At 69.5% G+C, this 461373-nt stretch carries 395 protein-coding genes, 4 tRNA genes, 1 pseudogene and 2 riboswitches (2 of these 402 cut by a window edge); of the genes and pseudogenes, 180 read left to right on the top strand and 220 right to left on the bottom strand.

What is annotated here, in order from left to right; translation table 11 throughout:
• Positions 1-11, bottom strand: the 5' end (the start) of a protein-coding gene (locus ACFXP5_RS05100; protein WP_394543762.1) for a phosphodiesterase. 922 nt of this gene lie to the left of the window's left edge; 11 of the gene's 933 nt are visible here — the first part of the coding sequence; its start codon is at positions 9-11; its stop codon lies off the left edge, out of view.
• A 120-nt stretch (positions 12-131) separates the two neighbouring features.
• Positions 132-977: a 16S rRNA (adenine(1518)-N(6)/adenine(1519)-N(6))-dimethyltransferase RsmA gene (gene rsmA / locus ACFXP5_RS05105; RefSeq protein ID WP_394543763.1), complete on the bottom strand. Its 846-nt coding sequence runs from the start codon at positions 975-977 to the stop codon at positions 132-134.
• A gap of 70 nt (positions 978-1047) precedes the next feature.
• Between rsmA and ACFXP5_RS05110 the strand changes: the two genes are divergently transcribed.
• Genes ACFXP5_RS05110 through ACFXP5_RS05120 form a run of 3 tightly spaced genes read left to right on the top strand, consistent with a single transcriptional unit; the run spans position 1048 to position 3814 of the window.
• Positions 1048-2511, top strand: coding sequence for a sugar porter family MFS transporter (locus ACFXP5_RS05110; protein ID WP_394543764.1), 1464 nt, complete (start codon positions 1048-1050; stop codon positions 2509-2511).
• A gap of 35 nt (positions 2512-2546) precedes the next feature.
• Positions 2547-3362 carry an arginase family protein gene (locus tag ACFXP5_RS05115; RefSeq protein ID WP_394543765.1) on the top strand — a complete coding sequence of 272 codons (816 nt, stop codon included), beginning with the start codon at positions 2547-2549 and terminating at the stop codon, positions 3360-3362.
• Entirely contained in the window at positions 3359-3814 is a 456-nt protein-coding gene (locus ACFXP5_RS05120; protein ID WP_394527421.1) for a Fe-S oxidoreductase, read from the top strand. Before ACFXP5_RS05115 ends, ACFXP5_RS05120 begins: the two co-directional genes overlap by 4 nt.
• Positions 3815-3911: 97 nt before the next feature.
• Here the strand turns inward: ACFXP5_RS05120 and ACFXP5_RS05125 are convergent, their stop codons facing one another.
• Genes ACFXP5_RS05125 through ACFXP5_RS05135 form a run of 3 tightly spaced genes read right to left on the bottom strand, consistent with a single transcriptional unit; the run spans position 3912 to position 5617 of the window.
• Positions 3912-4376, bottom strand: coding sequence for an SIP domain-containing protein (locus ACFXP5_RS05125; RefSeq protein ID WP_394543766.1), 465 nt, complete (start codon positions 4374-4376; stop codon positions 3912-3914).
• Between the two features lie 39 nt (positions 4377-4415).
• Positions 4416-5147: a tyrosine-protein phosphatase gene (locus tag ACFXP5_RS05130; RefSeq protein ID WP_394543767.1), complete on the bottom strand. Its 732-nt coding sequence runs from the start codon at positions 5145-5147 to the stop codon at positions 4416-4418.
• Positions 5144-5617, bottom strand: coding sequence for a carboxymuconolactone decarboxylase family protein (locus ACFXP5_RS05135; protein ID WP_394543768.1), 474 nt, complete (start codon positions 5615-5617; stop codon positions 5144-5146). The genes ACFXP5_RS05130 and ACFXP5_RS05135 overlap by 4 nt, the downstream gene beginning before the upstream one ends.
• Before the next feature lie 31 nt (positions 5618-5648).
• On the opposite strand from ACFXP5_RS05135, the gene ACFXP5_RS05140 reads away from it, so the two are divergent.
• The 8 genes from ACFXP5_RS05140 to ACFXP5_RS05175 all read left to right on the top strand — a co-directional run bounded on the left by ACFXP5_RS05140 (position 5649) and on the right by ACFXP5_RS05175 (position 13069).
• Positions 5649-6572: an alpha/beta fold hydrolase gene (locus tag ACFXP5_RS05140; protein WP_394543769.1), complete on the top strand. Its 924-nt coding sequence runs from the start codon at positions 5649-5651 to the stop codon at positions 6570-6572.
• Positions 6573-6732: 160 nt separating this feature from the next.
• Positions 6733-8247 carry an ABC transporter substrate-binding protein gene (locus tag ACFXP5_RS05145; RefSeq protein ID WP_394543770.1) on the top strand — a complete coding sequence of 505 codons (1515 nt, stop codon included), beginning with the start codon at positions 6733-6735 and terminating at the stop codon, positions 8245-8247.
• Positions 8244-9194, top strand: coding sequence for an ABC transporter permease (locus tag ACFXP5_RS05150; protein ID WP_394543771.1), 951 nt, complete (start codon positions 8244-8246; stop codon positions 9192-9194). The genes ACFXP5_RS05145 and ACFXP5_RS05150 overlap by 4 nt, the downstream gene beginning before the upstream one ends.
• A complete protein-coding gene (locus ACFXP5_RS05155; RefSeq protein ID WP_394543772.1) occupies positions 9191-10072 on the top strand; it encodes an ABC transporter permease in 882 nt (293 codons plus the stop codon). The genes ACFXP5_RS05150 and ACFXP5_RS05155 overlap by 4 nt, the downstream gene beginning before the upstream one ends.
• On the top strand, positions 10069-10857 hold the full coding sequence (locus tag ACFXP5_RS05160; protein WP_394543773.1) for an ATP-binding cassette domain-containing protein: 789 nt from the start codon (positions 10069-10071) through the stop codon (positions 10855-10857). Before ACFXP5_RS05155 ends, ACFXP5_RS05160 begins: the two co-directional genes overlap by 4 nt.
• Entirely contained in the window at positions 10854-11642 is a 789-nt protein-coding gene (locus ACFXP5_RS05165) for an ATP-binding cassette domain-containing protein (protein WP_394543774.1), read from the top strand. Before ACFXP5_RS05160 ends, ACFXP5_RS05165 begins: the two co-directional genes overlap by 4 nt.
• A 52-nt stretch (positions 11643-11694) precedes the next feature.
• Positions 11695-12759, top strand: a complete 1065-nt coding sequence (locus tag ACFXP5_RS05170; RefSeq protein WP_394543775.1) for a M4 family metallopeptidase — start codon at positions 11695-11697, stop codon at positions 12757-12759.
• Entirely contained in the window at positions 12743-13069 is a 327-nt protein-coding gene (locus ACFXP5_RS05175) for a protealysin inhibitor emfourin (RefSeq protein WP_394527437.1), read from the top strand. Before ACFXP5_RS05170 ends, ACFXP5_RS05175 begins: the two co-directional genes overlap by 17 nt.
• On the opposite strand, the gene ACFXP5_RS05180 is transcribed toward ACFXP5_RS05175, so the two are convergent.
• From ACFXP5_RS05180 to ACFXP5_RS05190, 3 genes are read right to left on the bottom strand one after another with little or no spacing between them, the layout of a single operon-like run.
• Positions 13070-13678 (bottom strand): GNAT family N-acetyltransferase, encoded by a 609-nt coding sequence (locus ACFXP5_RS05180; protein ID WP_394543776.1) that lies wholly within the window; start codon positions 13676-13678, stop codon positions 13070-13072.
• A gap of 36 nt (positions 13679-13714) precedes the next feature.
• Positions 13715-14407 carry a uracil-DNA glycosylase gene (locus ACFXP5_RS05185; RefSeq protein WP_394543777.1) on the bottom strand — a complete coding sequence of 231 codons (693 nt, stop codon included), beginning with the start codon at positions 14405-14407 and terminating at the stop codon, positions 13715-13717.
• A 3-nt stretch (positions 14408-14410) separates the two neighbouring features.
• On the bottom strand, positions 14411-14905 hold the full coding sequence (locus ACFXP5_RS05190) for a phosphoribosyltransferase (RefSeq protein WP_394527441.1): 495 nt from the start codon (positions 14903-14905) through the stop codon (positions 14411-14413).
• A gap of 62 nt (positions 14906-14967) precedes the next feature.
• Between ACFXP5_RS05190 and ACFXP5_RS05195 the strand changes: the two genes are divergently transcribed.
• On the top strand, positions 14968-16476 hold the full coding sequence (locus ACFXP5_RS05195) for an MFS transporter (RefSeq protein WP_394543778.1): 1509 nt from the start codon (positions 14968-14970) through the stop codon (positions 16474-16476).
• On the opposite strand, the gene ACFXP5_RS05200 is transcribed toward ACFXP5_RS05195, so the two are convergent.
• Positions 16473-17249, bottom strand: a complete 777-nt coding sequence (locus tag ACFXP5_RS05200) for an SDR family oxidoreductase (RefSeq protein WP_394527445.1) — start codon at positions 17247-17249, stop codon at positions 16473-16475. The genes ACFXP5_RS05195 and ACFXP5_RS05200 overlap by 4 nt on opposite strands.
• 87 nt (positions 17250-17336) lie before the next feature.
• Here ACFXP5_RS05200 and ACFXP5_RS05205 point away from each other — a divergent pair.
• Together ACFXP5_RS05205 and metX are read left to right on the top strand one after the other, a co-directional pair.
• A pseudogene (locus ACFXP5_RS05205) lies at positions 17337-18695 on the top strand (bifunctional o-acetylhomoserine/o-acetylserine sulfhydrylase); the annotation flags it as partial.
• A 186-nt stretch (positions 18696-18881) separates the two neighbouring features.
• The gene (gene metX, locus ACFXP5_RS05210; protein WP_394543779.1) at positions 18882-20087 is read left to right on the top strand and encodes a homoserine O-acetyltransferase MetX; all 1206 of its coding nucleotides are present in this window, start codon (positions 18882-18884) and stop codon (positions 20085-20087) included.
• A gap of 414 nt (positions 20088-20501) precedes the next feature.
• Here the strand turns inward: metX and ACFXP5_RS05215 are convergent, their stop codons facing one another.
• From ACFXP5_RS05215 to ACFXP5_RS05230, 4 genes are read right to left on the bottom strand one after another with little or no spacing between them, the layout of a single operon-like run.
• Positions 20502-21740, bottom strand: coding sequence for an MFS transporter (locus tag ACFXP5_RS05215; protein ID WP_394543780.1), 1239 nt, complete (start codon positions 21738-21740; stop codon positions 20502-20504).
• A complete protein-coding gene (locus tag ACFXP5_RS05220) occupies positions 21737-22078 on the bottom strand; it encodes a thiamine-binding protein (protein WP_394527451.1) in 342 nt (113 codons plus the stop codon). The genes ACFXP5_RS05215 and ACFXP5_RS05220 overlap by 4 nt, the downstream gene beginning before the upstream one ends.
• Before the next feature lie 5 nt (positions 22079-22083).
• Entirely contained in the window at positions 22084-23313 is a 1230-nt protein-coding gene (locus ACFXP5_RS05225; RefSeq protein ID WP_394543781.1) for a hypothetical protein, read from the bottom strand.
• 10 nt (positions 23314-23323) lie between these two features.
• A complete protein-coding gene (locus tag ACFXP5_RS05230) occupies positions 23324-24205 on the bottom strand; it encodes an ADP-dependent NAD(P)H-hydrate dehydratase (RefSeq protein WP_394543782.1) in 882 nt (293 codons plus the stop codon).
• A 30-nt stretch (positions 24206-24235) separates the two neighbouring features.
• Here ACFXP5_RS05230 and ACFXP5_RS05235 point away from each other — a divergent pair, with 30 nt between their 5' ends.
• On the top strand, positions 24236-25300 hold the full coding sequence (locus ACFXP5_RS05235; protein WP_394543783.1) for an NADH:flavin oxidoreductase/NADH oxidase: 1065 nt from the start codon (positions 24236-24238) through the stop codon (positions 25298-25300).
• A gap of 12 nt (positions 25301-25312) precedes the next feature.
• On the opposite strand, the gene ACFXP5_RS05240 is transcribed toward ACFXP5_RS05235, so the two are convergent.
• From ACFXP5_RS05240 to guaB1, 3 genes are all read right to left on the bottom strand, one after another.
• Positions 25313-26368 (bottom strand): hemolysin family protein, encoded by a 1056-nt coding sequence (locus ACFXP5_RS05240; protein WP_394527457.1) that lies wholly within the window; start codon positions 26366-26368, stop codon positions 25313-25315.
• The gene (locus ACFXP5_RS05245) at positions 26365-27708 is read right to left on the bottom strand and encodes a hemolysin family protein (RefSeq protein WP_394527588.1); all 1344 of its coding nucleotides are present in this window, start codon (positions 27706-27708) and stop codon (positions 26365-26367) included. The genes ACFXP5_RS05240 and ACFXP5_RS05245 overlap by 4 nt, the downstream gene beginning before the upstream one ends.
• 161 nt (positions 27709-27869) lie before the next feature.
• The gene (gene guaB1 / locus ACFXP5_RS05250; RefSeq protein WP_394543784.1) at positions 27870-29327 is read right to left on the bottom strand and encodes a GMP reductase; all 1458 of its coding nucleotides are present in this window, start codon (positions 29325-29327) and stop codon (positions 27870-27872) included.
• Positions 29328-29486: 159 nt separating this feature from the next.
• Between guaB1 and ACFXP5_RS05255 the strand changes: the two genes are divergently transcribed.
• Positions 29487-33269, top strand: coding sequence for a multifunctional oxoglutarate decarboxylase/oxoglutarate dehydrogenase thiamine pyrophosphate-binding subunit/dihydrolipoyllysine-residue succinyltransferase subunit (locus tag ACFXP5_RS05255; protein ID WP_394527460.1), 3783 nt, complete (start codon positions 29487-29489; stop codon positions 33267-33269).
• A gap of 40 nt (positions 33270-33309) precedes the next feature.
• Here the strand turns inward: ACFXP5_RS05255 and ACFXP5_RS05260 are convergent, their stop codons facing one another.
• Positions 33310-33555, bottom strand: a complete 246-nt coding sequence (locus ACFXP5_RS05260; RefSeq protein WP_394527462.1) for a zf-HC2 domain-containing protein — start codon at positions 33553-33555, stop codon at positions 33310-33312.
• Positions 33552-34220, bottom strand: a complete 669-nt coding sequence (locus tag ACFXP5_RS05265; RefSeq protein ID WP_394527463.1) for a sigma-70 family RNA polymerase sigma factor — start codon at positions 34218-34220, stop codon at positions 33552-33554. Before ACFXP5_RS05265 ends, ACFXP5_RS05260 begins: the two co-directional genes overlap by 4 nt.
• A 34-nt stretch (positions 34221-34254) precedes the next feature.
• Here ACFXP5_RS05265 and aroA point away from each other — a divergent pair, with 34 nt between their 5' ends.
• Genes aroA through bcp form a run of 3 tightly spaced genes read left to right on the top strand, consistent with a single transcriptional unit; the run spans position 34255 to position 37147 of the window.
• On the top strand, positions 34255-35610 hold the full coding sequence (aroA, locus tag ACFXP5_RS05270) for a 3-phosphoshikimate 1-carboxyvinyltransferase (RefSeq protein WP_394527464.1): 1356 nt from the start codon (positions 34255-34257) through the stop codon (positions 35608-35610).
• Positions 35611-35626: 16 nt separating this feature from the next.
• Positions 35627-36664, top strand: coding sequence for a ribosome small subunit-dependent GTPase A (gene rsgA, locus ACFXP5_RS05275; protein WP_394543785.1), 1038 nt, complete (start codon positions 35627-35629; stop codon positions 36662-36664).
• 9 nt (positions 36665-36673) lie between these two features.
• Positions 36674-37147 carry a thioredoxin-dependent thiol peroxidase gene (bcp, locus tag ACFXP5_RS05280; RefSeq protein WP_394543786.1) on the top strand — a complete coding sequence of 158 codons (474 nt, stop codon included), beginning with the start codon at positions 36674-36676 and terminating at the stop codon, positions 37145-37147.
• A gap of 27 nt (positions 37148-37174) precedes the next feature.
• On the opposite strand, the gene ACFXP5_RS05285 is transcribed toward bcp, so the two are convergent.
• Complete coding sequence (locus tag ACFXP5_RS05285; protein ID WP_394543787.1) at positions 37175-37567, bottom strand: histidine kinase; 393 nt, start codon at positions 37565-37567, stop codon at positions 37175-37177.
• A 210-nt stretch (positions 37568-37777) separates the two neighbouring features.
• Between ACFXP5_RS05285 and ACFXP5_RS05290 the strand changes: the two genes are divergently transcribed.
• Positions 37778-38026, top strand: a complete 249-nt coding sequence (locus ACFXP5_RS05290; protein ID WP_019182239.1) for a WhiB family transcriptional regulator — start codon at positions 37778-37780, stop codon at positions 38024-38026.
• Between the two features lie 31 nt (positions 38027-38057).
• Here ACFXP5_RS05290 and ACFXP5_RS05295 read toward each other — a convergent pair whose 3' ends face one another.
• Genes ACFXP5_RS05295 through ACFXP5_RS05305 form a run of 3 tightly spaced genes read right to left on the bottom strand, consistent with a single transcriptional unit; the run spans position 38058 to position 41461 of the window.
• Complete coding sequence (locus tag ACFXP5_RS05295) at positions 38058-39551, bottom strand: sensor histidine kinase (RefSeq protein ID WP_394527472.1); 1494 nt, start codon at positions 39549-39551, stop codon at positions 38058-38060.
• 24 nt (positions 39552-39575) lie between these two features.
• Positions 39576-40832: a CpaE/TadZ family protein gene (locus ACFXP5_RS05300; protein WP_394543788.1), complete on the bottom strand. Its 1257-nt coding sequence runs from the start codon at positions 40830-40832 to the stop codon at positions 39576-39578.
• Entirely contained in the window at positions 40829-41461 is a 633-nt protein-coding gene (locus ACFXP5_RS05305; RefSeq protein WP_394543789.1) for an SAF domain-containing protein, read from the bottom strand. The genes ACFXP5_RS05300 and ACFXP5_RS05305 overlap by 4 nt, the downstream gene beginning before the upstream one ends.
• Positions 41462-41560: 99 nt before the next feature.
• Between ACFXP5_RS05305 and ACFXP5_RS05310 the strand changes: the two genes are divergently transcribed.
• Positions 41561-41842, top strand: a complete 282-nt coding sequence (locus ACFXP5_RS05310; protein ID WP_394527476.1) for an excisionase family DNA-binding protein — start codon at positions 41561-41563, stop codon at positions 41840-41842.
• Here the strand turns inward: ACFXP5_RS05310 and ACFXP5_RS05315 are convergent, their stop codons facing one another.
• Positions 41843-42442, bottom strand: a complete 600-nt coding sequence (locus ACFXP5_RS05315) for a hypothetical protein (protein WP_394543790.1) — start codon at positions 42440-42442, stop codon at positions 41843-41845. It abuts the gene before it with no gap.
• A 149-nt stretch (positions 42443-42591) separates the two neighbouring features.
• Here ACFXP5_RS05315 and ACFXP5_RS05320 point away from each other — a divergent pair, with 149 nt between their 5' ends.
• Positions 42592-43032 (top strand): Rv3235 family protein, encoded by a 441-nt coding sequence (locus ACFXP5_RS05320; RefSeq protein ID WP_394543791.1) that lies wholly within the window; start codon positions 42592-42594, stop codon positions 43030-43032.
• A 28-nt stretch (positions 43033-43060) separates the two neighbouring features.
• Here the strand turns inward: ACFXP5_RS05320 and ACFXP5_RS05325 are convergent, their stop codons facing one another.
• From ACFXP5_RS05325 to secA, 3 genes are all read right to left on the bottom strand, one after another.
• The gene (locus ACFXP5_RS05325) at positions 43061-43405 is read right to left on the bottom strand and encodes a hypothetical protein (protein ID WP_394543793.1); all 345 of its coding nucleotides are present in this window, start codon (positions 43403-43405) and stop codon (positions 43061-43063) included.
• Between the two features lie 58 nt (positions 43406-43463).
• Positions 43464-44690: a pyridoxal phosphate-dependent aminotransferase gene (locus ACFXP5_RS05330; RefSeq protein ID WP_394543794.1), complete on the bottom strand. Its 1227-nt coding sequence runs from the start codon at positions 44688-44690 to the stop codon at positions 43464-43466.
• Between the two features lie 70 nt (positions 44691-44760).
• Entirely contained in the window at positions 44761-47568 is a 2808-nt protein-coding gene (gene secA, locus ACFXP5_RS05335) for a preprotein translocase subunit SecA (RefSeq protein WP_394527484.1), read from the bottom strand.
• 234 nt (positions 47569-47802) lie between these two features.
• Between secA and ACFXP5_RS05340 the strand changes: the two genes are divergently transcribed.
• A complete protein-coding gene (locus ACFXP5_RS05340; protein ID WP_394527486.1) occupies positions 47803-49116 on the top strand; it encodes a hypothetical protein in 1314 nt (437 codons plus the stop codon).
• 49 nt (positions 49117-49165) lie between these two features.
• On the opposite strand, the gene hpf is transcribed toward ACFXP5_RS05340, so the two are convergent.
• From hpf to mtrA, 5 genes are all read right to left on the bottom strand, one after another.
• Positions 49166-49828 carry a ribosome hibernation-promoting factor, HPF/YfiA family gene (gene hpf, locus ACFXP5_RS05345; protein WP_394543795.1) on the bottom strand — a complete coding sequence of 221 codons (663 nt, stop codon included), beginning with the start codon at positions 49826-49828 and terminating at the stop codon, positions 49166-49168.
• A gap of 40 nt (positions 49829-49868) precedes the next feature.
• Complete coding sequence (locus ACFXP5_RS05350; protein ID WP_394543797.1) at positions 49869-50597, bottom strand: ComF family protein; 729 nt, start codon at positions 50595-50597, stop codon at positions 49869-49871.
• Positions 50598-50689: 92 nt separating this feature from the next.
• Complete coding sequence (locus ACFXP5_RS05355; protein ID WP_394543798.1) at positions 50690-52393, bottom strand: LpqB family beta-propeller domain-containing protein; 1704 nt, start codon at positions 52391-52393, stop codon at positions 50690-50692.
• Positions 52390-54051 carry an MtrAB system histidine kinase MtrB gene (gene mtrB / locus ACFXP5_RS05360; RefSeq protein ID WP_394543799.1) on the bottom strand — a complete coding sequence of 554 codons (1662 nt, stop codon included), beginning with the start codon at positions 54049-54051 and terminating at the stop codon, positions 52390-52392. The genes ACFXP5_RS05355 and mtrB overlap by 4 nt, the downstream gene beginning before the upstream one ends.
• Positions 54052-54058: 7 nt before the next feature.
• Positions 54059-54739: an MtrAB system response regulator MtrA gene (gene mtrA / locus ACFXP5_RS05365; RefSeq protein WP_394527493.1), complete on the bottom strand. Its 681-nt coding sequence runs from the start codon at positions 54737-54739 to the stop codon at positions 54059-54061.
• A 161-nt stretch (positions 54740-54900) separates the two neighbouring features.
• Between mtrA and ACFXP5_RS05370 the strand changes: the two genes are divergently transcribed.
• From ACFXP5_RS05370 to ACFXP5_RS05405, 8 genes are all read left to right on the top strand, one after another.
• Complete coding sequence (locus ACFXP5_RS05370) at positions 54901-56193, top strand: DUF7847 domain-containing protein (RefSeq protein ID WP_394543800.1); 1293 nt, start codon at positions 54901-54903, stop codon at positions 56191-56193.
• Entirely contained in the window at positions 56190-56855 is a 666-nt protein-coding gene (locus ACFXP5_RS05375; protein WP_394543801.1) for a DUF4129 domain-containing protein, read from the top strand. The genes ACFXP5_RS05370 and ACFXP5_RS05375 overlap by 4 nt, the downstream gene beginning before the upstream one ends.
• A complete protein-coding gene (locus ACFXP5_RS05380; RefSeq protein ID WP_394543802.1) occupies positions 56852-58036 on the top strand; it encodes a DUF4350 domain-containing protein in 1185 nt (394 codons plus the stop codon). Before ACFXP5_RS05375 ends, ACFXP5_RS05380 begins: the two co-directional genes overlap by 4 nt.
• Positions 58033-58998: an AAA family ATPase gene (locus tag ACFXP5_RS05385; RefSeq protein ID WP_394527498.1), complete on the top strand. Its 966-nt coding sequence runs from the start codon at positions 58033-58035 to the stop codon at positions 58996-58998. Before ACFXP5_RS05380 ends, ACFXP5_RS05385 begins: the two co-directional genes overlap by 4 nt.
• Positions 58999-59001: 3 nt before the next feature.
• Positions 59002-60303, top strand: coding sequence for a DUF58 domain-containing protein (locus ACFXP5_RS05390; protein WP_394543803.1), 1302 nt, complete (start codon positions 59002-59004; stop codon positions 60301-60303).
• A gap of 185 nt (positions 60304-60488) precedes the next feature.
• Positions 60489-61511, top strand: a complete 1023-nt coding sequence (locus ACFXP5_RS05395; RefSeq protein WP_394543804.1) for a 3-oxoacyl-ACP synthase III — start codon at positions 60489-60491, stop codon at positions 61509-61511.
• Complete coding sequence (locus tag ACFXP5_RS05400) at positions 61508-64207, top strand: alpha/beta fold hydrolase (protein ID WP_394543805.1); 2700 nt, start codon at positions 61508-61510, stop codon at positions 64205-64207. Before ACFXP5_RS05395 ends, ACFXP5_RS05400 begins: the two co-directional genes overlap by 4 nt.
• Positions 64204-65172, top strand: a complete 969-nt coding sequence (locus ACFXP5_RS05405) for an NAD-dependent epimerase/dehydratase family protein (protein WP_394543806.1) — start codon at positions 64204-64206, stop codon at positions 65170-65172. Before ACFXP5_RS05400 ends, ACFXP5_RS05405 begins: the two co-directional genes overlap by 4 nt.
• A gap of 3 nt (positions 65173-65175) precedes the next feature.
• Here ACFXP5_RS05405 and ACFXP5_RS05410 read toward each other — a convergent pair whose 3' ends face one another.
• The gene (locus ACFXP5_RS05410) at positions 65176-66171 is read right to left on the bottom strand and encodes a stage II sporulation protein M (RefSeq protein ID WP_394527504.1); all 996 of its coding nucleotides are present in this window, start codon (positions 66169-66171) and stop codon (positions 65176-65178) included.
• A gap of 15 nt (positions 66172-66186) precedes the next feature.
• On the opposite strand from ACFXP5_RS05410, the gene ACFXP5_RS05415 reads away from it, so the two are divergent.
• Positions 66187-67014, top strand: coding sequence for an RDD family protein (locus ACFXP5_RS05415; protein WP_394527505.1), 828 nt, complete (start codon positions 66187-66189; stop codon positions 67012-67014).
• 12 nt (positions 67015-67026) lie between these two features.
• Here the strand turns inward: ACFXP5_RS05415 and ACFXP5_RS05420 are convergent, their stop codons facing one another.
• Complete coding sequence (locus ACFXP5_RS05420; RefSeq protein ID WP_394527506.1) at positions 67027-67233, bottom strand: DUF3499 family protein; 207 nt, start codon at positions 67231-67233, stop codon at positions 67027-67029.
• A 79-nt stretch (positions 67234-67312) separates the two neighbouring features.
• On the opposite strand from ACFXP5_RS05420, the gene ACFXP5_RS05425 reads away from it, so the two are divergent.
• Positions 67313-67750, top strand: a complete 438-nt coding sequence (locus ACFXP5_RS05425) for a hypothetical protein (protein ID WP_394527507.1) — start codon at positions 67313-67315, stop codon at positions 67748-67750.
• A 10-nt stretch (positions 67751-67760) separates the two neighbouring features.
• Here ACFXP5_RS05425 and ACFXP5_RS05430 read toward each other — a convergent pair whose 3' ends face one another.
• The 4 genes from ACFXP5_RS05430 to manA form a co-directional block, all read right to left on the bottom strand.
• Complete coding sequence (locus ACFXP5_RS05430; protein ID WP_394543807.1) at positions 67761-69146, bottom strand: DUF5719 family protein; 1386 nt, start codon at positions 69144-69146, stop codon at positions 67761-67763.
• Entirely contained in the window at positions 69143-71968 is a 2826-nt protein-coding gene (locus ACFXP5_RS05435; protein WP_394543808.1) for a glycosyltransferase, read from the bottom strand. Before ACFXP5_RS05435 ends, ACFXP5_RS05430 begins: the two co-directional genes overlap by 4 nt.
• 71 nt (positions 71969-72039) lie before the next feature.
• On the bottom strand, positions 72040-72363 hold the full coding sequence (locus ACFXP5_RS05440; RefSeq protein WP_394527510.1) for a WhiB family transcriptional regulator: 324 nt from the start codon (positions 72361-72363) through the stop codon (positions 72040-72042).
• A 375-nt stretch (positions 72364-72738) separates the two neighbouring features.
• Entirely contained in the window at positions 72739-73899 is a 1161-nt protein-coding gene (manA, locus tag ACFXP5_RS05445; RefSeq protein WP_394543809.1) for a mannose-6-phosphate isomerase, class I, read from the bottom strand.
• Between the two features lie 42 nt (positions 73900-73941).
• Between manA and ACFXP5_RS05450 the strand changes: the two genes are divergently transcribed.
• The 7 genes from ACFXP5_RS05450 (at position 73942) to ACFXP5_RS05480 (ending at position 81800) form a co-directional block, all read left to right on the top strand.
• Positions 73942-75165, top strand: a complete 1224-nt coding sequence (locus tag ACFXP5_RS05450; RefSeq protein ID WP_394543810.1) for an O-antigen ligase family protein — start codon at positions 73942-73944, stop codon at positions 75163-75165.
• A gap of 52 nt (positions 75166-75217) precedes the next feature.
• The gene (locus ACFXP5_RS05455) at positions 75218-77170 is read left to right on the top strand and encodes a glycosyltransferase (RefSeq protein ID WP_394543811.1); all 1953 of its coding nucleotides are present in this window, start codon (positions 75218-75220) and stop codon (positions 77168-77170) included.
• 2 nt (positions 77171-77172) lie between these two features.
• Complete coding sequence (locus tag ACFXP5_RS05460) at positions 77173-78150, top strand: glycosyltransferase (protein ID WP_394543812.1); 978 nt, start codon at positions 77173-77175, stop codon at positions 78148-78150.
• A gap of 82 nt (positions 78151-78232) precedes the next feature.
• Positions 78233-79432: a nucleotide sugar dehydrogenase gene (locus tag ACFXP5_RS05465; RefSeq protein WP_394543813.1), complete on the top strand. Its 1200-nt coding sequence runs from the start codon at positions 78233-78235 to the stop codon at positions 79430-79432.
• 17 nt (positions 79433-79449) lie between these two features.
• On the top strand, positions 79450-80184 hold the full coding sequence (locus ACFXP5_RS05470) for a glycosyltransferase family 2 protein (RefSeq protein WP_394543814.1): 735 nt from the start codon (positions 79450-79452) through the stop codon (positions 80182-80184).
• Positions 80184-81212, top strand: coding sequence for an NAD-dependent epimerase/dehydratase family protein (locus ACFXP5_RS05475; RefSeq protein ID WP_394543815.1), 1029 nt, complete (start codon positions 80184-80186; stop codon positions 81210-81212). The genes ACFXP5_RS05470 and ACFXP5_RS05475 overlap by 1 nt, the downstream gene beginning before the upstream one ends.
• A gap of 69 nt (positions 81213-81281) precedes the next feature.
• Positions 81282-81800: a GtrA family protein gene (locus ACFXP5_RS05480; protein WP_394543816.1), complete on the top strand. Its 519-nt coding sequence runs from the start codon at positions 81282-81284 to the stop codon at positions 81798-81800.
• Between the two features lie 35 nt (positions 81801-81835).
• Here ACFXP5_RS05480 and ACFXP5_RS05485 read toward each other — a convergent pair whose 3' ends face one another.
• The 3 genes from ACFXP5_RS05485 to glf form a co-directional block, all read right to left on the bottom strand.
• Positions 81836-82978 (bottom strand): hypothetical protein, encoded by a 1143-nt coding sequence (locus ACFXP5_RS05485; protein WP_394543817.1) that lies wholly within the window; start codon positions 82976-82978, stop codon positions 81836-81838.
• A gap of 386 nt (positions 82979-83364) precedes the next feature.
• Positions 83365-85389: a DUF6541 family protein gene (locus ACFXP5_RS05490; protein ID WP_394543818.1), complete on the bottom strand. Its 2025-nt coding sequence runs from the start codon at positions 85387-85389 to the stop codon at positions 83365-83367.
• A gap of 67 nt (positions 85390-85456) precedes the next feature.
• Complete coding sequence (gene glf, locus ACFXP5_RS05495; RefSeq protein ID WP_394527517.1) at positions 85457-86593, bottom strand: UDP-galactopyranose mutase; 1137 nt, start codon at positions 86591-86593, stop codon at positions 85457-85459.
• Between the two features lie 122 nt (positions 86594-86715).
• Between glf and ACFXP5_RS05500 the strand changes: the two genes are divergently transcribed.
• Positions 86716-88752 (top strand): DUF6541 family protein, encoded by a 2037-nt coding sequence (locus tag ACFXP5_RS05500; protein WP_394543820.1) that lies wholly within the window; start codon positions 86716-86718, stop codon positions 88750-88752.
• A gap of 15 nt (positions 88753-88767) precedes the next feature.
• On the opposite strand, the gene ACFXP5_RS05505 is transcribed toward ACFXP5_RS05500, so the two are convergent.
• Together ACFXP5_RS05505 and ACFXP5_RS05510 are read right to left on the bottom strand one after the other, a co-directional pair.
• Entirely contained in the window at positions 88768-90678 is a 1911-nt protein-coding gene (locus ACFXP5_RS05505) for a DUF6020 family protein (RefSeq protein WP_394543822.1), read from the bottom strand.
• Positions 90679-90680: 2 nt separating this feature from the next.
• A complete protein-coding gene (locus ACFXP5_RS05510; protein WP_394543823.1) occupies positions 90681-91613 on the bottom strand; it encodes a glycosyltransferase family 2 protein in 933 nt (310 codons plus the stop codon).
• A 116-nt stretch (positions 91614-91729) separates the two neighbouring features.
• Here ACFXP5_RS05510 and ACFXP5_RS05515 point away from each other — a divergent pair, with 116 nt between their 5' ends.
• On the top strand, positions 91730-92203 hold the full coding sequence (locus tag ACFXP5_RS05515) for a GtrA family protein (protein ID WP_394527523.1): 474 nt from the start codon (positions 91730-91732) through the stop codon (positions 92201-92203).
• A gap of 371 nt (positions 92204-92574) precedes the next feature.
• Complete coding sequence (locus ACFXP5_RS05520; RefSeq protein ID WP_394543824.1) at positions 92575-94467, top strand: glycosyltransferase family protein; 1893 nt, start codon at positions 92575-92577, stop codon at positions 94465-94467.
• Between the two features lie 26 nt (positions 94468-94493).
• Here the strand turns inward: ACFXP5_RS05520 and ACFXP5_RS05525 are convergent, their stop codons facing one another.
• From ACFXP5_RS05525 to ACFXP5_RS05540, 4 genes are read right to left on the bottom strand one after another with little or no spacing between them, the layout of a single operon-like run.
• Positions 94494-95702, bottom strand: a complete 1209-nt coding sequence (locus ACFXP5_RS05525) for an ABC transporter ATP-binding protein (RefSeq protein ID WP_481825236.1) — start codon at positions 95700-95702, stop codon at positions 94494-94496.
• A gap of 5 nt (positions 95703-95707) precedes the next feature.
• Positions 95708-96634 carry an ABC transporter permease gene (locus tag ACFXP5_RS05530; RefSeq protein ID WP_394527528.1) on the bottom strand — a complete coding sequence of 309 codons (927 nt, stop codon included), beginning with the start codon at positions 96632-96634 and terminating at the stop codon, positions 95708-95710.
• Positions 96635-96671: 37 nt separating this feature from the next.
• Entirely contained in the window at positions 96672-98609 is a 1938-nt protein-coding gene (locus tag ACFXP5_RS05535) for a rhamnan synthesis F family protein (RefSeq protein WP_394543826.1), read from the bottom strand.
• Entirely contained in the window at positions 98609-100492 is a 1884-nt protein-coding gene (locus ACFXP5_RS05540; protein WP_394543828.1) for a rhamnan synthesis F family protein, read from the bottom strand. Before ACFXP5_RS05540 ends, ACFXP5_RS05535 begins: the two co-directional genes overlap by 1 nt.
• 280 nt (positions 100493-100772) lie before the next feature.
• Here ACFXP5_RS05540 and rfbA point away from each other — a divergent pair, with 280 nt between their 5' ends.
• From rfbA to rfbD, 3 genes are read left to right on the top strand one after another with little or no spacing between them, the layout of a single operon-like run.
• The gene (rfbA, locus tag ACFXP5_RS05545) at positions 100773-101642 is read left to right on the top strand and encodes a glucose-1-phosphate thymidylyltransferase RfbA (RefSeq protein WP_394543829.1); all 870 of its coding nucleotides are present in this window, start codon (positions 100773-100775) and stop codon (positions 101640-101642) included.
• Positions 101643-101645: 3 nt separating this feature from the next.
• Positions 101646-102644, top strand: coding sequence for a dTDP-glucose 4,6-dehydratase (gene rfbB, locus ACFXP5_RS05550; protein ID WP_394543830.1), 999 nt, complete (start codon positions 101646-101648; stop codon positions 102642-102644).
• Positions 102641-104068: a dTDP-4-dehydrorhamnose reductase gene (rfbD, locus tag ACFXP5_RS05555; protein WP_394543831.1), complete on the top strand. Its 1428-nt coding sequence runs from the start codon at positions 102641-102643 to the stop codon at positions 104066-104068. Before rfbB ends, rfbD begins: the two co-directional genes overlap by 4 nt.
• A gap of 25 nt (positions 104069-104093) precedes the next feature.
• Here the strand turns inward: rfbD and ACFXP5_RS05560 are convergent, their stop codons facing one another.
• The 6 genes from ACFXP5_RS05560 to purE form a co-directional block, all read right to left on the bottom strand.
• Positions 104094-106055: a hypothetical protein gene (locus tag ACFXP5_RS05560; RefSeq protein ID WP_394543832.1), complete on the bottom strand. Its 1962-nt coding sequence runs from the start codon at positions 106053-106055 to the stop codon at positions 104094-104096.
• A 119-nt stretch (positions 106056-106174) separates the two neighbouring features.
• A complete protein-coding gene (locus tag ACFXP5_RS05565) occupies positions 106175-106444 on the bottom strand; it encodes a hypothetical protein (RefSeq protein WP_394543833.1) in 270 nt (89 codons plus the stop codon).
• Positions 106445-106759: 315 nt separating this feature from the next.
• Positions 106760-107698: a glycosyltransferase family 2 protein gene (locus tag ACFXP5_RS05570; protein WP_394543835.1), complete on the bottom strand. Its 939-nt coding sequence runs from the start codon at positions 107696-107698 to the stop codon at positions 106760-106762.
• A gap of 21 nt (positions 107699-107719) precedes the next feature.
• Positions 107720-108814, bottom strand: a complete 1095-nt coding sequence (locus tag ACFXP5_RS05575) for a glycosyltransferase (RefSeq protein ID WP_394543836.1) — start codon at positions 108812-108814, stop codon at positions 107720-107722.
• Positions 108811-110280 carry an LCP family protein gene (locus tag ACFXP5_RS05580; RefSeq protein WP_394543838.1) on the bottom strand — a complete coding sequence of 490 codons (1470 nt, stop codon included), beginning with the start codon at positions 110278-110280 and terminating at the stop codon, positions 108811-108813. The genes ACFXP5_RS05575 and ACFXP5_RS05580 overlap by 4 nt, the downstream gene beginning before the upstream one ends.
• Entirely contained in the window at positions 110277-110744 is a 468-nt protein-coding gene (gene purE, locus ACFXP5_RS05585; protein WP_394529513.1) for a 5-(carboxyamino)imidazole ribonucleotide mutase, read from the bottom strand. Before purE ends, ACFXP5_RS05580 begins: the two co-directional genes overlap by 4 nt.
• A gap of 172 nt (positions 110745-110916) precedes the next feature.
• Between purE and ACFXP5_RS05590 the strand changes: the two genes are divergently transcribed.
• Both ACFXP5_RS05590 and ACFXP5_RS05595 read left to right on the top strand, forming a co-directional pair.
• The gene (locus ACFXP5_RS05590) at positions 110917-111864 is read left to right on the top strand and encodes an alpha/beta fold hydrolase (RefSeq protein ID WP_394543840.1); all 948 of its coding nucleotides are present in this window, start codon (positions 110917-110919) and stop codon (positions 111862-111864) included.
• Entirely contained in the window at positions 111861-112253 is a 393-nt protein-coding gene (locus ACFXP5_RS05595) for a PPOX class F420-dependent oxidoreductase (protein ID WP_394543841.1), read from the top strand. The genes ACFXP5_RS05590 and ACFXP5_RS05595 overlap by 4 nt, the downstream gene beginning before the upstream one ends.
• 6 nt (positions 112254-112259) lie before the next feature.
• Here the strand turns inward: ACFXP5_RS05595 and ACFXP5_RS05600 are convergent, their stop codons facing one another.
• The 3 genes from ACFXP5_RS05600 to ACFXP5_RS05610 form a co-directional block, all read right to left on the bottom strand.
• A complete protein-coding gene (locus ACFXP5_RS05600; RefSeq protein ID WP_394543843.1) occupies positions 112260-113396 on the bottom strand; it encodes a 5-(carboxyamino)imidazole ribonucleotide synthase in 1137 nt (378 codons plus the stop codon).
• Between the two features lie 60 nt (positions 113397-113456).
• Complete coding sequence (locus tag ACFXP5_RS05605; RefSeq protein ID WP_394543844.1) at positions 113457-114011, bottom strand: PH domain-containing protein; 555 nt, start codon at positions 114009-114011, stop codon at positions 113457-113459.
• Positions 114012-114085: 74 nt separating this feature from the next.
• A complete protein-coding gene (locus ACFXP5_RS05610; protein WP_394543845.1) occupies positions 114086-114880 on the bottom strand; it encodes a biotin--[acetyl-CoA-carboxylase] ligase in 795 nt (264 codons plus the stop codon).
• Positions 114881-115138: 258 nt separating this feature from the next.
• Here ACFXP5_RS05610 and ACFXP5_RS05615 point away from each other — a divergent pair, with 258 nt between their 5' ends.
• From ACFXP5_RS05615 to ACFXP5_RS05625, 3 genes are all read left to right on the top strand, one after another.
• The gene (locus tag ACFXP5_RS05615; RefSeq protein WP_394543847.1) at positions 115139-115990 is read left to right on the top strand and encodes an endonuclease domain-containing protein; all 852 of its coding nucleotides are present in this window, start codon (positions 115139-115141) and stop codon (positions 115988-115990) included.
• A gap of 214 nt (positions 115991-116204) precedes the next feature.
• Positions 116205-117803, top strand: coding sequence for an acyl-CoA carboxylase subunit beta (locus ACFXP5_RS05620; RefSeq protein WP_394529263.1), 1599 nt, complete (start codon positions 116205-116207; stop codon positions 117801-117803).
• A complete protein-coding gene (locus ACFXP5_RS05625; RefSeq protein WP_394543848.1) occupies positions 117800-118069 on the top strand; it encodes an acyl-CoA carboxylase subunit epsilon in 270 nt (89 codons plus the stop codon). The genes ACFXP5_RS05620 and ACFXP5_RS05625 overlap by 4 nt, the downstream gene beginning before the upstream one ends.
• Positions 118070-118332: 263 nt before the next feature.
• Here the strand turns inward: ACFXP5_RS05625 and ACFXP5_RS05630 are convergent, their stop codons facing one another.
• Genes ACFXP5_RS05630 through ACFXP5_RS05645 form a run of 4 tightly spaced genes read right to left on the bottom strand, consistent with a single transcriptional unit; the run spans position 118333 to position 122573 of the window.
• A complete protein-coding gene (locus tag ACFXP5_RS05630; RefSeq protein ID WP_394529265.1) occupies positions 118333-119370 on the bottom strand; it encodes a hypothetical protein in 1038 nt (345 codons plus the stop codon).
• Complete coding sequence (locus tag ACFXP5_RS05635) at positions 119367-120620, bottom strand: sensor histidine kinase (protein ID WP_394529266.1); 1254 nt, start codon at positions 120618-120620, stop codon at positions 119367-119369. Before ACFXP5_RS05635 ends, ACFXP5_RS05630 begins: the two co-directional genes overlap by 4 nt.
• The gene (locus ACFXP5_RS05640) at positions 120613-121275 is read right to left on the bottom strand and encodes a response regulator (protein ID WP_394529267.1); all 663 of its coding nucleotides are present in this window, start codon (positions 121273-121275) and stop codon (positions 120613-120615) included. The genes ACFXP5_RS05635 and ACFXP5_RS05640 overlap by 8 nt, the downstream gene beginning before the upstream one ends.
• Positions 121272-122573, bottom strand: coding sequence for a class I SAM-dependent RNA methyltransferase (locus ACFXP5_RS05645; protein ID WP_394544182.1), 1302 nt, complete (start codon positions 122571-122573; stop codon positions 121272-121274). The genes ACFXP5_RS05640 and ACFXP5_RS05645 overlap by 4 nt, the downstream gene beginning before the upstream one ends.
• Positions 122574-122643: 70 nt before the next feature.
• On the opposite strand from ACFXP5_RS05645, the gene ACFXP5_RS05650 reads away from it, so the two are divergent.
• Positions 122644-123282: a Maf family protein gene (locus ACFXP5_RS05650; protein ID WP_394543849.1), complete on the top strand. Its 639-nt coding sequence runs from the start codon at positions 122644-122646 to the stop codon at positions 123280-123282.
• Between the two features lie 77 nt (positions 123283-123359).
• Positions 123360-125120 carry an ATP-binding protein gene (locus tag ACFXP5_RS05655; RefSeq protein ID WP_394529270.1) on the top strand — a complete coding sequence of 587 codons (1761 nt, stop codon included), beginning with the start codon at positions 123360-123362 and terminating at the stop codon, positions 125118-125120.
• Between the two features lie 455 nt (positions 125121-125575).
• Here ACFXP5_RS05655 and ACFXP5_RS05660 read toward each other — a convergent pair whose 3' ends face one another.
• The gene (locus ACFXP5_RS05660) at positions 125576-127027 is read right to left on the bottom strand and encodes an NAD(P)H-quinone dehydrogenase (protein ID WP_394543850.1); all 1452 of its coding nucleotides are present in this window, start codon (positions 127025-127027) and stop codon (positions 125576-125578) included.
• 90 nt (positions 127028-127117) lie between these two features.
• Here ACFXP5_RS05660 and ACFXP5_RS05665 point away from each other — a divergent pair, with 90 nt between their 5' ends.
• The 3 genes from ACFXP5_RS05665 to ACFXP5_RS05675 all read left to right on the top strand — a co-directional run bounded on the left by ACFXP5_RS05665 (position 127118) and on the right by ACFXP5_RS05675 (position 130345).
• On the top strand, positions 127118-127951 hold the full coding sequence (locus ACFXP5_RS05665; RefSeq protein WP_394543852.1) for a purine-nucleoside phosphorylase: 834 nt from the start codon (positions 127118-127120) through the stop codon (positions 127949-127951).
• 35 nt (positions 127952-127986) lie between these two features.
• The gene (locus tag ACFXP5_RS05670; RefSeq protein WP_394544183.1) at positions 127987-129648 is read left to right on the top strand and encodes a phospho-sugar mutase; all 1662 of its coding nucleotides are present in this window, start codon (positions 127987-127989) and stop codon (positions 129646-129648) included.
• Positions 129649-129763: 115 nt separating this feature from the next.
• Positions 129764-130345 (top strand): GNAT family N-acetyltransferase, encoded by a 582-nt coding sequence (locus tag ACFXP5_RS05675; RefSeq protein ID WP_394529273.1) that lies wholly within the window; start codon positions 129764-129766, stop codon positions 130343-130345.
• A 91-nt stretch (positions 130346-130436) separates the two neighbouring features.
• Here the strand turns inward: ACFXP5_RS05675 and ACFXP5_RS05680 are convergent, their stop codons facing one another.
• Positions 130437-132413 (bottom strand): BglG family transcription antiterminator, encoded by a 1977-nt coding sequence (locus ACFXP5_RS05680; protein ID WP_394543853.1) that lies wholly within the window; start codon positions 132411-132413, stop codon positions 130437-130439.
• Positions 132414-132525: 112 nt separating this feature from the next.
• Here ACFXP5_RS05680 and ACFXP5_RS05685 point away from each other — a divergent pair, with 112 nt between their 5' ends.
• The 6 genes from ACFXP5_RS05685 to ACFXP5_RS05710 all read left to right on the top strand — a co-directional run bounded on the left by ACFXP5_RS05685 (position 132526) and on the right by ACFXP5_RS05710 (position 138206).
• Positions 132526-132864, top strand: a complete 339-nt coding sequence (locus tag ACFXP5_RS05685; protein WP_394529275.1) for a PTS sugar transporter subunit IIB — start codon at positions 132526-132528, stop codon at positions 132862-132864.
• 15 nt (positions 132865-132879) lie between these two features.
• Positions 132880-133155 carry an HPr family phosphocarrier protein gene (locus ACFXP5_RS05690; RefSeq protein ID WP_394529276.1) on the top strand — a complete coding sequence of 92 codons (276 nt, stop codon included), beginning with the start codon at positions 132880-132882 and terminating at the stop codon, positions 133153-133155.
• Between the two features lie 14 nt (positions 133156-133169).
• A complete protein-coding gene (gene ptsP / locus ACFXP5_RS05695; protein WP_394543854.1) occupies positions 133170-134861 on the top strand; it encodes a phosphoenolpyruvate--protein phosphotransferase in 1692 nt (563 codons plus the stop codon).
• On the top strand, positions 134858-136471 hold the full coding sequence (locus ACFXP5_RS05700; RefSeq protein WP_394543855.1) for a PTS mannitol transporter subunit IIBC: 1614 nt from the start codon (positions 134858-134860) through the stop codon (positions 136469-136471). Before ptsP ends, ACFXP5_RS05700 begins: the two co-directional genes overlap by 4 nt.
• Before the next feature lie 146 nt (positions 136472-136617).
• A complete protein-coding gene (locus ACFXP5_RS05705) occupies positions 136618-137058 on the top strand; it encodes a PTS mannitol transporter subunit IIA (RefSeq protein WP_394529279.1) in 441 nt (146 codons plus the stop codon).
• The gene (locus ACFXP5_RS05710) at positions 137055-138206 is read left to right on the top strand and encodes a mannitol-1-phosphate 5-dehydrogenase (RefSeq protein WP_394543857.1); all 1152 of its coding nucleotides are present in this window, start codon (positions 137055-137057) and stop codon (positions 138204-138206) included. The genes ACFXP5_RS05705 and ACFXP5_RS05710 overlap by 4 nt, the downstream gene beginning before the upstream one ends.
• Before the next feature lie 97 nt (positions 138207-138303).
• On the opposite strand, the gene ACFXP5_RS05715 is transcribed toward ACFXP5_RS05710, so the two are convergent.
• The 8 genes from ACFXP5_RS05715 to ACFXP5_RS05750 form a co-directional block, all read right to left on the bottom strand.
• Entirely contained in the window at positions 138304-139416 is a 1113-nt protein-coding gene (locus tag ACFXP5_RS05715) for an adenosine deaminase (protein WP_394543858.1), read from the bottom strand.
• A gap of 42 nt (positions 139417-139458) precedes the next feature.
• Positions 139459-140763, bottom strand: a complete 1305-nt coding sequence (locus ACFXP5_RS05720) for a thymidine phosphorylase (protein ID WP_394543860.1) — start codon at positions 140761-140763, stop codon at positions 139459-139461.
• Positions 140760-141158, bottom strand: coding sequence for a cytidine deaminase (locus tag ACFXP5_RS05725; protein ID WP_394529283.1), 399 nt, complete (start codon positions 141156-141158; stop codon positions 140760-140762). Before ACFXP5_RS05725 ends, ACFXP5_RS05720 begins: the two co-directional genes overlap by 4 nt.
• Before the next feature lie 57 nt (positions 141159-141215).
• The gene (locus ACFXP5_RS05730; protein ID WP_394543861.1) at positions 141216-142538 is read right to left on the bottom strand and encodes an ABC transporter permease; all 1323 of its coding nucleotides are present in this window, start codon (positions 142536-142538) and stop codon (positions 141216-141218) included.
• On the bottom strand, positions 142535-143848 hold the full coding sequence (locus ACFXP5_RS05735; RefSeq protein WP_394529285.1) for an ABC transporter permease: 1314 nt from the start codon (positions 143846-143848) through the stop codon (positions 142535-142537). The genes ACFXP5_RS05730 and ACFXP5_RS05735 overlap by 4 nt, the downstream gene beginning before the upstream one ends.
• Entirely contained in the window at positions 143845-145413 is a 1569-nt protein-coding gene (locus ACFXP5_RS05740) for an ABC transporter ATP-binding protein (RefSeq protein ID WP_394529286.1), read from the bottom strand. Before ACFXP5_RS05740 ends, ACFXP5_RS05735 begins: the two co-directional genes overlap by 4 nt.
• 103 nt (positions 145414-145516) lie before the next feature.
• Entirely contained in the window at positions 145517-146560 is a 1044-nt protein-coding gene (locus ACFXP5_RS05745; RefSeq protein ID WP_394529515.1) for a BMP family lipoprotein, read from the bottom strand.
• Positions 146561-146781: 221 nt separating this feature from the next.
• Entirely contained in the window at positions 146782-147900 is a 1119-nt protein-coding gene (locus ACFXP5_RS05750; RefSeq protein WP_394529287.1) for a mannose-1-phosphate guanylyltransferase, read from the bottom strand.
• A 216-nt stretch (positions 147901-148116) separates the two neighbouring features.
• Here ACFXP5_RS05750 and sdhC point away from each other — a divergent pair, with 216 nt between their 5' ends.
• The 7 genes from sdhC (at position 148117) to trpS (ending at position 155079) form a co-directional block, all read left to right on the top strand.
• Positions 148117-148551, top strand: a complete 435-nt coding sequence (sdhC, locus tag ACFXP5_RS05755) for a succinate dehydrogenase, cytochrome b556 subunit (protein WP_394529288.1) — start codon at positions 148117-148119, stop codon at positions 148549-148551.
• On the top strand, positions 148551-148997 hold the full coding sequence (locus tag ACFXP5_RS05760) for a succinate dehydrogenase hydrophobic membrane anchor subunit (protein WP_394529289.1): 447 nt from the start codon (positions 148551-148553) through the stop codon (positions 148995-148997). Before sdhC ends, ACFXP5_RS05760 begins: the two co-directional genes overlap by 1 nt.
• A 46-nt stretch (positions 148998-149043) precedes the next feature.
• The gene (gene sdhA, locus ACFXP5_RS05765; protein WP_394543863.1) at positions 149044-150852 is read left to right on the top strand and encodes a succinate dehydrogenase flavoprotein subunit; all 1809 of its coding nucleotides are present in this window, start codon (positions 149044-149046) and stop codon (positions 150850-150852) included.
• 2 nt (positions 150853-150854) lie between these two features.
• Positions 150855-151640, top strand: coding sequence for a succinate dehydrogenase iron-sulfur subunit (locus tag ACFXP5_RS05770; protein ID WP_394543864.1), 786 nt, complete (start codon positions 150855-150857; stop codon positions 151638-151640).
• A gap of 35 nt (positions 151641-151675) precedes the next feature.
• On the top strand, positions 151676-152830 hold the full coding sequence (locus ACFXP5_RS05775; protein WP_394543865.1) for a YihY/virulence factor BrkB family protein: 1155 nt from the start codon (positions 151676-151678) through the stop codon (positions 152828-152830).
• Between the two features lie 92 nt (positions 152831-152922).
• Entirely contained in the window at positions 152923-153771 is an 849-nt protein-coding gene (locus ACFXP5_RS05780) for an exodeoxyribonuclease III (RefSeq protein ID WP_394543866.1), read from the top strand.
• A gap of 303 nt (positions 153772-154074) precedes the next feature.
• On the top strand, positions 154075-155079 hold the full coding sequence (gene trpS / locus ACFXP5_RS05785) for a tryptophan--tRNA ligase (RefSeq protein ID WP_394529294.1): 1005 nt from the start codon (positions 154075-154077) through the stop codon (positions 155077-155079).
• Positions 155080-155085: 6 nt separating this feature from the next.
• On the opposite strand, the gene ACFXP5_RS05790 is transcribed toward trpS, so the two are convergent.
• On the bottom strand, positions 155086-156336 hold the full coding sequence (locus ACFXP5_RS05790; protein ID WP_394543867.1) for an MFS transporter: 1251 nt from the start codon (positions 156334-156336) through the stop codon (positions 155086-155088).
• A gap of 55 nt (positions 156337-156391) precedes the next feature.
• Between ACFXP5_RS05790 and ACFXP5_RS05795 the strand changes: the two genes are divergently transcribed.
• On the top strand, positions 156392-156949 hold the full coding sequence (locus ACFXP5_RS05795) for a CGNR zinc finger domain-containing protein (protein WP_394543868.1): 558 nt from the start codon (positions 156392-156394) through the stop codon (positions 156947-156949).
• Between the two features lie 154 nt (positions 156950-157103).
• On the opposite strand, the gene ACFXP5_RS05800 is transcribed toward ACFXP5_RS05795, so the two are convergent.
• Positions 157104-157943 carry an endonuclease domain-containing protein gene (locus ACFXP5_RS05800; protein ID WP_394543869.1) on the bottom strand — a complete coding sequence of 280 codons (840 nt, stop codon included), beginning with the start codon at positions 157941-157943 and terminating at the stop codon, positions 157104-157106.
• A gap of 414 nt (positions 157944-158357) precedes the next feature.
• Here ACFXP5_RS05800 and ACFXP5_RS05805 point away from each other — a divergent pair, with 414 nt between their 5' ends.
• The 7 genes from ACFXP5_RS05805 to ACFXP5_RS05835 all read left to right on the top strand — a co-directional run bounded on the left by ACFXP5_RS05805 (position 158358) and on the right by ACFXP5_RS05835 (position 165135).
• Positions 158358-158921 carry a GNAT family N-acetyltransferase gene (locus ACFXP5_RS05805; protein ID WP_394543870.1) on the top strand — a complete coding sequence of 188 codons (564 nt, stop codon included), beginning with the start codon at positions 158358-158360 and terminating at the stop codon, positions 158919-158921.
• A 34-nt stretch (positions 158922-158955) separates the two neighbouring features.
• On the top strand, positions 158956-159819 hold the full coding sequence (locus ACFXP5_RS05810) for an Fpg/Nei family DNA glycosylase (protein WP_394543871.1): 864 nt from the start codon (positions 158956-158958) through the stop codon (positions 159817-159819).
• Between the two features lie 66 nt (positions 159820-159885).
• Positions 159886-160037: riboswitch (FMN riboswitch) on the top strand.
• A gap of 57 nt (positions 160038-160094) precedes the next feature.
• Positions 160095-161120 carry a bifunctional diaminohydroxyphosphoribosylaminopyrimidine deaminase/5-amino-6-(5-phosphoribosylamino)uracil reductase RibD gene (gene ribD, locus ACFXP5_RS05815; protein WP_394543872.1) on the top strand — a complete coding sequence of 342 codons (1026 nt, stop codon included), beginning with the start codon at positions 160095-160097 and terminating at the stop codon, positions 161118-161120.
• Positions 161120-161752: a riboflavin synthase gene (locus ACFXP5_RS05820; RefSeq protein ID WP_394543874.1), complete on the top strand. Its 633-nt coding sequence runs from the start codon at positions 161120-161122 to the stop codon at positions 161750-161752. The genes ribD and ACFXP5_RS05820 overlap by 1 nt, the downstream gene beginning before the upstream one ends.
• Entirely contained in the window at positions 161749-163017 is a 1269-nt protein-coding gene (gene ribA, locus ACFXP5_RS05825; protein ID WP_394543875.1) for a GTP cyclohydrolase II, read from the top strand. Before ACFXP5_RS05820 ends, ribA begins: the two co-directional genes overlap by 4 nt.
• Positions 163014-163490, top strand: a complete 477-nt coding sequence (gene ribH / locus ACFXP5_RS05830) for a 6,7-dimethyl-8-ribityllumazine synthase (protein ID WP_394543877.1) — start codon at positions 163014-163016, stop codon at positions 163488-163490. The genes ribA and ribH overlap by 4 nt, the downstream gene beginning before the upstream one ends.
• 169 nt (positions 163491-163659) lie before the next feature.
• A complete protein-coding gene (locus tag ACFXP5_RS05835; protein WP_394543878.1) occupies positions 163660-165135 on the top strand; it encodes an MFS transporter in 1476 nt (491 codons plus the stop codon).
• On the opposite strand, the gene ACFXP5_RS05840 is transcribed toward ACFXP5_RS05835, so the two are convergent.
• Genes ACFXP5_RS05840 through ACFXP5_RS05855 form a run of 4 tightly spaced genes read right to left on the bottom strand, consistent with a single transcriptional unit; the run spans position 165132 to position 172004 of the window.
• Positions 165132-165899 (bottom strand): ABC transporter ATP-binding protein, encoded by a 768-nt coding sequence (locus tag ACFXP5_RS05840; RefSeq protein ID WP_394543880.1) that lies wholly within the window; start codon positions 165897-165899, stop codon positions 165132-165134. The two genes, ACFXP5_RS05835 and ACFXP5_RS05840, sit on opposite strands and share 4 nt — an antisense overlap.
• Positions 165896-166795 (bottom strand): ABC transporter ATP-binding protein, encoded by a 900-nt coding sequence (locus tag ACFXP5_RS05845; RefSeq protein ID WP_394543882.1) that lies wholly within the window; start codon positions 166793-166795, stop codon positions 165896-165898. Before ACFXP5_RS05845 ends, ACFXP5_RS05840 begins: the two co-directional genes overlap by 4 nt.
• A complete protein-coding gene (locus ACFXP5_RS05850) occupies positions 166792-169281 on the bottom strand; it encodes an FtsX-like permease family protein (RefSeq protein WP_394543884.1) in 2490 nt (829 codons plus the stop codon). Before ACFXP5_RS05850 ends, ACFXP5_RS05845 begins: the two co-directional genes overlap by 4 nt.
• 56 nt (positions 169282-169337) lie before the next feature.
• Entirely contained in the window at positions 169338-172004 is a 2667-nt protein-coding gene (locus ACFXP5_RS05855) for a hypothetical protein (protein WP_394543885.1), read from the bottom strand.
• 137 nt (positions 172005-172141) lie between these two features.
• Between ACFXP5_RS05855 and ACFXP5_RS05860 the strand changes: the two genes are divergently transcribed.
• Positions 172142-172354, top strand: coding sequence for an AsnC family protein (locus ACFXP5_RS05860; protein WP_394529309.1), 213 nt, complete (start codon positions 172142-172144; stop codon positions 172352-172354).
• Between the two features lie 26 nt (positions 172355-172380).
• A complete protein-coding gene (locus ACFXP5_RS05865; protein WP_394529310.1) occupies positions 172381-174291 on the top strand; it encodes an ABC transporter ATP-binding protein in 1911 nt (636 codons plus the stop codon).
• Here ACFXP5_RS05865 and ACFXP5_RS05870 read toward each other — a convergent pair.
• Positions 174288-176150, bottom strand: a complete 1863-nt coding sequence (locus ACFXP5_RS05870) for a phosphoenolpyruvate carboxykinase (GTP) (protein WP_394543886.1) — start codon at positions 176148-176150, stop codon at positions 174288-174290. The genes ACFXP5_RS05865 and ACFXP5_RS05870 overlap by 4 nt on opposite strands.
• Before the next feature lie 109 nt (positions 176151-176259).
• Between ACFXP5_RS05870 and ACFXP5_RS05875 the strand changes: the two genes are divergently transcribed.
• Positions 176260-177693 (top strand): helix-turn-helix domain-containing protein, encoded by a 1434-nt coding sequence (locus ACFXP5_RS05875; protein WP_394543887.1) that lies wholly within the window; start codon positions 176260-176262, stop codon positions 177691-177693.
• Positions 177694-177732: 39 nt separating this feature from the next.
• The gene (locus ACFXP5_RS05880) at positions 177733-178341 is read left to right on the top strand and encodes a DUF1684 domain-containing protein (protein WP_394543888.1); all 609 of its coding nucleotides are present in this window, start codon (positions 177733-177735) and stop codon (positions 178339-178341) included.
• Positions 178342-178350: 9 nt separating this feature from the next.
• Here the strand turns inward: ACFXP5_RS05880 and ACFXP5_RS05885 are convergent, their stop codons facing one another.
• Positions 178351-179820 carry an NAD-dependent succinate-semialdehyde dehydrogenase gene (locus ACFXP5_RS05885; RefSeq protein ID WP_394543890.1) on the bottom strand — a complete coding sequence of 490 codons (1470 nt, stop codon included), beginning with the start codon at positions 179818-179820 and terminating at the stop codon, positions 178351-178353.
• A gap of 182 nt (positions 179821-180002) precedes the next feature.
• Here ACFXP5_RS05885 and ACFXP5_RS05890 point away from each other — a divergent pair, with 182 nt between their 5' ends.
• Entirely contained in the window at positions 180003-180797 is a 795-nt protein-coding gene (locus ACFXP5_RS05890) for a transglutaminase-like domain-containing protein (RefSeq protein WP_394543891.1), read from the top strand.
• Between the two features lie 89 nt (positions 180798-180886).
• Entirely contained in the window at positions 180887-181471 is a 585-nt protein-coding gene (locus tag ACFXP5_RS05895; RefSeq protein ID WP_394543892.1) for a hypothetical protein, read from the top strand.
• Between the two features lie 44 nt (positions 181472-181515).
• On the opposite strand, the gene ACFXP5_RS05900 is transcribed toward ACFXP5_RS05895, so the two are convergent.
• Positions 181516-182397, bottom strand: a complete 882-nt coding sequence (locus ACFXP5_RS05900; RefSeq protein WP_394529317.1) for a bifunctional methylenetetrahydrofolate dehydrogenase/methenyltetrahydrofolate cyclohydrolase — start codon at positions 182395-182397, stop codon at positions 181516-181518.
• 125 nt (positions 182398-182522) lie between these two features.
• Positions 182523-183797, bottom strand: a complete 1275-nt coding sequence (gene glyA / locus ACFXP5_RS05905; protein WP_394543893.1) for a serine hydroxymethyltransferase — start codon at positions 183795-183797, stop codon at positions 182523-182525.
• Between the two features lie 38 nt (positions 183798-183835).
• Positions 183836-183937, bottom strand: a riboswitch (ZMP/ZTP riboswitch).
• Positions 183938-184059: 122 nt separating this feature from the next.
• On the opposite strand from glyA, the gene ACFXP5_RS05910 reads away from it, so the two are divergent.
• From ACFXP5_RS05910 to ACFXP5_RS05930, 5 genes are all read left to right on the top strand, one after another.
• Positions 184060-185556 (top strand): beta-N-acetylhexosaminidase, encoded by a 1497-nt coding sequence (locus ACFXP5_RS05910; protein ID WP_394544184.1) that lies wholly within the window; start codon positions 184060-184062, stop codon positions 185554-185556.
• Positions 185553-186713: an N-acetylglucosamine-6-phosphate deacetylase gene (locus ACFXP5_RS05915; RefSeq protein ID WP_394543894.1), complete on the top strand. Its 1161-nt coding sequence runs from the start codon at positions 185553-185555 to the stop codon at positions 186711-186713. The genes ACFXP5_RS05910 and ACFXP5_RS05915 overlap by 4 nt, the downstream gene beginning before the upstream one ends.
• Positions 186714-186844: 131 nt before the next feature.
• Positions 186845-187231, top strand: a complete 387-nt coding sequence (locus ACFXP5_RS05920; RefSeq protein ID WP_394529320.1) for a YrdB family protein — start codon at positions 186845-186847, stop codon at positions 187229-187231.
• Complete coding sequence (locus tag ACFXP5_RS05925; RefSeq protein WP_394543895.1) at positions 187228-188610, top strand: FAD-binding oxidoreductase; 1383 nt, start codon at positions 187228-187230, stop codon at positions 188608-188610. The genes ACFXP5_RS05920 and ACFXP5_RS05925 overlap by 4 nt, the downstream gene beginning before the upstream one ends.
• Positions 188607-189011, top strand: coding sequence for an NUDIX hydrolase (locus ACFXP5_RS05930; protein WP_394543896.1), 405 nt, complete (start codon positions 188607-188609; stop codon positions 189009-189011). Before ACFXP5_RS05925 ends, ACFXP5_RS05930 begins: the two co-directional genes overlap by 4 nt.
• On the opposite strand, the gene ACFXP5_RS05935 is transcribed toward ACFXP5_RS05930, so the two are convergent.
• From ACFXP5_RS05935 to ACFXP5_RS05960, 6 genes are all read right to left on the bottom strand, one after another.
• Positions 189008-189787: a glucosamine-6-phosphate deaminase gene (locus ACFXP5_RS05935; protein ID WP_394543897.1), complete on the bottom strand. Its 780-nt coding sequence runs from the start codon at positions 189785-189787 to the stop codon at positions 189008-189010. The two genes, ACFXP5_RS05930 and ACFXP5_RS05935, sit on opposite strands and share 4 nt — an antisense overlap.
• The gene (locus tag ACFXP5_RS05940; protein WP_394544185.1) at positions 189780-190706 is read right to left on the bottom strand and encodes an ROK family protein; all 927 of its coding nucleotides are present in this window, start codon (positions 190704-190706) and stop codon (positions 189780-189782) included. Before ACFXP5_RS05940 ends, ACFXP5_RS05935 begins: the two co-directional genes overlap by 8 nt.
• Positions 190707-190717: 11 nt before the next feature.
• The gene (locus ACFXP5_RS05945) at positions 190718-191560 is read right to left on the bottom strand and encodes a carbohydrate ABC transporter permease (protein WP_394529324.1); all 843 of its coding nucleotides are present in this window, start codon (positions 191558-191560) and stop codon (positions 190718-190720) included.
• Positions 191557-192510, bottom strand: a complete 954-nt coding sequence (locus ACFXP5_RS05950; RefSeq protein ID WP_394529325.1) for a carbohydrate ABC transporter permease — start codon at positions 192508-192510, stop codon at positions 191557-191559. The genes ACFXP5_RS05945 and ACFXP5_RS05950 overlap by 4 nt, the downstream gene beginning before the upstream one ends.
• A gap of 72 nt (positions 192511-192582) precedes the next feature.
• Positions 192583-193857 carry an extracellular solute-binding protein gene (locus ACFXP5_RS05955; RefSeq protein WP_394529326.1) on the bottom strand — a complete coding sequence of 425 codons (1275 nt, stop codon included), beginning with the start codon at positions 193855-193857 and terminating at the stop codon, positions 192583-192585.
• Between the two features lie 80 nt (positions 193858-193937).
• A complete protein-coding gene (locus ACFXP5_RS05960; protein WP_394543899.1) occupies positions 193938-195089 on the bottom strand; it encodes an ROK family transcriptional regulator in 1152 nt (383 codons plus the stop codon).
• A 180-nt stretch (positions 195090-195269) separates the two neighbouring features.
• Between ACFXP5_RS05960 and ACFXP5_RS05965 the strand changes: the two genes are divergently transcribed.
• Positions 195270-196730: a L,D-transpeptidase gene (locus tag ACFXP5_RS05965; RefSeq protein WP_394543900.1), complete on the top strand. Its 1461-nt coding sequence runs from the start codon at positions 195270-195272 to the stop codon at positions 196728-196730.
• 66 nt (positions 196731-196796) lie between these two features.
• On the opposite strand, the gene ACFXP5_RS05970 is transcribed toward ACFXP5_RS05965, so the two are convergent.
• Complete coding sequence (locus tag ACFXP5_RS05970; RefSeq protein ID WP_394543901.1) at positions 196797-197636, bottom strand: alpha/beta fold hydrolase; 840 nt, start codon at positions 197634-197636, stop codon at positions 196797-196799.
• 122 nt (positions 197637-197758) lie between these two features.
• A complete protein-coding gene (locus tag ACFXP5_RS05975; RefSeq protein ID WP_394543902.1) occupies positions 197759-199975 on the bottom strand; it encodes an NADP-dependent isocitrate dehydrogenase in 2217 nt (738 codons plus the stop codon).
• Positions 199976-200127: 152 nt separating this feature from the next.
• Between ACFXP5_RS05975 and ACFXP5_RS05980 the strand changes: the two genes are divergently transcribed.
• Both ACFXP5_RS05980 and ACFXP5_RS05985 read left to right on the top strand, forming a co-directional pair.
• Complete coding sequence (locus ACFXP5_RS05980) at positions 200128-200580, top strand: GNAT family N-acetyltransferase (RefSeq protein WP_394529331.1); 453 nt, start codon at positions 200128-200130, stop codon at positions 200578-200580.
• Positions 200581-200990: 410 nt separating this feature from the next.
• Entirely contained in the window at positions 200991-201839 is an 849-nt protein-coding gene (locus ACFXP5_RS05985; protein WP_394543903.1) for an endonuclease domain-containing protein, read from the top strand.
• A 487-nt stretch (positions 201840-202326) separates the two neighbouring features.
• Here the strand turns inward: ACFXP5_RS05985 and ACFXP5_RS05990 are convergent, their stop codons facing one another.
• The 12 genes from ACFXP5_RS05990 to ACFXP5_RS06045 form a co-directional block, all read right to left on the bottom strand.
• Complete coding sequence (locus tag ACFXP5_RS05990) at positions 202327-202968, bottom strand: hypothetical protein (protein WP_394543904.1); 642 nt, start codon at positions 202966-202968, stop codon at positions 202327-202329.
• A complete protein-coding gene (locus ACFXP5_RS05995) occupies positions 202965-203747 on the bottom strand; it encodes a lytic transglycosylase domain-containing protein (protein WP_394543905.1) in 783 nt (260 codons plus the stop codon). The genes ACFXP5_RS05990 and ACFXP5_RS05995 overlap by 4 nt, the downstream gene beginning before the upstream one ends.
• A 122-nt stretch (positions 203748-203869) precedes the next feature.
• Positions 203870-205687, bottom strand: a complete 1818-nt coding sequence (locus tag ACFXP5_RS06000; protein WP_394529335.1) for an ABC transporter ATP-binding protein — start codon at positions 205685-205687, stop codon at positions 203870-203872.
• Positions 205684-207501 (bottom strand): ABC transporter ATP-binding protein, encoded by a 1818-nt coding sequence (locus ACFXP5_RS06005; RefSeq protein ID WP_394543906.1) that lies wholly within the window; start codon positions 207499-207501, stop codon positions 205684-205686. Before ACFXP5_RS06005 ends, ACFXP5_RS06000 begins: the two co-directional genes overlap by 4 nt.
• 234 nt (positions 207502-207735) lie before the next feature.
• Entirely contained in the window at positions 207736-208236 is a 501-nt protein-coding gene (locus tag ACFXP5_RS06010) for a methylated-DNA--[protein]-cysteine S-methyltransferase (RefSeq protein ID WP_394543907.1), read from the bottom strand.
• Positions 208233-209771 carry an AlkA N-terminal domain-containing protein gene (locus ACFXP5_RS06015; protein ID WP_394543908.1) on the bottom strand — a complete coding sequence of 513 codons (1539 nt, stop codon included), beginning with the start codon at positions 209769-209771 and terminating at the stop codon, positions 208233-208235. Before ACFXP5_RS06015 ends, ACFXP5_RS06010 begins: the two co-directional genes overlap by 4 nt.
• Before the next feature lie 148 nt (positions 209772-209919).
• Complete coding sequence (locus ACFXP5_RS06020; protein WP_394543909.1) at positions 209920-211965, bottom strand: hypothetical protein; 2046 nt, start codon at positions 211963-211965, stop codon at positions 209920-209922.
• A gap of 158 nt (positions 211966-212123) precedes the next feature.
• A complete protein-coding gene (locus ACFXP5_RS06025) occupies positions 212124-213191 on the bottom strand; it encodes a glycoside hydrolase family 130 protein (protein ID WP_394543910.1) in 1068 nt (355 codons plus the stop codon).
• A 1-nt stretch (position 213192) separates the two neighbouring features.
• A complete protein-coding gene (locus ACFXP5_RS06030) occupies positions 213193-214032 on the bottom strand; it encodes a carbohydrate ABC transporter permease (RefSeq protein WP_394543911.1) in 840 nt (279 codons plus the stop codon).
• Positions 214029-215024 (bottom strand): carbohydrate ABC transporter permease, encoded by a 996-nt coding sequence (locus ACFXP5_RS06035; RefSeq protein WP_394543912.1) that lies wholly within the window; start codon positions 215022-215024, stop codon positions 214029-214031. Before ACFXP5_RS06035 ends, ACFXP5_RS06030 begins: the two co-directional genes overlap by 4 nt.
• Position 215025: 1 nt before the next feature.
• Positions 215026-216312, bottom strand: coding sequence for an extracellular solute-binding protein (locus ACFXP5_RS06040; protein ID WP_394543913.1), 1287 nt, complete (start codon positions 216310-216312; stop codon positions 215026-215028).
• A gap of 1 nt (position 216313) precedes the next feature.
• Positions 216314-217363 (bottom strand): LacI family DNA-binding transcriptional regulator, encoded by a 1050-nt coding sequence (locus ACFXP5_RS06045; protein WP_394543915.1) that lies wholly within the window; start codon positions 217361-217363, stop codon positions 216314-216316.
• Positions 217364-217742: 379 nt separating this feature from the next.
• Between ACFXP5_RS06045 and ACFXP5_RS06050 the strand changes: the two genes are divergently transcribed.
• Positions 217743-219170: a dihydrolipoyl dehydrogenase family protein gene (locus ACFXP5_RS06050; RefSeq protein WP_394543916.1), complete on the top strand. Its 1428-nt coding sequence runs from the start codon at positions 217743-217745 to the stop codon at positions 219168-219170.
• 184 nt (positions 219171-219354) lie between these two features.
• Here the strand turns inward: ACFXP5_RS06050 and ACFXP5_RS06055 are convergent, their stop codons facing one another.
• The 8 genes from ACFXP5_RS06055 to ACFXP5_RS06090 form a co-directional block, all read right to left on the bottom strand.
• Complete coding sequence (locus ACFXP5_RS06055) at positions 219355-219867, bottom strand: endonuclease domain-containing protein (protein ID WP_394543917.1); 513 nt, start codon at positions 219865-219867, stop codon at positions 219355-219357.
• Between the two features lie 758 nt (positions 219868-220625).
• Positions 220626-222227, bottom strand: coding sequence for a bifunctional phosphoribosylaminoimidazolecarboxamide formyltransferase/IMP cyclohydrolase (purH, locus tag ACFXP5_RS06060; protein ID WP_394543918.1), 1602 nt, complete (start codon positions 222225-222227; stop codon positions 220626-220628).
• Positions 222228-222235: 8 nt separating this feature from the next.
• A complete protein-coding gene (gene purN / locus ACFXP5_RS06065; protein ID WP_394543919.1) occupies positions 222236-222868 on the bottom strand; it encodes a phosphoribosylglycinamide formyltransferase in 633 nt (210 codons plus the stop codon).
• Between the two features lie 4 nt (positions 222869-222872).
• Positions 222873-224411 carry a cell division protein PerM gene (locus ACFXP5_RS06070; protein WP_394543920.1) on the bottom strand — a complete coding sequence of 513 codons (1539 nt, stop codon included), beginning with the start codon at positions 224409-224411 and terminating at the stop codon, positions 222873-222875.
• Positions 224412-224491: 80 nt separating this feature from the next.
• The gene (locus tag ACFXP5_RS06075) at positions 224492-224932 is read right to left on the bottom strand and encodes a nitroreductase family deazaflavin-dependent oxidoreductase (protein WP_394543921.1); all 441 of its coding nucleotides are present in this window, start codon (positions 224930-224932) and stop codon (positions 224492-224494) included.
• 78 nt (positions 224933-225010) lie between these two features.
• The gene (sucD, locus tag ACFXP5_RS06080; protein ID WP_394543922.1) at positions 225011-225913 is read right to left on the bottom strand and encodes a succinate--CoA ligase subunit alpha; all 903 of its coding nucleotides are present in this window, start codon (positions 225911-225913) and stop codon (positions 225011-225013) included.
• A gap of 21 nt (positions 225914-225934) precedes the next feature.
• Positions 225935-227104 carry an ADP-forming succinate--CoA ligase subunit beta gene (sucC, locus tag ACFXP5_RS06085; RefSeq protein ID WP_394543923.1) on the bottom strand — a complete coding sequence of 390 codons (1170 nt, stop codon included), beginning with the start codon at positions 227102-227104 and terminating at the stop codon, positions 225935-225937.
• 279 nt (positions 227105-227383) lie between these two features.
• Positions 227384-228928 (bottom strand): FAD-dependent oxidoreductase, encoded by a 1545-nt coding sequence (locus ACFXP5_RS06090; protein WP_394543924.1) that lies wholly within the window; start codon positions 228926-228928, stop codon positions 227384-227386.
• A 79-nt stretch (positions 228929-229007) separates the two neighbouring features.
• On the opposite strand from ACFXP5_RS06090, the gene ACFXP5_RS06095 reads away from it, so the two are divergent.
• From ACFXP5_RS06095 to ACFXP5_RS06105, 3 genes are all read left to right on the top strand, one after another.
• Positions 229008-230246: an acyl-CoA dehydrogenase family protein gene (locus tag ACFXP5_RS06095; RefSeq protein ID WP_394529348.1), complete on the top strand. Its 1239-nt coding sequence runs from the start codon at positions 229008-229010 to the stop codon at positions 230244-230246.
• A 70-nt stretch (positions 230247-230316) separates the two neighbouring features.
• Complete coding sequence (locus ACFXP5_RS06100) at positions 230317-231486, top strand: AI-2E family transporter (RefSeq protein ID WP_394529349.1); 1170 nt, start codon at positions 230317-230319, stop codon at positions 231484-231486.
• A 23-nt stretch (positions 231487-231509) separates the two neighbouring features.
• Positions 231510-232553: an ATP-dependent DNA ligase gene (locus tag ACFXP5_RS06105; RefSeq protein ID WP_394543926.1), complete on the top strand. Its 1044-nt coding sequence runs from the start codon at positions 231510-231512 to the stop codon at positions 232551-232553.
• Positions 232554-232559: 6 nt separating this feature from the next.
• Here the strand turns inward: ACFXP5_RS06105 and ligD are convergent, their stop codons facing one another.
• The 3 genes from ligD to ACFXP5_RS06120 form a co-directional block, all read right to left on the bottom strand.
• Positions 232560-233588, bottom strand: a complete 1029-nt coding sequence (gene ligD / locus ACFXP5_RS06110; RefSeq protein ID WP_394543927.1) for a non-homologous end-joining DNA ligase — start codon at positions 233586-233588, stop codon at positions 232560-232562.
• 170 nt (positions 233589-233758) lie between these two features.
• On the bottom strand, positions 233759-234757 hold the full coding sequence (locus tag ACFXP5_RS06115; RefSeq protein WP_394543928.1) for an SseB family protein: 999 nt from the start codon (positions 234755-234757) through the stop codon (positions 233759-233761).
• A gap of 34 nt (positions 234758-234791) precedes the next feature.
• Entirely contained in the window at positions 234792-237242 is a 2451-nt protein-coding gene (locus ACFXP5_RS06120; RefSeq protein ID WP_394543929.1) for an ATP-dependent helicase, read from the bottom strand.
• 218 nt (positions 237243-237460) lie between these two features.
• Between ACFXP5_RS06120 and ACFXP5_RS06125 the strand changes: the two genes are divergently transcribed.
• A tRNA-Met gene (locus ACFXP5_RS06125) sits at positions 237461-237533 on the top strand.
• Between the two features lie 11 nt (positions 237534-237544).
• On the opposite strand, the gene ACFXP5_RS06130 is transcribed toward ACFXP5_RS06125, so the two are convergent.
• A complete protein-coding gene (locus ACFXP5_RS06130; protein WP_481825237.1) occupies positions 237545-240118 on the bottom strand; it encodes an excinuclease ABC subunit UvrA in 2574 nt (857 codons plus the stop codon).
• Positions 240119-240276: 158 nt separating this feature from the next.
• Between ACFXP5_RS06130 and ACFXP5_RS06135 the strand changes: the two genes are divergently transcribed.
• The 5 genes from ACFXP5_RS06135 to ACFXP5_RS06155 all read left to right on the top strand — a co-directional run bounded on the left by ACFXP5_RS06135 (position 240277) and on the right by ACFXP5_RS06155 (position 244010).
• Positions 240277-241107 carry a DUF4397 domain-containing protein gene (locus ACFXP5_RS06135; RefSeq protein ID WP_394529355.1) on the top strand — a complete coding sequence of 277 codons (831 nt, stop codon included), beginning with the start codon at positions 240277-240279 and terminating at the stop codon, positions 241105-241107.
• Positions 241104-241775, top strand: a complete 672-nt coding sequence (locus ACFXP5_RS06140) for a class F sortase (RefSeq protein WP_394543931.1) — start codon at positions 241104-241106, stop codon at positions 241773-241775. Before ACFXP5_RS06135 ends, ACFXP5_RS06140 begins: the two co-directional genes overlap by 4 nt.
• A 15-nt stretch (positions 241776-241790) precedes the next feature.
• Positions 241791-242348: an RNA polymerase sigma factor gene (locus ACFXP5_RS06145; protein WP_394543932.1), complete on the top strand. Its 558-nt coding sequence runs from the start codon at positions 241791-241793 to the stop codon at positions 242346-242348.
• Entirely contained in the window at positions 242335-243051 is a 717-nt protein-coding gene (locus ACFXP5_RS06150; protein WP_394543934.1) for an anti-sigma factor, read from the top strand. Before ACFXP5_RS06145 ends, ACFXP5_RS06150 begins: the two co-directional genes overlap by 14 nt.
• A 65-nt stretch (positions 243052-243116) precedes the next feature.
• A complete protein-coding gene (locus ACFXP5_RS06155) occupies positions 243117-244010 on the top strand; it encodes a helix-turn-helix domain-containing protein (RefSeq protein ID WP_394543935.1) in 894 nt (297 codons plus the stop codon).
• Here the strand turns inward: ACFXP5_RS06155 and ACFXP5_RS06160 are convergent.
• From ACFXP5_RS06160 to ACFXP5_RS06175, 4 genes are read right to left on the bottom strand one after another with little or no spacing between them, the layout of a single operon-like run.
• Entirely contained in the window at positions 244007-244984 is a 978-nt protein-coding gene (locus ACFXP5_RS06160) for an arsenic resistance protein (RefSeq protein WP_394543936.1), read from the bottom strand. The genes ACFXP5_RS06155 and ACFXP5_RS06160 overlap by 4 nt on opposite strands.
• A 38-nt stretch (positions 244985-245022) precedes the next feature.
• Entirely contained in the window at positions 245023-246060 is a 1038-nt protein-coding gene (locus ACFXP5_RS06165; protein ID WP_394543937.1) for an ABC transporter permease, read from the bottom strand.
• Positions 246057-247001 (bottom strand): ABC transporter ATP-binding protein, encoded by a 945-nt coding sequence (locus tag ACFXP5_RS06170; protein WP_394543938.1) that lies wholly within the window; start codon positions 246999-247001, stop codon positions 246057-246059. The genes ACFXP5_RS06165 and ACFXP5_RS06170 overlap by 4 nt, the downstream gene beginning before the upstream one ends.
• 9 nt (positions 247002-247010) lie before the next feature.
• On the bottom strand, positions 247011-248030 hold the full coding sequence (locus ACFXP5_RS06175; protein ID WP_394543939.1) for a glycerophosphodiester phosphodiesterase family protein: 1020 nt from the start codon (positions 248028-248030) through the stop codon (positions 247011-247013).
• A 148-nt stretch (positions 248031-248178) separates the two neighbouring features.
• Between ACFXP5_RS06175 and ACFXP5_RS06180 the strand changes: the two genes are divergently transcribed.
• Positions 248179-249075 carry a Bax inhibitor-1/YccA family protein gene (locus ACFXP5_RS06180; protein WP_394543940.1) on the top strand — a complete coding sequence of 299 codons (897 nt, stop codon included), beginning with the start codon at positions 248179-248181 and terminating at the stop codon, positions 249073-249075.
• A gap of 100 nt (positions 249076-249175) precedes the next feature.
• The gene (locus ACFXP5_RS06185; protein ID WP_394543941.1) at positions 249176-250399 is read left to right on the top strand and encodes a DNA polymerase domain-containing protein; all 1224 of its coding nucleotides are present in this window, start codon (positions 249176-249178) and stop codon (positions 250397-250399) included.
• A 232-nt stretch (positions 250400-250631) separates the two neighbouring features.
• Here the strand turns inward: ACFXP5_RS06185 and ACFXP5_RS06190 are convergent, their stop codons facing one another.
• The 6 genes from ACFXP5_RS06190 to ACFXP5_RS06215 form a co-directional block, all read right to left on the bottom strand.
• Positions 250632-252005, bottom strand: a complete 1374-nt coding sequence (locus tag ACFXP5_RS06190; RefSeq protein ID WP_394543942.1) for a glycosyltransferase — start codon at positions 252003-252005, stop codon at positions 250632-250634.
• A gap of 172 nt (positions 252006-252177) precedes the next feature.
• Positions 252178-253758 carry a glutamine-hydrolyzing GMP synthase gene (gene guaA / locus ACFXP5_RS06195; RefSeq protein ID WP_394529368.1) on the bottom strand — a complete coding sequence of 527 codons (1581 nt, stop codon included), beginning with the start codon at positions 253756-253758 and terminating at the stop codon, positions 252178-252180.
• Complete coding sequence (locus tag ACFXP5_RS06200; RefSeq protein WP_394529369.1) at positions 253755-254279, bottom strand: DUF3817 domain-containing protein; 525 nt, start codon at positions 254277-254279, stop codon at positions 253755-253757. Before ACFXP5_RS06200 ends, guaA begins: the two co-directional genes overlap by 4 nt.
• A gap of 38 nt (positions 254280-254317) precedes the next feature.
• Complete coding sequence (locus tag ACFXP5_RS06205; RefSeq protein WP_394543943.1) at positions 254318-255148, bottom strand: SURF1 family protein; 831 nt, start codon at positions 255146-255148, stop codon at positions 254318-254320.
• Complete coding sequence (locus tag ACFXP5_RS06210; protein ID WP_394529518.1) at positions 255145-256263, bottom strand: GuaB3 family IMP dehydrogenase-related protein; 1119 nt, start codon at positions 256261-256263, stop codon at positions 255145-255147. The genes ACFXP5_RS06205 and ACFXP5_RS06210 overlap by 4 nt, the downstream gene beginning before the upstream one ends.
• Before the next feature lie 54 nt (positions 256264-256317).
• The gene (locus ACFXP5_RS06215) at positions 256318-256941 is read right to left on the bottom strand and encodes a TetR/AcrR family transcriptional regulator (RefSeq protein WP_394543944.1); all 624 of its coding nucleotides are present in this window, start codon (positions 256939-256941) and stop codon (positions 256318-256320) included.
• An 80-nt stretch (positions 256942-257021) separates the two neighbouring features.
• Between ACFXP5_RS06215 and ACFXP5_RS06220 the strand changes: the two genes are divergently transcribed.
• Positions 257022-258467, top strand: a complete 1446-nt coding sequence (locus ACFXP5_RS06220; protein WP_394543946.1) for an MFS transporter — start codon at positions 257022-257024, stop codon at positions 258465-258467.
• 23 nt (positions 258468-258490) lie between these two features.
• Here ACFXP5_RS06220 and ACFXP5_RS06225 read toward each other — a convergent pair whose 3' ends face one another.
• The gene (locus tag ACFXP5_RS06225) at positions 258491-259126 is read right to left on the bottom strand and encodes a TMEM175 family protein (protein ID WP_394529374.1); all 636 of its coding nucleotides are present in this window, start codon (positions 259124-259126) and stop codon (positions 258491-258493) included.
• Positions 259127-259161: 35 nt separating this feature from the next.
• Positions 259162-260664: an IMP dehydrogenase gene (guaB, locus tag ACFXP5_RS06230; protein ID WP_394529375.1), complete on the bottom strand. Its 1503-nt coding sequence runs from the start codon at positions 260662-260664 to the stop codon at positions 259162-259164.
• 327 nt (positions 260665-260991) lie between these two features.
• Here guaB and ACFXP5_RS06235 point away from each other — a divergent pair, with 327 nt between their 5' ends.
• The 5 genes from ACFXP5_RS06235 to ACFXP5_RS06255 are packed head-to-tail and all read left to right on the top strand — an operon-like array spanning position 260992 to position 265834.
• Positions 260992-262278 carry a branched-chain amino acid ABC transporter permease gene (locus ACFXP5_RS06235; protein WP_394529376.1) on the top strand — a complete coding sequence of 429 codons (1287 nt, stop codon included), beginning with the start codon at positions 260992-260994 and terminating at the stop codon, positions 262276-262278.
• 14 nt (positions 262279-262292) lie between these two features.
• Positions 262293-263273, top strand: a complete 981-nt coding sequence (locus ACFXP5_RS06240) for a branched-chain amino acid ABC transporter permease (protein ID WP_394529377.1) — start codon at positions 262293-262295, stop codon at positions 263271-263273.
• Complete coding sequence (locus tag ACFXP5_RS06245; RefSeq protein WP_394529378.1) at positions 263266-264204, top strand: ABC transporter ATP-binding protein; 939 nt, start codon at positions 263266-263268, stop codon at positions 264202-264204. Before ACFXP5_RS06240 ends, ACFXP5_RS06245 begins: the two co-directional genes overlap by 8 nt.
• A complete protein-coding gene (locus tag ACFXP5_RS06250; protein WP_394529379.1) occupies positions 264201-265004 on the top strand; it encodes an ABC transporter ATP-binding protein in 804 nt (267 codons plus the stop codon). The genes ACFXP5_RS06245 and ACFXP5_RS06250 overlap by 4 nt, the downstream gene beginning before the upstream one ends.
• A 32-nt stretch (positions 265005-265036) precedes the next feature.
• On the top strand, positions 265037-265834 hold the full coding sequence (locus tag ACFXP5_RS06255) for a hypothetical protein (RefSeq protein WP_394543947.1): 798 nt from the start codon (positions 265037-265039) through the stop codon (positions 265832-265834).
• 115 nt (positions 265835-265949) lie between these two features.
• On the opposite strand, the gene ACFXP5_RS06260 is transcribed toward ACFXP5_RS06255, so the two are convergent.
• From ACFXP5_RS06260 to groES, 3 genes are all read right to left on the bottom strand, one after another.
• Positions 265950-267242, bottom strand: a complete 1293-nt coding sequence (locus ACFXP5_RS06260; RefSeq protein WP_394529381.1) for an ABC transporter substrate-binding protein — start codon at positions 267240-267242, stop codon at positions 265950-265952.
• 192 nt (positions 267243-267434) lie between these two features.
• Positions 267435-268388, bottom strand: a complete 954-nt coding sequence (rarD, locus tag ACFXP5_RS06265; protein WP_394544186.1) for an EamA family transporter RarD — start codon at positions 268386-268388, stop codon at positions 267435-267437.
• 178 nt (positions 268389-268566) lie between these two features.
• Positions 268567-268863, bottom strand: coding sequence for a co-chaperone GroES (groES, locus tag ACFXP5_RS06270; protein ID WP_394529382.1), 297 nt, complete (start codon positions 268861-268863; stop codon positions 268567-268569).
• Positions 268864-269250: 387 nt separating this feature from the next.
• Here groES and ACFXP5_RS06275 point away from each other — a divergent pair, with 387 nt between their 5' ends.
• The 4 genes from ACFXP5_RS06275 (at position 269251) to ACFXP5_RS06290 (ending at position 275113) form a co-directional block, all read left to right on the top strand.
• On the top strand, positions 269251-271035 hold the full coding sequence (locus tag ACFXP5_RS06275; RefSeq protein WP_394543949.1) for an Hsp70 family protein: 1785 nt from the start codon (positions 269251-269253) through the stop codon (positions 271033-271035).
• Positions 271036-271056: 21 nt separating this feature from the next.
• Complete coding sequence (locus ACFXP5_RS06280; protein ID WP_394543950.1) at positions 271057-273564, top strand: helix-turn-helix transcriptional regulator; 2508 nt, start codon at positions 271057-271059, stop codon at positions 273562-273564.
• 156 nt (positions 273565-273720) lie between these two features.
• A complete protein-coding gene (locus ACFXP5_RS06285) occupies positions 273721-274470 on the top strand; it encodes an IniB N-terminal domain-containing protein (RefSeq protein ID WP_394529385.1) in 750 nt (249 codons plus the stop codon).
• An 85-nt stretch (positions 274471-274555) separates the two neighbouring features.
• A complete protein-coding gene (locus ACFXP5_RS06290; RefSeq protein WP_394543951.1) occupies positions 274556-275113 on the top strand; it encodes a hypothetical protein in 558 nt (185 codons plus the stop codon).
• On the opposite strand, the gene ACFXP5_RS06295 is transcribed toward ACFXP5_RS06290, so the two are convergent.
• The 4 genes from ACFXP5_RS06295 to ACFXP5_RS06310 all read right to left on the bottom strand — a co-directional run bounded on the left by ACFXP5_RS06295 (position 275027) and on the right by ACFXP5_RS06310 (position 280389).
• On the bottom strand, positions 275027-276565 hold the full coding sequence (locus tag ACFXP5_RS06295; RefSeq protein WP_394543953.1) for a dynamin family protein: 1539 nt from the start codon (positions 276563-276565) through the stop codon (positions 275027-275029). The genes ACFXP5_RS06290 and ACFXP5_RS06295 overlap by 87 nt on opposite strands.
• A complete protein-coding gene (locus tag ACFXP5_RS06300; RefSeq protein WP_394543954.1) occupies positions 276562-278436 on the bottom strand; it encodes a dynamin family protein in 1875 nt (624 codons plus the stop codon). The genes ACFXP5_RS06295 and ACFXP5_RS06300 overlap by 4 nt, the downstream gene beginning before the upstream one ends.
• A 165-nt stretch (positions 278437-278601) precedes the next feature.
• The gene (locus ACFXP5_RS06305) at positions 278602-279450 is read right to left on the bottom strand and encodes a hypothetical protein (protein ID WP_394543956.1); all 849 of its coding nucleotides are present in this window, start codon (positions 279448-279450) and stop codon (positions 278602-278604) included.
• Between the two features lie 108 nt (positions 279451-279558).
• A complete protein-coding gene (locus ACFXP5_RS06310) occupies positions 279559-280389 on the bottom strand; it encodes a hypothetical protein (protein WP_394529390.1) in 831 nt (276 codons plus the stop codon).
• A gap of 184 nt (positions 280390-280573) precedes the next feature.
• Between ACFXP5_RS06310 and ACFXP5_RS06315 the strand changes: the two genes are divergently transcribed.
• A complete protein-coding gene (locus ACFXP5_RS06315; protein WP_394529391.1) occupies positions 280574-281767 on the top strand; it encodes a class I SAM-dependent methyltransferase in 1194 nt (397 codons plus the stop codon).
• 1 nt (position 281768) lies between these two features.
• Here ACFXP5_RS06315 and ACFXP5_RS06320 read toward each other — a convergent pair whose 3' ends face one another.
• The 4 genes from ACFXP5_RS06320 to tsaB are packed head-to-tail and all read right to left on the bottom strand — an operon-like array spanning position 281769 to position 284489.
• Positions 281769-282248: a hypothetical protein gene (locus ACFXP5_RS06320; protein WP_394543957.1), complete on the bottom strand. Its 480-nt coding sequence runs from the start codon at positions 282246-282248 to the stop codon at positions 281769-281771.
• A complete protein-coding gene (tsaD, locus tag ACFXP5_RS06325) occupies positions 282245-283300 on the bottom strand; it encodes a tRNA (adenosine(37)-N6)-threonylcarbamoyltransferase complex transferase subunit TsaD (protein ID WP_394529393.1) in 1056 nt (351 codons plus the stop codon). The genes ACFXP5_RS06320 and tsaD overlap by 4 nt, the downstream gene beginning before the upstream one ends.
• Positions 283291-283854, bottom strand: coding sequence for a ribosomal protein S18-alanine N-acetyltransferase (rimI, locus tag ACFXP5_RS06330; protein ID WP_394543958.1), 564 nt, complete (start codon positions 283852-283854; stop codon positions 283291-283293). Before rimI ends, tsaD begins: the two co-directional genes overlap by 10 nt.
• Positions 283851-284489, bottom strand: coding sequence for a tRNA (adenosine(37)-N6)-threonylcarbamoyltransferase complex dimerization subunit type 1 TsaB (gene tsaB, locus ACFXP5_RS06335; protein WP_394543959.1), 639 nt, complete (start codon positions 284487-284489; stop codon positions 283851-283853). Before tsaB ends, rimI begins: the two co-directional genes overlap by 4 nt.
• A 64-nt stretch (positions 284490-284553) precedes the next feature.
• On the opposite strand from tsaB, the gene ACFXP5_RS06340 reads away from it, so the two are divergent.
• The gene (locus ACFXP5_RS06340; RefSeq protein WP_394543960.1) at positions 284554-285549 is read left to right on the top strand and encodes an alpha/beta fold hydrolase; all 996 of its coding nucleotides are present in this window, start codon (positions 284554-284556) and stop codon (positions 285547-285549) included.
• Here ACFXP5_RS06340 and tsaE read toward each other — a convergent pair.
• The 4 genes from tsaE to glmS are packed head-to-tail and all read right to left on the bottom strand — an operon-like array spanning position 285533 to position 289391.
• Positions 285533-286036, bottom strand: coding sequence for a tRNA (adenosine(37)-N6)-threonylcarbamoyltransferase complex ATPase subunit type 1 TsaE (tsaE, locus tag ACFXP5_RS06345; RefSeq protein ID WP_394543961.1), 504 nt, complete (start codon positions 286034-286036; stop codon positions 285533-285535). The two genes, ACFXP5_RS06340 and tsaE, sit on opposite strands and share 17 nt — an antisense overlap.
• A complete protein-coding gene (gene alr / locus ACFXP5_RS06350) occupies positions 286033-287157 on the bottom strand; it encodes an alanine racemase (RefSeq protein WP_394543962.1) in 1125 nt (374 codons plus the stop codon). The genes tsaE and alr overlap by 4 nt, the downstream gene beginning before the upstream one ends.
• Positions 287154-287516 carry a holo-ACP synthase gene (locus ACFXP5_RS06355; RefSeq protein ID WP_394529399.1) on the bottom strand — a complete coding sequence of 121 codons (363 nt, stop codon included), beginning with the start codon at positions 287514-287516 and terminating at the stop codon, positions 287154-287156. Before ACFXP5_RS06355 ends, alr begins: the two co-directional genes overlap by 4 nt.
• A 24-nt stretch (positions 287517-287540) precedes the next feature.
• Positions 287541-289391, bottom strand: a complete 1851-nt coding sequence (gene glmS / locus ACFXP5_RS06360) for a glutamine--fructose-6-phosphate transaminase (isomerizing) (RefSeq protein ID WP_394543963.1) — start codon at positions 289389-289391, stop codon at positions 287541-287543.
• A gap of 652 nt (positions 289392-290043) precedes the next feature.
• Here glmS and ACFXP5_RS06365 point away from each other — a divergent pair.
• The 12 genes from ACFXP5_RS06365 to ACFXP5_RS06420 all read left to right on the top strand — a co-directional run bounded on the left by ACFXP5_RS06365 (position 290044) and on the right by ACFXP5_RS06420 (position 305777).
• A complete protein-coding gene (locus tag ACFXP5_RS06365; protein ID WP_394543964.1) occupies positions 290044-291603 on the top strand; it encodes a sugar transferase in 1560 nt (519 codons plus the stop codon).
• Between the two features lies 1 nt (position 291604).
• Positions 291605-292537, top strand: a complete 933-nt coding sequence (locus tag ACFXP5_RS06370; RefSeq protein WP_394543965.1) for a WecB/TagA/CpsF family glycosyltransferase — start codon at positions 291605-291607, stop codon at positions 292535-292537.
• 147 nt (positions 292538-292684) lie between these two features.
• Positions 292685-293302 (top strand): hypothetical protein, encoded by a 618-nt coding sequence (locus ACFXP5_RS06375; RefSeq protein ID WP_394543966.1) that lies wholly within the window; start codon positions 292685-292687, stop codon positions 293300-293302.
• 16 nt (positions 293303-293318) lie between these two features.
• Positions 293319-294593 carry an MFS transporter gene (locus ACFXP5_RS06380; protein WP_394543967.1) on the top strand — a complete coding sequence of 425 codons (1275 nt, stop codon included), beginning with the start codon at positions 293319-293321 and terminating at the stop codon, positions 294591-294593.
• Entirely contained in the window at positions 294590-295618 is a 1029-nt protein-coding gene (locus ACFXP5_RS06385; RefSeq protein ID WP_394543968.1) for a TolB-like translocation protein, read from the top strand. The genes ACFXP5_RS06380 and ACFXP5_RS06385 overlap by 4 nt, the downstream gene beginning before the upstream one ends.
• A complete protein-coding gene (locus ACFXP5_RS06390) occupies positions 295615-297444 on the top strand; it encodes a glycosyltransferase (protein WP_394543970.1) in 1830 nt (609 codons plus the stop codon). The genes ACFXP5_RS06385 and ACFXP5_RS06390 overlap by 4 nt, the downstream gene beginning before the upstream one ends.
• 88 nt (positions 297445-297532) lie before the next feature.
• On the top strand, positions 297533-300133 hold the full coding sequence (locus ACFXP5_RS06395; RefSeq protein WP_394543971.1) for a DUF4082 domain-containing protein: 2601 nt from the start codon (positions 297533-297535) through the stop codon (positions 300131-300133).
• 24 nt (positions 300134-300157) lie between these two features.
• Entirely contained in the window at positions 300158-301081 is a 924-nt protein-coding gene (locus tag ACFXP5_RS06400) for a DUF6492 family protein (protein WP_394543972.1), read from the top strand.
• 131 nt (positions 301082-301212) lie between these two features.
• Entirely contained in the window at positions 301213-302526 is a 1314-nt protein-coding gene (locus ACFXP5_RS06405; RefSeq protein WP_394543973.1) for an O-antigen ligase family protein, read from the top strand.
• Positions 302527-302544: 18 nt separating this feature from the next.
• Positions 302545-303369, top strand: a complete 825-nt coding sequence (locus tag ACFXP5_RS06410; protein WP_394543974.1) for a chain-length determining protein — start codon at positions 302545-302547, stop codon at positions 303367-303369.
• Between the two features lie 57 nt (positions 303370-303426).
• Positions 303427-304665, top strand: a complete 1239-nt coding sequence (locus tag ACFXP5_RS06415) for a rhamnosyltransferase WsaF family glycosyltransferase (RefSeq protein ID WP_394543975.1) — start codon at positions 303427-303429, stop codon at positions 304663-304665.
• Positions 304662-305777, top strand: a complete 1116-nt coding sequence (locus ACFXP5_RS06420) for a glycosyltransferase family 2 protein (protein ID WP_394543976.1) — start codon at positions 304662-304664, stop codon at positions 305775-305777. Before ACFXP5_RS06415 ends, ACFXP5_RS06420 begins: the two co-directional genes overlap by 4 nt.
• 9 nt (positions 305778-305786) lie before the next feature.
• Here the strand turns inward: ACFXP5_RS06420 and ACFXP5_RS06425 are convergent, their stop codons facing one another.
• Genes ACFXP5_RS06425 through ACFXP5_RS06465 form a run of 9 tightly spaced genes read right to left on the bottom strand, consistent with a single transcriptional unit; the run spans position 305787 to position 319613 of the window.
• Complete coding sequence (locus ACFXP5_RS06425; RefSeq protein WP_394543977.1) at positions 305787-306821, bottom strand: glycosyltransferase family 2 protein; 1035 nt, start codon at positions 306819-306821, stop codon at positions 305787-305789.
• A 2-nt stretch (positions 306822-306823) separates the two neighbouring features.
• A complete protein-coding gene (locus tag ACFXP5_RS06430; RefSeq protein ID WP_394543978.1) occupies positions 306824-308326 on the bottom strand; it encodes a lipopolysaccharide biosynthesis protein in 1503 nt (500 codons plus the stop codon).
• On the bottom strand, positions 308323-309606 hold the full coding sequence (locus ACFXP5_RS06435; RefSeq protein ID WP_394543979.1) for a glycosyltransferase family 4 protein: 1284 nt from the start codon (positions 309604-309606) through the stop codon (positions 308323-308325). Before ACFXP5_RS06435 ends, ACFXP5_RS06430 begins: the two co-directional genes overlap by 4 nt.
• Positions 309603-310742: a DegT/DnrJ/EryC1/StrS family aminotransferase gene (locus ACFXP5_RS06440; protein ID WP_394543980.1), complete on the bottom strand. Its 1140-nt coding sequence runs from the start codon at positions 310740-310742 to the stop codon at positions 309603-309605. Before ACFXP5_RS06440 ends, ACFXP5_RS06435 begins: the two co-directional genes overlap by 4 nt.
• Entirely contained in the window at positions 310739-311365 is a 627-nt protein-coding gene (locus ACFXP5_RS06445; RefSeq protein WP_394543981.1) for a NeuD/PglB/VioB family sugar acetyltransferase, read from the bottom strand. Before ACFXP5_RS06445 ends, ACFXP5_RS06440 begins: the two co-directional genes overlap by 4 nt.
• Complete coding sequence (locus ACFXP5_RS06450) at positions 311362-312531, bottom strand: DegT/DnrJ/EryC1/StrS family aminotransferase (protein WP_394543983.1); 1170 nt, start codon at positions 312529-312531, stop codon at positions 311362-311364. Before ACFXP5_RS06450 ends, ACFXP5_RS06445 begins: the two co-directional genes overlap by 4 nt.
• On the bottom strand, positions 312524-313552 hold the full coding sequence (locus ACFXP5_RS06455; protein WP_394543984.1) for a dTDP-glucose 4,6-dehydratase: 1029 nt from the start codon (positions 313550-313552) through the stop codon (positions 312524-312526). The genes ACFXP5_RS06450 and ACFXP5_RS06455 overlap by 8 nt, the downstream gene beginning before the upstream one ends.
• Positions 313549-314628: a Gfo/Idh/MocA family protein gene (locus ACFXP5_RS06460; RefSeq protein ID WP_394529420.1), complete on the bottom strand. Its 1080-nt coding sequence runs from the start codon at positions 314626-314628 to the stop codon at positions 313549-313551. The genes ACFXP5_RS06455 and ACFXP5_RS06460 overlap by 4 nt, the downstream gene beginning before the upstream one ends.
• A gap of 35 nt (positions 314629-314663) precedes the next feature.
• Positions 314664-319613: a DUF4082 domain-containing protein gene (locus ACFXP5_RS06465; protein ID WP_394543986.1), complete on the bottom strand. Its 4950-nt coding sequence runs from the start codon at positions 319611-319613 to the stop codon at positions 314664-314666.
• Positions 319614-319768: 155 nt separating this feature from the next.
• Here ACFXP5_RS06465 and ACFXP5_RS06470 point away from each other — a divergent pair, with 155 nt between their 5' ends.
• Positions 319769-320377, top strand: a complete 609-nt coding sequence (locus ACFXP5_RS06470) for an acyltransferase (protein WP_394543987.1) — start codon at positions 319769-319771, stop codon at positions 320375-320377.
• Positions 320378-320399: 22 nt separating this feature from the next.
• Here the strand turns inward: ACFXP5_RS06470 and ACFXP5_RS06475 are convergent, their stop codons facing one another.
• From ACFXP5_RS06475 to coaA, 3 genes are all read right to left on the bottom strand, one after another.
• Complete coding sequence (locus tag ACFXP5_RS06475; protein WP_394543988.1) at positions 320400-320888, bottom strand: MarR family winged helix-turn-helix transcriptional regulator; 489 nt, start codon at positions 320886-320888, stop codon at positions 320400-320402.
• A complete protein-coding gene (locus ACFXP5_RS06480) occupies positions 320885-321544 on the bottom strand; it encodes a GTP cyclohydrolase II (protein ID WP_394543990.1) in 660 nt (219 codons plus the stop codon). The genes ACFXP5_RS06475 and ACFXP5_RS06480 overlap by 4 nt, the downstream gene beginning before the upstream one ends.
• Positions 321545-321643: 99 nt before the next feature.
• Positions 321644-322594, bottom strand: a complete 951-nt coding sequence (gene coaA, locus ACFXP5_RS06485; RefSeq protein WP_394529425.1) for a type I pantothenate kinase — start codon at positions 322592-322594, stop codon at positions 321644-321646.
• 88 nt (positions 322595-322682) lie between these two features.
• Between coaA and ACFXP5_RS06490 the strand changes: the two genes are divergently transcribed.
• Positions 322683-323615: a Ppx/GppA phosphatase family protein gene (locus ACFXP5_RS06490; RefSeq protein WP_394529426.1), complete on the top strand. Its 933-nt coding sequence runs from the start codon at positions 322683-322685 to the stop codon at positions 323613-323615.
• A 266-nt stretch (positions 323616-323881) separates the two neighbouring features.
• Positions 323882-324691 (top strand): TetR/AcrR family transcriptional regulator, encoded by an 810-nt coding sequence (locus ACFXP5_RS06495; RefSeq protein ID WP_394529427.1) that lies wholly within the window; start codon positions 323882-323884, stop codon positions 324689-324691.
• A gap of 19 nt (positions 324692-324710) precedes the next feature.
• Here the strand turns inward: ACFXP5_RS06495 and glmM are convergent, their stop codons facing one another.
• The 3 genes from glmM to rplM are packed head-to-tail and all read right to left on the bottom strand — an operon-like array spanning position 324711 to position 327033.
• Positions 324711-326069: a phosphoglucosamine mutase gene (gene glmM / locus ACFXP5_RS06500; protein WP_394529428.1), complete on the bottom strand. Its 1359-nt coding sequence runs from the start codon at positions 326067-326069 to the stop codon at positions 324711-324713.
• Between the two features lie 14 nt (positions 326070-326083).
• Positions 326084-326560: a 30S ribosomal protein S9 gene (gene rpsI, locus ACFXP5_RS06505; protein WP_394529429.1), complete on the bottom strand. Its 477-nt coding sequence runs from the start codon at positions 326558-326560 to the stop codon at positions 326084-326086.
• Positions 326561-326586: 26 nt separating this feature from the next.
• Positions 326587-327033 carry a 50S ribosomal protein L13 gene (gene rplM / locus ACFXP5_RS06510; RefSeq protein ID WP_394529430.1) on the bottom strand — a complete coding sequence of 149 codons (447 nt, stop codon included), beginning with the start codon at positions 327031-327033 and terminating at the stop codon, positions 326587-326589.
• Between the two features lie 578 nt (positions 327034-327611).
• On the opposite strand from rplM, the gene ACFXP5_RS06515 reads away from it, so the two are divergent.
• Positions 327612-327761, top strand: a complete 150-nt coding sequence (locus ACFXP5_RS06515; protein ID WP_394543991.1) for a hypothetical protein — start codon at positions 327612-327614, stop codon at positions 327759-327761.
• Position 327762: 1 nt separating this feature from the next.
• Here the strand turns inward: ACFXP5_RS06515 and ACFXP5_RS06520 are convergent, their stop codons facing one another.
• Positions 327763-328656: an aldo/keto reductase gene (locus tag ACFXP5_RS06520; RefSeq protein WP_394543992.1), complete on the bottom strand. Its 894-nt coding sequence runs from the start codon at positions 328654-328656 to the stop codon at positions 327763-327765.
• A 130-nt stretch (positions 328657-328786) separates the two neighbouring features.
• On the opposite strand from ACFXP5_RS06520, the gene ACFXP5_RS06525 reads away from it, so the two are divergent.
• The 7 genes from ACFXP5_RS06525 (at position 328787) to ACFXP5_RS06555 (ending at position 335167) form a co-directional block, all read left to right on the top strand.
• Positions 328787-329740, top strand: coding sequence for a manganese catalase family protein (locus ACFXP5_RS06525; protein WP_394543993.1), 954 nt, complete (start codon positions 328787-328789; stop codon positions 329738-329740).
• Positions 329741-329899: 159 nt separating this feature from the next.
• Positions 329900-330745: a MetQ/NlpA family ABC transporter substrate-binding protein gene (locus ACFXP5_RS06530; RefSeq protein WP_394543994.1), complete on the top strand. Its 846-nt coding sequence runs from the start codon at positions 329900-329902 to the stop codon at positions 330743-330745.
• Entirely contained in the window at positions 330742-331770 is a 1029-nt protein-coding gene (locus tag ACFXP5_RS06535; protein WP_394543995.1) for a methionine ABC transporter ATP-binding protein, read from the top strand. The genes ACFXP5_RS06530 and ACFXP5_RS06535 overlap by 4 nt, the downstream gene beginning before the upstream one ends.
• Positions 331767-332435 (top strand): methionine ABC transporter permease, encoded by a 669-nt coding sequence (locus ACFXP5_RS06540; protein ID WP_394529436.1) that lies wholly within the window; start codon positions 331767-331769, stop codon positions 332433-332435. The genes ACFXP5_RS06535 and ACFXP5_RS06540 overlap by 4 nt, the downstream gene beginning before the upstream one ends.
• 2 nt (positions 332436-332437) lie before the next feature.
• Positions 332438-333628: an aminotransferase class I/II-fold pyridoxal phosphate-dependent enzyme gene (locus ACFXP5_RS06545; RefSeq protein ID WP_394543997.1), complete on the top strand. Its 1191-nt coding sequence runs from the start codon at positions 332438-332440 to the stop codon at positions 333626-333628.
• 151 nt (positions 333629-333779) lie between these two features.
• On the top strand, positions 333780-334715 hold the full coding sequence (locus ACFXP5_RS06550; RefSeq protein WP_394543999.1) for an AraC family transcriptional regulator: 936 nt from the start codon (positions 333780-333782) through the stop codon (positions 334713-334715).
• A gap of 128 nt (positions 334716-334843) precedes the next feature.
• On the top strand, positions 334844-335167 hold the full coding sequence (locus tag ACFXP5_RS06555; RefSeq protein ID WP_394544001.1) for a DUF7882 family protein: 324 nt from the start codon (positions 334844-334846) through the stop codon (positions 335165-335167).
• Positions 335168-335194: 27 nt separating this feature from the next.
• Here the strand turns inward: ACFXP5_RS06555 and ACFXP5_RS06560 are convergent, their stop codons facing one another.
• Positions 335195-336232 carry an NAD-dependent epimerase/dehydratase family protein gene (locus ACFXP5_RS06560; RefSeq protein ID WP_394544002.1) on the bottom strand — a complete coding sequence of 346 codons (1038 nt, stop codon included), beginning with the start codon at positions 336230-336232 and terminating at the stop codon, positions 335195-335197.
• Positions 336233-336371: 139 nt separating this feature from the next.
• A complete protein-coding gene (locus tag ACFXP5_RS06565; RefSeq protein WP_394544003.1) occupies positions 336372-337826 on the bottom strand; it encodes a serine/threonine-protein kinase in 1455 nt (484 codons plus the stop codon).
• Positions 337827-338057: 231 nt separating this feature from the next.
• Between ACFXP5_RS06565 and ACFXP5_RS06570 the strand changes: the two genes are divergently transcribed.
• Positions 338058-338660 (top strand): MarR family winged helix-turn-helix transcriptional regulator, encoded by a 603-nt coding sequence (locus ACFXP5_RS06570; RefSeq protein WP_394544004.1) that lies wholly within the window; start codon positions 338058-338060, stop codon positions 338658-338660.
• Positions 338661-338679: 19 nt separating this feature from the next.
• Here the strand turns inward: ACFXP5_RS06570 and ACFXP5_RS06575 are convergent, their stop codons facing one another.
• Positions 338680-339336: an NADPH-dependent F420 reductase gene (locus ACFXP5_RS06575; protein WP_394544005.1), complete on the bottom strand. Its 657-nt coding sequence runs from the start codon at positions 339334-339336 to the stop codon at positions 338680-338682.
• The gene (locus tag ACFXP5_RS06580) at positions 339336-340373 is read right to left on the bottom strand and encodes an LLM class flavin-dependent oxidoreductase (protein ID WP_394529444.1); all 1038 of its coding nucleotides are present in this window, start codon (positions 340371-340373) and stop codon (positions 339336-339338) included. Before ACFXP5_RS06580 ends, ACFXP5_RS06575 begins: the two co-directional genes overlap by 1 nt.
• A 141-nt stretch (positions 340374-340514) precedes the next feature.
• On the opposite strand from ACFXP5_RS06580, the gene ACFXP5_RS06585 reads away from it, so the two are divergent.
• Entirely contained in the window at positions 340515-341858 is a 1344-nt protein-coding gene (locus ACFXP5_RS06585; RefSeq protein ID WP_394544006.1) for a D-alanyl-D-alanine carboxypeptidase family protein, read from the top strand.
• Between the two features lie 52 nt (positions 341859-341910).
• Here the strand turns inward: ACFXP5_RS06585 and ACFXP5_RS06590 are convergent.
• The 4 genes from ACFXP5_RS06590 to ACFXP5_RS06605 all read right to left on the bottom strand — a co-directional run bounded on the left by ACFXP5_RS06590 (position 341911) and on the right by ACFXP5_RS06605 (position 344344).
• A tRNA-Met gene (locus ACFXP5_RS06590) sits at positions 341911-341984 on the bottom strand.
• A 33-nt stretch (positions 341985-342017) separates the two neighbouring features.
• A tRNA-Thr gene (locus tag ACFXP5_RS06595) sits at positions 342018-342089 on the bottom strand.
• A 65-nt stretch (positions 342090-342154) separates the two neighbouring features.
• Entirely contained in the window at positions 342155-343393 is a 1239-nt protein-coding gene (locus ACFXP5_RS06600; protein ID WP_394544007.1) for a M23 family metallopeptidase, read from the bottom strand.
• 156 nt (positions 343394-343549) lie between these two features.
• On the bottom strand, positions 343550-344344 hold the full coding sequence (locus ACFXP5_RS06605; RefSeq protein WP_394529447.1) for an inositol monophosphatase family protein: 795 nt from the start codon (positions 344342-344344) through the stop codon (positions 343550-343552).
• 54 nt (positions 344345-344398) lie between these two features.
• On the opposite strand from ACFXP5_RS06605, the gene ACFXP5_RS06610 reads away from it, so the two are divergent.
• A complete protein-coding gene (locus ACFXP5_RS06610) occupies positions 344399-346009 on the top strand; it encodes a phytoene desaturase family protein (protein WP_394544008.1) in 1611 nt (536 codons plus the stop codon).
• Between the two features lie 48 nt (positions 346010-346057).
• Here the strand turns inward: ACFXP5_RS06610 and ACFXP5_RS06615 are convergent, their stop codons facing one another.
• Positions 346058-347107 carry a hypothetical protein gene (locus ACFXP5_RS06615; RefSeq protein ID WP_394544009.1) on the bottom strand — a complete coding sequence of 350 codons (1050 nt, stop codon included), beginning with the start codon at positions 347105-347107 and terminating at the stop codon, positions 346058-346060.
• A 611-nt stretch (positions 347108-347718) separates the two neighbouring features.
• Between ACFXP5_RS06615 and ACFXP5_RS06620 the strand changes: the two genes are divergently transcribed.
• Positions 347719-348345 (top strand): TetR family transcriptional regulator, encoded by a 627-nt coding sequence (locus ACFXP5_RS06620; protein ID WP_394544010.1) that lies wholly within the window; start codon positions 347719-347721, stop codon positions 348343-348345.
• 59 nt (positions 348346-348404) lie between these two features.
• Here ACFXP5_RS06620 and ACFXP5_RS06625 read toward each other — a convergent pair.
• From ACFXP5_RS06625 to ACFXP5_RS06635, 3 genes are all read right to left on the bottom strand, one after another.
• Positions 348405-348486 (bottom strand) — tRNA-Tyr (locus ACFXP5_RS06625).
• An 86-nt stretch (positions 348487-348572) separates the two neighbouring features.
• Complete coding sequence (locus ACFXP5_RS06630) at positions 348573-349469, bottom strand: PfkB family carbohydrate kinase (RefSeq protein ID WP_394544011.1); 897 nt, start codon at positions 349467-349469, stop codon at positions 348573-348575.
• Complete coding sequence (locus ACFXP5_RS06635) at positions 349466-349987, bottom strand: FBP domain-containing protein (protein WP_394544012.1); 522 nt, start codon at positions 349985-349987, stop codon at positions 349466-349468. The genes ACFXP5_RS06630 and ACFXP5_RS06635 overlap by 4 nt, the downstream gene beginning before the upstream one ends.
• 83 nt (positions 349988-350070) lie before the next feature.
• On the opposite strand from ACFXP5_RS06635, the gene ACFXP5_RS06640 reads away from it, so the two are divergent.
• Entirely contained in the window at positions 350071-350814 is a 744-nt protein-coding gene (locus ACFXP5_RS06640; RefSeq protein ID WP_394544013.1) for a class I SAM-dependent methyltransferase, read from the top strand.
• Between the two features lie 46 nt (positions 350815-350860).
• Here ACFXP5_RS06640 and ACFXP5_RS06645 read toward each other — a convergent pair whose 3' ends face one another.
• Complete coding sequence (locus ACFXP5_RS06645) at positions 350861-352219, bottom strand: hypothetical protein (RefSeq protein WP_394544014.1); 1359 nt, start codon at positions 352217-352219, stop codon at positions 350861-350863.
• Entirely contained in the window at positions 352216-353373 is a 1158-nt protein-coding gene (locus ACFXP5_RS06650; protein ID WP_394544015.1) for a DUF2510 domain-containing protein, read from the bottom strand. Before ACFXP5_RS06650 ends, ACFXP5_RS06645 begins: the two co-directional genes overlap by 4 nt.
• A gap of 145 nt (positions 353374-353518) precedes the next feature.
• Here ACFXP5_RS06650 and ACFXP5_RS06655 point away from each other — a divergent pair, with 145 nt between their 5' ends.
• The 8 genes from ACFXP5_RS06655 (at position 353519) to ACFXP5_RS06690 (ending at position 365743) form a co-directional block, all read left to right on the top strand.
• Entirely contained in the window at positions 353519-354007 is a 489-nt protein-coding gene (locus tag ACFXP5_RS06655) for a YajQ family cyclic di-GMP-binding protein (protein WP_394529457.1), read from the top strand.
• A gap of 99 nt (positions 354008-354106) precedes the next feature.
• Positions 354107-354877, top strand: a complete 771-nt coding sequence (locus ACFXP5_RS06660) for a CPBP family intramembrane glutamic endopeptidase (protein WP_394544016.1) — start codon at positions 354107-354109, stop codon at positions 354875-354877.
• Between the two features lie 95 nt (positions 354878-354972).
• On the top strand, positions 354973-356109 hold the full coding sequence (locus tag ACFXP5_RS06665; protein WP_394544017.1) for an ROK family transcriptional regulator: 1137 nt from the start codon (positions 354973-354975) through the stop codon (positions 356107-356109).
• Between the two features lie 94 nt (positions 356110-356203).
• Positions 356204-360952, top strand: a complete 4749-nt coding sequence (locus ACFXP5_RS06670) for a glycoside hydrolase family 3 N-terminal domain-containing protein (RefSeq protein WP_394544018.1) — start codon at positions 356204-356206, stop codon at positions 360950-360952.
• Between the two features lie 337 nt (positions 360953-361289).
• Positions 361290-362624, top strand: a complete 1335-nt coding sequence (locus ACFXP5_RS06675) for a sensor histidine kinase (protein WP_394544019.1) — start codon at positions 361290-361292, stop codon at positions 362622-362624.
• The gene (locus tag ACFXP5_RS06680) at positions 362621-363286 is read left to right on the top strand and encodes a response regulator transcription factor (protein ID WP_394544020.1); all 666 of its coding nucleotides are present in this window, start codon (positions 362621-362623) and stop codon (positions 363284-363286) included. The genes ACFXP5_RS06675 and ACFXP5_RS06680 overlap by 4 nt, the downstream gene beginning before the upstream one ends.
• Before the next feature lie 41 nt (positions 363287-363327).
• Positions 363328-363975, top strand: a complete 648-nt coding sequence (locus tag ACFXP5_RS06685) for a TetR/AcrR family transcriptional regulator (protein WP_394544021.1) — start codon at positions 363328-363330, stop codon at positions 363973-363975.
• Positions 363976-364024: 49 nt separating this feature from the next.
• Positions 364025-365743: a DHA2 family efflux MFS transporter permease subunit gene (locus tag ACFXP5_RS06690; RefSeq protein WP_394544022.1), complete on the top strand. Its 1719-nt coding sequence runs from the start codon at positions 364025-364027 to the stop codon at positions 365741-365743.
• A gap of 467 nt (positions 365744-366210) precedes the next feature.
• On the opposite strand, the gene ACFXP5_RS06695 is transcribed toward ACFXP5_RS06690, so the two are convergent.
• Positions 366211-367182, bottom strand: coding sequence for a CPBP family intramembrane glutamic endopeptidase (locus ACFXP5_RS06695; protein WP_394544023.1), 972 nt, complete (start codon positions 367180-367182; stop codon positions 366211-366213).
• 152 nt (positions 367183-367334) lie between these two features.
• On the opposite strand from ACFXP5_RS06695, the gene ACFXP5_RS06700 reads away from it, so the two are divergent.
• On the top strand, positions 367335-367988 hold the full coding sequence (locus ACFXP5_RS06700; protein WP_394529466.1) for an arsenate reductase/protein-tyrosine-phosphatase family protein: 654 nt from the start codon (positions 367335-367337) through the stop codon (positions 367986-367988).
• 48 nt (positions 367989-368036) lie between these two features.
• Here the strand turns inward: ACFXP5_RS06700 and ACFXP5_RS06705 are convergent, their stop codons facing one another.
• The gene (locus tag ACFXP5_RS06705) at positions 368037-368471 is read right to left on the bottom strand and encodes a hypothetical protein (RefSeq protein WP_394529467.1); all 435 of its coding nucleotides are present in this window, start codon (positions 368469-368471) and stop codon (positions 368037-368039) included.
• A gap of 161 nt (positions 368472-368632) precedes the next feature.
• Here ACFXP5_RS06705 and ACFXP5_RS06710 point away from each other — a divergent pair, with 161 nt between their 5' ends.
• Complete coding sequence (locus ACFXP5_RS06710) at positions 368633-369196, top strand: dihydrofolate reductase family protein (RefSeq protein WP_394544024.1); 564 nt, start codon at positions 368633-368635, stop codon at positions 369194-369196.
• Between the two features lie 85 nt (positions 369197-369281).
• On the opposite strand, the gene ACFXP5_RS06715 is transcribed toward ACFXP5_RS06710, so the two are convergent.
• The 7 genes from ACFXP5_RS06715 to ACFXP5_RS06745 all read right to left on the bottom strand — a co-directional run bounded on the left by ACFXP5_RS06715 (position 369282) and on the right by ACFXP5_RS06745 (position 372246).
• Positions 369282-369452, bottom strand: a complete 171-nt coding sequence (locus ACFXP5_RS06715; protein ID WP_394529469.1) for a CsbD family protein — start codon at positions 369450-369452, stop codon at positions 369282-369284.
• Between the two features lie 211 nt (positions 369453-369663).
• Positions 369664-369834, bottom strand: coding sequence for a CsbD family protein (locus ACFXP5_RS06720; RefSeq protein ID WP_394529470.1), 171 nt, complete (start codon positions 369832-369834; stop codon positions 369664-369666).
• Positions 369835-369941: 107 nt separating this feature from the next.
• A complete protein-coding gene (locus ACFXP5_RS06725) occupies positions 369942-370556 on the bottom strand; it encodes a hypothetical protein (RefSeq protein ID WP_394544025.1) in 615 nt (204 codons plus the stop codon).
• Positions 370553-371137, bottom strand: a complete 585-nt coding sequence (locus ACFXP5_RS06730; protein ID WP_394544026.1) for an Asp23/Gls24 family envelope stress response protein — start codon at positions 371135-371137, stop codon at positions 370553-370555. The genes ACFXP5_RS06725 and ACFXP5_RS06730 overlap by 4 nt, the downstream gene beginning before the upstream one ends.
• Positions 371134-371541, bottom strand: a complete 408-nt coding sequence (locus tag ACFXP5_RS06735) for an NTP pyrophosphohydrolase (RefSeq protein WP_394544027.1) — start codon at positions 371539-371541, stop codon at positions 371134-371136. The genes ACFXP5_RS06730 and ACFXP5_RS06735 overlap by 4 nt, the downstream gene beginning before the upstream one ends.
• A 10-nt stretch (positions 371542-371551) precedes the next feature.
• A complete protein-coding gene (locus ACFXP5_RS06740) occupies positions 371552-371740 on the bottom strand; it encodes a DUF2273 domain-containing protein (protein WP_394529474.1) in 189 nt (62 codons plus the stop codon).
• Positions 371737-372246 (bottom strand): Asp23/Gls24 family envelope stress response protein, encoded by a 510-nt coding sequence (locus ACFXP5_RS06745; protein WP_394544028.1) that lies wholly within the window; start codon positions 372244-372246, stop codon positions 371737-371739. Before ACFXP5_RS06745 ends, ACFXP5_RS06740 begins: the two co-directional genes overlap by 4 nt.
• 130 nt (positions 372247-372376) lie before the next feature.
• Between ACFXP5_RS06745 and ACFXP5_RS06750 the strand changes: the two genes are divergently transcribed.
• The 5 genes from ACFXP5_RS06750 (at position 372377) to ACFXP5_RS06770 (ending at position 376399) form a co-directional block, all read left to right on the top strand.
• Positions 372377-372949, top strand: a complete 573-nt coding sequence (locus ACFXP5_RS06750) for an RNA polymerase sigma factor (protein ID WP_394544029.1) — start codon at positions 372377-372379, stop codon at positions 372947-372949.
• Entirely contained in the window at positions 372946-373536 is a 591-nt protein-coding gene (locus tag ACFXP5_RS06755; RefSeq protein ID WP_394544030.1) for an Asp23/Gls24 family envelope stress response protein, read from the top strand. The genes ACFXP5_RS06750 and ACFXP5_RS06755 overlap by 4 nt, the downstream gene beginning before the upstream one ends.
• The gene (locus ACFXP5_RS06760) at positions 373533-373826 is read left to right on the top strand and encodes a hypothetical protein (RefSeq protein WP_394544031.1); all 294 of its coding nucleotides are present in this window, start codon (positions 373533-373535) and stop codon (positions 373824-373826) included. The genes ACFXP5_RS06755 and ACFXP5_RS06760 overlap by 4 nt, the downstream gene beginning before the upstream one ends.
• A 149-nt stretch (positions 373827-373975) precedes the next feature.
• Positions 373976-375457: a tyrosine-protein kinase domain-containing protein gene (locus tag ACFXP5_RS06765; RefSeq protein WP_394529479.1), complete on the top strand. Its 1482-nt coding sequence runs from the start codon at positions 373976-373978 to the stop codon at positions 375455-375457.
• Between the two features lie 9 nt (positions 375458-375466).
• Positions 375467-376399, top strand: coding sequence for a hypothetical protein (locus ACFXP5_RS06770; RefSeq protein WP_394544032.1), 933 nt, complete (start codon positions 375467-375469; stop codon positions 376397-376399).
• 133 nt (positions 376400-376532) lie between these two features.
• Here the strand turns inward: ACFXP5_RS06770 and ACFXP5_RS06775 are convergent, their stop codons facing one another.
• Positions 376533-376877 carry a winged helix-turn-helix transcriptional regulator gene (locus ACFXP5_RS06775; RefSeq protein WP_394544033.1) on the bottom strand — a complete coding sequence of 115 codons (345 nt, stop codon included), beginning with the start codon at positions 376875-376877 and terminating at the stop codon, positions 376533-376535.
• A 75-nt stretch (positions 376878-376952) separates the two neighbouring features.
• Between ACFXP5_RS06775 and ACFXP5_RS06780 the strand changes: the two genes are divergently transcribed.
• The gene (locus ACFXP5_RS06780; RefSeq protein WP_394544034.1) at positions 376953-377609 is read left to right on the top strand and encodes an FMN-dependent NADH-azoreductase; all 657 of its coding nucleotides are present in this window, start codon (positions 376953-376955) and stop codon (positions 377607-377609) included.
• A 621-nt stretch (positions 377610-378230) separates the two neighbouring features.
• Positions 378231-379919, top strand: coding sequence for an acyltransferase (locus tag ACFXP5_RS06785; RefSeq protein ID WP_394544035.1), 1689 nt, complete (start codon positions 378231-378233; stop codon positions 379917-379919).
• A gap of 67 nt (positions 379920-379986) precedes the next feature.
• On the opposite strand, the gene ACFXP5_RS06790 is transcribed toward ACFXP5_RS06785, so the two are convergent.
• The 12 genes from ACFXP5_RS06790 to ACFXP5_RS06845 form a co-directional block, all read right to left on the bottom strand.
• Complete coding sequence (locus tag ACFXP5_RS06790) at positions 379987-381744, bottom strand: glycoside hydrolase family 35 protein (RefSeq protein ID WP_394529484.1); 1758 nt, start codon at positions 381742-381744, stop codon at positions 379987-379989.
• Positions 381741-382379 carry a bifunctional 4-hydroxy-2-oxoglutarate aldolase/2-dehydro-3-deoxy-phosphogluconate aldolase gene (locus tag ACFXP5_RS06795; RefSeq protein ID WP_394544036.1) on the bottom strand — a complete coding sequence of 213 codons (639 nt, stop codon included), beginning with the start codon at positions 382377-382379 and terminating at the stop codon, positions 381741-381743. Before ACFXP5_RS06795 ends, ACFXP5_RS06790 begins: the two co-directional genes overlap by 4 nt.
• The gene (locus ACFXP5_RS06800; RefSeq protein ID WP_394529486.1) at positions 382376-383278 is read right to left on the bottom strand and encodes a sugar kinase; all 903 of its coding nucleotides are present in this window, start codon (positions 383276-383278) and stop codon (positions 382376-382378) included. Before ACFXP5_RS06800 ends, ACFXP5_RS06795 begins: the two co-directional genes overlap by 4 nt.
• A gap of 4 nt (positions 383279-383282) precedes the next feature.
• Entirely contained in the window at positions 383283-384113 is an 831-nt protein-coding gene (gene kduI, locus ACFXP5_RS06805; protein ID WP_394529487.1) for a 5-dehydro-4-deoxy-D-glucuronate isomerase, read from the bottom strand.
• A gap of 35 nt (positions 384114-384148) precedes the next feature.
• Positions 384149-384913: a 2-dehydro-3-deoxy-D-gluconate 5-dehydrogenase KduD gene (kduD, locus tag ACFXP5_RS06810; protein WP_394544037.1), complete on the bottom strand. Its 765-nt coding sequence runs from the start codon at positions 384911-384913 to the stop codon at positions 384149-384151.
• Positions 384910-385800: a fumarylacetoacetate hydrolase family protein gene (locus ACFXP5_RS06815; protein ID WP_394544038.1), complete on the bottom strand. Its 891-nt coding sequence runs from the start codon at positions 385798-385800 to the stop codon at positions 384910-384912. Before ACFXP5_RS06815 ends, kduD begins: the two co-directional genes overlap by 4 nt.
• 28 nt (positions 385801-385828) lie before the next feature.
• Positions 385829-387013: a glycoside hydrolase family 88 protein gene (locus ACFXP5_RS06820; RefSeq protein ID WP_394544039.1), complete on the bottom strand. Its 1185-nt coding sequence runs from the start codon at positions 387011-387013 to the stop codon at positions 385829-385831.
• Positions 387014-387074: 61 nt separating this feature from the next.
• Positions 387075-387746, bottom strand: coding sequence for a ferredoxin-NADPH reductase (locus tag ACFXP5_RS06825; RefSeq protein ID WP_394544040.1), 672 nt, complete (start codon positions 387744-387746; stop codon positions 387075-387077).
• Positions 387747-387750: 4 nt separating this feature from the next.
• Positions 387751-388671, bottom strand: a complete 921-nt coding sequence (locus ACFXP5_RS06830; protein ID WP_394529492.1) for a carbohydrate ABC transporter permease — start codon at positions 388669-388671, stop codon at positions 387751-387753.
• Positions 388671-389612 (bottom strand): carbohydrate ABC transporter permease, encoded by a 942-nt coding sequence (locus tag ACFXP5_RS06835; protein WP_394544041.1) that lies wholly within the window; start codon positions 389610-389612, stop codon positions 388671-388673. Before ACFXP5_RS06835 ends, ACFXP5_RS06830 begins: the two co-directional genes overlap by 1 nt.
• Positions 389613-389690: 78 nt before the next feature.
• Positions 389691-390986 (bottom strand): ABC transporter substrate-binding protein, encoded by a 1296-nt coding sequence (locus tag ACFXP5_RS06840; RefSeq protein WP_394529494.1) that lies wholly within the window; start codon positions 390984-390986, stop codon positions 389691-389693.
• Complete coding sequence (locus tag ACFXP5_RS06845; protein ID WP_394544042.1) at positions 390983-393007, bottom strand: DUF2264 domain-containing protein; 2025 nt, start codon at positions 393005-393007, stop codon at positions 390983-390985. The genes ACFXP5_RS06840 and ACFXP5_RS06845 overlap by 4 nt, the downstream gene beginning before the upstream one ends.
• A 152-nt stretch (positions 393008-393159) precedes the next feature.
• On the opposite strand from ACFXP5_RS06845, the gene ACFXP5_RS06850 reads away from it, so the two are divergent.
• Entirely contained in the window at positions 393160-395106 is a 1947-nt protein-coding gene (locus ACFXP5_RS06850; RefSeq protein WP_394544043.1) for a heparinase II/III domain-containing protein, read from the top strand.
• Positions 395103-396227, top strand: coding sequence for a substrate-binding domain-containing protein (locus ACFXP5_RS06855; RefSeq protein WP_394544044.1), 1125 nt, complete (start codon positions 395103-395105; stop codon positions 396225-396227). Before ACFXP5_RS06850 ends, ACFXP5_RS06855 begins: the two co-directional genes overlap by 4 nt.
• 187 nt (positions 396228-396414) lie before the next feature.
• On the opposite strand, the gene ACFXP5_RS06860 is transcribed toward ACFXP5_RS06855, so the two are convergent.
• Together ACFXP5_RS06860 and ACFXP5_RS06865 are read right to left on the bottom strand one after the other, a co-directional pair.
• Complete coding sequence (locus ACFXP5_RS06860; protein ID WP_394544045.1) at positions 396415-397395, bottom strand: Gfo/Idh/MocA family protein; 981 nt, start codon at positions 397393-397395, stop codon at positions 396415-396417.
• 111 nt (positions 397396-397506) lie between these two features.
• Complete coding sequence (locus tag ACFXP5_RS06865; RefSeq protein WP_394544046.1) at positions 397507-402942, bottom strand: fibronectin type III domain-containing protein; 5436 nt, start codon at positions 402940-402942, stop codon at positions 397507-397509.
• A gap of 200 nt (positions 402943-403142) precedes the next feature.
• On the opposite strand from ACFXP5_RS06865, the gene ACFXP5_RS06870 reads away from it, so the two are divergent.
• Both ACFXP5_RS06870 and ACFXP5_RS06875 read left to right on the top strand, forming a co-directional pair.
• A complete protein-coding gene (locus ACFXP5_RS06870; RefSeq protein ID WP_394544047.1) occupies positions 403143-404285 on the top strand; it encodes a substrate-binding domain-containing protein in 1143 nt (380 codons plus the stop codon).
• 246 nt (positions 404286-404531) lie between these two features.
• Positions 404532-407078, top strand: a complete 2547-nt coding sequence (locus tag ACFXP5_RS06875; protein WP_394544048.1) for a phosphatidylglycerol lysyltransferase domain-containing protein — start codon at positions 404532-404534, stop codon at positions 407076-407078.
• Between the two features lie 54 nt (positions 407079-407132).
• On the opposite strand, the gene ACFXP5_RS06880 is transcribed toward ACFXP5_RS06875, so the two are convergent.
• Positions 407133-408440 (bottom strand): alpha/beta hydrolase, encoded by a 1308-nt coding sequence (locus ACFXP5_RS06880; RefSeq protein WP_394544049.1) that lies wholly within the window; start codon positions 408438-408440, stop codon positions 407133-407135.
• Positions 408441-408882: 442 nt separating this feature from the next.
• On the opposite strand from ACFXP5_RS06880, the gene ACFXP5_RS06885 reads away from it, so the two are divergent.
• The 5 genes from ACFXP5_RS06885 to ACFXP5_RS06905 all read left to right on the top strand — a co-directional run bounded on the left by ACFXP5_RS06885 (position 408883) and on the right by ACFXP5_RS06905 (position 414702).
• The gene (locus ACFXP5_RS06885) at positions 408883-409869 is read left to right on the top strand and encodes an ABC transporter substrate-binding protein (protein ID WP_394529501.1); all 987 of its coding nucleotides are present in this window, start codon (positions 408883-408885) and stop codon (positions 409867-409869) included.
• A 122-nt stretch (positions 409870-409991) separates the two neighbouring features.
• The gene (locus ACFXP5_RS06890; RefSeq protein WP_394544187.1) at positions 409992-411515 is read left to right on the top strand and encodes a sugar ABC transporter ATP-binding protein; all 1524 of its coding nucleotides are present in this window, start codon (positions 409992-409994) and stop codon (positions 411513-411515) included.
• Positions 411512-412558 (top strand): ABC transporter permease, encoded by a 1047-nt coding sequence (locus ACFXP5_RS06895; RefSeq protein WP_394529502.1) that lies wholly within the window; start codon positions 411512-411514, stop codon positions 412556-412558. The genes ACFXP5_RS06890 and ACFXP5_RS06895 overlap by 4 nt, the downstream gene beginning before the upstream one ends.
• Positions 412555-413595, top strand: a complete 1041-nt coding sequence (yjfF, locus tag ACFXP5_RS06900; RefSeq protein WP_394544050.1) for a galactofuranose ABC transporter, permease protein YjfF — start codon at positions 412555-412557, stop codon at positions 413593-413595. The genes ACFXP5_RS06895 and yjfF overlap by 4 nt, the downstream gene beginning before the upstream one ends.
• Before the next feature lie 84 nt (positions 413596-413679).
• Positions 413680-414702, top strand: a complete 1023-nt coding sequence (locus tag ACFXP5_RS06905; RefSeq protein WP_394544051.1) for a LacI family DNA-binding transcriptional regulator — start codon at positions 413680-413682, stop codon at positions 414700-414702.
• A 211-nt stretch (positions 414703-414913) separates the two neighbouring features.
• Here ACFXP5_RS06905 and ACFXP5_RS06910 read toward each other — a convergent pair whose 3' ends face one another.
• The gene (locus tag ACFXP5_RS06910) at positions 414914-417238 is read right to left on the bottom strand and encodes a phosphatase PAP2 family protein (RefSeq protein ID WP_394544052.1); all 2325 of its coding nucleotides are present in this window, start codon (positions 417236-417238) and stop codon (positions 414914-414916) included.
• Between the two features lie 212 nt (positions 417239-417450).
• On the opposite strand from ACFXP5_RS06910, the gene ACFXP5_RS06915 reads away from it, so the two are divergent.
• The gene (locus ACFXP5_RS06915) at positions 417451-418011 is read left to right on the top strand and encodes an NADPH-dependent FMN reductase (RefSeq protein ID WP_394529521.1); all 561 of its coding nucleotides are present in this window, start codon (positions 417451-417453) and stop codon (positions 418009-418011) included.
• Here ACFXP5_RS06915 and ACFXP5_RS06920 read toward each other — a convergent pair.
• Together ACFXP5_RS06920 and ACFXP5_RS06925 are read right to left on the bottom strand one after the other, a co-directional pair.
• Positions 418008-418520, bottom strand: a complete 513-nt coding sequence (locus ACFXP5_RS06920; RefSeq protein WP_394544053.1) for a MarR family winged helix-turn-helix transcriptional regulator — start codon at positions 418518-418520, stop codon at positions 418008-418010. The two genes, ACFXP5_RS06915 and ACFXP5_RS06920, sit on opposite strands and share 4 nt — an antisense overlap.
• A gap of 488 nt (positions 418521-419008) precedes the next feature.
• Entirely contained in the window at positions 419009-419857 is an 849-nt protein-coding gene (locus ACFXP5_RS06925) for an NAD(P)H-binding protein (protein WP_394544054.1), read from the bottom strand.
• An 86-nt stretch (positions 419858-419943) separates the two neighbouring features.
• Between ACFXP5_RS06925 and ACFXP5_RS06930 the strand changes: the two genes are divergently transcribed.
• Entirely contained in the window at positions 419944-420663 is a 720-nt protein-coding gene (locus ACFXP5_RS06930; RefSeq protein ID WP_394544055.1) for a TetR/AcrR family transcriptional regulator, read from the top strand.
• 522 nt (positions 420664-421185) lie between these two features.
• Here the strand turns inward: ACFXP5_RS06930 and ACFXP5_RS06935 are convergent.
• The 4 genes from ACFXP5_RS06935 to ACFXP5_RS06950 all read right to left on the bottom strand — a co-directional run bounded on the left by ACFXP5_RS06935 (position 421186) and on the right by ACFXP5_RS06950 (position 425614).
• On the bottom strand, positions 421186-422739 hold the full coding sequence (locus ACFXP5_RS06935) for a GMC oxidoreductase (protein ID WP_394544056.1): 1554 nt from the start codon (positions 422737-422739) through the stop codon (positions 421186-421188).
• Positions 422736-423770 (bottom strand): alpha/beta fold hydrolase, encoded by a 1035-nt coding sequence (locus ACFXP5_RS06940; protein WP_394544057.1) that lies wholly within the window; start codon positions 423768-423770, stop codon positions 422736-422738. Before ACFXP5_RS06940 ends, ACFXP5_RS06935 begins: the two co-directional genes overlap by 4 nt.
• Before the next feature lie 72 nt (positions 423771-423842).
• Positions 423843-424736, bottom strand: coding sequence for an SDR family oxidoreductase (locus tag ACFXP5_RS06945; RefSeq protein ID WP_394544058.1), 894 nt, complete (start codon positions 424734-424736; stop codon positions 423843-423845).
• Between the two features lie 299 nt (positions 424737-425035).
• Positions 425036-425614 (bottom strand): TetR/AcrR family transcriptional regulator, encoded by a 579-nt coding sequence (locus tag ACFXP5_RS06950; protein ID WP_394544059.1) that lies wholly within the window; start codon positions 425612-425614, stop codon positions 425036-425038.
• Positions 425615-425706: 92 nt separating this feature from the next.
• Between ACFXP5_RS06950 and ACFXP5_RS06955 the strand changes: the two genes are divergently transcribed.
• The gene (locus tag ACFXP5_RS06955; protein WP_394544060.1) at positions 425707-426588 is read left to right on the top strand and encodes an SDR family oxidoreductase; all 882 of its coding nucleotides are present in this window, start codon (positions 425707-425709) and stop codon (positions 426586-426588) included.
• 443 nt (positions 426589-427031) lie between these two features.
• Positions 427032-428222: an MFS transporter gene (locus ACFXP5_RS06960; protein WP_394544061.1), complete on the top strand. Its 1191-nt coding sequence runs from the start codon at positions 427032-427034 to the stop codon at positions 428220-428222.
• On the opposite strand, the gene ACFXP5_RS06965 is transcribed toward ACFXP5_RS06960, so the two are convergent.
• The 5 genes from ACFXP5_RS06965 to ACFXP5_RS06985 all read right to left on the bottom strand — a co-directional run bounded on the left by ACFXP5_RS06965 (position 428129) and on the right by ACFXP5_RS06985 (position 433535).
• A complete protein-coding gene (locus ACFXP5_RS06965; RefSeq protein ID WP_394544062.1) occupies positions 428129-430471 on the bottom strand; it encodes a LuxR C-terminal-related transcriptional regulator in 2343 nt (780 codons plus the stop codon). The genes ACFXP5_RS06960 and ACFXP5_RS06965 overlap by 94 nt on opposite strands.
• A 218-nt stretch (positions 430472-430689) precedes the next feature.
• A complete protein-coding gene (locus tag ACFXP5_RS06970) occupies positions 430690-431205 on the bottom strand; it encodes a septum formation family protein (protein WP_394544063.1) in 516 nt (171 codons plus the stop codon).
• Between the two features lie 60 nt (positions 431206-431265).
• The gene (locus ACFXP5_RS06975; protein WP_394544064.1) at positions 431266-431712 is read right to left on the bottom strand and encodes a BLUF domain-containing protein; all 447 of its coding nucleotides are present in this window, start codon (positions 431710-431712) and stop codon (positions 431266-431268) included.
• The gene (locus ACFXP5_RS06980; RefSeq protein WP_394544065.1) at positions 431709-431939 is read right to left on the bottom strand and encodes a hypothetical protein; all 231 of its coding nucleotides are present in this window, start codon (positions 431937-431939) and stop codon (positions 431709-431711) included. Before ACFXP5_RS06980 ends, ACFXP5_RS06975 begins: the two co-directional genes overlap by 4 nt.
• A 96-nt stretch (positions 431940-432035) precedes the next feature.
• Positions 432036-433535, bottom strand: a complete 1500-nt coding sequence (locus tag ACFXP5_RS06985) for an HNH endonuclease signature motif containing protein (RefSeq protein ID WP_394544066.1) — start codon at positions 433533-433535, stop codon at positions 432036-432038.
• A gap of 128 nt (positions 433536-433663) precedes the next feature.
• Here ACFXP5_RS06985 and ACFXP5_RS06990 point away from each other — a divergent pair, with 128 nt between their 5' ends.
• Positions 433664-434020 carry a hypothetical protein gene (locus tag ACFXP5_RS06990; RefSeq protein ID WP_394544067.1) on the top strand — a complete coding sequence of 119 codons (357 nt, stop codon included), beginning with the start codon at positions 433664-433666 and terminating at the stop codon, positions 434018-434020.
• A gap of 81 nt (positions 434021-434101) precedes the next feature.
• On the opposite strand, the gene ACFXP5_RS06995 is transcribed toward ACFXP5_RS06990, so the two are convergent.
• Together ACFXP5_RS06995 and ACFXP5_RS07000 are read right to left on the bottom strand one after the other, a co-directional pair.
• Entirely contained in the window at positions 434102-434506 is a 405-nt protein-coding gene (locus tag ACFXP5_RS06995; RefSeq protein ID WP_394544068.1) for a YccF domain-containing protein, read from the bottom strand.
• A gap of 653 nt (positions 434507-435159) precedes the next feature.
• Positions 435160-435309, bottom strand: coding sequence for a hypothetical protein (locus ACFXP5_RS07000; protein ID WP_394544069.1), 150 nt, complete (start codon positions 435307-435309; stop codon positions 435160-435162).
• Between the two features lie 417 nt (positions 435310-435726).
• Between ACFXP5_RS07000 and ACFXP5_RS07005 the strand changes: the two genes are divergently transcribed.
• Entirely contained in the window at positions 435727-437259 is a 1533-nt protein-coding gene (locus ACFXP5_RS07005) for a sugar transferase (protein ID WP_394544070.1), read from the top strand.
• Positions 437260-437272: 13 nt separating this feature from the next.
• On the opposite strand, the gene ACFXP5_RS07010 is transcribed toward ACFXP5_RS07005, so the two are convergent.
• The 10 genes from ACFXP5_RS07010 to ACFXP5_RS07055 form a co-directional block, all read right to left on the bottom strand.
• Positions 437273-438322: a polysaccharide pyruvyl transferase family protein gene (locus tag ACFXP5_RS07010; RefSeq protein WP_394544071.1), complete on the bottom strand. Its 1050-nt coding sequence runs from the start codon at positions 438320-438322 to the stop codon at positions 437273-437275.
• 43 nt (positions 438323-438365) lie between these two features.
• Entirely contained in the window at positions 438366-439205 is an 840-nt protein-coding gene (locus ACFXP5_RS07015) for a glycosyltransferase family 2 protein (protein WP_394544072.1), read from the bottom strand.
• 17 nt (positions 439206-439222) lie between these two features.
• Entirely contained in the window at positions 439223-440176 is a 954-nt protein-coding gene (locus ACFXP5_RS07020) for an NAD-dependent epimerase/dehydratase family protein (protein ID WP_394544073.1), read from the bottom strand.
• A gap of 26 nt (positions 440177-440202) precedes the next feature.
• Complete coding sequence (locus tag ACFXP5_RS07025) at positions 440203-441360, bottom strand: glycosyltransferase (RefSeq protein ID WP_394544074.1); 1158 nt, start codon at positions 441358-441360, stop codon at positions 440203-440205.
• On the bottom strand, positions 441357-442139 hold the full coding sequence (locus ACFXP5_RS07030; protein ID WP_394544075.1) for a glycosyltransferase: 783 nt from the start codon (positions 442137-442139) through the stop codon (positions 441357-441359). The genes ACFXP5_RS07025 and ACFXP5_RS07030 overlap by 4 nt, the downstream gene beginning before the upstream one ends.
• 172 nt (positions 442140-442311) lie before the next feature.
• On the bottom strand, positions 442312-443604 hold the full coding sequence (locus tag ACFXP5_RS07035) for an O-antigen ligase family protein (RefSeq protein ID WP_394544076.1): 1293 nt from the start codon (positions 443602-443604) through the stop codon (positions 442312-442314).
• A gap of 142 nt (positions 443605-443746) precedes the next feature.
• A complete protein-coding gene (locus ACFXP5_RS07040) occupies positions 443747-444769 on the bottom strand; it encodes a glycosyltransferase (RefSeq protein ID WP_394544077.1) in 1023 nt (340 codons plus the stop codon).
• Between the two features lie 216 nt (positions 444770-444985).
• Positions 444986-446164, bottom strand: a complete 1179-nt coding sequence (locus tag ACFXP5_RS07045; protein ID WP_394544078.1) for an acyltransferase family protein — start codon at positions 446162-446164, stop codon at positions 444986-444988.
• An 89-nt stretch (positions 446165-446253) separates the two neighbouring features.
• On the bottom strand, positions 446254-447042 hold the full coding sequence (locus ACFXP5_RS07050; RefSeq protein ID WP_394544079.1) for a polysaccharide pyruvyl transferase family protein: 789 nt from the start codon (positions 447040-447042) through the stop codon (positions 446254-446256).
• A gap of 24 nt (positions 447043-447066) precedes the next feature.
• Complete coding sequence (locus ACFXP5_RS07055; protein ID WP_394544188.1) at positions 447067-448509, bottom strand: lipopolysaccharide biosynthesis protein; 1443 nt, start codon at positions 448507-448509, stop codon at positions 447067-447069.
• 332 nt (positions 448510-448841) lie between these two features.
• Between ACFXP5_RS07055 and ACFXP5_RS07060 the strand changes: the two genes are divergently transcribed.
• The gene (locus ACFXP5_RS07060) at positions 448842-450152 is read left to right on the top strand and encodes a UDP-glucose dehydrogenase family protein (RefSeq protein ID WP_394544080.1); all 1311 of its coding nucleotides are present in this window, start codon (positions 448842-448844) and stop codon (positions 450150-450152) included.
• A 205-nt stretch (positions 450153-450357) separates the two neighbouring features.
• Here ACFXP5_RS07060 and ACFXP5_RS07065 read toward each other — a convergent pair whose 3' ends face one another.
• Positions 450358-452520 carry an acyltransferase family protein gene (locus tag ACFXP5_RS07065; RefSeq protein ID WP_394544081.1) on the bottom strand — a complete coding sequence of 721 codons (2163 nt, stop codon included), beginning with the start codon at positions 452518-452520 and terminating at the stop codon, positions 450358-450360.
• Between the two features lie 633 nt (positions 452521-453153).
• Complete coding sequence (locus ACFXP5_RS07070) at positions 453154-454665, bottom strand: right-handed parallel beta-helix repeat-containing protein (protein ID WP_394544082.1); 1512 nt, start codon at positions 454663-454665, stop codon at positions 453154-453156.
• Between the two features lie 892 nt (positions 454666-455557).
• Here ACFXP5_RS07070 and ACFXP5_RS07075 point away from each other — a divergent pair.
• The 3 genes from ACFXP5_RS07075 to ACFXP5_RS07085 all read left to right on the top strand — a co-directional run bounded on the left by ACFXP5_RS07075 (position 455558) and on the right by ACFXP5_RS07085 (position 459811).
• Positions 455558-456760: a carboxypeptidase regulatory-like domain-containing protein gene (locus ACFXP5_RS07075; protein WP_394544083.1), complete on the top strand. Its 1203-nt coding sequence runs from the start codon at positions 455558-455560 to the stop codon at positions 456758-456760.
• Positions 456761-457145: 385 nt separating this feature from the next.
• Positions 457146-457925, top strand: a complete 780-nt coding sequence (locus ACFXP5_RS07080) for a cohesin domain-containing protein (RefSeq protein ID WP_394544084.1) — start codon at positions 457146-457148, stop codon at positions 457923-457925.
• A complete protein-coding gene (locus tag ACFXP5_RS07085) occupies positions 457922-459811 on the top strand; it encodes an amidase family protein (protein ID WP_394544085.1) in 1890 nt (629 codons plus the stop codon). Before ACFXP5_RS07080 ends, ACFXP5_RS07085 begins: the two co-directional genes overlap by 4 nt.
• A gap of 54 nt (positions 459812-459865) precedes the next feature.
• Here the strand turns inward: ACFXP5_RS07085 and ACFXP5_RS07090 are convergent, their stop codons facing one another.
• Positions 459866-460693 (bottom strand): helix-turn-helix transcriptional regulator, encoded by an 828-nt coding sequence (locus ACFXP5_RS07090; RefSeq protein WP_394544086.1) that lies wholly within the window; start codon positions 460691-460693, stop codon positions 459866-459868.
• Positions 460694-460793: 100 nt separating this feature from the next.
• Between ACFXP5_RS07090 and hxlB the strand changes: the two genes are divergently transcribed.
• Positions 460794-461373, top strand: partial view of a 6-phospho-3-hexuloisomerase gene (hxlB, locus tag ACFXP5_RS07095; RefSeq protein WP_394544087.1) — the 5' portion only. It continues 2 nt past the right edge of the window; 580 of the gene's 582 nt are visible here — the first part of the coding sequence; its start codon is at positions 460794-460796; its stop codon straddles the right edge of the window (only 1 of its three bases is visible, at position 461373).

Below are 461373 nucleotides of genomic sequence, written 5' to 3' on the forward strand. Positions count from 1 at the left end.
GCGTACCGCATCGATCTCCCTCGCACCGTCGGAACCGGGGTGATGGTTCATGGTGGCATCTGCGACAAGACGCTAGCGATCCGCCTGATGAACGTGCGGTATATCGGCTGTGAAGTGTCGGGGTGTCGCGCTCAGACCGAGGCGCGTGCGATGCGGAGATAATCCTCGACGTCGAGTTCTTCGCCCCGGGCGGTGGGAGCGACCCCGGCACGCTGCAGGATCTCGGATGCTTCCGCGGCCGACCCCCCGAGGACGGCAGCGAGCGCTTGGCGCAGCATCTTGCGGCGCTGCTGGAACGCAGCATCCACGATCCCGAACGTGCGGCGCCGTTCCTCCTCCGAGCCGCGGGCCTCGCCGCCCCGCGCGAAGGCCACGAGCACCGAGTCGACGTTCGGCACCGGCCAGAACACCTGCCGCGACACCGTGCCGGCGAGCCGCCACGAGCCGTACCAGGCGGCCTTGACGCTCGGGGCGCCGTAGATCTTCGATCCGGGCGCGGCGGCGAGGCGCTCGCCCACCTCGGCCTGCACCATGACGACGCCGCGCTCGAGATCCGGGAACGTCTCGAGGAAGTGGAGGAGCACCGGCACAGAGACGTTGTACGGCAGGTTGGCGACCAGCACGCGGGGGTCACCGGGCAGGTCGGTCACCCGCAGGGCGTCGGCGTCGATGACGACGAGCGCGCCCTCTGCCACCCCGTGGGCGGCCGCCGTCGCCGGCAGGCGGGCGGCGAGACGGTGATCGATCTCCACCGCGGTCACCGACGCACCGGTCTCCAGCACCGCGAGGGTGAGCGAACCGAGCCCCGGACCGATCTCGACCACCCGTTCGGAAGCATCCACCCCCGCCACCTGCACGATCCGGCGCACGGTGTTGGCGTCGACGACGAAGTTCTGCCCGAGTTTCTTGGTCGGGGTGACGTCGAGATCCGCGGCCAGACGGCGGATCTCGGCGGCGCCGAGCAGGGTGACGGGCATCCCTTCACTCTAACGAAACGGTGCGCAAGGTCCCGCCGTGGCCCCCCAGGACGGGAGTACCGTGTCGGTCATGAGTTCAACCGGCACGATCCCCGCGAACGCTTTCTCGATGAAGAGCCCCTTCGGGCGAAGAGCTGCGACCCTGTCCATCGCGGCGGCGGTGGGCGGTTTCCTCTTCGGCTTCGACTCTTCCGTCATCAATGGCGCGGTCGACGCGATCGAGGGCAACTTCGAACTCAGCGCCTTCCTCACCGGTTTCGTGGTCGCCGTCGCGCTGCTGGGCTGCGCGGTCGGCGCACTCATCGCGGGAGGGCTGTCGGATCGTTGGGGGCGCCTTCGCGTCATGATGCTCGGCGCGGTGATGTTCTTCGTCTCCTCGGTGGGCTCCGCCCTCACCTTCAGCGTGCCCGACCTGATCCTCTGGCGCGTCATCGGCGGCATCGGCATCGGCATCGCCTCGGTGGTCGCCCCCGCCTACATCGCCGAGATATCCCCCCGCCAGATCCGCGGTGCGCTGGCCTCGCTGCAGCAGCTCGCGATCACCCTCGGCATCTTCGCGGCGCTGCTGAGCGACGCGGTGCTCGCCAACACCGCCGGCGGCGCCACCGAACAGCTGTGGTGGGGCATGGCGGCGTGGCGGTGGATGTTCCTCATCGGCGTCATCCCGGCCGCCGTGTACGGCATCCTCGCGTTCGTCATGCCGGAATCCCCGCGCTACCTGATCGCGAAGGGCCGCAAGGACGAGGCCCGAGAGGTCTTCACCCGTCTCGTGCCCCCCGCCGACCTGGACAAGACGATCAACGAGATCACCTCGGCGATCGAGACCGACCGGAAGAACCAGGGTGCGTCGTTGCGCGGACCGGTGCTGGGCCTGCAGGGGATCGTCTGGGTCGGCATCATCCTCTCCGTCTTCCAGCAGTTCGTCGGCATCAACGTGATCTTCTACTACTCCACGACCCTGTGGCGGGCCGTCGGGTTCGATGAGAGCAACTCCCTGACGATCAGCGTGTTCACCTCCGTCACGAACGTGGTGGTGACCCTCATCGCGATCTGGCTGGTCGACCGCGTCGGTCGCAAGCCCATCCTGCTGACCGGGTCGGCCTTGATGGCGGTGTCGCTGGGCGCCATGGCCCTGTCGTTCTCCTTCGCCCAGGGCACCGGCAGCGATGTCTCGCTTCCCGCTCCGTGGGGCACGATCGCCCTCATCTCGGCGAACATCTTCGTCGTCGGCTTCGGCGCCTCGTGGGGTCCGCTCGTGTGGGTGCTGCTGGGCGAGATCTTCCCCTCTCGCATCCGCGGCAAGGCGCTCGGCGTGGCCGCGGCCGCGCAGTGGATCGCGAACTTCCTCATAACGGTGTCCTTCCCCGCGATGTCGGCGTGGTCGCTGCCGCTCACGTACCTCATGTACGCGATCTTCGCCGCGCTCTCGTTCGCTTACGTCGCTTGGAAGATCCCCGAGACCAAGGGCATGGAGCTCGAGCAGACCGAGACCCTCTTCACGAAGAAGAAGGCCCCCGCGCGCAGCACATCGTGAGCCAGCAGCCTTCGGGCGTGGCGCACAATGGTGTCGTGACCCGGTTCATCGTTGTGCCCCAGTGGCAAGGCTCGGCGTCTTCGCGCGCGATGCAACTCATCGACGGGGCAGAGGCCATCGCCGGGGACCTTCCGACCTCGGCGACGGTGCGGCTGCCCGTCCCGTTGGAGGCGGGTGACCCCCTCGGTACGACGGTGCAGCGACTCAGCGCCCTGCAGCGCGTGCGCCGCGACCTGGAGGTGGCCGTCCGCGCCACGAAGGACACCGTGATCGTCGTGGGCGGGGATTGCAGCGTCGCCGTCGGTGCGGTGGCCGCGGTCGCCGAGGCCGACGTCGCCCTCGTCTGGCTCGACGCCCACCCCGACGCCCACACGCCCGAGACGTCGCCGTCCGGAGCGTTCTGCGGCATGGCTCTGCGCAGCATCCTGGGCGAAGGTCCCGAGCTGCTGACGCTCCCGACGGGCGCGGTCTCCCCGACGCGCGTGATCCTCGCCGGCACCCGTTCGCTGGATCTCGAGGAGGAGCTCTTCGTCGCCGGTGAAGGGATCCGGATGCTTCCCGCCGCCACGCTGAGCGAGCACGACGCGCTCGCGGAAGCCGTCGCAGCCACGGGCGCCGCGCGCGTGTATGTCCACGTCGACCTCGACGTTCTGGATCCCGCCGAGATCTCCGGCATCGGTTCGGCGGATCCGTTCGGGGTGAGCACCGCCGACCTCGTCGCGTCGCTGCGCTCCCTGCACGCGCGCGTGCCCCTTGTCGGCGCCTCGATCACGGGTTTCGCGCCCTCCTCCCCCGCCGCGGCGGTCGATGACCTCGGCACGATCCTGCGCATCATCGGGGCACTCGCGTGAGCCCGCTTCCCCCGCCGCCCGTCGGGTGGCGTGACGAGGCCGAGCGTGCGCTGGCCCGCGGCAAGCGGATCGATCGGTGGATCCCCCGCGTCCTGCTCGACTCCCCGCTCAGTGCACTCGGCTACGCCTACGGCACCGCCGTGGGCTGGGTGTGGGGCACGCTGTGGAGCCGGGGCCGCATCGAGAAGCGCGCCGGACTCTGGGTGTTCCGCGGGCTCCCGTCGTGGGCGTTCGCCCGGGGCGGCGTGTGCGTGGGCGGATGCTTCCTCACCGGCGACCGCCGCGTCACCGACGCGATCCTTCGCCACGAAGCGGTGCACGCCCGCCAGTGGCGTCACTACGGCATGCTCATGCCCGTGCTCTACGCCCTCGCGGGCCGCGATCCCCTGCGCAATCGTTTCGAGATCGAGGCCGGTCTCGTCGACGGCAACTACGTGCCCCGCGACGCCTGAGCCTCAGCGCGAATCAACACTCCGCGGCACGAGTCCGTGCCCGGGCGCAGCATCGCAGCGTGGATTCACGCACGCGAGGATGGATTCGTGCGCGGGATCAGCGCGCGGTGGCGAGGCCGAAGCGCTCGGGCGTGTGCACCGCGCGGGCGTCGACCCCGTGACGAAGGGTGAGTTCGTCGAGGATGTCGGCCGTGCCGAGGTAGCCACCGAGCAGGGTGATGCGGGTGTGGTCGTCGTCGAGGCAGAGCATCTCGCCCGCCCATCCGGCGACCGCGCGGGTGAGGGCTTCGCCCGGAGTGCAGCCGCGGGCGGCGCCGGGGGCACCGGAGCGCTGGGAGCGATCGAGCCAGGTGACGGTCATGCGCGCGGGGGCCTGGATCGGCGCGATCCACGTCGCATCCGGCACCTCGATGAAGATGCGTCCGGTCGAGCAGATCGGCAGCGTCGCCAGCAGGGTCTCGAGATCCATCAGAGACGACTCGTCGGCGGTGATGAGCTGCTGCACGCGGGTGTGCCGGGAAGACCGGCAGACGGTCGCGTTGTGCTCGGTGAGAGGAAGCATGGCACCTCTCACTATACGCGAGCGAAGGGTTGCCTTACCTCACTCACGGGAATCGATCAGCACGCGCTGCAGCTCGCGCACCTCGTCGTCACCGAGTCCCTGGGCGCGCAGATAGTCGGCGGGCGAGCCGTAGTCGCGGTCGAGGCGTGACAGGAGCTCCCGCATGACCGGCGCCGGGGATTTGGTGGCGAGCTCTTCGAGGTGCACGGATTCCGGATGCAGTCGGCGAAGGCGCGTGACGATGTCGGCGTTGCGCGCCTCGGGCAGCAGGGTCTCGGTGCGCGCGTAATCCTCGATGATCGCTTCGCGTTCGACACCGGCGGCGGCGAGCGTGAGCGCCACCGTCACTCCGGTGCGGTCCTTGCCGACCGTGCAGTGCACGAGCACGGGCTGATCGGCCAGCACCCCGCGCACGACCTCGACGACCCGAGCGGCGGATTCGTCGATCAGGCTCGTGTACAACTCGGCGAGGCTCACGTCGTTCTCGAAGAACGACGTGACCGAACCGAGGAAGAGCGGAACGCGCTGGGTGACGAGGTCGAGCCCGTCGACCCGGCTCGGCGACCACTCGACCTCTTGGTCATCGCGCAGGTCGATCACCCGACGAAGGCCGAGCTCGCGCAGCGCCGCGTAGCCGGGGTCATCGACCGCGGCGAGGTTGCCCGAGCGATACAGCACACCCGATCGGGTGCGGCCCGAAGCGGCGGGAAGGCCGCCGGTGTCGCGGAAGTTCATGGCGCCCGAGACGAGCGACCCGGTCTGCTCGCTCACGCGGTGGGCTCTTTCGGGGCGACCTCGTAACGGCCGGCGATCGCGACGCGATTGAAGGCGTTGATCGACACGAGGATCCAGCTGAGCGCGACGTACTCCTGCTCGGTCAGGATGCCGCCGACGTGGTCGTAGACCGCATCGGGGATCCCCTCCTCCGAGATGAAGGTGAACGCCTCGGTGAGTTCGAGCGCCGCCCGCTCCCGCTCGGTGAAGACCCCGGTCTCGCGCCAGACGGCGAGCTGGGTGATCTCGTCCACGGTGGCGCCGGCGGCGAGAGCCCGATCGACGTGCACGCGCACGCAGAACGCGCATCCGTTGAGCTGGGAGGCGTGGACCTGCACGAGCTCCTTCAGCCGCGGTTCCACGCCGGATTCCGCGGCGATACCGCCGACCGCCTTCGCGAAAGCCTCGAGGGAACGGAACGCGGCGGGGGCCGAGCGCGAGAGGTGTACGCGCTGTTCTTCGCTCATATCACCACCCTATGCGGGGCAGAATAGCGGCGTGCCCGACTTCGACGAGTTCTCCTTCCTCTCCGCGCAAGCCGATGACGCCGGCCTCGCCGTCACGATCCCCCGCGGCGAACGCCTCACGCTCGACCTGCCCGACGGTCGCACCCTCAGCGGTCTGCGCTACGGCGGCCCCTCCCCCGAGGTGACCTTCCTTCACGGCGCCGGGCTCAACGCCCACACCTGGGACACGACGATCCTCGCCCTGGGCCGCCCCGCGCTCGCGCTCGACCTCGCCGGTCACGGCGACTCCTCGTGGCGCGAGGACGCCGCCTACGTGCCGCGGATGCTGGCGCCCGACGTCGTGACAGCCATCACCGCGTGGACCGACCGGCCGCAGCTGCTCGTCGGCCAGTCGTTGGGAGGGCTGACCGCGGCTCCCGTCGCCGCCGGAGCCCCGGCGTTCGTCCGTCGACTCGCGATCGTCGACATCACTCCGGGCGTGGACCCGACCGCCGGCCCCTCGCAGGTGCGCGCGTTCTTCGCCGGCCCCACCGACTGGGCGTCGCGCGACGAGCTGGTCGAGCGCGCGCTGTCCTTCGGCCTCGGCGGTGGCTCCCGGGACAAGGCCGCCCGCGGGGTGTGGCTCAACTCCCGCGTCCGCAGCGACGGACGGGTGGAGTGGAAGCACCACTTCGCGCACCTCGCCGCCGCATCGTCGAACGACCCCGTAGCGGCAGCATCCGCCCCGAACGACGCCCTGAGCGCCCTGCTGTCCGAAGCCGGGTGGGAGGACTTCGCCGCCGTCGAGGCCCCGATCCTGCTCATCCGCGCCGAGCGCGGGTACGTGACCGTCGCCGACGCCGAGGAGTTCTCCCGCCGACTGCCGGCCGCCGAGGTGACGAGCGTCGACTCGGGGCACAACGTGCAGGAAGACGCCCCCGTGGTGCTCGCAGGCCTGCTCGCCGGACGGCTCTGACCCAGCCGTGGCGCCTGTCCCGAGCCCGGGAGCGCGTCACGGATCGTCACCCTCGCCGCTGGCCGACGGCGGTGACTCTAGGCTGGGACGACACCAAGAAGTCCCGGCGTCGACGTCGACAGCATCGACGATGCCGCAGCCCTGGGAAAGGACCCGCCCCATGCATCGCCGCATCACCCTCGCCGCGACAGCCGTTCTCGCCTCCGCCCTGATCCTGGCCGGATGCACCGGGAACACCGCACCGACCCCCACGCTCCCGACCGGCGCGCCCGATCCCGGCGCGAGCCTCACGGTGCGCCTCTCGCTCGAGCCGTCGAACCTCGACATCCGCCACACCGACGGCGCCGCCCTCGACCAGGCGCTGATCGACAACGTCTACGAGGGCATCGTCACCCGCGACCAGGACAACGTCGTGGTGCCGGGCCTCGCCAGCGACTTCCAGGTCAGCGACGACGGCCTCACCTACACCTTCACCATCCGCGAGGGCGTGCTCTTCCACGACGGCACGGCGCTGACCGTCGATGACGTGGTCGCCTCCCTCACGGCGGCGAAGGACGACCCGACCGTCATCGGCAACAGCGACCTCACCAATGTCGCCTCGATCGCCTCCCCCGACGCCTCGACCGTCGTCGTGACGCTCACCCAGCCCGACAGCAACTTCCTCTTCGTGCTGACCGGTCGCGCCGGGATCGTCGTGAAGAGCGGCGACACCACCGACCTGCAGACCGAGGAGAACGGCACCGGACCGTTCACCGTCGAGCAGTGGGCCCAGGGCCAGAGCCTCGTGCTCGCCCGCAGCGAGTCGTACTGGGGAGCCCAGGCCGGCGTCGCCGAGGTCGTGCTCGACTACATCCCCGACCAGGCCGCCGCGGCGAACGCCGCGATCGCCGGTGACATCGACGTGGCGCTGGAGATCGATCCGGAGTTCCGCGGGCAGCTGGAGGACACCGGCGCGTTCCGCATCGAGTCGGGCCAGACCACCGACAAGGGCACGCTCGCGTTCAACAACGCGAAGGCGCCCCTGAACGACCAGCGGGTGCGCGAGGCGTTGCGCCTCGCGATCGACCACGACGGCCTCATCACCGCGATCGGCGGTGTCGGTCGCACGCTGTACGGCCCGATCCCCGAGCTCGACCCGGGCTACGAAGACCTCTCCGACGTCGTCGACTACGACCCCGAGCGCGCGCGCGAACTGCTCGCCGAGGCAGGGCAGGAGAACCTCGCCCTCACCCTGACGATCCCGTCGGTGTACTCGACCACCATCCCGACCTACCTGGTGTCGGCGTTCAACGACATCGGGGTCACCCTGTCGGTCGAGTCGGTCGAGTTCCCCACGTGGTTGACGGACGTGTACCAGAACAAGGACTACGACCTGAGCTTCGTGCGCCACGTCGAAGCCCGCGACTTCGGCAACTGGGCCAACCCCGACTACTACTTCGGCTACGACAACCCCGAGGTGCAGTCGCTGTACGCCGAGGCACTGGCGAGCACCGATGAGGCGGAGGCCGACCAGTTGCTCGCGCAGGCGGCCCGCATCGTGTCGGAGGACGACGCCGCCGACTGGCTGTTCGTGGCAGCGCCGCTCGCCGCCGTCGGCACGAACGTGGTGGACTTCCCGGCCAACTCCCTCAACGTCCGCCTTCCGCTGGCGGGTGTGACGGTCGCTTCGGAGTGATGCGCTACGCGGCGACGAGGGTGGTCCTGCTGATCGCAGGGCTCCTCGTCGCCAGCGTGCTCATCTTCCTGTCGCTGCGGGTCCTGCCCGGCGACGTCGCGCAGCTGATCGCGGGGATCAACTCCACCCCCGAGAACGTCGCGGCCATCCGCGAGAGCCTGGGCCTTGACCGGCCCCTCGTGCTGCAGTACACCGACTGGATCGGCGGGCTCTTCCGGGGCGACCTCGGCTCTTCGCTGCTGACCGGCTCCTCCGTCGCCGACGAGCTGCTCGCCAAGGCGCAGGTGACCGTTCCCCTCGGTGCGCTGGCCCTCACGATCGCCCTCGTCTTCAGCATCCCCCTCGGTGTCGCCTCGGCCCTGCGGCGCGGACGGGCCGAGGGCACGGCCCTGAACGTCGGGGCTCAGGCCCTCGCGGCCGTTCCGGTCGTGTGGGCGGGCATGATGCTCGTCGTGGTGTTCGCCGTGTGGCTGGGGTGGCTGCCCGCCCAGGGCTTCCCCCGCGAGGGGTGGGCGGACCCGGGTGCGGCTCTGCGGGCATTGATCCTCCCGGCGCTCACGATCGGCATCGTCGAGGGGGCGATGCTGATGCGCTTCGTCCGCAGCGCGACCCTGCAGGCGATCGGTCAGGACTACGTGCGCACCGCCGCGGCGAAGGGCCTGACACGCACCGGAGCGCTCGTGCGGCACGGCCTGCCGAACGTCGCGCTCTCGGTAGTCACCGTGCTCGGGCTGCAGATCGCCGGCATCGTGGTGGGCGCCGTCGTCATCGAGCAGCTGTTCACCCTGCCGGGGGTGGGGCGGATGCTGGTGACCGACGTCGGTCAGAGGGATCTGCCGAAGGTGCAGGGCGAGCTCCTCGTGCTGACCGGCTTCGTCCTCGTCGTCGGCTTCGTCGTCGATCTCGCCCATCGCCTGATCGACCCGCGCCAACGGGACGCGCTGTGAACCCGCGACGGGGCTGGCTCGGCCGCCTCTGGAGCATCGGCACGGGGCGCTTCGGCATCATCGTGGTGTCGCTGATCGTGCTCACCGCGATCGTGGCGACGTGGTGGACCCCGTTCCCGCCCGAGACGGTCGACGTCTCGGCGCGCTGGGCACCACCGGGTCTGCCTCATCTGCTCGGCACCGACGCCAACGGCCGGGACGTGCTGAGCGTGCTCATGGCCGGGGCGCGCACGACGATCCTCGTCGCCGTCGGTGCGGGCGTCGTCGCCACCGTCTTCGGTATCGTCTTCGCGGCTCTCGGCGCCCTCACCGTCCGCTGGGTGCGCGAGACCGTCGCGGTGATGATCGACATCCTCGTCGCCTTCCCCGTCCTCATCATCGCCATGATGATCTCCGCCGTCTGGGGCGGGTCGCTCTGGGTGGTCGTGTGGTCGGTCGGCATCGGGTTCGGTGTCAACATCGCCCGGGTGACCCGGGGCGAGCTGCGACGGGTGATGCGCAGCGAGTTCGTGCTCGCGGGGCGGGCCAGCGGCCTCTCCCCCGCCCAGAACCTCGTGCGCCACCTCCTTCCCAACGTTGCACCGGTGTTCATCGTGCAGCTGTCGTGGGCGATGGCGGCCGCGGTCCTCGCCGAGGCCGGGCTGTCCTACCTCGGCTTCGGTGCGCCGGTCACCCAGCCCTCCTGGGGCGGGCTGCTCAGCGAGTTGCAGCGCTACATCTCGATCTATCCCCTGACGGTCCTCTGGCCGGGCCTTGCCATCACCCTGACGGTGCTCGGACTGAACCTTCTCGGGGACGGACTGCGCGAAGCGACCGACCCGACGCTCACCCGTGCGAGCGCAGCATCCCGCATCCCCCTCCCGGAGGTGATCTCGTGAGCCTCGAGGTGAGCGACCTGGTCGTGGAGATCGGCGGACGCCGTGTCGTCGACGGGGTCTCGTTCGCGGTGCCCGACGGGGGTCGGGTCGGACTCATCGGCGAATCCGGATCGGGGAAGTCCTTGACGGCCCTCGCCGTGCTGGGGCTGCTCCCCGACGGTGCCACGGCGACGGGCAGCGTGCGGTGGGACGACCGGGAGATCCTCGGCCTCCCCGACCGCGAAATCGCCCGGCTGCGCGGCGACGAGATCGGGGTGGTGTTCCAGGAGCCGCAGACCGCGCTCAACCCGATCCGCACCGTGGGTCGCCAGATCGGTGAATCGCTGCGCATCCACCAAGGACTCTCGCGCGCCGATGCGCGACGTCGCGCGGTGGTGGAGGCGGAGCGGGTCGCCCTGCCCGATCCTGCGTCGATCGTCGAACGGTATCCGCACCAGCTGTCGGGCGGTCAGCGCCAGCGCGTCGCGATCGCGATGGCCCTCGCGTGCCGCCCGCGGCTGCTGATCGCCGACGAGCCGACGACCGCGCTCGACGTGACCATTCAGGCCGGGATCCTGCAGTTGCTGCAGTCCCTGGTGACGGATGCCGGCATGTCGCTCGTGTTCATCACGCACGACCTCGCCGTCCTCGCCCAGGTCGCCGAGACCGCCGTCGTGCTCGAGAGGGGCCGCGTCGTGGAGACGGGCGCGGTGACGACCCTGCTGAAGGCGCCCACTTCGCCGGTCACGCGCGCGCTGCTGCGCGACGCGAAAGCCACCCTCTGGCAGCCGGAGGGGCCGTCGTGAGCGACCTCATCATCCGCGCGCGCGGGCTCACCCGGCGGCACACGGCGCCGCGGCGCACGCTCTTCGGACGCCCCACCGTCACCACCGCCCTCGACGACGTCGACCTCGAGGTGCGCGAGGGGTCATCGCTCGGCATCATCGGCGAATCCGGTTCGGGCAAGACCACCCTCGCGCGACTGCTGCTCGCCCTCGACGTGCCGACGGCGGGCACCGTGGAGTTCGGCGGGCGCGCCGTCGACGCGCGGGCGAGCGCACGGTCGCTGCACTGGCTGCGCCGCGAGAGCGGGATCGTCTTCCAAGATCCCTACGCCTCGCTCGACCCGCGCATGAGCATCGGCCGGATCGTCGGGGAGCCCCTGTGGGCGCTCGACATCGCGGGCGACCGGCGGGCGCGGGTGCGCGAGGTGCTCGAGCAGGTCGGACTGGAAGCGGCGATGGCCGACCGCTTCCCCCACGAATTCTCCGGCGGCCAGCGCCAGCGCATCGCGATCGCGCGCGCGATCGCTCACCGCCCGCGCGTGCTCGTGGGCGATGAGCCGCTCTCCGCCCTCGACGTCACGGTGCGCGCGCAGATCCTGCGCCTGCTCGCCGATCTCCGCGCGAGCACCGGCATGACGCTGCTCCTGGTCTCCCACGACCTCGGCGTCGTGCAGCACCTCAGCGATCAGGTGGTCGTCATGAAGGACGCGCGGATCGTGGAGCGGGGCGACACGCGGGCGGTGCTGCAGCATCCGTCCTCCCCCTACACGCGGGCCCTGCTCGCCGCCGTTCCGACGCTGCCCTGATTCTCCGCCGGGTGCGCACCTCGATGTCGGCGGCGCCCGATAGCGTCGGGGCATGACCCAGGCGATCGTCCCCCCGTTCCTGCTCGCCCGGCTCGCCGAGACCGACGAGCCGCGTTTCGCGCGCGCCGCCGCCGCCGCCCGCGCGACCCTCGCCATCGCTCGTCCCGAGCGCCGGGTGCGCTCGCGGTTGCGGCTGTCGATCGACGAATCCGGCACCCTCGTGGCGGAGGCGGCTCCCAGCCCCGAACGGGTGATCTTCGACGCCGGCAACACCGAACAGCTGCCCGGAGCTCTCGTCCGCGACGAGGACGACCCGGTCACGGGCGACCCCGCCGCCGACGAGGCCTTCGACGGGCTGGGTGCCACGTTCGACTTCTTCTGGGATGCTTTCGCCCGCGACGGCATCGACGGGGCGGGCGGCGCTCTGCTGGCGACCGTGCACTTCGGCGAGGACTACGACAACGCGTTCTGGAACGGCGAGCGCATGGTGTTCGGCGATGGCGACGGCGAGGTGTTCATCGGCTTCACCGGCTCGCTGAGCGTCATCGCGCACGAACTCGCGCACGGGGTGACCGAGTCGGTCGGCGGGCTCGAGTACTCCGGGCAGTCGGGCGCACTGAACGAATCGCTGTCCGACGTGTTCGGAGTGCTGGCCGAGCAGCATCACCTCGGCCAGACCGCCGACGAGGCGAACTGGCTGGTCGGCGCGGGCATCTTCACCGCGGAGGTGCAGGGTGAGGCGCTGCGCTCGATGGCGGCGCCCGGAACGGCGTACGACGACGACGTGCTCGGGCGCGACCCGCAACCGGGCCACCTGCGCGACTACGTCGAGACCACGGAGGACAACGGCGGCGTGCACATCAACTCCGGCATCCCCAACAAGGCGTTCCACCTCACCGCCACCGCCCTCGGTGGTCGCGCCTGGGAACGCGCGGGGCTCATCTGGTACCGCACCCTCACGTCGGGCCTCCTCACTCCCACGGCCGACTTCGCCCAGTTCTCCGCCGCCACACTGACCGCGGCCGCAGCGGAGTACGGTGAGGACTCGGAGGAGGTCGCCGCCGTCCGCTCGGGGTGGGTCGGAGTCGGCGTCATCGAGGATGAATCAAGCCGCTGAGCCGACACGCGTCGTCGTCGTCGTGGTCCGCAGCGGCGGACTCGCCGGGCTTCGCCGCGAGTGGCGGGCCGAGCCCCCGCCCGCCGAGGCCCCACGCTGGGTGAGTCTCGTCGACGAATGCCCGTGGGACGACGATGCGCCGCCGACCTCGGGTGCCGACCGTTACGTGTGGACCATCCGCGCGGTACTGGACGAGCTTCCTCCCCGCGAGGTGAATCTCCCGGACGCGCGTCTCGAAGGACCCTGGCGAACGCTGGTGGACGAAGTGCGCCACAACGCTCCCGTGCGGGCAGGACGCCGCATCCGTTGATCAGCCGAACAGGCGTCGCTTCTTGGGCTTGGGCACGCTGAGCTGCAGGTAGACGACACCGAGCCAGCGTCCGAACTTGAAGCCGACCCGGCCCATGCGGCCGACCTCGACGAAGCCGAACTTCTGGTGCAGACCGATGGATGCTTCGGCGCCACGGTCGCTGATGGCTGCGACGATCTCGCGGATGCCGCTCTCCTGGCTCGCGGCGATGAGAGCGCCCAGCAGGGCGCGGCCGAGACCCTTGCCCGACGCCGCCTGGCCGAGGTAGATCGAGTCCTCGACCGTGTACCGGTAGGCGGACTTGCTCTTCCACGGCGCGACGAGCGCGTATCCGAGGATCTGCCCGGACGGGGATTCCGCGACCAGGAAGGGCATGCCCAGCTTCGCCAGCTGGGCGAACTTCTCGCGCCATTGCGCGAGCGTCCAGCGCTTCTCGTCGAAGGTGACCATGGAGTTGGTCACGTAGTAGTTGTAGATCTCACGGATATGCGGGAGGTCGGCCTCCACCGCCGGGCGGATCTCGTAACGGAACGGCTGCTCGGGCGCGGGCCGGCGGCGCAGGTGCACCGGCGGGCGGCGGCGGCTCTTGTCGTATTCGTCCTCCAGCACGAACGCCACTTTACTTCCCGCGCGCACGCACCCGCGTCAGGCCGGGAGGCGCCAGTCCACGGGTGGGGCGCCCAGCTGCTCGAGCATCTCGTTCGCCCGGGAGAACGGCTTCGAGCCGAAGAAGCCGCGGTGCGCCGACAGCGGGGAGGGGTGGGCGGATTCGATGATCGGCGTCGAGCCGAGGAGCGGGCGGAGGCCCGCAGCATCCTTGCCCCAGAGGATCGCCACAAGTGGCGCGTCCCGCTCCACGAGGCTGCGGATCGCGAGCTCGGTGACCTTCTCCCATCCCCACCCGCGGTGCGAGGCCGAGGCCCCGGGTGCGACCGTGAGCACGCGGTTCAGCAGCATGACGCCCTGCTCGCTCCACGCTGACAAGTCGCCGTGGCTCGCGGGGGCGATGCCGAGGTCGGCCTCCAGCTCGGTGTAGATGTTCGCGAGGCTCCGCGGCAGCGGGCGCACGGCCCGATCGACCGCGAACGACAGCCCGATCGGGTGACCCGGTGTCGGGTAGGGGTCCTGGCCGACGATCAGCACGCGCACGTCCGACCGCGGCGAAGCGAACGCGCGCAGCACCCGGTCGCCGGCGGGGAGGTAGCCGCGGCCGGCGGCGGCTTCGGTGCGCAGACGCTCCCCCAGCGCGGCGATGTCGCCCGCCGCCGGGTCGAGCGCTTCGGCCCAGCTCGGATCGACGAGCCCCGCTTCGGCGAGCTGGTGCAGGCTCATCGCCATCGCTCAGGCCGCGTCTTCGTCGAGCACGGACCCCTTCGCCGACCAGGGGAAGTCGATCCAGAGCCCGGTCTCCTTCCACGAGTAATCCGGCTGCACGATCGTGGTCGGTTTGGTGTAGATGACGACGGAGCGCATGTCCGCGCCCTGCTCCTGGAGGAGCTTCATCGCGAGCGCGAGGGTGCGGCCGCTGTCGGCGACGTCGTCCACCAGCAGCACGCGGCGCCCGTCGAGGTACTCGGTGTCGAGCGCCGGACGCAGCACCTCGGGCGCATCGAGCACCGTACCGATACCGGTGTAGAACTCCACGTTGAGAGCGCCGCAGTTCTTCACGCCCAGCCCGTACGCGATCGCACCGGCGGGCAAGAGGCCCCCGCGGGCGATCGCGACCACGACGTCGGGGACGAAACCGTCGGCGAGGATCTCGCGGGCGAGGTCTCGGGATGCTTCTCCGAACTGCTCCCAGGTGAGGATTTCGCGCTCATCGGCTGCCGTCGTCATGGGGTCCTCCTCGGTTGATCGCGGCTCCCAGCCTAGGCGCGCCGGCGGTGTACTCTCGGCGCATGTCCCGAGCTGCCTCCGCCACCGAGCGCCTGCGCGGCTCGTCGATGGGCGTCACCGCCGGTCTCATCGGGTGGTTCGTCGTGGTCGAACTGACGAGCGGCATCGTGCAGGGCTACTACGTGCCGCTCTTCAGCGACATCGTCGTGCATCTGGGCGTTCGCGACGCCGACATCAACTGGTTCGAGGCCGCCCAGTTGCTCCTGTCGGCGCTCGTGCTGCCGGTGCTCGCGAAGCTCGGCGACATGTTCGGGCACAAGAAGATCCTGTTGCTCTCGGCGGTGCTCACGGCCGGCGCGAGCTGGTGGCTGGTGTTCGCCGATTCGTTCTGGACGTTCCTGCTGGCCTGGGCGCTGCAGGGCTTCTACGTGGTCTGGCTGCCGCTGGAGATCGCCCTCGTCTTCGAGCGCGGGCGACGGCAGGCGCGCGGGGTCTCGCAGACGCGCCGCGCGGCGGGACTGCTCGTCGTCGGCCTGCAGGCCGGCGCGATCCTCGGGGCACTCGCCGCCGGTCGCCTGTTCGCCGCGACGAGTGAGAACCTGCAGCTGACGCTGATGATCCCCGCCATCGCGGTGACGCTGGTGTGCTTCGTGATCCTGTTCGGCGTTCCCGAGTCCGAGCCGGTGCCGAACCGCAAGCTCGACACGGGCGGCTTCGTCCTCCTCGCCTTCGCTCTCCTGCTCATCACCGGCGGACTCTCGTTCCTGCGGGTGCCCGAGAGCCCGGGGCTCGCCATCGTGCTGCCGCTGCTCCTGCTCGGGGCTGCGGCGATCGCCGTGTTCGTCTGGTACGAGCTGCGCCAATCCGACCCCGCGGTCGACATCCGCGTGCTGCGGCGCCCCGAGATGTGGCCCATTCAGGCGACCGCGTTCCTCGTCGGTCTCAGCCTGCTCGGCGCTCAAGGCCCTCTGGCGACCTACGCGGGCACCGACTCCTCGCTCGGGTACGGGCTCGGTCTCGACGCGACCGACCGCTCCAACGTCATCGGGGTGTACCTCGTCTCGCTGATCGTGGGCGCCATCGCCTTCGCGCTCCTCTCGCGCCGCGGCAATCCACGCCTCATCCTGATCGTGGCCGCCACCCTCGTCGGGGTCGGGTACGCCCTCTTCCTGCCCTTCCACACCGAGCTCTGGCGGGTTCTCGCCAACCTGTTCGTCGCCGGCCTCGGCTCGGGCGCGCTGGTGGCGGCGATGCCCGCCGCGGCAGCCGCAGCCGCTCCCCGCGGGCAGACCGGCATCTCCTCCGCTCTCACGAACACCACCAAGACCATCGGTGGCACGTTCGCCTCCGCCGTGTTCGGCGTCGTGCTGGCCGCGGGAGTCGGCTCCGCGGTCGGCTCGGCCGTCGCCGAGACGGCAGCTCCGCTCACCGGCTACCTCACCGTCTGGGCGGTGTGCGCGGGCGGTGGCTTCGCCGCGGCCGCGGTGCTGTTCTTCGTACCGAGAGTCGCGTTCGCCGACTCCGCGACCGAGGACGAAGCGGCGACCGCCGGGCAGGCGCAGGTGCTCTAGACCTCGCGCACCCGCAGCGGACCGCGAGCGAGCAGGTGCTGTGCCGACTGTGCGACGGGGCGCAGCGTGACGAGGTCGAGGTTGACGTGTGCGGGCGCGGCGAGCGCGTACGCGATCACATCGGCGACGTCGTCGGCGGTGAGCGGCTGGTCGATGCCGTCGTAGACGCGGTCGGCGGCGTTCTGGTCGCCGCGCAGCCGGTTGAGCGAGAATTCCTCGGTCGCGACCATGCCCGGCGCGATCTCGATGACGCGGATCGGCTCGCCGTTCAGCTCGAGCCGCAGCGCGTGCACGAGCATCGCCTCCGCGGCCTTGGCGGCGTTGTAGCCCGCACCGCCGGGGTAGGCGGTCGTCGCGGCGGTGGAGGTGACGAAGACGGTGTCGGCGTGACCGTCGACGGATGCGGCGTGCCGCAGCAACGGCATCAGTGCGGCGACGAGACGCTGCGATGAGAGGGCGTTGACCTCGAACATCCACTGCCAGTCGTCCGGGTCGCCGCCCTCCACGGAATCGGTGCCCCGGGCGCCCCCGGCGACCTGCACGAGCGCGTGCACCTCGCCGGTCTCGGCGAGCCACTGCGTCAGCGCGGCGATGTCCTCGGCCCGCGTCAGATCCGCCGCGTACGCGACGATGCCGGTCTCGGCTTCGAGCGCCTCCAGGCGCTCGGCCCGGCGGGCGACTCCGACGACGTCCCACCCTCGGGCCCGCAGCATCCGTGCTGTCGCTTCTCCGATACCGGAACTCGCCCCGGTCACCACTGCACGTCGCGTCATACCTCAACGCTACCCGCCGCTGTTACGCCGCGAGTCCGCCCCCTGGCGCCCCCGGTCGCCCCTCCGTAGTCTCGCTGCAGGTCACGGCGCCCGCCTGGCCGAAGCCGACGGCAGGAGCACGCCATGTCCGCATCCGAGAACTGGCATTTCGAGACCAAGCAGATCCACTCGGGCGCCCAGCCGGACCCGGTGACCAAGGCCCGCGCCACCCCGATCTACCAGACGACGTCCTATGTCTTCGACAATGCCGAGCACGCCGCGAACCTGTTCGCCCTCGCCGAGTTCGGCAACATCTACACCCGCATCCAGAACCCCACGCAGGACGTCGTCGAGCAGCGCCTCGCCGCTCTCGAGGGGGGCACCGGCGCGCTCCTCGTGGCGAGCGGTCAGGCGGCCGAGACGTTCGCGATCCTGAACATCGCCGAAGCGGGCGATCACTTCGTCTCGTCGAGCTCCATCTACGGCGGCACGTACAACCTCTTCAAGTACACGCTCGCCAAGTTGGGCATCTCCGTCACGTTCGTGGAGAACCAGGACGACCCCGAGGAGTGGCGCGCAGCGGTGCGCCCCAACACGAAACTGTTCTTCGCCGAGACCATCGGCAACCCGCAGATCAACGTGCTCGACATCCGCACCGTGGCCGACATCGCCCACGAGGCCGGCGTGCCGCTGATCGTCGACAACACGATCGCCACCCCGTACCTCATCCGGCCGTTCGAGCACGGCGCCGACATCGTGGTGCACTCGGCGACGAAGTTCCTCGGCGGCCACGGCACGGTCATCGGCGGCATCATCGTCGACGGCGGCACCTTCGCGTGGTCGGAGAACGTCGAGAAGTTCCCCGGCCTCACCGAGCCCGACCCCTCGTACCACGGCGCCAGCTACACCACCGCGGTCGGCGACGGCCTGGCTTACATCATCAAGGCCCGCGTGCAGCTGCTGCGCGACCTGGGCGCCGCGATCTCCCCCCACAGCGCGTGGCTGCTCATCCAGGGCATCGAGACGCTGTCCCTGCGCATCGAGCGTCACGTGCAGAACGCCCAGGAGATCGCGGAGTGGCTCGAGGATCAGGACGACATCGCCTCGGTCAACTACTCGGGTCTGCCGTCCTCGCCCTGGTACGCCGCGGCGAACCGCTACGCGCCCAAGGGCGTCGGCGCGGTGCTGTCGTTCGAGCTCAAGGGCGGCGTCGACGCCGGCCGCACGTTCGTGGATTCGCTGAACCTCTTCAGCCACCTCGCGAACATCGGCGACGTGCGTTCGCTCGTCATCCACCCCGCCTCCACGACCCACTCGCAGCTGACTCCGGAGCAGCAGCTCACCTCGGGCGTCACCCCCGGCCTCGTGCGCCTGTCGGTCGGACTCGAGAACGTCGAGGACCTCAAGGCCGACCTGGCTCAGGCGATCGCCGCCGCGCGCACCGCCTCGGACGCCGCGCGCGCCTGACCCGCAGCATCCGAGTGCCCCTCCCCTCCCCTCACCGAGACGACACGTTCTCGCCGAGACCACACGTTCCCGACGCCAGTAACGTGTCGACTCGGCGAGAACATGTCGATCGGGTGAAGCGGATGCTGGCGCCATGCCGGCCGTAACACGCGCGCTCGAGGGCCGCGCACGCGGGAGGATGGGGGAATGGACTGGCAGACCTCCGAAGACACGGTGCCCTCCGCACCGATCACGGAGGCCGACGCGCGCCTGCTGCTCGGGCGCCCCCCGGCGACCGGCGCGTGGCGCGACGGCGACCCGATCGGCGATCGCCGTTTCGCGGGATTCGGCGCGTTCCGCACCGAGGGCGGCAGCGAGCTCCCTTCCTACCGCCTGTCGTACGAGACGTGGGGCGTGCTGTCCCCCGCGCGCGACAACGCCGTACTTCTGCTGCACGCTCTGACCGGCGACAGCCACGTGCGCGGACCCGCTGGCCCCGGCCACCCGACAGCCGGATGGTGGGGCGACCTCGTCGGCCCGGGAGCTGCGATCGACACCGACCGGTGGTTCGTGGTGGCACCGAACATGCTCGGCGGCTGCCAGGGCTCGACCGGACCCGCCAGCATCGCGCCCGACGGGTACGAGTGGGCCACGCGCTTCCCGTACCTCACGATCCGCGATCAGGTCGAGGCGCAGGTGCGCCTCGCCGACGCGCTCGGCGTCGATGTCTGGGCGGGCGTCGTCGGCGGATCCATGGGCGGCATGCACGCCCTGGAATGGGCGGTCGGCCACCCCGACCGCGTCGCCCGCGCGGCCGTGCTGTCCGCTCCCCCGATCACGACCGCCGATCAGATCGCGCTCAACTCGGTGCAGTCCGCGACGATCCGCATCGACCCGCGCTTCGCCGGCGGCGAGTACTACGACGCCGGCGACGGCGACGGTCCGCACCGGGGGCTCGCTCTCGCGCGGCGCATGGCGCTGCTGAACTACCGCAGCCCGACCGAGCTCAACCAGCGTTTCCAGCGCTCCTGGCAGTCGGGGGTCAGCCCGCTCGGCCACGGCGGCCGTTTCGCCGTGGAGTCCTACCTGGACTTCCACGGCAACCGCTTCACCCGCCGCTTCGACGCGAACAGCTACCTCGTCCTGGCGGAGGCGATGAACTCCCATGACGTCGGACGCGACCGTGGCGGCGTCGAAGAGGCCCTCCACCGCGTCACGGCGACCACGCTCGTGCTCGGCATCGACAGCGACCGGCTGTTCCCGATCGATGGACAACACCGCATCGCCCGCAGCATCCCGAACACCCTCGACGGTGCCCGCGCGGTCACGATCACCAGCGACTTCGGCCACGACGGTTTCCTCATCGAAACGCCCGCGGTCGCGACGCACCTGCGCCGGCTCTTCGACGCCTGAGCACGCGCCACCGACGCCTGAGCACGCACGACCGACGCCTGAACACGCACCCCGGTCGGAGAATCGCGCCAACGTCGGACGATCCGCGCCGAATCCTCCGACAGCGGTGCGAATCTCCGACGCACGTGCGCGGGTGACGGCGGCGGAGCCAACCCGCGGTCGCGACGCACCTACGCCGGCTCTTCGACGCCTGAGCACGGACCACCGACGCCTGAGCACGCACCCCGGTCGCGTGAGCATGCACCCCGGTCGGAGAATCGCGCCAACGTCGGAGGATCCACGCTTAATCCTCCGACCACGGTGCGAATCTCCGACGCACGTGCGCGGGTGACGCACGTGCGCGCACGACGCACATGCGTGCACGACGCACGTGCACGTGCACCGGTGCCCGACCGAGAAGAGCCCGAGGCGGGGTCAGGATGCTGAGGCGCCGGCGAACTCCCGCCGCGCCCGCGCGCGGTCTTCGACGCGGAAGCTCACCACGGCCACGGCGAGACCCGCGACCGCGAGCACCGCGCCGACCCAAGCGGGTGCGGCGAAACCGAGACCGGCGGCGATGACGATGCCGCCGAGGAAGGCGCCGAGGCTGTTGCCGATGTTGAGCGCGGAGTGATTCAGCGCGGCCGCGATCGACTGGTTGTCGCCGGCGACATCCATGAGGCGGGTCTGGATGCTGGGACTCAAGGCCGATCCGACGAACGCGACCGCGAACGCGAACAGGCTGAGGGTCACGACCCATCCGGCGGTGAGGGCGAGGAGCGCCTCGACCACCGCCATCGTGGCGAGGCCGATCAGCATCCACTTCTTCAGGTTCACGTCGGCGAGGTGGCCGCCGACGATGTTGCCCACGGTCATCCCCAGTCCGACGACGACGAGCACGATCGAGACGGCCCATTCGGGGGAGCCGGAGACGTCGGTGACCATGGGCGCGATGTAGCTGTACATCGCGAAGAACCCGCCGAAGCCGATCGCGCCGGTGCCGAGGGCGAACCACACCTGCGCCACCCGGAAGACGCGCAACTCATCGCGCAGACGCCTGCCCGGTTGCCCCGGGTGCTTCGGCACGAACAGCCCGATCGCGAGCGTCGCGAGGGCGAAGATCACCCCGACAATGAGGAACGCGATGCGCCAGCCGAACTGCTGGCCGAGCAGCGTGCCCAGCGGCACACCGACGACGTTCGCAACGGTCAGTCCGGTGAGCACGAACGCGACACCCTTCGCGCGGTTGCCGGGTCCGAGGGCGTCGGCCGCGACGAGCGCGCCGATGCCGAAGTAGGCGCCGTGCGGGAGCCCCGCGAGGAAGCGCGAGAGGGCGACCGTTTCGAACGTGGGCGCGAAGACGGTGAGGAGGTTGAAGACGGTGAGGGCGAGGGCGAGGAACAGCATCACCCGGTGACGGGGGAACCGCGCCACGGAACCCGCGATCGTGGGGGCACCCACGACGACGCCGAGCGCGTACAGCGAGATCAGCCAACCGGCCTGGGCGATCGCGTCATCGGGGTTGGCCGCCCAGACGCTGGGCAGCAGCTCTTCGGCGATGTTCGGCAGGAGTCCCATGATGACGAACTCGGTCATGCCGATGCCGAAGCTGCCGATGGCGAGAGAGAGGAGCGCCCGCATCGCCGCACCCCTCGAAAGGATCGAGGAGGTCATTCCTCGAGGGTAGCCGCGCCCGCTTCGTTTCGGCGAATCGATTCGATGGCTTGCTCGAGGCGCTCGATCTTGCTATCGATCTCGCCGGTGCGCCCGGCGCGGATGTCTGCCTTCAGCACGAGCGAGACGCGCGAGCCGAAGGGCATGACCGCCTCGGTCGCCCGGCGCACGACGTCCATCACCTCGTCCCACTCCCCCTCGATCTCGGTGAACATCGAGGTGGTGCGGTTCGGCAGGCCCGAATCACGCACGACCCGCACGGCGGCGGCTACCGCATCGTGCACCGACCCGTCGGGGTCGGCGGAGCCGGACGGCGCGACGGAGAAGGCAACGAGCATGAGGATCAGCCTCCGAAAGCAGCGACGCGGCGCGAGAGAGCGGATGCGATGCTCCGCCGCGTACGGACACGGGTCAGCCGTACGACCGACCACACGAACAGAACGATGAGCAGCAGGTTGCGTGCCTCGAGAAGCAGCACCGGCCCCGGCTGGGCGACGAGCAGACCGTCGTAGGTGAGCGGATAGATGCCCTGTGTCAGCGCCGCGATCACGAGGGCGAGCACTGCGGGCTTCGCCCAGTGCCGGCGGTCGTAGACGAGCCCGACGACCACGGGGGCGGTGAGCCACACGATGTACTGCGGCGAGCCGACCTTGTTGAAGACGATGAAGCCCAGCACGAGCGCGAGGGACAGCACGGGGAAGACGGCCGCGAAGGAGGCGCCCCGCCACGACTTGATGGCGCCGAGCACGAAGACCGCGGCGATCACCAGTACGAGCAACGGGGTCATCACCGCGATGACCGGATCGACGTTCGGGCCGGTGACCTGGAAGGTGAGGATCTCAGGCGAGTAGTAGATCGTGGCGCCGTTGACGCCGAACATTGCGAGCAGCATGTAGAAGCCGCTGACGGGCGCCTCGATCTGCAGGCCGCGGTCGGTCTGCTCCGAGATGAAGCTGAAGGCGTTGGCGCCCCCGCCCGCCAGGAAGACGGCGGCGAGGGTGACGGCCGAGACGGCGGCCGCTCCGCCGATGATCGTGAACCGCCGCCGCGCGGCGACGACCGCCGCGGCGAGGATGGCCGCCGGCCATACCTTGATCCACGTGGCGACGGCCAGCAGAATCGAGCCGAGCCAGGGGCGCCCGACCAGCCACAGCGAACCGGCGATCGCGAGAGGAACGGTCACACCGTCGAGGCGGTACATGCCGACGGGACCGAGCAGCAGGATCGCGGCGAGCCAGTACCACGCCGCCACCGAGCGACCCCGCGAGCGGCCGCGACCGACCAGCATCCAGAATGCGAGCGCGTCGAGGATCGTCACCATCACGGCCCACGCGGGGGTGTAGCTGAGGAACCCGAATGCCCACGCGGCGATCAGCGGCAGCATCGCGAGCTGCGGGTAGACCCACGGCTCGGTGATGCCCACGATGCCCTGTCCGGACAGCGCACGCTGCGACCAGGGTTCGTACACGAGGTAGACGTCGCCCATCGGCTGGCTGGGCATGTGATAGCCCGCAACGGCCACCGCCAGATGAACGACGGCGAACGCAATCCACAGAACGACCCGTCTCGACACGGGTTCGACTCTAACGGTCGTGTCCTGAGAGCTCGGTGTCGGCCACGCTCGCCACGACGCGGGCGAGCGCCTCGGCGACGTCGAGCGCCGTGATCGGACCCCCGGCGACGCCGAGCCGCCCGGCTGCCGTGGTGCCCGCTCTCCCGTGCAGCCACGCGCCGGTCGCGGCGAGCGCCCCGAGACGTTCGACCCCCTGTTCGGGGGACGCCCCCGCAGACGCTCCCGCCACGATCGCGCCGATCACCCCGCCCAGCACGTCGCCGGTCCCGGCCGTCGCCAGCCACGGGGTGCCGGAGGCGACGCGCCGCGTCCAGCCCGCCGGGGTGGCGATGACGGTCACGGCGCCCTTCAACAGCACCGTCGCCCCCGACGCCGCCGCCGTCTCGCGCGCAGCGTCGGCGCGCGCGAGCTCGTCGGCGTCGCGCGCCAGCGCGGGTAGTCCGAGCGCTGCACGCACCCGGTCGAGTTCGCGGGCGTGCGGGGTGAGGATCCGAGGCGCTGTTCCGAAGGTCGCGAGATCGAGCGCCCCGGCGTCGACGACGACGGGCAGGGCGTCGGACAGGATGCTGCGCAGGGCCGCCTCTTCCTCACTCGAGCGGTCGGCAGCATCCGTTCCCGAACCGATCACCCAGGCCTGGACACGTCCGTCGGCCGTCACCGTCTCGGGGCGGCGAGCGAGGATGAGGTCCTGAGCCCGCGAGGGTCCGAGGTAGCGCACCATCCCGACGCCCGTGCGCCACGCCGCTTCCACCCCGAGCACCGCCGCCCCCGGGTAGGCCGTGGAGCCGGTTCGCAGCCCGAGGACGCCTCGGGAATACTTGTCATCCGTGCTGGTTGGCACACGGAGGATGCGTCGCGCATCCTCGCCCGTCCACGTGTCGGCCTCGGTCATGCGCCACACCCTACCTGCGCCGGAGAACCCATGAGCCTCCTCTTCTCCCCCCTCACGATCGGTGAAACGACGTTTGCGAACCGACTGTGGGTCGCGCCGATGTGCCAGTACAGCGCCGTCGACGGCTTCCCCAACGAGTGGCACCACGTTCACCTCGCCCAGTTCGCCTCCGGCGGTGCCGGCATGGTCATGGCCGAGGCCACCGCGGTCTCCCCCGAGGGTCGGATCTCCCCCGAGGACGTGGGGATCTGGAGCGACGCCCAGCAGGCGGCGTGGGAGCCGATCGTCGCGGCGATCCACTCCCGGGGCGCCGTCGCGGGCATCCAGCTTGCGCACGCCGGGCGGAAGGCCTCGACCTGGTCGCCGCTGACCGGCGAGCGTGGCTCGGTGCCGCCCGCCCTCGGGGGCTGGGAGACCGTGGCGCCCTCGGCGATCGCCTTCGAGGGGTACGCCACCCCGCAGCCCCTCGACCTCGCCGGTATCGACCACGTCGTCGCGACCTTCGCCGCCGCCGCGCGACGGGCTGTCGCGGCCGGCTTCACGGTGCTGCAACTGCACGCCGCGCACGGCTACCTGCTGCACCAGTTCCTCTCGCCGCTGTCCAACCACCGCACCGATGAATACGGCGGCTCGTTCGAGAACCGCACCCGACTGCTGCGCCGGGTCGTCGCCGCCGTCACCGAGGCCGCCCCCACCGCCGTGGTGGCGGTGCGCTTCTCGGCGACCGACTGGGCGGAGGGCGGGTGGGACGTCGAGGACACCGTCCGCGCCGCCGCGCTGGTCGCCGACATGGACGTCAGCCTCGTCGATGTCTCCAGCGGCGGACTCGTGGCGCACCAGAAGATCACGACCGGACCCGGCTATCAGGCGCCGTTCGCCGCCGCCGTGCGCGTCGGGGTCGACGTGGCCGTCAGCGCCGTCGGCATGATCGACACCGGCGTGTTCGCCGAGGAGCTGCTCGAGCACGGCGATGCCGACGCGATCATGTCGGCGCGCGAGTGGTTGCGCGATCCGCACTTCGGGCTGCGTGCGGCGGGCGAGCTCGGCGACGACATCGCCTGGCCGCCGCAGTACGCCCGCGCCCGTCGGCGCTGATCCGGTTCGGGATCAGCGCCGACGCGCGGTCGCGTCCTGCACCTCGCCGACGAGCTCCTCGATGATGTCCTCGAGGAACAGCACGGCGGTGGTGTCACCGGCGTCGTCGCGCACCTGAGCCAGGTGGCGTCCGCCTCGGCGCATCAGCGCGAGGGCATCCTCAAGGTCGGTCGATTCGAGCAGCGGCACCATGTGATGGATGCGCTTGGACGGGATCGGACGCGCGACGTCCGCCGCCGTCCCCTCCCCCTCGGCCGCGCGCAGAATGTCCTTCAGGTGCACGTATCCGACGGGCGCGCCCGCGGCATCCACGATCACGTACCGCGAGAAGCCGTGCTTGGCGACCGCGCGTTCGATCTCGTCGGGGGTCGTCCTCTCGGGGAGCGTGACGAGGTCGGCCAGCGGCACGGCCACGTCGCGCGCCTTCTTGTCGGTGAACTCCACCACGGCGCGCACCGTTCCCGCGGAGTCGTCGAGGACGCCCTCGCGGCGGGACTGGTTCACGATGGTCGCGACCTCGTCGAGGGTGAAGGTCGAGGCGGCCTCGTCCTTCGGCTCCACGCGGAACAGGCGCAGCACGTGGTTGGAGATCCAGTTCAACACCACGATGACGGGGTGGAAGATCTTCGAGATGCCCACGAGCGGCGGCGCCAGCATGAGAACCGCCCGGTCGGGAACCGAGAACGCGAGGTTCTTCGGCACCATCTCGCCGAACACGACGTGCAGGTACGAAACGAGCAGCAGCGCGACGACGAAGCCCGCGACGTCGACCATCGACTCGTCGAGGCCGGTCAGTTCGAGCGGCACCGCGAGCAGGTGGTGGATCGCCGGCTCGGACACGTTCAGGATCAGCAGCGAGCAGATCGTGATGCCCAGCTGACAGGTCGCCAGCATGACGGTGGCGTGCTCCATCGCGTACAGCGCGGTCTTGGCCGAACGCGATCCGCGGTCGGCGAGCGGTTCGATCTGCGAGCGGCGGGCCGAGATGACGGCGAACTCGGCACCGACGAAGAAGGCGTTGGCGGCCAACAGCACGACGAGCCAGGCGATTCCTGCCCAATCGTTCATCGCTGGTCACCCCCCTTCGCAGCGCGCACCAGGTCGTCGATGTTCTCCTCCACGGGGTTCGGGGTGAAGGTGACGCGGTCGATGCGTCGCCCGTCCATGCGCAGCACGCTCAGCGTGCCGTCGTCGGTGGGCACGGTGTCACCGATCACGGGGATGCGTTCGAGCCGGCTCATCATGTAGCCGCCGACGGTGTCGTAGACGTCGCCCTCCGGCACGCGCACGCCGGCGCGGTCGAGGGCCTCGTCGGGGCGCAGGTCGCCCGGGAAGTTGACCGACTCGGCGGTGCGCACCACGCCCGCTCGGGAGCGGTCGTGCTCGTCGAGCACCTCGCCGACGATCTCCTCGACGAGGTCTTCGAGCGTCACGATTCCGGCCGTGCCGCCGTATTCGTCCACGACGACCGCCATCTGGTAGCCACGAGCGCGCAGTTCGGCGATGAGCGCGTCGAGGTGCACCGTCTCGGGCACCCGTAGCGGCTCGGTGGCCAGCGCTGCGGCCGGCACCTCGCGGCGTCGGTCGCGGGGCACGCCGATGGCCGCCTTCAGGTGCACGATGCCGACGATGTCGTCCATCGAGTCCTCGTAGACGGGGAAACGGCTGTGGCCGGTGCGCCGCGCGAGCTGCACGACGTCGTCGGCGGAGTCCTCCACGGACAGGGCATGGATGCTGGGGCGCGGCGTCATGACGTCAGCGGCAGACAGACGCGCGAAGGTGAGACTGCGATCCAGGAGCGAAGCGGTGTCCTGCTCCAGCATCCCGGCGTTCGCCGATCGTCGGACGAGGCTCGACAGCTCCTCCGCGGTGCGGGCGCCGCTGAGTTCTTCCTTCGGTTCGATCCCCATCGCACGGAGGATGCCGTTGGCGCTGCCGTTGAGCACGGCGACGGCCGGGCGGAACACCATGGTGAACGCGGTTTGGAACGGCAGCACCAACTTCGCGGTCTGCCGGGGAATGGCGAGGGCGAAGTTCTTCGGCACCAGTTCGCCGAAGATCATCGAGATGACGGTCGCCACGGCGACACCGATGATCGCGGCGATCGGCGACACGACGCCCTCCGACCAGCCCCATCCCAGCAGCACGGGGCGCAGGAGGCTCGAGATCGCCGGCTCCATCGTGTAACCGGTGAGGAGCGTCGTGAGGGTGATGCCGAGCTGCGCGCTCGAGAGATGCGTCGAGGTGATGCGCAGCGCGGCGATCGTCAGCGCGAGGCGCGACTCACCGGCATCCTGACGCGCTTCCAGGTCGGCGCGGTCGAGGTTGACCAGCGCGAACTCGCTCGCGACGAAGAGGCCTGTTCCGACCGTGAGCAGAAGCCCCACGCCCAGCATGATGAACTCCATCACGCCTCACCCCCGCTCAGAGCGAAGGGGGGACAGTGGGGCGAGCGTCTACAAGGGGGAGGGTCGTCCATCGTCCGGCAAGTCTACAAGTCGGGCGTCGGCCCGGCCCCGGCCCACCGAGAATTCCTCGAGCGAAGAGCGCGTGGCGAAAACCCCGCCGGTCACCAGGAGACGGGGAGCGCCTTGCCCTCTTCGTACCCCGCCGCCGACTGCAGGCCGACGCGGGCGTACTCGTGGAACTCGGCCACGGTCGAAGCGCCGGCGTAGGTGAACGACGAGCGCACCCCCGCGGTGATCATGTCGAGCAGGTCCTCCAGACCCGGACGGAGCGGATCGAGGTAGATCCGCGACGAGGAGATCCCCTCGGCGAACAGCTCTTTGCGCGCGAGCTCGTAGGGATCCAAGCGCCCGAAGCGCTCGTGCACGGCCTTGGTCGACGCCATGCCCCACGACTCCTTGTACAACCGGCCGTCGGCGTCGGCGAGCAGTTCGCCCGGCGCCTCGATCGTGCCCGCGAACCAGGAACCGATCATGACGGATGCTGCTCCCGCCGCGAGCGCGAGAGCGACATCGCGCGGATACCGCACCCCGCCGTCCGCCCACACGTGCGCCCCGACGGCGCGGGCGGCCTCGGCGGTCTCGAGCACGGCCGAGAACTGCGGCCGCCCCACGGCGGTCATCATGCGGGTGGTGCACATCGCGCCCGGGCCGACCCCGACCTTGAGGATCGTCGCGCCCGCGTCGACGAGGTCGTCCACTCCGTCGGCGGTGACGATGTTGCCGGCAGCGATGGGCAGGCCGAGCCCGAGCGATGACACCGCGCGCAGCGCCGTCAGCATCCCCTCCTGGTGCCCGTGCGCGGTGTCGAGCACGAGCACGTCGACTCCGGCCGCCGCGAGCGCCTTCGCCTTCGCCGCGACATCGCCGTTGATCCCGATGGCGGCGGCGACGATGAGGCGCCCCGCGCCGTCGACGGCCGGGCGGTAGAGCGTGGTGCGCAGGGCGCTGCGCCGCGAGAGGGTGCCCACGACGTAGCCGTGCTGGATGACGCTCACCACCTCCGCGTCGGCTGCGGCGATCAGATCAAAAGCATGCCGGGCGGTCTCGACGTCGTCGGCGTCGATCGAGGGTGTGCGCCCGCGCACCAGATCGCCCAGACGGGCGTCGGGCAGCGCGGTCGCCAACCGGCTCGCCGGCACGATCCCCACGACCTGGTCGATGTGCACGCGCCCGGTGGGGTCCTCCGCCACCACGATGCCGTGGCCCTCCGTGGGCGGCAGCAGCCGGGCGGCATCGGCGACGGTGGCGTCCGGGGACAGGATGAGCGGGGTGTCCCACGCGACCGGCTGCGCCTTGACCTCGCGGATGGCGGCATCGAGGTCTTGCAGCGGCATGTCCTGCGGCAGCACGCCCAGGCCGCCGCGCCGGGCGAGGGTCGCGGCGAGCCGCGGGCCGGTGACGGAGTTCATGTTCGCCGAGACGATCGGGATGCGCGCGGCCGTGCCGTCTCCCGGCGACAGGTCGACGTCGAGACGACTCGTGACCGCCGAGCGCCGTGGCACGAGGAAGACGTCGGAATACGTCAGGTCGACCTCGGGCTGCTCTCCGTAGAACTCCATGTGTTCTACGGTACGTCGGCCGCGATGCGCGGGCACCGACGAGGGCGACGACCCGAGGACCGACGGACGATCTGCGTTAGGCTGGAAGAGCGGCATGCAGGCAGCAGCACAGTTCCGCGTGCCGCCCAGATCTTCATCGAGGAAAGCAGGCGATCGACCGTGTCGAGCCAGGTCTCAGGCGTCGGTACTTCGAACGAGGGCGAATTCGGCGCCAATGAGTGGCTGGTCGATGAGCTCTACGAAAAGTTCAAGTCCGATCGGAACTCCGTCGACAAGGCCTGGTGGCCGATTCTCGAGGCCTACCACCCCGTGGTCGACGGCTCGGCAGCTCCCGCGAACGGCGCAGCGCCGGCGACGAATGCAGCTCCCGCGGCCGCTCCGGCGAACGGCGCAGCTCCGTCCAACGGCGCAGCTCCCGCCGCTTCAGCCCCCGCGGCCGGAGCCCCCGAGAAGAACCCCGCGGAGCCGAAGCCGGTCACCGCTCCCATCCCCGTGATCGGCTCGCAGCCGATCGCCCGCACCACGGCGAAGCCTGCAAAGCCGCAGCCCATCCCCGCGCAGGCCCCGCAGGCCGAGCCCACCGCGACGCAGCAGCAGACCGAGGACGACGTCGTCACCCCGCTCCGCGGCATGCCGAAGGCCCTCGCGTCGAACATGGACGAGTCGCTCACCGTGCCCACGGCCACGAGCGTCCGCACCGTCCCCGCGAAGCTGATGATCGACAACCGCATCGTCATCAACAACCACATGGCGCGCACCCGCGGTGGCAAGGTCAGCTTCACCCACCTCATCGGGTGGGCCCTGGTCCAGGCGCTCAAGGAGTTCCCCAGCCAGAACGTCTTCTACGCCGAGGTCGACGGCAAGCCCTCGGTCGTGGCACCCGCGCACGTGAACCTCGGCATCGCGATCGACATCCCCAAGCCCGACGGCTCCCGCGCGCTGCTCGTTCCCAGCATCAAGCGCGCAGACACCCTGACGTTCAACGAGTTCCTCACCGCCTACGAAGACCTCGTGAAGCGGGCGCGGGCGAACAAGCTCACCGCGGCCGACTTCCAGGGCACCACGATCTCGCTGACCAACCCCGGCGGCATCGGCACCGTGCACTCGGTGCCGCGCCTCATGAAGGGGCAGGGATGCATCGTCGGCGCCGGCGCCCTCGAGTATCCCGCCGAGTACCAGGGCGCGAGCGACAAGACGCTCAACGAGCTCGCCATCGGCAAGACGATCACCCTCACCAGCACGTACGACCACCGCGTGATCCAGGGCGCAGGCTCCGGCGAGTTCCTGAAGAAGACCCACGAGCTGCTCATCGGCGAGCGCGAGTTCTACGACGACATCTTCGCCGCGCTGCGCATCCCCTACACGCCCATCCGGTGGGCCAAAGACATCAACGTCGACCTCTCCGAGCGCATCGACAAGGCAGCGCGCGTGCACGAGCTCATCAACGCGTACCGCGTCCGCGGGCACCTGATGGCCGACATCGACCCGCTCGAGTACGTGCAGCGCACGCACCCCGACCTCGAGATCGAATCGCACGGGCTGACCTTCTGGGACCTCGACCGCGAGTTCGTCACGGGCGGTTTCGGCGGCAAGCGGGTCATGAAGCTCCGCGACATCCTCGGAGTGCTGCGCGACTCGTACTGCCGCACGATCGGCATCGAGTACATGCACATCCAGAGCCCCGAGCAGCGGGTGTGGTTCCAGGACAAGGTCGAGGTCAAATACACCAAGCCCGGCCACGACGAGCAGCTGCGCATCCTGGCGAAGCTCAACGAGGCCGAGGCGTTCGAGACCTTCCTGCAGACCAAGTTCGTCGGCCAGAAGCGTTTCAGCCTCGAGGGCGGCGAGTCCCTCATCCCCCTGCTCGACGAGATCTTGCAGGGCGCGGCCGCAGCGCACCTCGAAGGCGCCGCGATCGGCATGGCCCACCGCGGCCGCCTCAACGTGCTGACCAATATCGCCGGCAAGACCTACGGTCAGGTGTTCCGCGAGTTCGAGGGGTCGGTCGCGACCGGCAGCTCCCGCGGTTCGGGCGACGTCAAGTACCACCTCGGCACGGAGGGCACCTTCACCGCCGACGGCGCCGAAGAGCTCCCGGTCTACCTCGCCGCGAATCCCTCGCACCTCGAGACCGTCGACGGTGTGCTCGAAGGCATCGTCCGCGCCAAGCAGGACCGGCGTCCGATCGGAACCTTCTCGTGGCTGCCGATCCTCGTGCACGGCGACGCGGCTTTCGCGGGTCAGGGCGTCGTGGTCGAGACCCTGCAGATGTCGCAGCTGCGCGGCTACCGCACAGGCGGAACCATCCACGTCGTGGTCAACAACCAGGTGGGTTTCACCACCACCCCGAACGACGCGCGCACCTCGGTGTACGCGACCGACGTGGCCAAGACCATCCAGGCCCCCGTCTTCCACGTGAACGGCGATGACCCCGAGGCTGTCGTGCGCGTCGCGCAGTTGGCCTTCGAGTACCGCGAGCAGTTCCACCGCGACGTCGTCGTCGACCTCGTCTGCTACCGCCGTCGCGGCCACAACGAGGGGGATGACCCTTCGATGACGCAGCCGCTCATGACGAACCTCATCGAGGCGAAGCGGTCGGTCCGGCGTCTGTACACCGAGTCGCTCATCGGCCGCGGTGACATCACGACCGAGCAGTACGAGCAGGCGAAGCAGGACTTCCAGGGCCGCCTCGAGGTGGCGTTCGCGGAGACGCACGCCGCCGAGACCGGCGCGACGCCGATCGTCACGCCCGAGGTCGCCAGCGAGCCCGTCGCGGGCGCCCCCGAGACCACCGGCGTGCCGCGCGAGATCGTGCAGTCCATCGGCGACGCCTTCGTCAACAAGCCCGACGGTTTCACGGTGCACACCAAGCTGCAGCAGCTGCTGGACAAGCGCCTGGACATGAGCCGCAACGGCAACATCGACTGGGGCTTCAGCGAGCTTCTCGCCTTCGGATCGCTGCTCCTGGAGGGCACCCCGGTGCGCCTCGCCGGTCAGGACTCCCGCCGCGGCACCTTCGTGCAGCGGCACTCGGTGCTGCACGATCGCGCGAACGGCCAGGAGTGGATCCCGCTGAGCAACCTCAGCGACAACCAGGGCAAGTTCTGGGTGTACGACTCGCTGCTCAGCGAGTACGCCGCGATGGCCTTCGAGTACGGCTACTCCGTCGAGCGCCCCGACGCGCTCGTGCTCTGGGAGGCGCAGTTCGGCGACTTCGGCAACGGCGCGCAGTCGGTCATCGACGAGTTCATCTCCTCGGCCGACCAGAAGTGGAATCAGCAGTCGAGCGTCGTGCTGCTGCTCCCCCACGGCTACGAGGGTCAAGGACCCGACCACTCCTCGGCACGCATCGAGCGCTACCTGCAGATGTGCGCGCAGGACAACATGATCGTCTCGCGGCCCTCCACGCCCGCCTCGTACTTCCACCTGCTGCGTCGTCAGGCGTACCAGCGGCCGCGGCGGCCCTTGATCGTCTTCACGCCGAAGGCCATGCTGCGCCTGCGCGGTGCGACCAGCCCCGTCGACGACTTCCTCACGGGCAAGTTCGAACCGGTGCTCGACGACGACCGTTCGATCGATCCGGCACAGGTCAAGCGCGTCCTGCTGCACGCCGGCAAGATCCACTGGGACCTCCGCGGCGAGCTGGAGAAGAACCCGCAGCCCGAGATCGCCCTCGTGCGTCTCGAGCAGTACTACCCGGCACCCATCGCCGAGCTGAACGCGGTGCTGGCGCGCTACCCGAACGCCGAACTGGTGTGGGTGCAGGACGAGCCCGAGAACCAGGGCGCGTGGCCGTTCATCGCTCTCGAGGTCGTCAAGCACCTGCCCGAGCGTACGATCCGCCGCATCTCCCGCGCGGCAGCGGCATCACCGGCAACCGGTTCGCCGAAGCGTCACGCGAGCGAGGCCGCCGAGATCCTCCGCCAGGCGACCACATTCTGACGCGTTGTGAGGGGGCGCCGCCCCCTCACAACGGCTGGGATCAGTGGGTGGGCTGCGCTCCGCCGCGCAACCGGGCGAGCACGATGTCGCGCAGTTCGCCGGGGGCGGTCTCCCGGCACGCCCGGGCGACGACTTCGGTCAGGGTGCGGGCGACGAGCGCCTCGGCCTGACATCCGGGGCATCCTTCGAGGTGCTCGGCGATCTCGCTGTGCGAGGTCGGGCAGACCTCGTGCCGCAGATATTCTTCGAGGTCGCGTCGTGCCTTGTCGCAGCCGCAGTCGCTCATTTCGTTACTCCCGACGCGGCGGTGATGCCGCGCTCCTTCGCATATTCGGCCAACAGTTCACGAAGCATCCGCCTGCCGCGATGCAGGCGACTCATGACTGTGCCGATAGGGGTTTTCATGATGTCGGCGATCTCCTGGTAGGCGAAGCCCTCGACGTCCGCGAGGTACACCGCCATCCGGAAATCCTCGGGAATCGACTGCAGGGCGTCTTTCACGACGGATGCGGGCATCCGGTCGATCGCCTCCGCCTCGGCCGAGCGCGTGCTCGATGCCGTGGTCGATTCCGCTCCCCCGAGTTGCCAGTCCTCGAGGTCGTCGATGGTGCCCTGGTAGGGCTCACGCTGCTTCTTGCGATACGTGTTGATGTAGGTGTTCGTGAGGATGCGGTACAGCCACGCCTTGAGGTTGGTGCCCTGCGTGAACGACTTCCACGAAGAGAAGGCCTTGACGAACGTCTCCTGAACGAGGTCGGCCGCGTCCGCGGGGTTGCGCGTCATGCGCATCGCCGCGGCATAGAGCTGGTCCATGAAGGGGAGCGCCTGCTCCTCGAACTGCCCGCTCGCGTCGGTCGGACCCTCAGACCTGTCGTTCATCACCCGCCAGTCTACGTCCGCGCCGCGGGCATCCATCAGCCCAACGGCGTCGCGCTCCAGTATCGTGACCATCCCACTCCTCTGCCCTTCAGTAGGGTAGAAACCGATGACAGCCGACGGCTATTCCCCGCCCGCCTCGCCAGATCCTTCTCCGCGAGGCGAATGGGCCGCGCCCGTCGCCGATGGCCCCGTCCGCGCCTCCGTCGTCGTGCCGGGTTCGAAGTCGCTCACGAACCGGGAACTGATCCTCGCCGCCCTCGCCGATGGACCGGGGATGTTGCATTCCCCGCTCCATTCCGAAGACTCGGCGCGCATGGTCGAAGCCTTGACCACCCTCGGTGTGGACATCGCCCCCGTGCCGGGATCGTCCCCCTCGGAACCCGACCTCGCGGTGACCCCGATCCATCCCCTCCGCGGCAACGTCGAGGTGGATTGCGGGCAGGCCGGCACCGTCATGCGGTTCGTCGCCGGACTCGCGGGTCTCGCGCGCGGCGACGTCACCCTGACCGCCCACGCCAGCGCGCTGCACCGCCCTATGGGCGCCATGATCCGCACGCTCCGCGAGGTCGGGGTCGACATCGACGACGGTGGCAGCTGGGCCCTCCCCTTCGCGGTACGCGGGCGCGGGCACGTGCGCGGCGGCGAAGTGGAGATCGACGCGAGTTCCTCCAGCCAGTTCGTGTCCGGGCTGCTGCTGGCCGCTCCGCGCTTCGACGTCGGGTTGCACCTGCGCCACATCGGGGCAAGGCTCCCCAGCCAGCCGCACATCGACATGACCGTCGAGGCGCTCGGGCATCGCGGCATCCACGTCGAACGGCCGCAGCCCGGGGAATGGATCGTTCCGGCCGGTCCCATCCGGGCGAAGGACGTGACGATCGAGCCCGACCTCTCCAACGCCGCTCCGTTCCTGGCCGCCGCGATGGTGGCCGGGGGCGCCGTCACGATCACCGGGTGGCCGCTGCACTCGACGCAGCCCGGCGCCTTGCTCACCGACATCCTCACCGAGATGGGGGCACGCTCCAGCCGGCGCGCGGGCAACCTCACCGTGACCGCGGGAGAACGCATCGCGGGCATCGACCTCGACCTGTCGGCTGCGGGAGAACTCGCCCCCACGCTGTTCGGTCTCGCCGCGTTCGCCGACGGTCCCACCACCCTCTACGGCATCGGCCACATCCGCGGGCACGAGACCGACCGCATCGCCGCCCTCGTCGGCAACCTGCGCGCGCTCGGTGGCGAGGCCGAGGAGCTGGCGGACGGCGTGCGCATCGTGCCTCGACCGCTGAAGGGCGGCGTCTGGAAAGCACATCACGACCACCGTCTCGCCACGACCGGAGCGATCATCGGGCTGCGCGTGCCGGGCGTCGTGGTCGATGACATCGGCACCACCGCCAAGACGATGCCGCGCTTCGCCGACATGTGGCAGGCGATGCTCGACGGCTCCGCCGTGAGCACGCCGCGATGAGCGGACGAGGGCTCGCATGAGCTGGATCGACGACACGGACGACGAGGACGACGAGTTCGACGAAGCCGACATCCGGATGCGGCCGAACCCCAAGGCCAACCGGCCGCGCACGAAGCGGCGCCCCGCGCACGCCGACGCCACGATCGCGCGGGTGCTCGGCGTCGATCGCGGCCGTTACACCGTGCTGGTCGACGAGGGCACCGACGAGGAACGCCGGGTGCTCGTCACCCGCGCGCGCGAGCTGCGCCGGCAGCAGATCGTCACGGGCGATCGTGCCCGCGTGGTCGGCGACACCTCGGGCGACGACGGCACCCTCGGGCGCATCGTCGGCATCGAGGAACGCTCCTCGCTGCTGCGCCGCAGCGCCGACGACACCGATCAGGTCGAGCGCGTCATCGTGGCCAACGCCGACCAGATGCTCATCGTCGTCGCCGCGGCCGACCCCGAGCCCCGCGAGCGGCTCGTCGACCGTTACCTGGTGGCCGCGCTCGACGCGGGCGTCCGGCCGCTGCTCGTGGTCACCAAGACCGATCTCGCCGACCCCGCCAAATTCCTGTCCCACTTCGACGGCCTCGACCTCGAGGTGTTCACGAGCGCGCAGGACGAGATGCCGCTCGAGCGGATCGGCGCGGCCCTCGTCGGGCACTCGACGGTGTTCGTCGGGCACTCGGGGGTCGGGAAATCGACCCTGGTCAACGCCCTCACGGGATCGGAGCGGGCGACCGGTCACGTGAACGAGGTGACCGGTCGCGGCCGGCACACCTCCTCCTCCACCGTGTCGCTGCGCTACCGGGGCGAGACCGGCACCGGCTGGGTCATCGACACCCCCGGGGTGCGCTCGTTCGGACTCGGCCACATCGACCGCGCGAACATCCTGGGCGCTTTCACCGAACTCGCGCTGGTGGCCGAGAACTGCCCGCGCGGCTGCACGCACCTCCCCGACGCGCCCGACTGCGCGATCATCGAGGCCGTGGCCGAGGGCCGCCTGGGCCCGGAGGGGCCGGCTCGCCTGGATTCGCTCCAGCGCCTGCTCACGACGTTCGGCGGATCGTAGGCTGAGAGGGTGACCACTCTCGAACCCGGTTCCCCCGCCCCCGACTTCACGTTGCTCGACCAGGACGGGAAGCCCGTTTCGCTGCACGACTTCCGCGGCGAGCGCGTGATCGCGTACTTCTACCCCGCCGCGATGACGCCGGGCTGCACCACGCAGGCCTGCGACTTCCGCGACAGCCTCTCCTCCCTCCAGGGCGCGGGCTACACGGTGCTCGGCATCTCGCGGGACGCACCCGACAAGCTGCGCGAGTTCCGCGAGCACGACGGCATCACCTTCCCCCTCCTGAGCGATCCCGACCACGCCGTCCACGACGCCTACGGAGCGTGGGGCGAGAAGCAGAACTACGGCAAGACGATCACCGGTGTCCTGCGCTCCACGTTCGTGCTCTCCGAGGACGGCACCGTGCGCGAGGCCCTGTACAACGTCAAGGCGACGGGGCACGTCGCGCGCCTGCGCAAGACCCTCGGTCTCGACGCGGCCTGACCCACCGGCGTCCGCGCTCCCCCGGGGTCAGGATGCTTCGCCGTCGGGCCCGTCGGCACGGGGCGCGGCGTCGCGCACGGCGAGCACGAGGAGGACGCCGCCGATCACTCCGGGGAGCGCGATCGCGCCGGCCACGAGCGGGTCGGCGCCCACCCCGGTGAGGGCGCCGAGCGCGATGGCGAGGATCAGCACCTGGATGACGATCCCCCCGGAACGCCCCCACGAGACGTCCCGCACGGTGGCCGCCCCGAAGGCGAACAGCGCGGCCGCCGCGAGCAGGGTCATCACGATCAGCGCCCACGCCGTCGCGGGATCCGTCGTATCACCGCTTACGACAGCGCTGAGCTGGAAGGCGACCAGGGCCAGCAGACCGACCGCCTCGAGTCCGAGAACGAGCGCTGCCAGGGCGCGAACGAGCATGTCGAATCCTCTCGATGAATCCGGAGGAAGTGGTAACTCCCTGGAAACCTGCTGGTCACCTCTTGATCGACCGGGGGGCCTGTGGGACCATGGGTCAAGCCGTGTGCTCCCACAGCGACGTGGGGCGAGCCGTAGCTCGCATCTCCCACAAGGGTAACGGATACCCGATTCCGGGCCCTGAACCCCACCCGTACGTCTAGGAGCACCACTATGGATTGGCGCGACAAAGCAGCCTGCCTCACCGTCGACCCCGAATTGTTCTTCCCCGTGGGGAACACCGGGCCCGCCGTCGACCAGATCGAGAAGGCGAAGTCCGTCTGCGCCCGGTGCACCGTCACCGAGATCTGCCTGCAGTACGCCCTCGAGTCCGGTCAGGACTCCGGAGTCTGGGGCGGACTGAGCGAAGACGAGCGCCGCGCCCTGAAGCGTCGCGCCGCCCGCGCCCGCCGCGCTTCCTGACCCGGGCGCTGCCGCGGCAGCATCCGCTCTCTCAGCCCGCGACCCGCTCCAGGTGACGCAGCGGTATCTCGATCGTCACTTCGGTGCCGCTGCCGACCAGCGTGTGCCAGTCGATCGTGCCGCCGAGTTCGCCCTGGATGAGGGTGCGCACGATCTGCGTACCCAGCCCGCGTCCGACCTGACCCTCGGGGAGGCCGACCCCTGAGTCGCGTACCCGCACTTCCAGGTTCTCCTCGGTGCGGCCCGCCTGGATCTCGACGTCGCCCTCCTGGCCCGCGAGCCCGTGTTCGACGGCGTTCGTGACCAGTTCGGTCAGGGCGAGGGCGAGGGGCGTGGCGTACTCGCTGGGAAGCGTGCCGAACTGCCCGGTCGAACGGGTACGGGCACGCGTGTTGGGCGCTGCGGCGACCTCGGCGACGAGCTTGAGCACCCGCGCGAAGACGGTGTCGAAATCGACGGTCTGGGTGAGGCCCTCTGACAGGGTGTCGTGCACGACGGCGATCGCCGACACGCGGCGCATCGCCTGCGTGAGCGCGTCGCGGGCCTCATCGGAGTGCGTCCGCCGCGCCTGGATGCGCAGGAGCGACGCCACGGTCTGGAGGTTGTTCTTCACCCGGTGGTGGATCTCGCGGATCGTCGCGTCCTTGGTGATGAGCTCCTGCTCCTGGTGGCGGATCTCGGTCACATCGCGGCAGAGCACGATCGCCCCGATCCGCACGCCGCGGTCGCGAAGCGGGATCGCGCGCAGCGACACCTGCACGCCCCGGGCCTCGATGTCGGCGCGCCACGGGGCACGCCCGGTCACCACGACGGGGAGGGATTCGTCCACCTGACGGCTGGCGGGGAGGATGCGCGTCGTGACCGCCAAGAGGGATTCGCCCTCGAGCTCGTCGTCGAAGCCCATCCGGTTGAAGGCGGAGAGCGCGTTGGGGCTCGCGAAGGTCGTCATCCCGTCGACATCCAACCGGATGAGACCGTCGGATGCTCGGGGGGCACCGCGACGAGGACTCGTGGGCGCGGCGAGATCGGGGAACTCCCCTGTCGCGATCATGCCGAACAGGTCGTCGGCGCAATCGTTGAAGGTGATCTGCTGGCGGGAGGGCGTGCGCGCCTCGCCGAGGTTCGTGTGCCGGGTCAGAACTCCGAGGGTCACGGCCGGTTCCCCCGCGCGGGTGAGCTGGCGCACGATGGGCACCGCCCGCACCCGCGTGGGCGTCTCCTCGAACCAGTCGGGGGAAGCGGAGTCGACGATGGCGCCGCTGTCGAAAGCCTCGCGCACCTGGGTGCGCCATTGCGGCCGCACTCCGTCGCCCACGATGTCGCGGTAGAAGAGGGTGGCCGCTCCCCCGGGCCGCGTGTGCGCGACCGCGACGAACGAGTCGTCGGGGGTCGGCACCCAGATCACGATGTCGGCGATCGCGAGGTCGGCGAGCAGCTGACCGTCTCCGGCGAGACGGTGCAACCACTCCACGTCCGATTCGCTGAACCGTCCTTGGGCGAGCACGAGGTCGCTGAGCGTTGTCACCCCTCTAGCGTACGGCGGCGCGACTCAGGCGCTGCGCGGCAGGCGCCGCCGCACCACCCGGGAGCGCCGCGACGCCGGTGCCGCCACCGGATGCGGTGCGGGCGCCACCGCCTCGCCGACCAGGCGCCGCACCCCGGTGGCGAGAGGCGAGCGGGGCGCCGTCTCGCCCACCGGGCGGGCGGCGAGGATCGCGGCGTCGGCAGAGCGGGGATCGAGGGGCACGAACCAGACGTCCTCGATTCCCGCGTACCGCTCGAGGGTGCGGCGCACCTGCCCGCGGGCGTCGACGCCGAGCGTGCCCGGGCGAAGGCGATTGGCGACCACCACGACCCGGGTGGCGCCCACCACGGCCCGCAGCTCCGTGTACGCCCTCAGGAAGCGAGCCACCCCGACCGGGTCGGCCGAGAGCACCGCGATCACGGTGTCGGCGGCGGCGAGGCTCGCCAGCGTCGCCGCGTTGCGCCGCGGCCCGTCCAGGTCACTGACGATCTCCTCATCGGCCTCGAGAGAGGCGGCGACATCGACCACGACGTGATCGACCCACGGGCGGCAGGCCGCCAGTGCCGCTGTCACCCGGGTGGCGCTGAGTTCCGGCCACCGACTCGGCCGGTTGATGCCGACGAGCAGGTCGATCCTTCCCCCGCTGACGTGCACGGGCGTACTGATGCGCTCGAGCTCGCCGGGGTCGAGTCCGCCGATCTCGGCCTGACGGCACGCGGCCGCGAATCCCGGACCTTCGTCGGCGACGCCGAGGGTGAGCGCGATCGAGGGAGCATGCGCATCGGCGTCGACGAGGGCGACCGAGCGACCTCCCCGACTGAGTTCGGCCGCGACCTCGATGGCGACGGTCGAGCGGCCGGGCGATCCGTGCGCCCCCCAGACCGCGATCACGGCTCCCGCAGCAGCATCCCGCCGCCGCTCGCCGGGTGCGGCCAGAGCCGCCGGGGCGGCCAGCGCGTCGGCCAGCACCCACCCCTCCACGTCGACCGGCAACGAGGCGGCGAGTCCCCGGGCGTCCGCGACCCGGCGCCCGGCTTCGTCGTCGCACAATGCGGCGATCCGCGTGCCGTGCGCATCGCACGCGGCCACGAGTTCTCGCGTGAGCGACGTGCGGGTGACGTGCAGCACGAGCACATCGGTGTCTTCGAGCCCGATCGCGTCGGGTGCCTCCGCCGGGGATTCCGCACCGACGACAGCGGCGACGTGCACGCCCTCCTGCGCCAGTTCTTCCGCCAGGCGCGCGCCGCGCGGGGCATCGACGGCGACGACGATGCGCATCATCCCGCCGGCCCCACGACCGGCACCACTGACAGGACCGATCCGTCGGCGAGCGCGGACAGGGTCGATGCGACCTCGGAGCGCGGGATCACGACTTCGAGGGTGGCCTGCGCTCCGCCGATCATCGCGTCGTCGCGGGTGACGGCGGCGACCGTCGCGTCGGCGACGAGGATGCGGGGAACGTCGAAGCTCTCCCGATCCACCGGCGGAGCGTGCCAGACCTCCACCGTGGTGCCCGCGGTGATGCCGGCCGGCACATCGGCTGCGGTACGGATCACGACACTCGTGGTGCGCGCCTCGCTCGCCGCCCCGACCGCGTCGGCCGGGAGCAGCTCGCCCTGCGCGACCGTGCGCGTCGCCACCCATCCCTCGCCCGCCGCCGCCGCCGGGGAGAGGTACGCGGCGCTCACCGTGCCGAGGGCCACATCGACGATGCGGAGATCATCGGCCGCGATCGCCTCGCCGGGCAGCAACGTGTGGGCGGCGGCGTACACGGGTGTCGTCTGCCGCGCCGACGCGACGACCAGCCACACGCCGCCGACGGACAGCGCGATCAGCAGGACCCCGATGAGGAAGCGGGCGTCGCCCCAGAAGCTCCGCGACCGCGGACGGGCGATGTTGATGGCCGTCATGGCCCCCATCGTGCCGCGATCGAACAGAACGCGTCCGGTTTTATCCACAGCGGCGTGGGACACGGAGCCCGCGCTCTCTCCGCCATTCATAATGGGCTTATGCCCGAAGTCCCCCCGTCCGGCATGCGTCTGCTCGCGCCGTCCCAGGTCGCCGAGCTGCTCGACGTGTCTGTCGAGGATGTCCTCGCCCTCGTGCACGACGGCCGGCTACGCGGTTATCGCGTCGGCACGCCGGCGCGGTGGCGCATCGAAGAGGACAGTGTCGGCGGCTACCTCGACGATCAGGCCGAAGAGGCGAGGCGGATGGCCCTGTGGCGCCAGTCCAATGCGGCGAGCTTCCCCGAGCTGTGGGGCAGCGGGCAGATCCGCAACCCCGACTGATCAGGGCACGACCGGGGCGTCGACGTCGATCCAGGCGATCGCGGCGAACGGCACGAGGTGGAACGCTGTGACATCCGTGCGCCGGCGCGGCGCTCCCGGGTCGTGGAGGGCGAGATCGAGATGATCCGCGCCCGCGCGGTCGATCGTGCCCGTCAGCACCCTTCCCCCCGTCAGGTGCACCGCGACTCCCGCCCGCCGGCGCACCAGGTCGCGGACGGCGAAGCCGAACCCGGCCCGCCGCGACACCGGCGCCTTCCGCGGCGGCTCGGCCGGTCGCGCGGTGCGCAGCAGCTCGGCGTGCGGCATGCGCACCGCGCTCACCGAGGAGAGCGGAACCAGCGCCGCTCCGCTGCGCGTGCGCCACGGTGAGGCGAGCAGCCAATCGGCCCCGAGGGCGCAGAGCGGGGCCGTGACGACCGTGCCGTCCACCAGTTCCAGCGCCGGCGCGGTCTCCGCACCGACCAGCGCCGCCATCCGCTCGTGCAGGGTCAGCTTCGACAGGCGCAGCCGTTCGGCCTCGGTTTCGAGCGCGACGCGCTCGGCCTCCCACTCCGATTCGAGCTGGTCCTCGATGTCTTCGAAGAATCGGTCCCACCGCATAGGGCCGAAGTTACTGCAGGAAAGGGGCCGGTCGGAAAGGTTATCCACATCTCGGGCCCACCCTGTCGCAGTGCTCTGCCGTGTGCTTCACTGGGCGTGCGACATCCCCCCTGTCCGTACGACACACACTTTGTCGAGATAGGCACAAGATGGCACCCAGTTCGGCGGGCGAAGCCCGCATCTACCCCGCCGCAGGGCGGGCCGCGGAGATGGACGAGTACTTCGCTCCGCAGCACACCCCCAGTCACGATCTGCCGGCCGCAGCACCGTTGCTGCGCAACCTGACCGTGGGGGTGCTCGAAGTGCTGGCCGGCGTGCGCGAGATCGAACAGCTCGCGCGCTGGCTCACCGAGGATGCCTACCGCAGCCTGGTGACCCGGGCGAGCCTGGCGACGCGAGCGCGCACCGCGCGCGGTGTTCCGGCCGCGCGTCCGGCTCATCGCATCCTGTCGGTGCGTGAATGCGTACCGGCCGACGGCGTCGTCGAAGCGGTCGTGATCGTCACCGGACCCGCGAGGACGCGGGCGATCGCGATCCGTCTCGAGGGCATGGACCGTCGCTGGCGGGCGACGTCGCTCGCCCTGCTCTGATCAGCGCCGGTTGATCAGCTCTCGTTCATCAGCCCTCGTCGATGAGTTCGAGCAGGCTCTTGAAGGCCGCCTCCACCTCGGTGTGGTGGTACTGCCCGGCTCGGCTCTCCCCCGCGATGACGCCCGAGCGGTGCACCTCGCTGAAGTCGCCGAACGGGAACGAGTAGGCCTTCTTCGTCTCGGGGTTCTCGGAGGAATCGACCCCGAGGTGCCACCTGGCGTACTCCGACCAGCCGTCCCGTTCGATGACCTCGTTCTCCTGCTGGGTGGTGGGCGCCACTTCCGACCAATCACGCTGGTCGCGCACGACCTTGCCACGGCGGATCAGGTCACGGGCGTAGCTCAACGCGGGTTCGTTCACTTCGATTGCCATGCCGCGAGTGTAGGAGCCTCGCGCACGCACCGCGACCGTCGAACGAAGACGGCGGATGCTAGGGACGGTAGGTCGAGAGGAAGTTGCCCAAGCGTTCGATCGCATCCGTCAGCACCCGTGATTCGGGAAGCGTCACGATACGCACGTGATCGGGAGTCGGCCAGTTGAAGCCGGTGCCGGGAACGAGCAGCACGTGCTCGGCGATCAGGAAGTCGTGCACGAACTTCCCGTCGTCGGGAATCTCGTACACCTCGGGGTCGAAGCGCGGGAACGCGTACAGCGCACCCTGCGGTCGCACGCACGTCACTCCGGGGATTGCCTCGAGCCCGCTCCAGGCGGCATCGCGCTGCTCATGGAGGCGACCGCTCGGGCCGATCAGAGCGTCGATCGATTGCACGCCCGACAGCGCGGCCTGCACGGCGTACTGGGCGGGAACGTTCGGGCAGAGCCGGGTCGAGGCGAGCAGGGTGATCCCCTCGAGGAATCCGTGCGCGTGACCCTTCGGGCCCGTGATCACGAGCCACCCCGAGCGGTAACCGGCCACGCGGTAGGTCTTGGACAGACCGTTGAAGGTCAGGCAGAGCAGGTCGGGGGCGACAGTGGCCATCGGGATGTGGTGCGCGTCGTCGTAGAGGATGCGGTCGTAGATCTCGTCGGCGAGCAGCAGCAGGGAGTGCTCGCGCGCGAGGTTGGCGATCTGCTCGAGCACCTCGCGGGTGTAGACCGCGCCGGTGGGGTTGTTGGGGTTGATCACCACGATGGCCTTGGTACGCGGGGTGATCTTCGAGCGGATGTCGTCGAGATCGGGCTGCCAGCCGTCGAGCTCGTCGCAGACGTAGTGCACCGGGGTGCCGCCACCGAGACTGGTCATGGCCGTCCACAACGGGTAGTCCGGAGCGGGGATGAGCACCTCGTCGCCCTCGTCGAGGAGAGCCTGCATCACCATCGTGATGAGCTCGGACACACCGTTGCCGAGGTAGACGTCGTCGGGGTCCACGTGCGGGAAACCGGGCTCCTGCTCGTAGCGGGACACCACGGCCCGACGCGCGGACATGATTCCGCGACTGTCGCTGTAGCCGTGAGCGTGCGGCACGGCCTCGATCATGTCGCGCACGATCTGGAAGGGCGCCTCGAAGCCGAAGACCGCGGGGTTGCCGGTGTTGAGCTTGAGGATGCGGTGACCCTCGGCCTCCAGGCGATCGGCCTCGACGAGCGCCTGACCGCGGATCTCGTACAGGACGTTCTTCAGCTTCGACGACTGGTCGAGCGATCGCGGCGGGGTCATCGTTTCAGACTAAACCCGCCGCGAACCGGCCAATCGACAACGCGTGGCACCGCTCGCGGCGCCCACGCTGCTACTTCTTCTTGCCCGTGGCGCGGCGATCGGCCCGGTTCTGCGGCTCCGGCGCTGCGGCCGGTGCGGCGTCGGTGCGCTGCCCGAAAGCACCGCGCGGGGCCTCAGCGGCAGGCTTGGCGACCGCGGGAGCGGCGGCGGCAGCCTTGCGGATGCGGTTGGTCGCCGCCTGCTGCACCTGCCCGCGATCGTTGCGCACCTCGACCTCGCCGGCGTCGTTGGACGCGGAGTACTCCAGCCGCAGCCCCTCGACGGGGGCGGCGGTGAGACCCTTGGCCTCGACCTGGGCGGTGTCCTCACCCTCGGCGCGACGCACTTCCACCTCGAGGTTGAAGAGGTAGCCGACGGACTCCTCCTTGATCTGGCCCATCATCGACTGGAACATCTGGTACCCCTCGCGCTGGTACTCGATGAGCGGGTCGCGCTGAGCCATCGCACGCAGGCCGATGCCGTCCTTCAGGTAGTCCATCTCGTAGAGGTGGTCGCGCCAGCGACGGTCGAGCACCTGCAGCACGACGCGACGCTCGAGCTCGCGCATCGCGGGGCTGCCGAGGGTCTCTTCGCGCTGGTCGTAGGCGATCTTGGCGTCCGAGAGGATCTCGCGCTTGAGGCCCTCCGCGGTGACGCGGCCCTTGTTGCCGGCCTCCGCCACGACCTCGTCGATCGTGACCGAGACGGGGTACATCGTCTTGAGCTCGGTCCACAGGGCGTCGAAGTCCCAGCTCTCGGTGTGTCCGCTGCCGGTGTGGTCGTCGATCACGGTGCTGATCGCGTCCTCGATGAAGTGCTGCACGCGGTCGGCGATGTCGTCGCCCTGCAGCATGTGCCGCCGGTCGGCGTAGATCGCTTCGCGCTGGCGGTTGAGCACGTCGTCGTACTTCAAGACGTTCTTGCGCACCTCGGCGTTGCGCGCCTCGACCTGGGACTGCGCGCTCTTGATCGCCCGCGACACCATGCCGGATTCGATCGCGACGTCGTCGGGGAAGTTGGTGCGGGCGAGGATCGCTTCGGCCGCACCCGACTGGAACAGACGCATCAGATCGTCGGTCAGCGAGAGGTAGAACCGGCTCTCCCCCGGGTCGCCCTGACGACCCGAGCGACCGCGCAGCTGGTTGTCGATGCGGCGGGATTCGTGGCGCTCGGTGCCGAGCACGTACAGGCCACCGGCCTCGACGACCTTGCCGGCCTCTTCCGCGACGGTGTCCCGCGTCTGCTGGTAGACGTCGTCCCACTCGGACTCGTAAGCCTCCGGGGTCTCGACGGGGTCGAGACCCTTCGCCTTCATGTCCTGGACGGCCATGAACTCGGCATTTCCCCCGAGCATGATGTCGGTACCGCGACCGGCCATGTTGGTGGCCACGGTGACGGCACCCAGACGACCCGCGCGGGCGACGATCTCGGCCTCGCGCGCGTGGTTCTTCGCGTTGAGCACCTCGTGCTTGATGCCCTTCTTGGCGAGCAGCCGGGAGAGGTACTCGCTCTTCTCGACGCTCGTGGTGCCGACCAGTACGGGCTGTCCGGTCTCGTGGCGTTCGGCGATGTCTTCCACGACCTGAGCGAACTTGGCCGTCTCGTTCTTGTACACGAGGTCGGACTGATCCTTTCGGACCATCGGCTTGTTGGTCGGGATGGGGACGACGCCGAGCTTGTAGGTCGACATGAACTCGGCGGCCTCGGTCTCGGCCGTACCGGTCATCCCGGCGAGCTTGCCGTAGAGACGGAAGTAGTTCTGCAGGGTGACGGTGGCGAGGGTCTGGTTCTCGGCCTTGACCGGAACGCTCTCCTTCGCCTCGATGGCCTGGTGGATGCCCTCGTTGTAGCGGCGGCCCACGAGGATGCGGCCGGTGTGCTCGTCGACGATCATGACCTCGTCGTTCATGACGACGTAGTCGGTGTCGCGCTTGAACAGCGCGAGGGCCTTGATCGAGTTGTTGAGGAACGAGATCAGGGGCGTGTTGGCCGACTCGTAGAGGTTGTCGATGCCGAGGTAGTCCTCGACCTTCTCGATACCGGGCTCGAGCACACCGATCGTGCGCTTCTTCTCGTCGACCTCGTAGTCGACGCCGGGCTCGAGGGTCTTGGCGATCTTGGCGAACTCGGCGAACCAGCGGTTGGCCTCCCCCGACGACGGACCCGAGATGATCAGCGGGGTACGAGCCTCGTCGATGAGGATCGAGTCGACCTCGTCGACGATCGCGTAGAAGTGCTCGCGCTGCACGAGGTCTTCCTCGCGCCACGCCATGTTGTCGCGCAGGTAGTCGAAGCCGAACTCGTTGTTGGTGCCGTACGTGATGTCGGCGGCGTACTGCTGGCGACGGACGTCGGGCGTCTGACCGGCGACGATCACGCCGGTCGTCATGCCGAGTGCACGGTAGACGCGGCCCATGAGCTCGGCCTGGTAGCTCGCCAGGTAGTCGTTCACCGTGATGACGTGCACGCCCTTGCCGGCGATCGCGTTGAGGTACACCGCGAACGTGGCGGTCAGAGTCTTGCCCTCACCGGTCTTCATCTCGGCGATGTTGCCGAGGTGGAGGGCGGCGCCGCCCATGATCTGCACGTCGTAGGGGCGCTGGTTGAGCGTGCGCTTGGCCGCCTCCCGCACCGCGGCGAACGCCTCGGGCATGAGCTGGTCGAGCGTCTCGCCCGCTTCGTGGCGCGTGCGCAGCTCGGCGGTCTCGCCCCGCAACTCGTCGTCGGTCAACTGGGCGTAATCGTCTTCCAGCGCGTTGACCGCGGTGACGACGCGCTGGAGTTGGCGGAGGATCCGCCCCTCTCCGGCGCGGAGCAGTTTCTCGAGAGGATTTGCCACGGAGCATTCCGATCTGTCGATGGGGCGCTGCACCTGTTGCGCACAACCGCCCGCCTGCGAGCAGGCATACCTCGCCATGTTATCCGTTCGTGACCTCCGAGGAACCCGAGAGCACGCCGGGCGAGGCGCGATGCGCGAGACGCCGGCATCCGATCGGACGCCGGCGACAGGAAAGCCCGCGCCCACGGCGAACACGCGGGATCGAGGGGGCGAGCGGACCGTAGGATCGACGCTATGGCCGGGTTCTGGGGCAAACGCAAACGTGAAGAGCAGGATTCTGCCGACGCCGACCTCATGCGGCGGGCGGAGATGGCGATCGTCGCCGCGGACGAACGCGTGCGCCTGACGACCGACGAACTCGACTTCGCGATCGCCGAACTCGGCGAGGGCCAGACGGCCGACCTGCGCAACGCGCTCGAGGCGGTGCGCACCCACCTCGCCGAAGCGTTCCACCTGCACCAGCTGAACCACGACGAGATCCCCGACACCCCCGAAGAGCTGCGCACGCGCAACGCGCGCATCATCCAGCTCTCGGAGTGGGCGGAGGACCTGCTCGAAGAGCGCACGACCGCCCTGCAGCCGGCGATCGAGCTCGTGCGCCGCGGCCCCGAGATCCTCGCCCGCGTGCGCGCCGACAGCGAGCGCCTCAGCGCACGCGTCCCGGCCGCTCGTGAAGCCGTGCAGCGCCTGTCCTCGCGGTACAGCGCCGCCGCACTGCAGCAGATCTCCGGCAACCCGGAGGAGATCGAGCAGCTGCTCACCTTCGCGACGCACAGCGCCGGCGTATCCGAGCGTCGCCGCGAAGCGGGTCAGCGCGAGCAGGCCGGCGTCGCGCTGGAGGCGGCGACCGAGGCGGTCCGGCGTGCGGAGTCGCTGCTCGACGCGATCGACTCCTACGAGATCGAGGCGCTCCGCGCGGAGTCGACCCTCGCCGCCGTCGTGGACGACTCGCGCGGCGACCTGGCGGACGCGCGGCGCGGCCCGCAGACGCCGGCGGTGAAGGAAGCGATGTCCGCCCTGGAGAAGGCGCTCAGCCAGCTGCCCGCCCCCGGTGCCCGCGACGACCCCTTCGGCGCGCTGTCGACCCTGCGTCAGGCCAACGCCGACCTCGACACGGCGCGCGAGCGCGCCTCGCGCCCCGTGATCCCGCAGACCCACGTGACGCACGCGGTCGATGACGCCGACCGCCAGCTGACGGTCGCCCGCAGCATCATCTCCGGCCACCGCGGCTGGATCGGTGCCGACGCGCGCACCCGCTTCGCCGAGGCCGAGCGCCTCCGCGCGGAGATCCCGATCGGCCCCGTCGCCGAAGAGGCCCGCGAGCGCACGATCGCGCAGGCCCGCCGGGTGGCGGCGCTCGCCTCCGAGGCATTGCAGCTCGCTCAGCGCGATATCGACTCCGCACGCCCCGACGACTGGGGCGGCAACGGCTGGGGCGGCCGCGGCGGCCGAGGCGGCGGCATGATGGGCGGCGGGGGAAGCCCCGTCGGCGGCATCCTCGGCGGGCTCGTCATCGGCTCGCTGCTCGGGGACATGTTCGACGGCTGAGCCGCAGCATCCCCCCTCCCCCTTCATGAGAAGCGGCCCGCAGGCCGGCTTACGACGCGGCGCGCGCCTCGGGCGGTGCGAGCGTCGCGAGCGAGATCACGCCGTAGTCCCAGCCCTTGCGGCGGTAGACGACGCTGGGGTGATCGGTGGCGGCGTCGACGAAGAGGAAGAAGTCGTGACCGACGAGTTCCATCCGATCGACGGCCTCTTCGACGCTCATCCACTCGGCGTCGAACCGCTTGGTGCGGATGACGACGGGGGTGTAGTCCGCCTCGTCCTCCTCGACCGCGACGACCGGGATCTCCCCCGTCGCGACCGCGCGCAGCATCTCGACCGAGGCGGGCTGCAGATCGAGGCCCTCGAAAGACCCGGTCCCCTTCTCGAACTTGGCGCCCCGCGGATGGTTGCGGGCGTCGACGCGCTTGTCCTTCGCGCGGCGCAGCTGCTCGCTGAGCTTGTCGACCGCGAGGTCGAGGGCGGTGAACTTGTCGCCGTCCGTGGCTTCCGCCCGGACGACGGGGCCCTTGTCGGCGAGCGTGAGCTCGACGGTCTCGTCCTCCATCCGACCGTTGCGGTAGGAGCGGTGGGTGACCTTCACCTCGAGCCCCTGGGCTCGGGGACACAGGTGCGAGAGTCGGTCGGCCTTCTCCTCGACCACGCTGCGGAATCGATCCGTGATACCGACTCCCACGCCGACGATGTTGGTGTCCATCCGTACCTCCTTGTTCCGGGTCCGCCCGGTCAAGGGCGGACTATCCGTCGCCTTCTGGTTCCCCCACCGTAGTCTCGCCGCCCCGCCGTGTCACGGGAGAAACACTGGTCTCGCCAAACCCCGCGTTTCGCGGGCGCCGGCGGAGGTGCAGCGGCGTCGCCGCCACGGTCACCGCTCCCACGACGTCCGCACCGGCGGCGACGAGGGCGCGCTCGGCCTCGCGCAGCGTCGCACCCGTCGTGACCACGTCGTCGATCACGATGACCCCGCGTCCCCTCACCCCCGAAGCGATCATGCTGCCCGCGGTGTTGGCTCGCCGCTCCTCGGCGGAGAGCCCCCGCTGGTCACCGGTCGCGCGGGTCGGACGCAGCACCCGAGCGGGACGCAGGCCCGCTCGGCGCACGAGCAGCTCGGTCACCCGATATCCCCGCCGCCGCATCGATGCCCGCGACGTGGGCATCGTCGCGAGCAGCGCGTCGGCCTCCCCCAGCCGAATGAGCGAAGCCGTGATCGCGGGAGCGAGAGAGGGGGCAAGAGACGTGCGCCCCTCCTCCTTCAGCGCGCGCAGCACCCGCGCGGCGACGCCCTCGAAGCGCATGCCGCTCCACACCCGCAGCGACCCGAGCTGTTGGGAGAACGGCTCGGGCTGCAGCGCGCTCCGGCATTCCTCGCACAGCGCGATGTCGGGCGCGTCGCAGCCGGCGCAGTCCACCGGCAGCACGAAGGTCAGCGCGTCGGCGAGCGCCCGCGACACGAGGGTGCGATCCATACCGACATCGTCACCCCTCCGCTGCACTCCTCACGTTGGTCCGCGAAGAAGGAGAACGGATGCTGCGCGCCTCCCCGCTGGGGAGGAGCGGATCACTGCGGCTGACCCTGCTGGATGGCGAGCAGGGAGATGCCCTTCGCGCTCTCCTCCCACGTCGCCCCCCGCTCGATGAGCAGCGCGCCCTCGGCGGTGCGCAGGCGGACGGTGGAATTGCCGCCGGCGATGTCCACGACGTTCGAGGCGAGCGCGGTGGACGTGCCGCGACCGCCGATCGGCTGTCGCAGCAGCGCGACCGCGTCGCCCGAGGTCACGAGGGCCCCCAGATCCACGTCGTTGAGCCAGGCCACGGCGATGCCGGTCGAGGAGCTGGTGGTCACGAGCTCGGGATCGCCCACGCCGCTCGGCCGGTCGTCCTCGCGCTGGATCCCGGCGACCCACAGCTCGGTGCGCCCGTTCGCCGTCACAAGAGCGGCGATGCGCGATCCTTCGCGGGAGATCTGGAACGACAGCAGTGTGGTCGCGCTCGCCCAGGGAGCGGTGATGACCACCGGCTCGCCGCCGGCGGGGTAGACGGTGAAGGTGTCGGGGTCGTCGCGCGCGGCGGTCCAGACCGCGCCGTCCCGGTCGATCGACGGCGGCAGAAGCGACGGGGTCGTCACGTCGAGCGCCTCGATGGTGCCGTTCGAGCGGGCGCGGACGACCGCTCCGGTATCGGTCAGCACCGCTGCGCTGCTCCAGGCGGGATCGACCGCTATCGACACGGCTCGGGAGTCCTCGAGCGCGTCGGAGAGCCCGGGGATCCGCTCGACGGAGTCGGCGCCGAGGAAGCCGACCTGACCGTCGGCGAGTTCGACGAGGGGCAAGCGGTAGACGCTCGGGTTGCTCACCGCTGCCGTGCGCTCCGCATCGAGCGGCGTCGTTCCGACCGTGAGCTCGACGGAGGTCACGTCGATGCTGGCGAGACTCTCCTCCAGCTGGGTCTGCATCCGATCCAGCGTCACCTGCTCGAGATCGAACGCCGTGGTGCTCAGCTCGACCTCCGCGGCGCTGCCGCTCAGCGGCACGGCGTTGCCGACGAGCGAGACGTTCTCCGGGAAGGCGTTGACCACGGCGCCCGTGAGCCATTCGCTGGGCGAGCCGTCGATCAGCGCCTGCGTCACGCGCGTCGCGATCAGGGGCCGCGGGAACCACCGGACGTCCGGCACGAGGTAGCGCCACGTCGGATCGAAGAACATCACGTTCGCGGGCTGGTACACGGTGTCGAAGACGTCCTGCGAGAGCACGATTCCGTCGCGGGCGTCCTCGATGCGCCACTGTCCGTCGCTCTGCACGAGGCGGAACTCCAGCGGCGTCGCGTTGCCGTCCGCCGGCGTGTATTCGCCCGTGGCCGACACGAAGGCCTGGGCCGTGACGCGCTGGGTGACGACGACGGTGGATGCCGGATCGGGCGTGGGTGACGCCGACGCGGCCGAGGTCGGCGCCGAGCGATCGGCACTCCGATCGATCGTGACGCCGGCGAGGGGATCCCACTCCTCGGCGAAGTCGGGGGTGAGGTACAGCCGGGCCCGCGCCCAGTCGTCCTGCGGCCCGGAGCCGGCACCCAGGAAACCGGAGACGATCTGCTCGGGCGAGGCGCCGCTCGGGGGCGGGTCGGGCACGAAGTTGTACGGCCGCGCATCGCTGTTCTGATCCGGCCCGAGGCCGGGGTTGACCGGCCCCGATGTCGGGAGACCCGTGCACGCCGTCAGGGCCAGCAGCATCCCCATCGTCAGGATCGCGATGACACGTCTCTTCACGAGACACCCCCTGTCACGTCGATGGGCTGGGTCACGCCGAGCGCGTCCAACGGCGCCGTGGCGTCGTCGCGCGGCACGAGCGACAGGGGTGAACCCTCGACGGCAGCGCCGGAGCGCGGCAGGGTCAGCACGAAGTTCGAGCCGTGCCCGGGTTCGGACCACACGGCCAACGTCCCCCCGTGCAGTCGGGCGTCGCCGAGGGCGATCGAGAGGCCGAGCCCGGTGCCCCCGATCGTGCGCACGCGGGAGGGGTCGGCGCGCCAGAAGCGGTCGAAGACGCGCTCCGCGTCGGCCGGCTTCATCCCCATGCCGAAGTCGCGCACCCCGAGCGCGACGGTGTGCTGGTCGCTGTCGACCGTGATGACGATCGGGCGCCCCTCGCCGTGCTCGATCGCGTTGCCCAGCAGGTTGCGAACGATCCGGCGGATGCGGCGGGGGTCGAGGTCGACGGGCGAATAGCCGCCGGGGGCGACCAGGCGCACGTCGGAGCCGTGTTGCTCGGCGAGCTGCGCCATCGAGGCGATCACGTCGGCCGCCAGGTGGGCGAGGCTCGTGGGTTCGAGTTCGAGTTGCACGGAACCGGCGTCGTAGCGGCTGATCTCGAGCAGGTCGGTGAGCAGCGTTTCGAACCGCTGCACCTGGGCGTGCATCAACTCGGCCGCGCGCGCGGTGGTCGGATCGAACTCGTCGCGGCGATCGTTGAGCATGTCGGAGGCGAGGCGGATCGTGGTCAGCGGGGTGCGCAACTCGTGGGAGACGTCCGAGACGAAACGCTGCTGCACGAGCGAGAGGTCGGCGAGCTCTTTGATCTGCGACTCGATGCTGTCGGCCATCGCGTTGAACGAGCGCCCGAGGGTGGCGAGCTCATCGTCGCCGCGCACCTCGAGACGCACGCCGAGATCGCCCGCGGCCAACTTCGCGCTCGTATCGGCGGCCTCACCGATCGGCTCGGTGACCGAGCGCAGCACCCACCACGCGATCCCCCCGATGAGCACCAGCAGCACGATGCCGACCATCCAGAGGATCGCCTGTACGAAGCCGAGCGTCTGCGCGGGGCTGGAGAGGTCGTAGGCGAGGTAGAGCTCGTACGGCCCGACCTCCGGGATCACGAGCTGCTGGCCCACGATGATGCCGGGCACGGTGCCGCCGTCATCGGTGGGCAGGGCGACCGACTGCCACCACTGCGTGCCCTGCTCGTTGGAACGCACCTGCTGGCGCAAGCCCTCCGACAGCAGGCTCTCATCGAAGGAGGCGCGGTTCTGAGGCGCGTTGGGGGTGATGTCGGTGCCGATGCGGTACACCGCGAAGACGTCGGTGCTGGCCTGCTGCAGCAACGGACCCAGCACGCTCTGCAGCAGGTTCTGCGTGGCGACGGTGTTCTCACCCGCGCCGACCGCCGAATCGAGCGTGATCTGGGCCGACTGCGTCGCGTTCTGAGAGCTGTCGAGCACTTGACGCAGGCGCGATTGGAACAGGTCGTTCTGGATCGCGAGCGCCATCCCCACGCAGGCGACGAGGATCGCCAGGGCTGTGAAGACCAGCGTGATCAGGACGGTGCGGAAGCGCAGCGATCGGCGCCAGAGGCTCGACAGTCGCGTGGGCCACGACCGCCAGTCGCGAAACAGCCGCCGCGGCGGAGCTGCGACCGGACGCGACATCACCGCCTCACACCACCGCCCCGGCTCGATACCCGACGCCGCGTACGGTCGTCACGATCCGGGGGTTGTCGGGGTCGGTCTCGACCTTCGCGCGCAGCCGCTGCACGTGCACGTTGACCAGGCGCGTGTCGGCCTTGTAGTGGTAGCCCCACACCTGCTCGAGCAGCATCTCGCGGGAGAAGACCTGCTGCGGCTTGGAGGCCAGCGCGACGAGCAGCTCGAACTCGAGCGGAGTGAGACTGATCGCCGTCTCACCGCGGCGCACCTCGTGCGCGGCGACGTCGACGGTGAGGTCGCCGATGCGCAGCGTCTCGCCGGCGGCCTGGCTCGCGGGGCGAAGGCGGGTGCGGATGCGAGCGACGAGCTCTTTCGGGTTGAACGGCTTGACGATGTAGTCGTCGGCGCCCGACTCGAGTCCGCGCACCACATCGGCCGTGTCGGTGCGTGCGGTGAGCATGATGATCGGGATGCCGGATTCCGCCCGCACACGGGAGCAGATCTCGATGCCGTCCATACCGGGCAGCATGAGGTCGAGCAGGATGAGGTCGGGGCGCTCGCGACGGAAGGCGTCGACCGCCTGCGCACCGTCGGCGCAGAAGGCGGTGTCGAATCCTTCGGTGGTGAGGACGATGCCGATCATCTCTGCCAGCGCGGTGTCGTCGTCGACGACCAAGATCCGTGATGTCATCTGCGCGTCGTCCCTCACATCCGCCCAGCGCGACGGTAACGCGCCCGCGGCCTGTGCGTGCGCTGACATCACAGTAGTCGACGCCACCGGGAGGGCGCCGATAGGAGGACCCCGGCGTGTGACACGATAGACGCCAGCCGCAGCACGAGGAGGCACCCACCGTGACCGCGTACCCGGCCTGGACGCCCGCCCCCCGCCCGGGGATCGTTCCGCTGCATCCGCTCGGATTCGGCACGATCCTGGGCAAGTCGTTCTCCGCCCTGCGCCAGAATCCGCGCGTGCTGCTGGGCTTCGCCCTGTGCGTGCAGGCGGGCGCCTATCTGCTCGTGATCTTCGCCACAGGCGGTGTGGCGATCGCGAGCTTCTCGCGCCTGGACACCGTGCCTTCCGGTTCCGAGGAGTTCGACGCGATCCTCGCGGGCTCCATCGCGATCACCGTGATCACGGGGCTCGTCCTGGGCCTCGCCTCCGGTGCGCTGGGCGTCATCGTGCAGGGTGTCGTCGTCAGCGAGGTCGCCGCTGCCGTCATCGCCGAGAAGCTGACCCTGGGACAGATCTGGCAGCGGTTGCGCCCCGTCGCGTGGCGCCTGATCGGCTACGCCGCGCTGGTGCTGGGCGCGGTCCTGCTTGTGATCGCCGTCGTCGGCGGGGTCGTGGTCGGTCTCGGTTTCGTCGTGCTGCCGCTGGCGATCGTGCTCGGGGTGCTGCTCGTGCTCGGCTCGATACCGCTCTCGCTCTGGCTGTCGACGAAGCTCCTTCTCGTGCCGGCGGCGATCATCCTGGAGGGGGCCGGGATCCGCGCGGCGATCGCCCGCTCCTGGCGCCTCACCCGCGGCCGGTTCTGGTCGACGTTCGGCATCCTCGTGATCATCTCGATGACCTTCAGCGTGGTCGCCCAGGTCGTCAGCATCCCGCTGTCGTTCCTCTCCAGCGGGCTGAGCACGATCGTCTCGCCGACGGGCGATCCGGAACCGGCGGCGATCGTCGCCGTCATCGTCTCGGCCGTACTCACCCAGGCGCTGACGATCCTCGTGCAGTGCGTGGCGCTGATCGTGCAGTCCACCGCCGCCGCCCTCGTATACGTCGATTGCCGCATGCGCCACGAAGGCCTCGACCTCGACCTGCAGACGTATGTCGAGCGGCGCGATGCGGGTGCCACCGACCTGGCCGACCCCTACCGCGAGCACATCGGGCGCACGATCGCCCCCCGCCCGGCTCCCGGCGGACCCTACTACCCGGGCGCGTACCCGGCCCCCGGAGGGTATCCCCCGCCGGGGGCGTACGCTCCCGGCGGTTATCCGACGCCCTACGGCGCTCCCGCGCCCTCGCCGTACGGCGCTCCCGGCTACGCGGCGCCGCCCGTTCCCGGCACCCCGGCACCGGGGACGCCCACGCCCGGCCCCGACACGGCTGCCTCTCCCCCGCGCTGGACGGCTCCGGGCGAAACCTCGTGAGCCGCGCGGTCGCTGAGCTGCTCCTCGCGGGCGCCGCGCTGACACCCGACCGCGACGACGCTCGCGAGTGGGCGGAGCGCGAGCTGCAGGATCCCGCTTACGCCGCGGCGGAGCCGAACCTGATCGACCGGGCAGCGCAGGCGGTCGGTCGATTCTTGGAGAACCTGTTCGGCGGCGGGATCCCCAGCGCGTGGGGTCCGGCGTTCGCGGTGATCGCCTCGATCGTCGTGGTGGTGATCGTCGTGGCAGCGCTGCTCATCTGGGGGCGCCCCCGCTCGGTCGCCCGCGTTCGCGCGGACGAGAGGGCGGAGCTGTTCGGCGAGACGGACGTGCGTTCCGCCGCGGAGCTGCGGCGTCTCGCGGCGGCGGCCGCGGCCCGCTCGGACTGGGACGACGCCATCGTGCTGCGCTTCCGGGCCGTCGCGCGCGGCGTCGTGGAGCGCACCGCCGTCGAGGTGCCGGCGGGCACGACGGTGCACGGCTTCGCCCGCACGGCCGGAGCGATCTTCCCCGGGGAGGCGGGACGGATGGATGCTGCGGCCACCGCGTTCGATGATGTGCGGTACTTGCGTCGCCACGGCACCCGGCAGATGTACGACAACATCGCCGCGCTCGATGACGCCCTCGCCCGCGCCCGCCCCGTGCTCGCGAGCGCCCGGTGAGCGCCCCGACCGCGACACGCCGGCGGCGGCGCACCCTCGTCGGCTGGCTGATCGTGGTCGCCGTCCTCGTTGCAGTGGCGCTCGTCGGCGGCCTGCTCGCTTTCGGCGGTTGGACGCAGCGCGACCCCCTCGACCCCGAGTCCGCCGCCCCCGAGGGCACCCGCGGGCTCGCCCGGGTTCTCGCCGAGCAGGGCATCGACCTGCAGGTGGTGCGAGGCCGGGACGACGCGCTCGATGCGCTCGGCGCCGGGGAAGCGGGTGTCACGCTCGTGCTCCCCGACGCCGCCTACCTCTCCGACGACGCGATCGTCGAGCTCGCGGATGCGGCGACCGACGTGGTGCTGATCGAACCGCGCGCACGCACGCTGCGCCTGCTGCTGCCCGGGTCCGCTCCCGCGGGCGCGGCCGGGACCGCCGAGGTGGCGCCCGAGTGCACGGTGCCGGCCGCCCAGCGAGCCGGGGGTATCACGGCCGGTTCCCTCGCCACCGCCGGCGAGGAGGTGACCGGCTGCTACCCGGTCGACGACGGTTTCGCCCTCCTCACCCGCACCCTCGACGGGCGCACCGTGAGCGCCCTCGACGCGGGCCCGGTCTTCGCGAACGACGCGCTCACCGACGCCGGCAACGCCGCGCTCGCGCTGAACCTGCTCGGCTCGCAGCCGCGGGTCGTCTGGTACGTACCGAGCCTGACCGACGCCGACGTCGGCGAGGCCGCCCCCACCCTCGGCGAACTCACCCCCGACTGGGTGACCCCGGTCATGCTGCTGCTCCTGGCCGCGGCCGGGGCGGCGGCGCTCTGGCGCGGCCGCCGCTTCGGCGCGCTCGTCGCGGAAGACCTCCCCGTCACCGTGCGCGCCTCCGAGACCACCACGGGCCGCGCCCGCCTCTACGCCCGCTCGCAGGACGCCGGTCACGCGATCGATCAGTTGCGCCTGGGAACGCTGGAGCGGATCGGACGGATGCTGGGACTCCCCGCCGCCGCTTCCCCCGCCGCCGTGGCCGACGCGGTCGCCCAGCGGTCGGGATCCGACCGCGCCGAGGTGCACAGCATCCTCATCGACACGACACCGCGCACCGACCGGCAGCTCGTCGAGCTGGCCGAGCGACTGCGCTCTCTCGAAACGCGCGTGCACGACATCGCCGCGCCGCACACCGCTCCACCGGAAAGGGACACCCCATGACAGACACCGATGACGCGGCGCTGCGCGAGAGCATGCACCGGGTACGGCTCGAGGTCGGCAAGGCCGTCGTCGGCCAGGACGGCATCGTGACGGGCCTGCTCATCGCGCTGCTCTCACGCGGTCACGTACTGCTGGAGGGCGTTCCGGGCGTGGCCAAGACCCTGCTCGTGCGGTCCTTCAGCCGAGCCCTCGGTCTCGACACCAAACGCATCCAGTTCACGCCCGACCTCATGCCGGGCGACGTCTCGGGATCGCTCGTCTACGACGCCCGCACCGGGGAGTTCGAATTCCGTGCCGGGCCGGTCTTCACCAACATCGTGCTCGCCGACGAGATCAACCGCACGCCGCCCAAGACGCAGGCAGCCCTCCTGGAGGCCATGGAGGAGCGTCAGGTCTCCAGCGACGGCGTCACACGGCCGCTGCCCGAGCCGTTCCTCGTCGCCGCGACCCAGAACCCCGTCGAGCACGAAGGCACCTACACGCTGCCCGAGGCGCAGCTCGACCGCTTCCTGCTCAAGCTCGTCGTGCCCCTCCCCTCCCGCGAGGCGGAGCTCGCGGTGCTCCGCCGCCATGCCGACGGCTTCGACCCGCGCGAGCTGGGAGCTGCGGGGCTTGCGGCCGTGGTCACGCCGGCCGAGATCGTCGCCGCTCAGGCGGCTGCAGCATCCGTCGCCGTCGCCGACGACGTGCTCGGTTACGTCGTCGATCTCGCCCGCGCCACCCGCGACAGCCCCTCGGTCGAACTCGGCGTGAGCCCCCGGGCGTCGACAGGCTTGCTGGCGGCAGCCAAGGCGTGGGCGTGGCTCGGCGGTTACCCCGCGATCACGCCCGATCACGTGCAGGCGATGCTCGTACCGACCTGGCGGCACCGCATCCGACTACGCCCGGACGCCGAGATCGAGGGCGTCTCGGTCGACGCGATCCTCACCTCGGTCGTACAGCAGACCCGGGTGCCGATCTGAGTCATGTTCGTCACCGGTCGCCTTCCCCTCCTGCTCGCCCTCGGCGCAGCGCCCGTCGTGCTGCTCTCGCTCGCCGGCGTGAACGCGGGCCTGACCGCGCTCGGCTGGATGCTGCTGTGCCTGGCGGCGGCGACGCTCGACGTGGTGGCGGCGGGCGACCCCCGGCGCCTGCGCGTCGAGCGACGCCTCCCTCGGCGAGCGCTGCGCGATCAGAGCGTGCCGACGCAGGTGCTGCTGACGAACGAGGGCGCGCGCCGGGTGCACGGGCGACTGCGCGATGCGTGGCAGCCCACCGCGGGGTCGCCCGCCGAGCGCGCCCCGATCGACGTACCGGCCGGCGAGCGCCGCGCGATCGCGATCACCCTGCTCCCCCGGCGGCGCGGGGAACTCGGCAGCGATGCCGTCGTCGTGCGCTCCCTCGGGCCGCTCGGTATCGCGGGCCGTCAGACGCGGATCGACGCGCCCGGACGCCTGCGGGTGCTCCCCCCGTTCACCGCCCGCCGCCACCTGCCCTCGCGGCTCGCGCGGCTGCGCGAACTCGACGGCAACACCAGCGTGCAGGTGCGCGGGCAGGGCACGGAGTTCGATTCGCTGCGCGAGTACGTGCGCGGCGATGACGTGCGGGCGATCGACTGGCGCGCGACGGCCCGCGCCGGCTCCACGATGCTGCGCACCTGGCGTCCGGAACGCGACCGGCACGTCGTCATCGTGATCGATTCGGGGCGCACGGCCGCCGGCCGCGTCGGCGACGGCGTTCGCCTGGACGCCGCGATGGAGGCCGCCCTCCTCCTCGCGGCCCTCGCGACGCGGGCAGGCGACCACGTTCACCTCGTGCTGTTCGATCGCGTCGTGCGCGCCCGCGTCACCCGCGTCGACGGTCCGGCGCTGCTGCCGGCGATGATCGACGCGATGGCGCCGGTCGAGGCGCAACTGATCGACACCGACTGGGATGCCGCCTTCGCGCAGGTGCGGATGCTGACGGGGCACCCCTCGCTGGTCGTGCTGCTCACGGCGCACGACGAACCGCTCGCCGCACGCGGTTTCCTCGCCGCACTCCCGGCTCTCACCCGGCGGACGCGCGTACTCGTGGCGACGGCCACCGACGCCGACCCGGAAGAGCCGCCCCTGCGCGATGCCGACGATGTCTACGCCCGAGCCGCGGTCGAGCGCGCGCGTCGCGACGCCGACCGCGTCGGCGGCGCGATCCGTCGCGCGGGGGGCGAGTCGCTCGTCGCGTCCGCGGAAGAGCTGCCGCCACTCGTCGCCGACCGCTACCTCGCGCTGAAAGCCGCCGGGCGCCTCTGAACCGCGAGGACGGCGCCCGAGAAGGCACCGGCCAGGCTGTCGGTCGGCCGTGGATCCGTGATCTATGCACCTGTTGCCATACGGCAACGCTTAGGCTTGTCAGGATGTGGCCGCGAGAGAGTGCACATTCTGCCCCGCCCGTATGACGGCCCACACCGTTCCCCTTCGGAAGACGCGGAGATCCCTTGCCCGGAAATGCATCCACTCGATTCGACGACGTCGCGCTGATCTCGGTCGCGAGCGTCCTTCCCGGACGCGTGACCTCTTCGGACGACATCGAGCGACGTCTGTCGCCGGCATTGACGCGGATGCACCTCAAACCCGGGCTGCTGCGCCGCGTCGCGGGCGTGCTGGAACGGCGCAACTGGGCCGAGGGTGAGAACTCCGACGACGCGACGATCGCGGCGGCTGAGCAAGCCCTCGAGGAGGCGGGCGTGCAGCCCCACGAAATCGGCCTCATCATCAACACCTCCGTCACGCGCAAGCACCTGGAGCCCTCCGTGGCGGTGCGCCTGCATCACGGACTCGGCCTCCCCAGCTCCGCGGTGAACTTCGACGTCGCCAATGCCTGCCTCGGCTTCATCAACGGCATGAGCCTCGCCGCGAGCATGATCCAGTCGGGCCAGGTGCAGTACGCCCTCATCGTCAACGGCGAGGACGCCGACGACGTCCAGGTGAACACCGTCGCGCGCCTCCTCCGCGATGAGATCGATCGCGACTCGTTCATGAGCGAGTTCGCCACCCTGACCCTGGGCTCCGGCGCCGCCGCCGCCGTGCTCGGCCGCGCGAGCGAACACCCCGAGGGCCACCGCGTGCTCGGCGGCGTGACCCGGGCGGCCACCCAGTTCCACGAGCTGTGCGTGGGCAGCGTCGACGGCATGTTCACCGACGCGAAGGCCCTCCTCAAGGGCGGCATGGAACTCGTGACCGCGGCATGGCGCGAAGCGCGTACCGACTGGTCGTGGACGGGAATGGACCGCTACATCACGCACCAGGTCTCCGCGGTGCACACCAACGCGATCGTCAAGGCGATCGGCCTGGATCGCAGCCGCGTGCCCGTGACCTACCCGCGGCTCGGCAACGTCGGCCCCGCCTCGATACCGATCACGCTCGCGGAAGAGCAGGCGACGCTCGCGAAGGGCGATCGCGTGCTGCTCATGGGGGTGGGCTCCGGGCTGAACACCGGCATGCTCGAGTTGGCGTGGTGAGCTCGGCGCCCGCGCGCTACACCGCGGACGCCGCCACCCTCCCTCCCGCAGGTCTCCCGGGGCTCGATCCCGCGTGGTCCCGCCTCGTCGACGTCGCGGGAGTCGGCGCTGACGTCGGCACCACCCGGCAGTGGCACGTCCTCGACACGGGAGACGTCCTCTCCCGGGCGGGGACCGACCCGATCGGCACGATCGTGGCCGTCCACGGCAACCCCACCTGGTCGTACCTCTGGCGCGCGGTCGCTGCCGCCAGCGTGCGCGCCGCGCGCGAAGGCGGCGCCGCCTGGCGCGTGATCGCGGTCGATCAGCTCGATATGGGCTTCTCCGAACGCACCGCGGTCAGCCGCACGCTCGCCCAGCGCATCGCCGATCTCGGCGCGCTCATCGACACCCTCGCGCCCGCCGGCCCGATCGTCACGCTCGGCCACGACTGGGGCGGACCGATTTCCCTCGGCTGGGCCGTGCAGCATCCCGAACGCCTCGCCGGCGTGATCGCCCTCAACACCGCCGTCCATCAACCCGCCGAGCGTGCGATCCCGCTCCCCCTGCGTCTCGCCGGTGCGCGCGGACTGCTCGCCGCCAATACGACGCGCAGCACCGCCTTCCTCGACGTGACCCTCTCGCTCGCCGAGCCCTCCCTCGACCCGACCGTTCGCGCCGCCTTCCGTGCCCCCTACCGGGTCGCCGCGCGGCGCCGCGGCATCGGCGCCTTCGTGGCCGACATCCCCGCCACCGCCGCGCACCCGAGTACCCCTGCGCTCCGCGGGGTCTCCGACGGGCTCACCACGCTCACCGTTCCCGCGCTGCTCCTGCGCGGCCCGAAAGACCCGGTGTTCCGCGAGTACCACCTCGACGACCTCGCCCGCCGCCTCCCGCACGCCGACGTGCACCGCTTCGAAGGCGCCGGTCACCTGCTCGCCGAAGAGCGGCCCTACGCCGACGTCGTGCTCGCCTGGCTGGCCGATCGGGTCGAGCCGGCGCTGACGGGTGCGGGGCCGGATGCTGTCGCCGAGCCCGACGTCCCCGACGCGGCGCCCGCCGCAGCTCCCCTCTGGCAGAGCCTGTTCGAGCGCCGCAGCGACGATGACACCGCGGTCATCGACATGAGCACCGATCGCGGGGGCGCTCCGCTGCGCGTCAGCTGGCGGATGCTGGCGGAGCGGGTCGAACAGCTCGCCGCGGGCCTCCACACCCTCGGGGTGCGCCGCGGCGACCGCGTCTCGCTCCTGGTGCCGCCGGGCCCGACCCTCACCGCCGTCCTGTACGCCTGCCTGCGGATCGGCGCGGTCGTCGTGGTCGCCGACCGAGGCCTCGGCATCCGCGGCCTCTCGCGCGCGGTGCGGGGAGCCGCGCCCGACGTCGTGATCGGCGAGGTCGCGGGCCTGGCCGCCGCCCGCGCGCTCGGCTGGCCGGGCATCCGCATCTCGGCTCCCCACCTCCCCGCAGCCGCTGCCCGGGCGCTCGGGGTGGAACGGAGCCTCGCCGAGGTCGCCGCGCTCGGCGAAACAGCATCCCTCCCCCTGCCGCCCACTCCGGACGACGTCGCAGCCGTGCTGTTCACGTCGGGGTCGACCGGACCCGCGAAGGGCGTCGTGTACACGCATGCCCAGCTGTCGGCGCTTCGAGACGCTCTCGCCGCGCACTTCGAGGTCGGCGCAGACACCGGCCTCGTGACGGGCTTCGCCCCCTTCGCCCTGCTCGGACCCGCCCTCGGCACCCGCTCCGCCACACCCGACATGGACGTCTCGGCCCCGCGCACCCTGACCGCCGTCGCCGTCGCGAACGCGGTGAGGGAATCGGCGGCGAAGATCGTGTTCCTCTCCCCGGCGGCCGTCGCCAACGTCGTCGCCACCGCCGCCGAGCTCGATGACGCCGACCGCGCTGCCCTCGCCGGGGTGCAGACGTTCCTGTCCACCGGTGCCCCCGTGAGCATCGAGCTGTTGCGCGCCGCCCAGCGCCTCATGCCGAACGCGGTCGCCCACACCCCCTACGGCATGACCGAGTGCCTGCTGGTGACCGACCTCACCCTCCCCGGCATCGAGGACGCCGCCCGCTCCGGCCAGCGCGGCGTCTGCGTCGGCGCGCCGATCGGCGAAGGACGTGTGCTCATCAGCACGCTCGACGACGCGGGTCACGCGACCGGCGTCCCCGCGGCCGAACCGGGCGTCTCCGGCGAGGTCGTCATCTCCGCGCCCCACCTCAAGAGCGGGTACCACCGGCTCTGGCTCACCGACCGCACCGCGGCCCGGGATGCGGCGCCCGCGGGTGCGCTTCCGGCGGAGCGGTGGCATCGGACCGGCGATGTGGGCCACCTCGACGCCGAGGGCCGACTGTGGATCGAGGGGCGACTGCCCCACGTGATCACGACCGCCACCGGACCGGTCACCCCGGTCGGGCCTGAGCAGGACATCGAGCGCGTCGCCGCAGTACGTCGCGCGGCCGTCGTCGGGGTCGGTCCCGAGGGTCGACGTCAGAGCGTCGCGGTGGTCGAGACGGTGCCCGCGACGCGGCGTGCGGCCGTCGCACCGCCCGAGCTCACCCGCGCGGTGCGCGCCAGCACCGAGCTGCCGCTCGCCGCCGTCCTCACCGTGCGGGACCTCCCCACCGACATTCGCCACAACTCCAAGATCGACCGCTCGCGCCTCTCCGCGTGGGCAGAGTCCATCCTGGCCGGACGCACGCCCACCGCGCCGTGATCGTCCTCGCCACCGGATCGTCGGGTTTCCTCGGCGGCGCCGTCGCCCGGGCCCTGCTCGGCGCCGGTCACGAGGTGCGCACCCTGCAGCGCCGTCCGAGCGGCATCGCGGGAGTCACCGACATCCGCGGCTCCGTCACCGACCCCGCCACCCTCGACGAAGCCGTGGCCGGCGTCGACGCGGTCGTGCACCTCGCGGCCAAGGTATCGCTCGCCGGTGCCGCATCGGAGTTCCACACCGTCAACGTCGAAGGAACGCGGATGCTGCTCGACACCGCCGCCTCCCACGGCGTCACGCGTTTCGTGCATGTCTCCTCCCCCTCGGTCGCACACGCAGGCCACGCGCTGGCGGGCGTCGGCGCGGAGCCGGCCGACCCCGTCAACGCCCGTGGCGAGTACGCGCGCACCAAGGCGCACGCGGAGATCCTCGCCCTCGCGCGCAACACGGCGGGTTTCGCCGTCGTGGCGGTGCGCCCCCACCTCGTGTGGGGCCCCGGGGACACGCAGCTCACGGAGCGGATCGTGAGCCGCGCGCGCCGAGGCACCCTGCCGCTGCTGAACGGCGGCACAGCACTCATCGACTCGACCTACGTCGACAACGCGGCCTCCGGCATCGTCGCGGCCCTCGATCGCGCACCCGCCGTCGGAGGGCGCGCCTACGTGCTCACGAACGGCGAGCCGCGGCCCGTGGGCGACCTGATGGCCGGCATCTGCCTCGCCGCCGGTGTCGCGCCGCCGCGCTTCAGCGTGCCCGCCCCCGTGGCACTCGCGGCGGGCTCGATCATCGAACGGCTGTGGGCGATCCGTCCCGGCACGGACGAGCCGCCGATGACCCGCTTCCTCGCCGAGCAGCTCTCGACCGCCCACTGGTTCGAGCAGGAGAGCATCCGTCGCGATCTGCAGTGGGCTCCCGCCGTCAGCGTCGACGAGGGCCTCGAGCGCCTCGCCCGGCACTACGCCGCCTGAGGCTCACCCGGCGACGAGCCTCGGCGTTCCGGCTTCGTACTCGGTGAGGTCGCCCGATTCGCCGGCGAGCGCGGCGCGACGACCGAGGACGAGCATGTAGACGAGGAAGACGCCCAGCGCGAGAGCGCCGAGGAGCAGTTTGACCTGCCACGGCCAGGTCTGCGGGGTGACGAACCCCTCCACGAGGCCCGACAGGGCGAGCACGAACACCAGCCCGATCGCGATCGTGCCGAGCGAGCGTCCGGCCGCGGCCAGCGCCTCGCCGCGGGTGCGCGCACCGGGGGCGACCCACGCCCAGAAGATCTGCAGCCCGGCCGCCGCCGCGACGAAGATGGCGGTCAGTTCGAGCAGGCCGTGGGGAAGGATGAACTGGAAGAACACGTCGCCGCGACCGAAAGCGATCATGACGGCGGCCGCAGTGCCGACCCCGACGGCGTTCTGGATCACGACCATCACCGGCCAGAACCCGGTGATCCCGAAGATCACGCACTGAGCGGCGATCCACGCGTTGTTCGTCCACACGGTGCCGGCGAAGACCGCCGCCGGGTTGTCGGTGTAGTAGCCCGTGAACTCCTGCTCGGCGTAGTACTGCAGATCGGCCTCCGGGCCGAGAGCTGCGAGAGCGGAAGCATCCGTCGACAGCCATGCGGCGACGAGAGCGCCGACGATGACGAATCCGACGGCGACCGCGAGCGTCGCCCATCGCACCCGGTAGAACGCGGCGGGCAACTGCCACACGAAGAATTGCGAGATCTGGCGCACGACGTTGCCGCGCACCCCCGTCAGGCGCAGGCGGGTGCGCGCGAGCAGGGTCGAGACGTAGTCGCCCTGGGGCGTGCGTCCGGCGGTGGTCTTGATCTCCGCGAGGTCGGCGGATGCGGCGCGGTACCGCGTGACGAGTTCGTCCACCTCTGCTCCGCTGAGGCGCCGACGGCGGCCGAGTTCGTCGAGGCGGGCCCACTCCTCCCGCCGAGCGGCGGTGAGTGCGTCGAGGTCCACTGGTTTACTGTACCCATGGCACAGGCTCCCGCCCCGGCCCACCTCCCACCCGAGGAGACGCTCACCGGAGAGGCCGTCGCGCTCGACGTGCAGCCGCTCGGGTTCTTCCTGCGCGCCGTGGGCGCGCTCATCGACCTGGTCACCGCCGTGCTGGTGCTGGTCGTTTTCCTCCTGTTGGCCTCCTGGGTCTCGAACACCGGCGCCCTCCCGGCGGAGGTTCTGCCGATCGTGTCGATCGTGGTGCTCGTGCTCGTGGCCGTTGTGCTGCCGACGACCGTGGAGACGGTCACGCGAGGACGCAGCCTCGGGCGCCTGGTGGTCGGCGGTCGGATCGTGCGCTCGGACGGTGGCGCCTCGGGCTTCCGTCAGGCGTTCCTCCGCGCCCTCGCGGGCGTGCTGGAGATCTGGTTGACCCTCGGCGGGCTCGCCGCGATCGTCGGGGCCTTCACGCCCCGCTCGCAACGGCTCGGCGATCTGCTGGCGGGCACCTACTCGGAGCGCACGCGCACCCGGCCGCTGCCGCCGCCCGCCCCGGGGGTTCCCCCCGTGCTGGAGTCGTGGGCGCGCGTGGTCGACGTCGACCGGCTGCCCGACCGGCTGGCGGCGAGGATCGCACAATTCCTCCGACAGGCACCGCAGCTGCAGCCGGCGGCCCGTGTGCGACTCGCGGCGACCTTGGCCGAGGAGGCGCGCACGCACGTGTCGCCCGTTCCCGCGGTCGACGCCGAGACCCTGCTCCGGGGCGTGTCGGCCGTGAGGCGCGAGCGGGAGTGGCGCGCGCTCATCTCACAGAACGAGCGCGTGGCCGCGCTCCTGCGCGGCACGCGCGAGAACCTGCGCTGACGCGGACGGGGCTCAGACCTGCAGCGACTCGTGACGCACGACCATCCAGCCCCGAGGCACCGACAGGCGCTCGGTGTGGATGGCGCAGAGGTCGTGGGCGTGCGGGTCGTCGGCGCGGCCGAGGGGTCCGACGGCTGCCATCTGGTCGCCGTAGTCGTACGTCAGCGTCGACACCGCTTCGCGGGCGCACGCCACCTTGGAACACAATCTCTCGCGCATTGTTCAGACCCTAGCCGCGGCCTCCCCCACCGACGCTGCGCCACCCCGCGCAACCGGCGACGCGGCATAGGATGATGCCATGGTGCGCAGGAGAATGCGGGAGACCGCGGCCCCCGCACGTCCTTCTCGACACGGCCGTCACGGCCGGGAGAACCGCAGCCCCGTCGTTCGTCCGCCGCTGCCACCGATCGACACGCGCGTCGAACGCTTCGACCTCGCCGTGGGCACGGCGGCCGAATTCCTCCGCTCGGCGTGGGACGAGTTGCGCGAGGTGTCGTTCGAGATCGGCACGATGCCTCCGCTGCCCAACGACGGCGGGATCCCGCGCTGGCGGGTGCTGCGCGAGGAGAAGCGCATCATCCTGTTCCGGGTGCCGATCGAGCGACTGAGCCACCTGCACCGCGACGACGACCTGCACCGGCGCATCTCGATCGAAGGGGCGGTCTTCCGCGCCGCCGCCGAATACCTCGACCGCGATCCGTGGGACCTCGGTCCCGAGCGCTTCCGCTACTTCTGAGCGCGCCGGCTCACGGGTAGATCGTGAGCGACGGGGCGGCGGCATCCGCCGACCACACCGGGAAGCTCGCGAGTGCGTCCGCCGCCGAGAAGCCGACCGCTGCGTGCACCGGGGCGGCGGGGACGAGGCGATAGATCCCGCCGGCTTCGACCGGCACCGACACCGACGCACCGCCCGGAACGTCCACGGTCTGCGCGGCACCGGACGCGTCTTCGACGTCGACCGAGGTCGCGTCCGAGCCGGCGTTCGCGATCGTCAGCGAGGGCGAGGGACCGGTGGGGACCGCGAACAGGCTCGGGGCCGCGATCTCGGGAGCCGCGGCGTACCAGGCGAAGTCGGATGCCTCCCCGAAGCCCGTGGCCTCCCAGGCCGCGGCGACCGTCGGCACGGGCGATTCGACCGTGACCGTGTACTCCCCCGGCGCCAGGCCCGGCAGGTCGAGCACGCTGGGCACTCCCGCCGTGAGCGGCACGGTCGACGACGTCGCCGCCGCGGTGTCGTCGACCCGCGACACCGACACGGTCGCCTCGGTGTCGGCGGTCGGCGAGAGCAGGCGCACGACCGTCGCCGGGTTCGAGCCGTCGGACTCGGTGACGACCGAGATGCCCGGGATGACCTGTCGGGAGGTGGGGGTCGCGACGACGCCGACCTGGTCGACGCCGCCGGGAACGAGCACGCGGATGAGGCTCGACTGCAGCGAAGCGCGCACCGGCGCGCCGCTCGCGGTCACCCGGATCACGGGTGCGGCCTCGTCGGGTGCAAGGCCCGACAACGCGACCACGACCTGGGTGCGGGGAGGCACGACCCGGTCGCGGCCGCCCGGGGGGACGACGGGACCGGTGACGCCGAAGACGGTCAGCTCCACGGTAGCGGCGACATCGCTCGGGTTGGACAGTACGACGAGGTCGTTCGCGCCGGTCGTGCTCGACCCGCCGACCAGCCACGACTCCAGCAGCGGCGGCGTGCAGGCCGAAGCGGCGAATCCCCGCAGGTCGGGGTCGGCGAGCGAGGACGAACCCGACGCCGCGAGGTCGGCGCGCATCCGGTTGCGAGGAGGCGCGGACACCACGACCGGCTGAGCGTCCGCCGGTGCGCTGAGGGTGTCGGTCGCCGCACCCGATGACGCCGGTCCGGACACCACGTCTTGAGGAGCGGCGATGCTGAGCGCGCCGGCGTCTTCGACGGTGCGCCCGAGCGCGAGAAGCGGCCCGGAGCAGACGGCGACCGAATCCGACGGCGCGGGCGTGGCTTGCACCGAGGCCGGCTGCATCGAGACGGTCGGCCAGGGCGCGGCGATCCCCAGCGTCACGGCGATCACCGCTGCGACCGCCAGCACCGTGCCGATGACGACGCGGGCGCTGGTGGCAGCCCAACGGCGGGCTCGGGAATCGGTCATCGCATCTCCCCGGGGACGGGCCCGACGATGCGGGGCGAGCGGCGCGCCACACCGCGGCTCGTGATGGTCGGGACGGCGAGGAGGAGCGCGATGAGCAGCACCACGAGCTGTCCACCGGCGATGAGGTGCGCAGCATCCTCGGTTCTCGTCGACGGCAGCGCGCGCGGCTCGACGGTGCCGCCGACGCGCCACAGTTCACCGCGGGCGGTGTCGCCGACGCTGTCGAGACCGTCGCGCTGGTCGAGAGCCGTCGAGGCCGACAGCTGCAGGGTCGTCGCCTCGGTCGAGGCGGCCGGCGGAACGAGCAGCACGAAACCGATGCCCCGCTCGGCGAGTGCAGGGACGACGTCGGCCGCCGACGAAGTCACCAGGTCGGCGACGAGATCGGCCAGTTCGACGTCGGTGGCGTCGGGGGCGGCGTTCGTGGAGATCAGGGTGCTCTGTCCGCCGAGGGTCTCGCTGCCTCCCCACACGATCCGAACGCGCAGTCCCGTTTCCTCCGGGTCGAGCACGATCGTGCCGAGTCGCGGGTCGTCGCGCCCCTCGGCCGCCACGTAGGCGGGCAGCGTCGAGGTCGGTCCGTTCGTCAGCGCGAGGTCGCCGCGGACGGAGGCGGTGAGCGCAGGGGCCGCCGCGACCGCGAGGGCTGCCAGCACCAGGAACGCGGCGATCGGGCGCACGACACGCATGCGCGGCACGAGGCCCGCGTCGAGGGTGACGGTGGCCGCGCCGATCGCGCCGAGCCACGCGAGGCTCAGACCCGCGCCCGGCCAGATCTCGACGGGGGTCGTTCCCGCGAACGAGAGGGCGACACCGACCGCGGCGAAGGCGGTGGCACCCCCCGCGCCGGTGATCACGAGCAGCGCGGCACCGTTCACCCATCGCGGCGTCAGTACCGACAGCAGAGCGAGCACGGCGAGCGGGGCGGCCAGCAGCGACACCCACCACACCGGCGCTCCGCCGAGGAAGGCCGACCAGCCGCCGGGGTCGGTGGAGGGGAATCCGGCCGTCAGCAACGCGCGCCCGAACGCGTCGGGGGCCACCACGTCACCGGCGAACGGCACGCCCGGGTCGGCCAGCAGGGCCCACGGGCGACCGGCGCGCACCTGGTGCCAGATCAGGGGCGCGAACATCGCTGCGGTGGGCACGATGAGCCAGACGAGCTGCGCCAAGCCGCGGCCGCGACGAGCGAGCGCGACGAGCAGCAGAGCGGCCGACCACAGCACGGCGAAAGCGGGAGCGAGCGACGGCGAGCACGCCACGACGGCGGCCAGCAGAATGGATGCTGCGCCCGCGGGCGCCCAGGATCGGTGCGCCACGCTCGCGGTGTAGAACAGCCACGGCAGCAGCAGGTGAACGAGCACCCCGGTGGGGCGGCCTTCGGACAGCGCCACGAGGAACGTCGGCGACAGCGCCCACGCGATCGCGGCCATGAGTCGCAGCATCGAGTGCTCCGTGACCCGGGTGCTGGCGAACCAGGCGCCGAGCACCGCGAGCGGCAGTGCGGCCAGCCACAGCACCACGAGTGCGCGGGACGGGTTGGCGGGCGAGAGCGTACCGAGCAGTGCGATGACCCCGGCGAAGGGATCCGCGGGCCCGACTTCGCCGAGTCCGAGGGCGCGCTGACCGAAGGCAGCATCCGCCCACAACTGTCCGACGGTGGCCTGCAGCGGCGCGAGTGCTCCGCCGCCGAGCGCGGGCCACGCGAGCAGCGCCGGGAAGGCGGCGATCGACACCAGCAGCCCGCCCAACACCGCCCACGCTCCCCCACCGGTGAAGAAGCGCAGGTCGGAGCGCACCGGTGCGGTGGGCTCGGCGTCGCCGTCGAGACGCAGCCGCATCTGCGAGCGGCTGATGCGCAACGGTGCAAGGCGCGGCCATCCCAGGGTGCGGGCGGAACGGATGCGAGCGCGCGAGCGGGCGACCGCGTCGAGGCGCACGAGCACCAGCACGGTGGCGGCCCACTCGGGCCACACCCGGCCGGGCTCTTTCGCCACGAGATGGGCGATGGTGCGCCAGAGCGCGAGGGGCAGCAGGGAGAGCCAGTGCAGGGGAACCGCAGCGGCCGGCGCGTAGCTCAGGCGGCGGTGCAGTTCTGCTTTGCGCATCGCGAAGGCGCGGCGGCCGGCCCGGCGCCCGACCGGTACCGAGGCGACGCCGTCGCCGCCGACGGCGATGCGCGCGGCGGGTTCGAGGATGACGCGGTCGCCGGCGAGTCGGGCACGCACACCCAGGTCGAGTCCCTCGTCGGCGCCCGAAAGCGCCGGATCCAACCCCCCGAGCGCTCGCCAGGTCTCGCGGCGCACGAGCAGTCCGCGCACGTCGGCGCCGAGCACGTCGGCCGCGCCATCGTGCTGGCCCTGGTCGAGTTCGTCGGCGGCGAGTTCGACCGCGCGTCCGAGCCCGCTCATGCTGACGCCGAGCGAGACGATCTCACTGCGGTCGTCCCACTGCACGAGCTTCGGGGCCACGAAGGCCACGGACGGTGCGAGTTCGAGGGCCCCGGCGAGGCGCGTCAGCGCGTCTTCCTCCGGAGCGGTGTCCTGGGCGAGCAGCCAGACGGCGTCGCCCTGCAGGCGCGGAGTGGCGAGAGCCGTGGCGGCGGCGAAGCCTGTACTGTGCGGGGCGGTGATGACCCCTTCGGCGCCCGAGGTCGCCGCGAGCTCGGTGAGTGCAGCATCCGTTCCGCAGAGCACGATGGTCAGCGCATCGACCGGGCGGGTCTGCGCGTGCAGGGCGGCCAGGGTGCGTTTCAGGTGCAGCGGAGCCGGGGTGCGCCCATCGGGGCGCACGACGAGGATTGCGTGAACTCGGGCGGGCATGACGCAGTCAGCCTAGGCGGGCTCGGTGTGAGAGCCGGGACGCACGCGCCGGGCGAGCGCCGATCGCCGGATCAGCTGGCGCGGCGCTTGAGCTTGCGACGCTCGCGTTCGCTGAGGCCGCCCCAGATGCCGAAGCGCTCATCGTTCTGCAGCGCGTACTCGAGGCACTCGGACTTCACATCGCACGAGGTGCAGACCCGCTTCGCGTCGCGCGTCGAGCCGCCCTTTTCAGGGAAGAATGCTTCAGGGTCGGTCTGCGAGCACAGCGCGTCGGTCTGCCACGCGAGAGCGGCTTCCTCATCGAGCGTGCCGACGTTGCGGCGGACGCCGGGGACACCGAGCTGAACCGGATCGACGAACCAATTCTCGGGTGCGCCGGAAGAATACTGAGACATCTTTACCCCGCCTTTCTGGTTCACCGCGTGTCGTTGCGTCGGGATAATTACACCGGTGTTATTCGTGCGGGTCAAGTCGCGGATCGTAAAGCCTCAAGCGGGTATTGAAGCTTCACGCGTGTCGCACGGCGTGTCGCGCTGAAGATCGTCTCGAGCGGCCGTGCGCGGTGCGGCGTGTCGCCCGCGGTCGATGGGGGTACAGCATCCGTTTCCTGCCGCACCCCGGTCGGAGATTCGCACCCATGTCGGATCGCGTTGCGCGAATCCTCCGACGTTGGCGCGATCATCCGACCGAAGTGGTCGCGGCGGTGGCGGACGGCGGGCTCGAGGACTCGCCCAACCCCCCACCCCAGCAGGCGGCCCAGCGCGGCTGGATCAGCCGGCGACACCGGGCATCGCCACGAACAGCTCGCCCGCGCCCGACACCGTGAGCGGTGTCTCATCGGCCGTCACGAACGCCGCCTGCCCGGGGGTGAGCTCGAGCGCCTCCCCCGAAGCTCCCTCCAGCCGCAGCGTCCCCCGCGTCACGAGGGCGATGGACACCCCGCGAAGCGGCACGACCGCCCCGTCGACGTCGACCCGCACGAGGGCGAAGTCCGGCACTCCCGGGTCGAAGAGCTCGCCGCCGCCCTCGAGCGGCTCGGGGTACAGCCGGGGCGGATCGGACGGCGTGGAATCGAGCAGCTTCAGCAGTTCGGTCACGTCGATGTGCTTGGGGGTCAGCCCACCGCGCAGCACATTGTCGCTCGCCGCCATGAGCTCGACCCCGAGTCCGTCGACGTACGCGTGCAGCGCGCCGGCGGGCACGAAGATCGCCTCCCCCGCGCGCAGCGTGACCAGGTTCATCAGCAGCGCCACCACGACCCCGGCATCGCCCGGGTACGCCTCAGCGAGCCGCCGCGTCAGCTCCAGCTCCTCCGCGTAGGTGGACGAGGAGGCCGCGGCGGCGGCCGTGATGATGCTCGCCACCTCGGCGTCAGCGTGACCACTGAGCAGCCACCCGATCGTCCCGCGCAGGGCGGTCGCAGCATCCGGACCGGACAGGTGCTCCGCGAGCGCCGCAGCGCCCTCCCCCAACGAGCCCACGAGTTCGCGGGTCGCCTCGATCTCGCGCAGACCCGCGAGGGCGACGAAACGGTCGCTCACCGCGACGATCAGCTCGGGCTTGTGATTGTCGTCCCGGTAGTTGCGATCGGCGGCGTCGCGAGGAACTCCGGCGGCCTCTTCGCGCGCGAAACCCTCCTCGGCCTGCGCCTTCGAAGGATGCACCTGGATCGACAGCGGCGCGCCGGCCGCCAGCAGCTTCAGCAGATAGGGCAACTTCGTCGGGGAATCGGATGCTTCGCCCTCGGCCGCCAACCACACGTCGAGCGTGCGTCCGCTGCCGTCGTGCACGACGCTCGGCGAGCCGGGGTGATCACCGAACCACACCTCGGCTTCGGGGCCGCCGCCGGGCTCTCGGCCCTCCAACTCGGCGATGAGGGTCGGCGACCCCCAGGCGTAATCGCGGGGAGTGTTCGAGAGACGAATCAGCACGCCTCCAGCCTATGGGCGCCCCGGCAGTAGCCTGAGGGCATCATGGCGATCACGACGAAGCATCCCGTCAGCGCGCCGCCCGAGGCTCCGCCGCGCGAGACGACCGGGCATCTGCTGCTGCGGGGCTGGTGCACGTTCGTTGTCTCCTCCTCGCTGGCCGGCACCGCCTGGGTCAACGCCGTCGGCGCCATGGGCGCCGCGGTGCTCGTCGTGGCGGCCACCCTCGCCACCGTCGTGCTGTGGGTCACCGTGCGCCCTGCCCTGCAGTGGCGCCGCCTGCCGTGGGTCGGTCTGGCGTTCGTCGTCTGGTCGGCGCTGCCGTTGATCTGGAACCCCTCCCCGGGCGGCGTGGCGATCTCGGGCCTGCTCATCTCCGCCACCGTGCAGGCCGGATTCATCGCCGCCGCCCTCACGTGGCGCGACATCATCCGCACCATCTCCTCGGCGCTCAAATGGGTCGTCGGGCTGTCCCTGCTCTTCGAGGTCGTCGTGGCCGTCTTCGTGCACGACCCGTTGCTGCCGGGCTTCGTGCGCGGCACGGAAGGACAGATTAGCTGGTCGGCGGGGAACCTCTTCGAGGGTGGACCGCTCCACGGCCTCGTCGGCGACGCCGGCATCCTCGGCGCGCTGATGGTGCTCGCGATCATCGTCTTCAGCATCCGCTTCGCAGCCCGAGCGCCTCGCCGAACGATGCTCGTCGTCTGGATCGCGCTCGCGCTCTTCCTGCTCGTGCGCTCCGAATCCGTCGTGTCACTGATCGCCGCCGCGGGCGTCACGCTCGTCCTCACCACCGTGCTGTTGATGCGCACGGCCCGGCACGCCGGCGAGCGCACGCGGTTCTATCTGCTCTACGCGGCCGCGGGGGTCGCCGGCGGGACGGTCGTCTGGGCAGCGTTCGGCCCCAGCCTGATCCGGTCGCAGGGCACGTGGGAAGAGGTGTTCGCCCACCTCGGCGTCGTGGGCGTCATCCTGCTGGCGATGGCGATGCTGGCCTTCGTGTGGCGCGCGTGGTTCTTCGCCGTCGATCGCCCCCGATACGACCTGCGCGACGATCGCCCCTACTCCCCGCTCGCGCTGCTGCCGACCCTGCTCGCCGCGCTGCTGCTCGTCGAGGGCGTCGCCGAGCCCGGGATCCTGCTCCTGTGGGGCTGGATGCTGCTGGTGCTGCTGGGTACGAAGATCAAGCAGGCGCCGCTCGTGGGAGTGGGCCCGGCCGAGCAGAGCCTCGCGATGGAGCGGGGCGAGCTGCCGCGATCCATGCGCTGAGCGACGGGTGCGGCTCCAGGGTCGGCACAGCCGCCCCCGGTAGGATTCCGGCGTGGCCGCATCCCCGGTCCGCCGCAACCCGGAGAACTCACACGTGACCTACGTCTTGCAGAACGTCGTCTTCCCGCTCGAACGAGACCCCGATCTGCTTCCTCTGTACGCAGACCCCGAGACGTGGTCGGTGATCGACGAAGAACCGGTGCGAGTGTCCAACCTCGCGCAGCTCGGCAACGTTCTCGACCGCAACCGCGCCCGCATCGTCGCCGGACGCCGCGTGTCGTTCGGCACCTACTTCAACGGCTTTCCCGCGTCGTACTGGCAGCACTGGACGGCCGTTCGCAACGTGACGTTGACCGTTCGCACCACCGGACCGGCGACCATCCTCGTGTACCGCTCGAACGGCGGCGGCATCAAGCAACGTCTGGAGACCCGCGAGGTGCAGGGAGAGTCGTCGACCTCCTTCGACCTGGTTCTGGACCAGTACAGCGACGGCGGGTGGATCTGGTTCGACATCGCTGCCGACGAGACGGCCGCCATCTTCGAGGGTGCCGAGTGGACGACCGAGCAGGAGCCCGTTCGGGCCGGCAAAGCATCCATCGGCATCACGACCTACAACAAGCCGACGTACTGCATCGACACCCTCACCGCTCTGGCCGACGCGCCTGACGTGCTCGAGCTGCTCGACCGGGTCTTCGTGATCGACCAGGGCACCGACCTCGTCGCCGATCAGCCCGGATACGCCGATGTCGCCGGGCGACTGGGCGACACTCTCGAGATCATCCGACAGCCCAACCTCGGCGGTTCTGGCGGCTTCGCCCGCGCGATGCTCGAAACGCTCGACCGACCCGAGTCGGACTTCGTGCAGCTATTGGACGATGACGTGCGCATCGAGCCGGAGTCCATCCGGCGGTCCGTCACGTTCGGCCGCTACGCCTCGACGCCGACGATCGTGGGCGCCCACATGTTCGACCTGCTCGACCGCCCGAAGCTGCACGCGTGGGCGGAAGTGGTCGATGATGAGCCGTTCATGTGGCGCGCTCTCTTCCAGGAGGAACTGCCCCACGATTTCAGCGTCGCGAATCTGCGCCAAACGCCGATGCTGCACATGCGTCTGGACTCGGACTACAACGGCTGGTGGATGTGTCTCATCCCGCTGTCGATCATCCGCGAGATCGGCCTCTCCCTCCCCGCCTTCATCAAGTGGGACGACGCCGAGTTCTCTCTTCGCGCCCGTGATGCCGGCTATCCCACCGTCTCGATGCCCGGGGTGGCACTCTGGCACGTGTCATGGGTCGGCAAGGACGACTCGATCGACTGGCAGGCCTACTTCCACGCGCGCAATCGCATCGTGGCCGGACTGCTGCACTCGAACGTACCGAAGGGCGGGACGCTGATCCGCCACAGCCGACGCGTCGACCTCAAGCACCTGATGATGATGCAGTACTACCCCGTCGCCCTCCGCCATCGTGCGCTGCGCGACATCCTGTCCGGCCCGTCGCACATGTGGCGCACGCTGCCGACCGCGATGCCCGAGGCGCGCAAGCTCGCAGCGTCCTATCCCGAAACGGTCATCCACAAAGACTCCGGGGTGCCGATGCGGGCACGTCGCGGACGGCAGGTGTTTAAGAGACTGCGCAAACACGCGTTCGACAGCCCCTCCGGGCTGACATTGCGGACCTTCACGCTTCGCACCCTCGTCGCGCACTGGCTGCACCAGCCTCGCCCCGAGAACCTGGCACAGCCGGAGGTCGAGTTCGGCAAGGGCGATGCCCACTGGTGGCGCCTGCCGGTCTACGACAGCGCACTCGTGAGCGCAGCCGACGGATCCGGGAAGAACGTCTACACCCGTGATCGTGCCAAGTTCCGCCGCATGCTGCGGGAGACCGTCCGCCTCCACCGCCGCCTCGAGCGGGAGTGGCCGAAGCTTGCTCGCGAGTATCGGAAGGCGCTCCCGGAGCTGACGTCCGAGCGCTCGTGGCGCGACCTGCTCGGAGGCCAGAAGTGACCATGGACAAGACATCACCCACCGACGCTGCGACCGCGAGCTTCGATCCCGCAACCGCGACGATCGCGATCGTCACCTACAACCGTTCGGCTCTGCTGACCCGCCTGCTCGAGAGCATCGGGCGCATGGACCCGAAGCCCGGTCACGTGGTCATCGTCGACAACGCGTCCACCGACGACACGACCGAGGTCGTCGAATCCCTGCGCGAGCAGCTCGGCACCGAGCTCGTCTACCGCCGCCTCGACACCAACACCGGCGGCTCGGGCGGGTTCAGCGAGGGCATGCGCGTCGCGTATGAACTGGGCTCGCAATGGATGTGGCTCATGGACGACGACGTCGAGGTCGTCCCGGACGGCCTCGCGCTCATGGGGAAGTGGGCGCCCCGCTTCAAGAGTGTCCAGGGCCGGCGCTACGACTACGACGGCAGCGCCTTCTACTGGCAGTACCGCATCGCGGAGTCGATGGCGATCCCGATCCCCTTCGCACCGGCGGGCTTCGACGAGTCGGGGTACAAGGAGATGAACTCCGGATGCTTCGAGGGGATGTTCATCCATCGGGACATCGTGCAGCAGATCGGGCTTCCCGACCCCCGCTTCTTCATCTACTGGGATGACCAGATGTACGGGTGGCTGGCTTCGCGGCTCACGACCTCGGTGATCGTCGACGATTTCGTTCTTCGACGCACCCGCGAGATCAAGCAGCACGATTTCGGTGTTCGTCACATGAACGCGTCGAGCAACGCGTACCGGTTCTACATCATGCGCAACCGCGGCCACATGAAGCAGTACTACCGCTCCGTGGGTGCATACAACCCGATCGCGTTCAACACCGGAACAGCACTGACGTTCGTCAAGGAACTCATCCGGCTCGTCCTCGTGGAGCGCACCGTGCGCGGTACGAGTCACCTGTTCCGGGGACTGCGCGAGGGACGTCGCATCGCGCGCGACCGCTCGTGGAAGCCGATGGCTCCGCTGGCCTGACGCGCCGCCATCCGAAGGGACCAGAACGGCGAAGACGCTGCGGTAGTGTTTCCCACGCTGTCCGCGAAGAACTGGAGAAAAAATGGCGTTTGAGAAGGATGTTGTCGTCGTCGGAGGCGGCGGGCATGTGGGCCTTCCGCTCGCCATCGCGTTGGCGAGCCGCGGGAAGAAGACGGTTGTCTACGACCTCTCTGAGGCCGCTGTGGCGAAGATAATGCACGCCCAAATGCCTTTCATAGAGCCCGGTGCCGACTCGGTCCTCGCGGACGTCGTCGCTTCGGGAATGCTCACGGCCTCCACCGACCCGGCCGTGGTTGCGACGGCCGAGAACGTCGTGGTGGTCATCGGCACCCCGGTCGACGAGCACCTCAACCCCGACCCGAATGCCATTCCGCGCGCCCTGGCCACGTGCGCGCCGTTCTTCCGGGACGGTCAACTCCTCGCACTCCGCAGCACGATCTACCCGGGTGTGACTGCTTTGGTCCGCGACATGGTCGCCGGCATGGGCATCGACATGGATGTCGCGTTCTGCCCCGAGCGCATCGCTGAGCACAAGGCGATGACGGAGCTCTTCGAGCTTCCGCAGATCGTCTCGGGGTACACACCGCGTGCGATCGAACGGGCAGCGGCGCTCTTCGGATCGCTCACCGACTCCATCGTGGAGCTCACTCCCGAGGAAGCAGAGCTGGCCAAGCTCTTCACGAACACGTGGCGCTACATCAAGTTCGCCGCGGTCAATCAGTTCTACATGATGGCCAACTCGAAGGGTGTGGATTTCGAACGGATCCGCGCCGGGCTGACCCAGGACTATCCGCGTGCGCAGGACATGCCCGGACCCGGCTTCGCCGCCGGCCCCTGCCTGTTCAAGGACACGATGCAGCTCGCCGCGTTCAGCGACAACACCTTCCAGCTCGGCCACTCGGCGATGCTTGTCAACGAGGGCCTCCCCCTCTACGTGACCAGTCAGTTGGAGCGCACTCACGACCTTTCCCAGATGACCGTGGGCATCCTCGGAATGGCCTTCAAAGCAGGCTCCGACGACATCCGCTCGAGTCTCTCCTACAAGCTGCAGCGTGTTCTGCGTTTCAAGGCGAAGTCCGTTCTGGCGACGGACCCCTACGTCCCCGAGAGCGTCGATCCATCGCTGCTTCCGCTCGACGAAGTCATCGCCCGCAGTGATCTCCTCATCATCGCCACGCCTCACAGCGACTATCGCGGAATCGAAACCGACAAACCGGTTGCCGACGTCTGGAACCTGCTGGGCAACGGGGTACTCATTTGAGCGACGCCACCCCGCGGGTGTCCATCGTCGTCCCCGCGTACAACGAGGGTGAAGCGATCCTCCCGTACCTCTCCAAGGTGATCGACACTGTCACCTATCCGTTCGAGCTCCTCGTCGTGGTGGACACTCCCGACGACACCACGATCGCTGCACTCGAGACCACTGCTGCAGAAGACTCCCGCATACGCACCGTCATCAACACCTATGGGCGCGGGCCCGCGCAGGCCATCCGCTTCGGCTTCGATGCGGCGCGTGCGGGGACCGTCGTCGTGACCATGGCCGACGGTAGTGACGACCCCCGGCAGATCGACGCACTCGCCGAATTGGTCGAGCGAGGTGTCGTGGTGGCGGCAGGAAGTCGCTACATGGCCGGCGGGCAGCAGATCGGCGGCCCGCGATTCAAGCGCGCCCTGTCGAGGCTTGCCGGGCAGTCCTTGCACCTTCTGGCCGGCATCGGGACACGGGACGCCACGAACTCCTTCAAGGCGTACAACGCCGACTTCGTTCGCACGGTCACGATCCAGTCCCGTGCGGGATTCGAGATCGGCCTCGAATTGACCGCGAAGGCACGACGCGCGCGCCTTCCTGTCGCCGAACTTCCGACCATCTGGCTCGACCGGACCGATGGGGAATCCAACTTCCAGCTGAGGAAGTGGATCCCCAAATACCTCCGCTGGTATTTCTTCGCGTTCGGCAAGCCACTACCCATCACACAGATCGAAGCCGCCGCAGGCGCGAAGGGAAACAAGTAATGGAAAAGGTCCTCGTCACCGGGTCCGCAGGGTTCATCGGCGGTTATGTCGTCGAAGAACTGCTCCGCAAGGGATACAAAGTTGTCGGAGTCGACAACTACTCCAAGTACGGTCCCGTCAAGAAGTCGTATGACGACGACCCCAACTACGAGCTGGTCGTCGCCGATGTCCTGGACACCGAGCGCATGACCGAGTTGCTCATGGACTGCGATCACTTCATTGCGGGGGCCGCTCTCATCGGTGGCATCTCCTACTTCCACACGTACCAGTACGACCTCCTCGCAACGAACGAGCGCATCATCGCCTCGTCTTGCGACGCTGCTATCGCCGTCAAGAAGGCGGGCGGCAAGCTGAAGAAGGTCACCTACATGTCCTCGTCGATGGTCTTTGAGTCGACCGACCGCTGGCCCTCGAAAGAGGGCGACGAGCTGATCGTGCCCCCGCCGCTGTCGTCCTATGGGTTCCAGAAGCTGGCCGTCGAGTACTTCGCCCGCGCTGCGAAGGGCCAGTACGACGTCGATTTCACCATCCTTCGCCCGTTCAACTGTGTCGGCATCGGAGAATCACGTGCGCTCGGAGACGTGGAGATCCACTCCGGCAACGTCCAGCTCGCGATGAGCCACGTCGTTCCCGACCTGGTGCAGAAGGTGCTGAAGGGTCAGGACCCGCTGCACATCCTCGGTGAGGGCAATCAAGTCCGCCACTACACCTACGGCGGCGACCTGGCCCGGGGGATCGTGCTCAGCCTCGACCACCCCGAGGCGCTGAACACTGACTTCAACCTCTCCACCCCGGTCGGACACACCGTCGTGGAGCTCGCCGAGATCATCTGGCGCAAGATCAAGGGGCCTGACGTGCCGTTGAACCTCGTGAAGGACCCGGCGTTCGAATTCGACGTGCAGAAGCGCGTCCCGGACACGCAGAAGGCCAAGGACGTGCTCGGCTTCGAGGCGTCTGCCACTCTCGAAGACATGCTCGACGAGGTCATCCCGTGGATCCGCAACGCGGTCTCTGAGGGAACCATCTAACGAGGACATCGACGGCGCCGGGCATCCGCCCGGCGCCGTCGGCATTCCGAAGCCGGAAGAAGCAAACTCATGCGCCTACCAGACACCGCCCACACGCGGGACTTTCTAATCCGCAACATTCGCCGCGGCGGTATCTTCCTGGCCATCGGTGGGCTGGGTTTCGTCGTCGACGCCGTCGTCTATAACCTGCTCGTCTTCTCAGGCGGCGCCGGCCCGCTTTATCAAGCACCGCTCGTGGCGAAAACAATCGCGGTCGTCGCAGGGCTCGTCGTGACCTATGCCGGCAACAAGTTCCTGACCTATCGGGACCGACGCGCTTCCGTTAGCTGGGGGCAGATCCTCCGCTATAGCGCCGTGAATATCCTCGCGATACTGGTGCAGTTGGGATGCCTGGCGTTCTCGCGCTACGTCCTCGGGCTCGACACAGTTCTAGCCGACAATGTGTCTGGGACCTTCATCGGCCAAGCGTTGGCGACCGGCGTGAGGTATGTGTTTTATACCCTCTGGGTGTTCCCCCACTCGCCCGCGGAGGATCCAATCACCTACATCGAGGAGCATCACGACGAGACGCCGAGACGCCACGAGTAACACTCCCCGGTCGCGTTCGAAGAACCAGGTGACGTCTACTGGCCGACCTCGTCATCAAGGAGGTCGCACGGTACCTCTGCGCCCGTGAACCAGCCCGGTGCGACGGGGATCGTGACCTTTGAGGCTGAGCCTGTGTTACATGCCTCTCCGGCGACCTCCAAGCTCTGTTCCCACGAGGCCGCGCCGGCTCGAAGGTTGACCCATCTGTAATCTGCAACAGATGGCACCAACACAACGAGAGCTACGGCGACCGAAAGCGCGATGACGACCCTCTGTCTCTGTCCCTGAATGAGGGCGTCGGCGGCCAAGATGATCGCGATTAGTAGGAGCATCGTAGGAAGCAAGGCGTACCTCTGCCCCGCTTGCAGATCCAACGCCCCCAGCGGGCCAAGGGTGTTCCACTGCAACGCGAACACGATTGCAAAGAACGTGGCGGAGGATCCCGCCGCGACAATCAGCGCATACCTTGCTGGTCTATTCCTTCGCACCGCCACGATCAGGAACGCCAGGACTGACGCAGTGATTAGGCCGGGGATCGTCGCACCGAGGGCTTCGCCGTACCGTTCCGTCGCCGTCACCCCCGCGATCCCGCTTAGGACCACTCGGAACGTGTAGAAGTCCAGAAGGTCGGGTACCGGCGGGATTGTACGGGCGAAGGAACGACTTTCGTTCACGAAGATCCCGACGAAGGTCACGGACAACTGCACCGCGGCCGTGAGAATGAAAGCCACGGCTATAGATCTGTCGCGACGCGACTTCAGCAAGACGAGGCGGACAACCACCAGAGGGACGAACATCAGAACCAGGGGGTCACTCCCCACTGCCGCCACCACCACTGCACATTGCACAGCGGCGAACCAGCGGTTCGGCGCGCGAACCAGAAGCGCGCAAACAGCCCCCACCATCAGGAACCAGTGCAGGTTGGCTAAGTTGTTGGTCACCTCTCCGCCTGCGTTCGGAGTGACGAGGATAACTGCCCATGCGGTAAATCTCAGCAACATGGACCGGATGCGAGTTTCAAGAAAGAGGAAACAAGCTGCGGCAGTGAGAGAAACAACAAACGCGGCCACCACGGTGACAACGACGGGTATGACCTCGATGGGGAACAACGCGCAGAAAGCGATAGCGAGCCGCGGGACGAGGTGCATGTACCCCGCATACGGCTCGAAGACCACCATGGCGTTCCCACCCAGGGCGCCATTGAGGAATACTGGTCCGTCTTCGGCCCAGAGCACGTTCCAAGATTGAACGGGAGTCCTTCCTAGGGACACCAACGTTCCGCCGACAATCAGCGCCAAGAAAAGGACAGCGCGTCGAACTCCGTGAAGTGTCGCCGGCTCGGGCCGGGGGAAGAACCTGCGAGCTAACTCGTCGGTCTGACTCCGCCACCTGTCGCGCGCCGTTCGCGGCATCCTCGTACCTTGCACGGGTGTCTCTGAGGTTCCTTCGTCGGTGGTCGAGGTCATTCTCACCTTGCTTGTGGAAAGGTCGGCACGTGAGCCTGCGTCTGCGCGGCCTCGCCGATTCTAGACCGCTCGGACGCTCAGGCCCGACCATCGCGCAGTCACTGCATCGGAGCGCACTGGTCGATGCGGTAGAGAATCGAGTCGCCGTCCGAAGCGACCTCCGTGAACAGTCCAGCCTCTACGGCGCGGTGCGGAGCGGGGAAATGGTTTCCCGCCGGGTCTCCGCCGGCGAACTCATGCGGACTGTAGAGGACGTATCTGACGCGCAACTCGTCCAACGCCGCACACACCGCAGGGTCGGTCTCGATCGTGTCCAGTCCATAGGCGAGGGTCAACCGAGCCGCGTCCCATTGACCGTTGACGTGCGGGAACACGGGTTCGCGGTCACCGAAGAGCTGCGTCCATGCCGACCCGTCCCACGGATCTCCGAGCACGCGCTGATCGGCAGGAACGACGTCCCCCAGGCGGGCCATGAAATCGATCTGCGCCTGCGAGACGATCTCCGTCTGAGCTCTCGCGGGCGGCAGGTGGAACACCGTGGCGATCGCCCCGGTAGCCCCCGTGAGGACAAGGGTCACGACGGCAGTGGAGGTCACCAGCCAGCTGGCCGCGACGGGGAGCAGTACGCCTCTGCGTTCCGCCCAGCGCGCCCGGCGCTGCAGCCAGCGTCCCGCCACCAGGATCCCCAACGCCGCGAGCGTCACGCCGAGCACGGGAGCGACCGAGCTCAAGCGGTACCGGTCCTTGTACCAAAGTGCGGTGAGGACCTTCGAAACGACGTCATCCGACCCCGCAGCAAGAGCGAAAAGGACCACTACCGCGACGTAGGAGACAACGACCCAGCGGACACCGCGGCTGCGAAGTGCAGCGCCGATCCCGACGAGCACGAACCCGGCGAGCAAGACCGCCGGTGCGGCTGCCACGCCGCCGACTCCCGTCGGCCACGCCTGAGCGAGTCCCTGCCAGATGCCTTCCGCAACACTCTGGGTCGCAGCAGCCTGAGGGCCACCGAGCCGCTGGTCAAGCGGTCGCTCGAACAGACCCAGCCCGAAGACCAGATAGGCGAAACCCGCTGCTGCCGCGAGAGCCAAGACACCTCCGCCTGACGCGATCGACCAGATCGCTCGGCGACGCGCCGCACCCCCCGCGCGAAGGCTCGCGCGCAACAGCCCGACGACCGCGCCGATGAGGAGAGGCGAAAGGAGCAGCGCCCAGGAGACGAGCACTCGTGGCTGTGCGAAGGTCAGGGCGCTCACCGTTCCGACGATCGCCGACGACCCGAGGACGAGGACACGCCAGCGGCGGAGACCCTGCGCGCCACCCAGGGCGCGGCCGGCCAGGATCGGGACCGCAACGGCAGCAGGAAGAAGCGAGGTGGCGAGGAACGTGGGGTAGAGCGTGCCCCAGGAGAGTAGGGAGTAGGGCATGGACCCGAATGCTGCCGCAAGGGGAATCGAAACAACGGCGACCAGTCCCGGTTCGAACTGGCGCAAGATGACCTGGGCGAGCCACGCAGCCCCCGGCACCCACACCGCGACAGCCACCGCCAGCCATGCCGCATTGGCGGCGACAGTGGGCACGACGCCACTGAGCTGGACGACGGAGACGACGAGTGAGTGCCACCCCGCGGGGTAGAAGCCCGTCACCTGTGCCGTCTCGATGAGCGTCCGAAGAGTCAAAGATGACGCATCTGCGCCGTCGAGAATCGCCGCGATCGCGGACATGTGGAAGACGTTGTCGTAGGTCTGACTGACTCGATCCGGCGACGCAACCCCGCTGAACGCGACCACGCCGATCAAGACGGCGGTCACAGCCCACGTGAGAAGGATCCACCTCCACCGCGATTGTTCTGCCGGCCCCGCGAGACGGGTGCGGCGCCGATCGATCACCGCGACGAGGCCGCCCGCCGCCAGAGCCAGCACGAACGGTTGCCATGCGGCGAAACCGATCCCGCCGAGCGCGAAGAGGATTCCAGCGAACCCGATGAGGGCGATGCTCGTCAGGCCCGATACCGCAGCGCGAGCCACCAAGCCCATCCGAAGCGGGAGGACGACGATCGCTCCGGGAAGGAGCAGCATCCCCACCGCGGCGGCGACCGCCGGAGCTGCAGCCCACCAGCTCATCGCCGTCTCGCTCCGGTGACCTCCGCCGCCGGGGGTGTTCCGACGAGATCGTCGTCGACGCGGTCGCTCACGCGAGCGTGTTGTTCCACATCGACAGGGCAGCGCCGATGGCCATGTGCATGTCGAGGTACTGGTAGGTGCCGAGGCGACCACCGAAGTGCACGCCGCTCTCGCCCTTGGCGAGCTCCCGGTAGGCAAGCACGCCAGCGCGGTCCTCCGGGGTGTTCACCGGGTAGTAGGGCTCATCGTCGCGCGTGGCGAAGCGGGAGAACTCGCGCATGATGACCGTCTTGTCGGTCGGGTATCGGTCGGCGCGCTCGGGGTGGAAGTGCTTGAACTCGTGAATGCGGGTGTAGGGAACGTCGGCGTCGGCGTAATTCATCACGCTGGTGCCTTGGAAGTCGCCGATCGGCAGCACCTCCTGTTCGAAGTCGAGGGTGCGCCAGGAGAGCTCGCCCTCCGCATAGTCGAAGTAGCGATCGACGGCTCCCGTATAGACGACGGGAAGCTGGCCGACAGTCGCCTTCTTGTTGAGTGGCTGCGTTTCGTCGAAGTAGTCGACGTTTAGCTGTACGTCGATGTTGGGGTGGTCGGCCATCCGCTCCAGCAAGGCGGTGTATCCGTCGACCGGGAGGCCCTCCCACGTGTCGTTGAAGTACCGGTTGTCGTAGGTGTACCGCACGGGCAAGCGCGAGATGACCTCTGCGGGGAGGTTCGCCGGGTCGGTCTGCCACTGCTTCGCGGTGTAATCGCGGATGAACGCTTCGTAGAGCGGACGCCCGATCAGACCGATCCCACGTTCCTCGAGGTTGCGGGCATCCTTGGGGTCGAACTCCCCAGCGAGCTCATGCACAAGCGCCCGCGCTTCGTCGGGCGAGTAGGCCGCTTGGAAGAATTGGTTGATCGTGCCGAGGTTGATCGGCAGCGGGAAGACGACGCCCTTGTGATTCGTGTAGACACGGTGCACGTACGAGGTGAATGCCGTGAACCGGTTGACGTACTCCCACACCGTCGGGTTCGACGTGTGGAAGAGGTGCGCGCCGTAGCGGTGCACCTCGATGCCCGTCTCGGGATCGTTCTCGCTGTAGGCGTTGCCGCCGATGTGGTGTCGGCGGTCGATGACGGTGACCTTCCGCCCGGCTGCTGCCGCCCTCTCCGCGATCGTGAGGCCGAAGAAGCCGGAGCCGACGATGAGAAGATCCATGCAGCGAGCGCCTTTCAAGAAGCGGAGGTGTCGCGAGGCGTTGCCCCGACGCGAGAGTCTACCGGGCCGACCTCAGCGCCCTCGGTAGACTGGGCCGGATCGCCGGGCCACCGTTCGGCGGCATGCGCGACCGGGAGACCTCTTCTCTGATGTACCAGGACGTTCTCGATTGGGTCCCGGCCATCGCCCCAATCTTCATCTTCGCCCTCCTTCTCATCGTCCCCGGAGCCTTGATCCTCTGGGGAGCCGGGCTGACCATCCGCCGGGCGCTGGCGTTCGCTCCCGTGACCTCCACAGCGCTGGCCGGTGGTGGCGCCGTCGTTCTCTCGGTCATGGGTATCCCCTGGAGCGCGGTGTCGTACGGGGCTCTGGCCGTCGTCGCCTTCCTGATCGTCGCGGGCCTGCGGTGGCTGATTCAGCGTTCGGCGTTCCGGCTGGAACGCCCGCGGCGTCTTGCCGACACCCCGACGCTGTGGTGGGCGGCCGGTGGACTGCTTGTGAACGCCGCCGCCGTCATCTGGCTGTACGTGCGGCCGACCGGAGCGGCGGATTCTCCCTCCTACGAGTACGACACCATCTGGCACTTCTCTGTCGTCCGGTGGATCATGCAGACCGGTGACGCCTCGTCGCTGCACACAGGGCTCCTCGATGGCACCGTCGGGAATCACTTCTACCCCGCTGCGTGGCATTCGCTTGTCGCCCTCACGTCCGAGCTGACCGGATCATCCACGGCGGCGGCGGTTCACGGATCGGTACTCTTCGTCGTCTTGGCGGTGTGGCCGATCGGGCTCATCTGGTTGTATCGGACGCTCTTCGGCACCGCACCGACCGGTGCGTTCGCCGTTTCGGCGCTCGCGTTCTTGCCCGCTGTATTTCCGATCGGCTTCTTCGCCTTCGGACTGCTGTATCCGAACTTCTTCTCGTATGCGCTGGCTCCAGCGTGCCTCGTCGTACTCATCCAGCTGCTCCGAGCCGTCGCAACCCACTCGTGGCGGGATCTGCGGGCCTCCGGCGTAGGAACCGCTGTGGCCGTGGTCTCGGTTCCCGTCGCCATTCTCTTCGCGCAGCCCAACAGCGCCTTCACGCTGCTGGTGATCCTCCTGCCGATCCTGTACACGACGGTTGCGCGGTTCTTTTCGGCTGGTCGACTCCCCCGCGCACCGCGGTGGGCAGCCGGTGCCGCAGTCGCCGCCTTCAGCGTTGTGCTCGCCATCGCGTGGGTCGTGCTGCACGATTCCTCCTTCCTTGCACGGACCGTCGCCGTGGACGTCTGGAACAAGTACCAGAGTCACGCGCAGGCCGTGGGCGAATGGATCTTCTTCGGCAACGGCACGGAGGGACAGCTTCTGCTTGGAGCGCTCGCCGTGACCGGAATCGTCCTCGTCTTCGTCACACGGCAGGCTCGCTGGTGGGCGATCAGCTACGGGTTGCTCGGAGCCCTCTTCGTCGTTTCTTCGGGGTTCACGGGCGGACCCGGCTCACTGCGCAGCTACCTCGTCGGCTTCTGGTACGCCGACTCGACGCGGCTCGCGGCGGCCGGGGCGATCGTAGCCCTGCCGCTCATCGCCTTCGCCATCGTGACGATAGCCGGGCGGCTCTCCGGTCTTCTGCGTCAGCCAGGGGCCCGTGCCAAATCCGTCGCCGTCGCCGGCGTCGTCGCGGTGACATTCGCCTTCTCGATCGCGGAGTCGCCTCTGGAATGGCGCGTCGACGCCCTCCGCGAGAAGGCTTTCACCGGCGACGAGCAATGGGTCTCGCCTGCTGAGGAGAGCTTCCTTAGCGAAGTCGAACAGATCGTCGGACCCGATGCCGTCGTTGCGAACAATCCCTTCGACGGCAGCGCGATGGCGTACTCCCTCTTCGGTATCCAGGTGCTCTTCCCTGCGCTCCCCGGAAACTGGATGGGCGTGCCGAGCGCGGACCAGCAGATCGTGATGAGTTCTCTGAACGAGGCTGCAGACGATCCCGAGGTCTGCCGGGCTGTGAACGACCTCGGAGTGCAGTACGTGGTGGAGCTCGAAACCGGCGAGCGCGGCATCTTCGGGTACGTCCCCGAGATGTTCGCGGGCGTCGACGTCACACCTCTTACTCCGGGCTTCGAAGAGGTGCTGCGCGACGGCGACCTCGCTCTCTACCGGGTCACCGCCTGCGACGGCTGAAGCCGGTCACGACCATCAATCGGCGGGCTTCGGGTGCCCGCTGAACTTCGACATCGCGAACCAGGCAGCGAGGCAGATCGGGACGAGCGCCACCAACGGCACCGTGTATCGGAAGTCTCCGTTGCGCGCACCGGCGAAGTTGATCAGGTAGATCAGCACGACCGGGGTGAAGATCATGAGACGCTCGCGACGAGGCCAGAATGCCAGGCTGATGCCGAGCGCTATGACGATCCAGCCGTACAGGCCGGGGTTGACGAGCATGTTGAGACCCGGCGTCGTCGCCCACCCCCGGTAGTAGTCCACCAGCAACTGATTCGCCGTCTCGCCTGCGGTGTGCCGGTAGTCGCCGGTGTACTCATTCGCCAAGACGAAATATCCCGGTAGGCCGCCCGTGAAGAGACTGATGTCCTCTCCCCGGTTCAGGGGAGGAGCGAAGTAAAGGTACGAGTTGTTGACCGTCGCACTCACCGCGGTTCCCGGATGCTGCACGATCAGCTGGAACCATGCGGCGAGGAACGCGTTGCGGTCGGCCGAGACGGTCGGGTCGTTCCACCACTCCCCTCGGTCTTGCATCTTGCGGATACCGGTGTCGGTGATCAAGAACGAATCAATCTCGTAGAGACCCTTCACCCCGTCGCCGTTCTCCGGGTCATAGGCGGCCCGGATCTCGTCGATCGGCATCACTGCGTCGATCGCAGCGCGTTGCTCGGGAGTGAGCTCGTCACCGTGCTCGACCACGATGCGGGCGACCTGTTGAAACGGAACGACGAGTGCCTCACCCGGCGATGCCGGCACCACCCCGAGACGCGGCAGCACCGCGCTGGTCCACCCGAAGAACAGGGCGAGCACGGCGACCACGCTCGCGGCGGTGACGAGGAGGCGACGTCGATCTTCGCGCCGCAGCACGCAGAGGGCGAGCACGATCAAGGTCGGGACGACGATGTAGAGCCCGTTCGAGCGAAACAGCGCGGCGAGCGCCCCGCCGCCGATGAGTTGCAGTGCTTGCGTCATTCCACTGCCACGTCGCAACGCGACGTCGACGACGCCCAGGAAGAACCAGATGAGTGCCAGCTGATACCAACCGGTCTTCTCATAGAGCATCGCGTAGTTGGCGAAGTGGGGGATGGCTGCGAAGAATGCCAGCGCGGCCAGCATCCACCCCCGATTCGTCAACGATTGGATGCGATGGATCACGGCCGCGTATGTGACGAGGGATGCCGACACCAGCACGATCGAGTGCACCGCCAGCCCGGCGTTGATGTCACCACCGGATATGCCCATGCCTGCTGAGAGGAGCGCCCCCTGCCACACCGTGGCGAACCACGGGTGATGGTTGGAGGGAACGTAGGTGAATCCGAGTTCGGGGATGGATGCGCCGAGGATCTCATTCAGCTGACGTGTGCCGTCGTAGGTCGTCGACCCGGGCGCGAGGAGCACGAGGACGGGAGCCCACAGCACGGTGAGAGCGAGCAGGATCAGGGGGAACGACCAGCTCTTGCCCTGCGCGAAGCGAACGAGGGCGGGCCATCGCGCAGGTCGAACGACCATGGCGCGGATGACCTGGACGGCGCGCACCAGAAGCAACGCCACCGCCGCAAGAGCCGCGAGCGTTCCGAGCAGGGTCGGAAACGACGCCGCGAGGGGTTCGACCCCGCGATAGACCCGGTAGGACAGGGCCACGAGCATCAGCGCAGCGAGCACCGCGCTCACCGTGCTCAGATAGGCGACGAAACGACGGGTCTCCCGTCGTGGCCACCGAAGCTGAGCGAGAGTGGCCACGACGTAGAGGGCCAACGCGACGGCGATGGCGATCCAAACGCGGGCACCCCCCGCGGTGAATCGCTGCGCCGTCACCAGCAGCCCCACCGTGACGACGATGAAGCCGATCAGTTCAGCAGCTAACCGGGAAAGGATCGACCTGCTCACGGTCAGCGGGGCGGCGAGTGGAGGAGGTAGTTGAGACGGCTGAATTCCCGTCGGGCTTTGAGCACGCCGTCGAGGATCAACCCGACCGTCCAGGCGAGCGCCCCGAACAGGCCGAAGGCGACCGCGAGCACGGCCGTCGGAAGGCGAGGAACAAGGCCGGTGTTGAAGTATTCGACGACGACGGGGATGCCGAAGATGAGGCCGATCACGACCAGGAGGGCACCCAGGACGCCGTAGAAGAACAACGGGCGCTCGTGCCGGATGAGCTGGCCGATCAACGCCAGGATCCGGAAGCCATCGTGATATGTGCGGAGCTTGCTCTCGCTACCCTCGGGCCGATCCTTGAAGCCCACAGCGACTTCCGTCTGGGGAGCGCGCACGCTCATCGCGTGCACCGTGAGCTCGGTTTCGATCTCGAACTCCCGCGAGAGCGCGGGGAAGCTCTTCACGAAACGACGAGACATGACGCGGTACCCGCTGAGCATGTCGTTGACCTCGGCGCCGAACACGTTGCCGACGAGCCAGTTGAACCCCTTGTTGCCGAGTTCATGCCCCGGCCGATAAGCGGTGCCCTCGACTTTGGACTCGGTACGCACGCCCAGGATGTGGTCGTACGGGCCTTCGAGCAGAACGTCGATCATCCGTGGGAGCGCGGCCGCTTCATAGGTATCGTCACCGTCGATCATCACGTAGATGTCGGCTTCGACGTCGGCAAAAGCCCGCCGCACGACGTTTCCCTTGCCGCGGAGCGTCTCGTGGCGAACGATCGCACCAGCCGCTGCCGCGACCTCGGCCGTGCGGTCGGAACTGTTGTTGTCGTAGACGTAGACGACGATGTCCGGGACCGCGGCTTTGAGATCGCGGACGACGCTCGCAACGGACAATTCCTCGTTGTAGCACGGCACGACCGCCGCGATTACGGGGGTCGATGACATGCTCGAATTTTCTCCGCCGCTAGAATTGGAATCTGGTGATCCGTGCCGTATTCCTACGGCCCAAACCGGTCAAGGCTAACACGGGCGCCCTTTCAGACTCAGGCAGGAGCACCCCGATGACCGCACCTTCCGCGATGAAGCGCGCCAAACAAGGCGTCGCCTTCCTCGTCGTCGGGGGCGCTGCTTTCGTCGTGGATGCGGTCGTCTTCAACCTGCTCGCGTTCTGGGTCACCGGTGTCGGGCCGCTCTACGACCAACCGCTTCTTGCGAAGATCATCGCGATCGTCATCGCATCGCTCGTCACCTACGTGGGCAACAGGTACTGGACCTTCGGCGACCGGCATCTGCCTCGGCGCTGGTCTCGCTACGTGCTCTTCGCCGTGTTCAACCTGATCGCGATCGGTCTTCAGCTCGGTTGCCTCTGGTTCTCCCGCTACGTGCTCGGACTGGAGGGGCCCATCCCCGACAACATCTCCGGGACGCTCATCGGCCAGGCACTCGCGACGGTCTTCCGATTCCTGACCTACGACCGGTTCGTCTTCCCCGCCTCCCCCAGCGACCAGACCCCGACGACCGCTGCAGCGGAGTGATTGCCAGAGGGCCTCGCAGGCCATCTCGTCGTCAGGACGCGGCGTCCCCGCTCCGGTCGCTGTGGGGCCTGGGAAGTCGTCTTCCCTGGGTGGGAGGGGTGGCACGGCGGCTGGGGCGCGAGGTCGACCGAATCCGGTGGGCTCGCGTCATTGGAGCAGCTGATCTGGTCGACTCGGATTACGTGGCCGCGCAACTCGGGCGGGCGGTATCGAACAGTCGGGCCATCCGACACTACGTCCGCAGAGGCTTTCAGACCGGGTTCCGGCTCAACCCGCTTTTCGTGGACGTCTCGGTCGGTGACCATCTCCCTGGCATCAATCGGCTTCCGGCTTTGTACGCCTACTTGATCAACGATCCTCGAGGCATACAGGTGAGTCCGCTCTGGGACGCCCCCGCGTACATGCGGAACCATCCCGATCGCGTCGGCGAGCCCGGCGGTCCGGTGGGGTCGGCTTGGCGCCGCCGGGCCCAGGAATCGCTGCCGTTCGGGGCTGAAGCGCTTCCCGCCGCGCCGGGGTGGACGTCGCTCCGAGCTGCTATCACCGACGCCGCGGCGGCTGCCGCATCGCTCCGGGACGGCGATGTGGGGTCGTCCGACAGTGGAGCGCAAGCTGAGCTGATCGCGGCGTTCGGCGAGAACGAGACCGACTTCGACGAGTCGCTCGCCGACATCGCGGGCTACCTCGCACGGGGAGGCGCGGCCGCCTTGGCGGTGACGGATCGCCACCCGGAGGTGTGGTCTCAGATTGCTTTCCTCGCTCGGTGTCAGCCCCGACTGCGCGCGATTCTTCGACCGCAATCTTCCACCGCGGCTGCCATCAACGAGGTCGTCCTATCCAGCCAGGCGGAGGTCATCATCCTTCGCGGTCCGAATCAATCGCTCGATGCTGAGACGGCGGCGACACTCGCCGAACGCGCTGCTCCGGGCCGAGCGGTCGCTCCACTCTGGCTGGACTCTGATGGCACGATCGCTGCGGCGGGCACGGCGAAGGAAGGCCGCATCCTCGCGGGACACCCTGCCGAAGACGCTCAGGGCATCGCGGTCGAGAACGTCATCACGGTACCGGCCTTGTCAGGGCCGACTTTTGCGGTACCAGCGGCCGTGATCCGCGGGCCCCTCCCCCACGAGGCGACGGGCGAGGGTCTCATCGCGATGCTCGGCATCGCCAACGTGCCGACCGAAGTGCACACTGACCTGGTCGCGCGGTCTCGAACGCCTGCACCGCCGCCCCCGTCCGTCGAGGTCGAGGGCTCCTCGCGTGCCCTCCTCGAGCGAGCAGGGTGGGAGCAGCTCGAGCACGGTCAACGCCCCCGCCTTCGGCGACCGGGAAGATCGGTCCGCCTGGAGAACGGCCAGACGGTGCCTGCTCTCCGGTGGGCGCTGAAAACAGCGGCCCCCGCTGGACCACGCGCGGAATGGTGGGGTGACACGCACTTCGCGCGCGGTCTCGCGGCGGCGCTGCGGCGACTCGGACAGGAGGTGGTGATCGACGCCTATCCCGCCCGCAACAGAGCGACCACGCGCCTGGACGACGTGACTGTCGCATTACGAGGCCCCGAGCCGATAGACCCGCCCGAGACGGGCATCTCGGTTCTCTGGGTCATCAGCCACCCCGACGAACAGGATCGGCAGAGCGTCGGCGCGTTCGACATCGTCTTCGCCGCCTCTCAGCCCTGGGCGTCATCTGCCTCGCGAGAGTTCGGGAAAGAGATCCGGCCGCTTCTCCAATGCACGGATGCGACCCGGTTCCACCCTTCGGGACGAGCGCGTGGACGCGACATCGTTTTCGTCGGCACGGCTCGAGGCATCTTCCGTCCCTCCGTTGTGGCTCCGATCCGCGCGGGGATACCGGTGCAGGTCTTCGGACCCGATTGGCGGGAGTGGATACCCGCGAGCGCCATCGCAGGGACAGGCGTACCCAACGCAGACCTACCTGCGCTCTACGAACAGGCAGACGTCGTTCTGAACGATCACTGGCCCGCCATGAAGGAGCAGGGTTTCATAGCGAACAGGCCGTACGACGTGGTCGCCGCCGGCGGCCGGGTCATCAGCGACGACGTCGAGGGTATCCGTGAGACGTTCGAGGGCGCGGTCGTGACCTATCGCGACGTCGACGAACTCATCGCCCTGCTCCGTGGGGACATCGACGCCGCGTTTCCCGATCAGGAGGAGCTGAGCCGCATCTCCGCGATGATTCGCTCTCGCGATTCCTTCGATGCCCGCGCCCGTACCCTTCTGCACGCGGTGATCGAGGCGATCTGAGGGCGCCCGTGGGGCTGGGAGGTCGGTTACTCGATGCGAACGAGTGCCGCGACTGAACCCAGGGAAGCGCTCTCGCCTCGAACGGTGAACTCGGCGCCCTGCATGAGAGCGTGGGCGCTCGGTTCGCTGATGCCATTCACATTGGCGTTCACGTAGTAGCTGCCCACGTTCAACTGCGCCGCGTCGACGAAGATCTCCACGGTGCGGACGCCGTCAAGAGGTGGGAGACGGATGCCGAGCAAATCCGTGTTCGAGGCGAGCGCGAGCTGACCCATCGCATTGTCGATGCTGAACCCCAGCGCCCACGTCTCGAGCGGTCGCGCGGATCGAACCGTGAGGAGGATGCGGAACGAATCGCCCTGGCGCATCTCGCCCACGCTCTTGCCCCGCACATCGAGCACCTCGACTCGTTCGATCTCGGCAGCATGGCGAGTCTCGACGGGCCGTGCCTTTCCGACACCGCTCTCCCCTGTGAGCAACTGCCGGAAACGTTCGACCGCGGTCTCGGCGAGCCCGTCGTAGGCGACTCGTCCGCGATGCATCAGCACGACGCGGTCACAGAGTTCCTCGATCTGGTCCAGAGCGTGAGAAACGATGATGATCGTGCGCCCCTGCTTTTGAAACTCCTGGATCTTGTCCAGACACTTCCGCTGGAACTGCTCGTCACCGACGGCGAGCACTTCGTCGACGAGGAGGATGTCAGGGTCGGTGTGGACGGCGATCGCGAACGCGAGCCGCACGAACATTCCCGACGAATAGAACTTCACCTGAGTGTCGATGAAATCGCCGACGCCCGAGAATTCGACGATGTCGTCGAACCGCTCGCGCGTCTCCTCCCGGCTCAAGCCGAGGACCGAAGCATTGAGATAGACGTTCTCGCGCCCGCTCAGGTCAGGATGGAACCCCGCGCCGAGCTCGATCAGCGCCGCGATGCGGCCCCGCTGGCGCACGTCCCCCGAGGACGGCTGGATGATTCCACCGATCACCTTGAGGAGCGTGCTTTTTCCCGAACCGTTGTGGCCGATGAGACCGATCGTGCTGCCCGCTCGAATCTTGAGGCTCACGTCACTGAGGGCCCAGAAATCCTGGCGGTGCTGCCGACCCGCCCGCCCGAGTGTGACGACTCGCTCCTTCAGCGACGTGTCCTTACGTACGGTGAATCGTTTGGAGACCGCGTTCAGAACCACGACCTCAGGACGGGGGGACGCGTCTATCGGCCCGCTGCGCTGCTGCATCCGACTCACAGTTCCTGGGCGAAATTGCCCTGAAGGCGCACGAAGACGCGGTGGCTGAGGAAGAGCAGCACGAGCCCCACCCCGAAGGCAGCGAGCATCCGCAGCGCGAGGTGGTCAGGCGCGGCCAGGGAATCGCCGGCGACCCAGAACGCGCGTTGGAAACCGAGGATCGCCAAAGTGAGCGGGTTGTTCGTGTAGACATCGATCAGCACCGGATTGCCGATGATGTCTCGCGCCATCTGCCAGGAGTAGAGCACCGGCGACAGCCAGATCAGCAGCATCGTCACGACCTCGACGAGGTACTGGACATCCCGCAAATAGACGTTCACCGCGGAGAAAAAGAGGGCGAAAGCCAGCCCGTACACCAGAATCAGCAGCACGGCCGGCACCGCATAGACGAGTCCGAAGTGCAGCGGAGGTTTGCCCACGAGGATCGTCGCGACGATCAACACGATCATCTGGATACCGAAGTTGAAGATCGCTGAGCCCGTGCTCGCGAGCGGGAAGATCTCCCGCGGCATGTAGACCTTTTTCACTACGCCACCGTTGGCGAGGATCGAACCCGTCCCGCCCGTGGCGATCTCCTGGAACAGCCCCATTGCGGTCAGCCCGGTGAAGACGAAGATGGCGAAATCGGGTATACCCCTCGCGGCGCCGAGAAACTGGCCCAGTACGACGAAATAAATCGCCAACTGGATGAGGGGGCGGATGAGCGCCCAGAGGAAACCGAGGGCGGAGTCCTTGTAACGCGCTTTGATGTCGCGCTTGATCAGGAGATCCAGCGTCTCTCGATGCGAGAAGATGTCGCGAATCGAGCGGCCCAGAGCGGCAACACCGAACGTCGTCGAGCCACCGATGGGTTGAAGAGGGAGCGAGGACAGTCGCTGGAAGCGCGCTTCCGCCACGGCGGAATAGGGGTTAGACATTTCCATTCACCCTAACCACGCCAACCGAGTGAAGGCTGACGACTCATCGTGCGCGCAACCACGAGCGAGGATGGCGCGCCCGCCACAGCGCGCCCCTGATCCTCTGGGTGCGTTCGAAGAGGACATCGACCTTGGGTTCCGTTCCCGGCCGGTGCAGACGCACCCACATGTTCACGAAGTCCCGGAGCGTGCCGTCGCCCATGTCTCCAGCGCGTCTCAGGAAGCCGATCTGATGCATCGTGTGGTCGGGGAGCGTCTTGGCTGCCTGATCCAGGTTGAAGTCCAAGATGGGATAGCTCTTCGAAAGGTACTCGGGCGTCGCGACGGTGCGCGTGTGGTAACCGAGTTCACCCGCCGCGTAGGTCGGCATGCGTTCGAGCACGTGGGCGAGACCGCCGTCCTTGTACGCCTCCGCTCCTCCGAAGTCGTCATACGACCACCGATGCTCCGCGAGGAGTCGGAGTGCTTCGGGGCGAGCGAAGAACATGGACCCGAACGGCGCGAGCGGCGAGACCTCGTCCATTGGCACCTGTACCCCGAGCTCCTTGCGCATCTCCTCGAACCCGGGTCGGTTCGCCCACCACCCGTGACCCATCGTCGGGTACCCGATATGGATCGTCGGCGGATAGGCCAGACCGAGACCCGGCTCGCGCTGGAACATCGCGACCAGGTTTGCGGTCTCGTTCTGGCCGGGCAAGAGGTTGTCGAACTGCTGGCGTCTGAAGTGCCGCCCGATGTTCGCCCCGTCCTGCGGTGTCTTCTTCGAATGGACCTTCACGACGAGTTCGTAGTCGCCGCCGAGCAGAATGTCACGGCACCCGATGAGGAAAGCCGCCTGGTCACGCCCGTTGTTCGATTCAACGACCCGCACCTCGACGGAGCCGCGCGGCTCATGCTCGTCGAGGGCTGCCCGGATCTGCTCAGCCCGAGTGGTGTCGGGCGTGGTGACCACGAGGTCGTACGCCGCTGGGAGAGTGTCAGCCCGCTCAAGAATCTCGCGCGTCATCTCCGGATAGTAGATGTGCGCGATGACGACCGTCTTCAGCGGCGCGGACGAGTCGTAGGACGACACCGCCGGCGAAAGCACCTCGAGCATGGCCGCGTCGGCGTTGAGGACACGCGGTTCGACATTGCGAGCCAGATCCTGATAGATCAGCTCGACCGGGTATCCGGTGCGCGCGACGGCATCCAGTGTCCAGCGACCGATGACGCCGACGTGATCCATGAAGACGGGCCATTGGAAGAAGGGACGCCGTTTCAGCGTGGGGCAACCGGCGTCGATCAGCTGCTCCGCGTACAGAATCGAGTGGTTCTCCTGCTGGTCGGTGAGCGTGGGGAACGCCACCTCACCCGAGAAGCCGAGGCCGGTGAAATGCTCGGTGAAGACCCCCTCGTGCTTGGCCACCGCGTCGGAGTAGGAATTCATCTCCGGCAGGTCTCGCCAGTAATCGGACCATTCCGGGCTGAGGAACATTCCCTTACGGACGGCGACCCAGTACGACTGCAGGTGGTAGGCGAGGTACCCCGTCTGCGTGAACGGGTTTGGCTCGACCCGCATGTGGTCGGTCATGCCCCAGAAGTGCAAAGACTTCCGGTCCATCCGTTCGAAGACAGGAGCGAAGGGGCGGATGGGCCCGAACCACGTGTCGTTGACGAGGAGGACCTCTTCGAACTCCGGCATCCGCTCGGCCATGAAATCGAGACCTTCTTTATAGGCCCAGATGTCGTAACCGCGATTTTCACGCACGATGATGTGATCGGAGACCGGCTCGAGCCGTTCACGCCCCGCCGGCCCGAGCAGACCGTTGACCATGACGAGGATGTGGTCGCAGTGTTCGCGCATGGCGAGCAAGGCGTGCGAGATGTACTCCTCTACATCGCCTCGACGGTTGTAGATGACGTAGATGAGCAACCGCTTGCCATCTTCGGGGTAGGCCACCGCGTCGCGCTCTGGATAGCCGATCAGTTCTGCTGTCTTCATCACTCCCCCTCGGATTTCTGCGGTCGTAGTCGTCCGAGCACTCGGCGCGCGGAGGCGACTGGGCCGTACGCCTTGTAGGCGATTCGATAGAGCGGACCGAGCGTGCGGACCACCCGGGGGTGGTGCAGCCGGAGATACATCCGCACCAGCGCCACCGGACCGCCGTACCCTGTGTAGCCCGCACGGTGAAGGAGCTGGATCTGCTGCACCGGCCACCCGTGCGTGGTTGACAGGAACTGATCCAGCTTGAAATCAACGGCGGTGTGGCTGATGGCCACATGCTCGGCGTTCATGACGGTGCGCGAGTGATATCCGAGCTCGCCAGCGGCGTAAGTGACCATTCGCTCCTGAAGACGGGCAAGACTCCGATACTTGCGGTCATACCTTCTGCTGTAGTCGACGAACCGCCACCCGACGTCGACCATCAGACGAAGCGCCTCCGGTCGAGCCACCCACATTCCACCGTAGGGCGCAAGTGGGGAGACCGAGTCGAAGGGCACGTTGATCCCCAGACGCGCCGCGAGTGCCTCAGCCGGCTCCCGCAGGTAGCTCCAGCCGTTTCCCATGGTCGAGTAGCCGATGTTGATCATCGGCGGAAAGACCAGTCCGAGCCCGGGTTCAGCTTGGAACATTCCGATGACATTGCGCGCGTAGCCAGCGCTGCTCAGAAGGTTTTCGAGCTGATACCGACGGAAGTACCGACGACGGTTCACCGTCTTCCACCAAGCGTGCCGCGCGTGGAGTTTGACCACGAGGTCGTACCGATCCGAGCGGAGGATGTCGCGGAATGCGACGAAGAAGTCACTCATGTCGCGACCGAAGCTGGCCGGGGTGACGCGCACCTCATAGACCCGGTCGGTACCCTCGACCCACGCTTCGAGGCGCTGTTCCAACTTGGCCGCAGACGTGCCCTCGGTCGTGGTCACGTACACATCGAGCGGTGTCGGGAGATGCTCCAACCGTTCCAATATCTCCGACGTGCCATTGAGGTCGGTGATGTGGACGATCGCCGCGATGCGCTGCGGCTTATCGGGGTCGTACGCCGTCACGACCTCGGGCAGCACGTCGAGCCGACCGGCGTTTGCATAGATGGTCTTGGGCGCCGTCGTGCGAGCGAGGTTCTCCCACAACAAGTCCAGGGGATAGCCGTACTCCCCCATCGTTTGAGAGATCTCTCGACCGAGAACGGCATTCCGGTCGAGGAACGGTGGATAGCTCGTGAACACCGCCCGGTCGACGAACGGGTGGCCCGCATCGAGCAGCTCTTCGCTGGCGAACAGGCTCGGATCGTCGGAGGTGAAGCTGGCGACGGGGAACGCCTCGCCCCCGGCGAACTTGAGTGCGCGGAAGTGCGCGGCGAAGTCGACCTCTTGCGAGATCTGCTGGTACTCAGTTCGCTCCTGGGCCCAGTAATCCTTCCAGGCCACCGTCAAGAACAGGGCGGGCCTCACTGCGAGCCACTGCCAGGGCTGCGCGACCGCGCTGAAACTCTGCTCGGGAAACGACTCGCGCACGCCGCGAACGTTCTCGACCATGTTCCAGAAGTCGGCGCCAGTTTCGTCCATTCGCTCGAGGACGGGCCCGAGGTCACGCACCGGACCGAACCATGCGTCGCCCGTCAGAACAACCTCGTCGACGGAGTCAAGCGGTCCGAGACTCTCGAGAGCGAGGGCGTAGGCCGACGGGGAGAACCGATCCCCGGGCGCTCGAACTGTCGTGTCCGCGATAGCGACCAGTTCGTCTTTCGATGTGCCTTCGAGGTCGCCCGGATGCACGACGATGAGCCGGCTGGCAAAAGGCCGTAACGCTGCCAGCGCGTGCACGACCGACCGATCCGGGCCGGGCAGCCTGCGGGAGGTGGCGTACACGATCCAGCGGACCACGCCAGGTTCATCCGTCGGTACGTTCCGCATGTTGCGATCTGCCGCCTTTACTCATCGTCCCCGCGCAAATGCCGGACAACCGACAAGCGAACGCCATATCTTATCCGTTCTCTGCTAAGCCTCCCTGAGCGACGCCGGGTCTACGCAATCGGCAGGACCGCACTCGCGTTGAGCAAGCCCGTCAGCTCGCCACCAACGCCGGCTCCGCCGATCGATGCGGTCGATCACCCCAGCCGCCGATAGCCTCTTTGATAGTTGCAGCGACCAGGAAAGGCAGCGCATGAGAGGCATCATCCTTGCGGGTGGTTCGGGGACGCGGTTGCATCCGATCACGTTGGGTGTGTCGAAGCAGTTGATCCCGGTGTATGACAAGCCGATGGTCTACTACCCGTTGTCGACGTTGATGTTGGCGGGGATTCGGGACATTTTGGTGATCACGACGCCGCATGATGCGGAGCATTTCGAGCGGTTGTTGGGTGATGGGTCGAAGTTCGGGATCAATCTGACGTTCGCGCAGCAGCCGTCTCCGGATGGTTTGGCGCAGGCGTTCACGATCGGTGCGGACCACATCGGGTCGGACAAGGTCGCCCTGGTGCTCGGTGACAACCTCCTTTACGGTCCCGGTCTGGGGACGCAGTTGGTGCGGTATGCGGATGTCGATGGGGGTGCGGTGTTCGCGTATTACGTGGCGGAGCCGTCGGCGTACGGGGTGGTGGAGTTCGATGATGCCGGGCGTGCGGTGTCGTTGGAGGAGAAGCCGAAGGATCCGAAGAGCAATTACGCCGTCCCGGGCCTGTACTTCTATGACAACGACGTGATCGAGATCGCCCGGAATCTGCAGCCTTCCCCGCGGGGGGAGTACGAGATCACGGATGTGAACCGGGCGTACCTGGACGCCGGGAAACTGCAGGTCGAGGTCCTCCCCAGGGGGACGGCGTGGCTGGACACGGGGACGTTCGATCAGATGATGGACGCCGGTGAATATGTCCGCACGATGGAGCGGCGCACGGGGATGCGGATCGGGGTGCCGGAAGAAGTCGCGTGGCGGGAGGGGTTCCTCACCGATGCGGAGTTGGAAGAACGCGCCGGCCGGTTGGTGAAGTCCGGGTACGGGGCGTACCTGCTGGATCTGTTGAAACGAGGAAAGTAACCCATGGCGCATCTTCTGGTCACCGGTGGTGCCGGGTTCATCGGCTCCAACTTCGTCCACCACGTCATCGACCACACCGACCACACCGTCACCGTGCTGGACAAACTCACCTACGCCGGAAACGAAGCCTCCCTCGCCGGGCTCCCGGAGGACCGGGTGAACCTCGTCGTCGGGGACATCGCCGATGCCGAGCTCGTGGACGGGTTGTTCGCGGACGCGGACGCGGTGGTGCATTACGCCGCCGAATCCCACAACGACAACTCGCTCAACGACCCGCGCCCGTTCCTGGACACCAACATCGTCGGCACCTACACGCTCCTCGAGGCGGCCCGGAAGCACGGCACCCGCTTCCACCACATCTCGACCGACGAGGTCTACGGGGACCTCGAGCTCGATGACCCCGCCCGGTTCACCGAGAACACCCCCTACAACCCCTCCTCCCCGTACTCCTCCACGAAGGCCGGCAGCGACCTGTTGGTGCGGGCGTGGGTGCGGTCCTTCGGGGTGCAGGCCACGATCTCGAACTGCTCCAACAATTACGGCCCGTATCAGCATGTGGAGAAGTTCATTCCCCGGCAGATCACGAACGTGATCCGCGGGATCCGCCCCAAGCTCTACGGCGCCGGGGAGAACGTCCGCGACTGGATCCACGCCGACGATCACTCCTCCGCGGTCCTCACCATCCTCGACAAGGGTGTCATCGGGGAGACGTACCTGATCGGCGCGGACGGGGAAAAAGACAACAAAACCGTCGTGGAACTCATCCTCACCCTGATGGGCCAGCCCGCGGACGCCTACGACCACGTCACCGACCGGGCCGGTCACGACATGCGGTACGCGATCGACTCCACCAAACTCCGCACCGAACTCGGCTGGGCCCCCCAATACCGGGACTTCGACGCGGGCCTTGCCGCGACGATCGACTGGTACCGCGAGAACGAGGCCTGGTGGGCCGGCGCGAAAGACGGCGTCGAAGCCTTCTACGCCACCAAGGGACAGTGACCGTGATCGAGTTCTCGAAACCCCTCGGTGTCACCGAGACCACCATCCCCGGCCTGGTCGTGTTCGACCTGCCCGTCCACGGCGACGCGCGGGGGTGGTTCAAGGAGAACTGGCAGCGGGAGAAGATGACCGCGCTGGGGCTGCCGGATTTCGGGCCGGTGCAGAACAACATCTCCTTCAACGATGCCGCCGGCACCACCCGCGGTATCCACGCCGAACCCTGGGACAAATGGGTCTCCGTCGCGACCGGGCGGATCTTCGGCGCCTGGGTCGACCTCCGCGAGGGCGACACCTTCGGTGCCGTGTACACCACCGAACTGGACCCCTCTAAAGCGATCTTCGTCCCCCGCGGTGTCGGCAACTCCTACCAAACCCTGGAGCCGGACACCGCGTACACGTATCTGGTGAACGACCACTGGTCCCCCACCGCCTCCTACACCTTCCTCAACCTCGCAGACGAAACCGCCGCCATCACCTGGCCCATCCCGCTGGACCAGGTGGAGATCAGCGCGAAAGACCTCGCGCACCCGCGCCTCGCCGACGTGGTCCCCATGACCCCCGCGAAGATCCTGATCACCGGCGCCAACGGGCAACTCGGCCGCGCTCTTCGCGACACCTTCGGTGACGCCCCCCATATCGAATACGCCACCCGCGCAGACCTCGACCTCACCGACCCGAACCTGGGCACGGCGCGGCGGTGGCGGGACTACTCGACCATCATCAACGCTGCCGCGTACACCGCCGTCGACACAGCCGAAACCCCCGACGGCAGAACCGCCGCGTGGGCCGGCAACGTCACCGCCATCACCAACCTCGCCCGCATCGCCACCGCCAACGGCATCACCCTCGTGCACGTCTCCAGCGACTACGTCTTCGACGGCACCAAACACGGCGAATACACGGAGGAAGACCCAGTCAGCCCCCTCGGCGTGTACGGACAAACCAAAGCCGCCGGCGACGCGATCGTGGCCACCGTCTCCCGGCACTACATCATCCGCACCAGCTGGGTCATCGGCGACGGCAACAACTTCGTCCGCACCATGGCCACCCTCGCCGCGAAGGGCGTCAACCCGACCGTCGTCAACGACCAAACCGGGCGCCTCACCTTCACCACCACCCTCGCCGACGCCATCGCACACCTCCTCAACATGCACGCCGAACCCGGAATCTACAACGTCACCAACACCGGCGAACCCACCACCTGGTACGACATCGCCCGCGAGGTTTACCGACTCACCGGCCACGACCCCGACCGCGTCACACCCGTATCGACCGCCGACTACTTCGCCAACGCCAAAGGCCCCGTCGCACCACGACCGAGCAACAGTTTGCTCTCGCTCAAGAAGATTGAGTCCAAGGGAGGCGCACTGCGAGACAGCGGGTCATCTCTCGTGACATACCTTGAGGCTGTGAAACACAGATAGGTAGCACCAGCTCAAACAGATTCATTTACGGGACGATGGCGTCTCGACAACCGAGCAATGTGTTCGCCCCTGATGATTTCTCGTTGATGGCCCAGACGCAGACCGACTTTCTCCCTGACTGACTCGGGATGCTCGTCGAGAACCCGTGACGATCACCCCCCGCAGGGTAAGCCGCTGCGACGTCCATTCGAGACAGGTCTGCCACCTTCGCGATCCCCACACCATCCACATAGATGTGGACAGCCGTAGGCTCTTTCCCGGTGTCACGATCCAGCGCCCAGCCCGCCACGTTAATCGTCCCGGGTGTGGCACTCACGACGTCAATGGACCCAATTGGCGCCGCATCCGTAACTGTTATCGAGCGACATCCGAGAAGCGTGTGTCCCCCAGCCGCGTCGTTGATCGCGAAGGCGCAGACGTCCGATTTCCCTACCGGGGCCGCCACCGTCGCGGAGAATCCGTGGTTAGCTCCGGACCCGGGATATGCTCGCGCGACGTCCGGCCTGGAAACGGACGCGATGTGGGCGGACCCCTCGCCGCGGACATAGACGTGAACTTCAATGGGAGTCGTAATGTCGGGATCGATAGCCCATCCGTCCACCCGGACTTTCCCCCCTTGAACGGTCACGGTGTCAAGGCTTCCAAACGGGATGCCCGGTACCACGACCTCCTCACAAGTCATGTTGAGCGTCTCGCCCGACTTGACGTTTATGGCGAAGAGGCAAAGCTGGTGAGCACCGCGCGAAGCGGGCAGGACGGTGTCGAAACCGTGCTGGCCGCCCCAGCCCGGATAGGCAGCGGCAACGTCGGGGCGGGCACCATTAGCGACGAACGGGGTTCCTGCGTCGTCAACGTACGCGTGCACTTCGATTGGGTCCGGACTATCTGGGTCAAAAGCCCAGCCTTGAAGCGAGATTCCGCCGTCTATCCCCTCGATTCTGTCGATGGAACCAACCGGCGACCCCACGAGAGCTGTTACCGTGCGGCAACCGAGGAGAGTGTTCCCTCCGACTCCGACATTGATAGCGAACGAGCAGACCTCATAGCTCCCGCTCGCTGGGACAGGTATGCGTAGGTCGAAGCCATGCTGCGATCCGAGCTGGGGGTAAGCCGCGCCCACATCGGGACGGTTTCCCTCTGCTCGGACCGCGACGCCGACGCCGTTCACGTAGGTATGCACCTCGATCGACGAAGAGGTTTCCGGATCCACGGCCCACCCACTGACCTGCACTCCGCCGGGCGCCCCTCGCACGATATCAAGACTCCCGAAGGGGGACTGGTTGACCGCCGGCGTCTGAGTTGAGCCGAACCAATCGGTGTAGAGCCGCCAGAAGTTGCGGTTGCCGTACGCGGAGCAGTTGTCACCCGTGCCGTAAAGGTTGTTCAGGGCCGCCGTGTTCGGCGTGTACGGCGTATAGATATACAGCCCAGCTGTCGCCTGGTTCTCGATGTATACGCGCGCCGAACCGCACCTCCGGGAAGAATCGGGGTGGTACAGGATGTTGTTCCATCGCCCCGCCTGATAGCCCCAGGAGGACGCAGTCAGCCGGTAGATCTCGTACTGTCGGGCGGCGTAGTAGACCTGGTAGAAAAAGCCCGCGGTTGCCTTGTCGCACGGGGCCGTGTCTGGGCATCCCTGACCCGTCGCCGCAGAATACTGTCCTGCTTCCGGCCAGGTCGAGGTCACGAGTGACTGCTCTTTTTGCAGCAGCACCAGCAACACCTTCTGGCTGATTCCGCAGGAGCGCGCGACATTGTCGATGATCTGCGCGGCGGACTCGCTCGACCGGCCGGTGTAACCGTTGCAATACCGGTCGGCAGCGCGGTTATCGGTGTTCTGCCGATAATCCTTGAGACAGGTGTAGCCGGCGCGGCAATTCGGCACCTGGCGATTGAGAAAGCTCTGCACCCCGTTCGCGTCCAACGCCTGAGAGTCATAGAACAGTTGATCGCTGATGATATTGCCGGGGTTGAAGTCCGAAGCCACAGCCGCTTCGCTCGAAGGGACAGGGGCTACCGTGGCCGGCAACGATACGAGGAGTGCGACAGCAGACGCGAATACCGCGAGCAGACCCATCCAGGATCGCAACCGCCTTCGTTGCGGAGTCACTCTGCGGACCCCAGGGCGGTGACAGCGGATTGCGCTTGCGTCGACGCGGACTGGTAACTGATCTGGAAGCTTCCCGAGGTGAGGGATTCAGATGGGACCGAGAGCGACATGACACCGCAATACGTGACGCCGTTGCCCTCCGTGCCGCTCACCGTGGTGGACGCTCCGGACTCCAGCAGCTCCAGGGTGCAGGTGCCGTTCGACTCACTCACGCCAGGCACCATGCCGGTGACTTCGAGCGTGGAGCCCGAGAGGTTCGCTGTCACGACCAAGACTTCCCCCACTGCGGGCGTGACCGGGGTCGAGGCACTGCCCGAGGGACTCGGCGACGGCACAGGCGCGGTCGGCGTTGATGCGGGCGACTGGCTTGCGGTCGGGCTGGGCTCACCGGCCGAGGAGCTCGCGCTCGGCGTTGCCAAAGCGCCGCCGGGCTGTGTCCCGCAGGCGGCCAACAGCAAGACACCGGCACACAGGGCGCTCGCTACCCCGAGACGAAGGCGACCGGGACGCACAACTTTGAACCTCATGTTGACAGTTTGATGTATGAACGCCCAGAACGCGCGCCGACGCGCATAACGATCTCAGCGGCGGCGGAGCCGCTCTCGCAGCCGACGCACGCGTGACATCACGGGCTGGTGCGCATCGATCTCGTGGCGCATCCCATCGAGCAGCGCCCGATCCTGCTCATCGAGCCGGCGGTCGAGCTCGTCGAGTCGTTCGAGAAGGCGGGCTTCCCTGCCCGCGAGGTACAGCGGAAGGCCCAGCCCCTCACGCTCGACCCACTCGGCCAGGGCGCGATCGCGCACGAGCTGATCGTCTCGTCGGTGTTCGGACGCGAGGTCGAACATGCTGTTCGCTTCGGCCCCCGACGCCTGGGGGCGTTGCGTCCAATAGGCCAGCACGCGCTCGCCGATGAAGCCGATCGGATGCTTCGCCAGCACGCGCAGGTAGAACTCCCAGTCCTCGACCGCGTCGAGAGACTCGTCGTACCAGCCGACCTCGTCATGTACGGCACGGCGGTAGAGCATCGAGATCGGTACGGCGCGGTTGACCTGAAGCATTTCGCTGAGCGAAATCCGCTCCATGTCGGCCCAGAAGCGCACTCGGCCACTCTCGACCCAGGCGCCGTCGCGCTCGACCTCGTAGACGATCTCGGTCGCGGTGGCGACGCCGGCATCCACCGGATGGGTGTCGAGCGCGGCCACGGTGACGTCGAGGAAATCAGGGTGCCACCGGTCGTCGTCATCGTGCAGCACGACGAACTCGGCATTCGTTGCGCGGATCCCCCGGTTGGCGGCGATGCAACGCCCGCCCTCCCCCGGCGGGATGTGGATCACGGTCGTTTGTGCGGAAGCATCCGACTCGGCGATGACCTGGTCGACTTCGCCCGGGTCGCCACCATCGTTGACCACGACGATCTGCCAGTCCTCGAATCGCTGGGCGGCGATGTCTGCCAGAGCACGAGCGAGAAACGCCGGCCGCTTGCGGGTACGGACGACGATACCGACGCGAGCAGACATGTCCTCGAGCATAGGGTCGGCCTACAGCTCGGCGTGCAGCTGCCACACCTGCTCGGCGGCCTCGCGCCACGAGAAGCCCTGCGCGCGGTCGGTGGATAGAACCCGCAAGCGGTCGGAGGTCTCACCCACGGCTTGGGCCACCGCGGCACCCAAGTCGGCCGGCGCCACGATGAGCCCCGCGTCGGCCAGCACCTCGCGGTGCGCGGGCGAGTCGGCGGCGACCACTGGGATGCCGACGGTCAGCGCCTCCACGACCCGCCACGGCCAGTCCGTCCGCTCGGACGGGGCGACGAACGCCATCGCCGACCCCAGCACGGCGGCGCGGTCCCAAGCGTCGAGTGCCCCGCGGGCGTGCACGCGCCCCTCGGGCAGCCCGGCGGCCGCGGCGATGTCGGCCACGGCGGGCTCGGCTCCGGCCGGGCAGTCGAGCACCACGACGTCGGCGCTCTCCCCTGACTCCACGACGGCGCGGAATCCTGCGGCAAGGCCATCGGATGCTGCGCGGCCGCCCGACAGGGCGATGAACGAGGTGGGCAGGTCGAGGGCTCTCAGCCGCCCGACGACGTCGCCGGGCACGCGATATCCCTCTGGCGCGGCCCCCGCGATGACCCGGATCCGCCGGCCGAACTTGCCGAGCTTCGCCAGGGCATCGGCCATCGCATGCGAGGGCACCACGATCGCGTCGGCGTGCCGCTCGGCGCGCCGCAGCATCGCGCGGTGCCACAACACGTCGGGCTTCGACAGGGTGTCAGGGGCCTCCCACGCGCGCAGATCCCAGAGCGTCGCGACGACCTGATGGGTGTCGTTGACGCGGTCGTGGCGCACGAGCGGGGCCAGCAGCGTCGGCGAGTGGATCATGCCCTTCCCGATACCGGGAGCGATGCCGAACTGCCATGACGCCGCCAGCTCGCGCCGCGCAAGGGCGAGCCGTTGCACCTCGGCGAGCCCGATGGCATCCGTCTCCCCCAATCCGGGAGCGGGGACGATGCCGTCCACGACGCACCCCGTCGGCGCCGTCGCGATGAGGGCGTTCGTCAGTTGCCGGGATGCTTCGGCCAGCACCGGCGAGCTCGGGGAGACCAGCTGGTCGAGCACCACGCGGAGGGCGACACTCACGGGCTCGGCTCCGCCGTCGGCGGGTGCAGGGCAGCGCGGATGACTTCTTGCACGGCAGCGACGTTGGGCTTGTCCTGATCGACTCCGGCACCGTCAGGGGTCAGCTCGATCGTGGTGACCGGCTGCTCCTTCGCCTTCAGAGCGAGATCCGCGAGCATGGGGAGCAATCCCTGCGGCAGATCGGTCTGCATGAGGTTCGACGTCGCCGCGGCGACTCCCTGGTAGCGCGTGAGGACGGTCTGCGGAGTGAACTGCGCGATCATCGCCTCCTGCAGCTGACGCTGTCGCCGCATGCGGTCGAAATCGCTGGTCGTGTAGCGCGACCGCGCGTACCACTGCGCCGTGTCACCGTCCATGTGCTGGGGTCCGGCCTCGATCCAGCCCGAGGCCCATTCTTCAGCGGATTCTCCGCTGTAACGGGGACCGCCGCCCTCGGGCAGACGCTCGTCGACCGTGATGTCGACGCCGCCGAGTGCATCGACCATCTCAGCGAAGCCGTGCATGTCGATGAAGACGTAATAGGGGATCTCGATGCCGAGCAGACCCTCGGCGGCGTCCTTCGTCGCCTCGACACCCGGCTCGGAGTTGTTGTCGCGGGCGTCGGGGTACAGCGAATCGCCATCGCGGCACACCTCGACCTCGGTGCGCAGCTGGTTGATGCCGCTCCCCCAACCGCAGTTCGGGTCGGACTTGCCGGTGTGGACGTCGGGATAGAGCGTCTTCATCGGCCCCTCGGAGAAGGGGAAATGTCCGAGATCGCGCGGGATACCGGTGATCGTGGTGGCGCCGGTATCGGCGTTGACGGAGACGACCGAGATGCTGTCGAACCGCATCGAGTCGCGGCCCTCGCCGCTGTCCGCGCCCAAGAGCAGGATGTTGTAGTACCCGTCGGACGGTGGCACGACCTCCGCCGACGATCCGAAGATGGAGCTCAGTGCCTCGCGCGTGGACCCCGTCACCTGGGCCCCGTAGGCGGCGGCGGAGGAGGAGACCGCGACGAGCACGAGGGCGAGCACAGGGATGCCGATCCGCGACAGCGGCTTCGCCTTGACGAGCTTCACGAGGCGCAGGGTGTCGATCGTCAGCACGATCCAGAGCACGGCATAGGCGATGAAGAGGGCCTGGATGAGGAGTAACGGCACCGGGCGAAGCAGCGACAGCGGCGCGGGGATCCACAGTCCGGCAACGATCGAGAACGCCCCGGCCGGCCAGAGCAGCGCGCAGAGCCCAGCGAGGATGAGCAACGCCCAGAGGAAGACGGTCGCGCCCAGACCGAAGCGGCCGAGCTTGCGGCTGCCGGCGAGCACCTGCGCCGACCCGGGCAACAGGAAGTTGAGGGCGACGAGCCACCAGCCGCGCCGCGTCATCATGTTCGCCGAGGCGAGATCGGGGTTGCGCAGCGGGCGCGTCTCGATGAGGCGGGGCTGCACGGGCCGGTGGTGGCGCGGCGCCGAGATCACGCTCACAGGGAGTCCTTCAGACGACGGTTCTTCTCCTCGACCTGACCCTCGAGGTCACGGGCGAAGGCTTCGACCCGGTCGGCGAGGTCGGCGTCCGCGGAACCGAGGATGCGGGCGGCCAGTAAGCCGGCATTGCGTGCGCCGTTGATCGAGACGGTCGCGACGGGGATGCCGGCGGGCATCTGCACGATGCTCAGCAGCGAGTCGAGGCCGTCGAGGGTGGCCAACTGCACGGGCACCCCGATGACGGGAAGGGCGGTGACGGATGCGAGCATCCCGGGCAGGTGCGCGGCGCCGCCGGCGCCCGCGATGATCACGCGCAGGCCCCGCGCGCGGGCCTCGCGACCGTAGCGGATGAGCTTGTCGGGGGTGCGGTGAGCCGACACCACCTCGACCTCGTGAGCGATACCGAAGTCGGTGAGCGCCTGGGAAGCGTCGGCCATGACGCGCCAGTCGGAGTCGGAGCCCATGACGACGCCGACCACGGGCGCGTCGGAAGAGTGAAGCGGTCGGGTCACGCCCCCAGGCTAGGCGGCAACTCTGCAAGATCGCCGCAATGACGCGGCCCGCCCTGGCCCGGGCCGTTCCGGAGGAGCGCCGGCCGCGGCGGCGCAGCATCCGCTCTTCGTAGACTGCGACGCGATGGACTCCGCACACGCCCCGTTCTCCCCGCTCACCCCCGCGCTCGTCACGGTGGGCGGTCGGCGCGTGGAGGTGTTCGACGTCGGGGCCTCGACCGCCGGCGAACCGGTCATCGTGCTGCTCACCGGCGCCGGCGACACCGTGCGCTCCTGGCTGCCCGTGCAGACCCTGCTCTCGCGGCAGTCGCGGGTGCTCGCTTACGAGCGGGCGGGGATCGGCGCGAGCGAACCGGGTCCGCCGCGCACCCTCGAAGGTTTCCTGGCCGAACTCGACGCGGTGCTGGCCGCGACCGCGCCCGACAGCCGCGTGCTTCTCGTGGGCCACTCCTTCGGCGCGCTGCTGGCCCGCGTCCACGCCGCCCGGCATCCCCAGCGCGTCGCCGGCCTTGTGCTACTGGACGCGACCCCCGAGACGCTCCAGCTCGACGTGCTCCGCCGCCCCGGGTATCGCCTCTACGTCGGCAGCATCGCGCTGGTGCGCCGACTCCTTCCTGGCGCGGTGTTCGGTCGCCTGGTCAGCGGCAACGTGCTGCCCTACTACCCGGGGCGCGGGCCGTTCTGGCGGCAGCTCGGTCCCGCCGCGCGCCGCGACTGGCAGCGGGCGGTGCACGCGCTGTTCGTCGGCGAGGCGGTCGCCGAGATGCGGGCCGTTCTGCCCGGCGCGACGGCAGCCGCACGTGAGTTCGCGGCCGACGGCGCATCGCTCGGCGACCTGCCCGTCGCCCTCGTCACGAGCGGCACGTACGGTCGCGGCTGGATCCGTCTCCACGATGCCGTCGCGGCGCGGTACCCGCGGGCGACGCATGAGCTTTCGGGCGACCGCTTCCACAACATCCACATGCGTCACGCCGATCGCGTGGTGAACATCGTGCGCGACATGCTCGCCGACGCGACCGAGCAGCATCCGAGCGGCGAGACTGGGAGTCACACCCCTGAGGAGACCCCGTGACGCTTCCCGATGCGCTGCTCGACCTGCTGAACAAGCCGAGCCCCTGCTTCCTCTCGACGATCATGCCCGACGGCTCGCCGCAGGTGACCGAGACCTGGGTGGGCACCGACGGCGAGAACGTCATCATCAACACGGTCGTCGGCTTCGTGAAGGTGCGCAACGTCGAGCGCGACCCCCGTGTCGCCCTCGCGATCCAGGATCCGGCGAACCCGTTCCGCTACATCCAGGTGCGCGGCCGCGTGATCTCGATGACCACCGAGGGCGGTGCCGAGAACATCGACGCCCTCTCGCAGAAGTACACCGGCCGTCCCTACCCCTGGTACGGCGGACGCGACCAGCAGCGCATCATCCTCACCATCTCGGCCGACAAGGTCAGCGGCGAAGGCTGAGCAGGCTCAGTCGAGGAAGACGGATGCTGCCGCTCGAGCTTCGTACACGACGTCGTCGAGGTCGTCCCCGGCTACGTTGACGTGCCCCACCTTGCGGCCCGGTCGCGGAGCCTTGCCGTAGGTGTGGATCTTCGCGTGCGGGTGCCCCGCCATGGCGGGGCCGATCCGCGCGTCCATCGATCCTTCGGTCGGACCGCCGAGGATGTTCACCATCGCCGCCCACGGCTGCGTGGCCGCGGTGTCACCGAGGGGGAGGTCGAGCACCGCGCGCAGGTGCTGCTCGAACTGACCCGTGACGGCGCCGTCCTGGCTCCAGTGACCGCTGTTGTGCGGCCGCATGGCCAGCTCGTTGACGAGGATGCGACCGTCTCCGGTCTCGAACAGCTCGACCGCCAGCATCCCGGTCACCCCCAGCGCCTCGGCGATCAGGACCCCGAGGTCGGCGGCGGCGCGGACCAACTGCTCGGTGGCGCCCGGCGCCGGCGCGATCGCTTCGGCGCAGACGCCTCCGCGCTGCACGGTCTCCGCCAGCGGGTACACGCGCGTCTCCCCGGAAGGGCGGCGCGCCACCTGCTGGGCGAGTTCCCGGCGGAACTGCACCAGTTCTTCCACCAGCAGCATGCCGCCCCGGGCGTCTTCGTTCAGAGCGGTGAACCAGTCGGCGGCTTCGGTCGCCGCGGTCACGACGCGCACACCCTTGCCGTCGTACCCGCCGCGGGGGGTCTTCACGACCGCCCGGCCGCCGTGCTCGTCGATGAAGCGCTGCAGTTCGGTGGCGTCGGAGACCGCCGCCCACTCCGGCTGCGGCACCCTGAGCTCGGCCATGCGCGCGCGCAGGACGAGTTTGTCCTGCGCGACGGCGAGCGCCGCGGATCCGGGCCGCACCGCCGCGCCGTCCTGCTCCAGTGCCGTCAGGACGTGCTGCGGCACGTGCTCGTGGTCGAAGGTGATGACGTCGACGTCACGGGCGAAGGCGAGCACCGTGTCGACGTCGTGGTAGTCGCCCACGGCGGTGGCGGCGAGCGCCGCGGCCATGCCGGGCTCCTCGGCGAGCACGCGCAGTTCGACACCGAGCTCAACGGCGGGCGCGATCATCATCCGCGCCAGTTGTCCGCCCCCGATAACTCCGACTCGCAGCGCCATGCCACCCCTTTCGACCCCTCCATCATCGCGCAACCGCGCGCGATGATCACAGACGGGAACTCAGGCGGGAGCGGAGCCGATCGGGAGGGACTGCGCGTCGCGGTGCGCCAGGATCTGGTTGACCTCGACCTGGTCGACGAGCACTTCGTACACGAGGTCGACATTGGGCACGCGTCGGAGGCGCAGAGCCGCGTCCATCCCGTTCGACAGCACCAGGGTGCCGCCTCCCGCGATCCGCTGGAAGACGCCACGGCGCACCTGCACGGTATAGCCGCGAACGTGGGTGAGCTCGCGGCGACGCGAGCCGAACGCGCCTTCGCGCGCGATGACGCGGCGCGTGGTGATCGTGTAGGTGTGAGCGAGCCAGCTGATGTAAGGCAGCACCACCAGCAGCAGCACGATCACCCCGGCGGCGGTGAGCAGCATCCAATCGGCGAACGGCTCGGGCAGGTTGCTGTATAAGAACCCCGTCGCTCCGGCCACGGCGATCAGCACGAGGGCCGAGAGGAACAGCCGCGATGCCCGGGGCCGGAACCGCGCCACCCGCAACTCGGGCGTCGGCGCGCCGGGCGCCGGCATGAGCGGGCGCCCACCCACGGTACTCGGCTGGGTCACGCTCTTATTCTGATGCCGACGGAGGTCTTCGGGGCGCTCTGGCGCCCGGGCGTGTCGCGCGATGACCTGCGGTTTCAGCGCACGTGCGTCACGTCGCCCGCGGCGACGGCGACCTCGACATCGCCCGAGATCACGACGAGGCGCCCGTCGCCGTCGATGCGCTGGGCGTGGCCGACCAGGGTCGAGCCGTCGGGGAGCGAGACCGAGACCTCGCTGCTGAGCGTGAGGCACAGCGCCTCGACCTCGCCGAGCACGCCGGAGGCGGCAGCATCCCCTCCCGCAGCGATCAGGGCGGTCAGCTGCTCGTCGAGGGCGGTCAGGTACGACGCCATCAGTCGGTCGTCATCGCATTCCAGGCCGAGCGCTGCGAACGACGTCGCGGTGGTGACCGGCAGGTCGGCGGGGGTCATGCGGGTGTTGACGCCGGCGCCGATCACGACCGCGTCGAAGGTACCGGGCAGGGCTTCGGCCAGGATGCCGCAGATCTTGGCCCCGTCGACGAGCACGTCGTTGGGCCACTTGAGGCCGGCGGTGTTGCCCGTGCCGAGCAGCTGCGCGGCGACCGCGCGGGTCATGGCGGCGCCCGCGATCAGCGGGATCCACCCGCGCGCGGCGATGGGCAGGGCCCCGACGCGCACCAGCACCGAGATGGCCAGCGCCGTGCCGGGAGGGGCGGTCCACGCGCGGTCGAGGCGCCCGCGTCCGGCCCGCTGGTCGGTAGTGACGAGGGTCGACAGATGCGGCCAGCCGTCGAGGTCGGCGGATGCTGCGGCCACCACGTCGGCATTCGTGGAATCGGTCGTCTCCACCACCTGCAGTCGAGGGCTGACTGCGGCGGTGAGCGGATACCCTTCGGCGCGGATCGGCATGCCCGAAACATTACGCGGGGCCTGCGGCCCAGCATCCACTCTTGACACCCACGCTCCGGCACCGGTCGTTTCATACCTCCTTCCGGAGGACTTTCGGCCGGCTGGAGGAGAAACTGCTCGGGCCAGTCCTCTGCTCGCCCGAGGCTCCTCCTGTCGGCAGGGCTGAAACGTCTCCTCCCCAGCGGGTCAGACGATCCTGGACCACGCAGACCTTCACCGACGGCCACCACGCCGAGGACGGACATCGGATGCTGGGCCATGGCCATCAGGAAACCGGGGCTTCGACCGCTGCTTCGCGGGGGGATCTATCTCCATCGCGATGACCTGCTCGAGCGCGGGTGGCGTGCGGATGCTGTTCGCCGAGCGGCGAAGAACGAAGGATTGCTGCTGCTTCGCCGGCAATGGATCGTTGCCGCCGATGCGCCCGCGGACTACATCGCCGCAGCGCAGCTGGGCGGATGCCTCACCTGCGGGTCCGGTGCCGCGGCACTGAACCTGTGGCGCCCGGGAACGAGCACCGCGATACACCTCGCACTGCCCCCGCACTCCTCGGTCGCAACGGACGGCACACATCGGCACTACTCCCGCGGGGTGGTCACCCGCCCGGCGCGGAACTTGGTTGACGCGATCGAGAACATCCTGGCGCTGTCAGCAACATGCATGGTCTTCGAGGACGCGCTCTCCGTCTGGGAGTCGGCCCTCAACAAGGGGCTCGTCGACCGCCCCACACTGGAGGCGATCGCTTGGCGGGGAGACACAGCGCGCCGTCTGTGCGAGGAAGCCGGACGCTCTTCGGACTCGGGTCTCGAGTCGCTCGCGGTACGACGCCTCGGCCGCATCGGCGTCCGTGTGCTGCAGCAGGTCGTGATCGGAGGCCGCCCGGTGGACGGACTAGTCGGCGCGCGCCTCGTGCTGCAGATCGACGGGTTCGAGCACCACTCGGACGCCCGCCAGCGGCGATCCGACATCGGTCACGACCGCTCGCTTCGTCTCGCCGGATACACCGTGCTGCGCTACGACTACCACCAGGTGATCAATGAATGGCCGCGGGTCGAGGCGGAGATCCTGCGGGCGATGGCCCAGGGGCTGCACCTCGCCCCTCGCGCTTGAGATCGCAGCATCCGCCCCCGCCCTTTTCTGCGCCCGCGAGGAGAATCGGCTGAGCGGAGGAACTCTCGCCGGGAAACCTCCTCCTCTCAGCCGAAACTCCTCCTCTCACCGGGAGCCCGGCCCTCCCGAGGGCGGGGAGGTGGAGGGCTGCCACAGGGGATCCGGCGCGCGATTGTGCCGACCCTCCAAGGGCCCGGCGGAGCCCGCCGATAGGGTGGAACCCGTGACAGAGCAGCCCGACCACTCGACCACCGCCGGCAAGATCGCCGACCTTCGCGCGAGGTACCAGGAGGCCGTGGTCGACGCCGAGGCGGCCGCGCAAGCCAAACAGCACGCGAAGCACAAGCTCACCGCGCGTGAGCGCATCGAGATGCTCGTCGACCCCGGCAGCTTCGTCGAGCTCGACGAGTACGTGCGCCACCGCACAACCGCGTTCGGCATGGACAAGTCCCGGCCCTTCGGCGACTCCGTCGTCACGGGCACCGGCACCATCCACGGCCGCACGGTCGCCGTCTACGCGCAGGACTTCTCCACCTTCGGCGGCTCGCTCGGCGAAGCGGCCGGCAACAAGATCATCAAGGTCCAGGAACTGGCGCTGCGCAGCGGCATCCCCATCATCGGCATCCTCGACTCCGGGGGCGCGCGCATCCAGGAGGGCGTGATCGCGCTCGGCAAGTACGGCGAGATCTTCCGCCTCAACACCGCGGCCTCGGGCGTCATCCCGCAGATCTCCCTCATCATGGGCCCGGCTGCCGGCGGCGCGGTGTACTCGCCTGCCCTCACCGACTTCGTGATCATGGTCGACAAGACCAGCCAGATGTTCGTCACCGGCCCCGACGTGATCAAGACCGTCACCGGCGAGGACGTCGGCATGGAAGAACTCGGCGGCGCCTACACGCACAACACCCGCTCCGGCGTCGCGCACTACCTCGCCGAAGACGAGGACGACGCGATCGATTACGCGCGCACCCTGCTCGGTTATCTGCCCGACAACAACATGGCGGAAGCTCCCGTCTACGAGAGCGGTTTCGAGTTCGAGACGACGGATGCTGATCGCTCGCTCAACCTCGTGATCCCCGACTCGCCGAACCAGCCGTACGACATCCATGAGGTGATCTCCGGACTGGTCGACAACGGCGAGTTCCTCGAGGTGCAGCCGCTGTTCGCCCCGAACATCGTGATCGGCTTCGGACGCATCGAGGGCCGCACCGTCGGCATCATCGCCAACCAGCCCTCGCAGATGGCGGGCACGCTCAACATCGACGCGGGCGAGAAGGCGAGCCGGTTCGTGCGCTTCTGCGACGCGTTCTCCGTGCCGATCGTCACCCTCGTCGACGTGCCCGGCTACCTGCCCGGAACCGACCAGGAGTGGACCGGCGTCATCCGCCGCGGCGCGAAGCTGCTCTACGCCTACGCCGAGGCAACCGTGCCGCTCGTGACCGTGATCCTGCGCAAGGCCTACGGCGGCGCCTACATCGTGATGGGCTCCAAGCAGCTGGGCGCCGACGTCAACCTCGCGTGGCCGACGGCCGAGATCGCGGTGATGGGCGGCCAGGGCGCCGTGAACATCCTCTACCGCGGTGAGATCAAGCGGGCGGAGGCGGCCGGCGAAGACGTCGCCGCGGTGCGCACCCGCCTCGCGAACGAATACACCTACAACGTGGCCTCGCCGTTCCTGGCCGCCGAACGCGGCGAGCTCGACGGCATCATCGAGCCGGCGCAGACGCGCGTGTCGATCGCGAAGGCGCTGCGCGCCCTCCGCGGCAAGCGCGCCAGTATGCCCGCCAAGAAGCACGGGAACATCCCGCTGTGATCCATAACACTGCGATCGATGACGCTGCGTTCGATGACGCTGCGATGAACGACGCTGTCCCCGCGCCCTCCGTCGAGGTGCTCCGCGGCGATCCCACGGCCGCGGAACTCGCCGCCCTGATCGCCGTCGTCGGGGAGGCCTATCTCGAGGAATCCCCCGCGGACTGCGCCGAGATCGCCCCCGTTCGATCGCGGTGGGACGTGACTGCCCGAGGGCTTCGCCAGCCCCTCGCGCGCGAGCGCGGCTGGGGCGGCTTCAGCGGCTGATCCGGCTGTTGGCCGGGGTCCAGAAATGTCCCCCGAAATACCTACAGACGGGCCCTTGCGACTCTCGCATACTGGAGGAGCTGGAACGCGTATCTACGCGTTCGGCCGACCTGCTCTCTGAGCCAGGTTCGGTCCCGCGGGCGGTTTTCGGGTAACCGTTCGCCGGGCGAGGGGCGTGCGTTTTCGCCGCCCCTCGCCTCTCCTTCTCCCACCGTCCCGGACCCCCTCCCCCTACCGGGATGGTGGGAGAGGAGGGGGCCGGCTCAGTCCGGTCGGCGGATCTCGCGCCAGAGATCGACGCTGTCCTCGTCGGACAGGCTCTCGCCATCGCCCGAGCGGCCCACCACGGTGACCGCGATCTGCTCGTGCGGCGAGGTGCGGATGATCAGCCGCGTCGAGGACGCGTCGCGCAGGGTTTCGGCGAGTTCGGCGCGGACAGAGGTGAGGGCGTCGTCGTCGATGCCGTCCAGGCCGCCCTCGTCGAACATTGTCACCGCGATGCCGCGGCGGCGGACGGCCTCGAGCTGGGCGCGCACGCCGTCGTCGAGCAGCCGTCGGCCGCGCAGTTCATCACGCAGGCGTCCCTCGGCCAGGCGCGCCTCCAGACGCTCGTCGGGGCGGAGATTGCCACCGGTCTCGATCGTGCGGCCGAGGATGGGTCCTGCCGCCTGCAGCGCCCGCTGCACCTGCACGCGCCGCTCGCGCTGCCGGCCCGCCTGCGAGGCCTGCCACGCGGAGGCCGCCTGCTGCAGTTCGGCGAGACGAGCGGTGTCGCGTGCGGCGCGGTCGAGGGCGAACATCAGCAGCTGCGCGGCGGCGACCCACACCAGGGAGCCGGGCAGGCCCAGGCTCAGGGCCGCGAGCGGACCGAGCCACGCCATCACCGAGAGCGACATCAGCGCGATGCCGGCCCAGGCGACGATCGGTCGGCGACGCACCATGACGATCGTCATGAGCGCACCGATACCTCCGATCACCCACGTGGCGAACGGTTCGGCGCGGGCACTCGGGAACACCGCGTACATGACCGCGTTCGGCACGACCACGGCGACGGCGAGGGCCGCGACAGCCGCCCACAGGGGCAGCACCGTGCGCGGTACCGCACCGACCGGGGCCCGCACCCCGCGTTGCGGGCGCGATCCGAGGAAGATCAGGGCCCAGGTCACCAGCAGATAGAGCGGCAGTGCCAGGTAGAACAGCCAGGGATGGTCGAGCTGGTCGCTGCTCAGCAGCAGCCCGCGGGCAGCGAGGTAGGCGGTGAAGGCGAGGGCGATCGAGGAGACGATCCCGCGAACGGTCACCAGCGGTCACCGCTCTCCCACTCGAGGGTGACGACCGTGCCGTGCGGGCCCGATTCGATGTCGGTGCGGCCGCCGACCGCGGCGACGCGCGCGAGGATCGAGCCGCGGATGCCCAAGCGGTCGTCGGGGATGCGTTCCATCTCGAAGCCGTGGCCGGCGTCGCGGACGCGCACGGTGACTCCGGCGGGCTCGCCGTTTCCGCGCAGTTCGACCGCCAGCCCCGAGGCGTCGGCGTGCTGCACCGCGTTGGCGACGGCCTGCATCGCGGCGAGGACGAGAGCGCGGGCGACGCGCCCGGGCACCCGTGGGGTGTCAGGGTCGAGCGTGCGGCGGACGGTGAGGTCCACACCGAGTTCGCGGGCGGACACCTCGATGTCGTCGGCGAGATGCGTCGCGTCGACGGGCTCGTCGCTGCCCTCCCACGGATCCTTCTCCGCGTTAGCGAGACGCATGAGCGCCTCGCGCGCCATGCTGACCGCCAGGGTGCGCTCCCGAGGCGTACGTGCACGTTCCGCGGCGAGGAGGGCACCGAGCACGCTGTCGTGCATCAGGGCGGCCACAGCGACGCGCTCGCGTTCGGTCGCGGCGGCGGCCGCAGCATCCGCATAACTGGTCACCGCGCGTGCGCGGGTCTCATCGACGTTGGTCGCCACGGTGCGGTAGGTCCACCCCAGCACGACGACGACCGATCCGAGGATGATCGTGAACGAGACGTCGAGGCCCAGGGGCACCCAGAACTCGGAGGCGAAGCCCGCCTGCACCAGGCGGGAGAAGCCGAACAGCAGAGGCGTGCCGATCGTCCAGACGACCTGCAGACCGAGAGGGAAGGCGACGACCGCGGCCACCGTCGCAACGTTGATCAGGTAGAAGATCCACGGCTGCTCGGTGGGCGACGCCGGCGAACCCATCGTGGCGAGCGGCCAGATCGCGAGCGCCCCGACGTAGGTGACGGCGAAGATCCCGCTGAAGACCCGCGCGAAGCGACCGACGACGCAAGCGACGATCATCGCGACAAGAGGAATGAACACCGCCAGCACCAGGGGCACGTGCCAGCCCGGGCGCTCCTCGCCGGGGCCGAAGGCCGCGAAGAACGCCTGACCGCCGATCACGACCGAGCCCGGCCCGACGAGCAGGGTGATGACGCGTTCGATGCGCGTGCGCGTGAATGAGCCGAAGCCGTCCGTTGTCTCCCGCGTGTGCGGGATGCGTCCCCACGCTTCATCGAGCACGGACGCGCCGGTATCAGCCATGGGGATTCTCATCGGTAGCACCGAGGATGCCGTCCTCCATGGCCCGGAGGCGGAGGTCGATCTTCGTCGGAGCGGGGCGGCCGACCTCCACGTACTTCACGCGGACGCGGGTGATGTTCTCCTTCGCGGTCGAATACGCCACGCCGAGGCGCTCGGCGACGACCTTGAGCGGCAGACCGGCGGCGTACAGCCGCAGCACCTCGCGCTCGCGCACCGACAGCTGCGCGTTGGCGAAGGCTCGGTCGCCCTCCACGGCGCTCGCCCACTCGACGTTGTTCAGCAGTTCGCCGCTCGCCACCGTGCGCACGGCGCCGAGGACCTCGTTGATGGGAGACGCCTTGCTGACGATCCCGGCTGCGCCGGCCGACAGCGCCTCGCGCACAGCGGCCGGGCGGTCGGCCACGCTGTGGATGAGCACGCTCGAGCCGTCGCCGACCAATCGCTGCACGTTCTCGGAGACGGTGGTGCCGTCACCGAGGGTCAGATCGAGCACCACGACGTCGGCGGGCGAACGGTTGGACGACCCCCGCCACACCAGATATTCGTTCACATTGCTGCCGGAGAACACGACAGCGGTCGAGTCCTCGGCCGCGCACGCGGCTTCCAGGCCGAGACGCACCGACTCGTGGTCGTCGATGAGTGCGACGCGGGTCATGCCGTCATGGTATCGGGGTCGCGCTCCAGCACCGTGACCGCCTCGACGTGATGCGAGTTCGGGAACAGATCGACGGCTCGGATGCCCCGTCGCGCGGCATAGCCGAGGTCGGCGAAGGTGCGGAGGTCGCGGGCGAGTGCCACCGGATCGCAGGCGACGTAGACCACGGCGTTCGGGGCGAGGGCGGCGATCTTCTCCACCACCTCGCGACCCGCGCCTGCCCGAGGCGGATCGAGCAGCACGACGCCGCGCGACAGCCGCTCCCGTTCTCGATCGGATGCTTCCGCCGCCAGGCGAGCGACGTATCGGTCGACCCGGGCCGTTTCTGCGCGAGCGCCGACCCATTCGGCGAGGTTCTCCCCCGCGTGCTCGGTCGCGCGCGGATCGGATTCGATCGAGGTGACCCGGGTGGCGGGCCCGCCGAGTTCGGCGAGCGTCGCAGCGAACAGCCCGACCCCGCCGTAGAGGTCGAGGTGGGAGGCATCCGCGTCGATCGGCACACCCGCCGCCCGCAATTCTTCGGTCACGAGCTGCGTCAGGGTGTGGGCGGCGAGGCGGTGCACCTGCCAGAACCCACCGGCGTCGACACGGAACTCGCGGTCACCGACCCGCTCGATCACGGTCTCGGCGGCGGGCGGTGTGCGCCCGGCGCTGTCGGGGCGGGCGATCACGCGCACGCGACCGTCGGCGGGCTGCACGAGGTCGATCCGACCCGCCGCACCCCCGTGCAGCGCCGCCGCGGCGCGCTCGACCGCGGCAGTGGCGAGCGGAAGGTCGTCGACGGGGATGACGGTGTGGCTGCGAGCGGCGAACGGGCCCACCGTGCCCGCGTCGTCGACGTGCAGGCTCACGCGGGTGCGCCAGCCCGTGCCGTCGCTCGACTCGGCGGCCGGCGTGCCGTCCACGTCGCTGCCCGGCGAGGGCTCCTGCATCGTGACCGCGAGGTCGTCGAACTTCCCGATGCGCTGCAGCGCGTCCCGGAACACGTCGAGTTTGAGCTCTCGCTGGCGCGGCAGCGCGATGTGGCCGAAGTCCGCGCCGCCCGCGCGCCGCTCGGGGGCGACGTCGATGTCGGCGGCCGCCCAGACGTGCGCACGACGGTCGGGCGAAGCATCCAATACTTCCAGCGTCTCTGCCCGCCAGAACGACGACTTGCGCGTATCGGTCAGTCGGGCGCGCACCCGCTCACCCACGATCGCATCCGGCACGAAGACGACGCGCCCCTCGTGTCGGGCGACGAACACGCCGCCGTGCGCCACACCCGTGATCTCGAGGTCGACGATCTCTCCCGCATCCATGACTCCAGCCTCCCACGCCGGCCGACGAGGCCCGCCCGCGCGGCGTTCGCGCTGCCCTACGGTGGGAGCCATGCGCGTCTGCCTCGCCTCCACCTCGCCCGCCCGTCTCGCGCTCCTGCGCCAAGCGGGGATCGAGCCGGAGACCCTGGCGCCCGCGGTCGACGAGGACGCGGTCGTCGCCGAGGTGGAAGCCGCCGAGGGCCGCCGCCTGCCTGCGCCCGAACACGTGCTGCTGCTCGCCCGGCGTAAGGCCGCCGACGTGGCGGGGCGCCTGGATCCGGACTTCGACGGCGTCGTGATCGGCGGCGATTCGATGTTCGCTCTGGGTGGAGAGATCTACGGCAAGCCGTACACCGCCGAGGCCGCGATCGAGCGGTGGAACCGGATGCGCGGAACGACCGGGGTGCTGCACTCGGGCCTGAGTGTGATCCGCGTGCAGCCCGGCTCCCTGCCGTCCGAGGCGTTCGCGCACTCGGAAGCATCCGTCACCTTCGCCGCCGACATCACCGACGACGAGATCTCCGCCTACGTCGCGACCGGTGAACCCCTGCACGTCGCGGGGGCCTTCACCGTCGACGGGCTGGCGGGCGCATTCATCGACGAAGTGGACGGCGACCCCTCCACCGTGGTGGGAATGTCGCTGTCCGCCCTCCGCCGACTCGTCGCTCAGGTCGGCGTCGGGTGGATCGAGCTCTGGAACCGTTCGTAGACGCCCGACACCTTTTCGCCGATTTCTTGTGGAGCGGCGTCAAAAACCCAGCCAAGCCGGTCGATAGGCTGGCGTTCATGCCTCACATCGCCAAGGTGCTCATCGCCAACCGAGGCGAGATCGCCGTTCGCGTCATCCGCGCCGCGCGCGACGCCGGGAAGACCTCGGTCGCCGTCTACGCCGACCAGGACCGCGACGCCCTGCACGCCCGCCTCGCCGACGAGGCCTACGCGCTGGACGGCGCCACCAGCGCTGACACGTACCTGTCGATCGAGAAGATCCTCTCGATCGCCCGCCGCTCCGGTGCCGACGCCGTGCACCCCGGATACGGCTTCCTGGCCGAGAACGCCGAGTTCGCCCGCCAGGTGATCGCCGCGGGTCTGACGTGGATCGGTCCCTCCCCCGACGCCATCGAGTCGCTCGGCGACAAGGTCACCGCCCGCCACGTGGCCGAGAAGGTGGGCGCACCGTTGGCGCCCGGCACCCCCGGGCCCGTCGAAACGGCCGACGAGGTCGTCGCCTTCGCGGCGGAGTTCGGCCTGCCCATCGCGATCAAGGCCGCGTACGGCGGCGGCGGTCGAGGGCTCAAGGTCGCGCGCACGGTCGACGAGATCCCCGAGATGTTCGAATCCGCCACGCGTGAGGCGATCGCGGCGTTCGGGCGCGGGGAGTGCTTCGTGGAGAAGTACCTCGACAAGCCGCGCCACGTCGAGACGCAGTGTCTGGCGGATGCTGCGGGCAACGTCGTGGTCATCTCGACACGCGACTGCTCGCTGCAGCGCCGACACCAGAAGCTCGTCGAGGAGGCGCCCGCGCCCTTCCTCACCCCCGAGCAGAACGACATCCTCTACTCCGCCTCGAAGGCGATCCTGCGCGAGGTCGGCTACGTCGGTGCTGGAACGTGCGAGTTCCTCATCGGCGCCGACGGCACGATCTCCTTCCTCGAGGTCAACACGCGCCTCCAGGTGGAGCATCCCGTCTCCGAAGAGGTCACGGGCATCGACCTCGTGCGCGAGCAGTTCCGCATCGCCGAGGGCGAGGAGATCGGCTACGGCGACCCCGCCCCGATCGGCCACTCGATCGAGTTCCGCATCAACGGCGAAGACCCCGGACGCGGCTTCCTGCCGCAGCCCGGACCCATCCACGTGTTCAAGACCTTCGGCGGCCCCGGCATCCGGCTCGACTCGGGCGTGACCGCCGGCGACAGCGTAAGTGGAGCGTTCGACTCCCTGCTCGGCAAGATCATCGTCACCGGCCGCGATCGGGCAGAAGCTCTCGCCCGCGCCCGCCGCGCCCTCGACGAGTTCGAGGTCGCGGGCCTTCCGACCGTGCTGCCGTTCCACCGCAAGGTGGTGCGAGACCCCGCCTTCACCGCCGAGGACGGTCGGTTCGGAGTGTTCACGCGCTGGATCGAGACCGAGTTCGTCAACGACATCCCCGCGTGGGACGGCGAGCAGGGGGCGCCCGGCGCCGAGGCGTCGCGTCACACCGTCGTCGTGGAGGTGGGCGGCAAGCGGATCGAGGTGAGCCTGCCCGATCGCATCGCCTCCGCCCCCGCGGGCGGGCGCACCGCGGTGGCTCCCCCGTCGCGGCGTTCGCACGCAGCATCCGTCGCCGTCGCCTCCGGCGACACCGTCAAGGCGCCCATGCAGGCCACGATCGTCAAGGTCGCCGTCACCGAGGGTCAGTTGGTCGTCAAGGGCGATCTGGTCGTCGTTCTCGAGGCGATGAAGATGGAGCAGCCCATCCAGGCCCACAAGGACGGCGTCGTCGGCGCGATCGACGGCGCGCCCGGCACCACCGTCTCCTCGGGCCACGCCCTGCTCACCATCAGCTGAACCGGGGGCTCAGCATGGCCGGGTCGGCTCGCTTTCGCGTACCGAACTCAGGCTGAACGCTTTCTAGCCGCCCGTTCGCCGGCGTATCGAGGCCGCGGCGGAGCATCCATCCTGCGTTCGGTACCCGCGGCGTCCCGCGCTGAGGCTCGCCGGGGCCCGCGCTGGGTCCCGCCGGGGGCTGGCCAAGCCACAGGCGCCCAGTACGTGCGTTCTCGTCGAGCCCGCACGTTCCGGGGCGCGGACAGCGTGCGGACTCGACGATTACGTACGTTCTGGACGGACGGGGCGGGGCGGATGCTGCGAAGCAGCTCGCCGGGGCCCGCCCAGCCACGGGCGCCCAGCACGTGCGTTCTCGTCGAGCCCGCACGTTCCGGGGCGCGGACAGCGTGCTGATTCGACGAGTGCGTACGTTCTGGACGGACGGGGCGGAGCGGATGCTGCGAAGCAGCGCGCGCTCAGACGTCGAGGTCGTTGCGGTCCACGTAGTGCATCGCGCGGGCGGCGTCGGTGATGCTCGCCGACAGCGAGGGGTAGACCGCGAAGACGCGGGAGAGCTGGTCGACGGTGAGCCGACGCTCGACGGCGATCGCGATCGGGTAGATGAGCTCGGAGGCGCGCGGGCCGACGATGACGCCGCCGATCACGGTGCCGCTCCCCTCGCGGGCGATGAGCTTGACGAAGCCGTCCTTGATGCCCTGCATCTTGGCGCGCGGGTTCGAGGACAGCGGGAGCTTCCGCACCGTGCCGTTGATGCGCCCCTCCGCGATGTCGTTCTCCGACCACCCGACCGTGGCGATCTCGGGCGCCGTGAAGATGTTCGCCGTGATGCGGCGACGCTCGAGCGGGATGACGACGTCGCCCAGCGCGTGGAAGATCGCGGTGCGTCCCTGCATCGAGGCGACGGAGGCCAAGGGCACGAACGTCGTGCAGTCCCCCGCGGCGTAGATGTTGGGCACCGAGGTGCGCGCGACGCGGTTGACGCGGATGTAGCCCGCCGACGACAGCTGCACGCCGGCCTCCTCGAGACCGATGCCCGCGGTGTTCGGCACCGACCCGACCGCCATCAGGCAGTGGCTGCCCTCGATCGTCCGACCGTCGGCGAGGGTCACGACCACGCCGTCTCCGGTGTTGACCACGCTCTCGGCGCGCGCCTTGGACAGCAGGGTCATTCCCCCGCGCTCGAAGACCCGCTCGAGGAGGGCGGCAGCATCCGAGTCCTCCCCCGGCAGCACCTGATCGCGGCTCGAGACGAGCGTCACCTTCGAGCCGAGGTTCATGTAGGCCGAGGCGAACTCGGCGCCGGTCACGCCCGAGCCCACGACGATGAGGTGCTTGGGGAGCGTGCGCATGTCGTACAGCTGCGTCCAGGTGAGGATGCGAATGCCGTCGGGCTTCGCTGAGGGCAGTTCCCGCGGCGAAGCACCGACCGAGACGACGAAGGTGTCGGCCTCGACGCGATCGAAGTCGGTGCCGCCGGCCTCGGTGGACACGATCACGGCGGAGTCGCCCTCGAGGCGGCCGTGTCCGGGGATGATGCGCACGCCCGCGTCGACGAGCGAGGTGCGCATGTCGTCGGACTGCTGGCGGGCCAGCGCCAGGAGCCGGGTGTTGACGGCGGCGAGGTTGATCGCGACCTCGGGCGCGAGCGGCTTTCCATCGCCCCCCTTGGCGAACAGCTGCACGCCGAGCGCGCTGGCGCCCTTGATGGCCACGGCGGCATCGGCGGTCGCGATGAGCGTCTTGGAGGGGACGACGTCGGTCATCACGGCCGAGCCGCCCACGCCCGCCCGTTCGACGAGCGTCACCTCGGCTCCAAGCTGGGCGGCGGCGAGCGCCGCCTCGTAACCGCCGGGGCCGCCGCCGATGATGGCGACGCGCTGAGTGCGCTCGAAGCTGAGGGAGGACATGTGTCCATTCTGGCGGGTGTCGCGGGGCGCGAGCACCGCGGGCGGCCACGCCGGTTGGCGCACCGACGCGGCCATTCCTAGAGTGGGCTCATGTCCCAGAATCCCGGCAACCCGCTCGACGACCCCTCGGCCGACCCTTTCGAGGTCGCCGCGGTCGCCGCCGCCGACATCGCACGCCTCACGGGCGTCGCCCACCACGACATCGCCGTGACCCTCGGCAGCGGGTGGGGCCGCGCCGCCGAGCTCATCGGGGAGACGGTCGCCACGATCCCCGCGACCGAGGTCACCGGGTTCAGCGCCCCCTCGCTCGCCGGTCACGTCGGCACGCTGCGGAGCGTGCGCACTCCCGCCGGCAAGCACGTTCTCGTGATCGGAGCGCGCACGCACTTCTACGAGAACCACGGCGTCCGCCGCGTCGTGCACAGCGTGCGCACCGCCGCCGCCACCGGGGCGAGCACGATGATCCTCACGAACGGCGCGGGCGGCATCCGCGAGACGTGGCAGCCCGGGCAGCCGGTGCTCATCAGCGATCACATCAACCTGACCTCCGCCTCTCCGCTGGAGGGCGCGACCTTCATCGACCTCACCGATCTGTACTCCTCGCGCTTGCGCGAACTCGCCCGCACGATCGATCCCTCGCTCGACGAAGGCGTGTACTGCCAGTTCCGCGGGCCGCAGTACGAGACGCCCGCCGAGGTGCAGATGGCCAAGATCATCGGCGGCCACATCGTGGGAATGTCCACGGCGCTCGAGGCGATCGCCGCGCGCCAGGCAGGCATGGAGATCCTCGGCTTCTCCCTCATCACCAACCTCGCCGCCGGCATCCAGAAGACCCCCCTCAGCCACACGGAGGTGCTCGAGGCCGGCCAGCAGGCCGAGCCCGTGATCTCCGCCCTGCTCGCCCGCGTCATCGAGGCGCTGTGAGCGAGCCGGGCGCGACGCCCGTCGATCCGGCGTTGATGGAGCGCGCCCACGCGTGGCTCGCCCAAGACCCCGACGGGCAGACCCGCGACGAGTTGCGCAGCCTCATCGCGCGCGCCGAGGACGGTGACGCCGAGGCGGCAGCATCCCTCGTCGATCGTTTCTCGCAGCGCCTGGCCTTCGGCACCGCGGGCCTGAGAGGAGCGCTCGGCGCCGGCTCCAACCGCATGAACCGCGTGCTCGTCGCGCAGGCGGCCGCCGGTCTCGCGGCGTACCTGGTCGAGCGGGCAGAGCCCGGAGCGCAGCCGAGCGTCGTGATCGGTTACGACGGCCGGCGCAACTCCGACGTGTTCGCGCGCGACTCGGCCGAGATCTTCGCGGGTGCCGGTCTGGAGGCGATCCTGTTGCCCCGGATGCTGCCGACGCCCGTGCTCGCTTTCGCCGTGCGCCATCTCGGTGCGGCCGCCGGGGTGATGGTGACCGCGAGTCACAATCCGCCCGAGGACAACGGCTACAAGGTCTACCTCGGCGGCGCCGATGATGGTTCGCAGATCGTCGCGCCCGCCGACGCTGAGATCGCGGCGCAGATCCAGCGGATCGCCGACCTCGGTGATGTCGGGGCGCTCCCCCGCTCGGTCGGTTACGCGAACGCCGGCGAAGAGGTCGTCGACGCCTACATCGCCGCGACCGCCGCCGTGGCCCCTGCCCCGTCCGGTGCCGCAGGCCTGCGGTGGGTGTACACCGCGATGCACGGCGTCGGGTGGGAAACCCTCGCGCAGATCCTCGACGTGGCGGACTACCCCGCGCCGATCCCGGTCGAGGCCCAACTGCTGCCCGACGGCGCCTTCCCGACCGTCGCGTTCCCGAATCCGGAAGAGCCCGGCGCGCTCGACCTCGCGTACGAGACGGCCCGCGCAGCCGGCGCCGAGCTGATCATCGCCAACGATCCCGACGCCGACCGGGTGGCCGTCGCGATCCCCGATTCCGAGGCGGGATGGCGGATGCTGAGCGGCAACGACGTGGGCCTGCTGCTGGGCTGGCGTGCCGCCCGCCGGGCCTCGGAGATCGGGCGCGACCCCGCAGCATCCCTCGCCTGCTCCCTGGTGTCATCGCCCGGGCTCGAGGCCGTCGCCGAGCACTACGGCCTGGGCTTTCACGCGACACTCACCGGATTCAAGTGGATCTCGCGAGCGCCGGGCATCATCTTCGGGTACGAGGAAGCGCTCGGCTATCTGGTCAACCCCGAGACGGTGCGCGACAAGGACGGCATCTCCGCCGCCCTCGCCGTGCTGGAGCTGGCCGCCGAGGCGCGGGGTCGGGGCGAGAGCCTCGCCGACGTGATGGCCGAGTTCCGTTCGCTGTTCGGCGCGTTCGCGAGCGATCAGATCTCGGTGCGCGTGGCGCAGGTCGAGGAGATCGGCGCGATCATGCGTGCGCTGCGCGAGCACCCGCCCGAGCGGTTGGGCGACAGCCCGATCGTGCGCTCCGACGATCTGCGCGACGGCGTCGACGGGCTGCCCCCCGGCGACGTGCTGCGGTACTGGCTCGACGACGGCTCGCGCCTGATCGTGCGTCCGAGTGGCACCGAGCCCAAGCTCAAGCTCTACCTCGACGTGCGCGCCGCATCGGAGCCGGAAGCGCGCCAGCGCCTCGCGGCGCTCGACGACGGTGCGCGCGGGTTGCTCGCCAGCATCCGCTGACCTGTCATGCCCACTTCGTGACAGGGGAGCACCCTCGGTGGGTGCTCCCCTGTCACAACCGGTGGGTCGCACCCGCACTTCGTGGCAGGGGAGCACATTCCGTAGGCTCGAGGACATGCAGCTGATCGAACCGGTCACCCTCGTGAACGCCCATGTGCGCCTCGAGCCGCTCGGCCCCGAGCACGCCGCCGACCTCGCCGAGGCCGCCGCGGGGCTGGCGGCCGCGTGGTACACCGCGGTGCCCACGCCCGACGCGGTGCCCGAGGAGATCGCGAACCGCCTCGCCCAGCGCGACGCGGGCACGATGAACCCCTGGGCGGTCGTGACCCCCGGCGGCACGGCCGTCGGCATGACGACGTTCTGCGCGATCGACCAGCCCAACCGCCGCGTCGAGATCGGCTACACCTGGCTGGCCCTGCGCGTGCAGCGCACCGCGATCAACAGTGCCGCGAAGCTGCTGCTGCTCGGTCACGCCTTCGACGAGTGCGACGTGATCGCCGTCGAGTTCCGCACGCACTGGCACAACCGCCAATCCCGCGCGGCGATCGAGCGGCTGGGCGCGCGTCAGGACGGGGTGCTGCGCAACCACCGCATCGGCCCCGACGGCCTGCTGCGCGACACCGTGGTCTACTCGATCCTCCCGGGCGAATGGCCCAGCGTGCAGCGCGGCCTCACCGCGCGCCTCGACCTCGACTGAAGACCGCGACCGCGACCTCGACCGCGACGGAGCGGAGACGAGAAGTGGATGCCGGCGCACCGACGCCCTCGACCGTTCCGGCTTCGGGGACTCAGCCGTCGATGACCGCGACGAGCTCGTCGAGGAACGACGCGAAGTCCGTGCCGCGTCGGACGATCCGCTGCACACTGTCGCGCTCGCTGAAGACCTCGACGAACTGCTCGAACACCGTCTGGAACGCCTCGCGGTCGGTCTCGCTGAAGGCGACGAAGGCGACCACCTGCACCCGGCCGTCGCCCCACGGGATGGAGGGGTCGGCGATGCCGATCGCGATGCGGGTGCGGGCGGCGGTCATCCCCATCGCGTGCGGCACGGCGAGCGCGTCGGTGAAGGCGGTCGACGACAGTCCTTCGCGGTCGATCGCGCGCTCGACGTAATCGGCGTCGATGACGTCCTGCGCGACGAGCAGCGATCCGAGCTGCCGGATCAATCCCGCCTCGCCGACGGTCGCGTCGAGGCCGCGGATGAACGCCGCCGGGTCGAAGTACCGCTCCAACTCGGTGCGCAGCCGCGCGAGCCGGCGCCCGCGGCGGATGCGCCCGGCCGCCGCCTGCACGCGTTCGACGTCGGCGTCGGTGAGGAACGGCTGGATGCGCACGAGTCGCTCGCTCGGGCGGATGGGGTCGATCGTGGTGAGCACGAGGTCGGTGTCGATGGAGTCCCAGTCCGGATCCACCCGGGTCTCGACCCCGACGACCTCGATGGCCTGACCGAGAGAACGGTCGACGCTCGAGCGCAGCAGTTCGTGCAGCTCGTAGTACCCGGGGCAGACGATCGTGGCGGTGAGCAGCTGGTCGGCGCGGCGGCTGCGCTCGAGGCGCCCGCCGACGTGCATGGCGATGTAGGCGATCTCGTCGTCGAGGATCGGGATGCCGAGACTCTGCTGCAGTCCGCTCGCGATGTAGACCGCGACTTCGAAGATCATCGGGTACGTCGCCTTGAGCGAGCGGGTCAGCGGGTTGCGCGACCACGCCTGCTCCTTCGCCCGGTGCAGCAGGTTCTGCACGTGCAGAGCAAGCCGGAGGATGAAGTCCTCGTGGGCGATGTCGACGAGGAACTCCGCGGCGGCCCGCTCCACGACGGTGCGGACGGATGCTTCGACCTCGGGATCGAGTCGAGCTCGGGCGTCGTCGGCGGCGGGAGCGCCCGGGGCCACCACGCGGGTGAGCACCAGGGTCGCGAGGTGGTCGCGGTCACCGGCGCCCAGCTGCACGCCGAGGTGGCGCAGGGTGAGTCGGTCGAGCAGCGCGCCGACCTCCGCGGCCGGCACCGAACCGTCGGCGGAGGTGCGCTCGAGAGCGCGGTCGTGGGCGATACGGTCGGCGGCGATCGCGATGTGCATCACGACGTCGCCGATGCCGATCTCGTTGACGAAGTAGCCCAGGGCGCCGAGTTCGGCGACGAGCTCGGCCTTGAACGGACCGAACGCCTTCGCCCCCACCGAGCCCTCACCCAGGGTGCGCCGCAGCGCATCGAGGTCGAACAGTCCGGCATCCATCTCGTCATGAGCCAGACGGCTGAGCAACCTCCGCTGAGCGGCTTCCGTGCCCCGCAGGCGCGCGGTCGAGGCCGAGCGTTCGAGGGTCAGCTCGGTGCCGCCGAGCAGCCCGCGCACGCGCGCGAGGTCGGCGTCGAGGGTCGCGGTGCTCACGTGCAGGTCGTCGGCCGTCGCGAAGACGTCGATGCCGTCCGCGGAGGCGAGAAGCGCGCGCACGAGCGTGTGCAGGCGATCGCGGGGCGTGCCCGTCTCGAACGAGCTGCCCACCCGCAGGGCTGCGGCCGCGGATGCGCCGGCGCGGTAGCCCAAGGGGCTCGACTCCACCGCGTTGCCGGCGGGCACGCGGGCGTTGAGGGCGGTCACGTACGAGCGGATGCTGCGGGGCGTCACGCCGAGCACATCGGCGAGCGACGCCGCCGTCGCCCACTCCCCATCCCGCGTGAGCAGGGCGAGCAGGCGGTCCTGCCGCGCTCTGGTCACGTTGTCCTCCACGGTCGCCGTCGGGTCGCGGTCGTGGCTCCAGTCAACCATGGGCGCCCCGGCCGACAGGCCGCGGGAGCACGGATATTCCGGGGGGTGGGAAACGAGCCTGGTTGTCCCCTCTCAGCATTCTCACAAGAATGGTCAGGAAGGAGGCGGGTCGATGAGGATCCTCGTGGTGTGTGGAGCGGGTGCGTCCAGCACCTTCGTCGCGCAACGCGTGCGACACGCAGCCCACGAACGCGGCCTCCCCTACACCGCTTCCGCCGGTACCGAGATGTCGCTCCCGATCGACCTCGATACCGCGGACGTCGTGCTCGTCGGACCTCACCTGTCCGGCTCGCTCAAGCGGATCGAGGGGAACGCCGCGGCGCGCGGCGTCGTCGTCGTGCTCCTTCCGGAAGACGTTTTCGCCGACCACACCGGTGAGCGCACCCTCGAGCTGATCGAGGCGGCGATCGCCGCACGTCGGGAAGCGACCGCGGGCCCTGCGCCCGCCTGAGAGAGGACTCCCCCCATGCCCCACAGCACCCGCACCGTCCGCATCGGCTCCGCGCACGGCCTGCACGCCCGTCCGGCGAAGCTGTTCGCCCAGGCCGCCAAGGCCTCGGGGATCCCGGTCACCCTCGCGAAGGACGCCGGAGCTCCGGTGAACGCCGCCAGCATCCTGGGCGTGATCGCCCTCGGGATCAACCAGGGCGACTACATCACCCTCACCGCGGACGGCGACAACGCCAACGCCGTGCTGGATGAGCTCGCGGAACTCCTCACCACCGACCACGACGCCGAATGATGGGAACGACGACGATGACAGAACTCCGTGGCGTGGGTATCGGACTGGGAGTCGCCCAGGGGCCGGTCGCCCGCATGGCCGAACCGCTGCCGGCACCGAGCGACGAACCCAGCACCCTCTCGATCGAGGAGGAGTTGGCGCGCGTCCGCGAGGCCGTCGCCGAGGTCGCACGCGAGCTCGAAGAGCGCGGCGCCCAGGCGGGCGGAGCTGCCCGTGACGTGCTCGAAGCCCAGGCGATGATGGCCGAAGACCCCACCCTCGAGGCGGAAGTCGACACCCGCGTGCAGGCCGGCGCGACCGGGGAGCGAGCGGTGCACGAGGCCTTCGCCTCGTTCCGCGACCAGCTCACCGCACTCGGCGGCTATCTCGGGGAGCGCGCCGCCGACCTCGACGACGTGGCCCAACGCGTCATCGCGCGCCTCCGCGGCGTGGCGGCGCCGGGGATCCCCGATCCCGGCCACCCCTTCGTACTCGTGGCGAAAGACCTCGCTCCCGCCGACACCGCGCTGCTCGACCTCGACAAGGTGCTCGCGCTCATCACTACTGACGGCGGACCCACCTCGCACACCGCGATCCTCGCCCGGGAGAAGTCGATCGTCGCGGTTGTGGGCGCGGCCGCCGCCGCCGGCCTCGAGGACGGCGAGACGGTCATCGTCGACGCGGCCGCCAACCTCGTCATCACCGACCCGAGCGAGGACGAACTCGCCCGCGCCCTGACCCGCGCCGCCGACCGTGCGGCCGCAGCATCCGCCCCCATCACCCCCGGCGCGCTCGCAGACGGCACCCTCGTCCCTCTGCTCGCGAACCTCGGAAAGCCCGGCGGTGCCGCCGAGGCCGTGGAGCTGGGCGCCGAGGGCGTCGGACTGTTCCGCACCGAGTTCCTCTTCCTCAGTGCCAGCTCCGCCCCCACCGTGGAAGAACAGCGGACGGCCTATACCGAGCTGCTCGCGACCTTCCCCGGGAAGAAGGTGGTCGTGCGCGTGCTCGACGCCGGAGCCGACAAGCCGCTCCCCTTCCTCAACGATGCGCACGAGGAGAACCCGGCGCTCGGCCTTCGAGGACTCCGAGCCCTCCGTGCCAGCGAGGACATCCTGCGCGAGCAGCTGACGGCACTGGCCGAAGCGGATGCTGCGACCCGGCGTTCGCCCGAAGGTCCGGCCGATCTGTGGGTCATGGCTCCGATGGTCTCCACGGTCGAGGAGACGGAGTACTTCGTCACGATGGCGAAGGACTACGGCCTCAAGACCGCGGGCGTGATGGTGGAGGTGCCCTCTTCGGCGCTTCTGGCCGACCGAATCCTGGCTCATGCCGACTTCGCCTCCATCGGCACGAACGACCTGACGCAGTACACGCTCGCCGCCGACCGGCTGCTCGGTTCGGTGGCGTCGTTCCAGGACCCGTGGCACCCGGCGGTCCTCCGCCTCATCCGCGAGGTCGGTGCCGCCGGAGCTGCCGCCGGCAAGCCCGTCGGCATCTGCGGTGAGGCTGCGGCCGATCCCCTGCTGGCCGTGGTGCTGGTCGGCCTCGGCGCGACCACGCTGTCCATGGCCCCCACGGCGCTCGCCGACGTGCGCGCCTCCTTGCTCACCCACACTCTCGACGATGCCGTCCGCATCGCCGAGGCCGCCCTGGCCGCCGACGACGCGGCCTCCGCACGAGAGGCGGCGCAAGCCGTTTCCGCATCCCAGAAAGAGACACAGCAATGACAACGACGTCGAAAGACGTGGCCGGTCAGACGGGCGGCGCACGCGTCGCCGTCCAGCGATTCGGCACGTTCCTCTCGGGCATGATCATGCCCCTCATCCCCGCGCTCCTGGCGTGGGGCATCTTCACCGCCTTCTTCATCGAGAAGGGATGGACACCGAACGCGCAGCTCGCCACCATCGTCGGGCCGTACATCCACTACCTGCTCCCGATCCTCATCGCCTACCTCGGCGGCCACCTCGTGTACTCGGTACGCGGCGGTGTCGTCGGCGCGATCGCCACCTTCGGTGTCATCGCGGGCTCGGACTACCTGATCGCTCAGGTCAACCTGAACCTGCCCGCCGACAACCAGCTCGGTGAGATCAACATGTTCATCGGTGCGATGATCATGGCGCCGCTCGCGGCGTGGACGATGAAGCAGCTCGACCGGCTGTGGGACGGCAAGATCAAGGCCGGCTTCGAGATGCTGGTCAACATGTTCTCGGCCGGCATCTGGGGCTTCGTGATGGCGATCGTGGGCTTCTACCCGCTCGCGTTCCTCATCAACGGCCTCATGGACCTGCTCAGCACCGCGGTGAACTTCCTCATCGACACGGGCCTGCTGCCCCTCACGAGCATCCTGATCGAGCCGGCGAAGGTGTTCTTCCTCAACAACGCCATCAACCACGGCGTGCTGACCCCGCTCGGCATCGAGCAGGCCGCCAGCAGCGACAGCGGCGGATCGATCCTGTTCCTCCTCGAGGCCAACCCCGGCCCCGGTGTCGGCCTGCTGCTCGCGTTCACCATCTTCGGTATCGGCGCGGCACGCGCGTCGGCTCCGGGCGCGGCGCTCATCCAGTTCGTCGGTGGCATCCACGAGGTGTACTTCCCGTACGCCCTGCTGAAGCCGACGCTGATCATCGCCCTCATCTTCGGCGGCATGACCGGTGTGACCACGAACCTCCTCCTCGGCGGCGCCCTGCGCGCCCCCGCGGCACCGGGCAGCATCCTCGCGGTCCTCGCCCAGGTCGCCGACAACAGCTACCTCGCGGTCATCCTCTCCGTGGTTCTGTCGGCCGCGGTGACCTTCGTGATCGCCTCGATCATCCTGCGGGCTTCGCGCAAGCGCGACCTGCTGAACGAGGGCGACCAGTTCGAGGCCGCCATCGCGAAGACCGAAGCCAACAAGGGCAAGACCTCGGCCGCGATGGGTGCTCTCCGCGCGACCAACGGGCGCGACCGCACCGTCAACCGCGACGCCGAAGAGGCCTTCGACCGTCTCGAGACGGAAGACCAGACCGGTGGACAGCTCGACGGCGGCATCGTCGGCACCAAGCACATCCAGAACGTCGTGTTCGCGTGCGACGCCGGCATGGGCTCCTCCGCGATGGGCGCCAGCGTGCTGCGCAACAAGTTCAAGAAGGCAGGACTCACCGACGTCACGATCACCAACGCGGCGATCGCGAACCTCGACCCCTCGGCCGACCTGGTCATCACGCAGAACCAGCTGACCGACCGCGCACGCCGGCAGACGCCGGACGCGGTGCACGTCTCGGTCGACAACTTCATGAACTCGCCGAAGTACGACGAGGTCGTGGACCTGGTGCGCGAGCAGCAGCAGGATGGCAAGTAGGTCCTGACACCTGCGGGGGTCGGGGTGCTCGTCACCCCGACCCCCGCAGGTTCCGGAAAGGGCGGATGCGGCAGCATCCGCTCGACGCAACAGTCCTCACGTGTGTCCGACGGACACCACGGTGGACGCAACGAAAGGCGAACGACATGGCACGCGACGTGCTGAACATCGGTCAGGTGCGCATCCACTCCGGCAGCGCGACGCGCGAGGAGGCGATGAAGGAGGCCGCCGACATCCTGCAGGCCGCCGGCGCGGTCACCGGCGCCTACTTCGACGCCATGCAGCAGCGCGAAGAGACGGTGTCCACCTACATGGGCAACGAACTCGCGATCCCCCACGGCACGAACGAGACCAAGGACGCGATCCTCGACTCCGCACTGTCTGTCGTCCGCTACGACGGCGGCGTGGACTGGAACGGCGAGCCCGTCACCTTCGTCATCGGCATCGCCGGCAAGGGCGACGAGCACCTCGAGATCCTCTCGCAGATCGCGATCCTCTTCTCCGACGAGGACGAGGTCGCCCGCCTCAAGACGGTCGATTCCGCCGAGGCGCTCTACGAGGCGCTGTCCTCCGTCAACGCCGCATGAAGGCCGTCCACTTCGGCGCTGGGAACATCGGCCGCGGGTTCGTCGGACTGCTCCTTCACCAGGGCGGCTACGAACTCGTGTTCTCCGACGTCGCCGCACCCCTGGTCGATGCGATCAACGCCGCCACCGAGTACACGGTGCACGAGGTCGGCGAAGGCGGTGTCGACACGGTGGTCACGGGTTTCCGCGCCATCAACAGCGCGACCGACACGCAGGCACTGGTGGATGAGGTCTCCGGCGCGAACGTCGTGACGACCGCCGTGGGTCCGACCATCCTCAAGTTCGTCGCACCGCACATCGTCGCGGGGTTGGCGCTGCGCGATCCCGCCTCCCCCCCGTTGCAGGTGATGGCCTGCGAGAACGCGATCGGGGCGACCGACCTGCTGCGCGAGGAGATGATCGCGGTGGCGGGCGACGCCTGGGAGGCACTTTCGGCCCGTGCCGTGTTCGCGAACACGGCCGTCGACCGCATCGTGCCCGCGCAGGCTCCGGGTGGGGGCATCGACGTCACCGTCGAGCCGTTCTTCGAGTGGGCGATCGAGCGACCGCCCTTCGGCGATGACCCGCCCACCATCCCGGGTGCGCACTTCGTGGACGACCTCACCCCGTACATCGAGCGCAAGCTCTTCACCGTCAACACCGGTCACGCCGCCACCGCCTACTTCGGCGCCCAGGCCGGCATCGAGCGGATCTCCGACGCCCTCGCCGACCCCGCGATCGCGGACAAGGTCGAGCGGGCCCTGCGCGAAACCTCGCAGCTGCTCATCCAGAAGCACGAGCTCGACCCCCCGGCTCAGCACGAGTACCGCGCGACGATCCTGCGCCGCTTCCGAAACCCCGCCCTCCCCGACACGGTGTGGCGCGTGGGCCGGCAGCCGTTGCGCAAGCTCTCCCGTCACGAGCGCTTCGTCGGACCCGCGGCCGAGGCCGTCGACCGCGGCCTGGAGGTCGAGGCGCTCCTCGGAGCGATGGGCGCCGCGCTCCGCTTCAGCGACGCGGAGGACGCGCAGGCGGTCGACCTGCAGCGCATGCTGCGCGAGCTGCCCGCCGAGGAGTTCACCGCTTCGGTGACGGGGCTCGAGACGCAGCATCCGCTCTTCCCGCGGATCGAGGCACTCGTCACCGCGCGTCAGGCCGAACTGGCCTGACACCCACCGACAGACAGCTGCTCCCCTGTCACGAACTGCGGGTCCGACCCGCGTTTCGTGACAGGGGAGCAGCTGCTTTCGGAGCGCGCTGGGCGGGTCAGGCCTGGAAACCGGCGGCGATGAGCTCGATGAGCTCCTCGCGCTCCTCCACCGGGAGGAACGCGCCGGCGGCGGCGTTGAGCTGGAACGCCTCGAGGTCGTCGAGGCCGTAGCCGAACGCCTGCGACAGCAGCGCCAGTTCCCGGGTCAGCGAGGTGCGGCTCATGGTGCGGTTGTCGACGTTCACCGTCACCGAGAAGCCGAGCTGGTAGAGCAGGTCGAAGGGGTGATCCTCGATCGTCTCCCCCCACGCCTGGATGGCCCCGGTCTGCAGGTTCGACGACGGCGACAGCTCGAGGGTGATCTCGCGGTCGCGCACCCAGCGGGCGAGGTCGCCGAACTGCACCATGACCTCTTCGCCCGAGCGCGAGATCACGTCGAGGTCGGAGGCGAGGCGCACCCCGTGACCGAGCCGCAGCGCGCGTCCGTCGAGGAGGGCGGAGCGGATGCTGTCGAGTCCGGCAGCTTCGCCGGCGTGGATCGTCGTGGGGAAGAACTCCGCTGCAAGGTAGTCGAACACGTCGCGGTGAAGAGCCGGCGCGAAGCCGTCCTCGGGTCCGGCGATGTCGAATCCGACCACGCCCCGCCCCCGCCACGCGACAGCGAGCTCGGCGACCTCGCGTACGTGGTTGCTGTGGCGGAGCCCCGAGATGAGCTGGCCGACACGGATGTCGTGGCCGTCCTGCTCGGCGGCGTCCTCGCCCTCCTCGATGCCGTCCTGCACGGCCTCCACGGCTTCGTCGAGCGTCAACCCGCGGGTCAGGTGCTGCTCCGGGGCCCAGCGCACCTCGCCGTAGATGACGCCGTCGGCGGCCAGATCCGCCACGAACTCCCGCGCGACGCGCTGCAGGTTCTCGCGGGTCTGCATCACCCCGACGGTGACGTCGAAGGTCTTGAGGTACTCCTCGAGCGACCCGGCGTCGCTCTGCTCGGCGAACCAGTCCGCGAGGCCGTCGGCGCCCACCGGCAGCTCGACTCCCGCCCCTTCGGCGAGCTCGGCGACCGTGGTCGGTCGGACGCCACCGTCGAGATGATCGTGGAGCGACACCTTCGGCAGCGCGCGCAGCGACGCGCCCTCGATGGTGACGTCTCCGTGCTGGTCGATCGACATGGGGTGCTCCTCTGGCGCGGGCGGGGTGGAACGGGTGTCGGGTCAGGCCGTGATGCGCTCGCGCACGAGGGGGCCTGCGGCCACCGCCGTGTCGCCGATCGTCCAGGCTCCGTCGACGGCCTCGAGGGCACGGTCGAACCGCTTGTCATCATCGGCCACGAGGGTGAACAGCGGTTGACCGGCTGCGACACGGTCGCCGGGCTTGGCGTGCAGGTCCACGCCGGCCGCGTGCACGACCGGATCCTGGGCGCGGGCGCGGCCCGCACCCAGTCGCCACGCGGCGATGCCGAACGGCAGCGCCTCGAGGCGCGTGAGTACGCCGGCGCGGTCGGCGACGACGGTGTGGGACTCCCGCGGGGTCGGGAGCGCAGCATCCGGATCGCCGTCCTGCGCGCGGATCATCGCGCGCCAGGTGTCCATCGCCCGCCCATCGGCCAGCGCCGCTTCGACGTCGGCATCGGGGCGGCCGGCGAGCTCGAGCATCTCGCGCGCGAGCGCGATGGTGAGCTCCACGACGTCGGCGGGTCCGCCGCCTGCGAGCACATCGACGGATTCGCGCACTTCATTGGCGTTGCCGATCGCGAGTCCGAGCGGGGTGTTCATGTCCGTCAGCAGCGCAGTCGTTCGCACCCCGGAGTCGGTGCCGAGCGCCACCATCGTGCGGGCGAGCTCCCGCGCCCGATCGATGTCGGTCATGAACGCGCCCGAGCCGAACTTGACGTCGAGCACGAGCGCATCGGTGCCCTCGGCGATCTTCTTCGACATGATGCTCGAGGCGATCAGCGGGATCGCTTCGACCGTGCCGGTGACATCACGCAGGGCGTAGAGCTTCTTGTCCGCCGGGGCGAGGCCCGATCCGGCGGCGCAGATCACCGCGCCCACGCTCTGCAGCTGCGCGAACATCTCCTCGTTCGTGAGGGCGGCGCGCCAGCCGGGGATCGACTCGAGCTTGTCGAGGGTGCCGCCGGTGTGCCCGAGTCCGCGGCCGGAGAGCTGCGGAACGGCGACGCCGAAGGAGGCGACCAGCGGCGCGAGGGGAAGGGTGATCTTGTCGCCCACCCCGCCCGTGGAGTGCTTGTCGACGGTGGGCTTGCCCAGCGAGGCGAAGCTCATGCGCTCCCCCGAGGCGATCATCGCGTCGGTCATCACGCGGATCTCGCCGCGGTCCATGCCGTTGAGCAGCACCGCCATCGTGAAGGCCGACATCTGCGCGTCGGAGACGTAGCCGCGCGTATAGGCGTCGACCATCCACCGCAGCGCGGGCTCGGGCACCGCACGGCCGTCGCGCTTGGCGCGGATGACGTCGACCGCGTCGTGCGCCTCGACGACCTCGGAGGGCAGGGTCATCGGGCGTCCTCGAGGTCGCGCGGGCCGAACGCGTCGGGCAGCACCTCGTCGATCGTGCGGATCCCCGAGATCGTCTCCAGCAGCATGCCCGGAATGGCGTGTTCGTACAGCAGCTGGCGGCAGCGGCCGCACGGCATGAGCGTGCGACCCTCGCCGTCCACGCACACGAAGGCCACGAGCTGTCCACCGCCGGTGCGGTGCAGATCGCTGACGAGACCGCATTCCGCGCAGAGAGTCACGCCGTAGGAGGCGTTCTCGACGTTGCATCCCGAGACGATCCGGCCGTCGCTGACGAGGGCCGCCGCTCCCACGCGGAAGCGCGAGTACGGCGCGTAGGCGTGGTGCATGGCCTCGGTGGCCACGTGGTGCAGCTCATCCCAATCGATGTCGGTCATCGGTCCTTCTCGGTGTGAAACGGACGCGACGGTCCGGTGGTGAGTGGATGCTGCACGTCAGCCCTTGACGTAGGGCTTGCCGGCAGCTGCCGGCCCGCGAGCCTTGCCGACGAGGCCGGCCACCGCGAAGATCGTCACGACGTAGGGCAGCATCAGCAGGAAGTCGCTGGGGATCGGCGAACCGATCGCGCCGAGCGTGTTGCGCAGGTTCGAGGTGAATCCGAACAGCAGCGCCGCGAGGGTCGCTCTGATCGGATCCCAACCGCCGAAGATCACGGCAGCGAGGGCGATGTAGCCCGCGCCGGCGGTCATCTCCTGGTTGAAGGAGCCGACCGAACCGACCGTGAAGAACGAGCCGCCGAGGCCGGCGATCGCGCCGCCGAGCGCCACGTTCCAGAAGCGCGTGCGCGGGATGTTGATGCCCACGGTGTCGGCAGCCTCCGGGTGCTCACCGACGGCGCGCAGGCGCAGACCCCAGCGGGTGTGGAACAAGCCGATGTAGACGGCGGCGACCGCCACATAGACGAGGTAGACCACGATCGTCTGACGGAAGAACATGGGCCCGAGCAGCGGGATGTCCGACAGGATCGGGATCGGGATGACGTCCAGGCGGGGCGGGGTGTTCAGCAGATCCTTGTTCGGGGCGAGCAGCTGGGAGAACAGGAAGCTCGTGAGGCCCACGACCAGCACGTTGAGCACCACGCCGACGATCACCTGATCGACGATGTACTTGATCGCGAAGGCGGCCAGCACGAAGGAGACGAGCATTCCCGCGACGGCGGCCGCCAGCATCCCGAGAAGTGCCTGTCCGGTGACGCTCGCGACGACGGCTGCGGTGAACGCACCGGCCAGCAGCTGCCCCTCGATCGCGATGTTGACGACGCCGACGCGTTCGCTGATGACGCCGGCGAGGGCGCCGTAGATCAGCGGCACGGCCAGGCTGATGCCGCCGGCGAGGAGGCCGGCGAGCGGGATCACGTGGCTCGTAGTGCCGCCGGCGGCGGCCCACGCGAGGAAGCCGACCACGAACACGAGACCGAAGACGACGGCCATCCACAGCGGCACGCGCCGCTGGGCGCGCACCAGGAGGGCGCTGATGACCGTGATCACGGCGAGGATGACGACCGAGACGATCCCGGCGACGAAGCCGTTGAGAGTGATCTCGGGCACCTGGACGGCGTCACCCGGGGTCGAGATGCGGAAGACCGCGTCGGCGTCGTTGCGCGCGACGATGAAAAGCACCGCCGCCAGCACCGTGAGCACGGCGTAGACGATGGGAGCCTTCCAGCTCACCACGACGGTGGAGGCGAGCGGGTCGGGGCGGGCGGATGCTGCATTGTGCTGCGCGGGGGCAGGCTGATGCGTCGCTTCCGTGCTCATGAGGCGCTCACCTTCTTGGACGCGCGGGCGGTGCGGGGGCGGCTCCCGGGAGCGGGCAGCCGGAAGATCGCGCGCACCAGCGGGGGTGCTGCGATGAACAGGACAATGAGCGACTGCACGACGAGCACGATGTCGATCGGCACGCCCTCGGCGGCCTGCATCGAGAACCCGCCGGCCTTGAACGCGCCGAACAGGATGCCGGCGACGAGCACACCGACCGGGGTCGAGCGACCGAGCAGCGCGACCGTGATGGCATCGAAGCCGATACCGGCGTCGATGCCGCTGGAGAATCCGGTGGTGACCGTGCCGAGCACCTGGTCGACACCGGCGAGGCCGATGAGCCCGCCGGAGATCAGCATCGCGTAGACGTACATCGACTTGACGTTGATGCCGGCGACGCGGGCGGCGTTCGGGTTCTCTCCCACCGCGCGGAAGCGGAAGCCCAGCGACGACCGCTCGAGGATCCACCACACGAGCACGACGGCGAGGAGGGAGAGGATGAAGCCGAAGTGCAGGTTGTACCCCGGTCCGAACAGATCAGGGAACACCGCGGTGGGCTTGATCGGAGGCGTGGTGGGGTTGTTCGAGCCCGGCGCCTGCAGCAGGCCCGGAGTGCTCAGCATCCACGACACCAGATACAGCGCCACGTAGTTGAGCATGATCGTGACGATGACCTCGTGGGCACCGGTGCGCGCCTTCAGGACTCCGGCGATACCCGCCCAGATCGATCCGGCCGCCATACCGGCGACGAGCGCGACCAGCACGTGGATGCCCCACGGGAGGTCGACGGCGAAGCCGACCCAGCCGGCCGCCGCAGCGGCGACGAGCATCTGACCGCGGCCACCGATGTTGAACAGCCCGACGCGGAACGCGAGTGCGACGCCGAGGCCCGCCGCGATGAGCGGGGTGGCGAAGGTGAGGGTCTCGGTGAGCGGACGGATGCCGGTGAGGAAGTCGGGACGACGGAAGTTGTAGATCGCACCCTGGAACAGGGCCGAGTACGCACCCGCCACCGCTTCCCAGACGGCGGCGATGAGGTCGCCGGGACGGGCGAAGAAGTAGCCGGCCGTCGCCTGCACGTTCGGGTTGGTGACGGCGATCATGATCGCGCCGATCACCAGGGCGAGAATGACCGCGAGCACCGAGATGATCGCGTTGCCGGTGACGATCTCGCGCAGCGCGCGGCGCCAGCGCCCCTCGTCCTCGGGCTCAGGCGGGGTGATGACCCGCGCGCCGACGGCGGGATCGACCGCGCCGGGCAGCTCGAGCACGACGTCGGGTTCGCCGGTGGGGTTGTTGTGGTCGCTCATGCGGAGGTGGCCCCCTTGGTGGCTGCCGCGGTACTCGGGCTCTCGGCGTTGTTCAGCATCGCGGCCTCGGGCGTCTCCCCGGCCATCATCAGCCCGAGGATGTCACGCGGTGTGTCGCCGGGCACGATCCCCATCACGCGGCCTCGGTACATGACCATGATCCGGTCGGCGAGGGCTGTCACCTCGTCGAGTTCGGTGGATACGACGATCACGGGGACGCCGGCGTCGCGGGTCTCGATGATGCGCTTGTGGATGAATTCGATCGAGCCCACGTCGACGCCGCGGGTGGGCTGGGCGGCGACGAAGAGGCGCAGCTCGCGGCTGAGCTCGCGAGCGAGCACGACCTTCTGCTGGTTTCCTCCGGACAGGCGCCCGACCTTCGTCTCGATCGAGGGCGTGCGCACGTCGAACTCCGCGACCTTCTCGGTGGCGAAGGTCGACAGCGTCGTCAGCTGCAGGGTGCCGCTCTTGACGAACGGGGCGCCGTCGGAGCGGTCGAGCATGAGGTTCTCCGCGATGGAGAACTCCCCCACCAGGCCGTCCTCCTTGCGATCCTCCGGCACGAAGCCCACGCCGGCGTCGAGGATGCGCCGCACCGACGATCCGCGCAGCTCCGTACCGTCGAGGACGACCGAGCCTTCGACATGTTCCTGCAGTCCGACGAGTGCCTCGGTGAGCTCGGTCTGGCCGTTGCCCTGCACACCGGCGATCGCGAGCACCTCGCCGCGGCGCACCTCGAAGCTGACGTCGTTGACGACCAGCTGGCCGATGGGGTCGATGACCGTCACCCCGGCGACGGTGAGGGCGACCTCTCCCAGCGTCGGGGGCTCCTTCTGCACCGTGAGCTCGACCGCGCGTCCGACCATCAGCGAGGCGAGTTCGGCGTTGGAGGCGGTGGGTTCGGCCTCCCCGACGACCTTGCCGAGGCGGATGACGGTGATGCGGTCGGCGACCTCGCGCACTTCGCGCAGCTTGTGAGTGATGAAGACGATGGAGGTGCCCGACTGCTTGAGCTGGCGCATGATCGCCATCAACTCGTCGGTCTCCTGCGGGGTGAGCACCGCCGTGGGCTCATCGAAGACGAGCACGCGGGCGTCGCGGGAGAGCGCCTTGATGATCTCCACCCGCTGTTGCACACCGACCGGAAGGTCTTCCACGAGCGCATCGGGGTCGACGTCGAACCCGAACCGGTCGGAGATCTCAGTCACGGTCCGGCGGGCCGCCGCGAGGTTCAACCGCCCGCCGAAGCCGGTGGGCTCGTGCCCCAGCATCACGTTCTCGGCCACCGTGAACACGGGAATGAGCATGAAGTGCTGGTGCACCATGCCGATGCCGGCGCGCATCGCGTCGCCGGGTCCGGCGAAGTGCTGCACCTCGTCATCGAGGAGGATCTCGCCCGAATCGGCCTGGTACAGGCCGTAGAGCACGTTCATGAGGGTGGACTTGCCGGCACCGTTCTCGCCGAGCAGGGCATGGATCTCGCCGTCCTCGACAGTGAGGTCGATGTGATCGTTCGCCACCAGGGATCCGAACGTCTTCGTGATCCCGCGGAGTTCGAGCTTCATTCTCCCGATCCTAAGTTCTCGTCGCCCGATCCGACGACGGGTCCGGGCAAGACCGAGGGGAGGCCGGCGACCGCCGACCTCCCCTCGGGATGTTGTTTTCCGATCAGCCGTTGAGGTAGGACTCGACGGTGACGTCGCCGGAGATGATCGAGGCCTGGAGGGCCTCCACCTCGGCGGCGAGGTCCGCGGGAACCCGGTCGGACCAGTCGTGGAACGGCGCCAGGCCGACACCCTCGTTCTCCAGCGTGCCGACGAACGGCGTCGCGTCGAACTCGCCGTTGCCGGCTTCGGTGATCGCGTCTTCGACACCCACATCGATGCCCTTGCGGATCGAGGTGAGGAGGAGGTCCGCCACGGAATCGTCGGTCTCGTACACGTCGGCGTCCACACCGATGAGGGCGATCTCGCGTCCGGCGTCGCGGATGGCGACGGCGGCCGACTGGTAGATCGGGCCACCCACGGGGAGGATGATGTCGGCGTTCTGGTCGATCAGGCTCTGCGCGGCCTGACGAGCCGTGTCGTTGGCCTCGAAGCCACCGGTGAACAGGTCGCCACCGAGCACCTGCACCGAGGTGCCCTTCTGCTCGTTGTAGTAGTCGACGCCCTGCGAGAAGCCGTCCATGAAGATCGTGACGGTCGGGATGTCCATGCCGCCGAAGGTGCCGACGATGCCGGTCTTGGAGACGCCCGCCGACAGGTAGCCGGCGAGGAACGCGGCCTGCGAGGTGTCGAAGATGATCGGCTTGATGTTCTCGGCGTCGGTGTTGCCGTCGAAGTCCTGGTCCACCGGGTCATCGATCGAGACGTACTCGATGTCGGCGTTGGCCTGGGCGGACTCGAGCGCCGCGGGGGCGAGGAGGAAGCCGACCGTGACGATGGTGTTGCAGCCCTGGTCGACCAGGTTCTGCAGGTTCGATGCGTAGTCGGTCTCGGCGGCGGATTCGACCTCGATGGTCTCGACACCGAGCGCGGCGGCCGCAGCATCCAGGCCCTCTTTACCGAGCTGGTTGAACGAGCGGTCGTCGAACCCACCCGCGTCGGACACCATGCAGGGCAGGTAGTCGCTTTCGGCGGTGCCACCGCTGGCGGATCCGCTGTTCTCGGGGGCGGATCCGCAACCGGCCAGCAGCGCCACGGCGCCGGCCATTGCGAGACCGCTGAGAACGGCCTTCTTCGTCGTCTTCACAGAGTCCTCCAGGACGCGGGTTTCCCCGACGGGTTCGGGGTCGATGACGTCACATTACAGAGAGGGACCTCGCGCGGAACGGCTCGGAGGACGTCAGCGCCCCAATGGTTACAAAGACGCAACAGAGACGTCACGGACGAGGCGATCCCGCAGCATCCGACCGCCCGCACCCACGCGCGACGTCAGAGCACGTCGTTGCGCCCGGTGAGCTTCAGCGCGTCCACGACGCCCTTCACCCGCTGGGCGTTCTCGCTGGTGGTGACCAGGAGCGCGTCGGGGGTGTCGACCACCACGATGTCGTGCACCCCGATGAGGCTGATCACGCGGGTCGTCTGCGACACGACGATGCCGCTCGAGGCGTCGGAGAGCACGCGGGCGGTGGTGCCGAGGATGGCCAGTTCGCCCTTGCCGCCGTGGGAGTTGAGCTTGGCGAGGCTGGCGAAATCACCCACGTCGTCCCAGTCGAAGTGCCCGGGGATCACCGCGAGGCGTCCCTTCTCGGCCGCGGGCTCGGCGACGGCGTAGTCGATGGCGATCTTCTTGATCGTCGGCCACACCCGGTCGACGACCACACCGCGGCGGTCGCGGTCATCCCACGCCTCCGCGAGTTCGAGCAGGCCGGCGTGCAGCTCGGGCTCGTTGGCGGCGATCTCCTCCAACAACACGTCGGCACGGGTGATGAACATCCCCGCGTTCCAGAGGAAGGCACGGTCGGCGAAGTAGGTCTGCGCCGTCTCGAGGTCGGGCTTCTCGACGAAGCGCTCCACCAGCGCAGCCTCGGGGGCGCCCTCCACGTCGAGTTCGCCCCCCTTCTTGATGTACCCGAAGCCGACGGACGGCTCGGTGGGCTGGATGCCGATGGTGCAGATGTAGCCCTGGCGCGCGACGGCGACGGCCTGCTGCACCGCGAAGGCGAAGGTGTTGGTGCCGCGGATGACATGGTCGGCGGCGAAGGAGCCGATTACGACGTTCGGTTCGCGGCGCACGAGGATCGCGGCGGCGAGCCCGATCGCGGCAGCGGAATCGCGGGGTTCCGACTCCAGGAAGACGTTCTTGTCGGGCACGCCCGGCAGCTCGCGTTCGACGGCCGCGCGGTGGGCACGACCGGTCACGACCGCGATGCGGTCACGGCCGGTGAGCGGCTCGAGCCGATCCCAGGTGTCGCGCAGCAGGGTCTGGCCCGAGCCGGTGAGATCGTGCAGGAATTTGGGTGCCTCCGCGCGTGAGAGCGGCCACAGGCGGCTGCCGATCCCCCCGGCGGGGATCACGGCGTAGAAGTCGTCGAGAGGAGAGGAGACCATGGGCACAGGCTAGCGGGGCGACGTCACGGCGCGTATCCGTCGTGTGTCCGCGCGGTGACGAGTCGGTATATCTCGATGTCGAGAGAGTTAGGCGGGCCTTAGGGGCGCCGCGGAAGGCCGCCGAATAGGATCGGAGGGCGCTTGCGCGTCGCCGGGCATGCCTCGGCGGGGGCATCGACCCGCCCCAATCACCGTGTTCGATCAGGGAGGACGACCGTGACTGCAGACGCACGCGTCACACCATCGCTGTCCCAGACCACCTCGAAGGTGCCGCGCGGCACGTTGTACCGCGGCAACGAGGGCATGTGGTCGTGGGTACTCCACCGCATCACCGGCGTGGCGATCTTCTTCTTCCTCCTGGTGCACGTGCTCGACACGGCCCTCATCCGGGTCTCCCCCGAGGCGTACGACGCGGTCATCGGCACGTACAAGAACCCGATCATGGGGATCGGCGAGCTCGCTCTCGTCGGCGCGATCGCCTACCACGCGTTCAACGGACTGCGCATCATCCTCGTCGATTTCTGGTCGTGGGCCACGCGTCACCAGCGTCAGCTGTGGTGGGGCGTGCTCGGCCTCTGGGTCGTGACGATGCTCGGCTTCGCCCCGCGTCATCTCATCAACGTCTTCTCCCACGCCGCAGGAGGCGAGTGATGTCCACCGATACCCTCGCCGCTCCCCGCAGCCCGTACGTCCGCAAGAAGGGCGTCAACCTCGAGAAGTGGGGCTGGATCTACATGCGCGCCTCCGGCGTGTTGCTGATCGTGCTCATCTTCGGCCACCTGTTCTCCAACCTGATGACGGGCGACGGCATCGGCCAGGTCGACTTCGCCTTCGTCGCCGGCAAGCTCGCGTCGCCGTTCTGGCAGTGGTGGGACGTGCTGATGCTGTGGCTCGCCCTGATCCACGGCGCCAACGGCATGCGCACGATCGTCAACGACTACGTCGCCAACCCGCTCACCCGTCGCATCCTGGTGGGGTCGCTGTGGGGTTCCGCCGCGTTCCTCATCCTCCTCGGCACGCTCGTGGTCTTCACGTTCGACCCGTGCATCGGCGTGGACGAATCCAGCATCCTGTGGGACGCGTGCTCGGCGCTGTGACCCTCGCCCTCCCCGACACGCACACGACAGCAGAGGCATCCTTCCTGTGAGCACTCAGACCTCCTCCGATTCCGTCATCAAGGACGGCATCCACTACCACCAGTTCGACATCGTCATCGTGGGTGCGGGCGGCGCGGGAATGCGCGCCGCGATCGAAGCCGGCCCCGGCGCGAACACCGCCGTGATCTCGAAGCTCTACCCCACTCGCTCGCACACCGGTGCGGCGCAGGGCGGTATGGCGGCGGCTCTCGCCAACGTCGAGGAAGACTCCTGGGAGTGGCACACCTTCGACACCGTCAAGGGCGGTGACTACCTCGTCGACCAGGACGCGGCCGAGATCCTCGCGAAAGAGGCCATCGACGCGGTCATCGACCTCGAGAACATGGGCCTGCCCTTCAACCGCACGCCCGAGGGCAAGATCGACCAACGCCGCTTCGGCGGACACACGGCCGACCACGGCAAGACCCCCGTGCGCCGCGCCTGCTACGCCGCCGACCGCACCGGGCACATGATCCTGCAGACGCTGTTCCAGAACTGCGTGCGCCTGGGCATCAACTTCTTCAACGAGTTCTACGTGCTCGATCTGATCACGGTGAAGGATGCTGACGGCGCCACCCAGGTTGCGGGTGTCGTCGCGTACGAACTGGCCACCGGAGACCTGCACGTCTTCCAGTCCAAGGCCGTCATCTTCGCCACCGGCGGGTTCGGCAAGATCTACAAGACCACCTCGAACGCGCACACCCTCACCGGCGACGGCGTCGGCATCGTGTGGCGCAAGGGTCTGCCGCTCGAGGACATGGAGTTCTTCCAGTTCCACCCGACCGGCCTGGCCGGCCTCGGCATCCTGCTCACCGAGGGGGCACGCGGCGAGGGCGCCATCCTCCGCAACGCCTCGGGCGAGCGGTTCATGGAGCGCTACGCCCCCACCATCAAGGACCTCGCCCCCCGTGACATCGTCGCCCGATGCATGGTGCAGGAAGTCGCCGAAGGCCGTGGAGCGGGTCCCAACCGCGACTACGTGCTGCTGGACTGCACGCACCTGGGTGCTGAGGTGTTGGAGACGAAGCTGCCCGACATCACCGAGTTCGCCCGCACCTATCTCGGTGTCGACCCGGTCGTCGAACCCGTCCCCGTGATGCCGACCGCGCACTACGCGATGGGCGGCATCCCCACCAACGTCAAGGCAGAGGTGCTGAGCAACAACACCACCGTCGTGCCCGGCCTCTACGCGGCCGGTGAATGCGCCTGCGTGTCGGTGCACGGCTCGAACCGACTCGGCACGAACTCGCTCCTGGACATCAACGTCTTCGGCAAGCGCGCCGGCCGCAACGCCGTCGAGTACGCCCAGACCGCGGACTTCGTGCCCCTGCCCGAAGATCCGGCGAAGGAGGTGCGCGAGCTCATGGAGAGCCTGCGCGCCAACCCCGGCACCGAGCGCATCGCGGTCCTCCGCAAGACCCTCCAGGACGAGATGGACAAGGGCGCGCAGGTGTTCCGCACCGAGGAGTCGCTCACGCGGATGCTGACGACGATCGAAGACCTCCGCACCCGGTTCAATAACATCCACGTCGACGACAAGGGCAAGCGGTTCAACACCGACCTGCTCGAGGCCGTCGAGCTCGGCTTCCTGCTCGACCTCGCCGAGGTCGTCGTCTACTCGGCGCTCAACCGCAAGGAGAGCCGTGGCGGCCACATGCGCGACGACTACCCGACGCGCGACGACGAGAACTACATGCAGCACACGATGGCGTACCTGACGGGCGACCCCCACTCGTCATTCGCCTCCGACCACATCGACCTCGACTGGAAGCCCGTGGTCATCACGCGCTACCAGCCCATGGAGAGGAAGTACTGACCATGGCTGCAGCAGTTCTCGAAACGACCGAAGGACGCTCCGAGGTCGAAGGCGCGCCCGTCGACACCGGCATCCAGTCCTTCATCGTCACGTTCAACATCCGCCGCTTCGACCCCGAGGTCGACGCCGAGCCGCGCTGGGTCGACTACGACGTGGAGATGTACCCGACCGATCGGGTGCTCGACGCGCTGCACAAGATCAAGTGGGAGGTCGACGGCTCGCTGTCGTTCCGCCGGTCCTGCGCGCACGGCATCTGCGGCTCGGACGCGATGCGCATCAACGGTCGCAACCGTCTCGCCTGCAAGACCCTGATCAAGGATCTCGACATCTCGCAGCCGGTGTACGTCGAGGCCATCAAGGGCCTGCCGCTGGAGAAGGACCTCATCGTCGACATGGAGCCGTTCTACGCCTCCTACCGCGACGTGCAGCCGTTCCTGATCCCCAAGACGAAGGCCGAGCCGGGCAAGGAGCGCATCCAGTCGATCGTCGAGCGGGAGGCCTTCGACGACACCACGAAGTGCATCCTGTGCGCCGCGTGCACCTCCTCGTGCCCCGTGTTCTGGACCGACGGACAGTACTTCGGCCCCGCCGCGATCGTGAACGCGCACCGCTTCATCTTCGACTCGCGCGACGGCGCGGCCGACGTGCGTCTGGACATCCTCAACGACAAGGAGGGCGTGTGGCGCTGCCGCACGACCTTCAACTGCACCGAGGCATGCCCCCGCGGCATCGAGGTCACCAAGGCCATCGCCGAGGTCAAGCAAGCGGTGCTGCGCGGCGGACGCTGAGCTCGGCCGTTCTCACCGCTCGATAGTCTGAGCGGATGGCCGATCCGAACGACCCGAGCGAGCGGCGGGCGGCCCTTCGGGAGCGCCTCGATGAGCCCATCGAGCGCGCCACCCGGATCACCCGCAAGACGCTCGCGTCGTTTCCGGTGCGCGTCTGGCGGCACTTCCTGCAGCACAACGGCTTCCTGTTGGCCGCGGGCATCAGCTACCAATCGCTGTTCGCGATCCTCGGCGTCATCTACCTCGCGTTCGCGGTCGCCGGGCTGTGGCTCGGGGGCAGCGACGGGGGTATCCAGGGATTGATCAGCCTGATCAATCGGTACATCCCCGAGATCATCAGCGAGAACGGGCTCGTCAAGCCCGAGCAGGTGCAGGCGGTCGCCGACGGCAGCAGCGGCCTGCTCACCGTCACGGGTGTCATCGCGGGGCTCGTCGTCATCTGGACGGCGACCGGGTTCATCACCTATGCCCGCCGCGCTGTGCGGGACACGTTCGGGCTGCCGTTCGACCTGCGCAGCTACGTCGTTCTGAAGGCGCGCGATTTCGTGGCTGCCGCGTTGTTCGGTGTCGCCCTGCTGGTCGGCGCGGCGCTCGGAGCGGTCGCGACCGGCGCCCTGGAGCTGCTGTTCACCTTCTTCGGGTGGAGCGCGCAGACGATCTGGTCGCGCTCGCTCGCCCGTCTGCTCTCGCTCGTCGTGGCATTCGCGCTGAACACCTTCGCCCTCGCCGGGATGTTCCGCTTCCTCACCGGCGCCTCGCTGTCGTGGCGCCGCATCTGGTCGGGCTCACTGTTGGGCGGCGGCGCGATGGTGGTGCTGCAGGTGGCTGCCGGGTTCCTGTTCGTCTACACCCCCACCAACCCGTTGTTGGCCACGTTCGCGATCTTCATCGGCTTCCTCCTGTGGTTCCGCTTGAACGGGATCGTCATCCTCGTCGCCGCGGCCTGGATCGCCGTGGCCGCGGGCGATCGGGGTATGTCGCTGCTGTCCCCCGCCGAGCGCCGCTCCGCCGAGCATGCCGCCCTGGTCACCGCCGCCGAGGTGCGCCTGCGGGCGGCGGAGGACGACGCCGCCGAGGCGCCCTGGTACGAGCGCCGGAGGGCGGCCCGCCACATGCGACGCGCCCGCCAGGAGCTCGAGGAGATCAAGGCGGCCGCTCCCCCGCAGCCCGGACTCAGCCTGCTCGATTGACCCGGGCGGCATCCGCCCCTTCCTTCGCGAGGATCGGTCGAGCGGATGCCGGCGTACGGCCGGTGTCGGGGGTGCCGGTTAGGCTGACCGACGTGTCTCGCCGTGTTCGCATCGTGTCCATCAACGTCAACGGCATCCGCGCCGCCGTCCGGAAGGGGATGACGGAGTGGCTCGCCGACGCCGACGCCGACATCCTCGCGATCCAGGAGGTGCGGGCCACCGCCGCTGACCTGCGCACCGCCCTGCCCGGGTGGCAGATCGTGAACGACGAGGCCCTCGCCGCCGGCCGCGCCGGCGTCGCGATCGCCTCGCGCCTGCCCAACGTCGCCGTGCGGACGGCGCTGTCGCCCGAGCCCCTCGACTCTGCCGGCCGCTGGATCGAGGCCGACTTCGACATCGACGGCGAGAGCCTGGCGATCGTGAGCGCCTACGTGCACAGCGGCGAGGTCGACACCCCTAAGCAGGACGCGAAGTGGCTGTTCCTCGATGCGATGGAGCGTCGGCTGCCCCAGCTCGAAGCGGAGCATCCGCTGACCCTCGTCGTGGGCGACCTCAACGTCGGCCACCGCGAGCTCGACATCCGCAACTGGAAGGGCAACACGAAGAAGGCCGGGTTCCTGCCGCGCGAGCGCGCCTACTTCGACCGGTTCCTCGGCGAGCGCGGCGCGAGCGTCACCGGCGTCGACGGCAGCGTGGGCACGGGCCTCGGGTGGATCGACGTCGGCCGCCGCTTTGCGGGCGAGATCGACGGTCCGTACACGTTCTGGTCGAGTCGGGGGAAGGCCTTCGACACCGACACCGGCTGGCGCATCGATTACCACCTCGCGACCCCGGCGATGGCCGAGCGCGCCGTCGATTATCGCGTCGTGCGCGCCCCGTCCTGGGACACGCGGTGGAGCGATCACGCCCCGGTCATCGCCGACTACACGCTCGGCCTCTGACGCTGCGGAGCGCAGCCGCGGAACGGCGTGAGGGTCCGCGACGCTGGCATCGGGACTGGCGGGGAGCCGGCGGCCGAAGGCCGACGCCTCCGGGCATGCGTCGCAGACCCTCATGCCGCGCAGCGGCGGCGGAGGAGCGGCGGGGCGGTGTGAGGGTCCGCGACGCTGGCATCGGGACTGGCGGGGAGCCGGCGGCCGAAGGCCGACGCCTCCGGGCATGCGTCACGGACCCTCATGCCGCGCAGCCGCAAGATCGTGCAGCCGCGGCGGGACGCAGCATCCGCATCACTTTAGGATTGGCCGGTGACCAAACCGCGCCTGTACTCCGGCATGCAGCCCTCCGCCGACTCGCTCCAGATCGGCAACTACATCGGCGCGCTCATGCAGTGGCGCGATCTGCAGGACTCGTACGACGCGTTCTTCTCCGTCGTCGATCTGCACGCGCTCACCGTGCCGAACGACCCGGCGGAGCTGCGCGAGAAGACCCGCCGCACCGCCGCGCAGTACATCGCGGCGGGCATCGAGCCGGCCCGTTCGACGCTCTACGTGCAGTCGCACGTGCCCGCGCACGCCGAGCTGGCGTGGATCCTCTCCACGATCACCGGCTTCGGTGAAGCCGGTCGGATGACGCAGTTCAAGGACAAGTCCTCGCGCTACGGCGCGGATTCCTCCTCCGTGGGCCTGTTCACCTACCCGGTGCTGATGGCGGCGGACATCCTGCTGTACCAGACCGACGTCGTGCCGGTCGGTGACGATCAGAAGCAGCACGTCGAGCTCACCCGTGACCTCGCCGAGCGCTTCAACGCGCGCTACGGGCAGACCTTCACGGTGCCGACGCCCGTCATCCAGCGCGACACCGCGCGCATCTTCGACCTGCAGAACCCCACGGCGAAGATGTCGAAGTCGGCGGAATCCGACGCGGGCGTGCTGTGGCTGCTCGATGACCCCTCGGTCAGCGCGAAGAAGATCATGCGGGCGGTCACCGACAGCGAAGGCACGGTGCGCTTCGATCGCGAGACCAAGCCCGGCGTGTCCAACCTGCTCGTGATCTACGCGGCGCTGACGGGCAAGCAGATCGCCACGATCGAGAACGAGTACGCCGGTCGTGGCTACGGCGACTTCAAGAAGGGTCTCGCCGAGGTGGTCGTGTCGGAGTTCACCCCTGTCCGAGACCGCGCGCTCGCGCTGCTCGACGACAAGGCGGAGCTCGACCGTGTGCTGGCAGACAACGCCGGGCGCGCAGCATCCGTCGCCGACCGCACGCTCACCGACGTGTACGACCGCGTCGGTCTTCTCCGCCGCGGCTGACCCGGCTCAAGCGTGCGCGGCGTCGTCGAGGGTGCGCATCCCGGCGACGGGTGAAACCGCGACGGGCACGGAGGCGATCGCCATGATCGCCGCCCCGACGACGGCAGCCGGCCACACGCCGAGGGCGGTCACCAGGACGCCGCCGAGCAGAGCGCCGATCGAGAGGGCGCCCCAGGACACGAGGCGGTATCCGGCGTTGACGCGTCCGCGCATCGCGGACTCGACGGACAGTTGGCGGACGCTCGTGGCCTGGGAGTTCGCGATCCCGATGCCGACACCCGAGAGCAGGAACGCGCCGGCCAGCGCGGCGAGGCCGACGGGGCCCGGGGTGTTGATCGCCAGGATCCCGGCGAGCGGTGCGGTGTTGCCCACGATCAGCGCAGCGACGAGCGAACGTCCGTAGCCGAATCGCGCGGTCAGGCGCCGGCTCAGGAGGCTGCCGACGAACGCGCCGACCCCGAGGGTCATGAGCACTGCTCCCAGCACCAACGGGCCGTACTCGCGGTCTTGCAACAGCAGCAACGACAGCGCCAGCATTAGCACCTCGTTGCCGAGGTTCCACAGGGCGGCCTCGCCGACCAGCGCCCGCAGCACACGGTGGCGCGCGAGCGCGAGGAGCCCCGCCTTCGCCTCCGAGACGGCCGAGGCGCGTTGCGCCCGCGGCCTCGCCGCCTCGCGCACCCGCACGCGCGTGATGAGAACGCCCGACACGAGGTACCCGGCCGCGTTGACCGCGAGCGCGAAGGGCGCGGTCAACACCTGCACGAGCACTCCGCCGACGCCCGCGCCGGCGACGCCGATCGCGGATTGGGCGGCGGTGATCCGGGCGTTCGCGTCGATGAGGCGGGGTTCGTCGACCACGAGCGGCAGCAGCGAGAAGTCCGCGATGACGTACAGCACCGTCAGCGAGCCGAGAAGAGCGGATGCGGCGATCAGAACCGGGATCGTCAACCACCCGAGTACCGCGCAGACGCACACCCCGAGCAGCAGCATCCCTCGTCCGAAATCGGCGGCGATCATGAGCGGTCGCCGCGGCAGCCGGTCGACCACCACGCCGAGCCAGAGCGTGAGCAACAGGTACGGGGCGAGGAGCGCCACGCGCACGAACGACAGCTCGCTCGCTGTGGCGCCGAGCGTCACGAGGGCGAGGACCGGGACGGCGAGCTCGCCCACCTCGGCGCCGAGGGAGGAGAACGCTCCTGCCGTCCATATTCGACGGAAGTCCGGGAGGCGCCACGCGCTGGTAACCGTCGTCATACTTAAGCAGGTTATTCAGCTACCGTCGTCGACACAACGGTGGTTAGCTGGTGACATGGCAGAAGCGTCCCCCGTCACCCCGGCTCCGGGCGAGCTGGAGTTCGTGCGCGCGTACGTGAACACCCTCGACATCGAAGCGGGAACCGATGTGCTCGCGGACGCCGAGGGGTGGCGCGCCTGGGCGGCCGGGCAGTCGCTCGACGCGTCGGCGGATGCCGCGCAGCTCTCCGAGGCGCGCGAGCTACGTGAAGCCCTGCGCGCCGCCCTGATCGCGAACCACGATCGAGCCCCGTTGCCTCCCGAGACGATCGCCGCCCTCGACCGCGCGGCCGACCGCGCTCGCCCGGCGGTTCGCTTCACCCCGGATGGCGCCCGCCTCGCGCCTCCCGAGCGCGGGATGCCCGCGGTGTACGGACGCATCGTCGCGAGCGTCGCGTCAGCGCTGCAGGACGGGTCGTGGTCGCGTCTCAAGGCGTGCGCGAGCGACGCCTGCCGGTGGGGGTTCTACGACACCTCCCGCTCGCGCACCGGCCAGTGGTGCGCGATGGCGATCTGCGGCAACCGCGCGAAGCAGGCGCGCTGGCGCCAGCAGGCCGCCACTCCGGCCCGGTAGCGCTTCCGTGCGCCCTCCCGGAGCGGGGCGCGTGTACCGAACTCAGGAAAGCCGCGCTTGATCGGCCCGAAAGGGCGGTTGGTGGGCGTCGTGGCCAGTTCCTCCTGAGAACGGTACGGAAGGGGTCGGGCCGTAGGTCCCCGCCTCGCGCGCCTCAGCGTCGGGCGGCGAGGATGCCTCTCACCGCGGCCAGAACCATCTCGGGCTGCCACATGATCATCGCCGCGGTCGGGCGGAGGGGGGTGAACCCGCGGGCGGCGAGAGCCAGATCTCGTCGTCGGTCCTTCTCCTGCGCGGCCCAGTCGGAGTGATACCGCTCGCTGTCGCATTCGATCACCAGCCACCCGTTGACGAGAAGATCCACCCGTCCGATGCGATCGAAGGAGACCTGCAACTCGACCGTGCACCCCAGCGTTCGCAGCATCAGACGCATGAGCGTCTCGGGTCCCGACTCGGCACGCCCATCGACGAGCGACCTGAGCGATGAGAAGCGACGGGGTAGGCGGCGGAAGATCTCGGCGACGTCTGCAACCGAGATGAGACCCTGATTCAAAGCACTATCGATGCTCGCGATGAAGGCCCGCGGGGCCTGGCATCGGGCGGAGTGCACAAGAGCATCCACGATCGTCACGGCAACGAGGCGATCGGGATCGCGGCCGACGGGCATCCAGTGCAGGCGCACCCCGCGCCGTCCCCGCCCTTCGAGCTGACGGCGGCGGTCGTGGGGTGAACGCATCCGACTCGCGGAGGGCGGCAGATGAACATGAAGGCGGGCATTGGTGAGCACGAACACGTCGAGGAGGGCTAGGAGGGACAGGCACGTCAGCCTGCCACCGACCCGGGCCGCGCGAACGAGCTCGTCCGGAGCGTCCCCCGGAAGATAGTGGTCGCGGCGGGCACGGATCAGCGCACCGGCCTCCAGCGCGGCATCTATCGCCCGGCGCCCGAGACCCAGGGCGAAGAGGTCGGCGCGGTGCAGAATCTCGACAGTCATCACCCGAGGGTGCGCGCGCGTCGCTGCCCATGGCGCGCCTGACCCGCAGCCGTGCACAGCCGCCGGCCATCAGCCCCTTGGGGAGGAGCCGTTCACAGACCTAACTCAGGACGGATCGAGCCGCCCGCCCGTTTCCGGCCCCGATTCAGCCCGTGTGGACCATCCATCCTGCGTTCGGTGCACAGTCAGCAGTCAGCCCTCGCGGGAAACGCCGGCATCCGCCGGGCGGCGGCCGACCACCCGGAAGGAGCCGCACGTGTACCGACCTCAGGACGGACCGAGCCGCCCGCGCGTTTCCGGCTCCAATCGGCCGCGGGAGGGCCATCCATCCTGAGTTCGGTACATAGCGGAACGGCACCAGCCACCGGCCACCGGCGCGACGGGCGGGGAGGGAGGGGTGGATAGGGTGACGGGATGGACTCGGTCACCCTCCACACGCCGCGCCTGACGCTGTCCGTGCCCACGATCGCGGACGTCGACGCGATCCACGCGGCGTGCCAGGACGCCGAGATCCAGAAGTACACCACCGTGCCTACGCCGTACCTCCGCGAGGACGCGGTCATGTTCATCGGCCAGGTCGTCGGGGACTGGGCGCGCGGTTCCGCGCTCATCTGGGCGATCCGGCTCGAGGGGCGACTGATCGGGATGCTGGACCTGCACGCCGTCGCCGGCGGTAACGCCACGGTCGGCTATTGGTTGGAGGCGGGCGAGCGGGGCCGCGGCTACCTCCGCGAGGCGATGGCCGCCGTCCTCGACTTCGGATTCGCCGACGACGGATTGCAACTCGCGCGCATCGAATGGCAGGCGGTCGCCGGCAACACCGCCTCCGCACGCGCTGCGCAGGCGCTCGGCTTCCACTACGAGGGCACGCTGCGGCAGTCCATGTCCACTCCGCTCGGCCGCGCCGACGCCTGGGTGGCGGGGCTGCTCCCCACCGACGCCCGCATCCCGCAGCCCTGGCCGGTGCTGGCCGACTGAGCCGCCGCCCGGCCCGACGTGGAAGGATGGGCGCATGCCGGAGATGCCGGAAGTCCAGGGCCTCGTCGACTTCCTGCGCGGGCGGGTGACCGGCCTCACCGTCACGCGAGCCGCCATCACCGCCATCGCCGCCCTCAAGACCTACGACCCCCCGATCACCGCCCTGGTGGGCAGCACCATCACCGGCATCGAGCGGCACGGCAAGTTCATCGATGTGCAGACGGACGCTGAGTCCCACCTCGTCTTCCATCTCGCCAAGGCGGGGTGGCTCCGGTGGTACGAGAAGCTGCCCGACACGATCATCCGCCCAGGGAAGACGCCGATCGCCCTGCGTGTCGGGTTCTCGGACGGATCCGGGTTCGATCTGACCGAGGCGGGGACGAAGAAGTCGCTGGCCGTGTACGTCGTGCGCCGGCCCGAGGAGGTGCCCGGCATCGCGCGGCTCGGGCCCGATCCCCTCGACGCCGACTTCGACCGGGATGCCTTCGCCGCGCTGCTCGCGGGGCGCCGCACGCAGATCAAGGGTGTGCTGCGCGATCAGTCGGTGCTCGCGGGAGTCGGCAACGCCTACTCCGACGAGATCCTGCACGCCGCCCGCATGTCGCCGTACGCCCTCGCCGCCAACCTCACCGATCCCGAGATCGACGGGCTGTACACGGCGCTCGTCGACACGCTCGCCGAGGCGATCGCGGCATCATCCGGCAAACCACCGGCCGACCTCAAGGACGCCAAACGCCGGGGCATGCGGGTGCACGGGCGTCGCGGCGAGACCTGCGTGGTGTGCGGCGACGAGGTGCGCAGCGTGTTCTTCGCCGACAACTCGCTCGAGTATTGCGCGACGTGCCAGACCGGGGGCAAGATCCTCGCCGACCGACGCCTCTCGCGCCTGTTGAAGTAGCCCCGGCATGACGCCGGGCGTCGGGAATGAATCGGCGCGCGACGCGTTGATTAGACTCGCACCAGCAACGTGCTCCGGGGTCGGTGAGAATCCGAACCGGCGGTGATAGTCCGCGAACCCCTGCCCCGCAAGAGGCGAGGGGCCGATCCGGTGGAATTCCGGGACCGACGGTGATGCGACGAGGGATCGTCGTCAGTCCGGATGGGAGGAAGCACGCACGGTACGCCGTGCTGCCTCGTCCTGTGCTCCCGGAACACCCGGAGAGATGAGGAACGATGCCCACGCCCGCCGAACTCGCGGCCATGCGCCGCGCGCTCGAACTCGCCGAGCGCGGGCCGACGGGAGTCAATCCACAGGTCGGTGCGGTGATCCTCTCCCCCGACGGCGACATCCTCGCCGAGGGCTGGCACCGCGGCGCAGGCACCCCGCACGCCGAGGTCGACGCGCTCTCGCAGCTCGCCGAGGGCGAGGCCCGCGGAACCACCGCGGTCGTCACCCTCGAGCCCTGCAACCACACCGGACGCACCGGCCCCTGCGCGCTCGCGCTGTTGGAGGCTGGGGTCAGCCGCGTCATCTACGCGCTGCAGGATCCGAACCTCAAGGCCGCCGGCGGCGCCGAACGACTGCGCGAGGGCGGCGTCTCGGTCGAATCCGGTGTCCTCGCCGAGGACGCCACCGCCCTGCTCGACGGCTGGCTCGAAGTGCAGCGGCGCGGGCGCCCGCACGTCACCGTGAAGTGGGCGCAGAGCCTCGACGGCCGCGCTGCCGCCGACGACGGCACGAGCCGCTGGATCACCGGCGAGGAGGCGCGCGCCGACGTGCACGTCCGCCGCTCCGCCGCCGACGCGATCGTCGTCGGCACCGGCACGGTGCTGGCCGATGACCCCGCCCTCACCGCGCGCACCTCCGCCGGGGAGCTCCGCGAGCGTCAGCCGCAGCCCGTCGTCATCGGCTCCGCCGACGTGCCGGTCGATGCTGCGATCCGTCGCCACCCCGTCGAGCCGCTCATCTACCCGACCCGCGACCTGCACCGGGTGCTCACCGATCTGAAGGACCGGGGCATCCAGAGCGTGTTCGTCGAGGGCGGCCCCACCCTGGCCAGCGCGTTCCTCCGCGACGGCCTCGTCGACGAGGTGCTCGTCTACATCGCCCCCGTGCTGCTGGGCGGCTCCCGACTCGCCCTCGGCGACCTCGGCGTCCCCACCATGGCCGACGCCCTACGGTTGCGCACCGCATCCGTCACCCCCCTCGGCGACGATCTGCTGATCCTCGCCCACCCCGTCTCGGAAGGAGACGCGTGATGTTCACCGGAATCGTGGAAGAAGTCGGAACCGTGACGGCCGTGGAGGCATCGGGCGACGGCGTGAGACTCACCGTCCAGGCCCCCGTGGCGGTGTCGGATGCCGGACACGGCGACTCGATCTCCGTGAGCGGCGTGTGCTTGACCGTCGTCGAACAGGGCGCGGACTGGTTCACGGCCGACGTCATGAAGCAGACGCTCGACATGTCGACCCTCGCCGGGGTCGCGGCGGGGCGCCCGGTCAACCTCGAGCGCGCCACGGCCGCGCACGGCCGCCTCGGCGGTCACATCGTGCAGGGCCACATCGACGGCACCGGCGAGGTGCTGGAGGTGCGTCCGGGCGAAGAGTGGCGGGTGCTGCGCATCGGCGTCCCGGCCGAGCTCGCCCCCCTCGTGGTCGACAAGGGCTCGATCGCGATCGACGGCATCTCGCTCACCGTCAGCGCGGTGAGCCCCGCCGACGAGCCCGCGCAATGGGTCGAGGTCTCGCTGATCCCCGAGACACTCACGGCGACCACGCTCGGCGACATCGCGGCGGGCGACCGGGTCAACCTCGAAACCGACATCCTCGCTCGCCACGTGCAGCGGTTGCTGTCCTTCCCCCGCTCCCACCCTGAAGGAGGCTCACGATGAGCCTGTCGCCCATCACCGACGCCCTCGACGCCCTGCGCGCCGGGCGTCCCGTCATCGTCGCCGACGACGAGAACCGCGAGAACGAAGGCGACGTGGTGCTCTCGGCCGAGCGCGCGACGCCCGAGTGGATCGCGTGGACCGTGCGGTGGTCGAGCGGATTCATCTGCGCTCCGATGCCCGCCGAGTGGGCCGATCGCCTCGACCTGCCCCCGATGGTCGAGGTGAACGAAGACGCCCGCGGCACCGCCTACACGGTGAGCGTCGACGCTGCCGACAAGGTCACCACCGGGATCAGCGCGGCCGACCGCGCACACACCCTCAACGTGCTCGCCAACCCGACGTCGGTTCCCACCAGCGTGCGCCGCCCCGGACACATCCTGCCGCTGCGCGCGGTGGACGGCGGCGTGCGCGAGCGCAGCGGCCACACCGAGGCCGCGGTCGAGCTGATGCGCCTGGCCGGCCTCTCGCCGGTCGGTGCGATCGCCGAGATCGTCGCCGAGGACGGCAGCATGATGCGCCTGCCCGGCCTCATCGAACTCGGCGAGCGCGACAGCATCCCCGTCATCACCATCGAGCAGCTCATCGCCCACCTCGACGAGATCTCACCCGCGCCCGCTGAGCGCCACCGGCGCCGGGTGAGCCTGCGCGCCGAGGCGAAGGTGCCCACCTCGCACGGCGAGTTCCGCTTCCTCGCGTACAAGGACCGGATGACCGGCACCGACCACCTCGCGGTCGTCTCGGGCGACCTCTCCGGCGACGCCCCGCTCGTGCGCGTGCACTCGGAGTGCCTCACCGGCGAGGCGTTCGGTTCGCTGAAATGCGAGTGCGGTCCGCAATTGGATGCTGCACTCGACGCCATCGAGCAGGAGGGCGGCGTGGTCGTCTACATGCGTGGACACGAGGGCCGCGGCATCGGACTGATCAACAAGCTGCGCGCCTACAGCCTGCAGGAGCGGGGCCTCGACACCGTGGATGCGAATCTCGCCCTGGGCCTGCCCGCCGACGCCCGCGACTACGCCGCCGCGGCCGGCATCCTCGCCGACCTCGGCGTGGAGCGGGTGCGGCTGTTGACCAACAACACCGACAAGGTGTCGCAGCTGCGCGAGCTGGGACTCGAGGTCGTCGAGCAGGTGCCGCTCCTCGTGGGGGTCGGTCCGAACAACCACCAGTACCTGGAGACCAAGCGGGACCGGATGGGGCACCTCATCGACGAGCAGGATCTGAGCGACGCGCTGGCACAGATGAAAGAGGGAAGCGGAGCATGAGCATCAAAGGAGCGCCGGTCGCCGGCGGAACGGTGGACGGTCACGGACTGAACATCGTCGTCGTCGCGGGCACGTGGCACGAGGTCATCACCGACGGGCTGATCGAGGGGGCACGCCGCGTGCTGGACGCCTCCGGGGCGTCGTGGCGCGTCGTGCGCGTTCCGGGCTCGTTCGAGCTGCCGGTCGCCGCGAAAGCCGCGTTCGACGGCGGAGCCGATGCCGTGGTCGCGCTGGGCGTCATCATCCGCGGCGGGACCCCGCACTTCGAATACGTCTCCTCCGCCGCCACCGACGGCCTCACGCGCGTCGCGATCGACGCCGGCCGCCCGATCGGGTTCGGTGTGCTGACGCTGGACGACGAGCAGCAGGGACTCGACCGAGCGGGCCTCCCCGGCTCGAAGGAGGACAAGGGCGCGGAAGCGGCCAACGCCGCCGTGAGCACGGCGCTCGTGCTGCGGGATCTCCGCGGGTAGCGAAGCTGGGAGTTCACCGGGCGTAAGATGGAAGATCGTGTGCGGGCCACCATCCCGCCCACACGGTGATCCGGCGTCGAGCCGTCAACGCACACCCCGCGTCGACGGCCGCCCACCGCGACGCGTCGCAGAACGCGCGTCCTCTCGCGACTCTTCGACAGGCCTCTCTGTGACCACTTCTGCCACCCCGACCACCGCTGCCCCGGCCAATCCGCGTTCGCGCGTGATCACCGCCAGCCTCATCGGCACCACGATCGAGTTCTACGACTTCTACGTCTATGCGACGGCGGCCGTGCTCGTCTTCCCCACCCTGTTCTTCCCCACCGGCAACGACACGACGGCGCTGCTGCTGTCGTTCAGCGTCTTCGGCGCGGCGATGATCGCTCGCCCCATCGGCGCGGTCGTCTTCGGGCACTTCGGCGACCGCTTCGGCCGTAAGGCCACGCTCGTCGCCTCGCTGCTCACGATGGGCATCGCGACCTTCCTCATCGGATGCCTGCCGACCTTCAACGACATCGGCGTGTGGGCCGCCGTGCTGCTGCTGATCCTGCGCCTCGCGCAGGGCTTCGCGCTCGGTGGCGAGTGGTCGGGCGCAGCGCTCGTGGCGACCGAGAACGCGCCCAAGGGCAAGCGAGCCTGGTACGGCACCTTCCCCCAGCTCGGCGCACCGATCGGCTTCATCATCGCCAACACGGTGTTCCTGCTGATCAACTTCGCCCTCCCCCACCCCGACGGTGCGGGGCAGCGCTCCGCGGACTTCCTCGCGTGGGGCTGGCGCGTACCGTTCCTGTTCTCCGCGGTCATGGTGATCGTCGGGCTCTGGGTGCGCCTGCGCCTCGTCGAGTCGGAGTCGTTCGTCAAGGCCGAGGAGAAGGGCGCGATCCGCAAGTTCCCGCTCGCCGTCGTCGTGCGCCACCACTGGAAGTCGCTCATCCTCGGCACGTTCATCATGCTCGCGACGTACGTGCTGTTCTACCTGATGACGAACTTCACCCTGTCGTACGGCACGAAGGCGGCGAGCCTCGAGACCGCGAGCGCCGCCGCGCAAGCGGCCGCCGAAGCCGCGGGCAAGGCGTTCGACCCTGCCGCCTTCGCCGCGCAGTTCTATCCCGGCCTCGGCTTCGGCTACACCGACTTCGTGATCATGCAGATCATCGGTGTGGTGTTCTTCGGCATCTTCACCCTGCTGTCGGGTCCGATCGCGGACTCGATCGGACGCCGCCGGTTGCTGCTGTGGATCACCGGACTCATCATCGTGTTCGGCCTGACCTTCTCGATCTTCCTGCTGCCGCAGGCCGACCCGAAGTTCACCGGTGCGCTCACCCAGGCGTTCCTCGTCGTCGGGTTCATGTTGATGGGCGCCACCTTCGGCCCGATGGGGGCGCTCCTGCCCGAGCTGTTCCCCACCAACGTGCGCTATTCGGGATCGGCGATCTCGTACAACGTCTCCTCGATCCTCGGGGCGGCCGTTGCGCCCATCATCGCGCTGGCGCTGTGGCAGCTCGGTGACGGCAACCCGTGGCTGGTCGGTGTCTACCTCTCGGCCATGGGCGTGTTGACCTTCATCGCGCTCCTGCTGTCGAAGGAGACCAAGGACATCGACTACGACGAGAACATCGGCCTCGGCGCCACCGGGTCGCTCTAAAGAGACGAAGACGACGACGGATGCTGCGCGGGCCCGGCGCCCCGCAGCATCCGTCTCGTCATCGTCACCTCGGCCGCCGGTCGAGCCGGCGCCGCGATCCGTCCGTCGTGGATCTCGAGCACCCGATCGGCGAGGACGACCAGTTCGGGGTCGTGCGTCGTCACGATCACCGCCACGCCATCGGCGTGTGCGCGTTCGACGATCAGCCCCATGACGGTCTTGGCCGTCTCGCTGTCGAGCTGGGCCGTCGGTTCGTCGGCGAGCAGGACGCGCGGGCGATGCACGAGCGCCCGCGCGATCGCCACGCGCTGTTGCTGACCGCCCGAGAGCTCACTGGGGCGCTGAGCCCCGTGGGCGGTGAGGCCCACGGCCTCGAGCGCTGCAGCGACGCGCTCCTCGCGCTCGGCGACGGGGGTGCGCGTGATCCGCAGCGGGAGTTCGATGTTCTCGGCAGCCGTCAGCATCTCCACGAGGGCGAAATCCTGCGCGACGAAGCCCAGGGTCTCCGAGCGCAGGCGTGCGAGCGCAGCCTCGCCCGCGCTGGCGAGATCGACCCCGTCCACCCACGCCGTTCCCGAGGTGGGCTCATCGATACCCACGAGCAGGGTGAGAAGGGTCGTCTTGCCCGATCCGGATGGACCGCGTACGGCGACGACCTCGCCCGCGGCCACCTCGAGGTCGACCCCCGCCAAAGCGACGGTGCGCGTGTCCCCGCTGCCGAACACGCGGGTGAGGCCGGTGCTTCGCACCATGGGCTCGGTCATCGTTCTCCTGCGTCCTGTTGCGGGGTCTCGGGATGGACCTCGATATGGCGCTCGCCGAAACCGAGACGCACGCGTTCGCGCATTCCCAGACGGTCAAGCTCGGCCTGCGGCAGCTGCAGGCGACCGGCACGGTCGAGCACGGCGAACTCCTCCGCGACGCCCCGCTCCACACCGCCGGCATCCACCCGCGTCGATCGCAGCACCTCGCTGGAGGTGCGCCCGTCGCGGATCTGCACGGTGCGGCGCACGTGGTCGGCGACGTCGGGGTCGTGCGTCACGATCAGCACGGTGACGCCGCTGCGTTCGTTGACCGACCGCATCGCCTCGAGAACCTGAGCGGAGCTGGCCTCGTCGAGCTCGCCGGTGGGCTCGTCGGCGAAGAGCACGTCGGGCTCGTTCACCAGCCCGATCGCGATCGCGGCGCGCTGGCGCTGTCCGCCGGTCACCTGGACGGGAGGTTTCTCCGCGATGTCCTCGATGTCGAGCAGCTGCACCACCTCGCGCACCCGCTGGGCGCGTCGCCGGCGGTCGCCGCCCACGAGGGACGCCGCGAGGTCGATGTTGTCCACGATCGAGAGCCCCTCGACGAAGTTCCGCGACGTCTGCTGCCAGATGAATCCGGCTGTTTCCCGGCGGTAGCGAGCGCGTTCCGATGCGTTCATGGCCATGAGATCGTGACCGGCCACCCGCACGCTTCCGGCGCTGGCGACGTCCAGCGCCGAGAGGATGCCGAGCAGGGTGGATTTGCCGGAGCCCGAGGCCCCGACGATCGCGGTCAACTCCGCGGGTTCGACCCGGAGGTTGAGACCCTGCAGCGCTTGCACCTCGACGCCCACTCCGCGGTAGATGCGGACGACGTCGGTGCACTCGATGAGGGCGGGGGGCTGGGTGTTCATGATGCTCCGCTTTCTACCAGTCGACGTTCGGCGGGCCGCGCACCCGGGCGCGCGGCGGCCGTACCGGCGCCGATGAGGAGGAGTGCGCTGCCGGCCACGACAGCGAGCACGACGGCCCAGGGCACCGTCAGCGCACTCACGCCCGCCGTCTCCGCGCCCGCGACGCGGGCGATGTCGACGGCTCCGTGAACGAGGGCGGCAACGAGGAGTCCGCCGATGCCCCCGACGATCGTGCCGGCCAGGACCAACGGCACCACCTGCCAGAGGGCGGGCAGCCATCCGCCGGGTCCCGGCAGACCGAGCAGGCGCAGGATCGCCGAGAGGCGTCGGCGTTCGGGGGCATCGGCGGCGACGGAGGCCGCGACCGCCAGCGCCGCCAGGATGATGGGCAGAATCGCTCCCGTCACGAGGACCGTGGTCAGGATCGACGGGGCGGGTTGCGCGGCAGCGGCAGCCCGCACCTCGGTGGCGACGAGGACGGTCGCGTTCTCCCCGGCCACGGCGCGCACTGCGGCGGCCGGATCTCCGGCCGAGCCCTCGTCCCACCGGCAGAGGACCCAGACGGCCCCCGAGAGGTCGATCTCGGTGAGGGAACTCGCATCCACCAGCACCCAGCGACCGTCCGAGATCGGCATCGTGGCGCTCGTGATGGACGTCTGCACGGGCGCTCCCGCGAGCTCCGCCTGCTGGCGGAAGCCGTCTGCCAGCACCGGCGGGATCGCGATCTCCCCGGCCGCCAGGACGGGCAGATCGGGGCGGACGGCGTGCAACGCCGCCGTGTCGGCGACGAGCACGGTGGCCGACCGCGTTCGCCCGCCGTCCGTCAGATCCAGGCTGTCCAGCACGCGCACGGTCGCGACCGCCGCCACCCCGGGCAGGGCGCCGATCTCCTCCGGAGACGCCCCCTCGTCCCCGCCGACGATCCGGGCATCCGCGCCCACCTCGGCCCGGGCGGCCTCGCTCAGCGCGTCGGCCAACGCGCTGCCGACGACCACGCAACTGACGGCGGCGGTCAGCGCGACGACGATGGCTGCGAACGGCAGCACTCCCGACGGTCGGCGGGCAGCCCAGGCGAGCGCCACCCGGCGCGCAGCACCCGCGGTGCGCCGCCCGGCGCTCTCGGCTCCCCGCAGGGCGAGCGGCAGCATCCGCGCTCCGATGACTCCACCGGCGATCGCGATCCACACCGGGGCGGTGAGCAGGAACGGGTCGACGGTGTTCCCGGGCGTGGCGAATCCCCGGGTGACGAGCAGCGATGCGGCCGTCACCCCGAGCGCGAGGAGCACCACGTCGAGACCGAGTCGGACGGGGGTGCGCCACGCTTCGGGCAGCGTCAGCGCCGCGACCCCGCCGATCGCCACGGCCACTCCACCGACGAGGGCGACGAGCACGAAGTCGGGCGCGCCCGAGCCCACGCCGGTCATCACGGCCGCCACCGCGATACCCGCGCCGAGCAGAGCGGCGGGGACCACCGCGATCGCGGCATCGACCACGCCTTCTCGGAACAGTCGCGTCGCACCGGCGCCGCGCGCCGAGAGCAGGCGGCGCCCCGCCGAGCGCCGGTCGGCGTAAGCCCGGGCCGCCAGCAGCATCGCGACGACGACGGCGCCCAGGGTGGACGACGCCAGCAACCACGCCAGCGCCGTGGTGTTGGCTTGAGCCGCGGCCACCCGGTCGAGGATGGACGGCAACCGGGAACTGACGTAGAGGGGTTCGCCCCGGGGGAGGGCGGCCCCGGTGCTGGACGCTGCCCGGACGGATGCCGCGAGAGCGGGGATGTCGGCGGCGCTGAGGCCGTCGGCGCCGATGGGGAGCCGCGCTGTGAGCTGGGCGTTCAGCAGCTCCGATTCCAGCGCGCCCAGGCTCCCCGGATCCACCCACGCACCGGCCGCCAGCACCGATCCCCCGCTCTCGAGCCTCTCCACCGCGACATCGCGGAACACCGCGAGCGAGCCGTCGCTCTCCACCCCCGCCTCGGGAGCGTCGATGACCGCCGATACGCGCAGCTCCAGACCCTGCGCGGGCAGCGCGGAGCCGACCGTCGCGCCGAGCCGATCGGCCACGGCGGCCTGCAGCGCGATGTCGAGCGGACCTGAGCCGTCCCATGCCGCGGGCAGCACCCCGTCGATGACCTGGGCGGTGGGCAGGAGATCGGGTTCGACGCCCAGACGCAGATCGATCGCTTCACCGCCCGGACCGGGGACATCCACATCACGCGGATCGAGAACCACGCTGAGACGCGCCGGTCCGACGGCGGAACGCAACGGCTCCTCGAGACCGGAAGGAAACTCGTCCGCGGCCTTCGCGAGCAACGACACGATCTCACCGCCCCCTACGGTGTCGCCCCAGCGGGTACTGAGCGTGATCTCGGCAGCACTCGTGGTGGCGGGGTCCATGGCATCGGCCAGCCGGTCGTCGTCGGCGACCGCCAGGGCGCGCGGAAGCACGGTGATCGCGCTCACCAGCACGACCACGAGGAGAGCCATCACAACGAGGGGCGCCCGGTGGGGACGGAGTGTCCGGAAACGGCGTCGGATCACGCTCATCGCTGCCCTCCGCTGCTCGAGGGAGGGCGCTCGTCCACGGCGGAGAGCACCACGACCACGCTCAGACCGGCCAGCAGGGCAAGGGTGGAGGTGACGAGGATTCCTGCCTCGAACGCCGCGGGGGCCAGCCCGATCGCGTCGCTCATCGCCGCCCCGCTGGCGAGCGTGGGAAGGAGGATGACCGTCACCGCGAGGCCGGCTATCGCGCCGATCACGAGTCCCACCGCCACCACGCTCCCCCGCTCGGCGAGGCGGAGACCTCGTCGCGTGCGCCCGCTCACGCCGATGGCCCGGAGCGCGGCCGCCTCCCCGGACGCTGCCCTCCTCCCGGCGCTCGCCGCGGCGGCCGTGCCGACCAGCGCCAGCACCGCCGCTCCGGCGGCGCCCCACGCCACCGCCGTCGGTGCCGTGAGGAGCAGCGCTCGAGCGGGGTCGATGGCCGTCCCGTCGACCCTCGCGCCCGCGGGAAGGACGGCGCGCACGGCTGCGGCCGTCGCTGCGGGATCCGCCGCCGGCCCGAGCCAGAGATGAGACGGCCCGGGCGGCTGCGAGACCCACGAGAGAGCGTCGACGAGCGGGGTCCGCGCATCGATCAGGAGGGCGGGGGCAAGGTCTGACCCGGGGATGGCGGGAACGACAGCCACCACCTCGGCCGTCGTGTCCTCGAGCGCCCAGAGGGGCAGACGGAACGACGAGCCGACTTTCAAGCCGGTGACGGCGAGGAACGCCTCGGATGCGACGACGGGAAGCGGTTCTGAGCTGATCGGCGCGATGAAGCGCACCCCGGCCACGCCGGGCTCCAACAGGGCGGTCAAAGCGGAGTCGGCTTCGCCGAGGGAGACCGGTTGGGATTCCACGCTGACCGCGATCCAGCCGTTCGGGTCCAGCACAGCATCGCCCGCGCGCACCTCCTCGACGGTCACCGTGGGCTCCTCGTCATCCTCCGAGGGTGATCCGGTGATCTCCAGACCGACGAGGCGCCAGTGCCTGCCTGTCGTGGGGACCACCGCTTGGGCGTCCCGCCCGGTCTCCCCCGCGGGCGTGCTCTCGACCGTCACGACGGTTGCGTCATCGTCCATGAAAGTCGCCGTCACCGTGGTCTCCGGTGTCACCGCAGACCCCTCGAGGGCGAACTGCAGACGCTGCCCGCCGTCGATTTCCCACCCCGGCACCTCGTCGGGGGTGATGGCTGCTGCGAGGCGGGCACGCTCGGCCGGCGGGGCCGAGACGAGTTCGGCGACGGTCGGTGCGGACGCCGCCAGAACGGCCACCGACTGCGCGGAGACCGATTGCTCCGCGAGGCGGATCGACGCCACCCGCGCCACCTGACCGAGCCCGGCGACCGCACTCAGGGTCTCCGGATCGACCTCACGGGTCTCGCCGGTCACGCGCACCGCCGTGCCGTGCTCCCAGGTCGAGACCGCGTCGTACCGCTGGGACCACGAACCGGCGAAGCCCGCGGCGACGACCAGCTGGGCGATCGCGAGCGCGCTCAGCACGATGGGCGTCACCGACACCGCACCCCGGCGGAACGCGCCGCGCACCCACACCGCAGCGAACGGCCCCGCGCGGCGGGTGAGCGTCCGCTCCAGCGGCGCTTGCAGCAGGGCGAAGAGGCCGACGCCCGCGAGGATGAGCGCGCTCAGGCCGAGGACCGGGGCCAGCAGCTGGACGGCGTCGGGGCGAGCCCCCTCCGCGGTCGACGACGCCGCGGCGTACAAGAGCAGCTGCCAGCCCGAGAAGATCGCCGCCGCCAGCAGCAGCACCGTCGACACGATGATCGACGCGCGACGCACCCGGGAGCCCGCCGAGACCTGCTCAGGACGTTCGAAGGAGCGCACAGCGAACCAGGCGTAGGCGCCCACGAGAGCGACGGCGACGCACGCGGCCGCCAGCGGGCCGCCCAGTGCGATACCCGCTGAAATGCTCGCCGGCGCCACGTCCTGCCCCGCCACCTGGGCGGCGGCGAGGCCCGCCCCGGCGCCCGCCGCCGCGCCGACGACGATCGCCGCAGCAGCGGGCAGTCCGGCATCGACGAGGAGGCGGCGCAGTCGCGCTCCGCGCGACCAGAGGAGCAAGGCGCGGGGGGCACCCCGGGCCGCCAGGAGGCGCGCGATCTCATTCGTGGAGACGACCGCGACGAGCGCCACCACCGTGAGGGCGAGCGGGAGGGAGGCGCGCAGCGCATCGGCCTGACGCGTCACCTCCAACGCGGTCGGTACAAGACTCCCCGAGAACTCGGGGTCGGCGCTGCCGAAGTCCTCGGCGGCGAGCGCGCGACGCATCCCCCGCCAGGCGGCCGGTACGGCGGCCAGCTGTTCGGCCGTCGCCTCGGCGGCGCGGGGGGTCAGAGTCCACTGCACCTCGTCGCCGTCGGCGGTCTTCGCGACATCGAGGGCGAGATCCGCGCCATCCGGGCCGAAGGACGCGGCGATCGCCGCGCGCACCGATGCATCACGAGCCTCGGTGTCTTGCGACCCCGGCAACCGCACGACCAGCACCACATCGTCGCCGCGCCCTTCGGCGAGCGTGGTGCGCGCCAGCTCGTCCACCGCTCCCCCGATGAGCAGGGGGAGGAGAACGAGGAGGAATGCCACCACCGCGACGACCACCGCTGCGGACAGCTCCAGCGCGCGGCGCGAAAGCGATGAAGCGATGTGCACGAATTCCCCGTCGACTCGATGACTCACCGCACAGTAGTTCCCGCAGGGGTCGCCGCGTTAGTCCGGCGCGCCGTACGTCAACCAAGGTTGACACTGCGCTGGCGTGTCAACTATGGTTGACGGGTCGAGAGGGCACCATGAGCGAAGCATTCCGCACGGCCATCAGCGAGTCCGGCGATGGCGGACCGATCGCCGAGCTGCACCGCCTCAACGAGCTGCGTCAGGCTCTGGCGCGGGCCGAGGCGGAGCAGGTGCGCCGAGCACGCGTCGCCGGGTACTCCTGGGTGGCCATCGCGGGCGCCCTCGGCGTGACCCGACAGGCCGCCCACAAGAAGTACGGTCGAAGGTGACCCACCCGCACGAACGAGGTACTGCCATGTCCACTGCTGCCCCTGCCCGTCGAGCGCGCTTCGGCCGCGCGAAGAACGACGAGGGACCCCGCGCGAGCTTCCGACAGCTCCTGCCGTTCCTGTTGGAGCACAAACGGGTGCTCATCGTCGTGGGTGTGCTCAGCATCCTCGGAGCCGTGACCACGCTCGCTCAGCCCCTGCTGGTCGGGCAGGTCATCGCCCTTGTGCAGAATCAGCAGCCCCTCGGCGCCCTCGTCTGGGCGATCGTCGCGCTCGTCGTGGTGTCGTCGGTCATCTCCGGCTACCAGCACTACCTCCTGCAGCGCACCGGAACCGCGGTCGTCTACTCCAGCCGTCGCAAACTCATCGGACGCATCCTGCACCTGCCGATCGCCGAGTTCGACGCCCGCCGCACCGGCGATCTCGTCTCGCGCGTCGGCACCGACACCACGCTGCTGTACGCCGTCCTCACCCAGGGCCTCGCCGACGCGGTCGGAAGCTCCCTCATCCTCATCGGCGCGATCATCGCCATGGCGGTCATCGATCCGGTGCTGCTGGTGCTGATCGTGGTCGTGATCGGTGTCTCCGTCGTCGGCGTGACCCTGCTGTCCGCGCGGATCCGCAAGGCGACCGCGGCCCAGCAGGAGAAGGTCGGCGAACTCGCCTCGGGGGTCGAGCGAGCCATCGGCTCCATCCGCACGGTGCGCGCTTCCGGGGCCACCGAACGCGAAGTCGAGCAGATCACGGGCATCGCGGGTGAGGCCTACGGCGTGGGCGTGCGCATTGCCAAGGTCTCCGCCCTGGTCGTTCCGATCGCCGGTATCGCCCTGCAGGTGTCGCTTCTCGTCGTGCTGGGCGTCGGCGGGTACCGCGTCGCTGCGGGTGCCATCTCGATCGCCTCGCTCGTGACCTTTGTGATGTTCCTGTTCTTGCTGGTCGGTCCGCTCGGAACGATCCTGGGAGCGATCACCTCCGTCAACCAGGCGCTCGGCGCGCTCGGTCGCATCCAGGAGGTCATCGACCTCCCGATCGAATCGCAGGACGACGCCGCGATCGCCGCCCGCCTTCCGCTCGTCGAGGCGGCGCCGACGTCGGCGGCCGTGGCCTTCCGCGACGTGCACTTCCGCTACCCCGAGAACGTCGTCGCCGCTCGACGCAGCGCCGAGACCGAGGCTGTCGCCGCCCTCGAGCGTGCGCGCGTCGACACCACCGCGATCGACCTGCCCGCGGTCACGGACGGCGTGCACCAGCACGACGATGAGGTGCTCCGCGGCGTGTCGTTCGAGGTGCCGCGGGGCTCCCGCGTCGCTCTCGTCGGGCCCTCGGGCGCGGGCAAGAGCACGACGCTCGCCCTCATCGAGCGGTTCTACGACCCGACCGAGGGAGCCATCCTGCTCGACGGCGTCGACGTGCGCGCCCTCGACCGTGACGATCTCCGCCACCAGCTGGGATACGTCGAACAGGACGCCCCCACCCTGGCCGGCACGATCGCCGAGAATCTACGGCTGGCGTCGCCGGAAGCATCCGATGACCAGATCGAGGACGTGCTGCGCGCGGTCAACCTCGGCGACGTGCTCGAGCGCAATGCGCTCGGCGTGAATGCACCCGTCGGCGAGGCCGGCGTGATGCTCTCGGGCGGTGAGCGCCAGCGTCTCGCGATCGCCCGCGCGCTGCTGGCGGCGCCGCCTATTCTGCTGCTCGACGAATCGACCTCATCGCTGGATGGACTCAATGAGCAGCGCATGCGCGACGCGATCGACGCGGTCGCTGCCGGCCGGACGCTCATCGTGATCGCGCACCGCCTCTCGACGGTGGTCGACAGCGACCTGATCGTCGTGATGGACCACGGTCGCGTCGTCGGTCAGGGCACGCATTCCGAGCTGGTGGAGTCCACCCCGCTCTACCGCGATCTCGCCCGTCACCAGCTGCTGGTCTAGTTCGGCGCTCCGCGCAGCCGGTACCGGAGGGCCGACAGCTCGGCGGTCAGCGCCGCGGGGATGCGATCGCCGAAGGTCGCGTAGAACTCCTCCGTGAGGTCGGCCTCCCGCAGCCAGGATTCCTTGTCGATGGCGAACAGCTCGTCGAGGTCGGCCTCGGGGACGTCGATACCGTCGAGGTTGAGCGAACCGGGGGCGGGGATCCGCCCGATCGGGGTCGAGACCGCGGGCGCCGTGCCCTGGATGCGGCGGATGATCCAGTCGATCACCCGCGCGTTCTCACCGAACCCGGGCCAGAGGAAACGCCCGTCGGCCCCCTTGCGGAACCAGTTCACCTGGAAGATGCGCGGCGCGCGGTCGAAGCGCACGCGCTCCCCCACCGAGAGCCAGTGCCCGAAGTAGTCGGCCATGTTGTAGCCGCAGAACGGCAGCATCGCGAACGGGTCGCGGCGCAGCTCCCCCACGGTTCCCTCCGCGGCCGCGGTCTTCTCCGACGAGATGGTCGAACCGAGGAACACCCCGTGCGCCCAGTCGGTCGCCTCGAGCACGAGCGGCACGTTCGTCGCGCGCCGACCGCCGAAGAGGATCGCGTCCAGCGGCACCCCGTTCGGATCCTCCCAGTCGGCCGCGATCTGCGGGCACTGCGCGGCGCCGACGGTGAAACGGGAGTTGGGGTGCGCGGCGGGCCGCCCCGATGCCGGAGTCCAGTCGTTGCCCTCCCAGTCGGTGAGCCGCGGCGGCGCCTCGTCCGTGAGCCCCTCCCACCAGACGTCACCGTCCGGGCGTAGCGCGACGTTGGTGAAGATCGTGTTGCCCCACAGCGTCTCGACCGCCGTGACGTTGGTCGCCTCGCCCGTTCCCGGCGCGACCCCGAAGAAACCCGCCTCGGGGTTGATGGCCCACATGCGCCCGTCCGCACCGGGGCGGATCCACGCGATGTCATCGCCGAGGGTCTCGACGCGCCACCCGGGGATCGTGGGGCGCAGCATCGCGAGGTTCGTCTTGCCGCACGCCGAGGGGAACGCCGCGGCCAGGTGGTACGCGCGGCCGGTCGGGTCGATGACGCGGATCAGCAGCATGTGCTCCGCGAGCCAGCCCTCGTCGCGACCGATGACGGATGCGATGCGCAGCGCCACGCATTTCTTCGCCAGGATCGCGTTCCCGCCGTACCCCGAGCCGAACGACCACACCTCGAGCGTGTCGGGGAAGTGCACGATGTACTTCTCGTCGTTGCAGGGCCAGGCAGCATCCGCCTCACCCGGCGCCAGCGGCGCCCCGACGGAGTGCACCGTTCTCACCCACGGCGCCCCCTCGGCGATCTGGGCGAGCACGTCGGTGCCGACACGCGTCATCATCCCGATCGATGCGACGGCGTAGGCGCTGTCGGTCAGCTGCACCCCGATGTGCGACAGCGGACCGCCGACGGTGCCGAGCGAGAACGGCACGACGTAGAGCGTGCGCCCGCGCATGGATCCCGCGAAGAGCGTGTCGAGGGTGCCGCGGATCTCGTCGGGGGCGATCCAGTTGTTGGTCGGGCCGGCGTCGGCTTCGTGCTCCGAGGCGATGAACGTGCGTCCCTCGACGCGGGCGACGTCACCGGGGTGCGAACGGGCGAGGTACGAACCGGGGCGCCACTCGGGGTTCAGCTTGATGAGCTTCCCTTCGGCGACGAGTTCACGCAGGAGTGCGGCGTTCTCCGCGGCGCTCCCGTCGACCCAGTGCACGCGGTCGGGCTGGGTGAGCGCCGCGATCCGCTCGACCCACGCTTCGAGCTCGGCGAGGCCCTCGCGCTGCGGGCTGGGAGGTGCGCCCAGCGAGGTCGAGGGAGAGACGGGGCGGAAGGTGTCGACGAGTGCCATGCGGATACTCCGATCAGAACGGGATACTTCTTCCACGATCGGCGACTGAGGCGGCGTTTACCCGAATCGGTCCTGTTAAATCTGGCTGTTCTTTCGCTAGCATCAAGGAATGGCCCCCTCGCTGGAACTCGCCACCCTCGGCCACCGCATCCGGCACGTGCGCCTCGAGCACGGCCTGACCCTCGACGAGCTGGGCGCCCTCGTGGGTGTTGCGGGCAGCCAGCTGAGCCTCATCGAGAACGGCAAACGGGAGCCGAAGCTGTCCCTGCTGCAGCAGATCGCGCGGGCGACGTCCACCGAGGTGTCCGAGCTGCTGTCGGAGGAGCCACCGAATCGACGTGCCGCCCTCGAGATCGAACTCGAGCGCGCACAGGGCAGCCCGGTGTTCCACCAGCTCGGCATCGCGCCGGTGCGCGTGAGCAAGGGGATGAGCGACGACACGATCGAGTCGATCCTGGGCCTTCACCGCGAACTGCAGCGCCGCGAGCGCGAGGCGATCGCCACCCCCGAAGAGGCGCGCCGCGCCAACACCGAGTTGCGCCTGCGCATGCGCGCCGCCGACAACTACCTCCCCGAGATCGAGAAGCTCGCCGAGAAGCAGCTGAAGGCGGCGGGGCACACCTCGGGTGCGCTCACGCACCGCACGGTCAGCATCATGGCCGAGCAGCTCGGTTTCGAACTGATCTACGTCGACGATCTACCGCACTCGGCGCGATCGGTCACCGACCTTGAGAACGGGCGCATCTACCTGCCCCCCGCCTCGATTCCCGGCGGCCACGGCCTGCGCTCGATGGCGCTGCAGGCGATGGCGCACCGCCTGCTCGGTCACCGCCCACCGACCGATTACGCCGACTTCCTGCAGCAGCGCCTCGAGATCAACTACTACGCCGGATGCTGTCTCACCCCCGAAGGGAATGCGGTCGCGTTTCTGCACCAGGCCAAGAAGGACCGCAACCTCGCCGTCGAGGACTTCCGCGACGCTTTCGGCGTGACCCACGAAGCCGCCGGGATGCGGATGACGAACCTGCTGACCCGCCACCTCGGCATCCGCCTGCACTTCCTGCGTACCGACGGCTCGGGCGCGATCTCGCGCGTCTACGAGAACGACGGGCTGCCCTTGCCCACCGACGTCACCGGCGCGGTCGAGGGCCAGCGCGTCTGCCGCCGCTGGTCGGCGCGTGCCGCGTTCGATGAGAAGAACCGCACCACCGAGCACTACCAATACACCGACACCCCCGGTGGCACGTTCTGGTGTTCGACCCAGACCGGCACCACCGCCGAGGGCGACTTCTCGATCACGGTGGGTGTGCCCTTCGACGACGCCCGCTGGTTCCGTGGCCGCGAGACCCAGACCCGGGAGACCTCGCGCTGTCCCGACGAATCGTGCTGCCGCCGCCCACCCGCCGATTCCGCGGCTCGTTGGTCGGGGAAGGCCTGGCCGAGCGCGCGAGTGCACCGCCACATGTTCTCGCCGCTCCCCCGCGGCGATTTCCCCGGCGTCGACGACACCGAGGTGTTCGCCTTCCTCGACCGCCACGCCTGACCTCCGCCGGCGGGTCCTAGGGACGCCTAGCATCGGAGCATGCAGACGCTCGAGGTGGTCGACTGGCGACGACGGGTCTTCGCCCTCTACGCCGAAGTGCGTGAGGCGACCGACCTCGCCGCCGCGCACGATCTCTGGCGCCGGGGCCGCGACGACCTGTTCGCGGATCACCCCGCCTCCCCCCTCCTCGACGACGACCGCGCGCACTTCACCGGGCTGCGCGTGCTCCCCTACGACCCCGAGTGGCGTTTCACGTGCCGCGTCGAGCCCACCGAGCCGCAGCGGCTCGAGGTCGACACGGGCACCGACGGCGTCGTGCCGTTCGAACGCATCGGGAAGGTATCCGTCCCCGGCGTCGGCTCGCTCGACGTCTGGCGCCTGGCGTCGTACGGCGGGGGCATCTTCGTGCCCATCAAGGACGCGCTCAGCCGCGTACCCGGCGGCACCTACGGCGGCGGGCGTTACCTGCTCGACACCGTGAAGGGCGCCGACCTCGGCGGTTCAGCCGAAACGCTCGTTCTCGACTTCAATTTCGCCTACAACCCCTCGTGCGCCTACGACCCGATGTGGGCGTGCCCCCTCGCCCCTCCCGGCAACACGGTCGCCGTCGAGATCCCCGTCGGAGAGCGGTACGGCGCCCGACGCTGACCGCCGGACTCAGCCGAACGGGTCAGGGGTGAGCGTGTACTTCGTCTGGAGGTACTCGTGGATGCCTTCGTCGCCGCCCTCGCGGCCGAGGCCCGACAGCTTCCACCCGCCGAACGGCGCCGCGGCATTCGACACGACACCCATGTTGAGCCCCATCATCCCGGTCTCGAGGCGCTCGATCATCCGCTGCCCGCGGGCGAGGTTCTCGGTGAAGACGTACGACACCAGGCCGAATTCGGTGTCATTGGCCAGGCGCACGGCCTCGTCCTCGTCGTCGAACGGCACGATCGCGAGCACCGGTCCGAAGATCTCCTCGTGCAGGATGCTGCTTCCCGCCGCGACGTCGCTCAGGACGGTCGGTTCGTAGAAGGTGCCCTCGCCCTCGATAGCCGAGCCGCCGGCAAGCAGGACCGCGCCCCGCTCGACGGCGTCGCCGACGAGCGTCGTCGCCTTGTCCACGGCCCGCTGGTCGATGAGGGGTCCGATCGCGACGCCGTCCTCGGTGCCGCGGCCGATCTTGAGCGCCCGCACGCGTTCCGTGACCCGCCGGGCGAACTCTTCGGCGAGCGGGCGGTGCACGAGGAAGCGGTTGGCCGCCGTGCAGGCCTGGCCGATGTTGCGGAACTTCGCCGCCATCGCCCCGTCCACGGCCTTGTCGAGGTCGGCGTCGTCGAAGACCACGAACGGCGCGTTGCCGCCGAGCTCCATCGAGGTGCGCAGCACGTTGCCGGCCGCCTGCTCGAGCAGCTTCTTGCCGACCGGGGTCGAGCCCGTGAACGACAGCTTCCGCAGCCGCGGGTCTCGGATGATGGGCTCCGACACGGCACCCGAGGTCGAGGTGGTGATGACGTTCACGACGCCGGCGGGCAGGCCCGCCTCTTCGAGGAGTCGCACGAAATACAGGGTGGTGAGCGGGGTGAGTTCGGCCGGCTTGATGACCACGGTGCACCCGGCGGCGAGCGCCGGGGCGATCTTGCGCGTCGCCATGGCGAGCGGGAAGTTCCACGGGGTGATGAGGAAGCAGGGGCCGACGGGATGCTGCGACACGATCATGCGCCCGGTGCCCTCGGGGTTCGCGCCGTAGCGGCCTTGGACGTGCGCGGCCTCTTCGCTGAACCACCGCAGGAACTCGCCGCCGTAGGCGACTTCGCCACGCGCTTCAGTGAGGGGCTTTCCCATCTCGAGGGTCATCAGCAGCGCGACGTCCTCCTTGCGCGCCTGCAGCAGGTCGAAGGCCCGCCGCAACAGCTCGGCCCGCTCCCTCGCGGGCGTCGCGGCCCACGCCGGGAAGGCGGCGACCGCGGCGTCGAGGGCCGCAGCACCGTCGGCGGGCGAGGCGTCGGCGACCCGGCGGATGACATCCCCCGTCGCAGGGTCGCGCACCGCGAGGGTCTTGCCCTCCGTCGCCGGCCGCCACTGACCGCCGATGAACAGACCGTCGGGAACGGTGGCCAGCAGGTCTGATTCGCGGTTGCTCATGGTGCTCCTCGGCGGTGGGGTGTGGCGCACCTCCATTGTCCTCGCCACACCGGGGCCCTGTCATGGACTCTGCGTACACCGGCCTGCGGACCGCTCGCCGCGACGGCGGTCGCGATGTCGAGCAGCCGTGTCCTGCGGGAGCGTGTCATGCGGGAGCGGTCGACTGTGTCACCCTGATCTGCATGAGGCGCGATGTCACGAGCAAGATCATCATGGAGGTCAGCGAGACGGCCGACCTCGTCTTCGCCGTCGCCGTGTCGACGGCGTACTCCCCCGCGGTGGAGGAATTCACCGCGTCACTCGACGGTGCGCTCGTCGAAGCATCCGTCGTCCCCGATGCGCACGGCACACGCCTGCACCGCCTGACGGCGGGCCCGGGGCATCTCGAGGTGCGCTACCGCGCGACCGTCGACGACGGCGAGACCGCGACGGCGAGCGAGACCGACCTGCTGGTGTACACGCGACCGAGCCGGTACGCGGAGTCGGACACCCTCTGGCCCACCGCCCACGCGGAGTTCGCAGGCATCGCCGACCCGGTCGAACTGCTCGCCGCCGTGTCGTCGTGGGTCGGCACCGAGCTCGCCTACGTGCCGGGCTCCAGCCTCCCGACCGACGGCGCCACCCGCACCCTGCTGAATCGCCGTGGGGTCTGCCGCGACTACGCGCACCTCGTCGTCGCGTTGCTCCGCTCGCTCGACGTGCCCGCGCGGCTGGTCGCGGTGTACGCCCCCGGACTGCAGCCGATGGACTTCCATGCGGTGGCCGAAGCCTGGGTCGACGGCGCGTGGCGGGTCGTGGACGCGACGACCCTCGCCCCGCGGCAGACGCTCGTGCGGATCGCCACCGGACGCGATGCGGCCGACACCGCCTTCCTCACGATCGCTTCGGGGCGCGCGTCGCTCACCACCGTCGAGGTGACCGCGACCGCCGAGTCGCTGCCGAACGACGACGTGACGCAGCTGGTGCAGCTGACCTGACGCCTGGCGCTCCGTCCGCCGGGTTGGCCCGGTGCGTGGGCTCCGTCCGCCGGGTTGGCCCGGTGCGTGGGCTCTGTCAGGCTGAGTACATGCGTTCTTGGGTTGTGAGGTTCGCCTCGCTGTATGTGTTCGACGTCGTCGTGCTGCTGCTCATCGGTGCGGTCCTGCCGACGGTGCGGGTGGGATTCGCTGCCCTGTGGGCCGGCGCCGTGCTCGCGGCGGCGACCATCTGGGTGAAGCCGCTCATCCAGCGGGGCTTCCGCTCGCTCGCGGCGCGCTCGACGGCGAACCGCACGGCGATCACCGAGAAGCTCGTGCAGTACGGGCTCGTGCTCGCGGTCGAGGCCGTCGTCTGGGTGCTCGTCGTGCTGTTCACGGGCGTTTCGGTGCGCGGGTTCTTCTGGGGCTGGGTGCTGCCGCCGGTGCTGCTGCTGCTCGCCTGGGCGGTGTACGACCTCGTCGACGACCGGCTCGAGGCCCGCGCGGGCAGACTCTACGACCGGGCGACGACGCGGCGAGAGGCGGGTGCCACCGACGCCGCACCCGGCGTCGTGCCGCCGGTGCCGACCGCCCCGCGTGACGTGTCCATGCCCGGGCGGCCGACAGCATCCGCCCCTCGCGACCCGTACGCCGGCCTCACTCCCGAGCAGCGGCGGATGCTCGACAACCTTTGACCACCACGAGCGCCCTCCCCCGCCTCGAGAACGGGTGAACGGGGTCAGGCGGAAGCGCGCTCCGCGGCCTCGACGACGTTCGTCATGAGCAGGGCGACGGTCATCGGACCGACGCCGCCCGGGTTCGGCGAGAGGTAGCCGGCGACCTCGACGACACCCGGGTGCACGTCGCCGTACACGCGGCTCTTGCCCGTCTCGGGATCGGTCTCGCGCGTCACGCCCACGTCGAGTACCGCGGCACCCGCCTTGACGTGCTCGGGCAGCACGATGTGCTTGACCCCCGCCGCCGCGACGATGACATCGGCATCGCGCAGGTGCGAGGCGAGATCGACCGTGCCGGTGTGGGTGAGGGTGACGGTGGCGTTGAACTCCCGACGCGTCAGCAGCAGCCCGATCGAGCGGCCGATCGTGACGCCGCGTCCGACGACGACCACGTGCTTACCGGCCAGGTCGTAACCGTTGCGCAGCAACAGTTCGATGACGCCGCGCGGCGTGCACGGCAGCGGAGTCGTGATCGGCGCGTTCACGTTCAGCACGAGCCGCCCCAGGTTCGTGGGGTGCAGCCCGTCCGCGTCCTTCGCGGGGTCGATGCGCTCGAGGATCGCGTCGGTGTCGAGGTGGCGGGGCAGCGGCAGCTGGACGATGTAGCCGTGGCACGCCGGATCGGCGTTGAGGGCGTCGATGGTCGCCTCGACCTCGGCCTGGGTCGCCTCGGCCGGCAGCTCCACCTGGATGGAGTTCATACCGATCGCCTCGGACTGGCGGTGCTTCATGCCCACGTACAGCTGCGACGCGGGGTCGGCTCCCACGAGCACCGTCGCGATGCCCGGCACGACACCGCGCTCGCGCAGAGCGTCGACGCGCTCGCGCAGCTCCGCCTTGATTCCGGCCGCCGTGGCCTTTCCGTCGAGGGTGATCGCGCTCATGGGTTCGGTCCTCTCCTTGGGTTTCGCTCAGCTCGCACTCCCGCGAAGGCGAGACCCGTTCTCCGCGGCGAGACCCCTACAGAATGTCAGGGTCTCGCCGCGGACGACGGGTTTCGACACTGTGGCTACTGCACGAGCCCGGGGTAGAGCGGGAAGGCCGCGGTGAGGGCGGCCACCCGCAGGCGGAGGGGCTCGAGGTCGGCCCCGGGCTGCAGCGCGAGCGCGATGACATCGGCGACCTCGGTGAACTCGGCGTCGCCGAACCCGCGGGTCGCGAGCGCCGGGGTTCCGATGCGCAGGCCCGAGGTGACCAGCGGCGGGCGCGGGTCGTTCGGCACCGCGTTCCGGTTCACCGTGATGTGGATCTCGTGCAGCAGATCCTCGGCCTGCTTGCCGTCGAGCTCGGCGTTTCGCAGGTCGACGAGCACGAGGTGCACGTCGGTGCCGCCCGAACGCACGCCGATTCCGGCGGCCACGACGTCGGGCTGGGTCAGCCGCTCGGCGATGATCGCGGCGCCGCGGATCGTGCGTTCCTGACGCTCGCGGAACGCGGGGCTGGCTGCCAGCTTGAAGGCGGTCGCCTTGGCGGCGATCACGTGCATGAGCGGTCCACCCTGCTGGCCGGGGAAGACGGCGGTGTTGATCTTCTTCGCCAGCTCGGGGTCGTTCGTGAGGATGAAGCCCGAGCGCGGGCCCCCGATGGTCTTGTGCACGGTCGAGGACACGACGTGCGCATGCGGCACGGGGTTCGGGTGGAGGCCCGCCGCGACGAGTCCGGCGAAGTGCGCCATGTCGACCCACAGCAGGGCGCCGACCTCGTCGGCGATCTCGCGGAAACGGGCGAAGTCGAGCTGTCGCGGGTACGCCGACCAGCCGGCGATGATCACCTTCGGCTTGTGCTCGATGGCCAGGCGGCGCACCTCGTCCATGTCGATGAGCGAGCTCTCGGGATCGACGCCGTACGCGACGATGTTGTACAGGCGGCCGGAGAAGTTGATCTTCATGCCGTGGGTGAGGTGACCACCCTGATCGAGCGACAGCCCCAGCAGGGTGTCGCCGGGGCGCGCGATCGCGTGCAGCACGGCCGCGTTCGCGGTCGCGCCGGAGTGGGGCTGCACGTTGGCGAAACCGGCACCGAAGAGGCTCTTGGCCCGCTCGATGGCGAGCTCCTCAGCGACGTCGACTTCTTCGCATCCGCCGTAGTAGCGGCGGCCGGGGTATCCCTCGGCGTACTTGTTCGTCAGCACCGAGCCCTGCGACTGCAGCACGGATACGGGCACGAAGTTCTCGGAAGCGATCATCTCGAGGTACCCGCGCTGGCGTTCCAGCTCGCGCTCGAGCACCTGCGCGATCTCGGGATCGACTTCGGATAGGGGGGCGTTGAAGGACGGGTCGGACACGGGCGAACTCCTCGGACGTCGGCTCTCGGAAAGGATTCCACATCGGCCCAGGCGAACGGTCGAATGCCATCGTGCAGAGGGTGAAGCGCGTGTCGCTCCCCGGTGGTGGTCCACCTTCAACGCCAGTCGCGACAGGCAGAAGCATACCGGATGCTGCCCTCCGCTCTCCCGAGAACCGGGGCGCGATTGCTAGGCTGGGCCTCACGTTTGTTAGGCATCCTTACAGATCGGAACGGCCATCGCGACCCTTGGACTCGTCCCTCTGCCCGCGGTCGTCCACGTCGAGCCCGAGGCCGCCGGGTTCCGGCTCGGGACCGGGACCAGCGTCACCGGCGAGACGAGCGCGGTAGCCGAGTTCACCGCCCTGCTGACTGCCCGCACCGGTTCGACCGCGAGCGTCCCTCCGGAGGGGAACAGCGAGGTGCGACTGAACGTCGCCGGCGCCGGTCCGGCGGAGTCCTACCGGCTCACGGTGGACGCCGACGGGGTCGAGGTGCAGGGGGCGGATGCCGCCGGACTCTTCTACGGGGTGCAGACACTCGCGCAGCTGCTCACCCGCGAGGACGGCGGCTGGACGATCCCGGCCGTCCGAATCGAGGACGCCCCCCGCTTCGCGTACCGCGGCGTGATGTTGGACGTCGCTCGACACTTCTTCTCGCTCGACGTCGTCGAGGCCTACATCGAGCGCGCCGCAGCACTCAAGCTCAACCACCTGCACCTGCATCTCACCGACGACCAGGGCTGGCGCCTGCAGCTGGCCTCACGTCCCGAACTCACCGAGCGCGCCTCCGCCGGCGCGGTGGGCGGCGACGCCGGCGGCTTCTACAGCGTCGACGACTACGCGCGCATCATCGCCGCAGCGGCCGCTCGCTACATGACCGTCGTGCCCGAGATCGACGTGCCCGGGCACACCCACGCCGTCGGTCTCGCCTACCCCGAGATCGCCGCCGACCCCGTCATCGACGATGCGGTGCGCGCGACGGCCGAGCAGTTCGGAGGCGGGCTCCCCACGGCCGGCGAGGCGTACACCGGGATGGCCGTGGGCTTCTCGTCGCTGCGGATCGGCGAGGCGGCGACCGACCGCTTCCTCTCCGACGTCTTCGGTGAACTCGCCGCCCGCACGCCCGGTCCGTACCTCCACCTCGGGGGCGACGAAGCGCACGGCACGGCGCCCGAGCACTATGCGGCCTTCGTCCGGCGGGCGGTCGAGATCATCGCCGCCACCGGCAAGACGCCGATGGCCTGGCACGAGGCCGGCGGCGCCTCGCCCCTGCCCTCGCCCATCGTGGGGCAGTACTGGGGCTTCCGCCGCGCCGAAGCCGAGCAGGCCGATGCTGCGGCGGCGATCGTCGCCGAGGGCGGTGCGCTCGTGCTCTCCCCCGCCGACGCCGCCTACCTGGATATGAAGCCCGACGCCGATGCCGCGCTCGGGCTCACCTGGGCGAACGGGCCGACCAGCGTCGAGCGCTCGTACGAGTGGGAGCCCACGGCGGTGCTCCCGGGCGTGCCCGAATCGGCCCTGCTCGGGGTCGAAGCGCCCCTCTGGACCGAGACCGTCCGCACCCTGGCCGACATCGACGCCCTCATCTTCCCGCGCCTGGCGTCCGCGGCCGAGATCGCCTGGTCGCCGCGACCGACGCCCGGCAGCGAGCGCACCTGGTCGTCGTTCCGAGCACGCGTCGGCGAGCTGGGCGCACTCTGGCGGGCGCAAGGAATCGACGTGCCATCCTCGAGCGAGATCGCGGGGGCTGACGCATGAGCACCGTCATCCATTCCGCACGGATGGCCGACGGCGATCGCCTGATCGAGGACGCGTGGGTGCGCTTCGACGGTGACCGGGTGCTCGCGACCGGCACCGGTGATGCCTGGCGCTCCCCGGGCGTCGCAGACGAAGAGGTCATCGACGCCGCCCAGCTCGCCGGGATCGGCGCTGTGCTGTCCCCCGGTTTCGTCGACCTGCACGGCCACGGCGGCGGCGGGTGGGCGTACGACGACGGACCCGAGGCCATCCGCGCCGCGCGCCGAGCGCACCGAGCACACGGAACGACGAGCGCGGTGATCTCCCTCGTCGCAGCCCCGCTCGATGACCTCGCGCGGCGCCTCGACGCGATCGCCGAGCTCACCGTCACCGACCCCGGCGTGCTCGGCTCACACCTCGAGGGCCCCTTCCTGGCCCCGGCGCGACGCGGCGCGCACGACCCCTCGGCGCTGACCCTTCCCGAGGCCGGTGTCGTGGCCGAACTGCTCGCTGCGGGCCGGGGCACCGTGCGCCAGGTCACGATCGCCCCCGAGCTGCCGGGCGCGATCGAGGCGATCGAGGCGGTCGTGGCGGTCGGGGCGTTCGCGGCGGTCGGGCACACCGAGGCGGATGCCGCCCAGGCCCGCCGCGCGTTCGACGCGGGCGCGACGCTGCTCACCCATGCTTTCAACGCCATGGCGGGGTTGCACCACCGTGCCCCCGGGCCGGTCGGCGCCGCGGTCGCCGACAGGCGGGTGAGCATCGAGCTGGTCGCCGACGGCACGCACGTGCACGACGACGTGATGCGCATCCTGCTGGCTGCAGCGCCCGGGCGCGTCGCGCTGGTGACCGACGCGATGGCCGCGGCCGCAGCATCCGATGGCCGCTACCTCCTCGGCACCGAGGGGGTGGAGGTGCGCGGCGGCGTCGCCCACCTCGCCGGTACCGACGTGATCGCCGGATCGACCCTGACCCAGGATGCGGCGGTCCGCCGGGCAGCGCAGCTCGGACTGCCGATCGCCGCCGCCCTGAACGCAGCCACCGCCGTGCCCGCCCGTGCGATCGGCCTGGCCTCCGAGATCGGCGCGCTCGCACCGGGACTGCGGGCCGACGCCGTGCTGCTGGACGCGCAGCTGGAGGTTCGGGCGGTCTGGGCCGCCGGAACCCGCGTGGTCTGACCCCCCCACCCGGACACAACTCCCTCAATCCCGTCGCCGTCCTCGACGACGCCCGCGTGGATCCGCGGGCCGCTCGGTGCCGGCCGCCCGGATCGGCGGAGTTGTGTACGCCCGCTCGTAGACTGGAGCCCATGACCGACACCCCCTTCGTGCGCCCCGAGGCCCCCCTTACCCCGGGGATGCGGCCGCGCCCGTCGGCGGTCGACATCGTCGCATTCCTGTGCGAATTGTTCGCGTTCGCCACCCTGGCGTTCTGGGGCTTCACCGCGTGGGCGTTCCCGTGGAACCTCGTCTTCGGTATCGGCGCTCCGGTCGCCGCGATCCTCCTGTGGGCGCTGTTCGTCTCGCCGCGGGCCGTCATCGCCGTGCACCCGTTCGTCCGGGCGATCGTCGAACTGTTCGTCTACGCCTCCGCGACGATCGCGTGGTGGAGCACCGGCCAGCTGTGGATCGGGCTCATCTTCGCCATCGTCGCGGTGACAGCAGGCGTGCTCGCCGGTCGGCGCCGCCTCGCATGAGCACCGACGTCGTCTCCCAGCTCCGCGCTGCCCTCGGCGACCGGGTCGACACCTCGCCCGCCGCCCTGGATGAGGCGCGGTCCGACAAATCCGGCCACGCCGCGAGCGCCCCGCCCCTCGCCGTGGTGCACGCCGCGAGCGTGGCAGACGTGCAGGCGGTCATGCGCATCGCCACCCGGACGGCGACCCCGGTCGTCACCCGCGGCGCGGGCACCGGGCTCGCCGGAGGCGCCAACGCCGGCGGCGGTGAGATCGCCCTGTCCGTGCGCGGCATGAACCGCATCCTCGAAGTGCGGGCCGACGACCTGCTCGCGGTGGTCGAGCCGGGCATCATCAACGCCGAACTGAACGACGCGCTCGCAGCCCACGGACTCTGGTGGGCCCCCGACCCGGCCAGCCGGGCCATCTCCACTGTCGGCGGCAACATCGCCACCGGAGCGGGCGGTCTCCTGTGCGCGAAGTACGGCGTCGTCCGCGATGCCGTACTGGGTGTCGACCTCGTGCTCGCCGACGGGCGTCTGCTCTCCCTGGGCCACCGCAGCGTCAAGGGCGTCACGGGCCTTGACCTCACCTCGCTCGTGATCGGCTCCGAGGGCATCCTCGGGGTCGTCGTGGGCGCCACCCTGAAGCTCCGCCGCGTCGTGCCCGGTGAGATCGTCACGATCGCTGCGACCTTCCCCGACGTGCGCGCTGCGGCCACGGCATCCGCCGCCGTCACCGCTTCGGGCGTGCAGCCGGCGATCATGGAACTGATGGATGCTGCCTGCCTGGCCGCCGTGCACGCGCTGCTCGATCTCGAGACACCCGCCCCCGGCGTGGCGCAGCTGACGATCCAGACCGACGGCCCCGCCGCCGCTGTCGAAGCGGCCACGATCAGTGAAGTGCTGCAGGCGGCCGGCGGCACGGTGCGCGTGGCGGCGGATGCCGCCGAGGGCGAGCAGCTGCTCGCGATCCGCCGCGCGATGCACCCGGCGATGGAGACGCTCGGCACCTGCCTGATCGAAGACGTCTCGGTGCCGCGGAGCGCGCTGCCGGCCATGTTCGACGCGATCGGCCGGATCGAACGCGATTACGGCATCGTCATCCCCACGGTCGCGCACGCCGGCGACGGCAACCTCCACCCCAACTTCGTGTTCGATGGGGCGACGGCCTCCGGCGCCGCCGAAGTGCCCGAGCACATCTGGGAGGCCGCGGACGCGCTCTTCCACGCCGCACTCGATCTCGGCGGCACGCTCACCGGTGAGCACGGCATCGGCGTGTTGAAGCGCCGCTGGCTCGCCGACGAGCTCGGCGATGACCAGTGGGAGCTGCAGCGTCAGATCGCCCGCGTCTTCGACCCGGCCGGCATCCTGAACCCCGGCAAGGTGTTCGCACTGTGACCCGCGAGATCCACGTGAGCGCTGCCGTCGTGGTCGACGCCGAGGGCCGGGCACTGCTCGTGCGCAAACGCGGCACGACGCGGTTCATGCAGCCGGGCGGTAAGCCCGAGTCGGGGGAATCCGCCGCTCAGACGCTCGCCCGCGAGCTCGCCGAGGAGGTCGGGATCGAGGTGGCCCCGTCGGCCCTGCACCCGCTCGGCACCTTCCGTGCGGACGCCGCCAACGAACCGGGGTTCACCGTGGTGGCGGAAACCTTCTCGCTCGTCGTCGATCCTCGCGAGGTGGCGATCGGCCACGAGATCGAAGAGGCACGCTGGATCAGCGCGGGGCAGGAAGGCACGCTTCCGCTCGCGCCCCTCAGCGATGTCCTGCTGCCCCTGGCCTGGGGCCCGACGGCCTAGAGGCCCTGCCAGGCCGGCTTGTTCGCGAACGCGTAGCGGTAGTAGTCCGCGAAACGCAACGACGAGGCCGCGGCTTCGTCGACGATGACGGTGGCGTGGGGGTGCAGCTGCACCGCGGAACCCGGAAGGGAGGCGGTGACGGCGCCCTCGACGGCGCCGGCGACCGCGTCGGCCTTGCCCGCGCCGAACGCGAGCAGCACGAGGTGGCGCGCGCGCATGATCGTGCCCAGACCCTGGGTGATGCAGTGCACCGGCACGTCGTCGATCGAGGGGAAGAACCGCGCGTTGTCCTCGCGCGTCTGCTCGGTCAGGGTCTTCACCCGCGTGAGCGACGCGAACGAGGATCCGGGCTCGTTGAAGCCGATGTGCCCGTCGGTACCGATCCCCAGCAGTTGGATGTCGACCCCGCCCGCTTCGGTCAGGGCGCGTTCGTAGTCCTCACCCGCGTGCTCGATGCCGTCCAGCGACCCCTTGGGCACCTGGATGCGGGCCGGGTCGAGCCCGAGCGGGCGCACGACTTCGCGTTCGATGACAGCACGGTAGCTCTCCGGGTCCCCCTCGGGCAGCCCGACGTACTCGTCGAGGGCGAAGCCGCGCACCTGCGAGACGTCGACGCCCTGCAGGCGCGGCACGAGGGCCTTGTAGACCGGCAGCGGGGTCGATCCGGTCGCAAGTCCCAGCACGGCGTCCGGACGCCTCTGCACGAGCCGCACGATCTCGTCGGCGACCAGCGACCCTGCGGCGGTGGGCGAGGGGAGGATGATTACTTCAGCCACGCGTCAAGACTCCTTCAGCGTCACGAGCCGCTCCGATGAGCGCCGCACCCACCGCGGCGGCGGGTGAGCCGGGGGGCAACAGGGTGACGCGTTCTTCCAGTCGCAACGACCGCAAGAACGGCGACAGAGCGGCACTCTCCCCGAGTGTATCGGCCACGTCGGCCGTCAATCGGGGGGCGAGGGCGGTCAGGCCGCCGCCGACGACGACCGTGTCGACGTCGGCGGTGAGCACGAGCACGCGCACCGCGGCGGCGACGCCGAAGGCGACGCCGGCGCGGAGGGCTGCAGCATCCGCGTCGCCCGCATCCGCCGCGTCGAACACGTCGGTGACGGGGTGGACGCCCGGCTTTCCCCATCGCTCGGCCACGGCGGCGCCGCCGGCGAGCGCTTCGATGCAGCCGCGCTGACCGCAGCGGCAAAGCGGACCGGCAGGGTCGACGGAGATGTGTCCTACCTCGCCCGCCGTCCCCCGCGCCCCGCGCCAGAGGTGCCCGTCGCTCACGATGCCGGCCGCGACGCCGGTGCCGAGGTTGAGGTAGGCCATCGCGCCCGCGCCCCGGTGCAGCAGATAAGCCCCGGCAGCGGCGGCCTTCACGTCGTTCTCCACGCGCACCGGCACCCCGAGGAGGGGCTCCACCGCGCCGGCGACGTCGAGCTCCTCGATACCGAGGTTCACCGCGTGCACGATCCGGGTGCCGCCCGGCTCGACCTGGCCCGGCATCCCGATCCCGACCGTTCCCACCGTCTCACCGAGCACCGCGAGCTCGTCGGCGAGGGCGGTGACGACGTCGAACACCGTGCGCACCACGCCCTGCGCCCCCCATCCCGTGGTCAAGCGCATGCGGGCGGTGACGCCTCCCGCGTCATCGACGGCGACCGCCTCGGTCTTGGTGCCCCCGACATCGAGTCCCACCCGCACGCCCGGCGCCGTCACCCTTTCACCGCCCCGGCGACGAGGCCACCGGCCATGCGCCGTTGCACGAGGAGGAAGAAGACGATGACGGGGATCGCCATGAGGGTCGATGCCGCCATCACCACCGACCAGTCGGTGGCCTTGGTCGCCTGCACGAACGCCCGCAACCAGATCGGCAGGGTCTGCGCTTCGGGCCGGGTGAGGATGACGAGCGCGTACAGGAACTCGTTCCAGGCCTGGATGAAGGCGAAGATGCCGGTGGCGACCAGACCCGGCGCGAGCAGCGGGAAGGTGATCCGCCAGAACGCGCCCGAGCGGGTGCAGCCGTCGATCATGGCGGCCTCCTCCAGTTCGACGGGGATCCCGTCGACGAAGCTGCGCAGCGTCCAGATCGTGAACGGCAGCACGAGCGCGATGTACACCAGGCCCAGCCCCAGGATCGTGTTGATCAGCTGCCAGCCGTCGAGGATGCGGAAGGTCGAGATGATCAGCGATTCGGCGGGGATCATCTGCACGACCAGCACCGCGACGATGAACGACCGGCGGCTGCGGAAGCGGTAGCGCGAGAGCGCCACGGAGGCGGCGAAGGCGAAGAGCAGAGAGGCGACGACGGTGATCGCGGTTACGGCGAACGATGCGCCGAGGGCCGACACGATCCCCCCCTCGACCCAGACATCGGCGTAGTTGTCGAACGTCAACTGGTCGGGCCACAGGTGCGGAGTGGGCGAGGACACCACGCCGCCCGGGAGCAGCGAGGTGTTGACCATCCAGTAGACGGGGAAGACGGAGCAGACGATGATCACGACCGCGAGGGCGTTGAACGCCACCCGGGTGAGACGTCGGCGGGTGCGCGGGCTCATGACTCCTCCTGCTTGAGCATCGAGCGGATGTAGTAGGCCGACACCAGCAGCATGATCAGCACGAGGATCACCGAGATCGCACCGCCCGCACCCAGATCACCGGAGGCCATCGAGACGCTGTAGATGTACACGCCGATCGTGTTCGTGTCGGCGCGCACGCCGCCGATCGTCTGCAGGGCGTAGATCTGCGCGAACACCCGCAGGTCCCAGATGATCTGCAGGATCAGCAGCACGAGCAGGATCGAGCGCAGGTAGGGCAGCGTGACGAAACGGAACCGCTTCCACGGTGAGGCGCCGTCGAGCGAGGCCGCTTCGAGCACTTCGCCTGGCACTTGCGAGAACCCGGCGTACACCGTGAAGACGACGAACGGCACGGCCCCCCAGGTGATGATGATCGCGGCGACGGCGAAGAAGCTGACCGGATCGATCAGCCAGCTGTGCCCGGTCCAGTCGGTGCCCGTGACCCGGGAGAGGAAGTAGTTGACGAGCCCGTACTGGGTGTCGAAGATCCACCCCCAGACGATCGTCGCCGTCAGCGCCGGCATCGCCCAGGCAAGCAGCAGAGCGATCGACACCGCGGAGCGCATCACCACGCCGAGACGGGTGAGCAGCACGGCGATCAGCACACCGAGCACCATCGTGGCCGTGACGCACACGATGCAGAGGGCGATGCTGCGCGCCAGTACCATCCAGAATTCGCTGTCGCCGAGCACCGCCAGGTAGTTATCGAGTCCGACGAATTCGGCGGGCTGACCGAAGATCTGCGCGCGGCCGTACTCCTGGAACGACATCACGATCATCTGCACCAGCGGCCAGCCGATGAACACGACGAGCATGACGATCGAGGGAGCGAGCAGCACCAGCGGCGCGGCGCTGCGCCGACGGGCGCGCGGGGCGGCAGGCGGGGGCGCCGCCGCGGTGAGCGGGGGCGCGAGGGTCGTCGCCGTCATCGTCGGCCTCCTTCAGGATCGATCGTGACAGGAGGGGCGCCCCGCCCACGGCTGGGCGCCCCGGGAAACGGCTCAGCCGTTGAGGATCGCTTCGATCTGCTCGTCGAGCTCGGTGGCGAGCTGGGTGATGTCCCCACCGTTCGCGACGTTGACGAAGAAGTCCTGGATGATGCCCTGCGCCTCGACGTCGGCCCACATCGGCGATGCGGGGGTGAGCTTGGCATTGGCCGCGCTCTCGGCGATGATGCCCGCGAGCTCGGGAGTGGCGGCGGCCACCTCGTCGCCGAGCGAGGTCTTCGCCGGCACGAGACCGGCCTCGGCCAGCATCCCCTGGTAGTCGTCGCTCAGCATGATCGTGAGCGCGCTCTTGGCGAGGTCGGGGTGAGCCGACTTGGCCGCGATGCCGACGTTCGATCCGCCCGCGAACACGTGCGCAGCGCCCCCGTCGGCACCGGGGAGGGCGAAGTACCCGGTGGTGTCGGCGAGCGCCGTCGGCGCCTTGTCCTCGTCGGCGACGATCGACCAGTACGCCCAGCTCGGAGCCGAGTAGGTCGCCGCCTGTTCGGTGCGGAACGGCACCCACGCGTCGGTCTCATCGCCGTCCTTCGGAGCGAGCGAGGCCTTGGTCTGCAGCTCCTGCACCTGGGCGATACCGGCGAGCGACTCGTCGCTGGAGAACTGCGCATCCCAGGTTCCGTCGGCATCCTGCACCGCCACCTCGCCCCCGTTCTCCCAGATGAAGGGGAGGGCGTTGTACCAGTCCTTGCCGGGGAAGTAGACGCCCGAGACGCCGGGCAGAGCGGATGCCAGCTCCACACCGTTCGAGACGTACTCGTCGAGCGTGGTCGGAACCGACACGCCCGCCTGGGTGTACATCGCCGTGTTGTAGAAGACGATGCGCGCGCCGGAGTAGTACGGAGCGGCATACAGGGTGCCGTCGTAGGTGCCCGCTTCCACGAAGCCGGGGAGCAGGTCGGAGCCGCCGAGGTCCTCCTCGATGTCGTCGAGGGACAGCAATGCGCCGCTGGAGGTGAACGCCGCCGCCTGCGTGTTGCCCATCTCGACGATGTCGGGGCTGTCATTGGAGGACAGGCTCGTGGTCAGCTTGTCGACGAGGCCGGTCCACTGCTGCTCCTCGATGACGAGAGTGGAGCCGGGGTTGTCGGCCGCGAAGGTGTCGACGAGGTAGTCGCGTGCTTCCTGGGGAGTGTCGGTCCCGACCAGCCACACGCGCAGTTCGGCGCCTTCGCCGTCCGCGTCGCCGCTGCTGGTGCCCCCGCCGGCGCAGCCGGCCAGGGCTACCGCGGTCGCGCCGAACAGCGCGACTGCCGCGATCTTCTTGTTCATGATTCCTACTTTCCTGGTGCTCTTTTGGACGGTGTCGTTCGTGGTGCGGGGCGGGCCGGTGGGCGCGCCCGGGAAGGGAGCTAAGAGACTCCGAGTTGTCCGGACAGGACCATGACGGCAGCGCCCCGCAGGACGATGTCCTGCCCCTGCGCCGTCATCCGTACGCGCACGTCGTCGTGGAACTCGGCGAGGGTTCGTGCGCGGAGGGTCGAGGCGACGGAGTCGGCGAGCGCCCCGTCGAGAAGCTCCGGCGGGCCGGAGAGGACGATCTCGGACAGATCGAGCGCGCCGACGATCGGGGCGAGGGCGATGCCCAGGCGCTCCCCCGCGTCGCCCAGGATGCCGTCCGCGTCGGCCGCATCCGCCTCGCTCAGTCGCGCCGAGAGAGGCGGCACGGCGATCCAGGCCTCGAGGCAGCCGACCTTGCCGCAGATGCAGCGCGGACCGCCGTCGGTGCCCACGGTGACGTGGCCGATCTCGCCCGCGGCGTGCCGGCTGCCGCGCAGCGGCTGACCGCCCGTCAACAGGCCCGCGCCCACACCACGTCCGATCTTCACGAGCAGCACGTCGTCGCCGGCGCCGCCGAAGGTGTACTCCGCCAACACGGCGGCGTTGGCGTCGTTCGCAACGAGCACGGGCAGGTCGAGGGCGCGGGTCAGGATCGCCTCGAGCTCGAGCTTCACCCACCCGAACGCGGGCGCCGTCAGCACGACGCCGGCGCCGTCGACGACGCCGGGTGAGCCGACGCCCACTCCCAGCACGGGGGCGTGCGAGTCGGCGACCAGATCGCGGGCGAGGGCGATCACGGTCTCCAGCACGTCTTCGCCCCGCGGGGGCACGACCACCTCGCGACGCGCGACGATGTCGCCGTCGAGGGTGAGCACCGCGCCGAGGAAGGCCTCGCTGCCCGACAGGTCGATGCCCACGATGCGGTGGCCGGTGCGATCGATGTCGACGAGCGTGGCCGGCTTGCCCGGACCGGATGCTTCGCGCACCCCGCGCTCCCCCACGAACCCGTCGGTGATCAACTCCGCCACCAGGTCGGAGATCGTGACCCGGGTGAGCCCGGTTTCGCGGGCCAGGTCGGCACGACTCATCGCACCGCCGTGGTACAGGGTCTGCAGGACCAAGGAGCGGTTGTGCCCCCGAGCCTGCCCCGGCAGCACCTTGGCGCCGGTGCGCAGGGCGCGACCGGGGCCGAAGGAACGCTGGGCGGTGGAGGCATCCGTCATGTTTGTTAGTAGACCTTACGAACTAACCCGCCGCAACCACTTTCCGAGGTTTGCAAGGCGTGTTTACAAATTCGTTACACGAGTGTCATCAGCGGAAATCAGTGCGCCCGTGACCGGAACGTTGCCTCGCTGTGACACACCGTCGCCTAGCATGGGAGCAGTGCATGGGGGGTGATCGACATGACGGATCTCATCGCGAGACCGGATGCCGACGAAGAAGGTCGCGGCGAGGGAAATCTCGGCGCGCCTGCGGGTAACGGTTCGGACGCTCCTCCCCCCGTCGAGTGGGCGCCTGCTCAGGCCGCCCCGCGCAAGAAGCGCACCGCCTTGTGGATCGGCCTTCCCGTCGGCGCCACGGTGACCGCTTTGATCGCTGCATCGCTCGTGCTCATCGCCCCGGGCGCCTCCGTCGCGGGCGTGCCCGTCGGTGGCCTCACGGCCGGGCAGGCCGCTGACGCCATCTCGGCGCGGTTGGCCGAGACGACGGTCGTGCTGAACGGTCCGGACGGCAGCTATGAAGTCTCGGGCGCCGACCTCGGAGCGAACGTCGACGCGCGCGCGCTCGCCGACGCCGCGTTCGCCGAGAACCCCATGTGGAACCCCTCGACCTGGTACCCCGGCAGTGCCGACGCCGCCGTCACGATCGACGAGGCAGCCGCCACCGCCGCCCTGCAGACCGCCGCGCCCGAGCTGTATGTCGACCCCGTCGACGCGGCCGTCACCTTCGACCCCGCTGCGGCCACCTACGCGGTGACCCCGGCGGTGGACGGCGAAGGCGTCGACCTCGCGGCCGTGCAGACCACGCTGCAGGAAGCATTCGACCAGGGGCTGACGACCACCTCGCTCGAGGTCACCTCGGTGCCCGTCGCGGCTCTCGCCACGACCGATGAGGCCACCGCCGCCGTCGCGACCCTCAACGGCATGCTCGACACGGTCGGCTTCTACGTCGGTGACGAGCGCACCGTGACCGTCGACCGCGCGACCGCCGCATCGTGGCTCACCGTGACCGACGACGGTGGCGACTTCACCTTCACCGCCGACCCCGCCCTCATCCAGGCGTCGGTCGATGCGCTGCCCGCCGCCGTGAACCGCGACCCGGTCAATGCCACCGTGATCACCGACTCCGCGGGCAAGGTCCTCCTCGAGCAGGTGCAGGGCGTCACCGGCCGGGCGATCGAATCGACCGACGCGATCGCGGCCTCGTTCGCCGAACAGCTCGGGTCGGGAAACGCGGCCTACCCGCTCACCGTCAGCGAGACGCCCTTCCAGACCGCAGCGACCGAGCGCCGGCTCGAGGTCAACCTGAGCACGCAGATGACCTACCTGTACGAGAACGACCAGGTCCTCTACGCCTGGGCCTCCTCGACCGGTCTTCCGGGCACCTCGACCCAGCCGGGTAACTTCCGCATCGGCTGGAAGACCCCGCTGCAGGACATGGGATGCTTCGACGGCGCGCCCTACTGCACCGAGAACGTGCCGTGGGTCGCGTACTTCAACGGCGACCAGGGCTTCCACGGTGCTTACTGGCACAACAACTTCGGCCACGTGATGAGCCACGGTTGCGTGAACCTGCCGGTCGCTTCGGCGAAGTTCCTCTACGACTGGGCACCGAAGGGCACCGAGGTCTCGGTGCACTACTGAGCACCAGCGCGAACGAGGAAGGGCGGATGCTTCTCAGCATCCGCCCTTCCTCGTTTCCGCCCCAGCTCAGGCGGTGGGAGCGAGGGTCTTGTTCAAGAACGGCAGCAGCAGGCCGAGCAGCGCGTCGGGGGTCTCGGTGTGCGGGTAGTGCCCGGCCCCCTCGATGACGGCGAGCTCCCCCACACCGGCCGGCAGGTCGGCGACGATGCGCTCGCCCTCGGCCCGCGGGTCGGCCCAGTCGGGGTCGGCGCTGCCTTCGACGATGAGCACCGGGCAGCGCACGTCTCCCAGCAGTGCACCCGCGTCGGCGGGGGTCGTCTTCGTCATCGCGGTCAGGGCCCGCATCTTCTCGGGCCGGCTCAGCGTGGTCTCGATGCGCGCCCGCTCGGCGCTCCAGTCGGCGGGCTTGGCGGGGATGGCGAGATCGAGGTAGGCCAGCCACGCCTTCAGGCTGCCACCCATCATGACCTTGGCGAGCTCGATGGTGCCCGCACGATGCTTCTTGTTGCGCAGGAGCCCGCCGAGATCGACCGACTGCTTGCGGGTGAAGGGTGCGAGTTCGACGAGGCCGACGATCAGCTCGGGCGCCGTCGCGGCGGCGATGGTGGCCGCTCCGCCGCTGATGGACTGGCCGACGATCACCGCGGGACCGCCGAGGTGTCGGACGAGGGCCACGAGATCACCGGCGATGTCGGTGCGGCTGTATCCCTTCCAGTCGGTGCTGGATTCGCCGGCACCGCGGATGTCGACGTTCGCCACCCGGTACCCCGCGGCCACCAGGGCGGGCACGATGAACCGGTACGAGTGGCGGCTGTCCCCCATCCCATGGGCGAGCACGACCAGCGGGCCGTTTCCGCTCAGGTCATAAGCGATGGTGCCCTCGTCGAGAGTCAGGAACTCGGTCATGTCATCCTCCGGGATGGCTAAGTTGTATAGCTTTAAGCTAATGCAGTTAGCCAGCGGTGTCAACCGGGAAAGACGAGGGGCGGATGCTTCTCAGCATCCGCCCCTCGTTGGTCGCCCTCGCGTCAGAGTGCGTCGACGATCGCGTTCAGCGTCTCGGAGGGGCGCATGACCTGCAGCACGAGCGCGGGATCGGGTCGGTAGTAGCCGCCGATCTCAGCCGGCGAGCCCTGGACGGCGTTCAGTTCCGCCACGATCTGCTGCTCCTGCGCGGCGAGCGCCTCGGCAATGGGCGCGAACGTCGCGGCCAGCTCGGCATCGGCGGTCTGGGCGGCCAACTCCTGCACCCAGTACAGGGCGAGGTAGAAGTGGCTCCCACGGTTGTCGATCATTCCGAGCGCACGCCCCGGCGACTTGTCGTTCTCGAGGAACGTGCCGGTCGCAGCGTCGAGCGTGTCGGCGAGGATCTGCGCCTTCGCGTTGCCGGTGAAGGTCGCGAGGTGCTCGAGGGATGCGGCCAGGGCGAAGAACTCCCCCAGCGAATCCCATCGCAGGTAGTTCTGCTCAACGAGCTGCTGCACGTGCTTGGGGGCGGACCCTCCCGCTCCGGTCTCGAAGAGTCCACCGCCGGCGAGCAGCGGCACGATCGACAGCATCTTCGCGCTCGTGCCGACCTCGAGGATCGGGAACAGGTCGGTCAGGTAGTCGCGCAGCACGTTGCCGGTCACCGAGATGGTGTCTTCACCGCGGCGGATGCGATCGAGCGAGTACTGCGTCGCCTCGGCGGGCGCGAGGATCTCGATCGTGAGGCCGTCGGTGTCGTGGTCGGCGAGGTAGGTGTGCACCTTCTCGATGAGCTGTGCGTCGTGCGCACGGCTCGCGTCGAGCCAGAACACCGCGGGCGTGTCGCTCGCCCGGGCGCGCGTGACAGCGAGCTTCACCCAGTCGCGCACCGGGATGTCCTTGGTCTGGGTGGCGCGCCAGATGTCGCCGGGTTCGACGGTGTGCTCGATCAGCACCTCGCCCGCGCCGTTGACGACCTGCACGACGCCGGGAGCGGAGATCTCGAAGGTCTTGTCGTGGCTGCCGTACTCCTCGGCGGCCTGCGCCATGAGGCCGACGTTCGGCACGGTGCCGATCGTGGCCGGGTCGAGGGGGCCGTTCGCGATGACATCGTCGATGACGGCCTGGTAGACGCTCGCGTACGAGGAGTCCGGGATCACGGCGAGCGTGTCGTCCTCGCCGCCATCGGCTCCCCACAGCTTGCCGCCGTTGCGCACCAGCGCGGGCATGGAAGCATCCACGATCACGTCCGACGGCACGTGCAGGTTGGTGATGCCCTTGTCGGAGTTGACGTACGACAGCCGCGGTCCGCGAGCGAGGTCCGCCGTGATCGCGGCGACGATCGCATCGCCGCCCTCGACCTTTCCGAGACCCGTGAGGATCGCGCCGAGGCCGTCGTTCGCCGTCAGGCCGGCCGCTGCGATCGCGTCGCCATAGGTCGCGAACACGTCGGCGAAGTAGGCCTTCACCACGTGGCCGAAGATGATCGGGTCGCTGACCTTCATCATCGTGGCCTTGAGGTGCACGGAGTACAGCACGTCCTCGTCGGCGGCCGCCTGCAGCGTCTCGGCGAGGAAGGCGTCGAGCGCCTTGGCCGAGAGGAAGGTCGCGTCGACGATCTCACCGGGCAGCACCGTGATGCCGGACTTGAGCTCGGTGACCGCGCCGTCGTCCGCGATGTGACGGATGCTGAGCACGTCATCGCCGGGGATGACCACCGACTTCTCGTTCGCGCGGAAGTCGTCGTGACCGAGGGTGGCCACCCGCGTCTTCGAACCCGCCGCGAACGGCTTGTTGCGGTGCGGGTGCTTGCGTGCGTAGTTCTTGACCGACAGCGGCGCGCGGCGGTCGCTGTTGCCCTCGCGCAGCACCGGGTTGACGGCGGAACCCTTGATGCGGTCGTAGCGAGCGCGGGCGTCCGTGTCCTCGGGGGTGCGCGGGTCGTCGGGGAAGTCGGGGATGTCGAAACCCTGCGACTGCAGCTCGGCGATCGCGGCTTTGAGCTGCGGGATCGAGGCGGAGATGTTCGGGAGCTTGATGATGTTCGCTTCGGCGAGCGTGGCGAGACCGCCGAGTTCGGCCAGGGCGTCGCCGACCTGCTGCTCGGGGGTGAGCCGCTCGGGGAACGCCGACAGGATGCGCCCCGCGAGCGAGATGTCGCGGGTCTCGATGTCGACGCCGGCCTGGCGGGTGACCGCCTGCACGATCGGCAGGAACGACGCGGTCGCCAGCGCCGGCGCCTCGTCGGTGTACGTGTAGATGATGGTGGAATCGGGCACGTTTCATCCCTCCAGAGGGCGTCGCAGGTTCATCGCCAGCCTATCGCAAGAGCGGAAACTGTCTCGATGTCGAGATATCTCCGCGAGCGCCCGTTGCCCATGGGGATGCATGGATCGTTGGACGCGACGAGGCGGGGCGCTAGCCTGTGCTCATGGCAGACCTGGCCCTCGTCGAACTGTCCGCGTCCACCATCGTGGCGGTCAACACGCTGTCGTTGAAGCCCGGCCAGGAACAGTTCCTGGCCCCCACCAGCTACGGGATCGCGGCCACGGTCGCCGATCCCGAGACCACGTGGCAACGCGTCATCGTCGACGGGGACGAGGTCGTGGGCTTCGTGAGCGCCAACTTCGACCCCGAAGCATCCGTCGAGCACTTCCGCTCCGTGCTCTGGCGCATCAACGTCGACGCCGACGACCAGGGTCGTGGCATCGGCCGGTACGCCGTCGAGCGGCTGCTCGCCGAAGCCCGTAACCGGGGCATGGACCACGTCGACGTCATCTACGAGCCGGGCGAAGAGGGTCCGGAGGCGTTCTTCGAGCGCATGGGCTTCATCCCGGTCGGACAGACCGAGTACGGCGAGGTCATCGCCGAAACGCGGCTGTAACCCCTTTCGTTCCGGCCCTGCGTCTGTTCTCGTTCACCCGCGTCGGAGGATCGCACCAAAGTCGGAGGATTCTGGCGCCTCCGTCCGACAATGGTGCGAATCTCCGACCGGGGTGAAGGCGGGGCGGATGCTGCGCTCCACCGTCCGCTCCTCCCCAGGGGCGCCGCTTCACCCGCGTCGGTTCCCCTGCAGCAGCGCCCGCTTTCCTTCACCCGCGTCGTAGGATCGCACCAAAGTCGGAGGATTCTGGCGCCTCCGTCCGACAATGGTGCGAATCTCCGACCGGGGTGAGGGCGGGGCGGATGCTGCGCTCCACCGTCCGCTCCTCCCCAGGGGCGCCGCTGGGGCCGTCCTCCACGGATGACTCAGCACCCACCCGATCCAGCTCGCCCGGGTGTCAGCATCCCCTCATGGCGAACCTCCTGACGTGGCTCCAGCAGCGAGGCGCGATCGCGCATCGTGAGGCGGCATTGCGCGCGGGGTTCTCGCCGAACGCGTTGCGAAGCTGGGTGCGTTCGGGCGAGGTGCGGCGGATCCGTCGCCATTGGCTGGCCCTGCCGTCAGCCGCGGCTGACCTGGTCACGGCCGCCGAGCGAGGCGGTCGACTGGCCTGCATATCGGCCGCGCGGCATCGGGGCTGGTGGCTACCCGAAGACCTTGACGCCCGAGTGCATCTGAGCATGCCCGCGCACGGGCGATCGGATGCGCTCGCCGATTTCGACGGCGTGGCGCACTGGTCGGCGCCGCTCGCGCCCGCCGACCCGCACGCGTTGATCGAGTCGGTGGAGGACGCGCTCGCACATATCGCGGAATGCGCGCCTCGTGAGGCGGCGATCGCGCTGTGGGAATCGGCGATCCGCCGGGAACGGCTCGACATCGCCGCCCTCCGGAATGTGCGGTGGAAGACCCGCGCCGCCGCGGAGTGTTCGATCCAGGTCTCGGGCCTGTCCGACTCGGGGCTGGAGAGCATCTTCGTGTTCCGCCTCGGCCCGTGGGGCGTGCCGATCTTGCAGCAGGCCGTCATCGCCGGGCGGCCCGTCGACCTGCTGATCGGCGAGCGCCTCGTGGTGCAGGTCGACGGCTACGCCTTCCACTCGAGCTCCGCCGACCGCACCCGGGATGTCGCCCACGATGCCGAGCTGCGGCTGCGCGGTTACACCGTGCTGCGCTTCACCTACGCGCAGATCATCCACGACTGGCCCGCGGTCGCGCGAACCCTCTCCCGCGCGATCGCGGCGGGTGCGCATCGCGCGGCGTAGCGCGCCGCCCCCTCACCTGCGTCGGAGAATCGCACCGCGTAGCGCACCGCTCCCTCAGCTGCGTCGGAGAATCGCACCAAGGTCGGAGGATTCTCGCGCCCGGCTCCGACAATGGTGCGAATCTCCGACCGGGGTGAGGCCGGGGGCGGTGAGGGGCGGGTGCGCATCGCGCGGCGTAGCGCGCCGCCCGCTCACCCGCGTCGGAGAATCGCACCAGCGTCGGAGGATTCTCGTGCATTCGTCCGACAATGGTGCGCATCTCCGACCGGGGTGAGACCGACGGCGGTGAGGGCCGGTGCGCATCGCGCGGCGTAGCGCGCCGCCCCCTCACCCGCGTCGGAGAATCGCGACGCCTAGCGCGCCGCCCCTCACCCGCGTCGGAGAATCGCACCAAGGTCGGAGGATTCTCGCGCATTCGTCCGACAATGGTGCGAATCTCCGACCGGGGTGAGGGCGGGGGCGGTGAGGGCGGGAGCGACGAGGCCCGTCACGCCAGGGGGGCGAGCGCGACCAGACGCACGTCGGGGCCGTCGAAATAGCACGTCTGCAAGATCACCGACGCGGTGAACCCCGCGGTGGCCTCAGCGGCATCCTGACCCGGGCGGCCATCGCGGCTGCCGGTCACGACGTACCGACCGTCGAGCCGTGTACCGGTCAACGCGACGACATCGCCCACCCGCAGTTCGAGGACGACCTCGCCGCCGCAGTCGTTGTGCGCGCCCACGATCGGTGCGCTGGCGCCCTCGAGGTCCATCCGCACCCAGAGGCAACGGTCGAGTTCGGTCTGATAGCCGTCGGTGTCGATCGCTATCGCCAGCTCCCGGGGCGAGTCGGGGAGCGGCGCGATGATGTCGGGCGGCGGGGCAGGGAGCACCCCCGTCTCGGGCGGCGGGGCAGCGAGAACCGCGGCCTGCGCTGGCTCGACCGGCGCGGCGGGCGTTACGGCCGTCTCGGCGGCCGTCACCACCACAGCAGGGGCTGCGGCAGCGGTCTGGTCCGCGACGGCTGCCGGTACCAGCCAGGTGACGGCGGCGAGGGCGGATGCTGCGACCGCACCGGTGAGCGTCAGGCCGACCGTGCGGCGACGACGCGCGCGGTGCACGTCGCGAAACGGATCGACGTCGCTCATCGCGCCGCGGTCGCGTAGCGGTTGGCGACCGCGGCGACGTCGTCGACGTAAACGTCGAGGTGGTTGTAGCTGAAGATCGCTGCCCGCCACCCGTCGACGCTCGTCATCGAGCCGGAGTGGCAGAGGTAGCGCGCGGCGGCGAGTGCCGCGTCGTCGATCTGGTTCGGATCGGTCGTGCCGTCGCCGTTGCCGTCAGCGCCCCAGCGTGCCCAGGTGTCGGGGATGAACTGCATCGGGCCGACGGCGCGGTCCCACACGGTGTCGCCGTCCCACGCGCCGCCATCGGTGTCGGAGATCGCGGCGTTGCCGTTGCCGTCGAGCTGCGGTCCGCGGATCGCGGGCGAGGGATACCCGTCCGCCCCGAGCACGGCACCGTCGTGCCGGCCGTGGTCGGTCTCGATCGCACCGATCCCCGCGAGGGTGTTCCACCCGATGCCGCACGCCGGCTGCTCCGCGTCGACGACCAGGTCGGCGAGTGCATAGGCCTCGAGGGCGCGCTGGGGAATGCCGGTCTGCGACGAGACGCGCGCGCTCCACGCAGCATCCACCCGCACCCGACTCGCCGGTGCAGCGTTCTGCTGACCGGTCGGAGGTGCTGCCTCGGCGGACACCTCCACAGCCGGGGCGGGCGCTGACACCGCTTCGAGTTCGGGGAGGGCCGAGACGCGGGCCAGGTTCAAGACCCAGACGAGCGCGACGACGAGGACGGCGACCACGAGCCCCGCGCCGAGCGTGGCCAGCACACGCACGGGCGCGCGGCGGTCGTCGGTCTCGTTCACGAAGCATCCCCGGTTCGGATCGCGGGCAGGATGCCGGGGAGGCTAGCACCCCCGCCTGAACAGCGATCGCCGCCGTCGCGCCCACGAGGAGAATCAGGGGCGGGACGAGCGGATGCCGGCGCTCAGACGAGCGACTCGCGCCAGGCCGCGTGCAGCTGGGCGAACTTTCCCGAACCCGCGATGAGGGTCTCGGGGGTGTCGTCCTCGATGATCCGGCCGTGCTCCATGACCAGCACACGGTCGGCGATCGCGACCGTCGACAGGCGGTGGGCGATGATGATCGCCGTCCGATCGGCGAGCAGGGTCTGCAGCGCGTCTTGGATGAGGCGTTCACTGGGGATGTCGAGCGACGCCGTCGCCTCGTCGAGGATGAGCACCGCGGGGTCGGCGAGGAAGGCGCGCGCGAACGAGATCAGCTGACGCTGCCCGGCCGAGACGCGGCCACCGCGCTTGTTCACATCGGTGTCGTAGCCGTCGGGAAGCGCCCGGATGAACGCGTCCGCACCCACCGCCCGTGCTGCCGCCTGGATCTCCTCGAACGTCGCGTCGGGTTTGCCGAGGGCGATGTTGTCGGCGACCGTCCCGCTGAACAGGTAGGCCTCCTGTGTCACCATGACGATCGCGCGCCGGAGGTCTTTGGGGTGCAGCTGGCGCAGGTCGACGTCGTCGAGTGTGACCCGACCGGAGGTGGGGTCGTAGAAGCGCGACACCAGCTTGGCGAGCGTCGATTTTCCGGCGCCGGTCGTTCCCACCATCGCGATGGTCTGACCGGCGGGGATGTCGAGGGTGAAGCGGGGCAGGATGATGCGGTCGTCGGAGTATCCGAACACCACCTCGTCGAAGCGCACATGCCCGCTCGCGGCGCGGAGGTCGACCGGTTCCACCGGGTCGGGCACGGTCGGCTGCTCCTCCAGCACGCCCGACACCTTCTCCAGCGCCGCTGTCGCGGACTGGTAGGAGTTGAGGAAGAACGCCACCTCCTGCAGCGGCGAGAAGAAGTTGCGCACGTACAGCACGGCCGCACCGAGCGTGCCGATCGCGAGGGCGCCGTCGACGACGCGGAATCCGCCCCACAGCAGCACGAGCGCCACAGTCACCGAAGCGACGGCGAGCAGGCCCGGCTCGAACGTTCCGAAGAGACGGATGCTGCGCATGTTGACGTCGCGGTACTCCGCCGCGCGTTCGCCGAACTCCTCGTCGTTGCGCGGCTCCTTGCGGAAGGCCTTGACCGCGCGGATGCCGGTCATGGTCTCGACGAACTTCACGATCACCTGCGCGCTGACGACGCGCGATTCGCGGTAGACCAGCTGGGAACGGCGGTAGAACCACCGCATCAGCAAGGCGAGCGGCAGCCCCATCACGAGCAGGATGAGGCCCGACTGCACGTCGAGCAGCAGCAGCGCGATGAGCGTGAAGACCCCGTAGAGCACGCCCGAGACGAGCTCGTTGAGCCCGCCGTCGAGCAGTTCGCGGATCGTGTCGAGGTCGCTCGTCTGACGCGAGATGATGCGCCCCGAGGTGTAGGACTCGTGGAATTCGAGGCTGAGGCGCTGGGTGTGCACGAAGATGCGCTTGCGCAGATCGAGCATGATCGTCTGGGTGAGGCGCGCGGCGACCACCGCGTACCAGGCGATGAGCGCCGCTCCCCCGACGCCGGCGACGAGGAAGATCCCGACGACGACGATCGTCGGCATCCAGTCGGCGTTCTCGGTGACGGCGGGCAGGGCGTTGTTGATGCCGTAGGCGATCAACGCCGGACCCGCGACGCGGAGCGCCGTCGAGATGACGAGCACCACCGCGGCGAGGGCGAGCTGGCCCCGCAGCGGGCTCACGAGCGAGCCCAGCAGGCGCAGCGAGCGGCGCCGGATCGCACGGCTCTCATCGCGGGTGTAATCGGAGCGGTCTTCGCCGCTCGTACCGGAGACTGTGGCGGAGCTCACAGGATCGTCTCCCTCTCGCGCATGCGCGCTTGTTCGTCTTCGAGGCTCGAGATCACGTAGCGGTAGTGCTCGTTCGTGCGCAACAACTCGGAGTGGGTGCCGACGGCGGTGACCCGGCCGTCCTGGAGCAGGGCCACACGGTCGGCGAGGGTCACCGTCGACGGACGGTGCGCGACCACCAGGGCGGTGGTCTCAGCGAGCACGTCGCGGAGGGCGTCCTCGACCAGCGCCTCGGTGTCCACGTCGAGGGCGGAGAGCGGGTCGTCGAGCACGAGCACCGCCGGTCGCGCCGCGACGGCCCGGGCGAGAGCGAGGCGCTGGCGCTGACCGCCCGACAGGCTCATTCCCTCTTCGCCGATGACGGTGTCGAGTCCGGCGGGCAGGTCGAACACGAACTGCGCCTGAGCGACCTGCAGCGCTTCGCGCAGCACCCGGTCCGCTTCCGCACTGCCGGGTTCGAGGTCTTCGCGGCCGAGGAGCACGTTGTCGCGCACGGTCTGCGAGAACAGCGTGGCGTCCTCGAACGCCATCCCGACGTGCCGTCGCAGCTCAGCGAGGCGCAGGTCGCGCACGTCTACGCCGTCGAGCGTGACGCGGCCACCGGTCACGTCGTACAGCCGCGCCGGCAGGGTCGTGAGCGTCGTCTTGCCCGAGCCCGTCAGCCCGACGAGTGCCATCGTCTCCCCGGGGCGCAGCACCAGGTCGATGCCGTCCAGCAGATCGCGCTCCGAGCTCGCAGCATCCTGATACCGGAAGTGCGCGTTCTCGAACGCCAGCTCTCCGCGCGGGCGGGCGATCGTGGTCGGGCTCTCGGGGTCGACGATCGTGTTGGGTTCGTCGAAGACCTCGAAGATGCGGTCGGTCGCCGTGCGGGCGTCGAGGAGGAAGGAGAAGAGGAACCCGATCGATTCCATGGGCCACCGCAGCACCGTGGCCATCGCGAAGAACGCGATGAGCTCGGGCACTCCGATCTCGCCGAGCTGGGCGAGCACGATGCCGGCGCCCAGACACACGGCGAACGCGACATCGGGGAGCAGCACGAGCCAGAACCAGATGCTGCCGACCGAGCGGGCCTTGTCGAGCTCGGTCTCGCGGAGGCTCTCGGCCTGGCGCGCGAACTTCTTGAGGGCGTGACCGCCGCGGCCGAAGGCCTTCAGCACGCGGATGCCGTGCACGCTCTCCTCGACCGCCGTCGCCAGGTCGCCGGCCTGGTCTTGACTGCGGCGGGTGAGGGTGCCGTAGCGCTTCTCGAAGCGGTACCCGGCGTACCAGAGGGGCGCCGAGGTGAGCACGAACAGCATTCCCAGCACCCAGTGCCACCGGAAGAGCAGGATCGATCCGACCGCGATCGTGAGGGTGTTGACCACGAGCAGTACCGCGCCGAACGCGAGCCACCGCCGCAGCATGCTGATGTCCTGCATCATGCGCGAGAGCAGCTGGCCCGACTGCCACCGGTCGTGGAAGGACACCGGCAGCCGCTGCAGGCGGGCGTAGAAACCCTGGCGGATCTCGTACTCGACCGTCGCTGCGGGAGCGAGCACGAACCACCGTCGCAGCCATACCATCCCCGCCTCGGCGAGGCCCAGCGCGAGGATGAGCAGCGAGCCCCAGATGAGCTGCGTCGGGTCGCCCGAGCCGATCGGACCCGACACCAGCCACTCCAGCACGAGCGGGATCGCCAGAGCGAGCAGCGCCGCTGCGAGCGCGCTCGAGGCCCCCGCGATCAGGCGCGGCAGCACGGGGCGCACGAACGGCAGCAAGCGCGCGAGCGCCCGCAGCGTGGAAAGTTCGGAATGGAGCGAGTCGGAAGTCATGATCCTGAGGGTGAAGCGATGCGGATGCCGGCGCCGCAGCACGCAGCACGGTTCACCGTGCGCACGCTGCCGGTCGAAGGGCGTCGCTCATCGTGGGGACGCCGGGCTTTTTTGGGGGTTGTCTCTGCTCAACCGAGGGACGGCCCCCGTTATGCCGAGGCGGTCTCGGACGGGGTCCTCGGACCCAGAACAGCCCTCCAGCCTATCCCTGGGTGTTGGCTGGACGCAACGCCGTCACCGCGCGACCGCCTCCCGGGCGAGGAGACGCTGCTTGACCTCGATGCCCCACGCGAAGCCGCCGAGCGAGCCGTCGCTGCGCAGCACCCGGTGGCAGGGAACGAAGAGGGCGGGGGCGTTGCGGGCGCAGATGGATGCTGCGGCCCGCACCGCGCTGGGCTGACCGAGCGCCGCCGCGAATCCCGTGTAGGTGAGCGGGGCACCCGGCGTGATGCGCCGCAGCGCCTCCCAGCCTGTGCGCTGCAGCGCGGTGCCCGACTGGGCGACCTCGACCGCGTCGATCGCGCCCAGCTCGCCGTCGTAGTAGGCGCGTGCGGCGTCGGTAGCATCCGTTCGTCCCGCCGTGACGCTCGCGGGACGGCGCAACGGATGCAGGCGCTGCAGGATCGCGTCGGGGTCTGACGTCCATCCGGACGCGAGGACGCGGCCGGCCTCGTCGGCGAGGATCGTGAAGGCGCCGTCGGGGGTGTCGATCGTCTCGAGGATCGCGGTGGTCATGAGGTCTCCTCAGGGGTGCGGTCGGTCTTCGGCGCAGGGGACTCGGGTGTCGGGGCGCGCCAGGCCTGGGTCACGGGCGCGGCGAACCACAGGTGCGACATCAGGTAGCTGCGCCACGGGGCCGTTCGCGGCGCCCAGGCGGTGAGGCCGGCAGCGTCCGCCGGGATACCCGCGGCCGCGGCCCCCGCGCGGGCGGCGATGTCGCCCGGCAGCAGCACGTCGGGATCTCCCAGCACGCGCATGCGCACGTAGTCCGCCGTCCACGGTCCGACTCCGCGGAGGGCGAGCAGTGCGGCGCGCTGCTCGACGCCGTCGTCGCCCGCGCTGAGGGCGAGGGAGCCGTCGGCCAGGGCGGTCGCGGCCTCGACGATCGCCCGCACCCGCGCCGCCGGCCCGCGAAGCACGTCGTACCCGTGCTCGGCGATCGCCGACATCTCGGGGAACAACACGGTGGTGCCCGCGTCGCCCTCGACGCGCTCCCCCAGCGCGTCGGCGAGACGGGTCATGACCGTGCGTGCTGCGGCGACGCTGATCTGCTGGCCGATCATCGCGCGGATCAGCATCTCGTGGGCGTCGACGCAGCCCGGCACGCGCACGCCGGGGACGCGGGCGACGAGGGGCGCCAGTTCCGGATGCTGCGAGAGCGCGGCGTCGATCGCCACGGGGTCGGCGTCGAGGTCGAACAGGCGGCGCGCGCGGGTGATCAGGGTGGCGAGGTCGGACAGCTGGGTGAGGCGGGCGCGCATGCGGACGCGTCCTTCGACGTCGGTGCTGAGCTCGAACCACGCTGGGCCCCCGGCGAGGCGGAGCGTGCGAGCGAAGGACGAGACGGAAGCATCCTCGACCCCGCCGACCGCGTGCGCGGCCATCCAGCCGAAGAGACCCGCGGTGTCGAGGGGTCCGCGGTGGGGAAGCACGAGGTCGATCCGCCCGGGGGCCGCCTCGTGGGCGCGGCGGCGAGCGCGCAACTGCAACGGGGGCATGCCGAAGACCTCGCCCACGGTGTCGTTGAACTGCCGCACGCTGGAGAATCCCGCCGAGAAGGCGACGTCCGCGGCGGAGAGGTCGGTGCCGACCAGCAGCATCCGCGCCGTGTGCGCGCGGTGCGCGCGGCTCAGCGCGAGCGGGCCCGCCCCGAGCTCGGCGCTGAGGAGGCGCGTGAGGTGGCGCGAGGAGTAGCCGAGCCGGCGGGCGAGGCCTGGAACGCCTTCACGATCGACCACGCCGTCGGCGATGAGGCGCATGGCGCGGGCGGTGACGTCGCCGCGGAGGTTCCACTCGGGCGACCCGGGCGCGGCTTCGGGAAGGCAGCGCTTGCAGGCCCGGTAGCCCGCCTCGTGCGCGGCCGCCGAGGTGGCGTAGAAGGTGACGTTCGCCTCCTTCGGTGTGCGCGCCGGGCAGCTCGGTCGGCAATAGATGCGCGTGGAGCTCACGGCCGTGACGAACTGCCCGTCGAAGCGCCGGTCACGCGACTGGATCGCCCGGTACCGCTCGCCGAAACTCATCGACGGCGGGGCGGGCAGGGAGGGGCTCATACCCCCACCCTGCCACCCCCCGCCGACACCGGCTGGCGGAAATCGGACACCGCCGTCCGGCGCCCTCGCTCTTCCGCTCCCCTGTCACGAAACGCGGGTCGCACCCGCAGATCGTGACAGGGGAACCGGATGCCCAGGCCGGTGCCGGTCAGCGTTCGACGATCGCGAAGCCACCCGCCGGCAGGATGACGGTCGTCGCGCGATCGATGCGGCGCTCGCGCACGAGCGTGCCCGACTCGTCGTAGACCCGCACCACGCTTGCGCCGGTCGCTTCGACGCGCACGGGCTGCGGGAGCTTCGCCGCCGAGTGCACGAGCTCCGTACGCGCTCCCCCTCCTTCGAGGGCGAGACGCGATACCACCGGTCGCACCAGCAGCGTGTCGAGGGTCAGCGACCCCGCCTGCACGTCGACGCGCACCTCGTTCCGGTGCGCGAGGGCCGGCAGTGACAGGCCGTGCGGCAACAGGGCGCCGGGCGTGGGCGAGATGCCCTGGGCCGGTCCCCGATCGCGCAGCAGACCGAGCGGCAGCCCCGCTCGCCAGAACGAGGTGCTCGAGGCATCCACGTCGGCGAAGAGCACCGGTTCGACCCAACGCCGCGTCTCGTCACGGCCGATGTCGAACACGGCGTGCTGGCCGCGGGTCAGCGTGAGCGCGGATCCCGACCAGCTCGACTCCCCCGTCCACGACTCGGGGGTCGTGATCGCCCCGTCGGTCTCGACGGCGGATTCGGCCTCCACGACCTCGAGCCCGTCGCGGGCCGCGACCGTGGTGACGGAGGCGGCGCGGGCGCCGACCTCCGGCCGCGCGTCGAGAGCGATCATCGTCAGCAGGCCGTGGATGGTCGACTCGGCTCCGCTGTTGCGGTTCACGGTGCCGTCCGGCTGCAAGCCGTCATAGGTCACCCCGGTCGCCGGATCGTACATCGAAGCGCCGGCGTGGTTCGCTCCGAAGAACCACGCCCCCTGCATCGCGGCCAGCGATTCGAATCCGGCCGAGCCTGTCGCATCCGACACCGAGAGAAGGGACTGCACGCGCGAATCCGCCCCGTAGGCGATCTGCACCCGGTCGGTCGGGCTGGGGAACCAGCCGTTGTCCGGCCCGCCCGCGGTGAGCAGGGTGGGGGTGAACACGGCCGCGTCCGCGATGGCGGGTGCGGCGATCGCCGGGTCGTTCAGGGCGATGGATGCTTCCGCGAGAGCCGCCGGCATCTGGGACCCCCAGGCGTGCCACATCGCCGGGGACTCCGCCCACGGGAGGATCGCGCGGTACGGCCAGGTCTGGTTCGTCCCGGCCGACATCGGGGCGATCCCCTCGGCGAGTTGGCGCAGGGCCGTGGCCGAGCGGGTGTCGTCGGGGCGGGCGGCGACGCGAGCGGCGAGTCCGAGTGCGGCTTCGGCAGAAGCATCCGCCCCGTTCACGATGAGCCAGGCCGGCACGCGCACACCGTCGGACTCCGTCCACTCGCCGTAGCGCGAGAGCACGTCGCGCTCGACGGCTCCGAGCGACAGCGCCAAGCGCTGCTCGAGGAAGGCGGCGAAGTCGGGATCGGTCTCGGCGAACGCCGCGTAGCCCTCGCCCAGCGCCCAGATCGTGCGCGCCGTCCAGTAACTCGGACCGGAATCGGACGGATCGGGCAGCTCCACCGGCTCGGCCGAAGGGTTCAGCTCGCCGTCCGGCTGCATCCACAGCACGACGTTGCCCGCCGACGGACCCTCGGTGGTCTGCAGGTACGCGACCGAGCGCAAGAGCTCGTACGCCGACTGGCGGCTCGCCTCATCGCCGGTCTGCGTCCAATGCCGGAGGTAGACGACGGCGGCGCGGGCGATGTCGTCCGCGTTGTACGCGCCCTGCCCCCAGTCGCCGGTCGCGGGATCGAGCGGCCCGCCGCCGACCCGCTCGAAGGCTCCACCGTCGCGGGCGTCGGCGTACGTCCACGGCATGACGAGGGCCGGCTCCTCGGCCAGCCGGTACGTGGTGTGGCCGGGCACGTCCGACGGCGGCGTCGCCTCGTCGAGCAGGAAGTCGAGGTGGCTGAGGTTGGTCAGCGGCGCGGCCGGAGCCGCGAGGGCCGCCGCGGGAGCCGCGGGAGCTGTGGATGCTGCGGCCGGAGCCGCGAGTGCAACGGAGAGGGCGAACGCGACCGCGGCCACGAGGGCCGTTCTGCGCGCACGTCGTCGTGCGGGCGAAGACATGGGTGATTCCTTCCAGGGGGGTAGGGATGAGCGACAGCGGTACCACCGGCCGCTGAGCGAGGAGCGAAGGCCCGGCGGTCCCACCGGCCGCTGAGCGAGGAGCGAAGCGACGAGACGAAGCGCGCAGGCCCGGGCGCTCAGCGACCGGAGGGTGGGGTTCAGTCAGTGCGTTCCAGGAGGGCGACTCCGATCTTCGAGTCGGCCATGCCGTAGAAGACGTAGTGCTTGCCGTCGATCTCCTCGATCGCCGTGGGGAAGACCACGTTGGGCACGATCCCGCTGCGCTCGTCCTCGGTTTCGGGGGCGAGGAGCGGTTCGGGGGTGCGCGTCAGCACGGTGCTGGGGTCATCAGCATCCAGAATCAGCGCTCCCGCGGCATAGTTCACCTTCTGCTGCTGGGCGAAGGCGCTCTCCAGCACCCCGGTCACCCCGTGGTGCAGCACGAGCCATCCCTCCGGGATGCGCAGCGGCGGCGGTCCGCCACCGATCTTGACCTCCTCGAAGGGGAACTCCGGACCCGCGACGAATCGGTGCTGCTCCCACAGCGTGAGGTCGCCGAGGTCGGCGCGCACGGCGTCGAGCGGGATGTAACTGATCCAGATGGATTGACGCGGGTCGGTGACCCCGGCGGGGAGGCGCACGCCCTGCCCGGGTTTCGTCTCCCCGAGGTCCCACATCGGGCGGTGGAGCACCGCGAGCGCCTCGGTGCCGTCGGGCGCCGTGACCGGCTCGGGGAAGAACACCGTGTCCTTGTTGTGGAACAGGTTCAGATCCATGTCGAGGTCTTCCTGGTAGCGGAAGAGCACGGGCCCGAGCCGACGCCACTCGCGGAGGTCCTTCGACACCGCGACCGCGGTGCGCGGGCCGAGGGGGCCGTATGCCACGTAGGTCATGACATGCAGGCCCAGGGCTTCGATCCACGTCGTGCGGGGGTCCTCGGTGCCGGCGTTGCCGACGCCTTGCTCCCACCCGCGATCGGGCTCGAGCACGATGCCTTCCCGCTCGACGGCGACGGGGACGCCGTCCTCGACCACGACTCGAGCGATCCCGACGCGCGAGACGTTGCCCTCAGAGACGAGGCGCGGCAGGAGGTACAGCTCGCCATCGGGTCCGCGACCGGATGCGGGGTTCAACACCCCCTCCGCTTCGAGTGGGTTGTCGGGGTCGGGCGTCATGACGATCCCGACTCTGGTCAGGCGGTAGGGGACGGGGTTATCCGAGGACATGTCAGCCTTTCACTCCGGATCCGAGGTCATTCGATGTGAAGTAGCGCTGGAAGATGATGAACAGCGTTACCGCGGGGACGGCGAGCACGACGGCACCGGCCGTCATCGCGCCGAACGGGTTGGACGTGGACGCCGCGATGTTGGAGATGAAGTTCGCCAACGACACCGCGAGCGGTTGGAGCGCAGCATCCTTCGTGATGAGGAAGGGCCACAGGAACTCGTTCCACGGTCCGATGAAGGTCAGCAGCGCCGCCGTCAGCAGAGCTGGTCGAACGAGCGGAAGGGCGACGCTCCACAGCACCCGGAACTCCCCCGCCCCGTCGATGCGGGCCGCATCGAACATCTCCTTCGGTACCTGCAGGAAGTACTGCCGGAAGATGACGACGGCAGCCGAGTTGATGAAGAACGGCAGGATCATGCCGACATGGGTATCGGCGAGACCGTAGTCGCGGGCGATGAGCACGTAGAGCGGGATCATCAACAGCTGGAACGGCACCACCTGCACGAGCAACGCGAGGGCGAAGGTGAAACCGCGGCCCCGCCACTGCAGCGCGGCCAGCGAGTACCCGGCGAGCACGCCGAACACGAGGGTGCCGAGGATCACTCCACCGGTGAAGATCCCCGAGTTGATCAGGCCGACTCCGAGGTTGATCCGCTCGTTGATCGCGACGTAGTTCGCGCCGGTGAGGTTTGCCGGGTTCGGGAAGGCACCCGCGATCGAGGGGTCGCTGTTCGTCTGCAGCGAGGCGACGATCATGTAATAGAACGGGAAGAGGAAGGCCAGCGCGCCGAGGGACAGCACGACATACAAGGCGACCTTGCTTCCGAGTACGCGTCTCATGACTCCTCCCGTCCGACGAAGCGCCGCTGGAGCACCGCGATGATCAGCACGAAGATGATGAGGATCACGCCGATCGCGGCGGCCACATCGGGGTTCTGCTGTTCGATGCCCTTCTGGTACATCAACAGCACGGGCGAGGCCGAGGCCCCGTTGGGTCCGCCGCCGCCGGTGAGCAGGTAGGGCTCGGTGAAGAGATTCGCCCCGGTGATGGTGGCCAACAGCAGCACGAGCACCGTTGCCGGCCGAACGCCGGGCACGGTGACCGAGAAGAACTGCCGAACGCGTCCGCCGCCGTCGACCGCCACCGACTCGTACAGCTCTTTCGGCACGTTCTGAAGGGCCGCGAGGAACAACAGGATGTAGAACCCGAGTCCCTTCCACGTGACGAAGATGGCGATCGTCGGCATCGCGAGCGCGGAGTTCACCAGCCACGACGGCACCGGCGCGAGCGGCCCGAGCACGGAGTTGACGAGCCCCTGGTTGGAGAACAGGAAGAGCCACACCGCGACGACCGCTACGGATGCGCTGACGTACGGCACGTAGTACGCCACGCGGAAGAACGTGCGAGCGTGCACGATGCGATCCAGCGCCGTGGCCAGCACGAGCGAAAGCACCAGCGTGAGTGGAACGTTGATCAGCAGGAAGACGCCGACGTTGCCGAACGACTGCCAGACCGCGGGGTCGCTCAGGGCGGTGACGTAGTTGTCGAAGCCCACGAACGGACGATCGACCTGCGCGCCGGGAGCGGCGAAGAAGTAGTCCTGGAACGACATCCAGATCGCGAAGATCACCGGGTAGGCGAAGACGACGGCGATGAAGATGATGTACGGCGCCGAGAAGAGAATGCCGAGCGGATGCTTTCCCAAAAACGGCCGGCGCTTCTTCGGTGCGGCGTCGGTCCCCGGGTTCTCCGGGGGCTGGGGGCCGACCCGGCCGCGCCGCCCGGGGTCTCCCCCGGTGCGGCCGGCCGAGCCGGGAACGGTCGTGGTCATGTCAGTTGCCCGCCACGAGACCGTTGATCTCCTCTGCCGTGCTGGAGAGGAAACCATCGACGTCGCCCTCGCCGAAGATCACGGCGCGGGAGTATCCGTCACGGAAGGTCTGCCACACCTCGACCGAGTTCGGCACGTTGGGCACCTCGACGGTGCGAGCGGCCTGGTCGCCGAACAGCTCGTACGAGGGGTTCGCGGAGAAGTAGTCGGCATAGGTCTCGGTGAGGTCCTGACGCAGCGGCATCTGTCCGGTCGCTTCCAGCCACGCGCCGTCCTGCTCCTCGCTCGTGGCGAACTTCAGCACGTCCCACGCGGTGCCCTTGGCGTCGCACGCGGTGAAGAGGCCGACGTTCTTGGCGTCACTGAAGGTCCAGGTGTCCGCAGCATCCGTCCCGTTCTCGGTCGGAACGGGAACCGCACCCCAGTTCACGTCGGTGCCGTAGACCTGAACGGCCCACGGGCCGACGATGGCCATCGCGGCGTACGCGTCGGCGAACGCGTCACCCTGGTACTGCTCGTTGCCGGCGAGCTGCTCGGAGTAGATCGTGGCCCAGAAGTCGGCGACCGTCTGGCCGTTCTCGTCGTTGAAGGTCGACTGGCCGTCTTCGACGAGCTGCGTGCCGCCGGTCTGTGCCGCATACAGCGGGTAGAAGTCGAACCACGACTGGAAGAACTCGCTCGTGGGCGCCGGGTTGATCGCGAAGGGCGCGACGCCGGATGCTTTGATCGTGCGCGCGGTCTCGAGGAACTCGTCGTACGTCGACAGCTTCGGGTTCTCCGGGTCGAGGCCCGCAGCGGCGAAGAGGTCCTTGTTGTAGAAGATCATGACGGGGTTGGACTTCCACGGCAGCTGATAGAAGCCACCGTCTTCCGAGCGGTACTGCTCGGCGAGCTCGCCGCTGCGCGCGGTGATGTAGTCGTCGCCGTCCGCGAAGTCCGAGAGGTTCACCAGCCCGCCCTGCTTCTCGAAGCCCGGAACGGCCGCCGGTGAGGTGTTGAAGATGAGGCACGGAGCGTTGCCGGCGGTGATCGCCGCGCCGATGACCTCTTCGCTGGACGATCCGGCGGGGATCTCCTGCGCCGTGACCTGCTCGTCGGGGTGGTCGGCGTTCCACGCTTCCACCATTTGCTCGCCCCACGAGATCTCGGCCTCGTTGTTCGAGTACCAGATCGTGATCGGGCCGCGGGTGTCCATCTCTCCGCCGCCACCCCCGCCGCCGCCACTGCAGGCCGCGAGAGCCAGGATGCCGGTCGCTGCAGCAACCGTGCCGAGGATGCGTCGTCGCATGTCATTCTCCTTCGTCAGAGGCGGCCGAGGCCGCCGGGGGTGTGCTCGTCGATGAGCGGATCGTCAAAGTCGGGTCGGGAAGGGTCAGGTCGCGCGAGTGCGCCCCGCCGATCGCCTCGAGAAGCGTGCGGGCCGCGAGCGCGCCCCAGCCGCGGGCGTCGGTGGTGACCGTGGTCAGCGCGGGATGCACGTGGCGGCCGATCTCGGTGTCGTCGAAGCCCGTGATCGACAGGTCGGTCGGCACCCGCAATCCCCGCCGCTGTGCAACGCCGAGACCGGCCACCGCCATTTGATCGTTCGAGTAGACGATCGCGGTCGGACGGGTCGCAGCATCCAACAATCTCTCCGTCGCCTGCGCGCCGTCGGCGGCGCTGAAGTCGGTCGGGATCACTCGGGCACGGATGCCGGCGCGCGCGGCAGCCTCGTCGAAAGCCACGCGGCGGTGAGACCCGTGCAACATTTCGGCCGGGCCGGCGACGTGGGCGATATCGCGGTGCCCCAGGCCGACGAGGTGCTCGACGGCGAGGCGGATGCCGGCGCCGTCGTCGACCGAGACCGAGGAGAACGGACTCGGCACGTCGGGCATCCCGAGCGTGACCGCGGCGAGTTCGAGGCCCGCGACCAGCTCGATCCGAGGGTCGTCGGCGCGGAGATCGGTGAGGATGACGCCGTCGACACGGCGGTCGAGGGCGAGGCCGCGGTAGGTCTCGGCCTCGTGGCGACCCGGGGTTGCGACGGCGAGAACCAGCACCTGCCCCGAGACGGAGAACTCGTCCTCGAGGCCGGCGATGAGCGAGGGGAAGAACGGGTCGGCGGCGATGACATCGGGGCTGCGTCCGATGACCAGGCCGCACGCGAATGCGCGGCCGACGCTGAGCGAGCGGGCACGGACGCTGGGCGTCCAACCGATCTCCGACGCGACGGCGAGGATCCGCTCCCGCGTCTCCGCCGAGACCCCCGGCCTGTCGTTGAGGGCGAAGGAGACGAGACTCTTGCTCACGCCCGCGACGCGCGCCACATCGGCGATCGTCGGCCGGGTCGCGTCATTCATCGTCGTCACTCCTTCGTGCGGCTCACGGGCTACTAAACCGGTTAAGTGACGTGCGCGCCAACCCCTTGACCCGATGGCGGGTCCCGCGTTATACGGCTACGGCAATCACCCGCATCCGCTTCCCGCCTGCTCCCCTCACCTCTCCGCCCCCCTCACCTCTCCGCCCCCCTCACCTCTCAGCTCCCCTCACCTCTCAGCTCCCCTGTCACGAAACGCGGGTCGCACCCGCGGGTTCTGACAGGGGAACCGGCCCTGGCTCCCGCAGCATCCGCTCGCCGGTCACGAAACGCGGGTCGCACCCGCAGGTCCTGACAGGAGAATCGGCCGCGGCAGCGCAACCCCCGACCCCCGCTTCCCTCGACGGCGGTAGCGTGGCGCCATGAGCGCACGCGAGTACGACGTCATCGTCATCGGAGCCGGACCCGTGGGCGAGAACGTCGCCGATCGGGCCGTGCAAGGCGGACTCTCGGCGGTCATCGTCGAGGCCGAGCTGGTCGGCGGCGAGTGTTCGTACTGGGCGTGCATGCCCTCCAAGGCGCTACTGCGCAGCGGCGCTGCTCTGCGCGCGGCGCAGGCGGTCGACGGAGCGAAGCAGGCCGTGACCGGCGCGCTCGACGTCGCCGGCGTGCTGCGACGGCGAGACCGGATGACGCACGAGTGGAACGACTCGGGCCAGGTCGAGTGGCTGCAGGGCGCGAAGATCGACCTCGTCCGTGGGCACGGCGTGCTCACCGGCCACAAGACGGTGCGCGTGACCGCCGACGACGGCACCACGACCGACCTCGTCGCCCGCCACGCCGTCGCCGTCTGCACCGGATCCGCCGCGCTCCTGCCCGACATCCCCGGCCTCGCCGAGATCTTCCCCTGGACCAGCCGCGAGGTGACGAGCGCGGAGCACATCCCAGCATCCCTCGCCATTCTCGGCGGCGGTGTCGTGGGCGCCGAAATGGCCACCGCCTACGCCGGGCTCGGCTGCGCGGTGACGATCATCTCCCGCTCCACCCTGCTGACGGCCGACGAACCGTTCGCCGGCGAGATGGTGGCCGCCTCACTCACGCGGCTGGGGGCCACGGTCAAGACGGGGGTGGATGTCATGTCCGCCCGCCGCGACGACACCGGCCTCGCGCTGCTCGAGCTGTCCGACGGCACCACGGTCGAAGCCGACGAGGTACTCGTCGCGATCGGACGCACCCCCCGCACCACAGACCTCGGCCTCGAGGCGGTCGGCCTGGAGCCGGGCACCTGGCTCGACGTCGACGACACCCTGCTCGTGCGCGGCAGCGACTGGCTGTACGCGGTCGGGGACGTGAACCACCGCGCTCTGCTCACCCACCAGGGCAAATACCAGGCCCGCGCGGCGGGCGACGTCATCGCCGCGCGCGCGAAAGGCACCCCGGTCGACGACGCCCCGTGGGGCGTTCACGTCGCCACCGCCGATCACGAGGCGATCCCCCAGGTCACCTTCACCGACCCCGAGGTGGCCTCGGTCGGGTTCACCGCCGCCGCGGCGGAGAAGGCCGGGCGTCGGATCCGCGTGCTGGACTACGACCTCGCGTGGGTCGCCGGCGCCTCGGAGCAATCGGACTCCTACGAGGGACACGCCCGCGCGATCGTCGATGAGGACCGCGGCACGATCATCGGTGCGACGTTCGTCGGCCCAGAGGTCGCCGAGCTCTTGCACTCCGCGACGATCGCGGTGGTCGGCGAGGTGCCGCTGACGCGCCTGTGGCACGCGGTGCCGTCGTACCCCACCGTGAGTGAGGTCTGGCTGCGGCTGCTCGAGACCTACGGCCGCCCGACCGTCTGAGTTCTCGCGCCCACCCCCCGCGCCCGCTCGGGTGCCACTCCCGCCGGGTGCTGCCGCAGTATCCACTCTCCCGGCGAGGGTCGCCCCCGCTGCCGGACACAACTCTGCCAGCTTGGCCGTTTTTCTGCCCGCATACGCCCGGGGGCTCGTTCCCCTCACCGGATTGGCGGAGTTGTGTCCGCCCTCAGCGGGAACGGTGGAGTGCGAGCACGGCTTTCAGCGCGCAGACGACGGATTCCGGCGAGTACAGAACCTCCTCGGCCATCAACCGCAGTGTGACGAACCCCTGCTGCGCGGCTGCCAGATCCCGCCGGCGGTCGCGGATCTGGTCGGCCGGCTCACCGTGATGGGCCCGACTATCGCACTCCACGATGAGCCATTCGTCGACGACGAAGTCGACTCTGCCCACACCGCGCACGCTCACCTGCACCTCGAACGAGCATCCGAGGCCGCGGAGGATCAGTCTCACCAGCGACTCGGTTCCCGCCTCGCTGCGTCGATCGAGGAGGGCCCGAAGCGGACGGTAGCGCGCCGGGAGGCGGGCGAAGACCTCGTCGAGGTCGACGTCATCGATCAGGCCGAGGTGCCACGCACTGTCGAGGGTGGCGACAGATTCCCGCGGCTGCTGGCACCGGCACGATTGCACCAGAGCCTCCACGAGATCAGCGGCGAGATCATCGGAGGCAGCCGATGTCACTCGCCAATGGCGGATCACCTCGGCGCCTCCGTCCGGAACTCGACTTGCCCCTCGACTCACCTGTAGATGCAGGCACGGCCGGTTCAGGACGAACACCCCCACTGCCCGCAGCAGCGAGACGCAGTCCAGCCGGCCTCCCAGCCGCCCCGCACGCAGGAAATCCTCCGGCACCGCGGTTTGGGCATATCTGCCGCGGCGTAACCGGAGCAGATCCCCTGCCGCGAGCGCGCGTCGGATCGCGCGCCGAGAGAACCCCCGGGCCCGCAGCTCCCCGTAGGTCCAGCTTGTTGGATCCGCCTCGACTGGCACCTCGCCACGGTGCCACGCCACAGGAGTGCCAGTCGCAGTCTTCGACGACTCGCGCGCTCCTGGTCGCGATGCGGGGCCTGGGGAGGAAACGTCGAGCGGACACAACTCCTCCAATACCCGCCCGAAAAGCCCCGAGACGGCCACGAACCCCGAACGAGCCACCCGAATGGAGGAGTTGTGTCCGCCGTGGCAGCGGAACCGACCGGGCTGGCCTGACGGGGTGACGAACCCCGGTAGCCGTCGCGGGGACCGGCGGTCGGCCGCCGCGGGGCGACGGCCACCACTCCCCGGGCGGACACAACTCCTCCAATACCCGCCCGAAAAGGTCCGAGACGGCCACGAACCCCGAACGAGCCACCCGAATGGAGGAGTTGTGTCCTGCGGACCGGACCGGACCCAGGCCGAGCCGGGCCCGGCAGGCCTGCCCGGCCGGGCCCGGCCGGAGCGGGTCAGTGGAAGAAGTGGCGCTCGCCGGTGAAGAACATCGTCACGCCGGCCGCGCGGGCGGCGTCGATGACCTCGTCGTCGCGAACAGATCCGCCCGGCTGGATGATGGCCGAGACGCCCGCGTCCAGCAGCACCTGCGGTCCATCGGCGAAGGGGAAGAAGGCATCGGATGCTGCGACCGAGCCGGCCGCACGATCCCCGGCGCGCTCCACCGCGAGCCGGCAGGAATCGACCCGGTTGACCTGGCCCATGCCGATGCCGACGGTGGCGGAGTTCTTCGCCAGCACGATCGCGTTCGACTTGACCGCCCGGCACGACTTCCACGCGAAGATCAGGTGGGTCATCTCGGCCTCGGAGGGGCGTTCGCCCGACACGAGTTCCCAGTCCTTCGCGACGGATTCGATGTCGGCGGGGAAACGGTCGGCGTCCTGCAGCAGCAGTCCGCCCGAGACGAGGCGCACATCGACGCTCTCCTGCTCCCAGTCCTCGGGCAGGCACAGCAGGCGCAGATTCTTCTTGAGGGCGAACACCTCGAGCGCGGCCGGCTCGAAGTCGGGCGCGATGATCACCTCGGTGAAGATGTCGCGCAGGTTCTCGGCCATCTTGAGCGTCACGGTGCGGTTCGCGGCGATCACGCCGCCGAACGCCGACACCGGGTCGCACTCGTGGGCGCGCAGGTGGGCGCTGGCGATCTCGTCGAGCGCGTTGGGAGCCGCCACGGCGATACCGCACGGGTTCGCGTGCTTGATGATCGCGACCGCGGGCTTCACCATGTCGAACGCCGCCCGCAGCGCCGCGTCCGCGTCGACGTAGTTGTTGTACGACATCTCCTTGCCCTGCAGCTGGCGGGCCTGTGCGATGCCGTGGCCGCCGGCGCGGCTGTAGATCGCGGCGCGCTGGTGGGCGTTCTCGCCGTAGCGCAGGGTCGCGATGCGCTCCGCGGCGATCGTGAGGTGCGCGGGCAGCACATCGGTCAGCACCCCGTCGGCGAACCACGTCGACACGGCGGTGTCGTACGCGGCGGTGTGCGCGAAGGCGCGCGCAGCGAGCTCGCGACGCTGCACCAGGGTGGTTCCGCCCTCGCCGATCGCCTCGATCACGCCCGGGTACGACTCGGGTGACACGACGATGGCCACGTTGGCGTGGTTCTTGGCGGCCGCCCGCACCATGGCGGGGCCGCCGATGTCGATCTGCTCGACGACGTCGTCGCCCTCGGCGCCGGAGGCCACGGTCTCCACGAACGGATAGAGGTTGACCACGACGAGCTCGAACGGCGCGATGCCGAGCTCCGCGAGCTGATCCTCGTGGCTCGCCAGTCGCAGGTCGGCGAGCAGCCCGGCGTGCACGGCCGGGTGCAGGGTCTTCACGCGGCCGTCGAGCGACTCCGGGAAGCCGGTGACGGCCGCCACGTCGGTGACCGGGTGTCCCGCCTCGCGGATCGTCGCGGCGGTCGAACCGGTCGACACGATCTCGACGTCGGCGGCGATCAGGGCCTCGGCGAGGCGCAGCAGATCGGTCTTGTCGCTGACCGAGACGAGGGCGCGGCGAACGGGCACGAGGTCGCGATCGCGGTACAGGGCGGGGTCGTGGCGGGGACCGGCCATGAGGACTCCTAGGGGGTCTCGGTGATGGATGCTGAGGACTCGGACGAGGGGGGAACGGATGCTGCGACGAGGTCGAGCTCTCCGTTCGCGATGCGGCGGACCACATCGACGAGCAGGCGTCGCTCCACCGGTTTGATGCGTTCGTGCAGCCGGTGCAGGTCGTCGCCCGGCAGCACGGGAACGCGCTCCTGCGCGAGGATCGGACCGGTGTCGACTCCGTTGTCCACCACGATGACGCTGGCCCCGGTGGAGGTCACGCCGGCCGCGAGCGCGTCGCGCACGGCATGGGCGCCGGGGAATTCGGGCAGGTACGCCGGGTGCGTGTTGATCAGGCGCGGCGCCCACGCGTCGACCACGGCGGGAGGCACGAGGCGCATGAGGCCGCTCAGCACCACCAGGTCGGGCGACCAGACGGCCAGCTGCGCGGTCAATTCCTCGCCCCAGGCGACGCGGGAGTCGAACTGCTCGTAGGGCACGAGGAACGTCGGAATGCCGTAGGCCTCCGCGTGCGCGAACCCGTCGGCCTCGCGGTCGGCGCCCACGGCGATGACCCGGGCGGGGAAGCGGGGATCGGCCGCGGCTTCCAGAAGCGCTCGCAGGTTCGACCCGGTGCCCGAGATGAGGACCGCGACCGTGAGCACCCGGTCAGTCTACCGACGACCCCGGAGCCCGACCGGTGTCACGGTCCGGGAAGCCGTCGAGGGGCTCGATCGGTTCGGTGAGCGCGTCCTCGTCGTCGCTGCCCCGCAGGCCCTCGAGGGGTTCGGTGGCGTTGTCGTCGACGGACTCGGCCGCCTCAGGATCGGCAGCAGCCGTGACGACCGGAGCGGGGTCGGATGCTTCATCCGATCCGGAATGCACGTACATCGGCGGCGCCGAGATGCTGCGCCAGAGCCCGGGGTGGGCGGGCAGATCGGCCGAACCCTTGCGCTGCGTCGCTTCCCCCGGCGTCGAGGGCGTGGCGCGGGTACGGCGCGGGGACAGCAGCAGGATGGCCGCTCCGACGAGGGTCTCGATCCCGACCGCGAGCGCGAGAGGTCCCGGCTCAGGCCCGACCATGGCGAGGCGCCCCGGTCCGATCGAGCCGGAGGACACGACCGCGAAGACGGCGGCGACACCTCCGGTGAGGACGGCGAGCGACACGGTGAGCACGAGGCGCATCCCGATCCCCCCGTCGGCGTCGTCATGGCGGGGTCGGCCCTGGTCCGCGAGGCGGGAGCGCAGCATCCATCCTGCGAACGCTCCGAGCGCGATCGGTACGAGAGCGAGCAGCAGCAGCCAGGTCGTGGTCGAGTCGGGAACGGCGCCGAGCACGGGGATGCCGGGCACGACACCCACCTCGGTGCCGGCCGGGGACACCGCGGTGCCGGCGCCGAGGGCGAAGCCCGGCCCCGCGACGAACGACGCCCCCCACAGCACGAGGGTCGGGAAGTACGCGAGCTGGGCGAGCGAGAGCACCAGGCCGCCGGTGATGTCGACGTTGGCGGCCTCGAAGAGGGCCACCACGTCGGCACCGCCGGTGAACACCGCCACCGCGGTGACGATCGCGCCCGCGCCGACGAGTCCGGTCGTGGTGACCGCGGTCCCCCGCAGCAGCAGGGCGGGGAAGACCGCCCAGGCGCGCGGCAACCGGGCGACCCGCTCGCGCAGTCGCGAGATCGGGCCGTCGACGTCGACGCGCCACGCCGTGACGACGGCGCCGAGGAGGGCGGGCACGGCGAACACGAGGGTCGGCAGCAGCACCGCCGGCCAGAACTCCGCGCTGACGATCGGGTTGCCGACCGTCAGCGCCACGACGGTGGCCGCCGCGGCGAAGACGAGGGTGCCGGCGGTCGCTCCGATCAGAGGCGCGCCCGCTTCGGCGGCGCGGCGCCCCGACCTGGCGGCGAACCCGGCGGTGAACACTGCCAGCGCCAGCGGGGCGAGGGAGAGCGTGAAGGTGGCGGCGGCCGGATCGATACCCGCGGTCGCGAGGTACACCTCGGGCAGGGTCACGGTCTGGGCGACGAGATGCCCCGCCTGCCAGATCGCCCCGCTCGCCGGCCACAGGGCGCCCCAGTCCGCGCCGCCGTCGAGCCCGAACACCCACAGCAGAGTGAGCGGCGCGAAGACGACGGCGATGCCGCCGGCGGCCGCGATGATGGCGTCGAGGGCGGCAAGCAGGGCGATGAGAAGGCGGTGCATGCGCGAACGACCCTACCCGCGAGACCGCGCCGCGATGGGACGACGCGGCGAGGTCGCGGGGCGCGGTCGACGACCCGGTGTCAGCCCTCGACGGGGTCGAGCACGAACAGTGCGATCTGGCGGTCGGTCTTGGTCTGGTAGACGTCGTAATCGGGCCAGACGGCTGTGGCGCGCTGCCACCATTCGGCGCGCTCCGTGCCCTCGGCCTCGTGCGCGATGTAGTCGCGCGTGACGGCGCCGTCCTGCAGCTCCACCTCGGGGTGGGCGAGCAGGTTCCAGTACCAGGCCGGAGCGGTCGGCGCACCGCCGCGCGACGCGACCACGGCGTAACTGCCATCGTGCTCCACACGCATCAGCGCGGTCTTGCGCAGCGCCCCGGTCTTGGCACCGACCGAGGTGAGCACGATGATCGGCACGCCCCGCAGGTCGTTCGATTCTGAGCCGCCGCTCGCTTCGTAGGTCTCCGCCTGCGTGCGAGCCCACTCGGAGGTGGAGGGCAGATATTCCCCGTTCAACGGCATGCGCCCAGCCTAGCCGCGCCCCGGACACGAGGAAGGGGCGGATGCTGCAGCATCCGCCCCTTCCGATCCGACGTGGTTCTACAGACCCTGGATGATCTCGCGCATCAGGGCGGCGGTCTCGCTGGGCGTCTTGCCGACCTTGACCCCGGCGGCCTCGAGGGCCTCCTTCTTCGCCTGGGCGGTGCCCGCCGAGCCCGAGACGATCGCGCCGGCGTGGCCCATCGTCTTGCCCTCGGGGGCGGTGAAGCCGGCGACGTAGCCGACGACCGGCTTCGTGACGTTGTCGCGGATGAAGTCGGCGGCGCGCTCTTCGGCGTCGCCACCGATCTCACCGATCATGACGATCGCCTTCGTCTCGGGGTCGGCCTCGAAAGCGGCGAGCGCGTCGATGTGCGTCGTACCGATGATCGGGTCGCCGCCGATGCCGATCGCGGTGGAGAAGCCCAGATCGCGCAGCTCGAACATCATCTGGTAGGTCAGAGTGCCCGACTTCGACACGAGACCGATCGGGCCCTTGCCCGTGATGTTGGCCGGGGTGATGCCGACGAGCGACTCGCCCGGTGTGATGATGCCGGGGCAGTTCGGCCCGATGATGCGGGTCGTCTCGCCTTTGGACTTGGCGTACGCCCAGGCCTGAGCGGTGTCGCCGATCGGCACACCCTCGGTGATGACGACCAGGAGCGGGATCTCGGCGTCGATGGCCTCGATCATCGCGTCCTTGGTGAAAGCCGGGGGCACGAACGCGATCGAGACGTCGGCGCCGGTCGCTGCGATCGCCTCGGCGACCGAGGCGAAGACGGGGAGCACGACCTCGTTGCCGTCCTTGTCCTGGTGCGTGACGGTGGTGCCCGCCTTGCGAGCGTTCACTCCGCCGACGACCTGCGTGCCCGCCTTCAGCATGAGGGCGGTGTGCTTGGTGCCCTCACCACCGGTGATGCCCTGGACGATGACCTTGGAGTCTTTGTTGAGATAGATCGACATGTCTGTAAGTTCCTTCGCGTCTCAGCGTCCGGCGTTCGCGAGCTCGGCGGCCTTGTCGGCGCCTTCGTCCATGGAGGCGGCCAGGGTGACGAGCGGGTTGTTCGCCGCAGCGAGGATCGCGCGCCCTTCGTCGACCTGGTTGCCGTCGAGGCGCACCACGAGCGGCTTCGAGGCGGTGTCGCCGAGGATCTCGAGGGCCTTGACGATGCCCTCCGCGACGGCGACGCACGAGGTGATGCCGCCGAAGACGTTCACGAACACGCTCTTGACCTGCTCGTCGCCGAGGATGACGTCCAGGCCCGCGGCCATGACGGTCGCCGAAGCTCCGCCGCCGATGTCGAGGAAGTTGGCGGGCTTGACGCCGCCGTGCTTCTCTCCCGCGTAGGCGACGACGTCGAGGGTCGACATGACCAGTCCCGCACCGTTGCCGATGATGCCGACCTGACCGTCGAGCTTGACGTAGTTGAGGTCGTTCGCCTTCGCGATGGCCTCGAGCGGGTCGGCGGCGTCCTTGTCCTCGAGCTCTTCGTGCTCGGGGTGGCGGAAGCCGGCGTTCTCATCGAGCGAGATCTTGCCGTCGAGGGCGATGATGTCGCCGTCCTCGGACTGGATGAGCGGGTTCACCTCGACGAGCGTGGCGTCCTCGCCCACGTAAACGTCGTACAGCTTCACGAAGACGTCGGCGACCTTCTCGGCCAGCCCGCCCTCGAAGTTCGCAGCCTTCGCGATCTCGAGCGCCTTCTCCGGAGTGATGCCCTCGAGGGGGTCGACCTCGACCCGCGCCAGCGCTTCGGGCTTCTCGACGGCGAGCTGCTCGATCTCCATGCCGCCTTCGACGCTGGAGAGGCTGAGGTAGGAGCGGTTGGAGCGGTCGAGCAGCACGGAGAAGTAGAACTCCTTCGCGATGCGGGCGCCCGCGGCGACCATCACGCGCTTGACGACGTGCCCCTTGATGTCGAGGCCGAGGATGGCCTGGGCCGCCTCGTACGCCTCGTCGGGGGTCTTGGCGACCTTCACGCCGCCCGCCTTGCCGCGGCCGCCCGTCTTGACCTGGGCCTTGACGACGACGACGCCGCCGAGCTTCTCAGCTGCGGCGCGCACTTCCTCGGGGGTATCGGCGATGATGCCGGCGAGGACCGGCACCTCGTACTTCTCGAACAGGTCACGTGCCTGGTACTCGTACAGATCCACGGAAAATCCTTCGCGCTGGACGATGGGAGGGAGCGGCCGAGACATCTTGATATCGAGATATCGACCAATCCCCCACCCTACTACCGCGCGCTTTCGCACCCGAATCCCGGCCCCCCAGACGCGGGCGTTGTCATGCCGGCGCCGCGCGACACGATTCGGGTCAGGTCGCGGGGCGCCGGCATGACTCCCCCGACGTACGTTCGCAGATCGGCGGCCCGCTGTGGGGTCCGGGCGAGCACCTTGGGTGTTCGCCCGGGCGATCTTGCGGTGTTCTTGCGTTCAGCTTGAGGTGGGCGTCGATTCGGTGGCCGCGTCGAAGCGTCGGAGGTCATTCACCGCCGGTCCTTCGATGCGGGTGCCGTCCGCTGCGAACCGGGAAGCGTGCAGCGGGCAGTCCCACGTGCAGGCCAGGTCGTTCCATTCCAGGACGCCGCCCAGGTGAGGGCAGACCGCGTCGACGGCGCGTGTCGTTCCGCCAGTGGTCGACACGCCCACCGGGTGACCGCCGCGCTGCGCGACGACCCCGTCGCCTTCCGCGGGCCGAGGCACCGGCACGGGGGTGCGCTCGGCCTCGGCCCATCCCCGCGCCGCCTCCTTCGCGACGGTGGCGTTCTCGACGGCGCCGCGGGCAAGGTCGGCCGGCACCGTCATCCGGGTGCCGAGCGTCGTCATCCAGTCGGGCCGCTCCCCCTTCTTCTCGCCGCGGATCTCGGCGGCGATGCGGAGGGCGGCCGCCGGGCCGTTGGTGAGGCCCCACTTGGCGTAGCCGGTCGCGAAGCTCACCCGGCCGAGGGTGCGCGGCATCGTGCCGATGAAGGGCACGAGGTTGTGGGAGCGATAGTCCTGTGCCGACCAGCGGTGCGTCTCCGCTCCGACGGGGAGCGTCGCCCGCGCCCACTGCACCAACTCCTCGAGCAGGGCGAGCTCCGACTCCGCCCGACCGACCGGGTGACCCGCGCCCCCGACGATGACCTGGGCGATATCGGCGGGCCCGTCGGCCGCCGAGACGGTGCGGATAGATCGGGTGGGCGCATCGGCCGCCAGATACATGCCGTCGGGCATGTTCCCCTCGAGCACGAACGACGCGCACGAGGAGCGCAGGCCGCTCGTCTTGGCGAAGTAGAGGCCGCGATCCATGATCGGAGTCGCCGTGGCGAGAACCACGTGGTCGGCGAACAGCTCCCCGAAATCGGTCTCGACCGTCGGGCGGGGCGTCACGTGCACGCGCCGCACGGCGGTGCGGGTGTACAGGCGACCGCCCTGCGCCACGAAGGCGGCGGCGAGCGCGTCGGCGAAGCGCACCGGGTCGATCGCGATCTGGTCGTCGAGAGCGACTGCTCGGGTGATGTCGAAGGGGGCCGTCGCCATCTCGGGCACCCCGACGATGCGCGTGTCCAGACCGGCCTCGCGGGCGGCGTCGTGCTCGGCGTGCACGGCCGTGACCCCGCCGCCGCTCTGGGCGTAGGTGTAGGCGGTGCGCCGAGAGAAATCGACCCCGAGTTCGGTGGCGGTCTCGGCGACCCAGTCCGCTCCCGCCCGATTCGCGTCGACGTAGGCCCGCACGAGACCTGCCGGGTGATGCCGTCGCAGCTCCGAGAGCGTCGTTCCCTGCAGAAGGGAGACCTTGCCGGTGTTGCCGCCCGTCGCCAGCTCCGCGACCTCGCCCTTCTCCACGAGCGCGACGTCGAGACCGGCCCGAACGAGGGTCAGCCCCGTGGCGAGACCCGTGATGCCCGCGCCCACGACGACGACGTCGTGGGTCGAGCCCGGCTCGAAGGCGGCACCGGGCACGATCGGGTGGGCGTGCTTCCACAGGGAGGTCATGGTCGGAGTCAACCTCTCCCGCCAGGGCGGCGGATACGGGTTGACACGCTCCCCCGATCCAATAGGTAACGTGGCGGGCATGAGCGACGACGCCACCCCCACCCTTCCCGGCGAGAGCATCACCCGCTACGACGTCCTGGAACGCCGCGGCACGGACTACTACGCGGTGTTCGCCGACGTCACGGGCCCCGACCTCGACCTGTGGCAGCGTGCGCAGGCGTTCGTCGACGAAGTGGGCACGCGGATGCAGGGGGAATGGGATGCTGCGCGCTACCCCGTCGACCTCGTGCCGCGGATGGGTGAGTACGGCCTGTTCGTCGACGGGATCGAGCACCCGGAACTGCCGGCGTCCTCGCCGCTGGCGGCCGGCCTCGTGAACATGGAGATCTCGCGCGGCGACGGTTCGCTCGGCACGATCGTCGCGGTGCAGGGCGGACTCGCCTTGCGCACCCTCGCGCTGTACGGCTCGCTCGAGCAGCAGGCGCGGTGGCTCCACCCCCTCGCGAGCGGTGAGGTGCTGGGCGCCTTCGCGCTCACCGAGCCCGACCACGGCTCGGATTCGGTGTCGCTGGAGACGGTCGCCCGTCGCGACGGCGACGCCTGGGTGCTGCGGGGAGCGAAGAAGTGGATCGGCAACGGCGCATCGGGGGGCATCACCTTCGTCTGGGCCCGCGTCGAGGACCCGGACGCTCCCGAGCACGGCGCGGTGCGGTGCTTCCTCGTGGAGCAGTCGACTCCCGGCTACACGGGCACGGTCATCCCCGGGAAGGTGTCGTTGCGCGCGATCCACCAGGCTCACATCGCACTCGATGACGTGCGCCTGCCGCTGGATGCCGTGCTCCCCGGCACGAAGAGCTTCAAGGACGCCTCCGTCGTCCTGTTCGCGACCCGCAGCGGGGTGGCCTGGTCGGCGCTCGGTCACGCGACCGCCTGCTACGAGGCGGCCCTCACGTATGCGACGAAGCGCATGCAGTTCGGCAAGCCGCTCGCGAAGTTCCAGTTGGTGCAGGAGCGGTTGACGCAGATGCTCGACGAGCTCACGGCGATGCAGCTGTACTGCCGCCGCCTCGCTGACCTCGAAGCATCCGGGGGACTCCGGCCGACCCAGGCCTCGCTTGCGAAGTACCACAACACGCGGGCCGCCCGTCGGGTTGCCGCGACCGCGCGCGACCTGCTCGGCGGCAACGGGATCCTGCTGGAGAACGGCGTCATGCAGCACCTCGCCGACATCGAAGCGATCCACACCTACGAGGGCACCGAGAGCGTGCAGGCGCTGCTGCTCGGTCGCGACATCACGGGGATGAGCGCTTTCGTCTGAGCGGCTAAGCGAAGGGCCCCGGCCACGCAACCCCCGCGCCCCGTCCCGCCCGGGGCGTTAACGTCGTCGCATGGGACTCTTCCGCCGTGGGCCGATCGCCGTGCGCCTCGACACCTCCGACCTCACGGCGACGACTCCGCCGCGCAGCCTCTGGACCGACGGTTTCGGCAAGCTGGCGGTGCGCTCGCTGCAGATCATCCTGGTGGTCGTGGTGCTCATCGGCGTCGTGTACGTGCTGCAGCAGGTGACCCTCGTGGCCATCCCCCTGGTGCTCGCGCTCATCTTCGCCTCGGCCTTCGCGCCGGTCATGCGGTGGATGCGCCATCACGGCGTCCCCGCCCTCGTCGCCACCCTCATCACGCTGCTGGCGATCCTCGCCGTGCTGGGCGGACTCGGCACGCTCATCGTGCTGGCCGTCCGTGATCAATGGGCCGACCTCGTGCAGCAGGCGCAGCAGGGCTTCACGCAACTGCTCGACTGGGTGAACACGCTGCCGTTCGCCCCCACCGACAACCAGCTGCAGGAGTGGGGCGGGCAGGTCACCGACTTCCTCACCAGCTCCCAGTTCGGCTCCGGCGCCCTCGCGGGCGTCAGCGCCCTCGCGAACTTCGTGACGGGCGGCGTGCTGATGGTCGTCATCCTCTTCTTCTTCCTGAAGGACGGCCCGCGCCTGTGGGAGTTCGTGCTGCGCCCCTTCCAGGGCGCCGACTACGACCGTGCCCAGCGCATCGGCGGCAAGACGGTATCGGTGCTCGGGTCGTACGTGCGCGGCACCGCGTCGGTCGCCTTCGTCGATGCGGTCGGTATCCTCATCGGTCTGCTGATCCTGCAGGTGCCGCTCGCCATCCCCCTCGCCGCGCTGGTGTTCATCCTGGCGTTCATCCCCATCGTGGGTGCCGTGCTCGCCGGCGTGCTCGCGGCGCTCGTGGCCCTGGTCGCGAACGGCTGGGTCGCAGCGGTCGCGGTCGTCGGGGTCGTCGTGCTCGTCAACCAGCTCGAGGGCAACTTCCTGCAGCCCGTGCTGATGGGCAAGTCGCTGAAGCTGCACTCCTTCGTGATCCTCGTCGCCCTCGCCGCCGGCACCGCGGTCGGCGGCATCCTCGGCACGCTCCTGGCCGTACCGCTCACCGCCGTGGTGTGGGGCATCGTGCAGGTCTGGGACGGCGACAACCTCCCCGCCCGGTGGGCCCGACCGAAGAAACGCGAACTGCAGGAAGCCTCGCGACCGACCGTGGGCTGAACCGCGCACGGCAGGATGAGGTCATGGCCTACGAGATCCCCGCGCCGATGCTGGCGAAATCCGTCCCCGAGGTCCCCGAGCCGTCATCGGTCGCGGGAGGCCTCAGCTACGAGCCGAAATGGGACGGTTTCCGTGCGCTGGTGTCGTGGGACGGCACCGACGTCGAGATCGGCAGCCGCGGCGCCAAACCCCTCACCCGCTACTTCCCCGAGCTGGTCGAAGCGTTCGCCCGCCTCCTTCCCGAACCCTGCCTCATCGACGGCGAGGTGGTCGTGGCGATCGGCGAGCCGGGCGCTCAGCGCCTGGACTGGGAGTCGCTGTCGCAGCGCATCCACCCCGCAGCGTCCCGGGTCGCGCTCCTCGCCGAGCAGACCCCCGCGATGTTCATCGCGTTCGACCTGCTCGCCCGGGGCGAGCGCGACCTGCAGCCCGAACCGTTCGCGACGCGGCGCACCGAACTGGTGGATCTGATCGCGGGCCTCCCCCATCCCGTGCACGTGACACGCACCTCGGACCATCCCGCGGTCGCCCGTCGCTGGCTGGCCGAGTTCGAGGGGGCCGGGCTCGACGGCGTCGTCGCGAAGCCGCTCGCCCAGCCCTATGCGCCCAACAAGCGCACGATGTTCAAGATCAAGCACGCGCGCACCGCAGACGTCGTCGCCCTCGGTTATCGCATCCACAAATCCGGCCAGGGCGTCGGTTCTCTCCTCGTCGGGCTGTACACCGACGACGGACGCCTGATGGGCGTCGGCGGGGTCTCGGCCTGGAGCAACGCGCGCCGCCTGTCGCTCATCGACGAACTGGCACCCTTCGTGGAGACGGATGCTTCCGGGGCCGCCGTCACCGGTGAGACCGACCGCTCCCGATTCTCGGCCTCGAAGGACGTGTCGTTCGTGCGGCTCCGGCCCGAACGCGTGCTCGAGGTGCGCTACGACCAGCTCGAGGGCTACCGCTTCCGCCACACCGTGCAGTTCGAGCGCTGGCGGCCCGACCGCGACCCGCGTTCGTGCACGTACGAGCAGCTCGAGACGGTCTCGGCGTACGACCTCGGGGCAGTGCTGGACTGACGGCGGTTACGGGGCGTCGTGCTTGCGCGCGCGCGAGGGCTGTACGCGCGGCGGTTCGCCGGGCATCTTGGGGAACTCCGGCGGGAACGGCAGCTCGCCGAGTCCGTCGTCGAGGTCGCGTTGCCACCATTCGAGCAGGGTGTCGATCCGCCCGGGTGCGTCGAGGAAGCCCCGCCACGCGTCGCCGTCGGCGGCGAGGATCTCAGGCACGGTGCGCACCGTGAATGCCGCCGGATCGACGGTGTCCAGGGTGTCCCAGCGCACCGGCATCGACACGGTCGCTCCCGCGAGGGCGCGCGGGGAGTAGGCACCCGCCATCGTGCGGTCGCGGTTCGCCTGGTTGAAGTCCACGAAGATGCGCTCCCCGCGCTCCTCCTTCCACCAGTGGGTGGTGACCTGCTCGGGCATCCGCCGCTCGAGCTCGCGCGCGGCCGCGATCACGGCGTGGCGCACGTCGAGGAACTCGTGCGTGGGCTCGATCGGGCAGAACACGTGCAGTCCGCGATTGCCGCTGGTCTTCACCCACGGCTCGAGGCCGGCCTCGATCAGCACCTCGCGCAGTCCGTGCGCGGCGGCGATGACCTCGGCGAAGCCGGTGCCCGGCTGCGGATCGAGGTCGATGCGCAGCTCGACCGGATGGTCGGAGTCGCCGGCCAGCGAGGCCCACGGGTGGAACACGATCGTGTTCATCTGCACGGCCCACACCGCCGCGGCGATCTCCGTCAGCACGATCTGAGGGTGGCGCCGACCGCTGTTGTAGGTGACGGTGACCGCCTCGACGAAGTCGGGAGCGCCCTTCGGCGGGTTCTTGCTGAAGAAGCTCTCCCCGGCCACCCCGTCGGGGAACCGCTCGAGCGAGACGGGCCGGTCGCCGTTGGCGGCCAGGAAGGGCCCGGCCACCGTGATGAAGTACTCGGCCAATTCGCGCTTGGTGATGCCCGAGTCGGGCCACAGCACGCGATCGGGGTTGGAGATCCCGATCTCGCGGTCGCCGTCGGGCCCGGGAACACTCAGCGAGATGCGGGGGGAGGCCATGCTCCGACCCTAGGGCGGCGGACCAGCATCCGACACCCGCCTCCGCGACCCGCCTCGAGTGTCGCGAATCGAGGGGATGCTGCGGATCGAGGACGCGCGAGGGCGACAGCATCCTCGATCCCGGTCATCTCCTCGATCCACCCCCTGGGGGCGTTGAAAGAGGTCGGCGGTCAGGCCGGGCCGGTGACGTGGTCGCGATGCAGGCGCAGCCAGGGCCCGCCGGGGTCGATGAGCAGCCCCGTGATCCCGGCGTCCGCGGTGACGGCGGCGTGCAGCTGATCGAGCGTGACGGGCAGCGGCTGATCGCCGCGGCCCAGGGCGAGCACCTCGAGCGGATGCGAGAAGACCTCGATGAAGCGGTCGCCGTCGGCGGTGCGCGATTCGGCGATCCCGACCGGGCCGCCCTCCTCGGTACGGCGGACGGCGATCCACAGCGGCGCCTCGCCCAATGCGGCGGCGACGGCCGCCGGGGTGTCTTCCGTGCGGACGCCGGCGAGCAGGCTCTTCAGGGCGAGCGCGGCGTGCGCATCGTCGACGACACGTTGCAGCAGGGGGCGCGGCAGCAGCGCGCGGGCGGTTCCCGAGGAGTTGTCGAGGATGAGGCCCTCGTATTCCCCGTCGAGTACCAGCCGCAACACGGTCAGCACCGGCTGGCCGACCGCCGACGTGTCGGCTTCGCCGTCGGCCGACACCGCGGCCTGCAGGGCGGCGCCCGAGCTGTAGGCCAGCACCAGCTGCTTGTCGCCGCGGCGGGTGACGGCGAGCGGCAGCCCGCGACCTTCCGCGAGCAGGGCGCGCGCGTTGCCCTTCACCCGGAGGAAGAGCGGGCCCTGCAGCAGTTGGCGGGCCACGTTCAACAGTCCCTGCGGGGTGGGCGGATCGCTCAACTCGGCGAGCGCGTCGCGCAGCAGCACATTGTCGCGCACGCCGGGGATCGTCTCGGCCTCAGCAACGGGGGCCGGGGGCGCGGGGACGGTCGGCGCGGGGACGGGAGGTCCGGCAGCGGATGCCCCGACACCGCGGAAGGTCGAGGTCGAGATGCCGACGGATGCTGGGGGCTCGGGCGAGGGCGCGTCGCTCGGCGTCGCAGCATCCGATTCGTCCGGTCCCCGACCCGCCGAGGTGTCGGTGGAGTCGGGAGTCTTCTTGCGCCTCGAGAACAATGCCATCGCAGCCACCCTAACCGCGGGCTCGAGATCGCGGTCAGACCTTTTCGATCGGGGCGATCTTGATCAGCAGCTTCTTCGCACCCACGCTGTCGAACCGCACATGGGCGACGCGTTTCGCTCCCTCGCCGGTCACGGCGTCGACGCGTCCTTCGCCGAAGTCGTCGTGCCGGATGCGGTCGCCCGAGGCCAGTACGAGGTCGCCGTTGTCGCGCACCTTCGCGGGGATGCGGTTGGGGAAGCGGTCGATCGAGGTCGAGGTCGGTGCGAGGTCGTCGCCATAGCGCTTCGAGCCCCATCCGGTCGAGGTGGCAGAGCCCGGCCGGGCGTTCAGCGCGCGGGAGCGCGTTCCGCCGCGGGAATTGACGTCACCGGGCGACTGGCGCCAGTCGATCAGCTCGGCCGGGATCTCCTGCAGGAACCGGCTGGGCATCGCGACGGTCACCTCACCGAACTGCGCGCGCGTCATCGCCAGCGAGAGGTAGAGGCGCTTTCGCGCCCGCGTGATGCCCACGTAGAACAGGCGCCGCTCTTCAGCGGGTCCGCCGGGCTCGTTCGCGGAGATGCGGTGCGGGAGGAGGTCTTCCTCGACGCCGGTGAGGAACACCGCGTCGAATTCGAGCCCCTTGGCGGTGTGCAGTGTCATGAGCGACACCGAGCCGGAGGCGTCGTCGAGGTCGTCGGCGTCGGCGACGAGCTGCACTTCGCCGAGGAAGTCGATGACCGTCCCCTCGGGGTTGTTGCGGGCGAACTCCCTGGTCACCGCGATGAGCTCGTCGAGGTTCTCGAGGCGGGCTTCGTCCTGCGGGTCCTTGCTCAGACGCAGGGCGTCGAAGTAGCCGGATTTGTTGAGCAGCAGGGTGAGGCCCTCCGCCACCGCGGTGGGCGGGGCGAGCTCGCCGGTCGCGGGCAGCATGATGGCGGTCGCTTCGGCGAGCACCGCGTCGAGGCGGGCGATCGCGGTCTGCAGTTTCGGGCCGACGCCGAGCGCCGAGGAATTGGCGAGCGCGTCACGGAACGAGATCTGCTCCTCGGCGGCGTAGCGGGCGATCGCGGTCTCGGTCACGTCGCCGATGCCGCGGCGCGGGCGGTTGAGGATGCGGCGGATCGCCATCTCGTCGGCGGGGTTCGCGACCGCGATGAGGTACGCCAGGGCGTCTTTGATCTCCGCCCGCTCGTAGAACTTGGTGCCGCCCATGATCTTGTAGGGCACCGCCGAGCGGATGAAGATCTCCTCCAGCGCGCGCGACTGCGAGTTCGTGCGGTAGAACACCGCCATCTGCGAGTAATCGACCTGCTTTTTGCGCAACGACTCGATCTCGTCGGCGACGAACTGCGCCTCATCGTGCTGCGAATAGCCGGTGAAGCCGATGATGGGGTCGCCCGCACCGACGTCGGTCCACAGCTTCTTGTCCTTGCGGTCGAAGTTGTTGCCGATGACCGCGTTGGCTGCCGACAGGATGTTCTGCGTCGAACGGTAGTTCTGCTCGAGCAGCACCACCTTCGCGCCGGGATAGTCGCGTTCGAACTCGGTGATGTTGCGGATGTCGGCGCCGCGGAAGGCGTAGATCGACTGATCGGAGTCGCCGACCACCGTGAGGGATGCCGCGTCGTCGACGGCCGGCGACGGCGCGTCGAAGATCATCATGCCGTTCATCTCTTCGCCGGGCGCATCGGTGCCGATGGGGCGGGTCAGCTCGTGGATGAGGGCGTACTGGGCGTGGTTGGTGTCCTGGTATTCGTCGACCAGGATGTGACGGAATCGGCGCCGATACACGTCGGCCACGTGGGGGAAGGCGCGGAACAGATAGACGGTCTGGGCGATCAGGTCGTCGAAGTCGAAGGCATTCGCCTTCTGCAGGGCGCGTTGGTACGCGCCGAAGATCTCCACGAAGACGCGCTCGACCGGATCGCTCATGTTGGCCTGGCGGGCGTAGGACTCGGCATCCGACAGTTCGTTCTTGAGCTTGGAGATGCGGCTCATCGTTCCCGCCGGGGTGAGACCGAAAGCATCCCCTTCGTGCTCTTTCACGAGGCGCTTGATGAGCGCCCGCGAGTCGCCGGAGTCGTAGATGGTGAAGGCCTTCGTGAAGCCGAACTGCTGCGCCTCACGGCGCAGGATGCGCACGCACGCGGAGTGGAACGTCGAGATCCACATGCCCTCGGCGCGATCGCCGATCAGGTGACGCACGCGCTCGCGCATCTCGCCGGCGGCCTTGTTCGTGAACGTGATCGCGAGGATCTGACTGGGCCACGCCTCGCGATTGCGCAACAGCGACGCGATCCGCCGCGTGAGCACGCTGGTCTTGCCCGATCCCGCGCCTGCCACGATCAGCAGCGCCGGACCGCGGTAGGTGACCGCCTCGAGCTGGGGCGGATTCAGGCCCTCGAGCAGGTCGGCGTCGGGACGGGGCGAATCGGGGCCGCCGCGGCCGAGCTGCGGTCCGCGATCGCCGCCGACGATGATGGGCGTGGATGCGTCGGTCATGTCTTGTCAAGTGTAGGCGGGCCCGCTGACACCGGTCCGGGCGCCCGCTCCGTCCCGGGCCCCCGGCCCCGAACTCGGACAATCGGTCGAACTCGGTGCGAAGGAGCGCTCACACGCACCGAGTTCGGCCGATTCTCCGAGTTGGATGAGAGAGCGCGACACCTACCGTCACACACCTCGACGGCGGATGCTGCGGAGGGTTACCGTGGGCGTGTCATCGCGGCGATCCGGGCGGTCCCGGGCACCGGCTCATACCCGGGTGCGTGGCGGGTTCGACTCCCGCCGTCGCGTCTCCCACGGTCCTAACGCGCCAACGCCGCCTTCAGGAACGGCGCCGTTCGGCTCCCCGAGTGCTCGGCCACGCTCTCGGGTGTCCCTTCGGCGATCACCTGGCCACCGGCGTCACCCGCTCCCGGTCCGAGGTCGATCACCCAATCGGCCTGTGCCACGACGCGCATGTCGTGCTCGACGACGATGACGGTGTTGCCGCCGTCGACGAGACGTTGCAGGTGGCCGACCAAACGATCGGAGTCGGCCGGGTGCAGTCCGGAGGTCGGCTCGTCGAGGAGATAAAGGGTGTCGCCCCGCTGCGCACGACGCAACTCCGACGCCAGCTTCACGCGTTGCGCCTCGCCACCCGACAACTCGGTGGCCGACTGGCCGAGCGAGATGTAGCCGAGCCCCACGTCCAGAAGGGCGTCGAGATGCTGCACCACGTCGGCGTCGCCCTCGAAGAACTCCCTCGCCCGGCTCACACTCATCGCCAGCACGTCGGCCACGGTCATCTCGTCCAGTCGGATCTCGAGGGTGTCCGCGTTGTACCGCGTGCCCCCGCACGCGGTGCAGGGCGCATGGACCGTGGGGAGGAACAGCAGCTCGATCTCGATCATGCCCTCCCCCTTGCAGACCGGGCACCGGCCGCTGGGGAGGTTGAAGGAGAACCGACTGGGGCTGTAGTGACGCCGCCGCGCTTCCGCGGTCGCCGCGAATCGGCGACGGATCTGGTCGAACACGCCCGTGTACGTCGCCACGTTCGACCGCGGCGTTCGTCCGATCGGCTTCTGCGTCACCTGCACGATCCGACGGACGCGATCGGCGGGTCCGGACGCACGGCCGGCGGTGGAACCCGGTCCCTGCGCATCGAGCGGACTCAGCGAAGGCGCCTCGTCGTCTTCCTCGACCTCATCCGAGCGGCTCGCCAGGTCGGCGCGGAGGAGGTCGGGGATGCCGTGGTTGATGAGTGTCGACTTGCCCGACCCCGACACACCGGTGATAGCGGTGAAGGCCCCGAGGGGGAACGCCACCGTCACCTCGGACAGGTTGTTCCGCGTGACGCCGGTGAGCGTGAGCTGAGCGTCGCCGATCCGACGCGGGCGCGGTTCCGCGGATGGGGAGTCGGGCCCGTCGAAGAGGTAGCGACGAGTGACGGATGCTTCCGCACTGCGCAGGCCGTCGATGGCGCCGGAGTACACGACCGTGCCTCCCGCCGTTCCGGCGCCCGGCCCGATGTCGACGATCCAGTCGGCCTCCCGGATGACGTCGATCGAGTGCTCGACGAAATACACGGTGTTGCCGGAGTCCCGGAGGCTCTTCAGGATGCCCACCAGCGCTTCGGTGTCGGCGGGGTGCAGCCCGGCGGACGGTTCGTCGAGCACGAAAACGACACCGAACAGCCGCGACAGCACCTGCGTCGCCAACCGCATGCGCTGCAGCTCGCCCGACGACAGCGTGGCGGTCGTGCGGTCCAGCGTCAGGTAGCCGAGCCCGAGATCGATGATCGGCGACAGCCGACCCAGCAGCTCCGTGACGAGTTGCCGGGCGGCGAGACGCTTCTCGGGAGGGAGCTCCTCGGACGGGGCTCCGTGAGACGACGATGACCCCCATTCGGGCTGGAGAACCTGTTCCATCATCCGGGCGACGTCGCTCAGCGGCAGGGCGCCGATCTCGGTGATGTCGGCGCCCTCGAAAGTGACGGCGAGGGCGTCGGGCTTGAGTCGCTTCCCGCCGCACGCAGGGCACGGGACGCTGACCATGAACCCGGCGGCCTTCTCACGCATTCGCGCACTCTTGGAGTTCGCGAAAGTGTCGAGTACATAGCGCCGGACGCCCAGGAAGGTGCCGAAGTACGACGGCTCCGTCCCGGACGCCACCGCCTTCCGCACCTGTTTGGGCGAAAGATCCCTGAAGATCGGCACCTGCGGCGACTCCTGCGTGTACAGCACCCAGTCGCGCTTGTCTCGGGGCAGCTCTCGCCACGGCACGTCGATGTCGTACCCGAGCGAGATCAGGCTGTCCTGCAGCTGCTTGCCGTGCCAGGCGGTCGGCCACGCCGCGAGAGCCCGATCACGGATCGACAGCGATTCGTCGGGCACCATCAGTTCTTCGGGGACGTCGTGGATGCGACCGAGTCCATGGCACGTGGGACACGCCCCCTGAACCGTGTTCGCCGAGAAATCCTCGGCCCAGAGCATCGGTGCGCCGGTCGGATACGTGCCGACCCGGGAGAACAGCATCCGCACGACGTTCGCCACCGTCGTCGCGCTGCCGACGGTCGAGCGGGCCGAACCGCCCGATCGCCGTTGCGGGAGGGCGACCGCGGGCGGCAGCCCGTCGATCGAATCCACGTCGGGCGCGCCGACCTGATCGATCAGGCGCCGCGCATACGGGGCGACGGATTCGAAGAACCGTCGTTGCGCCTCGGCGTAGATCGTGCCGAAGGCCAGCGAGCTCTTCCCCGACCCGGACACGCCGGTGAACGCGACGAGAGCATCGCGCGGAAGGTCGATGTCGATGGCGCGGAGGTTGTGCTCGCGCGCGCCGCGCACACGGACATGCTCGAACCGCGCCCCGGTCGAGGAGTCATCCGTTGCCGTCATGTCGAGCATCTCCTTGATCGACTGCCGACCCTATCCCGTCGCGGCGGACGAGCCTCGCCCCTTGCCAGACACCGAATTCCATCCAGGTGCATCCATGGGGGCCCTCCCCGCGGAAAGCACTGGCATGGCGGGGATCCCCCTCGCCGGAGGAGGAAGACATGCGCAAGACAGCAGCAGCCGGTCTCACGATCGGCGTCATCGCGGCGCTGGGGCTCGCTCTCCCGGCCTCGGCGAGCACCGCCGGGACGGCGAAGCTCTCCGTGCTCCACGCGATCCCCGACACCCCGGTCGACGTCTACGTGAACGGCACGCTCACCCTCGACAACTTCGCCCCCGGTGACCTGGCCGGACCCCTCGATCTGGCCGCCGGCGACTATGAGGTCGCCATCACGGCTCCGGATGCTGCAGACGCCAGCGCCCCCATCCTCGGCCCGGCAACGCTGACGTTGGCCGCGGGCGGAAACTACACCGCCGTCGCCCACCTGACCGAGGCCGGTCAGCCTGCGCTCACGCCGTTCACCAACGACACCTCGGCGACCGCCGCGGGCCAGGGACGGCTCACCGTGCGCCACGTCGCCGCGGCTCCCGCCGTCGACGTGCTGGCCGGGGGGACCGCCGTGATCAGCGGGCTCACGAACCCCAACCAGCAGACTCTCAACCTCGCGGCGGGCAACGTCTCCGCCGCCGTCGCCCTGGCGGGAACGACCGCTCCGGTGCTCGGCCCGACAGATGTCGCCATCCAGGACGGCGTCCTCACGATCGTCTACGCCTGGGGCAGCGCCGCCGACGGCAACCTGGCGCTCGCCGTGCAGACCGTCGAGGGTCTGCACTCCAACCCCGACGGCGTCCCCTCGGGATCCGCCGGATACCTGGCCGAGCGCGACGCACAGCAGTCTGCTCTCTGGCTGGGTGGCGGGGTGCTGCTGGCCGCTGCCGCGGCCGTCGCAGCATCGATCGCGGTTCGCCGGACGGCCACGCACCGGCCGTGACGGTTTCCGCACCGCGCCGGCGAGCACGCGCAGCATTCGCTGCCGTGCTCGTCGGCGCGACCCTGCTCACCGCATGCTCCACGGGTGGTGGCGTCACGACGGGTGCGGAGGTCTCCTCTTCCCCCACGGCGACTCCCGCACCGACCCCGACGGTCGTGACGCCGCCACCCGTGGTACCCGAGGTGCCCATCGCCTCCGCCGATCTCGGAACGCCCGCCCCCGCAATCCCCCCGGTGCGGTTGCAGGTGCCCGCGATCGGCGTCGATATGCCCGTGCAACCGGTGGGTGTCGATGCGAACCAAGCGATGGAGCTGCCCGTCGACCCCGCCATCGCGGGGTGGTACCGGTTCGGTCCGGACGCGGCGAGCACCGCCGGTCACACGGTGATCTCCGCCCACGTCGACGCCCCGCAGTACCCCATCGGCCCGCTCGCGCGCCTGCGCGAACTCGCTCCGGGCGGCGAGATCACGGTCGTCGACGCGACCGGCACCGCGCGCTCCTACGCGGTCGAGTCCGTCACCTACTACCCCAAGACCGACCTCCCCGTGGCCGAGATCTTCACTCGTGCGGGCGAGCCGCGTCTCGTGCTGATCACGTGCGGCGGCCCCTTCGACTCCACGACCGGGCGCTACCGCGATAACGTGGTCGCCATCGCGTCGCCCGCGTGAGAAGTGGTGAGAAGCATGGATGCTGACGCCCAGGGCGAGTTCGAGCTGAACGCGCGTTTCGTCGCGGGTGACGAGTCCGCCCTCGCCGAGGTGTATCAACGATGGTCACCCGTCGTCTTCACCCTCGCGCTGCGCTCGCTCGGTGACCGCAGCGACGCCGAGGACACGACGCAGCGCACCTTCGTGTCGGCATGGACCTCGCGGGCGAGCTTCGATGCCTCACGAGCGAAACTGTCCACCTGGCTGGTGGCGATCGCGAAGCACCGCATCGCCGACATGCACGAGTCCCGGGCGAAGGTGCGGGCGCTGCACCAGGAGCTGCTGCGCACCACGCACCCCGACGACCTCGTGCGACAACCTCCCGACCTCGCCGACACGATCCTGGTCGCCGACGAGTTGCAACATCTCGAGCCCGACGCTCAGAGTGTGATGCACCTGGCGTTCTTCGACGACCTGACCCACCAGCAGATCGCCGAGCGCCTCGATATGCCCCTCGGCACCGTGAAGAGCCACATCCGCCGGAGCCTGACCCGCATGCGCAACCGATTGGAGGTGACCGGTGTCGCACGTTGACCCCGATCAGCTCGCGCTCATCGCGTTGGGCGCCGCGTCACCCACGCCCGCCGAGGACGAACACCTGCGGGCGTGCGGGGACTGCCGCAGCGAAGAGGAAGCGCTGCGCCGAACCGCCGCCGTCGCCCGCGCCAACGTATCGCCGGAGGAACTCGAACGACCCCCCGCCCGGGTGTGGGCGCGCATCGCCGACGAGCTGCAACTCGCGCAACAGGACGAGGCTGAGCCCGCGCCGGTTCGATCCCTCCCCCGGGAGACGGCCTCCCGCCGACGCAGATGGCTGCTGCCGATGGCGGCGGGCCTCGTCCTGCTGGCCGGCGCGGGCATCGCGAGCTGGGCCATCACGGCGTCGCGCCCGACCGATCTCGCCGAAGCGGTGCTGACGGCGCTGCCCGAACACCCCGGCCTGGCCGGTACGGCCGACGTTCGCGAGGACGGTGGCGGCACGCGCGAGATCCGCGTGACGCTCGACGGCGATCGGCAGGACACGAGCCCCGGTTATCGCGAGGTGTGGCTGCTCAACAGCGACGCCTCTGCGCTCATCAGTCTCGGCGTGCTGGAAGGCGACAGCGGAACCTTCACGGTGCCGGTGGATATCGACCTGGATGAGTACCGGGTGGTCGACATCTCGGTCGAATCGCTCGACGGCGACCCCGCCCACTCCGGCGACTCGCTGGTGCGCGGCAGCCTCACCTTCATCTGACGGACGCCCGTGGCGGGTAATGCCAGAGCCTCCCCCGTCGGCGTGGACACGCCTACCGTGGAGACATGAGCGACATGCGTGGCGAAGTCCGGGAGTTCCTGAGTTCCCGGCGCGCCCGGATCTCCCCGGAAGCGGCGGGACTACCCGTGTACGGCGGAAACCGCCGCGTTCCCGGGCTGCGCCGCGAAGAGGTCGCCCTCCTCACCGGCGTCTCGGTGGACTATTACATCCGCCTCGAGCGGGGCAACCTCGCCGGGGTCTCCGACAGCGTCCTCGATGCGCTCGCGCGCGCACTCCGGCTCGACGAGGCCGAACAGCAGCACCTGCACGACCTGGCACGCGCGGCGGGCCAGCCCCGCCCGCGCGCGCCGAGACCGGCGACCGCGGTGAAAGCCGCCGTGCAGCAGGTGTTGGATGCGATGACCGATGCCCCCGCGTGGGTGCGCAACGGTCGGCACGACATCCTCGCCACCAACCGGATGGGTCGCGCCCTCTACTCCCCGGTCTTCGATGACCCGCGGCGCCCCGTGAACACGACACGGTTCGTCTACCTCAACCCCGCTGCACGCAGCTTCTGGCGCGAGTACGACCGCATCGCGAAAGACGCTGCCGCCATGCTGCGCATGGAGGCGGGACGCACTCCCCACGATGCGGCCCTCATCACCCTCATCGGGGAGCTCTCGACCCAGAGCGAGCTGTTCCGCCAGGAGTGGGCGTCTCGAGACGTGATGTTCCACCGCAGCGGCGTGAAGCGGCTGCACCACCCCATCGTGGGCGATCTGGATCTGAACTACGAGTCGCTGGAGCTGCCCAGCGAACCCGGACTGGTGATGAACGTCTACACCGCGCCCGCCGGCTCCCCCTCCGCCGACGCCCTCGCCATGCTCGCCTCGTGGGCGGCCACCCAGGAGGAAGCTGCCGCCCACCCCGCCCCCTCGGGAGCCGCCGAGCTGCCCTAGCGGCGCTGTCCGTCCGTTCGGCGGAACACGCGCGGCGCGACGGCCACGAGCACGAGCATCGCCAGGAGCTCGACCAGTGTCTGCGACACCACGACGACCGGGGTGAGGGCGTAGGCCGGGGGCAGTGCCAACGCGAGGGGCAGCACGACGAGCGAGTTGCGGGTCGCTGCGCTGAAGGTGAGCGCGATGCGGTCGGGGCGCCCGAGACGCAGGAGGCGCCCACCGAATGCGCCGAGCACGGCCGCGATGAACGGGAACACCGCGAACAGCGGCAGCGCGACGAGCAGGTCCGTCCAGGAGTCGCGAACCCCCGGCACCTGCGACGCCACGACGATCGCGAGCGTCAGCATCATGAGCGGCACCATCGCGGCGAGCCCGACCCCCGACACCCGGTGCGCCGCCCGCCACCGGCCGGCGGCGAGCTGGGTGAGCACGGCGAGACCGAGGGGGACGATGATGAGCCACAGGAACGCCGACGCGAAGGGGCGAAGGTCGACGGCGGCGAGCACCTGCTCCCCCGCCATCACCCAGACATAGCCGGGCAAGAGCACGACCTGAGCGATCAGGAGGAGCGGCGTGAGGGCCAGCAGGCGTGCGCGGTCGCCGCCGGCAAGACCGGCGAAGACGATCACGTAGTCCACGCAGGGTGCCAGCAGCACGAGCAGCACCCCGAGCAGCACGGGCTCGTCACCCACGACGAACCGACTGAGGGCGAACACGACGATCGGCACGACGACGAAGTTGATCACGAGCGCCCCGACCAGGAACCGGCCGCCGCGCAACGCCCGGCCGAGGTCTCGGAAAGGCACCCCCAGGAAGGTCACGTACAGCAGGGCGCCCAACACCGGGGTGATCGCCACCTCGAGCCGCTGCGCGGGGCCGGGCGCCAGCATCCCGAAGACCCCACCCGCGGCGATCGCCAGCAGGAACAGCGCCACCTGGTGCTTCTGCGTCCACTCCACCGTCGCCCGCACTCCCCCACTCTGCCCGACGGAACGCGCCGAGGACGCGGTCAGGCGATGCGGGTGCCGGGAGGGAGGGCCTTCGCCGGGGTGCGCGTACGCGCCCACCCCCACAGCAGCAGGCCCGCCGCCAGGGCGAACTGCAGCAGCAGTCCGATGAACCAGCTCGGAGTCGTTTCGGCCATCACCTCGCTCGCGGTCGGCGAGTTCGAACCGGTGAACGAATCGGGATCGCAGTAATCCGCGCGACGGTCGGTCTCGGGCACGATCTGCGCCGAGCGCACGCCGAACGCGATCTGACCGAAGAGGTCTTCGGGGTACCCGGCGACGTTGAACTCGGTCGGTGTCGCGTCGGCCATGATCACGAACGGGTTGGCGGCCAGCACCCACCACACCCGGTCGAAGCGCGGCATGTCGTAGGTGGATTCCTGCCACGGCCCGCACGCGGTGCCCGACGCCGTGGCACCCGTCGGATAGCGCTCGGTCGTCGTCACCTCGGTGCGCAGGGCGGTGCCGCCGAGTCCGAAGGCGATGACGGTGCCGATCGTCAGCGCGGCAACGACGAGGTAGGTGCTGGCCACCGAGAACAACGGGCGCGCCAGGACGGCGCTGAAGCCCACGCCGATCGCCGCCACCACCCCGACCTCGACGATCAGCACCGCCAAGGAGGTGAGAGCGGTGAGCGGCCCGAGCCCACCGGCGGCGGTGGCGACGAGCAGGAACGGCAGAGCGACGGCGAGGAAGGCGAGACCGGTGATCCACGCGGCCAGGAATTTGCCGACGATGATCTCGGCGGTCGTCACCAGGGTCACCTGCAAGGGCGCGAGCGTGGCAGCATCCCGATCGCCGTTGACGGCGCTCCCGCTGAAGGTGGGCGAGACGAGCACGACGAGGAGCAGCACGAGGAAGACGAGCAGGGAGAACAACCACGGTCCACCCCCCGTGGTCAACGAGAAGGCGGCGAAGGCCAGGGCGGTGACGAGCAGCAGGATCGCGGCGAAGATGCCGAGCATGACGTACCAGGCCACCGAGCGCACCCGTTGGCGCAGCTCGAGGCCGATGACGGTGCCGAGCCGGGCGGCGTTCACGGGCGTTCCTCTCGCAGGTCGAGGAAGGTGTGCTCGAGGTCGCCGGTCGAGGGGGCGAACTCCAGCACCGCGACCCCCGCTTCGATGATCGCGCGCAGCGCGGCGGCGGCTTGCGCGTCGGTGCTGAACGAGATCAGCAGGTCTCGCCGATCGGCGACCACCGCCCCCGCGTCCAGATGCAGCACCGCGGCGACGCGGGTGAGGTCGTCGACCGACGGCGTTCCGCCCTGCGGAGCGAGGAGGCGAAGGCGCCACGAGCGGGCGCGGTGCGAGGCCTGAGCGATGCGGTCGGCGGCCACCGTCTCACCGGCCACCATGAAGACGGCGTCGTCGACGACCTCTTCCAGTTCGGAGAGCACATGAGAGGACACCAGGATGCTGCGTCCCTGAGCAGCCAGGCGGCGCAGCAGCACGCGCAACTGCACGCGGGCCTGCGGATCGAGGCCCGATGCCGGCTCATCGAGCAGCAGGACGGCGGGATCGTGCACCAGCGCACGCGCCAACGCGAGCCGCTGCTTCTGACCCCGCGACAGCACTTTCGCCGCAGAGCGCGCGAGCGGCTCGAGGTCGACCTCGCCCAGCAGAACCGCGGCGCGCGCCTCGGCGTCGGGGCGCGTCATCCCGTACAGCTTTCCCGTGACCACGAGTGTCTCGTACACCGTGAGCGCCGGCCACGCCCCGAGGGTGTCGGGCATCCACCCGAGCAGGGCGCGGGCCTGTTGCGGCTGGGTGACGGGGTCGATACCGCCGATGCGGATCTCCCCGGCGTCCGGCTGCAGCAGCGAGGCGAGCATCAGCAGCAGCGTCGTCTTGCCCGAGCCGTTGGGTCCGACGAGGCCCGTCACCCGACCGGGGTGGGCCTGCAGCGACACGTGGCGAACGGCGTGCACGGAACCGAACGATCGACGCACGTCCTGGACGACGATCCCCCCGGCGGTCATGCCCCGAGCCTAGGGTGCCGTCCCCTCGGAACGGAAGAACGCCGCCTCCAGGTCGGGGTAGTCGGCGAACACGCCGTCGACCCCCGCCTCCCGGATGACCTGCCATTCCGCGGCGTAGTCGCCGAACGCCGCCTCTTCCCGCCCCCGCCGGAAACCCGGGAGGAGGAAGACATTCTCCGGACGGCATGTCCAGGTGAACACCTGCAGCCCTCGCTCGTGCGCGTCGGCCGTGAGGGGGCTCGGGCCCGTGGCCCGCCCCTCGGCATCGGGGGCGAGGATCATGCTCTTCGCCACGCTGATGCCGTCGAAACGCCCGACCAGACCGTCGAGCCCGGCCGGGCTCACCGTCTCCGCGTACGTCGGCGCGGCGCTCCCGAACGCGGCGAGCAGGTCGGGCGCGGTGCCGATGTCATCGAGCAGGTAGATGTAGGTGCCGGCGGTTCCGCGCTCGCGCAGGCGGGTGAGCACGGTCGATTCGAAGGACTCGAACACGAGCGGTCGGTCCCCATCGGCCCACCCGGCCGCCCGCACCTCGGCGTCGACCAGCGCCGCGAGATCCCACCCCTCCCCGGCGAAGAAGGTCGCGTGCTTGATCTCGACCACGACACCGACGGTGCGCTCGAGGGTCGCCGCGGTGGTGGCGACCAGGTCGAACAGGTCGACGAGGCGCAGCATCGGTTCGGTGTCGTCGAAGGCGGCGCTGGCCGGACGCAGCCCCGGGAGGCGCTCGCGGCACAGCAGCGTGGCGAGCTCGTCCCAGGTGAAGTCCTCGACGAACCATCCCGTGAGCCGCTCGCCGTCGATCGTCTTGGTCGTCCGGCGCGCGGCGAACTCCGGATGCTGCGACACGTCGGTGGTCGCGCTGATCTCGTTCTCGTGCCGCACCACGAGGACGCCGTCTCGCGACACGACGACATCGGGCTCCACCGCGTCGACACCCTGCCGCATCGCGAGTTCGTAGGACGAGCGCGTGTGTTCGGGGCGGTAACCGGGGGCACCGCGGTGACCGATGATCAGGGGCGACGTCACGCCGACCACGCTAGCGCTCCCGCCTCGCAGCATCCGCCCCGCTCATAGCTGCCTCCCAGCGCCGACCCGGCGTGGTGCCGAGGGGTTCGGGTAGTGTTGATCTACAGCACGGTGCTGTGTCAAATCCAATTTTGGAGAGTGAAAGCAAGTGGCCCTCAACAACCCGGCATTCAACAACCCGGCGTTCCAGGACCCCCGCGCCGTCCAGACCTACCCGGGCGGCTCTCGCGCCGCGGGTCTCGGAGGCGCAGCGCAGTACGCTCCCCCGGCCGCCGCGACCAGCGCGCAGCTCGAGGGAATGTACGCCTCGCCGTCCGCAGGAGCGCAGCAGACCGACCGCATGACGGTCGAAGACACCGTCTACAAGACGATCGCCCTGTTCGCCGTCCTGCTGGTCGCCGCCGTCGGCGGATGGATCTGGACGATGGCCGGCGTCACCGCCGCCAACCCCAACCCCAACATGGCTCCGCTGCTCATCGGCACGATCGGTGGCTTCGTGCTGGCGATGGTGAACATCTTCAAGAAGAAGGTGTCCGTCCCGCTGATCATCGGTTACGCCCTGTTCGAGGGTCTCTTCATCGGTGGCATCTCGGCCTTCTTCGAGTTCCTCTGGCCCGGCATCGTCATCCAGGCGACGCTCGGCACGGTCTCGGTCGTCGGTGTCACGCTGGCCCTCTTCGCGAGCGGCAAGATCCGCGCCTCCAAGCGCGCGACCAAGATCTTCATGATCGCGATGGTCGGCTACCTCGTGTTCAGCCTGCTGAACGTCGGACTCATGCTGTTCGGTGTCCTGCCCGCTGACCAGATGTTCGGCCTGAGCAGCGCCCGCATCTTCGGCATCCCGCTCGGTCTGATCCTCGGTGTGCTCGTCGTCATCATGGCGGCGTACTCGCTCGTACTCGACTTCGACCAGATCCAGCGCGGCGTGCGCAACGGCGCACCGCGTCAGTTCGCCTGGAAGGCGGCCTTCGGCATCATGGTCACCGTCGTGTGGCTCTACGTCGAGATCCTCCGCATGATCGCGATCGTGCGCGGCAGCAACTAGCACCACTCGCACGAAGGGGTCGTCCGATTCGGACGGCCCCTTTGTCGTATCCGGCGCAAGGGCTGGTCGCAGCATCCGCCCCGCCGCTAGCGTCGCAGCCATGAGCCCGTCGAAGACCCCACCCGAGATCCTCGAGATCGACGGCCACGAGGTGCGCGTCACCAGTCCCGACCGCGTGGTGTTCCCCGAACCCGGGGTGAGCAAACTCGACATCGTGCGCTACTACCTCGCCGTCGCCGATGGCGCCCTGCGCGGAGCCGGCGGACGCCCGATGGTGCTGCGGCGGTTCGTGAAGGGCATCGAGGCGGAGGCGTTCTTCCAGAAGCGGGTGCCGGAGAAGCATCCGGACTTCATCGATACCGCCACGCTGCACTACGCCCGCGGCACCTCGGCCGAGGAGACGGTGGTGCGCGACGCCGCCGGACTCGCGTGGATCGCGAACCTCGGATGCCTCGACCTCAACCCGCATCCGGTGCGCGCCGAGGATCTGGATCACCCCGACGAACTGCGCGTCGACCTCGATCCGATGCCGGGCGTGGAATGGTCGCAGATCGTCGATGTGGCCATGATCGTGCGCGAGGTGCTGAGCGATCACGGCCTCGTGGGGTGGCCGAAGACGAGTGGATCGCGCGGCATCCACATCATCGTGCGGATCGCCCCGGAGTGGGATTTCACGGCGCTGCGCCTCGCGGCCGAGACCCTCGCCCGCGAGGTCGAGAACCGTGCGCCGGGCCTTGCGACGGCGCGGTGGTGGAAGGAGGAGCGCGGCGAGAGCGTGTTCGTCGACTTCAACCAGAACGCGAAGGACCGCACCGTGGCCTCGGCCTACTCCATCCGCCCGCTCCCCGACGCGCGCGTGTCCACCCCGCTCGCCTGGGACGAGGTGCGCTCGCGCCGGCCCGAGGAGTTCACGGTGCTCACCGTTCCCGATCGCTTCGCCGAGATCGGCGACCCGCACGCGGGTATCGACGACGCGGTCGGCTCGCTCGACGCCCTGCTGCGCTTGGCCGAGGCGCTCGGCCCGGCCGAGAAGCCGCCGCGCGAGGCCGACGGCACCGGCCGCCGGGCGTCGACGATGCCGCTGATCGAGGTCGCGCGGACGAAGACCAAGCCCGAGGCGCTTGCCGCGGTGGAGCAGTGGAAGGGCGCGCACGCCGACGCAGCGTCGCTGCTGCACGCCGCCGACGTGCTCGTCGACGGCATGCGGGGCTCGAGCTCGCTCTGGTACCGCGTGCGGGTCAACCTGCAGCATGTGCCCGAGGCGCAGCGCCCGGCGCAGGAGCCGCTGCTCGCCGACTACGACCCCTGGGCGGGGCGGTCCTAGCCCGCGCCCGCGCCCTCCTCGCCCGCGGGACCGGCCCGGCCCGGCGGATGCGTACCGGACTCAGGACGGACGGCTGCTGCGTACCGTACTCAGGAAGAGCGGCCCGGATAAGCCCGATTCGGGCCGGATCGGCCGCCCCGCGCCCATTTATCCTGCATTCGGTCCGGGAGGGGCTATGGACCCGGGACGACGGGACCGGGAGGGGCGGATGCACCCCGACTGAGAGGGGGGCTCAGGTCCGGCGGGAGGGGCGGGCGAGCACGTCGCGCACCACCGACGCCAGGGTGGCAGTCGTCGAATGCGGATCGAGGTTCGCGGCGGCCCGCACCGCCTCGGCCGAGAGACGCTCGCGCAGCGGGGTGTCGCCGAGCACCGCGATGAGGGCGGCCGCGAGGGCGTCCACGTCGCCGTCGGACACGAGCACCCCGCCGCCCTCGGCGAGCATGTCGCTCGGGCCGTAGCGGATGTCGAAAGCGACCGCGGGGGTCCCGTGGGCGAGAGCTTCGGCGAGGGCGAGGCCCTGACCCTCGAACGCCGAGGTGGAGAGGTAGACGGATGCTTCGTCCAGCACCGCGCCGGGGTCGTCGGTCACCCCGCGCAGCGTGACGGCCGAACCCAGATCGAGGTCGTCGATCAGCGCCTGCAACCGGGCGCGCTCGGCGCCGTCGCCGTAGATGTCGAGCGTCGCGGAGGGCACGGCCGCCACGACCGAGCAGAACGCCCGGATGGCCAGGTCGACCCGCTTGCCCGGGGCGAGACGGCCGAGCACGACGACCCGCCCGGCAACCCGCGATGCAGGGTCGACCACCGTCGCGGCTTGCGTCACACCGTGGGGCGCGACGACGTGCACCTCGGACTCGCCGAACCGCGCGATGACATCGGCGCGCTGCGACGCGGTCGGCCACAGCACGGCGTCGAACCGCTCGACGACGGCGAACCACCGCGACCACAGCCCGTTCAAGGGCGCATCGGCGGTGTACGGCGGCTCGAGATGGATGGTGTGCACCGCGTGCACGATCCGCACCTCGGGGTCGCTCCAGCCGGCGAGCAGCTCGCCGAGCTGACGCGACTCGCTGATCAGCACGACCGGCCGGTCGATCTGCGCCCGCAGCCGGCGGACGACCTCCTCGAGCCACGCGCGGTAGAGCGCGCCGAAACCGTCGACGACGCCGACCGCTTCCCCGGCGGCGTCGAAGACCACGATCGGTTCCCGTGTGAGGTGCCAGTCGGGATCGTCGACGATCACCGGGAGCGCCGCGACCGGGCGGCCCGCAGCATCCGCCACCGTCCGGTACTCGAGCTCCGGGTTCGCAGCCCCGGCGTGGGCAGCCTCGCGCAGCCAGGGGGCGGCTCCGCCCTCGGGGGCGGATGCCTCGTCGAAGAGGTTGCGCATCCGCTCGGCGGTATCGACCTCGCCGCGCTGAACGAACGCGTCGCGGTGCTCCGCGTGGGCGGCAGGCGTGCCCGGATCCACCGTCAGCAGCGCCGTCTCGGCGCCCGCGTCGACCAGGTGTCGCGAGCGGGCGAGCGTGGCGACGGTGTATCCCCCGTCGAGTCCCGGCACCAGCCGGCTTGACAGCACGAGGTACCAAGCCTCCGGGAACACCGCTCTATCCTTCCTCACCGCGAAGGATCGCGCTCGGCGTCGTCGCCTGCGGAGGGCGCAGTGATATCCCCTCCGAGCCGATCGGGGTAGGGGCCCTGCTCTTGGTTCGGAGGGGATATCGCGGTGCCCGGAGACGGCGACGGCGACGAGAACGGGGCGTGAGCCGGAGCGCTCACTCCCACTCGATCGTCCCCGGCGGCTTCGACGTGACGTCCAGGACGACGCGGTTGACGTCGCGCACCTCGTTCGTGATGCGGTTGGAGATCCTCGCCAGCACGTCGTACGGCAGCCGGGTCCAGTCGGCGGTCATCGCGTCCTCCGAAGAGACAGGCCGCAGCACGATGGGGTGTCCGTACGTCCGTCCGTCTCCCTGCACCCCGACCGAGCGCACATCGGCGAGCAGCACGACCGGGCACTGCCAGATCTCGCCGTCGAGGCCCGCCTTGGTCAGCTCGGCGCGAGCGATCGCGTCGGCGTCACGCAGAATCTCGAGGCGGTCAGCGGTGACCTCACCCACGATGCGGATGCCGAGGCCGGGGCCCGGAAAGGGCTGACGGCCGACGATCACCTCGGGCAGGCCGAGCTCTCGTCCGATCGCGCGCACCTCGTCCTTGAAGAGGGTGCGCAGCGGCTCGACGAGTTCGAACTGCAGGTCTTCCGGCAGACCGCCCACGTTGTGGTGGCTCTTGATGTTGGCCGTTCCCGCGCCGCCGCCGGACTCCACGACGTCGGGGTAGAGCGTGCCCTGCACGAGGAAGCGGATGGGCTCGCCGTCGGCCGCGGCTTCGGCGACGAGGTCGCGCTCGGCGGCCTCGAAGGAGCGGATGAATTCGCGCCCGATGATCTTGCGCTTCTGCTCGGGATCGCTGACCCCGGCGAGGGCGTCGAGGAACTGCTGGCGCGCGTCGATCGTGACGAGGCGTACGCCGGTGGAGGCGACGTAGTCGTTCTCGACCTGCTCGCGTTCGCCCTTCCGCAGCAGCCCGTGGTCGACGAAGATCGCGGTGAGCTGGTCACCGACGGCCTTATGCACGAGCGCGGTGGACACGGCCGAATCGACGCCGCCCGAAAGGGCGGAGATGACCCGCGCGGACCCGATCTGCTCGCGGATGCGTTCCACCTGCTCGGCGATGACGTTGTCGCTGTTCCAGTCGGCGGGGAGTCCAGCGGCGTTGTGCAGGAAGTTCTCGATGACGCGCTGGCCGTGGTCGGTGTGCTTGACCTCGGGGTGCCACTGCACGCCGTACATCCGGCGAGCGTCGTTGGCGAACGCGGCGACGGCGGTACTCGCGGTGCGCGCGAGCACGTCGAAACCGGCGGGCGCTCGCGACACCTGATCGCCGTGGCTCATCCACACGTTCTGCTCGGCGGGCTGCCCCGCGAGCAGGGTGCCCTCCGTCACGACGGTGGCATCGGTCGCGCCGTACTCACGCAGGCCGGTGTTGGCCACCTCGCCGCCGAGCGCCTGCGCCATGACCTGGAAGCCGTAGCAGATGCCCAGTGTCGGGACCCCGAGATCGAAGACGCCGGCGTCGAGCGAGGGGGCGCCGTCCTCGTACACCGAGGACGGGCCACCCGACAGGATGATGCCGACGGGGCTTTTCGCGGCGATCTCTTCGGCCGTGGCCGTATGCGGCACGATCTCGCTGTACACCCCCGCTTCGCGCACGCGGCGCGCGATCAGCTGGGCGTACTGCGCGCCGAAATCGACGACGAGGACGGGACGCTGGGAGGTCTCGGTCTGTTCGGTCACGGGGTGGTCTCCATGCCTTTCGGGGCGGGGACGGATGCTTCGCTGGCTTCGCGGCCATCGAGGTAGGTCTTGACGGTCCGTGCCGTGATCGCTTCGAGGAAGAACGACAGCAGCGGCACGACACCCCCGAGGGCGAGGAAGAGGAAGCGGCGGAATGGCCACCGCATGAGGCTCCAGATGCGGAAGCACGAGAACAGGTACACGACGTAGAACCAGCCGTGCGCGACCAGGATCGCGAGCGAGATGTTGAAGCCGTCGCCGGCCGACACGAGGTCGCACCCGTTGCCGCCGGGCAGGAACAGCGAGAACCATTCGCAGCCGGGCCCGGGGATGACGCGCGCGAGCCAGAGCGCACCGCCCGAGCCCCCCGCGAAGAGCTCGACGTGCAGCGGGGTGTACTTGAGGATCATCTCGGTCAGCAGCAGCAACAGGCCGACGCCCGTGATGATCGAGCAGATCTGGTAGAACTTCAGCGCTCCGCGAATGGCCGGGAAAGAGGCGAGTTTGGGGGCGCGAGGCATGGAGTCCAGTCTAGCCGTCGGCGAAAAAGGAGCCGCGCTCAGAGAGCCTGAGCATCTTCGAGGTCTTCGACCTCTTTCTCCCACGCGTCGCGGGCGAGGCGGTACCAGAGGTAGAACGCGAATCCGGCGAAGACCGCCCACTCGACCGCGTAGAAGATGTTCAGCCAGTTGACGCTCGAGCCTTCGGCGGGCGCCGGAGAGGCGATCGCTTCGAGCCCACCGAGAGGATCGGCCGAGGTGAGATAGGGCCGGTAGACGTCAAGACCCTCGATGTCGTGCCAGCGCGACAGCAGGGCCGCCGGCGACATGCGGGGGATCTCGAGGGGTTCGGTCCTCGGCGGCAGCCCCGCGCCCTCGTCGGAGATGATCCGGCCGGTCAGAGCGACGGTCGCGTCGGGATCCGCTGCGACCTGATCGTCGAGGCGTTGCACGGCAGCATCCGCCTCGCCCCGATCGGCGGTCCAGCCGACCGCGACGGCGAGGGAGACCGGGTCGGATCCATCGGCCACGCGCAGCTGCCCGGTGACCCAGTAGCCTTCGACGTCGTTGTTGTAGCGCGACGAGACCACGACGAAGTCTTCGGGCACCCAACGGCCCTCGACCTCGACGCGTTGACCGACGAGCGGTTCGGGCAGGTACTCGCCCGGCTGCACGACCTCGTCGAGCGGTTGCACCTGCTCGGTCGCCCCGGGGGGCGTGGGGGACGTGTCGACGGCGCGGCTCAGCTGCCACTGGCCGAGCCACGCGAAGATCCCGGCGACCACGAGCGACAGCAGCAGCATCCCGAGCCACTGCGGGCGCAGCAGGACTTCCCGCAGCGTCGGGGGGAACACCTCCGGCTGCGGCGTGGCCGTGGGCTCCGCGGTCATCCCCGGCCGTACGGCGCGACGACGACCTCGACCCGCTGGAACTCCTTGAGGTCGGAGTATCCGGTGGTGGCCATCGACTTGCGCAACGCCCCGATGAGGTTCGCCGTGCCGTCCGCGACCGGAGCCGGGCCGTAGAGGATCTCCTCGAGCGTGCCGACCTGGTCGACGCGCACCCGACGGCCGCGCGGCAGCTTCGGGTGGTGCGCCTCCGCACCCCAGTGGTAGCCCAGACCCGGGGCATCGGTCGCGCGGGAGAGCGCGACGCCGAGCATGACGGCATCCGCCCCCATCGCGAGCGCCTTGACGATGTCGCCGGAGGTGCCGACGCCCCCGTCGGCGATGACGTGAACGTAGCGGCCGCCCGACTCGTCGAGATAGTCGCGACGAGCGCCGGCCACGTCGGCGACGGCGGTGGCCATCGGTGCGTGCAGGCCCAGGGTGGCACGGGTGGTGGATGCTGCTCCCCCGCCGAATCCGACGAGGACACCCGCGGCGCCCGTGCGCATCAGGTGGAGCGCGGCGGTGTACGTGGCTGCTCCCCCCACGATCACCGGCACGTCGAGGTCGTAGATGAACTTCTTGAGGTTCAGCGGCTGGTCGACCGAGGAGACGTGCTCGGCCGAGACGGTCGTGCCGCGGATGACGAACAGATCGACGCCCGCCGCGACGACGGTCTCGTAGAGCTCCTGCGTGCGCTGCGGCGTCAAGGAGGCGGACACCGTGACACCCGCTGCGCGGATCTCGGCGAGGCGGTCGCGCACCAGCTCGGGCTTGATCGGCTGGGAGTAGAGCTCCTGCATCCGACGCGTGGCTTCGGCGTCGGGGAGGCCTGCGATCTCGGCGAGCAGCGGCTCGGGGTCGTCGTACCGGGTCCAGAGGCCCTCGAGATCGAGCACGCCCAGACCGCCCAGCTGGCCGATCATGATCGCGGTGCGGGGGCTCACGACGGAGTCCATGGGAGCAGCGAGCACCGGGATGGAGAACTGGAACGCGTCGATGGTCCACGCCGTCGAGACGTCCTCGGGATTGCGCGTGCGCCGCGACGGCACGACCGCGATGTCGTCGAAGGTATAGGCGCGGCGCGCGCGCTTGGCGCGTCCGATCTCGATCTCCATGCTCACCCGTTCAGCCTACCCGCCGTGCCCGACGCCCCCGCGGGTCGTCGTCGGTCACCAGGGGGCGTCGCCGCGGGGGGCGCGCTCGAGCACTTCGGTCAGGTCGGTCGGGAAGCAGGAGAGGAAGAGTTCGGTGACCGAGGGGTCCTCGGCGTAGTCGTCCACCAGGCGAAGGCCGATCATGGTGGTGATCAGCATGCCCTCGGCGAGGAACACCCGGGCGGTGTCGGCGTCGAAACCCGCCTCCTCGCGCAGGAACCGCCAGACGTCGGCGAAGCCGCGTCGCGCCGCCGGGCCGATCACGGGGTGACCGCCGAGCAGGAAGCAGTGCGAGAGCGTCTGGTGCAGGCCCCGCACCCGCAGCAGCCCGACATAGGAATCGCCGAGACGCCGCGATACGGGCCGCTCGTCGTCGGTGTCGGCGAGAGCCGCGCGGAACGCCCTCATCAGCTCGTCGAGGGCACGCTCCATCGCGGCGAGGAAGAGGTTCTCCTTCGAACCGAACAGGCGCACGACGTACGGCTGCGACACCGCGGCCGCCTTCGCAACGTCGTCGGTGGTCGAACCGACGTACCCCTTCGACCCGAACACGGCGAGCGCGCCGTCGAGGATCTGCTCCCGCCGCTCGTCCGAGCTCATGCGCTTGACGATCGGCGTCTGGGGAGTGCGCGGGGTCATGTTGACATGTTATCAGTCGATTACTACAGTGACTCGAGTCAGGTAATCATTCGATTACAACTACCCGGAAGCGAGTCGGCATGTCAGTCCCCGCCACCACTCCGCCCGTGCGTCGCCGAGCCTTCGGTGTCGTTCTGGCGGCAGCATCCCTGCCCATGTTCATGGCCACTCTCGACAACCTCGTCATGACCAACGCGCTGCCCGTGCTGCACAGCGAACTGGGCGCGAGCGTCGAAGAGCTGCAGTGGTTCGTCAACGCGTACACGCTCGTGTTCGCCAGCTTCATCCTCGTCGCGGCCGCCCTGGGCGACCGGCTCGGACGGCGCACGGTCTTCCTCGTGGGCATCGCGGTCTTCGGCATCGGCTCGGTGCTCGCCGCCCTGAGCGTCGACCCCGGACAGCTGATCGCCGCGCGCGCCTTGCAGGGACTCGGCGCGGCGGGGGTGCTTCCGCTCTCCCTCGCCCTGCTCTCCGGCGGCGTCGCGCCGGAGAGACGCCCGCTCGCGATCGGCATCTGGGGCGGCGTTTCCGGTCTGGGCGTCGCGGTCGGACCCCTGGTCGGCGGAGCAGTCATCGAGGGCTGGAACTGGCAGGCGATCTTCTGGCTCAACGTTCCCGTCGCGCTGATCGCCATCCCGCTCGCCTGGTGGGCACTCAACAACGACTACGGCCTGCGAGCGCGCATCGACGTCGTGGGTGCGCTCTTGGCGGGCGGCTCGGTCCTGGCGCTGGTGCACGCGATCGTCCGTGGCAACGACGACGGCTGGGACTCACCGAGCGTCGTGCTCGAGTTGGCCGTCGGCGGCGCGCTGATGATCGCGTTCCTGTGGTGGCAGACGCGGGCGAAGGCGCCGCTCGTGCCGCTTCGGCTGTTCCGCGACCGTTCCTTCAGCGTGACCAACATCGTGGGTTTCGCCTTCAGCTTCGGCACCTTCGGCTCGGTGTTCATCCTCATCCAGTACATGCAGGTGGTCGGCGGATCCTCGCCCCTCGAGGCCGCCCTGCGCACCACGCCGTGGACCCTGGCGCCGATGTTCATCGCGCCACTCGCGGGGATCTTCGCCCCGCGAGTGGGCACGCGCGTGCTGATGGTCGCCGGCCTGCTCTTCCAGGGGGTCGCGCTCGGGTGGATCGCGATGATCATGTCGGCGACGCTCGACTATCCGCAGCTCGTCGCGCCCTTCATCCTCGCGGGAGTGGGCATGGGACTCGTCTTCGCCCCCTCGGCCACCGCGCTGCTCGCCACGCTCGGGGTGATCGACCACGCCAAGGCGTCGGGCGTGAACTCCACGGTGCGCGAGTTGGGCGTCGCGCTCGGCACCGCGGTCATGACGGCGGTGTTCGTCAGTGCGGGCGGTCAGTTGCGCCCCGACCTGTACGTCGAGGCCGCCCGGCCCGCCGTGCTCGTCGGTGCCGGGGTGCTGCTCGCGGCCACGGTCATCGCCCTGTGGCTGCCGGCCGGGCGCTCTGCACCCGCCGTCGCGGCAGCATCCGCCCCGTCTCGCGAGCCCCAGCTCACGCCCTGACCCGCTCCCCCGCACACGGAGGATCAGGATGCTGCGCGCGCAGCGCGCGGGGTGAGCACGCGCGTGAGCAGGAAATCGAAGAAGAACAACGCGAACGCCGCGGAGCCGATGACCGTGCTGAGCGCCACCACGGCGATCGAGATGAGGGTCGCGCTCAGTCCGGCGCGGCCCAGCGCGTCCACCTGCTCGGCGCTGAGGTCGGGCAGCATCGTCTCGCGGTGGCGGGCGGCCCAGATCCACTGCAACCAACTGCACAGCACCGCGAAGAAGAACGTCACCGGCATCGCGAGGCGCCCGACGAGGAACTCCTGGTACTCGGTCATCAGTCCGGTGGCGAAGGGCACGAGCACGATGAAGAGCAAGCGCGCGTTGTTCAGCCACACGATGACGGCATCGACCCGGGCGACGTGCTCGAACTGCTGCATGTGCGTCATCCACAGCAGGCACAGCAGAACGAAACTGAGCGCGAAGTTGAGGAACAGCTCCCACATGCCCCCGAGCGCCCGCAGCAGGTCGCCGTCAGAGGTGACGGGCCCCAGCGTGTGCGCGGTCAGGTTCAGCACGAGCAGCGTCGCCGCGATCGCGAAGACGCCGTCGGTGAACGCCTCCAGCCGCGACGTCGACTGGGTCGCGTCGGGGTGAGCGCGCCGGGCGAACATGCGCTCAGCGTACTGAAGCGCCGCGCCCCCGGTGATCAGCGCTTGTAGTTGGGTGCCTCGACCACGATCTGCACGTCGTGCGGGTGGGATTCTTTGAGACCCGCCGCCGTGATCCGCACGAACTTGCCTTTGGCCTTGAGCTCGTCGATCGTGCGCGCGCCGACGTAGAACATCGACTGGCGGAGCCCTCCGACCAGCTGGTAGGCCACGGCCGAGACCGGACCGCGGTAGGCGACCTGGCCTTCGATCCCCTCGGGGATCAGCTTGTCGTCGCTCGGCACATCAGCCTGGAAATAGCGGTCCTTCGAATACGAGGTCTTCTTGCCGCGGGTCTGCATCGCGCCGAGGGATCCCATCCCGCGGTACTGCTTGAACTGCTTGCCGCCCTGGAAGACGATCTCGCCGGGAGATTCGTCGGTACCGGCGAGGAGCGATCCGAGCATGACGGTGTCGGCGCCGGCGACGAGCGCCTTCGCGATGTCGCCGGAGTACTGCAGGCCGCCGTCGGCGATCACCGGGATACCCGCTTCGCGGGCGGCGAGGGATGCCTCGTAGATCGCGGTGACCTGCGGTACGCCGACGCCGGCGACCACGCGGGTGGTGCAGATCGACCCGGGGCCGACGCCCACTTTCACCGCGTCCACACCGGCGTCGATGAGCGCCTGCGCACCCTCGCGGGTGGCGACGTTGCCGCCGATGATGTCGACGTGGTCGAAGGATGCGTCGCCCTTCAGGCGGCGGACGAGGTCGATGACGCCGGCGGACTGCCCGTTGGCGGTATCGACGACGAGCACGTCGACTCCGGCGTCGCGGAGGGCCTCGGCGCGCTCCCACGCGTCGCCGAAGAAGCCGATGGCCGCGCCGACGCGGAGGCGTCCCTGCTCGTCCTTGGTGGCGAGCGGGTACTTCTCGCTCTTGTCGAAGTCCTTGATCGTGATGAGCCCCGCGAGCTTGCCGTCGTCATCGACGAGCGGCAGCTTCTCGACACGGTGCTTCGCGAACGTCGCGATGACGTCGTTCGCGTGGATGCCGACGGGGCCGGTGATGAGGCCCTCGCTCGTCATGACGTCCTTCACCAACGTCGACTGCCGCTCGAAGCCCGAGACGAAGCGCATGTCGCGGTTGGTGACGATGCCGACCAGGCGGCCGTCTTCGTCGATGACGGGGAGGCCCGAGATGCGGTACTTCGCGCAGAGGTCGTTGACCTCTTCGATCGTCGCGTCGGGGGTCGTGGTGATCGGGTCGGAGATCATGCCCGACTCGCTGCGCTTGACGCGGTCGACCATCGACGCCTGCTCCGCGATCGCGAGGTTGCGGTGGATGATGCCCAGCCCGCCCTCGCGGGCGATCGCGATCGCCAACCGCGCCTCGGTGACGGTGTCCATCGCGCTGGACAGCAACGGGGTGGCCACCGTGATGCGCCGGGTCACCCGCGAAGAGGTGTCAGCCTCGCTGGGGATGACGTCGGTGTGACCGGGAAGAAGGAGGACATCGTCGTACGTGAGTCCGATGAAGCCGAAAGGGTCGTGATCAACCATGGTTCTCCTGCGCGCTCGGCGCGTTGCTCGAAAGGACGACGACGGCCGGTGCGCTTCTGAGGCGCGCCGTACTGATTCTAAGGGCGCGGACGCCCGTTTCATTCCGAGGGGAACAGGAAGGGGCGGTCGTGCCCATATGATTCCCAGAACACACCAGACGTTGCTGTCGGCTCAGCCCGGAAACACTGCCGACACATTACGCTCGTAACGTCGTCTGTCGAAGCTGATGCGACCAACAGTGTCAGCCGTGCTGAAACTGGAGGTTCTGTGGGTCACCCATCCACGACGGCAACTCGAGGGCGCCCGCTGCCGCGGGTCGCGTTCGCCTTGTCGTTGCTCGCCACCGTCATCACGGCGCTGGTTCTGCTGATCCCGATGCCCGCTTCCGCGCAGGCGACAACCGAACCGGTGCCCTCGCCCAGCGCGACCGCCGATTTCTCGACGACGTACACGATCGGCGGCATCATCCGCGCCGACGATGAACCCCTCGAGGGCGTCGACGTGCTGATCGAAGGGGACGGCTTCGAAGAGACCGGCACCACGGCCGCCGACGGTCGCTGGAGCGTCGCGGTGCCCCAGCCGGGCACCTACACCGCGACCCTCGACGTCGAGAGCCTTCCCGAGGGCGTCGTGCCGCGCGACCCCGAGAACATCACCCGCGACGTGACGATCGGCACGACGAACACCGTCAACGTGCTGTTCCCGACGGGTGAGGGCACGACCGCGTCGGGCACCATCTGGGACACGATCTTCACCCGGTTGGTCTACGGCCTGAACTTCGGCCTCCTCCTCGCCCTCGCGGCCATCGGAATCTCGCTGATCTTCGGCACCACGGGCGTCAACAACTTCGCGCACGGCGAGATGCTCACCTTCGGTGCGATCTTCTTCTACATCTTCACCACGATGCTCGGCTGGAACGTGATCGTCGCCCTTCTGGTGACGCTTGTGCTCTCGACGGCGTTCGGATGGACGCAGGATGCTGTGCTGTTCCAACCACTTCGGAAGAAGGGGGTGGGTCTCGTCCAAGTGCTGATCGTGACGATCGGTCTGTCGATCGTCGTGCGCTACCTCTTCCTCTTCTTCTTCGGCGGCGGTACGCAGAACATCAATATCGGCATCACCGATACCGTCTCGCTCGGACCGGTGACGATCACTCTGACCTCGCTGGTGAGCATGGGGATCAGCATCGTGTTCCTCATCCTCGTCGGGTACTTCCTGACCCGCACCCGGATCGGCAAGGCCACGCGCGCCGTCAGCGACAACGCGTCCCTCGCGGCAGCATCCGGTATCAACGTCGACCGCGTGATCCGCATCGTCTGGATGATGGCCGGGTTCCTCACGGGCCTCTCGGGCATCCTCTACGGGCTGTACCGCGGAGTCACGTGGGACATGGGCTTCGCGATCCTGCTGCTGCTGTTCGCCGCCGTCACCCTCGGTGGACTGGGCAGCGCGTTCGGCGCCCTCGTGGGCTCGCTCATCATCGGCCTCATCACCGAGCTGTCGACCATCATCATCCCGCCCGACCTGCGGTACGCCGTCGCACTGGTCGTCCTCATCGGCGTGCTCCTCATTCGCCCGCAGGGCGTACTGGGGCGCAAAGAGCGAATCGGCTGAGAAGGACATAGGACATGGACTGGGGAAGTATTCTCGGAAACGCCGCTGGCGAGCTCATCAGCCCGACCACTGCGGCCTACGCCCTCGCCGCGATCGGCCTGAGCGTGCACTTCGGCTACACCGGCCTGCTGAACTTCGGGCAGGCGGGCTTCATGGCCGTCGGCGCCTACGCGTTCGCGATCAGCACGCTGTCGCTCGGCTCGCCCGTGTGGCTGGCCATCCTCATCGCGATCGGGGCCTCGGTGATCTTCGCGTTCATCCTGGGCATCCCGACCCTGAGGCTCAGGGCGGACTACCTCGCGATCGTCACGATCGCGGCCGCCGAGATCGTGCGCTACATCGTCTCGACCGTCGGCCTGACCGACATCACCGGCGGATCACAGGGCCTCAACGGCTACAACCGCGGTTTCCAGGACCTCAACCCCCTGCCGGACGGCACCTACGGCATCGGTTGGTGGACCTACTCCGCTGACGAGTGGTGGCTGCGGGTCTTCGGCTGGGGTCTCGTGGTGCTGGCGACGCTGCTGGTGTGGGCACTCATGCGCAGCCCGTGGGGACGCGTGGTGAAGGGCATCCGCGAGGATGAGGACGCCGTGCGCGCCCTCGGCAAGAACGTGTACTCGTACAAGATGCAGGCGCTGGTGCTCGGCGGTGTGCTCGGCGGGCTCGCGGGAATCGTGTTCATCCTCCCGCGCGCCGTGCAGCCGGGCAACTACGGCACCGCGCTCACGTTCTTCATCTGGACCGCCCTCCTGCTCGGAGGCGCCGCCACCCTGCTCGGCCCGATCGTCGGTTCGATGCTGTTCTGGGTGCTGCTGTCGCTGTCCAACGGCATCATCGTGGGCCTCCGCGACAGCGGGGTCCTCGGATTCATGACGACCACCCAAGCGGGGCAGGTACGGTTCATCATCGTCGGTATCGGATTGATGCTGCTCGTGATCTTCCGACCGCAGGGGATCTTCGGCAATAAGAAGGAGCTGTCGTTCAATGTCTGACACGACGACACCCATGACCCACCCCCTGGTGAAGGGGCCCGTCGGCCCGGGCAGCGCCAAGGTCGACCCCATCCTGGTCGCCGACGGCGTGACCCGGCAGTTCGGCGGCCTCACCGCCGTCGACGTCGAGCACCTCGAGATCCCCCGCAACGCCATCACGGCCCTCATCGGTCCCAACGGCGCGGGCAAGACGACCTTATTCAACCTGCTCACCGGGTTCGACAAGCCGAACACCGGCAGCTGGAGCTTCGAAGGCGCCAACCTCGCGGGGGTGCCGGCGTTCAAGGTCTCCCGTCGCGGGATGGTGCGCACCTTCCAGCTCACCAAGTCGCTCGGCCGACTCTCGGTGCTGCAGAACATGCTCCTCGGAGCGCGTGGCCAGTCGGGCGAGAACATCCTCCGCGCCTTGATCCCCGCGTTCTGGCGCAAGCAGGAGACGGCCAACACCGAACGCGCCGACGCGCTCCTCGCCCGCTTCAAGCTCGACGAGAAGCGCGAGGACTTCGCCGCTTCACTCTCGGGCGGTCAGCGCAAGCTCCTCGAGATGGCCCGGGCGCTCATGAGCGATCCGAAGCTCGTCATGCTCGACGAGCCGATGGCCGGGGTGAACCCCGCGTTGACGCAGAGCCTGCTGGGGCACATCCTCGACCTGAAGAAGGAGGGCATGTCGGTGCTCTTCGTCGAGCACGACATGCACATGGTGCGTCACATCTCCGACTGGGTCATCGTGATGGCCGAGGGTCGCGTGGTGGCCGAGGGGCCGCCCGAGACGGTCATGAGCGACCCCGCGGTGATCGACGCCTACCTGGGCGCGCACCACGACACCGACCTCGGCGACATGACCGCGACCGACGCGATCGCGGTGCACGAGGCGTTCGCCGCCGAAGAGGACGCCGACTTCGACGCTGAGAAGAACGGACCCAAGGCATGACCGACGCGACGACCATCGACCCGCTGAAGGTCGAGCACCGCACCGCGGTCCTGCGCACCGACGACCTCGTCGCCGGGTACCTGCCCGGCGTCAACATCCTCAACGGCTGCTCGATCGACGCCTACGAGGGTGACCTCATCGGCATCATCGGCCCCAACGGCGCCGGCAAGTCGACGCTGCTGAAGGCCATCTTCGGCCAGGTCAAGGTGCGCGGCGGCGCGATCCTGCTGAACGGTGAGGACATCACCGCTCTCAAGGCCGACAAGCTCGTGGCCAAGGGCGTCGGCATGGTGCCGCAGAACAACAACGTCTTCCCGAGCCTGTCGATCGAGGAGAACCTCCAGATGGGGCTGTTCCAGCGCCCCAAGCTGTTCACCGAGCGGTTCGAGTTCGTCACCTCGCTGTTCCCCGAGCTCGCCAAGCGCCGCAAGCAGCGCGCTGGTTCGCTGTCGGGTGGTGAGCGCCAGATGGTCGCGATGGGGCGCGCCCTCATGATGGAGCCGTCCGTGCTCCTCCTCGACGAGCCCTCCGCCGGACTCTCCCCGGTGCGCCAGGACGAGACGTTCCTGCGCGTCGCCGAGATCAACCGCGCGGGCGTGACCGTCATCATGGTCGAGCAGAACGCACGACGCTGCCTGCAAATATGCTCGCGCGCGTATGTTCTCGATCAGGGCAAGGATGCCTACACCGGCACCGGGCGCGAACTGCTCAACGATCCCCGCGTGATCGAGCTGTACCTGGGCACGCTGGCAACCGACGAGGACGCGAAACGAGACGCCGCGCGCGACACCGACGTCTGATCACGCGTCGGTGGGGAGGGCTCGCGCTGGGAGTGCTCGGCGCTCTCCACCTGGTGGGCTGCGCAGCATCCGCTCCCGGCGTCGTCCCCGACGGCCTCACCGCCGAGCTCGTGCAGTTGCGCGGTGACCTCAGCGTCGATCGCGTGCAGGTGCACCTCGAGAACGACTCCGATGAGCCCGTGACGGTGACCGAGCTCACGCTCTCGTCGCCCGCCTTCACCGCGGTCGCGCAATGGGACGGGGCGTCGACCGTGCTGCAGCCGGGCCGGGCCGTGAACCTGCCGGTGTTCCTTCCCCCGCTGTCGTGCGCCGCACCCGCCGAGGTGACGATGACCGCGACGTTCGACGACGGCGCTGGCGCTCGCTCAGCGTCCACCCCGCTCGTCGACGAGCTCGGGGCGCTCCCCCGCCTCGTCGAGGCGGAGTGCGCGCGCGAGCGCACCGAAGCGGTGGCGAGGGTGACCGCGGTCGCCGGCGCCGCGCAGGCCGACGGCACGGCCCTGGTGTCGCTCGAGATCGAGCCGGTGGCGGATGCTGTCGGCACGGTCCGCCTGGTCGGCGTGCGCGGTACTCCGCTCCTGCGCTTCCCCGGTACCGAACAATGGCCCCTCGGCCTCACCCTGGACGGCTCGAGCACGCCCCGCGTCGTGGAGGTGCCGGTCGAGCCCCGGCGCTGCGACCCGCACGCGATCGCCGAGGACAAGGTCGGAACCCGGCTGACGCTGGTGGTGGAGATCGACGGCGAGGAGCTGGCCTTCCCCCTCCCCCGCACCGAGGGCCTCGCGGACACGCTGCTGACGTACGTCGCCGCGTCCTGCGGACTGACCTGAGCCGAGCATCCGCCCCCACCCGAGGCCGCGCGACGGCCGGAGGGCACGCGACGGCCGGAGGGCACGCAGAAGGGCCCGGGTCGAAACCCGGGCCCTTCCGCTGCTCAGCGGGAGATCACTCGGCGAGCGAGCCGAACTCCGTGGTCAGCAGGGTGTACTTGTTGTCGGCACCGTACTGGTAGATACCGATGTAGGCCTCGGTCGGGTCACCCTTCTCATCGAAGGTGATCGGACCGGAGACACCGTCGTAGTCGATGTCGGTGCCGTCGTTGACCAGCGCGAGGCAGGCGTCGAAGGTCTCGCACTTCTCGCCCTCCTCGGTGACCGACTGCAGGTTGTCGCGGATCGCGGTACCCGAGTCGTCCTTGGCCTGAGCCGCAGCGAGCGCAGCCACGATGACCGCGTCGTAGGACTCGGGTGCGTAGCTGAAGTCGGTGAGCGACGGGTCGACCTCGAGCAGGCGGGCCTGGAACTCGGTGTCGGCGGGGTTGCCGGGCAGGGTGCCCTGCGCGCCGTCGAGCGTGCCGGCCGGGAACTCGTACGTGTTCGACAGGTTGCCGTCCACGAAGTAGACCTGGTTGGCCGGGTAGCCCTGGGTGCTGACGAGCTCGGGGATGATCGAGGAGGTCTCCTCGAACGCGATCACGGCGATCGCGTCGGGCTCGGATGCGAGCAGCTCGTCGACCTGCGACGTGAAGACCGTGTCACCCGGGTTGTACGGGACGGCTGCGGTGACCTCGCCACCGGCGGCCTCGATGGCCGTGGTCGCGTTGTCCTTCAGGCCGATGCCGTAGGGGTCGTTGACGTAGATCATGCCGACCTTCTCGGCGCCGTTTCCGACGATGAGGTTACCCAGCACGCGGCCCTGGAGCACGTCCGAGGGAGCGGTACGCCAGTAGTAGCCGTCATCGTCGTAGTCGGTGAAGTCCGGCGAGGTGTTCGCCGGGGAGATCTGCACGATGCCCGCGTCGACGAACTGGTCGACGAAGGTGAACGAGACGCCCGAGGAGGCGGCGCCGATCGCGATGTCGACACCCGCGTCGACGAGCTCGCCGGCGGACTGGGTCGCGATGTCGGTCGTGGTGTCACCGGAGTCGCGCTCGGTGAGCTCGGTGGTGAAGGGGAAGGCGTCGCCGGCCGCTTCGATGTCGTTGACGGCGAGCTGAACGGCCGCGATCTCGGGCGGGCCGAGGAACGCCAGGTTGCCGGTCTGGGGCAGGATCGTGCCGACGTGGAAGACGCCGTCCGCCTCGGACACCGCTCCTGTTCCGGCATCGGGTTCGGAAGAACCGGAGGCTTCGCTGCCGCTGGTGCCTCCGGCGCAGCCGGCCATGACGAGCGCGCTGGCACCGATAACGGCGATACCGCCGATGATCTTGCCTGCACGCGAACGTGTGATGACGCTCATGTTGCTCCTTGCTGTGGATGAACGCGGGCACGGCTCGGGAAGCCTGCCCAGTGCCCTAAACCTATTGGGCCGCTCGTCTCCGCAGTGTTGCCGTTCGTTAACGCTGTGTAACGCGACCGAATCGTTATGAACGGCGGATGCTGCCGTCTCCCCGCGCGGAGTCGGCTGCGCCCGCTCCGCGACGACCTCGGATCAGGTCAGGTCGGCGACATCCGGGACGGCGGAACGGCCACGACGCGCGGCCACGATGGAGTCGGCAGTCAGGAGGATCAGCGCCACCCACACGAGGGCGAAGCCGACCCACCGCTCGGGCGGCATCGGCTCGCCGAGCAGGAAGGCGCCCGTGATGAACTGCAGGATCGGCGCCACGAATTGCAGCAGCCCGACGAGGATGAGCGGCGCGCGGCGCGCGCCCGCTGCGAAGAACAGCAGCGGCGTCGCGGTGACCGCGCCTGCCAGGAGGAGCAGCACGGCGTGGCCGGGGCCGGCGGTGAAGAGCGTGAGGCCACCGGTCGCCGCGACGATCCCGAGCTGCACGAGCGCGACCGGGAGCAACCAGAACGACTCGAGGGTGAGCCCGCTGACAGCATCCACCGCCGGACCGATCTGCTTCTTCACAAGCCCGTACAGCCCGAAGGAGGCGGCGAGCGTCAGCGCGATCCAGGGGAAGGTGCCGTAGCCGACGACGATGACGACGACAGCGATCACGGCGATGCCGATCGCCACCCACTGCGTGATGCGGAGGCGTTCGCGCAGCACGAGGACGCCGAGCAGCACGGTGACGATCGGGTTGATGAAGTAGCCGAGGCTCGTCTCGATGACGTGTCCGCTGAGGGCGCCGATCAGGAAGACCTGCCAGTTGACGTAGATCAATGCGCCCGCGAGGGCGGTCAGGGCGAGCAGCCGGGGCTGGCGCACGATCGCCCAGAGGGCGGACCACCCGCGGATGACGGCGAGGAGAACGATGCAGAAGACGAGCGACAGCGCGATCCGCCACCCCACGACCTCCCACGCGCCGGTGGGCACCAGGAGAAGGAAATACAGCGGCAGGAAGCCCCACATGAGGTACGCGACGAAGGCGTAGATCCCGCCCAGAGCGGTCTCGCGAGAGGCTGCGGCCTCGGAACCGGGTGCGGGCTGGGTCATCCGGTCTGTCACCTCCCCAGCCTACGTCGGGCACTCCCGGCCGAGCCGCGCAGCCGGCGGGCGCAGCTGCCGAGATCGAGCGGATTCCTGCCATCCGTCCGACCGGTCCGACAGTCGCAGGGAACAGAGAAAGGGCCCGGATGCTGGGAAGCATCCGGGCCCTTCGACAGAACTGCGATCAGCGAACAACGACCGCCAGGACGTCGCGAGCCGAGAGCACGAGGTACTCGTCGGCGCCGAACTTCACTTCGGTGCCGCCGTACTTGCTGTAGATGACGCGGTCGCCGACGGCAACGTCGATCGGAACGCGGTTGCCGTTGTCGTCGATGCGACCGGGGCCGACGGCCACGACCTCGCCCTCCTGGGGCTTCTCCTTGGCGGTGTCGGGGATGACGAGCCCACTGGAGGTGGTCTGCTCTGCCTCGACCTGCTGGATGACGATGCGGTCCTCGAGCGGCTTGATGGAAACCGACACGGTCTACCTCTTCTTTCTTCACGCTTCGGTACAGAAGACTTGTTAGCACCCACACGGGGAGAGTGCTAACGCAAGTCTAGGGAACTGCTGGCACTCATGCAACGCGAGTGCCAACCCGCAAGGCGCTGGGAACCCATTCCGCTCGGCGGAATCCTGTGCCATACTTTCGCCAAACAGTCGCCTAGCAGGGGCCGCGAAGCGACGGGGAACACGGCGTGCACAGGGGTGTGCACGCGGTGCTGGGGAAGCACGTTCGTGCATCCCTCAAAGGGGGAAATAGTAATGCCGGCTCCATATTTTCTTGCGGTCGACCTGGGGACCAGTCGTACCGCAGCAGCTGTCGCCAGACGTAGTTCTGACGGCAGCTTCGTTTCGACGGTGCTGCCGTTGGGGCGATCATCCGACATCGCGCCGACGGCGGTGTACGTCGACGAGGGGGAACTCCTCTTCGGCGACGCCGCCGAGCGGCGCGGGGCCTCTCGGCCCGACCGATTGGTGCGGGAGTTCAAACGTCGCGTCGGCGACGACGTGCCGATCGTGGCCGGCGACCGGCGTCTCGCGGCGGAAGACCTCTACGCGGCCACGGTCGCCTGGGTCATCGGCGTCGCGAACGAGCGGGAGGGCGGCCACCCCGCGGGGATCGCGATCACCGTGCCGGTGAGCTGGGGACAGCATCGCCGCACCCTCGTCGCCGATGCTCTCGCTCAGCGGGGCTGGGGCGAGGCCGAGCTCATCACCGAGCCCGAGGCTGCCGCCCGCCACTACGAATCGACCAATCCGCTCGCCGAAGGGCACGCCCTCGCGGTGTACGACCTCGGCGGTGGCACCTTCGACGCCGTGGTGCTGCGCAAAGCCGCAGACGGCACGGTGCGCGTCGTCGGCGAGCCGGTCGGTCTGCCCGATCTGGGCGGCGCCGACTTCGACGACGTCGTGATCCGCCACGTGCTGCGCGCCGGCGGACCCGCCGTGGCCGCGCTCCTCGACGCGCCGGGCGGTCGACTGTCGGTGAACGCCCTCCGTCGCGAATGCGTCGAAGCGAAGGAATCGCTCTCCTTCGACTCGGAAGCGGTCATCCCGGTGCTCGCCGGGGGCACGCAGGAGACCATCCGTCTCACGCGCGTCGAGTTCGAAGACATGATCGAGCCCGATCTGGCGCGCACCGTCGAGTGCTTCGCCCGCGCGCTCGATCGCGCGCAGATCGACGCCGACGGTGTCGACGCGATCCTCCTCACCGGCGGCTCATCGCGCATCCCGCGCATCGCGCAGTTGCTGTCCGAGACCTTCGAGCGCCCGATCGCGATCGACGCCGACCCGAAGGCGATCATCGCGCTGGGTGCAGCGCGAGTGGCGGCGGATGCTGCGAACGCGCGCGTTCTCGCCGCAGCCGTGGTCGATGCCGATGCTGACGCCGACCCGCTCGCCGAGCTGGTCGCCACCGCCGCCCCCGTCGCCGCGAGCCGGCGGCCGTGGTTCCGGCGGACGCCCTCCTCGGTGATGGTGGTCGCGGGCTCCCTGGTCGTGGCGGCGGGCATCGTCGTCACGAGCGCATCCGCCCTCGGCACGCACAGTCCCGAGGTGTCGGCGCCCGCCGCCCTCTTCCTCGACGACGCCCGAGCCCTCGGTTCGGAGGTGCAGCTGAACGAACCCGCCCAGCTCGTGTCGTTCCCCACCGAGTCGGAGGCGGAGGTCGAGGCGGAGAAGCCGGTGGTGCCCGAGAGCGGGCCGCAATCGCCGCGCTCCGACTTCGGGGGCGCCAAGGCGAAGGCTCGCGGCGTCGTGCCGACGCCCACCTCCCCCGCCCCGCAGCAGGCCACTGGCGACACACCGCCCGCCCCGGCCCCGCGCAACGACAGCCCCACGAAGCCCTCGGGTGAGTCGCCGTCGAACCCGTCGACCGCCGACACGCGGGATGACGCGCCGCAGACGCCGGCGCCTCAGCCGACCGTCGACCCGGAGCCGGAGCCGACCACACCGGCCGAGGAGAATCCGAGCCCGACCCCCGAACCCGTCCCGTCCGACCCGGCCCCCGAGCCGACACCGACGGATCCGCCGGCCGATCCGACGCCCACCGAGACTCCGGCAGCGGATCCACCGTCGGACCCGGCACCGTCGGAGGCGCCTCCAGCGGATCCCGCGCCTTCCGAGACCGTCGACCCGTCCACGACCGCCTGACCCGGCGACGGATACGCAACCATGTCGACTCGTACGTCGGCTGCCTCGGCCTTTGCTGCCCCGGCGCCCACACTCCTGCCCCGTTCAGCTCGCACGCACGTCAACACCCTCGGAACCGAAGGTGTGGGCATACGCCTGCTCGTCGTCGGTACCGCCGGTTCCGGCAAGACCCGGCTGCTGCGTGAACTGACCTCCCTCCTCGCGGAACGCGGCCTCGCCGTCTGGTCAGCGGCCTCCGCCGCCGATGTCGCCGACGTTCCGGACGATCACGTGATGGTCGTGGACGACGCCCACCTCGCCGATGCCGAAACCCTCGAGGCGATCGCGAACCGCGTGGCCGACCCGGCCGCGTCGCTCATCGTCGCCACCCGATCGTGGCCCTTGCCCGACATGCTCGTGAAGGTCGCCGCCGAACTCGAGCGGTCGCACCCGCCGATCGTGCTCGGACACGTCAGCGCCACGGAGGTCTCCGCCCACCTGGCCGAGACCGGGCGGCTCATGGAACGGCGCTGCCTCGACGACATCCTCGAACTCACTTCCCGCTTCAGCTGGCTGGTGTCCGAGGCGATCATGGTCCACGATGACCTGACCTGCCCGGGCGGGCCCCACTCCAGTGTCAGCGAGAGTCTCCGCGACCTCATCGCGCACCGCCTCGACGGCCTCGACGCCGCCACCCGCGCCGCCGTCGTCGCGGCGTGCCTGGCCCAGAGCGTGGGCAACCCGTCGCCGCTCACCGAGCAGACCGCCTTGGCCGGGTACGCCGCCGGGCTGCTGCAACGCAACGGCCTGCCCGCACCGGTCGTCGCCCAGGCCGTGCGCGCGACCGTACCGGTCGAGCGCCTCATCGAGGAGTACGCCGCGTCGTACGACACGTCCGCGAGCCTTCCGCCGACCGAGCTTGTCGGGAGCGTCCGTGATCCGCGCATCGTGCAGGCTTTGCTCGCACTGGGCGATGACGTGCTGGCTCGCGACCCGCGGCGGGCCGCGGAGCTCTACCGGGGGGCTACGGATGCCGGCGCCGAGGGTGCGATCGTCATCGAGCGGCGGGCGCGTGCGGCGTGGGCGATGGGGGAGATCGACGCCGCCGGTTCCCTCATCGATGAACTGGCCGGGAGAGACACCCCGCCCAGCGCGAGCGCCGCGATCACCGGCGCTGCCGTCTGGGCTGCGCGCGGCGATCTGTCTCTCAGCGACGCGACCTTCGCCGGCCGCGACATCGACACCGCGGAGGAGATGGCCCACGCCACGATCGCTGCGGTCGGCGCCGCCGACGTCGAGGCCCTCGATCGGCTCGGCAAGGTCACGCCCGGGCGGACGCAGCCCGCCACCCTCTCCGTCTCGCTGGACCTGCTGACCCGGGGCGTCCGCTCGAGCGTGACGGCCGCCGCCGTCGACACGCTCGGATCCCTCGTCCGGGCATCGGAGATGTACTCCGCCGCGGCGAGCGTCGGACCCATCTGCGAGCTGCCCGCGATCCTCGCCGCCGCCACCGCACTCAATATGGGCGACCCGATCGCAGCGCAGAGCGTGCTCGACCACGCGCTGGACTCGGAGCAGGCGGGCGGCTGGGCTCGCGCGCGCCTGCGCCTCTGGCAGGCGTGGGTGCTGGTGCAACGCGAGCGCCCGGTGGAGGCGAAGCACTCGCTGGGCCTCGCTCTCGCCGGAGGGCCGCTGAGCCCCCGTGATCGGCTGCTCGCCGACGCGGTCGAGGTCGCCCTCGCCCGCCGGTACGGCGATTCGGCGGCGCTCGCCCAGGCGTGGGAGAACGCGCGAGCCAGCATCCTGCGCGCCCAATTCGACCTGTACACCCTGCACCCGCTGACGGAATTCACCCTGACCGCGGCCCGCCTGGGTGACTTCGATCGCATCCGCCCCCACCTCGACAGCGCTTTCGCCGCCGTCTCACGCCTCGGGGATCCGCCGCTGTGGTCGGCCCACCTGCACTGGGCGGGGCTGCACGCCAGCATCCTGCGCAACGAACCCGACGGCCTCGTGCCCCACGCGCGCGCGCTGGTCGCAGCATCCGCTCATTCCCGACCGGCAGCGCGCATGGCGCAGGCCGGGCGGGTGTGGACCGACGTGCTCGGCGGCGCCGTCGACGTGGATGCCATCGAAGCGGCCGCCCTCGGGCTGGCCGAGGTGGGTCTCGCCTGGGACGGAGCGCGACTGGCCAGTTACGCGGCCGGACGTTCGACCGACCGCCGCGAGATCGGGCGCCTGCTCGCCTGCGCGCGTCAGCTGCACCCGCGCGAGAAGGCGCTGTTCAGCGAGGGCGAGACGTCGTCGGCCGAGGAGGCAACGGCCTCCCCCAGCGCCGCGGAGGTGCTCAGCGCGCGGGAGCGCGAAGTGGCCGTGCTCGTGCTCGAGGGCAAGACCTACGCCGAGATCGGCGAGTCGATCTTCATCTCACCGCGCACGGCCGAACACCACATCGCGCGCATCCGCCGGCGGCTGGGCGCCACCTCGCGTTCGGACCTGATCGCGAAACTGCGCACCGTGATGAGCGCCCGCGCCGAGGACCGCGGCTGATGTCCGCACCGGCTGCGACCGGCCGCGGCGCGTACTCCCCCGCGGCCGCCCCGTTACCCCCTAGTGGGGTCCGCGGGGATGCGGGGCTACCACCGACGCGGTGCGCCCGCCGAAGCTTTACGTTCGATATCAACGAAGACGTGTGAGGAGCACCCCATGAGTGTGACGCTGGCGACGATGGCAGATGCACTGATCGAATTCATTCTCAGCCTGCTGCGGGATCCGACCGCGGCAGCCGAGTTCGAAGAAGATCCCCAAGGCGCGATGGCCGCTCGGGGGCTGAACAACGTGAGCGCCGCAGACGTGTGCGCCGTGGCGCCGGTGATCGCGGAGCGAGCCGCCGTTTCGCCCGCGGCCGTGCTCCCCTCCACCGCGCGGCAGTCCGTTCAGCCCGATCCCGACGTCGACCCGGTCGTTCGCGAGGTCAACAACATCACCTCGAACTTTCAGTGGGTGGATGACCGCGACACCATCGTGGACCAGTCGGTCAACCAGAACATCTGGGCGGACGGCGATGTCACCCAGGTGTTCGACCAAGACTCGGTGGTCGCCTCCGGCGACGACTCGATGGCCGCGGGCGACGACGCCTCGGTCGAGCAGACGGAGGACAACTCCACGAACATCGGCGCCGGCGACGACGTGAACCTCGGCAACGACACCGACGTCACCGTCATCGACGACTCGATGAACGAGGACACGGACACGTCGACCACCACCGATTCGTCCACCGAAGTCGTGGTCGACGAATCGCTGAACGACGACTCCACGACCGTGGCGAGCACGGACTCCTTCAACAGCTCCGACGCCGTCTACACCGACACCACGGTGAGCAGCGACAGCGACGCCGTCTTCGGTTCCGAGGACGCGGCGATCGTCGATGACACCACCGACGGTGACACCTTCTGAGAGCGGGGGCCGCGCTCCTGACGCGGCCGCCGTCGAGCGTCATCGCGACGCACCGACGTCGAACGGGGAAGGGCGCACGGCCCCTGTGCGTCCTTCCCTGGTCGATAAGCCGGGCGCTCCGGTCGTGGTGAAGCTCCCGCCACCCTTCTCGGTGCGGCTGAGTCAGCTGAGCTGGGTGCTGTCGCTGCTGGTCGGCGCGGTGGGCGTGGTCTACCTCTTCGTGATCCGCCAGCCCCTCCAGCCCGACATCGCCGCGCTGATCCGGGGTGTGGACGGCACGCGCGCGGAGGAGACGTACACGACGGCCTCCGACATCATCTACTGGTCGGCTTTCGGCGCGCTGGTGGCTCTGCTCCTGGTACAGGTGACGCTGCTCGTCTCGTTCGCCAATCGGCGACTGGGAGTGCGGTGGTGGCTGCTCGCATCCCTCATCCTGCAGGGCGCAGTGTTCCTGGCCATTCGTCAGCTCGTTGCGCTGGGCGAGCGGGGCGTGCCTCTCGAACGGTTGCTGCTCCTGCAGCTCGGCCTCGCCCTCCTCGGCCAGCTGTTCTGCGTCCTACCCGGCGCGCTCCGATGGACTGCCCGCCAGCAGGACGTCCGGCGCAGTGGCAATGTCGCCGGTGGATCGTCCGGGGAGCTGTGACACGATCCCCTCGACGCTGCGCACCACCATGCGGCAGAACGAGGCGGTGTGCCGGTCGGTAAGAGGCGATTCGCTCAGGCTGCGCCACCGCGCGAGAAGCTGATCGGCCCGCTCGGCGCACTCGGCACGGCCCGTTCCCTCTGCGAGGCCCAACCGTTCGACCACGGAGGTACCGGCGCCGCCGACGATGCGCTCAGCCTCCTCGATCTCGGACTCGTCGAGCCGGGGCGGGTCGGTGCGCAGCTCTGCCAGCAGCGAGAGCTCCCGCAGATCGTGACTGCGCGAGGTGAGGCGTTCGAGCACGCCCAGGAGAGCGTCACCCCCCGGGCGGGGGTTCTCTCGGAGCACGTCGTCGATGCCCTGGAGGATGCCCCGGGCCTTGAGCGCGAAAGCGCGGGAGCGGAACTGCTGGGCGACGAAGCGCTGCAGCTCGATCAGCCCGCTCTGCTGCACGAGACGCTCCGCCAGCTCCGATGAGGTGCGCGCGCCTCCCCGGACGAGGGCGGCACCCAGGCGCACGCCGAAGAGACCGAAACGTGCCAAGAGTGCGCGTCTCGCGTCGACGCTCACGGAGGTGTCGTCCGTCGGACGGGTGAACCGATCGACGGAGACGAGCAGCCGCTCCCGGGCCTCGCGGTCGAGCCCGGCGAGGTTGCGGAAGACGATGAACTCGCTCTCGCGCAGGGTGCGGCCGCCCTCGGCGAGAAGACCCGCCACCGGGATGACATCGAGCGCGAGCGAGCGCAGCTCTCGGTCGCGTCGGTAACGGTCGGCGATCTTGGCGGCGGACAGCAGCGAATCGATGCGACCCGAGCCGACCTCGTCGGCGCGTGAGAGCACCGCCACGGCGTTGACGGTCTGACCGACACCGGCCGCCGTGTCGCGGAAGGCCTCGAGGAAGCGCACATCGGCCGCGTGCACGTGTCGCAGCAGGTAGACGATGGCGTCCGCGGCCGAGGGCGCGTCCTGGGGCAGAAGGAAAGACGTCGAACGCTGAGAGTTGGCGGCCGTGAGCGAGGCGATCCCGGGGGTGTCGATGAGCACGAGACCGCGAAGGTTCTCCGACGGCCAGCCGACATCGATCCACGCCACTTCTTCCGCGGTACGTCCCCCGAGATCCAGGACGAGCCGCCCCTCGACGCGCCGCACTGGACGGCGCTCGACACCCCCGTCACGCAGGTGGACGGTGATGCTGGGAGTCGGCGCATAGCGGTACCACGTGATGGTGCGGGTGCACTCCCCCGCGTCGGTGGGGGCGATCTGCTCCCCGATGAGCGCATTGAGGAGGGTGGACTTGCCCGCCTTCACGATTCCCGCGATCGCCAGACGCAGCGGTTCACGGAGGCGTGCCCGGTACTCGTCGAGGGTGACGGACAACTCCGGGTCGTCCTGGTAGAGATCGCGCACCTCGTCGACGAAGTCCGCGACGTCGGTGATGCTCGTGCCGGTCACGAGCGCACCGGCTCGGACACGGTGGCCGACTCGAGCGCCGGCACTCGGGAGCGCAGGGCCTCGATCCGTCGATGATGGGCCTGGAGCTGTTGGATCCGACCGTCCCGATCGGCGGTGTAGGTAGCGGCCGCCTGCTTCGCGGCCATGACCGCCTCCGCCAGGGAACGGTGCAGTTCTTCGGCGATGGTGGAGAAGTGGTCGCGCGTGGAGCGCTGCACGAGGCGCAGTCGGTCTTTCAGCTGCTTGCCCACCTGGAACACGATGTCCTCGATGTGCCGGCGCACCAGGTTCTTCGCCTCGGCCTGACGGCGGGACAAGCGGGAGGACATGTCTTCCCGGTAGGCGCGGCGACCGACGAGCACGCCGGCGATGAGCGAGAGCGGATTGATCAGGGCCAGGCCGACGAGGCTCGTGGCGAGGCCCACCATCAGTACGCCGCCGTACGACCCGCGGACACCGATGTAGATCTTCTCGGCCGCGTTCATCCTGCCCTCCTCGAGGAACTGCAGCTCCTCCACGGGGTCGAGGAGTCCCTCGGTATCGGTGGCGGCCAGCAGCGGGAGGGCGGATTCTCCGACCATGAACTCCTCCGCCACTCGTTCGGCGAGCCACTGCGAGCGCTCGTCGGTCCAGACGAAGGTCTCCGACACCGCCGCAGCCACGCGTTCGTCGAGCCATTGGGCGATCTGATCCCAGATCGGACCCGGGTCGCCTTCTTCGATGGACGCCTCGGCGTCGCGCTGCACCTTGCGCAGCCGATCGCGGAGGTCGTGCTCGGTGTCGGCGATCAGGTCGGAGATACCGTCGCTCAGCGTGACCTGCCAGCGAGAGGACCTGCTGCGGAAGTCGTCGGCGCGGCTCTTCGCCTCCTCCAGCTGGGCGATCATGCGCGGGGTGCTCTCGGGGTGCTGCAGCGCTTTCAGTTCGGAGGTCACCGCCATCGCGAGCTGATCCACGACGGAGGCGACGTCGTGGGCGACCGCTCGCTGGTGCAGGGCCTCGGCCCGGCCGAGCACATCCCGGCGCAGGTGCGACACCAGCGCGGGGAAACCGGACTCTTCGTTGAGCTCTCGGTCCTGCTGCTCGGCCGCGATGAGGCGGAGATCGCTCGACACGGCGAAGATCGGGATCTCCCCCACCTCGCCGAGATGGGAGCGGTCGGTCTGCTCGATCTCCCGCCACGAGGGATAGATGTCGGTCTTCGACAGCACGGCGGCGACGTTCGGAGACACCCTCAAAGCGTGGCGGAGGAACTGCACCTCGGGCTCGGTGTACTCCTGGGAGGCGTCGGACACCAGCAGCACCGCGTGCGCGGTGGACAGCGCGGCCAGCGTCGACAGCGAGCGCGTCGATTCGACGCCGCCCACTCCGGGCGAGTCCACGATGCGCAGGCCCCCCTTCAAGATCTCGCGGGGCAGCAGTACCTCCGCCCCGACGATGTCACCGTCGATGTGACCCGAGACGACCTCGGTCAGCTGATCGAGCGGAACGGGCCGGCGTTCGAGCGGGACATCGGGGGATGCACCGTCCTGGCGAACGAAGACGGCCGCCGATGCATCCGCGGCGTACCCCACGGAGGTGGGGACGCTGGTGGCGACGTCGTCGTCGACCGCGCACGCCGGCGCGTTGACCAGGGCGTTGACCAGCTTGCTCTTGCCCTGCTTGAACTGACCCACCACGAGCACCCGCACGTGCGGATCCAGCAGCCGCGCGCGGGCGTGCGTCAGCTTCGTCGCCAGATCGGTACGTCCGGATGCTTCGGTGAGCACCCGGGTCGCCTCGACCAGGTCGACGAGGTCCTGGGCCCCCTCCCCGGCGACGGTGGCGGGCGGAGCAGGAGACTCCGGGACGAGGCGGGCGGGTCGGGTCACGAGATCTCCAAACAACGGCGCCCCCGAGTGCGGGACGAAACGGTGGCCCGCGCACGCGGGCCGGGTATCGCGGACAGCAGGAAACGATGACCCCGGGGCGGGGTGCCTTCCGCCCCGGGGTCATCGGATGGGTGAACGATCGAGTCGCTCACAATTGCGCTGACGTCACAGCGGCGGGAGGTCCACGTCGACGTCTTCGGCGACGACGGCCTCCTCGCTCCCCCAGATGACGTCAGCGTCGATGTCCCAGTCGTTCGTCTCGATGGCGGTGAACTCGTCGTTGAACGAGTTGTTCGCCGTGTACGACTCGGAGTAGTCGTTACCGGATTCCTCGATGTCCCACTCGACCGAGTTGTCGGTCTCGGTCGAGGTCTCGTTCTCGACGTTGAACGATCCGGCCACCGTCGTGACGGTGGTCTCGTTGCCGAGGTTGACATCGCCGAACGCCCGGATGTCGGTGGAGGCGTCGAGCGAGCGCGAGATGTCGATGTCGCCGCCGGCGGCGATCGCGCCGTCGCCGGATGCCACGACCGATTCGTTGCCCGACCAGGTGTGCACCCCCGAACCGGAGGCGATGTTCGCGTTGACCGACTGGTCGACGATTGTCGAGTTCGCGTTGACCCAGACGTCTCCTGCCCCGCCCGCGCCGCCGCCGGCACCCAGGGTGACGTCGCCGAACCCGGTGCTGTAGGTACGCACACCGGCGTTCACCGAGCCGTCGTTCTCAGAGGCGTCGGTGTAGCTGTGGGTGGAGTTGTCTGACAGGTCCCACGACTCGTTGTACGACCCGGTGTTGCCCGAATCGTTCCACTCGTTCTCGGTGTTGTAGGAGCCGTCCTGGAACGAACCGGTCACGCCCACGTCGGTCGCGCCGCTGTGGTCGGTGCTGTTGTCGACGTTGCCGACACCGTCGAGGTTCGCGGTGAGCGTCGTGCTGGTGGTGTTCGTGGTGTTGAAGGAGTCGCGCAGTCGGGTATCCACCGAGGCGTCGAACTCGTTGTCGTCGAGAACCATGGGGTGCTCACTTTCTTTATCAGAGCGTCGCGGCCAGGCCACGCTCGTCGGGGGGTGGGGGTCGCCCGGCCGTCGGAGTCTCGTCGATTCGGCGACCGGGCAACCGGCTCAGAAGAGGTCGACGTCCCCGGTGATGGCGGCGGCGTTGCTGTCGATGATCGCGTCGACGTCGAGGTCCACGTCGGTGTCGGCGAACAGAGACGTGTCGGAGTTGAACGATTCCGTCGCCGTGTAGGTCTCGGAGTAGTCGTTGAACGAGTCGTCGATCTCGACGTCGGTCGAGTTGTCGGTCCACGTCGACGTCTCGTTGTGGGTGTTGTACGAGTCGACGACGGTGGTGATCGTCGTGTCGTTGCCCACGTTGACGTCTCCGCCGGCGTACATGTTCGTCGACTCGTCGATCGTCGTGGAGATGTCGATGTCGTCACCCGCGGCGAGGGAATCGGTGCCGGATGCGACGACCGACTCGCTGCCCGAGTACTGCCACACCGGGCCGTCGGCGGCGATGTTGGCGTTCACGGACTGATCGACGATCGTCGAGTGTCCCGAGATCATGACGTCGCCTCCGCCCCCCGCGCCACCGGCGAGGCTGACCGAGCCGAAACCGGTGTCGTAGCTGCGAACGCCGGCGTTCGTGGAGAAGTCGTTGACCGATGCGTCGACGTAGGAGTGCGTCGAGTTGTCCGAAGCATCGACCGCGTGGTTGTACGAGTTCTCGTTGGCGGAGTCGTTCCACTCGTTGTCGGTGTTGTAGGAGTCCTCGTGGAAGGAGTCGGTGAGGTTGAGCGTGCTGTCACCGCTGTGGTCCTCGGAGTTGTCCGTGGTGAACGAGTCCGTCAGTGTGACGTTCGCCGAGAGGGTGTTCGTGTTGTCGTCGTTGAACGAGTCGCGCACCACGGTGTCGATCGACGCGTCGTAGGTGTTGTCGTTGAAGGCCATGATCCCTGTACCATTCCCGGGGCCATGCACCCCGACGTGTGTTGTAGACGTCACAGTACGAGCGGGGCTGCGACCACCGCATCGGGGGAGCCTCCGCGCATTCCGCAACCCCATGCGGGGTTTTCCGTCCGCCACTAGGGGCCTCTCCGGGGGGGAGCGGACCCGCCCCACCTAGGGTGGGGAGGTGGATATCGCCGAGCTGACCGCCTTGCTGACCCCCGAGGGGCTGCGGTTGCTCGATGAGACCTCCGCCCAGCCCCTCTCCGCCGACGACGTCACGCGCGTGGTGTCACGGCTGCGGGCGGCGGGCAACCCTCCGGAGCTGGTGTCGGCCGTCGTCGGCCAGGCGCGCCTGCGCGCACGGGCGATTGCGAAGTTCGGCGACTTCGCCGAGCGGATGCTGTTCACCCCCGCCGGTCTGGAGCAGTCGACCCGGCTTTCCATCGCCGCACGCCACGCCGGCCGGTTCCGCGCGGCGGGGATGAACACCGTGGCCGACCTCGGCTGCGGCATCGGCGGCGACGCGATGGGACTCGCCGGCATCGGCCTGCGGGTCGAGGCCGTCGAGGCCGACGAGGTGACCGCCGCGGTCGCCGCCTACAACCTCGCGCCCTTCGGTGACAGCGTGAGCGTGCGTCACGGCACCGCGGAGACGCAGGACCTCACGGGCGTCGATGCGGTGTGGTTGGACCCGGCTCGACGCACCGCGGGGCACGCCGAGACGACCCGCGTGTCGGCCGCCGATTACTCACCGCCTCTCGACTGGGCCTTCGACACCCTCCGGCGGTTGCCGGGCGGGATGAAGCTCGGGCCCGGATTCGATCGCGACCATGTACCCGACGATGTCGAGGCGCAGTGGGTGAGCGCCGACGGGTCGACCATCGAGTTGGTGCTGTGGTCGGGAGCCCTCGCCCGCGAGGGGGTGCGCCGGGCGGCGCTCGTCGTGCGCGGCGACGCCGCGTGGGAGCTGACGAGTCCCGCCGACAGCGAGGATGCACCGGTCCGCGAACTCGGCGCCTTCGTGCACGAGCCCGAGGGCGCCGTCATCCGCGCGCGCCTCATCGGCGACGTCGCGCGGGCCCTCGACGCCGGGATGCTCGCACCGGGGATCGCCTACCTCACCTCGGACGCGGCGATCACCTCGCCGTTCGTGTCGTCGTTCCGCGTGCGCGAGGAGGTGCCGTTCGACCCGCGGGCGCTGTCGAGGGTGCTGCGGGCACGCGGCATCGGCCGCCTCGAGATCAAGAAGCGCGGCGTCGACGTCGACCCCGCATCGATGCGCGGCAAGCTCAAACTCCAGGGCAAGGAATCGGCGACCCTGCTGCTCACCCGCGTCGGATCGAAGCGCTTGGCGCTGCTCGCCGACCGCGTGGAATGAGTCAGCCCACGACGCCGAGCTGCCAGGCCGCCCACAGCAGCCAGCCGGCGCTGTAGAGCGCGGACGCCGCACCCAGCACGATCGCCCACACGGCGAAGGCACGATTCTCGCCGGGTCGGCGGGCGCTGACGACGCCCAGCACGATGGCAACGAGCCCCAGCGGCAGCATCCATCCCACGAGCAGCGACGCCAGAAGCGCCGCGATGGCCAGACCCAGTGCCCACCGCGCGAGCACCGGCCGGGTCCTGCGCGGCCGGATCGGCTGCCACCCCACCATCTCGCTCTCGGCCGGAGCAGTCGTCGGGATCGCGCTCGGCGTCGCGGCCTCGGGCACGAGCGGTGCGCCCGGCGGGATCGCCGTCGTCACCGGCACCGGATCGATCGACGCCTCGACGGCGGCAAGGTCGGGCAGCGGTGGAGGCGGACCCGGCAGGTCGGGAAGAGGTGCCGCGGGGTCAGGGAGACGCCCGGACTCGCTCATGCCTGGATCTCCGTCACCGGGAGCGTCGAGTCGGCGCCGAACCCCAGCGACGAAGGCTCGCGGCCGGCCGAGATGAGCTCGGCCGTCAAGGCGGCGATCATCGCACCGTTGTCGGTGCACAGCTGCAGCGGGGGGATCCGCACCGTCACCCCGGCCGCTGCCGCCCGCTCGAGAGCCACCTCGCGCAGTCGACGGTTGGCCACGACTCCGCCACCGAGCAGCAAGCGGGGTACCCCGTAGTGGGCGCACGCGTCGAGTGCCTTCGTGACGAGCACGTCCACCACCGCTTCGCGGAAGGAGGCGGCGACGTCGGCGACCGGCACGGGTTCGCCGGCCTCTTCGCGCTGCTCGATCCAGCGGGCGACGGCGGTCTTCAATCCCGAGAACGAGAAGTCGAAGCGGTGTTCGGCGCGGTCGGAAGCCCGGGACAGGCCGCGGGGGAAGCGGATCGCCGTCGGGTCCCCGGTCGCTGCCGCCCGATCGATCTCCGGGCCCCCGGGATACGGCAGACCGAGGATCCGGGCGACCTTGTCGAACGCCTCCCCGGCCGCGTCGTCGACGGTCTCGCCGAGCAGTTCGACGTCGCTCGTCAGATCTCGAACGAGCAGCAACGACGTGTGTCCGCCGCTCACGAGCAGCGCGACCGTGGGGTACTCCAGCGGCCCCGCCTCGGTGTCCAGAATGTCCGCGGCGATGTGGCCGACCAGGTGATTGACCGCGTACAGCGGTTTGCCGAGGGAGACCGCGAGCGCTTTGGCCGCCCCGATGCCCACCATCAGAGCGCCGGCCAGGCCCGGACCGCTCGTGACGGCGATCGCGTCGAGGTCTTCGAGACGAACGGATGCTTCCGCCAGCGCCGCCTCGATCGACGGCTGCAGCGCTTCGAGGTGGGCGCGCGCGGCGACCTCGGGCACGACGCCGCCGTAGCGCGCGTGCTCGTCCATGCTGGACGCGATCGTGTTGGAGAGGAGGGCGCGACCCCGCACGATGCCGATGCCGGTCTCATCGCAGCTGGTCTCGATGCCCAGGACGAGGGGTTCGCTCATGTGCATGCTCCCGCATCGTCGGAGATGGGCACCAATGTCGGATCGTTCGCGGTGGATCCTCCGACATCGGTGCGATTCTCCGACGCGGATGCGCTCCCCCGAGCGCTCTGCCAGCCCGGCAGGTCGAGGCGCATCACGATCGCGTCGACGTTGCCGTCCGGATAGTAGTTGGGGCGCCGTCCGATCTCGACGAACCCCTCCGAGACGTACAGGGCTTGGGCCGAGGCGTTGTCCTCGCGCACGTCGAGGAAGACCTCGCGGATTCCGCGGTTCCCGGCCTCGGCGAGCAGAGCGCGCAGCAGGGCGCGCCCGCGCCCGCGGCCTCGAGCCGAGGCGTCGAGCGCGATCGTCTGGACGTCGGCATCGCTCGAGCCCACCGGTGCGCGCAGGCCCGCGTAGCCGAGCACGCGCCCGGCCTCCTCGTCGATGACGTACCAGTTGTGCTCACTCTCGAGCTCGGCCCGCATGATCGCATCCGACCAGGCGTCTCCCTGGAAGGAGGCCCGCTCGACCTGCATGATGGCGGCGAGATCGTCGACGCCCGCCCGGCGGCGGCTCATGTGCCCACCCGCTTGCGCGCACCGGGAGCGGTGACATCGGGAGCTCGGAGGTAGAGCGGCTCCGCCGGTCCGACCGTGCGACCGGCGGCAACGGCTCGGGCAGCCACCAGCGCGATGAATGACGCCGGCACAGCACCCGCCTCCACCCGGCGAGCCCCCGACCGCTCGAGCGCAGCATCCAGGTCGTCGCGGGGAACGAGCACGGTCTCCTCCGCCCGCACAGGGAGTCCATCGTCGTCGATACCTTCGTAGACCGTGACGGCGAACTCGCGGCGGCGGGCGTCGGTGACGACCGCGAAGCGACCGGGCTCGGTGTCGGTGAGGGCGCCGTGCAGCAGCACGTCGAGGGCGATCGCGTCGTGACTGGCGACCGGAACGAGGGGCAGCGACTGCCCGAGCGCGAAGGCGCGGGCCGCGGCGATCCCGACGCGGAGCCCCGTGAAGGGGCCCGGCCCCATCCCCACCGCCACGTGGGTCACCGGCTGCGTGGTGTGAGCGAGGACCTGAACGAGCAGATCGCCGATCACCTCGGCGTGGCCCAGCGGGTTCGTACTCTCGGCCTCGGCGACGACGACTCCGTCTGCTTCGACGAGGGCGACCGCCGTGCCGAGCGAGGTATCGATGCCGAGGAACACCTCTCCAGGGTAGTCGCGCGGCGACAATCCGATTCCGTGGTCCCTCCGAACAGTAAGTGTGACCGTGTCGACCGCCGCCAGTGCGCCGACGAACTCCACGCTGAACACCCTCGAGGTGCCCGAGGTCGGCGATGGGGTGGGCTGCGGCGGGGGGTCGCGGCTCGAGATGAACCCGGCCTGCGTGGGGCTGAGTCGTGTCGTCGTCCGCTCGGCGGTCGGCCCGGTCACCGCCTTCGCCGGCCGCCGTTCGGGCGGCCATGCTCTGATCCTGCTGCACGGCGCTGCCGCCGGCTGGAGCACCTGGACGCCGCTGCTCGCGGCTTCCGACCTCACCGAACGCCCCCTCACCGACGTCATCGCCGTCGATATGCCGGGCTGGGGCGAGAGCGGTACCCGGATGCCGTCGGTACCGCGCCTCTCCGAGGCGATCGTCGAGGTCGTCCGCTCCCTCGGCTACGAGCGCTGGGGCATCGTGGGGCACTCCCTGGGCGGCGTCATCGCGCTCGACATCGCCGCACGCCACCCCGCGGAGACGCTCGCGGTCGGCCTCGTGTCTCCCAGCGGCGAAGGTGTGCGCGCGGTGACGCGCCACCCGGTGCGCAGCGCCGCACGTCTTCCCGGGTTCGCCGGCATGCTGCTGGCCATGCGCCTTCTGCGCCTGCTGGGGCGCGCCACTCCTCCGCTCCTCGCGGGGCTGCGGACGACCGGCGCGCTGCGTCTGCTCACCGCGCCGCTCTTCCGCCACCCGAGCCGCGTCGACCGCTCGGTGAGCGAGGCCTTGGCCACCGAGATCCGCCCGGCGGCGTTCGTGCGGGCGGCACGGGCGGCGCGCACCTACGACGACGGGCGCTGGCGTCGCATCCGTGGCCCCGTCCGCTCGGTCTCGGGGGCGCACGACGTCTTCTCACCCGTGAGCGACGATGCCTGGTTCGCCCGCCGGGTGCCCGATTTCGCCGCGGTGAGGCTGCCGCGGGCGGGGCACTTCGCGGCGATCGAGCGCCCCTTCGAGGTGCTCGCGGCGTTCGCCACCGTGATCAGGGCCCTCAAGGATGCCGGGTGATCGTGACCGTGCGCGGCGCGTCGGCGTCGAGCTCTGCGGTGTGGCCGGCGATGGTGTTGCACGCCGAGTCCATACCGCGCCCGCCGCTCTGACGGACGAGGTCGATCTGCCACCACGAGCCCGCGAGGTGTTCGGCCATGCCCGCGCCCCATTCCACGACGATCGCCGACCCGTCGACATCGAGGTCGAGGTCGTCGAGCTCGACGGCGGAGCCGAGCCGGTAGGCATCCACGTGCACGAGGGGCACGCCGCCGATCAGCGAAGGATGGGTGCGGGCGATGACGAAGGTGGGGCTCTGAATGGGTCCGCGTACGCCGAGACCCGCGCCGATCCCCCGCGTGAGGGTCGTCTTGCCCGCGCCGAGCGGACCGTTCAGCACGATGACGTCGCCCGCCTCCAGCGCTCTGCCGATGGCCCGTCCGAGCCGGTCCATCTCGGCCGGGGACGAGACCTCTCGGGTACCGAGCAGCTCCTCGGGCACGCTCATCCCGTCACCTGCCGTCGCGGCACGCGTGGACCGATGCCCGTGACGATGTCGTAATCGATCGTGTCGGCAGCATCCGCCCACTCCGACGCCGCGGGCACACCGAGGGTGGGATCGCCGAACAGCACGGCCTCATCGCCCACGGCGACGGGGGTGTCGCCGACATCGACGACGAACTGATCCATCGCGATGCGCCCGGCGACGGTGAAACGGCGGCCACCGATCTGCACCGGGCCGCGGCTCGAGGCCTGCCGGGGCACGCCGTCGGCATAGCCGAGCGGCACGAGTGCGAGGGTGGTGTCGGCTGCGGTGCGGTACGTGTACCCGTAGGACACGCCGGTGCCCGCCGGTACCCGACGGACGGCCGCCACGGCGGCACGCAGGGTCATCGCCGGGCGGAGGCCGAGGTCGGCGGCGGAGCGATCGGCGAACGGTGAGACCCCGTAGAGACCGATCCCGATCCGCACGCACCCCATCCGGGTCTCGGGGAGCGCGATGGCCGCATGGGTGGCCGCGATATGGCGAAGCGGCGGGTTCAATCCGGCTGCGGCGGCGGCGATCACGCCCTCCTGGAAGACGGCGAGAGCGGCGAGGTCGTCTTCGCGCGAGGTGTTGGACAGGTGCGAGAAGAGCCCGACGACTCGCACCCTGCCCAGCCGTTCCAATCGGGCGGCTTCCGCGAACACGACGCGCAGCTCCTGCGGCGCGATGCCGTTGCGGGACAACCCGGTCTCGATCTTCAGGTGCACGGCGACGGGGCGATCGGCGGATGCTGCAGCTCCGGCGGCGAGCAGCTGGTCGATGCTCGAGATGCCGAGCTCGATCTCCGCTGCCACCGCCTCGGCGAACGAGGCGCCCGGGGGGTGCAGCCAGGCGAGGATGGGGGCGAGCACGCCCGCGCGACGCAGCGCCAGCGCTTCGGCGACGTCGGCCACCCCGATGCGCGTCGCCCCGCCCTGCAGCGCGGCGAACGCCGACCGCACGGCGCCGTGCCCGTACCCGTCGGCTTTCACGACCGCGATGATCTCGGAGTCGGTGAGGCGGCGGAGGTGGCGGACGTTGTCGCTGATCGCTCCCACGTCGATGCGCGCTTCGCGCATCACGCCGTCGGGAAGGCGGCTCACGCCGCGCCCCCCGTCTCGGCGACGACGTAGGCGGTCGCGATCCCGGCGTCGTGGCTCATCGAGAGGTGCACCGCGGTGATGCCCCGCTCGGCGAGCACGCGGGCGGTCGAGCCCGAAAGGCGGAAGACGGGACGACCGGATGCTTCGGAGGCGATCTCGATCTCCGTCCAATGCACGCCGTCCGAGCCGCCGAGCGCCTTGATGAGGGCTTCTTTCGCGGCGTAACGGGCCGCGAGCGACCGCGGCTTCAGCATCCGCTCGGCAGGCGAGAACAGCCGCGGCACCAGGCGGGGCGTGCGCGCGATCGACCGCTCGAAGCGCGGGATGTCGACGAGGTCGACGCCGATGCCGACGATCATGACGCCGAGGCTACTCGGGGGTTCTCACTCAACGGTCACGGACTTGGCGAGGTTGCGCGGCTGGTCGACGTCGAGCCCCTTCGCCGTCGCGAGCCCCATCGCGAAGATGTGCAGCGGCACGACTGCGAGCAGCGGCTCGAACAGCGGGCCCGCCAGCGGGATGCGCAGCACCTCGTCGGCGCGCGGCAGGACGGCCGCGTCCCCCTCTTCGGCGATCGCGATGACGCGGGCGCCGCGGGCGCTGATCTCCTCGATGCTGGAGACGACCTTGCGGTGCATCTCCCCCGACCCGCGCGGCGAGGGGACGATGACGAAGACCGGCTGGCCGGCCTCGATGAGTGCGATCGGACCGTGCTTGAGCTCGCCGGCGGCGAAGCCCTCGGCGTGGATGTAGGCCAGCTCCTTGAGCTTGAGGGCCCCCTCCATCGCGATCGGGAAGCCGACATGGCGACCGAGGAACAGCACCGAGCGGGTGTCGGCCATCCAGTGCGCGAACTGCTCGATGCGCGGCTGCTCCCGCTCCAGGATCTGGGCGATCTTGTCGGGGATCGCTTCGAGTTCGCGGACGTGGTCGGCGATGGTGTCGGCGTCGAGCGATCCGCGCACGCGGGCGAGGTGCAGCCCGAAGAGGTAGAGGGCCGTGATCTGGGCGACGAAGGCCTTCGTCGACGCGACGGCGACCTCGGGTCCGGCGTGCGTGTACACGATCGCGTCGGATTCGCGCGGGATGGTGGCGCCCTGGGTGTTGCAGATGGAGAGCGTCTTGGCTCCCCGCTCCCGGGCGTACTTGACGGCCATGAGGGTGTCCATGGTCTCGCCCGACTGGCTGATCGACACCACGAGCGTGTCGGGTCCGAGCACCGGGTCGCGGTAACGGAACTCATGGGCGAGTTCGACGTCGACAGGAACCCGTGACCACTGCTCGATCGCGTACTTGCCCACCTGACCCGCGTACGCGGCCGTGCCGCAGGCGATGATCACGATGCGGGAGACGTCGCGGAAGAGCTCGTCGAGTCCGTCGAGCTCGGGAATGACGACCTGGCCGTCGCGCAAGCGCCCGCGCAGGGTGTTCGCCACGGCTTCGGGCTCCTCGGAGACCTCTTTCGCCATGAACGAGGACCATCCGCCCTTCTCTGCGGCGGAGGCGTCCCACGTGACCTCGAAGGGTTCGACCTCGACCGGCTGGCCGGCGAAGTCGGTGACCTCGACGCCCGAGGGGGTGATGGCGACGATCTCGTCCTGGCCGATGGCGAGGGCGTGGCGGGTGTGCTCGACGAAGGCGGCGACGTCGGAGCCGAGGAAGTTCTCGCCGTCCCCGAGGCCGATGACCAGGGGCGAATTGCGGCGCGCTCCCACGACGAGACCCGGGTGATCGCGGTGCATGGCCAGCAAGGTATATGCGCCCTCGAGGCGCGAAACCACGGCACGGAAGGCGGCCACGAGGTCGCCGCTCGCGCGGTACTCGCGGCCGAGCAGCACGGCGGCGACCTCGGTGTCGGTCTGGCTGAGGAAGGTGTAGCCGTCACTGACGAGCTCGTCCTTCAGCTCGGCGAAGTTCTCGATGATCCCGTTGTGGATGACGGCGAGCTTGTCGTCGTCGGCCAGGTGGGGGTGCGCATTGTCGTCGGTGGGGCCGCCGTGCGTCGCCCACCGGGTGTGCCCGATCCCGGTCGTACCGTCGTTGAGCGGGTGGGCTTCCAGGTCTTCGCGCAGCACCGCGAGCTTGCCGGCGCGCTTGCGCATCCCCAGCTCACCCGATCCGTCGATGACGGCGACGCCCGCCGAGTCGTACCCGCGGTACTCGAGACGGGCGAGACCCGCGATGAGGATGTCCTGGCTCTGGCGAGGACCGACGTACCCGATGATTCCGCACATAGGGATCAATCCTAGGTGCGCTGGCTGAGGGTCTCCCCCGACGCGGGCACCGGGCCCGGAAAGGCCCGCGGGCCCTCTCGCCGCTACCCATGGGGACGGGTTTCAGGAGAGGGCCCACGACTCCGACACAGCCGCGCGTCATGCTTGGGGAAACACTCCGCTTTCACCGCTGGGGGCGGTTCGAACACGTGTCGAAGGCACTTTCAGTCTACGCGCGATCCCTCGGGGACGCGCGGATTTCCGCGTGATTCCGGCCGTGTCGAGCTTCGGGACGCGCGACGGAAATCCCGATCCCCTAATGCCCCTACCCAGGGGTCCCCCCAATAGGGGATACCCCTGCATCGGGGAAATAGGGGTTCCTGGGGGCAAAGCGCTGTGACACACTCGACCTCGCACCAGGCGTCGAAAGACGTTGAGGTATGCAACGCCGAGGGGTCGGCGTGGCGTGGGCCTCCCGATCTGGGGTCGGGAATCAGCAGCCTTTGGTGCCTTGCGGGTATGGGGCCCGCACATTGGGGAAATTGGGGACGACGTCCATGGGGAGACGTTATTCGGCGTGCCCGCGCACCTTGCCGGGTGCGCGTTCGCACTCCAGCGAGAGTGCGCGGGCACACCACAACGTGGTGCAGACCCGTGATGCCGGGGTGACCGCGTGACGGCGTGGGTCGATGCGACCGCGTCGACGATCACGTCGTCCGCGCCGCCACGGCGACGCCGCTTCGCGGCCGCACCCCCGCTGCAGGAGCCGACGTGGGCCGCGGCCGCAGGCCCGCGCACGTCAGCCGCGGTGAAGCGCCGCATGCTCTGGGAGCGCCGGTATCGGCGTCGCCTGACCGTCACCGATGCCGTGGTGGTGCTCGCGGTGACCGCCGCCGCCTCGCTCTGGCACCTCAGCACCGACGCCCCGGGGGCTCTCGAAGCCGACCCGTGGATCCTCTCGCGCATCCCGCTGGCGACGGCGGCCACGTGGCTCCTCGCCCTGGCACTGTCCGGCACCCGGGCGCCCGGCGTGATCGCTGCGCCCCAGACCGAGTACCGGCGCGTGGCGCTCGCCACCGGCTGGGCCTTCGGGCTGCTCGCTCTCGCCTTCGTGGTCTTCCCGTGGGAGGGACTGCGGAATCAGGTGATCGTCGCGCTGCCGATCGGCCTCGTCGCTCTCCTCACCTCCCGCCGCCTGTGGCGTCGGTGGCTGGTCGCGCGCCGTCGCAGCGGACTGTACGACTCGCGCGCCATCGTGCTCGGCCGTTCCGTCGATGTCGCGCAGGTCGTGCGCACCCTGGAACGGGACGACCAACTCGGCTTCCGCGTCGTGGGAACGGCGGTGGAGGGCGATGCGGGCGCCGTGCACAGCATCCGCCCCGACGCCCACTCGATTCTGGCCAGCCCGGACGCCGTGGCGCAGGCGGCGCGTGAGCTGGGCGCTGACACGATCATCGTGGCCAGCGACGTGAGCGAGGGCGCGTTCGCCCGCCGGCTCAGCTGGCAGCTCGAGGGTGCGGCCACCGATCTGGTGTGGGCCAGCCGGCTGACCGATGTCGCCAGCCCCCGCATCTCGCTGCGTCACATCGACGGACTTCCGCTCGTGCAGATGCGCATCCCGACGTTCGAAGGTGCCCAGCACCTCTGGAAGCGCGCCCTCGACGTGATCGTTTCCGTCGTCGCCCTGCTGGCGATCGCCGTCGTGACGCCGATCATCGCGCTGCTCATCCGACTCGACTCCCCCGGACCGGTGTTCTTCCGCCAGCGCCGCGTGGGTCGCGACGGACGCGAATTCGACATCATCAAGTTCCGCACCATGACCGAAACGGCCGAGACGGAACTCGCTCTGCTCATCGCCCGCAACGAGGGTTCGGGCCCGCTGTTCAAGCTGCGCGCCGACCCGCGCGTGACAACCGTCGGAGCCGTGCTGCGGCGTTTCTCGCTGGACGAGCTGCCGCAGTTCTGGAACGTGCTGCGCGGCGAGATGAGCGTGGTCGGGCCTCGCCCGCCCCTGCCGAGTGAAGTCGGCGGCTACGACGGGCACGTCTTCCGGCGCCTGTACATCAAGCCGGGGATCACGGGCCTCTGGCAGGTCAGCGGACGCAGCGATCTCTCGTGGGAGGAGAGCGTGCGTCTCGACCTGCACTACGTCGAGAACTGGTCGGTGCTCACCGACCTTCGAATCATCTTCCGCACCGCAACGGTGATGGTGCGGCCGAAAGGAGCGTACTGACATGCTCATGCGCAACGTCCCTGCGAGCCCGCCCGCGCCGTCGCGAGCAACGGCCACCGCACCCGCCGCCACGAAGGAGCGGACAGCGTCCGCCTCTTCCCCGGAGCGGTTCGACGGGTGGGTGCGCTCGCAGCCGCGGGCACTGCTCGACGAACTCGTCACGATCGACATCGCGGCCTGCCCGGTGACCCTGGCCGATGAGGCCCAGGCGCTGCGCGTCATCTCCGCGGCCTCTCAACGGCCCCACCCGGTTCCGTTGGCCGTCGCGTCGATCAACCTGGACCACGTCCACCACTTCGGCAACGGCCGGCGCCCTCTCGGCGCCGAGAGCGGCACCGAAGACGGCTCCCGCGTCGAGTGGCTGAGCCTGATCGACGGTCGGCCCATCGCGCGTCAGGCGCAGCGTTTCACCGGCGACGATGTTCCGCGCCTCGCCGGGAGCGACCTCATCGGGGGCATCCTCGACGATGCGTCCGAGAACCGTCTCACCGTGGCCGTCCTCGGCGGCTCGTCGGAACTCACGCCCGTGCTGCGCGACCGCCTCGCCGAACAGTGGCCGGGTGTCACGTTCTGCGGCCACTGGGCACCCGAACGCGCGGCGCTCGCGGAGCCCCGCACCTCACGGCGCATCGCGGAGGAGATCCGCCGCGCGGGTGCGGACATCGTGATCGTCTGCCTGGGCAAGCCCCGGCAGGAGCAATGGATCGACTCCTACGGCAGCGCAACGGGCGCGGGCGTTCTGCTCGCGTTCGGGGCGGTGGTGGATTTCCTCGCGGGACGCGTCTCACGCGCACCCTCGTGGATCTCCTCCGCAGGAGGCGAATGGATGTGGCGGCTCATGCTCGAACCTCGGCGGCTCGCACGGCGGTACCTCATTGAGGGACCCCCGGCCTACCTGGCTGTGCGACGCTCCCCGGCCCCTCTTCGGGCATGAGCTGCTACTTGACCGACCCGGGCGGTGCGGCCCCCCCGACCGTCCGGGTCGCCCCTCTGGGGCAATGGCCGTCCTCTCATCCCGCTCCGGCGGGGTGAGAGGACGAGGGGGGCGGAAAACAACATGAAGAAACCGGGGGGTGAGCGTATGGCGCAATCGCGCGTGCGCTGGGGGCTGCTCGTGGCGGGCATCGTGCTCATCGCTGCGGCGGTCGTCGGAGGGTGGATGCTGACGAGCCCGGCGGGCTCCGACGCCGCGGCACCGTCAGCGAGCGGATCGGCCGCCGGGCCGGTCGCAGGGACCGAGGCCGAAGCGGGCGACCCCGCGCAAGCGATGCCCGAGCACGGCACCGAGGCGCTTCCCCCCGACACCGCGCGGTCGAACACGCCCCCTTCGGTGGCACCCCCGACGCCGCGTCTGCCCGATCCCCTGCCCGTTTCGGCATCGGCTCGAGGATCGCTCGTCGTGGGCTATCCCGTCGAGGTGGCAGCCCCGCTCGAGCATTCGGAGGTCCTGGACTCCTCGGTCGCCGGTGCGCCGGGAACGCTGCAGTTCACTCTCGTGGCGCACAGCGAAGTCTCCCCCGAGCAGATCGTCGAGCAGTACCGAGCGGCCTGGAGCGGCATCGCACTGTCGCCCGAAGCCGAGCCGAGCGCGGGCGCGACCGCGTCGTTCCGCGATGCCTTCACCTCCGTCACCGTCTCGGCCGAGACCGGCGGCACCGGCACCGTGTACTCGATCTTCGGCGTCTTGAAAGCGGGGTGACACGGTGTACATCTCGTTGACCAACACTCCCGCGCCACCCACGTCTGAGAAGCCGCGGCGCTCCGGCGGACGCCGACCGCGCGCCGGCATCCGCACCGTCTCGTCGACCGTCATCACCCTCGGTTTCGTCTCCCTTCTCACCGACATCTCCTCCGAATCGGTGAGCGCCATCCTGCCGCTGTACATCACCGGCGTACTGGGCCTGTCCACGATCGCCTTCGGCGTGCTCGACGGGCTCTACCAAGGGGTGAGCGCGTTCGTGCGCATCGCGGGCGGCTACACCTCCGACCGAGTCGGGCAGCCGAAGTGGGTGGCCTTCGCCGGTTACGCCCTCGCGGCGGTCGCGCGCGTGGGCCTGCTCTTCGGAACCGGTTTCGCTGCCCTGTCTGCGGTGATCACGGCCGACCGCATCGGCAAGGGGATCCGCACCGCCCCGCGCGACGCGCTGATCACGGCGGCGAGCGATCCCGAGCGACTCGCGGCGGCGTTCGGCGTGCACCGGATGCTGGACAATATCGGAGCGGCGCTCGGACCCCTCATCGCCTTCTTCATCCTCCTTGCGGTGCCGGACGGCTTCAGCGTCGTCTTCGTCGCCTCGCTCGCCTTCGCCACGCTCGGCGTCGTGCTGCTCGGGCTCATCGTTCCCAACGTCCGCACCGCGCGCCGCGAGCGAGAAGCGTCGGGTGCTCGACCGCGTTTCGCCTGGTCGGCCGTGTGGAACGGTCCGATGCGCCGCGTGCTGGCGGCCTCCGGAATCCTCGGCCTCCTCACTATCGGCGACGGCTTCATCTACCTCGTGCTGCAGTCGCGGAGCGACTTCGCCGCGCAGTGGTTCCCGCTGCTCTACGTCGGCACCAACGTCGCCTTCCTGGCCTTCGCGATCCCGCTCGGGCGGTGGGCCGACCGTATCGGTCGGGCCCGCGTGTTCGTCATCGGTCACCTCGGCCTGCTGGCCGCGTACGTCGTCGCGGCCCTGCCGATGGCCGACGCTGCGGCGACGGTGCTGTGCCTCGTCTTCCTCGGCGGTTTCTACGCCGCGACCGACGGAGTGCTCTCCGCTCTGGCCGCCCAACTGACCACACCCGAGACACGCGGCACGGGCATCGCAGCCGCCCAGACGGTCATCGCCGTGAGCCGCTTCGCCGCCGCGGCCGGATTCGGGGTGCTGTGGTTCCTCGTCGGCCGCGAGGCATCGTTGCTCATCGTCGCCGGAGCTCTCGTCGTCGCGATCGTCGCGGTGACGGTTCTTCTCGCGCCGCTCCTGCGCCGCGAGAAGGCGGGTGCCGCGTGAACGACCGGATCAAGTGGGGCGTGGTGGGTCTCGTGGCCGCGATCGGCCTCGGCTCGACAGCGGTGGTGGGCGTGCTCGCTTGGCAGCAGCACGACCAGGACCGCTCAGCGCCCAGCGCCGCGGACACCGTGCTCGCAGTCGGCACCGGCCCCGCCGATCGGGTCGTGTTCCGCAACACGGCCGAAGGCACGGGATACGGTCACGTCGCGAGTGTCGATCTCGCGGCGCCCGCCGGCCAGCGCGCGGTCGACGACCTCATCTGCGACCGCGTCGACGCGGCCCTGGACACGGTCTCGTGTCTGCGCAACGAACGAGGGATCGTTCCTTCCTACTCCGCCACGGTCTACACCGCGGCCGGCGAACAGCTCGCCCAGTGGCCGCTGCCGGGAATCCCCAGTCGCACGCGGGTGTCTCCGGACGGCGCTTTCGTCGCCACGACCTCGTTCGTGACAGGGCACTCCTACGCGACGGTCGGGTTCTCGACCGAGACCGTCATCCGCTCGGCCGACGGCGAGAGCCTCGGCGATCTCGAGGAGTGGACCCTGATCGTGGCGGGAGAGCCGAGCCTTCCGCTCGACCGGAACTTCTGGGGCGTGACCTTCGCGGACGACGAGACGTTCTACGCGACCGTGGGTCTCGCCTCCTCCGGCCGCACCTACCTGGTGCGCGGCGACATCTCCACCCGCACCCTGACGACGCTGGCCGAGAACGTCGAGTGCCCGTCGCTCTCCCCCGACGGCACCCGCATCGCCTTCAAACGGGTGACCTCCGCTGCCGGTGCGCCCGTGCATTGGACCCCCGCCGTCTACGACCTCGCGACCGGGGCGGTCACCCTGCTCGGTGAGAGCCGCGGTATCGACGATCAGATCGAGTGGCTCGACGACGACACCGTGCTCTACGCGCTCCCTCGTACCGACGCGATCGGCGACAGCGACGTCTGGCGTCTCGCCGCCGACGGCTCCGGTGCGCCCGAGCTGTTCATCGAGCACGCCTGGTCGCCCGCCGTGGTGCGGAGCACCCGATGACCGCCACCGAAACGGAAACGAGAACCGACGTGATCGCTGAGAGCACCGGACGCTTCACCGGGACGGCGCGCTGCGACGTGGCCGTCATCGTCGTGACCTACAACAGCGGCGCGGACCTGGAGGGGCTGTTGACCTCCCTGCGCGCGGAGGCCGACGATCTGCGACTGCGCGTGATCGTCGTCGACAACTCCTCGACCGATGAGACCCTCGACGTCGCGGCCCGACACGACGACGTCCTCACCCTGCGCACCGGGGGGAACCTCGGTTATGCGGCCGGCATCAACGTGGCGGCCACCCGGGTGCGCCCCGGTGAAGACATCCTCGTGCTCAACCCCGACCTCCGCGTGCAACGCGGCGCGGTGCAGCGGTTGCGCGCGGTCCTGCACGCACACCCCGAGGTGGGCGTGGTGGCGCCGCGCATCCTCGACGACGCGGGGCGCACCACCGACAGCCTGCACAACGAACCGACGGTGTTGCGCGGGTGGGCGGATGCGGTGATGGGGCCGCTCTGGCGTTCCCGCCCTGCTCCGCTGACGGAGTGGGTCCGTTCGCCTCGGGCCTACCGCACCGCGCGAGACGTGGATTGGGCGAGCGGGGCGGCACTGCTGATCCGTTCCGACGTCGCCCGGCGCGTCGGGGAGTGGGACGAGCGGTTCTTCCTCTACTCCGAGGAGACCGATTACTGCCGGCGGGTGCGCGAAGCCGGATTCCGGGTGCGCTTCGAGCCCACCGCCGTCGTCAGCCACCGCCAGGGCGGATCCGGCTCCTCCGCGGCGCTCGACGCCCTCTTGAACGTCAACCGCGTGCGCTATCGCCGCAAGCACGCGCCGCGCGGAGCCGAGGCCTATCGTGCCGCCGCGCTGATCGGGGCGGCACTGCGGGCAACACGGTCGCCGCGCCACCGGGCCACGGTGGCCTTCCTCGCCCGGGAGAGCCGGTGGGAAGACCTGCCCCACGCCACGTGGCGTCCCCCGGTCACCGCCGCACCGTTCGCCTCGGTCATCATGCCCGCCCACAACGAGGGGGCGGTGATCGACCGATCGCTGCACCACCTCGCTCCGCTCTCGGCGGTCGGCGCCCTCGACGTGCACGTGGTGTGCAACGGCTGCGACGACGACACCGCCGCGCGGGCACGCAGCATCCCCGGAGTCAGGGTCCTCGAAATCGCCGAACCGTCGAAGACGGGCGCCCTGAACGCGGGCGACGCCGGCGCGGTGCAGTGGCCGCGCATCTACCTCGACGCCGACATCGACCTGCCCTCTGCCGCCATTCCCGGCCTCGTGCGCGCCCTGCAGCGGGACGGCGTACTCGGCGGCCGCCCGCCGTTCGAGTACGACACTCTCCACAGCGATGCCCTGGTCAAGGCCTACTACCGTGCCCGCCTGCGCATGCCGCACATGTCGCAGGCGCTCTGGGGGGCGGGGGTGTACGCGCTCAACGAGCGGGGGCACGACCGCATCGGAGAGTTTCCCGCCGTCACCGCCGACGATTTGTTCGTGGACAGCCGGCTGGCCGACACGGAGAAGGCCTTCCCCCTGACGACGCCGGTGCGCGTACGGATGCCCCTCACCACCGGCGCACTGGTCACGGTGCTCCGGCGAGCGCGTCGCGGCCCCGACGAGCAGGGGGTGGACCAGGGACGTCAGACGCTACGGGCCCTCGCGCGTTCGGTGCGCGGGCCGCTCTCTCTGATCGATGCGGGCGTGTTCGCGGCGATCACCCTGTACGTCCGCCGCCGTGCCGCCGCACCCTCGGCCTCGTGGGAGCGAGACGACTCGACGCGGCGGCACCCGGCCGTGCCCCGCGCCCAACATGAGAAATCATGAGACTTTCCGAGATGACGGGTGCGGTGTTGCTACGCTCCGCAGAGGGGCCGCGTTCCGTTGAACGCCCTCGAGCTGTGGAGCCGATCCAATGATGCTGCCCGCCCCCTCCTCCCTGTCCGAGCGATCGCTCGTCTCGGGTCTTTCGCTGCTGTGCCTGGCCCTGGCGACCGTCGCGGCGATGGTCGGATCCCTGTTGATCTACCCATCCCTCGGTGGTGAGCAGGCGAGGGGGTCCGCGGTGAGCGTCTTCTCGGATGCTGCGGTCCCGGCCGCCGATCGTGCGGTGCTCGCGACGTCCGAGCCGGTATCGATGTCGGCGGGCGTGGCCGCGGGATCTTCCGCCGGCGTTGCGGCGGTCGGAGACGCCGAGGCGGTGTTCGGCGACGAGGTGGCGCCGCAGACGCCGGTCGACCCCGACGAGCGGTCGGTCGAGCTGGGCATGCGATTCTCGCCGAAGGTGGACGGCACGGTGTCGGCCCTGCGCTTCTACCGCTCGAGCGCCGTCGGCGGTGCGCGCGTCGGCACTCTCTGGGGTCCGTCCGGGGAAGTGATGGCCCGGGTCGAGTTCCCGGCGCTCGGCACCAGCGGGTGGCAGAGCGCCGCCGTCTCGCCCGCCGTGGCCGTCTCGGCGGGCGACACGTACGTCGTGTCCTATCTCGCCCCGGCCGGCCGCTACCCCGCAGACGAGGAGTTCTTCGCCGAGGGCCTGGACACCGAGACCCTCGCGATCCCCGCCGGCGCCGGCGTGTACGCCTACGGAGCCGGCATCTATCCGACCGAGAACTACCGCAACTCCAACTACTACGTGGACGTCGCCTTCGAGCCGGCCCTCGCGCCCGAGCCGAGCGCGAGCCCCGAGCCGACGCCTCCGGCCGAAGCGACTCCGACGCCGACCCCGACCGTGCAGCCCACGGTCGAGCCCACCGTCGAGCCCACGGTCCAGCCCCAGCCGACCGCCTCCGCCGGGGGCGTGTTCGACGCGGACATCGAACCCGACGAAGCCGTCGACCCCGACCGCGCCTCGGTGGAGCTCGGCATGCGGTTCTCCCCCAAGGTCGACGGCGAGATCACCGCCCTGCGCTTCTATCGCAATGCGGCCAACACGGGCGCACTGCGCGGCACCCTGTGGGATGCGGACGGCGGCGTGCTCGCCGGCGCCGACTTCCCCTCTGCCGGTGAGGGCTGGCAGACGGCCACGCTCGCGGCCCCCGTCCCGGTGAAGGCGGGCGAGGAGTACGTCGTGTCGTACCTGGCTCGACTCGGTCAGTACGCGGCGGACGAGCACTTCTTCGACGTCGGGATCGAGAACGAGTACCTCTCGGTGCCCGCCGGGGCGGGTGTGTACGCCTACGGCGCGGGGTCGTATCCGGCGGAGAACTACCGCAACTCGAACTACTACGTCGATGTGCGCTTCGTTCCCGAAGAGGCGCCGACCCCCACTCCGATTCCCACTCCCCCGACGCCCGAGCCGACAGCATCCGTCGACCCCTCTCCGGAGCCGACCATCGAACCGGTCCCCGGGGATCCGGCCGTGCTCGATCTGCCGACCGAGGCGTGGTGGGGAGGCTCGGCGTACTACGCCCAGTGGGACAAGGCCGCCGCGGCGGGCTGGGACGAGCCGTCGTTCTTCCCGATCTCGGTGTTCTTCGGGAAGCCCTCGCACGCCGACGAGCTGGCCGCGATCGGGGTCAACACCTACATGGGCGCCGAGCACGACGGTTCGCCGATGTCGATGATCACGGACCAGGGCATCTCGGTTCTCGCCCAGGGCGAATGGACACCCGCCGAGGTCGGCGACGACCCGCGCGTCGTCGGGTGGCACGTGAGCGATGAGTGCGACATGGGGTACTCCGGCTGCACCCCCGACTGGTCCAACGACAACGGCGAGCAGGGCCGCCTCGCGATCCACCAGCGCTACGTCGCCGATACGCGGGCCCTCGATGACGGCCGGTTCGTGCAGGCGAACTTCGGCAACGGCGTGCTGGGAACGTGGTGGGCGCCCGAGACGATGGACGATCACCTGGCCCTGGTCGATGTGTCGAGCGTGGACAAGTACGCCTACACGAGCCCCGGCGTGAACGGTCTCTTCCGTGAGTCCGGCTACTGGCCCGAATCGAAGGATCCCGCATCGGCGGGAGCCTACGGGTGGCAGCAGGACCGGATGGAGTCGTTCATGGCTCCCGTCGCCTCGAAGCCGAACTGGGTGTTCGTGGAGACCTCCCGGCCGTTCTTGGAGGAGCCCGGCGCCCGCACCATCACCGGCGATCAGATCGAGGGTGCCGTGTGGAACGCACTCATCCACGGCGCCGCCGGCATCTCGTACTTCCAGCACAACAACAGCGGGTGCGGCACGTACTCGCTCGTGGAATGCTCGGCCGACCTCCGCGAGAAGGTCGGCGACATCAACGCCAGCGTGACGAGCATGGCGCCGGTGCTCAACTCGCCGTCCTACGCCTGGAACTTCGGCGCGGGGTTGGAGACCACTCTCAAGGCGGTCGACGGCTACGCCTACGTCATCGGCATGACCGACGGAGGTTCGGGCTCGCGCAGCTTCACCCTTCCCGACGGCCTGTCGACGACCGTCGAGGTCGTCGGCGAAGGACGCACACTCAGCGTCACCGGCGGCACCTTCACCGACTCGTTCTCGTCCGAGAACGATCACCACATCTACCGGATCGCTCTCGACTGAGATCCGCCAGCGAATGCAGAGACCATGACGACCCATCCACCTCCCACCCGACCGGCAGCCGCCCTTGTCACCGTGAGCTACCGAGGCGACCTCGATCTCGCGCGCGATCTGTGCGCGAGCGTGGACGCCTACCTCGACCCCCGGGTCGAGCACGTCCTGGTCGTGCCACGGTCCGACGCGTCTCTTTTCGAGCCGTTCCTGACGGAGCGACGACGCATCGTGCTGGTGGAGGATGTGCTGCCGCCCGACTACCGTCGACTACCCCTCCCGCAGCAGCTGCGCTTCGGGCCGCTCCGCAAACGCATCCGGGAGACGTGGTGGACGCCGCGGGGCCTCGTCCGCGGGTGGATCATCCAGCAGGTGGTGAAGCTGTCGGCGCCGAACTACATCTCGGCCCCGTCGGTAACGTTCGCGGACAGCGACGTGGTGCTGGTCGCGCCGCTCGAACTCGAAGAGCTGGTCGACGCCTGTGGCACCCGCTTCTACGCCGTGCCGGGCGCCACCGCCGACAGCGCGATGCATGCTCGCTGGCACAGCGTGGCGCAGCGCCTGCTCGGAATCCCCGTGCGGGGCTATTCGGGGTCCGATTACATCGGCAATCTGATCACGTGGCGCACGGCCGACATCCTCGCGCTGCAGGACCGGGTCGGGGTGGTGGCGGGAAAACGGTGGGACGAAGCGGTGATCCGCCAGCGGGCGTTCTCCGAGTACATCCTCTACGGGGTGTTCGTGGATCACGTCCGCTTCGGCGTGGACGCACGACCGACGACGGTCGACCTTGTTCACGCGGGGTGGTTCTACGACCTCGCGACGACGGCCGGCATCGAGGAGTTCATCTCGGGGGTGACCGGTTCGCCCGTGGGGGTCGCGATCCAGTCGACCGAGCGTTTCACGCTCGCCGAACGGCGCGACATCGTGGGGCGGATATCGAGCAGGATGCGAACGTAGAAAAGCCTCGCGATCTGCGGGAAAACGCGATAATCTGAACGCGGCTATCGGGTCTGGGGGAAACGATGGTGCCATTGGGGGGCGCTCTTGCGCGTGCGGAAATTTCCAGTTCCGACACGCGTTCCCGTTTCGTGCCCGCGGCAGCCCAGCCCGGCCGAACGCCGCTCCTGCTGTGCGTGACCGCGTTCGCGATCTTCTTTTTCCCCTCCAACATGGTCATCGAGCCGATCGGGGCGGCCGGGACCGTGCCGATCATCCTGAGCTGCCTGTTATTGGTGTTCTGGATCTGCTCCTGGGTGTGGGGCCTGCACGACCCGATTCCGCTCCGCCACCCCGGACGCCTGGCCCTCGGGGCGTTGATCCTCGGCGTCGGCGCGTCCTACGCGGCGCTGAACGGCGGGTGGAGCGGCACGATCACGGCGGCCGGCGGTGCGGCGGCTGATCGGTGGCTCATCCTCGTGGCCGCGAGCGCGGGCCTCGTGCTCGTGACGAGCGAGTGCATCCGCAGTATGGCCGACGCCCTGCGCCTCCTCCGGTGGCTGCTCGCCGGGGCCGCGTTCTGCTGCATCGTGGGCGTCATCCAGTTCGTCACCCATACGAACCCGATGGACTGGGTGCAGATGTTCATGCCGGGCTTCACCGACAACGGCGGCGACACCCCGTTCCAGGCCCGCGGCAACCTCATCCGGGTGGCGGGCAGCACCTTCCATTCCATCGAGCTCGCCGTGGTGAGCGGGATGCTGCTGCCGCTGTCGATCTGGCGGGCGCTCTTCGACCCGCGAGGGTGGCGCTGGTGGCACTGGACCCAGACCGCGTTGCTCGCGTTCGGGGTCGCCTCCTCCATCTCTCGATCCGGCATGATCGCGGCGCTTGTGGCGCTCTGCGTCTTCATCCCGTTCCTGCCGCGATTGGCGCGGCGACGCGTGCTCATCGCTCTGCCGTTCGCGCTCGTGGTGCTGTTCATGACGGTGCCGGGTTTCGCGACCACGCTGACGTCCACCCTGTTCGCCGACTCGTCCGATCCGTCGATCGCGACGCGCGTGAACAACTATCCCCGGGTGGCGATGCTCATCGACCAGCATCCGCTGTTCGGTCTGGGGCCGGGCAACTACATCCCCGAGAACGCCCTGCAGATCCTGGACAACCAGTATCTCAACGCCGCCGTCTCGCTCGGCCTCGTCGGGGTCGCGTGCCTCGCGGTCTACCTCTTCCTTCCGGGCATCGCCGGTATCCATGCCGCCCGCCACGCCCTCTCGCCCGCGCTGCGCTGCCTCGCGGGCGCCTCGGCGGCCGGCCTCCTGGTCGCCGGCGTGTGCTCGCTCACTTTCGATTCGTTGTCGTTTCCCGTGATCGCTCTCCTCTACCCCTTGTGCGTCGGCCTCGCCGGCGGCGTGTGGCAGATGGTGCGCGCGGAAGCGACCTCATTCGGGGCGAAAGCCCCCTGACCCGACGGGATCACGACCATGGACCCACTTGCAGTCATCCGCACCATCTGGCGCCAGAAATGGTTCGCTCTCCCCGCGATCGCGATCGCGGTGGGAGCCGCGGTCTACGTGTACAGCGAGGGGCCGCGGGAGTACGAGGCGACGCTCTCCTACGCCGTGGCGAACCCGCAGGTTCCCACCGACGATGAGCTGCGTGCCGATCCCGCACTGAAGGAGCTCAACTCCGACAACCCCTACCTCCGCTCGAGCGATCCCACGCTGGTGGGAAGCGTCGTGATGACGCGTCTGAATGCCCCCGAGACGGCCGACCAGCTGGCGGAGCTGGGGCTCAGCACCGATTACGAGGCCGCGCCGGGGGTCGGCGGTTCGGGGCTCGTGGTGGCGATCAACGCGAGTGCGACCAGCCCGGATCTGGCTCTGGCCACACTGGCCGAGCTCGGCGTGCGCTTCGATGAGAACCTGCGCGAGATCCAACAGGTCAACGGTGCCGACGACCGCTACCTCTTCACCCCGATCCTCGTCTCCGCCCCCGACCGGGCGACGGAGAAGCTCTCGAGCCGCGTCCGCACCGTCGTGATCGTCGGGATCTGCGGAGTGGTGCTGGTGTTCGGCGCGATCTCGCTCGGTACCTGGACCGACAGCCGCCGGGCGAAGAGAGCCGCGCGCACCGCACCGGCCGACGACGGCGAGGTCGGCTCCGAGGTCGGCGCCGAGTGGGCGGCTTTCCCACCCACGGCCACCGCGGATCGAGCTCGCCCGCGTCCCCGACCCAAGGGCCCACGCCCGCTGCCCGTGTCCGCTCACTCCTCCTCGTCCGCGGCAGCGGAGTCCTTGCGCGCCTAGAGCGCGCCGTACCCCGAAAGCACAGGCCTCATGCTCATGTCCGGACCGTGGCGGAGAGTGACCGGTAAGACGCCGCGTCAGATCGTGCAGCACCTCGCGCGGCGTCTCGCCGATCGCGTCGATGCGGCCTCGCTCGACTTTCCCCTTCTCCCCCGCGACATCGCGGACTCGCAGGACCCGACGATGGTGCAGCGCGGTGAGCCACGGCGCCTGACGGCCGGCGCAGAACCGCGCGTGGGGTGGCTCGTCGTTCCGCCGGGAGCCGGATCGGGGGGACACACCACCCTCTTCCGGATGATGGCCGCTGCTCGCTCCCGCGGACTGCGTAACACGCTGCTGTTCTACGACCGCCACAACGGCGACCATGAACGCAATGTGCGGGTCGTGCGGGAATCCTGGCCGTGGCTGGAGTGCGACATCGAGGGCGTCGGCAGCGACCTCTCGGGATTCGACGCGGTCGTGGCATCGTCGTGGCAGACCGCGCACGTCGCCGCCCGCCGCCGGGTGCCCGGGCAAGCAGTCCTGTACTTCGCGCAGGATTTCGAGCCGTACTTCTCACCCCGCGGCAGCGAGTACGCCCTCGCCGAGGACAGCTACCGGCTCGGATTGTCGACCGTGGCGCTGGGCGAGATGGTCGCCGGCCGGCTGCATGACGAGCTCGGTGTCGACGCGCACACCGTTCCCTTCGGTTGCGACACGGCCGTCTACCATCCGCTGCCGAGCGCGGAGCCGCGAGCCGGGGTGATCTTCTACGCCAAGCAGGGCAACGACCGGCGGGGATTCCGCCTCGCCGTGCTCGCCCTCGAGCACTTCCACCGCCTGCACCCCGACGAGCCCATCCACGTCTACGGCGACACCCCGGCGGCGCTGCCGTTTCCGGTGACGATGCACGGCAGCCTCCGCCCCGACGAGCTGAATCGCCTGTACAACCGCGTCGTGGCCGGAATCGCCCTGTCGTTCACGAACATCTCCCTCGTCGCCGAGGAGATGCTGGCCGCGGGAGTGGTGCCAGTGGTCAACGACTCGCCGTTATCGCGCGCCGATCTGACGAACGAGTATGCCGCCTGGAGCCCGGCCACGCCGATGGCGATCGCGGGCGCCCTCTCCGAGACCGTGTCGCGGCGGAGTCGCGACGATCACGCACGGGCCGTGGCGGCCAGCGTGACGACCGGGTCGTGGGAGGAGACGGGGGGAAGCCTCGCCGACATCATCCGCACGGAGATCCCCGGCACGGCGATCCACGGCACGGCGACCCGCGGCGCCGTACCGTCCCTCGCCGGCGGGTCGCGGACATGACGGTGCTCGACACGGCCCTCCCCGCGCGACGACGCGAGACTCCCCGGCATCTCGTGACGCGGCCCACCGTGAGCGTGATCGTGCCCTGCTACAACTATGCCGATTACGTCGCCGCCGCCATCGGGAGCGCACTGACCCAGACGGGCGTCGAGGTCGACGTCATCGTGGTCGACGACGCCTCGACCGATGACAGCGCAGCGATCGTGGCAGAGCTCGCCCGCCGCGATCCTCGCGTCCGTCTCCTACGGCACGCGCTCAATGCGGGCCCGGTCGACACGTTCAACGATGGCCTCGCCCTCGCCCGGGGGGACTATCTCGTGCGCCTCGACGCCGACGACCTCCTCACCCCCGGCTCGCTGGAACGGTCGACGGCGCTCGCCGAGACGCATCCCTCGGTCGGCCTGGTGTACGGCCACCCCCTGCATTTCTCGGGGCCCACCCCGCCGGAGGCGCGCGAAACGCCGCGGCGATGGACGATCTGGCAGGGACGAACCTGGCTGCGCGAGCGGTGCCGTACCGGGGTCAACGTCATCACCTCACCCGAGGTGCTCATGCGCCGCTCGGTGGTCGACGTCGTGGGCGGCCAGCGCCCCCTCCCGCACACCCACGACATGGAGATGTGGCTGCGGATCGCCGCCGTGTCCGACGTCGCCTACATCGAGGGAGCGGACCAGGCGTGGCACCGCGAGCATGCCCGCAGCCTGTCGCAATCCATCGACGCGAGCACGGGCGACCTCCGAGATCGTCGGGACGCCTTCGAGACCCTCTTCGCGTGGTCCGAGGGGCGGGTGGTGGGAACCGCGGAGCTGCGTCAGCTCGCCGATCGCGCGCTCGCCGACGAAGCGCGCACCCGCATCACGCACATGTACGACCACGGAAAGGTGGACGCGGAGCGTGCCGCGCGCCTCCGCGCGCTGGCGGAGGAATGGGGTGCCGACTCCCGCGCCGGTGCGGCCGAGATCGCGCGCGTCCGCGCGGAAGCCCGCGGCGCAGGCGCCGCGCCGCGCCCGTGGCAGCTGGCGCGGGCCGCCGGTCGTCGCCTGGCGAACGAGATCCGCATCCGGCGGTGGCACCGTCACGGAGTTTTCCACTCCGACGCGGGGCAGCGGTGACCCTGCGGGTCACATGCCCCACTTCGCCCAGCGGCGCCAGGCCAGTCTCGCCTCGAGGTTGCGGTACGCGCTCCCCCACGGACCGGAGCTGGCGGAGAGGCCACGCACGCGACGCTCCCCCAGTTCGCTCTCCAGCCGGCCGGCGATCAGGGCGAACTCACGGGCGGCTGCGTCGCCGCCGTCGGGGCGTTCGCGCGCTCGGGCCGTCATCCGCCGCGCATCCTTGAGCAGGGCTGTGCGAGCCACCCGCGGCCAGGGATCCCGAACCGCATCCTCGGACAGGAACAGCTCCGTCGCCTCGACGCGGGCGCGGAGGTCGGACAGTTCGAGATCATCGGCCGACCGCTGGAAACTCTCGCCGTGCACCCGGTAGAACCCCTGCGGCACCCCGTTGACCCGGCCGACATCGCCGAGAGCGGCCAGACGCATCCACCAGTTGTAGTCCTCCGCCCACCGCAGTTGCGTCCGGTAGCCGCCGCTCGCCTCGACCGCGTCCCGGCGCACGGTCACTTCGGGCTGCATGATCACGTTGCGACCGCGGCGCAGCAATCGTGCCGTCCATCGCTCGCCGCTCCAGACGGTCCAGCTCGACGCGGCGGCGTCCGAGAAACCGGGAGGGTCATCCTGGAAGGCGACCGGCTTCCCGTAGACGAAGACGACCCCGGGGAAGGTCTGCATGAGCGCCGTGGAGCGCGCCAGCGCCCCGGGCGCGAGCATGTCGTCGGCGTCCAGCTTCACGACGTACTCCCCCGTGGCGAGGCTCAGCGCCTCGTTCGAGGTCTCGACGTGACCCGCGTTGCGCGCGTGGCGGACGACGCGGATGCGGGGCTCGCGGTCGGCCAGCGCGGCGGCGACCTCGTGACTGTCATCCGTCGATGCATCGTCCACGATGACCACGTCCACGTCGACGTTCCTCTGATCGAGCGCTGACGCCACGGCCGCGGGGAGGTAGCGCGCGTAGTTGTAGCAGGGGATCACGACCGACACCCGGGGGCGGCGCCTCGCATCCGTTGCGCCCGGCTGCACGATGCGGCCGCCGACCATCCTCACGAGATCCCCCACCGACGCGCGCCGCTCGTGCCCCACCCGAGTCGTGCTCCCAGCTTGTGACCGTAACGCCCGAGTTCGGAAGCGGCACCCGGGAGCACCCAGCGCAGCACCAGCAACCAACCGCCGACGATCGCCACACCGATCACGAGCAGCGCGAGGATCGGCGGCCAGGTCTGCACGGCCGTGGCCGCAGCGAGGCCGGCGAGCGCGACGACCGCGGCGAGCAGCAGCACCCGGCCGAACTGCTCCGCGAGGGGGCGCACCGGGATGAGCAGCAGGGCGCTCACCATCGGGATGCGCACGCACGTGGCGAGGAAGGCGACCGCAGCGAAACCCCACGCGACGGCGGCGAGACCGAACGGCGCCAGGGCGAAGGTAGCGGCCACCGTGACGAGGTCGATGACGAGCGCGTACGCCAGCCACCGTCCGGGCCTTCCGACGCCGTAGAACAATCCCTGGTCGAGGGAGGCTCCCACGGTGAGGATGCCCGCGACGGCGAGCGCCTGCGCGGGCAGCACACTCGCTCCCCACTGGTCGCCGAAGAGCAGCGGGATGAGATGCACCGCTCCGACCGTGATGAACACCATGAGCGGGATGACGATGCCCGAGATCATGCCCTGAGCCCGAACGTACCCCGAGGCCAGCCGCGGCGCGTGGGCCCGGATCTGGGCGAACACGACCGTGGTGACGGGGGTGATCGCGGAGGCCGAGAGCTCTTGCGCCGTCACGATGAGTCGCTGCGCGACGTTCAGGTAGCCGAGACCCGCGAGTCCGAGCGTGGCGGCGACGATGGCGTTCTCCGCCCACAACCGGCTCAGCGCGATGAGCTCGGTGGCGACCACGCTGCTGCCGTAGCGGATCATGCCGGCGAAGTCGGCCGTGTCGAACACCCACCGCGGACGCCAGCGCGCGAACGACCATGCCAGCGCGGACGCGACGAGTTGCATGACCACGGTCTGGGCCACGAGCGCCCAGACCCCGAAGCCGGTCACGGCCATCACGACCGCGACGATCTGCCCTGCCACCGCCGCAAGGAAACCCTGGATGGCGAGCGTGCGGAAGCGCATTTCGCGCCGGAGCCGCGCCGTCGGAACCGCCCCCAGCGCGACGACGAGCACGGCGGGCGACAGCCCCGCCAGCACAGCAGCCACTCCCGGCGCACCGACGATCATCTCCATGAGCGGGCCGACCAGCCAGAGGCCCGCCGCGAGCAAGAGTCCGGCGGTCGTGGAGTACCAGAACGCGGTGCTGTACGCCCGCTCCGTCGGATTCTCCGCCTGCACGAGGTAGGTCGAGAATCCGAGGTCGGCGAGGAGGTAGACCGCGGGGATGACGGCGAGCGCCACGGCGACGAGGCCGAACTGCTCCGGCGTGAGCAAACGCGCGAGCACGAGGATCGTGACGAGGGCGCTGATGCGCCCGACCCATTTCTGGGCCGTCGTCCACAGCAATCCGCGCGCGGCCGGGCCGGCGAGGCCTTCCGTCTCCGCCCCGCTCATGATGGCGCCTCGGCTCCTGAGCGCAGGTGCATCCGCTGCAGTCGGCGGACGGTGCGGAACTTGGCCAACTCCCACGATTGCGCCGTCGCATCCCTCCAGCGTTGGCGGGCGGTGGGGGATGCTGCCGCGACATCGCGATAGATGTCCTCGAGCATTTCCGCCGCTGCCCGGAGGCTGTAACCGCGTTCGACGATCGCGCGCCCGAAGCTCCCGGATGCCGCGCGGTGCGCCGGCGTCGCGTGGATCACGCGACGGAGTTCCGTGAGGCACCGCCCGAGCGCGTCGACGCCGTCGCCGACGCCGAACCAGCCGTGCTGATCGAAGTGGGCGGCGCTCGTCTCGTCGGCCACGGACCAGAATCCGCCCTCACCCTGCACGACGACGGGCCGCCCCAACGCCAGGGCGCGCAGCGCCGAGCTGCCCATGCCCACGACGACGTCGGCCGCGAGGTAGAAGGCGCGCGGGTCGGAGCGGTTGCCGAACAGGCGCACCACTTCGCGTCCGGCCACCCGGTTGGCTTCGGCCGCGGCCGCGGCGACCTCGGCTCGAGCGGGACCGTCGCCGACGATCGCCAGCTGCACAGGGGCTTCCTCCGCCAGCACGCCCGCGGCTGCGGCGAGGGTCAGGAGACCCTCCAGCTTGAGCCGAGCGGCCAAGCGGCCGACGACGACGATCAGCACCGCGGACGCGTCCGCGCCGCACTCCGCACGCGCGAGCGCCACGTCCTCCGGCGCGACGGCCGCGGCGTCGAACAGCTCGGTGTCGATGGGCGGCTCGAGCAGGTAGGCGGGCCTCCGCTCCTCGACAGCCTGCTCGTACAGCGCCCGGGTGCCCATGATCACGGGGATCGTGGGGGGAAGGAAGTAGGGATAGTCCATCGAGAGGATCGTCGAGAGCACCGGGATCCCGTGGCGCCACGCTGCACCGTACGCGGCGTCGATCGTGGGTGCCCACTCATAGGCGTGGACGAGGTCGACTTCGAGGCGCCGAGCGAGATGACCCACCTCGCGGATGCGCGCCGGCGAGGGCGCCGATTCCCGCACCGTGGTGAGGTGCAGTTCCACGTCGAGCGAGCGGGCACGCTCGACGATCTCTCCGTCGGGCAGGTAGAGCGACACCTCCACCCCGGGGCGACGGCTCAGCGCCCCGGCCAGCTCGAGGGCGCTGAGCTGGCTGCCGCCGATCTCGGAATGGTGCGGGGCCACCAGCACCCGCAGCGGCCGCACCGGGGAGGACTGCCCGGTCACGGTCGCCGTGGGGGTGCCCACCGCGACGGTCACGACCGATATCCGGCGCCGAGGGGCTCGAGGGCCACCGTCCGGGTGAGCACCTGTACGACGCGGTCCTGCTGCCCTGCGGTGAGGTGCGGGAACATCGGCAGCGAGAGGATGCTGTCGGCCGCCGCCTCCGCGACGGGGAACTGGCCGCGGCGATATCCCAGATGCGCGTAGGCCTCGGTGAGGTGCAGCGGCGTCGGGTAGTGGATGCCCGCGCCGATCCCGGCCGCGCTCAGCTCGGCGAGGATCCGGTTGCGCTCGTGCACACGGATCACGTAGAGGTGCCACGCATCGACGTTGCCCGGGCGCACCGATGGGGTGCGCACGTCGTCGACACTGTCGAGCAGTTCGGCGTAGCGCGCGGCGAGCGCGCGGCGAGCCGCGTTCCAGGTGTCGAGACGCCGCAGTTTCGCGCGCAAGGTCGCCGCCTGCACAGCATCCAAGCGCGCGTTCATCCCGACCCGGTCGTGGACGTACTTCACCGCGCTGCCGTGGGCCGCCGTCACCCGGACCGCCTCCGCGATCGCGGGGTCGTCGGTCATCACCGCGCCGGCGTCGCCGGCCGCGCCGAGGTTCTTCCCCGGGTAGAAGCTCGTCGCCGCGACCCTGCCGATCGCGCCCGCCCGCCCCACCGTCGAGGACGCACCCTGCGCCTGCGCGGCATCCTCCACCAGCGGGATGCCGTACCGTGCCGCGAGGGGAACGAGCTCGTCCATCGGAGCGGTCTGTCCGAAGAGGTGCACCGCCACGATCGCCCGCGTGCGCGGGGTGATCGCCGCCTCGACGGCCGCCGGGTCGACGAGCAGGTACTCGTCGTCGACGTCGACGAACACGGGGGTCGCGCCGATCCGCGACACGGCCTCTGCCGTGGCGATGAAGGTGTTGACGGGCATGATCACTTCGTCACCCGGACCGACCCCGACCGCCCGGTATGCCAGCTCCAGCGCATCGGTGCCGTTGGAGACGCCGATGACGTGGTCGACGCCGATGTACCGCGCGTATTCGTTCTCGAAGGTGTCCACCTCGGGTCCGCCGATGAAGGCGGCGGTGCGGAACTGCTCCCGCCACACGGGGATCACCTCGTCGAGGATCTCCGCCTGCTGGGCGGAGAGATCGATGAACGGAACCGATTGCGTCATGCTGCTCCCCCTATTCGACGGGCCGGCACTCCGGCCCACGTCTGTCCGTCCGGGACGTCGTTGAGCACAGCGGCTCCCATCCCGATGACCGCGGCCGAACCGACCGCCACTCCTTGGCGCACCGCGGCGTTCATGCCGAGGTACGCCGCCTGCCGCGTGCGCACACCACCGGCGAGCGCGACGCCCGCGGCCAAGGTCGTGTAGTCCTCGAGCACGTCGTCGTGCGTGATCGTGCAGTTCGGCATGATCACCACGTGACGCCCGATCGACACGTCGGCGGTGACGACGGTGCCGTCGAGCACGATGCTGCCCGCCCCGATCACGCTGGTCGACCCGATGCGCGCGCCGTCCGAGACGAACGTCGCGTACCGGGTGTCGCGCACCCCTGCCGACGCGAGTCGGCGCACGATACGCCGCCGGCCGACGCCGGCTCCGACGCAGACCAGCAGGCTCTCCTCACGAGCGGCCGCCTGCGCGATCGGCCCGACGACCGTCACCCCGCCCATCTCGGTGTCTCGCAGCCCCTCGTCATCGTCGAGGATGCCGATGATTCCCGCCATACCGCTCGCGATCACCTCACGGGCGAGCCCGCTCGCCCCCACGAGCAGCACCCCCGCACTCATACGGGGATGCCGAGCGGGTCGCGCAGCACGGCGATGACCCGCTCCTGATCTCCCGCGCTCATGGTGTGGAAGAGCGGGAGGATGAGGGTGCGATCGGTCAGGCGCTCGGTGACCGGCAACGACCCCGGCGCGGCGAGATCCCGATAGGGCGGCTGACGGTGAGAAGCCATGATGCCCCGCCGCGCCGAGATGTCGGCGTCGGCGAGCGCGAGCAGCAGGCCGTCCCGGTCGAGCGGATACGAAGCATCCACCTCCACCCAGAAGGACTGGTAGCTGCCCGTGCCGTGTTCCGGATCGGTGACCGTCCGCAGCCCGGCGACGTCTGCGAGCGCGCGCTGATACACCGCGGCGAGCGCGCGCCGACGGGCCACGATCGCGGGCAGCTTCTGCAGCTGCACGATGCCGACCGCGGCCTGCAGGTCGGTCATGCGGTAGTTGTAGCCGACCTCGCCGTACTCCTCCGGAGCCGCCAGCACCGCGCGGTGGCGATCGGCCGCCGACACGCTCATCGCGTGTTCGCGCAAGCGCCGGGCGCGAGCGGCCCACGCCTCGTTACCGGTGGTGAGCATCCCTCCCTCGCCCGTGGTGAGCACTTTGCGCGGGTGGAACGACCACGCCGAGATCTCGGCGGCATGACCGGTCGGGCGCCCCCGGAGCGTGGCACCCGCACCGCAGGCAGCATCCTCGATCACGACGATGTTCAGCGGATCGGTCACGGCGCGGAGGCTGAGGATGTCGACCGGAACACCCGCCTGATCCACCGCGATCACGGCGCGGGTGCGCGGGGTGATCGCGGCGGCCACGGTATCCGGAGTCAGGTTGCCGCTGAGGGGATCGACGTCGGCGAAGACGGGCTCCGCCCCCGCGTGGCGGACGACGCTGGTCGTGGCGACGAACGAGAACGACGGCACGATGACCTCGTCGCCCCGGCCGATGCCGGCCACGATGAGGGCGAGATGCAGCGCACTCGTGCAGCTGCTGGTGGCCACCGCGAACGGCGTCTCGGTCACGGCCGCGAAGGCGCGTTCGAACTCCGCGACCTTGGGACCCTGCGCTACCCAGCCGCTGGCGATGGTGGCGGCGACCGCGTCGGCCTCCTCCTGACCGAGCCACGGCTCCATCACGTTGATGCGGGTGCGCACCGGGCGCTCGACGGTGTCAGACATGCGCGGCGCTCCCGACGATCCAGTTACGGTCCTCGACCTGGGCCAGCATGTCGGCCGCCGGTGCCGCACTGTCGCGGAAGAGGCGGTACAGCTCGGCCACGCCGTCCTCGAAGCTCACCCGGGGCTCGAAACCGGTCAGCGCGCTCATCAGCGTTGAATCGGCCAGCAGCCGGCGCACATCGCCGGGACGCTGCTCGAGGTGCACCGGTTCGAGATCGGTGCGCCCGGCGGCCTCCAGCACGATGCGGGCGAGTTCGGAGATCGTCACGTCGGCACCCGAGCCGATGTTCACGGTGCGACCGATCGCCGCGTCGCTCTCGGCGAGGGCGATGATGCCGCGGGCGGTGTCGGTGACGTGGGTGAAGTCGCGCGACTGAGCGCCGTCTCCGTACACGAGCGGGGGTTCGCCTCCGAGCACCCGCACGATCGTGCGCGGCAGCACTTCGCCGCTGTCGCCCTCGAAGTGGCTGCGCGGACCGTAGGCGTTGAAAGGGCGAACCACGGTCACCGGGAACGCGTGCGTGCGGAAGGCCGCCCGGGCGTAGGCCTCGCCGGCCAGCTTCGCTCCGCCGTAGACCGTCTCGGGGAACGTCGGGTGACCCTCATCCATCGGGGCGTACTGCGCGGAGCCGTAGACCTCGCTCGAGCTGACGTGGATGAAGCGGCTGATGCCCGCTGCGCGGGACCGCTCCAGCAGCTCGAGGGTCATGGTCGCGTTCACGTCGTGGTTCTCGCGCGGCTCGTGCAGGCTGTGACGCACGCCCAGGCACGCGAGGTGGAAGACGACGTCGACCTCCTCGAGCAACACGTCGAGAACGTCCGTCTCGCGCGCATCGGCTTCGACGAGGCGCACGCGCGGGTCGGCGAGCGCGTCGGCGAGGTTCTCGCGGGAGCCGGTCGCGAGGTTGTCCAGCACCACGATCGAGATCGGGTCGCGCCGCAACAGTTCGTCGACGAGGTGGCTGCCGATGAACCCGGCGCCTCCCGTGACGAGGATCCGTGTGCCGTCGATGGTGCTCATGCTGCCCCCTGCAGTGTGGTGAGTGATTCGCCGAGTGGTTTCGGCATGCCGTGGTCGGCGGTACTGGATGCTGCGGCCTCGAGCACGGAGAGAACCCTGAGCCCGGCTTCGCCGCTGGTGCGGGCCGACCGCCCCTCGCGGATCGCGGCGGCGAATTCGGCCGCGACCCCGGCGAGCGCCTCGCCCTCGGCGAGCGCCGGAGCCCAGGTGTCGCCGAGCCGATACGAGACGCGCGCGGCGCGCGCGTCGGCCGCGGACTCCTGCGACACCTGCGCGATGTCGACGCCCCGGTCGTAGACGCTGACCCGCTGCTGCGGGTTGAGGTCGTCCCAGACGAGGGTGCGCTTCGTGCCGCCGATGACCATCTGGCGGATCTTCGTCGGGCTGAGCCAATTGACGTGCACGTGCGCCATCGCCCCACCGGAGAGCGGCATGGCGAGGTATCCGACGCAGGCGCGTCCGGTGCCGAGCGGATCGGCGCCGTGCGCCGACACGCTCGTGACGTCGAGCCCGCCGGGGAGGACGAAGTCCATGATCGACAGGTCGTGCGGCGCGAGATCCCAGAACACATCGACGTCGGGCTGAATGAGGCCCAGGTTGATGCGCACGCTGTCGACGAACAGGATGTCGCCGAGGAACCCGTCGGCGATGAGCTCGCGGATCTTCAGCACCGCGGGCGTGTAGCAGTAGGTGTGATCGGCCATCAGCACGAGCCCGCGCTCGCGGGCCCGCGTGACCATCTCGGTTCCGGCGCGGTGGTTGTCGGCCAGCGGCTTCTCGACGATGACGTGTTTGCCCGCGTCCAGCGCGGCCATCACGATCGGGTGGTGCGTGCGCGCCGGCGTCGCGATCGCGACGGCGTCGATGAGCGGATCGCTCCAGATCTCGTTCAGGTCGCTTGTGACCGGCGCCCCTCCCACCGACTCCGCGACCTGGCGCGCCCGGTCGATGTCGAGGTCGCAGACCGCGGCGAGATTCCACTCGTCACTCGCGCGGAAGTTGCGCGCCAGATTCGGCCCCCAATATCCGGCCCCCACGACCGCAATGTTCTTTCTGTCTTTCACGGATATCCCCATCCCCCAGTGGTGTTGCTCCGGACTTCGACGAACCGTCAGGCGGTTCCTCGGAAGTGTCGTCGAACGCGCTTCGCGCGCCCGGCGTTCATGGCCTGCGCCGTTGCGGCGGGCACGTCCTGTCTCAGCGCCGACGCCGTCGGCGGGAACGAGACCTCGATATCGACGAAGTACGCCGAAGACCGCCACGAGCCCGTCGGGTAGCCGCCGGCCGAGGCGTAGCGGTACCGTCCGTTGTCGCCGGCCGGCGCCACGAGCGATCCCGAGACGCGCTCCTGCGCGAAGTAGTCGTTCGTCGCGGAATACCGGCCCGTGGGCGAGAGATACGACACGACGTAGGTGATCCCCGGCTCGAGGACGACCGGCGTGCTCAGCTGCACGCGCTGCCATCCGGATGCCGTCTCATTGACGAAGTTCAGGCGGGCCAATTGCGCGCCGTTGCGGCCCCACAGTGTTGCGCGGTGGGTGCCCGTGTTCGTCGGGCTCTTGTAGAACCGGATCGCCGTGGCCGTCGCCTGCTTGGTCACCGTGAACGCCGTCCCCAGTTCCACCGGGGCCGTCTCCTGCACCGAGTCGGTCGGGAGGGCGGTACCGAAGATCGACCGCACGTCCGCCGTCGGCGTGGGTGTCGGCGTCGGAGTGGGCGTTGCCGTCGGTGTCGGCGTGGGTGTCGGCGTGGGTGTCGGAGTCGGAGTCAGCGTTGGCGTCGGTGTCGGAGTCGGCGTCGCCGTCGATGTCGGAGTCGGCGTCGGCGTTGCCGTCGGTGTCCGTGTCGGTGTCGGCGTGGGCGTCGGCGTTGCCGTCGGTGTCCGCGTCGGTGTCGGCGTGGGCGTCGGCGTTGCCGTCGGTGTCCGCGTCGGTGTCGGCGTCGGCGTTGCCGTCGGCGTCCGTGTCGGCGTCGGTGTCGGAGTTGGCGTTGCCGTCGGTGTCCGCGTCGGCGTCGGCGTGGGCGACGCCGTCGCCGCGGCAGCGGGAGTGAACTCGACGTCGGCGAAGTAGTTGGTCGACTTCCACACCCCCGTCGGCACCTTTCCGCCGTTCCCGTAGAGGTACCGACCGTTCTGCGGAGACGCAGCGGTCAGCGGCCCGCGCGAGACCGGCGCGGCGAAACCCTGCTCCGTGTAGGCGTAGCCTCCGCTGCTCGAGAAGTAGGAGACCGTGTAGCTCGCCCCCGGAGTCAGCACGACCGGTTGGCTCAGCGAGGCCCGCTGCCATCCGGCGCTCGAGCCGGAGGGAAGGGTCACTTGGGCGAGTCGTCGGCCCGCAGCATCCCACAACGATCCGGTGTGCGTTCCGGTGTCGCCGCTGGCCCGGTAGTAGCGGATGCCCGTGACGGAGCCGGCGACCGAGGAGGAGAAGGCCATGCCGAGCTCCACCGCGCCGCCGCTCGTGGTGGTCGTGATCTGGGGCACCGTCGTGCCGAGCAGAGTGGCCGGTTCGACGCGACCCGAGACCGTGAACGACCACGACACATCGGGCGCCGCCACCCCGTCGGCGGAGGCGAGCCCCGTGAGGCGTACCGTGACGGCAGCCCCGGAGGCGTACGCCGCGGTCGGCGCGAAGGTGAGGATGCGTCCGTCCGTGGATCGCGTCCACGATCCTGCAACGCTTGCACCGTTGGCTGTGACCGTGCCCACGAAGCCGCTGCGCACGGGCGCGGTGAAGGTCGCGCTCGTCGTGGCGGCGGGCGCGACGTCGACCGCCCCGTCTGTCGGGCTCAGCCCCGCCACGACGGGTGCGGCGCTCGGCGTCGGCTGGAAGACGACGTCGACGCCGTAGTCGGAGGTCGACGGTTCAGCGGGGAAACCGCCCGCGTAGGTGTAGACGCCCCCGTTGGCCGCGACCGAGAGCGGACCCCGTCGGTACGACGTCGCGTAGGCCGAGGGGGTCACGCTGTAGCCGCCCTGCGGCGCGAGGTACGAGGCGGTGTAGCGCTGCCCGGCTTGCACCGCGACGGGCGTGGTGAAGACGGCGGTCTGCCAACCGCCCGCCGACTCCGCCGAGAAGTCAGCGGTCGCGACGGACTGCGAGGCGGCGTTCCAGAGCGTCGCCGTGTGAGGACCGGGGTTCGCGGTGCCCTTGTAGAACCGCACCGCGGTGATCGTGCCGTCCTTGTCCGGCGTGAACGAGACGCCGACGGTGACGCGGTCGGTGTCGGCGGCCGAGGCCTCCATCGGCGTGCGGCTCTCGTTGTACAGGCTGCACGGGCACTCGCCCTCGGCGCGGTCGGCGGCCCGGGTCGTGAACGACCAGCCGTCATCGGCGAGCGGCACCCCCGCGCCGTCTTTCGCGGCGACCGTCACGGAATAGAGCGTGCTGGGTGCCAGTGGCGCGGAGGGAGTGAAGCGGGCGGTCTTGGTCGGCGCGTCGTACGCCACGGTGCCTGCCACCGCGGTCCCGGATGGCGCGCGCACCGTGAGGGATACCGTCGCCGGATCGGCGGAACGGGAGAAGGATGCTGTCACCGCTGCGCCGAGGTCGACGCTCGACACCCCTGCCCCGGGCGTCCGCGTCGTGATGCGCAGCGGCGAGACGTCGGTCGCGGTGAAGACGGCGTCGACGAAGTAGTTGCTCTCGTTCCAGGCCAGCGTCGGACGGGTGCCGGCGACGCCGTACACCCCTGCCGTGGCCGTGCCGACCGCGTTCGTCACGCTCAGCGGAGTGGAGGCGGAGGACTGGTACGGCCAATACCACTGCTGCACCGCGTAGCCGCCGACCGGGGCCGTGTACGACACGGTGTAGGTCGAACCGCCCGTCACGGGGACGGCCGCGGAGAAGTAAGCGGTCTGCCACCCCGTGGACGTCTCGTTGCCGAAGGTGACCTGGGCGAGTCGCGCGCCCGCCGCATCCCACAGCGAGCCGGTGTGCGTCCCGGTGTTGGCGGCTCCCTTGTAGAAGCGCACGCCCGTCACGAAACCGTCGATCTCGGGGGTGAAGCGCAGTCCGACCTCGAACGGATCGGCGTCCGGAACGGAGGCGACCGGCGGGACCTCATCGCCGAAGACCGTGTACGGACCGGCGATCGACACCGCGAGCGACGCCGCGGTCGGCGTCATGTTGAGGCTGTCGTCGATCGCCCGCACCTTGATCGTCGCCTGGGCGAAGCCCTGGGGAGCGTAGGAGTACGACCACGACGTCGTCCCCTCGGCGGGGTGCCAGCGCGCGCCGCCGTCGGTGGAGACCTCGATGCCGGCGACCACGCCGCCCACGTCGGCCGCCGTGCCCGTCACCGTGGTCGTCGAACCGTGGGTCAGCGTCGCTCCGGCGGCGGGCGAGGTGATCGCGACGGTCGGTGCGACATCGTCGTCGCTCGCCTCCGCCGCCACGAGGCCGTCCATCAGCGTCTGCGGTTGCGCGCCCATATCGGCCAGAAGGTTGACCTCGGCCTGCTGCATCCGCGGATCAGCGGGCGCACCGTTGCCGTCGTGGGTCTCATCCAGACCCCAGCCCCACTGCACGCTGGCCGCGGAGAACACCAGCGCACCGCTGGCCGCTTTGTAGAGCGTGAGGTGGTGGGTGGTTTCGCCCTTGACGACGTCGTTGCCGTGATCGATGAGGTACTGATCGACCGCGCCCTTCGTCGTGGACAGGCGGATCAGGCCGTCCGGACGGAACCCGTTGTCGATGTCCTCGTTCGACTCGTAGCCCACGGTGTGGGCGGCGAGTTTCGCTGACTGTCCGGCCGCGAGTTGGTCGAGACCCGTGTTGCGCCACAGCCGTAGGTCTCCCTCGGCAGCGGTCACGGTGACCGGCAGATCGACGTCGTTGACCATGTACATGGTGCCCGTCACGGCATTCTCGGGCGAGTGTCCGCCCTTCGATGCGTCGGCGAAACGCGGGTCGCGCCAGGTTCCGGTCCACTCCGCGCTCGAGGTGTCGATCTTGGCGCCGTCGGGGTGCTTCGAGTCGCCCCAGGTCTCTTTGTACGACACCAGGGTGCGGTTGTCGGCGCGTTCCCCGACCGTCGACGGTTCGTAGCGCGTGTGCCAGTACGCCTCGTTGCCGGTGAGGAACTGCATGTCGACGCCGGCGTCACGGGCGGCTTCGATGTTCTTGCGCTGCCCGGCCGACCAGTACTCGTCGTGACCGACCGAGAGGAAGACCTCGTGGTTCAGCAGCTCGCCGCCTCGCCGGTCGGTGTCGACGCCGGCGATGTAGCTCGTGTCGTAGCCGTTGCGCTCGAGGAACCGGACCGTGGCGAACTCGGAGCTGAAGTAGAAGTCCCGCTTCTCCACTCCCCCCCGGGTGGCGAACGGACGGTTGTAGCTGATCTTGTACGCGCGCCCGTTGTCGGCGCCTTGGTAGAAGTCCGATCCGCCGTACGTGTTGTAGGCGTGCCAGGTCGGGTCGGAGGTCTGGAACAGCACGTCGGAGGTATTGCCGTCCCGGCGCACGATGAACATGACGTGGCTGGCGCCGCCGGTGTCGGCGCGCTTCAGACGGGCGAAGTAGACGCCCGAGACGGCTGCGGCAGGAACGTCCCAGGATGCTGAGACGTCCCACGTTCCGCAGTCGTACAGCTCGGTCGCCGCATCCGAGAGGCACTCGTCCTGGACCTGCGGAAGCACGGCGGACGGCTCGACGTCGGTGATCTTCCGGGCCCCCAGGCCCTGGTACCACCCGGTGCGGTAGATCTCGATCGAGTAGTCCGCAGCATCCGTGTCGATCTTGAAGTCGATCCGCTGACCCGCGTTGACGCTGATGTCGGTCGCGAAGCCCTGGATGGAAGCGTCACCGGCGCCCTCGATGTCCCACACCGCGGGGTCGGTGCCCTGTTCGCGGTTCTCGCACACGACGGGATTGACGTCACCGCAGGCGCTGGCAGCGTCGGCGCGTGACGCCGGCGTGACCGCGACCGCCATCGACACGACGAGGGCGATCAGACCGATCAGCCCGAACGCGCGTAGCGTCGGCGTGTGCTGTCCTGCTTGCGACGGGACAGCAAAGAACCCGTTCCCCATTTTTCCCCAGACCGCCCGATACGCCATGACAGCGCTTCGGACTCCCGCCCCAGCGGGTTTTGCATACCCTCGGCTTGATGTGCACTCCCACAGCGCACAGCTCCCGGTATCCCCGTGGGGAGTATAGCGTTATCGCCACGCTGGGCAACAGCGAATCTGACCATTGCGTTCGGGGGGACGACATGACCGACACACGAAGCGCCCGTATCGAAGGCTCGGCCGATGTCGACGGCTCGGCGGTGGTAGGGCCGGGATCGACGGTCTGGCATCTCGCCCAGATCCGCGAGAACGCGCGGCTGGGAGCCGATTGCACGATCGGACGCGGCGCCTACATCGGGCCGGGCGTCCGCCTCGGCGACGCCTGCAAAGTGCAGAACTACGCGCTCGTGTACGAGCCGGCCGATCTCGGCGACGGGGTGTTCATCGGGCCCGCCGCCGTGCTCACGAACGACGAGTTCCCGCGCGCGATCAACGTCGACGGCACCGCGAAGAGCGCGGACGACTGGCACGCCGTCGGCGTCACGATCGAGCGCGGAGCTTCGATCGGAGCGCGAGCGGTGTGCGTGGCGCCGGTGCGGATCGGCGCCTGGGCGCTGGTCGCCGCCGGCGCGGTCGTGACCAAGGACGTGCCCGCGTACGCCCTCGTGGTCGGGGTTCCCGCGCGGCGCGTGGGGTGGGTGGGTCGTGCCGGCCGCCCGCTCGTCGCCGAGGGCGGGGCGTGGGTCTGCCCCGTCACCGGCGACCGCTACGTCGAGGCCGACGGCGAGCTCGCGCTCTCCCCGGCCGGCTGAGCCCCGGGGCCGACCCGGGCGGTCACAGCGCGCGTTCGACCTCGGGCAGCAGCTTGTTCGCGATGGCGGCGAGCTGCTCGAGTTCGCTCTCGTCGAGGCGATCGAGGATCAACTCGCGGATCTGCGCCACGTGCGCGGGAGCGGCGGCGCGCAGCACCTCCCACCCCTCGTCGGTCAGTACCGGACGGGCGGAACGCTTGTCGACAGCGCACGCGCTGCGCCGCACCCAACCGCGCGCGGCGAGGGCGTCGATCGCGTGGCTCAGACGGGAGCGGCTGAGCCCGGCGATCTGCGCGAGCTCCCCCATCGTCACCGCAGCTTCCTTCGAGCGCGCGAGCGTGACGAGGATCGCGTAATGCGCGTGGTTGATGCCGCTCTCCTCTCGGAGCGTGCGGTCCAGCGCCTGCGGAAGCAGCTGAACCACCCGGATCAGCGGCAGCCACACCGACATCTCCGCGTCGGTGAGCCGGCGCGCGGGCCGGGTCGTAGCATCCGTCATCGCCTCGCTCATGCGGCCGGCAACTCGATCGTGTGCGCGGTGTGATCGCGCTTCGCGGTGAGGTAGCGAGCGTTCGAGGGCGAGAGGTGCACGCCGGTCGACACCTTCTCGGTCACGCGCACCCCGAGCGCCTCCAGCTGCGTCGCCTTGTCGGGGTTGTTGCTGAGCAGACGGATGCTGTCGGCCCCCACCGCGCGCAGCATCTGGGCCGCCGCGCTGTAGTCCCGCTCGTCCTCGCCGCGCCCGAGCGCGACGTTGGCCTCGTAGGTGTCGAGCCCGCTGTCCTGCAGCGCGTAGGCGTCGAGCTTGGCGTAGAGGCCGATGCCCCGACCCTCCTGGCGGAGGTACAGCAGGAACCCGCCGGTCTCAGCGATGCGCTCGACGGCCTCGCGCAGCTGAGGACCGCAATCGCAGCGCTCCGAGCCGAACACGTCGCCGGTCAAGCACTCGCTGTGAGGGCGGACGAGCGGCGCCGGGCCGCCCTGGCGGGCACGCTCCAGCGCTCCGCGCCAGTCGCCGAGGCCGAGCAACAGGTGCTCCTTGCCGTCGACGAGGCCGTCGAACGTGTGGACGTCGGCGGTCGTCCGGTAGCCGTCGGAGAAGTGCAGCGGCACGCTGACCTGGGTGCGCACGGCCGCGGGGATCGAGATATGTGAAAGTTCAACCACATCGGTTCCAAGGCGAGAAGCCCCGGCGGTATTCCCGCCTTCGACCGGATTCTCCGCCCCCTCTGCCGCCGGAGTCGGTCGGGCGACCGCGAGCCCGGGTCAGACCTTCCGCAGCAGCACGCGCTCCACGGCGTGGTCGGCCGCCTTCTCGAGCACGAGGGTGGCGCGGTGCCGGGTCGGGAGCACGTTCTCCTCGAGGTTGGGCAGGTTGATCTCGTTCCAGTACTTGAGCGCCGTGGCGACAGCATCCTCGTCACTCAGCTCGGCGAAGACCCGGAAGTACGAGTTGGGATCGGCGAACGCGCCTTCGCGCAGCGCGAGGAAGCGGTCGACGTACCAGGACTCGATGTCGGGCGTCGCGGCGTCGACGTAGATCGAGAAGTCGAACAGGTCGCTCACCGCGACGTCGTTCGGAGCCGGCGGCGGCTGCAGCACGTTGAGGCCCTCGATGATCACGACGTCGGGGCGGTGCACCGTCACGTGCGCGTCGGGCATGATGTCGTAGCGCATGTGGGAGTAGAACGGGGCCTGCGCCGACTCGGCCCCGCTCTTGACCCGACGGACGAAGTCGACGAGCGCGCGCCGGTCGTAGGACTCGGGAAAACCCTTGCGGTGCATGATCCCGCGACGCTCGAGTTCGGCGTTGGAGTACAGGAAGCCGTCGGTCGTCACGAGCTCGACCCGCGGGGTGTCCGCCCAGCGGCTCATCAGTTCGCGCAGAAGACGAGCGACGGTGGACTTGCCCACGGCCACGGAGCCGGCGACGCCGATGACGAACGGGGTGGTGGTGTCGGCCTCTCCGAGGAACTCACTGGTCGCCGCTCCCAGACGCCGCGTCGACATCGCGTAAAGGCTCAGCAGCCGGCTGAGTGGCAGATAGACCTCGCGCACCTCGCGCAGGTCGAGGCGGTCCCCGATTCCGCGCAGCTGCACGACCTCGGTCTCGGTGAGCGGCTGCGGCATGCCGGCCGCCATCCGGGCCCACTCCGCCCGGTCGATCTCGCGGTAGGGGCTCAGCGACGACGCGGTCGCTGCGGTCTCGGCGGGCACCCCGCCATGCTACCCGCGCCGACGGTGCGGGCCGGCGTTCGTTAGGCCCGCGCCGACGGTGCGGGCCGGCGTTCGTTAGGGTCAGAGGGTGCGACTCGGGGTTCTCGACATCGGTTCCAACACCGTCCACCTCCTCGTCGCGAACGCGCGCGCGGGAGGGCGCCCCACCGCGCGCACGAGCGAGCGCACCGTGCTGCGGCTCATGCGCTACCTGACGCCCGACGGTGCGATCGCCGAGGAGGGTGTCGTGGCTCTGGTCGATGCCGTCACCCGCGCCCGCGCCACGGCGCGCGCGGAGGGGGTCGACGAGCTGCTCGCGACCGCGACGTCCGCCGTTCGCGAGGCCACGAACGGCGAGGACGTCATCGCCCGGGTGGAGGCGGCCCTCGGCCAGCCGCTGCAGGTGCTCGACGGCCAGACCGAGGCGCGTTTCACCTTCCTCGCCGTCCGACGCTGGTTCGGGTGGTCGGCCGGCCAGATCCTTCTCTTCGACATCGGCGGCGGCTCGCTCGAGATCGCCGGCGGCGGCGACGAGCTGCCCGATCTCGCCGAGTCGTTGCAGCTCGGCGCAGGACGCATGACCCTGGAGTTCCTTCCCGGCGATCCCCCGGGCGAGGCCGACGTCGAAGCCCTGCGTGAGCACGCAGCATCCGTTCTCGCCCCCGTCTCTCGACGCTTCGCCGCGCTGCCGACCCCCGAGCACGTCGCGGGCTCGTCGAAGGCGATCCGCTCGCTCGCGAAGCTGGCCGGCTACCCCGTGCCGGGCTGGTCGGGGATCGAGCGCATGGTGCTGCCGCGGGCGGCGCTCAAGGACTGGGTGCCGCGGCTCGCGCGCATCCCCGCTCTCGCCCGCCAGGAGCTGCCCGGCATCACCGCCGACCGCACGTTCCAGATCGTCGCCGGAGCGGTCGTGTTGCACGAAGCGATGAAGGCGATGGACGTCGACGAGCTCGAGGTCTCGCCCTGGGCACTCCGCGAGGGCGTGCTCCTCCGCTACATCGAGTCGCTCGCCCTCGACTGACCTCGCCCGCCGCTCGACGCCGCGGCCGGAGGACATTCGGCCGAGCGGAGGAGAATCCCGCCCGGAAACTCCTCTTCCCGGCCGAAACTCCTCGCGGACTCGCCGGACTCGGCTCGTTCAGTAGGCAGCAGAAAGGCCCGCGCACCCGAGAGGAGTGTCCCCCCACAGGGCTCTCGGGTGCGCGGTGCAGATTACCGACGACCCCCCGGTTGACGCGTATCCGTGTCCGGAGCACGTAACGGCATCCCGTCGGTACCCTCGACTTTATGACAGACCCCGCCGCATCACAAGACTCTGGACTCACAGTCCAGAACCCCCGTGCGCGTCGGCTCTCGAAGGCCGAGCTGCGCGAGCGTGTGCTGAGCGCGGGTGCCACCCTCCTGGCCGAGGCGGGTGTGACCGTGAGCCTGTACCACCTGAACATGGAAGAGCTCATCCGGCGGGTGGGAGTTCCCCGCAGCTCCGCCTTCGCGGCGTTCGGCGGTAAGGAAGAACTCGTCACCGAGCTGATGGTGCAGCTGCTGCGCCCGCCGGCAGGAGATCCGGTGGGCTTCTCCCCCGCGACCGTCGCCGTGGCGGAGCAGGTGCTCGAGCGCTACGGCGACCGAGTGACCCGTGCCGACGGATCGCGCGACCCGGACGGCGCCTACGCGGTACTGCGCGAGGCGATCCGCGTGACGCTGCGGCAGAACGTCGAAGAGACCGCCGAATCGGCCGAGTGGCAGACCTTCCTCGCGCTTGCGGCCTCGCTGCCGAGCCTCCCGCCGGCCCGCCGGGAACGCGTGGCAGAAGCATTGCGGGCAGCCGAGGCGCAGTTCACCGAGGCGATGACGGAGTTCTACAGCGTCTCCTTCGCGAGACTCGGCCGTGCCCCCCGCGACGGTGTGCAGTGGCACCAGGTCGTCACGGCGGGAGCCTCCATCGTGGAGGGCGTCGTCAGCCGGCGCCGCATGGGATCGCCTGCCGCCCACGAGATCGTGATCGCCCCGGGCATCGACGGCGAACCCGTCGAGTGGACGCTCGCCGCGCTGGCCTACCTCGCCGTCGTCGACGGCCTCACGGTCGCCGTCGAGTAACGGCTCGGAAAGCAGCCGCTCAGAGAGCGAGCCGCTCCCGCACGACGGCGGCCAGTCGGTCGGCAGCGTCGCGAGCGGATGCTTCGTCCGCGGCCTCCACCATGACCCGCACGAGCGGCTCGGTGCCCGAGGCGCGCAGCAGCACGCGCCCGGTGTCGCCCAGCTCCGCGGTCACCTCGGCAACCGCGCGCTGCACTTCTTCGTCGGCCTTCACGCCGGCGCGATCGACACCGCGCACGTTGACGAGCACCTGCGGGTAGACCGTCATGATCGACGCCAGTTCCGCGATCGTCTTGCCCTGGCGCGCCATCTCGGCGACGAGGTGCAGCCCGGTGAGCAGACCGTCGCCGGTCGTGGCGTGGGCACTCATGATGACGTGACCCGACTGCTCGCCACCGAGGGAGTACTTCCCCTCGTTCATCGCTTCGAGCACGTAGCGGTCGCCGACCCCGGTCTGCAGCACGCGGATGCCGTGGTCGGCCATGGCCCGGTGCAAGCCGAGGTTGCTCATCACGGTGGCGACGAGGGTGTCGTGCGCGAGCGCGCCCCGCTCCTTCATCGCAACGGCGAGGATCGCCATGATCTGGTCGCCGTCGATGTGGTTGCCCTGCGCGTCGACGGCGAGGCACCGATCGGCGTCACCGTCGTGCGCGATGCCCACGTCGGCGCCCAGGCGCACGACGACCTCGGCGAGGTGGTCGAGGTACGTCGAGCCGACGCCGTCATTGATGTTCAATCCGTCGGGATCTGCGCCGATCACGGTGACCGTGGCACCGGCGTCCTTGAACGTCTCCGGCGACACCCCCGAGGCCGCACCGTGCGCGCAGTCGAGCACGACGTGGATGCCGTCGAGGGGATGCGGCAGCGAGCCCAGCAGGTGGACGACGTAGCGATCCTCCGCGTCGGCGAACACGCGGATGCGCCCGACGCCCGCGCCCGTGGGCTGCAGCTTCTCGGCGCCGAGGTGGTCCTCGATCCGCTGTTCGACCGCGTCGGGGAGCTTCACTCCCCCGCGGGCGAAGATCTTGATGCCGTTGTCGGGTGCCGGGTTGTGCGAGGCGGACACCATGACGCCGAAGTCGGCGTCGATGTCAGCGATGAGGAACGCTGCGGCCGGGGTCGGCAGCACGCCCGCGTCGAGCACGTCCACGCCGGATGAGGCCAGGCCCGCGGCGACGGCGGCCGAGAGGAACTCCCCCGACACGCGTGGATCGCGCGCCACGACAGCGGTCGGGCGCTTCCCCTGGGCGCGACGAGCCTCGGCGGAACGGCCCTGGCCCAGGACGACGGCAGTCGCCTGGGCCAGGTGAAGTGCAAGATCGGCGGTGAGGGCGCCGTTGGCCAGCCCCCGCACCCCGTCGGTGCCGAAAAGCGGCATGACGGGAGCCGAACTCAGCGCTTCGAGTACTGAGGCGCCTTACGGGCCTTCTTGAGTCCAGCCTTCTTACGCTCCTTGACGCGAGCGTCACGGGAGAGGAAGCCGGCCTTCTTCAGGGTCGCGCGGTTGTTCTCCTCGTCGATCCCGTTCAGCGAACGGGCGATTCCGAGACGCAGCGCGCCGGCCTGGCCCGAGGGGCCACCACCGGAGATGCGCGCGATCACGTCGTACGAGTCGGCGAGGTTGAGCACCGTGAACGGGTCGTTGATGAGCTGCTGGTGCAGCTTGTTGGGGAAGTACTCCTCGAGCGTCCGGCCGTTGACCGTGATGGTGCCCGAGCCGGGAACCAGACGCACGCGGGCGATGGCCTGCTTACGACGACCGACAGCGGCACCCGGAACGCTCAGCACGGGGCGAACGTTCTCGGCGGCCGCGACCGTCTGGTCGAGCGGGGTCTCGGTGGAGTAGTTGGTGGGGTCGATGTCCGACACGATTCTGTCCTCTAAATCTCTCGCGCCTACTGGGCGACCTGGTCGAAGGTGTACGTCTTGGGCTGCTGTGCGCCGTGGGGGTGCTCAGCACCGCGGTACACCTTGAGCTTCGTCAGCTGCTGGGCACCCAGGCTGTTCTTCGGGAGCATGCCGCGGATGGCCTTCTCGACCGCGCGGACGGGGTTCTTCTCCATGAGCTCGCCGTAGGAGACCTTCTTGAGGCCGCCCGGGTAGCCGGAGTGACGGTAGGCCATCTTCTTCTCGAGCTTCTGACCGGTGAGGGCCACCTTCTCGGCGTTGATGATGATGACGAAGTCGCCGCTGTCCATGTGGTTGGCGAAGGTCGCCTTGTGCTTGCCGCGAAGAAGCACGGCAGCGTGGGAGGCGAGGCGGCCGAGCACGACGTCGGTTGCGTCGATGACAAGCCACTCGCGCTGGATTTCGCCAGCCTTGGGGGTAAATGTGCGCGTCACAGGAGTACTGCTTTCTTGATCGAACGGAGAGGTTCGTGAATCCCGCTCCGGTGGTCGTTCCCGTTGATCTCGAACGGATCGAGATCGGAAACAGGCCGGTGGAGGGCTCACGTTCGCGATGGGCTCCGACAGGCGGAAGCACCAAAGATTCAGACTACGTCATTGCGGGCTCGCATCCAAACCGCGCGTGCTCAGCGCGCGGCGCCCGACTCCCGTCCGTCCGACCCTGCTCGACCGCGCCCGCCGGCAGCCCGCTCCGCGTGACCAGCAGGCTTCTTGGCCCGGGGCGGTGAGATCGGAGGGAGGTGAGGGATCTCGATCGGCCGCGTCGAACGGCTCTGCCCTCGACCGCTCGCCCCGCCGCCTCCGGCCCGGCTTTCGCCCATGCCGTCGTCTCCTGCTGACCTCATCGTCGCTCCGCTCGTTCCGGGGTGCTTCCAGGGTGCGCTTCACGGGCTCCCCCGCCAAGGGCCTTGACGAGCCCCCACCGGCCGGGCGGGGTGCCGCTCGCTGTCAACCCCGGTACCGCGATCGTCGCCGCCCGCTTCGCTGTTAACCACACCGACGAAAGGACCGTCATGTCAGACCGCATCACGCCGGCCGACGAGAACAGCGCGTCGAGCGCACCGTCCGACGCCGAGCCCGTCCGGATCGAGCTCGACGAAGAGGAGATCCGCGCCCTCGAGGAGAGCGACGACCTCGAGGAAGGGACCCGCGGACTGCTCTGACTCAGACGTCGTCGATACCCACCGAACGCGAGCACCGGGCGAGCTCCTCGCTCGTCAGTTCGAGATCGGAGGCCGCGGCGGAGTCGACGATCGACGCTGGGCGGCGTGCACCGGGGATCGGGATGACGACGTCGTCGAGCGCCAGCTCCCACGCCAGTACGACGCGCTGCGGGCTGACGTTGCGCTCCTTGGCGATATCGCCGAAGACGCCGAAGCGGTCACCCACGTTGCGCGCTCCCCCACCGGTGCCGCCCAGCGGGCTCCACGGCAGGAAGGCGACGCCGTGCTCGGCGCAATAGCGCAGCTCGTCGATGCTGCCGGGATGCTTCGGAGAGAACTCGTTCTGCACGCTCGCGAGGTTGCCCGCCCCGAGAACGCCCAGCGCGATCTCGATCTCCTCGACACTCGCGTTGGAGATGCCGACCGCGCGCACCTTGCCCTCCTCCAGCAGAGCGGAGAGGTTGTGCATGATCTCGCCGTAGACCATCCCGCGGTCGGGCCGGTGGTACTGGAAGAGGTCGAGCACCTCCACACCGAGGTTCTGCAGCGATGCCTCCACGGCCGCGCGCAGGTACGGCAGCGAACCGTCGCGGCCGCGCTCACCATCGGGGTGCAGCGTGATCCCGCCCTTGGTGGCGATGAAGATGTCGGATGCTGCGACGCCGGACGAACGGACGGCCTCGCCCACGATCTGCTCGTTGTGGCCCATCGCCTCGCCGTCGGGGGCGTAGATGTCTGCGGTGTCGATGAGGGTGACACCCGCATCCAGGGCGGCGTGGATCGTCGCGATGGCGTCGGTCCGTGACGGATAGATCTTGTCGTTGTTCATCGACAGGGGCATCGCACCCAGCCCGATCGCCGAGACTTCCCGGCCCGCCAGCATCCGCTTCTTCATCGCATCCCTCGGTTCCTGCGGCGGTCGCCGCGAGGTGACCGTAGCTGATCGGCACGTTGCTCGAAACCCCCTCGGTGTAGCGCTCCGATGCGACGAATGATGAGGCCACCCCCGTCCAAAGGAGCACACCATGTACTTCCACCTTCAGCAGTTCATCAACCCGATCGAGCAGGACGAGCCCGATCCCGCCGCAGCCAATGCCCTCCAGGAGGGTCTCGGCGGACAGTTCGGCGAGATGCGCACGATGATGCAGTACCTCTTCCAGAGCATCAACTTCCGTGGCCCCGAGGCGAAGCCGTACAAGGACCTCATCCAGGGCATCGGCACCGAGGAGATCTCGCACGTCGAGCTCATCGGTACGACGATCTCGCGCCTGCTCGACGGATCGCCGAACTACCACGGCAAGAAGAGCGACCCGGTCGACAAGCCCGGCGACGGCGGCGCGACGCCGCTGAGCATCGCGATGTCGGAGAGCAACATCCACCACTACCTCGTCGGCGCCCAGGGCGCCCTGCCGGTCGATGCGGCCGGCAACCCGTGGAACGGCAGCTGGGTCTACAACTCCGGCAACCTCGTGCTCGACCTGCTGTACAACCTCATGCTCGAATCCACCGGGCGTCTGCAGAAGTGCCGCCTGTACGAGATGACCGACAACAAGACGGCCCGCTCGACCATCTCGTACCTCATCGTGCGCGACCAGGCTCACGAGAACGCCTACGCCAAGGCGCTCGAGACGCTCGGGGTCAATTGGAAGACGTCGCTGCCGATCCCGAAGACCAACGCGGAGAAGTTCCCCGAGGTCAAGAAGCTCATCGAGCTGGGTCTGCAGAGCAAGCAGTTCTCGTTCGACCTCGGCAACCAGTCCGAGGCCGGCAAGATCTTCCAGGGCATGTCGCCCTCGAACGACGGCACCGACCTGCTGGCGACCGAGCAGGCGCCCGTCGGTTCCCCGATCACGATCGCTCCCGAGCGTCCGGAGGAGTTCTCCCCCGGCGCCGACAAGGACCTGCGCGCGCTGATCGAGGCGACCGCCGCGATGGAGATGGCCGACATCGAGATGACCTTCGGTGCGATGAAGAGCTGATTTACCCACCACGAAACGGCGGTCCGCCTCGACGGGCCGCCGTTTCTGTTGCCGTCTATGACGGCGCGCATCTGCGCGCCGTCTCGTCGTCGTTAGCGTGGCCTCGCGGCACCGCCCGACCCGAGCGGAGCTTTCCCGGATGGACGAAGGACAGCACGAATGAAGATCAACCGAACCGCGCTCCTCGGCGCCCTTACGGCAACGCTCCTCATTGCTACTGCCGGGTGCGCATCGTCGCAGGCCGCCACGAGCGAGGCGCCGACCGACGACAAGACCGACCTCAAGATCGGTTTCAACCCCGGTCCGTACCGCGAGATGTTCGAGGGCGGCATCCTTCCGATCCTGGAGGAGGACGGCTACTCGGTCGAGTCGACGGAGTTCACCGACGGCATCGTGGTGAACGTGGCCGTCGCGCAGAACGAGATCGACGCCAACATCATGCAGCACCCGGTCTACCTCGACTTCGTCAACGACAAAGAGGGCATCGACAATGCCCCGCTCGTGCAGATCCCGACGCCGCGGATGGCCCTGTTCGGCGGCAAGAAGACCTCGCTCGACGACGTCGCCGACGGCTCGACCGTCACCGTTCCCGACTCGCCGTCGAACCTCTACCGCGGTCTGCTCGTGCTGCGCGACGTGGGCTGGATCGACTTCGACGACGTCGAAGATCCCAACACCGTGACCCTCTCGATCATCACCGACAATCCCCACAACCTGAACATCACGCAGATCGAGAACGCGCAGCAGGTCCCGGCGCTGCAGGACGTCGACTACGCCACGATCCAGGGCAACTTCATCGTCGCGGGCGGCCTCGACTACGACGATGCCCTCGCGGTAGAAGACCAGCCGCTGGAGTTCTCCAACGTCGTCGCGGTGCGCGAGACCGACCTCGAGACCCCGTGGGCCGAGGCGATCAAGGCGGCGTACCAGTCGCCCGAGTTCATCGAATACATCACCTCGAACCCGCAGTACGACGGGTACCAGCTGCCGTCGTGGTTCGAGTGACCGCGTCCCCCGACGGGATCGTCTTCGACAACGTCTCCAAGGAGTTCGGCGGCAAGGCGGGGTCGACCTCGGCGTTGCGCGGCGTGTCCCTCGCCGTGCGACCCGGGTCGATCTACGGCGTCATCGGTTACAGCGGCGCCGGCAAGTCCACCCTGATCCGCATGGTCAACGGTCTCGAGCAACCCACCTCCGGGCATGTGCTCGTCGACGGGGTCGACATGGGCGCGTTGCGCGGGCGCGACCTGCGATCGGCCCAGCGGCGCACCGGGATGATCTTCCAGCAGTTCAACCTGCTCGAGACGGTCGGCGTCCGCGACAACGTCGCCATGCCGCTGCGCCTGGACGGCGTCGGCAAGGCGGAGGCCCACGCCCGTGCCGACGAGGTGCTCGACTTCGTCGGCCTCACCGAGAAGGCGAACAGCCACGCCTCCGAGCTCTCCGGCGGCCAGAAACAGCGGGTCGGCATCGCGCGCGCGCTCGCCCGCAACCCGAAGATCCTGCTGTCCGACGAGGCGACGAGCGCGCTCGATCCCTCCACGACGGCGCAGATCATCGAGCTGCTGCGCAGCATCAACGTCGAGTACGGCACGACGATCCTCGTCGTCACCCACGAGATGGATGTCATCAAGGACCTGGCCGACGAGGTCGCCGTGATGGCTGACGGGGAAGTCGTGGAGCAGGGCACGGTGCTGGACACCTTCCTTCACCCCACCGCGGCGATCACCCGCGACTTCGTCACGACGGTGGTCCCGCAGGGAGTTCCCGAGCGGGTGATCTCCCACGTCGGTGGGGACGGCCTCTGGCGTCTCCTGCTGCTCGACGAACAGGTCACGCAGCCGCTCGTGTCGCACCTCATCACCGATCTCGGGGTCACGGTCAACATGCTCCACGCCGACATGACCGACATCCGCAGCCACACGATCGGACAGATGATCGTGAAGGTCGACGGTGCGCCCGATCGCGTCGCCGCCGCCCGCTCCTACCTGGCCGAACGGGTCGTCAGCATCGAAGAGGTCGTGCGATGAACGGTGACCGCTGGACCCTCATCACCCCCGACATCTACCTGCGCGCGGTCGGCGAGACGCTGCAGATGCTGGGCTTCGCCCTCGTGTTCGGCTCGCTCCTCGGCATCGCGATCGGCACGCTCCTCGCCCTGACGCGACCGGGCGGCATCCTGCAGAACCGCTTCGTCGCACTGGTTCTGGGGACCCTCGTGAACATCGTGCGCTCGCTGCCGTTCATCGTGCTGCTGGTGGCGATCCTGCCCTTCACCCGTCTGCTGGTGGGCACGAGCATCGGGGTCTGGGCGGCCATCGTGCCCCTCACGGTCATGATCGCGCCCTACATCGGCCGCCTGGTGGAGAATTCGCTGCTCGAGGTGCCGCGCGGGGTCATCGAGGCTGCCCGTTCGATGGGCGCCTCGCCGTGGCAGATCTTCTGGCGCTTCCTGCTCCCCGAAGCCCGCAGTTCGTTGATCCTGGCCATCACGATCGCCACGGTGGGCCTCATCGATGCGACCGCCGTCGCGGGAACGGTCGGCGCCGGCGGTATCGGTGACCTGGCGCTCTCGTACGGCTACCAGCGCTACGACGGATTCGCCATGGTGATCACCGTGGTGACCCTCATCGTGCTCGTGCAGGGCATCCAGATGATCGGCACCTCGGTCGCCCGACGTTATCGGCGGCGGTGATCGTGAGCAACTTTCCGCCTGCGGACCGGGTGAAGAGCCTCCCGCCCAACTTCTGGGGGGCGATGGATCTCGAGATCGCCCGGCTCTCGGCGCTGCCCGGCCCCCGGATGATCGACGTCTCGAAGGGCAACCCCGACCTGCCCACCCCCGCGCACATCGTCGCTGCGATGCAGCGCGCCGTCGCCGATCCGGTGAACCACCGCTATCCCTCCTACGCGGGCCGCCCCGCCGTCCGTGACGCGATCGCGACGCGCTATCACCAGGACCACGGGGTCACGATCGACCCCGCCACCGAGGTGGCGATCTTCCACGGCTCGCACGAGGCGCTCATGGCCGCCGTCATGGCGATCGCGAACCCCGGCTCGACCGTCGTCGCCCCCGACCCGGGCTACCCGGCGTACGGCTCCGCGATCGATCTCGCCGGGGCCGAGCTGGCGGTGCTGCCGCTGCACGAGCCGGAGTACCAGCCCGACTTCGCCGCGCTCGACGGCCTGGCGCAAGCGAGCGTGCTGCTGCTCAACTACCCGCACAATCCCACCGGCGCCCTCGCATCGCCGGCGACGTTGGAGGGAGCTCTCGCGTTCTCCCGGCGCACCGGTGCCGCGTTCGTACACGACTTCGCCTACGCCTCACTCGGTTTCGACGGGCGCCGCCCGCTCTCGGCGCTGACCTTCGATCGGCAGCTCGAGCGCACGGTCGAACTGCAGACGCTCTCGAAGACCTACAGCATGGCGGGATGGCGGTTCGGTTTCGCCGCGGGCAACGCCTCGATCATCGCGGCCATGAAGCGCTACCAGGTGCACGCTTTCAGCACCATGTTCGGGGCGACACAGGATGCTGCCGCCGCAGCGCTCGCGGGAGACCAGTCCGCAGCATCCGCCCTCGTCGAGGTGTACCAGAAGCGCCGCGACCTCGTCGTGGTGGGCCTCCGCCGCGGCGGGTGGGACGTGATCGAGCCCGCCGGCACCTTCTTCGTGTGGGTCCGGCTGCCGGCTGATGAGCCGGCCGTCGCGTTCGCGGCCCGGTTGCGCGAGGAGCAGCGGGTCGCCGTCGCGCCCGGCGACGGTTTCGGACCACGGGGGCGCGGGCACTTCCGCATCGGCCTCGTTCACGACGATGCCACTCTGCACGAGCTGGTCGAGCGACTCGATGCCTTCGCGCGCCGGGCGACCTCGGAGCCGCGCACCGTTTGACGGTGGCACGGGGCGGTGTCAAGGCCCTCCTCCCAGGTACGGACCAGGACGCACCCTATGCAGGTGCATGAGGCGACTGACCGCTCCGTTATCGGAGGCCACGCGTCGGCGATGACCGTCGGTGCGAAGCGGCCTCAGCGGGAGGCCTCGCATGGTTGAGCAGCTGCAGGTACGCGCGCAGGGTGTCGATGCCGTGGCCGCGGTGTGGCACCGCTTCGCTCCCTCGGCGCGGCTGCACCGCATGGACCCGGATGATTTCTCGCTCGAGTGGTCGTCGTTCTCGATGCCCGACTTCACGGTCGTGAGCTGCGAGCTCACCGCCGAGGTGCAGTGCACGATCGAGGAGCACGAACAGCTGCTGGCCTGCCGGGTATCGGCGCGCGGGGCCTCGGTGAGCTCCGCCGGGCGAACCGTGGACGCCTCGCTGCCCTGGCTGTCGGCAGCCGGTGCCACCGCCACGGCCCGATGGTCGGGCAAGAGCCGGGTGCACGCGTTCCTGTTCGATCGCGCGGCCGCCGAACGTCAGGCGCGAGCCATGACGGGCGATGACCGCTTCGTGCTGCGCACCCCCGACCCGGCGCCCGTCAGCGCGGAGGCCGGCCGCCGGTGGGAGAGTTCCCACCGGTATCTCAACACCTCCCTCACCGCCTACGGCGAGAGCGAGATCCTCGATCACGAGCTGCGCCGCCACGCCCTGTGGAGCACCCTGACGACTTTTCACACCTCGTTCCTCGAGGCCGTCCAGCACACCCATCAGAGCAGGCCCGCCCCCGCTGCGCTGCGGCGAGCGACGGCGTTCATCGACGACCACGCGCACGAGCCCATCTCGCTCGCCGCCGTCGCCGAGGCCGCCGGGATGTCACCCCGCGGACTGCAACTGGCGTTCCGCCGTGAGCTCGACCTCACGCCGCGCGAGTATCTCCGCCAGGTGCGGTTGGCGGGAGCACACAAGGACCTGCAGAACGATCCGACCCCCGGGGTGGGACGGATCGCGCTGCGCTGGGGTTTCACGAATCCCTCGCGCTTCGCCGCGTACTACCGCGCCGCCTACGGCGTCTACCCGCACGCCACCGCGCGCTCCACCTGATCGATCGCGCGCGAACCCGGCCGGTGCGCACCCCGGCTGTGTGATGCGCGTCGAGGATGCCCTGCGGGGGCCGAACACAGATAACCGTCAAGCTGAAGGGTGCGGGATTCATCCCGCGGAGGAGAAACATGGGAAAGTTCGTCTACGAGAACAGCTTGCGTGTTGATTTCGACGACCGCGTTCTCGCCCACCTGCAGGTGGTCATCGGCAACAAGCTGCGGCGCAATGAGCCGTTCTATTTCGCGTGGAAGGACGACGCGAGCCTGGGCGGCGGCCGCACGATCGTATGGGTCCACTCGCAGGCATCCTTGGTCTTCAAGTTCCACGGGGGTCGCCAGCCGATCCTGAACCGCGCCTGGCTCGACGCACTGATGTTCACCGCGAACGCGCCCACCGGGCTGTACGTCGTGCCCGAACCCCCCGACGACACGTCGTCGGCCGATTACGTCTGATCGCGCCTCCCGCCCGATCTGAGCGGGTCACGCCTCGAGCGGCGGGGAGCCCGCTCCCCGTGTGCGGTGCGCGATCGCGTCGACCACCTCGGCGAGCGCTGCGGTGGCCGATATCTCGGGCACCCATCCCAGCAGGTCCCTGGCACGCGCGGTGGACATCACCGGCACCTGCGTGCCGATGTCGACCCACCCCGCATCGGTCGCCTGCAGCCGCAGCCGCCAGGTGAGTTCCACCAACAGCCGAGCGGCGCGTGCTCGCACCGGCACCCAGCGCTTCGCGCCGATCGTCCGGGCGATGAGCGCGGGGTCGAGCACGGGCTCGGCGGCGATGTTGAACGCCCCTGCCGCGCGCCGCTCGACGATGCGCCAGAACGCGTCGGCGAGGTCGTCGGCGTGCACGGCCTGGAAGATGCCCTGGCTCGGGAACGGCAGCACCCGCGGACGCCATACCCGCAGAATCCCCACGGGGATGAGCCGGCCGAGGAAGAGCGCCGCCTGTTCGGCGCCGGCATCGGCCTGGAAGACGAGTCCTGGGCGCACGCGGGTGACCACGACACCGGGCATCTCCGCCTCGAAGCGGTCGAGCGCGCGTTCGTTCGCGGCCTTGTACCGCGAATAGTGCGCGGTCGCGATGCCTCCGGTCGGCCAGGATTCATCGATGCGCCGACGCTTGGGTCCGAAGCTGTAGGCCCCGACGGAGGACGCCACGACGACATGCGGCACGGATGCTGCCGCCACAGCGGCGAGCACGCGCGCCGTGCCGCCGACGTTGGTCGCTCGCATCGCGGCCTCGTCGTGATTGGGCTGCAGTGCCCACGCGAGGTGGATGACAGCGTCGGCCCCCGCGAAGACCTCGGCGAGCGCCGTCTCGGTCCCGGAGCGCGCGATGTCGATCTCGACCCACGCCACCCCCGCGTAGGGGGCGACGGTCGGGTCGGGCGCGCGTCGAGACACACCGACGATCTGCAGCGCGTCTCCGGCGGCACGGCTTTCGGACGCCGTGTGTAGCCGCCGCAGCACGGCCGATCCGACGTTGCCGCTCGCGCCGACGATGACGACCCTCACGCGGCCGCTCCTCGGCGGGCGGGGGCACATGCGGTCGAGGGTGCTGAGGTGGGTGCCATGGCCCCGACGTTAGGTCGCGCGCCCGCGGGGCGAACGGGCATCGACGCGGGGCGGATCGGATGCTAGCGCGCGGGCGCGCTCACGGCTTGCCGGGCGCGTCGGGACCGCCCTTCGCCGCCTTCTCCGCATCCCTGGCCGCCTGCTCTGCAACCTGCTCAGCCGCCTTCTGGGCTTTCTCGGCAGCGCGTGCGCGCTCCTCCTCGGCCTTGCGATCCTCCTCGGCTGTCGCCGGCGGAGCTTGCTCTTCCACGACCGGAGCGGTGTCGGAATCTTCGACGGGCACGACCCCCGACTCGTCCTCGCCTTCGTCGCCGTCGTCCTCGCCCGCGTCGTCGGGTGTCGGTTCAGTAACCGCGGGCTCGGTGGCGGCGGGGGCGGAGGGCGTGGGGTCGGAGCTGGGTTCGGTGACCACGGTCGCGGCCGGTGCGGGCACGCCGCCTCCCGACCCGAGCAGCCAGAAGCCCGCGATGAGCACCGCGGCGACCGCGAAAGCCGCCCCGGCGATGACCGCGGCGCGCCTCGTTCCTCGGCGCGGGCGCTGCCGGTCGCGCACCGGCGTCGACGCAGCAGCGGCGACCGCAGCGAGGCGGGTGGGCTCACCCTCGACTCCCGCGAAAGCGAGGGTGGGCGCAGCATCCATCACCATCGTCGGCGCCGGAGGCAGCGGCGGAAGGGGCAGCGGCGGGGAGGGGCGCGCGTCGACGGGCAGGGCGGAGATCTCGGTCGCCACCTCGAGCGCCGTGGGGCGGTCGGCCGGATCGAGCGCCGTCATGCGTCGGAGCAGCGCGGCCCACGCCGGATCGACCGAGTCGGGCACGGCCGGTGAGGCGTGCACCCGGGCGACGAGCGCTTCGACGCCCGCGGACTGCGCGAAGGCCCGTTCACCGGTGAGGGACTCGAGCAGAAGCAGTCCGAGGGCGTAGACGTCGGCGGGCGGTGCCGGGGGCGCGCCGGTCACCTGTTCGGGGGCGAGGTACGCCGCCGTCCCGACCACGGTGCCGGGGGTGGTGAGCCGCGTGCTGTCCACGAGGTAGGCGATGCCGAAGTCCGCGAGCCGCGCCCGGTACTTCCGCCCCGGCAGGTCGGTGGCCGACAGCAGCACGTTCGACGGTTTGACGTCGCGGTGAACGATGCCGGCGGCGTGCACGACGTGCAGCGCTTCGGCCAGATCGAGCGCCAGGTGCGCGACATCTCGCTCGCCCAGCGCCCCGCCGTCGAGCCAGGCGCTCAAGGTCGGGCCGTCGACGAGTTCCATGACGAGGTAGCTCGTCTTACCGGGCGCGATGCTCGCGTCGAAGAGCGTGACGAGAGAAGGGTGGCTGAGCGAAGCGAGGACGGCCATCTCTCCGCGCGCCCGCTCGAGGGCGCCGGCGTTCTCCACCCCGGCGCGCATGAGCTTGATCGCCACAGCGCGCCCCAGCGCGACGTCGTACCCGCGGTGCACGCGCGCCATTCCGCCTTCGCCGATGCAGACGCCCAGTTGATAGCGCCCCCCGAGGAGCTCCTCGGTGGAGGAGTCGTCGTCCGTGGGCATGGTGGCGCCTTTCCCGCGCGCTTCGGAAGGCGCCGCGTGATCGAGGGTACTCACCCCTCCTGCTCGGAATGACGCCCTTGACGACGATGCCGCCGCGCGCTTGCTGTTCCCCTGTCACGAAGTGCGGGTCGCACCCGCAGTTCGTGACAGGGGAACAGCAGACAACAGCCTCAGGGACGTGTGACGCACGGTGTGCGAGAATGTGATTGACACGTCAAGCGAAGGGACGCCATGGCATCCGAGAGAGCGAACACCCGCTCGAGGAAGTCGCCCACCCCCGACGAGTTGCGGGCGTGGCGGTCGTTCATCGAGACGTCCGAGCTGGTGAAGAACCAGATCGCCGTGGAGCTGCAGGGCGATTCCGACCTGTCGATGGGCGACTATGTCGTGATGCTGGCCCTGTTCGAGCACCCGGCGAAGTGCATGCGCTCATCGCAGCTCGCCGAGCACATCAGCTGGGAACGCAGCCGCCTCTCCCACCACCTGGGCCGCATGGAGCGGCGAGGACTGGTGACGCGCGAGACGGCCGCCGATGACAGCCGGGGCGCGGTGATCGCGCTGACCGAGGCCGGCGGGCGCCGGTTCCGGAAGGCCTCGCCCGCCCACATGCACTCCGTATACGACACCTTCGTCGCCGCGCTGAGCGACGAGCAACTGCGCGCGGTCGAAGACGCGATGCGCGCTCTGGCCGAGCACCTCGCCGACCGCGAGCCGCAGGGCGGCGAGCTCAGCGCCCTGCCCCCCGAGCGTGGTGCGGCCGACCTTCTGGGTGCACTGGTGTCGAGCCACGCGGCGCCCGAGGAGAGCGACCCGGCGCGCGACCCGGTCGCCTAGGGCGTCTCGCACGCCCGTTTCACGCGGCGGAGTCGGACCGCTCGTCCAAGACGCCGTCGATCTCTGCGGCGGTGAGGTTGGCGCCGAAGAGCGAGCTCCCGGGCTGCAGCCGTACACCGGCGTCCAGATCGCCGACGCGCACCGGGTCGAAACCCACCGCGTCGATGATCTCGGCCACGGCTGCGAGGTCGCCCGCGTCGTCACCGGCGAGGGCGATGGCCTTGCGGCCCGCACCGCCTTCGGGGCGGGCGCCCGCGTCGAGGTCGTGGTAGCCCATGTGGTTGAACGCCTTCACCACGCGCGAGGCCGCCAGGTGGTCCTGAACGAGGCGCGACGTCGAAACGGTCGGGTCGTTCAGTTCGGGGCGGATCCCGTCGACCTCCCACCAGTAGTTCATCGCGTCGATTACGAGCTTTCCCGCCAGCATCCGCGGGTCGAGCGTCGGAAACCGCCCGAGCGGCAGCGCCAGAAGGACGGTGTCCGCGGCGGCGACCGCATCGGCCGCCGACGTGACCACCGCCCCGGGGGCCAGCACCTCGATCGTGAGCGCGATCTTCGCGGGGTCACCCGAACCGGCGATGTACACGCGGTAGCCCGCGGCCACGGCCAGCCGCGCGAGCACGGTGCCGACCTTGCCCGCGCCGAGGATGGCGAGGGCTCCTCGGGTCTGCGCCATCAGTTGCTCTGCGCCAGCAGGTCTTTGACCATCGGCACGACGGTGGTGCCGTACAGCTCGACGGCTTTCAGTCGGGCCGAGGCGGGCGTGGAGCCCTGCGAATAGATGAGGTCGAAACGACCGGCGCCGAGGGCGCGGATCGCGTCCGCCATGCGCCGTGCCACCGTCTCGGGCGAACCGACGTACATCGAACCGTGCAGTACTTCGTTCTCGAAGTCCTCGCGACGGATCGGCGGCCAGCCCCGGTCGGATCCGATGCGGTCGTGCATGACCTTGTAGTGGGGCCAGAAGATCTCCTTGGCCTCCTCGTCGGTGTCGGCGACGAAACCGGGCGAGTGCATGCCCACGGGGTGCACCGGGGTGCCGAACTGCTCCGCCGCGCGGCGGTAGAGGTCGACGTACGGCGCGAAGCGGGCGGGCGCGCCCCCGATGATGGCGAGCATCATGGGGAAGCCGTATTTCGCGGCACGGATGACCGACTCCGGCGATCCGCCGACGCCGACCCAGGTGGAGAGGCGCCCTGCTTCGGTCTTCGGGAACACGTCGATGCCGTCGATCGCGGGGCGGGTCGTGCCCGACCACGTCACGGGCTGCTCTTTCAGCAGCTCGGAGAAGAGCTGGATCTTCTCCTCGAAGAGCACGTTGTACTCCGACAGGTCGTAGCCGAACAGCGGGAACGACTCGGTGAAGGAGCCGCGACCGAGGATGACCTCAGCGCGCCCGTGCGAGAGGGCGTCGACGGTGGCGAAGCGCTGGAAGACGCGCACCGGGTCGTCGGAGCTGAGAACGGTCACGCCGGAGGACAAGCGGATGCGAGAAGTGCGGGTCGCGATGCCGGCCAGCACCGTCTCGGGGCTCGAGATGGAGTATTCGGGGCGGTGGTGTTCACCGAGCGCGATGACGTCGATGCCCAACTCGTCGGCGAGGATCGCCTCGGCCAGAACCTGCCGAATGGCCTCACCGTGGGTGGCGAGCACCCCGGCGTCCGTTTGCGGCACATCTCCGAACGTGTCCAGACCGAACTCGACGTTGTCCATCGTGACTGACCCCTTCCGCGTCTCCCCGTTAGTTGACGCATCAATTACGTTACCGCAGGACGCGGGGTTCCGGGCCCGAAACGGGCTGCCGCACAGCATCCGCCATGATGGGAGACGCATCATCACAGACGGGGGGCCGCAGTGACGACGAAGGACCAGGGTGCGAGCGGGCTGTCGGGGCTCGACGAGCTGATGTACGAGCCCGATGGAGCCGGCGACGAGCCGCGCGATCCGGGTCGGCGCCGCTCGGGTCGGCGCATCGGGCTCATCGTGGCGGCGGTCGTCCTCGTGATCGTCCTGGGAGTCCCCGCGGCCTACGTCGGCTGGGCTGTGACGGCTCCGCTGGCCCCGCCCGTCGCGAGCTCGCAGGCACCGGATTTCACCCCTGCCACCGCCGCCGCCATCACCCTCTCCCCCGAGGGCTCCTCCGCACTCAGCGTCATCGGCGGCGCGGCCTATCTCGGACCGGACGGACTCTCCGCGACGAGCGGATCCGATGAGGCTCGACCGATCGCCAGCATCAGCAAGCTCATCACCGCACTGGTGGTGCTCGACGCGAAGCCGCTCGCGGGCCCCGACGACCCCGGACCGACGATCACCTTCGACAAGGCCGACCACGATCTCTACGACCAGTACTACGTGCAGGGCGCGACCGTGGCTGCGATGCCCACCGGGAGCTTCATGACGGAACGCGACGCTCTCGCCACGATGCTCATCCCCTCGGCGAGCAACTACGCCGACGCCGTCTCGACCTGGGCTTTCGGCTCACCGGGCGCCTTCGTCTCTGCGGCCCGCCGGTGGCTCACCGCGCAAGGGCTCACCGCCACGACGATCGTCGAGCCCACCGGGATCAGTCGTCGGAACACCTCCACCCCGGCCGACGTCATGACGATCGGCAAGCTGGCCGCCGCCAACCCGACGATCGCGAAGCTCGCCGCCACCCCGACGCTCTCCCTCCCGATCTTCGGAACGCTCTCGAACACGAACGACCTGCTCGGACGAAGCGGAGTCACGGGACTCAAGACCGGAAACCTCGGTGAGGGCAGCTACAACCTGCTCTACACCGCGACGGTCGACGTCGGCATCGGCGAGCCGCTCAGCGTGACCGGTGTGATCCTCGGCGGGTCGTCCCGGCAATCGGTCGACGCCACGGTGCTCGCGCAACTCGACAGCATCCGCGCCGGCTTCCATTCCGTCTCGCTCGCGACTGCCGGGCAGGTCGTCGGTTCGTACGCCACGGCGTGGGGGGCGAGCGCGGAACTGGTCGTCGCCGACAGCGCCTCGATCCTCACGTGGTCGGACACCGCGATCACGATGACGATGGATGTCTCCGATCCGGCGGATTACAGAGACGGCGAGGTGGTCGGCAGCATCACCTGGACCGCGGGCTCCCAGACGGCGACCGCGCCGCTGGAGGTCAGGGGAAGCATCGAGCAGCCCACCCAGTGGTGGCGCCTCACCCACCCCGGAGAGCTCGGCGGATAGGCCTCGTGAAACGAACGAACCCCCGGGATCGGCGTGATTCCGGGGGTGAATGTAGCGGGAGCGGGGCTTGAACCCGCGACCTCACGATTATGAGTCGTGCGCTCTCACCAACTGAGCTACCCCGCCGCGCAGCATCCTGGTGGTGGAACGGATGCTTCGAGCCCCGAGACAGGTTTGAACTGTCGACCCCTTCCTTACCATGGAAGTGCTCTACCACTGAGCTATCGGGGCGTACCCGGGCGAGCCCGGGCAACTAGACGAGAATACCAGAGCCGCGGCCCCGCAGAAAACGCGAGTCAGCCTCCGGCGTGTGCGCGCAGCCACGGGATCGGGTCGATCGGCGTCGTACCGCCCGCGAGGATCTCCACGTGCGTGTGCGCACCGAACGAGCGTCCGGTGTTGCCGGTCTTGCCGATCACGGTGCCGACGGTGACGTGATCGCCGGGCTTCACGCGGAGCGAGCCGTACTGCATGTGGCCGTACCGGCTCGAGACGAGCTCGCCGTCGATCACGTGGTCGATCAGCACGGTGACGCCGAACGCTCCACCCGACTCCGTGGCGATGCGCACGGTGCCGTCGGCGATCGCCTGCACGGGAGCCCCGGCACCCGGCACGAAGTCGACACCCTCGTGCATCGTGCCCGAGCGCATGCCGAACCCGTAGGTGATCGGCACGCCGACAGCGAAGGGCCATTGGATCGGCGCGGTGGGGTCGTTGGTGAAGAAGCTCGAGAAGTTCTGGATGCCGGAATCGGCGGCGATCTGAGCGAGACTCATGGTCTCGTAATCGTCGGTGCGCTCGATCGTGCCGCTCTGCACGTCGGCGGGCGCGACGTACGCCTGGATCTCGTCGGGGTCGGCCGAGACGTCGGAGCCGGCGAGGATGTTGGTGGTCTTCGCGGCCGCATCCGTTCCCTGCGCGGCGGCCACGGCGCTCACCGGGGTGGTCATCCCGACAGCGAGCAGCCCGACGACACCGAACACGCCGATCGAGAACGAGGCGGTCGCGACGCGGCGCAACGTGAAGCGCCGGTGGCGGGGGGCGTGGGTGAGCGGATGCTGCGACGCGGCATCGGCGTCGTCCTCGCTCGCGCGGGCCGTGGCCGCGACCTGGATGGGCGTCTCGCCCGTGAAAGCGAAGAGGCGTGCTGCGGCCTCGAATTCGTCGAGCTCCTCCTGCGACGGGAGGTGCAGAAGGGTCTCCTGGGCGACGGGCTCGTCTGCGTCCTCGGCGGGCACGTAGAGCTCGGACACCTCGGGGGCCTCGGCCACCGGCGTCGCCGGGCGGGCCCGCACGCGCCGCGCAGCTGCGGGCAGAACCAGCGCCTCGGGCGCGAGCTCCGGGAGGGTGGCGAGGTCGGCGGCTTCCTCGGGGGCGGCGGTCGCAGCATCCGTCGACGTCTCCGGCGCCACCGCGGCCTGTGCGCGACGGCGCAGCTCGGCCCGGGTCAGCGGGCGTCCCGCCTCGGCGGGCGCAGCGAGAGGTCGGGCCGACCGCCGTGTGGGGGCAGACTCGGCCTCAGGAGTGTAGGTCAACGCGCAGAGTGCTCTCGGGTCGTGTCGCGGGCGCGACAATTACGGGCTGTTCGGGCGTCCCCACCGTTCGGGCGGCGAAGATAACGATCAGGTAAACACTACCTCGCGGTCCCTGGGAAAGCCATCTGCTCGCCCAGGCCCGGGGCCATTGGTCGATCAGTAGTCGATGACCTCGTCCAGCTTGGCATAAAGTCGCGCACCGGCCACGATCGTCATCTCCCGCCCGGGCACTCCCCCGGGCGCGCCGCCGGCGATGCCGCCCGCTTCGGTGACCAGGAGGACGGCGGCGGCGTGGTCCCAGGGCTGCAGACCGCGCTCGTAGTAGCCGTCCAGGCGGCCAGCGGCGACGAAGGCGATGTCCAGGGACGCGGCCCCGATGCGGCGGAGATCACGCGAGATCGTCATCACGCGCGAGAGCTGCTCGAGAGCTGCGGCATGCGTGGCGGGGTCGTAACCGAAGCCGGTGCCGATCAGGCCGCCGGCGGGGCCGACCTCGTCGTTGACCTGCAGGCGGTGATCGCCGAGCCACGCTCCCCCGCCCCGCGTCGCGCGGAACAGCTCGTCGGAGACGGGGTTGTAGACGACTCCCGCCAGAGCGCTCCACGTTGCGGGATCGGGTTCGCCCTCGACCGCGGCGATGCTGATCGCCCAGGCCGGAATGCCGTAGGCGTAGTTGACGGTGCCGTCGATCGGATCGACGACCCAGGTGATACCGCTCGTTCCGCTTCCGGCTCCCGACTCCTCGCCGAAGAAGCCGTCGTCCGGGCGTGCGGCGGCGAGGCGAGCGCGGATCAGGGTCTCGACCTCTCGATCGGCCTCGGTCACGATGTCGGCGAGCGCCGACTTCGTGGCGGCGATGGTGACGCCCTCGCGACGCCGACGGAAGGCGAGCTCCCCCGCCTCACGCGCAATCTCGGTGGCCAAGTGCAGCAGGTCGGAGGGCAGGCTCATGCCTCCACGGTATCCGCCTCCGCCGGCGAGGTGTCGTCTCGCTAACGTGGACGCATGGCCTCTGCGCGCACCCACGACGTGATCATCGTCGGCGGCGGGCACAACGCCCTTGTCGCCGCCGCCTACCTCGCACGAGCCGGGCGCCGGGTCGTCGTGCTGGAACGTCTCGACCACGTCGGCGGCGCCGCCGTGTCGGAACGGCCGTGGCCGGGCGTCGACGCCCGACTGTCGCGGTACTCGTACCTCGTCAGCCTGCTCCCCCGGCAGATCATCGACGACCTCGGGCTGAAGATCGAGCTGCGTCGGCGCCGCTACTCCTCGTACACCCCGGATCCCGCCGACCCCGGCCGCGGCATCCTCGTGGACACGGCGGATGCTGCCGCCACGGCGCGGTCTTTCGCTCGAACGGTGGGTGACCCCGACGAGGCGGAACGGTACGCCACTCTGGGGCAGCGCCTCGGCCCGCTCGCCCGCACCCTCTTTCCCACGATGACCGAGCCGCTCGTCAACGAATCGGCGATGCGCGAGCGGGTGGGCGACGACGCCATCTGGGCCGACGTCGTCGAGCGGCCGCTGGGACAGCTGATCCGATCGTCCCTCGCTTCCGATCTCGCCCGCGGCGTCACCCTGACCGACGGGCTGATCGGCACCTTCGCGTCAGCCGACGAGCCGTCGCTGCGGCAGAACCGCTGCTTCCTCTACCACGTGATCGGCGGTGGCACCGGGGACTGGGACGTGCCCGTCGGCGGGATGGGACGCGTCAGCGCCGAACTCGAACGCGCCGCCCGCGACGCCGGAGCGGAGGTGCGTACGGGGAGCGAGGTCACCTCCATCACCCCTGACGGCGAGGTGCACGTCGACGGTCCGATCCCCGAAACCCTGCGGGGGCGCCTGGTGATGAGCGGTGTGGGCAGCGACCTGCTGGAGCGCCTGCTGGCGGCCGGCGCCGCAGCATCCGACGCTCCCGCGCCGACGGAGCGGACGCCGGCGGCCGAGGGCGCTCAGGTGAAGGTGAACATGCTCCTGCGTCGACTGCCACGACTGCACGACGAGGCCGTCTCGCCCGAGGCCGCCTTCTCGGGCACCTTCCACGTGAACGAGACGATGACCCAGCTCGATCGCGCGTACGGCCAGGCCGTCGCGGGTCACGTGCCCGAACCGCTGCCGGCGGAGATCTATTGCCACTCGCTGACCGATCCGTCGATCCTCGGCCCCGAGCTGCGCGCGGCCGGTGTTCAAACGATGACCTTGTTCGGCCTGCAGGTGCCGCACCGGCTGGTGGCGGACGCCGATCCGGCCGCGAGCCGCGTCGCGCTGCTCGCCGCCGCCCAGCGCTCACTGGACGCGGTGCTGGCCGAGCCGATCGCCGATGTGGTGCTCGAGGGCCCCGACGGGGCGCCCTGCATCGAAGCGCGCACCACCGCCGACCTCGAGCGCGATCTGGGCATGGTGGGCGGCGACATCTTCCACGGACCGCTGTCGTGGCCGTGGGCACCCGACGGCGTCGATCTCGATCGTCCGGCGGTGCGGTGGGGCGTGGAAACCGCGCACGAGCGCATCCTGCTGTGCGGATCCTCAGCCCGTCGCGGCGGCGCGGTCAGCGGCATCGGTGGCCACAACGCCGCGATGGCCGCTCTCGAGCTGCTCGGCGCGGCCCGCGACTGACGCTCTGCCTCCGCGGGGAGTACGCGACGTCAGGCCGCGCGGAGCCCGTTACTGCGGGGGAAGCGGGGGCGGCGGCGGGAAGCCCGGGTGTCCGCCCGCGGGCGGGCTCTGCGGAGCCTGATCCTGCGGAGCAGGGCTCTGCGGAGCCTGGGCCTGCGGAGCCTGGGCCTGCGGAGCGGCCTCGGGAGCCGCGTGTTGGGGCACCGACGGGTAGCCCGTGTAGTACGCGTTCCAGTCGGGCGAGCCGTCGGGCATGACCGGCAAGGGGGTGACCCCGTCGACGAAGGTCGGCCACGGCTGCTGGGCGGGCGCCGGCGCCGCGACGGCCTGTCCGGGATACGGCTGGGGCTGGGGCTGGGGTGGGTGGATGCCCTGCGGGTAGGCCTGCGGTGCGCCGTAACCGGGGTAGCCCGGGACGGCCGCGTACGGCGGGGCGGGACGCTCGCGCTTGGGAGCGAACAGCGCGTTCACGAGCGGCACGAGCGCGGTGCCGACGGCGCCGAGGATCGCGACGGCGACGACGATGCGCCAGTAGAGGTCTTCGAAGTCGATGAACTCGTGGAACGTCAGCGGCAGCACGAGCATCAGCGCCAGGAGCGCGACGAGGCCGATCGTGACGGCCCCGGTGGCCTGATTGAACCCGGTGCGGTGACGAGCTACCGACTTGGAGAAGAGACGCACGTGCAGCAGGGCCAGCTGCAGCACCAGCACGATGCCGAGGAACGACGCGAAGCGACCGAACCCGCCGTCGTACGAGCCGTACCGGTCGGCGGGCATCCAGATGAGGAAGGCACCCAGCAGCAACGTGACGACCCAGGTGATCATGCTCGTGAGCGCGAACCACGGGGGGCGGCGGGGCGCAAGGCTGGTGTCGAGGATCGCGACTCCGGCGAAGGCGGCGAGCAGCAGGATCGTCAGGAAGGCACGACCGATGATGCCGTTCTCGGGCCCGATCAGCACCCAGATGACGCAGACGATCGCGGCCAGGATGAGGGCGCCGATCGCCACCCAGATGGCCCAGCGCAGCAGCCGCGGCCGCTCGGCACCGGCCTCGGGCTCGGTCTGCTGCGGCGGGTAGGGCTGGTGGGGAGCGGTCATCTCGGTTCTCCTCGCGATGAAATCAAGCCCATCCTGTCACGGGCGTCTCTCGCAGGGTCGATCCGCGCCGACCTGTGAGCGGATGCTGCCGCCCACCCCCCTGGGGAGGAGCACCTCGCGCTCCCCCGCGTCACTCCCCTCAGCGCTGCCCTGTCACAACCCGCGGGTCGCACCCGCACCGTGTGACAGGAGAACCGAGGGCGAGAAACCCCGTGCTTTACAAACCAAGTCGGCTGACTTACTTTATTGAGCGGGGTACGCCGGTGCCGGGGGGCGGAGCAGGATGCGGGCGAGGCTGTCGACGAATTCGGGTGTTCGTGTGACGTGGATCGCCCGCGTCCTGCTTGCCGCCATTCCGGCCACGCTGTTGGGGATGAGCGCTTACGGACTCGGCTTGTCCGATGGCGGCGATGGGGGTGTGGCCAGTGGCCTGGGGTGGGTGGGGCTCACGACTTTCGCGGCGTCGCTCGTCGCCGCCGTCATCCTCGCGCGCAGCGCCCCACGCGGCGAGCGCGCTTCTCACGCGGCCACGACGCTCCTTGTCGTCGTGGCCGCGACGAGTGTTTTCTACGTAGCCTGTTGGGCGGGTGCACTCGCGATCGGAGGCGGACATGGCTGGTAGCAGGGACGAACCGCGCCAGCAACGCTCCATCGCAACGCGAGAAGCGCTGCTGCTCGGCGCTGCCCGCGTCTTCGCCCACATGCCCTACAGCCAGGCTCGCCTGCGAGACATCTCTCAAGCGAGCCGCATCAGTGAGGGCGCGCTCTATTTCCACTTCGGCACGAAAGCCCAGATCGCCGAAGCCGTTCTCAGCGCGCAACAGGACAGGATGACCTCGACCCTCGCCGGCACACTGACCGGCTCGCAGAACGGCTTGCAGAAACTCTTCACCGTGATGAGCGACCTTGCTGCGCTGATGGCATCCGACGAGGTGGTGCAGGCCGGCATAAAGCTGGCGAACGAGCCTAGTCCCGACCTCGCGTCGGCAGCGCACGACCCGTACTTCGAGTGGATCGGCATCGCCCGTTCACTCCTCGAGGACGGGGTCGCTGACGGTTCGGTGACCTCCGACCTCGACGTGAGCTCCGCGGCGGAGTTCCTCAACTACGCCTTCGTCGGCGCACAGACGCTCGCGGGCATGGCCGACAGATGGAAGTCCCTGCCCGAGCGGATGCTGAGCGTGCAGCGCTACGTCGAGCCGCTCCTGTCGGGCCAGGTCAGCACGACCGCGCCCTAGTCGAACGCCCGTTACAACCGAAAGACCGCCGATCTCTCGGCGGTCTTTGTGTCGTTCGGTGGCGAGTGAGGGATTCGAACCCCCGAAGGCTGAGCCGTCTGATTTACAGTCAGATCCCTTTGGCCGCTAGGGTAACTCGCCGGGTGCGCACCCGCCCGGCTTTTTCAGTCGACCAGAGGCGCGAGAGACCATATTACCCGGACGCGAGAGCGCCGTGAAACCACGCCTCAGACCGGGTCGAGTTCCGACGGCAACCGCAGCAGCGCGCCCTCGAACCGGCACGTCGCGGCAGCCACATCCATCGCCCGCTCGAGCACGTCGCCCCACGCGTCCGCATCGCGCGGCAGGCCCTCGTCGAGCTGCGCCACCGTCGCCGCGAGCACCGCGTCACCGGCCCCCATCGTGTCGATGACCGCGCCGGGAAGGTCGGAGATCGGCCGCACCACCACCTCGCCGCCCACATCGATCGCCGCCCCCGCGGGTCCGAACGTCGCGAGCACGACGGCGGCGCCCCGCTCGATCAACCGCGCGCGCAGCGCGTCGAGGTCGGCGTCGTACAGCAGGGCCGCATCGTCTTCGCCCACCTTGACCAGCAATGCTCCGGCGGCGATCTGCTCGAAACCGTCCACGAACGCGGCCCGATCGTGCAGCATCCCGGACCGCGGATTGGGGTCGATGACGAGATCGACGGATGCTGCCGCCACCGCCGCCGCCAATTCCGCCGTCTGTTCGACGTCATCGAAGGGGAAGCAGCTGACGACGACCATCGCGGCGTCAGCGATCGCGGCCTGCTCGGCCTCGCCGAAGCGGATGCGGCGACCTCGCGCGGCCTCGTTGAAGGCGTACTGCGGCTCGCCGCCTGCGGAGCGCACGCTCACTGCTCGCGAGGTGCCGAGCGGGGAGGGCGTCGCGATCAGCTGCACGCCGGCGTCGGCCAGGGAGGTGCGGATCGCCTCGCCGGCCTCGTCGTCGCCGACCATGGCGATCAGGCTCGTCCGCGCACCCAGGCGCGCGAGTCCGACCGCGACGTTCAGCGCGGCGCCGCCCACGAATTCCCGCACGCCGGCGTCGTCACGCAGCTCATCGATGAGGGCGTCGCCGACGACGACGATGCGGTCGCTCACGACGCGTCGGTACTGCTGGTGGCGCCCACGCGCGTGCCCTCGAGCACGCGGTCGACGAACGCTTCGGTGCGCCGGCGGGTGCCGTCGATCTTGCGGTCGACGCTCGCGCGCATTTCGAGCGGGGCAAGCGGCATCGCGAGCCGCACGTTCTCGTGGCACGACAGGTCGGCGCACATGTAGGTGCCGACGCTGTCACCGGCCTCACCCGCGCGTCCGGCTTTGCGTGCGGTGAACAGCGCGACCTGGTCGGCGGGCTGCATGGTGTGGCAGAGGTTGCACAAACCGGAGTGGGCGCGCGATGACCCTTCGGCCGCGCGCAGCGTGACCCCGACGAGTTCGCCGTCGCGCTCGGCGACGATGTAGCCACGTCCGCGGGTCTGCGGGTCGCGCCAGGCGAAGAAGTCGAGGTGGTCCCAGTCGGTGAGCAGGAAGTCCACCGGCATCGCCAGAACACGGCGTTCGTCGGGCGTCGCGTTCACGAAGGAATCGCGTACCTCGGTATCGGTCAGAGCTCGCATGGCATCACCTCGCGGAACAGTCTACGAACCCCCTCCCCCGCCGGGGCCGTCCTCCGTGGCATCGCCCGCTATAGGGTGATCGCATGGTCGACGGAGCGGACGCCGAGGGCTGGTCGGAAGTCGCGAGCGGCTGGTCGGAGCTGTGGGGAGCCTTCGCGCTTCCCGCCCAGCTGGCACTCATCGCAGCCGCCGGCATCGGGCCGGGCACCCGGGTGCTCGACGCGGGGTGCGGAACCGGCGAGTTCCTCGCGGTGCTGCGCGAGGTCGGAGCCGACCCGATCGGGGTCGACCCCGCGAGCGGCATGCGCGAGCTGGCAGAGGCACGGGGTTTCACGGTGAGAAGAGGGGATGCTGAGCACCTCCCTCTCGCGGATGCCTCGGTCGAGGTGGTCACGGCCGTGAACGCCCTGCACTTCGCCGACGACACGACCGCGGCGCTGCGGGAGTTCGCACGCGTGCTCGTGCCCGGCGGCCTCGTCGCGGTGGCGAACTGGGCCGAGCACTCCTTCAACGACGTCGACGTGATCGAGCGCGCCCTCGCCGGGGCGGATGGCGACGAGCCCCCGCCGAACGGCCCCCTCTCCACAGCGGGCGGGCTCGAGGCCGCCGTCACCGACGCGGGCTTGCGCGTCGTGGCGTCCGGCGTGGTCGACACCCCGTGGCGCGCGGCTGACGACGACATCCTCGTGCGCGGCATCCTGCTGGGCGAAGACGCCGCGGGCCTGGCCGAACGCGGCCCCACGGTCATTGCGGCCGCCCAGCCCTTCCGTGACGGCACCGGCTACCTGCTCCGCAACGCCTTCCGGTGGGTGGTAGCCAAGACCTGAGTGACTAAGGGCGCCCGCGGTCGCAGCATTCACCCGCCCCGGAGGGCTACTGGGCCGCGACCCACTCCTGCCACCGGGCGATGCTGTACTGATCCGACATCTCGGCGAAGCCGACGAGGCCGCCGAATCCGGTTCTTCCGCGCACGGCGAGGTCCCACGGCGAACCGCCGTTCGCGGCGACGAAGGCGTAGTACGACCCGGCCGAGTCGTACGCCAGGTTCGCCTCGGCGCTCCGCAGCGCCTCATCCGCGAACGCGTCCGCTCCGTTTCGCGCGACGACATCCTTGATGCGAGGGTCCAGGTACCCGCGTTCGCTGAGCCCGGTCGACCACTCCACGTACCGGGCGAACCCCTCCATGACCGCGGCGGGCGGATCGATGAAGGTGCCGGGTGCCGCGGTGAAGTGCAGGGCATGGGCGAACTCGTGCACGAAGGTCTTTTCTCGCTGGTCGTCGCTCTTGGGCCCCATGACGATCAGCGTCCCCGAGGTATCCGCGCCGGTCGCGATCGTGGGGTCCAGCCACTCCTCGGGCGAATCAGGACGCAGGGCCGGCCGCGCGTAGCCGGCGACGTCCATCTCCCACGGCGTACCCGTTCCGTACTCCCACCGCGTGAAGCGGCCCTCGTCGCCGGTGATCGCCGAGACGAAGCCGTCCTGCGGGACCTGCGCTCCCATCGCGCGGATCGCCTCGAGCGCGGTGACGGCAGCCTGCTCCGCCGTATCCGCGTTCGCCTCGACCAGGGCGCTCTCGTCGGCCATGCCGAAGAGCACGACGTGGTCGCGTTTCACGACGTGCAACGCCCCCTCATCCCAGGGGTTGGGTTCGTTCGCGGGAACGATCGACACGATCTTTCGGTCGGTCGCGTAGGGGTCGTTCGGGTCTTCCGACTCGAGGCTGGGCGACAGCGTGACGGTGTATTCGAAGCCTTGGATGAGGTTGAGGTCGGCGTCGGGGTTACCGTCGCCGCGCTCGGGGTGAGCGGCGAAGGCGAACTGGGCGCCGAGCATCACCGGCACGGTGCCGTCGTCTTCGGATGCGAAGGTGCGCGGCGAGATCGCCGCGACGTCCCAGCCGATGGTCGTGGTGCTGTCCCACCAGTTGCCCAGCTGATCGACAGCGTCTCCCTCCGCCCACGACAGGAACAGCTCGCGGTTCTTCGTGCGCATCGCCTCGTTCATGTCGGTCCACATCGCGTCCTGGCCGAGGGACAACGAGCGGTCGGTGTTCCACGGCACGTACTCGCCGGGAACCGCCGCGGCCGGACCCGGGTCGGGCGTGCGCGGCCACGTGACCCAGGCGTAGCCGCCGGCGATCACGAGCGCGGCCACACCGAGCGCGGCGATCGTGATCTGCGCGCTGCGGGCCGCTCGGTTGCGGGCGGGGGACGGGGTCGTTTCGTTCACTCTGTCTCCGCAATCTGGATGCTGATGACGCGCGTCTGCGAATCGTCGCCGATGTCGCCGCCGCCCGTCGCGGCGAAGACGAAGACGTACTCCGTGTCGCCGGCGATGATCCGGTACTCCGACAGCGGCCCGGATCGGCCGTTCAGTTCGTCGCCGAGCCCGATCGTGTCCTTCGGAGGCGAGAGGTAGTTCAGCACGGGGAACCCCGCCACCAGGGCATCGAGGCTGACGTCCTCCCCGATCCCGGTGCGGTCGCCGGCGCTGAGGCATACCGCGCCGAGGAAGCCCTGCACCCGGGCGATCTCCGACATCTCCGTCAGCACGCTCTCCGGGGAGGGACACTGCGAGAACTCGTCGGGGGCCGCCTCATAGGTCGTCGTGTCGGGCGGCACCGTGTCGAGGTCCGTGGTGTCGGGAACGACGACGGCGGCCACCTGCCACGGTCCGACGGCGGTGGGGCTCTCGTCCTCCCGCGCTCCCGAGGCGACGTCGTCGCCGAAGTAGAACGCACGCGTCAGCCACAGCATCCGCGTCACCGTCACGGTCTGCTCGACGCCGTCCACCGAGAACGTGTAGGTGAAGTCCACCGGCGCCGTCGCCGAGTCGGCGCCGGTGGGTTGCGTCGGGTCGGGAGCGTCGTAGCCCTGCTGGGCGTAGTTCAGCTCCCCCACCTCGTACTCGATCGCGAGGCCGATCGCCTCGGCGGCGACCGAATCGCCGTACAGCGGGGCGCCGGCGGCGGGTCCGTAGCCCGGGGCCGCGTAGTCCCGCCAGGCGTCGTCACCACGGGTCGCGGTCTCGAGGAAGCCGTTCAGCACGGCCGGCGCTTCGGCGGAGATCGATTGAGCGGTGGATGCTGCGCTCCACCCGAGAGCGCCGAGGGCGCCACCGACGATCACCACGGTGGTGATGAGCGTCACCCAGGTGCCCCGCGTCATGACCTTCTGGCGGGGCGGGAAGCCGACGGGTGCGAACGGCGCTCCGGGGGCCGACGGCGCGGAGGGCTCGGTGGGTCCCACCGGCTGCGCGGCACCCGTGGGACCGACGGGCGGCGCGACGTGCTCGGTCCACGCGGCACCGTCCCAGTAGCGCAGCTGCGGGGCGCCCGAAGGATCGGCGTACCAATCCGCGGGGGGAAGCGGGGCGTTGTCCATGAGACCTCTCCTCGACCGAACGACACAAGCGACAGCGTCGCACCGAGGGGCACCGGCGCACGTCCGACCCTAGCCGGGCGACTGCCGGCATCCGCTCTTCTCGCACATCGGATGCGGCGGCAGCCGCCGCGGCTAAACTCACGGCATGGCTGATTCCTCTTTCGACATCGTGAGCAAGGTCGACCACCAGGAGGCGGAGAACGCCCTCAACCAAGCGCGTAAAGAGGTCGAGCAGCGCTATGACTTCAAGGGCACCGGCGCCTCGATCGAGTGGAGCGGCGAAGCCGTGCTCATCAAGGCCGGCTCCGAGGAGCGCGCGAAAGCGGTGCTCGACGTCTTCCAGACGAAGCTCATCAAGCGGGGCATCTCGCTGAAGAGCCTCGAGAGCGGCGAGCCGACGCCGAGCGGTAAGGAATACCGCATCACCTCGACGATCAAGGACGGCATCTCGTCGGAGAACGCGAAGAAGATCGGCAAGATCATCCGCGACGAGGGCCCCAAGGGCGTGAAGTCGCAGATCCAGGGCGACGAGCTACGGGTGCAGTCGAAGTCGCGCGACGACCTGCAGGAAGTCATGCGCCTGCTGCGTGCGGCCGACCTCGATCTCGACCTGCAGTTCATCAACTACCGGTAACACCCGCTGACGTCGCCGCGAATCTCGACGCGGCCGCGGCATTGCGCCACGATGGGATCACGCGACCGCCCCCGCGGACGCGATCCCGGAAGGACCATCGTGCGCGTAACCCCCCGAGTCTGGATGGGGCTGGCCATCTGGGCCGCCTACGTCGTCATCATCGTCGTCGTCACGCTGTTGAGCGGCGTGCCGTTCCCCGACATCGGAACCTCGGCGGATTCGACCTGGCGCGGCGCCGTCATGGACCTCGCCGTCGGGGCCGCGTTCCTCATCATCGTCGCGAGCATCCTCGGCTGGTGGCGACCCGCCTTGTTCGAGAGGCACCGGTCGCACCACAAATGGCCGATCTTCGTGCCGATCATCATGGCCCTCGCTGCGGTGCTCAACCTCGTGAACACCGACTGGAGCCAGTTCGACACCTCTTTCCTCCTCTCGCTGATCGCGCTGGGCGTGCTCGTCGGCTTCAGCGAGGAGATGATGGCGCGCGGTCTCGTGCTGACCGCCTTCCGGGCTCGCCTCGGTGAGGGGTGGGTCTGGTTCCTCACCAGCGCGCTCTTCGGACTGATGCACCTCGTCAATGCGGTGCTCGGCGCTCCTCTCGGCTCGTCGATCGCCCAGGCCGCGCTGGCGTTCGCTTCGGGCACGGCCTTCTACATCCTCCGTCGGGTCACCGGCTCGCTCATCTGGGCGATGGTGCTGCACGGACTCTGGGACGTCTCGGTCTTCGCCGTCGGTCACGCGCCTCTCGGCGCACCTCTCGGCGCGTTCCTCGGGCCCGTCGTCGGCGTACTTTCCCTCGCCACCGTGTACTGGGTCATCAAGGGCACGGACGAGAAGGTGACGCCCGCGCGCGAGCCGGTTCACGCCTGACCCTCGGCCCCCTCCAGCCCGCCCCGGACGGGGGTCGGCGACCTCTGCCGGGGTGGTAGCGTTTCGGGCACATCGATGACGATGGAGGTTAGAGGGTGCCAACCTCTCAACGCGGTCTCCACCGCGAATTGCTCGAGTTGATCCGCCGCTCCGAAGGGGCCACGCGCGCTGCGCTCGCGCGCGACACGGGTCGTTCACGCAGCGTCGTGGCGCACACGGTCGCCGAGCTGATCGCCGAAGGTCTCGTCGTCGACGGGGCGGTGGCTGCGCAGCGCGCGACGCGCGGGCGTCCGCCGATGCAGTTGCGCATCGCGGCTCGGTCCGGATACCTCGGCGGTGTCGACATCGCGCACGACGGGGTGGCCGTGGCCGTGGCGAGCGTCAGCGGTCTCCTCCTGTGCCGGCGGCAGCAGCCGTTCGATGCGGATGCTGACGGCCCCGGCGCGCTCGCCCTCGCGCGGCGGTTGCTCCTGCAGTCCTTCGCCCAGCTGGGTGCGCCACCGACCCCGCTCGCCCTCGGGCTGGCCCTGCCCTTCCCCGTGCATCCGGCGAGCGCGATGGTGCAGGTACCGCCAGCGCTCGCGAGCTGGCAGAACCTCGACCCGACGGCTCTCCTCTCCCGCTCCTTCGGCTGCACCGTGCGGTACGCCAACGACGCGAACCTCGGCGCTGCGGCCGAGCACCGCGCGGAGGCCTCGCGCCCGACCGCGCCGCAGGCGAGCCTCCTCTACGTGCGGGTGGGCGCGGGGATCGGCACCGGCTTCGTCATCGGCGAACGCGTCTACGCGGGGGCGAACGGACTCGGTGGCGAGATCGGGCACTCCGCCGTCGTCGGCGGCTCGATCCTTTGCCGCTGCGGTCGCATCGGCTGCCTCGAGGCCGAGGTCTCCCCCACCGCTCTCGCACGCCGGATCGGCCTCGCGACGGTCGATGATCTGCCCGCGGCGGCCGCAGGCCGCGGCGGGGTCGCCCTCCGCGAGGCGGGGCACGCGATCGGCCGCGTCGTGGCCGAGTTCAGCAACTTCCTCGACCCCGCCCGCGTCGTGATCGGCGGCTCGCTCGGCACGCTCGGCGGCCCGATCCTCGAGGGAGTCCGCGAGGCATTCGCCGAGCATGGACACACCGAGGCGGTGCGTCGGATGCCGGTGAGCGTCAGCCGGCTCGATGGAGGCGCAGAACTCGTCGGCGCCGTCGAACTCGCGGCCCAGCACCTGTACGCCGCCGCCGCCTGAGCAGGGCGTCCGGGTGCGCCCGGAATATGTCCTGGCGTCGGCCGAATTGCTCGACTGTAATGCGGATCACCCCCACTGGTACAAAGGAGTCCCCGTGTCTCGTCACGCCCCCCTGGCCACCCCTGCCAGATCCCGTCGTCGACGCGCCGTCGCGATGATCGCTGCCGCCGCCGTCGGCGCGGTCGCTACCCTCGTCGCCCTGCCGGCCTCGGCCGTGGAGCCCGACCTCGCGCGCCAAGCGACGGTGACCGCGTCGGCCGAGCAGAACGACCAGGACGGTTCGTTCCCCGCCACGAACGCGATCGACGGGAGCGCTACGACCCGGTGGGCGAGCGGTAACGGTCCCGACGACCTGAACGCGGTCTTCACCGCGACCCTCACCGCCGACCTCGGCCAGACCGCGAGCGTCACGAGCGTCGACCTGGCCTGGGAGGCCTCCTACGCCGTCGCCTACGACATCCAGGTCGCAACGACCGCGCCCGACGACGCGGCGAGCTGGTCGACGGTGCAGTCCGTGACCGGCGGCGACGGCGGTTCGGACGTCGTCTCGTTCGCCGCCGTCGACGCGCGGTACGTGCGCCTGGTGATGCTGCAGCGCGCCGCGGCGACGTGGGACGCCCCCACGCTGCACTACTACGGCTACTCCCTCTACACCTTCGGGATCGGTGGCACCCTCTCCACCCCGTCGGTTCGCCTCGACGAAGCCACCGCCCGCGTCGCCGGCGGTGACGACTACACCGCCCGCGTGACGCTCTTTGCTCCTGCGGCCGAGGACGAGAGCGTCCGCGTCCGCACGAGCGACGGCACCGCGGTGGCCGGCACCGACTACACCGCGGTCGATCAGACGCTGACGATCCCAGCGGGTCAGACGACAGCATCCGTCGTCATTCCGACCGTCGATCACGGCCCGCTCGCCGGATCGACCACCTTCACGGTCACCCTCAGCGAGCCCTCCGACGGCCTCGTACTCGGGGGACGTACGACGACCACCGTCACCGTCCTGCCCAACGGCGACCTGCCCGACATCGGACCGCAGACCGTCGTCCACGACTTCGAGAACGGCTCGACCGGCTTCTTCAGCTGGGGCGTGTCACCGACGGTGACCCCGGCGCTCACCACGACCGAAGACACCACCCGGCCGGGCGCGGGTGCGGGCAACTCCGTGCTCGTCGCGACCGTGGGCGGCACGCCCGCCGCGGGCGACTGGTTCGGCTTCAGCAACGACGCCGCCGCCGACTGGTCCGACGCCGACGGCTTCACCTTCGCGTTCCAGGGCACGGGCAGCGGCAACGCCCTGCGGTACGAGCTCAAGAGCGGCGGAGTCATGTACGAAGAGAGCGTCGTGGACGACACGGTCGGCTGGCGCCAGGTGAGCGTGTTGTTCGCCGACCTGCGCAACAAGGCCAACCCGGATTCCGACGACCGCTTCGACCCCTCCGCCGCCACCGGCTTCGCCGTCACCCTCAGCAACCTCGGCGCCGGGGAGTACCGCTTCGACGACTTCGCGGTCTACGAACGCGTCGTCGTCGTGCAGGACTTCGAGGACTCCCCCGTCATCGACGAAGCCACCCCCGGCGTCTTCACCTTCGCCGGACCCGACGCGACGATCAGCGCCGCGATCGAGACGCAGGAGCGCGGCGGCACGGCCGACAATCTCGTGCTCGCAGGCGACTACAGCATCCCGTCGGGCAGCTGGGCCGGCTTCAGCGACAACCGCGAGGCGTCGCAGGACTGGTCGAGCTTCCAGGGCATCCGCTTCTGGTGGTACGCCTCGCAGACCTCGAACCCCGCTTCGCCGACCGCCGGAGGCGACGTGCGGCTCGAGCTCAAAGACGGCGGCCCCGACGGCGAGCACGCCGAGGTGTGGACGGCCACGTTCAAAGACAACTGGGGCAGCTCGACGAGCCGCTGGAAGTTGGTGGAACTCCCCTTCAGCTCCTTCACCCTCGCCGGCTACCAGCCCGGCGACGAGGCGACGCGCAACGGCGTGCTCGATCTGACCGAGGCGTGGGGCTACGCGATCTCGCTGCCGGTCGGCGCGACCGCGCCGACCACCGCGTGGTCGGTCGACCAGTTCGAGCTCTACGGCACGGCGACCTCGGCCGCCGACGTCTCGGTAGCGACGACCGAGAGCGTCTACCTCGTCGATCAGGGCGACGCAGCGACCGTCGACATCGCCGTCACCACCCGTTCGGGCGACCCGCTCCCCGGCCCCGTCGAGGTCGAGTGGGCCACCGGCGACGGCTCGGCGCAGGACGGCGTGCACTACACCGGCGACAGTGGCACCGTGACCTTCGACGCCGGAGCCGCCTCCGGCACCACGCAGAGCATCCAGGTGCAGACCCTCGCGGTGACGACCGGAGAGGAGGCGCGGAGCATCCCGATCGAACTGACCTCGGATGCTGCGACTCCGCCCGACGCTGCGCAGGTCGTCATCAACGCGCACGGCCTGCCTTACCTCGACGCCGCCCTCCCGATCAGCGACCGGGTCGCAGACCTGCTCGGGCGCATGAGCCTCGTCGAGAAGGTCGGCCAGATGGCACAGGCGGAACGTCTCGGCCTGCAGAGCGACGATGAGATCGCCACCCTCGCGCTCGGCTCGGTGCTTTCGGGCGGCGGATCGGTTCCCGCGGGAAACACTCCGGAGGCCTGGGCCGACATGGTCGACGACTACCAGCGGCAGGCGTTGTCTACGCCGCTGCAGGTTCCGCTGCTGTACGGGGCGGACGCCGTCCACGGTCACAGCAATGTGCTCGGCGCGGTGATCTTCCCGCACAACGCTTCACTCGGCGCCACGCGCGACCCGGCTCTCGTCGAAGCGGTGTCGGAGATCACGGCGATCGAGACGAAGTCGACCGGCGTCAACTGGGCGTTCGCGCCCTGCCTCTGCGTCTCGGTCGACGAGCGGTGGGGCCGCAGCTACGAGTCCTTCAGCGAAGACCCGGCTCTCGTCACGCAGTTCGCCCGCCCCACGACCATCGGTCTGCAGGGCGAGGATGCGAGCGACATGAGCGGCGCCGACGAGGTGCTCGCCACCGCGAAGCACTGGGCCGGCGACGGTGGCACCAGCTACGACGACTCGGCTCTCGGCGGTGGTGGTTACCCGATCGACCAGGGCATCACCCACGTCGACTCGATGACCGACTTCGAAGCGACCCATGTCTCGCCGTACCTGCCCGCCCTCGAGGCGGGGGTCGGCTCGATCATGCCGTCCTACTCCGCGGTGCAGGTGGGCGACGGCCCCGTCGTGCGCATGCACGAGAACACCGAGCTCAACACCGGCCTCCTGAAGGGCGAGTTGGGGTTCCAGGGCTTCCTCATCAGCGACTGGGAGGGCATCGACAAGCTGCCCGGCGGTACCTACGCCGAGAAGGCCGCACGCTCGGTCAACTCGGGCATGGACATGGCGATGGCTCCGTACAACTACGCCGACTTCATCAGCGCCATCGTCGACGGGGTCGGAACGGGCACCGTCCAGCAGTCCCGGGTGGACGACGCGGTGCGCCGTATCCTCACCTCGAAGTTCGCCCTCGGACTGTTCGAGCAGCCGCTCACCGATCGCAGCCTCCAAGGCGACTTCGGCTCGGCGGAGCACCGCGCGGTCGCCCGTCAGGCGGCCGCCGACTCGCAGGTGCTGCTGAAGAACGACGGTGCGCTGCCGCTCGCGGCGAACGCCTCGGTCTACGTGGCCGGCTCGAACGCCGACGACCTCGGCAACCAGATGGGCGGTTGGACGATCTCGTGGCAGGGCGGTTCGGGTGACACCACGACCGGCACCTCGATCTACGAGGGCATGCAGCAAGTCGCCCCCGACGCCACGTTCACCTTCTCGAAGGATGCTTCGGCCCCGATCGGCGACGCGGAGGTCGGTGTCGTGGTCGTCGGCGAGACGCCGTACGCGGAGGGTCAGGGCGATGTCGGCAACAACGGCAAGAGCCTCTCGCTGTCGGCCGCCGACCAGAACGCGATCGACACCGTCTGCGCCGCCGTCGAGTGCGTGGTGCTCGTGGTGTCGGGGCGTCCGCAGCTCGTCACCGACGCGGTCGGGGAGATGAACGCCCTGGTGGCGTCGTTCCTGCCCGGCAGCGAGGGTGCGGGTGTCGCGGATGTGCTGTTCGGCGCTCGCGACTTCACCGGCCGCCTGCCGTTGACCTGGCCGGCGAGCGCCGAGCAGGTGCCGATCAACGTCGGCGACGACGACTACGAGCCGCTCTACGCCTACGGCTGGGGTGAGCGCACCGACGCTCCGCGCGACCGGCTCGCCGCGGTGCGCGACGCTCTTGCCGGCTCCGGCGTGGCGCAGGCCGCGGCCGTTGCGGCCGCCGCGGTGCAGGCAGCCGCGCCGGCCGACGAGGCCGCCGTCGTGCAGGCACTGCTCGACGCCGACATCTGGGCCGCCGACGGCACGCTGCTGCCGACCGCCGCAGCGTTCCAGGCCGTGGCCGACGCGGCGGCGCAGCTGACCGGCACGGCTGCCGACGAGGTCGTGACGCTCGCCCGGGATCTCGCCCAGCAGGCGATCGTCGACGGCACCGCCGTCGAAGGGGCCGCGGCCATCACGGCCGACGCGGAGCACCTCGTCTCGCTCGGGCAGTACTCCGAAGCGGTGGTGCTCTTCGCCTCGGTGCTGGACCTGGCGATCGTGCCGGGCGACCCCGGCACCGTCGATCCCGACCCCGGCACCGGCACCGGGGACACCGACGGGAATTCGCCCGCCGCGGTCGGCGACGGGGAGGACGAGCTCGCCCTCACCGGTACGGAGATCTGGCTCGCGATCCTGTTCGGGCTGGCCCTGATCGCCGCGGGCGCGGTGATCCGGCCCGCCGTGCACCGCCGCAGCTGACGGAGCTGAGGGCGCCGGGACGGTCTCGTCCCGGCGCCCTTCGCTGTGTGCGGGCTGGTCGCTGGGCAGAGGGCCCAGCGACCCGAAACCGTCCCCCAACGGGTTCGAGCCGCGGCTCGCTGCTGCCCAGCGACCGACGACAGCGTACGCACGCCGCTGCCCGAGCCTGGACGCGCCCTCCCCTTTGCGAGGGCGCTCCGGGCGCAGAATTGCGCGGCGCACGATCCGCCGGCGCCCTACAGGGACGGCGTGGATTTCATCCGATCGGATGAAGCGGGCCTCCGGTGGTCGATGCGCGGCGATGCGAAGATGAGCGAACCGACCGAAAGCGCCCACCTTGACGACGTCCGACCTCCGGCTCACCCACGACGCCCACGCGGTTTCATCGACGCACCCGCCCGACGGGGCGGTCACCGCCCCGCTGCGCACCCGCCGAGCAGCGCTGGTGTTCGTCGCGATCGTCTTCCTCGCCACTCTCGTGCAGGTGCTCGCGAACCCCCTCGCCGGGCTCTTCGCCGAGAGCGTGACCTGGCAGCATCCGCTCCCCCTCGGCGTCGTCGTGCTGATCGTCGCGATCGGATGCTTCGCCCAGGCCGCCTGCCTGCTGTGGAGCGCGCGCCATCCGCTTCTCGCCGTCGTCGCTACCCTCGGGCTGTATCTCGGGCTCGTCGTCGTGTCGCAGGCGCCGAACTGGCTGGGCGCGATGCAGCTGGTCATCGCGATCGCGCTGTTCCTGCTCGCGACCGCTCGCCCCGCGCCGACGGCACTGATCGTGCTCACCCTGTCGGTGGTGATCCTCGTCGGGGTGCTCACCGTCTGGGCGCTCTCGCTCGGCGTCGCTCCGGGCAACGTGCTGACCTTCCTCCTGAGCCAGACCGTCGGGTTCGTCGCGGCGGCGAGCGCCGCCACGGCGCTGGGGCTGTGGTGGAGTCGTCAAGCCCGCCGGGCGCAGCGCGCTCGGGAGCGGGCAGACGCCGCGACACGCGAGTACGAGGTGGGCATGGCCCGCGCGCGGGAGATCGAGCGCGACCGGATCGCCCGGGAACTGCACGACGTCGCAGCGCAGCACCTCGCGGGGCTGCTGACCCTCGCCGACGGGGCGCTCACCGTCGCGGCATCGCGCCCGACGGAAGCACTGCAGCTCTTGCAGGAGGTGCGCGCGGAGGGGCACTTCGCCGCGGCGAGTCTGTACGGAGCCCTCGCCGACCTCAGCGCGGTCGAGGGCGAGACGACCGGTCAGACGCAGACCCTGCGCTCCGTCGCCGAGCTGCTGGAGTTCTGGCGAGCGCGCGGCGTCGACGTCACGCTGTCGCAATCGGGTCGCATCGACGACGTGCCCGCGGTGGTCTCGGCGACCGGTTTCCGCTGCGTGCAGGAGGCGCTGACGAACGCCGCCAAGCACGCCCTCGGCGCCCCCGTGCACGTCGACATCGACGCCGCCCCCACGCATCTGCACGTCACGGTCGAGAACGACCCCGCTCCCGAGCCGAGCGGCGCAAGCCGCCCGGGCCTCGGCTGGGGGCTCGAAGGTCTCCGCGAACGGGTGCGACTTCTCGACGGCACGCTCACCGCCGGCCCGACGGACACCGGCGGCTTCGTCGTTCGGCTGACCGTGCCGCTCACCGATTTCTCGCCCGCCGGCGAGGTCGCCTCCGCGATCGGGGGGCCATGACCGCGTCCGACATCCGCGTGTTGATCGCCGATGACAATCGTGCGGTGCGGCACGGATTGCGCGTGCAACTCGCACAGGCCGACGGCATCAGTGTGATCGGGGAGGTGACGAACGGCACGGATGCTGTTGCCATCGCCCGCGCCGAACGCGCCGATGTCGTGCTCATGGACCTGCAGATGCCGGGCGTCGACGGCATCGAAGCGACGCGCCTCCTCGCCGGACCGCAGGTGGTCGACCGCGTCTCGGTGATCGTGCTGACGAGCCATTCCGGCGACCGGTACGTGCTGGATGCCATCGAAGCGGGTGCCAGCGGGTATCTGCTGAAGGGCCACGACTCCGCGCAGCTGATCGAGGCCATCACCGCCACCGCGCGCGGCGACGCTCACGTCTCGCCGCGGGTCGCCGCTCACGTGCTGCGCGAACTCTCCCGTCGCGTGCCGAGCGTCTCGGACGCACGGGTGGTGCAGTCGCTCACTCCGGCGGAGCGCAACGTCGTCGCCCGATTGAGCCGCGGTACGACCGCGAACGACGAGATCGCCGCCGAACTGCACGTCTCGGTCAACACCGTGCGGTCCCAGGTGCGCTCCGCCCTGCGCAAAGTCGGCGTCGAGGATCGCACCCAATTGGCGCTCTGGGGTGCCCGCAACCACCTCGATCGATAGCCCCTTTGCACTCTGGTGCCGAGAGTGCAATACTGCACTCCGTGCCCGATAGTGCAATCACCGGTCGAGACCGCCGCCGCGAAGAAACCGCGCGCGCTCTCACGCGCGCCGCGCGCGCCGCGACCGCCGAGCACGGGCTCTCCGGTTTCACGATCGAGGACCTCTGCGACGCCGCCGGGGTGTCCCGCCGCACCTTCTTCAACTACTTCGCCTCCAAGGAGGACGCGGTGCTGGGCATGCCCCTTCAGCGCGGCGACGAGGAGGCGGTGGCCGCCTTCCTCGCCGGCGGCACAGCATCCGGCGAGCTCTCCCCCACCCTCCTGGTGCACCTGGCCGAACTGACCGAGGTGCGGTGGCGCGTGCTCGACATCGCCCCCGAGTCGGTGCGCGAACTCGTCGCCGCGGTCAAGCGCGAGCCCCGGCTTCTGGGGCGGATGCTGGAGCACGGCCTGAATGATGAGCGCGCCGACGCGGCCCTCATCATCGAGCGGGAGGGCCTCGCGCCCGACGACCTGCGCGCGCCGCTCGCCGCGCAGCTCATGGGCGCGCTCTGCCGCGCAGCATCCGAGGCCTTCCTCGCCCCCGGGAACACCGACCCCTTCTCCGTCCTCTTCGAGCGCCGCATCGGAGCGGCTGCCGACCTGTTCGCCTCGCAGATCCCGCAGCCCCTCCTGTCCACCTCGCTCTGACACCCGTCCCGGCCCGCAGCCGCCGGAACTTCTTGAAACGGAGACCCTCGTGACCGCCACCGCGCCCACGCCCACCACCGCCGGAGGCCAGCTGCTGCTGACCCAGCGGCGCATCTGGATCATCTTCTCGGCGTTGATCGCCGGGATGCTGCTGGCCAGCCTCGATCAGACGATCGTCTCGACCGCGATGCCCACGATCGTCGGCGAGCTCGGCGGCGTCGAGCACCAGGTCTGGATCACGACCGCGTACATCCTCGCGACCACGATCGTGCTGCCCATCTACGGCAAGTTCGGCGACACCTTCGGCCGGCGCAACCTCTTCCTCATCGCGATCGCGATCTTCACGCTCGCCTCGATCGGCTGTGCGTTCGCGAGCGACTTCTGGATGTTCGTCGTGTTCCGCGCCATCCAGGGCCTCGGTGGCGGCGGGCTCATGATCTTGTCGCAGGCGATCATCGCCGACATCGTGCCCGCGTCACAGCGCGGCAAGTACCTCGGCCCCCTCGGCGGCGTGTTCGGCCTCGCGGCCGTCGGTGGACCGCTGCTCGGCGGGTTCTTCGTCGACCACCTCACCTGGCAGTGGGCGTTCTACATCAACATCCCGGTCGGTATCGCGGCGTTCCTCATCGCCGTGTTCGCCCTGCGGCTGCCGAGCAAGAAGGCCACGAAGCGCATCGACTGGCTGGGGGTGCTGTTCCTCTCGGCGGCCACCACCTGTCTGATCTTCTTCACCGACTTCGGTGGCGACAGCGACATCGGGTGGGCATCCCCCGCCACGTGGGCCTGGGGTCTCGGGCTCGTGCTCGCCGCGGGCCTGTTCATCTTCACGGAGTCGCGCGCCGCCGACCCGGTCATGCCGCTGTCGCTGTTCCGCAACCCCGTCTTCATCAACGCGACCGCGATCGGCCTCGCCCTGGGCATCGGCATGTTCGCCGCGATCGGGTTTGTGCCGACCTTCCTGCAGATGTCGTCTGGCACGTCGGCCGCCGTCTCGGGACTGCTGCTGCTCCCCATGATGGTGGGTCTGATCGGCACCTCGATCGTGTCGGGGCTGCTCATCACCCGCACCGGAAAGTACAAGCTCTTCCCCATCATCGGCACCCTGATCACGGGCGCGGCGATGATCGCGATGACGACGCTGACCGCCGAGACGCCGATCTGGCTGATCTGCGTGTTCCTCTTCTTCTTCGGAGCGGGCATCGGCCTGATCATCCAGGTCGTGGTGCTGGTCGTGCAGAACGCGGTGCCGGCCGCGCAGATCGGCACGGCGACGAGCACGAACAACTACTTCCGCGAGGTGGGAGCCGCCCTCGGCACCGCCGTGTTCGGAACCCTGTTCACCACGCGCCTGACCGAGAACCTCACCCAGGTGTTCACCGACGCCGGAGCGAGCCCCGAGCAGGCCGGGCAGGCGACCTCGACGATCGACCCGTCGGTGCTCGACACGCTGCCCGACGCCCTGCGCGAAGGCGTCGTCAACGCGTACGCCGACGCGCTCGCCCCGGTGTTCTGGTACCTCGTGCCGTTCATCGCCATCGCGTTCGTGCTCGCGCTGCTGCTCAAGCAGATTCCGCTCTCCGATGTCGCGGGCCTCGTCGCGCGCGGCGAGGCGATCGGTGGCGACGAGGCCGAGCGCCTCGAGAAGCTCGAGCGCGAGCAGCGGGCGGCCGGCCGCACCTCCGGGTCTTCGGGCTCGGGCGGTTCGGGGTCGGGCTCTTCCAGGTCGGGCTCTTCGGGGTCGGGCGGGGGCGACGTGCTGTCGCGCTGATCCCAACCCCCACCCTCCGAGAACTAGTCGGGCGGCCGAGAATCGCGATGATGCGCGGATTCCCGGTCGCCCGACTGGTCTGTACGGGGGCTTGCGAGCGCCGGGGGCCACAGCATCCGCTCCCCCGGACACCCTCGCGAGGACAATCGGCCGGCAAGAGGAGATTCCTGCTGCTAAGACCCTCCTCCCGGCCGAATCTCCTCTCGCCGACTCGGAGAATCGGTCGAACTCGGTTCGAATCCGGCGTAAATGCACCGAGTTCTGCCGATTCTCCGAGTTCAGTGCAGACGGATGCTGGGTCCAGCCCCAGCCGGAGGTCACAGCATCCGCTCCCCCGACACCTCGCGAGGAGAATCGGCCGGCAGGAGGAGATTCCGGCGCCGAGATCCTCCTCCCGGCCGAAACCCCTCGAGCGACTGCAGTGCAGAGCACTGCAGTGCAGAGCAGTGGAGAGGGATGCTGCGCGCTCAGGCGGACAGCAGCGTACCGACCGTGGCGAGCGCCACCCAGATCCCGTTGTAGACGACGTGGGTGAGCACGGCAGCCCAGATGCGTCCGGTGAAGAGCACGAGCAGGCTCGCGACGAGCCCCAGCAGGGCGAGCGAGACGACAGCATCCCACGCCAACGGCGCGACGAGCGCGTGGGCGACGATGAACAAGGCCGTCGAGACGATCGCAGCCGCGAACATCGCGACATCGCGACCGGCGATGCGCCGGACGGCGGAGTACACCGCGACGAGCACGAGGCCGCGGAAGAAGAACTCCTCCAGCACCGGGGCGATGACCACCGGGGTCAGCAGCTCCTCGAAGAAATAGCCCGGGGGAAGCGAGCCGCCCAGCGAGGGGTAGCTCGGCCAGGCGCCGTTGCCGCCGGCGCGCAGTTCGAGCCAGCCTTGGGCGAAGCGCAGCATCCCGCCGAGCACGACCGCGTACAGCAGGTCGACGGGCCGGAAGTTCAGCAGGCCGCGCGGGCGCGAGCGGGCGAAGGCCAGCACCACCGGCGCGGCGAAAGCGAGCCAGATCACGAGCTGGCTGAGGAGCGCGCCGAGAGTTCCACCGACGAGCTCGGTCGCCGCGGCCGAGCCGAGCGTGCCGACGCCGAGCGCGAGCACCGCCCAGCCGAACAGCTCCCACCCCCAGCGTTTGACCGAAGAGCCGCCGCGACGCCACGACCGGCGCCGACGGCCGGAGCCGCGCCGCTCGCCCGACTCCTCGTCGCCGGAATCGTCGGAATCGTCGGCGAGGTCGTCGTCGGCTTCCCGAGAGTCCGCTTCGACAACGTGGTCGTCTCCGAGGCCGTCGTCGGTCTCCCGCGGGCGCCGCAGGCCGAGGCCCCCCGCCGCCACGAGACCGGACTCGGGCGAAAGCGGAGGTGAATCTTCGACGGCGTTTCCCGGAGAGGGGATGCTGCCGCTCGGCGCGTGGCTAGACTCACTCATCAGCGCCCACGTTACCGTCGAACTCCTGTCGGTCCATCGCCGCCCGCACGGCGAATCGCGTGGAGGCGGAGTCGGCACCCGGCTTCGTATTCGCCCGGCATTCGGCCGGGTCGGCGCTGCACCGCCGTGACACGCGCCTTGGGGGGCACGCGATGCTTGATCTCGACCTGACGTCGATGTTCCGCGGCGGCGGTAGCGCCGGCGAGGCTCCGACCCTGGAGATCCTCACCGTCTGCACCGGCAACATCTGCCGCTCCCCGCTCGCCGAGCAGCTGCTGCGCGCCGCGCTCGCCGAGCTCGACGTGACGGTCGCGAGCGCCGGCACGCACGCGCTCGTCGACAAGCCGATGACGCGCGAAGCCGCGAAGCTCGCCGCGTCGCTCGGGGTACCGGCCGACGACTCGCGTGCGCACCGCGCGCGCTGGCTCACCGAGCTGCACCTCGCCGGCCCCGACCTCGTGCTCGCGATGACCCGGGAGCACCGCGCGTACGCCGTGGGCCTCGCCCCCGCGCGGCTGCGCTCCACCTTCACCGTGCGCGAGTTCGAGCGTCTCGCGACCGGGATACCCGACGCCGACATCAAGGTGCAGGCGGATGCTGCGGGCCCCGACGCCCATGCCCGCATCCGCGCGGCGCTCACGCTGCTGCGCGCGCACCGCGACCAGGTCGAGGCTCCCTCGGATCCCGCAGACGACGACGTCATCGACCCGTACCGCCGGTCGTGGGAGATGTACGAGCTCTCCGCCGCCCAGATGACCCCCGGCATCGCCCAGGTCGCGCGCGTCGTTCGAGCCGCACTCGCCTGACCGCGGGGGCACGCGGCGGCCGCAGCATCCGCCCCGACCGCCTCGGGATCAGACGCGCGGTCGACGCGTCGCCGCGAAGTACGCGCGCGACGCGGGCAGGTACATGAACACGATCGCGGCGGCGACGAGGACCGCGCTGATCCACTCGAGCACGCCGACCGAGGCGGCCTGGAACACGACGGAGAGGATCGTCAGGGCTCCCAGAACAGTGAGCAGGATGCGCGCCCAGTTGCGCCCGCGCAGCATGAACCACGCGAACAGCACGCGCAGCGCGGCCACGATGATCGACCAAGCACCCAACCCGATGATGACGGCGCCGGCAGCGGCGCGCTGGCTCTCATCGAGCCGCTGGATGGCGGGCGCATCCCCCGCGAACGCGAGGATGATGATGCCGCCGATCACGCCGACGAGGCTGGCCGCCACCCAGAGCCAGAATGCGGCGGTGACGGTGGTCGGTCGCGCGGTGGAGATCGGATCGGTCATGTGGTGCCCCCCGTGGGTCGTTGAGCCGACGCGACATGCTCGGAGCGACACCCGCTGCGCCGACGGTGTGGTCGAACCTTAGCGGATGCTGTGAACTCGCCGACGGCGGCGGAAGAAGCCAGGGGCTTCCCCTCGCGCCTCGATCCCGCCATCCTCGGCACATGGGTCGCCTCATCCTCGAACAGATCACCTCCGTCGACGGCTACGCCGAGGATCTGGAGGGCGGCATGAGCTTCGTCGTCCCCGACGACACCGGCCTCGAGGACGTGGAACAGCTCGCGGTGCTGCAGTCCGTCGACGCGATCGTGCTCGGCCGCCGCACGTACGAGCTGTTCGCCGCCTACTGGCCTCAGCAGACCGAGGAGACCGAGAGCGTCGCCGGTCCGATCAATGCGCTGCCGAAGCACGTGGTGTCGAACACGCTGCGCGCGGCACCGTGGGGCGAGCACACGCCGGCGATCGTCGAACCCGGCGACGGCGTCGAGACGGTGCGCCGGGTGATGGCGCAGTATCCGGGCGACGTCATCGTCTGGGGAAGCCTGACGCTCGCGGACACACTGCTCGAAAGCGGCCTGGTCGACATCCTGCGGTTGCGCATCGTGCCCGCCCTCGCCGGAGGAGGCCGCGGCATCACCCCCGCCTCGCTCGGGCTCCGCCGGCTGACGTTGACGCTGGCGCACGTGCACCCGGGCGGTCAGGTCGCGCTCGAGTACGAAGTGCGCTGACTCCCCAGCATCCGCCCCGGCCCCGGCCCCGGCAGCACGAAGCGCCCCGGCCGGATCGGCACGGGGCGCTTCGTGGTGCGACGGTTTACTTGAACGCGTCTTTGACGTTCTCGCCGGCCTTCTTGAGGTCGGCCGCGGTCTGGTCGCCCTGACCTTCGGCCTCGAGGCGCTCGTTGTCCGTCGCCTTACCGGTGGCTTCTTTCGCCTTGCCCGAGATGTCCTGGGCGGCGTTCTTGATCTTGTCGTCGAGTCCCATAGGGTTCCCCTTCCGATCACATCCGGGTGGTTCCCGGTCGATATCCCCACGCTACGACTCGGCCCCGGCGCGAAAGGGGGACTCGTATTCAGACCCGTTGTGCGCTAGAGATCCGGATGCTGCGTGCCGCCCCCGAACGCCAGAGTGCACCGCCTCCGTGAGGCGGTGCACTCTGGGCTGGGCGTGAGAGCGCCCGCGAAGACACCCGGTGTTACTTGAAGGTGTCCTTGACGTCTTCGCCGACCTTCTTGGCGTCGGCCTTGACCTGGTCGGTCTGGCCCTCAGCCTCGAGGCGCTCGTTGCCGGTCGCCTTGCCGAAGGCTTCCTTCGCCTTACCGGCGACGTCTTCGGCTGCGTTCTTGATCTTGTCGTCGAGTCCCATGGCGGACTCCTCTCTCTTTGTGGTCCCGGTTTCCCGGTGGTGGCCCCGGAATGCGGTGACGGTATCGCCGCACCCTGGGAGATTTCTACGCGAGCGTGAGGAACCGCCTAGGCGAGGTCGCGACGCTCGGGGGCCAGGCGGGCGCGCAGTCCCGAGCGTACGGAGACGTACGTCGGCAGGTCCTGCCCGGTGAGCGCGGCCACGTTCGACGCCAGACGGTTGACATCCAGCGCGAGGGCGCGTGGCGAGGCGTTGCGGCGTGCGGTGACGGCGATGTGCAGCACGGTCTCGTCGCGCACCTCCGCCGCCGTGACCCGCGTCGACACGACGTCGGGGCGTGCATCCAGCGCGGCCGTCAGAGCGTCGGCGGCGAATGCATCCCGCACCACCACCCGCCCGAGCGGATTGTCCTCGAGCGACGCCGTCAGCAGCGCCCGCGAGCGGCCACCGCCGAGTCGCGCGATGGCGAGCACCAGCAGCACGACCACGATAACGATGGCGGCGAGTACCCCGAGGACGAGCCACGACAGCCCGGTGTCGGCGATCCGGGTCGCCTCTGCCGAACGCGCCAGCCAGTCGGACGCGGTCGTGATGCTGCGCCGCCAGATCTCGGTCGCCACCGGCCATGTGGCGGCCAGGATGACCGCGCCGCCGACACCCAGCAGCACCAGCCCGATCAGCAGCAGGAGCAGGCGGTTCACGGCCCGGTTCGTGTCGTTCATCGCTGCAGCTCCTGCTCTTTCGGGCGTCCGATCTTGACGACCGTCTTCACGGCCGGGGTGAGGTGGTAGCCGGCCATCTCCTCGTCGGCGATGGCGCGCAGCTGCGCGGCATCGACCGTAAGGCCGGCGTCGGGGGTCACCCGCACGTCGACGACCCGGTGGGCGACGCCCACGGTGATGCGATCACGGGCGATGCCCGCCTCATCGCTGAGGCGTTGGGCGAGGGATGCTGCGACCACGCCGTTGTCGACGACGACCGCGTGATCGCCGAGGTCCATGACGTGCCGCGGCAACCGGCCCGGGGTGAGGGCCAGCAGCACGAGCACCCCTCCGCTGAGGGCTGCCACGACTCCGGCGGCGATGACCGCAGCGGAAGGCTGCGCGGTCGGGGCCTCGCCGAGCGCGCCCAGCGCGTCGGCGGGGGCGATGAGCAGCGCCGGCTGCGCGAGCAGCCCGAGCACGATCTCGACGCCCAGGTACAGCAGCACGAGGGCCACGAGAAGGACGGCCACGACCATCGCCGCGGTGCGCGGCGAGTGCGTCTCACGGCGCACGACCCGCTGCAGGGTGCGTTCGCTCATTTCACTCTCCTTCGCTCGGCGATGACGGCGCCGGTCACTATGACGTCGACGCGGGTGACGGTGCGCCCGGTGAGGGCGCTCACCCGGGTCTGCAGGGTCTGCTGGATGGCGCGGACGCGATCGAGCACTGTGCCGCCCGCCCGCACCGCTTCGCTGTCTTCGAGGTCGACGATCGGCAGAGGAGCTTCGACGCGGAGCGCGAGGCCGCCCCCCGCAGACGCGAGCTGCAGGGTCACCCGGTCGCGGGGAACACCGAAGGCCGTGGCGGCCACCTCCCGGCTGACGGTGCGCAGGGCGCGGTCCGACAGGGTGGTGCGTCCGGGCAGCGGAGCCTCACGCGGCGGCGCTGCGGCATCCGCTCCCCCGCCCACCGCCGCGGGACGGGACGGCGAGATGACGCTCACGCGGCACCGCTCACGAGACGCGACGGCCCGAGAAGGCGTTCGCCACCTCGCGCACGTCGAGCTGACCGGAGGTGATGCGTCCGACGATCGCGCCGACGCCCATGAACACGGCGACGAGCAGGAAGCCCCAGAAGCCGAACACGAGAGCGGCGAAGGCCAGGACGGCGCCGACCAGGGCGCCCGAGATGGTCGCGCTCATGAGACGCGCGATTCGGCGTAGGCGTCGTCGTCGTCAGCGCCGTCGTCGGGCAGGCGCACGTCCGTGACCTCGACGTTGACCTCGACGACCTGCAGACCGGCGAGACGGGTGATCGCTCCGGCGACGGCCTCGCGCACCTGCTCGGCGACCTCGTGGATGGGCTGCGGGTAGTCCACGACGATGATGATGTCGGCCGCGGCCTGCGTCTCGCCGACCTCGACCTTCACACCCTGCGTGTGGTCGGTCGCGTTCATCGCGTCGCGCAGGGCGCCGATGGCGCGGGCTCCGCCGCCGCCGAGGGCGTAGACACCGGGCACATCGCGAGCGGCGAGACCGGCGATCTTGGCGATCACGCTCTCCGCGATCGAGGTGCGGCCACCGGCTTTGCCGTCGGTGCCGACGGGGGAGGTGGAGGTGAGCGGGTCGGCTCCCGTGGTGGTGAGCGTGTCGACGCGCGCCTTCGCGTTCGTGCCGACCACGGGGCTGGTCTTGTTCTCGGTAGCCATTGCTGTTCTCCTAGCTGGTTCGGTGAGACGACGCAAGCTCTGCCAGCTCGGTGCGCTGCGCGTTAGCGTCGCTCATCAGTACGAGGCGCGCAGTGGCGCATTCGTCACAAAAAAGTTCGACGGAGTTTTCATGGTGCGACCGGAAGACGGCGACGGCCCCTCCTGGGGGGAGCTGTCGGACCGCATCCTGTCGGAGCGTGCCAGCGACGGTGACGAGCTCGCGTTCGGCGAGATCGTGCGCCGGCACAGCGGGCTCATGCGCGCGTACACGGCACGCATCGTCGGGTCGGTCGCCGACGCCGACGACGTGGTGCAGGAGGCGTTCGTCATCGCCTGGAAGCAGCTGCCGAACCTCCGCGACGGCGCGGCGCTCAAGGCGTGGCTGATGAAGATCGCCGGCCGGGAGGCTTTCGCTTTCCTCCGGCGCCGCGGCAACGACCAGCCCCTCGACGGGATCGACATCGCCGGGGCGGAGTCCACGAACCCCGAGCACGTCGCGGTGCACACCGCTAGACTCGCCGCACTCTCGCGGGCGCTCGACCGCCTGCCCGAGGCGCAGCGCACCACCTGGCTGCTGCGGGAGGTCGGCGGTTTCAGCTACGACGAGATCGCCGAGCAGACCGATCTTCCCGTCAGCACCGTCCGCGGCAACCTCGCCCGAGCGCGCAGCGGCATTCTGATCCAGATGGAGGGATGGCGATGACCGACCCCGACTCCGTCGTGCTCGAGTGCGGCAAGACCCTCGAGGAGATCAGCGACTACCTGGCCGCCGATCGCCAGCCCTACGACGCCTCGATCGAGACCTGCCCCGAATGCCTCAACGCGCTGGACTCCCTCGAGCGCATGGGCGAGCTGTCGCGCTCCTTGATCGCGAGCGACGCCCTCCACCTCCCCCCGCCCCCGGCATCGTGGTTCGGCCGGATCATGGACGTCGTCCGCACCGAGGTGCGCGCCGGACGCAGCCTGCCGGTGCGCCACCCCGATCCTCGTGTGACGATCACGATCACCGAAGGCGCCGTCCGCTCGCTGGTGCGGGCCGTCGGCGACGGGATCGACGGTCTGTATCTGGGCCGCATCGAGATCGAGGGGGATGCTGAAGAGCCCGGCGCGCCCGTCGAGATCGCCGTCACCGCCACGGCCGCCTGGAATGTCTCCATGCCCGAACTCGCCGCTGAGCTTCGCGAAGCGGTGTTCGCCGCCCTCGCTCAGCACACCGACCTCACCGTGACGGCCGTGAACGTGGCCGTCGAAGACGTGCACGGCTGGCAGAACCGGAAGGACGCGTCATGACCGCAGCGCACGGGGACGAACTCACCGAACTGGTACTCGCCGTCGAGGGCGTCGCCGACGCGTTCCCGCCGCCCTCGCTTCCGCAGTTGCTCGTGGCAGCGGCCGTCGGCGCCGAGGATGTGCGGGCAGAACTCGCACCGAGCCACGACGGGCTGCGCATCGAAGCGCGCATCGCCACCCGCCGCAGCGCCCACAGCGCCGACACCGCGCGCGAGGTGGCCGACGCTCTCGTGCGACGCTTCCCCGATCCCGAGGCCCAGATCCACGTGCAGATCGCGCGCATCTCCTGACACCGGCGCAGCCCCAGCATCCGCTCGCCCCCTCGCTCCGCGGCATTCGTCGAGCCCGGAACACGCCATGAGGTGTACGGCTCAGCGACACCGGCCGGAAACAAGCGGTGTGGCAGGATGAACGCGTACTGCACCCCCCGAGAGGCGTCATGGAGCTCAGCGACTACATCCGCATCCTGCGAAAGAACTGGCTCGTGATTGTGGTGACCGTCCTCGTGGGCATAGCCGTCGCCGCCGGGTATTCGCTGACGCGCACCCCCCAGTTCGAAGCGACGAGCGGCGTGTTCGTCTCGACGGAGGGCGGCTCGACCGTCGCCGAACTGCAGCAGGGCTCGAACTTCACACAGGCGCGTATCGCGACCTACGTCGAGCTCGTCGAAGAGCCCTTCGTGCTGAACCCGGTGATCGAGGACCTCGACCTGAACGTCAGCCCCAACTCGCTCGCGAGCCGGGTCACGGCCTCAGCTTCGCTGGATTCCACGATCGTGCAGATCACGGTCACCGACCCCGACCCCGCGCAGGCGGCGCTCGTCGCGAACGCGCTGGGCGCGAGCCTCGCCGACGCGGTCGAGACCCTCGAGACGCGCGACGGGCAGGAGACCAGCCCGGTCAAGCTGACCCGGGTGCGGGACGCGCAGGCGCCGTCGTCGCCGGTCAGCCCGAACGTGCCGCTCAACCTCGCCCTCGGTGGTCTGGTCGGACTCGCCCTCGGCATCGGCGTCGCCGTGCTGCGCGCGGTGCTCGACAACAAGGTGCGCACCCCGAAGGACGTCGAAGCCCTCACCGATCGTCCGCTCATCGGCGCGATCCCCTTCGATCCGAAGGCGAAGGAACGTCCGCTCATCCTCGAGGCCGACCCGCACAACCAGCGGTCGGAGGCCTTCCGGGCCCTGCGCACCAACCTCCAGTTCCTCGAGATGGACGGCGGCAACATCTTCGTCGTCACCTCGAGCCTCGCCAGCGAGGGCAAGTCGACCACGACCATCAACCTCGCCGTCGCCCTCGCCGATGCCGGCAAGCGCGTCGCCCTGGTCGACACCGATCTGCGCAAGCCCAAGATCGCGCAGTACCTCAACATCGAGGGCGGCGCGGGGCTCACCGACGTGCTCATCGGGCGCGCGCGGGTGGCCGACGTCATGCTCCCCTGGGGCAAGCGTCCCCTCTACGTGCTGCCGGCCGGCAAGGTTCCGCCGAACCCGAGCGAGCTGCTCGGCTCGAAGCAGATGGGTCAACTGCTCGAGGCGCTCGGCAACGAGTTCGACGTCGTGCTGTGCGACGCCCCGCCGCTGTTGCCGGTGACGGATGCTGCCGTCCTGTCGAAGTGGACCTCTGGGGCCATCGTCATCGTGGCCGCCGGTCGCACCACGACGCACCAGCTCGACGGCGCCCTCGACGCTCTCGCCACCGTCGGCACGAAGGTCGCCGGCATGGTGTTGACCATGGTCCCCACTCACGGTCCCGACTCCTACGGCTACGGGTACGGCTACGGCTACGGCGGATACGGAACCTACGGCGCCGCGCCGACGCCCGAGAAGCGCTCGCGCCGCAGCCGCAAGGCCGACGCCCCGGCGAAGGAATCGAAGGCCGCCCGCGCCGACGCGAACACCGCGAACGACGACCTGCTGCCCTGACCCGGCCTCATGCCCAGACGAACCGGTCCGCTCAGCACCACCGCGCGTTGGCTCGTGGGGGTGCTGATCGCCGTGCTGGCGGTCGCGACCGTGCTGCTGGTCGTGCTCGCACTGCAGTCGGTGCGCCCCCAGCCCGTCCCCGACGGCGCCGAGCCCGTGTCGACCTACACGCCGCGGGCCGAAAGCACCCCGACTCCCACGGCCACCCCCTCGGCGACCCCGGTCGCGACCGAGACACCGGATGCCGCCGCCACCCTCCCGCGCGACCAGGAACGCTTCCTGTCCCTCGGTTCGCAGGGCTGGTGGCGGGCGACGGCCGGAGCCTGCGGCGGAGCGAGCCCGGTCGTGGAGCACTCCACCGACGGCGGCGAGACGTGGGAGGACGTGACGCCGCGCTACCGCGCACTCGCGCAGGTCGCGTCGCTGGATTCCTTCGCCGGCTCCGAGGCCGAGATGGTCGCCGCGGTCGGCGGGGGCTGCGAGACCCAGGCCCTTCGCACCTTCACCCAGGGCGAGTTCTGGCAACCGTACGAGGATGTGCTCGCAGCATCCCGCTATCTCGAACCGGGTGACGCGGCCGCGGTCGTGACTCCCCAGGGCAACGTCGCGGCACCGTGCGCCGACGCCCGCTCGTTCCGCGCGGTCGGCGACATCGTGGCGCTGCTCTGTGACGGCACCGGGTACGCGCTCGGCTCCGGCGGACAGTGGACGGCGCTGCCGGCGACGGATGCTGTCGCCCTCGCCGTCTCGAACGGCACCGTGCTGACCGCCGGCCCGGCCGCGGGCTGCGACGGCCTGGCCGTCACGCGCTGGACGGGCCCCGGCTTCGCCACGGCCCAGCCGCTCGGGTGCGCCGCGGGCGCCTCGGCGCCGGCGGCGGTCGCAGCCCTCGGCGATTCCGCCGCGGTGTGGTCGGGCGCGGAGTTGGTGCGGGCCGGCTGAGCCCGATCGTGGTGCGGGTGCGCTGTGCACAACGGAGGAGATGTGCACTCGGGAGGACGCTGGGGGCTCAAACGCCCTCCGGGGCGCACATCCCCTCCCGAACGCACGCGCGGTGGCGGCAGCATCCGCTCGGTCAGGCCTTGTGCGTCGGGGCCAGATTGGTCGACGCCCACTCCCCCAGCTGCTGCAGCACAGGGAGCAGCTCTTCGCCACTGCGCGTGAGGGCGTAGCGCACGGAGACCGGCGGGCCGCTCTCGACGATGCGCGACAGCAGGTGGGCGCCCGCGAGTTCGGTGAGGCGCTCGGAGAGCACGGCGTCGCTGATGCCCACGACCGCGCGGCGAAGCGCGGCGAAGCTCAGTTCTCCGGAGCCGAGGGCGTCGACGATCATGCCGTTCCACCGCTTGCCGAGGATCGAGAAAGCCAGCGTCACCGCGGCGTCGCAGACGTGCGGCGCGAGGGGCTGGGGACGGTCCATGAGCCCAGTCTACCGTGCTAGGTTTTTGCAGGCCGCTTTGAAAAAGCGAGTAACTCCGATCTGATTGGACTCCCCATGACCTTGTTCCGCGTCGATGCCAGCATCATGCCCGCCACCTCCGCCAGCCGCGCGCTCGGCGACCTCGTCGAGGCCGAGTGGGTCACCGCCCACCCCGACTCGACCGTGAACCGCCGGGACCTCGCCGCCGACCCGATCGCAGCGACGGCCTGGCAGAACTCCGTCACCGGTCGCTTCGCGCCCGAGGACCAGCGCACGCCCGAGCAGAACGAGGCCATCGCGCTCGCGACCACGATCGCCGACGAGCTGATCGGCGCCGACGCGCTGCTGTTCACCGTGCCGCTGTACAACTTCGGCGTCTCGCAGCACTTCAAGACCTGGTTCGACCTCGCCTACACCGACCCGCGCATCGACCCCTCGGGCACCGCGCTGCGCGGCAAGCCGGCGACGCTCGTGACCGTGCAGGGCGGCAACTACGCGGCCGGAAGCCCCCGTGAGGGCTGGGACCACTCCACCGCGTGGCTGCGCCGCGTGCTCGCCGACGTCTGGGGCCTCGACCTGCGCGTCGTCGAGCGGCCCTTCACCCTCGTGGGAGTGAACCCCGCGCTCGACGCCTTCACCGACACCGCCGCCGCGATCAAGGGCGAGGCCGAGACCGGCGCCCGCCAGGCCGGCCGCGAGATCGCCGAGCTGCGCGGCGCCCGCGTCGCCTGACCCGAGCCGCCCGGTCCCACACCACCACCACCACAGCTCCCCTGTCGCAATCTGCCGGTTCGACCCGCACGTTGCGACGGGGGAGCTGCTTGCGGGTCGGCGGTCCTACCCGGGTCCCGGGCGCCAGGCGGACACAACTCCTCCACTCCGCCGACCGCATGGCCGCCACGGCCCGCCGATCCGCCCGCCCCGGGCCCTCGACCCCGCGTTGTGGAGGAGTTGTATCCACCGGGCCGGCCGTCCTGGCCGGCGAAACCGAGCCGGCGGCTCGGGCGGTGGCGGCACGCGCCAGGCGCCCGGCGGACACAACTCCTCCATTCCGCCGGCCGGGTCGCCGCCGCGGCCCGCCGATCCGCCCGTCACCGGCTCCGTGCCCGGCGTTGTGGAGGAGTTGTGTCCGCCGGCAGGGCGAGGCCGGGCCGGCGGGCACCCGGGCAACGACCCACCCGGCGCTCAGCGCGCGCGGGCCGGCGAAGTCACCACGGAGCAAACCCGGCAATGGCGGCGACCACGCGCGACAGCGATGCGCGCGCATCTCCCCCGCCGGTGCGGAAGGATGGAGGGGCGGCCGCGCGGCCGTGCGCGATGCCGTCCGCGACTGCCGGCACCCTCGGAGTAGCCGTGACAGATCCGTTCGAGTACTCGCCCTGGGATTTCTGGCGCGACGCCGACCCGGAGGCGCGTAGCGCGCAAGAAGCGCTGCAGGCGCGGATGCTGGCGGAGCACCCGCAGTACCGGTTCGGAGCCCACTGCTTCGTGTCCGCGCTGGCTTCCGTCAACAACACGGCGCTGAGCCTCGGCGACCGTACCTACGTGGCCGCGGGCGCCTACCTGACGGACACGCTCGATGCCGGGGCGGACTGCAGCATCAACCCCTACACCGTCATCCGTGGGCGGGTGACCTTGGGCGACGGCGTCCGGATCGGAGCGCATACCTCGATCCTCGGGTTCAACCACACGATGGAACCCGACCTCGAAGTGTTCCGCCAGCCGCTCACCTCGCGAGGGATCACGGTGGGCGACGACGTCTGGATCGGCTCGCACGTGGTCGTGCTCGACGGCGTCACCGTCGGCGACAAGGCCGTGCTCGCCGCCGGCGCGATCGTGACCAAGGACGTTCCGGCCGGGGCTGTCGTCGGCGGCAACCCTGCGCGGTTGTTGAAGTGGCGCGTTCCCCCCGCCGAGACCGCGCCCAGCGAGACGCGCCCCGCCGCGCCCGAGCCTGCGACGCCCCTCGCTGCGCGGTTGAGCGCGTTCGGACTCCTCGCGAAGAGTGAGGCCCTCAGCATCCTGGATCGCTCGTGGAACGGTGATCTCGGCCTCTTCGTCGACCGCCCCGGAGCCCCGGTGACGGTGCGCGCCCAGACCGACGCGATCGAACTCGCTGACCTGCTGGTCGGCGCGGCTCCCCCGCAGGCGCCGCTCAGCGAGCAGGTGCAGCGCCTGCGCTCGTGGCAGGATCCGGCCACGGGGCTCGTCGCTCCCCTCGGCGCCGAAGGATCGATCAGCGCCGCGCCCGATGCGAGCGACCCCGACGCGGCCTACTCGGTGCTGAGCGTGGGCTACGCCCTGGCGCTGCTGGGCTCAGGGTTTCCGGCGCCGATCTCGCTCATCACGCAGGCCACCGCGGGCGGGATCGCGGAGTTCGTGGGCTCGCTCCCCTGGTCGAGCGATCCGTGGCACGCGGGGCACTGGGTCGACGCCCTCGGAACCGCACTCGTCTGGAGCCGCACCCGCGGCGACGTCGTGCCCGCCGGGGTCGACGATGCGCTCTTCGGCTGGCTGCTCACCCATGCTGACCCCGTCACCGGAATGTGGGGCCGCCCCGCCGCGGGCGATGACCTGCTGCTGCTCGTGAACGGGTTCTACCGCGCGTCGCGTGGCACGTTCGCCCAGTTCGGCCTGCCGATCCCTCACCCCGAACGCGTGATCGACACCGTGCTGCGCCATGCCGCAGACTTCCGCTACTTCGCCGCCGACGTCCGCGACGCGTGCAACGTGCTCGACGTGGCGCACCCGCTCTGGCTGACCCGCGCCACGGGGTACCGCTCGGACGAGGTGCGCCTGCTCGCCGAGCGGTTGCTCGACGACGCGCTCGAGACCTGGGTGCCCGGTGAAGGCTTCGCCTTCCGCGTGCCTTCGGCCTTCACCGTCGGGGCGGATGCTGCGACCCCCGGCCTGCAGGGGACCGAGATGTGGCTCGCCATCGTCTGGTACCTTGCCGACCTGCTGGGTCTCTCGAGCGCGCTCGGCTACCGCCCGAGAGGGGTCCACCGCCCGGAGCCGGCGCCGCTGCCCGACCGTCCCTGACGCCCGCGCCGGTATCCGCCGGACGCTCCACCCCGGACGCCCGCGCCGGCATCCACCCGGCGCCTGGTCACTCCTCGCGCGGACCGAGATCGGGTGAGGCCGCGAAGCGCGCCATCGGACCAGCGACGTGCTGCAGTTCGACCACCACCACGACGTTCTCGCCGGGCCGGGTGACCGGCTCCGGCACGAACAGCGTCCGCTGGGGGCCGTTGGCGGCGTAGCGACCGAGCAGGAACCCGTTGACGAAAGCGAAGCCGCGCCCCCACCCGGTGGTGTCGAGGAACAGGTCGGCCGGATGCTGCAGTCCAAAGCGAGCGCGGAGCAGTGCGGGTCCCGCGACGGGTCCGTCGACCAGGGTCGCCTCGTCGGCGTCGCGGACGGCCCGATCCAGCGCGTCCAGGTGGATCGGCGTCGCGGTCCACCCCTCGAGCGTGCGTCCGCCGAGCAGCGGGGTTCCGATCAGGCCCTTGTGTTCGCCGATGCGTACGTCGTAATTGACCCGCCCCTGCTCCTCCACGAGCAGCGACAGTGTGCGCCCAGCGGGGATGACCAGCTCGCGCTGCCGGGCGGTGCGCTCGATCGAGCCCACCGCCGTGCCGTCCACGCTGACCCGAGCGTGGTCGCGCACCTCGTCGAACTGCAGCAGCTGAGCTCCCGTCAGATCGGCCGGAAGCTCGGTGTCGTAACGCACGAGCGCGCCGAGGTGGCCGAGTTCTTCGAAGGTGGGTGCAGTGCGCCGCACCACCGCATCCGCGGGGTCGGACCATTCCACGCCCGTGACGATATCGAGTGGCGCGTTGATCTCGGGGGCCGAAGGCCGTGCCCCGGGTTGCTCCTCGGGAACGGGCGCGTAGCGCGCGATGACGTCGCGGAAGGCCTGATACTTCGCCGTCGGCGCACCCGTCTCGTCGAGGGGCGCGTCGTAGTCGTAGGAGGTGGTGATCGGCAGGTACCGACCCTTGTCGTTCGCCCCGTTCGTGAGGCCGAAGTTCGTGCCGCCGTGGAACATGTAGAAGTTGACCGATGCGCCCGCCGCGAGGAGCGCTTCGAGTTCCGCGGCCGAGTCGGCGGGGCTCGTGGTGTGATGGTGCCCGCCCCACCAGTCGAACCAGCCGTCCCAGAACTCCGCGCACATGAGGGGCCCGCTCGGCTGATGCTCGCGCAGCGTCGCCAGACGCTCCGTCGCGCGGGATCCGAACGAGCCGGTCAGGTGCAGTCCGGGCAGGCTGCCGTCCTCGAGCATCTGGGCCGTGGGCTGATCGATCGTGGTCAGCGGTACGGTGACGCCCGTCTCACGGGTGAGGTCGACGAGGGCACGCAGGTAGTCCTTGTCCCGCCCGTAGGCGCCGTATTCGTTCTCGATCTGCACGAGGATGACCGGTCCGCCCCGATCGATCTGGCGCGGCACGACGATGTCGTACACGCGGCGCAGGTAGGCGCCCACTTCGGCGAGGTACGTTGGGTCTGAGCGGCGCAGCCCGATGCCCGGCAGCGCGGTCAACCACACCGGGAGTCCCCCGTTGTGCCACTCGGCGCAGATGTACGGGCCGGGTCGCACGATCGCGTGCATCCCCTCGGCGGCGACGAGGTCGAGGAAGCGGCCGAGGTCGTTCGCGCCGTCGGTGAGCCACTCGCCCCTGCGCGGCTCGTGGGCGTTCCAGGCGACGTAGGTCTCGATCGTGTTGAGCCCCATCAACCGCGCCTTGCGGATGCGGTCGGCCCAGTGGTCGGGGTGCACGCGGAAGTAGTGCAGGGCTCCGGACAGGATGCGATGCGGTCGATCGTCGAGCAGGAAGTCGTGCTCGCCGATCTCGAACGAACTCACGCGTCCACACTCCGACCCGCGCTCCGACGTGCGTGGAGCACCTCGGCGAGGCGCGCGAGCTGGGTGGGATCCTCGAGGGCTGATCCGACCGCGGCCGCACGCACTCCGGCGTCGAGGAATGCGCTCACGTTGCCCGCGTCCAAGCCTCCGGTGGCGACGAAGCGCACGTCGGGGAACGGACCGCGCAGGTGGCGGAACCATCCGGTGCCGAGCCATTCGGCGGGGAACGCTTTCATCCAACGGAGACCGAGGGCGTAGGCCTGCTGCACCTCTCCGGGGGTGGCGACCCCCGGCAGCACGGGGAGCCCCGCCACTCGGGCCGCCTCGACGATCGCCGGATCGAACCCCGGCGACACGACGAACGAAGCCCCGGCGGCTGCGGCGACCGACACCTGCTCGACGGTGACGATCGTGCCCGCGCCGACGGTCTTGCCGCGCGCGGCGGCGCGGCGCACCACTTCGCGGAGGGCGACCTCATCGTCGGGGCTCTGCAGCGTGACCTCGACCGAGTCGATGCCGAGGTCCCACGCGGTCTCGGCCAGTTGCGCCGACCGCTCGGGACCGGTGCCGCGCAGGATCGCCATCAGCGGCGCGTCGGCGAAGGCGTGATCGAACCACGCGTTGGAGTCGGTCATTTCAGAACCCTTCCGTCGATGGAGTCGCCCACCGTCTGCAGTGTGAGCGCAGCGCGGGCGTGCCCGCTGCGCAGCCGGCCGTTCGGCGGGAGCGCCGTCAGCAGTGCGGCGAGGTAGCCGCCCGCGAAGGCGTCGCCGGCGCCGACCGCGTCGACCACGTCGACGCGGTGTGAGGGCTCGAACACGCGCGCGCCCCCGGCGAAGACGGTGGCGCCGATCTCGCCGTCCTTGACGATCAGCTCGCCCACCTCGGGGAAGTGACGGCGGATGTCTTCGTCGGTCGCCGTCGCCCAGAGCGCCTCGGCCTCGTCACGCCCCGTGAAGAGGATGTCGGCGCGGCGGGCCAGCGCGTCGAGGGCACGGGCCGCTTCACCCGGCGCCCAGAGCACCGGGCGGTGGTTCACGTCGATGCTCACGATCACCCCCGCGCGGCGCGCGCGGTCGATGAGCCGGTCGAGGAACCCTGCCGCGGTGTCGGAGATCGCGGCGGTGATGCCCGAGACGTGAACCACGTCGACCCCGTCGAACGAGACGCCGTCGGCGTCGAGGGCCGTGAGATGGGATGCTGCCGACCCTCGCCGGTAGTACACGACCCCGCGCCCCGGATCCTTGACGTAGAGCCCGGTGGGGTGGACGGCGTCGAAGATGACACTCGACACGTCGACGCCGCGTTCGACGAGCTGGCCGGCGACGCGACGGCCGAGAGCGTCGTCGCCGAGGCGGCTGAACCACCGACTGTCGTGCCCGAGGGCGGCGACGTGCGCCGCGACGTTGGACTCCGCGCCACCCGCGTCGACGAGGAACTCGTCGGCGTCGGCCACGGAACCGTCCGCGGGGGCGACCATCGCCATCGTCTCCCCGACCGCGAGCAGCGTGCCCCGCCGGGAGGAGGTCACCACGGGACTACCGCAATTCGGTGACGGGAGCAGCATCCATGTCGTCGAATGCCTGGTTCTCCCCCGCCATCGCCCAGACGAACGAGTACGCCGAGGTGCCGACGCCCGAGTGCAGCGACCAGCTCGGCGAGATGATCGCCTGACGGTCGGCCACGACGAGGTGCCGCGTCTCGTGACGCTCGCCCAGCAGGTGGATGACGCGGGCGTCCTCGGGAACGTCGAAGTAGAGGTAGCACTCGGTGCGGCGGTCGTGGGTGTGTGCCGGCATGGTGTTCCACATCGACCCGGGGTGCAGCTGGGTCACACCCATGACGATCTGGCAGGAGCGCACGCCGTTCTCGTGGATGTACTGGTTGAGCGTGCGACGGTTCGAGGTGAGCTGGTCGCCGAGTTCGCGCACCGTTCCCTCGCCCGGCGAGACCAGCGCGGCCGGGTAGGTGGTGTGAGCGGGCGCCGAGAAGAGGTAGAACTGTGCGCCCGTCTCGCCGTCGGCGTCGGCGAAAACGACGTCGCGGATGCCGCGCCCCAGGTACAGGCACGCGCCCGTGACGAGCGTGTAGACCTCGCCGTCAGCGGTGACGGTGCCCGTGCCGCCGACGTTGACGATGCCGAGCTCGCGGTGTTCCAGGAAGTACTCGCTGCGGATCTCGGGGTACCCGGGCAGGACGAGCTCGGCGCCCGCCGGAACGGCGCCGCCGAGCACGATGCGGTCGTGGTGGGTGTAGGTGACGGTGATCTCGCCCGGAACGAACACCTCGGGCACGAGGAACTGCGCGCGCAGCTCTTCGGTGTCCATGCCGGGGATCTGGGCGGGGTTGGTGGCGTAACGCTGCTGCATGACTGCTCCTGCGGGTCGGGGAGGTGAGGCGGGGGTCAACGGACGAGCCAGCCGCCGTCGACGGGGATGACCGTGCCGGTGACGTAGGCGGACGCTGCGGAGGCGAGGAAGACGAAGACACCCTGGAGGTCTGCGGGCTCGCCCCACCGTCCGGCGGGGATGCGGGCGACGATCGACTTCTCGCGCTCGACGTCGGCACGAAGGGCCGCGGTGTTGTCCGTCGCCATGTAGCCCGGGGCGACCGCGTTGACCGTGACGCCGGATGCCGCCCACTCGTTCGCGAGCGCCTTGGTGAGACCGGCGACGGCGTGCTTGGAGGCGGCATAGGCGGGCACGAGGATGCCGCCCTGGAACGACAGCATCGAGGCGACGTTGATGATGCGGCCCGAGCCCTGCGCGATCATGTGGCGACCGGCCGCCTGGGAGAGGTGGAACACGGCGTCGAGGTTCACGCGCAAGACGTCGTCCCAGTCGCCGGCCGGGTAGTCGACGGCGGGGGCGCGACGGATCGTTCCGGCGTTGTTCACGAGGATGTCCAGACCGCCGAGCTGCTCGATCACCTCGGTCACCGCCGAGGTGAGGTCCTCGGGCGATGCGGAGGCGAAATCACGCTGCAGCACGAGCACGCGGCGGCCGAGCGCGCGGATGGCGTCGGCGGTCTCGGACGCGTCGCCGCGGTCGAGCAGGGCGATATCGGCGCCGGCCTCGGCGAGAGCGATGGCCGCGCCCTGGCCGAGTCCGCGGCTGGTGCCGGTGACGAGCGCGACTCTGTCGTCGAGGCGGAAGGTGTCGAGGATCATGCGGGGGCCTCCGTGGGTGTGACGAGGGTGGGGGCGATGAAGGTGGTGGTGAGTTCGCCGATGCCGCTGATGCGCACCGTCACGGCGTCCCCCGGAGCGAGCGGCCGATGGTCGGACTGCGCTTCGGCGAGCTTCTGCGGCGTGCCGGTGGAGATCACATCGCCCGGCTCGAGGGTCATCACGGTGCTGAGGTAGTGCACGACGAAGGCGGCCGGGAAGATCGTCGTGCTCGTGGACTGCGAAACCGTCACGACGCCCTCGCGGACGACCTCGACGAGCAGGTCCTGCGGATCGTCGATCTCGTCGCGCGTGACGATCCAGGGACCCAGCGGCGCGAAGCCGTCGAAGCACTTGCCGAGAGCCCACTGGCTCTGGCGGCGCTGCCACGCCCGGTCGGAGACGTCGTTGAGGATCGTGTAGCCCGCGACGTGGTCGAGGGCGTCCTCGACCGAGACGTCGCGTGCCCGGCGCCCGATGACCAGGGCCAGCTCGCCCTCGTAGTCGACGTCGAGGGCCGCGTGGGCGATCTGCACCGCCTCGGCGGGACCGGCCAGGGTATTGGGGGTCTTGACGAAGACATCCGGGAAGTCGGGGTCGTTCGCCGTCGGATCGGTGCCGTCGGGCACGTGCCCGCGGTAGTTGTAGCCGAGGCACAGGATCTTCCCCGGCCGAACCGGCGCGAGCAGCTCCACGTCCGCGACCCCTAACGGGCCGCCCGATTCGGCCGCGGCGACGCGGTCGGCGGCTCGGGCGAGCGCGACGGGATCGGCCAGCAGCGGGGTCAGCTCCGCAGCATCCGCGATGCCGTCGAGGGGGACGATCCGCTCGTCGCCGACCACGGCGCCGGTGTGGATCCGGCCGTCGTGTCGGTAGGTCACGAGTCTCATCGGGTGCGCCTTTCCGCGTTGCGGGCGCTCACCAGTACGGCGTCCATTCGGGCTTCATCACGCGGGTGAGCGCCTCGAGGTAGAAGTAGTCGCCCCAGAGGCTCCCTTCGTCGACGCCGACGTTCTTCGGCAGGTCGTACACGCTGTGCAGGAGCAGGGCGTCGGAATCCTCCGGGCGCTCGGGGGTGTAATTCGCGATGAGCGAGGCGAGGATCTCGTCGGCCGCGGTCCGCGCGGCGGCGGCGCGCTGCGGGTCGGTCTCGACCTGCGACAGCTCTATCAGTCCGCACACCGCGATCGCCGCCGAGGAGCTGTCGCGCGGGGCGTCGCTGCCATCGGTGTACACGAGGTCCCAGAAGGGCACGCGGTCGGCGGGGAGGTGCGCGAGGAAGTAGTCGGCGGCCCGGCGGGATGCTTCCAGTAACTGCACGTCGCCGGTGTCGCGGTAGTTGAGCGCGAAGCCGTAGATGCCCCACGCCTGTCCGCGCGCCCAGATGGAGTCGTCGTGCGCGCCCTGCTCGGTCGCTCCGCGCAGCGCCTCGCCGGTCTCGGTGTCCCAGTAGAAGGTGTGGAACGTCGAGTCGTCGGGTCGGAGGATGTGCTCGCGCAGCTGCGCGGTGTGCCGGCGCACCGCCTCGGCGTAGATCGGCTCGCCGGTCTGCTGGCTCGCCCACGACAGCAGGGGCATGTTCATGAGGCTGTCGATGATGGTGCGCCCGCGCTGCGCGGGGTCGGTGAGGTCGCCCCACGCCTGGATGATGCCGGCCGGCTCGAGGAAGCGCAGCATGAGGTGATCGGCCGCGAGCAGCGAGGCCTGCTTCGCGCTCTCGTCGCCGAGCAGCCGCCAGGCGGGCACGGTGGTGAGGCTGTACAGGAACCCGATGTCGTGGGTGTCGAGGTCTTCGCCGTCGCGCACGCGACGCTCGAAGTCCGCGGCGTCCGCCTCGGCGGCCTCGCGGAAGAGCGGGTCGCCGGTGAGTTCCCATCCGAGCCAGCGCATGCCGGTCCAGAAGGTGGTGGTCCACCCGCGGTTGCCCCCCTCGGCGATGCCGTCGCCCGCGGGACGCGGGAGATAGCGCTCATCGACGGTGGTGTCACCGGGGAACACGGGACCGAAGGTCTCGATGTTGCGACGCACGGTGGCCAGGGCCGCAGCGAGAGCGGTCTCGACCGTGCGCGTCAGGGCGCCCGACAGTGGCGGGGAAGTCGTCATGATGTGGGGGTCCTTCAGATTGGTGCGCAGGCGCGACGAAGTGGGTCGGATCCGGACGCGCTCACGCGGCCGGAGCATCCTCGAGATCGAGGACCGGCCGAAGAGTGAAGCGGGCGTTCGTCCAGGCGAAGTACAGGGCAGCGGATGCTGTGATGCCCAGCGCGATCGCCGGGGCGGTCGTGAACAGCGCCGCCTGGGCGCCGACGGCAAAGAGCGAGAGGGCAGTGAAGTACCAGCGCTTGAGCGACAGGTAGGCGCTCGCCCGCAGGACGTCGGCCCAGCGGGCGGTGGGCACCTCGGCCAGGGCGACGAGCGCGATGAGCCCGACCGCCACCGCGATGACCACGGCGACTCCGAGCATCGGCACGAGCAGGACGCCGACGTCGGAGTTCGACACCGCCCGCACGTCGATCAGCGCGATGACGACCACTGCGGTGACCGTGACACCCAGCACGAGGGCGCGAAGCCCCGTGTCGCGCAGGCCCGCCACGAACGCGCGGATCGGGGTGCGTCCGGCCTCGTCGTACTCGCGGAAGGCGCGGAACGCCGCCGCGATCCCGGGGGCGCAGAGCGGGGCGGTGACCGCGAGCAGCGGCCACGACAGCGCCGGGTCGGTCGTGACGAGAGCCACGACGAAGGGCAGGCACGCCACCACCAGCGAGACGTTGACGATGAGGAACAGGTAGACCATGCCGATGATGGCGGCGTAGGTGTCGTGCGAGATGCGCTTCATGACCTCAGCCCTTCAGCCCGCTCGTGGCGAGACCCTCGACGAAGTACTTCTGTCCGAGCATGAAGATGATCGCGATGGGTAGCACCGAGATCACGAGTCCCGCGAACAGCAGGGCGTAGTTCGTGTCGTAGAGGTTGCTGACGAAGCCCTTGAGGCCGAGCTGGATCGTCCAGAGCGCGGGGTCGCGCAGGTAGATCAGCGGGCCGAGGTAGTCGTTCCACGTGGTCGTGAAGGTCAGCAGCGACAGGCTCGCGATCGCGGGCACGGACAGGGGAAGCATGATGCGACGCCAGATGCCGTATTCGCTGAGGCCGTCGATGCGCGCAGCCTCGGAGAGCTCCTCGGGGATGGTCTCGTAGTACTGCTTCATCAAGAACACCCCGAAGGCGCCGAACGCCTGCAGCAGGATGATGGCCCACAGCGTGTTGGACACCTTGAAGTTCGACAGCAGGATGAACTGCGGGATCATGTACGACTGCCACGGCACGGCGATCGTGCCGATGTACAGCAGGAAGAGCACGTCGCGACCGCGGAAGCGCATACGGGCGAAGCCATACGCGGCGAACGACCCCGTGAGCACCTGCAGGAACGTCACGACCACCGCGAGCAGCAGCGTGTTGCGGATCCACGTGAAGATGTCGGACTGGGTCCAGATCTCCGTGTAGTTACTCCACACGATGGTGTCGGGAAGCCACTTCACGGGGACCGAGAACACCTCGTTCGCCGATTTGAGCGAACTGAGCACCATCCAGACGAAGGGTGTGAGCAGGCCCACCGCGAAGATCGCGAGGGCGAGGTAGCCGGCCGCCCTCGCCGCGATCTGACGGGGCGTGCGAGCCGGTTTGTCGGCAGGACGGGGGGCGGGCTCTTCCGCGAGTCTGCGGAGAGCTCGGCGGTCGTCCGCGGGAACCAGGAGGTTGGACATCAGGCGCTCCGCTTCTTGTTCCAGAAGAACTGGATGACCGTCACGACGATGCACATGAAGAACAGCGCGACCGACGCGGCGGACGCGTAGCCGAACTGGTTCTCCTCGAAGCCCTTGCGGTAGATGAACTGCGACAGCACGAGCGTCGCCTGTCCCGGGCCGCCGTCGGTCATCACGAGGATGAGGTCGAAGATCTTGAACGAGTTGATCGTGAGCATCACGGTGACGAAGAACGTGGTCGGGCGAAGCGCCGGGAGCGTCACGTTCCAGAAGCGCTGCCACACGTTCGCGCCGTCCATGCGGGCGGCTTCGTGCAGCTCTCGCGGCACGGTCTGCAGCCCCGCGAGGAACAGGATCATGTAGTAGCCCATGTCTCGCCAGGTGCTGACGATCACGACGGCGGGCATGGCCCATTCCGGGGAGGTCAGCCAGCCGGGAGGGTTGGCGATGCCGACGAAACGGAGGGCTTCGTTGATGGGGCCGGAGTCGGGGCTGAACAACAGGTTCCAGACCACCGCGATCGCGACGATCGACGTGATGTAGGGGAAGAACGCCGCGGTGCGGAAGAACGCGACGCCGCGCAGCTTGTTGTTGAGCAGCAGCGCGAGTCCCAGCGAGACGACGAAGGTGAGCGGGATGTGCAGCACCGAGTAGTACAGCGTGTTGATGACGCTGACGCGGAAGCTGCCGTCGCCCAGGAGGCGCTCGAAGTTGGCGAAGCCGACCCAGTTGGCCGTGCCGAAGACGTTCCAGTTCGTCAGCGACATGTAGAACAGCACGCCGATGGGAACAAGCGTGAGCAGCCCGAACCCGAGGAAGTTGGGAAGGATGAAGCTCCACCCGATCAGGGTGTTGCGTCGGCGCAGCGCGTTTCTGCGGCGCTTCGGCGGAAGCGGAGCCGCGGCGGGGGCGGCTTGCTTCGGGGCGGTGATGGTCACCATGGGGGGCCTCCTGAAAGGGGCGGAAAGGGAGGGACGGTCGGCCCGGCCTCGACAGAAGCCGGGCCGACCATCGGAGGGTCAGTCGAGTCCGACCTCGCTGGCGACGCGGTCCTCCGCCTGGGTGACAGCGGAGCCGATGTCTTCGGATCCGCTCATCACGGCGGTGTGCAGGTCGAGCAGGATGCCCTGGATCGCCGTCGTCTTGCTCGACGTCGGGTTCTCCGGCTTGGTGTCGTGCTCGGAGAACGCGAACTTGCTCAGTTCGTCGGTGGGCGCGCCATCGACGGAGAAGTACGTGTCAACGACGGCGTCGTTCAGCAGCGCCGGCGTGATGCCGATGCCGGCGAGCAGGGTCGCCGCGTCCTCGCTCGCGGCGTACGCGAGGAAGTCTTTGGCGGCCTGGATCTTGGAGGAGTCGATGCCGGCGTTGATGCCGAAGCCCGCAGGATCGCCGAAGGTCACGGGCGTGTTGTCCATGCCGGTCGTCGAGGAATCCATCTGCGGCACCGGTGCGATGCCCCACTCGAAGTCGTCGGCGTCGCCCGAGGCCTGCTGCGCGAGCAGGGTCGCGACGTACCAGGTGCCCATGGGCATCATGGCCGCGTTCTGCTTGCCGAACTCGCCCTGGTAGGTGAGCTGGTTCGCGCCGCTGGTGTTGAAGTCGATCTGATCGCCGTCATCCTGCAGCGCAAGCACGTTCTCGTAGAACGGCTCCATGTAGCCGAAGTCGCCGCTCAGGATGTCGCCGTCCGCCTGCGCGCTGGCGAATCCCTGCACGGTCGACTGCCAGCGGTGCAGGTAGGCACCCTTGGCCGTTCCGGCGGAGGCGAGGCCTTCGGTCAGTTCTGCGGCGGCGTCGCCGTAGTCGTCCCATGTCCACGAGCCGTCAGGGTAGGCGACACCCGCCTGGTCGAACAGCGCCTTGTTGTAGAAGAGCACCCAGGAGTCCTGGCGGTAGGGCACCGCGTAGGTCTTCCCGTCGACCACGTAGGAGTCGGTGCCGCCCACGCCTTCGGGCACCTCGACGTCGGAGACGTCGAGCAGCTGTCCGCCCTCCTGGAAGGTCGTGACGAACTTGACCTCCTTCTGCGTGATGATGTCCGGGCCGGAGCCGGCAGCGAGGTCGGCGGTGAGAAGAGTGTTGTACTCGGCCGCGTCGTAGCCCTTGAGCTCGATGGTGACGTCGGGGTTCTCTTCGTGGAAGCCGTCGGCCAGCGCCTGGAACTCGGGGGTGGTGTCGAGGCTCCACCCGGACAGTGAGAGGGTGACGGGGCCATCGGGTTCGGTGGCGGCGCCGGAGCCACCGCTGCAGGCGGCGAGCGTGAGCGTGGCGGCGAGAGCCATGCCACCTGCTATCGCGAACTTGCGCTTCATGTCGTGCTACTCCTTTGTGATTGCAAGAGCCCTCCATCGGGCTCCATCGGGATACCGGCCCGCGCAGTGCTGCGGCCGGAGTTGGTGAGGACCGTGCGGGTCGAGGTGCCGTCGGGCCACTGGGCGTGAACGATCAGGGCGTCGGCGTCGACAACGCGGACGGTCGGGACGCTGTCGCCGACGAGTGCCCCCGTGAGTTCGAGCAGGGTCGCCGACCATTCGCCGGGCACGACCTGAAGCTCGACGAGGGGCACGCGGGCGTCGGGGCCGAGGGGGCTTGCATCGGCCCGGCGTGCGACCGCGGCCGAACCCTCGCCGAGGAGGAGGCGGGTGCTGCTGCGCACCCCGCTCGCGGCCACTTGGGCGGCGTCTCCGCTCGCCTCGTGGTCGACCTCGTCGGCGGCGACGGGCCAGCCTCCGACGCGCAGGCGTAACGACGCGGGGTCGATGCCCTCGCGCACCTCGTCGACGCGGACGAGGCGGAGTTCCCAGGGACCCCGGACGAGGGAGTGCACGGTGAGGCGTGCCACGGTCGTGACCTCGCCCTCGAGGCCCGAGCCGTGGCGCTGGGCGCTCGGGCGCGCATCGATCCAGTGCGCGGGCCACGTCGATGAGGCGACACCGACCTCGGTGTCCTCAGCATCCACTCTCACATCCAGGAGGTCCATCGCCGTCCGGTGCGTCGCGCGTCCGGCGGCGTCCACGAGGGCGACGGACTGCTCGAGCGGCTCTTCCCATGCCGCTTCGTCGGCCAGGGGGCTCGTCGCGGTCGAATAGCCGATGCGTGCGTAGAGGGGCGAATCCCCGGTGAGCGCGCCGGCCGGCGCGTGGTCGGTGCCGTGGTTGGCGATGCGCACGATCCCGTCCGCGCGGGTGGAGGAGACGACCCACCCGGCGGCGCGGATGGCGCGGATCCCGTCGCGCTCGGTGACCGGCAAGACCTCGGCGGGAGCGGACCACACCGGGTGGTCGGCGGGGAGGGCGACGCCCAGCAGGCCCTTCACAGCCCAGTACGGCGAGCCGGGGCCGGAGTACGACTGTGCGAGCGCCCGCCACGGGTGCCACCACCCGATCGAGAGCAGTCCGTCGTCATCGGGCGCGCCGTGGTCGGCGAAGTGCGAGACGATGCTGCCCGCCGCCACCCGCAGGCGGCCGAGCGAGACCGACGGCACCCCGGCGATGGCGCCGACCCAGAAGGGAGCGGCCGCGGCGAACCGGTAGATGAGGCTGCGGCCCTGCAGAAGCGGCGAGCCGTCAGCGCCGACGAGGGCGACGGCATCCTGCAGGTAACGGTCCAGGGCCGCGATGTCGGCGTCGGTGCGTCCGGCGGCGAGGTCGCTGGCGCCGTGCATCCGCGACCACAGCACGGGGTAGAGGTGCAGCGCCCAGCCGACGTAGTGATCGAACGAGCGCTCGAAGCCGTCCGACATCCAGCCGTCCTCGCGGACGAGCGCGTCGTGCAGGGCGAGGTCGTCGGCGATGTCTTCGGCCGACCAGGTGCCACCGACCGAGCGGAGGAACGTCTGCACCACGACGCGGAACCACAGCCAGTTGGTCTTCGGGTAGGTGTCGTCGCCGACGACGGGGGCGAGGTAGTCGATCACGCGGCCGCGGGTGAGCTCATCGAGGCGGTCCCAGATCCACGGGCGGGTCATGTCGAGGATGAGGGCGAGGGATGCCGCCTCCACCTTCGCCTGCGCGTGCTCCTCGAGGCGCACCCAGCGATCGGGCGCCTCGGGGTCGACGCCGGCGGTCACGCCGCGGCGGTAGAAGTCCGCGAGGTCGTCGAGTCCTTCGCCGTTCGCTCCGACGAGGCGGAACCCGGCGAGCAGGAAGGTGCGGGCGAAGCCCTCGAGGCCGTCGACCGCACGGCCGTAACCGCCCTCTGCGCCCGGGAAGACGATGCGGGCGTTGTTCTCGGAGGCGTGTGCTCGAGCGGCATCCAGCAGCCGGTCCGCATACTGGAGCCAGCGATCGCGGCTCCAGTCGGCGTCCTGAAGCTCGACGGCGTGCTCGGACAAATCGGATCTCCTTTGATTCGGCAGATCGCAGCGAAGCGACCGTTTTAGGAGAGTAACAACGCTTTTCGTTCATTGCAAGAACCGTTATGTATTGTTATGATCGTTTCTGATCGGTTTGGTGCACAGGGCACTCAACGAAGAGGAGGCCGTTCGTGAGCGATTCGCTGGCGCCGTCGTACCGCGGGCCGCTGGCCGAGCTGTTCGAGACGCAGCTCGGCGCCACTCCCGAGACCTGGGTCGGCGCGCTGGCCGCGGTCCTGGTGCCCGCAGACGACGCCTTCGTGTTCGCTCCCGCGACCGACCGCTCGGTGTGGGGCGAAGACGGCTCGGCCGACCCGGTGACCCGGCGGGCGATGATCGCCGCCGCGGACGCCGAAACCGATGCTCCCTGGCCGCTGCCGCTCGCCAGCACCGCCGCCCGCGTGCACCAGGACGGCAACCGGGACGCGTGGGAGCAGACTGCCTTCGCCCGCCAGTTCCGGCTCAGCCGCGCGGCCGTGGCGGCAGCATCCACCCTCGACAGGCGTCATCTCGCCGCCGCGGTGGACGGTGCCTGGCTGTTGAGCGAACAGAGTTCGTGGTGCTGGCCCGCCCATGACGATGCACGCGCCGAGCGCGGCAGCATCCTCCCCACCGTCACCTCGCCTTTTCTCGACCTCGGCGCGGGTGAGGCCGTCGGCCAGCTCGCCCACCTCGACCACCTGCTGGGCCCTCTCCTCGACGAGCATTACCCCGGTGTGCGCGAGCGCCTGCGACACGAAGCCCGCGTGCGCGTGCTCGACCCGTTCCAGCAGCGCCGGGACTGGCACTGGATCGGTCTCGACGGCGATGTGCACAACTGGAACCCCTGGATCCACGGCAACGTGCTCGCGGCCGCGCTGCGCTTCCTCGATCAGCCGGGGCAGGCAGACGAGCGGGCACGCGTCGTCGCTCTCGCGGTCGAGGGGCTCGACCGTTACGTCTCCTCGCTGCCGTCCGACGGGGCGATCGACGAGGGCTACGCCTACTGGTGGAACGGCGCGTGCCGCGCGCTCGAGGCGCTCGAGGTGCTGCGCGTGGCCACCGGCGGCGCCCTCGACGCCTCTTCGGTGCCGGCCCTGCGCGAAACGGTCGCCTTCCCCCACCGCTCGCACCTGGGCGGACGGTGGTATCTCAACCTCGCCGACGGCCAGGCCAGACCCCCGGTCGCGCAGCCGTGGCATGCCCTGCACCGCGCCGCGCGAGCGGTCGACGACCTCGATGCGCGAGCGCACGCCGCAGCGCACCGCGTGCCGGGCGGACCGGCGGCATCCGAGCTCGAAGGTCTCGGCCGGCTGTTGAGAGGCATGACGGATGCTGCCTGGCTCGACGCGGTCCCCGGAGCCTCTCCCCTGCCGCAGGACGTCTGGTGGCCGTCGACCGAGGTGCTGCTCGCACGGCAGTCGGGCGGCTCCCCTGACGGCCTCACCCTCGCCATCAAGGGCGGACACAACGGCGAGCACCACAACCACAACGATGTCGGCTCCTTCGTCGTGGCCTCCAACGGGGTGCCCGTCATCGTCGATGCGGGGCGGCCCACCTATACGCGCCAGACCTTCAGCCCCGAGCGGTACGAGATCTGGACGATGCAGAGCGGGTGGCACAACGTGCCCGTGCTCGACGGCATCGAGCAGAATCCCGGAGCCGACTTCGCCGCCGCCGACACCCAGGCGCGCGTCTCGCCCGCCGCGTCGAGCCTCGAGTTGGAACTCGTCGGCGCGTACCCGCCCACCGGCGTGACCTCGTGGCGGCGGACTGCGCGCCTCGACCGCACGCGCGCTCAGGTCGTGGTCGAGGACTCCTGGACGGGCGGGACGACGACCGCGGTGCGGATGCTGCTGGCCGGCCGCGTTCGCCAGGACGGCGACAGCGTCGTGGTGACACCTCTCGAGGACGCACCTCCGGTGCGGGTGAGGTGGCCCGCGGGCCTCGTCGCCCGGCTCGAACGCCGCGACCTCGACGATCCGATGCTGTCGGAGGTGTGGGGCGCCGACTTCACCCGCCTCGAGCTGCAGACCGAAGGTCGCGGCGAGGTGCGGATCACGGTAGACCTGGATCACGTCTCGGAGGGGGATCGATGACCGACTCGATTGCGCACGCACCCTTGGCGCCCGCGCGCCGGGCGCACGTGCTGGCGGCGCTCAACCGGGACGGCATCGTGCGCGTCTCCCAGCTCATGGAGGAGCTCGGGGTGGCTCCTGTCACGCTGCGACGCGATCTCGCGCAACTCGAGCAGGAGGGTCTGCTGATGCGGGTGCACGGCGGCGCAGTTCCCTCCGCCGCCGCACCGGAGCGCGGTGATGTCACGACCTCGGGCTCGGTGGCCGGAGGGCCCGGCCGTTCGACCGGGTCGATCGCGCTGCTCGTGCCGTCGCTCAACTACTACTGGCCCGGCGTCGTGCGCGGAGCCGAGACCGAGGCGAAGCGCTGGGGCATGGACATCGTGCTGCGCGGCGCCTCGTACGAGCTGCAGGACGAGCGGCCGGTGCTCGAACGCCTCGTGACCGTGGAGGGGGTGCGTGGCCTGATCGTCGCGCCGAACACCGACACCCCGCACGCGCAGGACGTCGTGCAGTGGCTCGCGGACTCGGGCAGTCCGAGCGTGCTCGTCGAGCGCGACGCCGTCAGCCTCCCCGCGGGCATCCCGGTCGAATCCGTCACCACCGACCACGCCCTCGGCGCCGTGCTCGCGGCCCGGCACCTCGCCTCTCTCGGGCATCGCCGGGTGGGCTTGATCATCTCGCGCAACTCCCCGACGTCGCGCAAGATCACCGCCGGATGGCAAGCGGCGTGCGCCGAGCTCGGACTCACCCCCACCGACCACTTCGAGTCGGTGCTGCCACCGCGCACGAGCCCGGATTTCTCGGCCTTCGTCGACGCGAGCCTCGACACGGCGCTCGCGAACAACATCACCGCGCTCGTCGTGCACTCCGACCCCGAGGCGATGGCGTTCGTCGACCTGGCCCTCAACCGGGGCATCTCGGTGCCGGGCGACCTGTCGATCGTGGCGTACGACGACGAAGTGGCCGAGCTCTTCACTCCTGCCCTGACCGCGGTGAGCCCCCCGCGGGCCGCCGTCGGGTCGGCGGCCGTCGACCTGCTGGCCCGCCGGATCGAGGATCCTTCCCGCCCGATCCACCGGGTGGTGCTGAGCCCGCGCTTGAACGTGCGCGGGTCCACCGCTCCCCCGCGGGAGCGCTGACCCGGGGATCCGACGCGGGCGTCAGAGCGTGTGCTCCCGGCCGGAGAGCCGGCCACGTGTGCGCATAACGGAGGAGATGTGCCGTCCGGAGGGCGTTTCCGCTCGAGAGGCCCTCCGGAGCGCACATCTCCTCCGTTATGCGCGGCCCCGCAGCATCCGTCCCCGGCTCGTCTCGCTGCGCTCGACCTCAGGGCTGAAGGCGGGCGCGCCAGGCATCCAACACCCGCGCGACGCTAGCGGTTTCGGCCCAGGTCATCTCGGGCACCTCGAGGCGGTGTTCGGCGATCGCGAGGCTCACCGCGTCGGCTTCGGCCGCCATCGGATCCACGGGCTCGTGCCGCACCACTTCCGCCTCGCGGGTGCCGCGGCGCAAGGTCAGCGTGGTCGCGCTGGAGCTCCGACTGCCCCAGACGTCGGGCACGTCGATGCGTCCCTCCGTGCCGCGCAGGTAGAGGCCGCGCCCGAGCGCCGCCACGATCGACGCGCTCACGTCCGCGGTCATTCCGCCGATGACCAGGCCCGCCACGGCGGTCTCGTCGACGGCTGCGACCTCGCCTCCGGCCTGAGCCACCGCCGGGGCCGCGATGCCGATCCCGGCCCAGGCCGCGATGCCCACCGCGAGTGAGACCGGGTACCCACCCGTGTCGAGGATCGCGCCGCCGCCCACCGCGGGATCGAACAGGCGCCCGTCGCGAGACGGAGCGGAGAAGCCGAAGGATGCTGCCGCATGCAGCGGGCGCCCGATGGCACCGTCCGCGACGAGGGCGCGCAGCGACGCCGCGAGCGGACCGAACCGATACTTGTACGCCTCGAGGAAGGGTCGACCGGCCGCGGCGGCCGCATCGAGCACACGGTCCGTGTCGACGGCGGCCGCGGTGGCGGGCTTCTCGCAGAGCACCGCCTTGCCCGCGGCGAGCGCGGCGACAGCCAGGTCGGCGTGGGTCGTGTGGACGGTGCCGATGTAGACCGCGTCCACGTCGTCGCGGTCGACGATCTCGGCGTACGAGCCGGTCACCGTCGCGCCGTGCTCGCTCGCGAACGCCGCAGCGCGGTCGGGCGAAGAGCTTCCGACCGCGTACAGCGCGCCGCGCGTCGCGTGGCGAAGAGCCCGCGCGAAATCCGCGCTGATCGCCCCCGGCCCGAGGATGCCCCACCTGGTCTGCGTCACCCGCGCACCGTATCAGGGCAGCTCCTCGCGTGAACTCCCCCGACAGCCCTCTTCCCCTGTCACGAACTGCCGGTCGGACCCGCGGCTCGTGACAGGGGAACAGGTCGAACCCTACTTCCGCACCACCACCCGGTGCGGAGCGGTGGTGGTCGCACCGGCCGCGTTCCGGAACTCCACTGTGTAGAGGTACTCGCCCCGGGGTTTGCCGGTCACGCTTAGCGTCGCCTTCTGCGCCCCCGGCGTAGCCGCGGTCAGCTCACCCGCCGCCACCTCGACCCCGTTCTCGAGGAAGCGGTACGAGGTCGCATTCGTCCCCCACCAGAGGTTCGCCGTCACCGTGTAGGCCCCGCCGCCTGACCAGTTGTCGTTCGAGAGCACGGGCAGGCCGGGCGAGGCGTCGGTCACGGTCACCGTCAGCGGACGGCTCTCCGTCGACCCCTTCGAGTTGACAAGAACGCCGACGAACTCGTACGTCCCGTTCGCGAGGGCCGCCACCTCGATGACCTTCCGCTGCGCCATGGGACTGGCGCTCGCCAGCGGAACCTTCGCAACCAGCTCACCGTCGCGGTAGAGCTTGAATAATCCGCCGTTGTCGCCCCACCACATGTCCATCGTCAGCTGGAACGTCCCGTCCTTCAGACCGGTGTCGTGCCCGTCGTTGGAGGAGAGAACCGGCGTTCCGGGAGCCCGGAAAGCGCCGTCGTTCTGCGGGACTTCAGGGACGGCGACGGGGGCCGATGCTGCCGACCTGGCACCCTCGCCGAGGGCGTTGAGCGCCGTCACGACGAAGCTGGCTGTCGCTCCGGGTTCGACTCCCGTGACAGTGCAGGCCGTTTCCGCGGCCGGCACCTCGCAGAGCGCCGTCTCGCCGTCTATCGCGTAGACGCGGTAGCCGGTAACGGGCGAGCCGCCATCGTCGGCCGGAGTCGACCAGCTCACGCGCACGTCCATCCCCGTCAGCAACGCCGAGACGCCGTTCGGCGCCTCGGGGGCCGTTGCGGGGGTCACGTCGGCGACGGCGAACCAGCTCAGCACCGGGTCGGCCGTGCCGGCGCCCCGGGCAGCCCGGAAGAGCACGGTCTGTTCCACATCGACCGTGAACACAAGAGTCGATGACCCCCGCGGCGACGCTCCCGAGAGAGATACCGGCGTCCCGGTCACGACCTCGTCGCCCACCGTGACGCTCGGCACCACCTGCCGAGTCACGCCCCACCACTCCCGGTAGCCCGACGTCAGCTCGTACTGCCCGGCGGGCAGCGTGAGCCGGTAGTCGATCGAGCTGCCGGCGCTGGCCCACCAGCCGGTGGTGGCGTACTTGTCGTAAGTTCCGGCCACGCGGCCCTTCGCTCCGACGAAACCCGCTCCGCTGTCGACCGGGTTCACCAGCCCCCAACCAGACGCTTCGTCGAAGCGACGATCGGCGACCTCGTTACGCAGCTCTCCCTGCTCGAGCGCCCGCACCGCGGCGTACGAGGGCGAATTAATGCCCGCGTTGTCGGCGTTGTCACCCTTCACTCCCGCGGCGTCCACGAAGTAGACGAGCTCCTCGGGCACGACCTCCACCGCGAGCGTCACCGTCGTCCCGCCTGCATTGCCGGTCACGATGCTGACCGCGTACGCCGTGTCGGTGGCGGGCGTGCCATTCCACGTGACCGGCACCTGCTGCTGCACACCGCTCAGGGTGGCGAGGGTCACGGTCGCCGGAAGCTCGGCCGCGTCCCCCTGCTCCACTGCGATCCGGTAGTCCTCGAGGGGCTGGTAGGCGACCTCGACGAGCGCGTCACGGGCCGCCGAAAGCGCAGCGGTCGCAGCATCCACTTCTTGCTGGGTCGCTGCGGGGTCATCGTTGACGGCCTTGCCCGCAAGTCCCACCTCTCGCAGGTTCTGCCACGACTCCGCCGTGTAGGCGCGTCGCGGCGACTCCTGCGTGAGGGCCAGCTGCTCGGCGAGCGCCGTACGGTCCACCGATTGCGCCGGTGCGTCGTTGATCGCCACCCAGCTCAGCGCGGGCGCTTCGGTGCCGCCCGCCCCCGATACCGAGAACGTGACCACCGTCTCCTCCGCGAGCGTAAAGCCTCCGCGCAACACCGCGGTCGTGTTGATCGCACCGCTGGTGAAGGTGTGCGTGCCGACGGGTACGGTAACGGCCGCTCCTCCGGCGTCGGTGTACTGAATCGTCGTGGTAGCACGGCGGCTGCGGTTAGCCCCCGGATTCCACCACTCGGTGTGACCGGAGGCCACCTGGTACTCGCCCGCGGGCAGGGTGAAGCGGTAAACGACGGGCACGTTCGGACCCGAGGAGTACCACCCGGTCTCGCGCGTCTTGTCGTACGGGTTCAGGTTCAACCGACCCTTGCCGTTGTAGGTGCCGACCCGACCCCACCCGCTCTCGGTGGTGAAGACGCCGTCCGCCGCGCCGTTGCGCAGCTCGTCACCGGAGGCGACCCTGACCGCGGGATACGCCACCGCGTCCGCGGGCGCGTTCGCGTCGACGAAGTACCGCAGACCCTCGGGGACCACCTCGACGTACGCACTGACGGCGAGCGCCGGATTGTCGGTGAAGACCCCGTCGACCTTGACCATGTCGTAGGCCGTCGCGAACTGCGCGGGTGTCGCCGTCCAAGTCACGGGCGCATCGATCTGCCCGCCCGTCTGGCTCGTCGCCCGCACCGTCTCGGGCAGGTCGGGCACCGTGCCCACCCTCGCCGTCAGCCGCGATGGCTGGCTGACGATCGAGATCGGCTTGCGCTCGGGCTCGACCGGCTCGGCGACACTGCCACCGCGCACGACATCGACACCGTCGAGCACGAAGGTGCCGCTGACCACGGTCACCGTCACGCGATGCGCCCCGTCGGTGAGTCCGCGCAGCCAGTACGAGGTCTGCCGGTTGCCCGTGCCGCCCACCGACACCGCCCGCGGCGGGTCATCGTCCACCACGATCGACAGCGATGCCGTCCCCGTCGCGCCGAGCAGGTTGAACCCGGTTCCCGTCATGTCGAAGGCGGCCGAGCGACCGGCGCTCAGCACGTGCTGCGTGCGGTTGAGGTGCGCGTAGCCGGCCTGGGTGAACGAGAACCCGTTCGGGTAGGTGATGCGCGAGTCCGCGTCATCGACCTTCTCCGAGGCCCAGGAGAGACCCTCGATCGGCGTCACCGCGAGGTTGTCGAACGAGGTGTTGTAGTACCCGCTCGACAGCGAGATGCGTCCCGCCATCGTCGGGTTGCCGGTCGTATCGGCGTAGGAGCCGAGTCGCTCGCCGTCGAGCGTGACCGAGATCACGTTCTCGCGCGCTTCCACGTCGAGGGTGTGCCACTGGTCGGGGTCGAACAGGAACACCGATCCCGACGCGACCGTGGTGCCCAGTTTGCGCAGCTCCCACCGGCCGTCGTCGTAGACCCGGGCGCTGTACGAGGCGAGGTCGCTGCCCTCGGCGACGACCTGACGCACGCCGACTCCGACGAAGTTCTCCAGCGACGCATCCCGAACCACCCCGTCGAGGCGGAAATCGACCGAGGCGGTGTAGTTCGTCCACGAGTGATCGCCCAACACCGTGGCCGGCTCTGCCGTCGAGGGGTTCCGCTGCGAGCCGTCGCCCCAGACGTTCCAGGTGTACCCGCGGTTGTCGGCGTGGATGCGTTGCTGCATCACGTTGCCGCGCTCGGTCTCGCCCGTGACGACCTCGAAGGCGCCGTTCTGGTCGGCCGTGTAGCGCGGTGAGCCGCCGCGGCGCTCCACGTAGTCCATCTCGACGCCGTTGACCGACTCGAGGCCGTACCCGTCGTACTCGTAGTCATCGGTGTACGGCAGGGGCAGGATGCTGTCGCTCGCGGGCGAGACGTATTCGCCGGGTGTGTAGGGCTCGGTCGAGCCGTGGACGCCGTCGGGAAGGGTAGACAGGGTCACGATCGAGTAGGGCTGCACCTGAACCCGGTAGACCTGATACTCGACGCCGTCGACGGTCTCGGTCCGGACGGGCACCACCTTGCCGATGTTCTGGAAGTAGTTCGCGTCGACCCCTTCGCCCGCGTCCGGCCCCCGGGTCTCCCACACCGCCAGCGGGGTGTCCGCGCCGGAATCGAGGTTCGCGACCTTGACTTCGAAGTTGCGCTGCGTGCGGGTGTTGTTGGCGTGCACCTGCGAGAACTCGGCGTCGGCGCCCGCGGCGACTTCGGCCTCGGGGGTCCGCAGGGTCAGGTACGTACGAGTGGAGCTGTCGACGTTCGTGCCACCGTCCCCCTTCGTGCCGTCGCCGTAGGAGGCGCCTTCGACGTACTCCCAGCCCTCCTCGATGAACTGCATGAAGTGGCGCACCATCGTCAGCCCCACTCCGCCCTCGTAATAGCCAGACCAGGGGTCGGAGGCGCGGATGAGGTTCTTGGGCGAGTACTGCGAGCCCTCGTACATCGCGCTCACGGCGGGCTGGAAGAGGAACGTCGTCATGTGAGCGGGATCGGGGTCCGAGCCGCTCCATCGGTACGCGTTGATGAACCGGTCGGCGATGTCGACGGCGCCCACGGTGCCGCCGATGCCGCCGCGGGCGGGATCGGCGTTGATCCGGTACTCGGGTTCGATCATGGGGCTCACTCCCTCGGAGTACAGCACCTCCATGCCGTACTCCTTGTTGAGGCGCGTGAGGCTCGCGTCCCCCGAGATGTCGTAGTGGTAGCCGACCGCGTCGACCTGTTCGAGCGCGCCCGGGCTGGCCAGGATCGCGCGAGAGACGGCGCCGACGTTGCGGTAGGAATCCAGCGCGACCATCTTGATGCGGCTGTAGTCGTAACGGGCACCCTCGGCTTCGGCGTCGCGCTCGAGGCGTTCGGCGAAGTCGACCGTCCACGCCAGCTCGGAGTTGATGTAGTTGGCGTGCACCTCGTTCTGCGAGGGGCTCAGGTAGTCGAACTCGACGCCGTATGTGTCGTACGCGGCGTCGATGGTCTCTTTGTACCACTGGTAGCGCAGGTCGCTGTTGCCCTGGGTCCACGAGGGCTCACCCCAACGCAGCGCCTCGACCTCAATGTCGGGGTTGATCGACTGCGCGTCGGCGATGAAGTGGAATCCGGCGCCCCGCAGGACGTTGGCAGGTTCATCGGCCGACCGTTTCGTGGCGGGCTCCGCGCCCGACGAGGTGTTGTTGTCCGCACCGAGCTCGACCTTGATGTGCTTGAGACCGGCACCGGTCTCGGGGTCGAACAGCAGGTGCATTATGCGCCAGTAGACCTCGGGCTGCTCTTCTTTATAATCCAGCAGCAGGTTGGAGGTGTTGTTGCACGACACCGAGCCGAAGCCGCCGAAGGTGTTGAAGGGAACGCCTTCCGCGTCACGCTCCACGTCGTCTCCGTCGACGAGCACCTCGGCCCACGCGGCCACGTCGTCATACGTCAGCGTCGGCAGTTCCGCGAAGCGCGCCGCCTCCGGGTCGGGCGCGGGCGCCGCGGCAGGCGGGATCTCCGCCGCGGTGGCGGGTGAGAAGGGGACCATAGATCCGGCCAAGACGATCACGGCGGCGCTGAGCGCTGCGGTGATCCGGCCCGATGACATCATTGCCATGCGGATTCCTCGTCGTTGATGAAGCCCGTGCAGGGGGTTCCTGCATGCAAGCACCCGGGCGCAGGATCCGACGAGGGATTCGAACACAAACGAACACACTCGAACGGAAACATTCGACCGAGACCGCCGTGACGTGACCTCTCCCTGCGACACTGGAGGCAGCTCGAACAGATTCGCCCCCTCCTAGGATCGACGTCACCGTGGACGACTCCCCGCGCGACCGCGCACCCTTCGGCCTTTCGCGCCGCGAGCGCATCATGGACGAACTGCGCCGTGTCGGATCGCTGCGGGTGACCGACCTCGCTCGCGAGTTCGGCGTGGCCGAGCTCACGATCCGCCGCGACATCGGCTATCTCGCCGACCGCGGCCTCCTCTCGCGCGTGCACGGCGGCGCGACCCTGCGAAGTGGCCTCGACACGTCCGTTCCCTTGACCAGCAGCGGGGGTCCGCCGCGTTTCCGGGTGGGCATGGTCGTCCCCTCGCTCAGCTACTACTGGCCGCACATCATCACGGGTGCCCGAGCAGCCGCGACCGCGGGAGGTGTGCAGCTGGTGCTGCGGGGCGCGAGCTACGCGGTCGACGATCAGCGGCGACAGATCACATCGCTCGTGGAATCCGGATCGCTGCACGGCCTCGTCGTCGCTCCCGAGACCACCGGACCCGATGGCACCGCTCTGCTGCAGTGGCTCGACGGGCTCTCGATCCCCGTCGTGCTCGTTGAGCGGCGGGCTCCGACGTCGATCGGCCTCGCCCGCCTCGAGTGGGTGACGACCGACCACGTGTTCGGCGGGTCGCTGGCCGCCGGTCATCTCGCCCGTCTCGGTCACCGGCGCGTCGGCATGCTCTCCTCCCCCGGCTCACCGACCTCGCCGCAGCTGCGCCGCGGGTGGACGCGAGCGGTCGAGCAACTGGGTCTCACCTCCACGATCGAATCCGACATCTCGCTCGACGACGTGCCGGCGGCGGAGAGGGAGGATGCTGTCCGCAACATCCTCGAGGACTGTCGGGCGACGGGAACCACCGGGCTCCTCGTGCACTCCGACCCGCAGGCGGTGCTGCTTCAGCAGTACGCCCGGGATCACGGCTGGCGCATCCCGGGCGATCTGGCGATCGTCGCGTACGACGACGAGGTGGCCGAGAACGCCGAACCGCCCATCACGGCGCTGCGGCCGCCCAAGCAGCACGTCGGTCGCCTCGCGGTCGAGACCATGGTCGATCGCCTCACCGACGGTCCCCGCCGGCCGCGGCAGCGCACCTCCGTCGTGCCCGAGCTGCTGGTGCGTGCGTCGACCCCGGCGGGGCAGGTTGGGGTGACGGCGCAGCGCCCCCTCCTCCCCCGCTGACCCCGCAGCTCTATCGAACCAGGCGGACACAACTCCTCCACTCCGCCGACCGCATGGCCGCCGCGGCCCGCCGATCCGCCCGTCCCGGGCTCCCGACCACGCGTTTTGGAGGAGTTGTGTCCGCCCGCAGGGCGGACCCGAGCCGACAGGGCGAGCCCGGGCCGGCGGGCACCCAGCAACGACCCACCCGGCGCTCAGCGCGTGCGCGAGCGCGAGCCGGTAAAGTCGCGACGGAGGAACCAGGCAATGACTGCGACCACGCGCGAGAGCGATCTCGGAGCACGCGCCCGAAACACCGCACGAGTGATCGGGCGATGGTGCCGGCACCGGCCGGTCACCCTCGCCATCACCGTCATCGTGATCGCGCTGACCTTCGCCGGCTTCATCGCCGAGGGCTGGGGCTGGCAGGTACTCGACGAGGGCGTGCCCGAAGTCTTCGTGCAGCGGCACTGGTGGGGCACCGTCACCTCCCTCTTCGCCGTCGGCGACCTCGGCGCACTCGTGCTGATCGTGCCGCTGATCCTCGTCGTGGTGGGGGAAGCGGAACGCTTGATGGGCAGCATCCGCACCGCCCTCGCCTACGTGATCGGCGGCGTCGCTGCCTCGTTCGCGGGCCTCGCGGTCGGGCTCTTCGAGGAGACCTCGCTCGAGATCCTGCCGCTCAACGCTCCCCCGGTCGACATCCTCTCCCCCGTCGCCGCGCTCATCTGCACCGCGATGGCGGCGAGCGCGTTCGCCGGTTCACTGTGGCGCCGGCGCATCCGACTGCTTTCGACCCTCACCGCCGTCACCTTCTTCCTCTACGCCGGCGGCGCGAACGACCTGTTCTCGCTGCTCGCCGTGCCGATCGGCCTGGGCCTCGGCTACGTCCTCGGCGGTCGCCGGCTCGGCTTCCGGCTCGTCCGCAGCTCCCACCACGAGAAGCGGGTGCTGCTCGCGGCGATGACGGCGATCACCGCGATCGGTCCGATCATCGCGACCTTCCTCGGCACCGGCGCCGGGCTGCTGTCGATCTACGGCTACCTCTCCGTCGACCCCGTGACCGACGTCGACGGAATGGCGTGCGCCTTCGGATCGCCGAGCGCGCCGTGCCCCGATTCTTTCAACAGCTTCGCCGAACTGCAGCCCGCTTCCGGGTACATCGCGCTGCTCCCGATCCTCGTCGCGCTCTTCGCCGCGTGGGGCATCCTGAAGGGGCGCCGCGCGGCGCTCTGGGTCGCGGTGGCCGTGAACGCGATCACCTTCTTCAGCATGTGGTACCTCTTCTGGGTCATCCAGCCCGAGACCATCGCCGCGATCGGGCAGCTGCGCACCACCGACGTCGAGTACTACATCTGGCAGACGCTCGCCGGTAGCGTCGTGGGCGCCCTCGTTCCCCTCTTCGCGGCAATCACGCTGATCGTGTTCCGCCGCGACGCGCACGTGCCCACGACCGCGAAGGCCCGCGCCACCTTCGGAATCACCGTGGGCGCGGCCGCCGTCGTCAGCCTCGCGCTCGCCTACGTCGGTGCGCTGCTCAACGCCGACGGCTACATCCCCCGCGTCGGCCCCGGCGACGTGCTCATCGGGCTGCCGCTGCGGTTGCTGCCCCCGACGGTGCTGCCCTCCGACGTGCTCACCTTCGTGCCCTCGAGCCCCGGCGCCCAGGCGTTCTGGTACCTCCCCCCGCTGCTGTTCTGGGCGGCGGCGTGCGTGGCGACGGCCCGGCTGGTGCTCGACCCGGGTGCGGTTCCCGGCGCCACCGACCGCGCCCGCGCGCGCGCCGTGCTCGAGCGCGGCGGCGGCGACACCCTCGCCTATATGTCGACGTGGCAGGGCAACGCCTATTGGTTCGCTTCGGAATCGGATGCTGCCATCGCCTACCGCGTCCGCGGCTCGATCGCGGTCACGCTCGGCGGAGCTTTCGGGCCCGACCACCAGCACCCCGATGTCTACACCGGGTTCATCGAGTTCTGCGGCGACCACGGCTGGACGCCGGTGTTCTACAGCATCGACGACCGCGACAGCTCGGTCTTCGACGGCCTCGGCTGGCAGCGGATGCAGGTGGCCGAAGAGGCGATCCTCAACCCGCAGGAGTGGAACACGGCGGGCAAGAAGCGCCAGGACATCCGCACCGCGACGAACCGCGCGGGCCGCTCGGGCATCACGGCGCGGTGGACGAGCTGGCCCGAGCTGTCGCTCGCCGAGCACGCCCAGATCCGCGACATCTCCGAGGCGTGGGTCGCCGACAAGAGCCTGCCCGAGATGGAGTTCACCCTCGGCGGCGTGGACGAGCTGAACGATCCGGCCGTGCGCCTGATGATCGCGGTGCACGAGAGCGGCCGCATCGAGGCGGTCACGAGTTGGTTGCCGATGTTCGAGAACCACGAGGTGCGCGGCTACACGCTCGACTTCATGCGCCGTCGTGGGGACGCGATGCCCGGCATCATGGAGTTCCTCATCGGCGCCGCCGCCGACCAGATGAAGCTCGACGGGCTGGTGCGGATGAGCCTCTCCGGTTCGCCGCTGGCGTTCACCTCCCGTGACAGCGCGGCAGCGCAGGCTCCCGTCGCACGGCTGCTCGACCGGCTCGGCCTGTTGCTGGAGCCCGCCTACGGCTTCCGCTCGCTGCTGAACTTCAAGCGCAAGTTCCAGCCCGAGTTCGTGCCGCTCTGGGCGATCTACCCCGAAGCCACCGTGCTGCCGGCGCTCGGCGTCGCGCTCGCCCGCGCCTACCTGCCCACCCTTACCCTCGCGGGCGCCGCGCAGATGGCCGGCTCGTTCCGCGAGCCGAAAGCCACCGCCTCAGCCTGAGCCTGAGCGAGCCGAAAGCCTGAGCGCACCGAAAGCCTGAGCGCACCGTCGGCTTCAGCGGTCGAGCCCCCAATGGTCGGCGATCAGGCCGATGCCCTGCTGGAACACGTACGACCAGGTCGTCGCGTCGTGGGCGCTGCCCTGCGCCTCGATGTAGGTCGCGTCCATCCCCGCGTCCTTCGCGTCCTGGTAGAGCTTCTGCACGCCCGGCAGGAACGCGGTGTCCTCACTCCCGACTCCGAACACCGCGAAGGTGTCGGTGTACGGAGCGTTGGCGGCGAGGATCGCCGCGGGATGCGCGGCCGCGTAGGCGTCAGCATCCCCTCCGAATCCTTGCTGGATCGTGGTGGCCTCATCGCCGAGCGTGGGGAACTCCTCGCCCGAAGCGTCGAGGATCGCGCTGAAGAGTTCCGGATGCGCCGCCCCCAGCTGGATGGAGCACGTGCCTCCCTGCGACAACCCGCCGATGCCCCAGTCATCGGGCGCGTCGAGCACGGGGAGGTTGGCCTTGATCCAGGTGACGACGTCGACGGTGAGGTAGGTCGCGGAGTTGCCGAGCGGGGAGTCGACGCACATCGGGTTGTTGCCGGGAGCGCCGAGCTGATCGGGCGAGACGACGATGGGCGCGAGGCCCTGGTGGGCGGCGGCGTAGGCGTCGAGCGACTCGCGCAGGTGCGCGGTGGTGAGCGGGTCTTCGGGGCTTCCCGGCTGCCCCGACAGCATGATCATGACCGGCAGCAGCGGCGGGTTGGTGGTCAGCGCAGCCGGCGGGAGGTAGACAACCGCGTCGCGCGCGACGAAGGTTGAGACCGTGGCGGGGATGGTGACCGAGGCGACCGTGCCTGCCGTGGGCATACCGGCGGGGGCTGTCCAGTCGGCGATCGTCGGACGATCGGATGCTGGAGTCGACAGCGGCGGCAACGCGTCGCCCTCGAAGGCGCTCATCCCGAGCACGCTGCGGATCGTCGGGTACTGCCCGAATGCGATGTTGACGCCCATGGCCGCGGTGACGACGAAGAGCACGATCGACAGCGGCACGGCGATCGCCCGCTTCCAGGTGGGGCGCCAGAGCGAGGTCACCGCGACGGCGATGCCCGCGCAGCCGGCGGCGATCCATGCGCGGGAGGCGAGGGTGAGGTCGACTCCGAAGGCGTTGTTGACGTCGCCGAGCAGCCAGGTGAGCGCGAGCCCGGCGAGGGCCCCCGCGACGGCGGAGACGAGGGCGGTGACGATCCAGCGGGAGCGCCCCCACTTCCTGCTCGGCCGGATCACGACGAGCAGCACCCCCACGATCGCGGCGGCGGCGATCACGGCGATCACGGCCGGGCCCGCGAGGATGCCGATGTCCAGAAACGCACTCACGCTCACAGGGTAGAACCCCGGGAGGACCCCCAGCCTCGCGAACGCTGAGCGCTCGGGCGGTGAGGTCGCGAGCGGGCTTCGGCCGCAGCATCCGCCCCTCCCCCCGACGGGAATCGAGGAGATAACGGATGCTGAGGACGGATCGGGCCGATTCCGTCCTCGATCCTCGGTATCTCCTCGATTTCCGACGCCCGTCCCCGCCGACCCAACGCCCGAGCCCGCCCGAGCGCAGCCACACCGCCGGGCATCGCCCCGTTGTGAGCGCTCACGTCCGCGGAACAACCGGCCGTCTCGGCCGGATCACCCCGTTACGGATTCGTTACCCACGGCAGGTCGCGGGCTCATTGTGAACGCTAACAACCGTCGCTAGCATCACCACTACGGCCATCGACGACCGTACATCGGGGCACTGGCGACCCGAACGAACGAGGAGGTTCACATCATGAAGAAATTCCTGTCCCTGGCCGCGGCCGGAGTCCTGCTGATCGGCTTGGCAGGGTGTGCGAGCGGTGGAGACACCGGCGGCGCAGAATCGGGCCCCAAGGCTCCCGAAGACCTGGTGGTCGGTTTCGCCCAGGTCGGTGCAGAATCGGGCTGGCGCACGGCCAACACCGAGAGCATTCAGACGGCGTTCGCGGATGCGGGTATCGACCTGCAGTTCTCCGACGCCCAGCAGAAGCAGGAGAACCAGATCAAGGCGATCCGCTCCTACATCCAGCAGGGCGTCGACTACATCGCGTTCTCCCCGGTCGTGGAGACCGGATGGGACGCGGTGCTCAACGAGGCGAAGGCCGCGAACATCCCGGTGATCCTCACCGACCGCGCCGTCGACTCCGCCGACGACTCGCTGTACGTCACCTTCCTCGGCTCCGACTTCATCGAAGAGGGCAAGAAGGCCGGGCAGTGGGCGCTCGACGAGTACGCCGACGCGACCGAGCCCGTCAACATCGTGCAGCTCGAAGGCACGACGGGCGCCTCGGCGGCCATCGACCGTGCCGAGGGCTTCGCCGAGGTCATCGGTGACAACCCGAACCTCGAGGTGATCGCGAGCCAGACGGGTGACTTCACGCGTGCCGGTGGCAAGCAGGTCATGGAGGCGATGCTCAAGTCCAACCCCGACATCGACCTCGTCTACGCGCACAACGACGACATGGGTCTGGGTGCGATCGAGGCGATCGAGGCGGCCGGTATGGTTCCCGGCCAGGACATCAAGATCATCACCGTCGACGCGGTGAAGGACGGCATGCAGGCTCTCGCCGATGGCAAGATCAACTTCATCGTGGAGTGCTCGCCCTTGCTCGGTGAGCAGCTCGTCGACACGATCATGACGCTCAACGACGGCGGCGAGGTCGAGAAGCGCATCGTGACCGAGGAGACGACCTTCACCCAGGAAGAGGCGAAGGCCGCTCTGCCCGACCGGCTGTACTGAATCACCCGTGCGGGGAGGGGCGCGAGCCTCTCCCCGCACGTCCCTCTCGACCTTCGACGGAGATGATCGTGACCGATACCCGCCCCCCTGCCCCGCGCGACCATCCCGAACCCATCGTGGAGATGACCGGCATCTCCATCTCGTTCCCGGGCGTGAAGGCCCTTGATGACGTCTCCTTCCGCATGTTCCCGGGCGAGGTGCACTCGCTCATGGGCGAGAACGGCGCCGGCAAGTCGACCCTCATCAAGGCGCTCACCGGGGTGTACCAGGTCGACTCCGGCACCATCCTGTTGAGCGGTGAGCCGGTGTCGTTCGCCACGACCGCGCAGGCTCAGGATGCTGGGGTCAGCACCGTGTACCAGGAGGTGCACCTGCTCCCCAACCTCTCGGTCGCCGAGAACATCATGCTCGGACGCGAACCCCGCCGCTTCGGTGCGATCGACGCTCGGCGGATGCGGGCTCAGGCGCGCACCGTGCTCGACGGCCTCGGTCTCGAGGTAGACCCGGGCAGTCTGCTCGGTTCGCATTCCCTCGCGATCCAGCAGCTCATCGCGATCGCCCGCGCCATCAACGTCGATGCGCGTGTGCTGATCCTCGACGAACCGACCTCGAGCCTCGACGCCGACGAAGTGGCGGAGCTGTTCCGCATCATCCGTTCGCTCAAGGAGTCGGGCGTCGCGATCCTCTTCGTCTCGCACTTCCTCGACCAGGTCTACGAGATCGCCGACCGCCTCACCGTGTTCCGCAACGGCCGCTTCGTCGGCGAGTACCTGACGCCCGACCTGCTGCGCATCGACCTGGTGCAGGCGATGATCGGCAAAGAGCTCACCGTGCTCGAAGACCTCGAGCAACGGGTGCACGACAGCGACGATGACGACGAAGACGTCGCCGTGTTCCTGCGTGCTCGCAACCTGGGCCGGAAGGGCGCGGTCACTCCCCTCGACCTCACGATCCACGAGGGCGAGGTCATCGGTTTCGCCGGTCTCCTCGGCTCGGGGCGCACCGAGGTCGCCCGCCTGCTGGGCGGCATCGACCGCGCCGACGAGGGCACGCTGACCGTGGCCGGCACCACCCGCAGACTGCGCACCCCGCGTCAGGCGCTGAAGCGCCGGATCGCCTACTCCAGCGAGAACCGGCGCTCCGAAGGCATCGTCGACGACCTCTCGGTGCGCGACAACATCGTGCTCGCCCTCCAGGCCGACCGAGGGTGGCTGCGGCCGATCTCCAAGAAGCGCCGCGACGAACTGGCCGACAGTTACATCCAGGCCCTCAACATCCGTCCGGCCAACAAGGACGCGATCGTGCGCAACCTCTCCGGCGGCAACCAGCAGAAGGTCCTGCTCGCGCGATGGCTGGCCGTCGCTCCGCGCCTGCTGCTGCTGGACGAACCCACGCGCGGCATCGACATCGGCGCGAAGGCCGAGATCCAGAAGCTCGTGTACAGCCTCGCCGAGAACGGCATGGCCGTCGTCTACATCAGCGCCGAACTCGAAGAGGTGCTGCGTTTGAGTCACCGCGTCATCGTGATGCGCGACCGGCACAAGGTCGCCGACCTCCTCAACGAGAACCTCACCGTCGAGTCTCTGCTGGGCCTCATCGCCGAGGGCAGCAGCGACGACACCGACCCGAACGGAGACCCCTCGTGAGCACGCTCCTCGCTCGCATCGTCGCGAGCCGGCTGTTCTGGCCGGTTGTCATGCTGCTCGCCCTCTTCCTGGTGAACTTCCTCGCCTTCCCGGGGTTCTTCTCGATCTCGCTGCGCGACGGGAACCTCTACGGCAGCCTCATCGACATCCTCCGCAACGGCGCTCCGACGCTGATCGTGGCGATCGGCATGACCCTCGTCATCGCGACCCGCGGCATCGACCTCAGCGTGGGGGCCGTGGGGGCCATCGCCGGCGCGGTGGCGTGCAGCATCCTGCTCGGATCCCCCGATCCCGCGAACCCGGGCACCGTGACCGTCGCGATCCTGGTGGCCCTGGTGATCGGGGTCGGCTGCGGGCTCTGGAACGGCCTGCTCGTCGCGGTCATCGGCATCCAGCCCATCATCGCGACGCTGATCCTGATGACCGCGGGGCGCGGCATCGCGATGCTCATCACCGAGGGCCAGATCCTCACCGTCACCAGCCCGCCGTTCAAGGGGCTGGGGTCGGGGTTCTGGTTCGGTGTGCCGATCGCGATCTTCGTCGCGGCGTTCATCTTCATCGTCGCGGCGCTCTTCACCCGGCGCACCGCGCTCGGGCTGCTGATCGAGTCGGTCGGCATCAACCCCGAAGCCAGCCGCCAGGCGGGCGTGCGCGCGCGCGGCGTGCTGTTCGCGGTCTACGTGTTCGCGGCGGTGTGCGCCTCCGTCGCCGGACTCATCCTCACCGCGAACACGATGGCCGCCGACGCGAACAACGTCGGCCTCTTCATCGAACTCGACGCGATCCTCGCGGTGGTCATCGGCGGCACCTCGCTCGCCGGCGGCAAGTACTCCCTCGCGGGCACCGTGGTGGGGGCGCTGGTCATCCAGACCCTCGTCACCACCGTCTACACCGTGGGCATCTCGCCCGTGGCGACGATGGTGTTCAAGGCCGCGGTCGTCATCGCCGTCTGTCTCCTGCAATCGCCGACCACGAACGCGGCCCTCGCCGGGTTCCGCACCAAGCTCGCTCTCCGCGCCGGAAAGGGGGTGGCGGCAGCATGAGCACCGCGACCGCGACCAAGCCCAAGCCCAAGCCCACGACCTCTCGAACGCCCCTCGCCCGCGCCACCGGCGCCATCCGAGGCACCTTCACCAGCCCGAAGTACGGACCGGTGCTGGTCACCGCGATCCTCTTCCTCGCCGTCTTCGCCGGCGGCGGGCTGCGCTACCGCGGCTTCTTCTCCGGCCAGGTGCTGCTCAACCTGCTCGTCGACAACGCCTACCTGATCGTGCTGGCCGTGGGGATGACCTTCGTCATCCTCACCGGCGGCATCGACCTCTCCGTCGGGGCGGTCGTCGCGCTCTCCACGATGATCGCCGCCACTCTGCTGCAGTCGGGGTGGCCGGCTGCGGCGGTGATCCCGCTGATCCTCGTGCTCACCAGCACCCTGGGTCTGCTGGTGGGGTTGATGATCCAATACTTCAAAGTGCAACCGTTCATCGCGACACTCGCGGCGATGTTCCTCGCGCGCGGCCTCTGCTACGTGATCAGCCAGAGTTCGATCTCGATCACCGACCCGACGTTCATCGCGTTCGGCGTCACGCGCATCCCGCTCGGGGGGAAGATGTCGATCACGCCGAGCGTGATCATCGCGGTGCTCGTCGTGATCATCGCGGTCTGGGTGCTGCACGCCACGCGCTTCGGTCGCACCGTGTACGCGCTCGGCGGCAGCGAGCAGAGCGGCCTCCTGATGGGCCTGCCCGTCGCCCGCACCAAGGTGCTCGTCTACACGGTCAGCGGATTGTGCTCGGGCCTTGCCGGGGTGCTGTTCACGTTCTACACGCTGTCGGGTTACCCGCTGTCGGCGATCGGCACGGAATTGGATGCGATCGCCGCCGTCGTGATCGGCGGCACCCTGCTCACCGGCGGCTACGGCTTCGTGCTCGGATCGGTGCTGGGAGTGCTCGTACTCGGCATCATCCAGACGATCATCACCTTCGAGGGCACCCTGTCGTCGTGGTGGACGCGCATCTTCATCGGCGGCCTCCTGCTGGTCTTCATCATCCTGCAGAAGCTCCTGACCTCACGGCGGCGGTGAGCGCGGCGGCGGTGACGCGGACGCCTCTGCCGATACCCGGATAATGGAGGACCGGCCGCCGGAGGGCTGGAGAATGGCTGGGCAGTGAGCAGCACCGGGGCGGAGCGGGGGCGCGTGGCGACGATCTTCGACGTCGCCCGCCTCGCCGGGGTCTCGCACCAGACCGTCTCGCGGGTGCTCAACGATCTGCCGAACGTGCGCCCCGCCACCCGGGAACGGGTCGAGCAGGCGATCGGGCAGCTGCGCTACGTTCCCTCCCACGCCGCCCGCGCGCTGGTCACGAGGCGCTCCCGCACGATCGGGCTCGTCGCGACCGGCCTCCCCGACTTCGGGCCGTCGAGCATCGTGCTGAACTTCAACGAAGCCGCCCGCGAGTCGGGGTACGCCGTGATCACGGCGAGCCTCGGGCCCCGGGATGCCGGCAGCCTCCGCTCCGCGGCCGAGATGCTCATCCGCCAGAACGTCGAAGCGGTGGTGCTGCTCGCCGCCGATCGCGCCTCGGTCGACGCGTTCGATGAGACCGAGCTCGGTGTGCCCCTCATCACGGTGGCCTCCGAGCAGCGCGGACGCGGGGTGCGGGTATCGCTCGATCAATACCAGGGCGCCTGCCTCGCCGTGCGCCACCTCATCGACCTCGGCCATCGCGATATCCGCCACATCGCCGGGCCCGACGGCTCGATGGATGCCGAGCAGCGTCTGCGCGGCTGGCGGGACTCGCTCGCGAACGCCGGCATGACGCCGCCCGTCGCGCCCCGGGGCGACTGGTCGCCGGAGTCGGGCTTCCGTCTCGGGCAGGCCCTGCTGGCCGACGGACACCCGACGGCGATCTTCTGCTCGAACGATCAGATGGCGCTCGGGGTGCTGCACGCGATCGAGGCCGCGGGCTTGCGGGTGCCGCACGACGTGAGCGTCGTGGGTTTCGACGACATCCCCGAGGCCGCGCACTTCTCGCCGCCGCTGACGACGATGAATCAGGACTTCATCGCGCTCGGGCGCGATGCGATGGCCGCCGTGCTGAGCGAACTGCAGGACGACGCCCGGGTCACGTCGCGCGATGCGCGGGTGCCTCACCTCGTGCCGCGGGCCAGCAGCGCCGCTCCCCGATAGAGCCGGCCGCGCTGCAGCATCCGCTCGTCCTGTCGTGACGGAAATCGAGGAGATTCCGGATGCTGAGGATCGTTCGGGCGGTTTTTCGTCCTCGATCCTCGGTATCTCCTCTCCTTTCGGCGGCGGGCGGGACCGGAACGACTCGGTGGCGGGCGGCCCCGGAACGACGAACCGCCCCGCACCTTCCGGCACGGGGCGGTTCGAACGCGGATCAGGCGCGGCGCGAGCGAGCCGTGCGCGCGCGCACGATCACGAACGACGCTCCGAGCCCGAGCAGGCCGAGAGCGGCGAACGGCAGCGCCAGGTCGAGCGGCGAGCCACCGGTCGCGGCGAGCGCTCCCGAGCGCGACGGCACGGCAGCCGGCGTAGCCGACGGTGTGGCCGACGGCGACGGGGAGGCGGTGGGCGCCGCGGCGACGACGGGGCCGGATGCTGTCGCCCGGGCGGACGCCGCAGAACCACCGTCGTACAACCCGGTCACCTCGACGCTCAGCACCGCGCCGAGGTCGGCGGCCACCGGGGTGTACCGCGCGGAGGTCGCACCCGCGATCGGGGCGGTACCGCGGAACCACTGGTACGTGATGGCGTCCGGCGCCGGGGTCCAGGTTCCGGGGGCGACCGTGAGGGGCTCGCCGACCACGGGCGAGCCCGAGATCTGCGGGGTTCCCACGACCGGCGCAACCGGAGCGTTCGCATTCACGAGGTGCACGGCACCGTCGCGGATCACGATCGTCGGGTCGTAACCGGCGGGCAGGCCGTCGACCTGCACGTCGTCGAACGCGCCGCCCGCACCCAGGGTGTCGAAGGTGGCGATCACGAGGTCGTCGGCGGGGACGAACCCGTCGCCCAGCTCGAGCTGCAGCGTGCCGTCGAACGAGGCGGTTCCGTCGACGTCGAGCGCGGGGGTGGTGCCGTCGACACTCAGCACGAGCGTGCCGTCGTCGCCGACGGTGAGGTCGCCGACCGAGAGTGCGGCCGAGACCGACTCCGACACGGTGCCGTCTTCGATGTCGAGCGATCCGTCGCCGAACGCCGTCGCAGACCCGGCGGCGAGCGTGCCGTCGGTCACGACGGTGCCGCCGGCGTAGGAGTTGTCTCCGGTGAGGGTCAGCGATCCGGTTCCGGCCTTGGTGAGCGACCCGATCCCCTCGATGTCGTTGCGCCAGGTGTCAGCCGCGCTGAAGCCGCCGTCGGCAGCATCCATCTCGACCGTCACATCGGTGTCGAACGCGCTGTAGCCGTCCGCCGCGGCGAACAGGTTGAGGCGGCCCCATCCTTCGGCGTCGTCGAGCAGAGCGTGGCCCGACTCGAGTCCGGTCGACTGCAGCACCCAGCGGCGCTGCTCGGCCGTGAGGTACGGCAGGCGCGTCTCGATCAGCACCTCGGCACCCTTGGGCACGTGCACCGGCAGGGTCGTGTCGCCCACGAGCGGCAGACCATAGGTGAGGCGGTCGGCGTACAGCTGCTCGTTGCTGCCGCGGTTGGCATAGTCGTCGGAGCCCGTGGCGGGGGTCGCCACGAGGGCCTCGCCGTCGACGCGGGCGCGCGCCATCAGGTCGGCGTTCGTCGGGTCGTTGAGCGCCGCGGCAGCAACCGCGGTCGACATCATGCGGCCACCGATGACATCGGCGGGCGAGTGCATGCCGGCGACGATGCGCGAGTTGCCGATCTCGGAAGCGCTGGTGAGGATCTCCTGGAAACGCTCGGGCGTCGAGTACGCGAAGGCGTAGCTCGCGAGCCAGGCCGCGTTGGTGTGGCCGCTGGGGTAGCCGCCGTCGTCGAGGGCTTCTTTCGGGGCCTTCTCCGCCGGGATCAGCGAGGGCAACACGTGCACGTCGCTGCTCCAGCGGAACGGGCGCGCGTACTGGTAATACGCCTTCGAGGGGTTGGTGGAGGCGCTCGAGTTGCGAATCTGGTTCACCAGCGCGACGATGTCGCCGTACGTGCTGTCGGTGTCGGCCCACGCGCCCTTGGCGTTGCCCTTGTCGTCGTACTTGACCGTCGTGGCGTCGGCGGGGATCGTGTCGGGAATCGTCGTGCCGGCGTTGGTCCCGGCGCGGAAGGCGTCAGCCCAGGGGCCGAAGCCCTCGATCGCGGAGTAGTTCTGGTTGCGGCGGTCGACCAGGTAGGCGTCCGTCGCCTGGGCCTCGGTGCGCGTCTGCGTGATGCGAGCGGCCTCCGCGATGTTCGCGTCCAGAACCGTGGCGTTCTTCACGGTGCCGACGCTGGTCGGGATGAAGTTGCCGTTCGCGTCCCACTGCGCGGTGGCCTTGGGGTCGGCGACGGGCTGCCAGTAGTCGAGCATCCGCGACAGCACGCCCATCGCGACGTTGGTCGCGGGCGTGGTGTATTTGGCGTCGTTCGTCTTGTAGGCATCCACGTAGTAGCGACCCCACGCGTCGGGCACCGGCGCGATCGGGTCGTTCGGGGCGGCGAACGCCGGGGCAGCGGCGCCGAGGCAGAGCGACGCGGCGAGGCCGGTCGCCAGCGCGACGCGGACGCCGCGCCGATGGCGCGCGAAAAGGGGGGTGGTCATGATGGCTCCTCGGGAAGGGGGCGCACCGCACCTCGTGGGGCGGCTCCGTGAGTCAAACCGGTCGTCATGACCGGCAGGGGAGATCCAGGTGAACGGATGCTGCCAGCATCCGTTATTTGACACGTCAACCAATCCGACGGATGATTGATACGTCAATCGACTGGGTCGGTGCGCACGACGCGCTGCCCCGCATCCCCCACCCGAAGGCCCCCATGTCTGATCTGAAGATCGCCGTCATCCTCGGTAGCACCCGCCCCGGACGCAACGGAGCCGCCGTTGCCGATTGGGTCCTGGAGCAGGCCGCCGGTCGCTCCGCCCACTACGAGCTGGTCGACCTGGCCGACTTCCCCCTGCCGCACCTCGACGAGGCCACTCCCCCGGCGTACGGCAACTACGTCAACGACCACACCAAGGAGTGGGCCGCCAAGATCGCCCAGTACGACGGCTTCATCTTCGTCACCCCCGAGTACAACCACTCCACCTCGGGAGTGCTCAAGAACGCGATCGACTACCTGAGTGCCGAGTGGAACAACAAGGCCGCGGCCTTCGTCAGCTACGGCAGCCTCGGTGGTGCCCGGGCGATCGAGCACCTGCGCGGTATTGCGAGCGAACTGCAGATGGCGCACGTGCGTCAGCAGCTGAGCTTCATGCTCGCTACCGACTTCGTCGACTACACGACCTTCACTCCCGGACCGCAGCACGTCGCGTCCGCCGAGACCATGTTCGACCAGCTCGAGGCATGGGCCGGCGCGCTCAAGACGCTGCGCAGCTAAGCCTCGCTCGCGTCTTCCGCGACCTCGTCGACCGCGTTGGTGACGGCGTCGAGGAAGGCGACGATCGTGGCGGCTTCGGCGTCGTCGAAGCCGCGGGTCGCGGCCATCATGCGCTCGTGCATGTCGCCGAGCGTGTGACGAACGGTCTCCTCGGCACCCTCGGTCGGCGCGATCGTGATGCTGCGGCGATCGGTCGGGTGCGGGGAGCGTTCGATGTGGCCCATCGCATCCAGTCGGTCCAGCAGTGCGGTGACGGATGCTGAGGTGATCCCGAGATAGTCCGAGAGGGCGCGCGGGGTCGCGGGCGTGTTCTGGCGCGCCGCCCGGATGACGAAACGGAGGGCGAGCATCTCGTTCTCGCCCATCGACATCGCCTCGCGGGTGCGGCGGCGCATGGCGATCTCGGAAGCTTGGTAGGTGCGCAGGGCGCTGAGCAGGCGACGGCCGCGTTCCGCGTCGGAGGAGGCGTACCAGAAGGCCTGCTCGTCCGTCACCAGAGCATCACTCACCTAAGTACTCGCACGCCATATTGCTAGCCTAACTAGCGACACGCGCCGTGGGCAACCGCGCAGCTCCTCGCCCGCTGCGCGAGGAGCGCAGCCCGCCCACCAACCACCGCGCTTCGTCTCGCTGCGCTCGCTCAGCGTCCGGGTGCAAACGTCCGCCCGCTGAGCGAGGAGCGCACCCCGCCTGCCAGCCGCCGCGCTTCGTCTCGCTCCGCTCGCTCAGCGTCCGGAGACAACCCCCCGCCCGCTGAGCGAGGAGCGCAGCGACGAGACGAAGCGCACGCCGCCTGCCAACCGCCGCGCTTCGTCTCGCTGCGCTCGCTCAGCGTCCGGGTGCAAACGTCCGCCCGCTGAGCGAGGAGCGCAGCGACGAGACGAAGCGCACCCCACCTCTCACCCGCCGCGCTTCGTCTCGCTGCGCCGCTCAGCGTGCCAAGTCCGCGCCCCGCCCGCTGAGCGAGGAGCGCAGCGACGAGACGAAGCGCGCCGCCCTAGGAAGCCGCCAGCACGTCCCGCGCGGTGAGCGGCTCGCGGCCGAGCAGCTGCCCGAGCGTCGGGTCGGTGCCGGCGAAGAATCCGCCTTCCGCCGCCAGGAAGATGCCGAGCGTGAATCGCGCCGCTCCCTCCGGGGTACCGGCGGCGACCTGGTCGGCGATCCAGCGCTCGGGCTCGACGACGGCCACCTCGACCGGGCGTCCGGCGAGCTCCGAGGCCATCGCGGCGACGTCCACGAACGTCGGCGCGGCCGCTGCCGTGAGGGTGACCGGCCCGTCGTAGCCACCGCCGGCCGCCAGGATGACCGCGGCCGCTTCGGCAGCATCCGCTCTGGCCGTCCACGAGACCGGCCCGTCGCCGGACACCGTGATGACGCCGGTCTCGCGCCACGGCCCGACCAGCCAGCCGAGGGTGTGCGCGTAGAAGCCGTTGCGCAGCGCCGTCCACGGGATGCCGGTTTCTGCGAGCAGCGCCTCGGTCGCCGCGTGATCGCGGGCGGGACTGAAGGGCGAATCGGATGCTGCGCCCTGATGGCTCGTGTAGAGGATGCGGCCGACGCCGGCGGCCGTGGCCGCCTCGATCGCCGTGCGGTGCAGTGCCACCGCATCGGCGGCCGGATCGCTCGAGGAGACGAGCAGCAGCTGATCGGCCCCCTCGAATGCGGCGGGCAGCGAGGTCGGGTCGGCGTAGTCGGCACGCCGCACGGCGACGCCGAGATCGACGAAGCGCTGAGCCTTCGCCGGGTCGCGAACGGCGACGGTGATCCCGCCCGCGGGGAGGCGTTCGAGCAGGTGGTCGACGGTGGCGCCGTTGAGGGCGCCGGTTGCTCCGGTGATGACGATCATGGGTACGGTCCTTCGGTTATCGGTGGAAACATCAGAACCGTACCACGGGAAACACTGCGCTAACACCGATGCGTTATCGTTGGTTCATGACTGATGTGGTGCGCCCCCGCGAAGACACCCGAGCGCGCATCGTGGAGGTTGCTGCCCAGCTGTTGCGCGAACAGGGCCCTACGGCAGTGACGACGCGCGGTGTAGCTCACGGCGCGGGCGTGCAGGCGCCGACGATCTACCGGCTGTTCGGCGATAAGGACGGGTTGCTCGAGGCCGTCGCCGAGCATGCGTTGGCCGACTTCACCTCGGTGAAGGCGTCCGTCGTCGAGACCGCGGCCGCGCAGGGCGTCGATCCGCTCGTCGACCTGCGCGCGGGGTGGGACACCCAGATCGCGTTCGGTCTGGAGAACCCCGATCTGTTCCGCCTGCTGAACGATCCGGCCCGCTTCGCGAGCTCACCGGCCGCCGCAGCCGGACTGCAGGTGCTGCGTGCGCGGGTGCACCGGATTGCCGAGGCCGGGCGACTCCGCGTGAGCGAACAGCGGGCGGTCGGGCTGATTCAGGCGGCGGGCGTCGGATCCGTCCAGACGATGCTGGCCCCGCCCGCCGGGCAGCGCGATGCCGGACTCGCCGACGAGGCCTACGAGGCGGTGCTGCGCCAGATTCTGGTCGATGCTCCCCCGCGCGAGGAGGGCGACGGCGCTGCGGCCATCGTCGCTTTCCGCGCGGTAGCGCCCCAGCTCGAGGTGCTGACCGCCGCGGAGCGCGCGCTTCTGCTGGACTGGCTCGACCGCGCGATCGCGGGCTCGGCGTAGCATCCGCCCCGTCCGCGTGTTCACCCGGGAGGAGATGTGCACGCGGGAGGACGCATTCCGCCCAAACGCCCTCCCGAGCGCACATCCCCTCCCGACCGCACCGCGCTAAGCAGCCCCCCGCGCTTCGTCTCGCTCCGCTCGCTCAGCGTCCGGATGTCGCCTCTCGCCCGCTGAGCGAGGACCGCAGCGACGAGACGAAGCGCACCTCACAACCGCGCTTCGTCTCGCTGCGCTCGCTCAGCGTGCGAAGTCCGCGCACCGCCCGCTGAGCGAGGAGCAAAGCGACGAGACGAAGCGCCGCTCACTTCCGCGCTTCGTCTCGCTGCGCTCGCTCAGCGTCCGGAAGCCGCTTCTCGCCCGCTGAGCGAGGAGCGCAGCGACGAGACGAAGCGCACCTCACACCCGCGCTTCGTCTCGCTCCGCTCGCTCAGCGTCCGGAAGCCGCCTCTCGCCCGCTGAGCGAGGAGCGCAGCGACGAGACGAAGCGCACCTCACAACCGCGCTTCGTCTCGCTGCGCTCGCTCAGCGTCCGGGAGCGGCCAACATCCGGGCGGCGGTGCGCAGCGACATCGCCATGATCGTCGGCGCCGGGTTCGCGGCGAGCGCGCTCGGGAAGACCGAGTTGTCGCTGATCCACAGGTTCGGGATGTCGTGCGAGCGACCGTCGGCATCCACCACACCATCGGAAGCATCCGTCGACATCCGCGCGGTGCCGACCGTGTGCGCCGTGCGGGCGAGCACCATCGTGTCCCGGGCCCCCGCGGCGCGCATGACGTCGAGCATCAGCGCCGTCGCGTGACGGTCGAGGGCCTTTTCGTTCGGTCCGGCCGTGAAGGTCACCCGGGCGCGCGGCATCCCCCACTCGTCCGTCTCGTCCACGAGCTCGAGCCGGTTGGCCTCGGACGGCAGGCACTCGCCGTTGATGCCGATTCCGGCATAGAAGCGCGCGTTCAGCACGCCGTCGACGAGATCGCGCCCCCACAGCCCGCCGCCGCGGGCGAGCGTCGTCGCGAACGTCAGCGGCATGACCCCGAGGCTCTGCAGGAGGTAGCCGCCGGCGAAGTCCGCGTCGGCCGGACGCAGCATGTCTTCGCTGATCAGCGACGACGGATACCCGCGATACCCGCGCAGCGCCTCGTCGAAACGTCCCCACACCTGCGTCGCGCCGTGCGCGAGGAAGTTGCGCCCGACTTGGCCGCTCGAATTCGCCAGCCCCGTGTGCAGCAGCAGCCGCGGAGTCTCGACGCCGCCGCCCGCGAGCACGAGGGTGCGGCACCGCTGACGCCGGTCGACCCCGTCGCGGCGGTACACGACCGCCGACACCCGCCCGCGAGCGTCGAGTTCGATCCCGTGCACCATCGACTCCGGCCGGATCTCCGCCCCCGCAGCCACAGCGGCGGGCAGGTACGTCGTCGCGGTCGTCGCCTTCGCACCGAAGCGGCAGCCCTGGTGGCACGCGCCGCACGACACGCACGCTCCGCGCTCGCCCGCGTGCGGCTGCAACCGGGCGCGGGTCAGGACGGCGGCGGGAGCATCGGCGGTACGAAGACCAACGGATGCTGCGCCCCGCGCCACGATGTCGGCCGGGGCGTTTCGTGCCGGAGCGGGCTGGTCGTAGGTGCGCTCGGCATCCCACGGGTACGGCGTCGGGCCCGATACTCCGATGTCCCGCTCAACACGGCGGATGTAGCCCAGCAGCTCCTCGGGGTCGACCGGCCAGTCGCGTCCTTCGCCGGTCTCGGTGCGCAGCCGCAGGTCGCGGCGGTCGGGCCGCGGAGCGAAGGCGCCCCAGTGCAGGGTGGAGCCGCCGACGCCCATGCCACTGTTGTTGGGCCCGAACGCCGTCGGATCCTCTCCCCCGCTCAACCTCTCCGACATCCAGTTGATGCGGACGGCCTCGTTCTCGTCGGGGGTGAAGTCGCGCAGCCCGAAGTTGCGCCCGGCCTCGAGGGCGACCACGTGCAGCCCGCGTCCGGCGAGTTCGGCGAGCAGCGGTGCTCCTCCGGCCCCGGTGCCGACCACGACGACGTCGACGATCTCGTCGTCGTCGTAGGTGCGCATGTCGTCCAGGTTCATGACGAGACCCCCACCGGTTCCCACGTTTCGCGGGTGCCGGCGCCGAGGTCGAGGAAGCCGCGCAACGGAAGCACGGTGCCGCCGGTGGCGAAGCCGTCGAAGCCGGCGCGCGCCATCGTCGCGGGGTGAGCGAGCCACGCCCGCACGAGGTCGACCCGCACGTCCTCCAACCAGGCGGCCAACTGCGCCGCGTCGAAGCCGTCGAGGTCCAGTTCGCCGGCCATCGCCGCCCGCAGGGTCTCTTCAGCGTCCCCTTCGGGCCAGACGGCGGCGAGCGCGTCGAGGCCCGCCCGATACGCCTCGGGGTCGGGCGGCAGGTCGGCGTTGCGCCACCCATCCCCCTCCCCCCGCGCGAGAGCAGCATCGACCCGCGCGGCGATGTCGATCGCGGGGCCCTCCTGCGGCACGACGAGGTCGGCGATCTCCCTCAGCAGCGCGAGCTGGCCGGCATCCATCGCCTGCGGCCGGTAGTCGGGATCATCGCCGAGCGCGCGACGCGCCAGGATGCTGCGCACCTCGACGTCGACGCGGTCCGAGGCGATGAGGCGCGCCCAATCGTCCGGAACGACCGGCGCGATGTCGATCTCGCGGGCGAGGAATTCCTCGATCGCCGGGACGACACCGTCGGGGCGCTCGTCGGCCAGCAGCGTCTCGGCGCCCGGCACGACGACGAACCGCACGCGCGTGCTCGCCTCGGTGAGGTGCTTGAGCGCGGTCAAGTCGTCGTGTCCGGCGAGCACGAGGGCCGGCAGGTCGAGCCCACCCGCCGCCGCTTCGCCGAGGCTCGGGGCGATCAGCACGAGTCCGGCGAGGCCGAAGACGGGGGCGTGCCCGTCGAGGATGCCCGCCGCGACGCGAGCGGCCTCATCACCGGTCTCGCCGGAGCCGCCGAGCAGGAACGGACCGTTGCGATGCGCCGCGAGCGCGGCATCGATCTCGGAAACGGGGATGCTGCGTACCGCGACGCGCGGGTCGAGCCCGGCGAAGGGGTCGGCATCGCCGAGCACGTAGAGGGTCAGGGGGAGGGCCATGCCCCTACGCTCGCGCACCCAAGTGAATTCGCGGGCGGCTTGCGCGGGCGTCGGTCATGAGCAACAGGCGCGTCAGGGCGTGACCATGCCGCCGTTGACGTTGAGCGTCTCTCCTGAGACATAGCTCGATTCGGGCGAGGCGAGGAACACGAAGGCGGGCGCGATCTCGGCCGGCTGGCCGGCGCGCTGGTAGGTGGACTCGTCGTCGAAGTGCTGCATCTGGTCGTCGGAGACACCGCCGCTGACCTGAAGCGCCGTCCACGTCGGGCCCGGCGCGACGACGTTCACGCGGATGCCGCGGGGGGCGAGCTGCTGGGCGAGACCCTTGGAGAAGTTGTTGATCGCCGCTTTCGAGGCGGCGTAGTCGAGGCGGTCGGGCGCGGGCTTGTACGCCTCCAGAGACGCCGTGTTGATGATGGTCGAGCCCGGTTGCAGGCGCTCGAGGGCGGCCTTGGTGAGCCAGAAGTTGGCGAAGACGTTCGTGCGGAAGGTCAGCTCGAACTGCTCGTCGGTGAGGTCTTCGATCTTCTCGATCGCGACCTGTTTGCCGGCGTTGTTGACGAGGATGTCGAGGCCGCCCAGGGCATCGACGGCTTGCGCCACGATCGCGCGGCAGGTGGCAGCATCCGTGATGTCTGCCGTGATCGAGACGCCGGTGCGGCCGGCGTCTCGGATCTCGTCGATGATGTGGTCGGCGTCGGCCTGCTCGTCGGGGAGGTGCACGATGACGACGTCGGCGCCTTCACGGGCGAAGGCGATGGCCACGGCGCCGCCGATGCCGGAGTCGCCGCCCGTGATGAGGGCTTTGCGGCCGGTGAGGCGTCCGGTTCCGCGGTAGGTGGCTTCGCCGAGGTCGGGCACGGGCATCATCTCGCCCTGCACGCCGGGCATCGGCTGGTGCTGCACGGGCGGTTCGACGCGGTCGTAGCGGGTGAGCGGGTTGTCGAAGATGTACTGATCGGCCATGTCTCGACGCTAGGACGTGCGCCCGGCGCGTGTCTCGGGCTTGCGCTTCGTCTCGCTACGCTCGCTCAGCGTCCGACCCCCTGCCCGCACTCCCGCTTCGTCTCGCTACGCTCGCTCAGCGTCCGACCCCCTGCCCGCCCAACCGCCCGCTGAGCGAGCGCAGCGAGACGAAGCGCCCCGAGCGATGATTCGAGGAGATTCCGAAGTTCGAGGACGGTTTCGGCCTTTTCCATCCTCAGACTTCGGAATCTCCTCGATTTCCGGCAGGCAACGCGGCCCGCGAGGCAGGCACCGCGGGCCTACGAGCCCGCGACCGGCGCCAGCATCCGCTCGTACGCCGCGAGTTCGTGCTCGACGACCTCGGCCAGCGGCCCGTCTTCCGACCCCTCGACCCACGCGGCGAAGCCGTCGTAGTAGGCGCGGATGCCGGCATCGGCCAGCACGCCGGCCTGCCGGGGGTCGCCGGTCCGCTCGACAACGGCCGTGTACAGCGCCGCGGTGATCGCCGCGCGTTTGAAGGTCGCCCGTTCCTGCAGCTCGGAGCTGGCCGCGAGGATCTCATCGACCAGCCGCCCGGTCTCGCGTGACTCCGCGGGGTGCAGCGTCGACAGCGCGAGGACCCCGGCGCGCACGAGCGCGAAGGGCGCACTGTCACGGGGAGCATCGCGCACTCCCTCGGTGGCGAGCCCGACGAGCATGTCCTGACCCTGGAAGAGGATCTCGCGCTTGTCGGCGAAGTGCCGGAAGAGCGTGGTCTTGGTGAGGCCCGCGCGCTCAGCGATCTGCGCGGCCGTCGTGGCGTCGTAGCCCTGCTCGCCGAACAGCTCGATCGCAGCGTGCAGCAGCCTGCCGCGTGCGTCGGGTTGCCATCGAGCCATGGTTCCCATCCTAGTGATGCGACTCGGTCACATCAGCAGGTGTACGGTGATGTTACCGAGTCACATGACTGGGACATCGAACGGAGAACCCCATGCGCGTCTTCATCACCGGCGCTTCCGGCTGGATCGGAACCGCCCTCACCGCAGAACTCATCGCCGCCGGTCACGAGGTTGTCGGCCTCGCTCGCTCGTCGACGTCCGCCGACAAGATCGTCGCCGCCGGCGGTTCGGCCGTGCTCGGCGACATGTCCGATCACGACCTCATCGTGTCGGAGGCGCAGAAGGCGGATGCTGTCGCCCACCTCGCGTTCACGTTGGATTTCAGTGCGTTCGACGAGGCCGTCCAGAACGAGGTCGCCCTGCTCGGGAAGATCGGAGACGCGCTCGAAGGCACCGGAAAAGCCTTCGTCTCAGCATCCGGAACACCCATCCTCTTCGGCCAGGTGGCGACGGAGGCGGATGTGCTCGACGCGTCCGGCCCCGCCGGAGCCCGTGCGCGCACGGCCGAAGCGGTGCTGGCTCTCTCTGATCGCGGGATCCGTTCCGCCCTCGTGCGGATGCCGCGATCGGTGCACGGCGAGGGCGACCGCAACGGTCTGATCGCCTCGCTCGTGGGTCTGGACCGCCAGTTGGGAACGGCCGCCTACGTCGGCGACGGTCAGAACCGGTGGCCGGCCGTGCACATCAGCGATGCCGCGCGCCTGTTCTCCCTCGCGCTCGAGAACGCTCCGGCCGGTTCGGTTCTGCACGCCGTGGGCGAGGAGGGCGTGCCCATGCGTGCCGTCGCCGAAGTGATCGCGGCGAAGACGGGTCTGCCGGCAGGGCCGGTGGATGCTGAACCGCTGGGCATGTTCGGGGCGCTGCTCGGCGGCGACCAGCCCGCCTCCGCCGCGCTCACTCGCGAGCTGATGGGGTGGGTGCCGACTGGTCCGACCTTGCTCGAGGACCTCGAGGCCGGCTACTACACCAGCTGAATCGCCCGCTGAGCGAGCGCAGCGAGACGAAGCGCCGCCCGCCGCGCCCCTCCCGCCCGCTGAGCGAGCGAAGCGAGACGAAGCGCCCGCCCCGCTGAGCAAGCCCGCCCTCCCGCCCGCTGAGCGAGCGCAGCGAGACGAAGCGCCCCGCTCAGCACACACCCCGCGTCGCGGATCGAGGAGATGGAGGAGATCGAGGAACCTTGCGGGCCATGGGCTCCTCGATCCTCTTCATCCCCTCGATCCGCGACGCCACACCGCTCACTCCCCCCTGCGAGCGGCGGGATCGAGCGCCCCCCAGACACCCGATCCCACTTCGCTCAGCGCGCGGCGTTCTCCCCCGCTCACGAGTCTGCGATCGCGGTGTCCCCCATTCGGAGGACAACGGCTGTTTTCACCCTCGGTTTCACCCCCGGCGCGCCGCTTCTGGCAAGATGCCGCAGGTGCCCCGCCGCCTGTTCTGGTCGCTGCTCGCGGCGAGCCTCGTACTCAACGCGATGTACGGCGCGGTCGCCGGCATCCTGGTGCCCGCTCAGATCGCGATCGCCGACCCGGCGGGAAAGGTCGGGGTGCTCGCGGTCACGATGACCGCTTCGTCGCTCGTCACGGTCGTGCTGCGTCCGGTGTTCGGGATGCTGTCGGATCGCACGCGTTCCCGGTTCGGCCGGCGCACCCCCTTCCTCGTGGGCGGGGCGCTCGGCGCGGGCCTCGGCCTCGTCCTGCTCGGCCAGGCGACGTCGGTTCTGGCGATCGCGGTGGGGTGGCTGATCGTGCAGCCGCTGCTGAATCTCATCGAGGGTCCGCTCGATGCCGTGCTGGCCGATCGGGTGGCTCCGGCGGAGCTCCCCTGGGCGGCGGCGTTCTACGGCGCGGGGATCGCCATCGGGCTCGCGGTCGGCACGGCCGTCGCGGGGGCGACGCTGGCCTCGATCGGCGCGACGTACGCGGGTCTCGCGGTGGTGCTGGTGTTCGCCCTGGTCGGCTTCGCGCTCGTCGAGAGGGACCGCCCGCGGGTGGGCACAGCATCCACGTCCCTCCCCCTGCGTCGAGCGTGGGCGAGCCGGGATCTGCGGCTGGTCTTCGCCGCGCGATTCGCGCTCGTGCTCGGCCACCAGCTGGTGCTGGGGTACCTGCTCTACGCGGTCATGGCGTTCACGGGCCTGGGGGTCGAGGCGGCCGGCAGCACGACGAGTCTGCTGATCGGGGTGCACATCGCCGGCGTCGTGGTCGGAGCTGTCGCGGGGGGCGTGCTCGTGAAGGCCGACCGCGTGCGATGGATCGTGGGGTCCTCGCTGGTGATCGCCGCGGCGCTGCTGATCCCCGCGGTTCGGCCCGACGTCGCCGGGCTCGCCGTCTACGCCGCGATCGCGGGTCTCGCGCGCGGCGTGTATCTGACGGCCGATCTCGCGCTGATGATCGACCTGCTGCCCTCGCGCGGCGACAGCGGGCGCGACCTGGGCGTGCTGGGTCTGGCCACCACCCTGCCGCAGACGGTCGCCCCGGCCATCGCCGGCGCGGTACTGGTGGCGACGGGCGGCCTCTACGTCGCGCTGTTCGTGCTCGCCGCGGTGCTGGTGCTGGTCTCGGCGGCCGTGGTCTCGCGCGTCGGGACGCTGTCGTCGAGCAGGCGGTGAGCGACGGCGACAGCGATCGCGTCTTCGCGACGGGTGACGTTGAGCTTGCGGTAGAGGGTGCGGCGTTGCGTCTTGACCGTGTTCGGTGACACGTGCAGGCGGGCGGCGACCTCGTCGACGCTGGCGGTGCGCACGAGTTCGGCCAGCACGATGCGTTCGCGCGGCGTGAGCCTGGGCGGCGCGGCCGGAGGGGCGGATGCTTCGGCCGCCGGCCCGTAGGGATGCTCGAACAGGTCGCGCCCGGGCACGAGCAGGATCGGGGTGTGCAGGCCCAGCGTCCGCTGCATCGCGTCGACCTGGCGCACGAGGCCGGCGGACTCGTCGTGCCGGCCCACCCGGCGAAGGAGCACAGCGCTGAGCGCGAGGTAGGTCAGCTGCTGATCGGGCGTCGTCGGACGGGTGTCGGCGATGAGGCGGAGGGCGCGTTCATCGTCGCCCTCGCTCACGGCGACGCGGGCGACGGCGAGGCGCACCTCGGGTCCGTCGGCGCGGTGGATGCTCAGCTTGCGCGCCGAGACGAGATCGCCCGCGGCGAGGGCGAGCGCGGATTCGGCAGCATCCAGCATCCGCGCCGCCGGGCGCGCGGGCCGCAGACGCGCGCCGCGGTGGGCGCGCAGGGTGCGCAGACGCACGAGTCCTTCGTCGGGGCGGCGGGCGGCGATGTCGGCGAGGGCGCGCACCACGGCCAGGAGCGGCCAGTGCTCGATCGTGTCGATGATGGGCCAGATGCGGTTGAGCCACGCGATCGCGGCGTCGGGGTCGGCGTCTTCGAGCGCGACGCGCGCCTGGGCGATGCGCAGCATGCTGCCGGGGTATTCGTCGACGATCTCGGCGGGCCAGGGGCGTGCTTCGGCCATCGCGATCCAGTGGCGAGCGGCAGGGACAGCGCCGTCGAGCGCGTGGGTGAGGGCGATGCCGCCGAGGGCCATCAGTTCGACGCTCGGGCGGATCGCTCCGGTGGCGGCCTGCTCGAACTCGATACGAGCTTCGTCGGGGTGTCCGCCGTAGAGCAGGCTGACGCCCAGGTGCACGCGCAGGTCACCGCGGAGCGCTTGCAACTGCTCGGCTTCGGCGGTCGCGAGTTCGCTCAGCATGGTGGAGGCGCTTCGGGCGGCGCGCACTCCCCCGTCGCCGACACCGCTGAGGCGGCGCGCGATGCTCTCGAGGGCGCGCAGCAGGGCACGGTCCGACGATGAGCGCGGTGCCGTCTGCAGGCCGACGAGGGCGATCGCGAACATCTCGAGGGCGCCGACGCGGTGCTGACGACGCGCGTTGTACATGACCGCGAGGGCGAGGGCGATGACCGGATGCTGGCGCAGCTCCCCCGCGGGAATGCCCTGCAAGAGCGCCACCAGCGCCGGACCGTGGGCCGTGAGCAGCGGCATGCCGCCGTTCTTGATCGCGGTGGCGGCGAGGTCGAAACGTTCCGAGGCGGCGGCTTCGACGACGGCGGCCGCCCAGGCGCCCTGGTCGGTCAGGGATCGGGCGGCTCGTTCGCGCAGGGCGCGGCGTTGCTCGTCGCTCAGCGCGGAGCGTGCGCGGGTGGCGGCGCGGACGGGCATGGTCAGGGCGAAGGTGGGGTGGAGAGGATCGTCGATCCAGCCGCCGCGGCCGCTTCGTTCGGCGCGGTCGAGGAACTCGGCGGCGCCGCCGAGTTCGCCGACGAGTTCGGGGGTGAGCAGGGCGGGCACGGCGAGGTCGGCTTCTTCCTCGGCGAGGGCGTCGTCGGCGTAGACCCGTCCGAGCAGGCGTTCGATCTGCTCGCGTCCGATGAGGCCGGCGCGAGCGGCGATGCGGACGGCGTCGGGCAGGCCACCGGTGGCGAGCAGCACTTCGCGGGGGTCGGCGAGAGAACCGCGTTTCGCGAGGTACGCGATGACTTCTGCACGGGAAAAGCTGAGGTCGCGCACGACGAGCGCATCGTGTCGGGCGAGAAGGTCGAGGGGTGCGCGGGCGGCGAGGAGCAGGCGCACGTCGGGGGTGCGGGTGATCCAGTCGTCGAGGCGGGCGGTGTCGGTGTCGCTGAGTCGGTCGGCGTCGTCGATCACGAGTGTTCCGCGTTCGGGCAGTTCGTCGGGCAGGTGGGCCTCGACCCAGACGGCGTCAGCGTGGCCCGCGAACCACTCGTGGAGGAGGGTCGATTTTCCGGCGCCCCGGGGTCCGATGACGGCGACCATCGGGGCCGGTGCGGAGAGTCGGTCGAGCAGTCGTCGCCGCGTGAGGTGGCCCGCAGAGGGTGGTGGCGGCATGGTCAGCTACCCACCCCCACCGCACCCACGCAGCCCCCGCCCGCTGAGCAACCGCGCCCTCCCGCCCGCTGAGCGAGCGCAGCGAGACAAAGCGCCCGCCCGCCGACCGAGCACGCCTCCCCGCCCGCTGAGCGAGCGCAGCGAGACGAAGCGCCCGCCCGCCGCGGGAGCGCGCCCTTCCGCCCGCTGAGCGAGCGCAGCGAGACGAAGCGCGAAGGTCAGCGCGCGACTCCCGCGAGGCTTCCCTCGACACGAACGCCGTATTCGTAGATGATGCACTGCACGACGCGGTCGTCGAGCTGCGTCCAGCTGCCCTCGGTGGGCTGGAACGGCGCCCAGTCGAGCACCGAGTCGGCGTAGGCGATTCCGACGAAGGTGTCGAACTCGGCCGCGCATTCCTCGTCGGCGGCCGCGTCGAGGGCCTCCTGTCCGGGGAAGTCACCGTCGGGCATCGTGAACTCGTGGTAGATCTCGTTGTCGTGCGGCTGGTCGCACGGCACGGCCGGAACTTCCGAGATCTCCTTGGCGTCGGCACTGGTGTCGTCGAAGCAGTCGCCCACGCGCAGCGTGAAGACGTCGGCCGTGCCGCCCTCGGTGACCTCTTGCGTGTCGGCGTCGCGGGCGACGGTCTCGCCGCCTCCGCCGATGAGACCTTGGATGGCGGAGCATCCCCCTAGTGCGATGACGGACAGGAGTGCTGCGGCGGCGATGCTGGAGCGCGTAAGTGTTCGCATGATGTTTTCCCCCCGGGTTGGGCCCACCCTAGCGAATGCTGGGCGACCGCTGTGAACGGCTCAGGTCACTGGGTTCGAGCGGATGCGAAACCACATGCTCAGTTCGCGCACCGCGCGCAAGGTTGCCGTGGCGTCGCCTCGTTCGAGGTCGTCGAAGGTGTCGCGGAATCCGGGGGGCATCTCTTCGCGGGGTTCGGAGATGGGTTCGTAGCCCATCGTCCAGTCTGCGAACTGGCGTTCCGCGATGGGTTCTTCGAAGAGGATGCGCATGTTCGAGTGGCGAGGATCGATGTCGATCCGCTCGACCACGGCGCGAACGTCGCTCTCCGATCCTTCGAGCACCTGCACGAAGCGGCCGCCCCGATAGAGCAGCATGCCGGTCAAGCCCCGGTCGCTGTTGTTCTGGCGAGCTTGCACGAGCAGGTTCTGCAGCTCCTGGTCGTCGAACGGTGCAGCGGCGGTGCTGGAGTAGACGAGCGACAGCATGTCGGTGTCGGACGTGCTCATCGCGTCGGCCGCTCGACCAGGGAGTTGGCGGTGGTGACAGCGCGCATCGCGGCCGGCAGGTCGTCGAACTTCCCGACGGTGCGGGAGTACTTGTCGCAGGCGACGAAGATCTCGCCTTTGACCTGTTCGATGTAGCCGAGGAACTCGCCGTCCCTGCTGGCGACGTGGAAGCCGTCTTCGACGCGCGCCCAGACGACGCCTGCTCCCGGTCGCTCAGTGGTGGACATGATTCGAGATTATCGAAGCCCTCGAACTTGTGTTCGGCGTTTCCCTCGCTGCGCCAGTGTGATACATGCGCTGCATCATTCTCGCGGAGGCGCGGATCAAGCGACGAGCCGGAACAGCTTCGGAGGTGGAGCGATGCCCGCCCACCCGTAGGACAGCCCGAGCCTTCGCGTCAGCACCTGCGGCTCGCCCTTGCCGGGCGGCGGATGGAGAATGAAGTCACCGAGCCCCTCGCGCGTGATCCGCGACCCGCCGTGATGCAGCTGCATGTGATGGAACCGGCAGAGCAGGATGCCTCGATCGACATCGGTCGTGCCGCCCTCCGACCAGGGGTCGATGTGATGCGCTTCGCACATCGATGCCGGCCGGTCGCACGTCGGCGCCCGACACCCGCCGTCGCGCACGGCCAGGGTGATGCGTTGCGCCCCCGTGAAGGTACGCTCCTCGCGCCCCAGGCGCAGGGGTTCTCCCCCGTCGTCGGTCCAGATGGTGCGCGAGCTGGACTCGCATCCCCTCTGCAACGCAAGCCACGCCGGAAGGGCCTGCACCCCGTCTTCGGTGTGAGCGATGGCGGGTTCGCCGTCGAGCGCGTCAGCGCGGGCATCGGCGGTGATCACGATGCGCAGCCCCGCTTGCCGGGTTCCGAGCACCGACTTCGCGTCGGCGAGGGTGCCCGCCCGCAGGATGTCCATGAAGAGGTCGTACGCGAGCTGGTCGTTCGTGCGCGGATCCTTCGCGAGCTCATCGGCGAGCCGCTTCTCCTCCGCGTCGACGAAGGTAGGACCGCCGCGGCGCGGCCGCAGGGCGGAATCGAACACGCCCCTCAGCCACGCGGCGCGTTCGTCGTCGAGCACCACGCTCGCGCGGTTGAGCCCATCGGCGTCGACCCACATCCGGAACGACCGCCGAGCGAACCGCTCGTCGAACCGTACGGCGGCGCCCGCCGGGTCGAGGCGATCGCGGATCGTTCGCGCGCACGACGTCAGCTCCTCCACCGTGCGGTGCGGAGCCTCATGCGTGAGCTGCTCGGCGGCGAGCGCCCACGCGTCGACGAACTGCTCATCACCGTCGGGGTCACCCGTGGTCGGCGGCTGCCCGAGCCCACGGAAGATGGCGTCGTGCTGGGCCGAGGTCAGCCGGCCCTCGAGGCGGGAGCGCCCGAGCGTGGCGTGCCACGGCTCGCGGACCGGCCCCGCAGCATCCGCCTCCGGAGCAGCATCCGGAGACGAAGAGGGCGAGGGAGACCCGAACCCCGCCCCGTCGAGCAGCGCTTCGCCCAACTTCAGTTGCCGCGCAGCCTCGGCCTTGCTGGTGCCGGTCAGCTCTTGCACGAGGCTCGCCGCGTTGCGGTGCCCCTCACCCGCCGCCATGCCGCCGTGACCCTGCTCGCGAAGCGACCGCGCTGCCAGCACCCCGGCCGCGGCGGTGCGCAGCGATCCGGCGGCTTCCATCAGCGCGGTCGCTTCGCACATGATGCTCTTGATGTCGGCGTCGCACACGTCGACAACCCGCCGCGGGATCTCACGCGCCTCCACCCCGTCGCCCACCAGCGAGCGCAGCAGCGCGGTGTGCTGCTCGATGCCGGTGAAGAAGTCCATACCCATATTTTAGAACAGAAGTACGACACTCGTCAGAGTTATCCACAGGCTGCGACCAACCCGCAGCGCAAGAGTTGCCAGCCGTCAAGGGCCACCCCGAACGCGCATCGCGCGCGTACACAGCGAGCATGGACAGAATCCACTACTCCGGCGATTCCATTCTCACCGGCACCGAAATCGCACGCGCCGTGCTCGATTACGCCCAAGCCCTGGCCGAGATGAGCTCCTCCGACACCGTCGACATCCCGACGCTGAGCGAGGACGGCACCCCCGGCCGCTCGTCGCTTCTCCTTGGGCCCTCGAGTCAGTTGGCCTCCGACGTAGAGGTCTCCGAGCACGCCGACATCTCCGACGACGACCTGGTGAGGGATCTCGAGCTTCGGGCGGGGCGTGTGAGGCAATTCGGAACAACCGCGCCCGCCCCCGTCGCCGTCACCCGCTCCCAGGACGACGACGACAGCTGGTCGGGCTACGAGGTGATCTGACCCGCAGTAGGAAGAGAGCGGATGCTGCCACATCCCCGCCCGCCAATCCCGCCCGCTGAGCGAGCGAAGCGAGACGAAGCGCTACCGCGCCCCCGCCACGTCGAACGGCCCGCGCCCGACCGGAACGATCTGCCGGCCGAGGGGCATGAGCGACACTGACACCAACTTGAAGTTCGCAATGCCCAGCGGGATGCCGATGATCGTGACGCATAGCAGCAGGCCCGACACGATGTGCCCGAGCGCGAGCCACCAGCCGGCGAGGATCACCCACACGACGTTGCCGAGGAAGGCTCCGGCGCCGGCGGTGGGCTTCGCGATCACTTCGCGTCCGAACGGCCAGATCACGTACCCGGCAATGCGCAGCGATGCGATGCCCCACGGGATCGTGAGGATCAGGATGCACAGCACGATCCCGGCGGCCAGGTAACCGAGGAACAACCAGAACCCCGAGAGCACGAGCCAGATGATGTTCAGTACGAGACGCATCCCTCATCATCTCCCACCCTGCCTACCGCCCAACGCCCCCTACTGCCCGCTGAGCGAGCGAAGCGAACCTCCTCGCCCGCTGAGCGAGCGCAGCGAGACGAAGCGCCGGCACCCCCAGCGCGAGTCCCCTCGCCCGCTGAGCGAGCGAAGCGAGACGAAGCGCCGCAACCTCAGCGGCGCGGCGGCGGCTTTCCGTCGCCCCGGCGCGAGCGGATGATCTTGCGCGCAACGGGGATGAGCACGGGGGCGAAGCGGAGCAGGATGCGAAACACGGTGACTCGTCTCTCAAGAAGGTGAGGCACGCCGCCCGCTCCAGGCTTGGCACGCGTGCCGGGGGGAAGGGACGCGTTGGCAGCACATGGGGGATGCTGCCCGGGTCCGCCAGCGGTTACGGGCGGCGTGCGTGAGCCGACAGTAAGAGCGTCTCGACGGTGCGCGGGACAGCCTTGACCCCCCTCACCCCAGCGCTCTACAATCGCGGCTCCTCATGCCAAGACCACGACTCTCAGGACACGCCTACAAAAGTCGCATTGACACCATAGGAATCGGGGTTATCATCACATCGACCGCGTAAGCACGGCACCGCGGACCGTGGTCAAAAGTCCCACCCGAACCCCCGCCCCGTTTGTGCTGAACGGTGGCGGGGATTCTTCTTAACGGGTGATCAGCGCGGCCGCGACGAGTGCGATGGCGCCTGCGGCGACGAGCACGGCTGAGACGATGAGCCACAAGGGCTGGCGATGAGGTGCACGGGCGCGCACGTGGGTTCGGTTGCGCTTTCGGGAGCGCGGTCGGGTCGACATGGCGTGACCATAGCGCCCTCGAGTTACACCCCCGTGAAATCTCGCCCTCCCGCTCGCTGAGCGAGCGAAGCGAGACGAAGCGCCGCGCCCCACCGCCCGCTGAGCGAGCGCCGCGAGACGAAGCGCGCCCGCCAAGCGACCGACGCCCGTCCGCGCCCGCTGAGCGAGCGAAGGCCACACCCGCCCGCTGAGCGACCGATGGCTTATGCCGCCCGCTGAGCGAGCGAAGCGAGACGAAGCGCCGCCGCCACGCCCGCCCAGCCCCGCAACCCGTCGTTAACCGACCTCGTTATCTAGCCGACATAAACCGGTGCTAGCGTTCCGATCACGGGGAGATCGCCGGGGGGAAGGGAACCAAACACTGTGACGTCGCACCTACGGGTCGACGCGACACTGGCGTCGCAGCGTACCGACCACATGAGCTCCAACCGTTCCGAACTTCCGAGCGAGCACCTCGTTCCGGTAGCGGATAGCGCAGAACCTGGCACCTCGCCGGGTCGACGCGCTCCCGCTTTTGACTGGCGCCGGCAGTACGCGCGCAACCTCTGGGTCAGCGACCTTCTGGTACTGATCTGGGTGGTTTTCGGCACGCAGATTGCCTGGTTCGGCTTGGGTAACGCCGATGTCGCGATCCGCGAGGATTCGCGCATCAGCGACTTCTCTTATTGGACGTTCTCCATCTTGCTCATCGTTGCGTGGATGTGGGCACTCACCTTCAACGATTCCCGGAGCTACCGAATCATCGGAACTGGTTCCACCGAGTACGTGCGAATCGCGACGACCAGCGTTCGACTCTTCGGCGTGGTCGCGATCATTGCCTTCCTCGCCCGGATCGACGTTGCCCGCGGTTTCCTCCTGATCAGCCTGCCACTCGGGATTCTGGTCCTGCTGGCCGAAAGGTGGCTGTGGCGTAAGTGGCTGGGCGTCAAACGAAAGAGTGGCACTCACTCCGCGCGGGTACTGCTTGTCGGGTCTGAGAGCTCGGTATCCCAGATCGCGCGCGAGCTCGAGCGGAGCCCCAGTTCGGGCTACACCGTTGTCGGCGCGTGCGTTCCCTCCGGGCGCATAGCGGGCACGATTGCGGGAACCGATATCCCGATCATGGGCTCCGTATCTGCCGTTGATCGAGCCATCGTGGCCACCGGCGCGGACACCGTTGCCATCACGAGTACCGACGAGCTACCACCCGACAAGGTGAAAGAGATCTCGTGGGGCCTCGAGGCCGGCAAGCAGCACCTCGTCCTTGCCCCGAGCATCGTCGATATCGCGGGGCCTCGAATCCACATGCGGCCCGTATCGGGCCTGCCGCTGATCCACGTCGAGACGCCGCGCTTCACCAAGGGCCAGTTGTTCGTCAAGCGGTCGCTTGACCTGACTGCATCAGTCTTGGGCGTCATCCTGATCAGCCCGCTGTTGGCGGCCCTGGCCATCACCGTGCGCCTGACGAGCCAGGGACCAATCTTCTTCCGCCAGACCCGAGTGGGTCTTCGCGGGAAGGAGTTCACCATGATCAAGTTCCGATCCATGGTGACGAACGCCGAAGACTTGCTGGAACAGTTGGAACGTCAGCAGCGGGATGCTGGCAACGAAGTCCTCTTCAAAATGAAGAACGACCCGCGTATCACGCCGGTCGGCAGAGTCATGCGCAAGTTCAGCTTGGATGAGCTCCCTCAGCTCTTCAATGTCATTGGCGGGTCCATGTCACTGGTTGGACCGCGGCCCCCTCTCCCCAAAGAAGTTGCGCAATACGCCGATCACGTCCACCGCCGGTTTCTCGCCAAGCCAGGCATCACAGGGCTGTGGCAAGTGAGTGGCCGATCGTCGCTCTCTTGGGACGACTCCGTGCGGCTTGATCTGTCGTATGTAGAGAACTGGACTCTTCTAGGGGATCTAGTGATTCTCGCCAAGACTGCGCGGGCGGCCGCAGCACCTGGAGAGACAGCGGCGTAGAAGCGGCTACTGCCTAGATTGATAGGGAGCGTGCCAACCTCGCGAGCTTATCCTTGGCAGACGCGACCAGCTGGTTCACTTCCGAAGCTCTGGAAACTAATCCAGACGCCCGTTCGACTACTTCGAACGGCTTCGCACCGACAGGGATGTAGAAGTCTGCGAGCCCAGCGGGTGCGAGCGTCCGGCGAGCTTTCTCCGTCGACGATGGCGCGTACGCGATGGGCACAGCGCCCTCGGTCGCCGCTATCACGAGCGCGTGGAGGCGATCGCTGAGCACGGCCCCGCTTTCCGCGTACAGCGCCCGAATTTGCCGTTCGCGGAGCGAATGCGGGCCACCGTACCAATGGTCTGCAAGCCAGCCTCTCTCGGCCGCAAGTTCAGCCGCAAGCCGGTTGTCACGCTCCACTTGGACGACCAACAGCGGCCTCAGACCGAGTTCCTGTGCGGTCTTTTCGACATTGGCCACCCATTCGGGGTCTGGAATTTGCCGGTCACCCCGCAGACAAACAGCGAGAAACTCGCGTCCTCCTTCGCTGGCTAGCGAGGGCGCCCCCTCTCCCAACGCGAAGGCCCAGTCTGGCGCTACGTCCCCAACCCCAGCCCACTCTCGGCTCATCGGATCACGCCAGGAAACTCGCGCGCACGTCCTAAGGATGACGCCGATGGGCTTCCCCCACGCGCTCGATCGTCGAATTCCCATTCCAACGTGCACGCCGTAGCCGCCGGCCCGGCGTGCAGCGAGTATCAGCCGGGCATGACGCGCGTAAGACAGAGCAAAAGTGCGGTTGAGTTGCATCTCCCCCGCATTGAACGCAACGACAATTGGGGAACTCTCGGCTTGAGCTGCCGACTCGCGCCACCAGAGTTCGCGAGCATCGAAGATGTTGTCGTCGTTCGTGAGGCCGAGGCCGTCTCTATAATCGCTTGACGTACCGTCCAGTAGGACGTTAAGCCGACCAACCTGCCTAAGCGCGTCGAGATAACCTCTGCGCAAAACGGAGTCGCCAACGTTGGTGTCCTGTCCAACAGCAGAGACGAAAACCTGCCGTGCTTCTTCGCTCACAACGTCCTCGCTCTTTCGTCCCATGTGACGCCGAAGCTCGTGATCATTTTTTTGCTCTTTCGCGGGCCTTGTAGATGAGTTCACGAGGTGGAGTGCTCGTGACGAGAACGACGGCGGCGGCTAGACGACGGAATCCGGTTTCAGTGCGGAAGCGGATGCTGTCAATCTGCCTCTTCAGGTACCGCCGATCTTGCCGTGACAACCGAGCGCTGTGCTTGTCGATGTACTTTGCCAACCCGACCGCGCGGCGCTTGTCCCAGGCGGTCAACTGCCCCTGATGGTGTCGGCGGTGCAAGACGGTTCGTTCGCGCACGACGACATAAGTGAGATTCGCCGCAAGGTACCGGACAAGGAAATCCTTGTCATTTGAGACTGGCAAATCGGGGTCAAACCCAGAGATCGTCTCGAACTCAGCCCGCCTAACTACTAGGTTGCTGCCCGTGATCCCTGGGTTTCGCGCCATCACGTCTTCCGCATGCAACCCGTCCGCCGGAGAGAAATGATCGTGAACGAACCCGTCCGGCTCTGCCACTTCCATCCAGGAAAGGCTTAGACCGGCATTCGACTCGCGGAGACGATTGACCGCGGACAGCAGATGATTCGGCGACCAGATGTCGTCATCATCTAAAAACGCGACCAGCGGCGTGCTCGTTTCAGAGAAACCGGCATTCCTCGACTCCGACGCGCCCGGTGAACCCGTCACGCGGTGAAAATAAGAAACGGCGACCCCCGTTGCCCTGGTTGCAAAGCTCTCCACGAGCTCTTGCGTCTCCGGGGTTCCCAAGTCGTCTACGACCACCAACTCCGACACTGGCAGTCGTTGTCGAAGCACACTCTCAATGGCCTCGGCAAGAAAGTCCGGCCGCCCGTGTGTGGGAATCACGCAGGCAACGTGGTGACTCACTTACGCTTCCCAAACGTCCGTTCCGCCCATTTAAATTGTTCGAGAAGCCCGTCTGAAAGGCTGGTCGAAGGAGCCCAGCCGAGTGCGTCCCGGATCCGCTCAGTGCTCCCGCTCGTTCGGCGCACGTCCCCCTTGACTGCGTCGCTGCGATCGACCGCGAGCTCCCGGCCTGCCAACTCCGACAGTGTCGCAATCACTTCGTTGACGGTTACGTTGCTCCCGCCAGCCACGTTGAACACCGAGCCGGCAGTTGCCGACCCGAATCCAGCCTTGAAATTGGCATCGACGACATCGTCAACGAAGGTGAAGTCCCGTATCTGTGTTCCATCCCCATAAAGGGTGATAGGAGTCGACGTGACTGCGGCCCTGCAGAAACGAGTGAACGCCATGTCCGGCCTCTGGCCGGGTCCGTAGACCGTGAAGTATCGCAAGGAAACTGCCGGCACGCCAAAATTGCGCGCATAGAGCGTGCATAGGTGCTCGGCCGCCAGCTTAGATACTCCGTACGGGCTCAGGGGCACGGGCCTAGCCGACTCAGAAGTCGGGAAGCTCTCCGCGTCGCCGTACACGGACGACGACGACGCGTAGACGAGCGAGCGGAGGGTTTTGCTGCCGACCGCTGCCTCAAGCAGCCTTTGCGTAGCGGCGACGTTCGCGCGAAGGTATACATCAAACTCGGTGCCCCAAGAGCTCCGCACCCCTGGCTGGCCGGCCTGGTGGAACACCACCTCAGCGCCGTCGAGTACCGCGGGCAGGTCTAGATCCATCAGATCCTGCTCAAAAACTCGCATCCCAGCCTCAATGAGCGGTTGGAGATTCGCTCGTTTGATGGATGGATCGTAGTAGTCGGTGACCGCGTCAATACCGACCACCTCGTGTCCCTCGGAGAGGGCTCGGCGTGCAATGCGACTGCCAACGAAGCCAGCCGCGCCTGTTACAACAACTTTCATTGGATACTCCTGCAGGTGGGGCGAGATTAGTTCGCGTACAAGGCCTCGACGACGCGGGGCGCCGACAGGTGTTCAACAGAGATACGGGAGTCCTCGGGGCGCAGTGCAATTGCCTCTCGCACGCGTCTGGCAAAGTCCGTGGCGTTGGGTGCCGCTCTGTAGCCGTTCATGCCGTCAGCCACCAAACCACCGGTATCAGCACCATGGGTCACGACGGCGCTAAGCCCGTTGGCCAACCCTTCGACGAGAACACGTGGGAACCCCTCGTACCCGGCCACCGACGTCATCATGAGAATGCTTGCATCGGCCATCTCTTGCATAACTTCGTCGGGCCTGAGGCGACCTACGAACGTCACATAATCTTCCAGCCCGAGCCCGCGGCTCGAGGCCTTCAGCTCGCCCACTAGGTTCCCCGTACCCACAATCCGGAGCGACCAGTCTTCTTCCGGTGCTGTGTCTCGGAGAACACGTAGTGTCTCCAACGCTAATGACGGAACTTTGGGTTGTTCCAACCGCCCGACCCACAGCAACTTTCTAGACCGTCGCGCCCCTGCGGCCCGTGGCCGGATGAGCTCCGGGTCCCACCAGGTGGGAGACGCTTTCGTGTGCGGGTTCCATTGGGCGACCGTCTCCGCATACGTGGGGTTGAATACTCGCACTCGAGAGGCACGCTTGACTACTCGCTTCTCTACGCCCCGGTGGATAGACCCGGCACGTTTCCAAAATGAATCAGAATCAGCTCCGAGAATGCCCGACTCCTGAGTGTGAATGAAGTAGTCGTGACGCCCTGTGAGCAGTGAAGACCCGAGTAGTCCAAGATCTGCCCGGTGCGTCTGTAGGTACTGTGTACGGGGTACACGATTCTTGTACCTCACAAGTCCCGCACCGATGAGGGCGGAGTGGGGCATTCGCCTTATCTGGTTCCCGGGATCCAAAGACGCTACCGGCAGAAATTGGAAAGTACGGCCATAGAGCTCGCGCTCGGACCAGACGCCGATTCCGGTGTCCGCGCCCTCCTCGCTCGAGACACCCACGATTGCCAATGCTTCCTCAGGGTCACCATATTTGATGATCCCCCGAATGCAGGTGTCGATCCCCCCGGGCGCAGGAGTCGACGGGTCAAACTTATGAAGAATCAGGCGAGATCGGGCGGGGAGGGTGATGCTGCGGTTGCGGTTGCTCATGAGGCCACTCGCACCTTGCTCAAAAGACCCGTGGTCGACACAAGCATTCCCCTATCAATCTCATCTACCTCCGCGGACCGAACCAGACCACGCGCGTCCAACATCCTGGCGATATCCAGTTGATGGTCGTCGATGTGCTCGCCAAACTTCTTCTTACGGGAAACGACTAGCGGGACCCGCCCCTCACCCAGGGCGGCGAGAATCGATCCGACTCCGGCGTGAGAGACGACTACATCAGCGATCCGGAGCTGTTCAAGCAGCTTCCCTCTATCCATTGATCGGACAATCAAACCGTGAGAGGGCACGTAGGTCGATTCGCCGACTTGCCACACCACGTCATCTGTCTTGGTCAACTCATCGAGTGCCGCCAGTAGACGGTTGAATCCGTACGGCCGGATCGTGCCTAGAGTCACAAAGATGCGAAGGCGTTCCGATTCCTCGCGGGGCAACCGCTTCTCAATGGTGAAATCGTCCAAAATGGAACCCGCGTACGAGAACCTGTTCGAAACGAGGGCTTCGGACTGCACAAACCTGTCCACTCCAGGAACTGGAGACAGAATCTTGGCCGTCGTCGAAAGGCGATCGACCCTTGCGAGAGATTCGATGTAGGTGAAGGGAATCTTGTCCCGTCGCGCCGCTATTGCTCCCGACACGGCGACAGCCGCGCCGGTACTCACAATCGCTACCGCCGCGATACGCCGTGCGGCTTCACGGATCGGCGAAACCGCCCGGACAGCTCCGACGAGGTCGCGTGGCCTTACGTAATCGATGTAGGTCACGCGCCAGTCTTCCAGCAGGGACCGACTTTGTTCGTTCGAGAACGTCACCCATTCAACGTTTTCCCGACTCAGGCCCCACCGTTGAGCCCACCTGAACAGCTGCTCAAGGTGTCCCCCGGTTGAAGCGACCAAGACCAGTCGATCATCTGGACTGAATGTCACACCAGCACCATCACCCATTAGTCAGTAGCCCGCTTCGGTATTGCGCCATGGCTCGTCTCGCTTTCCCCCGGGGTAAAGCCCCGGGCCCGTCCTTCAGAGTGTTCGAGCCGACCGCCCATGTAGCTATGCACAGCATCATTGTTGGGGCATAAGAAGTCGTATTAGAGGCAATTGCGTTAACGAGGAGGGTTGCCAATGTCGACACGGCAAGGGCCTTGCCCCAAGGATCGACTTCGCGATCCCGGACGAGAAGCACTACCGCGGTGGCAACGAGTAAGAAGATCACGGCTGATCCAATTAAGCCTGTCTCAACCAGCAATCGAACGAACTCGCTGTGGGGCTGCTTGCCGATCGGCTGGGCATCGAAGTCGGCCCGTCCAAGCCCGATGCCAAAGATGGGACGCTCTTCCCATATATCGAGAAGACGACGCCAGTTGTAAAACCGCCAGTCCAAACTGTTGGTGATGCTGCGGCTGTTCGCATCATCGAATGAAACCGTGGTCTGCAGCTCTTCCAGTCGAGTACTCAAGGCGCCACTGGCGAGCACCGCCACGACACTGACAACGACTCCTCCGAGCGCCGCAACCTTAACGCCAACCCCTGCCCCCGAGAGTAGAAGTAACAGAATCAACCCAGACAGCAGCGCGATCAGCCCTCCCATACTCAGTGTCCCGACGACACCAACTACAGACACGACGAGCGCGAGCGCATAACGCCACCGAGGCTGCCGCAGCAGCAAATAAGCAAGCAATAGTATGTAAATTGCGATGAAGCTGGCGGCCGAGTTGGTGTGGTTGAACGTGCCAAATGCTCGCCCGGTCGAGACGGCAAAGAAGAGCGGGGAATGCGTCAGTGTCGCGACTGCGAGGATCAGCACCGCCGGGAAAGCCCCCCAGACGAGAAGCACGGCAAATCGCGAGGGCCCAATCTCCCGAACGGCCACTCTCGCTAGCACGGCCATCCCGATCAAGGCGAGGAAACGCAACGCGGCGCTCGTCAGTGGCTGGGCAAAGCCGACCTCTATTACCCCTATCAAGAACCACGTAACGACGAAAGCGACAAAGACTGGAATAGTGATGCGCTTCGTACGCGCATTTCGCTGAGTGGACACTAAGAACCCGCCGGCTATGGCGCCGTAGAGGATAGCAAGATTCAGAGCCGAGCTAAGCCCCCCGGGAATGAACTTTGCGTCAGCGAACAGGCGAAGAACAAACAGTGCCAGAAAAAGCTGTAGCGCGAGGCTTCGTGCCTGTCTCGTCCGGGAGCCTTGTGGGTGCCTCACTTCACGCGTGGCCATCGCCATACCCCCGCTTAGTTGTCCCTTCGGCACCGCAGGACAGCGCCGCGGGTTCGAAGGCCCGCGCCGCACTGGCACCTACAACACACGTGCGTGCGCACGCGCTCTCGGGGAATCTGTTATCGACGATTTTCACGTGATGTCGCCCTTATTCTATCTGAGCCACTTGCTTGAACGCGTCCGCGTACGACCGTGCGACCGACGGCCAGTCTCTGCCGCGGAGGTTCGGCGAGTCTGATCTTGGACCCCTTAACTGTTCCCGCATCTCGTCGAGGGTTGCAGGGGTGAACTCGCCCTCGTATCGAATCACCCATCCAGGGCCGCACTCAGCCGCCAGCTCGTCATTGACGCATCCCTGTGGAACGACGATTGGCGTATTCAGGGACAGCGCGACGAGCGCGATGCCAGAGTTGAGCATCTCGGTGTAGGGCAACACCACACACTCTGCTCGCCCAATTTCACTCGCCATGTCCGCGTCCGACACGAACTCGAAGAGAGTCGACACTTCCACGTCTTCTCTGGACCAGCCGCGGAGAGAGGCGAGAAGAGACTGCTGCATCGCTTGCGACGCGGACCCAACGATACGTAAGGACTCACCCGTTCGCCCCGCCACCTTTACAGCCTCGATTAGACGGTCCACTCCCTTGTATGGCTCCAAGCGGCCAATCGACAACCACCGTCCCGGTTCAGTCTCCACGCTAGGCAACTTTCGGAACTGCTCCCGGTAGTCACCGTGCGGGATAACCACAGACTTCGCGCCGGCCGGTACTGCGGTACAGCGGTTCAACTTCACGAACAGCGCTGTCTCACCATCCAGCCTCGATAGGAGCCGTTGTTGAGACGCGCTCAGACGCCCGTGCGGGTCGAGGTTGTGAACCGTCCGAACAATAGGCACTCCTCGGAGCCTTAGAACCGAGAGAAGAATTGAAAAAAGAGCCTGCTTCATCACGCCTCGCACCTTTGCTTTATCCCGAAGCAGAAACTCTGGCCAATGAACGTGAAAGACGTCGTAACGTCTAAAGAAGGCACGGACCCACGAGAAATAGATGAAGTCGACATTACCGGGCGCATGCCGGACGACCTGGTCAATGTATTTGACTGTTCTACCCGGCCCCACAACGGACTCGAGTATCGTGATGCTCTGGTCGCGGGATCCCTCTAACTTTCCCATCTCACCTTGCCCAGCCGGTTACGGCACGACGTACAACGGCACTTCGACTCGCCAATGACGTGCAGAGACTCCGGAGGGTGGGGCAGATCATGTGGGCGAGCAACTCCGGTGATTTCATGGGGCTCAAAATAGTGGTCTCGTCGTGGCTGGTCATGGCTGGGCATCGCGAAGTCAGGAAGACGCCCGTTCCGTCCATATCGATCACTGTCGGGAAAATTAGGTGTCGGCGGACTTGCGCCCGATGGTCGGCCGCACCGTTGCCGAGGTGCCCGTCGCTGCTGCGACTTCCGAGTGGGCGAGCGCCTCCATGGGCGGACCCTCGTTTGGGTTCTCGCCTACCTTGCTAAGCCGCTTCCTCAATCGCTCAAACGGACGTTCGACGACTACTCTCATGGCCCACGATAGAAGGATTGCGAATCCAATGCCAACGACCGCCCCGAGCGGCCAGCCCAACCATTCCTCTCCACCGATCAGGGCCCATCGATGGGTGAGATATAGCGAGTACGAGATGAGACCGATCCAGGCGATCGGGCGCCAATTAAGAACCCGCCCAATCCACGATTGCGGCGCGAGCAATACTGGGATGAAAATGCCGAACGCGGCCAGGCTCTGGATGGTGAAGCCGTACACGAATTCGCCGGGGATCCGAGTGGCTGCCCAGAAAATCACCGCCGACACGATCACGACGGCCGATCCAACCCAGCGTTGTTTAGGAAGCTTTACCTCCCCGTACACAGGGTTGAACCCGATCGCGAGGATGGCCCCCCAGAGGAGGGCATCCACCCGCGTGTCGGTCGCGTAATAAAGCCGAACATCGCTTGCCCCGTTGAGATCAAGGAAAATACGCCAACCCAAGATGACGATGCAGACCGCCGCTAGGACGGCGACTTGATGTCTTCTGTTGGGGAGCCATTTCCTCATAGCGATATACGCCAGCGGAAACACCAAATAAAAATGCTCCTCGACGGCTAGAGACCAAAACACACCAAGACCCGCGGGAACGTTCTCGTGCCCGTCGATGATGATCCAGTAGTTCGTGAAGAAGAGACTGGTTGAGATTGTCCCACCCGGTGAGAGTGTGTTCGGGAGTACGCCAACAATCGAGAGCAGAATCACGATGGCGATGACGATATACATGGGCGGAAAGATCCTGAGCGCTCGGCGCAGGTAGAAGCCACCTAAAGAGATTCGATCGAACCGGTCCCACTCCGCTCGCAAGAGGGTCGTGATGAGATACCCGCTCAGGAAGAAGAAGAGAGCAACTCCGCTGCCACCGGAGAATGGACCAGGGAAACCCGCATGCGTATATACAACGAGGGCGATCGCAGCCGCGCGAAGCCCGTTGAGGGACGGGATATGACCGATCTTGGGGGCGAGGACTCCGGCGGACGGCATGGCTTGACGCTATCAGCGCCCTGTTACGAGATTACGAACGGCGTTGGTCAGTTTGAGAACGTCGCGAAGTTGCGCCTGGACGTCAGCCGTCAGGAAGCCCACAGGTCGAGAGGAAACGCTGCCAGCAAGGCCGCCGCGTCGTAATCAGCGGGTGGTTCGCCACCCATCTCGATCGCCTCCGAAACCGAGTTGGCAGGTTGATAGGACTCGCGCCCGGTGCCCGCGTAGTAATCGTCGTACTTAAACGAATGCTCGGCACCTGGCCGGATGAGACGGGCAGGGATCCCGAAAGACTCTGCGATCACAATCCCATGGAGCGAAGAGCCACAGATGAAGGCGCTCCTCGCTATCCGACCAATGACCTCGTGGGGCGGCGACAGCGGGTCGATCAGCCTTCGGTCGCGTGTCCGTACCCGATCGTGAAAGTTTGGCACCACCCCTACCGGCGATAGTTCGTGACGGGATGGCGCACTGCTCAAGTACTCCCTGCGCGGCCAGAACGTCGACCATAAAAGGGCAGGGTCGCCGAAGATTTCCGGGACTTCGGTCCCGCGGGCGACTAGGAGATCTCGGGTTCGCGGACCCCGTACCGACCGGACGTCCAGGGCCGGCGCCGCACCCGTGTCCATGGACTTGCCGTTGACGCCTGTGCCCCAGACGACATCACCCGGTTGTGTCAACTTCATGATCGAACCCACAGTTACGAGCCTGGTCCCCCCAACGGTGGTGTCGCGCAACCCCTGCGATTTCACGATCGCGGCCACAAGAAGTGGGCCGAGCAGATCACCGAAGTTGTTCAGCGGCCGGCGGGGAAGGAATCGGCCTAGAACACCCGGCCGCCTTCGGACCGGGTTGAAGTGCACAACGTCAATGGGCATTGCGGTCTACCTTCCGTCGGAAAGTTAGCGGCGAAGACGTCTCACGACGTCCCAGATTTTGCGATAGTCATCGCGAATGGGAGCAACTAGTGCGCCGGCCGCGAGATAAGCGAGAGCTATCGACATCAGTATTGCTAGGGAGACCCAGGCACCGAGTGGCTCGAGCAGCGTATAGGAGAGAACGAAGCTGACGATTGACAGGGGCGCTAGGAAGGTGATCGGGCGTAGAGCAGCAATTACAAGAGGAGCCCGTCGCAGTCCCGCTTTGCGCATGGGAAACAGAGTCAACAATGTCCAGTTGAGTGCTTGGCCAGCCGAAGCTGCTGCCGCGACCCCGACAGGCCCCCAAGCAACCCCGACAAGCATCAGGCCGATGGTGGCCGATCGACTGATAACGGTCCATCTCAGCTGGACGCCGGTAAGGGCACGAGAGAGGAACACCCAGTAGTAGACATAGCCGATGCCCTGGAACACGCCGCCCACGGCAAGCACAGCGAAGATTGGCTTTGCCAGATCCCAACCGGGACCAAGGAGTATCTCGATGACCGGGCCCGACATCCCCGCCAGCAGCAAGAAGGCTCCACCAAACGAGTACCCGAGGACCAGTTGCGCTCTCGCGAGGTACGCGTCATACCTAACGTCATCCTGAAGACGAGACAGGATGGGCATCGCTACCTTGGTCATTGGTGCCGCGATCTGTTGTAGAGGTAGCCGGAACAGACGGAACGCGCGGTCGTAGATTCCGAGGGATTGAGCTCCCCAAACTCGGCCGACGAGAATGCTGTCTACGTTCGAGGTGGCGTAGGTGAGCAGCTGCACACCGAGTGTGTTGGCTCCGAACGTGTACAACGCCCGCATGCCCTCGCCCCTCCGCGGGAGCCCTGGGATCCAGCTAGCGCCGACCACAAGAATAACGAGAGTGACAACCGCGACGGTGATCTGTTGTGCCACGAGGGCCCAGTAACCCGCACCCTGGAAGGCCAGGAAGATCGCGACTCCGAGGGCGACCGCGGCGGACCCAACGTCAGCTGTCATCAACCACTTGAACCGAAGCCGCATCGAAACTTCGGCCCGAAACTGTGCGGCAAGGGAGTTGAGGAGAAAGGTCACCGCTAGCGCCCGCGTGATGTCCACAAGCTGGGGCTGTCCATAGAAGAGCGCGATGGCAGGGGCTACAGCCAGCACCACGCCGAAGAGCACAGCACCAATGAGGGTGTTTGTCCAGAAGAGGTTGCTGCGCTGACCGTGCGTGATGGTTTGCGACTGAATCGCTGCCATAGAGAGCCCAAAATCACCCAGGACCGTAGCGATCCCGATGAACGCGACGCACATCGCCACGAGCCCAAAGTCCTGTTGGGAAATCAGTCGGGCCAGAACGGCGACGCCCAGGAACTGTATTCCCGCTCTGGCCAATTGTCCGGCGAGGGTGACCGCTCCTCCTCGAGCGGCCGCGCCGGCGAGGCTCAGTAGTCCGTCCTATCGCGCACGAACCAAATGCTACCCAATAGCGAGCGCTCGATATGACCGTCCACCAACTCACTGTCGGGGGTCAGGTCCGCCTCGCGAAACGTGCAGCGGGAAGTGAGGAATCCGGCGGGCAAGTCGGCGCGGTCGTGGTCTGCCGATCGAGGTGATCGCCTGACCGGATCACGTCTAACTTCCAGTCTTTGCGAACCATCGTGCGATCCCCTGAAACACGAGACGACAGTCGGGTCTGGTATGAAGATTCAGCACACTGAAATTAGCGTTCACCGCCGCCAAGGCCGCCGGCATCCTGAAGTCTTTTCTCGAGGAGTCTCATGCGTCTGTCTGTCATCGGTTGCGGTTATCTGGGTGCGGTCCATGCCGCGGCAATGGCGTCGATTGGCCATGACGTGGTCGGGATCGACGTCGATGAGCGCAAGATCGCCACCCTGTCAGAAGGGAAGGCCCCGTTCTTCGAGCCTGGTCTGCAGGAGATTCTGACCGATGGTATCGAGTCGGGTCGGCTTCGATTCACCACTGACATGTCCGAAGCGCGCGGAGCCAAAGTTCATTTCGTCGGGGTAGGTACTCCTCAGCAGAAGGATAGCTATGCGGCTGACCTGACGTACGTAAACGCCGCCGTCGACGCGCTCCTCCCCTACCTGACCGAGGGCGACATCGTCGCGGGCAAGTCAACGGTCCCCGTCGGGACTGCGGCCGAGCTTTCACAGAGAGTGACTGCCACCGGATCCACTCTTGTGTGGAATCCAGAATTTCTTCGCGAAGGCTGGGCGGTTCAGGACACTATCGACCCAGACCGTCTGGTAGTTGGGGTGCCCGAGGGCGAGTCTGGGGAGGCTGCGGCTGCCATCCTCCGCGAGGTCTACCACCCGGCTATCGCCAAAGGCACCCCATTTCTGGTCATGGACCGCCCCACAGCGGAGCTTGTAAAGGTTGCCGCCAACGCTTTCCTCGCCACGAAAATCTCTTTCATCAATGCGATGGCCGAGATTGCCGAAGTGGCCGGAGCAGACGTAACACGACTGGCTGAAGCCATTGGCCACGACGAGCGCATCGGACGCCAATTCTTGAAGGCGGGGATCGGATTTGGCGGCGGATGCCTCCCTAAGGACATTCGAGCATTTTCGGCGCGCGCCGAGGAACTCGGGCGCGGTGAATCCGTCGCCTTCTTGAGGGAGATTGACGCCATCAACCTCCGCCGCCGCGACCGGGCCGTCGAGATCGTGGTGGAAGCTCTCGGGGGGTCAGTGTTCAAGAAGAACGTGACTGTCCTCGGCGCGGCTTTCAAGCCCCACAGCGATGACATCCGGGACTCCCCCGCCCTAGACGTGGCCGTCCGCCTCCACGGACTCGGAGCGTGGGTCACGGTCACCGATCCTGCTGCGATCGAGAACGCCCGCCGCGTCCACCCGCAACTCAACTATGTCGAGGATCGCGACGAGGCACTCCGCGGAGCGGACGCCGTGATCGTAGTAACCGAGTGGGACGAGTACCGCCACAATCTATCTGCCGAGCACGCTGCCTCGATTGTCAACAGCAGGGTCATCATCGATGGAAGAAACTGTCTCGACGCCAAAGAATGGCGCGCGGCGGGATGGGAGTATCACGGAATGGGGCGCCCCTAACTGAGGCGCTGGCGTACCTCGGCCGCGTCTCTTCCCACGGTTCTTTGTCCCCGTTCCGGAAGCGGAACTCCGCCACGAGGCTTACACCTGTGGGCAATCCGTATCCGAGCCGGCGACGGAATCGAATCGGGAGCTGACTTGACCGACACCGCACGGGGTTCCGTCACGCAGTTGGTACCTCCCCAGCTCCGGGAGTCTGACCCGGCTATGTGGCGGGCGGAGTGAGCAGAACCGGCGCCAGCAGCGGGCCCAGTTCGCGCGAGTACTTGCCTGTGAGGTGCGTGCCGTCGAAGGTCATCGGCGTCGTTCCCACAAAAGCTGGGCACAAGCTACGCGCGCAGAACCAACCTTCAGTCTCGACGAACTCGACGTCGGCGGAGGTTGCCGCCTGCTTCATCGCCGCGACCGTCGCGAGGTACTGCGCCGGAGGATCGGTCACACAATCCTGAGGAGACGCAACGGCCGTGTAACAGTCAACCAAGCCCTTTCCCCGGGGGTTGGGCGGCAGGACAACGACACGAGATCCGTTTAGCTTCGCCGCGGCAAAAGACTCCTCCAAAGCAGACTCAAACGCCTGTTCGGGAGGCTCACCGCCCGAGGTCAGCACTCGTTCTATGGTGTTCGAAGCGGATGACGCAATGACAAGGGTCGGCTTCAGCTCTGCAAGCGTCTCACGAACCCATTGGTTATGAGCTCTGCATTCCTCAGTGAAAGAATCGTCCTTGCCGCGCCCAGAGACGTCAATGATGGCGGCAGGGCACTGGCCGTAAGTCAGGCTGCGGACGCTGTAACCGGCGGGCTCGAGGGCTGCCCGGATCCCGGGCATCCAGCTGACGCTCACCGAGTCACCGATGACCACGGCGGTCAGGTCGGATTCCGTGGTCCCATACGTGCAACGATCAACCTTCTCAGGCGTGACATCCAGGCATGAATCCGACGTCCACTCCGGCGCGGCCGCGGCTTGGCCAAGCTGGTCGAGGGCCGGGTCGAGAGCGGGCCACGACGTTGCGGTGAGCGATGCTTCAATCCTTCCGACCAGCTCCCCTGCCGGAGTCGTCGGCTGCGTGGCCTCCGCGGTCGCGTTGCCATCTCGGGGATCCCAGAGTGGGGCCGCGCTCACCACGCGCACAGGTGTGAGCGCCCAAGCGCTAAGCCCGATGGTAATCACCGCGATGATCGAAACCCCAGTGAGCTGGATCCTGCTGACCGCCCCTCGACCCGCTGCCCCGGAGATTGCGGCTCTCAACTGCCCTGACTGATACCGGCGGATGGGGTCTTCGACGAGGTAGTACGAGGCGGTCGAAAACCCAAGAATGAGCACTCCGCACAGGACGTAGTACGGCGCATCTGTTGGCATCAGAATCGCGAGGATGATGATTACTGGGAAGTGCCACACGTAGAGGGAGTACGAGACGTCACCCACCCATGAGCTGATCGGATTCATAATCGGCCATACCCATCGCTGCGCTCCGCCCGTGCCGGCGACGATGACGAGTGCGGTGGCCACCACGGGTAGCGCCGCCCAAGGTGCGGGAAACCCTCCACGCGCGTCGCTGACGATGAAGAACGAAGCGATTATCCCGAGCAGCCCAACCCACCCGAGAACTGGCCGCAACCCGTTGGGGATGCGTGCAAATATCCCAGCCCCGATGGCAATCAGTGCCCCAATCCCCAGCTCCCAGGTGCGCGTGAACGTGGAGAAGTACGCCCACGTTGGGTTGTTTGCGGTGTCCCAGATTGCCCATGCGAACGAGGCCACCGTGATGATCGCGATGGCGGCCCCTATAGCGCGATGTGCTGTTGTGCGGACCTTACTGGGGCGCCATCGCGCGGCGGCGATGAAGATGAGCAGCATGAGCCATGGCCAGACGAAGTAAAACTGTTCTTCTACGGAGAGAGACCAATAATGCTGGAGCGGGGAGGCCGCAAACTCAGCGTTGAAGTAGTCGGTTCCCTGGATCGCGAACCGCCAGTTCGCTGCAAAGAACGTCGCCCAGATTCCGTCCCAGACGGTTTGGCTAGCTCGCACCGAACTGAAAACGACATACCCAGCCGCGATGGTCACCACGACTACGAGAGTCGCAGCAGGAAGGATGCGTTTTGCTCGCCGGGCGTAGAAGCCAGTAAACGAGATGGTCCCGGTCTTGTCGTACTCGCGAAGAAGCAAGCTCGTAATCAAGAAACCTGAGATCACGAAGAACACATCAACGCCTACGAAACCGCCAAGTGGCCAGCCGATCAGGTGATCGAGGATGACTGCGACTACCGCCAGCGCACGCAATCCCTGGATGTCTGGTCGGAACGTCGTCTTCTTCACAACTGCAGTCGCAGCCATTGCGGGATGCCTTTCGGCTGTGCCAGAACTCATGGGGACGCACCTCTCCGGGGGTGATACTAGGGGCACCACGTCACCAGCTCATTACGACGGGGCTCCCGTTCAGCGGCATCGTCTCTACGAGGAGTGAAAATGGGCGGGGCCAGCTCATCAAGTGCGAACGAACTTTCCTGCCGGCGGGCCAGAAGCTAGCCGACGCCGCAGGTGATTACCGCTACCCAGATGCGTGCAGCGCTGAGACCGAAGAGCCGCGTCAGGGACCCAGCAGCCGTGGCAGGCGTTGCGGCGCCCGCACAGCAGGGGTGCGAGAGGAAGTTAGTCCTGCCCCTCCACATGGCGTTCCGCCGGGCGGGGACGCATGCGGAACAGCTTGCGCCGCAGTGACGGGTGACGCAGGGGGATGATCGCCGGGTGCGACACGCTCCCGGCGGAGTGCTTCCCGATCACCTCATCCCATAGCGACCGCGAGCCGCCCGAACGTCGCGACTGTCGAGGGAATTCCCGGCCGATCACCCGAAGCTGCTTGTCGCTGCCCAGTCGGTCCAGCCTGTGGTGCAGACCCAGCAAGTCGACTGCCATGCTTCTGCCCCGTGGCTCTGCGCTGCGTACCGCTCGACCCTAGAGTCGTGGGACGAACCCCAGCTGCAGCGCTTTTCGCAGGATGCCTCAGGTGCCGAAGTCCATGAACACGGTCCCTCGTAGACTTGCGGACTGTTCCAGGGGGGTGAAGGCTTCGTCTTGCCCGACACCAGGGAAAACGTTGAGCGCGATACGGGTTCGGGCGGGTCCGACGTCGTCCTCGGCGAGGAGCCTGATGCCCGTTCTTCCTCCGACAAATGTGTTCAACGTCACGAGACAGTCTTCGCACTCACCCGATAGCACAGCAGAGAATCTCGTGCTCCGTTCCGCGTCGGCGAAAGTGTTGTTCACGAACCGGGCCCGCTTCGCGTCCCTTAAGCGCACGAGGTCTTCTCGCTCTTGCGAGGTAGACGAGCGGAAGTCGTTGTCAGTGAAGCTCGCATCCTGGGCGGAAACGAGATAGACGTCGCGCTTGAGGTTGTCCAGGAATGTGCAACTTGCGACGACCAGTCGGTCATTCACACGACCGCTGGCATCGTCGCCGATAGCGACAGTGTTCATCTGGAATCGGCAACCCGTGATCTTCAGATCGGATGCATGCCGCACGGACACCGCTTTGTTGGTGCAAGCTTCAATCGACACGCCGTAGATGTCGACGCCGGGGCTGAGCACAACAACCCCTTCCTCGAAGGCGCGGATCGAGCCTCCGTTGAGGGCGATACGACGCGAGCCCGAAAGGATATACACCCCGTTGTCCGACCCGTCGGCCAGTGCGAAGTCGGTGACCGTGACGTCCGTGCATTGCACGATCTCAATCCCGACACAGGTCTCCTCAGCTCGGAAGGCGACGACTGAGACGCGGCTCGAATCGAATATTCCGAGTCCGTAGACCTGGGAGTCTGCCTGTCCCTCATCGTTCAGAGTTGATCGGAGATCCTGGTCGCGTCCGTAGTTCCGCACCGAGAGGTTCATGAGCGCAACCTCGCTAGCGAAGGACACCCCGACTGCGGCCGCACCGGGTTCAATGCCCGCGCGGTGATTGCTGATCACGAGGTCCCGCACGATGACGTTTTCAACGGTAGCGCCTGTATGGCCAGTTACCCACACGCCCCGGTCTGACTTCCCGTCAAGATCGATCTGCGCGCCGTCACCTAGGACGGCTACTGCACTGTTGCCTTCGCTGATGATCACGGGACTACGGGTGTCTGCGATGAGGCGGGTCCCGCTGGTTAAGCGGAGCGTGGTGCCCGACCTTGTGATGCGGATGCTCTTGGCAAGCCGATAGTCCCCGGGCGGAACGAAGACGAGCGGTGATGCCCGCAGCGCGGCGGCAAAGGCGGCGGAATCGTCGGCTACACCGTCCCCCACCGCCCCAAACTGCCGTACGTCCGCTCCGACAGCGGGCGCGACCTCGCCATCGGTCGGGCGATCGCCATGAGCCAGATTGGTTCCAAGAATCGCAGTCGGGGTTGCTACCGCTGCCGCAGCGGCCGCAGCTAAGAAGGTGCGGCGGCCCGTGAGATGCCCACCCGCGGAACCATGCGCCCCAGAGTCTTCACCGGGCACTGGCGTCCCCGGACTTCGTACTTCTTGATCCACGCTGCGAGCGTACCCACTAGCAACCCTAGAACTCGGCCAGCCGGATCGCGGTCCCCGGCACTCACCATCTCCGCTGATTCTCTGCGCCGAACCTCAGCTCGACAGCGGCCAATTCGTCTCTTTCGCCGTCCGGCGAGACGAATGAGGAGGCCGAGGTATTGGGGCCGGTCAACGCCGCCATCGGGTTCATCGCGTTAGACACGGCCGGGCCAAAGTCTTGCGCGACCGCCGCGGACTCCACTGAGCTCGTGCCGGCGGACCTCGCGATGCTGTCATCTGGCGTCAAGCCATCCGTCGACACCCCGGACTCCTGGCAGGAGATGCCTCCTGAGGATCGCAGAGCGCTGAAGCTGAAGGCCGACTACAGGATCTAGGAACCGTGGCAGGCGTCGCGGCATCCACACGGTAGTGGTGCGAGACCGGAGTAGTCCTGTTCCTCCACCTGGCACTCCGCCGGCCGCGGTCGCAGCCGCATCACACGCCGCAAGATCGACGGTCGCCGCGGCGTGATGATCGCCGGGTGACAGCACTCGCGGCAGAGCGCGCCCCTCGCGCCTGATGCGGTCTCACTAAACGACGGTAGCTCCGGTTCGGAGCGAGTCTGATCAACCACGACGGCCTGCTTCTACGGGCACGACGCTGCGCTACCTTGCGCCCCCCACGTCCCCCGATTGGGGGACATTATCAGTTCCTCAACACAGTATCCAAACGCATGCATCTGGCCGGCTATGGCTCGCGCCATGAGGAGCCGTAAGCATGAGACTCCGTGTCCGACCTTCCAGAACTGATGGATTTCCTTGCTCATCAATGGATAAGTTCGATCGAAGCCAAGAACATTAGCCAAGCGAACCGCTACCTCTGTGGCTCCAAAGCAGGTTAGGACCGGCTACCTATGACCAACAGACGGATTCTCGTAGGGGTGGGCGCGGCCCTCGCGATCGGCGGCATCGGGGTATTTCCGGCTCCGGCATTGGCTGACGGGCCTGCCGGTTCTATCTCGGGCTTTGCCAGTCAACCAGGTATCAATCCGTTCGATTTCGACCCGCGCGTGCAGGTCAGCCTATTGCTGGATGACGGTGTCACGTGGATTGATTCGACGGTGAGCTCGAATGACCGATACGAGCTAGCGGGTGTTCCCGATGGCTCGTACTTGATCCTCTTCGAGCCCTATGACTCGAACTCCTCGTTCAGCCCAGAGTGGTGGAATGACGTCGGGGAGACGGAATCGGCGCAGGTCGTTGTCGTGGCAGATGGGCAGGCAGTCAGGGGCATCGACGGCATCTTGTCATGGGGTGCTTCCGTGTCGGGCCACGTTTTATTAGCAAATGGTGCGAGCCGTCTTGACGCAGGTGAGATTGACGTGCGCGCTTTAGGGGAAGGCGGTCGCCGATCTACGAGCGGTGTCGGTAGCGACGGCAGCTACACCATCGCGGGTCTAGACCCCGGGGTGTACCGCATCGAGTTCTATCCCGACGGCACGAACGGCTACCAGCCCGAGGACTACGGCACCCTCATCACGATCACCGGAGACGAGGACATAGGGGGGATCGACGTGGTCCTTGGATCGAACCAGATTTCTCTGACGGGGACCGTCACTGGAGATGGCGTGGGCATAGCTAATGCCGCCGTCAGCCTCATCCGTAGCGATGGGGTGGCTACGCAGCAAGCCATCACCGATGCCCGAGGCTCATTCGCGTTCAACGGAGTGCCGAGCGCCTCGTACAAGCTCACAGTTTCGGAGGCATCCGGGCGATGGCTAGCGCGCTCGGTCCCTGTCGAGATCCGCTTGGAAGGTTCAACTGTTGTCGCGGTCACGCTCGAACCAGTTTCGCCTGGCCAGACGGTGCCTTCCCTTCCCCGACCCGCCGATCCACCAGTCGGCAGCGTGTCCGGAGTGATCGCGCCCTCGCCGGTAGCGAAACCTACGGTGCCATCATCGGAGGAGGCATCTCTGGCGGTCACTGGTTGGTCGCCAGCTACGGCCTCGTTCGCCGGGTTTGCGCTGATGGCCCTGGGCATCTTCTTGGCAGCGGTGCCCCGTAGCTCCCCTCGGCGTCGCTTGCCTGCGGCGAAGTTGCCCAAGGCGGCCGGATAGCACATCGACACGGTGACGGCCGGCAGTACTCGTCCTCCCCTGGCGTTCCGGTGCGGACACTAGCCGGGCGCAGGCGCATTCGTGCTTGTCATGGTGCTCCCCCGAGTCGATGCGTACCTCCCCCGAGGCAGCGGGTGCAACGCTGCACCTGGGTTCAACGTAGGGCACGCAGCCGGAAAACGCGAGAACGCATTCCCCTTGCGAACTGGGGTTGGGCACCGGTCGACAGTTCGACTCGGCGGGGGAAACCGGGCGGAAACACCGCGACTTCACGCGGAAATTATGGTCTGCCATGGTTCGGGTACCCGCAAGGGACGCGCCGGCGCGTAGACGCGACCCCCGCGTGTGTCTGCAGTCCCTCTACCCGAAGAAGGGCTGCTTTCGCATGTCTCCATTCCCCACCCGACGAGGGATCCGCCGCGCTCACGCGCGCGGAATCGCCCTGCTCGTCACCTCGCTCGCCCTCGTCGGCGGCTCGACGGTGCTCGCACCGGCCGCCTTCGCTGCTCCCCCGACCGCGGTCATCACGTTCGACGTCGACCCGACCGAAGCCACCGAAGGCGAGAGCATCGAGGTCACCGTCAGCGCCACGGGCGTGACCGACCTCTACGCCTACGACCTCACTTTCGCGGTCGACGGGGCGCTGCTCCAGCTCGACCCCGCTACGGCGACCGGACCGGCCGGCGGTTTCACCACGGCGAGCGCGTCGGCCGACGCCGTCTTCCTCACCCACACGCGTCTCGGCACCTCGCCGGGCCTGACCAGCGCCACGCCCCTGGTGCTCGGCACGTTCTCGCTGACGGCCCTCGGCGGCGGAGACACCAGCATCCAACTCGTCTCTGCCGAGCTGGTCAGCTCCACGGGCGAGACCATCACGCAGTCCGGTGCCGTCCTCGGCCTGCCGGTCGACGTCACCCTGACGGCGCTGCCCGATCCGTCGCCCTCGCCCGACCCGTCCGACAGCGCTTCGCCGTCGGCGTCACCGTCTGCTTCGCCGTCGACCACCGGCCTGCCGCTGGCTGTCTCGGGCGACGACCCGTCGCAGCCGCTCGCAAACACCGGTGCCGACGCCACCCCGTGGCTCTTCGCCGGAGCGGGAGCCGTCGTGCTCATCGCGCTCGGCGTCGTGCTCGTGATCCGTCGCCGCCAGGCGGTGTCCGAATGACCCGCGCACGCGTCACCTCGCCCTTCTCCTCCCCGACCCTCAGCAAAGGCTCCCTCGTGACAGCATCCACTCGGCGCGGCCTCGCCGTTGCCGCAGCGCTCGCGACCGTCGTCGCCGGTGGTGTGATCGCGGCTCCTGCTGCGATGGCAGCTCCGGCGCCCGCCCCCACGACCGCGGTATTCCTCGCGCCGTATTACACCGAGCTCGATCTCACCGGTGACGAGCAGGTGACGGCCGACGACCTCGCTCTGGTCGCCGCGGCCATCGGTGCGACCGCGGAAGACCCCCTGTGGGACGAGCTCGCACAGTTCGACGTCGACGCCGACAGCACGGTCGATGTCGCCGACCTCGCCGAGCTCTCGCAGCGCATCATCTACGACGACGGACCGTTCGAACTGGTCGAGGCCGACGTCGTCGAGATCCAGTCGGCGATGAATGCCGGTGTGGTGACCTCGGTCGAACTGACCCAGGACTACATCGACCGCATCAAGGCCTACGACAAGACCGTGATCTCGGGCACCCGTCCGCTGAACTCGATCATCACCGTGGGTGAGACGACGGCACTCGCGGCAGCGGCGCAGGCCGACGCCATCCGCGCCGAGAAGGGTATGACGAGCATGCTGCTCGGCGTGCCGACGGCTGTGAAGGACAACTACAACACGGTCGACATGCCCACGACCGCCGGGTGCGGATGCTGGGACGGCAACCAGACCTCGACCGACGCCCACATGATCGAGGGCCTCCGCGCGGACGGCGCGGTCATTCTCGCCAAGACCAGCCTTGACGAGTTCGCGTACGGCTTCGTCTCGGAGTACACGACCGGCCAGGCGGCCGGCACGTCGACCTTCGTCGCGAGCCCGTACAACACCGGCCGCTCCGCGGGCGGCTCGAGCGGTGGCACGGGTGCGGCGATCGCCGCCAACCTCGCGGGCATCGGATTCGGTACCGACACCGGCGGATCGATCCGCGTTCCCGCCTCGTACAACCAGCTCGTCGGGGTGCGACCCACGGTCGGTCTCGCGAGCCGCGCCGGCATCGTGCCCCTCGCGCTGAGCCAAGACACGGGTGGCCCCATCACCCGCTCGGTCACCGATGCGGCCGTCGCTCTCGACGCCGTCATCGGCGTCGACGCGGACGACGCGGTGACTTCGCGTCAGCAGGGCAAGGTTCCGGCCTCGTACGCCTCGTACCTCGACGCGGACTCGCTCACGGGCACGCGCATCGGGTATGTCGCGTCGATGGTCGGCACGAACGCCACGACCGTGCGGCTGTGGAACGAGACTCTGACGCAACTGCGCGCGCTCGGCGCGACGGTCGTCGAGGTGCCGGGGTCGGCGCAGCTGAACACGGTGCTGAACGAAGGCAGCGGCAGCACGAACGAGTTCAAGCACGACCTCGACGAGTACATCGACGACTACCTGAACCCGACCGTGACCGCCGACAGCCTCACGGCGATCCTCGACAGCGGGCGCTTCGTCAACTCGCGTCGCAACGTGTACAACCAGCGCAACGCGGTCACTCCCGAGACCTACACCGCGTGGGCCGGCCCCGAGGGCTCGCACACGAAGGTCCTCGCCGACGGCAAGGTGTACGTCACCGGCCTGATGGACACGAACGACCTCGATGCGATGATCTACCCCTCGGGAACGCCGTACAACACCCAGGGCACCAACCTGCGGTTGAGCCCGAACACGGGTCTGCCGTCGGTCTCGGTGCCGATGGGCCAGGCATCGGCCACCGAGTCGATCCCGGGCGCGGGCGTCAACCTCGAGTTGCTCGGGCGCGACTTCTCGGAGGGCCCGCTGCTGGGGCTCGCGTACTCGTTCGAGCAGGCCACGAACGCGCGTACCGCACCGACCGGGTTCGGTCCGCTCGCCGCGGGCTGAGTCTGATTCACGAACGGCCCCTCGGCGTCATCGCCGGGGGGCCGTTCTTTCGTTCTACCGGGCGAGGGCGACGAGCTCGGCGCGACTGCGGGCGCCGGCCTTGCGCAGCAGGTTCGACACGTGGAACTTCACGGTGCTGTCGCTGATCGCCAGCTGCGTCGCGATCTCGCGGTTGCGCGCGCCCGACATGATGAGGCGCAGCACCTCCCGCTCTCGATCGGAGAGCGAGACGGCCTCGGACAGCGGTTCGGGCTCGGCGGGCGGATCGAGCGGCAGGCGGATGTCCATCGACGAACCCCACCCGGGCGTGGACGACACCGACACGACGCCGTCGAGCGCGGTGACCCGCTCAACGATCGGGCGCAGCGAATCATCGTGCGCGGTCAGCTCGCCGGTGCCGTCGTCACGCACGCCGATGAGTAGGTTGAGCCCGTCGCAGTCCCACTGGATGCGCACGCGCCTGGTCTCGCGCTGATCCACGAGCGCCAGCACGGCGCTGCGCACGATCGCCCGTGCGGCGTGCGCCACTTCGCCGGGGAGCGCGCGGCCGGTGGCGGGTGGCTCGACGAACTGCACATCGAGGTCGCCGTACCGCACGAGCGGGTGCAGGTCGGTGCGCAGCCGCGCGAAGGCTCCCACCACCGGCTCGACCGTGCTGCTGCGCTGGTGGTCGGTCGCCATCCGCAGCCCGACCAGGGTCGTGGTCGCCGCCTCGATCGCGAGGGTGCGCGCGGCGCGATCGTCGAGGCGCGTCGAACGCAGGATCGCGAGGATGGATTCGAGCGTGATCGCGTGCTCATCCGCCTGCTCGGCGACGCTGAGCGCGTGCTCGGCCGCCTTGTGCCGCTCGGCCGGAGACGGGAGGGTGCTGACGTCGCTCATGCCCCGAACCTACCCTGTTGGGTAGGCCTGTTCTTTCGGCCAGGTACGACTCCCCCGGCGGGCGGGGCGGTTCTCGGCGGCGGGCGCGCACGCTGGAGAAATGGATGCTGAGCACGAGACCGCGGTGGGCACGGCGCTGCGCACGATCACCGACGAACTCGATTCCGTGGTCGCCCGATTGCTCGCGGCGGATCCCGCGAGCCTGGACCGCGTCGCCGACTTGGTGGCAGCATCCCCCCGCGTCTTCGTACTCGGCGCGGGCCGCTCGGGTCTCGCCCTGCAGATGACGGCGATGCGCTTCATGCACCTGGGCCTCACCGTGCACGTGGTCGGTGAGGTCACCACGCCCGCGATCACCTCCGGCGATCTGCTGCTGACGGCGAGCGGATCGGGAACCACTAGCTCGATCCTCACCGCCGCAGAGACCGCGGTCGAGGTGGGCGCCCCGGTGGTCGCGATCACGACCGCAGCATCCTCTCCCCTCGCGGCGCTTGCCACCGCGACGATCGTCGTGCCGGCGGCGGGCAAGCAAGACCGCTCGGAGACCGCCTCGCAGCAGTACGCGGGCGGGCTCTTCGAGCAGACCGTCGTGCTGCTCGGCGACGCCCTCTTCCACGCCCTGTGGAAACGATCCGGGGCGAGTGCCGACGAGCTCTGGCCGCGCCACTCCAACCTCGAAT

This window comes from Microbacterium hanjuni, from assembly GCF_043556395.1.
Classification (GTDB): Bacteria; Actinomycetota; Actinomycetes; order Actinomycetales; family Microbacteriaceae; genus Microbacterium.

Bases quoted from the DNA above. Each gene is read 5' to 3' on its own strand.
- ACFXP5_RS05475 (WP_394543815.1), top strand. From the start codon at position 80,184: ATGGAAAAGGTCCTCGTCACCGGGTCCGCAGGGTTCATCGGCGGTTAT.
- ACFXP5_RS05820 (WP_394543874.1), top strand. From the start codon at position 161,120: ATGTTCACCGGAATCGTGGAAGAAGTCGGAACCGTGACGGCCGTGGAG.
- rarD (WP_394544186.1), bottom strand. From the start codon at position 268,388: ATGACCCAGCCCGCACCCGGTTCCGAGGCCGCAGCCTCTCGCGAGACC.
- ACFXP5_RS05170 (WP_394543775.1), top strand. From the start codon at position 11,695: ATGACCCAGGCGATCGTCCCCCCGTTCCTGCTCGCCCGGCTCGCCGAG.
- ACFXP5_RS07035 (WP_394544076.1), bottom strand. From the start codon at position 443,604: ATGGCGATGGCCACGCGTGAAGTGAGGCACCCACAAGGCTCCCGGACG.
- ACFXP5_RS05925 (WP_394543895.1), top strand. From the start codon at position 187,228: ATGAGCACCGACGTCGTCTCCCAGCTCCGCGCTGCCCTCGGCGACCGG.
- ACFXP5_RS05950 (WP_394529325.1), bottom strand. From the start codon at position 192,510: ATGACGGCGACGACCCTCGCGCCCCCGCTCACCGCGGCGGCGCCCCCG.
- ACFXP5_RS05805 (WP_394543870.1), top strand. From the start codon at position 158,358: ATGGACTCGGTCACCCTCCACACGCCGCGCCTGACGCTGTCCGTGCCC.
- ACFXP5_RS05490 (WP_394543818.1), bottom strand. From the start codon at position 85,389: ATGAGCTGGTGGGCTGCAGCTCCGGCGGTCGCCGCCGCGGTGGGGATG.
- ACFXP5_RS05990 (WP_394543904.1), bottom strand. From the start codon at position 202,968: ATGAGCGACGTCGATCCGTTTCGCGACGTGCACCGCGCGCGTCGTCGC.
- ACFXP5_RS05970 (WP_394543901.1), bottom strand. From the start codon at position 197,636: ATGACCGAGTTCCTGACTCTCGACGAGGGCACCATCGCTTATGACCTG.
- ACFXP5_RS06755 (WP_394544030.1), top strand. From the start codon at position 372,946: ATGACCGACCCCGACTCCGTCGTGCTCGAGTGCGGCAAGACCCTCGAG.
- ACFXP5_RS05670 (WP_394544183.1), top strand. From the start codon at position 127,987: ATGGAGCGCGCCCACGCGTGGCTCGCCCAAGACCCCGACGGGCAGACC.
- ACFXP5_RS06760 (WP_394544031.1), top strand. From the start codon at position 373,533: ATGACCGCAGCGCACGGGGACGAACTCACCGAACTGGTACTCGCCGTC.
- ACFXP5_RS06825 (WP_394544040.1), bottom strand. From the start codon at position 387,746: ATGAAGCGCATCTCGCACGACACCTACGCCGCCATCATCGGCATGGTC.
- ACFXP5_RS05955 (WP_394529326.1), bottom strand. From the start codon at position 193,857: ATGAACAAGAAGATCGCGGCAGTCGCGCTGTTCGGCGCGACCGCGGTA.
- ACFXP5_RS06440 (WP_394543980.1), bottom strand. From the start codon at position 310,742: ATGACGCAATCGGTTCCGTTCATCGATCTCTCCGCCCAGCAGGCGGAG.
- ACFXP5_RS05315 (WP_394543790.1), bottom strand. From the start codon at position 42,442: ATGCGGTGGGACCGATTCTTCGAAGACATCGAGGACCAGCTCGAATCG.
- ACFXP5_RS06965 (WP_394544062.1), bottom strand. From the start codon at position 430,471: ATGCCGCCACCACCCTCTGCGGGCCACCTCACGCGGCGACGACTGCTC.
- ribD (WP_394543872.1), top strand. From the start codon at position 160,095: ATGCCCACGCCCGCCGAACTCGCGGCCATGCGCCGCGCGCTCGAACTC.
- ACFXP5_RS05945 (WP_394529324.1), bottom strand. From the start codon at position 191,560: ATGAGCCCGCGCACCCGCCGACGTCTCACCCGGGTGGCGTTCAACGCC.
- ACFXP5_RS05590 (WP_394543840.1), top strand. From the start codon at position 110,917: ATGGACTCCGCACACGCCCCGTTCTCCCCGCTCACCCCCGCGCTCGTC.
- ACFXP5_RS06225 (WP_394529374.1), bottom strand. From the start codon at position 259,126: ATGTTCGCCCGGCGCGCTCACCCCGACGCGACCCAGTCGACGTCGCGG.
- ACFXP5_RS05195 (WP_394543778.1), top strand. From the start codon at position 14,968: ATGTCCCGAGCTGCCTCCGCCACCGAGCGCCTGCGCGGCTCGTCGATG.
- glmS (WP_394543963.1), bottom strand. From the start codon at position 289,391: ATGTGCGGAATCATCGGGTACGTCGGTCCTCGCCAGAGCCAGGACATC.
- ACFXP5_RS06530 (WP_394543994.1), top strand. From the start codon at position 329,900: ATGAAGATCAACCGAACCGCGCTCCTCGGCGCCCTTACGGCAACGCTC.
- metX (WP_394543779.1), top strand. From the start codon at position 18,882: ATGGACTGGCAGACCTCCGAAGACACGGTGCCCTCCGCACCGATCACG.
- ACFXP5_RS06220 (WP_394543946.1), top strand. From the start codon at position 257,022: ATGTCAGTCCCCGCCACCACTCCGCCCGTGCGTCGCCGAGCCTTCGGT.
- ACFXP5_RS05390 (WP_394543803.1), top strand. From the start codon at position 59,002: ATGTTCGTCACCGGTCGCCTTCCCCTCCTGCTCGCCCTCGGCGCAGCG.
- ACFXP5_RS05465 (WP_394543813.1), top strand. From the start codon at position 78,233: ATGGCGTTTGAGAAGGATGTTGTCGTCGTCGGAGGCGGCGGGCATGTG.
- ACFXP5_RS06710 (WP_394544024.1), top strand. From the start codon at position 368,633: ATGGGTCGCCTCATCCTCGAACAGATCACCTCCGTCGACGGCTACGCC.
- rfbA (WP_394543829.1), top strand. From the start codon at position 100,773: ATGAGAGGCATCATCCTTGCGGGTGGTTCGGGGACGCGGTTGCATCCG.
- ACFXP5_RS05135 (WP_394543768.1), bottom strand. From the start codon at position 5,617: ATGAGCGAAGAACAGCGCGTACACCTCTCGCGCTCGGCCCCCGCCGCG.
- ACFXP5_RS06700 (WP_394529466.1), top strand. From the start codon at position 367,335: ATGCTTGATCTCGACCTGACGTCGATGTTCCGCGGCGGCGGTAGCGCC.
- ACFXP5_RS07005 (WP_394544070.1), top strand. From the start codon at position 435,727: ATGAGCTCCAACCGTTCCGAACTTCCGAGCGAGCACCTCGTTCCGGTA.
- ACFXP5_RS07075 (WP_394544083.1), top strand. From the start codon at position 455,558: ATGACCAACAGACGGATTCTCGTAGGGGTGGGCGCGGCCCTCGCGATC.
- ACFXP5_RS06210 (WP_394529518.1), bottom strand. From the start codon at position 256,263: ATGGAGATCGAGATCGGACGCGCCAAGCGCGCGCGCCGCGCCTATACC.
- ACFXP5_RS07065 (WP_394544081.1), bottom strand. From the start codon at position 452,520: ATGAGTTCTGGCACAGCCGAAAGGCATCCCGCAATGGCTGCGACTGCA.
- ACFXP5_RS05220 (WP_394527451.1), bottom strand. From the start codon at position 22,078: ATGCTCGTTGCCTTCTCCGTCGCGCCGTCCGGCTCCGCCGACCCCGAC.
- ACFXP5_RS05305 (WP_394543789.1), bottom strand. From the start codon at position 41,461: ATGACGGCCATCAACATCGCCCGTCCGCGGTCGCGGAGCTTCTGGGGC.
- ACFXP5_RS05145 (WP_394543770.1), top strand. From the start codon at position 6,733: ATGCATCGCCGCATCACCCTCGCCGCGACAGCCGTTCTCGCCTCCGCC.
- ACFXP5_RS05635 (WP_394529266.1), bottom strand. From the start codon at position 120,620: ATGGCTGATACCGGCGCGTCCGTGCTCGATGAAGCGTGGGGACGCATC.
- ACFXP5_RS06070 (WP_394543920.1), bottom strand. From the start codon at position 224,411: ATGCACCGCCTTCTCATCGCCCTGCTTGCCGCCCTCGACGCCATCATC.
- ACFXP5_RS06075 (WP_394543921.1), bottom strand. From the start codon at position 224,932: ATGCCGTTGAACGGGGAATATCTGCCCTCCACCTCCGAGTGGGCTCGC.
- ACFXP5_RS06635 (WP_394544012.1), bottom strand. From the start codon at position 349,987: ATGCGAGCTCTGACCGATACCGAGGTACGCGATTCCTTCGTGAACGCG.
- glf (WP_394527517.1), bottom strand. From the start codon at position 86,593: ATGGATCTTCTCATCGTCGGCTCCGGCTTCTTCGGCCTCACGATCGCG.
- ACFXP5_RS05655 (WP_394529270.1), top strand. From the start codon at position 123,360: ATGCCTCACATCGCCAAGGTGCTCATCGCCAACCGAGGCGAGATCGCC.
- ACFXP5_RS06945 (WP_394544058.1), bottom strand. From the start codon at position 424,736: ATGGCCGATCAGTACATCTTCGACAACCCGCTCACCCGCTACGACCGC.
- ACFXP5_RS06695 (WP_394544023.1), bottom strand. From the start codon at position 367,182: ATGAGTGAGTCTAGCCACGCGCCGAGCGGCAGCATCCCCTCTCCGGGA.
- ACFXP5_RS06115 (WP_394543928.1), bottom strand. From the start codon at position 234,757: ATGGCATTGTTCTCGAGGCGCAAGAAGACTCCCGACTCCACCGACACC.
- ACFXP5_RS06470 (WP_394543987.1), top strand. From the start codon at position 319,769: ATGACCGACACACGAAGCGCCCGTATCGAAGGCTCGGCCGATGTCGAC.
- ACFXP5_RS05290 (WP_019182239.1), top strand. From the start codon at position 37,778: ATGGATTGGCGCGACAAAGCAGCCTGCCTCACCGTCGACCCCGAATTG.
- ACFXP5_RS06680 (WP_394544020.1), top strand. From the start codon at position 362,621: ATGACCGCGTCCGACATCCGCGTGTTGATCGCCGATGACAATCGTGCG.
- ACFXP5_RS05740 (WP_394529286.1), bottom strand. From the start codon at position 145,413: ATGAAGCTCGAACTCCGCGGGATCACGAAGACGTTCGGATCCCTGGTG.
- ACFXP5_RS05230 (WP_394543782.1), bottom strand. From the start codon at position 24,205: ATGACCGAGGCCGACACGTGGACGGGCGAGGATGCGCGACGCATCCTC.
- ACFXP5_RS05885 (WP_394543890.1), bottom strand. From the start codon at position 179,820: ATGAGCAACCGCGAATCAGACCTGCTGGCCACCGTTCCCGACGGTCTG.
- ACFXP5_RS05615 (WP_394543847.1), top strand. From the start codon at position 115,139: ATGGCCATCAGGAAACCGGGGCTTCGACCGCTGCTTCGCGGGGGGATC.
- ACFXP5_RS06750 (WP_394544029.1), top strand. From the start codon at position 372,377: ATGGTGCGACCGGAAGACGGCGACGGCCCCTCCTGGGGGGAGCTGTCG.
- rsgA (WP_394543785.1), top strand. From the start codon at position 35,627: ATGAGCTGGATCGACGACACGGACGACGAGGACGACGAGTTCGACGAA.
- ACFXP5_RS06050 (WP_394543916.1), top strand. From the start codon at position 217,743: ATGAGCGCACGCGAGTACGACGTCATCGTCATCGGAGCCGGACCCGTG.
- ACFXP5_RS05795 (WP_394543868.1), top strand. From the start codon at position 156,392: ATGGCAGAAGCGTCCCCCGTCACCCCGGCTCCGGGCGAGCTGGAGTTC.
- ACFXP5_RS05915 (WP_394543894.1), top strand. From the start codon at position 185,553: ATGAGCACCGTCATCCATTCCGCACGGATGGCCGACGGCGATCGCCTG.
- ACFXP5_RS06930 (WP_394544055.1), top strand. From the start codon at position 419,944: ATGACTGATGTGGTGCGCCCCCGCGAAGACACCCGAGCGCGCATCGTG.
- ACFXP5_RS05460 (WP_394543812.1), top strand. From the start codon at position 77,173: ATGGACAAGACATCACCCACCGACGCTGCGACCGCGAGCTTCGATCCC.
- ACFXP5_RS05760 (WP_394529289.1), top strand. From the start codon at position 148,551: ATGTCCACCGATACCCTCGCCGCTCCCCGCAGCCCGTACGTCCGCAAG.
- ACFXP5_RS05640 (WP_394529267.1), bottom strand. From the start codon at position 121,275: ATGACCCGCGTCGCACTCATCGACGACCACGAGTCGGTGCGTCTCGGC.
- yjfF (WP_394544050.1), top strand. From the start codon at position 412,555: ATGAGCACCGCGACCGCGACCAAGCCCAAGCCCAAGCCCACGACCTCT.
- guaB (WP_394529375.1), bottom strand. From the start codon at position 260,664: ATGGTTGATCACGACCCTTTCGGCTTCATCGGACTCACGTACGACGAT.
- ACFXP5_RS06155 (WP_394543935.1), top strand. From the start codon at position 243,117: ATGAGCGACATGCGTGGCGAAGTCCGGGAGTTCCTGAGTTCCCGGCGC.
- ACFXP5_RS05420 (WP_394527506.1), bottom strand. From the start codon at position 67,233: ATGCGCGAGAGATTGTGTTCCAAGGTGGCGTGCGCCCGCGAAGCGGTG.
- ACFXP5_RS05500 (WP_394543820.1), top strand. From the start codon at position 86,716: ATGCGCGACCGGGAGACCTCTTCTCTGATGTACCAGGACGTTCTCGAT.
- ACFXP5_RS06320 (WP_394543957.1), bottom strand. From the start codon at position 282,248: ATGAGCGAGTCCGGGCGTCTCCCTGACCCCGCGGCACCTCTTCCCGAC.
- ACFXP5_RS05525 (WP_481825236.1), bottom strand. From the start codon at position 95,702: ATGCAGCAGCGCAGCGGGCCGATAGACGCGTCCCCCCGTCCTGAGGTC.
- ACFXP5_RS06020 (WP_394543909.1), bottom strand. From the start codon at position 211,965: ATGTCTTCGCCCGCACGACGACGTGCGCGCAGAACGGCCCTCGTGGCC.
- ACFXP5_RS06940 (WP_394544057.1), bottom strand. From the start codon at position 423,770: ATGGCCCTCCCCCTGACCCTCTACGTGCTCGGCGATGCCGACCCCTTC.
- ACFXP5_RS05725 (WP_394529283.1), bottom strand. From the start codon at position 141,158: ATGACCGACATCGATTGGGATGAGCTGCACCACGTGGCCACCGAGGCC.
- ACFXP5_RS06400 (WP_394543972.1), top strand. From the start codon at position 300,158: ATGACGACCCATCCACCTCCCACCCGACCGGCAGCCGCCCTTGTCACC.
- ACFXP5_RS06835 (WP_394544041.1), bottom strand. From the start codon at position 389,612: ATGGTGACCATCACCGCCCCGAAGCAAGCCGCCCCCGCCGCGGCTCCG.
- ACFXP5_RS05920 (WP_394529320.1), top strand. From the start codon at position 186,845: ATGACCGACACCCCCTTCGTGCGCCCCGAGGCCCCCCTTACCCCGGGG.
- ACFXP5_RS06605 (WP_394529447.1), bottom strand. From the start codon at position 344,344: ATGAGCCTGCCCTCCGACCTGCTGCACTTGGCCACCGAGATTGCGCGT.
- ACFXP5_RS05735 (WP_394529285.1), bottom strand. From the start codon at position 143,848: ATGAGCGACCACAACAACCCCACCGGCGAACCCGACGTCGTGCTCGAG.
- ACFXP5_RS05330 (WP_394543794.1), bottom strand. From the start codon at position 44,690: ATGACCCCGCCGCGATCGCTCGACCAGTCGTCGAAGCTGAAGAACGTC.
- ACFXP5_RS05240 (WP_394527457.1), bottom strand. From the start codon at position 26,368: ATGAACGATTGGGCAGGAATCGCCTGGCTCGTCGTGCTGTTGGCCGCC.
- aroA (WP_394527464.1), top strand. From the start codon at position 34,255: ATGACAGCCGACGGCTATTCCCCGCCCGCCTCGCCAGATCCTTCTCCG.
- ACFXP5_RS06420 (WP_394543976.1), top strand. From the start codon at position 304,662: ATGACGGTGCTCGACACGGCCCTCCCCGCGCGACGACGCGAGACTCCC.
- ACFXP5_RS06495 (WP_394529427.1), top strand. From the start codon at position 323,882: ATGACAGACCCCGCCGCATCACAAGACTCTGGACTCACAGTCCAGAAC.
- ligD (WP_394543927.1), bottom strand. From the start codon at position 233,588: ATGGCCTCCCCCCGCATCTCGCTGAGTGTTCCCGGGCCCGACGGCGAC.
- ACFXP5_RS06185 (WP_394543941.1), top strand. From the start codon at position 249,176: ATGAGCCCGTCGAAGACCCCACCCGAGATCCTCGAGATCGACGGCCAC.
- rimI (WP_394543958.1), bottom strand. From the start codon at position 283,854: ATGAGCCGCCGCCGGGCGGGCGTCGACGATCTCGCCGCCATCATGCAG.
- ACFXP5_RS06980 (WP_394544065.1), bottom strand. From the start codon at position 431,939: ATGTCCACCACTGAGCGACCGGGAGCAGGCGTCGTCTGGGCGCGCGTC.
- ACFXP5_RS06430 (WP_394543978.1), bottom strand. From the start codon at position 308,326: ATGAGCGGGGCGGAGACGGAAGGCCTCGCCGGCCCGGCCGCGCGCGGA.
- tsaD (WP_394529393.1), bottom strand. From the start codon at position 283,300: ATGCACATGAGCGAACCCCTCGTCCTGGGCATCGAGACCAGCTGCGAT.
- ACFXP5_RS06425 (WP_394543977.1), bottom strand. From the start codon at position 306,821: ATGGTCGGCGGCCGCATCGTGCAGCCGGGCGCAACGGATGCGAGGCGC.
- kduI (WP_394529487.1), bottom strand. From the start codon at position 384,113: ATGCAGCAGCGTTACGCCACCAACCCCGCCCAGATCCCCGGCATGGAC.
- ACFXP5_RS06985 (WP_394544066.1), bottom strand. From the start codon at position 433,535: ATGGACTTCTTCACCGGCATCGAGCAGCACACCGCGCTGCTGCGCTCG.
- ACFXP5_RS05865 (WP_394529310.1), top strand. From the start codon at position 172,381: ATGTCCACTGCTGCCCCTGCCCGTCGAGCGCGCTTCGGCCGCGCGAAG.
- ACFXP5_RS06375 (WP_394543966.1), top strand. From the start codon at position 292,685: ATGGCGCAATCGCGCGTGCGCTGGGGGCTGCTCGTGGCGGGCATCGTG.
- ACFXP5_RS05685 (WP_394529275.1), top strand. From the start codon at position 132,526: ATGAGGATCCTCGTGGTGTGTGGAGCGGGTGCGTCCAGCACCTTCGTC.
- ACFXP5_RS05485 (WP_394543817.1), bottom strand. From the start codon at position 82,978: ATGGTGGTCTTCGAGCCGTATGCGGGGTACATGCACCTCGTCCCGCGG.
- ACFXP5_RS06095 (WP_394529348.1), top strand. From the start codon at position 229,008: ATGAGCGACGACGCCACCCCCACCCTTCCCGGCGAGAGCATCACCCGC.
- ACFXP5_RS06705 (WP_394529467.1), bottom strand. From the start codon at position 368,471: ATGACCGATCCGATCTCCACCGCGCGACCGACCACCGTCACCGCCGCA.
- ACFXP5_RS06280 (WP_394543950.1), top strand. From the start codon at position 271,057: ATGTCGACTCGTACGTCGGCTGCCTCGGCCTTTGCTGCCCCGGCGCCC.
- ACFXP5_RS06950 (WP_394544059.1), bottom strand. From the start codon at position 425,614: ATGGCTCGATGGCAACCCGACGCACGCGGCAGGCTGCTGCACGCTGCG.
- ACFXP5_RS06745 (WP_394544028.1), bottom strand. From the start codon at position 372,246: ATGGCTACCGAGAACAAGACCAGCCCCGTGGTCGGCACGAACGCGAAG.
- ACFXP5_RS07085 (WP_394544085.1), top strand. From the start codon at position 457,922: ATGACCCGCGCACGCGTCACCTCGCCCTTCTCCTCCCCGACCCTCAGC.
- ACFXP5_RS05190 (WP_394527441.1), bottom strand. From the start codon at position 14,905: ATGACGACGGCAGCCGATGAGCGCGAAATCCTCACCTGGGAGCAGTTC.
- ACFXP5_RS06015 (WP_394543908.1), bottom strand. From the start codon at position 209,771: ATGAGCCCCTCCCTGCCCGCCCCGCCGTCGATGAGTTTCGGCGAGCGG.
- ACFXP5_RS06370 (WP_394543965.1), top strand. From the start codon at position 291,605: ATGCTCATGCGCAACGTCCCTGCGAGCCCGCCCGCGCCGTCGCGAGCA.
- ACFXP5_RS06610 (WP_394544008.1), top strand. From the start codon at position 344,399: ATGGCCTCTGCGCGCACCCACGACGTGATCATCGTCGGCGGCGGGCAC.
- ACFXP5_RS05900 (WP_394529317.1), bottom strand. From the start codon at position 182,397: ATGAGCGCGATCACCCTCGACGGAAAGGCCACGGCGGCCGGAATCAAG.
- ACFXP5_RS05965 (WP_394543900.1), top strand. From the start codon at position 195,270: ATGACGGATCTCATCGCGAGACCGGATGCCGACGAAGAAGGTCGCGGC.
- ACFXP5_RS06245 (WP_394529378.1), top strand. From the start codon at position 263,266: ATGTCTGACACGACGACACCCATGACCCACCCCCTGGTGAAGGGGCCC.
- ACFXP5_RS05710 (WP_394543857.1), top strand. From the start codon at position 137,055: ATGAAGGCCGTCCACTTCGGCGCTGGGAACATCGGCCGCGGGTTCGTC.
- ACFXP5_RS06045 (WP_394543915.1), bottom strand. From the start codon at position 217,363: ATGAATGACGCGACCCGGCCGACGATCGCCGATGTGGCGCGCGTCGCG.
- ACFXP5_RS06975 (WP_394544064.1), bottom strand. From the start codon at position 431,712: ATGAGCACGTCCGACACCGACATGCTGTCGCTCGTCTACTCCAGCACC.
- ACFXP5_RS07025 (WP_394544074.1), bottom strand. From the start codon at position 441,360: ATGAGCAACCGCAACCGCAGCATCACCCTCCCCGCCCGATCTCGCCTG.
- ACFXP5_RS05890 (WP_394543891.1), top strand. From the start codon at position 180,003: ATGAGGCGCGATGTCACGAGCAAGATCATCATGGAGGTCAGCGAGACG.
- ACFXP5_RS07090 (WP_394544086.1), bottom strand. From the start codon at position 460,693: ATGAGCGACGTCAGCACCCTCCCGTCTCCGGCCGAGCGGCACAAGGCG.
- ACFXP5_RS06915 (WP_394529521.1), top strand. From the start codon at position 417,451: ATGTCTGATCTGAAGATCGCCGTCATCCTCGGTAGCACCCGCCCCGGA.
- ACFXP5_RS06765 (WP_394529479.1), top strand. From the start codon at position 373,976: ATGGAGCTCAGCGACTACATCCGCATCCTGCGAAAGAACTGGCTCGTG.
- ACFXP5_RS06865 (WP_394544046.1), bottom strand. From the start codon at position 402,942: ATGGCAATGATGTCATCGGGCCGGATCACCGCAGCGCTCAGCGCCGCC.
- ACFXP5_RS05215 (WP_394543780.1), bottom strand. From the start codon at position 21,740: ATGACCTCCTCGATCCTTTCGAGGGGTGCGGCGATGCGGGCGCTCCTC.
- ACFXP5_RS05310 (WP_394527476.1), top strand. From the start codon at position 41,561: ATGCCCGAAGTCCCCCCGTCCGGCATGCGTCTGCTCGCGCCGTCCCAG.
- ribA (WP_394543875.1), top strand. From the start codon at position 161,749: ATGAGCCTGTCGCCCATCACCGACGCCCTCGACGCCCTGCGCGCCGGG.
- tsaE (WP_394543961.1), bottom strand. From the start codon at position 286,036: ATGAGCGTGCCCGAGGAGCTGCTCGGTACCCGAGAGGTCTCGTCCCCG.
- ACFXP5_RS06465 (WP_394543986.1), bottom strand. From the start codon at position 319,613: ATGGCGTATCGGGCGGTCTGGGGAAAAATGGGGAACGGGTTCTTTGCT.
- ACFXP5_RS05985 (WP_394543903.1), top strand. From the start codon at position 200,991: ATGGCGAACCTCCTGACGTGGCTCCAGCAGCGAGGCGCGATCGCGCAT.
- ACFXP5_RS06875 (WP_394544048.1), top strand. From the start codon at position 404,532: ATGACTGCGACCACGCGCGAGAGCGATCTCGGAGCACGCGCCCGAAAC.
- ACFXP5_RS06655 (WP_394529457.1), top strand. From the start codon at position 353,519: ATGGCTGATTCCTCTTTCGACATCGTGAGCAAGGTCGACCACCAGGAG.
- ACFXP5_RS05650 (WP_394543849.1), top strand. From the start codon at position 122,644: ATGCGCGTCTGCCTCGCCTCCACCTCGCCCGCCCGTCTCGCGCTCCTG.
- ACFXP5_RS06410 (WP_394543974.1), top strand. From the start codon at position 302,545: ATGGACCCACTTGCAGTCATCCGCACCATCTGGCGCCAGAAATGGTTC.
- ACFXP5_RS06780 (WP_394544034.1), top strand. From the start codon at position 376,953: ATGACCTTGTTCCGCGTCGATGCCAGCATCATGCCCGCCACCTCCGCC.
- ACFXP5_RS05110 (WP_394543764.1), top strand. From the start codon at position 1,048: ATGAGTTCAACCGGCACGATCCCCGCGAACGCTTTCTCGATGAAGAGC.
- ACFXP5_RS05415 (WP_394527505.1), top strand. From the start codon at position 66,187: ATGGCACAGGCTCCCGCCCCGGCCCACCTCCCACCCGAGGAGACGCTC.
- ACFXP5_RS06820 (WP_394544039.1), bottom strand. From the start codon at position 387,013: ATGACGACTTCCCCGCCACTGTCGGGCGCCCTGACGCGCACGGTCGAG.
- ACFXP5_RS06890 (WP_394544187.1), top strand. From the start codon at position 409,992: ATGACCGGCATCTCCATCTCGTTCCCGGGCGTGAAGGCCCTTGATGAC.
- ACFXP5_RS05770 (WP_394543864.1), top strand. From the start codon at position 150,855: ATGGCTGCAGCAGTTCTCGAAACGACCGAAGGACGCTCCGAGGTCGAA.
- ACFXP5_RS05675 (WP_394529273.1), top strand. From the start codon at position 129,764: ATGCAGCTGATCGAACCGGTCACCCTCGTGAACGCCCATGTGCGCCTC.
- ACFXP5_RS05245 (WP_394527588.1), bottom strand. From the start codon at position 27,708: ATGGAGTTCATCATGCTGGGCGTGGGGCTTCTGCTCACGGTCGGAACA.
- ACFXP5_RS07000 (WP_394544069.1), bottom strand. From the start codon at position 435,309: ATGTCGACCCGACCGCGCTCCCGAAAGCGCAACCGAACCCACGTGCGC.
- ACFXP5_RS06390 (WP_394543970.1), top strand. From the start codon at position 295,615: ATGACCGCCACCGAAACGGAAACGAGAACCGACGTGATCGCTGAGAGC.
- ACFXP5_RS05425 (WP_394527507.1), top strand. From the start codon at position 67,313: ATGGTGCGCAGGAGAATGCGGGAGACCGCGGCCCCCGCACGTCCTTCT.
- ACFXP5_RS05750 (WP_394529287.1), bottom strand. From the start codon at position 147,900: ATGGTCTCCTCTCCTCTCGACGACTTCTACGCCGTGATCCCCGCCGGG.
- ACFXP5_RS06525 (WP_394543993.1), top strand. From the start codon at position 328,787: ATGTACTTCCACCTTCAGCAGTTCATCAACCCGATCGAGCAGGACGAG.
- ACFXP5_RS06005 (WP_394543906.1), bottom strand. From the start codon at position 207,501: ATGACTTCCGACTCGCTCCATTCCGAACTTTCCACGCTGCGGGCGCTC.
- ACFXP5_RS07080 (WP_394544084.1), top strand. From the start codon at position 457,146: ATGTCTCCATTCCCCACCCGACGAGGGATCCGCCGCGCTCACGCGCGC.
- ACFXP5_RS06795 (WP_394544036.1), bottom strand. From the start codon at position 382,379: ATGACCGACTCCAACGCGTGGTTCGATCACGCCTTCGCCGACGCGCCG.
- ACFXP5_RS06885 (WP_394529501.1), top strand. From the start codon at position 408,883: ATGAAGAAATTCCTGTCCCTGGCCGCGGCCGGAGTCCTGCTGATCGGC.
- ACFXP5_RS05690 (WP_394529276.1), top strand. From the start codon at position 132,880: ATGCCCCACAGCACCCGCACCGTCCGCATCGGCTCCGCGCACGGCCTG.
- ACFXP5_RS05340 (WP_394527486.1), top strand. From the start codon at position 47,803: ATGGCCGGGTTCTGGGGCAAACGCAAACGTGAAGAGCAGGATTCTGCC.
- ACFXP5_RS05700 (WP_394543855.1), top strand. From the start codon at position 134,858: ATGACAACGACGTCGAAAGACGTGGCCGGTCAGACGGGCGGCGCACGC.
- ACFXP5_RS06840 (WP_394529494.1), bottom strand. From the start codon at position 390,986: ATGAAGCGCAAGTTCGCGATAGCAGGTGGCATGGCTCTCGCCGCCACG.
- ACFXP5_RS05185 (WP_394543777.1), bottom strand. From the start codon at position 14,407: ATGGCGATGAGCCTGCACCAGCTCGCCGAAGCGGGGCTCGTCGATCCG.
- ACFXP5_RS06025 (WP_394543910.1), bottom strand. From the start codon at position 213,191: ATGTCCTCGGATAACCCCGTCCCCTACCGCCTGACCAGAGTCGGGATC.
- purH (WP_394543918.1), bottom strand. From the start codon at position 222,227: ATGGCCGGTCCCCGCCACGACCCCGCCCTGTACCGCGATCGCGACCTC.
- ACFXP5_RS06615 (WP_394544009.1), bottom strand. From the start codon at position 347,107: ATGACCGCTCCCCACCAGCCCTACCCGCCGCAGCAGACCGAGCCCGAG.
- ACFXP5_RS05265 (WP_394527463.1), bottom strand. From the start codon at position 34,220: ATGGTCACGATACTGGAGCGCGACGCCGTTGGGCTGATGGATGCCCGC.
- ACFXP5_RS05510 (WP_394543823.1), bottom strand. From the start codon at position 91,613: ATGTCATCGACCCCCGTAATCGCGGCGGTCGTGCCGTGCTACAACGAG.
- ACFXP5_RS07045 (WP_394544078.1), bottom strand. From the start codon at position 446,164: ATGCCGTCCGCCGGAGTCCTCGCCCCCAAGATCGGTCATATCCCGTCC.
- ACFXP5_RS06040 (WP_394543913.1), bottom strand. From the start codon at position 216,312: ATGCGACGACGCATCCTCGGCACGGTTGCTGCAGCGACCGGCATCCTG.
- ACFXP5_RS06910 (WP_394544052.1), bottom strand. From the start codon at position 417,238: ATGACCACCCCCCTTTTCGCGCGCCATCGGCGCGGCGTCCGCGTCGCG.
- ACFXP5_RS05800 (WP_394543869.1), bottom strand. From the start codon at position 157,943: ATGACTGTCGAGATTCTGCACCGCGCCGACCTCTTCGCCCTGGGTCTC.
- ACFXP5_RS06640 (WP_394544013.1), top strand. From the start codon at position 350,071: ATGGTCGACGGAGCGGACGCCGAGGGCTGGTCGGAAGTCGCGAGCGGC.
- ACFXP5_RS06740 (WP_394529474.1), bottom strand. From the start codon at position 371,740: ATGAGCGCGACCATCTCGGGCGCCCTGGTCGGCGCCGTCCTGGCCTTC.
- sucD (WP_394543922.1), bottom strand. From the start codon at position 225,913: ATGTCGATCTATCTCAACAAAGACTCCAAGGTCATCGTCCAGGGCATC.
- ACFXP5_RS06770 (WP_394544032.1), top strand. From the start codon at position 375,467: ATGCCCAGACGAACCGGTCCGCTCAGCACCACCGCGCGTTGGCTCGTG.
- ACFXP5_RS05715 (WP_394543858.1), bottom strand. From the start codon at position 139,416: ATGTCGATCGACCAGCACGGAGACGTCACCATCGAGGGCGCGTCGCTG.
- ACFXP5_RS05860 (WP_394529309.1), top strand. From the start codon at position 172,142: ATGAGCGAAGCATTCCGCACGGCCATCAGCGAGTCCGGCGATGGCGGA.
- ACFXP5_RS05680 (WP_394543853.1), bottom strand. From the start codon at position 132,413: ATGGTTGACTGGAGCCACGACCGCGACCCGACGGCGACCGTGGAGGAC.
- ACFXP5_RS05515 (WP_394527523.1), top strand. From the start codon at position 91,730: ATGACCGCACCTTCCGCGATGAAGCGCGCCAAACAAGGCGTCGCCTTC.
- ACFXP5_RS06650 (WP_394544015.1), bottom strand. From the start codon at position 353,373: ATGGACAACGCCCCGCTTCCCCCCGCGGATTGGTACGCCGATCCTTCG.
- ACFXP5_RS06445 (WP_394543981.1), bottom strand. From the start codon at position 311,365: ATGAGTGCGGGGGTGCTGCTCGTGGGGGCGAGCGGGCTCGCCCGTGAG.
- ACFXP5_RS06135 (WP_394529355.1), top strand. From the start codon at position 240,277: ATGCGCAAGACAGCAGCAGCCGGTCTCACGATCGGCGTCATCGCGGCG.
- ACFXP5_RS06715 (WP_394529469.1), bottom strand. From the start codon at position 369,452: ATGGGACTCGACGACAAGATCAAGAACGCCGCCCAGGACATCTCGGGC.
- ACFXP5_RS06310 (WP_394529390.1), bottom strand. From the start codon at position 280,389: ATGGCCTTCAACGACAACACCTACGACGCGTCGATCGACACCGTGGTG.
- ACFXP5_RS05790 (WP_394543867.1), bottom strand. From the start codon at position 156,336: ATGACGACGGTTACCAGCGCGTGGCGCCTCCCGGACTTCCGTCGAATA.
- kduD (WP_394544037.1), bottom strand. From the start codon at position 384,913: ATGATCCTCGACACCTTCCGCCTCGACGACAGAGTCGCGCTCGTCACC.
- ACFXP5_RS05450 (WP_394543810.1), top strand. From the start codon at position 73,942: ATGGCGATCACGACGAAGCATCCCGTCAGCGCGCCGCCCGAGGCTCCG.
- ACFXP5_RS06730 (WP_394544026.1), bottom strand. From the start codon at position 371,137: ATGAGCGAACGCACCCTGCAGCGGGTCGTGCGCCGTGAGACGCACTCG.
- ACFXP5_RS05350 (WP_394543797.1), bottom strand. From the start codon at position 50,597: ATGGATCGCACCCTCGTGTCGCGGGCGCTCGCCGACGCGCTGACCTTC.
- ACFXP5_RS05260 (WP_394527462.1), bottom strand. From the start codon at position 33,555: ATGAGCGACTGCGGCTGCGACAAGGCACGACGCGACCTCGAAGAATAT.
- ACFXP5_RS06200 (WP_394529369.1), bottom strand. From the start codon at position 254,279: ATGCCTCGCGCCCCCAAACTCGCCTCTTTCCCGGCCATTCGCGGAGCG.
- ACFXP5_RS05845 (WP_394543882.1), bottom strand. From the start codon at position 166,795: ATGAACACCCAGCCCCCCGCCCTCATCGAGTGCACCGACGTCGTCCGC.
- ACFXP5_RS05125 (WP_394543766.1), bottom strand. From the start codon at position 4,376: ATGCTTCCTCTCACCGAGCACAACGCGACCGTCTGCCGGTCTTCCCGG.
- ACFXP5_RS06460 (WP_394529420.1), bottom strand. From the start codon at position 314,628: ATGGGGATATCCGTGAAAGACAGAAAGAACATTGCGGTCGTGGGGGCC.
- ACFXP5_RS05480 (WP_394543816.1), top strand. From the start codon at position 81,282: ATGCGCCTACCAGACACCGCCCACACGCGGGACTTTCTAATCCGCAAC.
- ACFXP5_RS06035 (WP_394543912.1), bottom strand. From the start codon at position 215,024: ATGACCACGACCGTTCCCGGCTCGGCCGGCCGCACCGGGGGAGACCCC.
- ACFXP5_RS05705 (WP_394529279.1), top strand. From the start codon at position 136,618: ATGGCACGCGACGTGCTGAACATCGGTCAGGTGCGCATCCACTCCGGC.
- ACFXP5_RS06205 (WP_394543943.1), bottom strand. From the start codon at position 255,148: ATGACCGCGGAGCCCACGGCCACGCCGCAGCCGGAGGTGTTCCCCCCG.
- ACFXP5_RS05810 (WP_394543871.1), top strand. From the start codon at position 158,956: ATGCCGGAGATGCCGGAAGTCCAGGGCCTCGTCGACTTCCTGCGCGGG.
- ACFXP5_RS06550 (WP_394543999.1), top strand. From the start codon at position 333,780: ATGGTTGAGCAGCTGCAGGTACGCGCGCAGGGTGTCGATGCCGTGGCC.
- ACFXP5_RS05175 (WP_394527437.1), top strand. From the start codon at position 12,743: ATGAATCAAGCCGCTGAGCCGACACGCGTCGTCGTCGTCGTGGTCCGC.
- ACFXP5_RS06130 (WP_481825237.1), bottom strand. From the start codon at position 240,118: ATGACGGCAACGGATGACTCCTCGACCGGGGCGCGGTTCGAGCATGTC.
- ACFXP5_RS06215 (WP_394543944.1), bottom strand. From the start codon at position 256,941: ATGACCCCGCGCACTCCCCAGACGCCGATCGTCAAGCGCATGAGCTCG.
- ACFXP5_RS06555 (WP_394544001.1), top strand. From the start codon at position 334,844: ATGGGAAAGTTCGTCTACGAGAACAGCTTGCGTGTTGATTTCGACGAC.
- ACFXP5_RS06970 (WP_394544063.1), bottom strand. From the start codon at position 431,205: ATGCGAACACTTACGCGCTCCAGCATCGCCGCCGCAGCACTCCTGTCC.
- ACFXP5_RS05730 (WP_394543861.1), bottom strand. From the start codon at position 142,538: ATGAGCACGGAAGCGACGCATCAGCCTGCCCCCGCGCAGCACAATGCA.
- ACFXP5_RS06815 (WP_394544038.1), bottom strand. From the start codon at position 385,800: ATGAGACTCGTGACCTACCGACACGACGGCCGGATCCACACCGGCGCC.
- ACFXP5_RS06955 (WP_394544060.1), top strand. From the start codon at position 425,707: ATGCGCGTCTTCATCACCGGCGCTTCCGGCTGGATCGGAACCGCCCTC.
- ACFXP5_RS06925 (WP_394544054.1), bottom strand. From the start codon at position 419,857: ATGATCGTCATCACCGGAGCAACCGGCGCCCTCAACGGCGCCACCGTC.
- ribH (WP_394543877.1), top strand. From the start codon at position 163,014: ATGAGCATCAAAGGAGCGCCGGTCGCCGGCGGAACGGTGGACGGTCAC.
- ACFXP5_RS06540 (WP_394529436.1), top strand. From the start codon at position 331,767: ATGAACGGTGACCGCTGGACCCTCATCACCCCCGACATCTACCTGCGC.
- rfbB (WP_394543830.1), top strand. From the start codon at position 101,646: ATGGCGCATCTTCTGGTCACCGGTGGTGCCGGGTTCATCGGCTCCAAC.
- ACFXP5_RS06305 (WP_394543956.1), bottom strand. From the start codon at position 279,450: ATGGTTCTCGACGACAACGAGTTCGACGCCTCGGTGGATACCCGACTG.
- ACFXP5_RS06240 (WP_394529377.1), top strand. From the start codon at position 262,293: ATGGACTGGGGAAGTATTCTCGGAAACGCCGCTGGCGAGCTCATCAGC.
- ACFXP5_RS05850 (WP_394543884.1), bottom strand. From the start codon at position 169,281: ATGGCTCTCCTCGTGGTCGTGCTGGTGAGCGCGATCACCGTGCTTCCG.
- ACFXP5_RS06250 (WP_394529379.1), top strand. From the start codon at position 264,201: ATGACCGACGCGACGACCATCGACCCGCTGAAGGTCGAGCACCGCACC.
- ACFXP5_RS05775 (WP_394543865.1), top strand. From the start codon at position 151,676: ATGGCCGATCCGAACGACCCGAGCGAGCGGCGGGCGGCCCTTCGGGAG.
- ACFXP5_RS06830 (WP_394529492.1), bottom strand. From the start codon at position 388,671: ATGTCCAACCTCCTGGTTCCCGCGGACGACCGCCGAGCTCTCCGCAGA.
- glmM (WP_394529428.1), bottom strand. From the start codon at position 326,069: ATGCCGCTTTTCGGCACCGACGGGGTGCGGGGGCTGGCCAACGGCGCC.
- ACFXP5_RS06395 (WP_394543971.1), top strand. From the start codon at position 297,533: ATGATGCTGCCCGCCCCCTCCTCCCTGTCCGAGCGATCGCTCGTCTCG.
- ACFXP5_RS05435 (WP_394543808.1), bottom strand. From the start codon at position 71,968: ATGCCCGCCCGAGTTCACGCAATCCTCGTCGTGCGCCCCGATGGGCGC.
- ACFXP5_RS06935 (WP_394544056.1), bottom strand. From the start codon at position 422,739: ATGAACCTGGACGACATGCGCACCTACGACGACGACGAGATCGTCGAC.
- ACFXP5_RS05300 (WP_394543788.1), bottom strand. From the start codon at position 40,832: ATGATGCGCATCGTCGTCGCCGTCGATGCCCCGCGCGGCGCGCGCCTG.
- ACFXP5_RS05745 (WP_394529515.1), bottom strand. From the start codon at position 146,560: ATGGCCGGCGCCGTGGCGCTGCTGGCCGGTTGCGGATCCGCCCCCGAG.
- ACFXP5_RS05570 (WP_394543835.1), bottom strand. From the start codon at position 107,698: ATGTCTGCTCGCGTCGGTATCGTCGTCCGTACCCGCAAGCGGCCGGCG.
- ACFXP5_RS06995 (WP_394544068.1), bottom strand. From the start codon at position 434,506: ATGCGTCTCGTACTGAACATCATCTGGCTCGTGCTCTCGGGGTTCTGG.
- ACFXP5_RS05600 (WP_394543843.1), bottom strand. From the start codon at position 113,396: ATGGCGCTGCGAGTCGGAGTTATCGGGGGCGGACAACTGGCGCGGATG.
- ACFXP5_RS05840 (WP_394543880.1), bottom strand. From the start codon at position 165,899: ATGACCGAGCCCATGGTGCGAAGCACCGGCCTCACCCGCGTGTTCGGC.
- ACFXP5_RS05895 (WP_394543892.1), top strand. From the start codon at position 180,887: ATGCGTTCTTGGGTTGTGAGGTTCGCCTCGCTGTATGTGTTCGACGTC.
- ACFXP5_RS06355 (WP_394529399.1), bottom strand. From the start codon at position 287,516: ATGATCGTCGGCATCGGCGTCGACCTCGTCGACATCCCGCGCTTCGAG.
- ACFXP5_RS05720 (WP_394543860.1), bottom strand. From the start codon at position 140,763: ATGACCCTGCCCTCCGAGGTCGTCGAGGCGCACGACGCGGTCGACGTC.
- ACFXP5_RS05535 (WP_394543826.1), bottom strand. From the start codon at position 98,609: ATGAAGACAGCAGAACTGATCGGCTATCCAGAGCGCGACGCGGTGGCC.
- ACFXP5_RS06090 (WP_394543924.1), bottom strand. From the start codon at position 228,928: ATGACCTCCCTGTGGAAGCACGCCCACCCGATCGTGCCCGGTGCCGCC.
- ACFXP5_RS05285 (WP_394543787.1), bottom strand. From the start codon at position 37,567: ATGCTCGTTCGCGCCCTGGCAGCGCTCGTTCTCGGACTCGAGGCGGTC.
- ACFXP5_RS05880 (WP_394543888.1), top strand. From the start codon at position 177,733: ATGCAGACGCTCGAGGTGGTCGACTGGCGACGACGGGTCTTCGCCCTC.
- rsmA (WP_394543763.1), bottom strand. From the start codon at position 977: ATGCCCGTCACCCTGCTCGGCGCCGCCGAGATCCGCCGTCTGGCCGCG.
- ACFXP5_RS06575 (WP_394544005.1), bottom strand. From the start codon at position 339,336: ATGGCGCAGACCCGAGGAGCCCTCGCCATCCTCGGCGCGGGCAAGGTC.
- ACFXP5_RS06120 (WP_394543929.1), bottom strand. From the start codon at position 237,242: ATGACCGACGCATCCACGCCCATCATCGTCGGCGGCGATCGCGGACCG.
- ACFXP5_RS05610 (WP_394543845.1), bottom strand. From the start codon at position 114,880: ATGCCGATCCGCGCCGAAGGGTATCCGCTCACCGCCGCAGTCAGCCCT.
- ACFXP5_RS05430 (WP_394543807.1), bottom strand. From the start codon at position 69,146: ATGACCGATTCCCGAGCCCGCCGTTGGGCTGCCACCAGCGCCCGCGTC.
- ACFXP5_RS07020 (WP_394544073.1), bottom strand. From the start codon at position 440,176: ATGAAAGTTGTTGTAACAGGCGCGGCTGGCTTCGTTGGCAGTCGCATT.
- ACFXP5_RS06475 (WP_394543988.1), bottom strand. From the start codon at position 320,888: ATGAGCGAGGCGATGACGGATGCTACGACCCGGCCCGCGCGCCGGCTC.
- ACFXP5_RS05385 (WP_394527498.1), top strand. From the start codon at position 58,033: ATGACAGACACCGATGACGCGGCGCTGCGCGAGAGCATGCACCGGGTA.
- ACFXP5_RS06565 (WP_394544003.1), bottom strand. From the start codon at position 337,826: ATGCCCACGGACGACGACTCCTCCACCGAGGAGCTCCTCGGGGGGCGC.
- mtrA (WP_394527493.1), bottom strand. From the start codon at position 54,739: ATGACATCACGGATCTTGGTCGTCGACGACGACACCGCGCTGGCAGAG.
- purE (WP_394529513.1), bottom strand. From the start codon at position 110,744: ATGGGCTCCGACTCCGACTGGCGCGTCATGGCCGACGCTTCCCAGGCG.
- ACFXP5_RS06855 (WP_394544044.1), top strand. From the start codon at position 395,103: ATGACCGACTCGATTGCGCACGCACCCTTGGCGCCCGCGCGCCGGGCG.
- ACFXP5_RS06170 (WP_394543938.1), bottom strand. From the start codon at position 247,001: ATGACCGCCGGGGGGATCGTCGTCCAGGACGTGCGTCGATCGTTCGGT.
- ACFXP5_RS06100 (WP_394529349.1), top strand. From the start codon at position 230,317: ATGGGACTCTTCCGCCGTGGGCCGATCGCCGTGCGCCTCGACACCTCC.
- ACFXP5_RS06775 (WP_394544033.1), bottom strand. From the start codon at position 376,877: ATGGACCGTCCCCAGCCCCTCGCGCCGCACGTCTGCGACGCCGCGGTG.
- ACFXP5_RS06580 (WP_394529444.1), bottom strand. From the start codon at position 340,373: ATGGACAACGTCGAGTTCGGTCTGGACACGTTCGGAGATGTGCCGCAA.
- ACFXP5_RS06720 (WP_394529470.1), bottom strand. From the start codon at position 369,834: ATGGGACTCGACGACAAGATCAAGAACGCAGCCGAAGACGTCGCCGGT.
- hpf (WP_394543795.1), bottom strand. From the start codon at position 49,828: ATGGACACCAACATCGTCGGCGTGGGAGTCGGTATCACGGATCGATTC.
- ACFXP5_RS06620 (WP_394544010.1), top strand. From the start codon at position 347,719: ATGGCTGGTAGCAGGGACGAACCGCGCCAGCAACGCTCCATCGCAACG.
- ACFXP5_RS06030 (WP_394543911.1), bottom strand. From the start codon at position 214,032: ATGAGACGCGTACTCGGAAGCAAGGTCGCCTTGTATGTCGTGCTGTCC.
- ACFXP5_RS05660 (WP_394543850.1), bottom strand. From the start codon at position 127,027: ATGTCCTCCCTCAGCTTCGAGCGCACTCAGCGCGTCGCCATCATCGGC.
- ACFXP5_RS06570 (WP_394544004.1), top strand. From the start codon at position 338,058: ATGGCATCCGAGAGAGCGAACACCCGCTCGAGGAAGTCGCCCACCCCC.
- ACFXP5_RS06990 (WP_394544067.1), top strand. From the start codon at position 433,664: ATGGACAGAATCCACTACTCCGGCGATTCCATTCTCACCGGCACCGAA.
- ACFXP5_RS05960 (WP_394543899.1), bottom strand. From the start codon at position 195,089: ATGACGGATGCCTCCACCGCCCAGCGTTCCTTCGGCCCCGGTCGCGCC.
- ACFXP5_RS05980 (WP_394529331.1), top strand. From the start codon at position 200,128: ATGGCAGACCTGGCCCTCGTCGAACTGTCCGCGTCCACCATCGTGGCG.
- ACFXP5_RS07060 (WP_394544080.1), top strand. From the start codon at position 448,842: ATGCGTCTGTCTGTCATCGGTTGCGGTTATCTGGGTGCGGTCCATGCC.
- ACFXP5_RS06515 (WP_394543991.1), top strand. From the start codon at position 327,612: ATGTCAGACCGCATCACGCCGGCCGACGAGAACAGCGCGTCGAGCGCA.
- ACFXP5_RS05870 (WP_394543886.1), bottom strand. From the start codon at position 176,150: ATGGCACTCGTCGACACCTTCCGCCCCGTCTCTCCCTCGACCTCGCTG.
- ACFXP5_RS06145 (WP_394543932.1), top strand. From the start codon at position 241,791: ATGGATGCTGACGCCCAGGGCGAGTTCGAGCTGAACGCGCGTTTCGTC.
- ACFXP5_RS05235 (WP_394543783.1), top strand. From the start codon at position 24,236: ATGAGCCTCCTCTTCTCCCCCCTCACGATCGGTGAAACGACGTTTGCG.
- ACFXP5_RS06725 (WP_394544025.1), bottom strand. From the start codon at position 370,556: ATGAACGACACGAACCGGGCCGTGAACCGCCTGCTCCTGCTGCTGATC.
- ACFXP5_RS07040 (WP_394544077.1), bottom strand. From the start codon at position 444,769: ATGGGAAAGTTAGAGGGATCCCGCGACCAGAGCATCACGATACTCGAG.
- ACFXP5_RS06010 (WP_394543907.1), bottom strand. From the start codon at position 208,236: ATGACCACCGCGATCCTCGAGACGATCGACACCCCCGACGGCGCCTTC.
- ACFXP5_RS07050 (WP_394544079.1), bottom strand. From the start codon at position 447,042: ATGCCCATTGACGTTGTGCACTTCAACCCGGTCCGAAGGCGGCCGGGT.
- ACFXP5_RS05200 (WP_394527445.1), bottom strand. From the start codon at position 17,249: ATGACGCGACGTGCAGTGGTGACCGGGGCGAGTTCCGGTATCGGAGAA.
- ptsP (WP_394543854.1), top strand. From the start codon at position 133,170: ATGACAGAACTCCGTGGCGTGGGTATCGGACTGGGAGTCGCCCAGGGG.
- ACFXP5_RS05645 (WP_394544182.1), bottom strand. From the start codon at position 122,573: ATGGATGCGGGAGAGATCGTCGACCTCGAGATCACGGGTGTGGCGCAC.
- ACFXP5_RS06105 (WP_394543926.1), top strand. From the start codon at position 231,510: ATGGCCTACGAGATCCCCGCGCCGATGCTGGCGAAATCCGTCCCCGAG.
- ACFXP5_RS05320 (WP_394543791.1), top strand. From the start codon at position 42,592: ATGGCACCCAGTTCGGCGGGCGAAGCCCGCATCTACCCCGCCGCAGGG.
- ACFXP5_RS05665 (WP_394543852.1), top strand. From the start codon at position 127,118: ATGTCCCAGAATCCCGGCAACCCGCTCGACGACCCCTCGGCCGACCCT.
- ACFXP5_RS06450 (WP_394543983.1), bottom strand. From the start codon at position 312,531: ATGTCTGACACCGTCGAGCGCCCGGTGCGCACCCGCATCAACGTGATG.
- ACFXP5_RS06520 (WP_394543992.1), bottom strand. From the start codon at position 328,656: ATGAAGAAGCGGATGCTGGCGGGCCGGGAAGTCTCGGCGATCGGGCTG.
- ACFXP5_RS05325 (WP_394543793.1), bottom strand. From the start codon at position 43,405: ATGGCAATCGAAGTGAACGAACCCGCGTTGAGCTACGCCCGTGACCTG.
- ACFXP5_RS06260 (WP_394529381.1), bottom strand. From the start codon at position 267,242: ATGAGCGTCATCACACGTTCGCGTGCAGGCAAGATCATCGGCGGTATC.
- ACFXP5_RS06285 (WP_394529385.1), top strand. From the start codon at position 273,721: ATGAGTGTGACGCTGGCGACGATGGCAGATGCACTGATCGAATTCATT.
- guaB1 (WP_394543784.1), bottom strand. From the start codon at position 29,327: ATGGAGTTCTACGGAGAGCAGCCCGAGGTCGACCTGACGTATTCCGAC.
- ACFXP5_RS05875 (WP_394543887.1), top strand. From the start codon at position 176,260: ATGGCCCCCTCGCTGGAACTCGCCACCCTCGGCCACCGCATCCGGCAC.
- ACFXP5_RS06455 (WP_394543984.1), bottom strand. From the start codon at position 313,552: ATGAGCACCATCGACGGCACACGGATCCTCGTCACGGGAGGCGCCGGG.
- ACFXP5_RS05440 (WP_394527510.1), bottom strand. From the start codon at position 72,363: ATGTCTCAGTATTCTTCCGGCGCACCCGAGAATTGGTTCGTCGATCCG.
- ACFXP5_RS05530 (WP_394527528.1), bottom strand. From the start codon at position 96,634: ATGGAAATGTCTAACCCCTATTCCGCCGTGGCGGAAGCGCGCTTCCAG.
- mtrB (WP_394543799.1), bottom strand. From the start codon at position 54,051: ATGTCGCGTCCGGTCGCAGCTCCGCCGCGGCGGCTGTTTCGCGACTGG.